Source organism: Moraxella tarda, assembly GCF_035181405.1.
Taxonomy (GTDB): Bacteria; Pseudomonadota; Gammaproteobacteria; order Pseudomonadales; family Moraxellaceae; genus Moraxella.
This window is the reverse complement of sequence record NZ_JAYGGV010000001.1, coordinates 1-461,373: the sequence shown is the minus strand read 5'-3', so window position 1 is coordinate 461,373 and position 461,373 is coordinate 1. Positions and strand designations below refer to the sequence as shown.

At 41.5% G+C, this 461,373-nt stretch carries 434 protein-coding genes, 13 tRNA genes, 7 pseudogenes and 2 riboswitches (1 of these 456 only partly in view); of the genes and pseudogenes, 246 read left to right on the top strand and 208 right to left on the bottom strand.

The window, feature by feature from the left end; all coding sequences use genetic code 11:
• Nucleotides 1–426, top strand: partial view of an ATP-binding protein gene (locus tag U9670_RS02265; RefSeq protein ID WP_323841638.1) — the 3' portion only. It extends 1,263 nt beyond the left edge of the window; the window shows 426 of its 1,689 coding nt (coding positions 1,264–1,689); its start codon lies beyond the left edge, outside the window; its stop codon occupies nucleotides 424–426.
• 87 nt (nucleotides 427–513) lie between these two features.
• Here the strand turns inward: U9670_RS02265 and U9670_RS02260 are convergent, their stop codons facing one another.
• Nucleotides 514–1,926, bottom strand: a complete 1,413-nt coding sequence (locus U9670_RS02260) for an ATP-binding protein (RefSeq protein WP_323841639.1) — start codon at nucleotides 1,924–1,926, stop codon at nucleotides 514–516.
• Nucleotides 1,927–2,239: 313 nt separating this feature from the next.
• Here U9670_RS02260 and rpsP point away from each other — a divergent pair, with 313 nt between their 5' ends.
• The 5 genes from rpsP (at nucleotide 2,240) to uvrC (ending at nucleotide 6,584) form a co-directional block, all read left to right on the top strand.
• Nucleotides 2,240–2,485: a 30S ribosomal protein S16 gene (gene rpsP, locus U9670_RS02255; RefSeq protein ID WP_323841640.1), complete on the top strand. Its 246-nt coding sequence runs from the start codon at nucleotides 2,240–2,242 to the stop codon at nucleotides 2,483–2,485.
• A gap of 129 nt (nucleotides 2,486–2,614) precedes the next feature.
• The gene (gene rimM, locus U9670_RS02250) at nucleotides 2,615–3,175 is read left to right on the top strand and encodes a ribosome maturation factor RimM (protein WP_323841641.1); all 561 of its coding nucleotides are present in this window, start codon (nucleotides 2,615–2,617) and stop codon (nucleotides 3,173–3,175) included.
• Between the two features lie 14 nt (nucleotides 3,176–3,189).
• Nucleotides 3,190–3,951, top strand: coding sequence for a tRNA (guanosine(37)-N1)-methyltransferase TrmD (gene trmD, locus U9670_RS02245; RefSeq protein ID WP_323841862.1), 762 nt, complete (start codon nucleotides 3,190–3,192; stop codon nucleotides 3,949–3,951).
• Nucleotides 3,952–4,249: 298 nt separating this feature from the next.
• On the top strand, nucleotides 4,250–4,618 hold the full coding sequence (gene rplS / locus U9670_RS02240) for a 50S ribosomal protein L19 (RefSeq protein WP_323841642.1): 369 nt from the start codon (nucleotides 4,250–4,252) through the stop codon (nucleotides 4,616–4,618).
• A 115-nt stretch (nucleotides 4,619–4,733) separates the two neighbouring features.
• The gene (uvrC, locus tag U9670_RS02235) at nucleotides 4,734–6,584 is read left to right on the top strand and encodes an excinuclease ABC subunit UvrC (RefSeq protein WP_323841643.1); all 1,851 of its coding nucleotides are present in this window, start codon (nucleotides 4,734–4,736) and stop codon (nucleotides 6,582–6,584) included.
• Between the two features lie 49 nt (nucleotides 6,585–6,633).
• Here uvrC and ubiM read toward each other — a convergent pair whose 3' ends face one another.
• From ubiM to U9670_RS02200, 7 genes are all read right to left on the bottom strand, one after another.
• Nucleotides 6,634–7,824, bottom strand: coding sequence for a 5-demethoxyubiquinol-8 5-hydroxylase UbiM (gene ubiM, locus U9670_RS02230; protein WP_323841644.1), 1,191 nt, complete (start codon nucleotides 7,822–7,824; stop codon nucleotides 6,634–6,636).
• Nucleotides 7,825–7,863: 39 nt separating this feature from the next.
• Nucleotides 7,864–8,319, bottom strand: a complete 456-nt coding sequence (locus U9670_RS02225) for a hypothetical protein (protein ID WP_323841645.1) — start codon at nucleotides 8,317–8,319, stop codon at nucleotides 7,864–7,866.
• 104 nt (nucleotides 8,320–8,423) lie between these two features.
• Entirely contained in the window at nucleotides 8,424–9,479 is a 1,056-nt protein-coding gene (locus U9670_RS02220; protein WP_323841646.1) for an FAD:protein FMN transferase, read from the bottom strand.
• Between the two features lie 115 nt (nucleotides 9,480–9,594).
• Nucleotides 9,595–10,137 (bottom strand): dihydrofolate reductase, encoded by a 543-nt coding sequence (locus U9670_RS02215; RefSeq protein WP_323841647.1) that lies wholly within the window; start codon nucleotides 10,135–10,137, stop codon nucleotides 9,595–9,597.
• Between the two features lies 1 nt (nucleotide 10,138).
• Nucleotides 10,139–10,981, bottom strand: coding sequence for a thymidylate synthase (locus U9670_RS02210; RefSeq protein ID WP_323841648.1), 843 nt, complete (start codon nucleotides 10,979–10,981; stop codon nucleotides 10,139–10,141).
• Between the two features lie 26 nt (nucleotides 10,982–11,007).
• Nucleotides 11,008–11,871: a prolipoprotein diacylglyceryl transferase gene (gene lgt, locus U9670_RS02205; RefSeq protein WP_323841649.1), complete on the bottom strand. Its 864-nt coding sequence runs from the start codon at nucleotides 11,869–11,871 to the stop codon at nucleotides 11,008–11,010.
• Nucleotides 11,872–12,019: 148 nt separating this feature from the next.
• Complete coding sequence (locus tag U9670_RS02200; protein WP_323841650.1) at nucleotides 12,020–12,520, bottom strand: RNA pyrophosphohydrolase; 501 nt, start codon at nucleotides 12,518–12,520, stop codon at nucleotides 12,020–12,022.
• Nucleotides 12,521–12,922: 402 nt separating this feature from the next.
• Here U9670_RS02200 and U9670_RS02195 point away from each other — a divergent pair, with 402 nt between their 5' ends.
• Nucleotides 12,923–13,336, top strand: a complete 414-nt coding sequence (locus U9670_RS02195) for an OsmC family protein (protein WP_416381506.1) — start codon at nucleotides 12,923–12,925, stop codon at nucleotides 13,334–13,336.
• Nucleotides 13,337–13,390: 54 nt separating this feature from the next.
• Nucleotides 13,391–13,822 (top strand): MAPEG family protein, encoded by a 432-nt coding sequence (locus tag U9670_RS02190; protein WP_323841652.1) that lies wholly within the window; start codon nucleotides 13,391–13,393, stop codon nucleotides 13,820–13,822.
• Nucleotides 13,823–13,877: 55 nt separating this feature from the next.
• Here the strand turns inward: U9670_RS02190 and U9670_RS02185 are convergent, their stop codons facing one another.
• Both U9670_RS02185 and U9670_RS02180 read right to left on the bottom strand, forming a co-directional pair.
• On the bottom strand, nucleotides 13,878–14,597 hold the full coding sequence (locus tag U9670_RS02185; RefSeq protein WP_323841653.1) for a type III pantothenate kinase: 720 nt from the start codon (nucleotides 14,595–14,597) through the stop codon (nucleotides 13,878–13,880).
• Complete coding sequence (locus U9670_RS02180) at nucleotides 14,594–15,451, bottom strand: biotin--[acetyl-CoA-carboxylase] ligase (protein WP_323841654.1); 858 nt, start codon at nucleotides 15,449–15,451, stop codon at nucleotides 14,594–14,596. Before U9670_RS02180 ends, U9670_RS02185 begins: the two co-directional genes overlap by 4 nt.
• Nucleotides 15,452–15,513: 62 nt before the next feature.
• Here U9670_RS02180 and U9670_RS02175 point away from each other — a divergent pair, with 62 nt between their 5' ends.
• Nucleotides 15,514–16,320 (top strand): sulfite exporter TauE/SafE family protein, encoded by an 807-nt coding sequence (locus U9670_RS02175; RefSeq protein ID WP_323841655.1) that lies wholly within the window; start codon nucleotides 15,514–15,516, stop codon nucleotides 16,318–16,320.
• Between the two features lie 531 nt (nucleotides 16,321–16,851).
• Nucleotides 16,852–20,415 carry a chromosome segregation protein SMC gene (gene smc / locus U9670_RS02170; RefSeq protein ID WP_323841656.1) on the top strand — a complete coding sequence of 1,188 codons (3,564 nt, stop codon included), beginning with the start codon at nucleotides 16,852–16,854 and terminating at the stop codon, nucleotides 20,413–20,415.
• Nucleotides 20,416–20,425: 10 nt separating this feature from the next.
• On the opposite strand, the gene msrA is transcribed toward smc, so the two are convergent.
• Nucleotides 20,426–20,944 carry a peptide-methionine (S)-S-oxide reductase MsrA gene (msrA, locus tag U9670_RS02165; RefSeq protein ID WP_323841657.1) on the bottom strand — a complete coding sequence of 173 codons (519 nt, stop codon included), beginning with the start codon at nucleotides 20,942–20,944 and terminating at the stop codon, nucleotides 20,426–20,428.
• Nucleotides 20,945–21,026: 82 nt separating this feature from the next.
• Here msrA and cmoA point away from each other — a divergent pair, with 82 nt between their 5' ends.
• Nucleotides 21,027–21,803, top strand: coding sequence for a carboxy-S-adenosyl-L-methionine synthase CmoA (gene cmoA, locus U9670_RS02160; protein ID WP_323841658.1), 777 nt, complete (start codon nucleotides 21,027–21,029; stop codon nucleotides 21,801–21,803).
• Nucleotides 21,804–21,824: 21 nt separating this feature from the next.
• Entirely contained in the window at nucleotides 21,825–22,835 is a 1,011-nt protein-coding gene (gene cmoB / locus U9670_RS02155; protein ID WP_416381501.1) for a tRNA 5-methoxyuridine(34)/uridine 5-oxyacetic acid(34) synthase CmoB, read from the top strand.
• Nucleotides 22,836–22,927: 92 nt separating this feature from the next.
• On the opposite strand, the gene U9670_RS02150 is transcribed toward cmoB, so the two are convergent.
• Entirely contained in the window at nucleotides 22,928–23,149 is a 222-nt protein-coding gene (locus tag U9670_RS02150) for a DUF2788 domain-containing protein (RefSeq protein WP_323841660.1), read from the bottom strand.
• A 204-nt stretch (nucleotides 23,150–23,353) separates the two neighbouring features.
• Between U9670_RS02150 and U9670_RS02145 the strand changes: the two genes are divergently transcribed.
• Nucleotides 23,354–24,037 (top strand): SPOR domain-containing protein, encoded by a 684-nt coding sequence (locus U9670_RS02145; RefSeq protein ID WP_323841661.1) that lies wholly within the window; start codon nucleotides 23,354–23,356, stop codon nucleotides 24,035–24,037.
• Nucleotides 24,038–24,133: 96 nt separating this feature from the next.
• Here the strand turns inward: U9670_RS02145 and efp are convergent, their stop codons facing one another.
• Complete coding sequence (gene efp, locus U9670_RS02140) at nucleotides 24,134–24,703, bottom strand: elongation factor P (RefSeq protein ID WP_323841662.1); 570 nt, start codon at nucleotides 24,701–24,703, stop codon at nucleotides 24,134–24,136.
• A 133-nt stretch (nucleotides 24,704–24,836) separates the two neighbouring features.
• Here efp and epmB point away from each other — a divergent pair, with 133 nt between their 5' ends.
• The 3 genes from epmB to lpxC all read left to right on the top strand — a co-directional run bounded on the left by epmB (nucleotide 24,837) and on the right by lpxC (nucleotide 27,247).
• Nucleotides 24,837–25,868, top strand: a complete 1,032-nt coding sequence (gene epmB, locus U9670_RS02135) for an EF-P beta-lysylation protein EpmB (protein WP_323841663.1) — start codon at nucleotides 24,837–24,839, stop codon at nucleotides 25,866–25,868.
• Nucleotides 25,869–25,941: 73 nt separating this feature from the next.
• Nucleotides 25,942–26,018: transfer RNA gene (locus U9670_RS02130), tRNA-Val, on the top strand.
• 311 nt (nucleotides 26,019–26,329) lie between these two features.
• On the top strand, nucleotides 26,330–27,247 hold the full coding sequence (gene lpxC / locus U9670_RS02125; protein ID WP_323841664.1) for a UDP-3-O-acyl-N-acetylglucosamine deacetylase: 918 nt from the start codon (nucleotides 26,330–26,332) through the stop codon (nucleotides 27,245–27,247).
• Between the two features lie 347 nt (nucleotides 27,248–27,594).
• On the opposite strand, the gene U9670_RS02120 is transcribed toward lpxC, so the two are convergent.
• The gene (locus U9670_RS02120) at nucleotides 27,595–28,113 is read right to left on the bottom strand and encodes a DciA family protein (RefSeq protein WP_323841665.1); all 519 of its coding nucleotides are present in this window, start codon (nucleotides 28,111–28,113) and stop codon (nucleotides 27,595–27,597) included.
• 261 nt (nucleotides 28,114–28,374) lie between these two features.
• On the opposite strand from U9670_RS02120, the gene U9670_RS02115 reads away from it, so the two are divergent.
• Complete coding sequence (locus U9670_RS02115; RefSeq protein ID WP_323841666.1) at nucleotides 28,375–29,109, top strand: CHAP domain-containing protein; 735 nt, start codon at nucleotides 28,375–28,377, stop codon at nucleotides 29,107–29,109.
• A 51-nt stretch (nucleotides 29,110–29,160) separates the two neighbouring features.
• On the opposite strand, the gene U9670_RS02110 is transcribed toward U9670_RS02115, so the two are convergent.
• Complete coding sequence (locus U9670_RS02110) at nucleotides 29,161–29,853, bottom strand: DOMON domain-containing protein (protein WP_323841667.1); 693 nt, start codon at nucleotides 29,851–29,853, stop codon at nucleotides 29,161–29,163.
• Nucleotides 29,819–30,136, bottom strand: coding sequence for a YhbY family RNA-binding protein (locus U9670_RS02105; protein WP_323841668.1), 318 nt, complete (start codon nucleotides 30,134–30,136; stop codon nucleotides 29,819–29,821). Before U9670_RS02105 ends, U9670_RS02110 begins: the two co-directional genes overlap by 35 nt.
• Nucleotides 30,137–30,276: 140 nt before the next feature.
• On the opposite strand from U9670_RS02105, the gene U9670_RS02100 reads away from it, so the two are divergent.
• The 3 genes from U9670_RS02100 (at nucleotide 30,277) to U9670_RS02090 (ending at nucleotide 33,858) form a co-directional block, all read left to right on the top strand.
• On the top strand, nucleotides 30,277–30,909 hold the full coding sequence (locus U9670_RS02100) for an RlmE family RNA methyltransferase (RefSeq protein ID WP_323841669.1): 633 nt from the start codon (nucleotides 30,277–30,279) through the stop codon (nucleotides 30,907–30,909).
• 114 nt (nucleotides 30,910–31,023) lie between these two features.
• Nucleotides 31,024–32,916, top strand: coding sequence for an ATP-dependent zinc metalloprotease FtsH (ftsH, locus tag U9670_RS02095; RefSeq protein WP_323841863.1), 1,893 nt, complete (start codon nucleotides 31,024–31,026; stop codon nucleotides 32,914–32,916).
• A gap of 168 nt (nucleotides 32,917–33,084) precedes the next feature.
• A complete protein-coding gene (locus tag U9670_RS02090; protein WP_323841670.1) occupies nucleotides 33,085–33,858 on the top strand; it encodes a lysophospholipid acyltransferase family protein in 774 nt (257 codons plus the stop codon).
• A 59-nt stretch (nucleotides 33,859–33,917) separates the two neighbouring features.
• Here the strand turns inward: U9670_RS02090 and U9670_RS02085 are convergent, their stop codons facing one another.
• The 4 genes from U9670_RS02085 to ileS all read right to left on the bottom strand — a co-directional run bounded on the left by U9670_RS02085 (nucleotide 33,918) and on the right by ileS (nucleotide 39,266).
• Complete coding sequence (locus U9670_RS02085) at nucleotides 33,918–34,403, bottom strand: FKBP-type peptidyl-prolyl cis-trans isomerase (protein ID WP_323841671.1); 486 nt, start codon at nucleotides 34,401–34,403, stop codon at nucleotides 33,918–33,920.
• A gap of 166 nt (nucleotides 34,404–34,569) precedes the next feature.
• A complete protein-coding gene (locus U9670_RS02080; protein WP_323841672.1) occupies nucleotides 34,570–35,346 on the bottom strand; it encodes a transferrin-binding protein-like solute binding protein in 777 nt (258 codons plus the stop codon).
• A gap of 109 nt (nucleotides 35,347–35,455) precedes the next feature.
• A complete protein-coding gene (lspA, locus tag U9670_RS02075) occupies nucleotides 35,456–35,968 on the bottom strand; it encodes a signal peptidase II (protein ID WP_323841673.1) in 513 nt (170 codons plus the stop codon).
• Nucleotides 35,961–39,266, bottom strand: a complete 3,306-nt coding sequence (ileS, locus tag U9670_RS02070) for an isoleucine--tRNA ligase, N-acetyltransferase domain-containing (protein ID WP_323841674.1) — start codon at nucleotides 39,264–39,266, stop codon at nucleotides 35,961–35,963. Before ileS ends, lspA begins: the two co-directional genes overlap by 8 nt.
• A gap of 551 nt (nucleotides 39,267–39,817) precedes the next feature.
• Here ileS and U9670_RS02065 point away from each other — a divergent pair.
• The gene (locus U9670_RS02065; protein ID WP_323841675.1) at nucleotides 39,818–41,137 is read left to right on the top strand and encodes a solute carrier family 23 protein; all 1,320 of its coding nucleotides are present in this window, start codon (nucleotides 39,818–39,820) and stop codon (nucleotides 41,135–41,137) included.
• A 398-nt stretch (nucleotides 41,138–41,535) separates the two neighbouring features.
• Nucleotides 41,536–43,038 (top strand): alanine/glycine:cation symporter family protein, encoded by a 1,503-nt coding sequence (locus U9670_RS02060; protein WP_323841676.1) that lies wholly within the window; start codon nucleotides 41,536–41,538, stop codon nucleotides 43,036–43,038.
• Nucleotides 43,039–43,188: 150 nt separating this feature from the next.
• Here U9670_RS02060 and fdxA read toward each other — a convergent pair whose 3' ends face one another.
• From fdxA to ampD, 4 genes are all read right to left on the bottom strand, one after another.
• The gene (fdxA, locus tag U9670_RS02055; protein ID WP_323841677.1) at nucleotides 43,189–43,512 is read right to left on the bottom strand and encodes a ferredoxin FdxA; all 324 of its coding nucleotides are present in this window, start codon (nucleotides 43,510–43,512) and stop codon (nucleotides 43,189–43,191) included.
• 327 nt (nucleotides 43,513–43,839) lie between these two features.
• Complete coding sequence (locus U9670_RS02050; RefSeq protein WP_323841678.1) at nucleotides 43,840–44,337, bottom strand: hypothetical protein; 498 nt, start codon at nucleotides 44,335–44,337, stop codon at nucleotides 43,840–43,842.
• A 146-nt stretch (nucleotides 44,338–44,483) separates the two neighbouring features.
• Nucleotides 44,484–46,034: a murein biosynthesis integral membrane protein MurJ gene (murJ, locus tag U9670_RS02045; RefSeq protein WP_323841679.1), complete on the bottom strand. Its 1,551-nt coding sequence runs from the start codon at nucleotides 46,032–46,034 to the stop codon at nucleotides 44,484–44,486.
• A gap of 106 nt (nucleotides 46,035–46,140) precedes the next feature.
• Entirely contained in the window at nucleotides 46,141–46,746 is a 606-nt protein-coding gene (gene ampD, locus U9670_RS02040) for a 1,6-anhydro-N-acetylmuramyl-L-alanine amidase AmpD (RefSeq protein ID WP_323841864.1), read from the bottom strand.
• A 272-nt stretch (nucleotides 46,747–47,018) separates the two neighbouring features.
• Here ampD and U9670_RS02035 point away from each other — a divergent pair, with 272 nt between their 5' ends.
• Nucleotides 47,019–47,846 carry an NAD-dependent epimerase/dehydratase family protein gene (locus U9670_RS02035; protein WP_323841680.1) on the top strand — a complete coding sequence of 276 codons (828 nt, stop codon included), beginning with the start codon at nucleotides 47,019–47,021 and terminating at the stop codon, nucleotides 47,844–47,846.
• Between the two features lie 23 nt (nucleotides 47,847–47,869).
• On the opposite strand, the gene U9670_RS02030 is transcribed toward U9670_RS02035, so the two are convergent.
• On the bottom strand, nucleotides 47,870–48,796 hold the full coding sequence (locus U9670_RS02030; protein ID WP_323841681.1) for a DUF808 domain-containing protein: 927 nt from the start codon (nucleotides 48,794–48,796) through the stop codon (nucleotides 47,870–47,872).
• 262 nt (nucleotides 48,797–49,058) lie between these two features.
• Between U9670_RS02030 and U9670_RS02025 the strand changes: the two genes are divergently transcribed.
• The 6 genes from U9670_RS02025 to U9670_RS02000 all read left to right on the top strand — a co-directional run bounded on the left by U9670_RS02025 (nucleotide 49,059) and on the right by U9670_RS02000 (nucleotide 54,759).
• On the top strand, nucleotides 49,059–49,304 hold the full coding sequence (locus U9670_RS02025; RefSeq protein WP_323841682.1) for a hypothetical protein: 246 nt from the start codon (nucleotides 49,059–49,061) through the stop codon (nucleotides 49,302–49,304).
• Between the two features lie 254 nt (nucleotides 49,305–49,558).
• A complete protein-coding gene (gene rpsU / locus U9670_RS02020) occupies nucleotides 49,559–49,774 on the top strand; it encodes a 30S ribosomal protein S21 (protein WP_242748412.1) in 216 nt (71 codons plus the stop codon).
• A gap of 362 nt (nucleotides 49,775–50,136) precedes the next feature.
• Complete coding sequence (gene efeO, locus U9670_RS02015; RefSeq protein WP_323841683.1) at nucleotides 50,137–50,991, top strand: iron uptake system protein EfeO; 855 nt, start codon at nucleotides 50,137–50,139, stop codon at nucleotides 50,989–50,991.
• Nucleotides 50,992–51,087: 96 nt separating this feature from the next.
• Complete coding sequence (locus U9670_RS02010; RefSeq protein WP_323841684.1) at nucleotides 51,088–52,299, top strand: Dyp-type peroxidase; 1,212 nt, start codon at nucleotides 51,088–51,090, stop codon at nucleotides 52,297–52,299.
• A gap of 118 nt (nucleotides 52,300–52,417) precedes the next feature.
• On the top strand, nucleotides 52,418–54,166 hold the full coding sequence (locus U9670_RS02005) for an FTR1 family iron permease (RefSeq protein WP_323841685.1): 1,749 nt from the start codon (nucleotides 52,418–52,420) through the stop codon (nucleotides 54,164–54,166).
• Nucleotides 54,167–54,273: 107 nt separating this feature from the next.
• Nucleotides 54,274–54,759: a c-type cytochrome gene (locus tag U9670_RS02000; RefSeq protein WP_323841686.1), complete on the top strand. Its 486-nt coding sequence runs from the start codon at nucleotides 54,274–54,276 to the stop codon at nucleotides 54,757–54,759.
• Between the two features lie 211 nt (nucleotides 54,760–54,970).
• Here the strand turns inward: U9670_RS02000 and U9670_RS01995 are convergent, their stop codons facing one another.
• On the bottom strand, nucleotides 54,971–56,641 hold the full coding sequence (locus tag U9670_RS01995; protein ID WP_323841687.1) for an electron transfer flavoprotein-ubiquinone oxidoreductase: 1,671 nt from the start codon (nucleotides 56,639–56,641) through the stop codon (nucleotides 54,971–54,973).
• A gap of 340 nt (nucleotides 56,642–56,981) precedes the next feature.
• Here U9670_RS01995 and U9670_RS01990 point away from each other — a divergent pair, with 340 nt between their 5' ends.
• The 3 genes from U9670_RS01990 to U9670_RS01980 all read left to right on the top strand — a co-directional run bounded on the left by U9670_RS01990 (nucleotide 56,982) and on the right by U9670_RS01980 (nucleotide 58,846).
• On the top strand, nucleotides 56,982–57,620 hold the full coding sequence (locus U9670_RS01990; protein ID WP_323841688.1) for a DUF1285 domain-containing protein: 639 nt from the start codon (nucleotides 56,982–56,984) through the stop codon (nucleotides 57,618–57,620).
• Nucleotides 57,613–58,473, top strand: coding sequence for a glutamate racemase (gene murI, locus U9670_RS01985; RefSeq protein ID WP_323841689.1), 861 nt, complete (start codon nucleotides 57,613–57,615; stop codon nucleotides 58,471–58,473). The genes U9670_RS01990 and murI overlap by 8 nt, the downstream gene beginning before the upstream one ends.
• Before the next feature lie 187 nt (nucleotides 58,474–58,660).
• On the top strand, nucleotides 58,661–58,846 hold the full coding sequence (locus U9670_RS01980) for a hypothetical protein (RefSeq protein ID WP_323841690.1): 186 nt from the start codon (nucleotides 58,661–58,663) through the stop codon (nucleotides 58,844–58,846).
• A gap of 176 nt (nucleotides 58,847–59,022) precedes the next feature.
• Here the strand turns inward: U9670_RS01980 and U9670_RS01975 are convergent, their stop codons facing one another.
• On the bottom strand, nucleotides 59,023–60,405 hold the full coding sequence (locus tag U9670_RS01975; protein ID WP_323841691.1) for a lytic murein transglycosylase: 1,383 nt from the start codon (nucleotides 60,403–60,405) through the stop codon (nucleotides 59,023–59,025).
• Nucleotides 60,406–60,480: 75 nt separating this feature from the next.
• The gene (locus U9670_RS01970) at nucleotides 60,481–61,887 is read right to left on the bottom strand and encodes an MATE family efflux transporter (RefSeq protein ID WP_323841692.1); all 1,407 of its coding nucleotides are present in this window, start codon (nucleotides 61,885–61,887) and stop codon (nucleotides 60,481–60,483) included.
• Between the two features lie 371 nt (nucleotides 61,888–62,258).
• On the opposite strand from U9670_RS01970, the gene U9670_RS01965 reads away from it, so the two are divergent.
• A complete protein-coding gene (locus tag U9670_RS01965; RefSeq protein ID WP_323841693.1) occupies nucleotides 62,259–63,068 on the top strand; it encodes an HpcH/HpaI aldolase/citrate lyase family protein in 810 nt (269 codons plus the stop codon).
• Between the two features lie 148 nt (nucleotides 63,069–63,216).
• Here U9670_RS01965 and epmA read toward each other — a convergent pair whose 3' ends face one another.
• The 7 genes from epmA to U9670_RS01930 all read right to left on the bottom strand — a co-directional run bounded on the left by epmA (nucleotide 63,217) and on the right by U9670_RS01930 (nucleotide 69,731).
• Nucleotides 63,217–64,173: an EF-P lysine aminoacylase EpmA gene (gene epmA, locus U9670_RS01960; RefSeq protein ID WP_323841694.1), complete on the bottom strand. Its 957-nt coding sequence runs from the start codon at nucleotides 64,171–64,173 to the stop codon at nucleotides 63,217–63,219.
• A 54-nt stretch (nucleotides 64,174–64,227) separates the two neighbouring features.
• A complete protein-coding gene (locus tag U9670_RS01955) occupies nucleotides 64,228–65,313 on the bottom strand; it encodes a 4-phosphoerythronate dehydrogenase (protein ID WP_323841695.1) in 1,086 nt (361 codons plus the stop codon).
• 3 nt (nucleotides 65,314–65,316) lie between these two features.
• The gene (locus U9670_RS01950; RefSeq protein WP_323841696.1) at nucleotides 65,317–66,489 is read right to left on the bottom strand and encodes an AI-2E family transporter; all 1,173 of its coding nucleotides are present in this window, start codon (nucleotides 66,487–66,489) and stop codon (nucleotides 65,317–65,319) included.
• Nucleotides 66,490–66,596: 107 nt separating this feature from the next.
• The gene (locus tag U9670_RS01945) at nucleotides 66,597–67,097 is read right to left on the bottom strand and encodes a YaiI/YqxD family protein (protein WP_323841697.1); all 501 of its coding nucleotides are present in this window, start codon (nucleotides 67,095–67,097) and stop codon (nucleotides 66,597–66,599) included.
• Nucleotides 67,098–67,135: 38 nt separating this feature from the next.
• Nucleotides 67,136–68,257 carry a 5-(carboxyamino)imidazole ribonucleotide synthase gene (locus U9670_RS01940; RefSeq protein ID WP_323841698.1) on the bottom strand — a complete coding sequence of 374 codons (1,122 nt, stop codon included), beginning with the start codon at nucleotides 68,255–68,257 and terminating at the stop codon, nucleotides 67,136–67,138.
• Nucleotides 68,258–68,387: 130 nt separating this feature from the next.
• On the bottom strand, nucleotides 68,388–68,927 hold the full coding sequence (gene purE, locus U9670_RS01935) for a 5-(carboxyamino)imidazole ribonucleotide mutase (RefSeq protein WP_323841699.1): 540 nt from the start codon (nucleotides 68,925–68,927) through the stop codon (nucleotides 68,388–68,390).
• A gap of 195 nt (nucleotides 68,928–69,122) precedes the next feature.
• Nucleotides 69,123–69,731: a rhomboid family intramembrane serine protease gene (locus U9670_RS01930; protein ID WP_323841700.1), complete on the bottom strand. Its 609-nt coding sequence runs from the start codon at nucleotides 69,729–69,731 to the stop codon at nucleotides 69,123–69,125.
• A 522-nt stretch (nucleotides 69,732–70,253) separates the two neighbouring features.
• Between U9670_RS01930 and U9670_RS01925 the strand changes: the two genes are divergently transcribed.
• On the top strand, nucleotides 70,254–71,828 hold the full coding sequence (locus U9670_RS01925; protein ID WP_323841701.1) for an OmpA family protein: 1,575 nt from the start codon (nucleotides 70,254–70,256) through the stop codon (nucleotides 71,826–71,828).
• 125 nt (nucleotides 71,829–71,953) lie between these two features.
• Nucleotides 71,954–72,637, top strand: a complete 684-nt coding sequence (locus U9670_RS01920) for a pseudouridine synthase (RefSeq protein WP_323841702.1) — start codon at nucleotides 71,954–71,956, stop codon at nucleotides 72,635–72,637.
• Between the two features lie 144 nt (nucleotides 72,638–72,781).
• Here the strand turns inward: U9670_RS01920 and U9670_RS01915 are convergent, their stop codons facing one another.
• Nucleotides 72,782–74,548, bottom strand: coding sequence for a M61 family metallopeptidase (locus tag U9670_RS01915; RefSeq protein WP_323841703.1), 1,767 nt, complete (start codon nucleotides 74,546–74,548; stop codon nucleotides 72,782–72,784).
• Between the two features lie 193 nt (nucleotides 74,549–74,741).
• On the opposite strand from U9670_RS01915, the gene U9670_RS01910 reads away from it, so the two are divergent.
• A complete protein-coding gene (locus U9670_RS01910) occupies nucleotides 74,742–75,227 on the top strand; it encodes an FKBP-type peptidyl-prolyl cis-trans isomerase (RefSeq protein ID WP_323841704.1) in 486 nt (161 codons plus the stop codon).
• 404 nt (nucleotides 75,228–75,631) lie between these two features.
• Here the strand turns inward: U9670_RS01910 and nqrF are convergent, their stop codons facing one another.
• Genes nqrF through U9670_RS01880 form a run of 6 tightly spaced genes read right to left on the bottom strand, consistent with a single transcriptional unit; the run spans nucleotide 75,632 to nucleotide 81,503 of the window.
• Nucleotides 75,632–76,867 carry an NADH:ubiquinone reductase (Na(+)-transporting) subunit F gene (nqrF, locus tag U9670_RS01905; protein WP_323841705.1) on the bottom strand — a complete coding sequence of 412 codons (1,236 nt, stop codon included), beginning with the start codon at nucleotides 76,865–76,867 and terminating at the stop codon, nucleotides 75,632–75,634.
• Nucleotides 76,868–76,876: 9 nt separating this feature from the next.
• Nucleotides 76,877–77,482, bottom strand: a complete 606-nt coding sequence (gene nqrE / locus U9670_RS01900; protein ID WP_323841706.1) for an NADH:ubiquinone reductase (Na(+)-transporting) subunit E — start codon at nucleotides 77,480–77,482, stop codon at nucleotides 76,877–76,879.
• Nucleotides 77,482–78,138, bottom strand: coding sequence for an NADH:ubiquinone reductase (Na(+)-transporting) subunit D (locus U9670_RS01895; RefSeq protein WP_323841707.1), 657 nt, complete (start codon nucleotides 78,136–78,138; stop codon nucleotides 77,482–77,484). Before U9670_RS01895 ends, nqrE begins: the two co-directional genes overlap by 1 nt.
• 1 nt (nucleotide 78,139) lies before the next feature.
• Nucleotides 78,140–78,937: a Na(+)-translocating NADH-quinone reductase subunit C gene (locus tag U9670_RS01890; RefSeq protein ID WP_323841708.1), complete on the bottom strand. Its 798-nt coding sequence runs from the start codon at nucleotides 78,935–78,937 to the stop codon at nucleotides 78,140–78,142.
• Complete coding sequence (locus U9670_RS01885) at nucleotides 78,921–80,150, bottom strand: NADH:ubiquinone reductase (Na(+)-transporting) subunit B (RefSeq protein ID WP_323841709.1); 1,230 nt, start codon at nucleotides 80,148–80,150, stop codon at nucleotides 78,921–78,923. The genes U9670_RS01890 and U9670_RS01885 overlap by 17 nt, the downstream gene beginning before the upstream one ends.
• 3 nt (nucleotides 80,151–80,153) lie before the next feature.
• Nucleotides 80,154–81,503 carry a Na(+)-translocating NADH-quinone reductase subunit A gene (locus U9670_RS01880; RefSeq protein WP_323841710.1) on the bottom strand — a complete coding sequence of 450 codons (1,350 nt, stop codon included), beginning with the start codon at nucleotides 81,501–81,503 and terminating at the stop codon, nucleotides 80,154–80,156.
• A gap of 451 nt (nucleotides 81,504–81,954) precedes the next feature.
• Between U9670_RS01880 and hisA the strand changes: the two genes are divergently transcribed.
• Nucleotides 81,955–82,680 carry a 1-(5-phosphoribosyl)-5-[(5-phosphoribosylamino)methylideneamino]imidazole-4-carboxamide isomerase gene (gene hisA / locus U9670_RS01875; RefSeq protein ID WP_323841865.1) on the top strand — a complete coding sequence of 242 codons (726 nt, stop codon included), beginning with the start codon at nucleotides 81,955–81,957 and terminating at the stop codon, nucleotides 82,678–82,680.
• Between the two features lie 61 nt (nucleotides 82,681–82,741).
• Here the strand turns inward: hisA and rnr are convergent, their stop codons facing one another.
• Entirely contained in the window at nucleotides 82,742–84,985 is a 2,244-nt protein-coding gene (gene rnr, locus U9670_RS01870) for a ribonuclease R (RefSeq protein ID WP_323841711.1), read from the bottom strand.
• Between the two features lie 195 nt (nucleotides 84,986–85,180).
• On the opposite strand from rnr, the gene rimI reads away from it, so the two are divergent.
• A complete protein-coding gene (gene rimI, locus U9670_RS01865; protein ID WP_323841712.1) occupies nucleotides 85,181–85,645 on the top strand; it encodes a ribosomal protein S18-alanine N-acetyltransferase in 465 nt (154 codons plus the stop codon).
• Between the two features lie 121 nt (nucleotides 85,646–85,766).
• Here rimI and infC read toward each other — a convergent pair whose 3' ends face one another.
• A complete protein-coding gene (gene infC / locus U9670_RS01860; RefSeq protein ID WP_323841713.1) occupies nucleotides 85,767–86,294 on the bottom strand; it encodes a translation initiation factor IF-3 in 528 nt (175 codons plus the stop codon).
• Nucleotides 86,295–86,641: 347 nt separating this feature from the next.
• Here infC and tkt point away from each other — a divergent pair, with 347 nt between their 5' ends.
• The 3 genes from tkt (at nucleotide 86,642) to U9670_RS01845 (ending at nucleotide 91,895) form a co-directional block, all read left to right on the top strand.
• Entirely contained in the window at nucleotides 86,642–88,642 is a 2,001-nt protein-coding gene (tkt, locus tag U9670_RS01855; protein WP_323841714.1) for a transketolase, read from the top strand.
• Between the two features lie 342 nt (nucleotides 88,643–88,984).
• Nucleotides 88,985–90,847, top strand: a complete 1,863-nt coding sequence (locus U9670_RS01850) for an AAA family ATPase (protein WP_323841715.1) — start codon at nucleotides 88,985–88,987, stop codon at nucleotides 90,845–90,847.
• The gene (locus U9670_RS01845) at nucleotides 90,834–91,895 is read left to right on the top strand and encodes a type I glyceraldehyde-3-phosphate dehydrogenase (protein WP_416381502.1); all 1,062 of its coding nucleotides are present in this window, start codon (nucleotides 90,834–90,836) and stop codon (nucleotides 91,893–91,895) included. Before U9670_RS01850 ends, U9670_RS01845 begins: the two co-directional genes overlap by 14 nt.
• Before the next feature lie 88 nt (nucleotides 91,896–91,983).
• On the opposite strand, the gene U9670_RS01840 is transcribed toward U9670_RS01845, so the two are convergent.
• Nucleotides 91,984–93,711 (bottom strand): proline--tRNA ligase, encoded by a 1,728-nt coding sequence (locus U9670_RS01840; RefSeq protein WP_323841717.1) that lies wholly within the window; start codon nucleotides 93,709–93,711, stop codon nucleotides 91,984–91,986.
• A gap of 168 nt (nucleotides 93,712–93,879) precedes the next feature.
• Here U9670_RS01840 and U9670_RS01835 point away from each other — a divergent pair, with 168 nt between their 5' ends.
• The 16 genes and pseudogenes from U9670_RS01835 to U9670_RS01760 all read left to right on the top strand — a co-directional run bounded on the left by U9670_RS01835 (nucleotide 93,880) and on the right by U9670_RS01760 (nucleotide 105,279).
• Entirely contained in the window at nucleotides 93,880–94,533 is a 654-nt protein-coding gene (locus tag U9670_RS01835; protein WP_323841718.1) for a DUF4230 domain-containing protein, read from the top strand.
• 17 nt (nucleotides 94,534–94,550) lie between these two features.
• Entirely contained in the window at nucleotides 94,551–95,201 is a 651-nt protein-coding gene (locus U9670_RS01830) for a phosphoribosylanthranilate isomerase (protein WP_323841719.1), read from the top strand.
• Nucleotides 95,198–95,812, top strand: coding sequence for a hypothetical protein (locus U9670_RS01825; RefSeq protein ID WP_323841720.1), 615 nt, complete (start codon nucleotides 95,198–95,200; stop codon nucleotides 95,810–95,812). Before U9670_RS01830 ends, U9670_RS01825 begins: the two co-directional genes overlap by 4 nt.
• A gap of 29 nt (nucleotides 95,813–95,841) precedes the next feature.
• Nucleotides 95,842–96,594 carry an SDR family NAD(P)-dependent oxidoreductase gene (locus U9670_RS01820; protein ID WP_323841721.1) on the top strand — a complete coding sequence of 251 codons (753 nt, stop codon included), beginning with the start codon at nucleotides 95,842–95,844 and terminating at the stop codon, nucleotides 96,592–96,594.
• Between the two features lie 10 nt (nucleotides 96,595–96,604).
• A complete protein-coding gene (locus U9670_RS01815) occupies nucleotides 96,605–96,814 on the top strand; it encodes a hypothetical protein (RefSeq protein ID WP_323841722.1) in 210 nt (69 codons plus the stop codon).
• An 18-nt stretch (nucleotides 96,815–96,832) separates the two neighbouring features.
• Complete coding sequence (locus tag U9670_RS01810) at nucleotides 96,833–97,213, top strand: type II toxin-antitoxin system VapC family toxin (RefSeq protein ID WP_323843764.1); 381 nt, start codon at nucleotides 96,833–96,835, stop codon at nucleotides 97,211–97,213.
• A 20-nt stretch (nucleotides 97,214–97,233) separates the two neighbouring features.
• A complete protein-coding gene (gene trpB / locus U9670_RS01805; protein ID WP_323841723.1) occupies nucleotides 97,234–98,439 on the top strand; it encodes a tryptophan synthase subunit beta in 1,206 nt (401 codons plus the stop codon).
• Between the two features lie 12 nt (nucleotides 98,440–98,451).
• A complete protein-coding gene (locus U9670_RS01800) occupies nucleotides 98,452–98,703 on the top strand; it encodes a hypothetical protein (protein ID WP_323841724.1) in 252 nt (83 codons plus the stop codon).
• Nucleotides 98,700–99,107, top strand: a complete 408-nt coding sequence (locus U9670_RS01795; protein ID WP_323841725.1) for a type II toxin-antitoxin system VapC family toxin — start codon at nucleotides 98,700–98,702, stop codon at nucleotides 99,105–99,107. Before U9670_RS01800 ends, U9670_RS01795 begins: the two co-directional genes overlap by 4 nt.
• A 124-nt stretch (nucleotides 99,108–99,231) precedes the next feature.
• Nucleotides 99,232–99,477 (top strand): annotated as a pseudogene (ybiA, locus tag U9670_RS01790) (riboflavin biosynthesis intermediates N-glycosidase); the annotation flags it as partial.
• A complete protein-coding gene (locus U9670_RS01785) occupies nucleotides 99,470–99,994 on the top strand; it encodes an O-acetyl-ADP-ribose deacetylase (protein WP_323841726.1) in 525 nt (174 codons plus the stop codon). The pseudogene ybiA and the gene U9670_RS01785, both read left to right, overlap by 8 nt.
• 4 nt (nucleotides 99,995–99,998) lie before the next feature.
• Nucleotides 99,999–100,817, top strand: coding sequence for a tryptophan synthase subunit alpha (trpA, locus tag U9670_RS01780; RefSeq protein WP_323841727.1), 819 nt, complete (start codon nucleotides 99,999–100,001; stop codon nucleotides 100,815–100,817).
• Between the two features lie 136 nt (nucleotides 100,818–100,953).
• Nucleotides 100,954–101,847 (top strand): acetyl-CoA carboxylase, carboxyltransferase subunit beta, encoded by an 894-nt coding sequence (gene accD, locus U9670_RS01775; RefSeq protein ID WP_323841728.1) that lies wholly within the window; start codon nucleotides 100,954–100,956, stop codon nucleotides 101,845–101,847.
• A 149-nt stretch (nucleotides 101,848–101,996) separates the two neighbouring features.
• Nucleotides 101,997–103,352 carry a bifunctional folylpolyglutamate synthase/dihydrofolate synthase gene (locus U9670_RS01770; RefSeq protein ID WP_323841729.1) on the top strand — a complete coding sequence of 452 codons (1,356 nt, stop codon included), beginning with the start codon at nucleotides 101,997–101,999 and terminating at the stop codon, nucleotides 103,350–103,352.
• A gap of 155 nt (nucleotides 103,353–103,507) precedes the next feature.
• A complete protein-coding gene (locus U9670_RS01765) occupies nucleotides 103,508–104,620 on the top strand; it encodes an SPOR and LysM peptidoglycan-binding domain-containing protein (RefSeq protein WP_323841730.1) in 1,113 nt (370 codons plus the stop codon).
• 140 nt (nucleotides 104,621–104,760) lie between these two features.
• On the top strand, nucleotides 104,761–105,279 hold the full coding sequence (locus U9670_RS01760) for a DUF2726 domain-containing protein (RefSeq protein WP_323842633.1): 519 nt from the start codon (nucleotides 104,761–104,763) through the stop codon (nucleotides 105,277–105,279).
• 101 nt (nucleotides 105,280–105,380) lie between these two features.
• Here U9670_RS01760 and U9670_RS01755 read toward each other — a convergent pair whose 3' ends face one another.
• The 3 genes from U9670_RS01755 to ribA form a co-directional block, all read right to left on the bottom strand.
• A complete protein-coding gene (locus tag U9670_RS01755) occupies nucleotides 105,381–105,830 on the bottom strand; it encodes a c-type cytochrome (protein WP_323841732.1) in 450 nt (149 codons plus the stop codon).
• Between the two features lie 301 nt (nucleotides 105,831–106,131).
• Nucleotides 106,132–107,112 carry an oxygen-dependent coproporphyrinogen oxidase gene (gene hemF / locus U9670_RS01750; RefSeq protein ID WP_323841733.1) on the bottom strand — a complete coding sequence of 327 codons (981 nt, stop codon included), beginning with the start codon at nucleotides 107,110–107,112 and terminating at the stop codon, nucleotides 106,132–106,134.
• A gap of 78 nt (nucleotides 107,113–107,190) precedes the next feature.
• Complete coding sequence (gene ribA, locus U9670_RS01745) at nucleotides 107,191–107,799, bottom strand: GTP cyclohydrolase II (RefSeq protein ID WP_323841734.1); 609 nt, start codon at nucleotides 107,797–107,799, stop codon at nucleotides 107,191–107,193.
• 267 nt (nucleotides 107,800–108,066) lie between these two features.
• On the opposite strand from ribA, the gene dxs reads away from it, so the two are divergent.
• Entirely contained in the window at nucleotides 108,067–110,154 is a 2,088-nt protein-coding gene (gene dxs, locus U9670_RS01740) for a 1-deoxy-D-xylulose-5-phosphate synthase (RefSeq protein ID WP_323841735.1), read from the top strand.
• A 269-nt stretch (nucleotides 110,155–110,423) separates the two neighbouring features.
• Nucleotides 110,424–111,257 carry an inositol monophosphatase family protein gene (locus U9670_RS01735; RefSeq protein ID WP_323841736.1) on the top strand — a complete coding sequence of 278 codons (834 nt, stop codon included), beginning with the start codon at nucleotides 110,424–110,426 and terminating at the stop codon, nucleotides 111,255–111,257.
• Between the two features lie 106 nt (nucleotides 111,258–111,363).
• On the opposite strand, the gene U9670_RS01730 is transcribed toward U9670_RS01735, so the two are convergent.
• From U9670_RS01730 to U9670_RS01705, 6 genes are all read right to left on the bottom strand, one after another.
• On the bottom strand, nucleotides 111,364–112,725 hold the full coding sequence (locus U9670_RS01730; protein WP_323841737.1) for a WS/DGAT/MGAT family O-acyltransferase: 1,362 nt from the start codon (nucleotides 112,723–112,725) through the stop codon (nucleotides 111,364–111,366).
• Between the two features lie 18 nt (nucleotides 112,726–112,743).
• Nucleotides 112,744–113,565 carry a thiazole synthase gene (locus U9670_RS01725; RefSeq protein ID WP_323841738.1) on the bottom strand — a complete coding sequence of 274 codons (822 nt, stop codon included), beginning with the start codon at nucleotides 113,563–113,565 and terminating at the stop codon, nucleotides 112,744–112,746.
• A gap of 286 nt (nucleotides 113,566–113,851) precedes the next feature.
• Nucleotides 113,852–113,927: transfer RNA gene (locus tag U9670_RS01720), tRNA-His, on the bottom strand.
• Nucleotides 113,928–113,963: 36 nt separating this feature from the next.
• Nucleotides 113,964–114,040 (bottom strand) — tRNA-Arg (locus tag U9670_RS01715).
• An 89-nt stretch (nucleotides 114,041–114,129) separates the two neighbouring features.
• Nucleotides 114,130–114,206: transfer RNA gene (locus U9670_RS01710), tRNA-Pro, on the bottom strand.
• Nucleotides 114,207–114,470: 264 nt separating this feature from the next.
• On the bottom strand, nucleotides 114,471–114,797 hold the full coding sequence (locus U9670_RS01705) for a rhodanese-like domain-containing protein (protein ID WP_323841739.1): 327 nt from the start codon (nucleotides 114,795–114,797) through the stop codon (nucleotides 114,471–114,473).
• A gap of 73 nt (nucleotides 114,798–114,870) precedes the next feature.
• Between U9670_RS01705 and U9670_RS01700 the strand changes: the two genes are divergently transcribed.
• The 8 genes from U9670_RS01700 to sppA all read left to right on the top strand — a co-directional run bounded on the left by U9670_RS01700 (nucleotide 114,871) and on the right by sppA (nucleotide 124,518).
• The gene (locus U9670_RS01700; protein ID WP_323841740.1) at nucleotides 114,871–115,461 is read left to right on the top strand and encodes a DNA-3-methyladenine glycosylase I; all 591 of its coding nucleotides are present in this window, start codon (nucleotides 114,871–114,873) and stop codon (nucleotides 115,459–115,461) included.
• A 132-nt stretch (nucleotides 115,462–115,593) separates the two neighbouring features.
• A complete protein-coding gene (pyrG, locus tag U9670_RS01695; RefSeq protein WP_323841741.1) occupies nucleotides 115,594–117,222 on the top strand; it encodes a CTP synthase in 1,629 nt (542 codons plus the stop codon).
• Nucleotides 117,223–117,311: 89 nt separating this feature from the next.
• Entirely contained in the window at nucleotides 117,312–118,175 is an 864-nt protein-coding gene (gene kdsA, locus U9670_RS01690) for a 3-deoxy-8-phosphooctulonate synthase (RefSeq protein WP_323841742.1), read from the top strand.
• A gap of 106 nt (nucleotides 118,176–118,281) precedes the next feature.
• On the top strand, nucleotides 118,282–119,595 hold the full coding sequence (eno, locus tag U9670_RS01685) for a phosphopyruvate hydratase (protein ID WP_323841743.1): 1,314 nt from the start codon (nucleotides 118,282–118,284) through the stop codon (nucleotides 119,593–119,595).
• Nucleotides 119,596–119,637: 42 nt separating this feature from the next.
• Nucleotides 119,638–120,042 carry an FtsB family cell division protein gene (locus U9670_RS01680; protein ID WP_323841744.1) on the top strand — a complete coding sequence of 135 codons (405 nt, stop codon included), beginning with the start codon at nucleotides 119,638–119,640 and terminating at the stop codon, nucleotides 120,040–120,042.
• A 72-nt stretch (nucleotides 120,043–120,114) separates the two neighbouring features.
• Nucleotides 120,115–120,822 carry a 2-C-methyl-D-erythritol 4-phosphate cytidylyltransferase gene (ispD, locus tag U9670_RS01675; RefSeq protein ID WP_323841745.1) on the top strand — a complete coding sequence of 236 codons (708 nt, stop codon included), beginning with the start codon at nucleotides 120,115–120,117 and terminating at the stop codon, nucleotides 120,820–120,822.
• Between the two features lie 19 nt (nucleotides 120,823–120,841).
• Complete coding sequence (locus U9670_RS01670) at nucleotides 120,842–123,367, top strand: ComEC/Rec2 family competence protein (protein ID WP_323841746.1); 2,526 nt, start codon at nucleotides 120,842–120,844, stop codon at nucleotides 123,365–123,367.
• 122 nt (nucleotides 123,368–123,489) lie between these two features.
• On the top strand, nucleotides 123,490–124,518 hold the full coding sequence (gene sppA / locus U9670_RS01665) for a signal peptide peptidase SppA (RefSeq protein ID WP_323841747.1): 1,029 nt from the start codon (nucleotides 123,490–123,492) through the stop codon (nucleotides 124,516–124,518).
• 112 nt (nucleotides 124,519–124,630) lie between these two features.
• On the opposite strand, the gene U9670_RS01660 is transcribed toward sppA, so the two are convergent.
• On the bottom strand, nucleotides 124,631–124,936 hold the full coding sequence (locus tag U9670_RS01660) for a CopG family transcriptional regulator (RefSeq protein ID WP_323841748.1): 306 nt from the start codon (nucleotides 124,934–124,936) through the stop codon (nucleotides 124,631–124,633).
• Nucleotides 124,937–125,143: 207 nt separating this feature from the next.
• Here U9670_RS01660 and prmA point away from each other — a divergent pair, with 207 nt between their 5' ends.
• Both prmA and purH read left to right on the top strand, forming a co-directional pair.
• The gene (gene prmA / locus U9670_RS01655; RefSeq protein WP_323841749.1) at nucleotides 125,144–126,067 is read left to right on the top strand and encodes a 50S ribosomal protein L11 methyltransferase; all 924 of its coding nucleotides are present in this window, start codon (nucleotides 125,144–125,146) and stop codon (nucleotides 126,065–126,067) included.
• Between the two features lie 181 nt (nucleotides 126,068–126,248).
• Entirely contained in the window at nucleotides 126,249–127,847 is a 1,599-nt protein-coding gene (gene purH, locus U9670_RS01650) for a bifunctional phosphoribosylaminoimidazolecarboxamide formyltransferase/IMP cyclohydrolase (RefSeq protein WP_323841750.1), read from the top strand.
• A 109-nt stretch (nucleotides 127,848–127,956) separates the two neighbouring features.
• Here purH and mrcB read toward each other — a convergent pair whose 3' ends face one another.
• Nucleotides 127,957–130,356, bottom strand: coding sequence for a penicillin-binding protein 1B (gene mrcB, locus U9670_RS01645; RefSeq protein ID WP_323841751.1), 2,400 nt, complete (start codon nucleotides 130,354–130,356; stop codon nucleotides 127,957–127,959).
• 239 nt (nucleotides 130,357–130,595) lie between these two features.
• Here mrcB and U9670_RS01640 point away from each other — a divergent pair, with 239 nt between their 5' ends.
• The gene (locus tag U9670_RS01640) at nucleotides 130,596–133,187 is read left to right on the top strand and encodes a heavy metal translocating P-type ATPase (protein ID WP_323841752.1); all 2,592 of its coding nucleotides are present in this window, start codon (nucleotides 130,596–130,598) and stop codon (nucleotides 133,185–133,187) included.
• A 161-nt stretch (nucleotides 133,188–133,348) separates the two neighbouring features.
• On the opposite strand, the gene U9670_RS01635 is transcribed toward U9670_RS01640, so the two are convergent.
• Nucleotides 133,349–134,071, bottom strand: a complete 723-nt coding sequence (locus tag U9670_RS01635; protein ID WP_323841753.1) for a Bax inhibitor-1/YccA family protein — start codon at nucleotides 134,069–134,071, stop codon at nucleotides 133,349–133,351.
• 175 nt (nucleotides 134,072–134,246) lie between these two features.
• On the opposite strand from U9670_RS01635, the gene U9670_RS01630 reads away from it, so the two are divergent.
• Entirely contained in the window at nucleotides 134,247–135,221 is a 975-nt protein-coding gene (locus U9670_RS01630; protein WP_323841754.1) for an NAD(+) kinase, read from the top strand.
• A 14-nt stretch (nucleotides 135,222–135,235) separates the two neighbouring features.
• Nucleotides 135,236–135,526, top strand: a complete 291-nt coding sequence (locus U9670_RS01625) for a YeaC family protein (RefSeq protein ID WP_323841755.1) — start codon at nucleotides 135,236–135,238, stop codon at nucleotides 135,524–135,526.
• Nucleotides 135,527–135,603: 77 nt separating this feature from the next.
• Here U9670_RS01625 and U9670_RS01620 read toward each other — a convergent pair whose 3' ends face one another.
• The 4 genes from U9670_RS01620 to ubiE all read right to left on the bottom strand — a co-directional run bounded on the left by U9670_RS01620 (nucleotide 135,604) and on the right by ubiE (nucleotide 140,242).
• Complete coding sequence (locus U9670_RS01620) at nucleotides 135,604–136,641, bottom strand: hypothetical protein (RefSeq protein WP_323841756.1); 1,038 nt, start codon at nucleotides 136,639–136,641, stop codon at nucleotides 135,604–135,606.
• A 456-nt stretch (nucleotides 136,642–137,097) separates the two neighbouring features.
• Complete coding sequence (locus tag U9670_RS01615; protein ID WP_323841757.1) at nucleotides 137,098–138,729, bottom strand: ABC1 kinase family protein; 1,632 nt, start codon at nucleotides 138,727–138,729, stop codon at nucleotides 137,098–137,100.
• Between the two features lie 2 nt (nucleotides 138,730–138,731).
• Nucleotides 138,732–139,364, bottom strand: coding sequence for a hypothetical protein (locus U9670_RS01610; protein ID WP_323841758.1), 633 nt, complete (start codon nucleotides 139,362–139,364; stop codon nucleotides 138,732–138,734).
• A complete protein-coding gene (ubiE, locus tag U9670_RS01605) occupies nucleotides 139,364–140,242 on the bottom strand; it encodes a bifunctional demethylmenaquinone methyltransferase/2-methoxy-6-polyprenyl-1,4-benzoquinol methylase UbiE (protein ID WP_323841759.1) in 879 nt (292 codons plus the stop codon). Before ubiE ends, U9670_RS01610 begins: the two co-directional genes overlap by 1 nt.
• A 222-nt stretch (nucleotides 140,243–140,464) precedes the next feature.
• Between ubiE and U9670_RS01600 the strand changes: the two genes are divergently transcribed.
• The 4 genes from U9670_RS01600 to U9670_RS01585 all read left to right on the top strand — a co-directional run bounded on the left by U9670_RS01600 (nucleotide 140,465) and on the right by U9670_RS01585 (nucleotide 143,820).
• Nucleotides 140,465–142,054, top strand: coding sequence for an inorganic phosphate transporter (locus U9670_RS01600; protein ID WP_323841760.1), 1,590 nt, complete (start codon nucleotides 140,465–140,467; stop codon nucleotides 142,052–142,054).
• A 203-nt stretch (nucleotides 142,055–142,257) separates the two neighbouring features.
• Nucleotides 142,258–142,533 (top strand): FAD assembly factor SdhE, encoded by a 276-nt coding sequence (locus tag U9670_RS01595; protein ID WP_323841761.1) that lies wholly within the window; start codon nucleotides 142,258–142,260, stop codon nucleotides 142,531–142,533.
• Nucleotides 142,514–142,996: a hypothetical protein gene (locus U9670_RS01590; protein WP_323841762.1), complete on the top strand. Its 483-nt coding sequence runs from the start codon at nucleotides 142,514–142,516 to the stop codon at nucleotides 142,994–142,996. Before U9670_RS01595 ends, U9670_RS01590 begins: the two co-directional genes overlap by 20 nt.
• A 149-nt stretch (nucleotides 142,997–143,145) precedes the next feature.
• On the top strand, nucleotides 143,146–143,820 hold the full coding sequence (locus U9670_RS01585) for an HAD family hydrolase (protein ID WP_323841763.1): 675 nt from the start codon (nucleotides 143,146–143,148) through the stop codon (nucleotides 143,818–143,820).
• Nucleotides 143,821–144,013: 193 nt separating this feature from the next.
• On the opposite strand, the gene U9670_RS01580 is transcribed toward U9670_RS01585, so the two are convergent.
• Together U9670_RS01580 and folP are read right to left on the bottom strand one after the other, a co-directional pair.
• Nucleotides 144,014–144,098: transfer RNA gene (locus tag U9670_RS01580), tRNA-Leu, on the bottom strand.
• Nucleotides 144,099–144,230: 132 nt separating this feature from the next.
• Complete coding sequence (gene folP, locus U9670_RS01575; protein ID WP_323841764.1) at nucleotides 144,231–145,109, bottom strand: dihydropteroate synthase; 879 nt, start codon at nucleotides 145,107–145,109, stop codon at nucleotides 144,231–144,233.
• Between the two features lie 114 nt (nucleotides 145,110–145,223).
• Between folP and hflX the strand changes: the two genes are divergently transcribed.
• The 3 genes from hflX to U9670_RS01560 all read left to right on the top strand — a co-directional run bounded on the left by hflX (nucleotide 145,224) and on the right by U9670_RS01560 (nucleotide 147,975).
• On the top strand, nucleotides 145,224–146,606 hold the full coding sequence (hflX, locus tag U9670_RS01570) for a ribosome rescue GTPase HflX (RefSeq protein WP_323841765.1): 1,383 nt from the start codon (nucleotides 145,224–145,226) through the stop codon (nucleotides 146,604–146,606).
• A gap of 246 nt (nucleotides 146,607–146,852) precedes the next feature.
• Nucleotides 146,853–147,278 (top strand): CidA/LrgA family protein, encoded by a 426-nt coding sequence (locus U9670_RS01565; RefSeq protein ID WP_323841766.1) that lies wholly within the window; start codon nucleotides 146,853–146,855, stop codon nucleotides 147,276–147,278.
• Entirely contained in the window at nucleotides 147,271–147,975 is a 705-nt protein-coding gene (locus U9670_RS01560; protein WP_323841767.1) for an LrgB family protein, read from the top strand. The genes U9670_RS01565 and U9670_RS01560 overlap by 8 nt, the downstream gene beginning before the upstream one ends.
• Nucleotides 147,976–148,046: 71 nt before the next feature.
• Here U9670_RS01560 and U9670_RS01555 read toward each other — a convergent pair whose 3' ends face one another.
• The gene (locus tag U9670_RS01555) at nucleotides 148,047–148,808 is read right to left on the bottom strand and encodes a MiaE family protein (RefSeq protein ID WP_323841768.1); all 762 of its coding nucleotides are present in this window, start codon (nucleotides 148,806–148,808) and stop codon (nucleotides 148,047–148,049) included.
• A gap of 542 nt (nucleotides 148,809–149,350) precedes the next feature.
• On the opposite strand from U9670_RS01555, the gene U9670_RS01550 reads away from it, so the two are divergent.
• Nucleotides 149,351–150,295 carry a porin gene (locus tag U9670_RS01550; protein WP_323841769.1) on the top strand — a complete coding sequence of 315 codons (945 nt, stop codon included), beginning with the start codon at nucleotides 149,351–149,353 and terminating at the stop codon, nucleotides 150,293–150,295.
• Nucleotides 150,296–150,561: 266 nt separating this feature from the next.
• Nucleotides 150,562–152,634 (top strand): cytochrome c biogenesis protein CcdA, encoded by a 2,073-nt coding sequence (locus tag U9670_RS01545; RefSeq protein ID WP_323841770.1) that lies wholly within the window; start codon nucleotides 150,562–150,564, stop codon nucleotides 152,632–152,634.
• A gap of 132 nt (nucleotides 152,635–152,766) precedes the next feature.
• Here U9670_RS01545 and U9670_RS01540 read toward each other — a convergent pair whose 3' ends face one another.
• The gene (locus U9670_RS01540) at nucleotides 152,767–154,278 is read right to left on the bottom strand and encodes an alanine/glycine:cation symporter family protein (RefSeq protein ID WP_323841771.1); all 1,512 of its coding nucleotides are present in this window, start codon (nucleotides 154,276–154,278) and stop codon (nucleotides 152,767–152,769) included.
• A gap of 607 nt (nucleotides 154,279–154,885) precedes the next feature.
• Here U9670_RS01540 and U9670_RS01535 point away from each other — a divergent pair.
• The 5 genes from U9670_RS01535 to rpmA all read left to right on the top strand — a co-directional run bounded on the left by U9670_RS01535 (nucleotide 154,886) and on the right by rpmA (nucleotide 158,388).
• Nucleotides 154,886–155,560 (top strand): LemA family protein, encoded by a 675-nt coding sequence (locus U9670_RS01535; protein ID WP_323841772.1) that lies wholly within the window; start codon nucleotides 154,886–154,888, stop codon nucleotides 155,558–155,560.
• A gap of 1 nt (nucleotide 155,561) precedes the next feature.
• The gene (locus U9670_RS01530; protein ID WP_323841773.1) at nucleotides 155,562–156,752 is read left to right on the top strand and encodes a TPM domain-containing protein; all 1,191 of its coding nucleotides are present in this window, start codon (nucleotides 155,562–155,564) and stop codon (nucleotides 156,750–156,752) included.
• A 205-nt stretch (nucleotides 156,753–156,957) separates the two neighbouring features.
• On the top strand, nucleotides 156,958–157,476 hold the full coding sequence (locus U9670_RS01525; RefSeq protein ID WP_323841774.1) for a TPM domain-containing protein: 519 nt from the start codon (nucleotides 156,958–156,960) through the stop codon (nucleotides 157,474–157,476).
• A gap of 282 nt (nucleotides 157,477–157,758) precedes the next feature.
• Nucleotides 157,759–158,070 carry a 50S ribosomal protein L21 gene (gene rplU / locus U9670_RS01520; RefSeq protein WP_323841775.1) on the top strand — a complete coding sequence of 104 codons (312 nt, stop codon included), beginning with the start codon at nucleotides 157,759–157,761 and terminating at the stop codon, nucleotides 158,068–158,070.
• A gap of 60 nt (nucleotides 158,071–158,130) precedes the next feature.
• On the top strand, nucleotides 158,131–158,388 hold the full coding sequence (rpmA, locus tag U9670_RS01515) for a 50S ribosomal protein L27 (RefSeq protein ID WP_323841776.1): 258 nt from the start codon (nucleotides 158,131–158,133) through the stop codon (nucleotides 158,386–158,388).
• A gap of 83 nt (nucleotides 158,389–158,471) precedes the next feature.
• On the opposite strand, the gene U9670_RS01510 is transcribed toward rpmA, so the two are convergent.
• The 3 genes from U9670_RS01510 to U9670_RS01500 all read right to left on the bottom strand — a co-directional run bounded on the left by U9670_RS01510 (nucleotide 158,472) and on the right by U9670_RS01500 (nucleotide 161,173).
• Complete coding sequence (locus U9670_RS01510) at nucleotides 158,472–159,119, bottom strand: DUF2057 family protein (protein ID WP_323841777.1); 648 nt, start codon at nucleotides 159,117–159,119, stop codon at nucleotides 158,472–158,474.
• A 35-nt stretch (nucleotides 159,120–159,154) separates the two neighbouring features.
• Nucleotides 159,155–159,916, bottom strand: a complete 762-nt coding sequence (locus tag U9670_RS01505) for a DnaA ATPase domain-containing protein (RefSeq protein WP_323841778.1) — start codon at nucleotides 159,914–159,916, stop codon at nucleotides 159,155–159,157.
• Between the two features lie 159 nt (nucleotides 159,917–160,075).
• The gene (locus U9670_RS01500; RefSeq protein WP_323841779.1) at nucleotides 160,076–161,173 is read right to left on the bottom strand and encodes an AI-2E family transporter; all 1,098 of its coding nucleotides are present in this window, start codon (nucleotides 161,171–161,173) and stop codon (nucleotides 160,076–160,078) included.
• A 259-nt stretch (nucleotides 161,174–161,432) separates the two neighbouring features.
• On the opposite strand from U9670_RS01500, the gene purM reads away from it, so the two are divergent.
• Together purM and purN are read left to right on the top strand one after the other, a co-directional pair.
• Complete coding sequence (gene purM, locus U9670_RS01495; protein ID WP_323841780.1) at nucleotides 161,433–162,476, top strand: phosphoribosylformylglycinamidine cyclo-ligase; 1,044 nt, start codon at nucleotides 161,433–161,435, stop codon at nucleotides 162,474–162,476.
• 47 nt (nucleotides 162,477–162,523) lie between these two features.
• A complete protein-coding gene (gene purN / locus U9670_RS01490; protein ID WP_323841781.1) occupies nucleotides 162,524–163,171 on the top strand; it encodes a phosphoribosylglycinamide formyltransferase in 648 nt (215 codons plus the stop codon).
• A gap of 68 nt (nucleotides 163,172–163,239) precedes the next feature.
• On the opposite strand, the gene fdx is transcribed toward purN, so the two are convergent.
• The 9 genes from fdx to U9670_RS01445 all read right to left on the bottom strand — a co-directional run bounded on the left by fdx (nucleotide 163,240) and on the right by U9670_RS01445 (nucleotide 170,974).
• Nucleotides 163,240–163,578: an ISC system 2Fe-2S type ferredoxin gene (gene fdx / locus U9670_RS01485; protein WP_323841867.1), complete on the bottom strand. Its 339-nt coding sequence runs from the start codon at nucleotides 163,576–163,578 to the stop codon at nucleotides 163,240–163,242.
• A 61-nt stretch (nucleotides 163,579–163,639) separates the two neighbouring features.
• Nucleotides 163,640–165,505 (bottom strand): Fe-S protein assembly chaperone HscA, encoded by a 1,866-nt coding sequence (gene hscA, locus U9670_RS01480; protein WP_323841782.1) that lies wholly within the window; start codon nucleotides 165,503–165,505, stop codon nucleotides 163,640–163,642.
• Between the two features lie 88 nt (nucleotides 165,506–165,593).
• Nucleotides 165,594–166,118 carry a Fe-S protein assembly co-chaperone HscB gene (gene hscB / locus U9670_RS01475; RefSeq protein WP_323841783.1) on the bottom strand — a complete coding sequence of 175 codons (525 nt, stop codon included), beginning with the start codon at nucleotides 166,116–166,118 and terminating at the stop codon, nucleotides 165,594–165,596.
• A 10-nt stretch (nucleotides 166,119–166,128) separates the two neighbouring features.
• Nucleotides 166,129–166,449 carry an iron-sulfur cluster assembly protein IscA gene (gene iscA, locus U9670_RS01470; protein ID WP_323841784.1) on the bottom strand — a complete coding sequence of 107 codons (321 nt, stop codon included), beginning with the start codon at nucleotides 166,447–166,449 and terminating at the stop codon, nucleotides 166,129–166,131.
• A gap of 255 nt (nucleotides 166,450–166,704) precedes the next feature.
• Nucleotides 166,705–167,085, bottom strand: coding sequence for a Fe-S cluster assembly scaffold IscU (iscU, locus tag U9670_RS01465; RefSeq protein ID WP_323841785.1), 381 nt, complete (start codon nucleotides 167,083–167,085; stop codon nucleotides 166,705–166,707).
• A 53-nt stretch (nucleotides 167,086–167,138) separates the two neighbouring features.
• Nucleotides 167,139–167,936: a hypothetical protein gene (locus U9670_RS01460; protein ID WP_323841786.1), complete on the bottom strand. Its 798-nt coding sequence runs from the start codon at nucleotides 167,934–167,936 to the stop codon at nucleotides 167,139–167,141.
• A gap of 230 nt (nucleotides 167,937–168,166) precedes the next feature.
• On the bottom strand, nucleotides 168,167–169,390 hold the full coding sequence (locus tag U9670_RS01455; protein ID WP_323841787.1) for an IscS subfamily cysteine desulfurase: 1,224 nt from the start codon (nucleotides 169,388–169,390) through the stop codon (nucleotides 168,167–168,169).
• A complete protein-coding gene (locus U9670_RS01450) occupies nucleotides 169,387–169,899 on the bottom strand; it encodes an Rrf2 family transcriptional regulator (RefSeq protein ID WP_323841788.1) in 513 nt (170 codons plus the stop codon). The genes U9670_RS01455 and U9670_RS01450 overlap by 4 nt, the downstream gene beginning before the upstream one ends.
• 379 nt (nucleotides 169,900–170,278) lie before the next feature.
• Complete coding sequence (locus U9670_RS01445) at nucleotides 170,279–170,974, bottom strand: hypothetical protein (protein WP_323841789.1); 696 nt, start codon at nucleotides 170,972–170,974, stop codon at nucleotides 170,279–170,281.
• Between the two features lie 496 nt (nucleotides 170,975–171,470).
• Here U9670_RS01445 and U9670_RS01440 point away from each other — a divergent pair, with 496 nt between their 5' ends.
• Both U9670_RS01440 and U9670_RS01435 read left to right on the top strand, forming a co-directional pair.
• Complete coding sequence (locus U9670_RS01440; protein ID WP_323841868.1) at nucleotides 171,471–171,803, top strand: HU family DNA-binding protein; 333 nt, start codon at nucleotides 171,471–171,473, stop codon at nucleotides 171,801–171,803.
• 238 nt (nucleotides 171,804–172,041) lie between these two features.
• On the top strand, nucleotides 172,042–173,880 hold the full coding sequence (locus U9670_RS01435; RefSeq protein WP_323841790.1) for a SurA N-terminal domain-containing protein: 1,839 nt from the start codon (nucleotides 172,042–172,044) through the stop codon (nucleotides 173,878–173,880).
• A 122-nt stretch (nucleotides 173,881–174,002) separates the two neighbouring features.
• Here the strand turns inward: U9670_RS01435 and U9670_RS01430 are convergent, their stop codons facing one another.
• The 3 genes from U9670_RS01430 to U9670_RS01420 all read right to left on the bottom strand — a co-directional run bounded on the left by U9670_RS01430 (nucleotide 174,003) and on the right by U9670_RS01420 (nucleotide 177,923).
• Entirely contained in the window at nucleotides 174,003–175,211 is a 1,209-nt protein-coding gene (locus tag U9670_RS01430) for an alpha-hydroxy acid oxidase (protein ID WP_323841791.1), read from the bottom strand.
• A gap of 220 nt (nucleotides 175,212–175,431) precedes the next feature.
• The gene (locus U9670_RS01425) at nucleotides 175,432–177,183 is read right to left on the bottom strand and encodes an L-lactate permease (RefSeq protein ID WP_323841792.1); all 1,752 of its coding nucleotides are present in this window, start codon (nucleotides 177,181–177,183) and stop codon (nucleotides 175,432–175,434) included.
• A 356-nt stretch (nucleotides 177,184–177,539) separates the two neighbouring features.
• The gene (locus U9670_RS01420; RefSeq protein ID WP_323841793.1) at nucleotides 177,540–177,923 is read right to left on the bottom strand and encodes a glutaredoxin family protein; all 384 of its coding nucleotides are present in this window, start codon (nucleotides 177,921–177,923) and stop codon (nucleotides 177,540–177,542) included.
• Between the two features lie 112 nt (nucleotides 177,924–178,035).
• Here U9670_RS01420 and mtgA point away from each other — a divergent pair, with 112 nt between their 5' ends.
• From mtgA to U9670_RS01390, 6 genes are all read left to right on the top strand, one after another.
• Nucleotides 178,036–178,710 carry a monofunctional biosynthetic peptidoglycan transglycosylase gene (gene mtgA / locus U9670_RS01415; RefSeq protein ID WP_323841794.1) on the top strand — a complete coding sequence of 225 codons (675 nt, stop codon included), beginning with the start codon at nucleotides 178,036–178,038 and terminating at the stop codon, nucleotides 178,708–178,710.
• 103 nt (nucleotides 178,711–178,813) lie between these two features.
• Complete coding sequence (gene ppk1, locus U9670_RS01410; protein ID WP_416381503.1) at nucleotides 178,814–181,063, top strand: polyphosphate kinase 1; 2,250 nt, start codon at nucleotides 178,814–178,816, stop codon at nucleotides 181,061–181,063.
• On the top strand, nucleotides 181,060–181,524 hold the full coding sequence (locus tag U9670_RS01405; RefSeq protein WP_323841795.1) for a YchJ family protein: 465 nt from the start codon (nucleotides 181,060–181,062) through the stop codon (nucleotides 181,522–181,524). Before ppk1 ends, U9670_RS01405 begins: the two co-directional genes overlap by 4 nt.
• Before the next feature lie 127 nt (nucleotides 181,525–181,651).
• Nucleotides 181,652–183,112: a tRNA uracil 4-sulfurtransferase ThiI gene (thiI, locus tag U9670_RS01400; protein WP_323841796.1), complete on the top strand. Its 1,461-nt coding sequence runs from the start codon at nucleotides 181,652–181,654 to the stop codon at nucleotides 183,110–183,112.
• Between the two features lie 109 nt (nucleotides 183,113–183,221).
• Nucleotides 183,222–183,755, top strand: a complete 534-nt coding sequence (gene apt, locus U9670_RS01395) for an adenine phosphoribosyltransferase (protein WP_323841797.1) — start codon at nucleotides 183,222–183,224, stop codon at nucleotides 183,753–183,755.
• 131 nt (nucleotides 183,756–183,886) lie between these two features.
• Nucleotides 183,887–184,420: a tetratricopeptide repeat protein gene (locus U9670_RS01390; RefSeq protein ID WP_323841798.1), complete on the top strand. Its 534-nt coding sequence runs from the start codon at nucleotides 183,887–183,889 to the stop codon at nucleotides 184,418–184,420.
• A gap of 84 nt (nucleotides 184,421–184,504) precedes the next feature.
• Here the strand turns inward: U9670_RS01390 and U9670_RS01385 are convergent, their stop codons facing one another.
• The 4 genes from U9670_RS01385 to ychF form a co-directional block, all read right to left on the bottom strand.
• Nucleotides 184,505–185,341: an exodeoxyribonuclease III gene (locus tag U9670_RS01385; RefSeq protein ID WP_323841799.1), complete on the bottom strand. Its 837-nt coding sequence runs from the start codon at nucleotides 185,339–185,341 to the stop codon at nucleotides 184,505–184,507.
• A 96-nt stretch (nucleotides 185,342–185,437) separates the two neighbouring features.
• Nucleotides 185,438–186,148, bottom strand: a complete 711-nt coding sequence (locus tag U9670_RS01380; RefSeq protein ID WP_323841800.1) for a TetR family transcriptional regulator — start codon at nucleotides 186,146–186,148, stop codon at nucleotides 185,438–185,440.
• A 177-nt stretch (nucleotides 186,149–186,325) separates the two neighbouring features.
• A complete protein-coding gene (locus U9670_RS01375) occupies nucleotides 186,326–186,790 on the bottom strand; it encodes a hypothetical protein (protein ID WP_323841801.1) in 465 nt (154 codons plus the stop codon).
• A gap of 331 nt (nucleotides 186,791–187,121) precedes the next feature.
• A complete protein-coding gene (gene ychF / locus U9670_RS01370; RefSeq protein ID WP_323841802.1) occupies nucleotides 187,122–188,213 on the bottom strand; it encodes a redox-regulated ATPase YchF in 1,092 nt (363 codons plus the stop codon).
• A 381-nt stretch (nucleotides 188,214–188,594) separates the two neighbouring features.
• On the opposite strand from ychF, the gene ndk reads away from it, so the two are divergent.
• The 9 genes from ndk to der all read left to right on the top strand — a co-directional run bounded on the left by ndk (nucleotide 188,595) and on the right by der (nucleotide 198,688).
• The gene (ndk, locus tag U9670_RS01365; RefSeq protein WP_323841803.1) at nucleotides 188,595–189,026 is read left to right on the top strand and encodes a nucleoside-diphosphate kinase; all 432 of its coding nucleotides are present in this window, start codon (nucleotides 188,595–188,597) and stop codon (nucleotides 189,024–189,026) included.
• Between the two features lie 197 nt (nucleotides 189,027–189,223).
• Nucleotides 189,224–190,420 carry a dual-specificity RNA methyltransferase RlmN gene (gene rlmN, locus U9670_RS01360; RefSeq protein ID WP_323841804.1) on the top strand — a complete coding sequence of 399 codons (1,197 nt, stop codon included), beginning with the start codon at nucleotides 189,224–189,226 and terminating at the stop codon, nucleotides 190,418–190,420.
• 132 nt (nucleotides 190,421–190,552) lie between these two features.
• Nucleotides 190,553–191,287, top strand: a complete 735-nt coding sequence (locus U9670_RS01355; RefSeq protein WP_416381507.1) for a tetratricopeptide repeat protein — start codon at nucleotides 190,553–190,555, stop codon at nucleotides 191,285–191,287.
• A 102-nt stretch (nucleotides 191,288–191,389) separates the two neighbouring features.
• Complete coding sequence (locus U9670_RS01350; RefSeq protein WP_323841806.1) at nucleotides 191,390–192,142, top strand: RodZ domain-containing protein; 753 nt, start codon at nucleotides 191,390–191,392, stop codon at nucleotides 192,140–192,142.
• Nucleotides 192,143–192,400: 258 nt separating this feature from the next.
• Complete coding sequence (gene ispG, locus U9670_RS01345; RefSeq protein WP_323841807.1) at nucleotides 192,401–193,525, top strand: flavodoxin-dependent (E)-4-hydroxy-3-methylbut-2-enyl-diphosphate synthase; 1,125 nt, start codon at nucleotides 192,401–192,403, stop codon at nucleotides 193,523–193,525.
• Between the two features lie 265 nt (nucleotides 193,526–193,790).
• Nucleotides 193,791–195,053, top strand: a complete 1,263-nt coding sequence (gene hisS / locus U9670_RS01340; protein ID WP_323841808.1) for a histidine--tRNA ligase — start codon at nucleotides 193,791–193,793, stop codon at nucleotides 195,051–195,053.
• A 55-nt stretch (nucleotides 195,054–195,108) separates the two neighbouring features.
• Nucleotides 195,109–195,885 carry a YfgM family protein gene (locus U9670_RS01335; protein WP_323841809.1) on the top strand — a complete coding sequence of 259 codons (777 nt, stop codon included), beginning with the start codon at nucleotides 195,109–195,111 and terminating at the stop codon, nucleotides 195,883–195,885.
• Nucleotides 195,886–195,987: 102 nt separating this feature from the next.
• Nucleotides 195,988–197,163, top strand: a complete 1,176-nt coding sequence (bamB, locus tag U9670_RS01330) for an outer membrane protein assembly factor BamB (protein WP_323841810.1) — start codon at nucleotides 195,988–195,990, stop codon at nucleotides 197,161–197,163.
• A 106-nt stretch (nucleotides 197,164–197,269) separates the two neighbouring features.
• Nucleotides 197,270–198,688 carry a ribosome biogenesis GTPase Der gene (der, locus tag U9670_RS01325; protein WP_323841811.1) on the top strand — a complete coding sequence of 473 codons (1,419 nt, stop codon included), beginning with the start codon at nucleotides 197,270–197,272 and terminating at the stop codon, nucleotides 198,686–198,688.
• Nucleotides 198,689–198,702: 14 nt separating this feature from the next.
• Here der and rnhB read toward each other — a convergent pair whose 3' ends face one another.
• From rnhB to U9670_RS01300, 5 genes are all read right to left on the bottom strand, one after another.
• On the bottom strand, nucleotides 198,703–199,464 hold the full coding sequence (gene rnhB, locus U9670_RS01320; protein WP_323841812.1) for a ribonuclease HII: 762 nt from the start codon (nucleotides 199,462–199,464) through the stop codon (nucleotides 198,703–198,705).
• Nucleotide 199,465: 1 nt separating this feature from the next.
• Nucleotides 199,466–200,653: a lipid-A-disaccharide synthase gene (gene lpxB / locus U9670_RS01315; RefSeq protein ID WP_323841813.1), complete on the bottom strand. Its 1,188-nt coding sequence runs from the start codon at nucleotides 200,651–200,653 to the stop codon at nucleotides 199,466–199,468.
• A gap of 153 nt (nucleotides 200,654–200,806) precedes the next feature.
• Nucleotides 200,807–201,529, bottom strand: coding sequence for a Smr/MutS family protein (locus U9670_RS01310; RefSeq protein ID WP_323841814.1), 723 nt, complete (start codon nucleotides 201,527–201,529; stop codon nucleotides 200,807–200,809).
• A 163-nt stretch (nucleotides 201,530–201,692) separates the two neighbouring features.
• Nucleotides 201,693–202,565: a DMT family transporter gene (locus U9670_RS01305; protein WP_323841815.1), complete on the bottom strand. Its 873-nt coding sequence runs from the start codon at nucleotides 202,563–202,565 to the stop codon at nucleotides 201,693–201,695.
• A gap of 147 nt (nucleotides 202,566–202,712) precedes the next feature.
• Nucleotides 202,713–203,792 carry a 3-deoxy-7-phosphoheptulonate synthase gene (locus U9670_RS01300; protein ID WP_323841816.1) on the bottom strand — a complete coding sequence of 360 codons (1,080 nt, stop codon included), beginning with the start codon at nucleotides 203,790–203,792 and terminating at the stop codon, nucleotides 202,713–202,715.
• 423 nt (nucleotides 203,793–204,215) lie between these two features.
• Here U9670_RS01300 and U9670_RS01295 point away from each other — a divergent pair, with 423 nt between their 5' ends.
• Both U9670_RS01295 and U9670_RS01290 read left to right on the top strand, forming a co-directional pair.
• Nucleotides 204,216–205,202 (top strand): polyprenyl synthetase family protein, encoded by a 987-nt coding sequence (locus U9670_RS01295; protein WP_323841817.1) that lies wholly within the window; start codon nucleotides 204,216–204,218, stop codon nucleotides 205,200–205,202.
• Nucleotides 205,203–205,254: 52 nt separating this feature from the next.
• Complete coding sequence (locus U9670_RS01290; protein WP_323841818.1) at nucleotides 205,255–205,986, top strand: rhomboid family intramembrane serine protease; 732 nt, start codon at nucleotides 205,255–205,257, stop codon at nucleotides 205,984–205,986.
• A 31-nt stretch (nucleotides 205,987–206,017) separates the two neighbouring features.
• Here U9670_RS01290 and U9670_RS01285 read toward each other — a convergent pair whose 3' ends face one another.
• Both U9670_RS01285 and U9670_RS01280 read right to left on the bottom strand, forming a co-directional pair.
• Complete coding sequence (locus U9670_RS01285; protein WP_323841819.1) at nucleotides 206,018–206,839, bottom strand: UDP-2,3-diacylglucosamine diphosphatase; 822 nt, start codon at nucleotides 206,837–206,839, stop codon at nucleotides 206,018–206,020.
• Between the two features lie 190 nt (nucleotides 206,840–207,029).
• Nucleotides 207,030–207,539, bottom strand: coding sequence for a peptidylprolyl isomerase (locus tag U9670_RS01280; protein WP_416381504.1), 510 nt, complete (start codon nucleotides 207,537–207,539; stop codon nucleotides 207,030–207,032).
• Between the two features lie 259 nt (nucleotides 207,540–207,798).
• Between U9670_RS01280 and U9670_RS01275 the strand changes: the two genes are divergently transcribed.
• The 3 genes from U9670_RS01275 (at nucleotide 207,799) to recJ (ending at nucleotide 212,528) form a co-directional block, all read left to right on the top strand.
• Entirely contained in the window at nucleotides 207,799–209,565 is a 1,767-nt protein-coding gene (locus U9670_RS01275) for a glutamine--tRNA ligase/YqeY domain fusion protein (RefSeq protein ID WP_323841820.1), read from the top strand.
• A gap of 187 nt (nucleotides 209,566–209,752) precedes the next feature.
• Entirely contained in the window at nucleotides 209,753–210,688 is a 936-nt protein-coding gene (ispH, locus tag U9670_RS01270) for a 4-hydroxy-3-methylbut-2-enyl diphosphate reductase (RefSeq protein ID WP_323841821.1), read from the top strand.
• Nucleotides 210,689–210,761: 73 nt separating this feature from the next.
• On the top strand, nucleotides 210,762–212,528 hold the full coding sequence (recJ, locus tag U9670_RS01265) for a single-stranded-DNA-specific exonuclease RecJ (RefSeq protein ID WP_323841822.1): 1,767 nt from the start codon (nucleotides 210,762–210,764) through the stop codon (nucleotides 212,526–212,528).
• Nucleotides 212,529–212,787: 259 nt separating this feature from the next.
• Here recJ and U9670_RS01260 read toward each other — a convergent pair.
• The 6 genes from U9670_RS01260 to leuS all read right to left on the bottom strand — a co-directional run bounded on the left by U9670_RS01260 (nucleotide 212,788) and on the right by leuS (nucleotide 217,462).
• Nucleotides 212,788–212,863: transfer RNA gene (locus U9670_RS01260), tRNA-Asn, on the bottom strand.
• A gap of 36 nt (nucleotides 212,864–212,899) precedes the next feature.
• Nucleotides 212,900–212,975, bottom strand: a tRNA-Lys gene (locus U9670_RS01255).
• A gap of 86 nt (nucleotides 212,976–213,061) precedes the next feature.
• Nucleotides 213,062–213,137 (bottom strand) — tRNA-Lys (locus tag U9670_RS01250).
• Between the two features lie 175 nt (nucleotides 213,138–213,312).
• The gene (gene holA, locus U9670_RS01245) at nucleotides 213,313–214,338 is read right to left on the bottom strand and encodes a DNA polymerase III subunit delta (RefSeq protein WP_323841823.1); all 1,026 of its coding nucleotides are present in this window, start codon (nucleotides 214,336–214,338) and stop codon (nucleotides 213,313–213,315) included.
• A gap of 27 nt (nucleotides 214,339–214,365) precedes the next feature.
• Nucleotides 214,366–214,848 carry an LPS-assembly lipoprotein LptE gene (locus tag U9670_RS01240; protein WP_323841824.1) on the bottom strand — a complete coding sequence of 161 codons (483 nt, stop codon included), beginning with the start codon at nucleotides 214,846–214,848 and terminating at the stop codon, nucleotides 214,366–214,368.
• Between the two features lie 16 nt (nucleotides 214,849–214,864).
• Nucleotides 214,865–217,462: a leucine--tRNA ligase gene (gene leuS / locus U9670_RS01235; protein WP_323841825.1), complete on the bottom strand. Its 2,598-nt coding sequence runs from the start codon at nucleotides 217,460–217,462 to the stop codon at nucleotides 214,865–214,867.
• A gap of 114 nt (nucleotides 217,463–217,576) precedes the next feature.
• On the opposite strand from leuS, the gene U9670_RS01230 reads away from it, so the two are divergent.
• Nucleotides 217,577–217,945, top strand: coding sequence for an ArsC/Spx/MgsR family protein (locus tag U9670_RS01230; RefSeq protein ID WP_323841826.1), 369 nt, complete (start codon nucleotides 217,577–217,579; stop codon nucleotides 217,943–217,945).
• 131 nt (nucleotides 217,946–218,076) lie between these two features.
• Here U9670_RS01230 and argB read toward each other — a convergent pair whose 3' ends face one another.
• A complete protein-coding gene (gene argB, locus U9670_RS01225) occupies nucleotides 218,077–218,970 on the bottom strand; it encodes an acetylglutamate kinase (RefSeq protein ID WP_323841827.1) in 894 nt (297 codons plus the stop codon).
• Between the two features lie 64 nt (nucleotides 218,971–219,034).
• Nucleotides 219,035–219,499, bottom strand: coding sequence for a dUTP diphosphatase (gene dut, locus U9670_RS01220; RefSeq protein ID WP_323841828.1), 465 nt, complete (start codon nucleotides 219,497–219,499; stop codon nucleotides 219,035–219,037).
• A gap of 264 nt (nucleotides 219,500–219,763) precedes the next feature.
• Between dut and U9670_RS01215 the strand changes: the two genes are divergently transcribed.
• From U9670_RS01215 to U9670_RS01195, 5 genes are all read left to right on the top strand, one after another.
• The gene (locus tag U9670_RS01215; RefSeq protein ID WP_323841829.1) at nucleotides 219,764–220,138 is read left to right on the top strand and encodes a CidA/LrgA family protein; all 375 of its coding nucleotides are present in this window, start codon (nucleotides 219,764–219,766) and stop codon (nucleotides 220,136–220,138) included.
• A gap of 1 nt (nucleotide 220,139) precedes the next feature.
• A complete protein-coding gene (locus U9670_RS01210) occupies nucleotides 220,140–220,859 on the top strand; it encodes an LrgB family protein (RefSeq protein WP_323841830.1) in 720 nt (239 codons plus the stop codon).
• 417 nt (nucleotides 220,860–221,276) lie between these two features.
• Nucleotides 221,277–221,753 (top strand): transcription elongation factor GreA, encoded by a 477-nt coding sequence (greA, locus tag U9670_RS01205; protein WP_323841831.1) that lies wholly within the window; start codon nucleotides 221,277–221,279, stop codon nucleotides 221,751–221,753.
• A gap of 48 nt (nucleotides 221,754–221,801) precedes the next feature.
• A complete protein-coding gene (locus U9670_RS01200; RefSeq protein ID WP_323841832.1) occupies nucleotides 221,802–222,161 on the top strand; it encodes a SirB2 family protein in 360 nt (119 codons plus the stop codon).
• Nucleotides 222,162–222,366: 205 nt separating this feature from the next.
• On the top strand, nucleotides 222,367–223,230 hold the full coding sequence (locus U9670_RS01195) for a peptidoglycan DD-metalloendopeptidase family protein (RefSeq protein WP_323841833.1): 864 nt from the start codon (nucleotides 222,367–222,369) through the stop codon (nucleotides 223,228–223,230).
• A 364-nt stretch (nucleotides 223,231–223,594) separates the two neighbouring features.
• Here the strand turns inward: U9670_RS01195 and U9670_RS01190 are convergent, their stop codons facing one another.
• Nucleotides 223,595–223,717, bottom strand: coding sequence for a hypothetical protein (locus U9670_RS01190; RefSeq protein WP_323841834.1), 123 nt, complete (start codon nucleotides 223,715–223,717; stop codon nucleotides 223,595–223,597).
• 184 nt (nucleotides 223,718–223,901) lie between these two features.
• On the opposite strand from U9670_RS01190, the pseudogene U9670_RS08700 reads away from it, so the two are divergent.
• Nucleotides 223,902–224,018, top strand: a pseudogene (locus U9670_RS08700) (tail assembly protein); the annotation flags it as partial.
• 152 nt (nucleotides 224,019–224,170) lie between these two features.
• Here U9670_RS08700 and U9670_RS01185 read toward each other — a convergent pair.
• Nucleotides 224,171–224,247 (bottom strand) — tRNA-Ile (locus U9670_RS01185).
• A 463-nt stretch (nucleotides 224,248–224,710) separates the two neighbouring features.
• On the opposite strand from U9670_RS01185, the gene U9670_RS01180 reads away from it, so the two are divergent.
• From U9670_RS01180 to U9670_RS01135, 10 genes are all read left to right on the top strand, one after another.
• Nucleotides 224,711–226,744, top strand: a complete 2,034-nt coding sequence (locus U9670_RS01180) for a UvrD-helicase domain-containing protein (protein WP_323841835.1) — start codon at nucleotides 224,711–224,713, stop codon at nucleotides 226,742–226,744.
• A gap of 60 nt (nucleotides 226,745–226,804) precedes the next feature.
• Nucleotides 226,805–229,099 carry a site-specific recombinase gene (locus U9670_RS01175; protein ID WP_323841836.1) on the top strand — a complete coding sequence of 765 codons (2,295 nt, stop codon included), beginning with the start codon at nucleotides 226,805–226,807 and terminating at the stop codon, nucleotides 229,097–229,099.
• Between the two features lie 116 nt (nucleotides 229,100–229,215).
• Nucleotides 229,216–229,292 (top strand) — tRNA-Pro (locus U9670_RS01170).
• A gap of 27 nt (nucleotides 229,293–229,319) precedes the next feature.
• Entirely contained in the window at nucleotides 229,320–229,484 is a 165-nt protein-coding gene (locus U9670_RS01165; RefSeq protein ID WP_323841837.1) for a hypothetical protein, read from the top strand.
• A 410-nt stretch (nucleotides 229,485–229,894) separates the two neighbouring features.
• Entirely contained in the window at nucleotides 229,895–231,019 is a 1,125-nt protein-coding gene (pstS, locus tag U9670_RS01160; RefSeq protein ID WP_323841838.1) for a phosphate ABC transporter substrate-binding protein PstS, read from the top strand.
• Between the two features lie 99 nt (nucleotides 231,020–231,118).
• Complete coding sequence (gene pstC, locus U9670_RS01155) at nucleotides 231,119–232,060, top strand: phosphate ABC transporter permease subunit PstC (RefSeq protein WP_323841839.1); 942 nt, start codon at nucleotides 231,119–231,121, stop codon at nucleotides 232,058–232,060.
• A gap of 201 nt (nucleotides 232,061–232,261) precedes the next feature.
• Nucleotides 232,262–233,068, top strand: coding sequence for a phosphate ABC transporter permease PstA (pstA, locus tag U9670_RS01150; protein WP_323841871.1), 807 nt, complete (start codon nucleotides 232,262–232,264; stop codon nucleotides 233,066–233,068).
• A gap of 148 nt (nucleotides 233,069–233,216) precedes the next feature.
• Nucleotides 233,217–233,996: a phosphate ABC transporter ATP-binding protein PstB gene (gene pstB, locus U9670_RS01145; protein ID WP_323841840.1), complete on the top strand. Its 780-nt coding sequence runs from the start codon at nucleotides 233,217–233,219 to the stop codon at nucleotides 233,994–233,996.
• 68 nt (nucleotides 233,997–234,064) lie between these two features.
• A complete protein-coding gene (gene phoB, locus U9670_RS01140) occupies nucleotides 234,065–234,760 on the top strand; it encodes a phosphate regulon transcriptional regulator PhoB (protein ID WP_501993681.1) in 696 nt (231 codons plus the stop codon).
• Complete coding sequence (locus tag U9670_RS01135; RefSeq protein ID WP_323841842.1) at nucleotides 234,760–236,082, top strand: ATP-binding protein; 1,323 nt, start codon at nucleotides 234,760–234,762, stop codon at nucleotides 236,080–236,082. The genes phoB and U9670_RS01135 overlap by 1 nt, the downstream gene beginning before the upstream one ends.
• A gap of 126 nt (nucleotides 236,083–236,208) precedes the next feature.
• On the opposite strand, the pseudogene U9670_RS01130 reads toward U9670_RS01135, so the two are convergent.
• The 7 genes and pseudogenes from U9670_RS01130 to U9670_RS01100 form a co-directional block, all read right to left on the bottom strand.
• Nucleotides 236,209–236,610: pseudogene (locus U9670_RS01130) on the bottom strand (threonine ammonia-lyase, biosynthetic); the annotation flags it as partial.
• Between the two features lie 44 nt (nucleotides 236,611–236,654).
• Nucleotides 236,655–236,897: a DUF2798 domain-containing protein gene (locus U9670_RS01125; RefSeq protein ID WP_323841843.1), complete on the bottom strand. Its 243-nt coding sequence runs from the start codon at nucleotides 236,895–236,897 to the stop codon at nucleotides 236,655–236,657.
• Between the two features lie 250 nt (nucleotides 236,898–237,147).
• Nucleotides 237,148–237,666 (bottom strand): hypothetical protein, encoded by a 519-nt coding sequence (locus U9670_RS01120; RefSeq protein ID WP_323841844.1) that lies wholly within the window; start codon nucleotides 237,664–237,666, stop codon nucleotides 237,148–237,150.
• Between the two features lie 11 nt (nucleotides 237,667–237,677).
• Nucleotides 237,678–238,028: a hypothetical protein gene (locus U9670_RS01115; protein ID WP_323841845.1), complete on the bottom strand. Its 351-nt coding sequence runs from the start codon at nucleotides 238,026–238,028 to the stop codon at nucleotides 237,678–237,680.
• A gap of 4 nt (nucleotides 238,029–238,032) precedes the next feature.
• On the bottom strand, nucleotides 238,033–239,568 hold the full coding sequence (gene ilvA, locus U9670_RS01110) for a threonine ammonia-lyase, biosynthetic (protein ID WP_323841846.1): 1,536 nt from the start codon (nucleotides 239,566–239,568) through the stop codon (nucleotides 238,033–238,035).
• Nucleotides 239,569–239,862: 294 nt separating this feature from the next.
• Nucleotides 239,863–240,612 (bottom strand): YebC/PmpR family DNA-binding transcriptional regulator, encoded by a 750-nt coding sequence (locus tag U9670_RS01105; protein ID WP_323841847.1) that lies wholly within the window; start codon nucleotides 240,610–240,612, stop codon nucleotides 239,863–239,865.
• A gap of 239 nt (nucleotides 240,613–240,851) precedes the next feature.
• Complete coding sequence (locus U9670_RS01100; RefSeq protein ID WP_323841848.1) at nucleotides 240,852–241,757, bottom strand: LysR family transcriptional regulator; 906 nt, start codon at nucleotides 241,755–241,757, stop codon at nucleotides 240,852–240,854.
• 253 nt (nucleotides 241,758–242,010) lie between these two features.
• Here U9670_RS01100 and U9670_RS01095 point away from each other — a divergent pair, with 253 nt between their 5' ends.
• From U9670_RS01095 to U9670_RS01085, 3 genes are all read left to right on the top strand, one after another.
• Nucleotides 242,011–242,700: a pirin family protein gene (locus U9670_RS01095; RefSeq protein WP_323841849.1), complete on the top strand. Its 690-nt coding sequence runs from the start codon at nucleotides 242,011–242,013 to the stop codon at nucleotides 242,698–242,700.
• A 192-nt stretch (nucleotides 242,701–242,892) separates the two neighbouring features.
• Nucleotides 242,893–243,438: an NADPH-dependent FMN reductase gene (locus U9670_RS01090; protein WP_323841850.1), complete on the top strand. Its 546-nt coding sequence runs from the start codon at nucleotides 242,893–242,895 to the stop codon at nucleotides 243,436–243,438.
• A 109-nt stretch (nucleotides 243,439–243,547) separates the two neighbouring features.
• On the top strand, nucleotides 243,548–244,381 hold the full coding sequence (locus U9670_RS01085) for an ion transporter (RefSeq protein ID WP_323841851.1): 834 nt from the start codon (nucleotides 243,548–243,550) through the stop codon (nucleotides 244,379–244,381).
• Between the two features lie 170 nt (nucleotides 244,382–244,551).
• Here the strand turns inward: U9670_RS01085 and htpX are convergent, their stop codons facing one another.
• From htpX to U9670_RS01065, 4 genes are all read right to left on the bottom strand, one after another.
• On the bottom strand, nucleotides 244,552–245,457 hold the full coding sequence (htpX, locus tag U9670_RS01080; protein WP_323841852.1) for a protease HtpX: 906 nt from the start codon (nucleotides 245,455–245,457) through the stop codon (nucleotides 244,552–244,554).
• A gap of 297 nt (nucleotides 245,458–245,754) precedes the next feature.
• Entirely contained in the window at nucleotides 245,755–246,510 is a 756-nt protein-coding gene (locus U9670_RS01075) for a lytic transglycosylase domain-containing protein (protein WP_323841853.1), read from the bottom strand.
• 435 nt (nucleotides 246,511–246,945) lie between these two features.
• Complete coding sequence (locus U9670_RS01070) at nucleotides 246,946–248,253, bottom strand: peptidylprolyl isomerase (protein WP_323841854.1); 1,308 nt, start codon at nucleotides 248,251–248,253, stop codon at nucleotides 246,946–246,948.
• A gap of 230 nt (nucleotides 248,254–248,483) precedes the next feature.
• Nucleotides 248,484–251,018, bottom strand: a complete 2,535-nt coding sequence (locus U9670_RS01065) for an LPS-assembly protein LptD (protein ID WP_323841855.1) — start codon at nucleotides 251,016–251,018, stop codon at nucleotides 248,484–248,486.
• Nucleotides 251,019–251,430: 412 nt separating this feature from the next.
• Here U9670_RS01065 and U9670_RS01060 point away from each other — a divergent pair, with 412 nt between their 5' ends.
• From U9670_RS01060 to U9670_RS01045, 4 genes are all read left to right on the top strand, one after another.
• Nucleotides 251,431–252,447: an aminoglycoside phosphotransferase family protein gene (locus U9670_RS01060; protein WP_323841856.1), complete on the top strand. Its 1,017-nt coding sequence runs from the start codon at nucleotides 251,431–251,433 to the stop codon at nucleotides 252,445–252,447.
• A 100-nt stretch (nucleotides 252,448–252,547) separates the two neighbouring features.
• Complete coding sequence (locus U9670_RS01055) at nucleotides 252,548–253,249, top strand: nucleotidyltransferase family protein (RefSeq protein ID WP_323841857.1); 702 nt, start codon at nucleotides 252,548–252,550, stop codon at nucleotides 253,247–253,249.
• Nucleotides 253,250–253,411: 162 nt separating this feature from the next.
• Nucleotides 253,412–253,487 (top strand) — tRNA-Val (locus U9670_RS01050).
• 5 nt (nucleotides 253,488–253,492) lie between these two features.
• Nucleotides 253,493–253,569: transfer RNA gene (locus U9670_RS01045), tRNA-Asp, on the top strand.
• A 216-nt stretch (nucleotides 253,570–253,785) separates the two neighbouring features.
• On the opposite strand, the gene metG is transcribed toward U9670_RS01045, so the two are convergent.
• From metG to U9670_RS00995, 10 genes are all read right to left on the bottom strand, one after another.
• Complete coding sequence (gene metG / locus U9670_RS01040) at nucleotides 253,786–255,846, bottom strand: methionine--tRNA ligase (protein ID WP_323842566.1); 2,061 nt, start codon at nucleotides 255,844–255,846, stop codon at nucleotides 253,786–253,788.
• A gap of 160 nt (nucleotides 255,847–256,006) precedes the next feature.
• Complete coding sequence (locus tag U9670_RS01035; protein ID WP_323842565.1) at nucleotides 256,007–256,402, bottom strand: stringent starvation protein B; 396 nt, start codon at nucleotides 256,400–256,402, stop codon at nucleotides 256,007–256,009.
• 2 nt (nucleotides 256,403–256,404) lie between these two features.
• Complete coding sequence (locus U9670_RS01030) at nucleotides 256,405–257,052, bottom strand: glutathione S-transferase N-terminal domain-containing protein (RefSeq protein ID WP_323842564.1); 648 nt, start codon at nucleotides 257,050–257,052, stop codon at nucleotides 256,405–256,407.
• Between the two features lie 159 nt (nucleotides 257,053–257,211).
• A complete protein-coding gene (locus U9670_RS01025; RefSeq protein ID WP_323842563.1) occupies nucleotides 257,212–257,934 on the bottom strand; it encodes a cytochrome c1 in 723 nt (240 codons plus the stop codon).
• Complete coding sequence (locus tag U9670_RS01020) at nucleotides 257,934–259,151, bottom strand: cytochrome b (protein WP_323842570.1); 1,218 nt, start codon at nucleotides 259,149–259,151, stop codon at nucleotides 257,934–257,936. The genes U9670_RS01025 and U9670_RS01020 overlap by 1 nt, the downstream gene beginning before the upstream one ends.
• A 23-nt stretch (nucleotides 259,152–259,174) precedes the next feature.
• The gene (petA, locus tag U9670_RS01015; RefSeq protein ID WP_323842562.1) at nucleotides 259,175–259,759 is read right to left on the bottom strand and encodes a ubiquinol-cytochrome c reductase iron-sulfur subunit; all 585 of its coding nucleotides are present in this window, start codon (nucleotides 259,757–259,759) and stop codon (nucleotides 259,175–259,177) included.
• 478 nt (nucleotides 259,760–260,237) lie between these two features.
• On the bottom strand, nucleotides 260,238–260,624 hold the full coding sequence (gene rpsI / locus U9670_RS01010) for a 30S ribosomal protein S9 (protein WP_323842561.1): 387 nt from the start codon (nucleotides 260,622–260,624) through the stop codon (nucleotides 260,238–260,240).
• Between the two features lie 10 nt (nucleotides 260,625–260,634).
• Nucleotides 260,635–261,066, bottom strand: a complete 432-nt coding sequence (rplM, locus tag U9670_RS01005) for a 50S ribosomal protein L13 (RefSeq protein ID WP_323842560.1) — start codon at nucleotides 261,064–261,066, stop codon at nucleotides 260,635–260,637.
• Nucleotides 261,067–261,634: 568 nt separating this feature from the next.
• Nucleotides 261,635–262,840, bottom strand: coding sequence for a glycosyltransferase family 4 protein (locus U9670_RS01000; RefSeq protein WP_323842559.1), 1,206 nt, complete (start codon nucleotides 262,838–262,840; stop codon nucleotides 261,635–261,637).
• Nucleotides 262,841–262,855: 15 nt separating this feature from the next.
• Nucleotides 262,856–263,335 (bottom strand): peroxiredoxin, encoded by a 480-nt coding sequence (locus tag U9670_RS00995; RefSeq protein ID WP_323842569.1) that lies wholly within the window; start codon nucleotides 263,333–263,335, stop codon nucleotides 262,856–262,858.
• Nucleotides 263,336–263,508: 173 nt separating this feature from the next.
• On the opposite strand from U9670_RS00995, the gene U9670_RS00990 reads away from it, so the two are divergent.
• Nucleotides 263,509–264,822, top strand: coding sequence for an NCS2 family permease (locus U9670_RS00990; RefSeq protein WP_323842558.1), 1,314 nt, complete (start codon nucleotides 263,509–263,511; stop codon nucleotides 264,820–264,822).
• Nucleotides 264,823–264,911: 89 nt separating this feature from the next.
• On the opposite strand, the gene U9670_RS00985 is transcribed toward U9670_RS00990, so the two are convergent.
• Complete coding sequence (locus U9670_RS00985; protein ID WP_323842557.1) at nucleotides 264,912–265,493, bottom strand: TetR/AcrR family transcriptional regulator; 582 nt, start codon at nucleotides 265,491–265,493, stop codon at nucleotides 264,912–264,914.
• A gap of 31 nt (nucleotides 265,494–265,524) precedes the next feature.
• Nucleotides 265,525–266,220 carry a 7-cyano-7-deazaguanine synthase QueC gene (gene queC, locus U9670_RS00980; protein WP_323842556.1) on the bottom strand — a complete coding sequence of 232 codons (696 nt, stop codon included), beginning with the start codon at nucleotides 266,218–266,220 and terminating at the stop codon, nucleotides 265,525–265,527.
• Nucleotides 266,221–266,343: 123 nt separating this feature from the next.
• Between queC and U9670_RS00975 the strand changes: the two genes are divergently transcribed.
• Nucleotides 266,344–266,973: a MarC family protein gene (locus tag U9670_RS00975; RefSeq protein ID WP_323842555.1), complete on the top strand. Its 630-nt coding sequence runs from the start codon at nucleotides 266,344–266,346 to the stop codon at nucleotides 266,971–266,973.
• Between the two features lie 154 nt (nucleotides 266,974–267,127).
• On the opposite strand, the gene trpC is transcribed toward U9670_RS00975, so the two are convergent.
• The 19 genes and pseudogenes from trpC to U9670_RS00880 all read right to left on the bottom strand — a co-directional run bounded on the left by trpC (nucleotide 267,128) and on the right by U9670_RS00880 (nucleotide 278,428).
• Nucleotides 267,128–267,961 carry an indole-3-glycerol phosphate synthase TrpC gene (gene trpC, locus U9670_RS00970; protein WP_323842568.1) on the bottom strand — a complete coding sequence of 278 codons (834 nt, stop codon included), beginning with the start codon at nucleotides 267,959–267,961 and terminating at the stop codon, nucleotides 267,128–267,130.
• 41 nt (nucleotides 267,962–268,002) lie between these two features.
• Nucleotides 268,003–269,091, bottom strand: coding sequence for an anthranilate phosphoribosyltransferase (trpD, locus tag U9670_RS00965; protein WP_323842554.1), 1,089 nt, complete (start codon nucleotides 269,089–269,091; stop codon nucleotides 268,003–268,005).
• A 48-nt stretch (nucleotides 269,092–269,139) separates the two neighbouring features.
• Entirely contained in the window at nucleotides 269,140–269,763 is a 624-nt protein-coding gene (locus U9670_RS00960) for an anthranilate synthase component II (RefSeq protein WP_323842553.1), read from the bottom strand.
• Between the two features lie 110 nt (nucleotides 269,764–269,873).
• Complete coding sequence (locus U9670_RS00955; RefSeq protein ID WP_323842552.1) at nucleotides 269,874–270,074, bottom strand: helix-turn-helix transcriptional regulator; 201 nt, start codon at nucleotides 270,072–270,074, stop codon at nucleotides 269,874–269,876.
• 138 nt (nucleotides 270,075–270,212) lie between these two features.
• Nucleotides 270,213–271,145: an FAD-dependent thymidylate synthase gene (locus tag U9670_RS00950; protein ID WP_323842551.1), complete on the bottom strand. Its 933-nt coding sequence runs from the start codon at nucleotides 271,143–271,145 to the stop codon at nucleotides 270,213–270,215.
• A 13-nt stretch (nucleotides 271,146–271,158) separates the two neighbouring features.
• Nucleotides 271,159–271,506 (bottom strand): hypothetical protein, encoded by a 348-nt coding sequence (locus U9670_RS00945; RefSeq protein ID WP_323842550.1) that lies wholly within the window; start codon nucleotides 271,504–271,506, stop codon nucleotides 271,159–271,161.
• Nucleotides 271,507–271,554: 48 nt separating this feature from the next.
• The gene (locus U9670_RS00940; protein ID WP_323842549.1) at nucleotides 271,555–272,031 is read right to left on the bottom strand and encodes a hypothetical protein; all 477 of its coding nucleotides are present in this window, start codon (nucleotides 272,029–272,031) and stop codon (nucleotides 271,555–271,557) included.
• A gap of 70 nt (nucleotides 272,032–272,101) precedes the next feature.
• Nucleotides 272,102–272,668, bottom strand: coding sequence for a hypothetical protein (locus tag U9670_RS00935; RefSeq protein WP_323842548.1), 567 nt, complete (start codon nucleotides 272,666–272,668; stop codon nucleotides 272,102–272,104).
• 73 nt (nucleotides 272,669–272,741) lie between these two features.
• A pseudogene (gene ssb / locus U9670_RS00930) lies at nucleotides 272,742–273,089 on the bottom strand (single-stranded DNA-binding protein); the annotation flags it as partial.
• A gap of 1 nt (nucleotide 273,090) precedes the next feature.
• The gene (locus U9670_RS00925) at nucleotides 273,091–273,693 is read right to left on the bottom strand and encodes a lambda exonuclease family protein (protein WP_323842547.1); all 603 of its coding nucleotides are present in this window, start codon (nucleotides 273,691–273,693) and stop codon (nucleotides 273,091–273,093) included.
• Entirely contained in the window at nucleotides 273,690–274,421 is a 732-nt protein-coding gene (bet, locus tag U9670_RS00920) for a phage recombination protein Bet (RefSeq protein WP_323843763.1), read from the bottom strand. Before bet ends, U9670_RS00925 begins: the two co-directional genes overlap by 4 nt.
• A complete protein-coding gene (locus tag U9670_RS00915) occupies nucleotides 274,418–274,672 on the bottom strand; it encodes a hypothetical protein (protein WP_323843762.1) in 255 nt (84 codons plus the stop codon). Before U9670_RS00915 ends, bet begins: the two co-directional genes overlap by 4 nt.
• Complete coding sequence (locus U9670_RS00910) at nucleotides 274,665–274,931, bottom strand: hypothetical protein (RefSeq protein ID WP_323843761.1); 267 nt, start codon at nucleotides 274,929–274,931, stop codon at nucleotides 274,665–274,667. Before U9670_RS00910 ends, U9670_RS00915 begins: the two co-directional genes overlap by 8 nt.
• Entirely contained in the window at nucleotides 274,928–275,071 is a 144-nt protein-coding gene (locus U9670_RS00905; RefSeq protein ID WP_323842544.1) for a hypothetical protein, read from the bottom strand. Before U9670_RS00905 ends, U9670_RS00910 begins: the two co-directional genes overlap by 4 nt.
• Before the next feature lie 21 nt (nucleotides 275,072–275,092).
• Nucleotides 275,093–275,278: a hypothetical protein gene (locus tag U9670_RS00900; RefSeq protein WP_323842543.1), complete on the bottom strand. Its 186-nt coding sequence runs from the start codon at nucleotides 275,276–275,278 to the stop codon at nucleotides 275,093–275,095.
• 313 nt (nucleotides 275,279–275,591) lie between these two features.
• On the bottom strand, nucleotides 275,592–275,786 hold the full coding sequence (locus U9670_RS00895; protein WP_323842542.1) for a hypothetical protein: 195 nt from the start codon (nucleotides 275,784–275,786) through the stop codon (nucleotides 275,592–275,594).
• Nucleotides 275,787–276,025: 239 nt separating this feature from the next.
• Nucleotides 276,026–276,634 (bottom strand): hypothetical protein, encoded by a 609-nt coding sequence (locus U9670_RS00890; RefSeq protein ID WP_323842541.1) that lies wholly within the window; start codon nucleotides 276,632–276,634, stop codon nucleotides 276,026–276,028.
• 24 nt (nucleotides 276,635–276,658) lie between these two features.
• Nucleotides 276,659–277,633 carry a hypothetical protein gene (locus U9670_RS00885; protein ID WP_323842540.1) on the bottom strand — a complete coding sequence of 325 codons (975 nt, stop codon included), beginning with the start codon at nucleotides 277,631–277,633 and terminating at the stop codon, nucleotides 276,659–276,661.
• Nucleotides 277,634–277,714: 81 nt separating this feature from the next.
• Complete coding sequence (locus U9670_RS00880) at nucleotides 277,715–278,428, bottom strand: XRE family transcriptional regulator (RefSeq protein ID WP_323842539.1); 714 nt, start codon at nucleotides 278,426–278,428, stop codon at nucleotides 277,715–277,717.
• Nucleotides 278,429–278,565: 137 nt separating this feature from the next.
• Here U9670_RS00880 and U9670_RS00875 point away from each other — a divergent pair, with 137 nt between their 5' ends.
• The 5 genes from U9670_RS00875 to U9670_RS00855 all read left to right on the top strand — a co-directional run bounded on the left by U9670_RS00875 (nucleotide 278,566) and on the right by U9670_RS00855 (nucleotide 281,162).
• Nucleotides 278,566–278,808: a hypothetical protein gene (locus U9670_RS00875; RefSeq protein ID WP_323842538.1), complete on the top strand. Its 243-nt coding sequence runs from the start codon at nucleotides 278,566–278,568 to the stop codon at nucleotides 278,806–278,808.
• A 99-nt stretch (nucleotides 278,809–278,907) separates the two neighbouring features.
• Complete coding sequence (locus tag U9670_RS00870; RefSeq protein ID WP_323842537.1) at nucleotides 278,908–279,192, top strand: hypothetical protein; 285 nt, start codon at nucleotides 278,908–278,910, stop codon at nucleotides 279,190–279,192.
• A gap of 37 nt (nucleotides 279,193–279,229) precedes the next feature.
• Nucleotides 279,230–280,114: a replication protein gene (locus tag U9670_RS00865; RefSeq protein ID WP_323842536.1), complete on the top strand. Its 885-nt coding sequence runs from the start codon at nucleotides 279,230–279,232 to the stop codon at nucleotides 280,112–280,114.
• Nucleotides 280,111–280,755 carry a hypothetical protein gene (locus U9670_RS00860; protein WP_323842535.1) on the top strand — a complete coding sequence of 215 codons (645 nt, stop codon included), beginning with the start codon at nucleotides 280,111–280,113 and terminating at the stop codon, nucleotides 280,753–280,755. Before U9670_RS00865 ends, U9670_RS00860 begins: the two co-directional genes overlap by 4 nt.
• The gene (locus tag U9670_RS00855) at nucleotides 280,752–281,162 is read left to right on the top strand and encodes a hypothetical protein (protein ID WP_323842534.1); all 411 of its coding nucleotides are present in this window, start codon (nucleotides 280,752–280,754) and stop codon (nucleotides 281,160–281,162) included. Before U9670_RS00860 ends, U9670_RS00855 begins: the two co-directional genes overlap by 4 nt.
• A gap of 46 nt (nucleotides 281,163–281,208) precedes the next feature.
• On the opposite strand, the gene U9670_RS00850 is transcribed toward U9670_RS00855, so the two are convergent.
• Nucleotides 281,209–281,409, bottom strand: a complete 201-nt coding sequence (locus U9670_RS00850) for a ribbon-helix-helix domain-containing protein (RefSeq protein ID WP_323842533.1) — start codon at nucleotides 281,407–281,409, stop codon at nucleotides 281,209–281,211.
• A 644-nt stretch (nucleotides 281,410–282,053) separates the two neighbouring features.
• On the opposite strand from U9670_RS00850, the gene U9670_RS00845 reads away from it, so the two are divergent.
• The 29 genes from U9670_RS00845 to U9670_RS00705 all read left to right on the top strand — a co-directional run bounded on the left by U9670_RS00845 (nucleotide 282,054) and on the right by U9670_RS00705 (nucleotide 305,351).
• Entirely contained in the window at nucleotides 282,054–282,836 is a 783-nt protein-coding gene (locus U9670_RS00845) for a KilA-N domain-containing protein (RefSeq protein WP_323842647.1), read from the top strand.
• A gap of 57 nt (nucleotides 282,837–282,893) precedes the next feature.
• The gene (locus U9670_RS00840; RefSeq protein ID WP_323842530.1) at nucleotides 282,894–283,172 is read left to right on the top strand and encodes a DUF968 domain-containing protein; all 279 of its coding nucleotides are present in this window, start codon (nucleotides 282,894–282,896) and stop codon (nucleotides 283,170–283,172) included.
• Nucleotides 283,138–283,629: a NinB/YbcN family protein gene (locus U9670_RS00835; protein WP_323842529.1), complete on the top strand. Its 492-nt coding sequence runs from the start codon at nucleotides 283,138–283,140 to the stop codon at nucleotides 283,627–283,629. Before U9670_RS00840 ends, U9670_RS00835 begins: the two co-directional genes overlap by 35 nt.
• Nucleotides 283,626–284,282: a DNA-methyltransferase gene (locus U9670_RS00830; protein ID WP_323842528.1), complete on the top strand. Its 657-nt coding sequence runs from the start codon at nucleotides 283,626–283,628 to the stop codon at nucleotides 284,280–284,282. Before U9670_RS00835 ends, U9670_RS00830 begins: the two co-directional genes overlap by 4 nt.
• The gene (locus tag U9670_RS00825) at nucleotides 284,279–284,491 is read left to right on the top strand and encodes a hypothetical protein (RefSeq protein WP_323842527.1); all 213 of its coding nucleotides are present in this window, start codon (nucleotides 284,279–284,281) and stop codon (nucleotides 284,489–284,491) included. The genes U9670_RS00830 and U9670_RS00825 overlap by 4 nt, the downstream gene beginning before the upstream one ends.
• A complete protein-coding gene (locus U9670_RS00820; RefSeq protein WP_323842526.1) occupies nucleotides 284,475–284,957 on the top strand; it encodes a DUF3310 domain-containing protein in 483 nt (160 codons plus the stop codon). Before U9670_RS00825 ends, U9670_RS00820 begins: the two co-directional genes overlap by 17 nt.
• A gap of 135 nt (nucleotides 284,958–285,092) precedes the next feature.
• Nucleotides 285,093–285,443, top strand: coding sequence for an antiterminator Q family protein (locus U9670_RS00815; protein ID WP_323842525.1), 351 nt, complete (start codon nucleotides 285,093–285,095; stop codon nucleotides 285,441–285,443).
• 226 nt (nucleotides 285,444–285,669) lie between these two features.
• A complete protein-coding gene (locus U9670_RS00810) occupies nucleotides 285,670–286,095 on the top strand; it encodes a terminase small subunit-like protein (protein WP_323842524.1) in 426 nt (141 codons plus the stop codon).
• Nucleotides 286,095–287,570: a terminase gene (locus U9670_RS00805; RefSeq protein ID WP_323842523.1), complete on the top strand. Its 1,476-nt coding sequence runs from the start codon at nucleotides 286,095–286,097 to the stop codon at nucleotides 287,568–287,570. The genes U9670_RS00810 and U9670_RS00805 overlap by 1 nt, the downstream gene beginning before the upstream one ends.
• The gene (locus tag U9670_RS00800) at nucleotides 287,570–288,988 is read left to right on the top strand and encodes a DUF4055 domain-containing protein (RefSeq protein ID WP_323842522.1); all 1,419 of its coding nucleotides are present in this window, start codon (nucleotides 287,570–287,572) and stop codon (nucleotides 288,986–288,988) included. Before U9670_RS00805 ends, U9670_RS00800 begins: the two co-directional genes overlap by 1 nt.
• Complete coding sequence (locus U9670_RS00795) at nucleotides 288,966–290,489, top strand: phage minor head protein (protein ID WP_323842521.1); 1,524 nt, start codon at nucleotides 288,966–288,968, stop codon at nucleotides 290,487–290,489. The genes U9670_RS00800 and U9670_RS00795 overlap by 23 nt, the downstream gene beginning before the upstream one ends.
• Nucleotides 290,473–290,757, top strand: coding sequence for a hypothetical protein (locus U9670_RS00790; protein WP_323842520.1), 285 nt, complete (start codon nucleotides 290,473–290,475; stop codon nucleotides 290,755–290,757). The genes U9670_RS00795 and U9670_RS00790 overlap by 17 nt, the downstream gene beginning before the upstream one ends.
• A gap of 96 nt (nucleotides 290,758–290,853) precedes the next feature.
• Nucleotides 290,854–291,471, top strand: a complete 618-nt coding sequence (locus U9670_RS00785) for a hypothetical protein (RefSeq protein WP_323842519.1) — start codon at nucleotides 290,854–290,856, stop codon at nucleotides 291,469–291,471.
• 2 nt (nucleotides 291,472–291,473) lie between these two features.
• Nucleotides 291,474–292,490: a hypothetical protein gene (locus U9670_RS00780; RefSeq protein ID WP_323842518.1), complete on the top strand. Its 1,017-nt coding sequence runs from the start codon at nucleotides 291,474–291,476 to the stop codon at nucleotides 292,488–292,490.
• 10 nt (nucleotides 292,491–292,500) lie between these two features.
• Nucleotides 292,501–292,704: a hypothetical protein gene (locus U9670_RS00775; RefSeq protein ID WP_264676202.1), complete on the top strand. Its 204-nt coding sequence runs from the start codon at nucleotides 292,501–292,503 to the stop codon at nucleotides 292,702–292,704.
• 54 nt (nucleotides 292,705–292,758) lie between these two features.
• Nucleotides 292,759–293,100, top strand: coding sequence for a hypothetical protein (locus tag U9670_RS00770; protein WP_323842517.1), 342 nt, complete (start codon nucleotides 292,759–292,761; stop codon nucleotides 293,098–293,100).
• A gap of 75 nt (nucleotides 293,101–293,175) precedes the next feature.
• Complete coding sequence (locus U9670_RS00765; protein WP_323842516.1) at nucleotides 293,176–293,484, top strand: glutamate 5-kinase; 309 nt, start codon at nucleotides 293,176–293,178, stop codon at nucleotides 293,482–293,484.
• Nucleotides 293,465–293,818 (top strand): HK97 gp10 family phage protein, encoded by a 354-nt coding sequence (locus U9670_RS00760; protein WP_323842515.1) that lies wholly within the window; start codon nucleotides 293,465–293,467, stop codon nucleotides 293,816–293,818. Before U9670_RS00765 ends, U9670_RS00760 begins: the two co-directional genes overlap by 20 nt.
• A 2-nt stretch (nucleotides 293,819–293,820) precedes the next feature.
• Entirely contained in the window at nucleotides 293,821–294,210 is a 390-nt protein-coding gene (locus U9670_RS00755) for a phage tail terminator-like protein (RefSeq protein WP_323842514.1), read from the top strand.
• A gap of 8 nt (nucleotides 294,211–294,218) precedes the next feature.
• The gene (locus U9670_RS00750) at nucleotides 294,219–295,136 is read left to right on the top strand and encodes a phage tail tube protein (protein ID WP_323842513.1); all 918 of its coding nucleotides are present in this window, start codon (nucleotides 294,219–294,221) and stop codon (nucleotides 295,134–295,136) included.
• A 153-nt stretch (nucleotides 295,137–295,289) separates the two neighbouring features.
• Nucleotides 295,290–295,742 (top strand): hypothetical protein, encoded by a 453-nt coding sequence (locus tag U9670_RS00745; RefSeq protein WP_323843760.1) that lies wholly within the window; start codon nucleotides 295,290–295,292, stop codon nucleotides 295,740–295,742.
• A 149-nt stretch (nucleotides 295,743–295,891) separates the two neighbouring features.
• The gene (locus U9670_RS00740; protein ID WP_323843759.1) at nucleotides 295,892–296,023 is read left to right on the top strand and encodes a hypothetical protein; all 132 of its coding nucleotides are present in this window, start codon (nucleotides 295,892–295,894) and stop codon (nucleotides 296,021–296,023) included.
• A gap of 230 nt (nucleotides 296,024–296,253) precedes the next feature.
• A complete protein-coding gene (locus tag U9670_RS00735) occupies nucleotides 296,254–297,006 on the top strand; it encodes a hypothetical protein (protein WP_323843758.1) in 753 nt (250 codons plus the stop codon).
• A 659-nt stretch (nucleotides 297,007–297,665) separates the two neighbouring features.
• Nucleotides 297,666–298,445, top strand: coding sequence for a KilA-N domain-containing protein (locus tag U9670_RS00730; protein ID WP_323843757.1), 780 nt, complete (start codon nucleotides 297,666–297,668; stop codon nucleotides 298,443–298,445).
• Nucleotides 298,446–298,804: 359 nt separating this feature from the next.
• On the top strand, nucleotides 298,805–302,857 hold the full coding sequence (locus tag U9670_RS00725; protein WP_323843756.1) for a tape measure protein: 4,053 nt from the start codon (nucleotides 298,805–298,807) through the stop codon (nucleotides 302,855–302,857).
• A 229-nt stretch (nucleotides 302,858–303,086) separates the two neighbouring features.
• Nucleotides 303,087–303,419, top strand: a complete 333-nt coding sequence (locus U9670_RS00720) for a phage tail protein (RefSeq protein WP_323842507.1) — start codon at nucleotides 303,087–303,089, stop codon at nucleotides 303,417–303,419.
• 78 nt (nucleotides 303,420–303,497) lie between these two features.
• Nucleotides 303,498–303,869, top strand: coding sequence for a hypothetical protein (locus tag U9670_RS00715; protein ID WP_323842506.1), 372 nt, complete (start codon nucleotides 303,498–303,500; stop codon nucleotides 303,867–303,869).
• Nucleotides 303,870–303,912: 43 nt separating this feature from the next.
• On the top strand, nucleotides 303,913–304,581 hold the full coding sequence (locus U9670_RS00710; protein WP_323842505.1) for a phage minor tail protein L: 669 nt from the start codon (nucleotides 303,913–303,915) through the stop codon (nucleotides 304,579–304,581).
• Nucleotides 304,578–305,351, top strand: a complete 774-nt coding sequence (locus tag U9670_RS00705) for a Mov34/MPN/PAD-1 family protein (RefSeq protein ID WP_323842504.1) — start codon at nucleotides 304,578–304,580, stop codon at nucleotides 305,349–305,351. Before U9670_RS00710 ends, U9670_RS00705 begins: the two co-directional genes overlap by 4 nt.
• Here U9670_RS00705 and U9670_RS00700 read toward each other — a convergent pair.
• Together U9670_RS00700 and U9670_RS00695 are read right to left on the bottom strand one after the other, a co-directional pair.
• Nucleotides 305,332–305,625: a HigA family addiction module antitoxin gene (locus U9670_RS00700; RefSeq protein ID WP_323842503.1), complete on the bottom strand. Its 294-nt coding sequence runs from the start codon at nucleotides 305,623–305,625 to the stop codon at nucleotides 305,332–305,334. The two genes, U9670_RS00705 and U9670_RS00700, sit on opposite strands and share 20 nt — an antisense overlap.
• A gap of 10 nt (nucleotides 305,626–305,635) precedes the next feature.
• Entirely contained in the window at nucleotides 305,636–305,917 is a 282-nt protein-coding gene (locus tag U9670_RS00695) for a type II toxin-antitoxin system RelE/ParE family toxin (RefSeq protein ID WP_323842502.1), read from the bottom strand.
• Nucleotides 305,918–305,974: 57 nt separating this feature from the next.
• Between U9670_RS00695 and U9670_RS00690 the strand changes: the two genes are divergently transcribed.
• The 5 genes from U9670_RS00690 to U9670_RS00670 are packed head-to-tail and all read left to right on the top strand — an operon-like array spanning nucleotide 305,975 to nucleotide 312,430.
• Nucleotides 305,975–306,601, top strand: a complete 627-nt coding sequence (locus U9670_RS00690) for a tail assembly protein (protein ID WP_323842501.1) — start codon at nucleotides 305,975–305,977, stop codon at nucleotides 306,599–306,601.
• Nucleotides 306,598–311,115, top strand: a complete 4,518-nt coding sequence (locus U9670_RS00685) for a TipJ family phage tail tip protein (protein ID WP_323842649.1) — start codon at nucleotides 306,598–306,600, stop codon at nucleotides 311,113–311,115. Before U9670_RS00690 ends, U9670_RS00685 begins: the two co-directional genes overlap by 4 nt.
• Nucleotides 311,116–311,143: 28 nt before the next feature.
• Nucleotides 311,144–311,314 (top strand): hypothetical protein, encoded by a 171-nt coding sequence (locus U9670_RS00680; RefSeq protein WP_323842214.1) that lies wholly within the window; start codon nucleotides 311,144–311,146, stop codon nucleotides 311,312–311,314.
• Nucleotides 311,315–311,338: 24 nt separating this feature from the next.
• A complete protein-coding gene (locus U9670_RS00675) occupies nucleotides 311,339–311,722 on the top strand; it encodes a hypothetical protein (RefSeq protein WP_323842213.1) in 384 nt (127 codons plus the stop codon).
• 51 nt (nucleotides 311,723–311,773) lie between these two features.
• Nucleotides 311,774–312,430, top strand: a complete 657-nt coding sequence (locus U9670_RS00670; protein ID WP_323842212.1) for a M15 family metallopeptidase — start codon at nucleotides 311,774–311,776, stop codon at nucleotides 312,428–312,430.
• A 336-nt stretch (nucleotides 312,431–312,766) separates the two neighbouring features.
• Here the strand turns inward: U9670_RS00670 and U9670_RS00665 are convergent, their stop codons facing one another.
• Nucleotides 312,767–314,026 (bottom strand): tyrosine-type recombinase/integrase, encoded by a 1,260-nt coding sequence (locus U9670_RS00665; RefSeq protein ID WP_323842211.1) that lies wholly within the window; start codon nucleotides 314,024–314,026, stop codon nucleotides 312,767–312,769.
• A 589-nt stretch (nucleotides 314,027–314,615) separates the two neighbouring features.
• Here U9670_RS00665 and U9670_RS00660 point away from each other — a divergent pair.
• The 10 genes and pseudogenes from U9670_RS00660 to U9670_RS00615 all read left to right on the top strand — a co-directional run bounded on the left by U9670_RS00660 (nucleotide 314,616) and on the right by U9670_RS00615 (nucleotide 326,059).
• On the top strand, nucleotides 314,616–315,926 hold the full coding sequence (locus U9670_RS00660; RefSeq protein WP_323842210.1) for a DUF445 domain-containing protein: 1,311 nt from the start codon (nucleotides 314,616–314,618) through the stop codon (nucleotides 315,924–315,926).
• 397 nt (nucleotides 315,927–316,323) lie between these two features.
• A complete protein-coding gene (locus U9670_RS00655) occupies nucleotides 316,324–318,321 on the top strand; it encodes a heme lyase CcmF/NrfE family subunit (RefSeq protein ID WP_323842209.1) in 1,998 nt (665 codons plus the stop codon).
• A gap of 2 nt (nucleotides 318,322–318,323) precedes the next feature.
• Nucleotides 318,324–318,905, top strand: coding sequence for a DsbE family thiol:disulfide interchange protein (locus U9670_RS00650; RefSeq protein ID WP_323842208.1), 582 nt, complete (start codon nucleotides 318,324–318,326; stop codon nucleotides 318,903–318,905).
• Between the two features lie 9 nt (nucleotides 318,906–318,914).
• Entirely contained in the window at nucleotides 318,915–319,394 is a 480-nt protein-coding gene (locus tag U9670_RS00645) for a cytochrome c-type biogenesis protein (RefSeq protein ID WP_323842207.1), read from the top strand.
• Nucleotides 319,394–320,653 (top strand): c-type cytochrome biogenesis protein CcmI, encoded by a 1,260-nt coding sequence (gene ccmI, locus U9670_RS00640; protein WP_323842221.1) that lies wholly within the window; start codon nucleotides 319,394–319,396, stop codon nucleotides 320,651–320,653. Before U9670_RS00645 ends, ccmI begins: the two co-directional genes overlap by 1 nt.
• 209 nt (nucleotides 320,654–320,862) lie before the next feature.
• Complete coding sequence (gene adk, locus U9670_RS00635) at nucleotides 320,863–321,519, top strand: adenylate kinase (RefSeq protein WP_323842206.1); 657 nt, start codon at nucleotides 320,863–320,865, stop codon at nucleotides 321,517–321,519.
• A 182-nt stretch (nucleotides 321,520–321,701) separates the two neighbouring features.
• Nucleotides 321,702–321,832, top strand: a pseudogene (locus U9670_RS00630) (IS1595 family transposase); the annotation flags it as partial.
• 142 nt (nucleotides 321,833–321,974) lie between these two features.
• A complete protein-coding gene (locus U9670_RS00625; RefSeq protein WP_323842205.1) occupies nucleotides 321,975–322,673 on the top strand; it encodes an IclR family transcriptional regulator in 699 nt (232 codons plus the stop codon).
• Nucleotides 322,674–322,813: 140 nt separating this feature from the next.
• Nucleotides 322,814–324,229, top strand: coding sequence for a YfcC family protein (locus tag U9670_RS00620; RefSeq protein ID WP_323842204.1), 1,416 nt, complete (start codon nucleotides 322,814–322,816; stop codon nucleotides 324,227–324,229).
• Complete coding sequence (locus tag U9670_RS00615; RefSeq protein WP_323842203.1) at nucleotides 324,230–326,059, top strand: CocE/NonD family hydrolase; 1,830 nt, start codon at nucleotides 324,230–324,232, stop codon at nucleotides 326,057–326,059.
• 471 nt (nucleotides 326,060–326,530) lie between these two features.
• Here the strand turns inward: U9670_RS00615 and U9670_RS00610 are convergent, their stop codons facing one another.
• Nucleotides 326,531–327,187, bottom strand: a complete 657-nt coding sequence (locus U9670_RS00610) for a hypothetical protein (protein ID WP_323842202.1) — start codon at nucleotides 327,185–327,187, stop codon at nucleotides 326,531–326,533.
• 157 nt (nucleotides 327,188–327,344) lie between these two features.
• Here U9670_RS00610 and U9670_RS00605 point away from each other — a divergent pair, with 157 nt between their 5' ends.
• Nucleotides 327,345–327,761: an HIT family protein gene (locus U9670_RS00605; protein WP_323842201.1), complete on the top strand. Its 417-nt coding sequence runs from the start codon at nucleotides 327,345–327,347 to the stop codon at nucleotides 327,759–327,761.
• Nucleotides 327,762–327,934: 173 nt separating this feature from the next.
• Here the strand turns inward: U9670_RS00605 and U9670_RS00600 are convergent, their stop codons facing one another.
• The gene (locus U9670_RS00600; RefSeq protein WP_323842200.1) at nucleotides 327,935–328,708 is read right to left on the bottom strand and encodes a ferredoxin--NADP reductase; all 774 of its coding nucleotides are present in this window, start codon (nucleotides 328,706–328,708) and stop codon (nucleotides 327,935–327,937) included.
• Between the two features lie 204 nt (nucleotides 328,709–328,912).
• Between U9670_RS00600 and tsaA the strand changes: the two genes are divergently transcribed.
• The 4 genes from tsaA to U9670_RS00580 all read left to right on the top strand — a co-directional run bounded on the left by tsaA (nucleotide 328,913) and on the right by U9670_RS00580 (nucleotide 334,158).
• Nucleotides 328,913–329,614 carry a tRNA (N6-threonylcarbamoyladenosine(37)-N6)-methyltransferase TrmO gene (gene tsaA / locus U9670_RS00595; protein WP_323842199.1) on the top strand — a complete coding sequence of 234 codons (702 nt, stop codon included), beginning with the start codon at nucleotides 328,913–328,915 and terminating at the stop codon, nucleotides 329,612–329,614.
• Between the two features lie 138 nt (nucleotides 329,615–329,752).
• A protein-coding gene (gene prfB, locus U9670_RS00590) for a peptide chain release factor 2 (protein ID WP_323842198.1) occupies nucleotides 329,753–330,848 on the top strand; the annotation gives its coding sequence in 2 pieces (ribosomal slippage) (nucleotides 329,753–329,824 and nucleotides 329,826–330,848; 1,095 coding nt in all).
• A gap of 309 nt (nucleotides 330,849–331,157) precedes the next feature.
• Nucleotides 331,158–332,672 (top strand): succinyl-CoA:acetate CoA-transferase ScpC, encoded by a 1,515-nt coding sequence (gene scpC / locus U9670_RS00585; protein ID WP_323842197.1) that lies wholly within the window; start codon nucleotides 331,158–331,160, stop codon nucleotides 332,670–332,672.
• A gap of 109 nt (nucleotides 332,673–332,781) precedes the next feature.
• A complete protein-coding gene (locus tag U9670_RS00580) occupies nucleotides 332,782–334,158 on the top strand; it encodes an FAD-binding oxidoreductase (protein WP_323842196.1) in 1,377 nt (458 codons plus the stop codon).
• A gap of 101 nt (nucleotides 334,159–334,259) precedes the next feature.
• On the opposite strand, the gene U9670_RS00575 is transcribed toward U9670_RS00580, so the two are convergent.
• Entirely contained in the window at nucleotides 334,260–335,858 is a 1,599-nt protein-coding gene (locus tag U9670_RS00575; protein WP_323842195.1) for a carbon starvation CstA family protein, read from the bottom strand.
• An 836-nt stretch (nucleotides 335,859–336,694) separates the two neighbouring features.
• Here U9670_RS00575 and U9670_RS00570 point away from each other — a divergent pair.
• The 5 genes from U9670_RS00570 (at nucleotide 336,695) to U9670_RS00550 (ending at nucleotide 339,923) form a co-directional block, all read left to right on the top strand.
• Nucleotides 336,695–336,820: a hypothetical protein gene (locus U9670_RS00570; RefSeq protein WP_323842194.1), complete on the top strand. Its 126-nt coding sequence runs from the start codon at nucleotides 336,695–336,697 to the stop codon at nucleotides 336,818–336,820.
• A gap of 916 nt (nucleotides 336,821–337,736) precedes the next feature.
• Nucleotides 337,737–338,009: a hypothetical protein gene (locus U9670_RS00565; RefSeq protein WP_323842193.1), complete on the top strand. Its 273-nt coding sequence runs from the start codon at nucleotides 337,737–337,739 to the stop codon at nucleotides 338,007–338,009.
• A 218-nt stretch (nucleotides 338,010–338,227) separates the two neighbouring features.
• Complete coding sequence (locus tag U9670_RS00560; RefSeq protein ID WP_323842192.1) at nucleotides 338,228–338,575, top strand: Mor transcription activator family protein; 348 nt, start codon at nucleotides 338,228–338,230, stop codon at nucleotides 338,573–338,575.
• 11 nt (nucleotides 338,576–338,586) lie between these two features.
• Complete coding sequence (locus tag U9670_RS00555; RefSeq protein ID WP_323842191.1) at nucleotides 338,587–339,297, top strand: phage protease; 711 nt, start codon at nucleotides 338,587–338,589, stop codon at nucleotides 339,295–339,297.
• Nucleotides 339,294–339,923, top strand: coding sequence for a hypothetical protein (locus U9670_RS00550; RefSeq protein WP_323842190.1), 630 nt, complete (start codon nucleotides 339,294–339,296; stop codon nucleotides 339,921–339,923). Before U9670_RS00555 ends, U9670_RS00550 begins: the two co-directional genes overlap by 4 nt.
• A 197-nt stretch (nucleotides 339,924–340,120) precedes the next feature.
• Here the strand turns inward: U9670_RS00550 and U9670_RS00545 are convergent, their stop codons facing one another.
• Nucleotides 340,121–341,404: an acetyl-CoA C-acetyltransferase gene (locus tag U9670_RS00545; protein WP_323842189.1), complete on the bottom strand. Its 1,284-nt coding sequence runs from the start codon at nucleotides 341,402–341,404 to the stop codon at nucleotides 340,121–340,123.
• A 260-nt stretch (nucleotides 341,405–341,664) separates the two neighbouring features.
• Here U9670_RS00545 and U9670_RS00540 point away from each other — a divergent pair, with 260 nt between their 5' ends.
• The 4 genes from U9670_RS00540 (at nucleotide 341,665) to hpt (ending at nucleotide 345,961) form a co-directional block, all read left to right on the top strand.
• Nucleotides 341,665–343,035, top strand: a complete 1,371-nt coding sequence (locus U9670_RS00540; protein ID WP_323842188.1) for a 3-oxoacyl-ACP reductase — start codon at nucleotides 341,665–341,667, stop codon at nucleotides 343,033–343,035.
• A 61-nt stretch (nucleotides 343,036–343,096) separates the two neighbouring features.
• Nucleotides 343,097–343,981 carry a MaoC/PaaZ C-terminal domain-containing protein gene (locus tag U9670_RS00535; protein WP_323842187.1) on the top strand — a complete coding sequence of 295 codons (885 nt, stop codon included), beginning with the start codon at nucleotides 343,097–343,099 and terminating at the stop codon, nucleotides 343,979–343,981.
• A 108-nt stretch (nucleotides 343,982–344,089) separates the two neighbouring features.
• The gene (locus U9670_RS00530) at nucleotides 344,090–345,346 is read left to right on the top strand and encodes a serine hydrolase domain-containing protein (RefSeq protein ID WP_323842186.1); all 1,257 of its coding nucleotides are present in this window, start codon (nucleotides 344,090–344,092) and stop codon (nucleotides 345,344–345,346) included.
• A 96-nt stretch (nucleotides 345,347–345,442) separates the two neighbouring features.
• Nucleotides 345,443–345,961, top strand: a complete 519-nt coding sequence (gene hpt, locus U9670_RS00525; protein ID WP_416381515.1) for a hypoxanthine phosphoribosyltransferase — start codon at nucleotides 345,443–345,445, stop codon at nucleotides 345,959–345,961.
• Nucleotides 345,962–346,286: 325 nt separating this feature from the next.
• Here the strand turns inward: hpt and U9670_RS00520 are convergent, their stop codons facing one another.
• Together U9670_RS00520 and ilvD are read right to left on the bottom strand one after the other, a co-directional pair.
• Nucleotides 346,287–347,489, bottom strand: a complete 1,203-nt coding sequence (locus U9670_RS00520) for an ornithine--oxo-acid transaminase (RefSeq protein ID WP_323842184.1) — start codon at nucleotides 347,487–347,489, stop codon at nucleotides 346,287–346,289.
• 527 nt (nucleotides 347,490–348,016) lie between these two features.
• On the bottom strand, nucleotides 348,017–349,915 hold the full coding sequence (ilvD, locus tag U9670_RS00515; protein WP_323842183.1) for a dihydroxy-acid dehydratase: 1,899 nt from the start codon (nucleotides 349,913–349,915) through the stop codon (nucleotides 348,017–348,019).
• An 811-nt stretch (nucleotides 349,916–350,726) separates the two neighbouring features.
• Here ilvD and U9670_RS00510 point away from each other — a divergent pair.
• The gene (locus tag U9670_RS00510) at nucleotides 350,727–352,361 is read left to right on the top strand and encodes a BCCT family transporter (RefSeq protein WP_323842220.1); all 1,635 of its coding nucleotides are present in this window, start codon (nucleotides 350,727–350,729) and stop codon (nucleotides 352,359–352,361) included.
• 131 nt (nucleotides 352,362–352,492) lie between these two features.
• On the opposite strand, the gene nth is transcribed toward U9670_RS00510, so the two are convergent.
• Nucleotides 352,493–353,137, bottom strand: coding sequence for an endonuclease III (gene nth / locus U9670_RS00505; protein WP_323842219.1), 645 nt, complete (start codon nucleotides 353,135–353,137; stop codon nucleotides 352,493–352,495).
• Nucleotides 353,138–353,418: 281 nt separating this feature from the next.
• Between nth and U9670_RS00500 the strand changes: the two genes are divergently transcribed.
• Nucleotides 353,419–354,018, top strand: a complete 600-nt coding sequence (locus U9670_RS00500) for a 4'-phosphopantetheinyl transferase family protein (protein ID WP_323842182.1) — start codon at nucleotides 353,419–353,421, stop codon at nucleotides 354,016–354,018.
• Between the two features lie 136 nt (nucleotides 354,019–354,154).
• On the opposite strand, the gene gcvP is transcribed toward U9670_RS00500, so the two are convergent.
• The 4 genes from gcvP to gcvT all read right to left on the bottom strand — a co-directional run bounded on the left by gcvP (nucleotide 354,155) and on the right by gcvT (nucleotide 359,048).
• Nucleotides 354,155–356,998 (bottom strand): aminomethyl-transferring glycine dehydrogenase, encoded by a 2,844-nt coding sequence (gene gcvP / locus U9670_RS00495; protein ID WP_323842181.1) that lies wholly within the window; start codon nucleotides 356,996–356,998, stop codon nucleotides 354,155–354,157.
• Between the two features lie 236 nt (nucleotides 356,999–357,234).
• On the bottom strand, nucleotides 357,235–357,615 hold the full coding sequence (gene gcvH, locus U9670_RS00490) for a glycine cleavage system protein GcvH (protein WP_323842180.1): 381 nt from the start codon (nucleotides 357,613–357,615) through the stop codon (nucleotides 357,235–357,237).
• A 134-nt stretch (nucleotides 357,616–357,749) separates the two neighbouring features.
• Entirely contained in the window at nucleotides 357,750–357,878 is a 129-nt protein-coding gene (locus tag U9670_RS00485) for a hypothetical protein (protein ID WP_323842179.1), read from the bottom strand.
• A 69-nt stretch (nucleotides 357,879–357,947) separates the two neighbouring features.
• A complete protein-coding gene (gcvT, locus tag U9670_RS00480; protein WP_323842178.1) occupies nucleotides 357,948–359,048 on the bottom strand; it encodes a glycine cleavage system aminomethyltransferase GcvT in 1,101 nt (366 codons plus the stop codon).
• 46 nt (nucleotides 359,049–359,094) lie between these two features.
• Nucleotides 359,095–359,209, bottom strand: a riboswitch (glycine riboswitch).
• Between the two features lie 76 nt (nucleotides 359,210–359,285).
• Nucleotides 359,286–359,374, bottom strand: a riboswitch (glycine riboswitch).
• A gap of 123 nt (nucleotides 359,375–359,497) precedes the next feature.
• Here gcvT and U9670_RS00475 point away from each other — a divergent pair.
• The 5 genes from U9670_RS00475 to rplI all read left to right on the top strand — a co-directional run bounded on the left by U9670_RS00475 (nucleotide 359,498) and on the right by rplI (nucleotide 361,785).
• On the top strand, nucleotides 359,498–359,818 hold the full coding sequence (locus U9670_RS00475) for a YcgL domain-containing protein (protein WP_323842177.1): 321 nt from the start codon (nucleotides 359,498–359,500) through the stop codon (nucleotides 359,816–359,818).
• A 91-nt stretch (nucleotides 359,819–359,909) separates the two neighbouring features.
• On the top strand, nucleotides 359,910–360,401 hold the full coding sequence (locus U9670_RS00470) for a hypothetical protein (RefSeq protein ID WP_323842176.1): 492 nt from the start codon (nucleotides 359,910–359,912) through the stop codon (nucleotides 360,399–360,401).
• Between the two features lie 244 nt (nucleotides 360,402–360,645).
• A complete protein-coding gene (gene rpsF / locus U9670_RS00465; protein WP_323842175.1) occupies nucleotides 360,646–361,047 on the top strand; it encodes a 30S ribosomal protein S6 in 402 nt (133 codons plus the stop codon).
• Between the two features lie 17 nt (nucleotides 361,048–361,064).
• Nucleotides 361,065–361,292, top strand: a complete 228-nt coding sequence (gene rpsR / locus U9670_RS00460) for a 30S ribosomal protein S18 (protein WP_049235696.1) — start codon at nucleotides 361,065–361,067, stop codon at nucleotides 361,290–361,292.
• 16 nt (nucleotides 361,293–361,308) lie between these two features.
• Nucleotides 361,309–361,785: a 50S ribosomal protein L9 gene (gene rplI / locus U9670_RS00455; RefSeq protein WP_323842174.1), complete on the top strand. Its 477-nt coding sequence runs from the start codon at nucleotides 361,309–361,311 to the stop codon at nucleotides 361,783–361,785.
• 178 nt (nucleotides 361,786–361,963) lie between these two features.
• Here the strand turns inward: rplI and U9670_RS00450 are convergent, their stop codons facing one another.
• Complete coding sequence (locus tag U9670_RS00450) at nucleotides 361,964–362,839, bottom strand: hypothetical protein (protein ID WP_323842173.1); 876 nt, start codon at nucleotides 362,837–362,839, stop codon at nucleotides 361,964–361,966.
• Between the two features lie 137 nt (nucleotides 362,840–362,976).
• The gene (locus U9670_RS00445) at nucleotides 362,977–364,314 is read right to left on the bottom strand and encodes an MFS transporter (RefSeq protein ID WP_323842172.1); all 1,338 of its coding nucleotides are present in this window, start codon (nucleotides 364,312–364,314) and stop codon (nucleotides 362,977–362,979) included.
• A 158-nt stretch (nucleotides 364,315–364,472) separates the two neighbouring features.
• Between U9670_RS00445 and U9670_RS00440 the strand changes: the two genes are divergently transcribed.
• Nucleotides 364,473–367,262: an autotransporter assembly complex protein TamA gene (locus U9670_RS00440; RefSeq protein ID WP_323842171.1), complete on the top strand. Its 2,790-nt coding sequence runs from the start codon at nucleotides 364,473–364,475 to the stop codon at nucleotides 367,260–367,262.
• A 97-nt stretch (nucleotides 367,263–367,359) separates the two neighbouring features.
• Entirely contained in the window at nucleotides 367,360–372,399 is a 5,040-nt protein-coding gene (locus tag U9670_RS00435) for a translocation/assembly module TamB domain-containing protein (RefSeq protein WP_323842170.1), read from the top strand.
• A 221-nt stretch (nucleotides 372,400–372,620) separates the two neighbouring features.
• On the opposite strand, the gene hemP is transcribed toward U9670_RS00435, so the two are convergent.
• The gene (hemP, locus tag U9670_RS00430) at nucleotides 372,621–372,788 is read right to left on the bottom strand and encodes a hemin uptake protein HemP (protein WP_089540655.1); all 168 of its coding nucleotides are present in this window, start codon (nucleotides 372,786–372,788) and stop codon (nucleotides 372,621–372,623) included.
• Between the two features lie 275 nt (nucleotides 372,789–373,063).
• Between hemP and U9670_RS00425 the strand changes: the two genes are divergently transcribed.
• The 6 genes from U9670_RS00425 (at nucleotide 373,064) to U9670_RS00400 (ending at nucleotide 380,228) form a co-directional block, all read left to right on the top strand.
• Nucleotides 373,064–374,113, top strand: a complete 1,050-nt coding sequence (locus tag U9670_RS00425) for an NUDIX domain-containing protein (protein WP_323842169.1) — start codon at nucleotides 373,064–373,066, stop codon at nucleotides 374,111–374,113.
• 164 nt (nucleotides 374,114–374,277) lie between these two features.
• Nucleotides 374,278–375,615, top strand: a complete 1,338-nt coding sequence (locus U9670_RS00420; RefSeq protein ID WP_416381514.1) for a glyceraldehyde-3-phosphate dehydrogenase — start codon at nucleotides 374,278–374,280, stop codon at nucleotides 375,613–375,615.
• Nucleotides 375,616–375,916: 301 nt separating this feature from the next.
• Nucleotides 375,917–377,131 carry an Obg family GTPase CgtA gene (gene cgtA, locus U9670_RS00415; protein WP_323842168.1) on the top strand — a complete coding sequence of 405 codons (1,215 nt, stop codon included), beginning with the start codon at nucleotides 375,917–375,919 and terminating at the stop codon, nucleotides 377,129–377,131.
• Between the two features lie 239 nt (nucleotides 377,132–377,370).
• Nucleotides 377,371–378,435 (top strand): uroporphyrinogen decarboxylase, encoded by a 1,065-nt coding sequence (hemE, locus tag U9670_RS00410; protein WP_323842167.1) that lies wholly within the window; start codon nucleotides 377,371–377,373, stop codon nucleotides 378,433–378,435.
• A 147-nt stretch (nucleotides 378,436–378,582) separates the two neighbouring features.
• Nucleotides 378,583–379,404, top strand: coding sequence for an enoyl-ACP reductase FabI (locus U9670_RS00405; RefSeq protein ID WP_323842166.1), 822 nt, complete (start codon nucleotides 378,583–378,585; stop codon nucleotides 379,402–379,404).
• 122 nt (nucleotides 379,405–379,526) lie between these two features.
• Nucleotides 379,527–380,228, top strand: a complete 702-nt coding sequence (locus U9670_RS00400) for a YoaK family protein (RefSeq protein ID WP_323842165.1) — start codon at nucleotides 379,527–379,529, stop codon at nucleotides 380,226–380,228.
• 122 nt (nucleotides 380,229–380,350) lie between these two features.
• On the opposite strand, the gene tgt is transcribed toward U9670_RS00400, so the two are convergent.
• Genes tgt through queA form a run of 3 tightly spaced genes read right to left on the bottom strand, consistent with a single transcriptional unit; the run spans nucleotide 380,351 to nucleotide 383,108 of the window.
• On the bottom strand, nucleotides 380,351–381,484 hold the full coding sequence (tgt, locus tag U9670_RS00395) for a tRNA guanosine(34) transglycosylase Tgt (protein WP_323842164.1): 1,134 nt from the start codon (nucleotides 381,482–381,484) through the stop codon (nucleotides 380,351–380,353).
• Nucleotides 381,485–381,543: 59 nt separating this feature from the next.
• Entirely contained in the window at nucleotides 381,544–382,005 is a 462-nt protein-coding gene (locus tag U9670_RS00390; RefSeq protein ID WP_323842163.1) for a hypothetical protein, read from the bottom strand.
• Nucleotides 382,005–383,108: a tRNA preQ1(34) S-adenosylmethionine ribosyltransferase-isomerase QueA gene (gene queA / locus U9670_RS00385; protein ID WP_323842217.1), complete on the bottom strand. Its 1,104-nt coding sequence runs from the start codon at nucleotides 383,106–383,108 to the stop codon at nucleotides 382,005–382,007. Before queA ends, U9670_RS00390 begins: the two co-directional genes overlap by 1 nt.
• A gap of 227 nt (nucleotides 383,109–383,335) precedes the next feature.
• On the opposite strand from queA, the gene U9670_RS00380 reads away from it, so the two are divergent.
• The 5 genes from U9670_RS00380 to dacB all read left to right on the top strand — a co-directional run bounded on the left by U9670_RS00380 (nucleotide 383,336) and on the right by dacB (nucleotide 388,533).
• Entirely contained in the window at nucleotides 383,336–384,583 is a 1,248-nt protein-coding gene (locus U9670_RS00380; protein ID WP_323842162.1) for an NnrS family protein, read from the top strand.
• A 65-nt stretch (nucleotides 384,584–384,648) separates the two neighbouring features.
• A complete protein-coding gene (gene apbC, locus U9670_RS00375) occupies nucleotides 384,649–385,830 on the top strand; it encodes an iron-sulfur cluster carrier protein ApbC (protein WP_323842161.1) in 1,182 nt (393 codons plus the stop codon).
• An 85-nt stretch (nucleotides 385,831–385,915) separates the two neighbouring features.
• On the top strand, nucleotides 385,916–386,491 hold the full coding sequence (gene dcd / locus U9670_RS00370; RefSeq protein WP_323842160.1) for a dCTP deaminase: 576 nt from the start codon (nucleotides 385,916–385,918) through the stop codon (nucleotides 386,489–386,491).
• Nucleotides 386,492–386,637: 146 nt separating this feature from the next.
• A complete protein-coding gene (locus tag U9670_RS00365) occupies nucleotides 386,638–386,925 on the top strand; it encodes a polyhydroxyalkanoic acid system family protein (RefSeq protein ID WP_323842159.1) in 288 nt (95 codons plus the stop codon).
• A gap of 45 nt (nucleotides 386,926–386,970) precedes the next feature.
• On the top strand, nucleotides 386,971–388,533 hold the full coding sequence (gene dacB / locus U9670_RS00360) for a D-alanyl-D-alanine carboxypeptidase/D-alanyl-D-alanine endopeptidase (protein ID WP_323842158.1): 1,563 nt from the start codon (nucleotides 386,971–386,973) through the stop codon (nucleotides 388,531–388,533).
• 76 nt (nucleotides 388,534–388,609) lie between these two features.
• Here the strand turns inward: dacB and U9670_RS00355 are convergent, their stop codons facing one another.
• Together U9670_RS00355 and truD are read right to left on the bottom strand one after the other, a co-directional pair.
• A complete protein-coding gene (locus U9670_RS00355) occupies nucleotides 388,610–389,407 on the bottom strand; it encodes a M15 family metallopeptidase (protein WP_323842157.1) in 798 nt (265 codons plus the stop codon).
• A gap of 3 nt (nucleotides 389,408–389,410) precedes the next feature.
• Nucleotides 389,411–390,496, bottom strand: a complete 1,086-nt coding sequence (gene truD, locus U9670_RS00350; protein WP_323842156.1) for a tRNA pseudouridine(13) synthase TruD — start codon at nucleotides 390,494–390,496, stop codon at nucleotides 389,411–389,413.
• 464 nt (nucleotides 390,497–390,960) lie between these two features.
• Between truD and U9670_RS00345 the strand changes: the two genes are divergently transcribed.
• A complete protein-coding gene (locus U9670_RS00345; RefSeq protein WP_323842155.1) occupies nucleotides 390,961–392,736 on the top strand; it encodes an acyl-CoA dehydrogenase C-terminal domain-containing protein in 1,776 nt (591 codons plus the stop codon).
• A 170-nt stretch (nucleotides 392,737–392,906) separates the two neighbouring features.
• Here the strand turns inward: U9670_RS00345 and U9670_RS00340 are convergent.
• The 9 genes and pseudogenes from U9670_RS00340 to dnaE form a co-directional block, all read right to left on the bottom strand.
• Nucleotides 392,907–394,738: pseudogene (locus tag U9670_RS00340) on the bottom strand (phosphoenolpyruvate carboxykinase (GTP)).
• Between the two features lie 340 nt (nucleotides 394,739–395,078).
• A complete protein-coding gene (locus U9670_RS00335; RefSeq protein ID WP_323842153.1) occupies nucleotides 395,079–395,624 on the bottom strand; it encodes an acyl-CoA thioesterase in 546 nt (181 codons plus the stop codon).
• Between the two features lie 14 nt (nucleotides 395,625–395,638).
• Nucleotides 395,639–396,577: a 23S rRNA pseudouridine(2605) synthase RluB gene (gene rluB, locus U9670_RS00330; protein WP_416381516.1), complete on the bottom strand. Its 939-nt coding sequence runs from the start codon at nucleotides 396,575–396,577 to the stop codon at nucleotides 395,639–395,641.
• 341 nt (nucleotides 396,578–396,918) lie between these two features.
• A complete protein-coding gene (scpB, locus tag U9670_RS00325; protein ID WP_323842150.1) occupies nucleotides 396,919–397,530 on the bottom strand; it encodes an SMC-Scp complex subunit ScpB in 612 nt (203 codons plus the stop codon).
• 90 nt (nucleotides 397,531–397,620) lie between these two features.
• Nucleotides 397,621–398,514: a segregation and condensation protein A gene (locus U9670_RS00320; protein ID WP_323842149.1), complete on the bottom strand. Its 894-nt coding sequence runs from the start codon at nucleotides 398,512–398,514 to the stop codon at nucleotides 397,621–397,623.
• A 1-nt stretch (nucleotide 398,515) separates the two neighbouring features.
• Nucleotides 398,516–399,580, bottom strand: a complete 1,065-nt coding sequence (gene trpS, locus U9670_RS00315) for a tryptophan--tRNA ligase (RefSeq protein WP_323842148.1) — start codon at nucleotides 399,578–399,580, stop codon at nucleotides 398,516–398,518.
• Between the two features lie 175 nt (nucleotides 399,581–399,755).
• The gene (cysE, locus tag U9670_RS00310; protein WP_323842147.1) at nucleotides 399,756–400,550 is read right to left on the bottom strand and encodes a serine O-acetyltransferase; all 795 of its coding nucleotides are present in this window, start codon (nucleotides 400,548–400,550) and stop codon (nucleotides 399,756–399,758) included.
• A 28-nt stretch (nucleotides 400,551–400,578) separates the two neighbouring features.
• Nucleotides 400,579–401,373: an RNA methyltransferase gene (locus tag U9670_RS00305; RefSeq protein WP_323842146.1), complete on the bottom strand. Its 795-nt coding sequence runs from the start codon at nucleotides 401,371–401,373 to the stop codon at nucleotides 400,579–400,581.
• Nucleotides 401,374–401,440: 67 nt separating this feature from the next.
• On the bottom strand, nucleotides 401,441–405,190 hold the full coding sequence (gene dnaE, locus U9670_RS00300; protein WP_323842145.1) for a DNA polymerase III subunit alpha: 3,750 nt from the start codon (nucleotides 405,188–405,190) through the stop codon (nucleotides 401,441–401,443).
• A gap of 295 nt (nucleotides 405,191–405,485) precedes the next feature.
• Here dnaE and U9670_RS00295 point away from each other — a divergent pair, with 295 nt between their 5' ends.
• From U9670_RS00295 to recD, 3 genes are read left to right on the top strand one after another with little or no spacing between them, the layout of a single operon-like run.
• Nucleotides 405,486–409,604, top strand: a complete 4,119-nt coding sequence (locus U9670_RS00295; RefSeq protein ID WP_323842144.1) for an exodeoxyribonuclease V subunit gamma — start codon at nucleotides 405,486–405,488, stop codon at nucleotides 409,602–409,604.
• Nucleotides 409,605–409,623: 19 nt separating this feature from the next.
• The gene (locus U9670_RS00290; protein WP_323842143.1) at nucleotides 409,624–413,505 is read left to right on the top strand and encodes a UvrD-helicase domain-containing protein; all 3,882 of its coding nucleotides are present in this window, start codon (nucleotides 409,624–409,626) and stop codon (nucleotides 413,503–413,505) included.
• Between the two features lie 16 nt (nucleotides 413,506–413,521).
• A complete protein-coding gene (recD, locus tag U9670_RS00285) occupies nucleotides 413,522–415,516 on the top strand; it encodes an exodeoxyribonuclease V subunit alpha (protein ID WP_323842142.1) in 1,995 nt (664 codons plus the stop codon).
• Nucleotides 415,517–415,527: 11 nt separating this feature from the next.
• Here the strand turns inward: recD and dusB are convergent, their stop codons facing one another.
• From dusB to purB, 8 genes and pseudogenes are all read right to left on the bottom strand, one after another.
• Nucleotides 415,528–416,520 (bottom strand): tRNA dihydrouridine synthase DusB, encoded by a 993-nt coding sequence (gene dusB, locus U9670_RS00280; protein ID WP_323842141.1) that lies wholly within the window; start codon nucleotides 416,518–416,520, stop codon nucleotides 415,528–415,530.
• Nucleotides 416,521–416,841: 321 nt separating this feature from the next.
• Nucleotides 416,842–416,997, bottom strand: coding sequence for a 50S ribosomal protein L33 (gene rpmG, locus U9670_RS00275; RefSeq protein WP_003659281.1), 156 nt, complete (start codon nucleotides 416,995–416,997; stop codon nucleotides 416,842–416,844).
• A gap of 40 nt (nucleotides 416,998–417,037) precedes the next feature.
• Nucleotides 417,038–417,274: a 50S ribosomal protein L28 gene (gene rpmB, locus U9670_RS00270; protein WP_036362158.1), complete on the bottom strand. Its 237-nt coding sequence runs from the start codon at nucleotides 417,272–417,274 to the stop codon at nucleotides 417,038–417,040.
• Nucleotides 417,275–417,525: 251 nt separating this feature from the next.
• Complete coding sequence (locus tag U9670_RS00265) at nucleotides 417,526–417,867, bottom strand: HopJ type III effector protein (protein ID WP_323842140.1); 342 nt, start codon at nucleotides 417,865–417,867, stop codon at nucleotides 417,526–417,528.
• A gap of 105 nt (nucleotides 417,868–417,972) precedes the next feature.
• Nucleotides 417,973–418,140: pseudogene (csrA, locus tag U9670_RS00260) on the bottom strand (carbon storage regulator CsrA); the annotation flags it as partial.
• Nucleotides 418,141–418,301: 161 nt separating this feature from the next.
• Nucleotides 418,302–419,588: an aspartate kinase gene (locus tag U9670_RS00255; RefSeq protein WP_323842139.1), complete on the bottom strand. Its 1,287-nt coding sequence runs from the start codon at nucleotides 419,586–419,588 to the stop codon at nucleotides 418,302–418,304.
• A gap of 260 nt (nucleotides 419,589–419,848) precedes the next feature.
• Entirely contained in the window at nucleotides 419,849–422,500 is a 2,652-nt protein-coding gene (gene alaS / locus U9670_RS00250) for an alanine--tRNA ligase (protein WP_323842138.1), read from the bottom strand.
• Between the two features lie 169 nt (nucleotides 422,501–422,669).
• Nucleotides 422,670–424,058 (bottom strand): adenylosuccinate lyase, encoded by a 1,389-nt coding sequence (gene purB, locus U9670_RS00245; protein WP_323842137.1) that lies wholly within the window; start codon nucleotides 424,056–424,058, stop codon nucleotides 422,670–422,672.
• A gap of 155 nt (nucleotides 424,059–424,213) precedes the next feature.
• On the opposite strand from purB, the gene U9670_RS00240 reads away from it, so the two are divergent.
• The 3 genes from U9670_RS00240 to U9670_RS00230 are packed head-to-tail and all read left to right on the top strand — an operon-like array spanning nucleotide 424,214 to nucleotide 426,593.
• The gene (locus U9670_RS00240) at nucleotides 424,214–424,363 is read left to right on the top strand and encodes a hypothetical protein (RefSeq protein WP_323843755.1); all 150 of its coding nucleotides are present in this window, start codon (nucleotides 424,214–424,216) and stop codon (nucleotides 424,361–424,363) included.
• Nucleotides 424,360–425,481, top strand: coding sequence for an adenine-specific methyltransferase EcoRI family protein (locus U9670_RS00235; RefSeq protein WP_323843754.1), 1,122 nt, complete (start codon nucleotides 424,360–424,362; stop codon nucleotides 425,479–425,481). Before U9670_RS00240 ends, U9670_RS00235 begins: the two co-directional genes overlap by 4 nt.
• Nucleotides 425,481–426,593 carry an HNH endonuclease family protein gene (locus U9670_RS00230; RefSeq protein ID WP_323842134.1) on the top strand — a complete coding sequence of 371 codons (1,113 nt, stop codon included), beginning with the start codon at nucleotides 425,481–425,483 and terminating at the stop codon, nucleotides 426,591–426,593. Before U9670_RS00235 ends, U9670_RS00230 begins: the two co-directional genes overlap by 1 nt.
• 111 nt (nucleotides 426,594–426,704) lie before the next feature.
• Here the strand turns inward: U9670_RS00230 and mnmA are convergent, their stop codons facing one another.
• Nucleotides 426,705–427,862, bottom strand: a complete 1,158-nt coding sequence (gene mnmA / locus U9670_RS00225; RefSeq protein WP_323842133.1) for a tRNA 2-thiouridine(34) synthase MnmA — start codon at nucleotides 427,860–427,862, stop codon at nucleotides 426,705–426,707.
• 58 nt (nucleotides 427,863–427,920) lie between these two features.
• Entirely contained in the window at nucleotides 427,921–428,559 is a 639-nt protein-coding gene (locus tag U9670_RS00220; protein ID WP_323842132.1) for a DUF2238 domain-containing protein, read from the bottom strand.
• Between the two features lie 81 nt (nucleotides 428,560–428,640).
• Between U9670_RS00220 and ispF the strand changes: the two genes are divergently transcribed.
• The 6 genes from ispF (at nucleotide 428,641) to U9670_RS00190 (ending at nucleotide 433,836) form a co-directional block, all read left to right on the top strand.
• The gene (gene ispF, locus U9670_RS00215; RefSeq protein WP_323842131.1) at nucleotides 428,641–429,126 is read left to right on the top strand and encodes a 2-C-methyl-D-erythritol 2,4-cyclodiphosphate synthase; all 486 of its coding nucleotides are present in this window, start codon (nucleotides 428,641–428,643) and stop codon (nucleotides 429,124–429,126) included.
• 39 nt (nucleotides 429,127–429,165) lie between these two features.
• Nucleotides 429,166–429,723 carry a cysteine hydrolase family protein gene (locus U9670_RS00210; RefSeq protein WP_323842130.1) on the top strand — a complete coding sequence of 186 codons (558 nt, stop codon included), beginning with the start codon at nucleotides 429,166–429,168 and terminating at the stop codon, nucleotides 429,721–429,723.
• A 67-nt stretch (nucleotides 429,724–429,790) separates the two neighbouring features.
• Nucleotides 429,791–430,120, top strand: a complete 330-nt coding sequence (gene grxD / locus U9670_RS00205; protein ID WP_323842129.1) for a Grx4 family monothiol glutaredoxin — start codon at nucleotides 429,791–429,793, stop codon at nucleotides 430,118–430,120.
• Between the two features lie 137 nt (nucleotides 430,121–430,257).
• The gene (locus U9670_RS00200; RefSeq protein WP_323842128.1) at nucleotides 430,258–430,617 is read left to right on the top strand and encodes a hypothetical protein; all 360 of its coding nucleotides are present in this window, start codon (nucleotides 430,258–430,260) and stop codon (nucleotides 430,615–430,617) included.
• Nucleotides 430,618–430,866: 249 nt separating this feature from the next.
• On the top strand, nucleotides 430,867–432,750 hold the full coding sequence (gene mnmG / locus U9670_RS00195) for a tRNA uridine-5-carboxymethylaminomethyl(34) synthesis enzyme MnmG (RefSeq protein ID WP_323842127.1): 1,884 nt from the start codon (nucleotides 430,867–430,869) through the stop codon (nucleotides 432,748–432,750).
• Between the two features lie 132 nt (nucleotides 432,751–432,882).
• The gene (locus U9670_RS00190) at nucleotides 432,883–433,836 is read left to right on the top strand and encodes an AEC family transporter (RefSeq protein ID WP_323842126.1); all 954 of its coding nucleotides are present in this window, start codon (nucleotides 432,883–432,885) and stop codon (nucleotides 433,834–433,836) included.
• 47 nt (nucleotides 433,837–433,883) lie between these two features.
• Here the strand turns inward: U9670_RS00190 and U9670_RS00185 are convergent, their stop codons facing one another.
• On the bottom strand, nucleotides 433,884–435,029 hold the full coding sequence (locus tag U9670_RS00185; protein ID WP_323842125.1) for a JmjC domain-containing protein: 1,146 nt from the start codon (nucleotides 435,027–435,029) through the stop codon (nucleotides 433,884–433,886).
• Nucleotides 435,030–435,294: 265 nt separating this feature from the next.
• On the opposite strand from U9670_RS00185, the gene prmB reads away from it, so the two are divergent.
• From prmB to U9670_RS00150, 7 genes are all read left to right on the top strand, one after another.
• Nucleotides 435,295–436,380 (top strand): 50S ribosomal protein L3 N(5)-glutamine methyltransferase, encoded by a 1,086-nt coding sequence (gene prmB / locus U9670_RS00180; protein WP_323842216.1) that lies wholly within the window; start codon nucleotides 435,295–435,297, stop codon nucleotides 436,378–436,380.
• A gap of 175 nt (nucleotides 436,381–436,555) precedes the next feature.
• Nucleotides 436,556–437,644, top strand: a complete 1,089-nt coding sequence (aroC, locus tag U9670_RS00175) for a chorismate synthase (protein WP_323842124.1) — start codon at nucleotides 436,556–436,558, stop codon at nucleotides 437,642–437,644.
• Between the two features lie 122 nt (nucleotides 437,645–437,766).
• Entirely contained in the window at nucleotides 437,767–438,234 is a 468-nt protein-coding gene (ybaK, locus tag U9670_RS00170) for a Cys-tRNA(Pro) deacylase (RefSeq protein ID WP_323842215.1), read from the top strand.
• Between the two features lie 48 nt (nucleotides 438,235–438,282).
• Nucleotides 438,283–438,663: a hypothetical protein gene (locus tag U9670_RS00165; RefSeq protein ID WP_323842123.1), complete on the top strand. Its 381-nt coding sequence runs from the start codon at nucleotides 438,283–438,285 to the stop codon at nucleotides 438,661–438,663.
• A 3-nt stretch (nucleotides 438,664–438,666) separates the two neighbouring features.
• Nucleotides 438,667–439,152, top strand: coding sequence for a hypothetical protein (locus U9670_RS00160; protein ID WP_323842122.1), 486 nt, complete (start codon nucleotides 438,667–438,669; stop codon nucleotides 439,150–439,152).
• Between the two features lie 130 nt (nucleotides 439,153–439,282).
• Nucleotides 439,283–439,369 (top strand) — tRNA-Leu (locus U9670_RS00155).
• Between the two features lie 152 nt (nucleotides 439,370–439,521).
• Nucleotides 439,522–440,880 (top strand): tyrosine-type recombinase/integrase, encoded by a 1,359-nt coding sequence (locus U9670_RS00150; RefSeq protein WP_323842121.1) that lies wholly within the window; start codon nucleotides 439,522–439,524, stop codon nucleotides 440,878–440,880.
• Between the two features lie 140 nt (nucleotides 440,881–441,020).
• On the opposite strand, the gene U9670_RS00145 is transcribed toward U9670_RS00150, so the two are convergent.
• From U9670_RS00145 to U9670_RS00125, 5 genes are all read right to left on the bottom strand, one after another.
• Nucleotides 441,021–441,692: a peptidoglycan-binding protein gene (locus tag U9670_RS00145; RefSeq protein ID WP_323842120.1), complete on the bottom strand. Its 672-nt coding sequence runs from the start codon at nucleotides 441,690–441,692 to the stop codon at nucleotides 441,021–441,023.
• Between the two features lie 64 nt (nucleotides 441,693–441,756).
• On the bottom strand, nucleotides 441,757–442,125 hold the full coding sequence (locus U9670_RS00140) for a hypothetical protein (RefSeq protein WP_323842119.1): 369 nt from the start codon (nucleotides 442,123–442,125) through the stop codon (nucleotides 441,757–441,759).
• A gap of 39 nt (nucleotides 442,126–442,164) precedes the next feature.
• On the bottom strand, nucleotides 442,165–442,335 hold the full coding sequence (locus U9670_RS00135) for a hypothetical protein (protein ID WP_323842118.1): 171 nt from the start codon (nucleotides 442,333–442,335) through the stop codon (nucleotides 442,165–442,167).
• A 28-nt stretch (nucleotides 442,336–442,363) separates the two neighbouring features.
• Nucleotides 442,364–446,857 (bottom strand): TipJ family phage tail tip protein, encoded by a 4,494-nt coding sequence (locus U9670_RS00130; RefSeq protein WP_323842639.1) that lies wholly within the window; start codon nucleotides 446,855–446,857, stop codon nucleotides 442,364–442,366.
• A gap of 16 nt (nucleotides 446,858–446,873) precedes the next feature.
• On the bottom strand, nucleotides 446,874–447,452 hold the full coding sequence (locus tag U9670_RS00125) for a tail assembly protein (protein ID WP_323842594.1): 579 nt from the start codon (nucleotides 447,450–447,452) through the stop codon (nucleotides 446,874–446,876).
• 103 nt (nucleotides 447,453–447,555) lie between these two features.
• Here U9670_RS00125 and U9670_RS00120 point away from each other — a divergent pair, with 103 nt between their 5' ends.
• Together U9670_RS00120 and U9670_RS00115 are read left to right on the top strand one after the other, a co-directional pair.
• Nucleotides 447,556–447,732 (top strand): type II toxin-antitoxin system HicA family toxin, encoded by a 177-nt coding sequence (locus tag U9670_RS00120; protein WP_323842593.1) that lies wholly within the window; start codon nucleotides 447,556–447,558, stop codon nucleotides 447,730–447,732.
• A gap of 58 nt (nucleotides 447,733–447,790) precedes the next feature.
• On the top strand, nucleotides 447,791–448,204 hold the full coding sequence (locus tag U9670_RS00115) for a type II toxin-antitoxin system HicB family antitoxin (RefSeq protein WP_323842592.1): 414 nt from the start codon (nucleotides 447,791–447,793) through the stop codon (nucleotides 448,202–448,204).
• Here U9670_RS00115 and U9670_RS00110 read toward each other — a convergent pair.
• Nucleotides 448,184–448,969 (bottom strand): C40 family peptidase, encoded by a 786-nt coding sequence (locus U9670_RS00110; protein WP_323842591.1) that lies wholly within the window; start codon nucleotides 448,967–448,969, stop codon nucleotides 448,184–448,186. The genes U9670_RS00115 and U9670_RS00110 overlap by 21 nt on opposite strands.
• A gap of 386 nt (nucleotides 448,970–449,355) precedes the next feature.
• Here U9670_RS00110 and U9670_RS00105 point away from each other — a divergent pair, with 386 nt between their 5' ends.
• Complete coding sequence (locus U9670_RS00105; protein ID WP_323842590.1) at nucleotides 449,356–449,559, top strand: hypothetical protein; 204 nt, start codon at nucleotides 449,356–449,358, stop codon at nucleotides 449,557–449,559.
• Here the strand turns inward: U9670_RS00105 and U9670_RS00100 are convergent.
• The 8 genes from U9670_RS00100 to U9670_RS00065 all read right to left on the bottom strand — a co-directional run bounded on the left by U9670_RS00100 (nucleotide 449,556) and on the right by U9670_RS00065 (nucleotide 456,901).
• Nucleotides 449,556–450,221, bottom strand: coding sequence for a phage minor tail protein L (locus U9670_RS00100; RefSeq protein ID WP_323842589.1), 666 nt, complete (start codon nucleotides 450,219–450,221; stop codon nucleotides 449,556–449,558). The two genes, U9670_RS00105 and U9670_RS00100, sit on opposite strands and share 4 nt — an antisense overlap.
• A gap of 34 nt (nucleotides 450,222–450,255) precedes the next feature.
• Nucleotides 450,256–450,639, bottom strand: coding sequence for a hypothetical protein (locus tag U9670_RS00095; protein ID WP_323842588.1), 384 nt, complete (start codon nucleotides 450,637–450,639; stop codon nucleotides 450,256–450,258).
• A 165-nt stretch (nucleotides 450,640–450,804) separates the two neighbouring features.
• Nucleotides 450,805–451,146 (bottom strand): phage tail protein, encoded by a 342-nt coding sequence (locus U9670_RS00090; protein WP_323842587.1) that lies wholly within the window; start codon nucleotides 451,144–451,146, stop codon nucleotides 450,805–450,807.
• Entirely contained in the window at nucleotides 451,136–454,423 is a 3,288-nt protein-coding gene (locus U9670_RS00085; RefSeq protein WP_323843753.1) for a tape measure protein, read from the bottom strand. The genes U9670_RS00090 and U9670_RS00085 overlap by 11 nt, the downstream gene beginning before the upstream one ends.
• A 72-nt stretch (nucleotides 454,424–454,495) precedes the next feature.
• Nucleotides 454,496–454,888 (bottom strand): hypothetical protein, encoded by a 393-nt coding sequence (locus tag U9670_RS00080; RefSeq protein WP_323842585.1) that lies wholly within the window; start codon nucleotides 454,886–454,888, stop codon nucleotides 454,496–454,498.
• A 456-nt stretch (nucleotides 454,889–455,344) separates the two neighbouring features.
• Nucleotides 455,345–455,830 (bottom strand): Ltp family lipoprotein, encoded by a 486-nt coding sequence (locus tag U9670_RS00075; protein WP_323842584.1) that lies wholly within the window; start codon nucleotides 455,828–455,830, stop codon nucleotides 455,345–455,347.
• Between the two features lie 328 nt (nucleotides 455,831–456,158).
• Complete coding sequence (locus tag U9670_RS00070; RefSeq protein WP_323842583.1) at nucleotides 456,159–456,374, bottom strand: hypothetical protein; 216 nt, start codon at nucleotides 456,372–456,374, stop codon at nucleotides 456,159–456,161.
• A gap of 53 nt (nucleotides 456,375–456,427) precedes the next feature.
• The gene (locus U9670_RS00065) at nucleotides 456,428–456,901 is read right to left on the bottom strand and encodes a hypothetical protein (protein ID WP_323842582.1); all 474 of its coding nucleotides are present in this window, start codon (nucleotides 456,899–456,901) and stop codon (nucleotides 456,428–456,430) included.
• Between the two features lie 71 nt (nucleotides 456,902–456,972).
• Between U9670_RS00065 and U9670_RS00060 the strand changes: the two genes are divergently transcribed.
• Nucleotides 456,973–457,236, top strand: a complete 264-nt coding sequence (locus U9670_RS00060) for a type II toxin-antitoxin system RelB/DinJ family antitoxin (protein ID WP_323842581.1) — start codon at nucleotides 456,973–456,975, stop codon at nucleotides 457,234–457,236.
• Complete coding sequence (locus tag U9670_RS00055; protein ID WP_323842580.1) at nucleotides 457,226–457,489, top strand: type II toxin-antitoxin system RelE/ParE family toxin; 264 nt, start codon at nucleotides 457,226–457,228, stop codon at nucleotides 457,487–457,489. Before U9670_RS00060 ends, U9670_RS00055 begins: the two co-directional genes overlap by 11 nt.
• Here U9670_RS00055 and U9670_RS00050 read toward each other — a convergent pair.
• On the bottom strand, nucleotides 457,486–458,403 hold the full coding sequence (locus tag U9670_RS00050) for a phage tail tube protein (protein WP_323842579.1): 918 nt from the start codon (nucleotides 458,401–458,403) through the stop codon (nucleotides 457,486–457,488). The two genes, U9670_RS00055 and U9670_RS00050, sit on opposite strands and share 4 nt — an antisense overlap.
• 112 nt (nucleotides 458,404–458,515) lie before the next feature.
• On the opposite strand from U9670_RS00050, the gene U9670_RS00045 reads away from it, so the two are divergent.
• Both U9670_RS00045 and U9670_RS00040 read left to right on the top strand, forming a co-directional pair.
• The gene (locus tag U9670_RS00045) at nucleotides 458,516–458,860 is read left to right on the top strand and encodes a type II toxin-antitoxin system RelE/ParE family toxin (RefSeq protein WP_323842578.1); all 345 of its coding nucleotides are present in this window, start codon (nucleotides 458,516–458,518) and stop codon (nucleotides 458,858–458,860) included.
• The gene (locus U9670_RS00040) at nucleotides 458,857–459,153 is read left to right on the top strand and encodes a helix-turn-helix domain-containing protein (protein WP_323842577.1); all 297 of its coding nucleotides are present in this window, start codon (nucleotides 458,857–458,859) and stop codon (nucleotides 459,151–459,153) included. The genes U9670_RS00045 and U9670_RS00040 overlap by 4 nt, the downstream gene beginning before the upstream one ends.
• On the opposite strand, the gene U9670_RS00035 is transcribed toward U9670_RS00040, so the two are convergent.
• From U9670_RS00035 to U9670_RS00005, 7 genes are all read right to left on the bottom strand, one after another.
• Nucleotides 459,150–459,539 carry a phage tail terminator-like protein gene (locus U9670_RS00035; protein WP_323842576.1) on the bottom strand — a complete coding sequence of 130 codons (390 nt, stop codon included), beginning with the start codon at nucleotides 459,537–459,539 and terminating at the stop codon, nucleotides 459,150–459,152. The two genes, U9670_RS00040 and U9670_RS00035, sit on opposite strands and share 4 nt — an antisense overlap.
• Before the next feature lie 3 nt (nucleotides 459,540–459,542).
• Nucleotides 459,543–459,881, bottom strand: a complete 339-nt coding sequence (locus U9670_RS00030; protein ID WP_323842575.1) for an HK97 gp10 family phage protein — start codon at nucleotides 459,879–459,881, stop codon at nucleotides 459,543–459,545.
• A gap of 1 nt (nucleotide 459,882) precedes the next feature.
• Nucleotides 459,883–460,236, bottom strand: coding sequence for a glutamate 5-kinase (locus U9670_RS00025; protein WP_323842574.1), 354 nt, complete (start codon nucleotides 460,234–460,236; stop codon nucleotides 459,883–459,885).
• Between the two features lie 2 nt (nucleotides 460,237–460,238).
• Nucleotides 460,239–460,634, bottom strand: coding sequence for a hypothetical protein (locus U9670_RS00020; RefSeq protein ID WP_323842573.1), 396 nt, complete (start codon nucleotides 460,632–460,634; stop codon nucleotides 460,239–460,241).
• Nucleotides 460,634–460,801, bottom strand: a complete 168-nt coding sequence (locus U9670_RS00015) for a hypothetical protein (protein WP_323842572.1) — start codon at nucleotides 460,799–460,801, stop codon at nucleotides 460,634–460,636. The genes U9670_RS00020 and U9670_RS00015 overlap by 1 nt, the downstream gene beginning before the upstream one ends.
• Nucleotides 460,802–460,913: 112 nt before the next feature.
• Nucleotides 460,914–461,231, bottom strand: a complete 318-nt coding sequence (locus tag U9670_RS00010; RefSeq protein WP_323842571.1) for a hypothetical protein — start codon at nucleotides 461,229–461,231, stop codon at nucleotides 460,914–460,916.
• Between the two features lie 36 nt (nucleotides 461,232–461,267).
• The coding region (locus U9670_RS00005) for a major capsid protein (RefSeq protein WP_323841599.1) at nucleotides 461,268–461,373 on the bottom strand (106 nt) is incomplete at its 5' end.

Below are 461,373 nucleotides of genomic sequence, written 5' to 3'. Positions count from 1 at the left end.
AAGGCGCAAGCGATGGCAGATAGGCGTTATCTGCATCGTGTGGTGCAAAATTTAGTTGGCAATGCCATGCGTTATGCCAAAAGCACGATTTTAATCAGTGCAGGAGTGGTTAAGGGTCGTGCTTTTGTAAGCGTAGAAGATGATGGACAGGGAATTAAACAAGAAGATCGCAAGAAAATTTTCGTGCCATTTGCACGCTTGGATGACAGCCGTACTCGTGCATCAGGCGGTTATGGTTTGGGTTTATCTATTGTCTCACGCATTGCCTTTTGGTTTAGTGCTGATCTAAAAGTTGATGAAAGCCCTTCTTTAAAAGGTGCACGATTCATCATGGACTGGCCTGCCAAGCAAGCAGGTGTTACCATCGCTGCTGATGAGCTGACTCAGGCCAAAGCGGATAAGATTGTGGCTGGTCAGTCATATTAATGAGTTTAGCAATAAAAACCAATCGACTGATTGTGTTTGACCCATCAAGAATATTTTGCTGAGAATTAATTTTTTTGGGTTGATTGTTTAAACCTGTTCGTCATCAATACTTTCGTTGATGATTTGAGTGGTGAGTGGCATTTTGACCCTAACGCACAACCCACCATCTGGGTGGTTAAAAGCCTCTACCACACCTTGATGTAAGCGTGCAATGCGATTGACGATGGCAAGTCCCAGTCCACTTCCTTGTGTGGTGCGAGCAGTTTCGCCTCGCTCAAAAGGTTGCATGATGCGTTCTAGTTGGTCATCTGCCACACCCTGACCCTCATCCTTGACATGAATGATGAGTGTGGGAAATTTGGTGTATGAATCTTGCAATTGAGCATGATCACCTGCTTCTGCGTTTGGGGAGATGATGGTAGCCCCAATATGAATCGGCTCACGACCATAGCGAATGGCATTATTAACAAGGTTAATGATCAAACGCTTAACCGACAGCGGACGCACTGGTACATCTTGGGTAACATCGCATTCAAAAACAAAGCGTGTGTCAGAAAATTGCACCATGACTTCCTTAAAAATCGTGTTTAGATTGGTCGGTTGCACAGGTTCATCAGATCCATCTTTCATAAAAGAGATGAACTGCTCTAAAATGGCGTCCATATCCTCAATATCATACACTAGCCCTTCACGGAAAAATTCATCAGGAAGCATTTCGGCCGTCAGTCGCATACGAGTCAGTGGCGTGCGTAAATCGTGGCTGATGCCAGCAAGCATGATGGTGCGTTCTTTTTGGGCTTGACTTAGCGTCATGAACAGTTGATTAAAAGCGGTATTTACTCGGCGAATCTCACGCGGCCCCTTATCGGTGGCAAGTGCGGTGGCATGACCTTCTTGAATGTAATTGATGGCAGCTTGTTCAAGCCGTTTGAGTGGTCTGTTTAGCCCACGCACCAGTATAAAGATTGTAAGTAGTGTTAAAAATGGCAAGCCCAGTAAAAATCCTGCCAATACTCCTGTGCTGTACTGCGAATAATAGGCCACAGGCTCACGCAACCATACATCAGGGTGCTTGCTGTCTTGAATCCACAGCTTTGGGGTTGGTTTGAATTTAAAATATACCTCCACATCACGCCCAAGTTTATTTTCAACTTCTTGGTCGAGTATGTTAGTTATGATACTTGCAAAAAATTTATCGGTGATGTCAGGAAAGTCATTGGGATTGTCAATAATTTGAATGTGGCTATTGCCTTCAAGCCAAGCTGGTATTTTAGAATCATTGGGCCATTTGTTGTGTGCATCATCAAGCAGGCTTAATTCGCTTGCCAAATAATTGGCGTGGTTTTTTAGTTCTGGCAAATACAAACTTCGCCAAAACAGCCAAAGCGACAGCCCAATGCTCACAAACACAATAAAGAATACCACCAAAATTGTTTGCCAGGCGTTTGAGTGTAAAAGATAATGCAGTTTGATAAAAATGTGTTTGGTGTGGTGCGTCATGGCCGTATATTGAATGATTTTGAGTGTCGCAGAGTACTGATTCTATCACAGCTTGATGGTTTTTTCGCAATTATTCATCTTTTTTGTTTGTTTTGTTTGTTTTGTTTTGGGTAAAGTAATGGTTGTTGTTTTGTATTTTTTGTAAAAAATGCGATATTTTGTGAATTTTACTTTGAAAGGCAAAATTTTTTTGGTATAATTGAAATCCTTTTAATGGTCTGGTTTGTCATCGGCTCATCCTCAAAGCGACAGACGGGCGATTTCCCAATTCTTGCAACAAATTTTTTACTTATTTTTGAAAAGAGAGTTTCTCATGGTAGTTATTCGTTTGGCCCGTGGTGGCGCAAAAAAACGTCCTTTTTATCAAGTAGTTGTTGCTGACAAGCGTGCTGCACGCGATGGTCGCCACATCGAAAAAATTGGTTTCTTCAATCCTTTGGCTCGTGGTCAAGAAGAGACTTTTCGTATTGACTTAGATGCTTATAATGCTTGGGTTGCAAAAGGTGCACAGCCTTCTGATCGTGTTGCTCAACTGGTAAAAGCCAAGCAATCTGCTTAATACGATTGACTTTTGTCAACCGTTTAAATTTAAAAAAATCGGTTTGTGTGGTTCATTGATTCATTGAACTAGGACGCAAGCCGATTTTTTATCTTTACTGACCAATCTGCAAATGATGATAAAGACATGATGAAAAAACCAAATCTTCGCCGTGATGGGTTGGGTGCGCCACCTGCTGATGAGCTCATTAAAATTGCTACCTTAAAAAAACCGTATGGCATTAAGGGTTGGCTATGGGTATTTAGTGAAATGGATAACCGTGCTGATGTTTTTGGTATGTCGCCTTGGTGGATGAAAACAGCAACTGGTTTTAAGCCTTTAACCGTTCAGGACTGGCGTGAACAAGGTTCTGGTTTGGTGGCAAGCTTTGTTGAAATTGCTGACCGCAATGTTGCTGAAACCATGAATGGCACAACGGTTTGGGTGCATAAAGACGCTCTTCCTGCACTTGATGAAGATGAATATTATTGGTCGGACTTGGTGGGGCTTACAGTCATCAATGAAGAAGGTGAGAATCTTGGTGAGATCAAGCAAATGTTTGAGACAGGGGCGCATGAGATCATTTCAGTTAAATCCAATAAAGACAGTATTGATGATGAGGATAGGCTGATTCCGTGGCACAAAGACATCGTACTTTCGGTGGATTTGATTGAAAAAACCATGTTTGTAGCATGGGGCAGTGATTATTAAATGGCGAGTTGATGATGTTTTTTGCGGTCATTAGTATCATGCCACAAATGTTCGATGCAGTTCGTAACTTTGGCATTACAGGGCGTGCTGTATCTCGTGGGCAGGTGGTGATGCATACCATCAATCCTCGTGATTTTACAACAGATAACTATAAACGCATTGATGAGCGTACCTTCGGTGGTGGACCAGGCATGGTGATGATGGCAGAACCGCTAGAAAAAGCAATCTTGTATGCTCAAACTTTAGCAGAAAAGTATTTTAAGCATCAGAATATTAACAATCCAATTTGTCCTGTTGTTTACCTGTCGCCACAAGGCCAGACGCTAGATGAATCAGGCGTACTTAAACTTACCAAGCATGATGGCATGATTTTGTTATGTGGGCGTTATGAAGGTGTAGATGAAAGACTGCTTGAAAAGTATGTTAATGCTGAAATCTCGGTGGGTGATTATGTGCTTACAGGTGGTGAGTTGCCTGCAATGATAGTGATGGACAGCGTCATTCGGCGTCTGCCTTGTGTGATGGGTGATGATAATTCTGCTGTAGAAGATAGTTTTGTTGATGGTTTGCTTGATTGTCCACACTACACCAAACCTCTTGATTTTCATGGAAAAAAAGTCCCAGAAGTGTTGTTGTCTGGACATCATGCCAATATTGCCAAATGGCGTTTTATTCAGCAAGTCAAACGCACCAAACTACGCCGACCTGATTTGTGGGCAAAATTTACACCCACCAAGGAACAGGAGAAGTGGCTAAAATCACTTGATGATGAGTGATTGTTGTAAAGGTTTTTTGTTGATTGAATCGGTATGTATTTACAAAATATTGATAATTTTTTTGAGAAAATTTGCAAATTTTTTTATGTTATGCCATCACCAGATTTTAATGTAAATGGTCATTATATTTTAAAAACCGCTTGAAAAAACAGTAAAAACTTAGTAGAATAATAGAGTTTTTTGCCCATGTGGTTTGGGTTGGCAGTTTGATGATATGACTGCATGATGATGATACGATATGCGACTTTTTAACCACTTTAAGAAAGTATGAGCCTATGTCGTTTGATTGGAGATTGCTATGAGCAATAAACATCCCCTAGTTCAATACATTGAAAATTCACAACTTAAAGACCACCCAGCATTTGCACCAGGTGATACGGTTGTGGTACAAGTAAAAGTTCGTGAAGGTGATCGTGAGCGTCTACAAGCGTTTGAAGGCGTGGTTATCGCTAAGCGTAACCGTGGTCTGAACTCATCTTTTACTGTTCGTAAAATTTCAAGCGGTATCGGTGTAGAGCGTGCATTCCAACTACACTCACCACTGATTGACAGCATCAGCGTTAAGCGTCGTGGTGATGTGCGCCGTGCAAAACTTTACTATCTACGCGACCGTTCTGGCAAATCTGCGCGTATCAAAGAAAAATTGGGTGCAAAAAAAGTTGCATAATGCACAATTTTTACTCATTAAACCCTGCTTTTTGGCGGGGTTTTTTGTCTTGTAAAAGCTGATTTTTCCCTTATATTCTTATGTCATTGTTGAAAATTTTAAGAATAAGCCACTTATGAATGATGCTTTAGATTGCCAAAGTAATGATTTTGACCGACATTCCCATTTGTCTGCCATTTTAAAATCTCTGCCAAATCTACCAGGGGTGTATAAAATGCTTGGTAAAAATGGCGAGATTTTGTATGTGGGCAAGGCAAAATCTCTCAAAAATCGTGTCAGTAGTTATTTTGCTAAGACGATAGAACACCCAAAGACACGCGCACTGGTGCAACGAATTTATGACATTCAAATCATCATTGTGCGTGGTGAGACCGAGGCTTTGTTGCTTGAGCAAAACCTGATTAAAGAGTATCGTCCGCCTTATAATGTCATTTTGCGTGATGATAAGTCTTATTTGTATGTGTTCATGTCCACGGACAAGTTTCCACGCTTGGGTTTTGGGCGTGGCAAGGGCAATCATGTACATGGGCGTTTTTTTGGTCCTTATCCATCAGCAGCGGGTGCAAAAGAGGCCTTGTTGCTCATGCAAAAGCTGTTTATGATTCGAAATTGCACCAACAGCTATTTTAATACCAGAAAACGCCCCTGTCTAGAATATCAAATCAAACGATGCAAGGCACCATGTGTTGGGTTGGTTGAGCATAAAGAGTATCTAGAAGATGTGAATGACGCATTGTTATTCTTAGGTGGTGAAAATGTTCAAGTACAACAAATGCTTGTTGCTAAGATGGAAAAAGCAGCAGAAGAATTAAACTTTGAGCAAGCGGCATTTTATCGTGATCGTATTACAATGGTTAGCGAAATGCAGGCTCGCCAAGCGGTATTTCGGCTAAGTGGTGAAGCGGATGTGTTTGCCATCAGTCATAAATCGGGCGTAACCTGCATTCATGTTTTGACCGTGCGTGGTGGGCGAGTGTTAGGTGGGAAAAATTACTTTCCTGATGAGGTGGTGATTGGCGAGGAAAATAATGCTGAGCGTCTGAGTGAGTTTATTTTGTCATTTTATTTTCAAGTCAGTGATGATTTGCCAAGTGAGCTTATCGTTAGCGAAGTACTGACTGATGCACAGACCATTGGTGAGTTGCTAAGCGAGCAATTTAATAAAAAAACACAAATCAAGCACCGTGTACAAAAACATCGTGCCGAATGGCTTGATCTTGCCAAGCTTAATGCAGATAATGCATTAAAAGCAAAAATGAGCGATTATTATGAATTAAAATCTCGATTTACCGCTCTTAAATTGATGTTGGCATCTGTGTCAAATCGCATCATTGACCGTATTGAATGTTTTGATATCAGCCATACCATGGGTGAGGCAGCAGTGGGGTCTTGTGTGGTGTTTGATTCAGGAGGTGCTCGTAAGCGAGATTATCGACAGTACGCCATTCACGACATCACAGCTGGTGATGATTATGCGGCGATGCGTCAGGTTTTAATGCGTCGGTATGTTAAGCATGAATTGCCAGATTTGTTACTTATTGACGGTGGCAAAGGTCAGCTCAATATTGCCAAGGAGGTACTGACCGAGCTTGGCAGGCTTGATGAAACTTTACTTGTCGGCGTGGCAAAAGGTGAAGGGCGTAAGGCAGGGCTTGAAGTATTGCACTTTATTGATCATGAGCCAATAGATTTGCCGATGGACAGTAAGGCGTTGCATCTGATCATGCATATTCGTGATGAGGCACATCGTTTTGCCATCACCAATCATCGCAAAAAAAGAGACAAAGCCCGTGGCTCATCTGTGCTAGAAGTCATTCCAGGTCTTGGTGAAAAAAGGCGTCGTGATTTATTAAACCACTTTGGTGGCATACAGCAACTCATTGGTGCCTCCGAGCTTGAAATCGCCAGTGTTAAGGGCATTGGCAAAGTGTTGGCAGGCACAATTTATAAAGCGTTACATGCCTAAAATCAAGTCAATGACAAATCAGTCAATCAATGAGTGCGTACCATCTTGCCTATTTGCCCGTTAATTGCCCTGTAATCCAGCGTTTGATGGGCGGTAAATTATTGCTGATTCTTAGAGCGGTATTGCGTATGATATGCATGGGGCGTGCATCGTTGGTAAATAATGAGACCATTGTATTGGTGCCGTGATATAGTGGGCGTGTATGGCTTTGGTGGCGTAGGTTGTATTTGGCAAGAAGTGTTGGTGCACCAATATCAAGATTTTGGTGATGAGCATCAATGATGAGCTTTCCTAGGATATCCACGCTGATCAAGCCTAAGTTATAACCATGTGCTGTTACAGGGTGCATACCAACCGCTGCATCGCCAATGAGAGCGGCTCGGTTGCTCTTAAAGGTGTTGGCATGAACGCCCATGAGTGGGTAGTGGTGCACTGTACCTGCAATGGTGCAAGTGCCGAGTTTATCGTTCATCATACGCTGAGCTTCTTTGGCAAGCTCATCGGGCGATAGGGCGAGCAATTCATTGGCTTGAGTGTTGTCTAGGGTGATGACGCAATTGGTTAAATTATCATGCAAGGGCAAAAGCGCAAGTGTACGCCCATAAAAGAAACATTCTTGGGCCGTTGCCTGATTTGAATGAGGGTGGCTGACACGAAAAACGATGACAGTACGCCCAAAATCATTCATCTGTGCACCAATGCCCAGTGTGCGACGCACAAATGACATACGAGAGTCTGCACCAATCAGTAAGCGTGTCTGTAAAGTTGTGCCGTCAGCAAGAGTTACACTTGCGTTGTGGTCGCTTGTTTCAATGCTTTTTATGTTGGCACAAGTCATTAATTGCACATTTGGTAAATCCTTAACCTCACTGTATAAAGCCTTGCGAATGTTGTGATTGGAAATTAAATTGCCCAATCTATCGGCAGAGCTTAATAGCTTTAAGTCTTTTGGTACTTTAAAATGTAAAGTATAATGAGAGTCGCCATTGTAGACTTTGGCTTCTTTTAGAGGGTAAATGTCGCCATCATCAAAATGTTGCCACACACCCAAGTTCTGCAGAATCTCTTTTGAGCGATGTGTCAGTGCAATCTCTCGACCATCATAGGCAGGATTTTCAATGCTGGTTAAATCGGCTTTATCAATGATGGTGATTTGTAAATCTGTGCCTTTAAAATATCTGGCAAAAGCAAGTCCAGCAGGACCTGCACCAATGATGATGATGTCATTTGGACGGCTCATGGCTTTCTCATTTTAAGTTTTTGGTAATGTTTACAAGTATTATGTCTTGGTTGTGTCTGTTTTGCGGTAATCGCTGAGTTCATTTTTAATGGCGGTATCTATCCAAGATTTTAAATCTTCTGACAGCTGTGCCAGATGCTCTGTTAAAAAATCATCTAATTGTGCTGATAACTTGGTGGTGATGCGTCTTTGTATTTCCGACAGCTCTTCTTTATCAAACCCACTTGTATCATCATCTGTATTGATGGTTAATGATGTACTATCAAAGCTGTGCACCAGTTTGGCTGGTTTGGCAGACGACTCTGAGGGGGTGTTTAATAGCTCCGCTACGGCATCGCCAAAATTTTGGTTGGTGAATTGATAGTCCTTGGCGGATATTTCGCTGCCAAGCATATGAATGATGTCGTCAAGCTCTTGATGAAAGATTTGTTTGACAGGGCTTGGTGTGGCAAGCCAGCGTTTGGGAAATTGTAGAGTTGGAGAAAAGGTTGCCATAAAAAAATCCTAACTGATCATTTGCCAGACATTGTAAGATACACGACACATAAAGTCAAAACAGTATTCTACACTTTATTGTTTTTTGTTATTGTTTTTTTGCTTTATTTTTTAACTTTTTCACTTTGGACAAATGCGTCTGACTTGACAAGCTCAAAGCCTTTTTTATCTGCTTGTGTGATGATAAATATCGCCTTGATGTTGTGTTTGTTTGCCATTTTTAGTGCATCAATGTATGGCACGGCAGTGAGTGCAGTTGCCCAGCCATCGGCCAATGCCACGCTGTCGTGCATGACGGTAACGCTTGGTGCAGAGTTTACCACAGGCTTGGCGGTACTAGGGTTGATGGTATGGCTGTATCGCACGCCATTAAATTCAACAGAATTGCGATAACCACCTGAGGTGGCAAGATGAAGTGTTTGGTTTTCTTGTTGACTGATGGTGGTAAATATTTCACGGTCTTGTACCGAGCTATTTAAGATGGGGGCGTCAATGGCGATGGTCCATGGCTTGCCTTTGTCATTTTTACCCTTGGTAGCAACTTCTCCGCCAATTTCTACCATGTAGTCATTAATTTTGTATTGCTCTGACAGTACGCTTGCAATGACATCTACGCCATAACCTTTGGCAATTGCTGAAAAATCCAATCCGACGCCATCGTGCGTTTTATGAAGTTTGTTGCCTTGCAAGACGGTTTTTTCAAATCCGATTCTGTTTTTTAGGGCGTTGACTTCATCATCGGTGGGCGGGGATTGTAGGCGTTCAACACTCATCTGGGCACCAAAGCCCCATAGCTCAACAAGTGGGTAAACCGTGGGATCAAAACTACCATTACTGGCTGTAAAGATGGTTTGGCTATCATTAAACACCTTGATAAAGTCTTTATCAATCGTCAGCGGTGTGTTACTGGGTAAACGGTTGAATTTGGAAATGGTGCTGTCTTTGATGTAGGTGGATAGGCTTTGATTGACATCGTCCAATCGTTCATCAATCACAGACTTAATGGCGGTGATGTCTTGTTCGTTTGCTTTGAAGGTGATGTGGTAGCTTGTCCCCATTGTTTTGCCTTCAATGCGTTGATATTCGCTTTTTGGCGAGCAGGCGGTGATACAGATGATAGAGGTGCTAAGAATGATGGGTAAGATGGGTAAATAGTGCATGGCTGTATAATTTTTTTAATTGGAGGTTGGCTTATTCTAGCATTTTTTTTATTAGCATTGTTAACAAACAGACAAAGTTAAAAAACAGACAATCCGAGCAAAGGAGAATCGTTTGTCAGGCAGTCTTGACATAAGTTTCAAACACAAATTTTATGCCATTTTTTTTGCTCATGCCACTTTCGCTGTTGGTAAGTACGAATTTGGGTGGAATGTTGGGATAAAAAGTATCGCCTTGCACATCTAAATCGATGCGAGTGATTTGTAATTTATCACAAATTTGCAAAGTCTGTTTAAAAATCTCACCACCGCCAATAATAAACAGTTCACTATTTTGACCGCCGAGCACATCTTGGCTTGCCAGCTCCAAAACCTGTTCAATACTGTGGGCGATTTTAATGCCGTCAGCAGTCCAATTTTTGTCTTGGGTAACGACCCAATTCACACGATTTGGTAAGGCTTGTCCTATGCTTTCATAAGTCTTACGACCCATAATGATCACGCCATTTGTCGTAATTTTTTTAAAGTGTTTTAAGTCTTCGGGAATATGCCATGCCAATTGATTGTCTTTGCCGATACAATAATGACGGTCAAAAGCAACCACTTGGGTCAGCTGGATATTTTTTTGGGTTAACCTGTGTTTGATGTCAGATAAAGTCATTTTATACCGCCACTTGTGCTGTGATTCTTTCGTGCGATTGGTAGTTTGTGATTTGTATGTCATCAAAAGTGAACGCAAACAAATCTTTGATTTTTGGATTTAATTGCAATTGGCATAGCGGTAGGGGCTCTCGGCTCAATTGCAGTTTGGCTTGTTCAATGTGGTTATTGTATAAATGAGTATCGCCACCTGTCCAGATAAATTCACCCACTTGCAAATCACACACTTGGGCAATCAAATGTGTCAAAAGAGCATAGCTGGCAATATTAAATGGCACACCTAAAAATACATCTGCTGAGCGTTGGTAAAGTTGGCACGACAATTTGCCGTCTGCCACAAAAAACTGAAATAAAGTATGGCAAGGCGGTAGGGCAACTTGATTGGCCTCAATTGGATTCCACCCTGAAATAATCAAACGGCGAGAATTGGGATTGGTTTTAATTTCATTGATCAAAGATTTTAATTGATCAAAGCCGTCCAAATTGTATGTGCCATCATCATTTTTGCTTGCTCCAAAATTACGCCATTGGTGGCCGTATACTGGTCCCAAATCGCCCGCTTGCCTATCAAAACGAGCGGTTTGTTCTGCGGTTGCCCATTCGTCCCAGATTGTTACACCATGATCTTGAAGGTATTTGACATTGGTGTCGCCTTTGATGAACCACAGCAGTTCGTAGATGATGGATTTAATGTGTACTTTTTTTGTTGTCAGTAAAGGAAAACCATCTGCCAAATTAAATCGCATTTGATGACCAAAGATGCTTTGAGTGCCTGTGCCTGTACGGTCGCCTTTTTTGGTGCCTGTATTTAAGATGTGGGTTAAAAGTTCTAAATATTGTTTCATCGTTGACCTCTTATCGGGCTTTTTTGCTAATCAAAATTCTTATTTTTATATGCCAATACCATCAAGATTACACCAAAAAAAATCATCGGTAGGCTGTATAATTGACCTTTACTCATCCAACCAAAAATCAGCTCATAGCCAATGTCTGGCTGGCGGAAAAACTCAGTGGTAAATCGGCTGATGCCATAGCCAAGCAAAAATAAAGCAGAAATGGCGTACCGTGGGCGTGGCTTGGCACTAAAAAACCACAGCGTGATGAATAAAACAACGCCTTCGGTGAATGCTTGATAAAGTTGGCTTGGGTGGCGTGGTAATAGGTAATATTCGCCAAATTGTGTGGCAATGCTTATTAAATCTGGGTTTTGGTTAATCAGCTCGTAATCGGCAGCAATCGCTTGTGGAAAATACATTAAGTGTGCATAATCGCCATGCGACACACGCCCCCACAGCTCGCCATTAATAAAGTTGCCAATTCGTCCAAATAGCAAACCTAGCGGTACACAAGGAGCAATAAAGTCTAATATGGTAAATGGGTGTTTTTGATATTTTTTGGCAAACCATAGCATGGCAATGATAACACCAACAAAGCCCCCATGAAAGCTCATGCCGCCTTCCCAAACACGAAAAATATAGGCGGGATTGGAGATGAATTCACCAAAATTATATAAAATGACATAACCAATTCTACCACCCAAAATGACACCCATGGCACCAAAAAACACCAAATCCGACACCATTTCAGTGCTCAAATCACCATACTTTTTAGCACGCCAAGTGGCCAAAATATAGGCGGATAAAAATGCTAACATGTACATAAGACCATACCAATGTAGCTCAATAAAGCCCAAATTTAGGGCAACAGGATTATATTGTGGGTGGAAAATTGCCATAGAGTGATTTGCCAGACGATGAATGTTTTATAAAAAATTTTGTTTATTATAGCAAAAAATACCTAATTTTTTTCAATTTTAACAAGATGATGCCGTAAGTGATATAAAAAAAAGATCAAGCTTTTGGCTGATCTTTTTTTTGTTTGGCTTAAGAATAAGATAAAGTCAGCTCCTTTTTTAAAGGGAGTTCTTTTATCAGTTCTTGCAGTGCTCTTTGATACACACCACGCTTAAAGGCGACCACTTGGTCTAGTGGGTACCAGTAACTGACCCACTGCCATTCATCAAATTCTGGTTTTGATGTATCAAAGCGTATGTGTTTGGTGTTATTTTCATCTAAGCGAAGCAAAAACCATTTTTGTTTTTGCCCAATGCACAAAGGCTCTTGATTGGTGCGAACATAGCGTTTTGGCAGGCGATAGCGTAGCCAATCTTTTGTTACGGCGAGCAATTCAACATGATGTGGTTGTAGTCCAACCTCCTCGTACAGTTCGCGATACATTGCATCAAGTGGGGTCTCACCATAATCGATGCCACCTTGTGGAAATTGCCAACTGTTGTGTCCAATGCGTTTTGCCCAAAGTACTTGCCCTTGTGTATTTGCCAAGATGATACCGACATTGGCTCGAAAGCCGTCTGAATCAATCATGACTAAACTCATTATTAAAAAAAAATTAAAAAATTCTGCCACAAATCATGGCAGATAACATACCTACTATTAAAACAAATTTTTTACAAAAAGTGTAATATTTTTTTGCATTAAAATGTTTCTGTGGTGTTTTTGATGCTATCAATCAAAGATTTTATTCAAGCGATGGTATAGATTGGGTCTTGAAATGATTTGAAATGATAAGCTGGCAGAGACTAGATGAGTTTTAAATTTTAATTTTAATAATAAAAAAAAATGAAAAAAATGAAAAAAAGGATTGTACTTGAAAAAATGATTAAAAGCTGTCATAGTAGAGAATATTTTTGCTTGATAAAATACTTCATAAGCTCATCATTGACTATCAATGACTAAACTAAATAGGAAAACGATAAAATGACTGATATGAATGCCAGCGTGTCATGGCTAAAAAACGATGTGATTAATTTTAAGGCGACCAGCGGTTCAGGTCATGATGTGATGATTGATTCATCGCAAGAACTTGGTGCGCGTCCGATGGAGCTGATTTTGATGGGGCTTGGTGGTTGTGCCAGCTATGATGTGGTGAGTATTTTAAAAAAATCCAGACAGGCGGTTGTTGATGTCCGCTGTGAAATATCTGCCAAGCGTGCTGATGCCGTACCTGCGGTATTTACCGACATTCATTTGCATTTTGTGGTTACTGGTTCGGACATTAAAGACAGTCAAGTTGCCAAGGCCATTGAGCTGTCTGCTGATAAGTACTGTTCTGCATCTAAGATGCTTGCCGATGGAGGCGTGAATATCACGCATGGTTATGAGATTGTAATAAAAAGTTAAAAAAGTTGATGATATTAATATCACTGATATTAAAATATGGCGAAATAATAAATTATGAATGGTTTTGTGATGTTTGTGGCGAACTTTTCGCCAAAGATTGGTTTGGCAATTCAGGCGATGCTGGTGGCTTGTCTGCTACCATTTGCATTTGCTGCACTTGCTAAGATGGTGGGTGGTTTTAAGATGTCAGATAATGCCAATCCAAGGGATTTTTTGGGCAGAACCACAGGACTGGCTGCCAGACTAAATGCCGTGCAAGCCAATAGCTTTGAGGGTTTGCCAATATTTTTAGCAGCTGTTTTGGTCGCCATGTATTGTTTTGTGCCACAAAATGTGATTAACATGATTGCATGGCTGTATGTATTTTTGAGGATTGGCTATGGCATGGCGTATGCACAGAACTTACCGTTGTTGCGTTCGGTACTATGGTTATTAAGCCTGCTGTGTTGTGTGATTCTGTTTTATTTTGCGATTTTGCTAAATTAGGTTTTAAAAAACCACCAAACTGGCAACTTTTTGTTGCGTTCGATTGTGTGGTTTGTTAATCTTGAAAATAGCGTTTTAGACCTTTTAGTAATAATTCTGGCTCGATAGGCAGTTTGTTTTTAAGCTGTTGATTTATCATGTCTGCCCCACCGCCTGTCAGTGTCATGGTAAAGTCAGGATGGTCTGTCATGATTGTACGCACTGTCCCTACTATGCCAAACAGCACACCATGATTGACAGCATCAAAGGTTGTCCGCCCAAGCTCTATGCTGTCAAATCGTCCAGCCTTGACAGCAATCTGCTGAGTACCAGCATATAGGGCATGGCGTTGCATATAAACATTGGGTAGGATATAGCCACCCAAATGCATGCCATGCTCAATCAAATCAATCGTTAAAGCCGTGCCACAGCCCACCACACATTGTTTTTGCTGGGCATCTACCACCCCCAGCATTTGCAACCACCTATCTACGCCAAGTTGGTGCGAATGGTAGCGACTCATCAAAAGCTCATGATGAGCATCGACTTTGGCAAATTGGAATGGGACATTAAAGATTTGCAAAGTCTCGTGGATTGTGCTATTGATTTTTTCGCCCAAGACGCTAGAAATGCCGATAAATTGTGGCTCAAAGCTTGCCAAAGTCCCAAGCAAACCCAATAATAATTCATTGGGGGCTTTTAGATGCTCTCTTGCATCATGAGCGATGATGGTATCGTCATCAGCCACCCAATATTTTAGGCGAGTGTTCCCCAAATCTAGCCAAAGTTTTTTCACTGATTTTCCTTAATAATTTTTGCCATGCCTGCATAAATGGGTGTGATATCATCATGATGTGCCAATAGTAGCTCGCCTTGACTGCCAATGCCAATACATCTGCCTTGTGCAAATACATCGGTCATGTTGTTTTGTATAAAAATTTGTATGTTTTGGTTGTTTAAAAGATGATGGGCATTGAATTTATCAATGAAATATTGTAAATACATTGGTTCTTTGCATCTGTTGCAAATGTGTACCGCTTGAAGTATTGCATTTGCCATTGGGGTGTATAAATCTTTGGCGTGGATATTAATGGCAGTGTCTAGCATTTTTAGGCAAGTCGCTTGATACAGCCCATCTTGAATCGTGGGCGAGGTATTGACATTTAGACCCACGCCAACCACTACGCCAACCAGTGTACTTTTGTTGGATATTTTTTTAAAAATAGGCTCTATCAAGATGCCTGCCAGTTTATGAAACACACCCAAAGATTTATCATAAAAGCCGATATCATTTGCCCATTTTATGCCAACAGGGGATAGGTTGTTTAAAAGACGGATTTGGTTAATTTTTTGAATGATGGCTAAATCACCAAGCTCAAAAGCTACCGCAAGCGACAACAGACCTGATAATTGGTGCAGTTCAAAATGATTTTGACCGATTGGTGTGAATAGGGTTAAAAACACATTGCCTGCACCGCTCACCCAGCAGCGTCCATGCTGTCCTCGTCCTGATGTTTGGTGGTCGGCGGTATAAAGATGGTGCTTATTATGGGATAACTTACCGTTGATGATGGCGTGCATCAAGGCGGTATTGGTGCTATCAATATTGGTAAAATGAGTATGTGTCATCAGCGTGAGAAAATCAGACATAATTTTTTCAAAACGAGAAAAATACGGTATAATATCATAAATTTTATTTGGAATTTGTACAAATGATGTATTTATGGTTTGTCATCGCAGGGGCGTTTGCTGGAGTGTGTGCAGGACTGTTTGGTGTGGGTGGTGGATTGATTATCGTGCCTGCACTTGTGTGGATTTTGGGTGCATACGGCTTTGCAAGTGAGATTATCCCCCATGTTTCAGTAGGAACAGCACTGGCGACCATCATCATTACCTCCATCAGCTCTTTGACCGCCCACAATAAAAAAGGGGGTGTGCGTTGGGATGTGTTTAAAAATCTAACTTTTGGTCTTGTATTTGGGGCGTTGTTGGGTGCGTGGGTGGCTACCCTTATTCATGGTCAGTATTTGCAAGGGCTGATTGGCGTATTTGCCATTGCCATGTCTGTACAAATGTTCATGAAAAAATCAGATGAGAACATCAAGCCTTTGCCTAAGCCGCTTAACCAAGGTATTGCAGGCGTGGTGATTGGCATGGCGTCAGCAATTTTTGGGATTGGTGGGGGGAGTCTGAATGTCCCTTATCTTACGCACGCAGGCCTACCAATTAAGCAAGCGGTTGGAACAAGTGCTGCCTGTGGTTTGCCAATTGCCATCGCAGGGGCATTGGGTTTTATGTGGTTTGGACAAAGTCATGTGGCAAATATGGGTGAGTCTGTGAGCGGGTTGATTGGTTTTGTACATCTGCCTGCGTTCGTGGCGATTAGTATGGCAAGCTTCATTACCGCCAAATTGGGGGCGAAAATCGCTCACAAAATGCCAGCCGCTACGCTTAAAAAAGCCTTTGCCTGTCTATTGATTGTGGTAGGCATACAGTTGGTGTATGGTAGTATGGCCTAATTCCCCAACAAAAAACCCTGCAAATGGCAGGGTTTTTTGTTGGGTGTGATATTTTAAATGATGCCCTGTTCTTTTTTGATGTATCGTAGGGTTTCTAGGGCATCTTGTGAAATGCTGTTAAGATAATGACCATGATAAGGCTGTTTGCCATGGCATTCTTTGCATAGGACTTTTAAATTACTGTAATGATTATGTTGCTTGACTCCATTTATATGATGAACATCAAGTAGTTGTCGATGGCTGGTTAGGTTTACATCGCATTCTTCGCAAGTCCAGTTTTTATCTTGGCGGTATCGCTGTGAAATCTGATCCCAGTTATTAGCATAGCCTTAATAAGCAAAGAGTCAATAAAAAACATATAAATCCCTAGACTGTTTTAATCAAATACACGATATTCTACCCCCCCCGCATATTCTGCCAATCTAAAAATACTGGGCTTATTGATCGAATTATCTAAAAGAAACTTGGATAAAATTTTTGTAAAATTTGCTATAATACTTGTCTTTTATCCTAAGATTTTTATCATTCATTATGCGTCTAAAATCCTTAAAACTTGCTGGCTTTAAATCCTTTGCCAATCCAACTACTTTTACCTTTAAGCATGACATTACTGCCATTGTAGGGCCTAATGGCTGTGGTAAGTCTAATGTCATTGATGCCATTCGCTGGGTGTTGGGTGAGACTTCTGCCAAACAGCTTCGTGGTGGAGCGATGAGTGATGTGATTTTTGCAGGCGTAGAAGGGCGAGCTGCCAAGTCCTTGGCGAGTGTGGAGCTGACCTTTGAGCATACCCAAGATGAGACGACTGGCATTCGCCATGCCTTAAATTTGTACCAAGAGTTGACCCTCCGCCGCCAAGTAACCAAAGATGGTAAATCTGATTACTTCATCAATGGTCAGCGAGTGCGTCGCCGTGATGTGATTGATGTTTTTCTTGGCACAGGGCTGGGTGCTCGTAGCTATGCTGTCATCGAGCAGGGCATGATTGGGCGTATTGTTGAGTCAAGCCCTATGGAGCTTCGTTCATTCATTGAGGAGGGGGCTGGCGTGTCTCGCTATCAGGCACGGCGTGAAGAGACGCAAAAGAAACTAGACGAGGCAAAAGACAACCTAGAGCGACTATCAGACCTGCAAGGCGAACTGAAAAAACAGCAACGCACGCTACTTCGTCAAGCAGAATCTGCCAAAAAATACCAAGAGCTGAACGCTGAAATTGAAAAAATTAACAAAGAGGATTTGCTAAAACGCATTTTTGAGGCGTGGCAATATCATGAGAATAAAAAATTAGAACAGCAAAGCAGTAACGATGATTTTACTGTGCTTACCAATATTGTCAATAAAGCTAAAGCTGAATTGGATCGCTTGTCTGCGAAAGTTGCCGAAGGGCAGTGGCTAAAAGATGATGCAAAGGATAAGTATCATAATGCACAGATGGCAGAACAAACAGCCCAACATAATTTTTATACAGTAAGTCAAGAGCTTGGCCAATCTGATGAGAAGCTTCATCGTCTAAACACCATTAAGTCAGAGGCGAATGATGACATCAAGTATTCAACAGATGAGCTTGCCAAAATTGATGATGAACTTAATCAAATCACACCAAATTTAACCATGCTTAGTGAAAATTTGGCTACCAAAAAATCTCAATTATCTGCAATTCAAGACAACTGGCAGGGTGTTCGTGATGAAGTAAATGCCTTGCAAGCACAAAAAAACACGCTGGAAAACGCCCAAAAACTTGCCGAATCACAAAAATTGCGTGTGCTAAATGCTCGTGAAAAATGGATGAAAAGACATAATGAGCTGGTAATAAGTGGGCAGTCATTGGCACAGGAAAATACAACGGATAATGATGAATTAAAACGCCTGTCTGATGAAATCAATACCCTCAAACTTCGCCAAGATTCTTTGGCAGAATTTGATGATAAAGATAAGCTAGATGAGTTAAATAAGCTGGTGCAGACTGCCCAAAGTGAGTATGGTACTCTTGAAAAACGCCATGCTGCTTTGTCTAGTGAATACGACATTTTGCATAAAATGCTCCATGCCAAGCCCGTTGTGCAAGAAGTTGGCAAAGAGATGAGTGATTTTTCGCATCTGCCACGCCTAAAAGATGTGGTGAAATTAAGTTGCCATGGAGAAAAATTTGCAGGCGTGCTTGATGGATTTTTGGGTTTTTGGCTCAACGCTCAGGTTTCAGACGATGTTGAAATTAGGTCGGTCTTGTCCATGCCAGACATTAAAGATAAAAATGCTACTTGCAGTATTTTTACCACAGGTGGTGGCTATGGCGTGAATGATGGTCAGCTGATTGCTTTTGGACAATTGTTTGACTCGCCACGCTTAAAGCTTTTTGATCACTGCTATCTTTTTGATGGCGATTTGACCGATAATGCTTTGGCACAACTTAAAAATAAGGCGTCCGATGGTCGGCTGATTTTGACAGCAACAGGCTGGCTGATTGGTATCTTTGGCGTGATGCACACCAGTGCTTTTGGGGCAGAATCATCTGTGCTGAGTCAAAAAGCCCAGCACAGTCAGCGACTTGCCGAGCTTGAAGATGAATTAAATGACGTTGAAGATGAATTGGCAAACAGTGAAAAGACATTAAAGGCTCATACCGCTCAGCTTGAAAATCTTAAAATTGCCCATGATGAGCGTACCGCCCAAATGACAGCAATTTTAGCAAGTCTACATAAAGCACAACAAGCACACTTAACATTGACCGCCGCAGTGCAAACCGATGCCATTAAGCGAGAAAATTTTGTCAAAAATAAAGCACGGCTTGATGAAGAGAAAAATGAAATCAGTGGGGAATTAAAGTCGCTAGAGATGGAGCTTGATGACATCTGTAAGCAACTTGCCGAGCATTTGCCAAAATTTGAGACTGCTCAAAATGCGATGCTTGCAATGACCAAAAATATGGACGAAATGAATGCTCAGGTCAAAACCTTAAATGATGAGTATCAAGCGTTGCAACTAAAAATTAATACGCTGGCACAGAAAAAAACGCACAGTCAGCGACTGCTTGAACTTGCCAAGAAAAATGCCGAGCAGGCGGATATTGACATAAAGCTGGTTAAAGACACGCAAGAGAAGCTGACTGCCAAACTGCCTGAGCTAGAAGCGGTGTTTAAAAATGCAAAAGCTCAGACTGCCATGTTGAAAATCACCAGCGAAGAACATGAGTCGGCCGCCAAAACTTTACAACTCATGCAAGCTAAGCTTCAAGAGAATCTGACAGAGGCTCATGCTAATTTTGCCAAAGCTCAGGCGCAATCTGCTCAAATCACCGCAGATGTGGCGGTGGGTGAGAGTCGATTAAGTGATTTGGCCCATGAGATGGTTCGCCTTGATGAGAACTTTAACCTGCCATCGACTTTGGCAGATTTTCGTGCCAAGCCACCCAAATTTAAAGACAATAGCGCCCATCTTGACGACATTAAAGCACAGCTTGCTCAGCTGGGTGCGGTCAACTTGGCAGCAGCCCAAGAGCTCAAAGAGCTTGAAGAGCGTGTCTCTCCGATGGACAGTCAAATCAATGACATCACACAAAGCATGGTGAAATTAAAAGATGCCATTTGTGCCATTGATGAAAAAACAAAATCGCTATTTTTGGGTGCACTAAACGCTGTCAATGAAGAGCTAAATACCTTATTTGGCAAGGTTTTTGGCGGTGGTCAGGCAAGTCTTGCACTCATTGATGATGACAATCTGTCTAAAGCGGATAAATGGCGAGCAGGTCTTGTGTTGATGGCACAGCCAAAGGGTAAGAAAAATTCACGCCTTGCGGTATTGTCTGGTGGTGAAAAAACGCTGACCGCTTTAAGTTTGATTTTTGCGATTTTCAAGCAACACCCAGCCCCATTTTGTGTATTGGACGAAGTTGATGCACCTCTTGATGATGCCAATGTTGCACGCTTCACCAGCTTAATTCATGAGCTTGCTGACAGCGTGCAATTCATCTTCATCAGTCATAACAAACTTGCCATGCAAATCGCTGATGAACTAAAAGGCATTACCATGCCGACAGCAGGCATCTCAAGTTTGGTTACAGTCAATCTAGAAGAGGCCCAAAAATATATTGAAAGCTAAGTTTTGCTGTTTATTTTAAATACTCTTCAAAATTTGCTCGAAGCTTGACCAGCTTTGGCGGAATGGCAAAATTGCAATACCCTTGTGTAGGATTTTTGATGAAAAAATTTTGATGATAATCTTCGGCAGGATAAAAAGTGGGTGCAGGGCGAACTTGGGTAACGACGGCCACACCATTTGCTTTTAGGTCGTTGATTTTATCATTGATGACATCAAGCTGTTTTTCATCAGTATAAAAAATGACAGATGCATACTGTGTACCAATGTCATTGCCCTGGCGGTTTAGTGTGGTTGGGTCATGCGTGGTGAAGAAAATGTCTAAAATGACAGACAAATCAATCATGCACTCATCAAAGATGACTTGAATGACCTCGACATGGTCTGTTTGACCTGTGCAGACGCTCTCGTAATTGGCTGTATCTTTATTGCCACCAGCATAGCCAGCGGTTACCGCCTGCACACCTTTGACCGCCAAAAATACGCTTTGAGTACACCAAAAACAGCCACCGCCTAGAATAATATTAGCCATAAATACTTCCAATAATAGTGAAAATGACAAAAAAATGCTAAAATAAGCATATCATAAATGACAAAATAATTCACCATCTTCTATGAGCATCAAAACCAACCCAAATACAAATGGGTATGACACCCTGTTTACCACACCCCTTGATAAATATGCCCGCTTTTCCTTTGATGAAGAGGTGGTTGCTTGCTTTCCTGACATGATACGCCGTAGTGTACCAGGTTATGGGCAAATGCTTGCGATGCTACCGATTTTTGCTCGCCGTCATTGTGCTTTTCGTCAAGTTGAACACGGGCAAAAATTCAGCCGTATTTATGATTTGGGTTGTTCGCTTGGGGCGGTGTCGTTTGCACTGGCTGATAAATTTGAGCCCAATGAATTGCAAATCAATGCGGTAGATATCTCTGCCCCAATGATTGATAAAGCCAAGGCGGTATTGAGTGAGCATTACCCAAGCCACCAGATTAATTTTATTTTAGATGATGTTTGTGATATAGAACTAAAAAATTGCGACATGATAATTTTAAATCTTACTTTGCAATTTTTAGCACCAGATAAAAGATTGGCTTTGTTGAGTAAATGTTATGACGCATTGAGCGTGGGTGGTGTTTTGATTTTAACTGAAAAAACGCACAATCTTGATGAGCAAAATGATGCTTGGCTGGTGGAACGCTATTACGATTTTAAACGAGCTAATGGATATAGTGAGCTGGAAATCAGCACAAAACGCAATGCCTTGGAGAATGTGTTAATTACTGACACTGAAAGCTTGCATCACAAGCGATTAAATCAAGCAGGATTTGATAGAAGTTTGACTTGGTTTAAGTTTTTGAATTTCTTGTCTGTTGTGGCGTTTAAATGACTTTTGAGCATGAGCATATTGATGAATAATACTATTTTTGATGCTGAGCAAGCACTGTACTTGCATTTATTGCAATTGAGCAAATATCACCCAAAGGCAGGTGAATGGCTGGCCAGACTGCCCCAGTGGTTGTCTGAGATTAAAGATAAGCGTCGTTATGCACATGCTCCATTTTATGCGTCAGCGGTTGAAAGATTGCCTGTGGTTCGGGTGGTTGATGTCAATCTGGCAGACAAGGTTGAGGCAGTGCTGGATTGGCAAGTGGCTGATTTTAAAAAGACGCACAGTTTGTTGGGCAATCTTAAACCATGGCGTAAAGGCCCATTTCATTTATCAACAAAAGGTGGTGGAGAAGGTGTTTTTATTGATACCGAATGGCGTAGTGATTTTAAATGGGAGCGAGTACGCAAGCATTTGGATTTGAATAAAAAACGCATTTTAGATGTGGGTGGCGGTTCGGGCTATCATGGTTTTCGAATGCTTGGCGATGGGGCAAAGTCGGTTGTTGTTATTGATCCTTCTTGCCTGTTTTATCATCAGTTTATGGCGATAAAGCACTTTATGGGCGTGGCTTTACCTGTGCATTATATTCCAGTACCACTTGAAAATTTGCCCGAACAAAGTGCGTTGTTTGATGTGGTGTTTAGCATGGGTGTGCTATATCATCGTGCATCGCCATTTGACCATTTGGAGCAGTTAAAAGGACAGCTTAATAAAGGCGGTACGCTTGTGCTTGAAACACTGGTTGTTGATGGTGATGAAAATACCGTACTTGTGCCAACAGACCGTTATGCACAGATGAATAATGTATATTTTCTACCAAGCGTACCTGCCTTGAAAAAATGGTTGGTTAAGGTGGGGTTTGTTGAGGTGCGTTGTGTGGATATTGATGTAACAACCACTGATGAGCAGCGTAAAACACAGTGGATGGATTATCATTCACTTTCAGATTTTTTGGATTTAAATGACCATGCCAAAACAATTGAAGGTCATCCACGACCAAAAAGAGCGGTGATGATTGCCAAAAAATAGATGATATGGAGGTCAGATTTTAAGGTTTTGGTTATAAATCTTAATGTCGTGGGTGGTTGTAAATCAAGTAAATGTTTGGCTAAGTGAATGTATCAAATAAACCAAGTGCCCAGCACCCATTCAATGATGATTTTTAATAAAAATCCCACAAAGCCTGCACCGAGTGCCACAAAAATCCAGAATGTACCTGCCCGACCTGCATTGGTGCTTTTGGCCATGTCCCACATGATAAAAAATAAGAATGCAATAAAAATTGGCAGTAAAATGTACAAACCAGCAGCGGTGATGGTCTCTTCGGAGATGGTAAAGCTCATATTGTTTGTTCTCTTGAAATTCTAACTTGAAATTTTTCACGATGTGAGTTTGGCTAAATTATAACATAGATTGACAGGTCATTTCTCTTTGAGAATACAAGAAAAAACAAAGGCGCGGTATAATTTTTTCCACAGTATGCCAAAAAATTGATACAATAGATGTTTTTTTGGTGCATCAATTTGATAAATTGAGTAAATATCAACATGACAAATAAACAAAAACCATCTGCTGTCTATAAATCCACCAAGGATAAGCAAAGCTCTGGGCTTTTGAGCTTATTGTGGATTGTTGTATTAATGCTTGTTGTATCAGCGTTGGCGGTGGTGCTGTACTTTTCGCCTATGGCAGAAAGTTATCGTAACAGTACTAGGATTATGGTTGTTGAAGAAGAGCCAGTTCGTCCAATCACTCAGACAGAGGCTGCGCCTTCACCTAATTTTGAATTTTATGATGTATTGCCCAAGCAAGATTTTCGCAGTGTGCCAGAGGGCGTGAGTGTGCAGGAAATCGCCGATACAAATGTACAAACGCTAGATGTTGATACAGTAGTGCAATCAGATAAGGGTGGGGCTGAAATACCTGAACAAAGCGAGGCCAATCAAAGTGATGATGCTCATGATACTCACAGTGTCGCTCAAATCACCACCACTTATATTTTGCAAATCAAAAGCTACCCAAATGCCAAAGATGCCGATGAGAAGCGAGCAGAGGTCATGCTGGCTGGCGTAGATGCGACTGTTGTGCGTCGTGAGGATAAAGCGACTGGTGCAAGTTTTTACCAAGTGGTCTCGGTGCCAATGACAACCAGCAGCCAAGCCAGTCAAGCCTTACTTAGATTGCGTAATAATGGCATTGATGCATTGATCGTGGAGCAACGCCATAAGTAAGATGAGCGTGTGCGATCATCTTTGATGCAATGATCTTGACAAAAAATCCCCAATGTTTGGGGATTTTTTGTTGCGTGATGTTATGTATGATTGTCATCACACACGAGATAGGTATTCACCAGTGCGAGTGTCAACTTTTACAACTTCTTCTTGTTGTACAAATAATGGAACACGAACCACCGCACCTGTTTCTAGCTTAGCAGGTTTGCCACCGCCACCAGATGTATCGCCGCGTATGCCTGGATCAGTTTCGATGATTTGTAGTTCAACAAAGTTTGGTGCAGTAACACTCAGTGGTGCACCATTAAATAGCGTGATGGTGCAAAGAGCATTTGAATTTTCTTTGAGCCATTGTGCTGCATCGCCCATGGCATTTTTGTCGGCTTGCAATTGTTCAAAAGTCTCTGGGTGCATGAAGTGCCAAAATTCGCCATCATTATATAAATAGTTCATTTCTGTGTCGATGACATCAGCACCTTCTAGTGTGTCGCCAGATTTAAAGGTCTGTTCTAAGACCTTGCCAGTTTTTAGGTTGCGAAGCTTGACACGGTTGAAGGCCTGACCTTTGCCAGGTTTTACATATTCATTTTCTAAGATTGCACAGGGATTGCCGTCAAGCATGACTTTTAAGCCAGCTTTAAAGTCGTTGGTAGAAAAACTTGCCATGATGATTACCTTTAAAAAAGAAAAATAAATTTGGGCGAAAAGTGCGTTATAATTGAGTTATAATAACGGTCATTTCGCAAATGTTGCTAAACAGCACATTATATATAGTTTTAATCAATATTGTCAAAAAATAATGCGTAATTTGTCAAAAATTTCTACTAAAAATTTATCAGATGCACCATTTTTTTATGAAAACTGGCAGGCAGAGTTGGCGGACAGCCTGTCTGATGTCGGTGAGTTATATGCATATTTGGGTCTGGATATGCCTGATGGGTATTATGCACCAAAAGACTTTGGGCTTAGGGTGCCAAAAGCCTTTGCTGATAAAATGAGCAAGGGCAATCTTAAAGACCCATTATTGCTTCAAGTACTGCCAGACATTCAAGAGACAATCTTGGCGGTGGGGTATACGCACGACCCGCTGGCAGAAAATGACCAAAATCCTACAAAGGGCTTGTTGCACAAATACAAAAATCGTGTGTTGATTACGGCTACGGGGGCGTGTGCGGTGCATTGTCGCTACTGTTTTCGTCAGCATTTTGATTATCAGGCAAATATGCCAAATCGTGAAGAACTTGTAAAGATTGGTGAATATATCAGCTCAAATCATCAGATTGATGAGGTAATTTTTAGTGGTGGCGATCCGTTAAGTTTAAGTCATCGTAGGTTGCTTGTTTGGTTTGAAATGATGAACGCTTTGCCAAATGTCAAAACCATTCGTATTCATACTCGCTTGCCTGTGGTTTTGCCAAATCGTGTTGATCAAGAACTTTTATCCCTGCTCAAAAGCTCGCCAAAAAATATCGTCATGGTATTGCACATCAATCACCCCAATGAGATTGATGAAGTGCTGGCAAACAAATGTCAGCTACTAAGACAAGCAGGTGTTACTTTGTTGAATCAAACTGTACTATTAAAAGGTGTTAATGATGAGGTAAATACACTGTGTAAGCTGAGCCACGCGTTGTTTGATATGGGTGTTTTGCCTTACTATTTGCATATTTTAGATAAGGTTCAAGGGGCATCTCATTTTGACTTACCTATTGCTCGTGCTGTTCAAATTTATTGGCAACTGCTTGAAAATATGTCAGGCTATCTTGTGCCAAAGCTTGTTCAAGAATTGCCAAACAGACCTTATAAAACTCCTGTCAACCTACATCAATAAAACTGCATCAATAAAAATTATCAAAAAATTGCTTGCAAAGTTTTAAAAATTTGTTAAAATAGCCACACTTTTTAGGCGTATAGCTCAGTTGGTTAGAGCACCACCTTGACATGGTGGGGGTCAGCAGTTCGAGTCTGCTTATGCCTACCATATTCAAAACCCCTTGAAATCAATGGTTTCAAGGGGTTTTTTGCTGATTTGGCTAAATTTTACAAATTAAACTGTCTATTTATTTTGGGTATTTTAGCCAAAAATGCGTAAAATAAACGAAAATTTACGACAGGATTAAAGTCGTTATCCTCTTTAAATCCCTCCTAAGATTTAAATAGCCGTTTGGGTTTTATTTGGTTTAAGCAGGCTTGATAAAAGGCGAGTTTGGTACAATGACATGGGGCAACAGATGACAAAATTTTGCCAAAATGATAAAATATTTGTCAAAATTTGTCATATTTGGAATTGCCATGGTTTATGAACGAACTGTCTCTCAAGAGCTAAGCATTGCAGGCATTGGACTTCATAGTGGAAAAAAAGTTACATTAACACTCGCTCCTGCTGGTGTCGGACATGGTATTGTATTTGAGCGTGTGGATATAGGGGGTGTGGGCATTCCGATGAGTGCCGATCTTGTGCAAGACACCATGATGTCATCAAATTTAGTGCAGGGCGATGCTCGTGTGGGAACGGTGGAGCATTTGTTGTCAGCGATTGCAGCGTGCGGTTTGGACAATCTGATTGTCAAAGTGGACGCACCTGAAATTCCGATCATGGACGGCTCGGCTGCACCGTTTTTAGACCTCATTTATAAAGCAGGCATTCAAGAGCAAAATGCCCCTAAAAAGTTTTTAAAAATCTTAAAACCTGTGCGTGTGACTGATGGCGATAAATGGGCAGAATTGACGCCTTACGATGACGGCTTTTTGATGGATTTTGAGATTGATTTTGATCACGATGCCATTAAGGCCACTGACCAAAAGGCCAGTCTTGATTTTAATACGGCTAATTTTGTTCATGAAATCAGCTGTGCCAGAACTTTTGGTTTTTTAAAAGACTTGGAATGCCTGCGTGAGCGTAATTTGGCATTGGGTGGCAGTCTGGATAATGCGGTGGTGCTAGATGAAACTTCAATTTTAAATGAAGGCGGTCTTCGTTACCCAAATGAATTTGTTCGCCATAAGATACTTGATGCGGTGGGTGACTTGTTTATTATCGGCTGTCCGATTTTGGCACATTTTTCGGCGTATAAGTCAGGCCATGCACTTAATAATATGCTCATTCGTGCGGTGCTTGCCGACAAAAGCACCCATAAAATTGTAACTTTTTGTAACAGAAATGAAGCACCAATTGATTATTTAAAGCCAAATATTTTGTTTGAAAATTGATTAAAAAGCGTCTTATTTATTGGCGGTGCAAGGTTTTGGCAAACGATGTGTAACCTTTGATGAATTTTTATTATTCAGTCGTATTACTTAAAAAAATAATAAAATCCATTTGCAATAACTGGCAAATGGATTTTGGTTTTTTTGACATAAACCCTTTTGATTTCAAGGGGTTTGGCAGAGTTTTGACGAATGGCATTTTGTTGGTGCGTCATTCATTCTTTGGTGGGCTACAAGCTGTATTTTTGTACAAATTGGGCATTTAAAAGGGAATTTATTTACAAAACTTTACAATCTTTACCAAATAACATCAAGCCATTTTCGTAAATCTACAATTAACAACCGTTCACCTAATCTTCTTTGGCTAGGCGTAATAGCGCCTGCCTTAGTCCATCATGAGTGATGACAGTGGTCGCAGTTTGGGTTATAATGCGTTTTGTGTTTTCGCTTAAGGTTTTTTTGGAACTTAGTTGGCGATTGTCTGATTGCGTGGTTCTTGGTGTAACAATGACACCAAATTCTTCCAAATGACAAAATTTCTTATCATAACTGCGTAGCTTTTCTAGGCAACTTGCTGACAGGTAGCGCAGATGATTGGCGGCAGTGGTTGATGACAGTGATACTGTCAGACGATATCGGTCAGCTTGGGCAACTTGACAATCTTTGAGTATTTCTGCTGGTAATAGTGGCTTTAATGCTTGTTGTAATAAGGCGGTACATGATTGCAAATGTACGAGACGCTGAGTCAAGTGAACAGGAGGTTTTGCCCCTGCTGCGGCTTGTTTTTCAAGCGTGCTTGCCAAGTAATTTGGTGTATTGCTCTTTAAATGCAAATCATCTATGAAGTTAATTTTTGTTGAATCAGACATGGTTTTACCTTTTTTGCCATAAAAGCCATGGACATGGTGTCCAATAGAGCAAGTGTATCATGCCTTATGAGCAGATTGCTAACAAAATCATATCATTTTAAGCTAATGAATGCTTTTGTAGTTCTATTGTGTTATGTATTAATAGACTGTTGGTAATCTCTGGCGTACTTGGATGTATGCCGCTGATAACAAGCTTTTAATCAAAACTCATGCAAAGCATCAAGACGAAAGGGTAAAATCTTGATGATTTGAGGAAAATTTATGAAAAGAGTGTTTTGGCTGATGTCGGCTGTTGGGCTGACTCTTGGACAATCTGGTACTGCACAAGCAAGTATTCAGGTTAGTCAGGGTAACCACATTAATGTTAATACTGTTAATAGTACAACCAATACCACCACCAATATTGATGATGCAATCAATCAATTGATTGCCCAATCGCAAAATTCAATGCCTGTTGTCTCGGTTTATCAACCGACAAACTCATTAAACGCCATGTCTAGTCTTATTGTTACCAATCAAGATATGGTCTTGATGGATGATGTCGTTAGTGATGAATCAACATCTATTGTGGCAAAACTTAGCACAAATAGTGCACCAAGTGTTGCTGCTCGAACAGCAGCTCGTGCTGCTCATGCCAGCAGTTTGGGGCGATGTGCTTTATATGTGCGTAAGGCACTACAATCAGCAGGCTATGAATTTACACCCAACCCTTCTGCATATCAATATGCACATGGCACATTAGCAGATGCTGGGTTTGCCCAGATTAGTAGCGATGATTATCAACCGCAAGTAGGTGATGTGGTGGTATTTAATCGCACGGCTAAAAATCCACATGGTCATATCCAAATTTATGATGGCAATCAATGGGTTTCTGACTTTCGTCAGCCAAAGTTTAGTCCGTACAGCCAGCATAATGGCTATACCGTTTGGCGTGATGCACGCTATGTGGATACAAGTGCAAATACAGGTACGATGCTTGCTTTAAATGAGCATTAAACCGACTGATATTAATTAAATAAACCAACTTTTAGTTGGTTTATTTTTTTGTCAAATATTTATCCAAGAACGCTTATCATGAAAATCTGGTGGGTTGGTGTGGTTTTTGGCATAAAAAATTGCTGTATCGTTTTTGTATAAAATGACAGCAGGATTGATTTTGTTGATGGGTTTTGATTTGCCTCTAAAAGCTGGTGTATCAAAAATAACGGTTAGATGGTAAACATGATGGCTACTGGTTATTTTGCTCATCTCGTCATTTTCTATGCTTTTTATGATGATCTGCCCATTGGTTTGTGCAGGCGGCATGATATTGGGTGTGCGATAATCAGTAAAATGGTATAAATTATAAAGACTACCGATCGAATGAGGTGTGAAATTAAGCTCAACATAATCTGTGCACTCATCAAATCCAAAAAAGCATTCAAGGCAATTGCCCTGCCAAAGATAGTCTTGGCGAGCACTATCTTTGGATAAATTTGGCAGATGAAGCCAATCAGTACGCTTAATAAAATAGCTGATATTAGCACCACTGATATTAGTGCCATAATCATCTTGAAGGCTGATGGCAACATCAATCTTAGGTGAGTTTGGTTCGGTCGCTGTCAGGGTGTGTGAGTGAATTTGGGGAGATGCTATATCACCCCAAAAGACAGTTTGATGAATTGCCTTTGTATTGAGTGTATCTGGCATGATGGTATCGGTGTGATCAGGAAAAGCGTACCAGATTGGACAACTTGGCATTTGGCTCTGGATTTTTGCGTAGTAGCAGAACCATGCGTCCTATATGATGAATGATTTGACTTTTGGTGGCGTCTGCAATGGCATTGGCACATTCTTTGCGTTCGTCAGCAGAACCTGCTGGGATTTTGATTTTAATGAGTTCGTGATCATGCAAGGCTCGCTCTATCTCTTCAATCAGTGTATTGGTCAAGCCATTGCCACCAACGATAACGACAGGATTTAGGTGATGGCCGATACCACGCAGTTCTTTTAAGTCTTGCATTTTTGATTTTTTGTTGCTCATAGATTTTTCCAAAGTAAAAAATTTGCTAAATTTAACATATTATAGCAGAAATTATCCCAAATTAACTGATAAAAATGGTAAACTAGACCGTTATTCATTTGAATTTTAAAAAAAATTAACAAAGGTGTAAAACGCTTCTTATGGCAACTCGCATTACCAATAAGAAATTTTCAAAATCAAGCCGTGCTTGGATGAAAGAGCATATCGATGATTTTTATGTCCAAAAAGCTCAAAAAGATGGCTATCGTGCTCGTGCTGCGTATAAATTACTTGAAATCAATGAAAAAACAGGCCTTATTAAAAAAGGTATGACGGTGGTGGATCTGGGTTCAGCACCAGGGAGCTGGTCTCAAGTTGCAGGACAACTTGTGGGTGATGCTGGAATTTTGATTGCCTCTGATATTTTGCCAATGGATACGCTTGAAAATGTAACTTTCATTCAAGGTGATTTCCGTGAGCAGGCGGTATTTGATAAGATTATGGCGGAAGTTGCTGGTCGGCGTGTCGATGTGGTCTTGTCTGATATGGCCCCTAATACATCAGGAATGTCGGCGGTGGATATGCCACGCATGATGTATCTGTGTGAGCTTGCGGTGGACTTTGCTTTAAAGGTTTTGCCAGAAGGTGGTGCACTCATTATGAAGGTGTTCCAAGGTGAAGGTTCGGCAGAACTTCGCAACGACATGCAAAAAAAATTCAGCAAAATAAAAAGTATTAAACCTGCGGCATCTCGCCCACGCTCAAAAGAGATGTTTTGGGTGGCTATTAGGTGATTTTTTATCTTGAATTTGGTAAAAATATCCACATATAAATACGCATCTCTGTTTGAGTGCTACCAAAATAGACAAATAGCAAAATGCTAAGAATAGGAAAAGTTAGTGAACAACATGGTAAAAAATACCTTATTGTGGTTGGTGATTATTGGTGTGGTGGTTGCAATTTTTAGCAATCTTGACCGTGCAAATGCTGATACTGACCAGCTGAATTATTCGTCATTTGTAACAGCAGTTTCCAAAGGTGAAATTAAGGAAGTAAAGATTGATGGCGAGGAAATTACAGGAAAGAAAGTCAATGGCTCCGCCTTTGAAACTGTGCGTCCTGCCATTAGTGATGATGGGCTAATGCCACTTCTAAGAGAGCATGATGTCGAGATTCAAGGTACGGTGCCTGAACGACAAGGTATTGGCTCTCAACTGCTCATTGCTGCTTTTCCTATTTTGCTCATCATCGGCCTATTTTGGCTGTTCATGCGTGGCATGAGCGGTGGTGCTGGTGGTGGCATGGGCGGTCGCAATCCGATGAGCTTTGGCAAGTCAAAAGCCAAAATGCTGACAGAGGACCAAATTAAAGTTACCTTTGCTGATGTGGCAGGCTGTGAGGAATCTAAACAAGAAGTCGTTGAGATTGTTGATTTTCTAAAAGATCCTGCTAAGTTTACCAAGCTGGGTGCGACCATTCCACGAGGTGTTTTAATGGTGGGTCCGCCAGGTACGGGTAAAACCCTATTGGCTAAGGCGATTGCAGGTGAAGCTAAAGTGCCGTTTTTTTCAATATCAGGCTCCGACTTTGTTGAAATGTTTGTTGGTGTTGGTGCTAGCCGTGTGCGTGATATGTTTGAGCAAGCCAAGAAAAACGCTCCTTGCATCATTTTTATTGATGAGATTGATGCGGTGGGTCGTCATCGTGGTTCTGGTATGGGGGGTGGCCATGATGAGCGTGAGCAGACTCTTAACCAACTGCTTGTTGAAATGGACGGTTTTGAAGGCAACGATGGCGTTATTGTCATTGCCGCAACCAACCGTGTTGATGTGCTGGATAAGGCTTTGCTTCGTCCAGGCCGCTTTGACCGCCAGGTATCAGTTGGCCTGCCAGATATCAAGGGTCGTGAACAAATTTTGAATGTACATCTAAAAAAATTGCCACAGACCATCGGTGTAGATGTTAATGCCTTGGCTCGTGGTACACCAGGATTTAGCGGTGCTCAGCTTGCCAATCTTGTGAATGAAGCTGCCTTGTTTGCTGCTCGCCGTAATAAGTCTCATGTGGACATGAATGACTTTGAAGATGCCAAAGATAAGTTATACATGGGGCCTGAGCGTAAGTCAATGGTGCTTCGTGAAGATGAACGCCGTGCCACGGCCTATCATGAGGCAGGTCATGCATTGGTGGCTCAGTTATTGCCAAATACCGACCCTGTTCATAAGGTTACCATCATGCCTAGGGGGTGGGCTTTGGGCGTTACTTGGCAGCTGCCTGAACAAGATGCAGTGAGCAATTATAAAGATAAAATGCTTAATGAGTTGTCTATTTTATTTGGTGGGCGTATCGCTGAGGAGATTTTTGTCAATCGGCAATCGACTGGTGCAAGCAATGACTTTGAGAGAGCCACAAAAATGGCGCGTGCGATGGTAACTAAATATGGCATGAGTGATAATCTTGGCGTCATGGTTTATGAAGCTGAAGAACATGGTGGCTATATTGGTGGTTCTACTCGTACCATCTCAGAGGCCACTCAGCAAAAGGTTGATGATGAAGTGCGTCGCATTCTAGAAGAGCAATATGATGTGGCATATCGCTTAATTGATGATAATCATGATAAGATGCACGCCATGGTAGATGCTCTCATGAAGTGGGAAACTATTGATCGTGAGCAATTTTTGCAGATCATGAATGGTGAAGAGCCAAGAGAACCAAAAGACTATCAACATGAGGTGCCAGACATTAAAACGGTACCAACTGCTCCATTTGATGAGTTGCCACCGCCTTTACCTACAGCCTGATTGCTGAATTTGATTATCTAAAAAACACCGTGTGCATCACGGTGTTTTTTTTATTTGGGAAATTAGCGTTGTTTGATGTGAATATTTGTTTACTAAAATACTTGCAATTTATCCGTTTTTTTTATAGCATGGTTATCTGTTTAACATGATAAAATGATAGAGAAAATTATGGCAGATTTTGTAAAAAAGCAGCTTGGTCGTGGTAAAAAAATCATCAGCATGGGATCTACCTTGGTTGGGGGTTTTCGTGCGGCCTATAAAATTGGTGCATTTGATAATCCGCCTAGAGATAGATTGACTAAATATATTCAAATTTTTTGCCAAAAAATGTGCCGTTCGTTTGGTGTTGATGTTGTGCCAGTTGAGCCAGTGCCACAGATACATGGATTGTGGGTAAGTAATCATGTCTCATGGCTAGATATCCCTGTGGTTGGTTCGGTTGCTCCCGTATTTTTCTTGTCCAAGGCGGAAATTGGAGAGTGGTTTATTTTTGGTAGGCTTGCCAAGGCTGGCGGTACACTGTTCATCAAGCGTGGGTCGGGTGATGCAGGAGGGGTGGTTGAGCAGATTGCTCATTTTTTGCGTGATGGCCATTCGGTGCTATTTTTTCCAGAGGCGACCACTACAAATGGCAAGCAAATCAAAAAAATTTATGGTAAATTATTGCAGGCAAGTATAGATACAGGATTGCCAATCTGTCCCATTATCACCGCTTATGTTGATAAAGATGGTAAACTTTCTGACGATGCGGCCTACTATGGTAAGCGTACGATGGCTGATAGTCTAAGGCGGGTGGCGGACAGTGATGGTATTGTGGCGTATGTATTACCATTGGTACCGATTTTTCCTAACAATAAAACCCAAAAGGAACTTACCACAGAGTTGCAACTGGCAATGGAGCATGGGTTGGCAGATTTGCATTCACGGATATTAAAGTCTTAATTTTAAAACCCAAAAAAATCGGACCATCTGTATTGTCCGATTTTTTTGATTTGATTGATTTAAATAAACTTCAAACTGCTTTCACCTTTTGGTGTTACTTTAAAAATTTGTACCTTAAACAGCACATCTTGACCTGCTAGTGGGTGATTAAAATCAACTTTTACCTCATCATCGCTGACTTCACTGACTACGCCTACGAGTGAATTTTTGCCTTGGTCATTAAATTCCATCATCATGCCGATGGTTGGGTTTGGTTCGGAAATTGAGAATTTAGCACGGGGAAAAACTTGAACATTCTCTTTATTCCATTCGCCAAAAGCGTGTTCTGGTGATAGATGAGCGGTGCGTACATCGCCTGCTTTTAAATTCATCAGTACCTGCTCAAACCCTGCCAGTAGACTTTCATCACCGATGGTTAGGCTGACAGGTTCATCACGCCCAAAGGTTGAGTCAATGACCGTACCATTAGGTAGGCTGACTTCAAAATGCAGGTTGACAGTACTACCGTCGGTGATGCGAATTTCTTCGTTTGGTAAAATATTCATAGATTGTCCAAATAAAACCTAAATACAAATCTACCGCAATAAATCTGGCTTAATGATTGGTCTGCCAAGACCCACAGTAAGTGGCCAGAATTTCTCATCAAAACAATGCTTTGTCTTGACGAGAAAACATTTGGCTTTTTGGGTATGGCAAATTAAAACTGTTCGGTCAGTTTAACTTTTTTGCACCATAAGCACCGACAGTTCTACCATCGGCATTGCGATAGGTACCACCCAGTTCTGCGGCATCATCACCATAAAATTGACCTGTTGTACTAAGGCCGTTGTGCTCGCCTGTAAATTTATTGCCAGAGATGGTGGCTTGCAACAGTCCTCTGCCATTTTTGCTGGGGCCAACGGTACCAGTCAAAATCTTTTTGTCAAAATCTACATCAAAGGCAGCCTCTAGTATGATACCGATAGAAATGTCTTGTTGGCGTTGATCAAATCTGGCAACATTGTCTTTGTTTATTTCGACAGCACGACCAACATAGGTAGCTGTGCCACTATTAGGCACATTGGTGGTTGCATTTCCTTGGGCAAAAAGATAAGCCTCACCATTGATGCCTTCGTGTGCGTAGCCATAACGAGTATGTTTAAGGAATGGGTTACCACTCACACGAGCTGTCTTATCCGTAAATTTTTGTATCTTTTCTAGATTGGTATTAAAGTTGTCAGGAATAAAGTCGATGATTGTGCCGTTGATCGTCAGTTGGTTAATGCTTGGGCTGTCAGTAATGATTGTATCAGGGCCTGCTTTGCCTTTTGTGATTGATATTTTAATCCCCTGAATGTCAGAGGTATTTGGTTTGATGGGGGTATTGGTAAGGTCTGGCTTGGTGTTGGGTAATGCAATCGGGGCGTGCGTGCCAGAGCCACTTTTTCCACAGGCGGTTAAGCCGATCATTGCTAGGGCCAATAGGGGTAAAATTGCGGTTTTTTGCATGGTAGATCTCCTAATTAAATAATATAAAAAGATATTTTGGCAAACATTGCCAAATCAATGATGTTGAGCTTGCCATGCCATAGGCAAGCGGAGAATAATTTCTTAACTTTTATCTTTTTTGGCGAGCCTTCTCCAAAAAAAGCATATCCCATATCACTAATGTCATGCCTACGCACAACCCAATGTCTGCCACATTAAAAATTGGATAATGCCATACATTGGCATAATGAACATGAATAAAATCAATGACATAACCATGTAAAAATCGGTCAATCACATTGCCCAATGCACCGCCTAGCACCATCGCCAAACCCAGCGACAGTACTTTTGCAGATTTTGGGATTTTTCTTAGATGGACGATGACAAAACCTATTACCAGTAGGCCCAAAATTGCAAAAAACCACTTCTGCCAGCCGTTTTGGTCAGCCAAAAAGCTAAATGCTGCACCGTGATTATACGCCAAAGTCCAGTTTAATACAGGCGGTAGCACATCTACGGTCTGGTATAATGTAAAAGTGGCATTAAAATAATATTTAGTCACTTGGTCAAAAAGCAATACTATGAATGCAAGAAAATAGTATTTGACCGCATTTTGACCATTTGGCATTGAGATATTAGGCATGATGACGAACCTCTCCATCGCCTTCAACATTACTTACGCAGCGTTCGCATAATTCTGGGTGTGCCGTATTTGTGCCAACATCAGAGCGAATGTGCCAACAACGCGTGCATTTTTGACCATGTGCAGGTGAGATGACCACGCTAAATTCTGCACCTTGTTGAATGGTAGCATCGCTGGTGATGAACACAAAACGCACTTCATCGCCCAGTTTATTGAGTGCATTTACAGTTGTGCCGTCTGCGACTATGCTGACCTTGGCAGTTAGGTTTGAGCTGACTTGTTTGTCTGCACGAGCATCTTCAATCGCTTTGTTCACTAGGTCTTTGGTGGCTAAAATGGCTTGCCAATCATCTATGGTAATGTTGCCCATGTCAGGGGTTGGTAAGTTGTACCATTCATCAGCAAATATGTATTTTGTACCATCATGACGAACAAATTCCCATGCTTCTTGTGCTGTGAATGATAAAATTGGGGCAATCCATCTAAGCAGGGCGTGAGCAATGTGATAAAGGGCGGTTTGTGCCGAACGGCGTGGCAGTCCGTCTGCTTTGGTGGTGTAAGTACGATCCTTGATGATATCAAGATAAAAACCCCCCAAGCTCTGTGAGCAAAACATTGATACCGCCTGTACGACTTGATGAAAATCCATATCGTCATAAGACTTGATGATCGCCTCTTGAGTTTCTTTGGCAAGATGCAAGATGAACTTATCAAGACTTACCAACTCATCTAGTGCTACAGCATCGGTTGTGGGGTTGAAGTCGCTGGTATTGGCAAGCAAAAAGCGAATGGTATTGCGGATACGGCGGTAATTGTCCATCGCCCCAGCAAATACTTTTTGACCTGCACTCATTTCATAGCGATAATCAGCAGAGGCAATCCATAGGCGTAGCATATCCGCCCCTGTTTTATCAATCTCTTTTTGTGGTTCGACAATATTACCAAGTGACTTGCTCATCTTGTGGCCTTTTTCGTCCACCACAAAGCCGTGCGTCAAAACTTGCTTATACGGCGGACGACCATAGATGGCTTCGCTGACCAGTAGCGATGACTGAAACCAGCCACGGTGCTGGTCGCTTCCCTCCAAATACAAATCGGCAGGGTTGGTCAATTCATCACGATTTGCCAAAACCGAAAAATTGGTAGAGCCTGAATCAAACCACACATCAAGCGTGTCGGTGGATTTGATGTAGTTTGGGGCATCGCTTTCATCTAAAAAGTCCGCCACATCGGCATCAAACCACGCTTCTATGCCCCCTGTCTCAATGACTTGGGCGACTTTTTGGATAAGTTCATAAGTGTTTGGGTGCAGTTCATTGGTGTCTTTGTGGATAAAAAAGGCAATCGGCACGCCCCAAGTCCGCTGACGGCTAATGCACCAATCAGGGCGACCGTGCATCATTGATTCAATGCGTTTTTGCCCCCAATCGGGCGTCCATTTTACTTGTTTGATGTCGTTCAACGCCTGTTCACGCAAGCCCCCCTCTTCCATAGAAATAAACCATTGGGGCGTGGCACGAAAAATGATGGGCGTTTTGTGTCGCCAGCAATGCGGATAGCTGTGGGTAATCGCTTGATGATTTAACAGATGTCCGCTCGCTTGCAAAGTGGCGATAATCTTGGGCTGTGCTTTATAAATATGCTCGCCCACAAAAACTTTGGCTTCGTCTAAATACACGCCATTGCCGGCGACAGGATTTTCACAAGGCAAATCATTAGCACGCCCCACATTGTAGTCGTCCACACCGTGTGCAGGGGCGGTATGCACAAGCCCTGTACCGCTGTCAGCGGTTACGTGGTCGCCTGTGATAAATGGCACTTGACGCTCGGCAATTAAAGGGTGCTGGGCTTTTAAAATGGTTAAATCCGCCCCCTTAACGCTTGCCACGGTTTGCACATTTTCTAAGCCTACATTTTTGGCAAAATCTTGGGTCAAGTTGGTGGCGATGATAAAATAAGCGGTGCGATTGATTGGAGTTTGATTTTCCAATAAATAAGCCAATCTTTCATCAGCATTAACGCTTTGATAAACCGCCCCTAATTTTTCAACCGATTTTTTGGAGCGTTCATTTTCTTTAATAATATGAAAATAAACTTTATTTCTTTGTTTAAAGGCACAATCCAACATCGCTTGTTTGATTTCATTATTGGCACAAGTCCCCCAATAATCTTTGGCAATAAACGAATAGCCAATTGCAATGCTGTCATCGCTTACCTTGTCATCATAAAACCTTGTGGTGCCAACAATTTGCCCTGTTTTTTTATCAATAATCGCAAAGGCTTTTTCTTTAATCGCCTTATCAAAATAAGGGTTAAAAATTTCAGGCTCGTTTCTTTTTTCTGGCATCAATTCCCAGATAACAGGGTCTTTGGCTTTTTCAAATAAAGCATCTTTGTCGTCTTTATTTAAAGTTCTTAACAAAAAGTTATCGCTATCAATTTCATTGGGAATAACAAAAGGGGTAACTTTATCGCCTTTGATGACCGCATAATCAAGCTCGCTATGCACGCTAATGGCTTGGTTGGCAGGCAGTGTCCAAGGGGTCGTTGTCCAAATCACCGCTTGCAATTTGCCTTGTAAATTAGTGGTGGCAGGCAAATCATTGCGACCCAAAACATCAAAACCGACATAAATGGCGTCTGATTTTTTGTTGTCGTATTCCACTTCGGCTTCCGCCAAGGCAGAGCCACAATCTAAGCACCAGTTTACAGGCTTTTGCCCACGCACAATATGCCCGTTTTTGTAAATCTCGCCCAAGGCTCGCACGATATTGGCTTCGGTGGCAAAATCCATTGTCAAATAAGGCTTATCCCAATCGGCAAGCACGCCTAAGCGTTTAAAATCCGCCATTTGTAGTGCAATTTGGCTTTTGGCATAATCTCGGCAGGCACGGCGAAAGGCGGTGGCGGTAATGGGCTCACCGTTTTTGTCGTTTTTTGGGGGTTGTCCCACTTTGCCAAACTCATTTTCTACTTTTTGTTCAATCGGCAAGCCGTGGCAATCCCAGCCGACAATATAAGGGGCGTCATAGCCGTCCAAGGTTTTGGCTTTGATGATGATGTCTTTTAATACTTTATTGACAGCATGACCTAGGTGAATTTGTCCGTTGGCGTAGGGTGGGCCGTCGTGCAAGATGTATTTTGGCAAGCCTTTTTTGGCGGCACGGATTTCTTTATAAAGCTCGTCCGTTTCCCATTCGGCCAGCCATTTTGGCTCTCGTTTGGCTAGGTCAGCTCGCATGGGAAAATTGGTATCGGCTAGATTTAGAGTGTTTTTGTAGTCTTTTTGTTCGGTCATCGTCTTGACTCAATTTTGAAAAGGAAAATGGTTAATTATACCGTAAAAGCAAGATTTTAGAAAGATGAAATTTGCCATGTCATTCATGCGTTTATTAGTAAACATATAAAAAAATAGGAATGTATAACACCATTTGATTGATCAATTTTATCAATTGTTGATTTGTCAATATTGGCAATGTCAGCATTTTTAAAAATCATCAAAGACAAACTTGGCGTGCTGGTATACTGGTATATAAGTTATGTAAGTATTGATGGTCGGCTGGGTAATTGGTGGATTAACTGTTGATTGATTCATGAAATACGACATTGTGGAGTTTGATGTTTGGTCTGATCTAAAAAAATATCGCTTTTTTTTGCTTAATTTGTTAAAATTGTAAAGTTATGTCAAAGGTTTAATAGTGTATGTTTTTATTGTTCAGCTATGCATATGAACCATTAACTGTCTGTATCATGGCAGTCATTGACCATTTTTATCATCATTGTAAAAACCAATAACTGAGAGTTATTGGTTTTTTTTAGTGTTCAAAACGAGAAAATAAGGATAAAAAAATGTCTTTTTTCCCAAAATTTCGCCCCTATCAAGGCGACATTAATGTCACTCCTGTGGCAACAGATGAGTATCTACCCCCTGCTCAAAGTGCGATGCTTGGTATTCAGCATGTGTTGGCGATGTTTGGGGCAACAGTGCTTGCCCCCATTTTGATGGGTTTTGATGCCAATCTTGCCATCATGATGAGTGGCATCTGTACGATTTTATTTTTTATGATGACAGGTGGCCGTGTACCAAGCTACCTAGGGTCGTCTTTTGCATTTATTGGTGTGGTGGCGGCCGCTACTGCTCATGCGACAGGTTCTGGGGCAAATCCCAATTTGGCTTTGGCCTTGGGCGGTATTATTGCTTGCGGTGTTTTGTACGCTGCTATTGGTTTTTTGGTGATGGCGACAGGAACAAAGTGGATTGAAAAACTCATGCCACCTGTGGTAACGGGTGCGGTGGTGATGATCATTGGTCTAAACTTAGCCCCAGTTACTGTATCTGGTGTGGCAGGCAAACCTTTTGAATTGTGGATGACCTTGGTTACCGTGCTGTGCATGGGCGTGATTGCGGTGTTTGGGCGTGGCTTTGTACAGCGTCTTTTGCTACTACTTGGCTTGGTGTTGTCTTATGTGATTTATGCGATTATTACCAATGGTTTGGGTCTGGGTACGCCGATTGATTTTAGTGTGATTGGTAATGCTGCTTGGTTTGGTGTGCCAAACTTTTCATCACCTGTATTTGATGCTAATGCCATGTTGATTATTGCACCTGTGGCATTCATTTTGGTGGCAGAGAATTTGGGGCATATTAAGGCGGTTGGAGCAATGACAGGTGAAAATCTTACCCCATATTTAGGGCGTGCCTTTGTGGCAGATGGTGTGGCAACGGCACTGTCGGCAGGTGTGGGTGGCACAGGCATGACAACTTATGGTGAAAATATTGGTGTGATGGCGGTAACTCGTGTATATTCAACCATCATCTTTGTGATTGCAGGTGTGTTTGCAATTTTTTTAGGACTGTCGCCAAAATTTGGTGCACTCATTCAGACCATTCCCGGACCTGTATTGACTGGCGCATCTATCGTGGTGTTTGGTTTGATTACTGTGGCTGGAGCAAAAATCTGGATTGATAACCGTGTGAATTTTGCCATCAATAAAAATCTCATGATTGCCGCTGTTACCATCATTTTGGGTACAGGCGATTTTGGCCTGATGATTGGTGATTTTAATTTGGGCGGTATTGGTACGGCAACCTTTGCAGCGATATTGCTCAATTGGTTTTTAAGCCTAAAAGATGATCATCAAAACCATGAAGATGGTTTGGTGCATTGATATTAAGGCTTAATTGTCACTTAATCAATATGATTTAATTAATGTAGCACAAGCAGCAAAAATGGCTTAACAAATTTTCTAAATGGTAAAATTAAGTTTGCACAGCCATTATAAAAAGATTATAATAACCCCATACCTATTGCTTATAAATCAAGTGATTTGATGGCGAAAGGCGACATTTCTACTGATTTGTCGCCTTTTTGATGTGAATCTTACCAGCTAACCAGCTGAATAATTGATACCAATCAAGATGATGTCATTCTTTGGCGATAATTTGGTATTGTCATGTGGCAATGATATTAAAGACAAACTATTTTATCAAAAGATGGCATTTCCTTTGGTTTGCTTGCCAAAGTGGTTTGAGGTTGGTGTTATTTTTTGGATATTTTGGAATTATTATGTACGACAATCCATTTTCTTGTGTGGCACAGCCAACCTTTATTGAAGGCGTGCATTGTGTCGTGAATGTGTTTAGCACGCCTTTGTGGGATGTGCTACTTTGGCTACTTATTTTGGTGGGCCTGTTTTTTACGGTGATGACTGGATTTGCCCAGTTTACTTTGTTTGGCAGAAGTGTCAAATCTATGTTGGCCAGTCGTCAAGGGCATGATGAAAACGAAGGCATCTCAGCATTTCAAGCGTTCGTTACTGGTCTGGCAAGTCGTGTCGGCGTGGGAAACATCGCAGGTGTGGCACTTGCCATTGGTATTGGTGGTGCTGGTGCGGTGTTTTGGATGTGGTTGATTGCACTTATTGGAATGTGTTCGGCATTGGCAGAGTCAAGTCTTGCACAGCTATTTAAAATCAAAGACAGTGCTACGGGGCGTTTTCGTGGCGGTCCTGCTTATTATATTGAGCAGGGCTTGGGTCAAAAATGGTTAGGCTTGGTGTTTGCAATTGCTTTGATTGTATGTTTTGGGTTTGTGTACCAATCTATTCAATCTAACACCATCACATTGTCAATCCAATCGGCGATGGGCTGTGTGAGTTCTGATGACGCTTGCCAAAATGATTGGCAGTTATATAAGCACATCGTAGGAGCGGTGTTGGTATTATTGGCAGCTCCAATTATTTTTGGGGGCATTACTCGTGTATCAAAGATTGCCGAAGTGATTGTTCCTATTATGGCGGTGGTGTATTTGGCTGTATCACTTTATATCATCATTGCCAATCTTGGTGCTGTGCCACAAGTCATCACTCTGATTTTTACTGAAGCCTTTACTTTTGAAGCAGCAGGCGGTGGCTTGTTTGGTTCGATGGTGTCTGTGGCGATGATGCAGGGCATTAAGCGTGGTTTGTATTCAAATGAAGCAGGTCAGGGTTCGGCACCCAATGCAGCAGCGGCAGCGAGTGTAAAGCACCCTGTAGAGCAGGGTATGATTCAGATGTTGGGTGTTTTTGTGGATACGCTCATTGTTTGTTCTTGCACGGCATTTGTGATTTTGCTTGCCACCATGCCAGAAAATGCTGCCGAACTGTCGGGCGTGCAACTGACTCAAGCGGCACTTGCTAGCCATGTTGGTGGTTGGGGTCAGTATTTCTTGGCGGTCATTTTATTCATGTTTGCATTTTCTACCATTATTGGCAACTATGCCTATGCTGAATCAAATATGCAGTTTTTGAAAAACAATACGGTTGCTTTGACAATTTTTCGTATCGTGGTTTTGGGTTTTGTGTACTTTGGTGCGGTGGCAAAAGTTGCGGTTGTGTGGGATATGGGTGATCTAACGATGGGCATCATGTCGTTTATTAACTTAATTGCGATCATTCTTTTGTCAAAATATGTCTTTATTTTGATAAGGGATTACAATGCGCAGGTTAAAGCAGGCGTGGCTGAGCCAGAATTTAAATTGGATAATCATCCGCAATTAAAAGCAAAAATCAAATCTGATATTTGGTAAATACTTTATCTACAAAAAAACCTGCTTTTTATGGCAGGTTTTTTTATATGATTTTTTTATCAATACCGTCATAGATATGATGATAAAAAAATAAAAAAGCCCACAAGAAAGCGGGCTTTGAATGGCTTGGCGTAGATTGATGCTTGATGATTAACGCTCCAAGTACTGAATCTTGCCTGATACACCGTCCCATTTTTCATGCTCTGGCATTGGGTCTTTTTTCTCAGTGATGTTTGCCCAAACTTGTGAAAGCTCTTCGTTGATGGCGATATATTCTTCTTGGCCAGCGGGGATCTCATCTTCTGAAAAAATGGCATTGGCAGGGCACTCTGGCTCGCACAACGCACAGTCAATACATTCGTCTGGATTGATGACAAGAAAGTTTGGACCTTCATAGAAGCAGTCCACAGGGCAGACTTCTACGCAGTCAGTATATTTGCACAAAACGCAGTTATCAGTTACAACAAAAGTCATGAGATTACCTTGGCTAAAATGGCTAATAGGTAGCGTGTATTCATAAAGCTAAACCCAAGCATAAAAATGCTTAAAAATTGGTGGTGTATATTTTAGCTTGTTTGGTGAATTTTCTCAAATAAATCCGTGTAATTTGTTATGCCAAAAACGAAAAATCATCCATAAAAATCGCAAAACGCCCTCATTGGCGATAATGGTTATTATTCATCTATGATGAGGGGCTTATTTTGAGTTTTAAGTTTGTGATGCTAATTTTGCCAATCGATTGATAAAAAAAGACCGCCAGAAGGCAGGCCTTTTTTTTAAGTAGCAGTAGCAAGCTGAGAGTTAATTTGCTTTTAGCTGTGCTTCTTTGGCCACTTTATAGCATTCTTCAATATGATCAAAAGCGATTTTTTTAAAAATCATGTAGCCGATACTTGCTGCAACCATTTGTCCGCCAAGTGGTATGTATTTGGCGATTTGTTTGCCAATTAGGCGACCACCAAAGCCTTGAATGGTCTTATTGACCACACCTCGAGTTGCTACCAATCCGCTAATGGCAACAATGCGTTCTTGAATGGTTTGTTTGCGTTTTTCTTCACTGATTTTGCTGTTTGGGTCGGTAGGTTCTTGTAGACCAAATTTTTTGGTAATTTCTGGCAATAGTTTTGCAAGCATGCCTACATCAATGGCCACATCAAGAAAAGGCACAGGAATGATGGCCACACCTGCAGATATTTTTGCACGAGATTTTGCAAGTGATTGGCATTCTAAGCGAATTTTTTCCAGATCAAGATTTGGGTTGAAATCTTTAGCGACAGGTTGGCTGATTGGCTTTAACATATCATTGTCCTTGTGGTTGTTCATATATGGCACAGCTTCGGCGGTGCGTGTGGTGTGAATTATAGCAAGTTACCCATCGGATTGTCCAGTCATGTTGTCAATTGTTGTGTGGTTTGGGCATTTTTGTAAACATTCTTGTAAAAACGCTATCCATGTTTTAGCTGGCGTGGACGAAAGCCAGTGCTGAGTAATGTCATGCCATATATAGTAGCGCCAAATATGCAGATAGCAAGCAGTGCCACAATGCGTAGCCACTGTGTCTCTTGTGTGGGATAAAGTGGTAGTATGGCATACAGGGCAAATGTCATCACAAGGCTGGAGAACCCAAACTGCATACTCATTTTTCGCCAGTGGCTACCAAAGCAAAAAATATGACGCTTATGTAAAAAATAATACAAAAGCCCAGCGTTAACAAAACTTGCTGTTGTCGTAGCAAGTGCCAGCCCTCCATGTAGGGGTAGGTTTAGCAGATGGAATACGCCGATAAACAACACACTAAAAACCATGTTAGCAAAGACAGCAACAATACCAATTTTTACAGGGGTTTTGGTGTCTTGCCCTGCAAAAAAAGCAGGTGCAAAAATTTTGATGAGCATGAATCCTAAAATGCCTCCTGCCATACTTTTTAGGGCAAAGCCACTCATCACTGCATCGTGCTGGCTAAATTCACCACGCACAAATAGTGCATTCATCAGCACATCTGAGAGTATAAACATCGCCAAAGAAGCAGGCAGGCCAATTAAAATGATGAGGCGTGCTGCCCAGTCTAGGGTTTTTTTGAAAACTGCATCATCAGATTTGGCATGGCTAGATGATAGGCTTGGTAGAATGACTGTACCGATTGCCACACCGATCAGACCCAAGGGCAGTTCGCTCAGTCGCTCCGCTGCATATAGCCATGATACCGAGCCACTCATCATTAAAGAAGCAAAAGCGGTGTTTAATAATAGGTTGATTTGCGTTACTGAGACACCAAAGATGGCTGGTAACATAAGCTTTAAAATGCGATTCACGCCTTCGTGTTTGAAATTTATTTTTGGGGTGGTGAGTAACTTTTGTTGATGAAGCTGCGGCAGTTGAATGGCCAATTGTAAAATGCCAGAAATGGCGACGGCGTAGCCCAATGCCATGATTGGTGTATTGAGTAATGGTGCGAAGAATAATGCCCCTACAATCATGCAAATATTGAGTAATACAGGTGCAAAGGCAGGTGCTGCAAAACGACCATAGCTTTGCAAAATACTGCCAAAAAATGCTGTCATTGAGATAAATAGCAGGTAGGGAAAAGTGAGACGAAGTAGGTCGGTAGCGGTGTTAAACTTTACCGCATCACCATGAAAGCCTGGGGCAAATACCTGTACAACAAAGGGTGTAAATGCAATAACAGCCACCGTCAGGATAAGTAAAATCAGGCTTAACACCCCAGAAACTTGGCTGATGAGAATCTGCACATCACTGAGTGTGCGTTGCTGTTTGTATTCAGATAAGACAGGTACGAATGCTTGGGAAAATGCTCCTTCTGCAAACAATCGTCTTAAAAAATTGGGGATTTTGAACGCTACTAAAAATGCGTCCATGAGTCCGCCTGCCCCAAATACACTCATCAGCACGACATCACGCACCAAACCCAATATGCGAGAGAGCATGGTCATGGAGCTGACGACCATCGTGGAGCGAAAAAGCTGAGATTTGGCCATAGTGTGATTCTGATTATAAAAGAGTGCTTATTATAATGGATTTTGTGCTTTTATACTTATATACTTATGAAAAATTGATGACTGTTTGTCTTGTCAGCCCAATGCATTATTGATATTTGTTTTTTTGATGAGCTTTATCCACCATGGCTCGTAATTTCACCCAATCAAAAAATTCACCAGGGTCGGTTTTGCGATTTGGGGCAATGTCGCTATGCCCCATCAAATGCCTTTTGGTGTTTGGATACGCTTGATAAATGGCACAGATGATTTGGGTAAGTGTTGCATATTGAGCATCTGTAAATGGTGAAAAATCATCGCCTTCTAGCTCAATGCCAATGGTAAAATCATTACAATTGCCTCTCCCAAGATGATATGATTGACCTGCGTGCCATGCTCTGTCATTGAAATTGACAAACTGAGTTACCGCTCCATCTCTTTCAATGAATAAATGAGCAGAAACTTCCAACTTATCAATGGTGGCAAAATACGCATGGTCGTCTGTATTTAGCCGATTTTGAAAAAATGCTTTGACAAAATGAACGCCATTTTTATCCGTTTGCCCAAACTGGCTGGGTGGTAAGCTGATATTATGAATGACAATGCCATCAATGGTGGGGCTGCCATGTTTGGTGGGGCGTGCGTTAAAATTAGGTGATGCGATGAATTCTGCACCGTGCAGTATGCCGTTTTTTATGGTGAAATGGTTCATGATGATGATATACTAAGCTGGATTTTTATTTTAGCTCAAATCATGATGAATGCCAAACATTTTTCTTGGTTGTTACCTTTGAGTTTGCTGTTGGTAAGAATGGTACTGCCACTGATATGAGTTATAGATGATATTGTGCGAATTGGGCTGTTAAATATGTCAGTTGCCTGTACGCACCTCATTTTTGGTAAAATCATCGTCAAGCAGATGGTGCTTGTACTTTGGGTGTTTTTTAACTAAGTTTTTTTAAAAAAAAGTAAAAGAGAGCAATAAAAATGACAAAATGTCTCATCATTGGGCAAGGTAGTATTGGGCAGGCTGTGACCAATGAGCTGGCAAGGCATTGCTCTGTGGTAGGGGTTTCTCGTACGCCTAAAATTTATGATGATGTGCATAAGAATATCACACATTGGCAGATGGACGCATTGGACTTAACCGACAATGATCTGCAAGGCTTTACGCACATTGCTATTATTATCACGCCATCTGATGATGTGAGCGATAAAGTGCAGGCCTATCAAGGCAGTTATCTTGCGATTTGTCAGCATTTGGCAGGCATGATGGAGAAATTGCCAAACCTTCGTCAAATACTATTTGTCTCATCGACTGCTGTTTATGGTGAGAATGATGGGCAAGTCGTCAATGAATATTCGCCCGCCAACCCCGCTTCGCCAACTGCCAGGATTTTGCTTGATGCTGAAAATATTCTTGTTCAAGCCTTTGGTGATAAAGCTGTCATCGTTCGCCCAAGCGGTATCTATGGTGAGAGTCGGCAGTATATGATTCGTCTTGCCAAATCGGCCCACACTGATGGTGTGGCAAATAAGCACTATACCAATCGCATCATGGATATGGACTTGGTGGCGGTGTTGGTACAAATTTTATTAAGTGATAAGCCAAAGTCGTTGTATTTGGCGACAGACTTTTGTCCCGCAACAAGTCTTGATGTGATAACATTTATCTGTGATGAATTACAAATCATACCGCCAAAAGTCATTAAAGAGCCGCCAACAGGCAAAATCGTCATGAGCAATCTACCGAAAAACTGGCTAAGATTTACCTGTTATCAACAAGGCTATGCATGGATTGTAAAAAGGCTATAATGATTTAAAAACTGCCAAAAAAATCAGCAGGTAGCTTTGTCCTTCAATTTTTTGACCCCTATATAAAACATTAAGCTAATCAACCCTGCAATCAAGCCAATCATGCCATTATATAGACTCTCGGTCAAACCGCCAAACACGCCAGACAACAGTGCCAAATCTTTGGCTTGGTGGTGCAGGATATCAATACCATGTACCAAAATACCACCACCAACCAAAAACATGGCAAGTGTACCTGCAATGGATAAAAAACTCATCAATTTTGGGGTAAAGTTAAGCAAAGCACTCCCTAGTTTTTGAACACCTTGGTTGAGACTGTGGGTCAGCTTTAATCCTATGTCGTCAATCTTTACGATGAGAGCGACCAAGCCATACACACCGATGGTCATTAAAATGGCAATGGCAGTTAATGATATGGCTTTGGTCTGCAAGGTGCTGGCGGTCATCACCCCAAGAGAAATCACCACAATTTCAGCAGATAAAATGAAGTCAGTACGAATCGCACCTTTAATTTTTGCTTTTTCAAAAGCAACCAAATCTACCGATTCATTAGCATTGGCCATAAGGCGTTTGTGGTGTGCTTCATCATCATCTAAATCGTGGGGTAACAGCTGTGGGGCAAATTTATGCACTATCTTTTCTGCACCTTCAAAACATAAAAACAATCCGCCAATCATGAGCAGTGGTGTGATTAACCAAGCAGCAACAGCACTAATGATGAGAGCGACAGGCACCAATATGAGCTTATTGATGAACGAACCTTTTGCTACTGCCCAGACGACTGCAAGCTCTCGGTCGGCACGCACGCCAGCAACTTGTTGAGCATTTAATGCAAGATCATCGCCCAACACGCCCGCCGTTTTTTTAGCAGCAAGTTTTGTCATCATTGCCACATCATCTAAAATCATGCTAATGTCATCAATAAGTATCAATAAATTGCCATTTGCCATAAAACTCCAAAACCGCATTGGTTATTAATTTCATGCTTATTATACGAAGTTTTTTACAAAAAATTTGTAAATTTTGGTAGTGATTTACCAAATGTTATGAAAATTGTGCCATTTTATGGCATAATAAAAGCATTATTGCAATGTGTTTATTTGGTAAAAAATAACGCTTGACTGATTAAATTGTATCTGGCGTTTTAAGTAATAAAACCAATAAACTTAACTGACCGACCGCTTAATGTTTTAAAAGCTAGGAGATATTATTATGAAAATTCAATCATTGGTAGTTGTAATTGCCACCGTATTATTGACAGCCTGTGGCAACAAACATGAGCATGTACAAGCCGTAGATAAGCTGGCAGAAGCCAAAGAAGTTGCGTTGGCTAAGGCACCAAAAGCTGAGGAGATAAAGTTTGACGACCATGGCCAACCAACCTTTGCTCAAACATCAGGTGCAAGTACGGCCACCACAGCTGATGCCGATACAGCCACTACAGAACAGAAAAAATAAGCTATTGGGCGAGTGTGTCTATTTTTTTGTGCTGAGTGTTAAAAATTTGAGTTGTAATTTAGCTTTGTATCATTTATAATACGAAGATTATCTTGGTGATTTTTGCTTAATTTTTTTAAAACCAAATACCAAGATGATGGCCGCTGTTGCGGATTTTTTGTTCCGATTTGAGCTGATGCCCACGCCCAAGACCGTGACGCTATATAATATAATACAGCCTAATCGATGCCACTTGTCTTGTATTAGGAGTAACTATGCCTTCTGTTAAGGTGAAAGAAAACGAACCAGTTGATATTGCAATTCGTCGTTTTAAGCGTGCTTGTGAAAAAGCAGGTGTTTTGGCTGATGTACGCAAAAAAGAATTTTTTGAAAAACCAACCCAAGAGCGTAAGCGTAAAAAAGCCGCTGCGGTCAAGCGTTACAAGAAAAAAGTATGGCGTGAGCAAGTTCGCACTGTACGCAAGTACTAATTTGCTGATGCCATCAATGGTTTAAAGACCATTTGTATTGCAAATTTAACCCTAAGTCATTTGATTTGGGGTTTTTGTATTTGGCTTTTGATATCATTTAGGCTGGTAAAATATTAAAAAAGTTTGTCCTATCTTTTTTAAGATAAAGGTTTTATCACATTCTTTTTGCTTTTTTGGATAAAAGACGATGGGCTGTCTATAAAGATAAATTTTTGCCAATCATGATGAAGTGGTAAACAGTGTATTAAAGTGTGTTTGTGCAAAAATGTATATTGCCAAACCATCAAATAAGGTGTATAATTTTAATAAGAATTGTTATTATTTATTTTTTATCTGATGGATTTTTTTATAAGGTATTTTTCATGAAAGCACCAAAATTGCTGGTATTATCATTGACGGCCACACTTGCTTTAACCGCTTGTGGTGACAAACAGTCGGATGAGTCTAAGTCTTTGGCTGAGCAGCCAGCCGAAGTCTCTGAAAATAGTGCTCATTTGTCTGCTGAAACGGCTGAATATAAAGCGTGGGTGCAGACTCAAATTGATCAGCTGGTTGTGGATACTGAAAGATTTGTTGCTCTGTTAAAAGAGGGTAAATTAGATGAAGCTAAGGCTTTTTATCCATTGGCACGCATGTCTTTTGAACGCTCCGAGCCGATTGCTGAAAGCTTTGGCGACCTTGATCCACGCATTGACAACCGTGAGGCCGACCTTGAAAAAGACGAGTTATGGACGGGCTATCACGCCATTGAAAAAATCCTATGGACACAAAACACCACCAAGGGAACAGAGCAATTGGGCGATCAGCTTGTTGCTGATGTCAAAGAATTAAAGGCGAAAATACCAACGGCTGAGGTTACTCCCATGCTGATGGTTCAAGGTGCTGTGGATTTGTTAAATGAAGTGACTACAACAAAAATTACAGGAGAGGAGGAGATTTTTTCAAAAACGGACCTTTATGACTTTAAGGCAAATATTGAAGGGGCGGAAAAGATTTTTGAGATTTTAGCCCCTGCTATTGAAAAGAAAAATCCTGAACTTGTGGTAGAATTGAAGACTAAATTTACCGAGGTGCACAAACTTCTTGATGCTCATAAAATTGATGATAAGCATTATAAAAATTATGATGAATTAAGCAAGGCTGAAATTGACGCATTGGCGGAGAGTGTCAATAAGTTAGGTGAGCCACTTGCCCAAATGGGCGTTGTGATGCAGTGATATGATGCGATGCGAAAAAAGCACTGATAATTGTGATTATTGGTGCTTTTTTGTGTGGTTTTATGATATGGTTTTATTGTACAGATGGAAAAAATAATGAATGGCCGTAGAAATTTTTTGAAAACCGCAAGTTTATTGACCATGACGGGTTTGGCTGGTTGTGCTAAAAATGTGGGGCAAAATCAAGCAAAAAAGCATGAAAATGCGACCGAAAAAGTACTCAATAGCCACTGTTTGGCGGATTTAAGGTATGAATTTTTTGGAAAACATCAATCAGGCATCACAACGCCTGTACAACGCCATGTGTATTTTTTGGTTGCCGATTTGCATAGTAAGAATGTTGATGAGATTCGCCAAATGTTTAAAGATTGGACGGATTATTCGGTAAAACTGATGAATGGCGAGAACATCAAACCTTATGGTAATAATCCGCACCTACCACCAGCCGATACAGGTGAGACTGATAGCCTAGGGGCGTATGGGCTAACGCTTACTTTTGGCATCAGTCCTACATTTTTAAAAAAATTAAATTTGGAGCATAAAGCACCGCCAGAATTTAGTGAGTTGCCAAAATTCCCACGAGACCAAATCAAAGATGAATTGTCAGGCGGAGATATTTGCATACAGGCGTGTTCTGAAGACCCACAAGTTGCCTTTCATGCTGTGCGACAACTTGTCCGTCAGGCTCGCTCGCTTATCACCATGAAATGGTCGCAGGCAGGGTTTAATAGCTTTGATAGCGGTCATCAAACACCACGCAATCTATTTGCGTTCAAAGACGGCACTGCTAATAAAACAACCATGCAAAACCCTGATAAATGGCTGTGGATTGATAATGGCGTGTTTCAAAATGGCTCGTATTTGGTTGTCCGCCTAATCCAAATGCACCTTGAAACATGGGACAGGACAAGCCTTGTTGGACAAGATGACACCTTTGGGCGACACCGAGCGAGTGGGGCGAGTATTGGCAAAACGGACGAGTTTGATGCACTTGATATCCATGCAAAAGACGATAAAGGCAATCTGATTGTCGGCGAAGTCAGCCATGCAGGGCTGGCTAATCGCACAGGATTGCAAATGCTAAGGCGTTCGTATTCGTATAGCAGTGGTATTGTGCGTGGGCAATTTGATGCAGGGCTTTTGTTTATCAGTTTTCAAAAAAATCCCATGCAGTTTTCTGCCATTCAATCTGCTTTTGGTAACAAAGATAAAATGACCGAATACACCACCCACATCGGCTCTGGCTTGTTTGCCTGTTTTGGTGGGGTTACCCAAGGGGAATATTTGGGGCAGTCTCTTTTTGAATGATTGGTTTTTAACATACCAATAAATATGCTTTAAAACAATTCATAAAAAAAATTTGTCAGTACCATGACAACCATACAAATAACCAACTTAAAGACATGATGCACCTATGGCTACAACAATGAAAAAATTTTTGACTTCGCTAGTATTGGGCTTAGCTGTATGTGCGACTAATCCAACATTTGCCAATCAATCCGACACATCGCCCGTTTTTACCGAAACCCAATCCGACAAAGTTAATTTTTCGCCTATTTTTGTGGGCGTTTCTGATGCCATGAGTTTGGTGAATCATGCCAAAATTGATAAAGCAAAAGCCGAGCTTGACGGACTTTACCAAAATTTTCAAAACTTAAGCATTGACGACAAACATCAAGACTTAAAAAATACGGTTGTACTTGCGTTTAAAAATGCACTAAACCACCCAAACAAAACCAATCTAAGCGAACTATCAACCGCTTTATACGCCCTTGAAAAAGCCCAAAACCCTGTAGACTACACGCAGGCGAATGTGCGATTTGCTAAAAAAATCCGTCCTGCCACTACCATATTGGCAAAGGCGATTGATGATTTTAAAACAGATAGCGATGTGGAAAAATTGCGACAAGCCTATGATACATTCAACCGAGTGTGGGTTGCTAATGAGCGAGTGGTCAGAAATACACAAAAGTCGCATTATGGGGCGATTGAGACCGCTATGGCATTGCTGAGAGTGGCGATAGAAACGCAACATATCACCGCTATGGATAGCCAATTTAGCACATTGCAGGCAACCATTGAAAGCTATATTAACAATCAACCAATAGACGAGCCCAAACTGGCTGATGGTGTCAATTTGGCATACGGCATTGGGTTATTAGAACAAGGGCTAGCAGATTTTGAAAATGGCAAACTGGCAGATGGGCAAAATAGGCTCTCTGAATTTATCGCCAGTTGGGTGGTGTTTGAAGGCGATGTTGCTACTCGCAATCCTGCTTTGTATGCCCAAATTGAAAGCCAAATCCCAATGATTATGGCAAAAGGCGATAAGCCAAGTCAAGAAAAATTATCTAATATTATCAATGATTTAAAAGCAATTAACCCAACGGCTCACTATACGGCTATTGACAGTATGTTGATTTTGCTTCGTGAGGGTTTAGAGGCATTATTGATAGTCATGGCTTTAATCACCGCCCTAAATGCCAGTGGTCAAAAGCGTGGCAAAAAATGGGTGTATGGCGGTGTTGGTTTGGGATTATTGGGCAGTATCGCAGGGGCGGTCGCACTTTACCAACTATTTCCACAGGTGGCAAGTGGGGCAAACCGTGAGACTTTGGAGGGTGTGATTGGCATTGTGGCGGTTGTGATGATGATGGGCGTGGGGGCATGGCTACATTCAAAATCAAACATCAAAGCGTGGAATCGCTATATCCAAAATGAGCTTGGGCGTGCCATGACAACAGGTAGCTTTATCTCATTGTTTTTATTGGCTTTTTTATCGGTATTCCGAGAAGGGGCAGAGACGATTTTATTTTATGTGGGGATTTTGCCAAAGATTATGATGAGTGATTTTTTGCTCGGCATTGCGATGGCATTGGTGATTTTGGCGGTGGTTGCTGTGATATTATTCAAAACGTCTGTCAAATTACCCATTCCGCTTTTGTTTAAAATTTTGACAGCAACGATTTATTTTTTAGGCTTTAAGATTTTAGGCGTGAGTATTTCGGCGTTGCAATTAACCAATCATTTACCACGCACCACGATAGACTTGCCAAGTGTGGCATGGGCAGGCTTTTATCCAAGTATGCAAGGGCTACTGGCACAGGCTTTGTATATAGCGGTGATTATTTGCCTGGGGGTTGGTTTATTAGGAGTTGGTCGGGGTAGGCATTAAAGAAATTGATACAATCAAGAAAGATGATAGGTATTATTAACTGTAAATCCTTATAAAAATTAGGTATATTACTGGTATTAGGTTTGTATTAAAAATAGCGAGGCAATATGCAATACCCAGCTAAAAGTTTTTCTATCGTGCCCATGTTGGCAATATTTTTGGCACTGACTGCGTGCAATGACAAAGCAAATGCACCAGCAGAGCCTGACAAGTCTGTTGCAGTCCAAAAGATACCAGATGAAAATAAACAATTGGCCCAAGAACCGACAATACCAGAAGTAAAAACAAAAGAAATTGGTGATGCTACCAAAAAGAGCGTTGGTGCTGACAATGAACCAGTCAAAGCACTATCCATTGAAGAGGGTAAAAAACGCTATGAGCAGACTTGTAAAGTCTGCCATGGTCAAGGATTATTAGATGCACCCAAATTGACCAATAAGGCCGAATGGGCAAAACGCCTAGAAAAAGGCATTGATACCTTGCATCAGCACTCTGCCAAGGGTTTTAATAAAATGCCAGCCCAAGCTGTTGGTGCGGTGTCAGAAGCTGAAGTTTATGCTGCGGTAGATTATATGCTTGAACAAGCCAAATAGCCGATATTAAAAAGACATACAAAATAAGTGCGATTTTTTGATGGCGCAAGACAAAGCAACTATTTGATTTTATGGTGGGTGGCGTATGCTAAACCTGCACTTTATCTGCAGTTTTGTAAGTCTAAATAATACACCAATTTTGTTTGTTAAGTTTGTGATGGTGCTTAAAAAAAAGCCAAGTGTACGACTTGGCTTTTTTTGGTGGCTTGGTTTACATATTTGGATAGTTGGGACCACCACCACCTTCTGGCGTTGTCCAAGTGATGTTTTGGCTTGGGTCTTTGATGTCGCAGGTTTTGCAGTGTACGCAGTTTTGGCTATTGATGACAAATCTTACCCCCTTTGGTGTGGTATCATCTGCCACCACTTCATAGACGCCAGCAGGACAGTAGCGTTGAGCTGGCTCGGCATATAGCGGTAGGTTTTGACTGATAGGCACGCTTGGGTCGGTCAATTTGAGATGGCATGGCTGGTCTTCGGCGTGATTGGTATTAGAAATAAATACAGAAGACAGCTTATCAAAAGTCAGCTTACCATCTGGTTTTGGATAGTCAGGTTGAAAAGCGTGATCGGATTTATCCAATGTTTTGTAATCTGGCGTATTGTCATTGATGGTTAAAGGCAGTTTGCCTTTAAATAAGTTTTGTTCAACAAAAGTAAAAGCACCGCCCATCAATGTTCCCATGCGATGAATGGCTGGGGCAAAATTACGAGCGTTGTGTGCATCTTCAAACAGCCATGAATTTTCAAAATTTGTCTGATATTCACTGACCTCATCATGCAAGCGACCTGCCTTGATGGCGGTAAAAATACTTTCGGCAGCAATCATGCCTGATTTCATTGAAGTGTGTGTGCCTTTTAGTTTTGCTGGGTTTAAAAAACCTGCATCATCACCAATCAACACACCACCTGCAAAAGTTAATTTTGGTAGGCTGTTAAGACCACCTTTAACTAAGGCTCTTGCACCATAAGATAGGCGTTTACCACCTTCTAAAATTGGACGAATGGTGGGGTGTAATTTTAGGCGTTGCAGTTCATCAAATGGTGAAAAGTATGGATTGGTGTAAGATAAGTCGCAAATCAAACCAAAACTTACCTGATTATCTTCGGCAAAATACAAGAACCAACCACCTGTTGCACCTGTTTCGGACAGTGGCCAGCCTGTACCGTGCATGATGACACCTTGTTCGTGTTTGTCGGCATCAATCTCCCACAACTCTTTTAAGCCAATCCCATAATGCTGTGGGTCTTTGCCTTTATCAAGATGGAATCGGCTGATTAAGCGTTTGCCCAAATGTCCACGACAGCCTTCAGCAAAGATGGTGTATTTAGCAAGTAAATCATAGCCAGGCTCAAATGATGATTTGGCGTTGCCTTGGGCATCTACACCCATATCACCTGTACGAATTCCTTTGACTGAGCCGTCGTCATTATAAAGAATTTCACTGGCGGTAAAACTTGGAAATAGCATGATTTCCATCTCTTCGGCACGAGCAGCAAGCCAACGCACGACATTACCAAGTGAGACGATGTAATTACCATCATTGTGTAGTGGCTTAGGTATGGCCCAACTTGGGGCTTGTATGGCTTTTTTATCATCTGGCATCAGATAAACACGATCTTCTTTTGCCTGTACTGTGATGGGTGCGTCCATGTTTTTCCAGTTGGGCAATAACTCATCAAGCGCACGAGTTTCCATGATTGCCCCAGATAAGATGTGTGCACCAAATTCTGAGCCTTTTTCTACCACGCAGACCATGAAATCGTCCATGCCAGCATCATTGGCAAGCTGTTTTAGGCGAATTGCTGCCGACAGACCAGAGGGTCCGCCACCGACAATCACGACATCAAATTCCATCGATTCTCTTTGTATATTTTGCATAAGTTGTCCTATTGGCTGTTGGCTTGATTTTGGTAACGAAAAGACTTTAAAAAAGATAAAAAATCACGCTCATCTGGCTGATAGAAATGAATGCTATCAAAAGCAATGCTTGTCAATCAAATTTTGTTATATTTTACCAATCTTAATGAATTAAACAAGTCAATAATTATCATAAATTGTGATTTGGCAGTACAACCCACCCAGTTTTGGTGTGAAAATTAGACAATCATTGCTTTTTTGGGAACAATTAAGCTACAATTATCAGCAAAATTGGGCAATGATGTTGTATGAATACTCATTATTGATGACCAAAAAAAGAGCGACGAATAGAGATGGGCTAATGATAACAAATGGCGATAATCCATACAAAAATAATCAAAAAATTACTAATAAAAACAATGATTTGAGTGAATTTATTTCTGCCATTGCTCCAAAGGGCGATCAACGAAAAATTCCGCCACTTGACAAGTGGCAACCCACAAGAATCCATGATTTTGACATTTTTATCAAGGATAATGGCGATTGGTATCACGAAGGCTCAAAAATGACCAGGCAGTCACTTGTTGATTTGTTTGCCAGCGTTTTATGGGGTCAGGTTGAAAATGGTCAGCGGGCGTATTTTTTAAAAACTCCAAGCGATTTATATCGCATACAGGTTGAGGATGTGCCATTATTCATCAATAAAGTGGATAAAATCCAGCAAGAGGGTGTGGATTGGATTGTTTTTGGTACGACCAATGGGGATCAGATTGTCCTTGATGACAAGCCTTTGTATTTTAAAGACTTTGTCAAAGAAGGGCGGGTGGAACATCGATTGTATCTTGACACCAGATTTAAACTGACTGCACGCATTGGTGCTAATGTGCTATATCATTTGATAGAGATGGGTGAGCTGTCGGAAATAGATGGTAAAGCGGTGCTTAACCTAACAAGTGGTGGCAAAATACACAGTGTGCAGGCGGAGATGAGTGATGATTAACCAACACTCAGATTTTATTGATGATCCAGACACTGCACCGATTGGTGTGTTTGATTCTGGCGTGGGTGGTTTGTCGGTGTATCGGCATTTAAAGACGATTTTGCCCAATGAGCGTTTTATTTACTATGCCGATACTGCTAATGTGCCATATGGCAACAAACTCGGTGATGAGATTTTGTCTTTGACATTGCAGGTGGTGGCAAGACTGTGCGAGCAGGGCTGTAAGATGATTATCATTGCTTGCAACAGTGCGTCCGCCCATGCGTTGCCTGCAATCAGACAACGATGCCATGTGCCGATTATAGGGCTTGTCCCTGCGGTGAAGCCTGCTTGCACCATGACAAAGACCAAAAAAATTGCCGTACTTGCCACCCAAGCTACTTTGCAAGGCTACTTGTTAAATGAGGTCATTAAGGACATTGCCATGCCTGCTGGTGTTGATGTGTATAAACACTTTGAGCCACGACTTGTCCCTTGGGTGGAAAATGGCATGCCTATTGATTCACAAGTTGCTAAGTTGCTGATTGGGCAGGTAAAAATCTGGGCAAGTGAAGGGGTGGATGTGATTGTGCTTGGCTGTACGCATTATCCATTTTTTAAGGATTTTATACAAGCGTATATTGATAAAGAGTGTTTGCCAATTGCTTTGGTGGATTCTGGCGTGGCGATTGCCAAAAGAGCCAAATCCTTACTTGTGGCACTTCAAATTGAGGTAAGCACACCCAAAAATATCCCTTTGACTTTTTATGCCAGTCGCTTTGATGATAGACTTGCAGCGACAGTGGCAGGGTTGATTGATGAGCCTGTGGATTTTGTTGGTCATGACTTTTTGCCGATGGATAAAAATCAATGAGAGTCAAGTACCGCCCAACAAATCATCAAATCATTTGCCAAGACATGGTCGGCCAACCCAATCAAGATGACCAATCAAAATGATATTGATGTCAAATACACTGTCTTTTTGGATTGAGGGTATTGTAATTTATGACAAAATTTGGTCTAATGATGAGATGTTTTATTTGCCAAATAAGGAAAAAGTCATGTCAGATGCCCAACCAAGCCAAGAAATAGCCCAAGAAATTGTTAAATTTGATAAATTAGAAGAAAGTATGCGTGATGCTGAGAAATCTCGTACGCTAGAAGAACAGGTTGCTTATTTAAAGTCGCAGGGCATTGACCCATCAAAAACCTATGCCAAATGGGATGATGATAAAGAAGATGAGTGATTGTTCTTAAATACTTAGATACTTAAATATGTAGATAAATGCAAACATGGGCTATGCGCATCTTGCAAATTTAAACATCAATTTAAACATTAAAGTTGCATAAATACAAACAAAAACCCAATCGCTTGACTGGGTTTTTGTTTTTTTTAACTGATGAGTTTTTAACTGCTGAATAATCATTGGCTTGGCACAAGTGATATTGTGCCATCAGCGTTTACCACACGGCGGTAAGTTTTTGGAACGATGCTTTTGATGGGTGTAGCAACCTGATGCGTACTTGGTATTTTGCTTACTGGTACTTGATATGGCATGGTGTCAGGCGTTGTTGGGTTGGTGGGTAAGATGTTTATTTGACTTGTGATTAAGCGGTGAAATTTTTTGCCTGCCCGACCATCTGGTAAAACGCCAACTTTGCTTTGATAGCTCATGATAGCACGGCGAGTATTATCACCGATGATGCCGTCAATGTTGCCAATGTCGTATCCTGCCATCATTAGTGCTTGTTGAATCTCTTTGGCTTCACGGCGGCTGATGCCTGGGTCATCGGTTGGCCAAGGGGTTGCAAAATTGGTATTGGTGCTGTTGGTTTCAATCAAAGTGGCCAAATGTGCAATCGCCAGTGCATAGCTTTCTGACGCATTATAGCTATAAAAAGTATCAAAATTTTTACCCACTAAAAATGCAGGACCGTTGATGCCTGCTGGTAGCAATAGGCCTGCTGATGCCATATTGTTTGGCAAAGGGCGACCATCTGGTAAAGTGATGCCTTGATTTTGCCAATAATCCATGCTTTTTTTGGCGGTGCGTCCGCTTGCACCCAGATAACCATTAAGTTTGACTTCATAACCCCAAGGTTCTCCAGCTCGATAGCCACGCTTGGACAAAAAATTGGCGGTACTGGCCAATGCGTCAGCGTTGCTATTTACCAAATCTTTGCGACCATCGCCATCAAAATCTATTGCCAATTCTAAAAAGGTGCTGGGCATGAATTGTGTCTGACCAAATGCCCCCGCCCATGAGCCTGTCATATCCTGTGGTTGAATGTCGCCATTTTGGACAATTCTAAGAGCGTTGGCGAATTCTTTACGAAAATAATTTTGACGGCGATCAAAGCATGAGAGTGTCGCAAGACTGCTAAATAAATTTTTACCACCTAATGTTGTGCCAAAATTGCTCTCTACACCCCATACGCCAAGCACATGTTCAGGTTGTACGCCATAGCGAGCGTAGATTTGGCTCAGGACTTGGGATTGTTCAGCTTTGGCTTGCAATCCAGCGATGACTCGCTCGGCATCAACCAAAGATGCGTGATAATCCCAAATATCTTTTTTAAATTCTGGCTGATGGTTTAAGGAGCGAATGACTGTTGGGTCGGGTTCACTGGGGCGATAGGCTTCAAAAGTTGCGTCAGAAATACCACGAAAAGCAGACGAGTTTTTTAGGTTGTCTAGGCACTGCTGAAAATGCGTGTTTGACAGATTGGGCAAATCGTTTGCCAAGGCGTGTGTGGATATGCCAAAAATGGTTAGAGTGATGATGAATTTGGCGGATTGTTTCATGCAAAAAACCTGCTTCATAGATGGTGAATGTGGGTAAAAAACCCATGTTAATTTAAAGGTGTCATTTCTTTGATGTTAGGCTTGTTGTTGAGGCTTTTGAATATTGATGACTTTTTTGCTGTGTTTTTCAAGATACCAAGTCAGACAAATTGCAGCAACAGATAATGAGACAACAAGTGCTGTCCAAAAGCCATAAATTCCCATGTCATAATGAAATGCCAGCAGATAGCCTGGAGCGAGTCCACAGCCCCAAAAAGACACCAAGTGAATCATCATTGGTATGTTGGTTACCTTGTAACCACGCAGAGAACTGCTTGCTACACATTGAACTGCATCTGCCAATTGAAAAGCAGCGGCAAACAATAAGACTGTCGCAGCAATGCTGATGACCGCCAAATCGTCAGTATACATCTGAGCAAGTGGATAACGCAAGCCAATAAGAAGTGTTGCTGTTGCAAATGACATGAAAATCCCACTCAAAACTGCCACTCCAGAAGCATAACGAGCACGATGTGGTCTGCCTTGCCCCAGATAAAATCCTGTACGCACTGTGCTTGCAATGCCGAGGCTTTGTGGCAACAAGAAGATGAGCGAGGTTAGGCTGATGGCGATCTGTTGGGCAGCAACATAGTCTTCGGTTGTGCCAGACGAATCACCTTTGAGCCGTGCCACAAAAAACATGATACAGGTAAACAAACTGACCTCAACTAGAAATGATAGGCCAATTGGTAGACCTAGCCGTGTAATTTCGATGAGTGTTTTTAGATTGGGTGGGCTGAATTTATCCATCAAACCAAAAGGCTTGAAATAACGGTCTTTGGCGATGTAGATGGCAAGAATGAGGGTATTTAGCCAAAAAACAATGGCGGTTGCAAGTCCACAGCCTGCACCGCCCAAGGCGGGCATACCAAATTTACCGTACACAAACACCCAATTTAGTGGAATGTTTATGACAAAACAAATCCAGCTGACAATCATAATCGCTCTTGGTCGATTAAGGCTTGACGCATAGGCGTGTAGTCCACGATGAATCATGGCGGCAGGCATGGCAAGACCAACAAACCATAGGTAGTTTTCAGTGATGCTTAAAGTCTGTGTGCTTAGATCAAAAAATGCCTTAAATGGCGTGATGGCCACCCACATGATGAGCATTCCTAAAATGCCTGTAATAAGTCCATACCACAGGCCTTGGCGACCCATTTCACCAATTTGGTTGGTTTGTTTTGCCCCGTACTGTTGGGAAATCATTGGATTGAGTGCTACCATCACGCCGAGCAAGGAGACATACACAGTGCCAAACAAACTGCTGCCCAGAGCCACTGCTGCCAAGTCGCCTTTACCAGCACCGCCTGCCATAATCGTATCAACAAAACTGGTTCCCATTTGTGCAACTTGTGCAAGAAGCATTGGTAAGGCAAGAGAAATTAAGGCATTTAGCTCTTTTTTATAAGTAGAAAAAGGGTATTTGGCGATGTCTAGCATGGAAGTTTCACAAAAAAAGATTAAAAGCCTAATCGGCTAAGCACCAAAATTAAGTGCTTAATAGAAAAATATTAAATCTGCTGCTGACCTGACGACATAAAATTTTGCACAGCTTGTCTGCCTTATTTTACCACAAAATTTGAGCCGACTTGTAACAAAGCACAATCTTAATCTTAAGGTTATACTTTGATGTTGCCAAAGGGGGTTGATGAAAACTATTTTGGCGGTACTATTTTTTTAATGATTAATCAAAAACACTGGGTCTGACGATCTTTAAAATCTCTACTGTTGATGGGTTGTGCTATAATGGCCGTTTTAGGATTGGGCGTTTGAATTTTGGGCCTTGCGATGTTTGTAGAGGGGGTATTATCATGATTTTAAATTTTACAGCCTATCTTTTTGTCCCTGCCATTCGCTTAGATAGGGTGCAAAAGGCATTTGATGGCGGTGCTGATATTGTCATCATTGACCTTGAAGATGCGGTGGCATCAGCACAAAAAGTCCTTGCACGCCAAGACTTGGCAGATTTTGATAAAATTACCAAGCGTCCTTACTGGCTACGCATCAATGCAGCACACACAACCGATTATGCTCACGACATATCACTCATTAAAAACTTATGCCATATACAAGGTGTGCTGTTACCAAAGGTTGAATCTGCATTGTCCATCACCGCTTTGCATCAAGCGATTGGTTTGCCTATCATTGCTGTTGTTGAAACTGCCAAGGGCGTACTTAATATTGGTGAAATTGCCACCGCAAAAGGGCTTTATGCCATGACCTATGGCTGTTTGGATTTAACAAAGTCGCTCGGCATGATGCTTGGTACGCCATCGGCAAAAGTGGTACTCGACAAGATTCGCATGGATTTGTTGTTGCATTCAGCAATCAATGGCTTAAATCCGCCGATTGAGACGATTTTTGCGGATTTTCATGATGGTGATGGCGTGGCAAATTTTGCTAAATACGCCCAAAATTTTGGCTTTGGTGGACAGCTACTGATACACCCAAAGCAAATCAGCCCTGTTAAAAATGCCACCAAACCCAATGAAGATACACTTAACCTAGCCAGACAAGTACTAAAAACACACCAACAAACTGGACAGGCCGTTTTTTCTGTACAAGGAAAAATGGTGGATTTGCCCATGATTGAATGGGCAAAAAAGTTACTCGGAGACTGACACTGATCAGTGTGTCAAATGCATTTTTAGGCTTTGGTATGTTACTTATTGGCAAAAATGATGGCACAACATTCAATGATTATAAATGGTCTAGTATGGGCATACAACCAAACAATTTGTGTTGAAAAACAATTTGTGTTGAAAATTTTTAAGCATGATCTGTTGTGATGGCGATGGCGTGCTTGATGTCGGTTAATTTTTGACTGACCATAAATAGTCTGTCTATGCCAAGGGCGATGCCACTGCACGCAGGCAGATTGTCGCAGGCGTGGATCAGATTAAGGTCAATTGGCATGATGGGTCTGCCAAGCTTGCTACGCTCGGCATTGTCTGCATGAAATCTGGCCAACAGCTCTTTGCCGTCAGCAAGCTCGTCATAAGCGTTGGCAATCTCAAGACCATCAATATACAGTTCAAATCGTTTGGCAACCAAATGTCCATCAGCGTCATGCACAGTCTTAGCAAGAGCAGCGGTTGCAGGCGGATAATCTGTGAGCAGTGTGGGCAAGTCTTTGCCCAAGTTTGGCTCAATCAGGTGGCTAAAAAGTAAGTCTAGCCAGCCTTGCCTGTCGTCGCCCATATCAAGCATGATGTCATGTGATGATGCACATTGTTGCAGTTCATCAATACTGCTTGTAAAGGGGTGAATGCCAAGTGATGCAAAGCTCTCTTTGTATGTCAGTCTTTTAAATTGAATTTTCTTGTCAAAAATAATGCCAATCAGCTCGCCCAATTCATCAGCAAGGGCATCAAGGTCAAAATTTGGACGATACCATTCAAGCATGGTGAATTCTATATTATGTCGAGAGCCACGCTCATTATCACGAAATACTTGGCACAGTTGATAAATTGGTACTTGCCATGTGGCAAGCAGTCGCTTCATGGCAAATTCTGGCGAAGTGTGCAAATAGCCTGTAACTGCTTTGCCCGCTTGATGAAAATTGGCAGAAACCGAATCAATAAAGGTGTCAGTATTGCCAGCATTGGATAAAATGGGTGTATTAACTTCTAAGATGCTCTTGTTGGTAAAAAATTGGCGAATTTGTGCAAGCATTTTAGCCCGTTGTTGGGCAAGTTGTAGGCTTTGTTGTGGTTGATAATTCATGATGATATCAAATGATGATTGTAAAATATTGTTGGTGTTGTTTGGTTTTTGTTTTTAGTTGTCATTACTGTTTAAATCATCAAAAACCCACTCACGGCGTAAAGTGTAGTTTTTGCGTAGATTGTCAAAATCAATGGCATGAACACCTTGAGGCCCTACTGTACGCAAATTTATGTCATCTTGGCAAATGTCATAAAACTGTTTGAGTGACTGGGTCGGACGATTGTGAATGCTGTATTTAAAATTTGCCCAAGTATGAGGATTTGGTGGTAGCAATGGTTTTAGATGTTGTAAAATTGGTAAATTAAAATGATGGCAAAAAGCTTGATAAATCATGTCTGTACCACGCAACTTGCCTTCAAGCGTATAGCCTGCGATGTGCGGAGTAGCAATGACAAGCTGATCAAGTAATACTTTATCAATGTTTGGTTCGTCTGGAAAGACATCTAGTACGACTTGCAGATTTTTTTGGGTGATGGCAGTCAGCAAGTCTTCTTGATGAATGATTTCGCCACGAGCTGAGTTGATGAGCATGGCATTATTCTGTAATTTTGATAAATAAGCTTTGCTGAATAATTGATGGGTTGGGTGATCACCACCTTTGGTGAGTGGTGTGTGAATAGAAACAATGTCGCTGTTTTGCAATAAATCATCAAGCTGGCTATTGTTTAAATCAGATTTTGCCAAAAATGGGTCGTATCCCAAAATATGCCAGCCTAAGTCTTTGGCGTATTTGGCAAGTGTGCTACCAATATTGCCAAGACCGATTATGCCTAATGATGCAGGTTTGTTTTGGTATTCTGGGCGTAAACTGAGTATGGCGGTAATGACATACTGAGCCACAGAGTGCCTACTACACCCTTTGGCATTGGCAAAGGCAATGCCGTGCTGATTGAGGTGGTCTTGGTTAACATGGTCTGTACCGATGGTGGCAGAACCGATGAAACGAATGTTGATAAAATCGCTGATGGTATCTGCTGTGATGGGGGTTACTGAGCGAATGAATAAAGCGTGTGGGCGATACCAATCGATGGCTTGTTGATTGATGTCTCGGCCTTTGAGCTTGATGATTCTTGTGTTGTGAAATGCCATGTAATCATCAAGATTGGCAATATTTTCATCAGCGATGATTGTCAGCATGGTTTATTCATCCAGATTGTTTGATATATCTTTATTCATCATAGATTTTGGCGTGGCATCGCCTGAAATTGCGTTGGCATCATTTGGAACTGGATCATCATCTTTTTTGGCAAAAATTTCATTTTTGTGCTGACTGATCCATTCACGCCATACCGCAAGGCCAATCGCTAGCACCACAGGACCAATGAACAGCCCAACAAAGCCGAATGCGGTTAAGCCACCCAATACGCCAATAAAAATAATGATGAAAGGGATTTTGGTTGCACCACTGATGACGATGGGGCGAATCAGATTGTCCACCCAGCTAATCACCAAAATTCCCCATAATGATAAACCAATGCCTTCTGTGGTATGACCCTGAGACAACAGCCATAATGCGACACCTCCCCAAGCAAAGGGTGTGCCAAAGGGAATGAGTGCGGCAACAAAAGTTAATAAGGTTAATAAAATTGGGTTGGGTGTGCCCGCCATAATATAACCAAAACCTGCAAGCAACGCTTGAGCCAAAGCTGTTAGCCCAATGCCGTAAATGACCGCTTGTGTTGTTGCACCAACTGAGTTGATATAATCATCAATACGGTCGCCGACTATGTTGCGTAAGGCTTGGCGAATTTGACGCATGAGGCTTTTGCCATCACGATAAAAAAAGAATAGGGTCATGAGTGCCATGCCAAGTTTTGCCAGATTCTTAAAAGCAACATCAAAGGCAATTTTCCCATAGTACAAATGCGACTGTACCCAAGCACGCACTGCCATCATTGATGCTTCGGGGTCTTTATTAATTTCCCAAAGTAAATTTTTTATTTGCTGACCGACGATGGGTAGATTTTTAATATTATCTGGCAAATCCACATAGCCTGCTTGTAGGCGATGAATTGCCATACCATAAAAGGCAACAACTTCTTGTTGTAGAAAAAATACACCAACCACCAGCGGTATGCCGATCATCAATGAGATACTTACTGTCATGATGAGTGCACTTAAAGTTGGGCCAAGTAGTACTTTTTGATGAAAAAACCGATATAAAGGAAAGGTGATGTACGCCAATATCGCCCCCCAGATTGCAGGGGAAATAAAAAATTTTACCACCTGAAAACATAAAATCATCAAGATGGTAAGCAAGGTTAGGGCGAGCAGTCGCTGTAAGACGACTTCTTTTGACCAAGTTTCTAGCATAGGATTGGGCTGGTGTTGGTGGTGTGATGTTGGGTATGACTGTCTGATATTTATTATGCCAAATTTTTGAGCAAATCGCTTGGTTTTTTTGCAGTTTTTTGTGTTTTTTATATCAAGGTTGTGTTGCTGGGGTGATTTGAATGGCAAATGAGGTTTTTAGATTTGACAAGTCGATTAAGCCCATTGGCAAAGGCGATTTTATCTTTGTCGCTATATGGTTTTTGTCCGCCCATGTTGGCGGGCTCTAGTACGCCTGTGCCTCGCAGAGTTTCCATAAAGTCTCGTGCATTGAGCTTGGGTTTGATATTGCTTAAAGTAAATTCCTCTCCACGACTGGTCAAAACTTTTGCTCCCTTTTGCAGTGCATCATTGGCAAGAGGAATATCACTTGTGATGACCAAATCACCCATCAAAGTATGTTCTACAATATGGTCATCTGCCACATCAAAGCCCTGTGGTACTACAACCATCTGCAAGTGGGGCGATGGCGGCAACTTGATGAACTGATTGGCGACAAATATCGCCTGCACCTTGGTACGGTTGGCAGTTTTGATGATCAGCTCTTTGGCGATGACTGGCAATGCGTCTGCATCAATAAGAATTTTCATGAATTTTGACGGCTTTAATTGATTGATTTATGAACCGTTTAACCGTCCAGTCCAACCTTATTGGGTAGTATTTTAATTACTTTATCTACCGTCTCATCTAATGCGTCATCGCCTGTCATGATGGTAATGTGTCCGATTTTGCGTCCGTTCCGCTCATCTTTGTGGTAGTGGTGAAAATGCACGCCATGCATGGTAAGCAAATCGTTAGGGTTTGGAAATTGCCCAATAATATTGAGCATCACAGATGGCTGTATGATGTCTGTACTGCCCAGCGGCAAACCTGCGACCGCACGCATATGGTTTTCAAATTGGCTACATATCGCCCCCTCAATGCTCCAATGCCCAGAATTATGCACGCGTGGGGCAATTTCGTTGGCGATGAGTCCGCTGTCGGTTACAAATAACTCTAATGTCATTACGCCGACATAGTCTAGATGTTCTAATAATTTTTTGATGCTATTTTGAGCCTGTTTGGTCAGGCTCTCACTGTTTGGTGCTGGAGCGACGGTCTTGGCTAAGATGCCTTGATGGTGGGTATTTTCTACAAGCGGATAGTAGCGAATGTCGCCATCTTTGCCACGCACAGCGATGATGGACACTTCTCGTGTAAAATCAATGAATCCTTCGGCGATGAGTGGTGCGATTTGGGTCGCATCACCAAGTTCTGCCCAAGCTGCTGTAATATCACTGGCGGTTTTAATGACGAATTGACCTTTGCCATCATAGCCGCCACGAGTGGTTTTTAGTACCAATGGTAGTCCTAATTTTTTGCAGGCATCATTTAGCTCATCTAAACTATTGACCGCAACAAATGGCACGGTAGTGATATCAAGCTGATTGAACAACTCTTTTTCTTTTAGGCGATCTTGGGCAATAAATAGTGCCTTTGATGGTGGAAAAAGTGTATGTTTTTGTTCAATCTTTTTAGCAGAACTTAATGGTGTATTTTCAAATTCTAGCGTGAATGTGTCGCACGCATTGTCAAATTCATCAAATTCTACATTGGTAAATACTTGGCCTGTTAAAGTGGCAGGGCAGTTTGGAATATCTTCTAAAAAGACGGTTGTGATGCCAAGCGGGCGAGCGGCATTGCCAAGCATTAGGCCTAATTGTCCACCGCCAAAGATTCCGATGGTACGAATGGGAGCAGGTGTAGTCATGATTGTTTCTTTTATTGCTTCTTTTAAATTAATTAAAAATAATTGGCTGATGCGGTTTAAAAATACCAAGCAAAATCATCTTATTTAATTATTCTTATTTGGGATAATTTTTTAAGATAATTTTGTCCATTTAGTTGGTATCGGCAACACCAGGAATTGGGCTGGCTAAAATCTTTTGGGTCTGGTTGGTGCGAAACTTGGTAACTTTTTGTCCCAATGCGTCATCATAGATGGCAAGCATCTGTATTGCCAAAAGCCCTGCATTATAAGCCCCTGCTGTACCAATCGCCAATGTACCAACCGCTACACCTTTGGGCATTTGAACGATAGATAATAGGCTATCCCAGCCACTTAGCATAGATGACTTAACAGGCACACCAAGGACTGGCAAATCGGTTTGAGAAGCACACATACCTGGCAAGTGAGCCGCACCACCTGCACCAGCGATGATGATGGCAAGCCCACGAGATTTTGCCGATTTGGCATAGTCAAATAAACGGTCTGGTGTGCGATGTGCTGACACGACTTCGCATTCAAACGGTACGCCAAAATCTACCAAAATTTGTGCAGCGTGTTGCATGGTTTCCCAGTCAGACTGACTGCCCATAATGATGCCAACTTTGGCTGTGCCCTGTGGCGATGAAATGGGAGGTGGCAAGGTGTTTGACATGATTTTATCCTTAAAATATAGACATTATAGCAAATTTTATTAAATAATTTTAGTGTTTTTGATGGTTTATTCTTGATGGTGTTAGCCAGCAAAGGTAAATGATCATCACTATTTTGTGCTGGCTACTGACACTAATAAACGATTGTATTCGTTTGTTTGTATGATTTAATACTGCATGATTCAATACTGTTGCTACTAAAATCTTGGACTGAGTAGTGCCTTGATAAAATACATTATTAATGAAGGCTCGATGACGATGGTTGCCACCACACCAAAGGCTGCTCCAAACAAATGTGCTAAATGATTGGTATTGCCTGCACTTCGACGCTCAGCATAGATACTGTATGCCGTATAAAGTGCTGCAAAAATGATGGCAGGAATTGGCAAGATGCCAAAGAAATATAAAGTTTGCCAAGGAGAAAATAAAATAAATGCAAATAGCACCGCCGAGACCCCACCTGATGCACCAAGGCTAAAATAGCGTGGATTGTTTTGGTGTTTCAAATAGGTTGGTATGATGGCAACAATGATGGCAAGCACATAAAACAACACAAACCCAAGCGAGCCAAATTTATTGATATAAAAATGCTCAATGACCCGCCCAAAAAAATACAATGTAAACATATTAAAAAGCAGATGCATACCATCAGCATGGATAAAGCCGTGCGTGATAAAGCGGTCGTATTGTTTGAATTTATTGACAGAAATTGGGTCAAAAATCAACCGCCCCATGAGGGTGCGATTTTGCCAAGCGAGCAGACTGATGATGACAGTAATGATGATGATGGCGGTAGTATGATTCATAAATATCTAAAAAAATGGCTGTAAAATTGACTTATCAACCTTAACTTAAAACCGTAATTTGCTTTGCTAAGTGCAATGGCTGAATGTAAATGGCAAATCCAAAAAGTACAAGAAAAGCTAAGTTGAGTGTGTTAAGTGGCGGTAAGTATAGCAGGTAAAATGGATTTGGCAAATGGCAAGTTTATGAAGTTATTGGTAATGTTTTGTTGAAGTATTGTAGCAAAGACTTTCATATTTGAATAAAATCAGTCAAAATAGCGACATAAAACAAAATTTAAAAATTTAAATGTTTTTCAATTTTATAAAATTATTTAAATGATGTTATGTTTAAATAAACTCTTTAAATAAATATTTTCTTAATTTGGCTGTTTATGTTAGTAGTGGCTAAAAGCAAATATTTATGTTTAGTTTAGGCATTCTGGCGTTTTATTGAGCGTTGGAATTAAGTGAATTTGTAAAATTTATTTAGATTTTTTTTAAGGTTTGGTTTTTATTTTTAATTGACAACAAAAGGAGTTCCTTATGAGCTTAATCAACAAACTGTCCGAACTGGTAACCCCTCATGTACTGGCTGCGACCACCACTCACGAAGGTGATCATGCTGTTAAATCAAAGTTACTTTCGGCATTTTATGCCATTTTTGCTTCTCGCCTAACTGACGCTGCTGCATTTGGTCGTGTATCAGCATTAAATACACTTGATTTAGATGATGGCTACAAAGTACTTAGTGCTGTGTTTGATGACGGTGCTACCATCAATCAAGCCGCAAAACTTAATGATCAGCTTGCCAAAGAGTTTAATTTATCTGCTGCGACTGCCAGCACACTGACCGCTGTCGCGGCTCCACTGGCACTGGCTGAGCTAAAAGAGCTTTCTGGCACCATCTCATTGCCGATATTTTTACAGCAAAACCTATCGTCATTTAGTTCGTTTGTACCTTCTTGGGCTTATGTATTATTGCCAGCAGGTTTATTTGGTACTACCGCTACTGGTACGCAATCTATCAAAGCTGAACCTGTTGCTGTAAGTACGCTTCATAAAGAAGAGAAAAAAGAAGGCGGTTTTTTAAAGAGCTTATTGCCTATCATTGGGCTGATTATTTTGGCAGGTTTGGCGTGGTTATTACTTCGTAGCTGTCAGGATAAGCCAGCACCAGTAGCTGCACCAACTGAGCCAGCAATTGAAACACCAGCTGATATGGCGGTTGCCGATGCAACGCCTGCAACTTTGAATATTGCTGTTGATGAGACTGGCGAAGCGATATATTCATGTCGTGGTCAGGCAGGTGCTGAGGGCGTACTTGGCTCTATTCGTACTGTCATTGCTGGTGTGTTTGGTACTGATAAATGCTCTTTGCAAACAGTATCTGGCTATGCTGATACCATGCCAGTGGCAGAATATTTGCCTGACTTATTAGGTTTGATGAAAGGCGTGCCAAGTTCAAGTGTGAGCATTGTTGATAAGGTGATTCGTTTTAATGCTGCCAATGAAGCTGACATTCAAAAGCTGATTGATGCTGCTAAACGCATAGTGCCTGCCGACTTCACCGTAGAGGCTGAGCCAAAACTTGATGTGGCAGCAGCCGTTGAAAGCAGTATTCACTCAGCCAAACAGGCAATTGATAATTTGGGCAATCAGGTAACGATTGATGGCTTGGTCAATGCTTTGAATATGCAAATCATTAACTTTGCGGTGGATTCAAGCGAAATTCCTAATGAAAATAAAGAAATTTTGGATTTGGCTGCTCAAAAGATGGAAGCTTTACCAAAGGCCACTCTAAAAATCATCGGTCATACGGACAACCAAGCGTCTCATGAATACAATAAGACCTTGTCTGAAGAGCGTGCTGCCGCTGTTCGTGATTATCTGGTGTCTAAAGGCATTTCTGCTGAGCGTTTGAGTGTTGAGGGTGCAAGCTATGACCATCCAGTGGCATCTAATGCCACCGAGCAAGGTCGTTTCCAAAACCGCCGCATTGAGTTCACCATCTTAAAAGAGGGCGAGCAAATTGCTGCCATCGGTAACGCACCGACCAGCAAAGCGACTAAAGCTGCAGCAGAACAAAACCAAGCAGCTACAACCACAGATAAAAAATAATTGAATAGCTGATGGTAAACTGACTTTAATCATGATTCATTAAACCGTCATTTAATGACCTTGATTTAAGCAATTAAGACCAGATGATGTTAAACTATCATCTGGTTTTTTTATTGATGATCATAATGACAAAAGTGATTTTATTTAACAAGCCTTATGGCGTGCATAGTCAATTTCGTAAAGATAATGACAATATGCTGACTTTGGCAGATTTTTTTACCGACAAGACCTTGCGTGTGGCTGGCAGGCTGGATAAAGATAGTGAGGGCTTGCTTATCTTGACTGATGATGGTGCTTTAAACCATGCCATCACGACACCGCCCAACAAAGGTAATGCTAAGAAATTTGGCAAAACTTATCTGGTGCAGGTTGAAAATATGCCAAGTGAAAGTCAAATCCGTACTATTGAGAGGGGTGTGGTGCTAAAAGATGGTAAAACTTTGCCCTGTCGTGTCAAACTGCTTGATGCGTTGCCCATCACCGTATGGGAACGCAATCCACCCATTCGTGAGCGTAAATCGATTCCAACAGCATGGCTTTCTATCACAATTTTTGAAGGCAAAAACCGTCAGATACGCCGTATGGTGGCTCATGTTGGCTTGCCATGCCTAAGGTTGATTCGCCATCAGGTGGGGGAATGGTGCTTGGGGGATATGAACGAGCAAATCGGTATGGGAGAGCATCTGGTGGTTGAGCTGGGTGAGCAAGATTTGCGAAAACTTGGTGTGATTAAAACGCATGCCCAAAAAGATGGATTGGGCAATGACACCAAAAAGCCATTACCCAAATCCAAGAAAATCCATCAATAGCAACAAGCATGCTCTATTTGGCATAAAAAAATAAAACTCGCCGCCTTCTTTTTCTCCTCCAAAAAACTGGTTGAAAGTTTGGTTTTTTTGGGGTGAGTTTTAAGACCGATAAGATGATTTATTAATCAAGACATTTTTCAATGATTAAGCTTGATCTTCTAGCCATGCATCGTTACCACCACTAAGACTGATTTGTCTATGATTATTTGAGTTGTTTTTAACTTCAAAAGTCATCAATTCATCACGGCGAAATGCGTGAACGGTGATGCTTTTTTGGTGGTGGTTTTGGTATTTGCTGGTTGTTTCTAATACTTTTTGATCGGCTTTTAGCCAGTCGATGGCGATGATGACATCATTGACCGACAGTCCTGCATGGCTGGCACCGCCATCTCGAAGTAAATGTTTGATTTTTAGACCGCTTGCTGTATCTTCGGTGGTCATGCCCCAGACTCTTAGGTTATCTTTGGCGTCAATATTAACACCAAATTCACTCAAAGCCTCTTCAATCGGTAGAGGTGTGCGTCCGATGACATAATTATTAAAAAAATGTTGCCAAACTTTTGCAGGAATGAAAGTTTGTATCACCTCGCCCAGATTATCATGCGTCATGCCAAATCGCCCATCTTTGCAGGATAATGCCTTTTGATAAAAAGCTCTAATGACATCAAACAGGCGGTACTTACCATCAGAATGTTTAAGTAGGGTCAAATCAAGAAGTAGGGCGACAAGTGCACCCTTGTTATAATAGCTTACGCCTTGGTTGGTATAATTTTCATCGGCACGATACAGTTTGATCCACGCATCAAAGCTAGATTCGGCAACACTTTGTGAATCACGCCCTGCGGTTTGATAATAACGATTGATTTGTGTGCTAAGCAATTTGAGATATGTAGATTTGTCAATCACGCCAGCATGTAGTAGCATAAAGTCATCAACATAACTGGTGAATCCTTCAAATACCCAAAGTAGTGGTGTGGGTGCTTCAACTTGTAGGGTTGAGGTCATCATCACATCAGGGCGTACACTTTTGACCCACCAAGCATGAAAATATTCATGACTACATAGCCCCAAATAGCTTTGATAGTCATCGCTTGGTATCTTGCTTTCAAAAGCGGTTGGCAGGTTGGTTCGTGGGCTGACAAGTGCGGTAGAATTGATGTGTTCAAGTCCGCCATAGTCGTTGCCTGTTACCATTGTCATGAAGGTATAATCATCAAAAGGTGTCGTACCCCATTTATCAACATGAGTTTGGCAAATTTTTTGCACATCGGTTTTTAGGCGTGTCAGATCGCCATGGTGTTTGCCAGCGATGAAAAAACGATGCGGTATGACTTTGCCATTGCCATCAACGACCTCAAAGTCAAATACATTTTGAGTTGAAATTTCAAAAGGATAATCATAACTTTCAAAACAAGCGACTGGTTCAAGCTGATATAGTATGGCAGTATTTGTTTTTTGTACTTTATGCTTTAAGCCGCAGGCGAGCAAGGCATTTGGATTTTTTTGGAAAAATTCATGAGGAACGCTGAGTGTGATGTTTGCAGTGCTTTGTTCTTGACCAGTGGTAATGAGTAGCAATGAGCTAAAATTGCCAAACAGTCGTGTATTATCCACAAAAGCGGTACGCACAGATAAATCATGGCAATACACCTCATATTGTACGACAACCTTCTCTGTGGCTTTGATGTGCGTAAGCTGATAAGTGTTTTTGGATAACTTGATTGCATCGGTAAGTTTGCCATCATGTTCGTACTGCACCAGCGTGATATTCTTGCTGAACTCACGAATCAGATAGCTGCCAGCAACCCAAGTTGGTAACCATAAGGTTGGTGCATCTTGGTCGGCGGTAAACTCAATCAGTACATTCACCAAATGTGCGTTAAAACGATGAAAATCAACCACATAATTCATGATTTTTTCCTACTTTTATAAAAATTATCATCATATCATTTTTAGGTCTTGGTTAAAAGCAAAGTATGAAGCAAGGTGATTTAAATTGCATGATTTTTGCAATTTTTACACAAGTACTTGCAAAGTCTGTTATAATGCACTTAAGTCTATCGTCACACGGTAGCAAAAATCCACTTTTTAATAGGATAAATTTATGACAATCATCGCAAAAGATACTGTGGTTAAGTTCAACTATACCTTGACCAACAATCAAGGTGAGGTTCTTGATCAATCTCATGGTGAACCTTTGGCATATCTACATGGCCATCATAACATCATTCCTGGCCTTGAAGGTCAGATGGAAGGAAAGTCAGCTGGCGATAAGTTTGTGGCAGTGATTGCACCAAGCGATGCTTATGGTGAATATCTGGCAGAAGCTGTGCAGTCTGTGCCTCGTACCAACTTCCAAGGTGTGGATAACATTGAAGTGGGTATGCAATTTCAATCACAAACCGATGATGGCCATGTGATGTTGGTTACTGTAAAAGAGGTAACTGATGAGGAAGTTGTGGTTGATGGAAATCACCCATTGGCTGGCCAAGAGCTGACCTTTGATGTGGAAATCGTTGAAGTGCGTGCAGCCACTGCTGATGAAATCGCACACGGCCATGCCCATGGTGCAGGCGGTCATCACCATTAATCTTGGTTTATCTTTGTCAAAGATAAAAAAGCTGCCTTGCCAAATCGGTCTTTATGCTTTAGACGGTATAGATGAAGATAAAGGCTTTGGTGGGCTTTGATAGGACTAAGATTGGGACTAAGCTATACTGTTTTTTTTTTTGAACTTGATATGGCTTAGTCTTTTTGTTTTATTTGATCCCATTTTGTGTTCATTGATGTGTTTGTAAACTGCTGTTTGATTTGCTTTTGTTATTTAATTTACCCTTACTTATTAATAAGTGTTTTGACTTGTGTTTTTTTGGGTGCATAAGTAAGTATTGGTATTTTTGATGGCAATTCATCATTGCATAAATAGATAAAATAAACAAATAAAAAATTCGCTCATCAAGAGCGAATTTTTTATTTGGGTGATAACCTGATTGATTAACCACCAAAATCATCAAGTAAGATATTTTCATCTTCTACACCCAAGTCTTTGAGCATTTTGATGACTGCGGCATTCATGACTGGAGGCCCACACATATAAAACTCACAATCTTCAGGAGCAGGGTGGTCTTTTAGGTAGTTTTCATACAAAACATTGTGAATAAAACCTGTATAACCTTCCCAATTATCTTCTGGCTGTGGGTCAGAAAGTGCTACATTCCAAGTGAAATTTGGAAATTCTGCTGCCAATCCATCATAATCTTCAACATAGAACATCTCACGCTTAGAGCGGGCGCCATACCAAAAACTGATTTTACGATCTGATTTTAGGCGTTTTAGCTGATCAAAGATATGTGAACGCATCGGTGCCATGCCTGCACCACCACCAATGAATACCATCTCAGCTTTGGTGTCTTTGGCAAAGAATTCACCATAAGGACCTGATACAGTGATTTTATCACCAGGTTTTAGGCTAAATACATAAGAGGACATCTTGCCTGGTGGAATGCTGTCAGGACCACGAGGTGGAGGGCTGGCAATACGAATGTTGAACTTGATGATGCCCTTTTCTTCTGGATAATTTGCCATCGAATAGGCACGAATGACTGGTTCATCAACCGTAGAAGTATAACGCCATAAGTTAAAATTGTCCCAATCTTGATGATATTCTTCTGCAATATCAAAATCTTTGTAATGCACAGTGTGAGGCGGTGCTTCTAACTGTACATAGCCACCAGCACGGAACGGCACCACTTCACCCTCTGGAATTTTAAGGGTAAGCTCTTTGATGAAAGTTGCCACATTGTCATTAGAGATGACCTCGCATTCCCATTTTTTAACCTCAAAGAATTCTGGGTCAATCTCGATGCTCATGTCTTGCTTTACCGCCACTTGACAGGCCAGACGCATACCATCACGAATCTCGCCTTGGGTAAAATGACTTTCTTCGGTTGGTAAAATATCGCCACCACCAGAGATGACTTTACAGCGACATTGACCGCATGAACCACCACCGCCACAGGCACTGGATAGAAAAATTCCTTCGCCTGCTAAGGTTTGCAGGAGTTTACCACCTGCCTCAACTGAAATGCTGTTTTCGGAGTTTTCGTTGATATTGATATTGACATTGCCTGTGTTTACCAATTTGGCACGAGCCATCAGGATAACCACTACTAGGCTCATGATGATGGCGACAAACATACCTACGCCACCGAATAATAAACCAAATTCCATAAATCCCCCTTATAATGACATACCGCCAAAGCTCATAAAGCCTAACGCCATAAGCCCTGCGGTAATAAAGGTAATGCCAATGCCACGAAGTGGTGCGGGCACATCGGAGTATTTGAGCTTTTCGCGGATACCTGCCATGGCTGTAATCGCAAGTGCCCAACCAAGCCCTGAACTAAACCCATATACGGCTGACTCAGCAAAGTTATAATCTCTTTCCACCATAAACAGCACGCCACCCATGATTGCACAGTTTACTGTGATTAGAGGTAGAAAAATGCCTAGGGCGTTATAAAGTGTTGGCATGAATTTGTCCATGAACATTTCTAAGACCTGTACTACTGCTGCAATCAGAGCAATATAAGACAAAAATCCTAAAAATGACAAATCAGTTTCAGCAAAGCCTGCCCACGCCAACGCACCATCTTTTAGCAAATATTGATACAGTAGGTTGTTTAGGGGTACGGTAATTGCCATCACGAAGGTAACGGCAATGCCAAGACCTAAGGCGGTTGAGACTTTTTTGGATACGGCAATAAAAGTACACATACCAAAAAAGTATGCCAGTGCCATGTTTTGAATGAACACTGAGGTGATGAATAAACTCACATAGTCCATTAGTGTCCTCCCTTAGAGTTTGGCTTGATGACAAATTCAGCTGGCTCTTGTAGATTCTTGTTTTTCATACGCAAAAGAGCGATGAATAAAGCAATCACAAAGAATGCAGATGGTGGCAGTAGTAATAGACCATTTGGCACATACCAACCACCATCACTCACTTTTTGGAGAATTTGAATGTCAAAGAGTGAACCGTTACCAAAAAATTCACGAATCACCGCCACCAAAAACAGCAGAACCGAATAGCCCAAACCATTGCCAAAACCGTCCAAAAAGCTTGGTACAGGTGGGTTACTCATGGCAAATGCTTCGGCACGCCCCATGACGATACAGTTGGTAATAATGAGTCCAATAAATACTGATAATGATTTACTGACATCGTAAACGACTGCTTTTAGTACTTGGTCTACAACAATAACAAGACTTGCAATCACCACCATTTGAACAATAATACGAATTGATGATGGGATTTTGTTTCTTAGTAATGAAATAAAAAAACTAGAAAAAGCCGTAACCAAAGTTAAGGCGACGCCCATCACAAGAGCATTTTTGATACTAATTGTTACTGCCAGAGCAGAGCAAATGCCCAGAACTTGTACGGCAATGGGGTTATTCTGGATAATTGGACTGATCAGAATTTTTTTGTTATCAGACATCTTAACTCTCCTTGCTTTGGCGTAGATTGTCTAAAAATGGCTTATACGCTTGCTCAGACAACCAAAACTGAATCATGTTATTGACCCCAGCACTTGTCAAGGTTGCTCCTGTGATGCCATCTACATAGTTGGGTGTGGGCTTGGGGGTGCCAGATTTAACCACACCTGTAACAATTTTATCGCCGTCATAGGCTTGTTTACCCACCCAAGTGGCACGCCATTTTGGTGTTTCAATGAGAGCACCTAAACCTGGCGTTTCTTTGTGCTGATAAAACGAAATGCCTTCGATGGTATTAATGTCGGATTTTAGGGTTAAGAAACCATAAATTTGCCCCCAAAGACCATTACCGTTAATGGGTAGGACAACATTTTTTAATTTGCCATGCTCATCATTGATGATAAAAACTTTCAAATATTTAGGCAGCGTGCCAATTTGAGCAGGGTCTTTATCAAGGACAATTTGGGTTGCTGTGTCTTTTTTGGCTTTTTCCACATCGTACGCACCCACATCACTAATGCCTGCGGATTTTAGTTCATCATCACTGACAAACTGCCCTGTTTTGGTATCAATGAGTTTGGTTTCTACATTTTCAAACAATTTGGCGACTTGACTTTCGTCATCTTTGGCAGGGTCAAATAGGTTGGCTGCCATCAGAATGTTTTTATTGCGGTCAAGTTCAATATTAGCAAGCTGTTTGGGTTTCATGCTAATTGCTGCGGCCGATACCAATACTGAGCAAACCAAGCACAGAATCAGAGCAGTCGCTAAGGTTGTTATATTGCTACTTTTGGCTGACATGAGCTAATCTCCGTGCATTTTGGCGTTTGATGTTAGCCTGTTTGACAAAGTAGTCAAACAATGGGGCGAACAAGTTGGCAAATAAGATTGCAAGCATGATGCCTTCTGGGAAAGCGGGGTTTACCACACGAATGACAACGGTCATAAAGCCAATGAGTAAACCATAGCACCAGCGACCCTTATTGGTGTGGGCGGCTGATACAGGGTCGGTCGCCATAAATACCGCACCAAACATAAATCCGCCGATAACTAAGTGCCAATGTGGTGCTAGGCTCATCATTGGGTTGTTACCACCAATCATGTTGAAAATGAAGGCGGTTGCCACAAGACCGATGATAGACCCTGCAATCACACGCCAGCTGGCGATTTTGGTATACATGAGTACTGCACCACCAATCAAGATGGCCAAAGTAGACACCTCACCAATGGATCCTTGCATATTACCTAAAAATGCATCTGCCCAACTGATGGCTTGACCGTAGGCATTGCTAAACTGCTCAGGAGTTATGCCTGCGGCGGCCTGACCTAGTGGTGTTGCACCAGAAAAACCATCAACGGCCGTCCATACCGCATCGCCAGACATGGAGATGGGATAAGCAAAGTATAAGAACGCACGACCTGCAAGAGCGGGGTTTAGGAAGTTTTTGCCTGTACCACCGAAGACTTCTTTTGCCACAACAACACCAAAACTGATGCCAAGAGCAACTTGCCAAAGTGGCGTGTCTGGTGGTAGCGATAGGGCAAATAGTACTGATGTTACAAAGAATCCCTCGTTCACTTCATGACCACGAACCACCGCAAAGATGATTTCCCATAAGATACCCACGGCGAAGGTTACGGCATAAATCGGTAAAAATTGCATTGCACCATAGACAAAACAAGCCCAGATACTGTTTGGGTCATAGCCTGCTGAATTGGTGATGATGGTACGCCAGCCCTCAGGAGTAATGCCTGATTGTGTAATAAAGGTCAATGCCTGAAAGCCAACATTATACATACCCCAAAACATTGCAGGGAAAGTGCACAGCCATACAGTAATCATGATTCTTTTTAGGTCAATGCCATCACGGACATGGGAGGCACTGTAAGTTTGAGAGCTTGGCTGACGGAAGAAGGTGTCAAACATCTCAAAAATGGCGTAATATTTTTCATATTTTCCGCCTTTGGTAAAGGACGGCTCTATACGGTCAAAGATATTGTGAATGAATTTCATCGTTTAGCCTTCCTGCTCAATACGGGTCAAGTTATCACGCAAAATGTCACCAAATTCATACTTGCCAGGCGAGATGAAGGTGCAAAGTGCCAAGTCTTCTTCATCAAGTTCAAGTGCACCCAGCTCTACCGCCTCAACAATATCCCCTACAATAAGCGAGCGTAGTAGCTGGGTTGGTAGGTAGTCTTGTGGCATGATGTTTTCAAATGAACCAATCGGTACCATTGCACGAGGCGAGCCATTGGTGGTGGTGGTAAAATCGTATTTTTTACCGAAGAATTGAGAAATATAGATTGGTAAAAATGAAAAGCGATTAGCGCCAGGGGTGAAAAAGTGTAAGGCAGGGCGTTCACGACCTTCAGCAAGTACTGATACTTGGTTGTGAAACCGACCTAAGTAAGCGATTTTACCATCTGCCTTGCGACCTGACAGTACCGAACCTGAGATGATGCGGTTGTCATCACCTTTAAGCTCGCCTGCGGTCAGTTCAGTTAGGTCTGCACCACGGACGGTACGCACTAAGCGTGGATTGCTGACTGCAGGTCCTGCCAAGCTGATGATGCGGTCGGTGTAGATACGACCTGTGGTAAATAGTTTGCCAATTGCTATCACATCTTGGTAACCAATGGCCCATACTTGTGTGCCACGGGCCAATGGGTGTAAAAAATGAATGTGTGTGCCTGCATTGCCTGCTGGGTGCTTACCTGTAAAGCCGTGATACTCAGTGCTATTACCAACTGCTAGATTGGTTGCTTTGGTAGGAGCGATTGAACCATGGCACACAAAAGTTTTTGGCGATAAGGTTGAAAGGATCGCCAAGCCATCATTGAATGCGTCAATGTGTTCGCTGATGATTTCGGTGGCATCAGCACATAATGGATTGGTGTCGGTTGCTGTTACAAAGATGGCAGAAGGTATGCTGTCAATTTCTGGTGTACGACTGAACGGACGCGTACGAAATGCTGTCCATTCGCCAGAAGCCACCAATTGCTGTTTGACAGTCTCACGGTCAATTGCCGCCAAATCTTGTGATAGATAAGCATTAAAGGTGACTTCATTGTCAGACTGATGATTGGCAGTGATGACGATGCTCTCAAATACTCGGCGTTCACCACGATTGATGGCAGCGATTTGACCACTGACAGGGGCGGTATATTTAACACCCGCACGCTTTTTGTCCTCAAACAACACTTGTCCTTTAGCAACGATGTCGCCTTCCTTGATACTCATGGTCGGACGCATACCGATATAGTCATAGCCAATGATGGCGACCTGAGTTGGCGTGTGTTCGCTAATCTGTTTGGTGGGTTCACCTGTGATGGGTAAATCCAAACCTTTTTTGATGGTAATCATAAGCGGATACTTAAATTAAGACCAAAACACACCAGCACGGGCAAACCCAAAAAATATCGTGGCTACCGCAAGCGGCTGGCTACCAAATTTCCCAAAAACATCCAAAACTTACTGGCGTGGCAAAAACCTACTGGCAAGTTGCTTTTGTCCAAAGGGATATGCGTTAAGAAGATGTGGCTTTGTTACAAAGTAACAAAAACTTTACCAAAACGACTTAACGCATACAATAAACCTTTAAATTATACGCTATTTTATCAAAAAATTACAGAGTTTTCGGTAAAAAACTGTTCAAAAAATAACTTAAATTCATGATAATAAATGATTTTTTAAATAGTAATCATGTTTTTGTGTAAATTTTGAAAAATGTTACCAAATTTTATGGTTATTTTGTTAAAATCAGTGTCATTCATGTTTGGTTGTGTTTTTATTTTTTTTAAGGTGCAAAATGTCAATGTTGATAATTCCTGCCATTGATTTAAAAGATGGCAAATGCGTACGCTTAAAACAAGGGCGTATGGAAGATGATACGGTATTTAGCGATGATCCAGTGGCCATGGCAACAAAGTGGGTTGATCAAGGTGCAAGACGACTGCACTTGGTGGATTTGAATGGTGCATTTGATGGTGTGCCTGTGCATAAAGAGGTGGTTACCTCAATCGCCAAAGCACATCCAAATTTACCAATTCAGCTTGGTGGTGGTGTGCGTCGCCTAAGCACCATTGAGCATTACTTAGATGCAGGGTTAAATTATATCATCATCGGTACTAAGGCACTTGAGAATCCTGAATTTGTTGATCAGGCTTGTCAAGAATTTGCAGGGCATATCATCGTAGGTATTGATGCCAAAAATGGTTTTGTGGCAACACATGGCTGGGCGAATGTAACAGACATTCGTGCCACCGACCTTGCCAAGCGTTTTGCTGATGCTGGCGTGTCGTCCATCGTTTATACTGACATCGCCAAAGATGGTATGATGGCTGGTGTGAATATTGATGAGACCGTAAACCTTGCCAAGGCGTGCGGTCTGCCTGTCATTGCCTCTGGTGGCGTAACCAACATGACAGACATCGAGCAATTAAAACCGTACAGTGAGTATTTGCTTGGAGCAATCACAGGTCGTGCCATCTATGAAGGAACGCTGGATTTGTCGGTAGCACAAGCTTTTTTAGATGAGTGATTTTTTGGTTTATAAAAAAAAGGGGTATGTACCCCCCCTTTTTTTTTAGGCTATTTTGAAATTATTTTTTCTTTTTTGATTTTTTTGTCTTAATCGGTTTTGTTGGGGCGTCACTGGGCTTGGTAATGAGTGCAAAATCCACTTGCAACAAATCCATATTGACCCCAGCGACCTTAATCAGCACTTGCTCGCCAAGCTTGAACACCGAACCACGCTCACCGATCAAGGACTGTTCTCGCTCATCATACTCAAAATATTCTTGACCAAGATTTGAGATGTGAATCAGACCATCGATGAATAAATCGTTGAGTGTGATGAACAGACCAAAGCTTGTTACGGTGGTGATCGTCCCCATGAACTCATTGCCCAAATGTCGTTGCATATAGTGGCATTTTAGCCATGTTTCAACATGACGGCTTGCTACTTCTGCTCTGCGTTCGGTGGTGGAGGTTTGTTCACCTGCTTCGTCTAGGTTTTTATAGATTGGTGTTTTAGCTTTGCTGTTTAATACCTTATCTTTAATCGCACGATGCAACATAAGGTCTGGGTATCTTCGTATCGGACTGGTAAAGTGGCTATATTCATCATACGCTAAGCCAAAATGACCAATATTATCAGGGCTGTAATTGGCCTGCATCATCGACCGAAGTAGCATGGAGTGAATACTTTGGGTGTCTGGTCTTCCTTCGGTTGCCTTGATGATGCGTTGATAGTCGGTGTGTGCTGGACTTTCATTTGGGAAAGACAATCCGAATGATTTGACATATTCAGACAGTCTGCCTGCTTTTTCATCAGATGGCTTATCATGATTGCGATACAGTACTGGTAATTCATGCTTAATGGCGAAGTTGGCAGCACAAGTATTGGCAAGTAGCATCATCTCTTCAATCAGCTTATGAGCATCGCCACGAGTGCGTTTTTTGATGTCTTTAATGTCGCCATCTTCTCCAAACTCAATATAGCTCTCAGAAGTTTCAAAGGCCATCGCACCACGCTCTTCTCGTTTTTTATCTAGGATTTGATAAAGCTGATACAGTGTATCCACCGATTTACACACCTCGGCATTTTTAACCAAATCATCGGGCAGGGTTTGATTTGTTGGGTCGTCAAAATAAGCATTTACCTGATTGTAAGTCAGGCGAGCTTTTGAGTGCATGACGGCAGGATAAAATTCATAGCCTGTCACTTTGCCTGCTTTAGATAGCTTGATATCTGCCACCATACACAATCTATCAAGCTTTGGATTAAGTGAGCAAAGTCCGTTAGATAGCACTTCTGGTAACATGGGTATGACACGATGCGGAAAGTACACGCTTGTACCTCGCTCATAGGCATCCACATCAAGTGGTGAATTTGGTGTTACATAATGACTAACATCAGCGATGGCAACCACCACTCGGTAATTACCACCTGCACGCTTGCTGGCAAAGACTGCATCATCAAAGTCTCTGGCGTCTTCACCATCAATGGTGATGAGTGGTAAATCACGCAAATCCACACGACCCTGAAAGTCCTGATTGTTTGGCTCGTTATAGGCACTGGCCTGTGCTATTGTGGCATGACTAAATTCATGTGGAATGCCATGATTGATGAGCGTAGTTTCAATGATCAGCTCTCGGTCATTAAGATTGGTTAAAAGTTCGGTAATCTTGCCTGTGGCATATTCTTGGTAGGTTGGCATATCAATGATGGCAACTTTAACAGAATCTCCCTCAACTGCCCCAAAGGCAGTAATGTTGTCATCACTGACTGTAATCGGCTGGTGGGCATTTGCCCCTGAGAGCTGAACAAAATAACCCTCATCATCTTGTTTGACTGTACCGATGAATTCGGTGTTTGCTCGGTCGATGATGTTTTGAATGCGAGCCTCAGATTTACCCTTAAATTCTGTCGCTAAGGCCTCTACTGTATCTCCGTCAAAGACCACACGCATTTGCTTTTCATGAATAAATAAATCTGGCATGTCATCAAGCAAAACAAAACCAAAGCCTTTGGCATTTGCCGATACCTTACCAATCACGGTAGTTGGTGATGGAGCAATGCTAAAATGAATGCCATCTGTGCGTTCTAGTTGATTGTCTCTTAGCATGGCTTTTAGGCGGTTGTTTAGAGCAAAAAATCTGTCCTCGTCGCTCAAAATCTCAAAATGCAGACCTAGGCTCTCTGCTGTTGCTGCCTCACCATGATTGTTCATCTTAGCGACAGTTTGTAAGATAAGCAGGCGAGATGGAATGGGATTGGTGTATTTATTCGCTTCATTGTGAGCGTTTGGATCGTTCCATGTGGAGATGGCTTGTTTTGTCATGAGCTTTCTCTTAGTTTTTTTTATAAGTATGCTGGGTTAAAGTATCATTTGGAGGCTGGTTTGCCTTTATCAGGTGTTTTGATGGATTTTTATGGTTGGGTGCAGACAAAAATAAATCATATCAAAACTTTTGTCAAAAATTGAGATTTTAGGTTATCATATCATATTTTTATGTGATTTTTGCGTGTAAATTTTATGACCAGTATATTTTGGATTGATGATGCACGCCGAGCCGAGCAAGAGGGCTATGTCAGCCAAATTGCAGCCATTGAAAAAGAGCTGTTTTATGATGCTTGGGACGGCATGGCGGTCTATTCTTTGTTGACCCAGTTTGGTGTTGGGCTGATTGTGGCTAAAATTGATGATAAAGTGGTGGGGTATTGCATTTATCAAATCATGTTTGAGCTGGCGGAGATTTTACGCATTGCTACCGATTCTGATTTTCAAAAGCAAGGTATTGCCACAAGCTTGATGAATGAATTTTTAAAAACCTGTCAGCTTAAAAAAGCCGAACGAGCGTTATTAGAAGTGCGGGCGGATAATTATTTGGCAATTGATTTTTATCATAAGTACGGTTTTTATCAAATTGATGCAAGAAAAGGATATTATAAAGATGATTTGGGTAAAATGGACGCACTGATTTTACAAAAAGATTTGTAAAAAAATGGTTTTTGTTTTATTGATTTGGCTTTATTTGATGCTGGTTTAGTCTATATTGATATTGATGCGAATAAAAGCAAGGTAGATCTCCTTGCTTTTTGTTTCATACAAAAACTTGGTATCACTTTTTCTTGGCAGGTCCAAGTAGCATACCCATCTGGCGACCTTCAACTTTTGGAGGCTGTTCAACACTGGCGACTTCTTCGGTGTCTTTGATGATGCGTTCAAGTTGGGCTTTGCCGATTTCTTGGTGTGCCATCTCACGACCACGAAAACGGATAGCAACTTTAACTTTATCTTTATCTTCCAAAAACTCCATGATTTTACGCAGTTTAACTTGATAATCTGCTTCTTCTGTACCAGGACGAAGTTTGATTTCTTTAACCTGAGTTTGTTTTTGGTTCTTTTTGGCTTCTTTGGCTTTTTGTTTTTGGTCGTACAAATAGCGTTTGTAATCCATAATTTTGCAAACTGGCGGTTTTGCGTCAGCGACAATCTCCACCAAGTCAAGGCCAGCATTGGTAGCGGCTTGTAAGGCGTTATTTAGGCTGACAACACCAAGCTGTTCGCCATCTTCTTTTACCAGACGAACTTCCTTTGCACGAATTTCTTCGTTAATATTTAAACGGTTTGACGGTTTAATGATCATTACTCCAAGAATACAAAATTGATTTTATTGTACTTGAAAGTATTGGGGATTTCAAGCATTTTTATGATGTTAAGCTTGTCAGTTGATGATCAATTAATAGTTAATTGGTGGCCAGATGTATTTTTATGTGCTTTGACCAGATTTCTTTTTATTTTTTTATCATCGTTCATCATTGCATTGACTGATTGCAATCATGATTTGATTGGTAACTGGTTGATGCAAAGCGATGAACACAAAGTGATGAAAATGATGAGAGATGTCATGGTGGCAAAATACTCATTTAAAAAATCATCAAAATCATGCTATAATAAGGCAATTTTTTCATTTTTGAGTTTTGAGATAGTCATATGTCAATCATGCTAAACCAACGCCATAATGCCAATGCCATTCGTATTCTTGCTATGGATGCAGTCCAAAAAGCCAACTCTGGACACCCAGGTGCACCGATGGGCATGGCGGATATTGCCGAAGTAGTATGGCGTGAGTTTTTAAATCATAACCCAGCTAATGCCAAATGGGTAAATCGTGACCGTTTTGTTTTATCAAATGGTCATGGCTCTATGTTGCTGTACGCTTTGCTACACTTAACTGGCTATGATTTATCGATTGACGATATTAAGAATTTTCGTCAATTACACGCCAAGACAGCAGGGCATCCAGAGCACGGCTATGCTGATGGCATTGAAACCACCACAGGCCCATTGGGTCAGGGTATTGCCAATGCGGTGGGTTTTGCACTTGCTGAGAAGACTTTGGCGGGTCAATTTAATAAACCTGACCATGCCATTATCGATCATCATACTTATTGTTTTTTGGGTGATGGTTGTTTGATGGAAGGTATCAGCCATGAAGCGTGTTCGCTTGCTGGTACTTTGGGTCTTGGTAAGCTGATTGCTTATTATGATGATAACGGCATTTCTATTGATGGCGAGGTTGAGGGTTGGTTTTCAGATGATACCGCCAAGCGTTTTGAAAGCTACAACTGGCAGGTGATCAAGATTGATGGTCATGACGCTGATGCCATTCGTCAGGCAACCATTGACGCAAAAAATGAAACCACTCGTCCTACCATCATCATCTGCAAAACTGTGATAGGTTTGGGTAGTCCAAATAAGCAAGGCAAAGAGGACAGTCATGGTGCACCGCTGGGTGTAGATGAGATTGCCCTAGCTCGTACGGCATTGGGGTGGGGCAGTGCCAATGCCTTTGAAATTCCTGACGACATCTATGCTGCGTGGAATGCCAAAGAAAAAGGCGAACAACTGGAAAATGCGTGGAATGCCAAGTTTGATGAGTATAAAAAAGCTTACCCAAAAGAAGCGGCAGAACTAGAACGCCGATTGTCTGGAAATTTACCAGAAGACTTTAATCAAAAAGCAAACGAGTTTATCGAGGCCTGCCACAAAAAAGGCGAAACGATTGCCACTCGTAAGGCAAGCCAAAATACCATTGCAGCATTTGCCCCACTACTGCCAGAGATTTTAGGGGGGTCGGCTGATTTGGCAGGCTCCAACTTGACGCTATGGAAAGATGCTAAAGGCGTGCAAAATCATGCAGATGGCAACTATGTACACTATGGCGTGCGTGAATTTGGTATGACTGCCATCGCCAATGGCGTGGCTTTACATGGTGGGTTTATCCCTTATACGGCCACATTCTTGATGTTTATGGAATATGCTCGTAATGCTGTGCGTATGTCGGCACTCATGAAGCAGCGTGTCATCAATGTCTATACACATGACTCCATTGGTCTTGGGGAAGATGGCCCAACCCATCAGCCTGTGGAGCAAATTGCAAGTTTACGCCAAACGCCAAATCACTTCACATGGCGTCCGTGTGATACAGTAGAAACAGCAGTGGCATGGAAGATTGCCCTACAAACCACTGATGCACCAACATCACTCATTTTATCTCGTCAAAACTTACCGCACCAAGCTCGTACAGATGGGCAGCTTGCCTTGATTGAAAAAGGAGCTTATGTTCTTGCCCAAGAGCAAGGCGAGTTACAGGCCATCATCATCGCCACAGGTTCCGAAGTAGCACTTGCAATGAGTGCATACAATGTTTTGAGTGAGCAGGGTGTGGGCGTGCGTGTGGTATCCATGCCATGTGCTGAAATTTTTGTCAAGCAAAGCAAAGATTATGTAGAAAGCGTTCTGCCAAGCAATATCCGTAGCCGAGTGGCAGTAGAAGCTGGCATTGTGGATTATTGGTATAAGTTTGTCGGTCTTGATGGTAAGGTCGTTGGCATGACAAGCTTTGGTGAGTCTGCCCCTGCTGCAGATTTGTTCAAGCATTTTGGCATTACTGCCGATAAGGTGGTTGAAGCAGTCAAAGATATGATTTGATTGTGTTTTGGCTTGCAATAACACGCTGTGAAAATGGCGTGTTATTTTTTATGTAGATTGGCAGACTTACAAAATAAAGTCTTACAAAATGATTGATTGTCAGCAAAATGCCAGCCGTCAAAATCTTTTGTGCAGGTTATTGTTATGGGTTTTTGACGATAAAAATTTATGTGAGATATTTTTATTTTTTTTAATGTTGTTTTGTTTAAAATGCCACCACGCTTAGCATAACTTGCCCAAAAAACTTGTCTAAAAAACTTTTTGAAAACTTACCAAAGCTAACAAAACTATGCTATGCTAATGCGTTTACAATGATGAATTGATGATAAAATTTTAAAGCATATGAAGCAATATACCGCATTAAATATCTTAAAAACAGGACAAAATGTTTTCTTGACAGGGCAAGCAGGTGCAGGCAAGACCTATCTTTTAAACCAATACATCAACTATCTAAGAGCCAGAGGTATTCCTGTTGCCATCACGGCAAGTACGGGCATTGCCGCCACACATATGAATGGCATGACGATACATTCGTGGGCGGGCATGGGAATTAAAGATACTTTTAGCACTGCAGACTTCAAGCGTCTAAAATCTCGCCAAGTGGTCTATGAGCGTATCAAAGACGCCAAAGTACTTATTGTTGATGAAATTTCTATGCTTCACGCCAAACAAGTGGATTTGTTGAACGAAATTTTAAAGGTGGTTCGTGAGGATAATTCGGCATTTGGTGGTATTCAGGTCATCTTTTCTGGTGATTTCTTTCAATTGCCACCTGTGGGCAACAAAGGTGAAACAAATAAGGAAAAGTTTGCTTTTATGGCAAAGTCTTGGCTTGAAGCTAATTTTCAGGTGTGTTATTTGACTGAACAACATCGCCAGTCTGCCCAAGATGAATCTGAGCGATTTGGCGTGTCATTAAATGATGTCTTAAATCAAATCCGAGCCCAAGATGTTAGTGATGCTGCCATCAGTGCTCTTAAAGCTACTGAGCGTAATGACATTGCCATGAGTCGCACTCGCCTATACACACACAATGCCAATGTTGATGAAATCAATGACAGTGAGATTGACAAGATTGATGGCAAGACTCGTGAGTTTATAGCAACTACCTTAGGGGATAAGTCGCTGGTCGATGCCCTAAAAAAAAGCATAAGAGCACCAGATAGTCTGACTTTAAAGGTGGGGGCAAAGGTGATGTTTGTTAAGAACAACTCGCATTTGTCTGTATCAAACGGCACGCTTGGTGAAGTGGTGGATTTTGCGTCATTAGGTGATGATGAAAGCTCTTTTGGGGGTGATGCACCAATTTATCCAGTGGTGCGTCTAAATGGTGGGCGACAAGTCATCGCTGAGCCTGAGGATTGGGTTATGGAGAATAATGAAGGCGATGTATTGGCAAGTTATACCCAAGTGCCTTTGTGTTTGGCGTGGGCGATTACCATTCATAAATCCCAAGGCATGACACTAGATGCTGCTGAGATTGATTTATCTCGAACTTTTGAGATGGGGCAGGGTTATGTGGCATTATCTCGTCTTAGGTCATTAGAAGGGCTAAAACTATTGGGTTTTAACCAAAAAAGCCTACTGCTCGATGAATGGGTATTTCGTGTGGATAAACGCTTGCAAGAGCTTGCTGCTGAGCAAGAAAAGAAATTTAGCACACTAAATGCTGACACACTTGCTAAAATTCATGACACTTTTATCCATGTTTGTGATGGCATCACTCGTAAAGATGTCATTCTTGCTAATGAAAAACGCATGATTGCCGAAAAGCAGGCTATTGTTCAGCGTAAACACATCAAGGATAATGATATTAAGGCTTTAAAAGCAGAGAATAAGACAAGCCAAATTGGGCAGACTTTAAAACAAACCCAGCAACTGCTTGAAAATGGATTGGATATTGGTGAGATAGCTACCGAGCGTAGCCTTGCCATCTCAACCATTATTGGTCATATTGACCAGCTTTATAAGCAGGATAAGACCTTAAAAGTGGCACACATTCGCCCTGATGATATGATCATCAAGACTGTACAGCAGGCGTATGATGCACTAGAATCACAAGGTGAATTTACAAATGGTATCAAACTTCGTCCTATTGTGGAAATGCTAGATGGCTACGATTATAATGGCGTACGCCTTGCGTTAATTTTCATTAATAAAAAAGATGAACGAGATGACGCAAAAGAGGTGAATGATGGGCGATAAACAATCAAAACTTCGTCTGGCGATTAATGGATTTGGACGAATTGGCAGAAATGTACTGCGTGCCTTTATTAAGCGGGCAGATGAATTTGATGATATTGAAATAATCGCCATCAATGATGTGGCAGACTTTGAACTGCTTTTGCATCTATTAAAATTTGATTCTACGCATGGTAGATTATCCAGTTTGGGTGTACAAGCTACAATCATTCACCAAGAAGACAAAACTTTTTTATCTTTATCAAAAGACGATAAGTATTGGCGGATTTTATTGCTCAATCAAGCAAACCCCAGCCAGTTGCCTTGGCTGGATTTGGGCATTGATGTGGCATTGGAATGTACAGGAAAATTTCGCTCGTATTTAGATGCAGCACATCACCTGACATCAGGGGCAGGACAAGTCATTGTGGGGGCCGCTCCTTTTGATAGCGTAGATGCGAGCATTGTCATGGGTGTGAATGATGATTTGCTAAGCCGTGATCTACCCATTATTTCAAGCGTTTCTTGTACCACGCAGGCACTTGCACCGCTACTTTTTGTACTCAATGAACGCTTTGGTATTGATGGTGTGATGATGACAGAGATTCATGCTGTTACTGCCGACCAAAATGTTTTGGATCAAAATCATCGGGATTTACGCAGGGCAAGGGCTGCTAGCCACAACATCATTCCTACAACATCAAGCAGTATCAGCGCTACCGAGCGTGTGTTGCCATTTTTAAAAGGGAAAGTCAATGGGCATTCTATTAGAGTACCCACCATTAATGTGGCGGCAATTGATGTGAATATTGCTTTTGGACAGTCTGTAAATGTGGAAATGGTGGCAGATTTTTTAAGACAAGTCAGTCAAGACAGTCTCGTTGGTATTATGGGTTATACCGATGAACCGCTTGTTTCTAGTGATTTTGTTGGTGATTCTCATTCGCTTGTCATTGATGGTGGGCAAATCATGCAGGCAAATGGGCAAATTAAGGTTTTTGCATGGTATGATAATGAGTGGGGCTATGCCAACCGTTTGCTTGATATGTGCTTGGCATTGACAAGGTGCTGATTTTAAAATCAAACTTGTGTTTAATAGGTAAAAAAATAGGCTTAATATATTAAGCCTATTTTTTTATAACTTTGGCGATGAAAATTGATTAAAATTTTGCCAAAATCTCATCAAGGCTTAGCATGATTTTTTCGCCATTGGTGCGTTTGACATATTCGTATTTTTCTTCAGCGAGGTTTCTTTCGGATACAACGATACGATGCGGAATACCAATGAGTTCGAGATCGGCAAATTTTACACCAGGACGCTCATCTCGATCATCTAGCAATACATTAACCCCTTTATCTTTTAGGGTTTGGTACAGTTCTTCTGCTTTTGTCTCAGCGGAGCCATCTTTTGAACGCATTGGCACAATAGCAACAGTGAATGGTGCGATGTTATCATTAGGGTTTGGTGTGTCTGCCCAAATGATGCCATTTTCATCATGATTTTGTTCTATGGCGGCAGCAATAATGCGACTTACGCCGATGCCATAACAACCCATCATTAGGGTAACAGGCTTACCTTCTTTGCCCAATACCTTGCAGCCTAATGCATCAGAGTATTTATCGCCAAGCTGGAAAATATGCCCAACCTCAATGCCTCGTTTGATGGAAATCACGCCTTGACCATCTGGGCTGATGTCGCCATTAACAACATTGCGAATGTCAACGATACTTGTAATTTTGGCATCTCTTTCCCAGTTCATACCGACAGTATGCTTGTCTGCTGTATTGGCACCACAGACAAAGTCAGACAATGCAGCAGCACTGCGGTCAACAAACACAGGAATGCCATGTTGTTCTAGGTCTACGCTGATATAGCCTTTGATGAGGCCTGCGTCTTTTATTTCTTCTTCGGTGGCCATGGTAAAAGGAGTGTGAACCTCATTGATTTTCTCAGCTTTGATTTCATTGAGTTCGTGGTCACCACGCAGAACTAGGGCAACCAATTTTGGCATTTGAGGATTGTCTTTTGAATATGAGCCTTTGACGATGAGCGTTTTTACTGTGCAAGACAATGGAATATCTAGGTGCTTGGCGACCTCTTCGCAAGTTGGCATATTTGGCGTATCAACATCATGACGCTCTTGGGCTGGGGCTTTACGCTCATCTGTGCAAATGGCTTCGGCAAGCTCAATATTGGCGGCAAAATCTGATCCGCTAGAAAAAGCGATGTCATCTTCTCCGCTGTCGGCCAACACATGAAATTCATGACTGGCAAAACCACCAATGGAGCCAGTATCTGCTTGCACTGCACGGAAATTGAGCCCCAATCTGGTAAAGATTCGGCTGTATGCGTCGTGCATATCTTGGTAGGTTTTTGCCAGACTTTCTTTATCAATATGAAAAGAATAAGCATCTTTCATGGTAAATTCTCTGGCACGCATTACCCCAAAGCGTGGGCGAATTTCGTCACGAAATTTGGTTTGAATTTGATAATAAGTGGTTGGTAGTTGTTTGTAACTCTTTAATTCATTGCGAGCAATATCAGTAATGACTTCTTCGTGTGTAGGTCCTAGTACGAAATCACGACCATGGCGGTCTTTAAAGCGTAGTAATTCTGCGCCATAATCTTCCCAACGACCAGATTCTTGCCACAGTTCGGCAGGCTGAGTTACAGGCATGAGCAGTTCTTGGGCGTTAATGCCTTCCATCTCTTCACGAACGATTTTTTCTACTCGTTTTAGCACTCTTAAGCCTGCTGGCATCCACACATACAATCCTGAGGCAAGTTTACGAATGAGGCCTGCTCGCACCATCAGCTGGCTAGATACGATGTCGGCATCGCTTGGCGTTTCTTTTAAGGTGGCAAAGGTAAATTGACTGGCTTTCATAACAACCCTTAATAAAAATAAAACGAGAAATACGCTATATTAAGGCAATATTCACCACTTGTGCAACTTAAATTTTAAAATTTTTGAAAAAATTTACTCATCATCTTGGTTTTGTGTTACATTTCTTATATCTTATAAAATCTTAAAAATAAATATTAGGGGGCGATAATGGCGACTGGTTCTCAATTTTCTTTCTTTCGGGCGGTGCTTTTGATGGTTTTGCTGATGGCGATAGGCATATTTGGCAAAGTGCTTTATGACAAGTCGAACACTTCGCAGGTGCAAGCAATCACTCGTGAGGGCGTGATTACTGATATTCAAAAGCTTGCTCGTCTACAGTCGGTGGCCTTTGGGGTGGATACCATCATTACAGCAAACAAGGTAGGTACTTGGCAAAAACTTTGGCAAGATAAACAAAAAGGGTTGTTTGTGGCACATGGGCGAGTGCTGGCAGGGGTTGATTTATCAAAACTTACCCCTGAAATGGTGCAAGTTATCCAAAAACAAGATGTTAATGATGAACCTGTTACACATATCACCATTAGCGTGCCACCATCAGAGGTGTTTGAGGTATATTTGGATGATTTAGGGGTCTATGATTGGCAAACTGGGCTGTTTGGTATGGCAGATAATGACCCAAAGATTTTAAGTGAAGCACAAGCTTCTGCCAAAATCGAAGTGTTAAAAAAAGCTTGCCAAGGTGGCATCATGACGATGGCGGCCAGTAATGCTGCCGAACAAATTAAGGGTTTATTCGTGCTAACAGGGGCAACGGTCGATGTTGTGAGTCAGGGTGCAGGGGCGTGCCAATTGGTTAGATGATGAAAAGCGAGAATAAAATGCAAATAAAATTTTGTGGATTAACCAACCAAAGCGATATTGAAGTTGCTACACAGCTTGGCGTATCTGCTGTTGGTTTGGTGTTTTACCCAAAAAGCCCACGCTATATTGATTGTGATAAAGCGGTTGTATTGTGTCAAAAAATCCCTGCCTTTACCACGATTGTTGCCCTTGTGGTGAATATGGCACAAACAAAACTTACTCAACTGGCAAATCAAGTTAAATTTGACATTATTCAATTTCACGGCGATGAAACCGCAGATGAGTGCCAAAAGCTTGCCAATATGATAAATAAACGCTGGATAAAAGCCATTCGTGTTAAGCCTTGTGATGATAGCGACAGTATTTTAAATCAAATCCAAGCATTGACAGATTGTGGGGCAAGTGGCGTGATTTTGGATACTTTTAACGACAAAACCTTTGGCGGTACAGGGCAAAGGTTTGATTGGGATAAAATCCCTGACAATTCGCCATTGCCTATTTATTTGGCAGGCGGACTAAATTCTAATAACATTGGCGATGTTGTGGGTAATCAAATTTTAATGAGCAAAATAGCAGGCGTTGATGTGAGTGGGGGTATTGAAAGGGAAAGGGGGGTGAAGTGTGCGGTTAAAATGGGTGGGTTTATGGAGAGTTTGAGAAAATTATGACAACTCATAATTTTATAGTAACAAAAGACATTGATAAAATGTTAAAATGCCTAAATTATCATTCAAATTGGTTGGATTTTGGATTTTTAACGCCCCAATTATTGACATTGCAATTTGAAAAATTTCATCAAGGCGATGATAAAAATACAGAACATTTTCGTTATGGTTGTTTTTTAAGTTTTATTCAAAAACATCAAAATTTTAGCGATTTACAAATTGAGCAATTCATTATATTGGCACAACAAGATGATGATAACCTTATGGCAGGTTCATCATTAAAAATGCTGTTTGAATGTGGAAAAATAACATCAAAACAATATGAGTTTTTAAAGAAAGAATTGCTTAATTTTGGTGATTGGGCGGTTAAATTGATTGAGCAACATCGCTTAATAAATGCTTTGTCATCAAATATTTTAACTGCTGAATTACTAAAAGAATGTTTTGATTTTTCTAAAAATTATCAAACAAATGTTTTATTTCAAATTATTATTGACAAGACAAGCGATAAAGATATTTTGAAAAAATTCACAACAGATGATTTTGGTAAAAAAATTAGAAATTTAGCTAAACAAAAATTCAAGCAATTACAGCGTATTGAGAATTCTATGTAATTTTTTAAAGATTAAATAAGGAAAAACTTATGAACATTCTAATCACAGGCGTAACATCAGGCTTTGGCTTGGCAATGGCAAAACGCCTTATCAAAGACAACCACACCGTTATCGGTACAGGCAGACGTGCCGATAAACTTAGCGATATTAAAGATGAATTGGGCGAGCAGATTATCCCTTTGTGTTTTGATATTGGTAACTTAGATGATACCAAATCCGCCTTAGATAGCCTTGATAAAGCGTTATTAAATAATATTGATGTGCTTATCAATAACGCAGGATTGGCACTTGGTTTAGAAAGTGCTGACAAAGCAGATATTAGCGATTGGCAAGCAATGATAAATACCAATATCACAGGGCTTGTTAGTATAACCAACTTGGTTTTGCCAAAAATGGTTGCCAAAAACAGCGGACTTGTGATTAATATCGGCTCAACCGCAGGCAATTATCCGTATTTTGGGGCGAATATTTATGGGGCGAGTAAGGCATTTGTTAAGCAGTTTAGTTTAAATTTGCGTGCTGATTTGATTGGTAAAAATATCCGTGTTACCAATATAGAACCAGGGCTTTGTGGTGGTACAGAATTTAGCCATATCCGCTTTAAAGGCGATGACGAAAAAGCAAAAAAACTGTACGAAAAAGTGGATTATATCCGCCCAGAAGACATTGCCGATATGGTAAGTTATGTCATTAATCTACCGCCCCATATTAATATTAACCGACTAGAAGTAATGCCTGTGGCACAGACTTTTGCAGGTCTTACGGTGGTTCGTGATTTGTAAGGAGTAAATAATGGAAACTGTAACTTTTACCGCAGACAAACATACCATTCAGGCTTTAATTGATTTTGTAAATGTGTTTAAAAATCAAAACATTCAAATTGACACAAGTCTAAAACCAAAAATCAGCAATCGCCAAAAGCAAATGGGTATATTCTCTGATTATCAAGTAGACCCTGCTTTTTATGAACCTTTGGATAAAGATGAATTGGGTAAATGGTAAATCAAATGACCAAACGATATTTATTGGATACACATACTTTACTTTGGTATTATACAGAACCAACAAGTTTATCCAAAAAAAGCAACCAAAATATTAATCAATGATGACAATGAAATATTTGTCAGTTCGGCAAGTGTTTGGGAGATGGCAACCAAGCATAGAAAAGGAAAGTTGGGCAAAGCCGAAAAGGTATTGGCAAATTTTGAAAGGTTGATTGACGATTGTGATTTTAAGCATTTGCCTGTTAATTGGCAACACGCAAAATTATCAGGCGAATACGCCTTAAAACATTCAGATCCATTTGATAGAATGTTGTCCGCTCAAGCTCAAATTGAAAATTTAACATTAATCAGTTGTGATAATGAAATAATGGCATTTCCAATTGATGTTATTTGGTGAAAAATTAAAGGAAAATCCCTATGACAGACTACACCCAATTCCCAAACACCACAGGGCATTTTGGTATACACGGTGGACGCTTTGTGTCCGAGACATTGATGAGTGCGTTAGAAGAGCTAGAACGCATTTATTTATCGGTCAAAAATAACCCAGAATTTTGGGCAGAATATAATGATGATTTGGTGAATTATGTGGGTCGTCCCACGCCTTTGTATTTTGCCAAACGCTTAACAGCAAAGACAGGCGGTGCAAAAATTTATCTTAAACGAGAAGATTTAAACCACACAGGGGCTCACAAAGTTAATAATACCATTGGACAGGCACTACTTGCCAAACTTGTCGGTAAAAGGCGTATCATCGCTGAGACAGGGGCAGGGCAACACGGCGTGGCAACCGCTACGATTGCGGCACGGCTTGGGCTAGAATGTGTGGTCTATATGGGGGCGGACGATGTAGAACGCCAAAAAATGAATGTTTATCGTATGAAACTTTTGGGGGCAACAGTCGTGCCTGTAACAAGTGGTTCTCGCACACTAAAAGATGCGATGAATGAAGCGATGCGAGACTGGGTAACCAATGTGGACGACACTTATTATGTGATTGGCACGGTGGCAGGCCCGCACCCTTATCCGCTTTTGGTGCGAGATTTTCAAGCGATTATTGGGCGTGAAGCCAAAATACAACATCTTGAAAAAGAAGATAAATTACCCGATGCGTTGGTGGCGTGTGTCGGCGGTGGCTCAAATGCAATGGGGCTATTTTATGAGTTTTTGAACGATAAAGATGTGCAGATGTATGGCGTGGAAGCAGGTGGCTGTGGTGTGGCGACTGGCAAGCATTCTGCACCTTTGAATGCAGGAAAAGTGGGCGTACTCCACGGTAATCGCACCTATCTTATGGCGGACGATGACGGACAAATCATAGAAACGCACAGCATATCAGCAGGGCTTGACTACCCAGGGGTAGGACCTGAACACAGCTTCTTAAAGGATATGGGGCGTGTGAATTATGTGGTAATTGATGATGATGAAGCGTTAGGGGCTTTTCGTGTTTTGACCAAAACCGAGGGCATTATCCCAGCACTTGAAAGCTCGCACGCAGTGGCGTATGGGTTAAAACTTGCCAAAACATTAGGGCAGGACAAATCCATTATCATCAATCTATCAGGGCGTGGCGATAAAGATTTGCATACGGTGATGAAAGTGGAAGGGATTGAGATTGATTAAATGGGAGTAATTATGCAAACACAACTTGTAGTAACCGCAGACAATTATTTAATTGAAGAGTTAAAAACGGTAATTGAAGGCTTTATTAGCAAACATCAAAATGATGAAATTATGGTTGAAACCAAAATTAAAAAAGCGGTGGCATTTGATGATGTTCGTGAGTTAAAAGGGATTTTAAATCAATATCACCCCAAGCCTTTGACTGATGAAGAGATTGAAAATGGTATTCATCAAGGTATTATACAAAGGGCAATGATAAAATGAAACAAACTTTTGTAGTAGATACCAATGTTTTATTGCGTTATTTTCATACAGATGATATAGAGCAAACCAAATTGGTTGAACCTTATTTTGAAAATAAGGATTATCAGCTTGTGATTACATCAGAAACATTATGTGAATTATATTGGGTGTTTCGTAAAACAATCAAATTGGATAATTCGGTAATTTTAACCATTATACAAACTTTAATAAATTCACCCAATATTAGTATTACCAATTTGTCTGCTGTTCAATTTGCCTTAAAATTTTTGGAGTTAAATGGCGATTTTGCAGATGGCGTGATTGCCTATCAAGCAACTCAATTTGATAATGTAAAATTTTTGACTTTTGATAAAAAAGCTCAAAAAATTGCCAATGAGTGTGGTATTTTAGTGCAAAATCCATAGAATAAACTTTAAGGCAAAAAAATGCAATACACGATTTATAATACCGACTGGCTTATTCAAGCGTTTCGGTCAAAGAAAAAATTAAAACATCTGTACTTTTGGGGGGCATACGCCCAAAGGCAATGAACAACGCTTTGATATTGTCGTGCAGGGCAATATTGCCAAATTTAGCCAGCACCCAGAATTAAAAGCCTATTTATTAGGCACAGGTAATAGAATATTGGTAGAAGCCAGTCCAGTAGATAAAATTTGGGGCGTGGGTTTGGCAAAAGATGATGATAAAATCCACAATCCGTTAAATTGGCAAGGCTTAAATTTATTGGGATTTGCGTTAATGCAAGTGAGAGATGAGTTAATTAAAAATGGTTAAATTAAGCGTCATTCAAGGCGATATTACCGAGCAAAAAGTAGATATTATTGTCAATGCTGCCAATTCGTCCTTATTGGGTGGTGGTGGCGTGGACGGTGCGATTCATCGTAAAGGGGGTCGTGCCATTTTGGAAGAATGCCAACAAATCCGAGCAAGACAAGGCAAATGCGAAACAGGGCAGGCGGTTATTACAACCGCAGGCAATCTACCTGCCCACTATGTTATTCATACGGTGGGTTCGGTGTGGAATGGGGGTAATAATAATGAAAAAGAATTGCTTGCCAGTTGTTATATTGAAAGTTTAAAATTGGCGGTTGCCAATAACGCTAAAACAATCGCCTTTCCCAATATTTCAACAGGGGTTTATCGTTTCCCCAAAGCGTTGGCGTGCGAAATTGCCGTAAATACAGTCAATCAATTTATTCATCATCAAAATATGGGTAATTTAACAGAAATTATTTTTGTTTGTTTTGATGATGAAAATTTTAAGCTTTATCAGGATAAATTAAATGGGTAAAAAAATGACTAGAATTGAAACCACTTTTACAGCTTTAAAACAGCAAAATAAAAAAGCCCTAATTCCCTACATTATGGCAGGCGACCCAAATCCGTCCGTTACGGTGGATTTAATGCACCGCTTGGTGGACGCAGGGGCGGACATTATTGAGATTGGCTTGCCGTTTTCTGACCCAATGGCGGACGGGCAGGTCATCTCATTGGCAGGCGAGCGAGCATTGGCAGGTGGCACAAGCACCACGCAAGCGGTCAAAATGGTGGGGCAGTTTCGTAAGACTAACACCACAACGCCAGTTCTATTAATGGGTTATTTAAATCCTGTTGAGATTATCGGTTATGACGCATTTTTGGATTTGTGTTTACAAAATGGCGTGGACGGCTTATTGCTTGTGGATTTACCGCCCAACGAAACAGACGAAACACTCTCCAAAAAACTTGCCGATAAGCATATCAATCAAATTTTTTTACTTGCCCCCACCACCCAAACCGACCGCCGTCAAGCAGTATTAAAGCATGGCACAGGCTTTATTTATTATGTATCGGTCAAGGGTGTAACAGGCTCAAAGGCTTTGGATACTGATGAAGTGGGCAGACAGGTGCAACAGATTAAAGCCGATACTGATTTGCCTGTTTGCGTAGGGTTTGGCATTCGTGATGGCGAAAGTGCCAAAGCGGTTGCCAAGTTTGCGGACGGCGTGATTGTGGGCAGTGAGCTTGTTAGGCATTTTGCTGATGTGGGGCAAGATACCGCCAAAATTGACAATGCTTGTGCAAACATTTTGGCAAAAATGCAAGAGCTAAGAGTAGCGATTGATGAACTTTGATGATTAACGGTACTAAAAGTGAGGCTTGGGTATAAAATTTATTTGCCAAATAAATAATACAAGTGTAAACTATATTAATCAAAGCATACTCAAAAGTATGCTAAATTGTTATTTACACAAAAAAATAGGATTTTTTATGTCAAATCAAGTTGTCGCTGATGCTACTGAGCCAACCGTTTGGCTAAAACGAGCCATACCAGGGATCAAGCAAGACCGTGTGGTTGTGCCATCTGCGGTAGATACTGAGCCATCAACCGAATGTCCAAATTGCCACTCATTAACAACCAACACAAGTCTGATTTTTAATCAATATGTATGTCCTGATTGTGATCACCATTTGTCTATGTCGGCACGCAAACGCTTAAATTGGTTTTTTGATGATATTAAAAGCGAGCTTGGTCAAGAATATCAAGCAGGCAACCCTCTAAATTTTGTGGACTCCAAGCCTTATCCTAAGCGCATGGCACAGGCACAGGCGAGCACAGGCGAGTCTGAGGCGTTGGTGGTCATGCAGGGTAAAATTAAAAATCTTGAACTGATTGCTTGTGCCTTTGATTTTAAATTTATGGGTGGCTCTATGGGGTCGGTGGTGGGCGATAGATTTGTATTGGCGGGCGAAAAAGCCCTAGCCGAACGCAAGCCGTTGGTCTGCTTTGCGTCAAGCGGTGGGGCAAGAATGCAAGAAGGCTTATTGTCGCTGATGCAAATGGCAAGAACCAGTGCGGTCATTGAGCGACTTAGACAAGCAGGCGTGCCGTATATTGTGGTTTTGACCAATCCTGTCTATGGCGGTGTTACTGCAAGTCTTGCGATGCTTGGCGATATTCATATTGCCGAACCAAAGGCGATGATTGGCTTTGCAGGCAAGCGTGTGATTGAGCAAACGGTGCGAGAAGTGCTAGATGAGCCATTTCAGCGTGCTGAGTTTTTATTACAAAAAGGTACGGTGGATATGGTCGTTCATCGCCATCAGCTTGTAGATACCGTTCATCGTATTTTAACGAAGTTAAGCAAACTGCCGAACGCTTGAGTTTGATTGGTGATACCGCCACTTTGATAAAGTCTGGCTGATCTAATGGTTTTTTGTTAATAATATGCTATAATTAAAACAACGCTTGCAATGCAGGCGTTTTCTTTGTAGTGATGGTCATCAAGTAGGTCTAGATAAGGCGATTGAGTATGCAAAATTTAACTGAGCATGACAGCCTAGAGGCGTGGCTGGAATATATCGCAGGGATTCATGTTTCCGCCATTGATATGGGGCTTGAGCGGGTTTTGCCAATCATCAAAAAATTAGGCATCTCAAACAATGATTTGAATGACCGTCCGTATATTTTTACCGTTGCAGGTACAAATGGTAAAGGTTCGACCACTGCAACCATCGCTCAAATCTGCCAGTGTGCAGGGTTTAGGACCGCTCTTTACCAATCGCCACATTTAATATCATTTACAGAACGCATCAAGATTGATGGCGTGGCCATTGATGAATCAGATTTGGTTCAGGCTTTGGTGCGTGTTGAACAAGCTCGCCTTGAATGTCAATTGTCATTGTCTTTTTTTGAGATGACGACTTTGGCGGCATTTTTAATTTTTAAAGAATCAAATGTAGATGTATGGGTGTTAGAAATTGGTTTGGGCGGTCGGCTTGATGTGGTTAATGCGATTGAACCTGATTTGGCGGTCATCACAAATATTGGTATTGACCATGTTGACTGGCTGGGCGATGATATTGAAAAAATTGGCATGGAAAAAGCGGGGATTATCCGTAAAAATATACCTGTCATTTTAGGTGCAAGGGATTTGCCAAACAGTATTTTTGAGGTGATTGAGGCTAATGATGCCAAAGCTTATCAGATTGGCAAAGACTATGAGTTCTGTGAGTTCTGTGAGTTCTGTGAGTTCTGTGAGTTCTGTGAACAAAGCAATGCTTGGCAGTACTCATCGCAAGGCATTACCCTAAATCTACCTAAGCCAAAATTATCATTATTAAATGCAGTCAATGCCGTGAGTGCGGTATTGGCGTCAGATTTACCAATTAATGAAAATGCCATTAAAGAGGGTCTTGTAAAAGTGACTCTGGCAGGGCGTTTTGACCACCGAATGATTAATGGCAAACGCTGGCTATTTGATGTGGCACACAATGCACATGGCATGAAATTTTTGCTTGAACAATTTGTGCCATACTGGCAGAGCCATAAAAATATCAATCCAAATGCTAAGTTGAATGTTGTGTTTTCCATGCTAGGAGATAAAGACATCGGTGCGGTGCTTGACTTGGTACAAGGTGAGTTAGATCGGGGCAGGCTTGTAATTAGCACTTGGCATATTGCTGCTATTGACCATGTGCGTGCCATGCCACTTGATGATATTTTAACATTGGTGCATCATCATTTAAAAAACCCAAATGCCATCACTCATGACAGTCTGGATTTGGCAGTGCGTGGTGTGATGCAAAAGGCGAGCGAGCAGGATTTGATATTGGTGTTTGGTTCGTTTCATACGGTAGGAGAGGTTTTGACGGTGCTTTTAGGTTAGGGCTGGTCATCTAATTGTGTGATAATTGTAAATAAACAAGGTGCTTGGTGCTTGATGGATTGACAACTTAATAGAAACATTGTATTTTTAATGGTTTGTATTATGATTTGCTCATCATAAAAAAAGCAACATAAAAAGCAGATTAATGGTGCTTTATGATTTCAAAACAAGTGATTTTAGGTTCGGTACTACTCATTGGCGGTGCGGTAACGATTTTTGCCATGACGCAAAACAATAAGCTTGCACAAAGTAGCGATACCACCTTAACACAAGTTGTTAAAGATGGTGGCTTGGTGGCAAAACCTGAGACAAAACCTTTGACCGTTGATGTGATGACAGAGGAAAAGCTTCTTATCCAAAAACAAAAGGAGCGAGAGCTTTACAATCAACAACTTGCTCAAGAGGCTGATGAGCTTTTAAAAGAGCAGGAGCAGGCCAGAATGCTTGCACTTGATAAGGCGAAACAAGAAGCTGGTCAGATACCAAGTACGCACATCGGTGCAGATAGTGCCTCTAAAAGTGAATTGATTGCCGCACCTGAGGTGCAAATTCGCCCAGAGGCCGTCAAGGCGATAAGCACCCAAAAGAACGCACTTGAAGACAAATTGAATCAACAAAAACCACTGACTGAAAAAAAATCTAAAGAAACGGCTGGGGAAGTTGAAGCTGGGCTGGGTGCCAAGTTACCAAGTGCTAAATTACCAAGTGCTAAATTACAAAGTGAGCCTACCTCACCAACTCAACCGAAAGTTGAAACTAAAACGACGGTGCCAGCTAAAGATAAGCACACAGTGGTTCGTGGTGATACACTCATTGGACTATCTCGTAAATACGATGTTCCTGTTTCGGTATTGGCAACGGTGAATGGTATGAATCGCAATGATGCCTTGCCACTTGGTCGTACCATCACGATTCCATCATCAGCACAGCTTGCCAAAATTGACCGAGACAATCAGCAAAAACAAACATCGGACGCTCAAGCAACCACCACCAAAACCAAGGGCGAGCAAGTATCGGTGAATTCTGGCTCTGGCTATAGCTATAGTGTGCAAGTCGCCATATCTCCTGATAAAGCCAAAGTTGATGAAATGGTTGAAAAATATCGTGCAGCAGGCTATCAGGTGAGTGTCAGTCAGACCTCTCGTGGTATGCGAGTATTGGTTGGCTCGGCGGATTCTTATGATGCGGCCAATGAACTAAAACAGAAACTGGCTAAGGATTCACGAGTTGATGCCAAAGGTGCGTGGGTAAAAAAACTGGAAAAATGAATTTGACTTAAATGTATCAGGTTGGGCCAAATTAAGTTGTTAAATCACAAAAGCACGGTGCAACGCCGTGCTTTTGTATTTTTTAGTCATTGATTTATTTGCTTTTTGTATTATTTATCTTTTTTTGAGTGATTTTTTATATGAATGAAATAGTGATGATTTTTGGTGTTGTGTTTTTTATTTTATTGATTATTTGGTTCAAAAAAAATACAAAAACCCCTATTGAGAAGCCAGTTAAAGGCGATGATTTTCCCATTTGGCCGTTTGAGCGAATGCCCATCATGACAGATAGTGAAGTGCAATTTTTTAAAAAATTACAGCTTGCCTTGCCCGATTTTTTGATTTTTAGTCAAGTGCAGCTATCTCGCATCATTGAGCCGAGTGATGAAGCGGGTAATGACCGCCAGTTTTGGTTTAATCGTGTGTGCCGTCAAAGTGTGGATTTTGTGCTGATTGACAAAGACTGCCAAACGGTACTTATTGCCATTGAGCTTGATGATTGGACGCATGAGAGCCAAACTCGGCAAAAGCAAGATGCAAAAAAAGACAAGGCATTAGCGAGTGCAGGAATTCCCATCATTCGCTTTCATGCTGAAAAGATGCCAAGTATCGAGATGATACGCACAGATGTACTGGAAGTATTAAGATGTTTTGGTTAAAACAGGGTTGGGCTGTATAAAAACTTAATAACTTAATAAAAAAATAACACATCAATTGGTGTGTTATTTTTTTGATTGATTTAGCAGAGGGATAAAAAAAATTATTTTTGCTTATAAGTCTTATGGCATGAGCCACAGCTTTCGTTCAGTCTGCCAAGTACACGACTGACATCATCGGCAGATTGTGCCTCTTTGGCAATGGCTGACAGTTCATCAGCGATAGCATTAAATTCGTCCGCCTGAGCTTTAAACCCTGCACCATCTGACCAAACAGCATCTTGTGATTTGCCTTTATTGGCAGAATCAGCAAAGCTTTCCCATGCTTTATTGGTACTTTCTTTGATAAAATCAGCCTGTTCTTTAAAAGTAGCGGCATCAAAGGTGTCTGGCTTTTCAACCATGCTTTTCATGATGTCATTGGCAGCACGCCAATCTTGCATGATGTTTTGGCGGGTTTTAATGTCGTTAGGGCTTTGAGAGGCTGAATTGCAGGCGACAAGCATCAAAGCTGATGCGATGAGTACAACAAATGTTTTATTAGATGATTTCATGGCTGTCTTTGTCTAGATGGCTTTTATGTTGTTAAAGTTTGGCAAAAAAATGCCTTGCTGAGTTTGTAATATATCATATTCATGATGAATGCTCAATGACCACGCTTTTTATGACAATAGATAAAAGACAAATAAAAACTTTGGCATACTTTTATCTTTGGGTTGTTTTGTGTATTGTGCGTATTGCCCTACCAAAGACAATGGCTTTTTTTTTAAAATACAAGAATCACAAAATTTAGACAAATTCATGGTTAATGATGATTTGCTTAAATTTTTGTTTGTGTCATCATTGGCAAAAAAGCTATTTAGTCATAGACAGCCAGTCTTTGGGTTTTAAATAAAAATCAGTCAATTCAAATTCTCGTGTGCCTGATTTGGGTTCGTAGCGGTATGACCAACTTGCCAAGGGAGGCATACTGACCAAGATAGACTCGGTGCGACCATTTGACTGCAAACCAAAAATTGTACCACGGTCGTAGATGAGGTTGTATTCAACATATCGTCCACGGCGATAAAGCTGAAATTCTCGTTCATTGGCGGTGTAGGCTTTATGTTTATTACGCTCAAAAATCGGTATAATGCCGTCAATATAACCTTGACCAACTGCCTGCATGAAGGCAAAGCATTGATCAAAATCCCAACCTGTTGTACTGGTGTTCATGTCATCATAAAACAAACCACCCACACCACGACATTCGTCTCGATGTTTTAGATAAAAATATTCATCACACCATGTTTTAAATTTGGGATAAATCTCACTGCCAAAAGGCAGGCACAGCTCATGTGCTACTGTATGCCAATGCACAACATCTGACAAATTGGGATAAAAAGGTGTTAGATCAAATCCACCACCAAACCACCAAACTGGCTCACCGCCATTGATGGGTTGTGCCATGAATAGCCGTACATTGGCATGACTGGTAGGGACATGAGGATTTTTTGGGTGGATAACAAGCGAGACACCCATCGCTTGCGCTTTTGCTCCAGCAAGTTGAGGATAGCGTTCCGTGGCAGATGGCGGTAGTTTATTGATGTGAATATGGCTGAACATCACACCGCCTTTTTCAATCACTTGCCCACCGCTCATCACGCATGAGCGACCTCCACCACCTTCGGCACGCTCCCAATCATCAGCGATGAATTTGACATTACTTGCACCATCAACACCGCCTGTATGTTCTTGATTTTCTAGAGCATGGCAAATATTTGCTTGTAGATTTAATAAAAATTTACGCACTGCCAGAAGCTTGGTCTCATAATCAACTAAAATTAAATCTTGCATGAGCTTGCCTTTTGTATTTTTTTAAATGATGATTGTTCAATTTTATTGGTCAAAGTTGTCAGTAAAAGCTGTCAATACTTAATGTTTGATATGTTTGCTTGGCTTAATCAGATGCCCCATTTTGGCATCTTTAACATCTAAATAACCTTCATTGTGCGGATTGACACCAACGATGAGCGGAATGCGTGCGACAACATCAATACCCAATGATTTTAGTTCATTGATTTTATTTGGGTTATTTGTCATGATGTTTAACTGTTTGACCCCTACATGGTCAAGCATTTCTTTGCACATTTCATAAGTGCGTGCATCGGCTGGCAGACCGAGTAATAAATTGGCTTCTAGGGTGTCATGCCCTTGGTCTTGCAAGGCATAGGCACGAATTTTATTAGTAAGTCCGATGCCACGGCCTTCTTGGCGTAAATACAAAATAGCCCCACAGCCGTGCGATTGTATCGCTTGCATGGCGGTGTTTAATTGTGGGCCACAATCACATTTAAGCGAGCCAAACGCATCGCCTGTCAGACACTCAGAATGAATGCGTATGATGGGTGTGATGGTAGGATTATCACTAGGTAGGCCGCAGCTTAGCATGATGTGCTCTTGTCCAGTTTCATTTTCAAAAACATGAATGTCAAAATCACCATGCACTGTAGGCAGTTTGGCTTTGCTGATGAAATGGTACAAAATAAACCCCAAAAATGGCAGTATGCCAGTCGTAATTCTTTATGGCTTGATGGATAATTATGAAAAATAATAAAAAAGCGTATCATCTGGTTAAAAATAATGGTGTTTTTCTAGCAAAAATAAAGCCCATCTTGTAAAATAGTCGCATGATGTTGCTAAAAATGCTATTATGCCACACTCTTTGATTGATTGAAAAGCGATTGATTGAAAAATGGTGGATTATTACGCCGCACGACCTAATACTGATTAATTGGAATACAGCCAGTCATGCCAAATTCTACTGACAGCCAAAATTTTCACCCCAAGATTTTTGAGAAGATGCCAATAGAGCGTCCAAGCACCCCTTTGCTTGATAAGATTGATTCCCCTAAGGATTTAAAAGGCTTGGCGATTGATGAGCTGTGCCAATTAGCTGATGAGTTGCGTGAATATCTTTTGTATTCAGTGGGACAGTCGGGCGGGCATTTTGGTGCAAATTTGGGTGTGGTAGAGTTGACGGTCGCTTTACATACCATTTATGATACGCCTTACGATAAACTTGTGTGGGATGTGGGTCATCAGGCCTATGCCCATAAGGTACTGACAGGTCGACGGGACAAATTGGCAGGCATTCGCTCAAAGGGTGGTTTAACGGCATTTCCTGAGCGTATGGAAAGTGAATATGATACTTTTGGTGTGGGGCATTCATCAACATCCATCTCGGCAGGGCTTGGCATGAGCTTGGCCAGCCGTCTTTTGGGCGAACATCGAAAAATCATCTCTATCATCGGCGATGGGGCAATGACAGGCGGTATGGCCTTTGAAGCGATGAATGATGCGGTACAGCAAAATGCTGATTTGACGGTCGTACTCAATGATAATGATATGTCAATCTCACAAGCAATAGGTGGATTTAGCCGTCATTTGGCACGCCTTTGGCAACGAGGTTTGGCTTTTGATATTGACAAACATGGCAATATTTTGATGACCAAGCGTGAGATTAATGCTGATGATCGTCGGGTACGCCACTATCTACACATGGCAACTGATGTCAAAGAAACGCTTGAGAAAATTCCTGCTAAAATTGGTGGTAATATCACCAAAAGCATTGGCAATCTATTTGGTAAAAATGCACCGCCAATGCCTTTATCGGATAAAATAGCCGAAAAGCTCAATGATCATATTTTTCCTGATAATTTATTTAAAGCGATTGGTTTTACTTATCTTGGCCCTTTTGATGGTCATGATTTGCCAAAACTTTTGCAGGTTTTTGAGCGAGCTAAGCGGTTAAAGGGGGCGGTACTGATCCATGTGCATACAGTGAAGGGCAGGGGGTTTTTACCTGCTGAAGCTGATCCCATCAAATATCACGCCATTGGTAAATTGCCCAAAGCTGATGTATCGGACAATGTGCCTACCAAGCCTGCCAAAAAGTATTCTGATGTTTTTGGTGAATGGCTCATGGAGACCGCAGATGATAAAAACATGGTTGCCATTACCCCCGCCATGTGCGAAGGCTCTGGCATGGTTGAGTTTTCTAAGTCGTATCCTGATAAGTTTTTTGATGTTGCCATTGCTGAACAACATGCTGTAACATTGGCTGGTGGCATGGCGACAGGTGGGCTAAAGCCTGTGGTGGCAATTTATTCTACTTTTTTGCAGCGTGGCTATGATCAGCTGATACATGATATTGCCTTACAAAATCTTGATGTAACCTTTGCAATTGACCGAGCAGGGCTGGTGGGTGAAGATGGGGCGACACACGCAGGGGTGTTTGATTTGGCGTATTTGCGTTGCGTGCCAAATGTGGTGATTGCTACGCCAAGTGATGAAAATGAATGCTATCAATTGCTCAATGCTTGCTATGAATATAAAGGTGTGTCAGCTGTTCGCTATCCTAGGGGCGTAGGAATTGGAGCAGGTATTAGCAAAACTGCTCAAAAGTGGGCCATTGGTAAAGGTAAAATTGTTTTTGAAAAACAATCTGGTGGTGATGGGCACTTGGTGTTGTTTAACTTTGGTACTCGTTTGGCAGATGCTTTGGAAGCGATAAAAAAATTGACCAATGACAATGTGTCCATGACAGTCGTTGATATGCGGTGGGTTAAACCGCTTGATACAACACTGATTGACACATTGGTAAAATCAGCAACTCATGTGGCAACCCTTGAAGAGCATCAAATCATGGGCGGTGCAGGTTCGGCTGTTAATGAATACTTGGCGGATAAGGGTGTTGCCTTACCGATTAAAAATATTGGCATTAAAGATGAGTTCATCGCACATGGCTCGTATGCTGAACAACTGGCAGAGTGCCAGCTTGATGAGAAAGGGATTGCTGAACAGCTACAAGCATTGCTACAATCTAACAAGTATTAAGTGGATTGCTTTTACATCTTAATATTTTAATCAACATGATTTAATCAACAAGGTGTTTTGTGTGAAAATGATTGCTTGGGTGTGCGTAAGCATGATTGATGATATGCAAAAAATGTAAAAACTGTCATCGCTGATTGGGCTGGCAAAAAACATGGTAAATATGCTCAAATTAAGCTATAATAGCGGTTTTGCATGATGAATGTAAAAAACACTCTTTAACTCATTTAATATTTAATAAAACTCATCAAAATTAATTTGCAAGGTGTATTATGGAGCCGATGGTAGTTATCGCATCACAGGTAGCACAAAAAGTAGGTCATGAGATTTTGCGTGCTCACGAAAATCGTCATCGTGTTGATCTGGCAGTTGAGTCAAAAGGCTTAGATGGTTTGGTTACGAAGGTTGACCGCTATGCCGAAGAACTGACCATTTCTTTATTAAAAGAAAGCTACCCAAACCATTCCTTTTTAGGCGAAGAATTTGGCTTGCAAGAGGGTAAGGGCAGTGATGCTGAGTGGTGCTGGGTGATCGACCCTCTAGACGGTACGCACAACTTTGTGCATGGTGTGCCACATTTTTGTGTGTCCATTGCTGTTCAAAAAAATGGTGTAACAGAGCATGGCGTTGTCTATGACCCTGTGCGTGATGAGATGTTTACTGCTTCTCGTGGTCGTGGTGCACGCCTCAATCAGCGTCGCTTAGCCGTCTCTGATTGCAAGACCATTGCAGGCGGATTATTTACCACAGGGCACCCTTATGAGCGTATGGTGGGTGAGGCTCGCACCAGTTTTGCGCGTCAGCACTTTGCTAGCCTACAAGCCATCTGTGAAAACGGTGGTCAGGTGCGTCGTTTTGGTTCGGCAGCATTGGACCTATGCTATGTGGCAGCAGGGCGTTTTGATGGTTACTTTGAGATGTCATTAAAGCCTTGGGATGTGGCAGCAGGCGAGCTGATTGTTACTGAGGCACGAGGCGTGGTTGTGGACCATCACGGTGCAAATCATGCAATGACCACTGGTTCGGTGTTTGCGTGCAATGTTAAATTGCTTAAACCGTTAATGCAATTGGTTATCCCAGCTTGGGAAAACTCGTTGAATAAGTGATTTTTTGTTGTTCTATATCAAGTCTTTAATGTACAATCATTAAAAAAAACCCAAGCCGTTAAAAGCTTGGGTTTTTTATTTGAAAATTTACTCATTAAAGCAAGTGTCAATCTAGAAGGCTTTCGTATTCTGTCAGATTTTTCTCAATCAACTGCGGTAAGACATCAATGTTTGGTAAGGCACTATTACAAGCGGTAATGCCAAAATCAAGTTTGTCTTCATAATTGGTGAGCGTGATATTAAGAGCTTGACCATCAAACAATACTGATGCAGGAAAAATTCCTGTCAAGCGTGCACCATTTAGGTAAAGCGGTTCATTCTTACTGGGCACATTAGAGATGATGAGATTAAAGGCTTGTTTGGCAGGATAAAGTCTGGTTGCAAGATTGATGCCAGCCCAGCCATAAATCAATGCACTGTAATTAATCACTTGTGCTTGCGTCATGCGAGAAAAGCGTCTTTTGCCACTGTTAATGCTTGCTTTAATGGTATTTAGCCTTTTAAGAGGGTCGTATTCATCGGTTGCCAGATTGGTCAATAAAAATGACAGCTGATTGCCGATTTTACTTTCATCTTGGCGTAAGCTGACTGGCACAAAGGCAACCAAGGGTTTATTGGGCAAAGCGTTTTGACTGATGAGGTAATCTCGTAACGCACCAGAGCTTACCGCCAAAATGATGTCGTTGGTTGTTACTGAAAAATACTGAGCAACTGTGGCAAACCGCCTTTTATCAAAGGATTTGAATATGAGCGAGCGAGTGTTTGAGATACGCTGATTTAGTATGGATTTGGGGGCATTAAAGGTGCTTAGAAAATTTTTGCGATGGCGATGCTTAAAACCTCGTATGACTTCACGAATGACAGGCTTGATGGTATTGATTTGCTCTTTGATGATGTTTATGGGCGGTTTATGAATGGGTAAGATGGCATCGATTTGACTGCGGTATTTGGTGGATAATGACCAAAAAGGCAGGCTGAATTTGTCATCGGGCGAACAAGATAGTGATTGTTGAAGTAAACGCATGGCAGCGATACCGTCCATCATGGCGTGATGCACTTTAAGATAAATGGCAAAACGCATGGGTGCGCCATCTTGTTCTGGCTCAATCCCTTCAATGAGATGAAGCTCCCATAAAGGCCGTTTACGATCAAGCATTTCTCCGTGTGCAGCCGAGATATGTGCCATGAGTGTGTCAGTACCACTATTGGCAGGGAGCTTGATGTGTTTGATGTGATGATTGATATCAAAATTCTTTTGGCTGTCCCAAAAGCCAAATTTGACCAAAACCTGATCAAAAGGAAAGCTGGGCGTTGCGTTATTGGCTTTGATTTGCTGAATAAACTCGCTCACATGGTTGCCATCTACCCCCAAGGGCATTTCAAAAATACAAAGCCCTGCCACATGCATGGGTTGTTTTTTTGATTCTAAAATCAAAAAAAGATGGTCAACAGCAGTTAAAGCACGCACGGTGGTCATTCCTTGTGACTATTGAAAAAAGTATCCAGTTTGTGGACTGCTTGCAACTGCCGTTTTTCGCATGGGCATTCTACCTGCCAAAAAAGCTTGACGACCTGAAATGACAGCATTTTTCATGGCGTGTGCCATCAGTACAGGGTTTTGTGCGTAGGCGATGGCAGAATTCATCAACACACCATCACAACCAAGCTCCATTGCTATTGCTGCATCAGAGGCAGTGCCAACACCTGCATCTACTAAGATTGGCACATTGGCATTTTCAATGATGATGCTTAGCGTATGGCGGTTAAGTATACCCAAGCCAGAACCAATCAAGCTACCTAAGGGCATGACTGCCACACAGCCCATGTTTTCTAATTCTTTGGCAATGATTGGGTCGTCTGATGTATAGACCATCACATCAAAGCCATCATCAATCAATACACGCGCCGCTTTTAGAGTCTCGGTAACATTGGGGTAAAGCGTTTTTTCATCGCCTAAAACTTCCAATTTGACCAAATTATGCCCATCAAGCAATTCACGAGCAAGCTGGCAGGTGCGAATGGCACTCTTGGCATCAAAGCAACCTGCAGTATTTGGTAAAATGGTATAATCTTTGGGTGAAATCACATCAAGTAGATTTGGCTCACCCTTATGTTGACCGATATTAGTACGACGAATTGCAACAGTAACAATTTCACTGCCACTGGCATTGATGGCATTGCCTGTTTGGGTTAAGTCTTTGTACTTTCCTGTACCAACCAGCAGACGAGATGAAAAAGAGCGGCTACCAATATTTAAAATATCATTGTCCAGACTGTTTGGAGATTGAGTGGAGATGGTTGTGGTCATAATACGGCTCTTGTTGTGTGAATTTTAATGATAAAATTGATAAGAGTGCTGGTTAGTATAGCAAATTTTACCAAGTATTTTTACTAAAAATTAAGCTAATTGCATGATGATTGATTTTAATCAAATATTGGGTTGATAACCAATTTTTAGATTGATTAAAATTTTTGATATAAAAAAATTGGCTAGATGTTTGGCTAAATATCAATGAATGCGGTCATATGGGGTGTTGAGAAATATTGAATTAAATAAAAAAAGCCTACTTATGAAAAGAGGCTTTTTTTGAATATGGGGTGACTAATGGGACTTGAACCCACGACAACCGGAATCACAATCCGGGGCTCTACCAACTGAGCTATAGCCACCATAATTTTAAAAATAAAAAAATAAAATCAGGCAAATGGCGCGCCTGGCAGGATTCGAACCTGCGACCACCTGCTTAGAAGGCAGATGCTCTATCCAACTGAGCTACAGGCGCTCATGTGGCTTAATGTTAGTTTAGCAATGTTATTACTTAAATAATAAGTTAATAACTACTAACAAAAAAAGCCGTTAAGGCTTTGAAATTGGTCGGAGTGGAGGGATTCGAACCCCCGACCCTCTGGTCCCAAACCAGATGCGCTACCAAGCTGCGCTACACTCCGATTTACTTTTTAACCTAGGCTTTAACTTTCGTTATCTGCCATCGTTCGTTGTGGTGCGTATGATACAGGCAAGATGCCAGTGTGTCAATTAATTTTTTTAAAAAAATAATAAAAAATTCATAAATATTTGATTTTATTGATTTTTTTAAATTTACCATCGCATTTGTCAACTGATGACATCTTCGACAAAAATTGTTTTTAATGGTGTCATCAGTTGTTGTTGGCTACCAAAAAATACTTTTTAATTTTAATTTTGATAGTGTTCTATTGTGTTTTGGTGTCATCATTTTTGCTGATGATTTTCATGCCAAGGGCTTTTGCGGCACGAGTACCGCCTGTCAGATGAATGATGTTGCGATTGGGGTTGAGGTCATTTAGGTAATTGACGGCTTTTTCGGCTTTGGTGCCACCACCACACAAAACATAGATGTCGCCTGTGGTGGCGTCTAGCAATTCTTGATTGAGCATATCTAGCGGGACATTTTTTGCGTGTTGTATGTGCCCGTCTTGGTAGTTTTGTAAGTCTCGCACATCCCAAATGATTTTGTCTGCACTTGGGGTGAAATCTTTAATATCCAGTTGGGTTATCATTCTTTACTCCAAAGTAATAAAAAAATAATCAAAAAATTGTATAATATTTTCAATTTAACACAAATGATTTAAGATGACAATGATAATAAATGCTAAAAAACGCTGTGCTTGGTGTGGCGATGACCCAATTTATCAAGCTTATCATGATGATGAATGGGGAGTGGCTTGTCATGATGATAGACGCCTGTTTGCCATGTTGTGTTTAGAAGGAATGCAAGCGGGATTAAGCTGGATTACTATTTTAAAAAAGCAAGATGCTTATTATCGTGCGTTTGATGGCTTTGATGCAATCAAAATTGCCAAATACGATGAACAAAAAATTGATGAACTGATGAATAATGCTGGCATCATTCGTCATCGCTTAAAAATACAGGCGATTATTGGCAATGCCAAAGCCTATTTAAAAGTAACGCAAAATCAATCATTTAATGATTATATTTGGGGGATTGTTGCGTGTCATCAGGCTCAGACACCGCTTGTCAATCAGCCAAAAAATTTAGCTGACATTCCCACCCAAAGCAATGCAAGTGTGATGTTATCAAAACAGCTTAAAAAAGACGGCTTTAAATTTGTCGGTGCAACCATCTGCTATGCCTATATGCAAGCCTGTGGCATGGTAAACGATCATATGAGCGATTGCGACTTTAAATACACCAAAATCTAAATTGTTTCAAAACTTGCCCAAAAAAAAGAATAAAGTATTTTTAAAAAGAAAGCGTAAAAAATTCATTCTCCCCCTATATTTTTTTGGTAAATTTTAGTAAAATTCGGTTTTACCAGTAAGCGTTGAATGATTATGACTAAATTTATCTTTGTAACAGGTGGGGTGGTGTCATCTTTGGGTAAGGGCATTACTGCTGCATCTTTGGCGGCCGTTTTAGAAGCTCGTGGCCTAAAGGTTACCATGACTAAAATGGACCCTTATATCAATGTTGATCCAGGGACGATGAGTCCATTTCAGCATGGAGAGGTTTTTGTTACCGAAGATGGTGCAGAGACCGACCTTGACTTAGGTTATTACGAGCGTTTCTTGCGTCATTCAAAAATGAGCAAGGTGAATAATTTTACCTCGGGGCGTATTTATCAGACTGTACTTGCCAAAGAGCGTCGTGGTGACTATCTGGGCGGTACGGTTCAGGTCATTCCTCATATTACTGATGAGATTAAGGCACGCGTGCGTGCATCTGGTGAAGGGTTTGACATTGCTATCATTGAAATTGGTGGTACGGTAGGTGATATTGAGAGTTTACCATTCATGGAGGCGGTGCGTCAGCTACAAGTGGAGCTTGGGCATGATAATTCAATGCTCATGCACCTAACTTTACTTCCTTATATTAAATCTGCCAGTGAACTAAAAACGAAACCAACCCAGCATTCTGTCAAAGAGCTACTCTCTATTGGTATTCAGCCAGATGTTTTGGTATGTCGCACCGAGTATGATGTTGATGCTGACACCAAGCGTAAAATTGCCCTATTTACCAATGTGTCAGAGCGTGCTGTTGTGGTGTGTAAAGATGCCCGCAGCATCTATGAAATTCCACGCACTTTTTATGAGCAAAATCTTGATGATTTGGTGTGCGAACGCTTTGGTTTTGATGTACCAGAAGCCGACCTGTCTGATTGGGACAAGGTGATTGAAGGCTTATTCACAGCACAAGGCGAGATTATTGTGGCGATGGTAGGCAAATATGTTGAATTGCCCGATGCTTATAAGTCAGTTAATGAAGCATTATTACATGCAGGCATTCACAATAAAACCAAAGTCAAAATTCATTATATTGATGCCGAAAAATTAGAAACCGAACCATGCTTGATGGACGAATTAAAATCATGCGATGCGGTTTTGGTGCCAGGTGGTTTTGGTGAGCGTGGTACTTTGGGCAAGATGATGGCGGTGCGGTATGCTCGTGAAAATAATAAGCCGTATTTGGGTATTTGTCTGGGTATGCAACTTGCTGTGATTGAATTTGCACGCAATGTACTGGGGCTACAAGCCAACTCAACCGAATTTGACCGTAAGGCTGCCGATCCAATCATTGGGCTGATTACCGAATGGTTTGATGAAAAAGGTGAATTACAAATCCGCTCAGATGATAGCGATTTGGGCGGTACGATGAGACTGGGTGCACAAGAGGCGCAGCTGGTGCCTGATTCAAAACTTGCCAAAATTTATGGTGCACAGAATATCACCGAACGCCATCGCCATCGCTACGAAATGAATAACCGCTATATTGAGGTGCTTGAAAAAGCAGGTATGAAGATTTCGGGTTACTCCGCTAAGCAACATTTGGTAGAGGCGGTGGAAATTGAGAACCACCCTTGGTTTGTGGCGGTGCAATACCACCCAGAATTTACCAGCTCGCCTCGTGGTGGACATCCGCTGTTTAATAGCTTTATCAAGGCGGCAATTGATGTGAAAGGCTAACAAATACAAAGCATGCCAAAAAGTTGGTGTGCTTTTTGTTCAAGGTGTTTTAAGTCAAGTAAAATAACTTCAATAAAAAGGAAGTAATGATGACGCAGTCATTAAATAGACCCAATTCACACATCAATGTGGCGGGGATTGAAATTGGCAATGACAAGCCTTTTGTGCTGTTTGGTGGCATGAATGTGCTAGAAAGTCGTGAACTTGCTTTTGAGATTGCTGAGTGCTATATCGATATTTGTACCCGCCTAAACATTGGCTATGTATTTAAGGCAAGTTTTGATAAGGCAAATCGCTCAAGCCTGCATTCTTTTCGTGGTCCAAGCCTTGAGACTGGTTTGACTTGGCTAAACGACATTAAAGAAAAATATGATGTGCCAATCATCACCGATGTGCATGAGCCGTATCAAGCTGCACCTGTGGCAAAAGTAGCGGACATCATTCAGTTGCCTGCCTTTTTAAGCCGTCAGACCGATCTTGTGAGTGCGATGGCAAAAACTGGGGCGGTCATCAATATCAAAAAGGCTCAATTTTTGGCACCACATGAGATGCAACACATCATCAATAAATGCCTAGAAGCTGGTAATGATAAGGTGATTTTGTGCGAGCGTGGCACCTCGTTTGGCTATAATAATCTGATCGTGGACATGCTTGGCTTTGACATCATGAAGGCGATGAATGTGCCTGTCTTTTTTGATGTAACGCATGCACTACAAGAGCCGGGAGCCAGAATTGACAGTGCTGGTGGTCGTCGCCATCAAATCACAACCTTGGCTCGTGCAGGCATGGCGACAGGATTGGCAGGTCTGTTCCTAGAGGCACACCCAAATCCTGATGAAGCAAAATGCGATGGTCCTTGTGCATTGCGACTTGATCAGCTTGAACCTTTTTTAATGCAGTTAAAGCAGATTGATGATTTGGTAAAAGGCTTTGCCATGCTAAACACGCAATGACCAATCCACCACTTAAATCATGCAAATTAATCATTGGTGTTTAGATATTTTACCACTTTGACAATGATTTTATATCCAATCAATTTTATGATAAAAGGAACACAATATGTACGCTGAAACTACTGATAATGCCTTTGAAATCAAAGACATTGTTGCTCGTGAAATCTTGGATTCTCGTGGCAACCCAACCATTGAGGCTGATGTGATTTTGGCTAATGGCGTATGCGGTCGTGCCGCCGCACCGTCTGGTGCATCAACAGGTTCTCGTGAGGCCCTTGAACTGCGTGATGGCGATAAGTCTCGTTATCTGGGTAAGGGTGTAAAAAAAGCTGTCGCCAATGTTAATAGCCAAATCCGTTCAGCACTCATGGACAAAGATGTTACTACACAAGCTGAAATTGACAAAATTTTGATTGAGCTTGATGGTACAGAAAATAAAGAAAAACTGGGAGCAAATGCCACGCTTGCAGTGTCTTTGGCTGCTGCGCGTGCTGCAGCGATTGCTAAAAATTTACCGCTACATCAGTACATCGCCAATCTGCGTGGTCAGACTTCTTTGACTATGCCTGTGCCGATGATGAATATTCTAAATGGTGGTGCACACGCAGACAACACTGTGGACATTCAAGAATTTATGATTGAGCCTGTAGGTTTTACCAGTTTCTCTGAAAGTCTGCGTGCAGGTACAGAAATTTTTCATAGTCTAAAATCTGTCCTAAAAGCTCAAGGGCTAAATACCGCAGTGGGTGATGAGGGTGGTTTTGCACCAAATCTACGCTCAAATGAAGAGGCCATCACTGTCATTATGAAAGCCATTGAGCAAGCAGGATATAAGGCAGGTCAGGACATCCATCTTGCTCTTGACTGTGCGTCTAGCGAGTTTTACAAAGACGGTCAGTATGTGTTAGAAGGCGAGGGTAAATCTTATACCAGCGAAGGTTTTGCTGACTATCTGGCAGGTTTATGTCGTCAATATCCAATCATCTCTATTGAAGATGGTCTTGATGAGAGCGACTGGGACGGCTGGGCGTATTTGACCAAGCAACTTGGCGACAAGGTGCAGTTGGTGGGTGATGATTTGTTTGTTACTAACCCAAAAATCTTAAAGCAAGGTATTGATCAGCATATTGCCAATGCCATTTTGATTAAATTTAATCAGATTGGTACGCTGTCTGAAACACTAGACGCCATTTATCTTGCTAAAGAAAATGGCTATGCAACCGTCATCAGCCACCGCTCTGGTGAAACCGAAGACAGTACGATTGCTGATTTGGCGGTGGGTACAGCGGCAGGTCAGATTAAGACAGGTTCGCTATGCCGATCTGACCGTGTTGCTAAGTACAACCAACTATTACGCATTGAGCAACAAGTAACTGCGGCTTTTCGTGGTCGTGAAGAATTTATCGGACTGCGTGGTTAATTGAGTGTATCTGTGGTAAACACAACAAAAAACTCAGCCTTCATGACTCAGCCTAAGCGTTTGGGTGGGGTGGGCTATGTGTGCCTGATAGGTTTTGCACTTGTCATATTGCTACTGTTGCAACATCAATATTGGCATGGTGAAAATGGCCATGCCAGTTTGAATGTGTTAAATGAACAAATTGCTAAACAAAACGCCATCAATACCGAGCAAGCCTATATCAATAATTTGTTGCGTGCTGATGTGCGTGATTTAAAAACTCAAACATCAGCCATTGAAGAGCATGCAAGGCTTGACTTGGGGTTGATCAAGTCTGGTGAAACCTTTTTTCAGTTGTCAAATGCACCTGTAACTTACAGTCGGCAAATGAACCAGGAATTGGACCAAGAGGCAGATGCCATTGAGCCTATTGAGAGCTTGGAAATAGATGACGGCACAGCACAATGATGATAAATAAGATTGGCACAATGCCAGTCTTATTTTTTTAATCAAACTTATTTTAATTAAATCAGGTAAAAAATGACAAATACACATCGTGCCATACACGCACTCATGGCGGCAGCAGGCAAAGGATCACGCTTTGGGGCTGATAAACCTAAGCAATATCTGACATTATCGGATAAAACTGTGCTAGAAGAGAGTATGGCAAGATTGAATATTGACGGTATTGATGACTTAACTTTGGTTGTTGCCCAAGATGATATGTATTTTGGGGATTTGACACTCATCTATGCCAAGCCAATTTATCAAGCGTGGGGCGGAGCAGAGCGATGGCAATCGGTGATGAATGGTGTTAAAAAGATTCGTGAGCGGGGTGCAGGTGATGATGATTGGGTGTTGATTCATGATGCAGCACGCCCTTGTTTGCCTGAGTCTGATTTGATGAAGCTTTTGCGTGCATTAGACAGTACGCCAAGACAAGGAGTGATACTTGCGACACCTGTCGTTGATACTTTAAAGCAAGTTGATGATGATAATATTATCAAAACAGTTGATAGAAATGGGTTGTGGCAAGCACAAACACCGCAAGCTTTTCATCTAAAAACACTTGAAAATGTCTTATCTAAGGTTTTAGAATGTGGACTAAATATCACCGATGAAGCAAGTGGTTTTGAAATGTTGGGGCATGGCGTGCAAATTGTGCATGGTTCACGGCTAAATATGAAGCTAACCCATGCAGAAGACTTGCCACTACTGCGACTTATTGCAACAAGTTTATTGGATTGATGACACATTTAGGAGGGTTATGCCAAGTATTATCAGCGTGTTCATCATTGCCTTTATGCTTGGTGTGTTGGCAGTCATGCCAAAAACATCACTTGGTGATGGTTTGTCTGCATGGTTTTTGACACCTTGGCTGTTTGGTGTATTATCAAGTGTGCTTGTGGCATCAGCTTTTGGGCTGATGATGACAAAAAAATTGCACTGTTTTGCGTTGAAGCGGACATTGCAATTACTGCTGTTGATGGTGCTGTTTGTACTATTTGGTTTGCGTGCGATGATGGCACATCATGAATTTGAGCAATTTACTATTGATAAGCCTTATACCGTAACGGCAACGGTACATATTGATGAAATCAGCGATGCTATTTATGACAAGTTTGCTGGTACAAGTTATCGGCAGAGGGCAAGGATTGATGACTTAAATTTGGTGCTGCATTTAGAAGGTGATGGCATGACAAGTTTGCATAATCCTTTTGCCAGCCCTCACGCTTCTATGCCATTTGTGCAATCAGATTTTTCTCAGCCCTCTCAAATGTCTTGGTCATCTGGCCTTGTTTCACTGCCCAGCACCATGACTGTACTGCTGATGGCAAATGCCAACACCACCAAAAATTTGCATCATCTTGATGGGCTAACCCCTAACACAACTGCTCGCATGACACTATTGCTTGAGCCAATTGACACAAAAAAGGGTGAAAATGGCTTTGATGGTAATATTTGGCTACATACCAGACACATTCATGCTAATGCACGCGTACTGTCAATTGATGATGTGGTGCATCATGCTGCTTATGATGATTTTGCTGAATATTTACAGGGGCTTCGGCAAAGATTACGAACGCATTTTTATGATGATTGGCATACGCTTGATACGCCAAATCAGCAAGCCAGAGCAGTGGCATTAAGCCTACTAACAGGCGATCGTGCGTTAATTAGCCGCACAACCAAAGAGCTGTATCAGTTGGCAGGTATTTCACATTTGCTTGCCATATCGGGCACTCATGTGGTGTTTTTGGCGGTGATGCTTGCAGGACTCATAACAGCGATATCAGACAGTATTTACCCCAAGATTTATACCTCGCTGTCGCGTTGGCAGATTCGTCTCATCGTAATGATTGTGGTGAGTGTTGTCTATGCAGTTTTTACAGGATTTGATGTGCCTGCTGTGCGTACGGTTTACATGCTTGTTATGATGTCAATAGCAAGGTATCTGGTATTGCCCATCTCAAATCTAACCATGTTGTTTATGGTGGGTTTGTTTATGGCGTGGCTTGATCCCTATGTGCTATGGCAGGCAGGTTTTTGGTTGTCCTTTGTGGCGGTACTGTTGCTCATGTGTTATGAAGCCCAAGTAATGCAGGGTGTGCCAATCGGTTTTCGGTTATGGCAAAACATAAAGCAACTGATCAGATTGCAGATTTGGCTGTTCATTGCCATGTTGCCACTATCCTTATTATTTTTTGGCAAAGTGTCATTATGGGGTGTTTTGGTTAATTTGTTTGCTGTGGGTTTATTTGGTGGTGTTATTGTGCCAATCAATCTGTTGGCAGGCGTGGCATTTGTCATTTCACCAAGTGTTGCCGATGTGCTTTGGGACTTATCATTAGCGATTTTGACCAAGATACACAATGCCTTTGAGCTATTTTTGTTAGGGGATTCTTGGTTGTATGCACCGTTTGGGGCGGCGGGCTTTTTGCTTTTTGGGCTGATGCTTTTGCCAATGTTGAGTAAAATCTTGCCTAAGTATATGGCGGTTTTACCATTGTCAATACTGACTTTGATGCTGATGAATGATGTATTTTTTGCACAAAAAAATCAGACGACTGCACTTAAAGTCATACCAACAGGCAATGAAAATTTTCAGGCGGTATTGATAAAAAATAACACACAAGCATGGTTGCTGTTGTCTGATTTTGGGGCAAAACCACTGTCTATCAGCCAAATCAATATTTTGACAGATGGGTTAAAACGCCAAGGTGTGAGTACATTAACAGGCGTGGTTGCTCAAACGCCAAACGCCAGCTTGCCCAGTGTGGTGGCAAGCATTCATGAGCGATTGCCGATTTTGCATTATTGGCAAGCAGGGCGTACGCAGGTATCTTTGAATACTTTGGCGGTACAAACTTGCCAAGCAGGGCAAATTTATCAGATGGAGGGCTTGTCGGTGCGTGCATTGACGGGTTGGCAAGAGATTGCTGATAAGACAGTTTGGGGCTGTACCATTGAGATACAAAGTCAGCAACCCATGCAGATTGATTTGGTTGCTACTGCTGATAAAAATGCCAAAAATTTTCAGGTCGCTGAGCAATCTAAGAATTATGATGCGTCTGATGATGTGGTCAATCCAGCCACGCCAGAGACGATTTATCGAGTGATTGTCAATGGAGCAACACACGATAATACTTGGCAACTTTGGCAGTGGATTTGCCAAGATGAAAAATCCAATATTGCTCCCAAAAAAGCCTCTTATGATGGGCTTTGGCTGTCTCATCCGCTTTCTAAAAGTGATGCAAATGTGCAACAAAAATTCATGACAGCACCGTGGTAGTCATTGTCCAGGCTATCATCTTGATGGCTTTTAGGGTACAATACGCACTATTTTGTCGAGGTCATCGTGCTTTGGCAAATCAACATTTAGTTATTGTGAAATTTAAAAATAAGGATAAAGACATGGCATGGCCACCAAATCCCAATTCTCATTCTAATCATCAAACATCGATTCCATCTGCATCATCAAAGTCTGCAACGCCAGAGTGGCAAATCATCGAAAAAACCATGTTGGCAAGTGTTCAAGAGCAGCGTCGTGCACGCCGTTGGAGCATATTTTTTAAGCTATTAACTTTTGCTTATGTGGTGCTTTTTGCATTAATATTTTCCCGTGGTTGTGCTCCAACTGAAATGACAAATGCACCACTTGGCATTGGCGAGCCACATTTGGCAGTTGTTGATGTTCAGGGGGTGATTTCATCAAGCAGTGAGGCAAATGCGTATCACATCAACAGTGCATTGACTGAGGCTTTTGAAAATGATAATGCCAAGGCGGTGGCGATTGCCATCAACTCACCTGGTGGTTCGCCTGTGCAATCTGATGAAGTCTGGCAAATGGCAATGCAGCTCAAAAAAGATTATCCTAATAAAAAGCTTTATGCTGTCATTGGTGATACAGGTGCGTCAGGTGCTTATTACATTGCGTCAGCAGCAGATGAAATATGGGTAAATTCATCAAGTTTGGTTGGTTCAATTGGTGTGATTATGTCGGGCTATAATATTGAGAAACTACTGGACAAAGCAGGCGTGGCTGATCGCACCATGACCGCAGGAGAATATAAAGACATCTTGTCCATCTCTCGTTCGATGTCCGATGTTGAGCGAGCCCATGTACAAAAAATGCTGAATACCACGCATCAAAACTTCATTGACGCTGTCAAACAAGGTCGTGGCGATAAACTTAAAAATCCTGATGAGAATCAATTATTTACAGGATTATTTTGGACAGGAAAAGATTCTGTGAAGCTGGGTTTGGCAGATAAGATTGGTGGTATGTCGCAACTTGAAAAACAGCTTGATTTAAAGCAGGTTAATTATAGCTATGTTGATCCTGTTAAGCAATTTTTTGACCGTTTTGGTGTGCAAGTGGGCAAGGGTTTGGGTCAGGGTGTTAAAATTGGTATTTTAGAAGAGGATATCTCTTTACGCTAATGATTGAGTTGGTTGACATCTTGATGTACTAATAAAAAAGGCGAATGAAAGTTCGTCTTTTTTATTGTGGCAATGCTGATTTTTTAGTTGAATGAGTAATCTAGCAATCCATCTAGCAATCTAAGTCGCAATTTTTATTAATGTCAGCCAAGGCCTCATCAATAATTTTTTGACTGACACCTTTTTTGCGTAATTTTTCGATGAATAAAACATCATCGGCTAGGCTGTAATTACAATTATCACGATCAAGACCTTGACGAATATATAAGCGAATTAGGCCTTGAATGCGGTTAAAGCCATGCACACTGGCAGTCTCTTCTAGATGGGCGATGATTTCTTCGGATAAACGAAGATGCACAGGACGCATGATGATTTCTGGGTGGCTTAGGTATTTGTTTTTAATTTTTGGGGAAATCATGAGATATTTTGGGTTGTCAATGAGTGATGAGTTTTATATTTTATCATAAATTTTATTAAAATAACCAATTGACCATGATAATAACTGTGACAATTTGTGATTTTGACAAGTTTCAACCCAATGAATTTTTAATGATAAATTTGGCGTAATTTGTCAGCTAAATTTGTTATAATAACACGAATTTTAACTAAGATAAAAGGTGTTATTATGTCTTGGCAGCAGCTGCATTTACAATGCTCAAAAGATCAAGTTGAGTTTGCCGAAGCGTTATTTTATGAAGAAGGGGCGGTTTCGATCATTCTAGAAGATGCTGGTGATGAACCATTGTTTGAGCCAATGCCTGGTGAAGAACCACTTTGGGCGGATGTGGTCTTGACCGCCATTTTTGATACCAATTCTGATGACCGCTTTGATGGTACAGACTTTGAAGGCATGGCAAGTACGATTGCCGCCCAAGTAGGCGCAACTCGATTTTGGACGACACGACTTGACGATAAGGACTGGTCTCGTGAGTGGATGAAACATTATAAGCCTGTCAAATGTGCGGGCAATTTATGGATTGTGCCAGAGTGGCTAAAAGCCCCTGATCCAGAGGCAATCAACCTGATTTTAGACCCTGGTCTTGCTTTTGGGACTGGCTATCATGCCACAACGCGTCTATGTCTTGATTGGTTGTCTGGTCAAGATTTAACCGATAAAGTTGTGATTGATTATGGCTGTGGCTCTGGCGTGCTTGGTGTGGCAGCCTTACTACTTGGGGCAAAGTGTGTTTATGCTGTAGATATTGACCCACAGGCAATCTTGGCGACCAAACAAAACGCTGCCTTAAATGGCGTGGCTGACCGCCTAGAAGTGTTCTTGCCAGAGGAATTTTCTGCTTTTCAAAAGGCAGAGTGCCTACAAGCTGATGTCATCACAGCAAATATCCTTGCCAAGCCACTCATTGGCTTTGCACCGTATTTTAGTATGTTGCTAAAAGATGGAGGATTAATTGTACTGGCAGGTCTGATTGAAAATCAAACCCAAGATGTGATTGATGCTTATGTGCCATTTTTTACTCTTGATGATGTATTTAATTATGCCAATGCAGATGATCATCATTGGCATAGATTATCAGGCGTTAAGAACTGATAAAGCCATGAATTTTAAAGTATCAATGTAAAAACCCATGCGCATTGGTATGCTGGCTAATATTATCGTATGCTAAAAATCAAAGTCAGGCATGCACCCCTTTATAAAAATTGCTTAAAGTGGTATATTATGGGTGCTTTGTTGGTTTCTTTTTGTATTTTATATTATATTAAGGTGTGTTATGAGTTTTGAGCGTTTTGCCTTGCTGTCTGTGTCTGATAAAGCAGGTATTGTTGAATTTGCCAAAGGCTTGAGCGAAGCTGGTTTTGGCATTTTATCTACTGGTGGTACATTTAAGTTATTGACCGAATCTGGCGTAAAAGCCATTGAAGTCTCTGCCCACACAGGTTTTAGTGAAATGATGGACGGTCGTGTTAAGACGCTGCATCCTAAAATTCATGGTGGTATTTTGGGTCGCCGTGGTATTGATGATGAGGTGATGAATGAACATGGCATTGACCGCATTGATATCGTTGCTGTCAACTTATATCCATTTGCCCAGACTGTTGCCAAACCTAATGTAAAAATGTCAGACGCCATTGAAAATATTGACATTGGCGGCCCTGCGATGGTGCGTTCTGCTGCCAAAAACCATGCTCATGTTGGCATCATCACAAATCCTGCTGACTATGAGCGTGTGCTGAGTGAGATTAATAATACTGGTGAGATTAGCTATGCCACCAGATTTGATCTGGCGGTCAAAGCTTTTGAGCACACAGCAGGTTATGATGGCATGATTGCTTCTTTCTTTGGAGCAAGACTCAATGAAAATGCTGTTTGCCCAAGCGAAGATTCAACACCAACAACTGATTTTTCGCGTACTTTTAATGCTCAGTTATATAAATCTCAAGAACTACGCTATGGTGAAAATCCGCATCAAAAAGCGGCATTTTATGTAGAAAGCGGTGCAAAAGAGGCATCTGTTTCAACAGCTTGCCAGCTCCAAGGCAAAGAATTATCTTATAATAATATTGCCGATACAGATGCTGCCTTAGAATGCGTTAAATCATTCACCAAGCCTGCTTGCGTCATCGTTAAGCATGCCAATCCTTGTGGTGTGGCGGTATCGTCAGATGGGATTTTAGATGCTTATAATTTGGCTTATGCAACCGATCCAGAGTCGGCATTTGGTGGTATCATCGCCTTTAACCGTGAGCTGGACATCAATACCGCAAAAGCCATCGTTGAGCGTCAATTTGTTGAAGTGATCATCGCCCCAAGTGTGGCTGACGGTGTGTTAGACATCACAGGTGCGAAGAAAAATATCCGCGTGCTTGTCTGCGGTGAGTTGCCAGCTCCCAATCATCGTGTTACTCAACTTGATTATAAGCGTGTTAATGGCGGTCTTTTGGTGCAGGACCAAGATTTGGGCATGATTGATAAAGATGATTTGAAAGTGGTTACTAAGCGAGCACCAACCGACGCAGAATTAGATGATTTAATTTTTGCTTGGAAGGTTGCCAAATATGTTAAGTCTAATGCCATTGTGTATGCCAAAAACCGTCAGACCATCGGTATTGGTGCAGGCCAGATGAGCCGTGTAAATTCTGCTCGCATTGCCGCCATTAAAGCTGAGCATGCAGGCCTTGTGGTTGAAGGTGCGGTCATGGCATCAGATGCCTTTTTCCCATTCCGAGATGGCATTGATAATGCCGCCGCTGCTGGTATTAAGTGCATTATCCAGCCTGGGGGTTCTATGCGTGATGATGAGACAATTGCTGCTGCTAATGAGCATGGGATTGCCATGGTATTTACAGGAATGCGTCATTTTCGCCACTAGTTTTTTTAAATACAAAAAATCCGCTCAAGTTTGAGCGGATTTTTTATTGATTTGATTAAAAATAGCTTAGGTTTTTTAATGACTCAACCAAATTTAATGACAGTCCAATCTAGTGGTTTAAAAAATCATCTGTTGCTTCATTAGGTATGGGCGATTCTTTGCTATTTGGTTTGGTGTGAGATGGGCTTTCATCAAAAATGCCGTTGGTTTGGTCTGTTTGTATGTCTATCAAGCGATCATCACCAAGTTCATTGATTTGGTCATCAAATTGACCGTCATAAAAAAAACTGCTGGTACAATCAGCATAATTATTGGGGGTGTACTGACGAATGACAGGCAGCCAAAGTGCATTTTGACAACCCTCTTGAGACAGTAACCCTGTACCATTATCCAGCCATACCCATTCAATATTGTCTGGTTTGGCAAGATTGACAGGCTTGTGTTTTAGTGATTGCATGAATGCACGCCAAATCGGCAAGGCGTGTTTACTGCCTGTCAGGCCTGCTGGTTTATTATCATCTCGCCCAACCCATACTACCGAAACATAGTTGCCACTATATCCTGCAAACCAAGCATCTCGCCCATCGTTAGTTGTGCCTGTTTTGCCTGCTAAGTTTAGGCCAGAATCAAAATTTCCTGCTTGTGCTGTGCCATGTTTAAATATTTGTTGCATGGCATGATTGGTAAGATAAGTTGCCTCTGGCGATAGACGGATTTGGGTACGCTTGTCGCTATTTTGTAGGACATTGCCTTTATCGTCAATGACCTTATTGATGGTGTGTAGAGGTGTACTCATGCCACCATTGGCAAAAATCTGATACACACCAAGCATTTCTACTGGTGATAAATCTACCGCCCCAAGTAATATCGATGGATAATTAGAAAAACTTTCATTGACGCCAAGTGAATTTAATTGGCGATGAAAAATATTAAGACCGAATTCCATGCCAACATTAACTGCTGCTTGATTATAAGACTGTGCAAGGGCGGTCATTATGGGTGTCTGGCCGTGTGATACACCGTTGTAATTTTTTGGGGTCCAAGCTTTGCCATTGATGGTGTAGCTGATAGGGCTGTCATCAACACTGCTGGCAAGGTTGTAACGACCTGACTGAAAGGCGGTAAGGTAAATGACTGGCTTTAATAGTGAGCCAACTTGGCGTTTGGTATCAATAGCACGGTTAAAACCTGTGAAGTTATCACGACTACCAACAATAGAAACTATCTCGCCTGTAGTGGGGTTGGCACTCACCAAAGCACCTTGTAGATTGTTGTTGGTGCCGTTGATGATGGCTTTGGTGGCGTGTGCTTGGGCGATGGGGTCAAGTGTTGAGATGATTTTAAGACCTCGATTTTGCAGGTCTTCTTCACGATAGTAGGCTTTGAGCTCACGAGAGATCGCATCAAAAAAATCAGGAAACCGACTTCGAGAGATGGTTGGGGTCTTAACCACATCTAGAGCTCTTTTGGTGGCGATGTCGTATTCGCTTTGGCTGATTTTGCCTGTGGTGAGCATATTGTGCAATACTGTATTTCGCCGTTCTAGTGCACGCTCTGGGTGCTTTCTAGGATTGTAATAACTAGATCCTTTGGCAATGCCAACAAGCAGGGCATACTGATCAAGGCGAAGTTCGGATAGGGGCTTATTAAAATAAAACTGCGAGGCAATACCAAAGCCATTTACCGAGCGATTGCCATTTTGCCCAAGGTTAATTTCATTTAAATAAGCAAGCAAAATTTCATCTTTGCCGTAGTGTAGCTCTAACAACAATGCCATGATTGCTTCATTGGCTTTGCGTCTGAGTGTGCGTTCAGAATTTAGATAAAAGTTTTTGATGAGCTGTTGGGTGATGGTTGAGCCGCCTTGGCGTGCACCACCTGTCAGATTTGATAAAATCGCACGAGCTGTACCACGCAAAGAGATGCCATGATGCTCAAAAAAATTGCGGTCTTCGGTGGCAACAAGTGCATTGACCAAATGTTTTGGCACATTGTCTGGTGTGAGCAAAATGCGATCTTCATTGTTTTGTGGATAGATGCCACCGACATTGACAGGCTCTAGGCGTAGCATGCTTTTGTTGGTGGGACTGCTTGTCATAAGGCGTGTGATTTTGCCATTAAGAAGGCTTATTTTGATGGTTTGTTTGCTCTCTACATCACCGTTGCCGTAATCAAAACCACGCGTATAAATTGTGTAGGTATCGCCCGATTTTTGATAGCCACCTTGCGATGATGAATTTTGACTGTAATTGAGCAATTTTAGCCAAGTATCAAGATCGTCATTATTTAAAGGTGCATTAGGATATAGTTCTAACGGTCTAGAATAAACGGTTGCAGGAATGTCCCAACGGCGATTTTCAAATTTATTGATGATTGTGCTATTTAGATAATAAGCATACAACCCAAGCAAAATCATTGCCGTCATGATAATGATGAGTAGAATAAAACCAATCACCGAGCCGTTTTGGTGCTTTATCGCACCGTTTTTTGGTAAGTTTTTTATTGACATAAGATTTTGTTTTATAAAAAATGATGAACCATACTAACGATTTGTTGGTATTTTGGCAAGTGTTAAAATGATTTTTGCCTGTGATTTGCCTGTGATTTGCTTTGTATTGATTTGACCTAGGTATTCTTAGTTTTGTTCTGATGGGCAATATGTGGGTGGAACACTTATTAAAAGCCATTAAAATATGATTATGTTATAATAAAGTCTGCAATCATGCGATTAACTGTCGGAAAAAAACAATGAATGCCGTGAGCGATGTGGATAAAAGCGTTGATGAAATTGCCCACTCTTTAATTTTACCACCTGAGGGTGCGTGTTTTCACTGTGGTGAGGTGCTACCAAAAGAGCCATTTTTTGCGGTGATTTTTGAAAAACCACGCCCTATGTGCTGTTTGGGGTGTCAGTTGGCAGCCCAAAGTATTGTAGAGTCTGGGTTGTCTCAGTATTATCTTGACCGCCGTGAGATTAGCCCAACTGCAAGTTTACCTGATGCGATGAACTTTGATGCATATAATCATGATGACATCAAAGCACAATTTGTCTATGCTGAAGATGGCGGTAATACAGCAGAGTTATCGGTACTCAATCTACGGTGTTCAGCGTGTACTTGGTTGATTGAGACACGACTGCGTGCTATTGATGGCGTGCGTATGTGCCAAGTAAACTTAACTCAGCAAAGAATGCGTGTCAATTGGGACGAGAGTCGCTGTGATATTGGGCAAATTTTACAGGCGGTGCATTCGGTAGGTTATGAGGCCAAGCCGTATCGCCAAGATACACACGAGGCCATGCTAAAACGCCAAAATAAACAAATGCTCATTCGCTTGGCCATTGCAGCACTTGGGGCGATGCAAGCAATGATGTTTTCTATTGGTATGTATTTTGGTGAGCATACAGGCATACTCATTGAACATCGAGATTTTTTGCGTTATGTGGCACTTTTTGTTACCATTCCTGTGATTTTTTATGCTGGCATACCATTTTTTTTATCTGCTTATAATACTTTAAAAGTACGCCAAGTGAATATGGATGTGCCTGTATCCATTGCTCTTATCACAACTTTTAGTGCAAGTGTTTATGCGACCTTGACAGGGACTGGCGAGGCGTATTTTGACTCGGTATCAATGTTTATTTTCTTTCTTTTGGCAGGGCGTTATATTGAGCAAAACGCTCGTCTAAAAGCGTCAAATATGGCCTCAGACCTTGTGGTAATTGAGCCGATTTTATTATCAAAAATTGCTCATGATGATGATTTGGCTGTCCAATTGATGAACAATGCAGGCTGTCAAGATGACAATAGAGACATCATCAAAAATTGGTGGCAATCTCATCTAGATATTCATACTGATTTGCCAAATGCTCATGCTGATAAAGATAAAATACTTGCCCAATCGGTGGCGGTAGGCGACATCATTCGTATTGATGCAGGTTCACACATTGTCTCTGATGGTGTGCTTTTATCTGATACTGCCACGGTGTCGCAGAGTCTTTTGACAGGTGAAAGTGATTTGATTGTCAAAACTTGTGGCGATCAAGTGGTGGGTGGCTCACAAAATGACAGTCAGCCTTTTTTTATGGTTGTTACCACCAAAGTTGATGACAGTCAGATTGCTCTGATTGACCGTCTGATGAATCGTGCAATGAGCGAGAAGCCTAAAATTGCCCAAGATGCCGACAAGATGGCGCGTTGGTTTGTTGCTCGTGTATTGATATTGGCTTACCTTGTTTTTGCGGTATGGTGGTTTATTGATAAAAACGAAGCACTGTGGGCAACGGTGGCGGTGCTTGTAGCGACCTGCCCATGTGCATTGAGTCTGGCTACACCCATTGCATTGACAGTGGCGACTAACCGCTTGGCAAAGAATGACTTTTTGGCAACCCGTGGTCATGTCATTCAGACGCTTTCTGAGGTCTGTTGTGCTTGTTTTGATAAAACTGGCACATTGACTTTAGGGCAGGCAAATCTATTAGATACGGTCAGCGTAATCAATAAGACGCAGGCTTTAAAAGTTGCTGCAGCTCTTGAGGTTGGCTCAAAACACCCTGTGGCACGGGCGATTTTGACGGCGGCACATGGTCTACATTTGCCAGAGGTTAAAGACAGTGTTCACCATGTGGCAGGTGGTGTTGAGGGAGAGATTGAAGGGGTTTTATATCGTATAGGGCATGAAAAATTTGTCCGGCCAAAAGGTGAATTGCCGATCAATTTGGCGGAAAATCTTGCCAAACATCAGGCCAATATGTCGGTGCTTTTATCGTGCCATGTGGCAGGTGAGTGGCAGGTATTGGCAAGATTTTATTTTAACGATGCCATTCGTGCTGATGCAAAGGCAATGATTGATGAATTAAAGCGGCAAGGTATCATGACCATCATGCTGACAGGTGATCCTAATCCCAATGCCCTTGAAGTGGCAAAATCGTTGGGTATTGAGCGTGCTTATTTTGGCCTAACGCCAGCAGATAAGGTTGATCATATTAAAGATTTGCAGGCCAAAGATGCTACCGTATTGATGGTGGGTGATGGCATTAATGACGCACCAGTACTTGCAGCGGCAAATGTTTCAACGGCAATGGCAGGAGCGGCAGACTTGGCACAAGTATCGTCAGATAGCGTATTGCTTGGGGGGCGACTATTGTCAATTAGCAAGGCAATTAATTTGGCGATTAGGACTCAAAAAATCATTCGCCAAAACCTTCGTTGGGCAATTATTTATAACGCCACGGTGTTAATTCCTGCGGCATTTGGCTATGTACCACCTTGGCTTGCGGCAATTGGTATGTCGCTGTCTAGTCTGCTTGTGGTGGCAAATGCCATGCGGTTGAAGCGTTGATTTTAAAGGTTGATGTCATTACTTGTGTATTTAATTGATGGCGATACAAGCTTAGCATTCTGCGATAAAACTTGTGATGCTGTGATGCAGTTTGTCTCGTTTTAGATTGATAAAAAAACCGCACTTAAAAAAATGCGGTTTTTTATGTTATTGACTTAAAATCAATCGTCTTGCAAATAGCCGATTAAACGCAAAAATTCAATATACATCCAAACCAGCGTTGATAGAATGCCAATGCTATAGGTCCATTCGTATTCTTGTGAGACGCCATATTGCACGCCTTTTTCAACATTATCAAAATCAAGCAACAGGCTAAATGATGCAATGATGGTAACAAAAACGCTAAAGCCAATTGCTACCATGCCTCCATCAAAAAGCAAGGGCAGACTTGAGCCAAACAGTCTAAAACCAAGTTGCACAAGGTATAAAATACCAATGGCAATGATGGCTGATGTTAGGATTGAGCGAAATTTTTCGGTAACTTTGACAATACCTGTGGTGTATAGCGTCAGCATGACGGCTGCTGTGATGAAAGTTGCCGATAAGGCTGACAATGGCACGCTAGGATATCTAAAATACATGATGGTACTAAATGCACCTAGCAATACACCTTCACAAAGGGCGTATGGTACAGCAAGGCTTTTGGCTAAATGTGGCTTAAACGCACTTGCCAAGCCTAAACCCATGCCAGCAAAAAGGCCGACCAATGCCAGTGGATACAGCATATTTATGGATATACCACCCATCAAAGCATAAAAGAATACGCCAAAACCAGAGATGGCAGCAAGTGCTAACAAAAATGCACTTTTGCGAACCACACCGCCGACAGACATGGTAACACCGCCGACAGCAAGTTCGGTACGGCTAATGATAGGATTTGCCATATTTTTTCCTTGTATCATTTAAGGTTGTGGATAATTATTTAATTGATTATAAAGAGATTTTTTTAAAAATCAAGTTTTTTGTAGGGCTGATAATTGATTTTGTTTTTCTAAAAACTTGTCTTGTACTAAGATTGTGTTTTTTGGTATCATATGCTTTATTTTTTTATTGGTTGTTATGTCGAATTTTATCAATAATCACCCAAAGCGTCCGCCATTTCGTCGTATTGGCGTTATGGGGCGTGCTGGAAAAAGCAGTGTTATACAAACTTTGAATGAGCTGATTGCTTTACTTGATGAACGAGATTTATCTATTATTATTGATACTGAAACGGCCGCCATTCAGGGTTTGCAACTTGATTTTGACAGAGTGGATGGGCATCAATTTAAGATTGTTCCGCGTCAAAAAATCGGTGAATATTGTGATTTTGTGATTGTGGTTGGTGGTGATGGCTCGATGTTGCACGCAGCCAGCGTTTTGGCGGGTACTGATGTGCCCGTACTTGGTATCAATCGTGGTCGTTTGGGATTTTTGGCAGATGTCAATCCTGATGAGTTAAATGAGCGTTTGTTGCGGGTATTAGATGGTGATTATTGGTTGGTTGAGCGGTTTTTATTAACTTTCAAAATTGTACAAAATGATGAAAACGGTAAGCCGACCGATGTCGTCATTCATGAAGATGTGGCACTTAATGATGTGGTGCTTCACGCTGGAAAGTCGGTACATACCATCGACTTTGAGCTACACATCAATGATTCGCCTGTCTATCGTCAGCACGCAGATGGCCTGATTGTTTCTACACCAACAGGTTCAACTGCTTACTCGTTGTCGGCTGGTGGACCAATTATCCACCCAACAATTGATGCAATTTGTCTTGTCCCTATGCACCCACACACGCTATCAAGCCGACCGCTCGTGGTGGCAGGCGGTAACCAAATCGCCATCAATATTCACAAAGATAACCGCACGCAACCAATGGTTGGGGCTGATGGCAAGGCGTCTGCACCACTTGACAATGACCAAACTTTACTGATTGCCAAACATGAAAAGACATTATTGCTACTACACCCACCAGGCTATAATTTTTATGAAGCGTGTCGCACCAAGCTTCACTGGAATTTGTATAACGAAGAATTTGCCCTAAAAACTTAAATGATGGAAAATTTATGAATAAGCAAGACATTTTAGACAGTCTTAACCCTGAAATTGTTGCCAAGCTTCGCACTGCCATTGAAATTGGCAAATGGGAAAATGGTGTACGCCTAACAGATGAGCAACGCCAAACTTGTATGCAGGCGGTGATGGTTTGGGAACATGAATACCTGCCAACCGAAGAACGCACAGGCTATATTGAAAAACCAAAAGACAAACAGGGCAATATCATTGGTGAAGAATGCGATGTCGAGCATGAACATCATTACCCAAATGCCGAGCAGCCTGTGGTGTTTAAAAATTAATATTTAACAGCTGTTGAAGATTTTAACAAATAAAAAAAGCCATAAAATATGGCTTTTTTTATTGATACTATGAATGATTAGTGAATCAAGGGACGAATCAAACGATAGTTGGCAGCGGCTTTTCTCGCACCAAGTACACAAGCTACAAAGGTTAGCAATGTGCTAATCAACCAAAACAGACCAGAATATAGTGCAGCTTTGCGAGCAGCATCTTCGGCGGCAGCCAGAGCTTGTTCTGCTTTAAGTTTAGCATCAGCAACCGCTTGTTCGGTTTTGGCTTTGTATTCTTGATAAGCAGAAACTGCTTCGTTACGAATCTGTTGGGCTTCAGCTTCACTTAGGCCTTCGTTTTGTAACTGAACGATGATTTCATCACCAGTCAAAACATGCTCAATTTCGGCAGCACGCTGTTTGGCGTAGTCATCTAGATTTTTCCAAGTATCAATGCTGGTAAAGTCCATGTTTTTGACTTCATTTTTGGTGGTGTTAACCGTTTTTTCTACCACATTGGCAGATGCACTGATTTGCTCTTTGGAGAATGTTTCGTTGTTTTTAGCAATCCACTGTTCAATGTCTTCGCGGCTGATGTTGCCAGTGGCTTGCTGATAAAGCTCTTGTGCTTTATTGGTGATACCTTCGTTTGATGATGTGTCTGAGGCGGCTGCACCTGCTACTGCTGCAGAGCTAAGAGAGCCGATAGAGCCAATAACACTGGTGGTTGCACTGGCGGTTGTGTTGATGGCAGAGCCAGCAGTGCGAACAACACTGCCCAACCCATTCATGGTTGAGAAGGTTGTGATAACAACGATGGTGGCGGCGGTCAAAATACCAATTAAGGTAGCATCTTTTGGTAAAATGTCAGTACCATCGCCAAACAAAGCCTCAGGTGCTGATGCTTTAACAGCAAAATAACCTGCCACAAAAGCACTGATTAAAGCTGTAATGATGGCATAAACTCCCGCAGCAATACCAGCACCTCGCAAATCTAATGACAAGAATGAGCCGATGACCAACGCCAAAGCGAGCATGATCATGCTAACGACCAAACCCATGATAAGTCCGGCTAAAATGCCACGCCATGAAGGTCGTCTGGCTGCTCTGAATGAATATTGCATATTTTTTCCTAATAATCAGTGATGTAAAATATTAAATATGGATTGCTGATTTCTTGCTTAAAAAGTTTTTTTTGCTCAAAAGGCAAGCCATTGATTGTTTAGGCTGACCAATAAGCCAGCGATGTTTTGATAAAATCATCAGTTAAAAAGCCATTGATTGAATCACAATTTAAATATTTTAAGTAAGATGGATTGATGAATTTTGAATTTTAAAAAAAATAATCAAAATAATTCAGACAAAATCAATCATCAATTCAATATAAGATAAATTGCCATCAACAAAAGAGGAAAAATTCCCCTTTTTGCTTCATTTGGCTTATTATAATCAAATTTATTTTTTGATGGTAGTTTTTTTAATGGCTTTGTATTATTTTTTTGTAACAATATTGTAGGTATTTAGCAATCTGTGTAATATTATATGTCATTGTAGGACATATAAATAAGATGTATCGAGCTCTATACAAGCACTCGCCAAATCACAAAACCTATTGCCAATATATGAAAAATCACACCTACCCACCAAATGGGTACGGTCAGCCCGATGGCAATCAAACCAAAAAATCCGCCCAACGCAATCCAATCGTATCGTTTTTGGTTTAAAAAATCAGCTCTTAATGCTTTAAGTTCTCTTAGCTCTTTGTCTTGTCTTGCTCCCAAAGTTGCCATTGACTGTATGCCTTGAGTCAGTAGTTTGGGCAGCTCGGTAGCTGACAGTAGCAGTTCTGGCACTTTGTTTTTGATGTCGCTGAGATTTTTGACAGGGTCAAGCTGGTCTTTGACCCATGCGGTGAGTATCGGCTTGGCAAGAGACCAAATATCAAGGTTGGGATACAGCTCACGCCCAAGCCCCTCAACATGGACAAGCGTCTTTAATAGTAGCATCAGCTGGGGCGGTATGCTCATTTGATGACGACGAGCGATGTTTAAAATTTCAAATAAAATTCCTGCAAAGTCAAGCTCGCTCATCGGCTTTGATACCACGGGGCTGACCGCACGACTCATGTCCTTAATTAAGATGTGTCTGTCGGTAGACGGAGGTATCCAGCCAGCCTGAGCAATGATGTCTACAAGTGTTGTGTAGTTGCCATTCATCACAGACAATAGCAAGCGTGCTACGACAAGCTGATCATCTTTGCTTAATTCGCCCATGATGGCACAATCTAGGCCTAGATAGCGTGGATGGGCGACTGCACCGCCATTAGGCAAGGTCTCAACAAAGATATTGCCAGGGTGCATATCGGCATGGAAAAAATTATCACGAAAAACCTGAGTAAAGAAAATTATAAGGCCATTTTTGGCAAGTTCGGCTCTGTCATAATTGAGTGCATCAAAAGTGTCGGTATGTGAAATTGGCACACCAAAAATTCGCTCAGATACCATGACAGACTTGTTTGCCAAATATACTTGTGGCACATAGATGAGCTTTGAGCCTAAGAAATTATTACGCATCTTGGTGGCGTTGGCGGCTTCTAAAGTCAAATCCAGCTCATTGAGCATGATTTGTCGATAATCTTCAACAATATCAATGATATGTACTGCACGAGCTATTTCTATACGAGCTGATAACCAAGTTGCTAGCTCTCGCAGAAGCTCAAAATCTTGTATGATGACGGATTTAATGTTGGGGCGAACAACTTTAATAACGACTTCACGCCCATCGGTCAGAGCACCAGTATGCACTTGGGCAATACTGGCAGCAGCCAGTGGCTTATCATCAAAGCGGGCAAACAACTCATTGATGGGTCTGCCCAAACCTGTTTTTGGGTCTTCAATTTGTGCTTTTAAAGTATCAACATCAAAAGGGGCGACTTTATCTTGTAGTAATGATAACTGCTTGATGATGTTAGGAGGCAAAAGGTCTGAGCGAGTAGAAAGTAGCTGCCCTAATTTTAAAAATAGTGTACCCATCTCTTCTAGGGCAAGTTTGACACCCAAAGGGTTGTGCGATTTGCCAGTGCTGGCAGGGTGCAAACGAATCAGACGCACCAATGGGGCAAGTTCTGGCACCTCATTAAGGTGGGTGTCTAGGCGATATTTGGCAGCGATGCGATAGATGGATAATAGACGGTTTTTGTGAGAGATGAGCATGACTATGATTGAGATTGATTTTTTAAAGTAGTTAAGCGTGCCTGTTCGCGTTCAATGTCAGCTTGTAGACGGAGCAGTTCTTGCTTTTTTTGACTGATTGTGGCATCAAGCTCGCCTTGGGGTGGTTGATTTGGTATGAGAGCATCAATGAATAGTGATTTGACAGATGATAGTATAGGGGTGATGATGGGTGATAGCTCTTGGGCAATCAAATAAGTATAACTGCCTGCATTTTTACCAATGATATTTTCTAGTTTGTCAAAAACATCAGGTCTAAAATCATCGGTTAGAGCTTTTATACTGGCCAAAACTTTATAATCGCCTTTTATTGGCAGGTTGCCTGACCGCCTATTACGCATAAACCTAAGTAATTCACTGGGTGTGGCAACGGTCAATAGACAATCTGGTGTGGCAGGTGGCACATCGCCTTGTGGCTCAAAAATGCTTTGGCTGACAGGCTCAAAACGCAGATGGTCATCGCAAAATAGCACATCTAATGAGATGGCGGGCTCTTGAATGATTAACCGCAAAGTTTTGCCCGTCAGCTGGTTAAGATGATAGGTGGTATTGGGATCAGCATTTAACGCCCCATTAATGATACGCTCTACCAAACCAAGTGCCAATACACTGATCATTAGCGTGCCTTAAAACCACGATGCACTGCTACGATACCACCTGTTAGGTTGTGATAATCGCAATTAACAAAGCCTGCTTGTTCCATCATGCTTTTTAAGGTGGCTTGGTCTGGGTGCATACGAATTGACTCAGCTAGATATTGGTAGCTTTCTGAGTCGTTCGCCACAATTTTACCCATGAGAGGCAAGGCGGTAAAAGAATAGAGATCATAAGCCTTTGATAGCGGTTCAAATACAGGCTTGCTAAATTCCAAGACCAACAAGCGACCACCAGGTTTTAGCACACGATGCATGGCTTCTAGGGCTTTTTGTTTGTCGGTAACATTTCTTAGGCCAAAACTGATGGTTACTAGGTCAAATGAATTTTCAGCAAATGGTTCTAGTGTTTCGGCATTGGCCAATACAAAATCAACATTATTACAGCCAGCATTAATCAGGCGAGTGCGACCAACTTCTAGCATGGCCTCATTAATATCAGATAGCACCACACGCCCTGAACGACCTACCTCACGGCTAAATACTTTTGCCAAATCGCCTGTCCCTCCTGCGATGTCAAGCACTCTTTGACCTGTGCGTACACCAGTCAAGCTGACAGCATAGCGTTTCCACAATCTATGAATGCCAAAACTCATCAGGTCATTCATGATGTCGTATTTGGTGGCAACAGAAGTGAATACTTCGGCAACTTTGCGTTGTTTTTCTTTGGCGTCTACTGTCTGATAGCCAAAATGGGTGGTTGAGCCGATATTTTTTGAGTAGCGATTTTCTGTGTCGGCTTGTCCTTGTGGTGTTTGCATGGTGGATTGACCTTGTGGTGTACCAGCAGGCAGGATATTTGGGTTGGTGAAGAGATTGTTGGTGCTGCTATCTTGACTCATGACTTTTCCAAATGAAACCAAATAATTCATGATAATGATACCACTAATCTGTCTATTTTCATACAAAAATTGGTGTATTTTAATGACAATATGTTAAAATCGTCATTAAACTGTCATATTTGATTGATAGGATATTGCAGTACTACTTTGATGGTTATTTTAGTGATTTTGTCACTTGGGTGAGCAATCAAGCATTTTTAAGTTAAGTCTTTTGGTGTATTTATGGTAAATTCAGCAAAACAGACCACGCCAGTGGCGGCAAATATTTTCTTTGCATTGTTGCTTGTGGCGGTCTGTATTTATTTTGCAATATGGGGTCTGGGATATACAGCACACCATCAGGTGCTACTGTTTGCAGTGGCAAGTTTTTTTGGCATATTCATGGCGTTCAATATTGGCGGTAATGATGTTGCTAACTCGTTCGGTACTTCGGTTGGTGCAGGCACATTATCTGTAACTCAGGCACTTGCAGTAGCGGCAATTTTTGAGGTATCGGGTGCGGTTTTGGCAGGTGCTGCGGTTACTGACACCATTCGTAGTGGTATTGTGGATATTCAGGGTCTTGGTGTATCGCCAAACCAATTCATCTATTTGATGCTATCAGCATTGGCAGCGGCTGCATTTTGGCTACTTTTTGCTACCAAAAAAGGATTGCCTGTTTCAACCACGCATGCCATTGTTGGTGGCATTGTGGGTTCTTCTGTCATGCTCGGCATTAATATTGGTGGCACAGAACTTGCATTTTCTACTGTGCAATGGTCTAAAATTGGTGAAATTGCGATTTCTTGGGTGGTATCACCGCTACTTGGTGGGGCGTTGTCATATGTTTTGTATGGTTTGATTAAGAAAAATATTTTGGCATACAATGAAAAGGTGGAAGCTCGTGTCAAGATATTAAAGGCAAGAAAAAAGACCATCAAGCGTGAACAAAAAGAATATTTTGAAAGCTTAAATGAGAGCGAAAAACTGCCCTACACCACCGCATTGCTTCGTGACCAAGAGGCTTTTGCTGAAGAAGAGTGTCATAAAGATGAACTGGAAACAGACTACTATCGTTCGTTGCATGACATTGAGCACGAACGAGATAATTTGGACACTCTAAAAGCACTGAAAAACTGGGTGCCACTCATCGCAGCGTTAGGTGCGATCATCATGACAGCAATGGTGGTATTTAAAGGCCTAAAAAATACTGGATTAAATTTATCTACTTTGCATGCTTTTTTGGTCATGGGTATGATTGGTGCGATGGTGTGGCTAACTGCTTTTATTTATACCAAGACCATCCGTGGTAAGCACAAAGAAAATTTGGGTAAAGCAACCTTTATTATGTTTAGCTGGATGCAAGTATTTACGGCGTGTGCTTTTGCATTCTCACATGGTTCAAACGACATTGCCAATGCGGTCGGTCCTTTTGTGGCAATTTTAGATGTCATCAAAGAAAATGCCATCGCTGCCAAAGCCACTGTCCCTGCACCTGTCATGTTGACCTTTGGTGTTTCACTGATTGTTGGTTTGTGGTTTATTGGCAAAGAAGTCATTCAAACTGTTGGTACAAACTTAACCGAAATGCACCCAGCGTCTGGCTTTGCAGCTGAACTTGCGGCAGCAGCGGTGGTCATGGGTGCATCAAGCTTGGGTATCCCTGTATCAAGTACGCACATTTTGGTCGGTGCGGTGCTGGGCATTGGCATGGTTAATAAAAACACCAACTGGAAGCTTATGAAGCCAATCGGCTTGGCTTGGGTTATTACGCTACCGGCAGCAGCGGGCATGAGTGCGTTGATGTTTTTGATTTTAAGTAATGTATTATAAGCCAATTAATTTTTAAGCCAATTAAAAAAACAGTTTGTGCAAGCAAGCTGTTTTTTTATTAGATGATATTGTAGATTTGGCAAGGGGTGGATTTTAAAGAAAAATCTCAAATAACCACAACGCTTTGGTGCATTTGAGATAAAATTTGATATACTAGCTATGTTTTAATTAAACATTCACTTGATGGTGATAATGAGGTATTTATGACAGAGCAAATAGAACCTACTTTGGAGCAAAGACGCATCATTTATCAGGCCAGACGAGGTCTAAAAGAGTTGGATTATTATATTGACCCTTATGTCAAGTCAAGCTATCTGATTGCACCAGACGATGAGCAGGCGGCATTTGTACGATTGCTTGAACATGAAGACCCCGATTTGTTGTTATTTTTTTTGGGGCAGCAGCGTCCAGAAGATGAGGGTGTTGCAGCACTCATTGAACGCATGAAACAACTTAAATATGCCAGCAATCAATCATAAACAATTTGCCAAGTCTAGATTTTCTAAAAACCGCCTAAGTTTAGATGTGGTGTTGCATCACCATGCCATGCCAACTGTTTGGTTGGTTTATTCATTTGTCTCATTGGTGCTGGCATGGCAAGCAAAACTGCCATGGGTGATGATTGGTGCGGTATTTGTGGTGGTGGTATTGCTGTCTTTTATGTTCATCAGTCGCCCAAAAGTTATCGCTTTTAGCTGTACTCATATTGATGAATTGTGGGATATTAAGGTGTTGACTTGGCGAGGGCGTATCTTGTATCAAGGCTACTTGGTAGACATACAGGAAATCAATGTTACAGGCAGGGCATTGTTTTTAAAATTTTATGCGATTGAGCCTAAGCGACGCACGCTTGATGTCGTTGTTCATCGCACGAAGGTGAAAGATGATGATTTTCGTAGATTGTTGGGGCTTTGTGCCATAAATACATCAAGCTTTGTTTGATTTTAAGGTAGGTTTGGTTAATAGTTGTGATTGCGTCTTTTTCACTTTAAGTATGGTTTTTATAAAAACAAGTTCAAGTTTGAGCTGTTTTTTGTTATGATGGCTACAATGGGCAAAGACGATAAATATCATAAAAAAAAAGGTGCAATATGGCAAATTTGGCATTATTTGATTTAGACATGACCATGCTTAACGTAGATAGTGATCACAGTTGGGGGCAGTTCATTGTTCATAAAGGCTTGGTTGATGCGTCCGTCTATGCCGATGCTAATGATAAATTTTATCAAGACTATATCAACGGCACACTAGATGCAGTTGCGTATAATGAATTTGTGGCGGCATTTTTAACCACCAAAACCATGACAGAGTTACACGCCTACCGTCAAGAATATTTGGATACTTGGATTGTGCCAAATATGCGTCCCAAAGCAACCGCTCGGATTAATGCTCATAAAGATGCAGGCGATACGGTTGTGGTGATTAGTGCAACCAATGATTTTGTCGTAAAGCCAATCGCTCATCTTTTTGGTGTAGATGATTTACACACGATAGCCACCGAACTTGAAATCATTGATAATCATTACACAGGAAGTGTGAGAGGCAGGCCAAATTTTAAAGATGGCAAACTGTATCATTTGAATCGTTTTATTCATGATTGTATGAATGATGGCAAAATTTTTGAACGCTTAATTGCGTATTCGGATTCAAAAAATGATTTACCACTTTTGAATTTTGCAGATGAGGCGGTATGTATAAACCCTGATGAGATTTTAAAAGAGCAGGCGGTTAAAAACGGTTGGCGTATTGAGGATTGGTCAATATAACTATTGATAATATTTTTAATGCAATATTTTGACTTTGCACCAAAGAATCAAAAATGCTACTTTTGTGATTGAATGGTTAAATTTTTTTAAATCAGTTTAAGAGAGTTTTTATTTTAATTGACACAACAAAAAGCAATGAATGATTGTCTATAACAAGAAAAAAGTCGATGATAATCATCGACTTTTTTATGTATGGTGGGGTCGGAGAGACTCGAACTCTCACACCTCGCGGCGCCAGAACCTAAATCTGGTGCGTCTACCAATTTCGCCACGACCCCAAGTTGTATACCAAGACAACTGTGCTGTCTTGATGGGCGGTATTATACGCAGTTTTCAAGATTTGGCAAGTGTTTTTTTTAAACATTGGATAAATAATTTTATAACCAATTGTTTTTTATGAATTTATTTTTTTATATATGTTTTTGATTGTTTGTATTGATGATTTGCCATATTTTGAGTGCTTGTGCCATGCTTGCCACATCGTGCACCCTTACGATATTTGCACCCTTTTGAGCGGCGAGTAGATGGGCAACCATGCCAATCATATCTCGGTCGGTGGGTTGGTGTTGGGTCATTGGTTCAAAATTATTCAAAATTTCGCCCAAAAAGCGTTTGCGAGATACACCAAACAGCATAGGAAGATTGAAATGAGTGATGATTTTATCCAAATTTGCCATCAAGGCGACATGATGAGAATAATTTTTGGCAAAACCCATGCCCACATCAATGATGATATTTTCTCGCTGTACGCCTGCATTCATCGCACGATTGATATGATGACCAAGCTCTGTGATGACATCTTCTACGACATTGCTGTAATTGGTCAAATTGTTCATATTGCTCGGCTCGCCACGAGAATGCATGATGACAACGGGCAATGCCAAACGGCTTGCCATCTCAACGGCACCATCTCGTCTTAATCCACGCACATCATTCCAGATATCTGCTCCCAAATCTACCATTTGTTCAATGACTGCAGGGCTACTGGTATCAATAGATAATAAAAGTTTGGGAAAATGATTGCGAATCTCTTTGATGATGGGTGTTAGGCGTACCAACTCCTCTTTGTCCGATACATCAGAGGCATAAGGGCGGGTGGACTCTGCTCCGACATCAATAATGTCCACACCCCATTGATTCATTTGCTCCACATGAGCTAGGGCGGTATCAATATGGACGAACCGTCCACCATCTGAAAATGAATCTGGTGTAACATTGAGTACACCCATGATGGCTGGCGTGGATAACGCTAGGGTTTTGCGATTGGTGTGTAAAATATGCTCAGTCATGGTACAATAAAAACTTGAAATCCATCATAATATCACAATTTAGGTTGTCTGTTATATCATAATATCCTAATTTTGGTTATATTGTGATTTTAAGAACTTTTACAAGGAAACTCTTTGCAATATTTTGAAAGACATGAGGGCGGAGAAAACGCCATATTGGTACATCTTGACATTCGTGAGATGATTGATCCTGATGATTTAGAAGAATTTCGCTTGCTGGTGCATTCAGCAGGGGCAAACGAACTTAAAATCATTACAGGAGGTCGCAATAAGCCCCATGCCAAATATTTTGTTGGCACAGGCAAGGCGGAGGAAATCGCTCAGGCGGTAAAGCAACATGAGGCAGATATTGTGATTTTTAATCATGATTTATCGCCCAGTCAGGAGCGTAACCTAGAAGCTTTGGTAGAATGCCGAGTACTTGATCGCACAGGCTTGATTTTAGATATTTTTGCTCAGCGTGCTAGAACCTATGAGGGTAAGTTGCAAGTGGAGCTTGCTCAGTTGTCTCATCTTGCCACTCGGTTGGTGCGTGGTTGGACACATTTGGAGCGTCAAAAAGGCGGCATCGGTTTGCGTGGACCAGGTGAAGCACAGCTTGAAACCGATCGCAGGCTTTTACAAATTCGGGTTAATCAATTAAAAAATAAGCTAGATAAAGTCAAACAAACTCGTCTGCAGGGGCGTGCCAAACGCCAAAAATCCGACATTCCTACCATATCGCTTGTTGGCTATACCAATGCTGGAAAATCCACGCTCTTTAATCTGCTTGCCGATGACAATATTTATGCCGCCGACCAGCTTTTTGCCACACTAGATCCCACGCTACGCCAAGTCAAATGGGCAGGCGTGGGCAAGGTTGTCTTGGCTGATACGGTAGGCTTTGTGCGTCATTTGCCACATGAGCTTGTGGAGAGCTTTCATGCTACTTTGGAGGAGACTTTGGAGGCGGATTTGCTCTTGCACATCATCGATGGTAGTAGTCCTGATATGCACGAACAAATTGATGCAGTCAATGCGGTGCTAGATGAAATTGGTGCAACAGCCCCTGTGCTTCTTGTGCATAATAAAATTGACAAAACTGCAGAACAGCCCACCATTCATTATAAAGAAAAAGGGGTGCCATCTCGTGTTTATGTTTCGGCTCGTGTAGGTCTTGGTATGAATGAGCTGACCCAAGCGGTGCAAGAGTTGCTGGTTGGTGATTTGTCTGAATTTAATCTTACTTTACCACATGATGCAGGTCAATTTAAAAATGCTTTACATGAGCTTGATGTCATTACTCATGGTCAATTTGATGAAACAGGGTATGAGATGCTGACAATTCGTCTTGCCCCTGCCAAGCTAAAAGAACTGCTTGGTAAATATCATCTAAACCCTTTTGATGTTTTGCCACCGCATCAGGCGAGTACTTTGATGCCAGTTTTAGAAGAGTTTGAAAGGGTGGATATTAAAAAAGATAATGACAATGATGGGCTAGACCCTTTTTGTTGGTAGATTGATAGATTCGTCTTTTTATGATAGGTTTTGTGGTAAATATACAAAAAGTAAATCATTAAGTACAAAAAACCGCCTTTTTAATATTAGGTGGTTTTTTTTGCACTTTTTTAATACCTTAAATTTTCTTGTAAGTCATCATTTTATTATAAAATAACAAATATTTTTTTAAATTGGTCTTTGTGGCTTGACCGTAATAATAGATAGTGCTTTAATAGAAAAAACTCATCACCCACAAGGAAGACCATGAAATCGCCTTATTTGACCAAGTCGCCTGTCTTTTGGTTTGGTATGTTAGCGACAGTTGCCATTGTTATCTGTGTGCGTGAGCTGGCGTTGGTCGTTTGTACTGCTTTTGGCATACCAACTGCAACCAACATTGTCGGCTTGGTGTCGTTATTTGTCGGATTGTTGGCAGTCAGATTGATGAGAGGCGGTCTGCCAAATTGGCTGTCATCATCGGCCAGTGTACTACTTGTAGATAGTGGCTTTGCTTTCTTGCCCGTATCAGCAGGGGCGGGCGTTTTGCTGTTTGGGTTGGGAGCGGATTTGCTGGCGGTATCTTTTGTGATTATTGCCAGCACTGTGGTGCCATTGTGGGCATTTGCCAAATTATCTGAAAAATGGCTAAAAAATGACCAAATCAATAATGAAGGAGAGGGTCATGCCTAACACCACACTTGATGGCACCACGATTTTTATTGCTTTTGTCATTACGCTGATTGCTCATATTGGTGCTAAATATGTTTTGCGATATCTGAACAAGTACATTCGCGGCGTACCCATGATCATCATTGCCATTGTTTTGACGCTGGTCATTTTATTTGTCATCAGATTGCCATATGAGCTTTATTATGCCAATGCTAAGGTGGTATTTGACCGCTTACTCGGTTATAGCACAGTACTGCTTGCTGTTCCGCTTGCAGGCATGAATTTTAAGGGATTGCCCATCAAAAAACTGTCCATGATTGTATTTTTGGCAAGTCTGGTTGGGGCTTTGGTGCCAATGTTGCTGGCGTATTTTGTCGGCCTAAATATGCAAAGTATTCTTGCGTTTGCTACTCGTTCGGTAACCACACCAGTTGGTCTGTCTGTCGCTCAAATCATTGATGCACCACTTGTGATGGCAAATCTGATCATCATTGTTTCGGGTATTTTGGGTGCAGGACTGTGCCGAATTTTATTTAAAAATGTTACAGATGATAGGGCAAAAGGTCTGGCACTTGGTTTGGTTGCCCATGCGATTGGCACAGTAGAGGCATGGACGATAAGCCCAACGGCAGGGCGTTATGCGGCATTTGGTCTGGCGATTAATGGATTGGTTACGGCAGTATGGTTGCCTGTGGTCGTTGTGGCACTGCTTGGTTAAAGCTTGGTTAAATAGCGATTTGGTAAATGTGATGACCGCAGGCTGTCATCACATTTAGATATTTGGCGGTATCATATCCAATTTGGTACACCGCTATGAAATCTAAGCTCCTCATCGGGGCTCTCAATCAACTCGGCTTCTACTTCACGAAAGAAATCTACTCGCTCATCGATGTTTTCATCGGTGATTGACTGAGCCAATTGGATATAATCCTCATAGTGGCGGCTTTCAGATTTTAAAAGATACTTGTAGTATCTTGCTAATTTTTCATCATCAATGACATCTGCCAATGCCGAGAACCGTTCGCATGAACGAGCTTCAATAAACGCTCCTACAATCAGTACATCAACCATTGCTGCAGGTTCCCATGTTCGTTTATGTTTGAGCAGTCCTTTGGCATAGCGACCAGCAGGTAAATGCGACCATGCAATGTCTCGTTCTTTCATGAGTGCCAACACTTGCTCATAGTGTAGCATTTCTTCACGCACCAGCTGAGCAAGTTTTTGTTGTAACTCACGGTGAAATTCATAACGAAAGATGAGATTCATCGCCGTACCTGCTGCTTTTTTCTCGCAGTTGGCATGGTCTAGCATGAGTAGTGGTAGGTTATTTTTGGCAATAGATAGCCATTTATCAGAGGTGCGTACACCCAAAAATTGATGAATGTGGCTGATGTCGGTGGTGGCTTTGGTGCGTGTTGTGATGTTGGCCAAATCGTCATCACTGCTGATATTGCTGATATTGCTGATATTGCTGATATTGCTGATATTGCTGATATTGCTGATATTGCTGATATTGCTGATATTGCTGATGGTGTTTGAATGGTGTTGCATGATGGATTGTCTGATTGGTTAAAATTGGCTGATTGAACAAATATGTAAATATTTGTTATGTCCATGTAAAAAATGGCTTAACATGACTTAATAATATTACAATACGATGATTATTTTAACATATTTAATATCTTTTTTTGAAATAATCAGTGCTGGATTTATGTAAAAATGTTAAAATCGTGATGAATCTGAGAGCTGGCTGAGTGCAGATAATGTGTGAAATAAGAATTTATCTTAATATTAACAAAAAAATATGAATGAAGAATAAATTTTAACTTATTGATTTTTATGATAAAAATTTAAAACTGATAAAAATATTAAAAATTATGATTAAAAAGGTGTTGCAAAATATGTCAAAATTGGTATTCTATTAGCCGAAGTAAGGATTTGGCAAGTATTATCTTTAAGGTTGTTACCAAAGAAAATATTTGTCATTCTTTTTATTTCATTAAAGAAAGCAATCTCGCAGAGAATGAATCGTTCATTACCTGCATTGGGCGCAGCTTTAGCGACCCAACTAAAAATGTAATGTGGAGAAACCCATGAAAAAACTACTTTTAGCATCAGCCGTCGCTGCTTTATCTATCACAGCTGCACAAGCTGCGCCTCAAGTTTACGGTAAAGCGTTCCTAACTCTTGATGTGAAAGATGACAATGGCGACAACAAAAACTTAAAAACTGAACTAAACTCTGTTGGTTCACGCATTGGCATTAAGGGTGGCGAAGCTCTAAGTGCTAATACTGACCTAGTGTATCAACTAGAATACGGTGTCGGTATTGACAACGAAAGATCAGTTCAGTTTAGCCCTCGTGACACTTATCTAGGTCTTGCAAACAAGCAATACGGTACTTTGGTAGCTGGTCGTATCTCTGGTATTGATGGTTATGTTGACTATGCCAATGTTACTGCAGGTAAGCCAGTTGGTGGTAACAATGTATTGGCCTCTTATGATGCTGACCGTGTAAACAATGCTGTTGCTTACTTCTCACCAGAGCGTAACGGTTTGCAGTTCATGGGCATGTATGCAGTGAACGAACTAAATGCAAAACGCGAATCATTTGGTATTGGTGCTAAGTATGAACCAACTGACGCTCCGTTTAAAGTTGGTGCAAGCTATGTTCAAGATGGCGAAGCTAGCAAAGCAGCTCGTGTGAGCGGTGCTTATGCCATCAGCCCAGTGTTGACTGCAGGTGCATTGTATCAAAATACTGATTTTAACACTAAAAACAACGAAAATGCGTTCACGCTGTCTGCTAACTACAAAGTGGCTCAAACACCTTTCACCACTTATGGTCAGCTAGACTTTGTTAATAATACTAAAGGTATCAAAGATACCAAAAAACAACGCATTGCAGTTGGTGGTAAATACGCATTTAACAAAGCAACCACAGGTCATATCTATGGTGCTTACCAAGCTTCTAAAAAAGCAGATGATAAAAATACTAACGCATACGGCATCGGTGCTGGCGTTGAATATAAGTTCTAATTTGGTTTAGAATCTTGTATCAAAAAACCCACTCATTTTTGAGTGGGTTTTTTTTGGCTGTATTTTGATATTTTATAAAAATGCTTGATCTGTATTGGCGTGCTAGTATTGTTAGCAACAATAAAGACTATGTAACATTTTTGTTGCTTGGTTTTTTTATTATTGTTATTAGTCATATTTATGATGTCATGCCAAGCTGGCAACCATTAAAATAATGTTATAATAAACCATTCATAACAAACCATTAACATATTCGGTTCTAACCAATGCGTAATATTCATCAACACATCAAAACCATCAAGAGATTGGCAGTCGCCACATTTTGTAGTTCTATTTTATTCATGTCTATGCCTACGATGGCAGATAATGCTCAGCTGTCAGGCTTATTTGGTCAAAAAGTACAAAAATTTTTACCCGTGCATCAGGCTTTTAATGTCAGTGTAGATGTTAATGATCATGAGGTAGAGGTTGTTTTTAAGGTAACACCAAATCACTATGTATATCGTGATAAGATTGTGCTTAATTTACCAAGTGGGGTAAAAATGTCGGCATGGCGATTCAATAAAGAACCAACAGTGATTGATGACCCAAGTTTTGGACAGGTGGCGGTCTTTGCAGAAGATGTGGTGGCTCGTGCAACACTTAGTGGCGTGGCGAACAATGCACCTGCATCTTTACGCTGGCAGGGCTGTGCCAAGGCAGGGCTGTGCTATCCGCCAGAAATAACGAAGTTTAATCTGTCGTTGTCAAATGCAGATGCCAAGACAGATTGGCAGTCAGTCAATGATCAAGCTGATCAATCTACAACCAACCAAACCAAAAGTACACAAGCTCAAACCAGTCAGGCGGTCAATTTGGCATCTAATAACGCCAATCATGTCAAGCAAGGCATTCAACAAAAATTAGTTGCAACCATGCCTAATAATACCCCTAATAACATTGTTGCACCAAGCCCAGTCGATGATCATGATATTGCTGATGATGGTGATGTAAGCGGTGCATATGATGGTAATGTCGGTGGTGCAATAAGCTTAGCTGATGATACACCTATCAATACATCTACTGTTGATGGTTTGGCAAATCATGAGCTCAGTCATGGCATTCAAAAAGATGATGTTTTTGGCATTCATGATAAACCTGTATTGGCGATTGGTTTGTTGTTTTTGGCAGGGTTGCTCCTCGCATTTACACCGTGTGTCTATCCAATGATTCCGATTGTGGCAAATATTGTTGCACGCCAAGACGGAGTTGATAGCAAAAAGGGGCTACTACTGTCCGCCTCTTATGGTGTGGGTGTATCAACGGCTTATGGATTGCTTGGTGCTTTGATCGCATGGTTTGGGCGTACGATAAATATTGTTGGTTACTTGCAAAACCCTGCTGTACTGATTGGCTTTGCAATGCTGTTTGTGGTGCTTGGCTTTTATATGTTTGATGCCATCAAGGTGGGACTTCCTGCGTTTTTGCGTGATAAATTACAGACCACATCGCAGTCTGCTGACGGTAAGTTGGGCAGTTTGGGTGGAAGTTTTTTAGCTGGAATGCTATCGGCACTTGTGGTATCCCCATGTGTGTCGGCACCGATGGCAGGGGCGTTAGCGGCGGTATCAACAAGTGGCAGTGTGGCGTTTGGCTTTTTGGCGTTGTTTGCTCTTGGGCTTGGTCTGTCTGCTCCACTCATGCTTATCGGTATGGCACAAGGCAGATTCATGCCAAAAGCAGGTACATGGATGGTGCGGGTGAAAGAGTTTTGTGGGTTGCTTTTGTTTGCGGTAGCGATTGCTTTGATTGAGCGTGTTTTTGTATCGCCTGTGGTGCTTGTTATTTGGGCATTATGGTTTGCGGTGGTAGCTGTGTGGCTGTGGCATTTGGCTAAGCTACCATTTAAGGCAGTATCAGCCTTGGCATTCATTTGGACGGCCTGTCTGTTATTGGGTGCAAGTATGGGAGCGAGCGATACTTGGCAGCCACTTGGTTTGATGAACAAAAACCAAAATCAGAGTATCGGTCATCAGGACCACCATATCACAACCTTAGCTGATTTAGATAGGATTTTGGCAAGTCATGATAAAGTGTTGGTAGATGTTACAGCCGATTGGTGTATTGAATGTCGTATTATGGAGCGTGAGTTGTTTGCACATCGCCCAGCGAGCATGGCTGATGTGCAGGTAGTGAAATTTGATATCACGGAGACAAGTGATGAAAGCCGTGCTTTGCTGATGCGTTATGACCTCATCGGACCTCCTGCGTTGCTGATGTATAAAAATGGCAAACTAGTTAAGATGATGCTTGGGCAGACAAACCGTGCGGATTTTGAAAGTGCATTGACAGCTTTTTGATGAGCTTGATGAAAGCAAGCTTAATACATAACTTTGGTATTGATTTAAAATCTTCATTTTAAATACTATAAAAACAAGTAAAATAAGCCCTCAATTGATGAGGGCTTATTTATTTTTAGGGTTTTTAAAGGATTATCTTTTTTCTTTTAGACGCTCTTCCCAGAAAGTGGCGTTTTTGATGCCCAATTTAATAGGGTCAAAAGTGTAATTGGTTACGCCAGCTTTTTTCTGCATTTCGTAGTCTTTTAGTGAGCTGATGGTTGGTTTTGCCATAAAGAACATGACTAAAATGCCCACAATATTAAGCCAAGCAGTAATACCTACACCAACATCACCCATATCCCAAATGTAGCCTGCACTATTGACACTGCCGTATGCAACAAATACCAGCACCGTAATTTTTGGAAGCCACATACTCACTTTTTGTATGCCTGTACTCATTTTGCGAGTGAGGTAGGCAATATTGACCTCGGCGATATAATAGTAAGCCAAAATGGTAGTGAAAGCAAAAAAGAAAATGGCAATGGCGATGAAATAATCACCAAATGGGCCAAAAGTTTGAGTTAATGCCATTTGTGTGAAAGCAGGCGTACCTATCTCAGCAATCGCAGGGTCTACATGCTGAACAATGAATTGACCTTGTTCTAGAGTGCCTTGTACATTATAAGTACCCATGGTCAAAATCATGAATGCTGTTGCAGAGCAAACGAGCAAGGTGTCTACATACACAGAGAATGCCTGTACTAGGCCTTGTTGAGCGGGGTGCTGTACTTCTGCTGCACCAGCATGATGAGGGCCTGTGCCTTGTCCTGCTTCGTTTGAATATACCCCACGCTTAACACCCCAGCCAATCGCCGCACCAAGACCTGCCATTGGGTTAAAAATATCGCTCATGATCAGGCTAAATATTGCAGGCACTTTATCAAGGTTCATGACCATGACCAGTAGGGCAAGCAAAATATAGCCTAATGCCATGAATGGTACAACAAACTCAGCCACGCGTGCGATACGCTTGATGCCGCCGATGGTAATGATTGCCAAAATTGCAACAACAACCGCCATGACTATCACACGATTTGCACCAACATCAGCGCCTAAAAAGTTCATCATGTTGCCATCACCTGTGATGCGAGTTACAGCACTAACCACACCGTTGGCTTGTACACCAGGCAGGAATACGCCACAAGAAATGATGGCAGCGACAGCAAATAAAATGGCATACCATTTTTGACCCAGTCCTTTTTCAAAATAATAAGCAGGGCCACCACGATACTGACCTGTCAGTGGGTCGCGTTCTTTATAAATTTGTGCCATGGTAGATTCTGCATAAGCGGTAGATGCACCCAAAAACGCCACTACCCACATCCAAAATACTGCCGATGGACCACCAAAGCCGATGGCCGCTGCCACACCTGCAATATTACCTACGCCGACACGGTTGGCAAGTGCCACTACAAAGGCTTGAAAAGATGATATGCCGTCTGCACTTTTTACACCACTAAACATCAGGCTGATCATCTCTTTGAGCATTCGTACCTGCACAAAGCGAGTGATGATAGAATAAAATAAGCCTGCACCCAAGCAAAGATAAATCAGTGCTGGACTCCAAATAATGCCATTTAGGCTACCAATAATTTGTTCCATAGTATTCCCTTGATTTTTTGGAATATTAAAATAAAATTATGATTCATTCATTGTTGGTTCATCAACATAAAAGTGCTGTAAAAGTTACATGAACACAGTACTTTAACCAAGAAAACCAAGAAGATGAATTCCCTGTTGCAATTTGCCATATTTTTGTAATAAATTCCACTAAAATTTACAATTTTTTTATATTTTTTTTACAAAAAATCTTGATTTGTTATTGTTTGTTATTAAAAAGGGTTAATTTGGTGTACTTCTTTGATGTGCTAATTTTTGTTTAAAGCTCATTTAAAAGCTTATGGCTTTTATAACTTTTGGCTTTTATAAGATGAAATCAAACTTGATTCGACTTTGTCGTTTGATGATTGTGTTGTGCTTATGTAAGGTTTTTACTTTTTAACTTGTTTTTTGCTACAATGGCATAATATCAATACGGCTTGCTTAGATTGTTAAAATTATTGTTAAAATTAAAAATTTATTAGATTACTAAAACCAGCCGAGTTGTTTTTTGTATTTTGTGTTATAGTTTGATGAAAATCCTTCACTTTAAAAAAACTTAGTTACTTAATTTAGTTACTTAATTTACCCAATTACAAGGAAAAATTTTATGAACTCTTTTAAAAAACTTGCCTCTGTTGCCTTACTTGCCAGTTCATTAGGTCTGTCTGGCTGTGGCTATAATGCTCTACAAGCTCAAGATGAGCAAGTAAATGCATCATGGTCAGAAGTGGTGAATCAATATCAGCGTCGTGCAGACTTGGTGCCAAATCTTGTTTCTGTGGTTGAGCGTTATGCTGAGCATGAGCAAGGGGTTTTTACCGAAGTGGCAGCAGCGCGCGCAGCAGCAGGTAGTGTTCAGCTGACACCAGAGATGCTTAATGATCCAAATGCCATGAAACAATATCAAGAAGCACAATCGCAGATGACCAGTGCGTTGTCTCGTTTGATGGCGATTTCGGAAAATTATCCACTGCTAAAAGCAGATGCATTATTTCAAGATTTACAATCGCAGCTTGAAGGTACAGAAAATCGCATTACGGTAGCTCGCCAGCGTTATATTCAAGATGTGCAAGGTTATAATACAACCGTTCGCCAGTTTCCAACCAATCTCACAGCGATGGTGTTTGGTATGAGCCCAAGAGCGAACTTTACGGTAGAAAATGAAAGAGCAATCTCCAGTGCACCAAGTGTTACTTTTAACAATGGCACAAATAGCAATGGCACAAATGCTAATACAACCATGAATACCGACAATGCCAAAACAGCGACCGTAGGACAATAAAATGGCAGTCTTGCCAAATTTTAATAAAATCCACAACGCTGATATTGCAAGGCTTGGATTTGTGCTGTCGGTGTTGCTATTTGTTGTGCTACTAGTACCGCAGGCACTTGCCAATTCGGCAAATATCATCACTGCTGATACTGCTGGCGATAGTTTAGAAGATGATTTGATGGCGATCGTCATTGCTGATCATGGTGCTATCAAGCAGGCGTTGGATCACAACACTACTAAAACCTTGGTGAATTCAACGCCATCGCCTTTGACCGATTCTGTAAAAGAGTTTGTTCGGCAGATTGACGGTGAACAGGCGATTGATGATGGTATTGCCACAAGTATGGCGAAAGGCCCACCTATAGCTTTTGATGCCAAAAACATCACACATGACAAACTGATATTAAATGAACCTGTTGTTGATGCAGCACACATTTTAACTGCAAGTGAAAAATCGCACTTGACAGAACAGTTGCGCGCATTGTATCAAGATAAGTTGGCACAAGCGGCTTTGGTGATTGTGCCTAGCACCGAGGGTGTGCCTATTTTTGATTATGCGATGGCGGTAGCTGATCGTTGGCAATTGGGCAATAAAGATACAGATGAGGGCTTGTTGATCGTGGTTGCGATTAATGATCGTAATTTGTACATTTTGACAGGCTATGGACTAGAAGGGGTATTAACTGATGTGGCTGTCAGTCGTATCATTCGTCATGACATTACTCCTTTATTTAAAACTGGTCAGTATGCACAAGGGCTATCAGCAGCGATAGGCAGTATCAGTGAGCGTTTGCGTGCTGACCCAGAGACTTTGCGGCGTGCTGATGACATGAGTCAAGAGCAATACTCATATGATGATGAGGGTGTTTCTTTCATAGGATTGTTGATTTTTGGGTTTGTTATTGGTTCGTTTTTGACATCAATATTAGGCAGGGTGCTTGGTGCAACGATTACCGCAGGTGGTGTGGGACTTGTTGGCATGACACTTGGTGCAGGTTTTATGTCAATTTTGGTTGCGGTCATACTCTGGGTGTTTTTATTACTTTTTAAGGGCGGCTCTGGAGGTGGCGGTTCTGGTCGTGGCGGACATGGCGGTACAGGCGGGTTGATTGTGTTGCCAAAGAGCGGTGGTTTTGGCTCAGGTGGTTTTAGCGGCGGTGGCGGCGGTTTTGGCGGTGGCGGTGCTGGTGGTTCATGGTAACATTTATGCCTATCAAGTCCAAAAAAATAAGTTAAAATGCTTTAATCTTAAAACTAATCTAAAACTGCCATAGTCATCATCAACCATTAATCATAGGTTTTGGTGTGATTTATGGCAGATTGGTAGGTGTGGCTTGTGAAGTTTTCTTAATAAAACATAAAACCGCTTTACTTTTTAATACATTCATTATTTGATTTGGCAATTTATGCAATACATTCAATCAAGAAAAAGTTTATCCAGACTGTTGCGGCAGCTTAGTTTTATCCCAATTTTGCAAAATCGCTGGCTTAATGATGATTTGCGTCATACGCTGACCCAAGCTGTTACACAGGCAGAGTCTGGCCATCGTGGCGAGATTTATTTGGTGGTTGAAAATCATTTGCCAATCAGCCGAGCCTATCATTTAGATTGTCGTGAGCGTGCACTTGAATTATTTGGCTTGCACCGTGTATGGGATACTGCTGAGAATACAGGTGTGCTGATTTATGTCAATGTTTGTGAGCGTGATTTGGAGGTTATTGCTGACAGAGGGATTGATGGCTTTGTTGATGAGGCATTTTGGCAAAATTTAATCGCAAAAGCCTTAAACGCTTGCAAACAAGGGGATTTTGCCAAGGCGATATTGGAGCTGATTGGTAACATTGGTGATTTATTGCGTATACATTATCCAGATGATGATGTTTTTGGTAATGAGTTGCCTAATGAAGTGGTGTTTTTGCAATAGCTTCTTAGCAATATTTGGGGTGCTTGATTGGACTGTCTACTATTTTAACGGTTAAATTTCAACAGGTATTTTTAGTTATTTATGTACAGCCATTGCTCATGATGATCATCATAAAATATAGCACAGCTGATGTATGAAATTTATAAAAAATAATGCGTTTTTTTTCTTGTGTTATATGGATTGTTTTGATAAAATAGTAGCTTAGTTTTATGTCCTAGTCGTGCTCGTTATCAAGTGTCATCAAGGGATGACCACGGCACACAGGTTTTTACGGAGAAGTAAATGTACGCAGTAATCAAAAGTGGTGGTAAACAGCACCGTGTTAGCGTTGGCGAGACATTAAAAGTTGAGCTACTAAAAGCTGAAAAAGGCGAAACGCTAAAAATTGAAGAAGTACTTATGATTGTTGATGGTGCTGACATTAAAATTGGTCAGCCTGTTGTTGCTGGTGCTAGCGTTGAAGCAGAGGTGGTTGAACATGGTCGTGGCAAGAAAGTGCGTATTGTTAAGCACCGTCGCCGTAAGCACTACCATAAAGAGCAAGGTCACCGTCAGTGGTTCACTGAGCTAAAGATCAAGGCAATTAACGCTTAAACCATCATTGATGACTTTATAATATTGATACTATAAAGCATCCACATAGGAGATTTTCTAATGGCACATAAAAAAGCCGCAGGTTCTACTCGTAACGGTCGTGACTCTAATCCAAAAATGCTTGGTGTAAAAGTATTTGGTGGTCAAGATGTTGTTGCAGGCAACATCATTGTTCGTCAGCGTGGCACCGAATTTCATGCTGGTCAAGGTGTTGGCATGGGTCGTGACCATACATTATTTGCCTTAACTGACGGTGTTGTTAAATTTGAGACCAAAGGTCAATTTAACCGTCGTTATGTTTCTGTTGTTGGTGAATAATTTTTTAGACATTACTTTAACGACCAAACCCAATACTTGTGTATTGGGTTTTTTACTATTAATTGTTGATCGTATATATTGGGTTATTTGCCAATCCATTGGCGTATTTTTTCTTGCTCTTCTTCGCTGGCGTTGAGCCAAAGCTGTGTGAAACCATCTAGATTGCTTTGTGTCATTGGTTGTTGGTGCTGTTCTTGTGAAGGTGTGGTAATCAAATCTTGATTTATGATGGTGTTTGCTTTTTGGTCAGATGATGCGGTATTATCACTATGATTAAAAATACTACCAATACTTTGAGTCAGTTCTTTTAATATGCTTTCTTGTCGTTCTGCTGTGCTATTTTCTTTAGAAATGACCTGACCATTTTGAATGATGGCAAGTGCTGGTGCTTTAATGTAGGCCTTGGCAGATTTGTAGTTGTTTGGTTGATTTGGCATGACTAACTGGTAGGTTTGATTGTCTTTTAAATCCGCAGTAATGGTAACATGATCAGATTTTAGATAATCGTGCTCACCACGAGATAGATCAAACATACGATCATAGCGTGCAGTGATGATGTGGCGACCAGCTTGTAATTTAAAATCTCGTTGTAGTGGTTGTAAGACACCATGGCGAATTTCTTGACTGTTAATGGCGATAACTTTAATGTTGTCATCAATCAGCAGGTGAACTTCAGCGTGTACACTGATGCCCATCAATAAAGTGGCAATACAGATGGCGATTTTTTTCATAAATTTTCTTGGTTCCCTGCTTTTTATTTCAAAAATTATGTATCGGTTTTGTGTTCAGATATTTCAAGTAGAAATGTTTCTTTGTTGATGATGTTTTTGGCCTCATCAATGGTTTTTTTTGGCACTTGTACACGAGACAAATGTGTCAATAGTGGTGAGATTTTATCCAAAACTTGAATCATGTCACCTGCGTTACGCGGTCCTTGATTTAACATATAGTCAAAAATTTGTTCAGGCAGTCGCCAATTTTTGCGTCTTAGGATTGTATCAAGTAACTTTCTTCTGTCGTCAATGTCTTCATTGGTGGGTAGGCGAAAAGTTGGTGCAAGAGATAGGCGGGTCATTAAGTCAAGCAGTCCAATTTCAAGCTCTCTGGCAGGACTTTCAGACAAAAATACCATTTGTCTGCCTTGTTCACGCACGCGGTTAATGAGATGAAATAGACCCTCTTGCCATTCACGACTACGCTCAATCAAGTGTAGATCATCAATGATGATTAAATCAAACATTTCAAGCCCAGCAAGTGCACTGACATCTTCATCGCTATTAATCATGTCATCAAAGCTTAGACTGATGGCATTTTTTTTGTGATTTTGGGTATAGTCACGGTAAATGGCTGCCGCCAAATGTGTCTTGCCAAAGCCAAAATCACCAATAATGAAAAGCTCTCGTAGATTGCCAGAGCGTAATTCATGAAGGGCTTTCAATACTGGGGTGAAACCTAAGCCAGCAAAGTCAGACAGGCTAGCGTCTTGTTTTAGGTCAAGATTGAGAGACGGTTGTGTCAAATCATTCATTAAGTATAAATCTTATCTTGTCTGTTTATTGTATTATTCAAAGTATTGCACTGTCAATATTAAACCATTATATAGCATATTTTTAGAAAAATTAGCAAGTATAATCGCTAATTTTTTAATTTTACGCTCTAATGGTTGCTTTTTGTGGGTTTTGCCAACTTACCATAGCTTGTATTGTTTTGTACCGACATACCACCTGCTTTGTAAATAAGCACTGTAAGCATGGCGAAACAGCACATTGATGACGGCAGAGACTGGCAAGGCGATTAACATACCAATAAACCCAAATAAGGCAGCTCCTGCTAACACCGAGAAAATTACCCACAGTGCGGATAATCCAATTTTGTTACCCAAAAGCAAGGGCTGTAATACATAACCTTCTAAAATCTGCCCAATGCCAAAGGCACCAATGATGAGCAGTAGGTACTTCCAATCAAAACCGAACTGGAAAAATCCCGCCACCAAAGCCAAAACGATACCCACACCAAAGCCTAGGTAAGGAACAAAACTTGCAATACCTGCACCAATACCAATAATTAATCCAAGTTTTAACCCAATCAATTCGAGTTGTACGGCATAAATTGCCCCTAGTAATATCATCACACTAAATTGACCCTTGGCAAAATTCATTAATGCTTCATCACAATCTTTGGCAATTTCAATCACTTTTGGTCTAAAATCAGGTGGAATGGCATTGGCCCATGTTTGCAGACGCTCTTGCCAATTGAGTGAAAAATAAAAGGTCAAAATCGGAATCATGATCAAAAGACCGATGTTATTAGCAGCACTCATGCCAGAAATAACCACTTGTTTGAGAACCATCTGAGCATCAGACATTTGGTAGTTGGCTTGAATAAAATGACTGACTTCATTTGAGATGACATCAAAGTCAACTTTGAGCAGTCTGTTGCTGGTAAATTGCCCTAGCCATGGACGCACAACCTCATTATACCATTTTAATAAAGTAGGTAAACCCTCCCACATCACTTGAAGCTGTGCCCATAATAGGGGGGTTAGCCAAACGATGGATAGGGCCAGTATGAGTGTGATGGATAGATACACCAGTAAGATGGCAACCACTCTGGGTAAAAAACGGTCGAAAAGATGAATGAGTGGGTTTAGAAAATAAGCCAAAATGAATGCTGCTGCAAAAGGGGCAATCACTATCCGTGCCAAGTACAAAAAATAGACAAATAAGCAAATGCCTATCAAGATGAATAAACGGCGAAAAAAAGGATCTAGGGTGCGAGGATTCATGTTATGTATTCTTAAATGTGCATTCTTAAACGGCTTTTAGCATGGGGTGGAATGTTTCGCCAAACCCAACCATGGTTTAGCCATGAGTATAATATGAATATAATAAATAAAAATCAAAAAAAATACACATTATTTTTATAAAATTTTCATAAAAAAGCATAAATTTTTATGAATGATGATTTTTGATGGGTTTTTGGAGGATTTTTTTGATATAATGAATCATTCATTCTTTATAATGGCGATATTAAAAAGGTTGTTTATGATGCAGCAAACTTCACTAAGCTATAAAGACGCAGGCGTGGATATTGACGCAGGCGAGGCACTTGTACAGCGTATCAAATCAGTTGCCAAGGCAACCTCCCGTTCTGAGGTGGTTGGTGGACTGGGTGGATTTGGTGCATTATGTCGCATACCACAAGGCTATAAGTCGCCATTACTGGTATCTGGTACAGATGGTGTTGGCACTAAGCTAAAGCTGGCATTGGATTTAAGCCGTCATGATACCATTGGTCAAGATTTGGTGGCGATGTGTGTTAATGATTTGCTGGTGTGTGGTGCTGAGCCTTTGTTTTTCTTGGATTATTATGCCACAGGAAAATTAGATGTAGATACAGCGGAGGCTGTCATTAAAGGCATTGGTGATGGTTGCAAATTATCAAACTGTGCTTTGATTGGTGGCGAGACTGCTGAAATGCCAGGAATGTACCAAGATGAGGATTATGACCTTGCAGGTTTTTGTGTGGGTGTGGTTGAAGAATCAGAGGTCATCACAGGCGAAAATGTGGCAGAAGGTGATGTATTGATTGCATTGGCATCTAGCGGTGTTCATTCAAATGGCTATTCTTTGGTGCGTAAGGTTATTGAAGTTACCAATACCGATGTGGTTAATACACAACTTGGTGATGAATCATTGGCTGATGCTTTAATGAAGCCGACTCGCATCTATGTCAAATCTGTCAATGCCCTACAAAAAGCTGTTGGTAATGCCAATATTCATGCGATGGCTCATATTACAGGTGGTGGTCTGACTGAAAACTTGCCACGAGTATTGCCAGAGAATTTGACTGCACAGATTGATACAGCAAGTTGGCAATTGCCCCCAGTCTTTCAATGGCTACAAAAAGGTGGCAGTATTGAGACGCTTGAAATGTATCGCACCTTTAACTGCGGTGTTGGTTTTGTTTTGGTTGTACCACAAAATAAAGCCGACAAAGTGCTTGATTTACTACAAGAGTATGGTGAAACTGCTTGGGTTATCGGTGATATCATAGCACGCAAGACAGATGCGGTAACTTATTGTTAATCTGATGACAACTTTTTTGGGTTGGTTTTGTTGATAGAAATAAAAACATGAAAAAGCTAAAAATTGCTGTCTTGGTATCGGGTAATGGCTCAAATTTACAAGTGATGCTTGATGCCATGCAAGCAGGTCATCTGCCGATTGAAATTGTCGGTGTCATCAGTAATGTTGCAGATGCTTATGCGGTTACTCGTGCCAAAATTGCTGGCGTAGACACAGCGGTGCTGTCTCATGTGGCAAGTGGCAAGAAAATGGGCATTCGCACCTTTGAAAAGCATGCGTTAGAATTGCTCAATGAATGGTCGCCTGATTTGGTGGTATTGGCGGGCTTTATGCGTGTTTTATCGTCAGAATTCATTCAAAATGCACCATGTGCGATGATAAATTTGCACCCATCATTATTGCCAAATTATAAGGGCTTAGACACGCACGAGCGTATCTTAAAGTCTGGTGAAGCTGAGCATGGTTGCAGTGTGCATTTGGTAACAGCAGAGCTTGATGCAGGGCAGGTGTTGACTCAGGCGATGCTGATTGTGAGGTATGATGATACGCCAGAAAGTTTACGCCTGAGAGTGCAAAAGCTGGAACATCGGTTGGTGTTATTTACGCTAGAACTCATTGTAAAAGGCGTGTTGTCGCTTAACAAAACACCAATTTCCATCAATATACCAGTACCAATTAAGTTGCGTTTTGATTGATGGCTATGTACAAAAAAATCCCCAATTTTTATCAAAGAAATTGGGGATTTTATATTGTTTGTAGTTAATCAGTGGTTTTCTTTGGCATGGTTTAAAGTATATTTTGGGATTTCTATGGTCAAATCTTTGTCAGCGATGATGCATTGACAAGATAGGCGGGAGTTTGGTTCCAACCCCCATGCACGATCAAGTAAATCGCCCTCAACATCGTCCATTTCTTCTAAGCTATCAAAGCCTTCACGCATGATGACATGGCAAGTGGTGCAGGCCTTTGACATATCGCAGGCGTGTTCAATCTTGATGCCGTGTTCATGCAGTCCTTCAAGTAGGTTTTCACCTGTTTTAAGTTCAACTGTTGCACCTTGTGGGCAAATTTCATGATGGGGTAGAATGGTTACGGTTACCATAATTTTCTCGCTTTTTTCATCTTCATTGGTTGATTCAAGTTGGTCAATTTTAATAAATGATTCAGCTTTGCCAATCAGAGGTGTTTGTCCCTGTGAGTGCTGACTTGACATTTTGATCCATGATGACAGCGGCAAAATGGTCGCTTAGGGGTTTAAGTCTACTGTTGGCAGTATCAATTACCTTTTTATCATCGCTATTTAGAGCTTGGCGTAGCTCTTGTATGGCAAATTGAAGCTTAGATTGTTCATCAATATTTAGCAAATGGGAAAATTCCACCAAAGCGGACTCTAAGGCAAGGATTTCTCTCTCAGCTTCAACTTTGGCCTCAATCAGCATGCGAAGACGCTTATCTTCATTGGCATACTCAAAACCAGCACGCAATAGCTGTTCTTGTTGCTTGGCGGAGAGCCCATAGCTTGGACTGACTTGAATTTGACTGCGTGCACCTGTGGTTGTTTCTTGGGCAGAAACGGTCAGTTGTCCGTTGGCATCAATATTAAAGCTGACCTCAATGCGTGCGTGCCCTGCTTTCATTGGTGGAATGCCATATAGTTCAAAGCGTGCCAAAGTACGACAGTCTGCCACTGTTTCTCGCTCGCCTTGCACGACATGGATTACCATGCCTGTTTGATTGTCTTGATGTGTGGTGAAAATCTGACGGCGTGCCACGGGAATTGGTGTGTTTCTAGGAATGATGACCTCAGTCAACCCGCCCATGGTTTCAAGCCCTAAAGATAATGGCGTTACATCAAGCAATAACAAATTATCATCACGCTTGTTAATCAGCTGATCGGCAACACGAGCTGCACCAAGTGCCACGACTTCATCGGGATTTAGTGTACAAAGTGGTTCTTTATCAAAGAATTCTCTTACCGCCTTTTGAATGGTTGGCATTCTGGTTGAGCCACCAACCAAAACAACTTCACATACATCGGCTTTGCTGATTTTGGCATCTTGTAGCACTTGCTGGCAGATCTGTAGAGTGCGACGAGTTACAGGCTCAATAATGTCAGCAAGGATATGGTTATTTAGTATTATCTGAGTAGGCGTATCGGCAATATCAGTTTCAATCATTGTGGCATGGCTTGTACTGAGTGCTTGCTTGTGCTGTCGTGAAAGTTTGGCAAGGTTTGATTTTTCTTGATTGCTGATATCATTAGGATTAAGTTTGGCGGTTTTTATCAGATGATTGGCAATCAATCGATCAATGTCATCACCGCCCAAGGCACTATTACCACCTGTGGCAAGCACTTCAAACACGCCATCAGACAAGCGAAGAATTGATACATCAAATGTTCCACCACCCAAATCATACACCAAATAGATGCCCTCTGAGGCATTCTTATCCAGTCCATAGGCAATGGCAGCAGCGGTTGGTTCATTTAATAAGCGAAGTACGGTCAATCCCGCTGTGGTTGCTGCGTCTTTAGTGGCTGTGCGTTGTGCTTCATCAAAATAAGCTGGCACAGTGATTACTGCTCCTGCGATGCTGTTGGGCGGTAAGATGGCTTCGGCATGGCGTTTTAAATGCGACAATATATGAGCCGATGTTTCTACGGGTGATTTTTCACCTTGTGCAGTAACAAAAGTCGGCATGGTATGCTTGCCACCTGATAAAGTGTATGGGTGAGAAAATTTAATATCCGCTTTGCTACGACCCATGAACCGCTTGGCGGATATGATGGTATTTTTGCCATCTTCGCTGTACTGCAAGGCTGGTTTGCCGACCAAAGGGCGATTGGATTTGTCCCCATAATAGACCACGCTTGGTAAAAGTGGACTGTCGCCAAAGTTTAGAACATCGGCACGCCCAGAGCGTACCACACCAACTAAAGAGTGTGTTGTGCCTAAGTCAATGCCTAAGGCAAAACGGTGTTGATGAGGGTTTTTTGATTGGTTGGGTTCGCTAATTTGCAATAAAGACATGGTATCTCTTAAAAGCTGGCTATGTGCAGTCTATCTAAGACGGCAAATGAAAAATGGCTGACTGATAAATTTTAAGAACACTAAGCTATCACACATAAAGGTCATCATCAGGTGTGTTCAAGTTTTCGGTCAGCTTGTGCTCAACATCAATCGTAAGCTTTTCTAAAAACTGAATTTTTTGCGCATGACTGATTGCTTTTTGCCAATCTTGACTGTGGTAAGATGAAGAAAATTTGGCATTAAAAGCTGATTTTTTAGCATTGATATCGGCTAGAATTTGGTTTAAATCCTCGCTATTGTTGGTATCATCTAGTGCCATACGATATTCTAACATTTCGTCCAAAAAATCCCAATCATTAATTGACGCATTCAAATCGCATGTTACACCAGCAAGACTGAGCAAATGAGAAGCGCGAGTGTCATCACGATTTAGTGTATCAAAAGCATGGTTGATGAGTGATGCCATTTGTGTCGGTATTGTATCACTACTGGCTTGGTCGGGGTGATATTGTTTTTGTAAGGCTAGTAGTGATTTTTTGAGTGTGTTTTTATCAATCTCAAATGCCACAGGCAAGCCAAATAATTCAAAAAAATTGTTTTTATTCAAAGACATAAGACACCAACTATACCGTAAACGATTCGCCACAACCGCACTCGCCTGTTTGGTTGGGGTTTTTAAATTTAAAGCCAGAATTTAGCCCTTCGGTAACATAATCCATCGTCAAGCCGTCCAAATACACCAAACTTTTGGGGTCCACAAACACGCCCACACCGTCATTGTCAAAACGCACATCGGTATCATTGGGTTCGTCCACAAATTCAAGCACATAGGCAAGCCCAGAACAGCCTGCGGTACGCACACCCACCCGAATGCCTACGCCCTTGCCACGATTTGCCAAAAAGTCTTTGATGTGTTTGACAGAATTTTGAGTTAAATGAATCATAAAGTGCCTTTTAATTTGCCAAGTAAAATTTGCCAAGCTTTAATCAACAGATTTCCTGCGATACTAGGTTTTCCGTTCGCCCTGAGCTTGTCGAAGGGTGGCGGAAAACCGTTATAGTTCGACAAGCTCACCACGAACGGTTTTCCTTATTTCAAGGTTTCGCAGGAAGTCTAATAAGCTTTAATTAATAAGCTTTAATTAATAAAAAGCCAACAAACCAATTAAAACTTGGGCTTTATATCACTTAACGACAACTTAGGCAGACATTTTGGACTGGTAGTCTTCAATCGCCGCTTTAATCGCATCTTCTGCCAATACCGAGCAATGCACCTTGACAGGGGGCAATGCCAGCTCTTCGGCGATGTCCTTGTTTTTAATCGCCACCGCTTCGTCTAGGCTTTTGCCTTTGAGCCATTCGGTAACCAATGAGCTTGATGCAATGGCGGAGCCACAGCCATAGGTTTTGAATTTGGCATCGGTAATCACGCCGTCATCAACTTGGATTTGCAAACGCATCACATCGCCACAGGCAGGCGCACCCACCATGCCCGTGCCAACATTTTTGGCGTTTTTGTCAAGATTGCCCACATTGCGGGGGTTTTCGTAATGGTCAATGACTTTGTCTGAATATGCCATAGTTTTTCCTCTTTTGTTGCTAGCAAATAATTTTGCTTGGCTTAAATAAAAATTTAATCTCTTGGGCTTAACCAATCAGCGGTTGGGGCAATTTTGCCACGCCATTGGATATAAGTAGGTTTGGTTAAATTACTTTGCTCATTTTCAAGCACATCAAAGTAAAATTCATTAGATTGACCCGAGCAATAACGGTACAATTTACCAAAATCAGCATTAACCCTTAAATCATCTTTGAATTTTTGATAATTTTCTTTATGTTTATTTTGGTTAAAAATTGTTAAATCAATACTAAAACTAGCCTTAAAATATTTGATGTTTTGTGGTTGTTTTGGGTAGGGAATATAACCCAATTTACCACTTTTAATCAAATAATTTGGCGGTTTATCTTGCAATGATTGTCCAAAATAGCTAGGAATACCGATACCATAATCATTTTTTAGTAATACCACCGAATAAGATTGTTCATTGATTTTGCTTAAATCAAAACGGGCAATCTTATATTCTTTATCATCACCCAATTCCGAGCTAACAAATAGATATTTGCTATTATTAGGAATGGTAATTCTATCATTGTGTTTATGGTACTCAAACAACACCATTTCATTGGGGATTTCTTGATTACCAAAACCAATATAAACAGGGCTATACATAAAAAAGGCATCAGTTATGTGAACAAAATTTGGAACGACAACCATTTTTTGTTGTTCATAATCATATGTTTCAGCAATACCAGTACCAATAAAAAATTGATTGTTATCAATTAAATTAATCTTAATATCAATACCTGTTTTATTAGTATTAAATTGCCATTTTCCCGTTAAAGAAACAAACCCACCAACTGCACCACCCATAAAACAATAAGCACCGTCCGAATAAAGATATAGACTTTCCGAACCACCTTCCATATAAGCATTTTCACCAATCCATAGAGACAAATTTGGATTATCTGGCGAATAGGTTGGCAAATCCGCCTTTCTAATGCCGATTGGTAAAGTATTTGCAAACACTATATTATTCAATAAAATGATAAATAGGGCAAAAAAATACTTATTGTTCATAGGTTATTTTTTTAAACAAAAAATCAATGCTCTTGCCACTCAACCTTGCTAAAATCTACGCCTTCTTTGAACATATCCCACAGAGGCGACAGTTCACGCAGTTTGTCCACCGCTTCTTTGATTTGGGCAAGCACCGCATCAATGTCTTTTTCGGTGGTATAACGCCCAAAGCTAAAACGGATAGACGAGTGGGCAAGCTCATCAGGGCGACCGATGGCACGCAGCACATAAGACGGTTCAAGCGTGGCAGAAGTACAAGCAGAACCGCTTGATACCGCCAAGTCTTTTAAGCTCATCATCAGGCTTTCGCCTTCAATAAAGTTAAAGCTGACATTTAAAATGTTGGGAATGCCAGACTCAAAACTGCCGTTTAGATAAATCTCTTCAATGTCTTGTAAGCCATTCCACAATTTATCACGCAAAGCCTTGATGTGGGCGTGGTCTTCATCAAAGCGTTTGGCAGACAAGGCAAACGCCTCGCCCATACCCACGATTTGGTGCGTGGCAAGCGTACCAGAACGCATACCACGCTCGTGTCCACCGCCGTGCTGTTCGGCTTTGAGTCGCACACGGGGTTTACGGCGGACATACAAGGCACCAATGCCTTTGGGGCCGTAGATTTTGTGGGCAGAAAAGCTCATCAAATCCACTTTGAGTGTTTCAAGGTCAATCTTGATTTTGCCAACCGCTTGGGCGGCGTCCACGTGAAAAAGCACGCCTTTTTCACGCAAAAACTCGCCAATGCTGGCAATATCGGTGGTCGTGCCAAGCTCGTTATTGACCGCCATTAGGCTCACCAAAATGGTGTCTTCACGCACGGCATTTTTGACCATATCAAGGGTAATCAAGCCTGTGCCTGCCTCAGGGTCAAGATAGGTAATATCAAAGCCTTCTTCTTCAAGCTGACGACAAGTGTCCAAAATGGCTTTATGCTCAATTTTGCTGGTGATAATGTGCTTGCCTTTGCTGTGGTAAAAATGTGCCACGCCTTTTAGGGCAAGGTTGTCCGACTCGGTCGCCCCACTGGTAAACACAATCTCACGGCTATCGGCACCCACCGTCTCGGCAATTTGCAAGCGGGCGTTTTCTACCGCTTCTTCGGCTTGCCAGCCAAAACCGTGCGAGCGACTGGCAGGGTTACCAAACACCCCGTCAAAGGTCATGTATTTGACCATCTTGTCCGCCACTTCTTGGGCGATTGGTGTGGTGGCGGCGTAGTCTAGATAAATTAAGGAATTCTGGCTCATGCTGGATTTACCCCAAGTAAGTTAATGGTGTTAATGTGTTCTTTTTTATCGCCTTTATCACCGTGAATTTTGTGCTCTTGGCGGTCAGCGATATTTTGTGTGTTTTTTGAATTAAGCAATTGATCAAGAGTAACATTACTTAAATACGCTTCAATATGGGCAGATAAATTATACCATAAGTCATGTGTTAAGCACATGGTGCCATCTTGACAATCGCCTTTACCGCCACATTGCATGGCATTTACGCTTTCATCAACAGCAGTAATAATACTCATGATGTCAATTTCATCAAGAGGTTTGGCAAGATGATAACCACCAGAAGCACCTCGTGTGCTATTGACCAAACCTTTTTTACGAAGTTTTGAGAATAATTGTTCGAGGTATGAAATAGAGATGGATTGTCGTTTGGCGATGTCAGACAGTGAGACTGCACCTTGATGACGGTTTTCTTGTACTGCCAAGTCAAGTAGGGCAGTAACTGCATATCTGCCACGAGTGGTTAAACGCATACTAAAAATACCTAAAAATATTCAGTTGCTGCTATTTATTTTGTTTTGAATAAAATAAAAAAAGTAAGAGTAATAAACTGTTGTTATTATAATAATTCCGAGTAAATAGGTCAAGATTGTTTGATTGCGTTTGTTATATTTTTTATCAAATATCTGTATTGATAAAATAAATTGATGTGATGGTATTTGATGTAAAAAAATAAAGATGGCAGCGAGTGCTGGGCAAGATATGTCATTGAATGGCTCAAACGCCTTTGGTAAATGGGTAATAAGTTAAGAATATGGTCAATTGATTAAAATAAAAGCGTATCTGGTGGTACGCTTTTATTTTTACTAAGTTTTCCAATCACTTTAAAAAAATTAAACCAGTTTGCATGAATTAAAAAAATAAATGAGAAAATAACGAGATGACCGCCAATAAACTTGCAATAATAAAACCAATAAAAGTGCTTTTTTGTTTGTTTTTGGCTTCAACAAGCTGAGTACTAAGACGAGCGTTTTGGGTGCTTAATTCATCAATTTTGTTAGATTGATTGGACAGCTTTGCTTTAAGCTCGCTGATTTTTTCAGCGTGGTCTTGTGGTGTTGCTTTATTTTCCGATGTTTTTTTGACTTTTCGCAAAAGTTGATCTATTACGCCACCGACACCAAGTTGTACCAAAAACTCTTTAAGCTGTGTTACTTGTGTTTGATTGCCACGAATTTGCAGTTTTTCAACCGCATCAATACTGTGGTTGCTAAGCACGCTCATGAGCTGAAAGCTATAAGCATTCACCATGATATCAGCGGTTTCTTTATGGGTGGGTAATTGGGTGTCAAGTAAAATGCCATGCTGGTTAAAAGTGGCAAATACTTGTACATGAGGTAGATAAGTACGAATACTGACCACAGCACCATCTTGAACGAGTGGATAGGCAAGTTGGCGTAATTTTGGGTTGAATCTGAGCATGAGAGTCATTGCTGATTCTAAAAAAACCAACATGACATTTAAAACACCTTGTGAAATCGCACCAGATGGTTTGGCAGTGTCATTGGCTAAAGAGCTGTTTTTAGATTGGATTGGGTGAGCCGCCATAAAATTATCCTAGGGTTTATTTGTAAATATTTACAATAACTGAAACTGATTTAAATTTTAAATTTATCTTAATTAAACTCATTTGATTCATTAAACAAGGTAAACCTTGTTTGAAGCTTGATTGTACGCTTGATTAAGTTGATTGTACGCTCGATTAAGATTGTATCCTAAAAAATCCAAAAATCAAAATAACTGTGCAAAAAATTGCAGATTTTTGCAAAAAATATACGATTTTTACCGCATAAATTACATATTTGTATAAATTTTTGTATAAATTTGCTTGCGTATTGTGGGTGATTTTGCTATAAGGTTTTATTATGACTAAAAAACGCATCAGTAAGTGAAGGTTTGTATTTGCGTTATCATCAATTTTTTAGCCAATTGAAAGATTTTTACAAACTTTTCACTGGTTTTTTGTAAATTTTACAAGATTTTTGCAGTTAGCTACTTGTAAATAACCAGCGATAATCATACAATGAACACAACGACAGACGCAATGTTGTTTGTTGGTATACTATTTGATTCATTTAACTCTACCGTTGTGAGGAATTTTCATATGAATAAGTCAGAACTAGTTGACGCAATTGCAAACGAAGCTGGTCTAACCAAAGATCAAGCTGCTAAGGCACTAAACGCATTCACTTCAAGCGTACAAGGTGCGTTGGTGCGTGGTGATGATGTGGTATTGGTTGGTTTTGGTACTTTTAGCGTAAAAGAGCGTGCTGCTCGTAGTGGTCGCAATCCAAAAACTGGCGAACCGCTACAAATCGCTGCCAGCAAAGTGCCAGGCTTTAAAGCAGGTAAAGGTTTAAAAGATGCGGTGAATTAATTTTCACAGCACCTTACTTATATGACAATAAACGCCCTTTGCAAAACAGGGGCGTTTTTTGTTGAGCATTTTATCTTGCCTGATGAAAAGATATTGGGTTTATTTGCTTTATTATTTAAAGCAAAACTTATCTGGCGTCAATAAAAAAATATGAAAAAATTTTGAGTATTTTTAAGATTTAGCGTATTATAGTAAGGTTTAATTTCTTTAATTGAATTTTCTAAAAAAGTGACTTCTTATGGAAAAATTGCGTGATTTTTTGCAAAGTTGGCCAGGTCGGATAATGATGGGGCTGATTTTGGTGCCAATGGCATTTTTGGGCGTACAGGGCATCGGTGGTGGCGGTGCGATGGGTTCAAATGAGCTGATTCGAGCGGGGGACAGCACAATCGGAATGAATGTATTTCAATCTGAATTAAATAGCTATCGCACACAGCTTTTACAAAGAAATGATCCTAGCATGATTAATGAAGAGGCACTGGTTGATGAAGTGATTGAGTCGCTCATCAGTCGTGCGTTATTACAAAATCAGGCACATATTTTGGGTATGACGGTTTCAGATGAGGCGATCAGTCGCCTGATTGCCCAAGATGGGAGCTTTCATGAGAATGGGCAATTTTCTAACGATATTTTTGCACTATTTTTGCAGAATAACAATCTGACCAAAGATGAACTTTTTGATAGATTTCGCACGCAGCTAAACATTCGTCAATTGACAGCAAGTATTTTGGGTACAGCGATTTATCCAGATGCACAGGTCAGTCGCTTGATTGACCTGCAATTAGAAACCCGAGAGGTTTGGGTGCATCGCTTTGACTGGCAAGATTATGTCAATGGTATTACGGTGTCGCAAGCTGAGATTGAGGCGTATTATAATGCCAATAAAGATAAGTTAATCCGTCCAGAGTCGGTAGATTTAACTTATATTGAGCTGATGCCCAATGACATAAAAGTTGGTCCGCCAAGCGATGCAGATGTTACCGCTCAGTTTGATGCTTATTTACAGCAAAAAGGCATGACTGATGGTCGTGAGCTGTCGCAAATCCTACTTTCTGGTACTGATGCCAAAACCAAAGCTGATGATATTAAGGCTAAGCTAGACAAAGGTGAATCTTTTGAATCGCTTGCTAAGGCATATTCTGATGATCCAAGTGGTAAATCAGGTGGCTATATTGGCAAGTATAATCCTGCTGTTTTTGGTCGTGATGCAGGGGCGGTCAATGCAGCGTTGGCAGGTCTGAAAGTTGGTCAGGTCAGTATGCCTGTTAAGACAAGTTTTGGGTATCAGATTTTTAAAGTAACCAAACTTGGTGATGTGACAGTTGATGGTGTGCGTGATGAATTGGTGAAAATGGCAACTGAAAAACAACGCCAAGTGGCTTATAATGATTTGATTGGTAAAATTAATACAATGGCAACCGATGGTATGGGTGTTGCTGATATTGCCTCAGAAGCAGGTCTTTCAACGAAAATCATTAAAAATTATCCAAAGCAAAATAATAGTACAGCATTGGCACAGCCTGTGGTGATTGCAGCAGCATTTGATGATTTTACCATTCAGGATCAAGCTGTTAGTGCTAATATTACATTAGGTGATAAAACCGTTTGGGTGCAACCAACCAATCATCAAGAGGCTAAGAGCTTAACATTGTCAGAGGCAAGTAACGACATCAAGGCGGTGCTTACCAAACAAAAAGCCACTCAACTGGCACTTGATGCTGCCAAAAAGGTTGTCAGTGATGCTAAGGCCACCAATGCCAAATCATTGATGTTACCAAGTGCAAATTTTGGTATGACTACACGACAAAATCCAAACTTATCCCCTCAAGAGCGTTCAAGTTTATTCTTGCATCAATCAAATGCTCATGATGTTTGGGCGGTACAAACAGAAAATGGGGCGAGTGTGATTGTGGGTGGACCTGTTAGTACACAAGCAACTGCACAAATCTCAGCGGTAGAGAGAATGCAAGCTGCCTTGATGATTCGTGATAATATCGGACAAGATCAGCTATCAGACTATATTGAGTACCTTAAAAATACCACAACTGTCAAAGTAAATAAAGACGCATTAAGATAAGCAGGGTGTATAAAAAACCACGCTAATGAGCGTGGTTTTTTATGGTCTAAAAGATATCATATGTAAATAATGTGGCCTATGTGCATATGATATTACTTAAATCTTTATATCAAACCCTCTTTTTACCAGCGAATTGGTGTGATGTGAGGGTTGGAGGATTTTAGATTTTCGTAAGTTCCTTTAATAAAGATGTCTTCATTGACGGTGTTAATGTTGGTGTGGCCACAAAATGCCATTGTAATATCACATTCTTTATAAATAATCTCCAATGCACGGCGTACACCATCTTCGCCATAAGCACCTAAGCCATACAAGAATGAACGCCCAATCATCGTACCTTTTGCACCAAGGGCAATTGCTTTTAACACATCTTGACCTGAACGAATGCCACTATCCAACCAGACCTCACAGTTTGAGTTTTCAGCTTGTACAGCTTGAACGCAGTCAGATAAGGCAGAAATAGAGCTTGGTGCACCATCAAGTTGGCGACCGCCGTGATTAGAAATCACCATGGCATCTGCGCCAGAGCGAGCGGCTAATACAGCATCTTCTGGTTCCATGATACCCTTGATAATCAGCGGACCACCCCATAAGTCTTTAATGCGAGCGACATCGTCCCAGTTTAGGCGTGGATCAAACTGTTCGGCTGTCCATGATGACAAACTTGATAAGTCGCCAACGCCTTCGGCATGACCCACAATATTGCGAAATGTATGGCGTTTGGTGCCAAGCATATTAAAACACCACTCAGGCTTGGTCATGAGATTGATGATGTTTTTTAGGGTAGGTTTTGGTGGTGCTGATAGGCCATTTTTGATGTCTTTGTGGCGTTGTCCAAGTACTTGTAAGTCTGCTGTTAAGATAAGGGCAGAGCAGTTGGCCGCTTTAGCACGATGGATAAGATTTTCCATGAATTTCTTATCACGCATGACATAAAGCTGAAACCAAAAGGGTTTGGTGGTATTTTCTGCCACATCTTCAATGGAGCAAATTGACATGGTAGACAGTGAAAAAGGAATGCCAAATTTTTCAGCGGCACGAGCAGCATGAATCTCACCATCTGCCCACATCATGCCCGTAAAGCCAGTTGGGGCGATTGCCACAGGCATATGCACTTCTTGCCCAATCATCTTGGTAGCAAGTGAGCGACCTTCCATATCTACCAGCACCCGTTGGCGTAGCTTAATGCGATCAAAGTCAGTTTCATTATTGCGGTAGGTGGTCTGAGTCCATGAGCCTGAATCTACATAGTCATAGAACATGCGTGGTACTTTGCGTTCAGCGATACGACGCAAATCTTCAATCTCGGTAATTTTGCTTAAATCTGCCATAAGACGACCTTCTTTGATGAGTTTATAAAATGTCAATATTAAAAATTTACCCAATCATTAGGGTGTAAAAAAATAAAAATATGATCAATTTTCGTTGTTTATTTTACCGCTTTTTTGTTCAAAATCCCAATGATTTTGTCATCTTTTTAAAAAAAATGATTAAAATTAAAATAAAAACAGGCTTGATTGACAAACCTGTTTTGTGATGCATGAAAAGTGTTTAGGCTTTAGCACCAGTTTTTGACATTACGCCAAAAAATACAATCGGCCAAATGATGGCACCAACCCACCAGATAGGGTTGAAAATGATTGCCATACCAACCAAACCTGCCTGAATGGCATAGTAAGTCATGGCAATCAAGGTCTTGCGAATGATCATACCTTCTCGGTTAATCATGCCCACAACTGCACAGGCTGCAACAACATTATGCACGCTAATCATGTTGCCTGCTGCACCACCAACCGCTTGTAGAGCAACAACTTTAGCAGCTTCAATGGCGTTTAGGTCAATTTGTGCGGCAGTACTCCATTGAAAATGACTAAACATCATGTTGGATACAGTATTTGAGCCTGCAATGAATGCACCCAATGCACCAATCCAAGGGGAAACCAATGGCCACATATCTGCAAAAACGCTGGCAGCACCTGCCGCTAGGACTTTTGGCATAGCAAGGATTGGCTCAGCAACATCGGCAGGTGTGCCAGAGTTGATGAATACTTGTACCATTGGAATTGAAAATAGCAGGGCGGGTGCAGCGGCAAGCATGGTTTTGCCAGAAGCTGACCAGCTTTTTTTGATTGTGTCGCCTTTCATGCCAAATAAGAAAATGCAGATGATAGAGACAAGCAATAGTACCGTACCAGGTGAATACAGCAGTTGAGTTTTATTGGTGATTGAGGTGTCTAGTATGTTGCTAAAAGTAATCACCGCATTTTCATTAAGCCATGCCTTTAATGGCTTGATGGTACGAGTAGCAACCAAGATGCCAATCACCAGCAAGTATGGCGTAAATGCACGCATGACAGAGAATTTTGATGTTTCATTAATGTCTACATTGGTGGCGGCAAGTGTGCCTTTCCAATCATCTTCCCACTCATTTCTTGGTGCAAAATCAAAGGTTTGTTTTGGTGTTAAAAAGCCATATTTTGCTGCAGGAACAACAATGGTAAGACCAACAACAGAACCGATCAGTGATGGCAACTCTGGACCGATAAATGTGGCAGTCAGGTAATAAGGAATGGTAAAGGCAAGTCCTGCAAAAATTGCAAACGGTGCAGCCTTTAAGCCTTCAGTGAATGAACGCTTTTCACCAAAGAATCGTGTCAAAAACCCGCATAAAATCAGAGGGATTAAGAAGCCAACCACTGAGTGTACAAAGCCGACATTTGCACCGATTTGCACGATATAATCGCCAAAAGCAATGCCTTGCTCGGCAATGGCAGCACTCACATCTTCTTTGTTTTCAAGACCTGAATTCACACCGATTAAAATTGGTGTGCCTACCGCACCATATGATACAGGTGTAGATTGAATGATGAGAATTGCCATCACACAAGCCATTGCAGGGAATCCTAAGGCAAGTAACAGTGGTGCACCCACTGCAGAGGGTGTGCCCCAGCCTGTAGAACCTTCAATCAGTGAACCAAATAACCATGCAACGATAATCATCTGTACACGGCGGTCAGGAGTTATATTCATAAAGCCTTGACGAATGGCAACAATCGCACTAGACTCTTTGATGGTGTTGAGCAGTAAAATTGCAGAAAATACAATGAATAAGACATTTACGGCGGTCAATACACCATGAATGGTAGCAGCAGCGACTTGGTTGCCACTGGTATGCCAAACGAAATAAGATAATGCCGCTGTTGAAAAATAAGCAATCGCCATTGCAATTTTGGCGGGCAGACGCATCACAACCAGCAAGGCAAAAACAATGAGAATTGGCAATAGTGCCAAAAAGGTAAGCATGATAGACGCTCCATGTAACCATCTTAATGTTAAATGCTAAATAAAATGATATAGCACATCAAATTATGGTTTGTTTTTTATAAAAAAGATGTTAGAGTAGAACAGTTAAGTGATCACCACTTAAAATTCAGTGGCATTTTACTCACTTTTTTATCAAAAAGGAATATGTTGATGTTATTTTTTAATATTATTTTTTGAGTGTAATGCGTTAATAAGGGTGGTAATTTACCATTTTATTTTTAATCATATTTTAAAAAATCGTTAAATATCAATGTTTTATTTGTTCAGAAAATATGATTTATTGATGATAACAATCATTATTATTTAATATTAATTATTAAATTACTAAATGCTGTTCAAAACGCACGATGATGAACCAATGAGAAAATATCCATCACACCAAATGGGTAGCACAGTATTTTTTTTGGTGTGAGCAAAACAGGAATTGTCAGACCAAGTGTATCAATGAGAAAGTCATCATTAGCGTCTGTCAAATCAAGTTGGCAAATGTTTGGTAAAGCTTTGGTGGCATTGACTTGTGATAGCAGGTGATTGACCTCATCGCACAAATGACAACCCTTGGTGCCTATCAAATGCCAGTCGTTTGAGGTGCTTTGGATATCAAACTCTGATAATAATCGATGATGAAAAGCTTTAAAATCATCATCACAAAGCTGGTTTAAAGCAAAACGACTGGTGGTTAAAGTGGTCAGATGATGGATAAATTGCTGATTATTCATAAGGACAAAAGCCAAAAATGGTGTACAATACCTAGTGAGGTATTTTTTTAATTGATGATGGCAAACTGTGCTACTAAAACTTTGTCATTATATCGTAAACTAGGGCTGTTCTGTGTTAAAAAAACTGTTTTGTTGGATTTTTCTGCCCATTTTGGTGGTTTTTTTGGGTTTTAATATGATGGTTGCAATGTTGTTGGTTGCAGGTAAGGCCATGCCAGTTACTGAGTCAGCTTTTATGTTGGCACATCGTATCAATGGTGGTTCGGTAACGCAAACTTGGGTGGGGTATGAAAATATTGCCAAATCAGCCAAGCAGGCTGCCATCGTCAGTGAAGATGCCAAATTTAGCCAGCATCATGGTTTTGATTTTCAAAGCATTGAGCTTGCCATCAAACGCAACGAGGCAGATGGTGCTGTGTCTATGGGTGGTTCAACCATCACCCAGCAGCTTGCCAAAAATCTGTTTTTAACATCGCATCGCTCATACATTCGTAAGGGTGAAGAGGCGATCATTACGATGATGATGGAGTCTGTTTGGGACAAAAAACGCATCTTGGAAGTGTATTTGAATGTTGCAGAATTTGGTGATGGTATTTATGGCATTGAGGCAGCGGCACAACATTATTATGGCAAGACTGCCAAAAATTTAAGTCGTGAACAATCAGCGCTTTTGATTGGTATGTTGCCAAACCCCAAATATTTTCAAAAAAATAAAAATGCCAAACGCCTACGCAACAAACAGCGGATTATTTTGCGTCGTATGAATGGTGCGGTTTTACCCAAATGACTTTGTGGTGCATTTGCACAAAATTAGGACAATAAATTTAATATCAAAAGACATTTAAAAAAATATTAAGACAATCGGTTGATGTTTTTTTAGGAGGGTAAATATGACTCAAGGCACCAATGGTCAAAACATCATTAACACTATCAATAACACACCAAGTGAGCAAGTCATTCAAAGCATAGAACAGCAAGCCATGCAGAGCGTGCTAGGTACTGTACCACCGCCTGCTGATTTGCATCTTATTCAAAAAATCATCAATCAGACGGGTAAGTTTGAGCCTGAATGCTATATTAACCGTGATTTATCAACTTTGCGTTTTCAATTGCGAGTATTGGCACAGGCAGTCAATCCAAGGCACCCATTGCTTGAGAGAATGCTTTTTTTGACAATTTTTTCATCAAACATGGACGAATTTTTTGAAATTCGTGTGGCAGGACTGCTTCAAAAGATGAAAAATGGTAATAAATCAAGCAGTCTTGATGGGCGTAAGCCTTCTGAGCTTTTGGCGGAAATTAGCCAAGTGGCACACCGTGCAGTCGATGAACAGTATCGTATTTTAAATGAAGAAATTTTACCAGAACTTGCCAAGTCGGACATTCGTTATCTAAAACGCCACGAGCTGACAGATGCACAAAAGGCGTGGATGCGTGAATATTTCTTTTTACAAGTGCTACCAGTTTTAACGCCAATCAGTATTGACCCTGCCCACCCATTTCCACGCCTTGTTAATAAGTCGTTAAATTTCATTGTCAGCCTTGAGGGTAAAGATGCTTTTGGGCGAGACATTAACCGTGCCATCGTTCCTGCACCACGCTCTTTGCCACGCGTCATTCGCCTGCCTGATGAGCTGACCGATGGCAAGGATCATCATGTGATGCTATCGGCGGTCATTCATGAGCATGTAGGCGAGCTTTTTTTGGGCATGAAAGTCATAGGCTGTCATCAGTTTCGCCTAACTCGCAATGCTGACTTGGCCTTGGCAGATGATGTTGAAGATTTGGCAAAAGCACTTGAAGGAGAGCTGGACAATCGTCGCTTTGGACATAAAGTACGCTTAGAGGTTACAACCAATTGCCCAAAAGAAACTTATGAATTTTTATTACAAGAGTTTGAACTCAATGAAAGCCAGCTATACCGTGTTAATGGACCTGTGAACTTGACACGAATGTTGACCAGTTTTGCCAAACCTGAATTAAAATTTATGCCATTTACTCATGCCATTCCTAGGGCGTTTCGTGGTGTAGAGGCAGGGCGTATTACCAAAGAAAGTGACGCATCTATGTTTCATGTCATCAAAAAGCAAGATGTGCTGGTGCATCACCCATTTCATTCTTTCATGCCTGTGGTCAACCTGCTTTGGCAGGCGGCAAATGATCCTAATGTGCTGGCCATCAAGCAGACAATTTATCGTTCTGGTACAAATTCTGAAATTGTACAGGCACTTGCTGCAGCCGCTCGTAATGGCAAGGAAGTTACCGCTGTCATTGAACTGCGAGCACGCTTTGATGAGGCGAGCAACATCGCAGTTGCTAATATGCTCCAAGAAGCAGGTGCGGTGGTAGTTTATGGTGTTGTTGGTTATAAGACACATGGTAAGCTGATGCTCATTGTACGCCGTGAAGAAGAGCGGATTTGTCGTTATGCACACCTTGGCACGGGTAACTATCATGCAGGCAATGCCAAAGCCTACACCGACTACGGCCTGTTCACCGCAGATCAGCACATTTGTGAAGATGTGCATGGCGTATTCATGCAATTAACAGGCATGGGTCGCCCAATGCCCTCGCATCAAATTTTACATGCACCATTTACTTTGCATGATGGTTTGGTACAAATGATTAATGATGAAATTGAACACGCCAAAAATGGCAAAAAAGGACGCATTATCATGAAATGTAATGCCATTACCGAACGCCAAATGATCAACAAGCTGTATGAGGCAAGTCGTGCAGGTGTTCAGATTGATTTGATTGTTCGTTCAATTTGTTGTCTGCGTCCTCAGGTAAAAGACTTGTCTGAAAATATTCGTGTGCGTTCAGTGGTGGGTAGATTCTTGGAGCATACACGCGTGTATTATTTTGGTAATGACAAAGATAACGGTGGTCAAGAACGCTTATTTTGTTCCAGTGCTGATTTGATGGATAGAAATTTATTACACCGTGTGGAAGTGGCTTTTCCCATATTGGATAAAAAATTATTTAAACAAATCTATCAAGATGGGCTCATGAATTATCTACAAGATAATGTTCAGGCATGGGAGCTGGACGGGCGTGGTGAATGGAATCAGGTGCACCATGATGGTAAAAAAATTCACGATGCACAACAAATCCTATTGGAGAAAATCTGCTCATGATGCGTTGTCCTTGTGGCGGTAGCTATTACCAAAAATGTTGTCAGCCACTTCATGATTTTAGCGTTGTTGCTACTGACGCTCAGCGGTTAATGCAGTCTCGCTTTTCGGCATTTTATTTGAAAAATATTGACTACATCATTAAGACGACCGTACCAGCCCAGCAAAATCTGCTTGATAAGTCTGCCTTGCAATCTTGGGCAGACCAGACGAGATGGACAAATCTTATGCTCATCAGTCATACCCCTAAGGTGGATAAACGCCATGCCCAAGTGCATTTTAAGGCTTATTTTTATGATGGCGATAAAGAATGTTGTCATGATGAACTGTCCAGCTTTGTTGAGGTTGATGACCGCTGGTATTTTCTTGATCCAACAGTCCCTACCGACCTAACCAATAAACAACCTTGTTTGTGTGGTAGTGGTGAAAAGTTTAAAGTTTGTTGCAAAAAGTTTTTGGTGTGATGCTGGCGTGATGTTTGGCAGTTTTGGCATGGCAAAAGTTGATTGTTTGGATTTTTAAATCAGTAAAACGATAAAAAGGTGTATAATATGCCTTTTTATTTTATATATTCTACTTTTTGGCTTGGTTATGAAGTTTATCGTCAAATTATTCCCAGAAATCATCATGAAAAGCGAATCGGTTCGTAAGCGATTTGTTAAGGTGTTAAGAGGTAATATTCACAATATTTTGGTGCGTCATGATGAGCGTGTGCGAGTTATTTGCCATTGGGGATTTTTGGAGGTGCGATTTGGCGATGACAATCTGTGTGATGTGCTACTTGGTGAACTGACTTGCATACCAGGCATTCATCATATTTTGGTGGTGGAACAATCGTCTTTTACAGATTTGCATGACATTTTTTTGCAAACACTTGATAGAGTGGGTAATGACTTGCATGATAAGACTTTTTGTGTGCGTGTCAAACGCCGTGGTAAGCACGATTTTGATTCACTAGAAGTGATGCGTTATGTCGGTGGTGGTCTGAATCAGCACATCCAAAGTGCCAAAGTTCAGCTCAAAAACCCTGATGTTACGGTCAAACTAGAAATTGACCATGATGAGTTGCTGTTCATCAAAGAGCGACATGAAGGCTTGGGTGGCTTTCCAATCAGCACCCAAGAAGATGTATTGTCTTTGATTTCTGGGGGTTTTGATTCTGGCGTGGCAAGCTATATGTTCATGCGTCGTGGCAGTCGTGTGCATTATGTGTTTTTTAATTTGGGCGGGAAAATACATGAGGTTGGTACGAAGCAAATGGCGTATCAGCTTTGGCAACGCTATGGCAGCTCGCACAAGGTTCGTTTTATTACGGTAGATTTTGAGCCTGTGGTAACAGAGATTTTGACCAAAATTGATGATTCGCAGATGGGTGTGGTGCTTAAACGCATGATGATGCGTGCAGCAAGTACCATCGCTAAATACCATCGTATTCAAGCACTTGTAACAGGTGAGGCGCTTGGACAGGTGGCCAGCCAAACTTTAACCAACTTACATATGATTGATAAGGCCAGTGATGTTTTGGTGCTAAGACCGCTCATCACGCATGACAAACAAAGCATTGTGGCAATGGCAGAACGCATTGGTTCGGCCGATATTGCTAAATCCATACCTGAATTTTGTGGTGTGATTTCCAAAAGCCCATTGGTTAAGACTGTTGAGCATCAGATCATTAAAACCGAAGAAAATTTTGATTTCACCATTCTTGATGACGCCATCAATCGTGCCACTTGCATTGATATTCGTGATATTGCCAATGAACAGCATAAAGAACAGGCGATTGAGGTGGTTCATGATGTCTTGTCAGGTGAAATTGTAATAGACATTCGTACACCTGATGAGATTGATGATAAGCCTTTAGATATCAGTGATACCCATGCGGTGATACAGATGCCATTTTATCGTCTTGGTGCTGGATTTGGCAATCTTGATCAGAGCAAAACCTATCTGCTATATTGTCAGCGTGGTGTGATGAGTGGTTTGCAAGCAATGCACCTAAAAGATAAAGGTTTTGATAACATCAAAGTATTAAAACCCATACAGTCTAAATGATCCATTTTTAAGAATCTTATTGATCTGCTGATCAAATGGTGGTTGTTCATGTTTATCAAGTTGATCAACCAGTATTGACCATCAGCCTATTAACCATTAAAGTGATAACATGAATAACAAACTCATCAAATCATCCATCAAATCAATTCCCAATTACCCAAAAGCAGGCGTTATTTTTCGTGATATTACTTCATTGCTAGAAAACCCTGAGGCATTCAAAGCGGTGGTTGATGCCATGGTGGCACAGTATCAAGATAAATCAATCACCAAGATTGTCAGTACCGAGTCTCGTGGCTTTATCTTTGGCGCGCCGATTGCTTTGGCGTTGGGCGTGCCATTTGTGTTGGTGCGTAAGCCAAATAAACTGCCCAGACAGACCATCGCCCAGTCTTATACCTTAGAATATGGCAAAGACACACTACAAATCCACACCGATGCCATCAGCGCTGGTGATAATATTCTCATCATTGATGATTTATTGGCGACAGGCGGTACGGTGGAGGCGACTGTTAAGCTGATTCGTCGATTGGGTGGTGTGGTGCAGCACGCTGCCTTTGTGATTTGGCTAGATGGCTTGGGTGGCGATATTAGATTGCAAGAACTTGGTATTGAGCCATTTTCTTTGGTGGATTTTCAAGAATGATACCAACAGAGTAAAAAAGCAATGATATTTACCCTGCTTTTTTGTTGATGTGAATGCTTGGTATTACTGGCTTTTTTGCATGGTTTTGGTTATAATGGTCAAAACCATTTTTTTTGTAAAGGAAAAGACTGATGAAATTAACATCTGCTTTATCTGCTGTTATTTTAGCGTGCACCCTAAGTGCAGCAATGCCTGTATTGGCGAATGATTTTAGTACAGCCATGTTTTATTATAATAATCAAAACTATACTCAAGCTTTCCCTATCTTAAAAAAACTGGCGGAGCAGGGCGATGCAAATGCCCAAAACAATTTGGGTGTGATGTATCGCAAGGGATATGGCGTGCCACAAGACTATCAGCAAGCGGCAAGTTGGTATAAAAAAGCTGCTGAACAAGGCGATGCAAATGCTCAGTATAATCTGGGCTGGATGTATGGCAGTGGATATGGTGTCAGTCAAAATTATACCGAAGCGATGGTGTGGTATAAAAAAGCTCATGCTCAAGGTCATGCAAAAGCTACTGGTATGATTGGTGTGAGCTATGATTATGGTGATGGTGTTGAGCAAAATAAAAGCACTGCCAAACAATGGTATGGCAAGGCCTGTGATTTGGGTGAGCAACAAGGCTGTGATGATTACAAACGACTTCATCAGCAGGGCTATTGATTTAAAAAAAGAAAAAGGCAGTAATTACTGCTTTTTTCTTTTTTCTTGTGTGTGTTTGATGATTGGCGTGGCTTTGAGATTAGATTAGCCAATCATATAATCAACCACTACAGGGGCATGGTCAGAAAACCAAGTATCTTTATACACCCACGCACCCACCGTACGCTCTGCCCAATCTGGTGAACAAGCTTGATAGTCAATACGCCAGCCCACATTTTTAGCACGAGCTTGTCCACGATTTGACCACCACGAATAAACATCTGATTCTTTACGCACGATACGGAAAGTATCGACATAGCCGAGCTCATCGTAGATATGGTCTAGCCATGCTCTTTCGTGTGGTAGACAACCTGAGGCTTTTTGGTTGCCAGACCAGTTTTTGATGTCGATGCGTTTGTGCACAATATTGTAGTCGCCACAGATGATGACAGATTTATCTTCATTACGCCAGCTTTGTAAGATGGCTTTGTATTTGTCTAAAAATAAATCTTTGCGGGCTTGAGCATCATCACCTGACGAACCAGATGGCAGATACAGCGATGAGATGAATACAGGTTTGTCCAGCCCCAAATCAAACTCTGCTGTGATGAATCGACCTTGTGAATCAGCCAATTCAAAACCAAGACCACGACTGACTGAACTGATGGGCAGGCGACTATAAATGGCGGTGCCTGCATAGCCTGCACGCTCAGCGGGAAATAGATGAGCATACCAGCCGTCTGGCTTGAATTTGTCTGTCCATTGTTCGTGTGTGATGCGAGTTTCTTGCATACACACAACATCAGCTTCAGATTGTGCTAGCCAGTCAAATAAACCTTTTTTCTCAGCAGCACGCAATCCATTGACATTAATAGAGACGACACGCAATAGTTTATCGCTATTGACATTGTGATGGGATTTGGTTCGGTGTAGATAGGGCATGATGGATTGTTTTATGTTAAAATTTTGTTTATTTTAACATAATGGCTTTTTGTGGGGCAAAAAAATCAGCCGTTTGAGCAACTTATTTTTTACAAATCAGTCCCCGATGACTGTTTCTTCGTTTGATTTCCAATTATACGCTCCATAAAGTAGCATTTGCATTTGGCGTGTACAGCGATGCAACATGGCTTTTTTTTGACTGTCCAAGTTGGTATGAGGCATGTCTTCTTCATTATCTTCGTCAGCAAGGTTGGGTAGGTAGGTGAGTTCAAGCCAATCAATAATCCAAGAAAAACTCAAATTTACCCCAATTTCTGCCAAAAGATATCGGTCTTCGTTGCCGATATGTTCAAACGCAGGCTGTAATGCCAAATCATCACTCATCACCTTGGCAAAAAATTTAATCTGTTCGCTAATGGCATGACGAACCGCTTCTGAGCCACCAAATCGTTCGCTGGCGATGAATTGCCAGTAACGAGGTTGTGCATCTACCGCTTTAAAAAATAGCTGTACACTTTTGGCGATCTGGCGTTCAAAACTGCGTTTTTTGCCAAGTTGCATATGTTCACGCAGCATTGCCATCGCACTGCCTAGCTCGTCTTCCACCAGTGATTTGCCGAGACTTTCCATATCATCAAAATGCCGATAAAAAGCAGTTGGCACCACACCCACTTCGCGTGTTACTTGACGCAAGCTGATTGAGCTGTATCCTTGCCCTGTCATGCACAGATCTAGTACAGCATTAAAAAATGCTTGGCGAGTTTGACGCTTTTTTTGTTCACGAGTAGCAGGTTTGTCTTGGGTCATGGCAATATTCTTTGTAATTGTTTTAAAAACTTGGTGAATGAGTGTATATTATAATAAAATTCATGATATTTTCAATGAAATTCATAAAATGTTGCATTTTAACAAGAAATTGCTGAATGTCAGCAATAAAAAAAACCAAGCAAAATAAGCCTGGTTTTTTATTGGGTTTGGCTTGGCTTATGATTTGGTGCAGTCAAGCAAGACATTGCTACTGTTGTTTAGTACTTGTGCTTTGTCGCCATTGAGGATTAGGGTCATTGGCTTGTCTTCGCCTTCAATACCATCATCTGTCATGAAGCGTTGTTTGTCTTGAGGGTCTTGATTTAAATCATAAACGATGTCATCTGCGGTTAGGTGTGCTTCGATTTCACCTTCGTGATTGTGTACAGCGATGTGGACGGTTTTATCGCCACATTGAAATTTGTCGCCAGCATCGTGATGATGGTCATGATCTGCATGGTCATGATCTGCATGGTCGTGTTTGTCATCATGGTCATGCTCGCTTGCTTGCATATCAGTATTGACAGGGCTGACTTCAGCAGACTGTGTATCAGTGGTAGGCTGTGCAGGCTCGGCTGGTTTTTTATCGCAGGCGGTCAGGCCAAGAGTTGCGATGAGTGATGCTAAGATAATTTTTTTCATGAAAATGACTCCAAAGTATATTAAAGTATATTTATGCTATATTATTACAAGCTAAATTATAACAAAACAATGATGGCGTGGCAATGATTGCAATAAAAAACATCTAAAAAATAAAGACATTGCCAAATTGCCAAACAGTCGTGATTTATTATGGCACCGCCATATTTTGATGGCTTGGCGGAATGCTGATTTTTTATTTCATTATTGAGTAATTTAATTTTAATTAAATGATAAAATAAAGGTTGATATACCATGATACCAACCTTTTGCTAAATAACACATTAAATAATCAAACGGCTTACTTTGCAATCTTGGTCAATGATTTAAACCTTTATACATTAAACCTAAAATGCATCACATCGCCGTCTTGCACCACATAGGTTTTGCCCTCAAGCCGTGATTTGCCTGCCGCCGCCGCCCCTTTTTCGCCATTATGGGCGATAAAATCATCAAAGCCAATCACTTCGGCACGAATAAAACCCCGCTCAAAGTCGGTATGAATGACCCCTGCCGCCTCTGGAGCGGTCGCCCCCACGGGCACTGTCCATGCACGCACTTCTTTGACCCCTGCGGTAAAATAAGTTTGCATTTTTAACAGCTCATAGCCTGCTCTGATGACACGGTCAAGCCCTGCTTCGCTCATGCCCATTTCTGCCAAAAATTCTGCTTTTTCATCGTCAGCCAGTAGGGCAATCTCCGCCTCTATTTGATTGCATAGTGGCACGACAATGGCGTTATCACTTTTGGCAAATTCACGCACTTGGTCAAGATAAGAGTTGTTGTCAAAGCCGTCTTCTGACACATTGGCGATATACATCACAGGTTTTAGGGTAATCAAACCGTAGCTTTTAATCAGTTTTTTCTCATCATCGTCAAGACCTGCTAGGCGAGCGGGCTTGCCGTCTGCCAAAAGTGGCTCAATTTTTTGCATCACCGCCAAGGCACTTTGGGCGTCTTTGTCGCCCCCTTTGGCTTTTTTGGATAGGTTGGTGATGGCACGGCTTACCGCCTCCAAGTCCGCCAAAGCAAGCTCGGTGTTGATGGTCTCAATGTCGGACAAAGGATTGACTTGTCCGTCTACATGAATGACATTGTCGTCATCAAAACAGCGTACCACATGGGCAATGGCGTCCGTTTCACGGATATTTGCCAAAAACTGATTGCCCATGCCCTCGCCCTTAGATGCCCCTGCCACAAGCCCTGCAATGTCCACAAACTCCATGCTGGTCGGCAGTACTCGCTCAGGCTTTACGATATCGGCAAGCTGTTTTAGGCGTGGGTCTGGCACAGGCACGATGCCTGTGTTGGGGTCTTTGGTGCAAAAGGGGAAGTTTTCGGCGGCGATGCCCGCTTGGGTGAGTGCATTAAACAGTGTGGATTTGCCGACATTTGGCAAGCCTACGATACCGCAATTAAAGCCCATAGTGCTCTCTCTTGATTTTTTTAGCTATTAATGTGATAGGTATTTTAGCAGATTTTAATCAAAAATGCTTTATTAAAATCTATCCACTTGGGTTTGCCTACCAATTCTTACCAATCTAAACTTATAAATATCATAACCATTTATCTTTATAAATTCATAAAAAAATTTTGTCCGATTTGTCCAATGAGAGGTTGATATGAATTAATGGATTGTAAACACTTAAATACCAACTTGCCCATCTGTCATCTTAACGGCTGTTCATCAACTCATCAATAAAAAAGAGTGCAAAATTACTTTTTGCTTGTTATAATAACAGATGCTTTATAAAGTATTCTTTGTAAATATTTTTTTACTCCCTTTTTAAACATTAAGGAAATCATCATGGCAATCGAACGCACTTTATCTATCATTAAGCCAGACGCAGTTGGTAAAAATCACATTGGCGATATCATTGCTCGCTTTGAAAAGGCTGGCTTAAAACCAGTTGCTGTTAAATACAAGCATCTTACTCGTGAAGAAGCTGAAGGTTTTTATGCTGAGCACAAAGAGCGTGGCTTTTTTAATGATTTGGTAGCATTCATGACATCAGGTCCTGTTGTGGTATCTGTCCTAGAAGGTGAAAATGCTGTTTTGGCTCACCGTGATATCTTGGGTGCAACCAACCCAGCTGAGGCAGCTCAGGGTACCATTCGTGCAGATTTTGCGGTAAGTATTGATGAAAACGCTGCTCATGGCTCTGACAGCACCACTTCTGCCGAGCGTGAAATCGCTTACTTCTTTGGTGCAGATGAGATTTTCCCACGCACTCGTTAATTAATTTGCCGTGCTAACCTTTTGGTGATACACAAAAACAGTCCGTCTTTGATGGGCTGTTTTTATTTGATTGGGATTTGTTAGACAACAAAATTCATGACTTTAACTAAAATTTTTAGTATAATACGCTGTTTATATTTGTATTGACATTTTATCAATAGTGATACCGACAAGATTGTACAAAATAGCAGAACGCCATGACAAAAATTCCCCTAGTACAAACATCAGCCACGCCCAAAGATGACCAAAAAGACGATGATCAAAAAGTCAATCTGCTTGGTATGTCCAAGACGGCCTTGGGTGAGTTTTTTGTGTCTCTTGGTGAAAAGCCTTTTCGTGCGACACAGGTGATGAAGTGGATTTATCAATTTGGCGTAACAGATTTTTTTGAAATGACTAATATTTCAAAAAAACTCCAACAAAACCTACATGAAGTGGCGTGTGTCGTGCCACCAAAAGTAAAATTCAAACAATTTTCTGAAGATGGAACTCGTAAATGGGTTTTTGAGGTGGCGGGCGGTTCTCTTGTTGAGACAGTACTAATCCCTGCTGAAGACAGTAAGCAGTTTGGACGCAAGACGCTGTGTATTTCTAGTCAGGTAGGCTGTGCACTTGATTGCTCATTTTGTAGCACAGGAAAGCAAGGCTTTGAGCGAGATTTAAACGCCAGTGAAATCATTGGCCAGCTATGGGTGGCAAACCAATCTTATATGGAAGATGTTACCCCTACTGAGCGTGAAAATTATGTTACCAATGTAGTGATGATGGGCATGGGTGAGCCTTTGCTTAATTATGAGCCTGTGTTGTCCAGTATGTCTTTGATGTTAGATGACCATGCATTCGGGCTTTCTAAGCGTCGTGTTACGCTTTCAACTTCTGGCATTGTACCAAAGATGTACGAACTTGCTAAGGATATTGATGTGTCGTTGGCAATCAGTTTGCACGCACCGAATGATGAATTGCGTGATGAACTTGTGCCGATTAATAAAAAATACCCATTGTCAGAGCTGATTAAAGCTGCCAAATCCTATGTGCATGATGAAAATCCACGCCATAAAAAGCATGTAACCATTGAATATGTCATGCTTGCTGGTGTGAATGACAGCGATGAACACGCTCATCAGTTGGCTGCATTATTAAAAGGCCTGCCAAGTAAAATCAACCTAATTCCTTTTAATCCATTTCCGCACGCTCCATACGAGCGTTCGAGCAATAACCGCATTCATGCCTTCTCTAATATTTTAAATCAGGCAGGATATGTTTGCACCATTCGCCAAACTCGAGGCGATGACATTGATGCAGCGTGTGGACAGCTTGTAGGGCAAGTGGCTGACCGCACTCGCCGTGCCAAAAAATGGCAAGAAAGTATCCAAAAACGCCAAGAAAGTTCATGATGGTGTTTGTCGTGATAAAATGATTGGTAAAATAACAAAAGACTTGCTAGAATGATGATGCGATATTTATGGCAATTTGCTAACCATCTTGGTTGGTTGAGGGAAATTGGCTGGGTTTGTGGATTGAGTGTTGTGCTCACTGCTTGCCAAACGACTCAGCCGAGCCTTCAATATGATAAAACAGCACTTGCCCAAATCCGCACACAGATGGCTGGACAGTATATTTTATTGGGCAATCTTGATGAGGCCAAAAGACAGCTTGATATGGCGATGGCGGCTGATGCACATTTTGCACCCAGTTATGATATGATGGCTGTACTATTGCAGACCGAAGGCAGTGCAAATAATTTGGCACAAGCAGACGAGTTTTTTCGTAAAGCGATTCACCTAGATCGTGATTTTATGCGTGCTTATAACAACTATGGCGTGTACTTATCTCAGGTTGGGCGAGCTGGCGATGCTGTTGGATATTTTGAAGTAGCAGGCAATCATTTGGGCTATGAAGGGCGAGTTCAGGCGCTTGAAAATCTTGGCTTTACTTGGCGACGATTGGGCAATGTAAAGCGTGCCAACGACGCTTTTTATCGTGCCATAGATGGTGGTAGCGTGAACTTGGCGGTCTATGAAATCATACTAAGTCAATTAATCAGCCAAAATGATGTAAATCGAGCAAATGCGATTTTTGAGCGACTAAGCTTGCATGTATTGATGGGTTCTTTGAGTGATAAACTACTTGTTATGGGCATTCATCTGGCGGGCAGGGCTGGCGATGATGCCAAGGCAAAACAACTGACTCAGATTTTGCAGGAAAAATACCCAAACAGTGACAAAATGACAATTACTGATGTGCTAAAAAAATCAACTTGATATTGACTTATATCAATGATTTTTTTATAACAAATTTATTAATGAATTTAACTGGTTTAACCAATTTAACCATAATGCAAAGACAATGATTGGAGTGTATGAGTGGGCAATCAAGCAACTAACGAGCCAAAACCAACCAGTAATTTTGGTAGCCGTCTAAAAAGTGCACGCAACGCAAAAGGTCTGACGCTTGATGCGGTGTCTGGCGAACTGAATATCTTGAAGCGGTATTTGCAAGCCTTTGAAGATGAGGACTTTGCTGCGATGCCAAAGTTTGCTTTTGCCAAAGGATTTGTTACAAATTATGCTAAATATTTGGGGTTGGATGCAACAAATATTGCCTTGACTTTTGAGAAAGCGTACCCTAATGCCCTACGCCAAACTAAGGCGAGCGACATAAAAGCACCATTAACGCCAATGGGTACTTTGCAGCGTGGTCGCCCAAAAGTGCGTATCAATCCTGCGTTGATTATTGGCGTCGTTGCTTTGTTGGTCTTGGCATTTGTGTTATTAAAAGTTGTGAGTAATGCCATCAAAAATGATGACTCGGACCTGCAACAAGATTCATTGGTCATGACACAAAATGATCAAGCAGTCGGTGCGGCGATTACGACTGCCAGCATTGCTTCTTTGGAAGTTCGCTCAAAAGGTGATGTGGATATTGTTGTTACTGATGCATTGGGCAATGTTTTGTTGCAAGGCAAGCAACCTCGTGGTAATTATATGCTTCAAGGCACAACACCGATGAGCGTTGAGATTGATCGTCCTGCACAGGTGGATCTTAATTTTAATGGCAGTGCGGTAAAATTGGGTGAGTATATCAAAGATGGTAGGGCATCGCTGACTTTGCGATAATTATTTTTTTAGTAAGTTGTTGATTTATCATCAAACCAAGGTAAGTCATGCTTTAACGATGTAAAAATTTAATCATGTAAAAGGTAGATTTTTAAAAATACCCTAGTTTTTTTAAACTTGCCAAAGCTGTTGTGATAACGACTAAAATAATTTCACTGCCAGTTAAAAAAACAATTAACCAAAATTTGTTTTACTGATTGATTGCAAAAAGCATGATTTGCAGACAAAGCACCAATCATCATTTTCTTAGGAAGCCCCATGTCAAGCCACCAAAATCCCATTATCCGCCGTCCCACTCGCCAAATTATGGTCGGCAAGGTCGCCATTGGTGGCGATGCCCCCATCAGTGTGCAAAGTATGACCAATACCGACACTTGCGATGTGGCAGCGACCGTTGCTCAAATTCAGCGGTGCGTGGACGCAGGGGCGGATTTGATGCGAGTGTCCACACCGACAATGGATAGCGTCAAAGCCTTTGGCGAGATTAAAAAACAAGTGTCCGTGCCACTGATTGCCGACATTCATTTTGATTATAAAATCGCTTTGGCGGTGGCGGAAAATGGGGCGGATTGCTTGCGGATTAACCCTGGTAATATCGGCAATGAACAAAAAATCTGCGAGGTCATCGCCTGTGCCAAACACCACAATTTGCCCATTCGCATTGGCGTGAACGCAGGTTCGCTGGAAAAAGATTTGCAAAAAAAATACGGCGAACCGACAGGGCAGGCGATGTTAGAATCGGCTTTGCGTCATATTGATATTTTGGAGCGTCATAATTTTGACCAATACAAAATCTCAGTCAAAGCAAGCAATGTGTTTTTGACGATGGACGCTTATCGGCTCATTAGCAAACAAGTGGATTGTCCGTTGCACTTGGGCGTTACCGAAGCAGGCGTGTACCGCACAGGCACGGTAAAATCAGCGATTGCGTTGGGTGGGCTACTTTTAGAAGGCATTGGCGACACGATGCGAATTTCTTTGGCAAGTCCGCCAGAAGATGAGATTAAAATCGGTTTTGATATTTTAAAATCGCTTGGCATTCGCTCTAATGGGGTTAATTTTATCGCTTGTCCGTCTTGTAGCCGTCAAGAATTTGATGTGATTAAAGTGATGAATGAGCTAGAAGCACGCCTAGAAGACATTCGTGTGCCGATGGATGTGTCGGTGATTGGCTGTAAAGTCAATGGGCCGGGCGAAGCCAAAGAAGCCGATATTGGCGTGGTGGGGGCAAACCCCAATTCTTTGGTGTATAAAAATGGCGATAAAAGCCATTTGATTGACACGGCAAAATTGGTGGACGAAATTGAACAAATGGTGCGTCAAAAAGCCAAAGATTTGGCAGATAAACGAGCCAATGAGATTTTAAGGGTGGCTCAAAATTGACAAATCGTTAACAAATGGTTAAATGGTGGCGATGGCTAATCTTGTGTTGCATGGCCTAGATTGTGCTAGTTTTATACATTAAAAGAAAAACCACTTAAAGATTAAAGAATTTACCAGTCATTGGGTGGTTGTGTATGTTTTAGTGCATTAAATTTTAACTAATTTTAGCTAAACTGAATGAAGTTTTCACAAACGATGAATAGTAATTCATTTAAATAAAAGCTTGTAAATAACTGGTAAATAATAAGATTAAGTGAGTACAAAAATGAGTAAAATCACTGCCATTCGTGGCTTTAATGATGCCCTGCCAAGCGAGGCACAAAAATGGCGTAAACTTGAACAAATACTTGCCGATGTGTTAGATGGCTATGGATTTAGTCAAATTCGCTTGCCACTGGTTGAAGAAACACAATTGTTCGCACGAGGTGTGGGCGAGGCAACGGATATTGTTGAAAAAGAAATGTTTGGTGTGGTGCATGGTGGCAAGTCTGATGGTGAGAGTGCTTCTTTTACTCTGCGACCAGAAGGTACGGCAGGCTGTGTGCGTGCGGTTATTGAGCACAATATGCTAAGAGGAGATGCACCAAAACTGTGGTACATCGGCCCAATGTTTCGCTATGAAAGACCACAAAAAGGGCGTTATCGCCAGTTTCACCAGCTTGGTGTGGAGGTTTTTGGTAATGAATTGCCTGATGGTGAGGCAGAATTGATTGCCATGACTCATCGTTTTTGGCAAAAGGTAGGTGTTTGTGAGCATGTCAAATTACAGCTAAATACTTTGGGTGAGGCAGACGAGCGTCAGGCCTATAAGGCATCGCTGGTTGAATACTTAACTTTGCATCACTCAGAGCTTGATGAAGACAGTCAACGAAGATTAACAACCAATCCTTTGCGAATCTTAGATTCCAAAGATGAGCGTACACAAAAAATCTTGCAAAACGCACCAAAATTAAGTGATTTTTTTGGTGATGAGACACGCACGCACTTTGAGCAAGTCAAAGCGTATCTGACGGCTTTGGGTATCAGTTTTGAAATCAATGAAAATTTGGTGCGTGGTTTGGATTATTATAATAAAACCGTGTTTGAGTGGGTAACTGATAAGCTGGGTTCTCAGGCGACTGTCTGTGGTGGTGGTCGTTATGATGGTTTGGTGGGCGTGCTAAAAGGTAAGCCCGAACAGTCTGAGCCTGCGGTAGGTTTTGGCATGGGTTTAGAGCGTTTACTGCTGTTGATTGAGGCAGTCAATCCTTTTGTATTGACTGGAGAAAGCGATGTATTTGTGGTTGCACACCCTGAGGTATATGCACAGGCTTTGGTTTTTGCCGAAGAACTGCGTAATGAACGCCCTGATTGGCGTGTAAAAATGTCCAGTGCATCAAGCTTAAAATCTCAATTTAAAAAAGCGGACAAATCAGGTGCAAAATACACAATTATCTTGGGTCATGATGAAATTGAAAAAGGTGTGATTGGTGTCAAAGATATGGCAACAGGCGAACAGAGCATTCAAGACAAATCATGGTTTAAGTAGTGATGCGGTGTTGATTTGGTATCTCATTTGGTAAAATTGAATAAAAGGCAAAGTAATGGCACAAGAATTAGTAAATAAAGCAGATAAGCAGGCGATGATTGCCTTAAAAAAACACGGCAACACCATTATTTGGGTGATTGTTATCGTACTTTTGGGCTATTTTGGTTGGGAATATTATCAAAAAAACCATGCGAAGGTTGATACTGTTGCTGCTGATTTGTACACCAGCATTGATGAGCGTAGCGATGCATTGAGATTGGCCGCTCAAAATCCTGATTTAGATAAAGCTGCCAAAGAGATGGCAACCAAAGAAGAGGCTGTGTTATTTGCTGATATTGACAGGCTTGCCAGCGAGCATCCAGATACAGCCTATGCGTGGCAAGCACTCATGCTAAAAGCTCGCCAACAGTCTGATAGTGGGCGGTTGTCTGATGCCATCATCACGCTAGAAAAAGCACAAAGCTTAACCGTTAAAGATGATGGCCTGATGGCACTTGCTCATTTGCGTTTAGCAAGAGTTTTGCTTGATAATAATGAGGCAGATAAGGCGTTGCAGATTGCCAATAAAGAGTTACCAACAGCATTTGAGGGTTCTCGCCAAGAGGTTTTGGGTGACATTTATGTGGCAAAAAATGAGATTGAACAAGCCAAGAAAGCCTATACCGCTGCTTGGGAAGCCTTGCGTGAACGCCAAGAAAATCGTGCAGTTTTAACTTTAAAGTTACAATCTTTGGGTGTTGAGGTTGAAGAAATTACCCCAAAAACACCGATCGTTGCTAATCCTATGCCTGTACAACAAAAAGAGCTTGGGATCGATGCGAGCGAGTCTTAAAAACACAAAATACACCAGAAGGTAATGTATCATTATCAAGTCAGTCTTATCATGATGTTTAACGAGACTGATGATTTTGACCGTCATTCATGAGGATAACAGATGAATACTCGTTTTACAAAAATAGTTTTGGGCTGTACTATCGGAGCGGCTGCTTTGATGGGTTGTCAGCAAATCATCAAAGGTGAAGACAAAAGTCCAGCCAAACTTATTAAAATAGCCACGCCTATGACGGTGCTATCGCCTATTTTTGAAGCATCGCTTGAACAAAGTCGTGGTCTGACTAAGGGCGAGCGTGTCAGCAAAAAAGATGTGATTGATTTGCAGGTGGCACAAAGTGGTGGTGTGCTGATTGCTGTCAGTCGTAGTGGTGTGGTCAGTGCATTTGATGATAAGCAGTCCATTTGGAAACTAGACCTGCAAGAACCTGTAACCAGTGGTGTGGCCATTGATGAGGCGGGTTTGGTTGCAGTGGTGGGTACTCGCTCGGGTAAAGTTATCGCACTTAATGTTGGTACAGGCGAGAAATTGTGGGAAACTGCATTACCAACATCAACTCCGACACCTGCATTAATTCATCATGATAGAGTGCTATTGTCTGCCAATAATGGCGTATTATATGGCTTAAATATTCGTACAGGGGAAAATGTGTGGCAATTTGGTACCCAAAAAACTGATTTGAGTATTCGTGGCGTTGCCAAACCGCTAAGTCTAGATGAACAAACGGTGTTATTTGGTACAGCAGATGGTCGTATTCATGCGTTAGACTCAAGTACAGGCTCACCACTTTGGACTCGCCGTGTGGGCATGGCGACAGGTGGTAGCGTGGTTGAACGCCTTAGCGATGTAGATGGCACACCATTGGTTGTTGGTCAGCATTTATATGTCACCAGTTTTAGTGGGCAGATTGTCGGTTTTGATATGGCAACAGGCCAAACAATGTTTGTCTCTGACATTTCTAGCACTAGGTCAGCGACTGTACTTGGTGATGTGCTTGTTGCAGTTGGTATTAGTGGTGATGTTAAGGCCTTTAATCGCTTGACTGGTGAGACATTATGGCTAAATGACGAGCTAAAAAATCGCAAATTGACCAATCCTGTGGCTATAGGTGATTATGTGGCTGTGGGTGATTATGAAGGTGTGATTCATCTGTTTGACCGTAATGGCAGTATTGTTAGCCGTGTTCAGACAAAGGGTCAATTAACCAGCTTGCAAGTCATTGATAATCGCTTATATACTCAAAGCACATCAGGTGTTGTAAGTATTTGGCAGTTTTAAGTTTGATGAACCATTTTGCCCTTTGTCGTCTGATGATGGCAAAGGATTTGGTATTTTTTATCTATTTTATTTTGTTAATTTAAAATTACTTTTTTTTGAGAAATTCATGAGTATTAAACCTGTGGTCGCCTTAATTGGTCGCCCAAATGTTGGAAAATCCACTTTATTTAATCAATTTACCAAGTCTCGCCAAGCACTTGTTGCAGATATGGCAGGTTTGACACGCGACCGTCAATATGGCGATGCACATTTTGAAAATAAGTCATTCATCGTCATTGATACAGGCGGTATTGGTGAGGCGGATGATGGCACAGGCAATATTGATGATTATATGGCGACCCAGTCTTATACCGCCATTCATGAAGCGGATATTGTGGTTTTTGTTGTAGACGCAAGAGTGGGTCTGATTGGTGCAGATGCAGAGATTGCTCGTTTTTTGCATACTTTGGGCAAGCCTGTTTTTCTTGTGGCAAATAAGATGGATGGTGTGCATGAGGCGGCATCAGCAGAATTTTTTGAGCTGGGTTTTGGTGAGCCATTTCCGCTGGCCGCTAGCCACGGTAAGGGTGTGACCAGTTTGCTTGAAGTATTGACCGCTGATATGCCAGAAGACAGCGAAGATGATGATGAGAATATGGGGCTAAAACTTGCCATCATCGGCCGCCCAAATGTTGGTAAATCAACATTGGTGAATCGCCTGCTTGGAGAGGAACGGGTGGTGGTGTTTGATATGCCTGGCACGACTCGTGATAGCATTTATATTCCTTTTGAAAGAGGGGGTAGGGCTTATACGCTCATTGATACCGCTGGTGTGCGTCGTCGTGGTCGAATTGATGAGAAAGTTGAAAAATTCTCAGTGGTTAAAACTTTGCAGGCCATTAAAGATGCCAATGTTGTTGTGGTTGTTATTGACGCACATGAGGGCATTGTGGATCAAGACTTGCATATGCTTGGCTATGCACTTAATGCTGGTCGAGCGATTGTGATTGCAATCAATAAATGGGACGGATTGACTGATGATCAAAAAGATTTCTTAAAAATTGAAATTGATCGACGCTTTAACTTTGTGCCTTGGGTAAAAATTCATTTAATTTCAGCACTTTATGGTAATGGGGTAGGAAATTTATACCCATCAATTCACAAGGCCTATGACGCCTCAATGTTCAAGGTCTCAACTTCTAGGCTGACCCAAATCTTACAAGATGCGGTGGAAAATCATCAACCACCGATGGTGGGCGGTCGTCGTATTAAGTTAAGATACGCTCATCTTGGTGGTCATAATCCGCCAGTCATTGTCATTCATGGCAATCAGACCAGTGCGTTGCCGAAAAGTTATCAGCGTTATCTTGAAAATATTTATCGTAATGTTTTTCAACTTGAAGGTACGCCACTTCATGTGGAATTTAAACAAAATGCCAACCCATACGAAGGCAAGAAAAACCCAAAAATTAAAAATAAAGCCAAAGTCATGCGAGAACGCAAACGCATCGCTGAGTTTAAAAAGCGTGATAAAAAACGCAAATAAAACCAGCTTTTTGATTAATTTAAATTGGGTGGTTGATCAAAGATAAAAGGTGTGCTACTTTGGTGTAATATCGTTCGTATGGGATTAAAGCTTTGTCTGTGTTCTGGCAATATCCCATGTAAAAAAATCGCCTGGGTGTGGGCTTTGCTGGGGTAGCCTTTGTTCTTACTTAAATGATAATCTGGATAAATTTTAGCATAATCATTCATGGCATTGTCACGATGAACTTTGGCAAGAATACTTGCACAGGCAATGCTGGTATGAATGCCATCGCCCTTGATGAGTGTATGAATGCTGTTTTCGTACGCTTTAAACTCATTGGATAATGTCGGCTTAGCGTTACCATCTATTAAAATGGTCAAATCGTGCATCGGTGTGATGTGATTGATTGTCATTAAATTTTCAATCACCAATCGCATACCCAAAAGTGTGGCTTGGTAAATGTCAATGGCATCAATCACATGGGCTGGAATGTCAATAATTGCATGGCTTTGGCAGATTTCTTTGATGGGGTTAAATGCTAAATTGCGTTTTTTCTCAGAAAGTTTTTTGCTGTCATTGATCATGGCAATCGGTGTGTTTGTCAAATCTACTTGTCCAAATTCACCCGTCAAATGATTATCCAAAATCACTGCCCCAACAGTCATTTGCCCAAATAACGAACCTCGTCCAACTTCATCAATGCCGATGATGATGGTGTCTGATTTGCATTCGTGATTCTTATGGCACACAATCTTGCAATCTTGAATGTATGTGTTTTGTGTGTGAGCCTTCATCTTATTTATTACTTTTATTATCCAAATAATGAGTCAAAACCGCTTGAGCAGAGTTGTAAGCACTGCTGAGTTGTTTGATTTTACTGACGGTGTCAATCAGCTTATTTTGTTGTGTGTTTGGGCTGTTGAGAATGTCTTGGGCGTATTTTGCAATGTTATCGGCTGTTGCATCCGTCTGAATCAGCTCTGGCACGATGGGGTAGCCAGTTTGCTCAAAGGCTAGGATATTAGGTAAAGAGACATAAGGGGTTTTTATCAAATGTTTGGCAATGGCATAGGTTAAAGTACTGACTTTGTAAACCACAATCATTGGTGCTTGTAGCATCAGTGCTTCTAAGGTTGCCGTGCCACTTGCTAAGATTGTCAAGTCACTTATCTGCATGGCATACTGACTTGCGGTATAATCATGGTCGTATTCAAAGGAGTGTTGATAATCAGTTGGTGTAAAAATAGTCAATCTTGATGATAACTGAGGTACCAAATCATCAATCATCTGCTTTACTATTGGTTGATGTTCATCCTTAGCAAGTGGTAAAATTGCATTAAGTGATTGATTTTTTTTATATAATTGATTAAAACTTGCCAACAAGATTGGTAAAATGGCATGAATTTCACCAATTCTAGAGCCTGCCATCAAACAAATTGTATTGGTAGATTTGTTGATTTTTTTTGGTTGCAAATGATGAATGAGTGGGTGGCCCACACAAATTGCAGGGTGGTTGTGTTTGAGATAAACAGGCACTTCAAACGGAAAGAGGCATAACGCCAAATCAGTTGCCGCCTTAATGTTGTGAATGCGGTTTTCACGCCATGCCCAAATGCTTGGGCTAACATACTGCACACAAAATATACCTTTGGGTTTTAGAGCCTTACCCAATCTTAAATTAAAATCTGGAGCGTCAATTCCGACAAATATATCAATCTTTTGCTGATTAAAAGCCGTTAAAATTTCTTGTTTGGCACGCAAAAGATCAGGTAAGTGCTTAATGACTTCAACAATTCCCATGACTGACAAACGAGCCATGTCTATGACACAAGCCAATCCTGCTTTTGTCATTTTTTCACCGCCCACACCCACCCAGCGAATATTTGGGTGCAGGGCATTCATTTTATTCATGAAATCTGCACCAAGTGCATCGCCTGATATCTCGCCTGCAACAATGCCAATGGTCATGCTTTGCGATGTCATGAAAGCTCCTTAACAATGATGATACATATCATACCAATTTCATGCCTATTTTAAAAAATAAACCAAAAAGGGTGGTTTTGTGAAAATTTTACGATACCTAAAAGTAAGGCTGGTCAATACAAACATAAGGTTTGTTTGTTATCTTGCCATCGTTCATAAAGGCCGATTGGACAATTTTTTGTTGTGTTTTAATAATACCAGTACTGCACCATTGCCACCATCATTGGTTGGGGCTGAAACAAATGCCATCACATCAGAGATTTGGCGTAACCAACCGTTTACGCAGGTCTTGATGATGGCATCTGCACCTTTGCCATGCACAATTTTAATGACGGTTTCACCATTTTTTAGGGCATTTGAGATGATGGTCTGCACTGCTGTGCGAGCCTCTTCAATGCTGGCACCATGCAAATCCACCGCATCATACCAACGAAGTTTACCTTGTTTTAACTGCTCAAAGACTTTGTTTTGTAGGGTTGGATTTTTGTAGCTCAAAAATGCTTCACCTGCCACAGGGTTGAGCAAAGCTTGCATGTCGGATAAATTCACCCCAGACAGTTCTTCACCCCCTTCGGCATTGGCACGGCGAAACAAGGTGGTGGGGTCTTTGGAATCAGTTTTTGTGCAAAAATTGACCGATTTTTCGTGTTTTAGAGGGGTAACACCGCTCATTGCCTGCATGAATAGTACTTTATCTTCGTCAATGCCTTGGTGATTAAAGCGTTTGACTTGGCCAGCCACCTCTTTTTTGCCCATCACGGCAGAGCTGGTGGGTTTGCCGTTGTGGTCGGTTTCTGGTTTGGTAGATGACTTTGTGCCAATTTCTTTGAGTTGGTCTTGAAAGTCTTTGGAAAGTAGGTCTTTAAAAGTTGTCATGATGTGCTCAAAAAAATGAAACCATTATAGCAGATTTGTACTTGTGTTTGAATATTTGCCTTATTGCAGATGTGCAGATTTGAATTTGCTAAGATAAAAAATACGAAAAATAGCCAGCGATAGTTTGGTCAGCATTATTTGTTAAGGCTCGTCTCTGTCTTTTTTACCTCTTCCCACTCAAAATTCCGCTGGCTACAATCACACCGATCCCAAGCAAACTTAGCCAGTCGAGTCGCTCGCCAAACAGCCATGCACCAAATAAAATGGCAAAAACTACCGTCATATAGGATAAGGTCGCCACGACAAACTTTTGTCCAACTTGATAAGCATAAGTCATCAAAAGCTGTCCACCCAGTGCCGTTACCCCAGTGCCGACGATGTAAAGTAAGCTTTCTGGATTGATGGGGGTAAAGCCAAAAAATACCGCCAATACGCCTGAGATGATGGTGGACAGTAGCGAAAGATAAAACACAATTCGCCACGCAGGTTCACCAAGTAAGGATAATTCTCGCACTTGTAAATAAGCATAACCGCTAATTGCTCCGCTCACCAATCCTAGTATCATGGCAAAAGTGTCACCCCCTGCGGTCGGTTTTAGCAAGATGATCACGCCAACAAAACCTAAAATCAAAGAAATCCAACTGATTGGTGTGGGTTTTTGTTTTAAAATAATGATGGATAATAAGCCTAAAAAAATGGCAGAAGTGTTTTGTAGCGTGCTGGCGGTGGCAAGGGGCAAATGTAGCACTACATAAAAATTCATGAATAGGGCGACTGAGCCAGCCAAGGATCGCCAAAAATGCTCTTTTGGGTAATGGGTGCGAAAATCTCGTCCTTTAATCCATGATAATCCGCCTAGAATCACAAGGGCGAACAGCACTCGCCAAAAGGTGATTTCATAAGTGTGCATGGCAAACTTTTGCCCAGAGAACTTGACAAAAACCAGCATGAGTGCAAAGCATAGGCAGGCCATGACCATATAAAACGAGCCAAAAAACGAGCCTTGATTGCCATTTGTAAGAGAAGGGTTCGACATGGTAAGAATCATATGATTAAAAAAACCGTTCGCTCCATGTCTGCTCAAAGTGGCCATTTTCTCCACCATGGTTTAACAGGCTTATTACGAACGGCAATGTTTGGTCAGATTACTAACTTTAATCTTTTTAATCTAAAAAATCCGACATTAACGATTGGGTAGGTGTGTCTTGATGTCTTTGGCGAATTGACGCAGGACATCAACAGTAGTGTCCCAATCTAGACAGCCATCTGTTACTGATTTGCCATATTCTAACTGTGATAGGTCGGCAGGGATATTCTGACGACCGCCTTTTAGGTGGCTTTCAATCATCAAGCCCATGATAGACTTATTGCCATTTTGAATTTGGCTGGCGATATTTTGGATCACCATTGGTTGTAGATAAGGGTCTTTGCCTGAATTGGCATGGCTTGCATCTACCATAATTTTACCATTGGTTTTGCCTTTGGCAAGTTCGTTTTCAGCAGCGATGATGGCGGTTTCATCATAATTGGGTTGGTCGTTACCACCACGCAAAACAACATGAGCATATTTATTACCCTTTGATTTGATGATAGAAACTTGACCATCTGACGACAGACCTAAAAAGCTATGCCCTGATTTGACCGCTTGCATGGCATTGACCGCAACTGTCATGGAGCCGTCCGTACCATTTTTAAAGCCAACAGGACAAGATAGACCAGACGACATTTCACGGTGAGTCTGAGATTCAGTAGTTCTTGCACCAATGGCTGACCAGCTGATTAAGTCTTGCATATATTGCGGTGTGTTGGGGTCTAGGGCTTCGGTGGCACATGGCAATCCTTTTTCATTCAGTTCAAGCAGTAGTTTACGAGCCATGCCCAAGCCTTTTTTGATATCAAAGCTGTCATTCATGTCAGGGTCGTTGATCAGTCCTTTCCAGCCTGTTGTGGTGCGTGGCTTTTCAAAATACACACGCATGACGATGAATAATTCATTTTTTAACTCTTCTGCCAAAATTTTTAGTTTATCGGCATATTCGTGGGCAGCGGTGGTGTCATGAATTGAGCAAGGACCAACCACAACCAAAATTCGCTTATCTTCACCATCTAAGATATTTTCAATGGCTTTACGACCTTGTAATACAGTGTTAAAAGCCTGACTGGATAATGGGTAAGTGCGTTTGAGTTCAGCAGGTGTGATGAGCGGAGTGATTTTTTCGATATTGACATCATCGATTTCTGTGTGGTGGGTTAAAAATGACATAAGAGCACCTGATTGAATTGACATAGAAAAATACCAGCCATTATGCACGCAAAGCAACTGTTTGACAAGTATCTAGACGCCAAAAATCATCAAAAGTTAAAGTTTTATTTGTGATATTTAAATAAATGATAACAAATAGTTATTAAAAATAATGAATTCAATAATCACTTACTTATACTTACTCATGCTTAATTAATATGTATTTAAGCTGTATAGTTAATTGGTTAATTAGTAATAATGAACAACCACTGCTAAGACATATTAATAGTTTTACAAAAGAGTTGATGTCAGGTTGTGTTGTCATGAAAATGGCGAATTTGTGGTGATTTTTTTTGAGTAAAAAGTTGCACTGTGATATGATAGGCAGGGTTATTTTTTGGTAAAAGACAGTAAAAATAAAGATAATAAAATGAGATAGATGATATGACCACACCGACTTATACCGACATTTTATCTGTGGTGGCAGACGATTTTGCCATCATGGATAAGCAAGTTTTTGGGTCACTTAATTCAAAAGTACGCCTCGTCATGCAGGTATCAAAACATGTGATTGATGCAGGTGGTAAGCGTATGCGACCACTGATTACGCTATTGACTGCCAGAATGCTTGATGACAAGTATAATCAACAAGCCTTGGAGTTGGGGGCGATTACTGAGATGCTCCACACAGCAACGCTGGTGCATGACGATGTGATAGATGAATCTGGATTAAGACGAGGCAGGCCAACTGCTAACGCCACTTGGAATAACGCTACCGCTGTTTTGGTTGGGGATTATCTGATTGCTCGTTCGTTCAATCTTTTGGTAGGCTTTGATAATATGGCATTGTTAAAAGTGTTTTCGGACGGCACTTGTGATATTGCTGAAGGTGAGGTACTACAATTACAACACCAATATAACATTGAGACCACCGAAGATGACTACTTACAGATCATTGATGGCAAAACTTCTCGCCTATTTATGATGGCAACCAAAGGTGCGGCACTATTGCAAGGCAGAGATGAATTGCTTGAAGATTTGGGTGTGTTTGGCCATCATTTTGGCAATGCTTTTCAGATGATTGATGATGTGTTGGATTTTGTGGGTGATGTTGAATTTATGGGTAAAAACCTAGGCGATGATTTGGCCGAGGGTAAGCCTACTTTGCCAATCATTAAGACCTTAGAGATTTTAAAGAATTCCAGCCCTGCTGATTATGATAAGTTAAGAGTCGCCGTACAAACAGGCAAAACCGACAATGCAGGCGAGCTGATTGATTTGGTCAGGTCGTCAGGTGCGTTGGATTATTGTAAGCAGCGTGCCTTGAATGAAGCAAAAGCTGCTCAGATTGCACTCGCACATTTGCCTGATAATAAATACCGCCATGCACTATACCAACTGACCGAACTGGCAATCAGTCGCTTATTATGATTTCTCTGCCCTTGTTTGATGATGTTGTTTTATTTTAATGTAATAAAATACCATGAATTTTCAAGTCTTATATCAAAAAGCCCCCATAACCTTACTGTTTATTTTGAGTTTTGTTGGGTTTATGCTGTATCAATTAACCCAAGGTGTGAGTCTTGATAATCCAAGTTCAAAAGACTTAATATCTTTTGGGGCGAATTTTTTACCTTTAACATTAATGGGTGAGCCGTGGCGTCTGTTGCAGAGTGTCTTTTTGCACATAGGTCTGATTCATCTTTTGTTCAATGGCTTTGCAATGTATTATTTTGGGCAGGTGGTTGAGCAAATCATTGGAAAATCATCATTTTTATTGGTGTTTTTGCTGTCGGCAGTTGGTGGTAATTTGCTGAATTTATTCATCACTTGGCAGGGTGTATTAAATGGTGGTGTAGTTGGTCTTTCAGCAGGTGCATCAGGAGGCATCATGGGACTTGGGGCATTTTTGTTGATGCTTGCTGGACTAAAAACACCAACTGTGTTTATTTTAAATACCAAGAACTTGGCGATGGTCATGACGCTAAATCTGATCATGGGTTTTGCGATTGCTGGTATTGATAATGCAGCACATATTGGTGGTATGCTTGTGGGCTTATGCCTTGGTTTGGTGATGAGTTTGGTACTAAAAAACAGATTGTCAAAGATGATGTTTTGGGTGGTGTCGACGCTTTTGGTGCTAGGATTTGTGCTGACTTGGTGGCATTTGCATACCCAACTACTGATGTATGTAGGTGGTGTAGGTTTGGTTTGATTTTGTTAACAGTATCATCTTCCTTGCGTCATCAAATATGGTGGATAAATTCATATAAACCAACTTCATTACTACTGTCGCTCATGACCCCAATGACGGCTTGAACTTTGTTGTCGTGATAACGCCAATCTCCCAAAACTAATCGTTTCTTGCCATGAATATGGTGGTGTACAGCAGGGCGATGTGTATGTCCGTGTATGATGACATCGCAATTTTTTAAGGTTTTTTCCGCTACTTTCGTGTTGACATCCATGATATCAATTGGTTTTTGAATTTTGCTTTTTTTGGATTTGTTTTTAATTTTTTGAGCAAGTTGGCGACGACTGGCTAGAGGCTGTTTTAATAACAACCAAGAGACCATAGGATTTCGGATGGCTTTGCGATAATATTGATAGTGTTTGTCATCGGTGCAGAGCCCATCTCCATGTTCCAATCGATAAAGTTTGTGGTTGTTTTGATCGGTTTGACTATTTAGATAGTATGGTTCTTTGATCAGCTGAGCGTCAATTATATGACAAAGCCCTTGACGAATGGTAAAATCACGATTGCCATGCATGATGTGGATTTTTATTTTATTTGATATTTTTTTTAAAGATTGTAAAATGGGCGTTAGCCAGTGCTTGCTCTTTTCATCATCGGATAAGGTTAAATAATCATCATCACCAATCCAAGCATCCAACCAATCACCCAAAATGTATAAGCTTTCTAATTTTGGTAAAATTGATAGCTGTTTGATGAATGCCAAAAACGCTTGATTAATGGCAGGTGTACTGTCTGAAAGGTGTAAATCAGCGATAAAAACCATACGAATGTCTTTGGGGTTTTTAGCCAGAAAATGAATGAAGTTTTGCATGGTAAGGTAAAAAGACCATCTGTGGCGAACTTATTAACCGATTGGAAGTGGCAATTTTTGCTTATTGTGATGATACCATCAGATAAAAATAAAAATGAATATTTTGGTGTATGCCAGATCATTTTTTTTGTAAAAGCGGAGGTAAAAATATTTTACCTCCGCTTTAATATGTCTTGATGGTATCTATCAATTATTTTGAGATGACTTTGGCAGAGTGAATCACAATCGGTGTGGTAGGTACATCGCTGTGATAGCCATGTTGTCCAGTTGGTACGCTTTTGATTTGGTTAACCACATCCATGCCGTCAGTTACTTTACCAAATACAGCATAGCCCCAGCCTTGTGGTGTTGGGCTGGTATGATTTAAAAAGCTGTTATCTTGTACATTAATAAAAAACTGTGCAGTTGCTGAATGTGGGTCGTTAGTACGAGCCATGGCGATGGTACCAACATCATTTGACAGACCGTTGTCCGCTTCGTTCATGATTGGTGTGCCCGTGCGTTTTTCGTTCATGTCCGCATACATACCACCGCCTTGAATCATAAAGCCATCAATCACACGGTGAAAAATCGTGCCGTCATAATGACCACTTTCAACATAGTCAAGAAAGTTTGCAACCGTAATTGGGGCTTTTTCTTGATCTAATTCAATCACAATCGCGCCATGCGTGGTGTCAAATTGTACAATTGGTGTGCTCATAAATATTCCTTATTAGTTGAATAATTGAAGGTTGAAAATAGAACAGTGGCATTATAGCATTATAATGGCATTTATGGCAATTTTTTATCAAAAATCGGTCTGTTATTGGGGGTGAAAAATAAAATATTACGAATAATTAAGCACTTAAAAATATTTGCTCAAACTTTGATTTGAAAAACACACCAATTCATCAATTTATGGCAAAATTATGCTAAAATGAGGTAATATTAATCCCTTGACTTATTAAAATGGAAGATTTATGACTGATTCTACTCCCACTTCTTTTGAAAAAAACGATTTTATCCGTCAGATTATCCGTGATGACTTAGCATTTGGCAAATATGACGGCGTCGTTACACGCTTTCCACCAGAGCCAAATGGATTTTTGCATATCGGTCATGTCAAATCTATTTGCCTAAATTTTGGTGTGGCAAAGGAATTTAATGGTTTGTGTAATTTGCGTTTTGATGACACCAATCCTACCGCTGAAAAGCAAGATTATGTTAATGGTATTAAGGCAGATGTTGAATGGCTCGGCTTTACATGGAATGGCGATGTGCGTTACGCATCACATTATTTTGACCAGCTGTATGAGTGGGCAGTACAGCTCATCAAGCAGGGCGATGCTTATGTGGACTTTCAAACGCCAGAGCAAATTCGTGAGCACCGTGGTGGCTTTGGTAAGCCATCAGTGGAGTCGCCCCAAAGAAATGCTACGATTGAGGAAAATTTGACTCGTTTTGAAGACATGAAAAACGGTAAATATCAAGAAGGCGAGGCGGTTTTGCGTGCCAAAATTGACATGAATCATGCCAATATGAATATGCGAGATCCTGTTATTTATCGTGTGATGCATGCCTATCATCATCAGACGGGCGATAAATGGTGTATTTATCCAATGTATGATTATGCACACCCCTTGTCAGACGCTATTGAGAACATCACACATTCTTTGTGCACGCTAGAATTTGAAGACCATCGCCCTTTTTATGATTGGGTAATTGATAAAATTGGTTTTGAACGTCCACCGCATCAATATGAATTTAGTCGGTTGAATATTGACCATACGCTGACTTCTAAGCGTAAGTTGAAACGCCTTGTAGATATGGGCGTGGTTTCTGGTTGGGACGATCCACGCATGCCAACAGTAGCAGGCATGAGACGCCGTGGCTATCCTGCGGCAGGATTGCGTGATTTTTGTGAACGAGTGGGCATCTCTAAGGCTGATGGTGTGGTGGATTTTCGTCAGTTGGAGTTTAGTGTACGCAATTCTTTGGAAAATACTACTGCTCGAGGCATGGCGGTATTGCGTCCTTTAAAAGTGACTATTGTCAACTTTGATGAGGCAGTGGCGGATTTTGAAACTTTGAAAAAACAAACCGTTAAAGCTCGCCTAAACGATGGCGTACTGTGGCTGACTCAGCCTAAACACCCGACCGTGGATATGGGCGAGCGTGAGATTCCGTTCACTAAAGAAATTTACATTGATAAGACTGACTTTGAAATCAATCCGCCAGCAGGCTACAAGCGTTTATCTCCAGAAAATAAAGAGATTCGCTTGCGTAATAGCTATGTTTTAAAAATTGAAGAATATATTGTTGATGAAAATGGTGAGGTGATTGAGCTGATTGCTACCATCGATCCTAAAACTTTGGGTAACAACCCAGAGGGGCGTAAAGTTAAAGGTGTGATTCATTGGGTATCGGCCAGTCATGGTGTAGATGCGGTGGTGCGTATGTATCAACACCTACTGCTTGAAGATGATGAGATTAATGATGAGGCAACTTTGCACGAAAAAGACATGGTAGATGCTGATACTGATGCTGATACCTTATGGATTAAACAACACATCAACCCAAATTCTCTGACTGTCTATCATGCGGTGGTTGAGCCATCATTGGCCAACGTATCTGCTGGCGATAAATTCCAGTTTGAGCGTGAGAGCTACTTTGTGGCAGACAGCGTAGAATTTACCAAAGATTTACCTGTGTATAATCAAGTCGTTGGCTTAAAAGATGGCTTTTGATTTAAATTGAGTTAAAAAACCGCAAGCAATCAGTTTGCGGTTTTTTAGTTTTTATTCTATTTTAAAAAGCTTAGGATGAACAAATTTAAAAACATAAAAAACAGCGTGTAGCTGATGCGTAAAAGTCGTAAATATGATAAAAATATGATAAAGTAGTCATTTAAAAAAAGCATAAAAGAGATGATTGATGAAAATTTTGTTAGCCAATCCACGGGGTTTTTGTGCTGGTGTGGATAGAGCCATTGCTATTGTGAATGAAGCACTCAACCGATTTGACCCACCGATTTATGTGCGACACGAGGTGGTGCATAATAAATTTGTGGTAGAAGATCTTGCCAGTCGTGGGGCGGTGTTTGTAGAGGAACTTCACGAAGTGCCTGATGGGTCGATTGTGATTTTCTCAGCACATGGCGTATCTAAGGCGGTAGAGAACGAGGCAGCCAGTCGTGATTTGACGGTGTTTGACGCCACTTGTCCACTTGTTACCAAAGTTCATATTGAAGTGGGGAAATTTGCCAAAGAAGGCATGAATGCCATTTTGATTGGGCACGCTGGGCACCCAGAGGTGGAAGGAACGATGGGTCGGTTTGATACAAGTTTGGGTGGTCGTATCCACTTGGTTGAGGATTCGGCTGATGTGGCAAACTTAGAATTTGATGAAGATACACAACTTGCCTTTGTAACTCAAACGACGCTGTCAATTGATGATACGGCCGTAGTGATTGATGCTTTAAAAGATAAATTTCCTAAAATCAACGCTCCGCGTAAAGATGATATTTGTTACGCCACCCAAAATCGCCAAGATGCGGTGAAATCTTTGGCAAAAAATTGTGATGTTGTGTTGGTTGTGGGCAGTCCCAACTCCTCTAATTCCAATCGCTTAAGAGAGCTTGCCCAAAGGCTTGGGGCAAGGGCATATTTGATTGATAATGCCAGCCAAATGGATAAAGCTTGGTTTGATGATGTGCATTGCGTGGGTGTAACCGCAGGTGCGTCTGCACCAGAGATTCTGATACAAGAGGTGCTAGATACTTTGCAAGCATGGGGAGCAGATGAGCCACAAGAAATCAGTGGTATTGAAGAAAATGTTACTTTTAGCCTGCCAAAATCTTTGCGTGTATAAAAACAAGATTTATCAGACATAATGATTGATAAAACCATTTAAAAAAACTTACAACAAACAGAAATAAATTAATATGATGACGAAGCTTAATTTATCGCCACGATTTACAGGCAAGATTGATGAGAGTTTGGTGCAACAATTTGGCTCACACACACTTGCCCGAGTGTTTTTGGCGCGTGGTGTGTGTGATGTCTCTATGTTGGACACTCAGGTGGGCAGTTTGTTGCCAGCGGGGGACTTGGCGGGACTAGAAGAGGCAGCAAGGCTGATTGATGAAGCGATTGATGATAAGCGTATTTTAATTATTGGCGATTTTGACTGCGATGGGGCGACATCAACTGCTTTGATGGTGCGTTGTCTAAAAGAAATGGGTGCTGATGTTAATTTTCTTGTGCCTGACCGTTTTAAGTTTGGCTATGGTCTGACCCCTGAAATTGTTGCTTTTGGTGCAAAAGAATTTAATCCAGAGGTTATTATCACGGTGGATAATGGCATTTCTAGTCATGAAGGCGTGGCGTGTGCTAAGGAGTTGGGCATTGAGGTCATCATTACCGACCACCATTTGACCACAAAACCATCACCTGAAGCGGCGGCGGTTGTCAATCCCAATCAGCAAGGTTGTAATTTTGGCAGTAAGTCCTTAGTTGGTGTGGGGGTGGCTTTTTATGTGATGGGGCGTGTGGCTCGCATTCGTAAACAGGCTGGAAAACTTAGCACAAGTGTTGCCAAATATCTTGATTTAGTTGCACTTGGTACAGTCGCTGATGTGGGTGTGCTTGATCAGAATAATCGTATTTTGGTAACGCATGGGGTTAATGCCATTCGTCATGGACGAGCTTGTCATGGCGTGCTTGCCATCCTTGAACAGTCTGGGCGTGATCATGAGAAAATCAGTAGTAATGATTTAGGATTTGCGATTGCTCCACGCATTAATGCTGCAGGACGCATGGATAATATGCGTACAGGTGTAGAATGCTTGCTTGCAGATGATTGGAGTACGGCACATACGCTTGCTCTTGAACTTAATAAACTCAACCATTCTCGTAGAGCAATTGAGACACAAATGCGAGATGAGGCGAATCAGATCATTCAAGAGCTTCATCTAAATCCCGATAATCAGAGTGGTCTGCCACGCTCAATCATTCTACATCAAGACAATTGGCATCAGGGAGTTATTGGCATCGTAGCAGGGCGTATCAAAGAGCGTCTGTATCGCCCTACCATTGTCTTTGCTCCTGCTGATGGAGATAAAACCGATGACGATGATTTTATTAAAGGTTCGGCTCGCTCTATTTCAGGTGTGCATATCCGTGATGCCATTGAGGCGGTGGCGATTGCTCATCCGCATTTGATTACTCATTTTGGTGGCCATGCGATGGCGGCGGGTTTGACCATTCATAAGCGTCATTTTGATGAGTTTAAAACAGCTTTTTTAAAAGTGATGGAAGATTTTGATGAAATGGTGTTTAATGAAGAGTATTTTACAGACGGTGAATTATCTGCAGAGGATTTTAGCCTAAGCTTTGCTTATGAGCTCAAAAACATCAGCGTCTGGGGTAATGGCTTTGCACCACCGAGCTTTGATGGGGTGTTTGAAGTGTTGAACTTTCGTGTGATGAAAGATAAGCATTTAAAACTGACTTTACGCTCGCCAAAGGTTCAGTATCCGATTGATGCGATTTGGTTTAATTATGATGAGAAAAAGTGGGATTATCGTGCCAGTTGTATACATATTCTGTATGCTTTGGAGATTAACGAGTGGCAGGGTAGTCAAAGTTTGCAACTGGTCATCAAAGATTTGGCAGTTAATCAAGTAGCACCGATGGTTTTACCTATGTAAATCATGTAGATTGATAAAAATAAGTACATCACGGCAGTCATTATCAATGGTTTGTCAATGGTTTTGCTTGATCGTGATATTTGTTCATATGACTGTTCATATGATCTAAAATGTGCTTATAATCTTGATTTTAGATTGGTCTTTTTTGTGGGCTATTGGCTTTCATTTAAGAACAAGTTTGATATTTTTTTAAGCCTAAGCTTAAATTTATTATAAAATAAAAAAAAAGCCCTTTTTTTTAAAAGGGCTTTTTAAAATATGGCTCCCCAACCTGGGCTCGAACCAGGGACACACGGATTAACAGTCCGATGCTCTACCGACTGAGCTATTGGGGAATGGTAATTCTTTAAATTATCGGTTCATTTAAAGAATGGTGGGTCGTGCAGGATTCGAACCTGCGACCAATTGATTAAAAGTCAACTGCTCTACCAACTGAGCTAACGACCCAATTTGTTTGTGTTGCGTATTATACTAGATAATTTCAACTTTGCAAGTATTTTTTAAAAAAATCATACTTTAATTATTAGGATAATTGGTGGGTCGTGCAGGATTCGAACCTGCGACCAATTGATTAAAAGTCAACTGCTCTACCAACTGAGCTAACGACCCTTATCGCTAATGTGGTGCGTATTATACAGGATATTTTTAAGTTTGCAAGCATTTTTTTGATTTTTATGACAAAAAACTTATTGGCTAAAAAAATACAATCTCGTTATTTCTATGGTCGTTGCATTGCATCATTTTATTTAAGATGAGTGGTGGGTTGTTGGTTGATGGTGATGTATTAGTACTGGTCAAGACGCAAAGCTCTGGCATTACACATAGACAAGATAAGTTGTTGTAGCAAATGCCATACATTACTGTCTTTGACGCCTTTAATGCTTTTGTCAATCTCAAATATGGCCATGCTCCACCCTTGGCTGATGATACTTGGGGTGCGGTGAACGGCATTCATGTACAGTGATGTTTTGTTACGCCAAATACCAAGCTCTTGTGGGGTTTTTCCTGCGTGGATCTGTGTAATCAGCCGTGCATCTTTATTTAAAGTCCATAAAATAATACTTGGGGCAGTGTCGGTATTTTTTAAATGAGTTAGAATTTGTAAGGCTTTTTGGGTGTTGCCCATCAAAATGCTGTCAGATAAATCAAATACACTAAATTCTGCACCATCAACCAAACAGGTGAGTAGCTGTTCATCATTGATGGGGGTGTTTGGATAAAGTAGGGATAATCGCCATAGGTTTTGATGTGCGGTCAGTAGGTTGTTTTCGGTGTGGGCAAGGAGTAATTGCCAAGCGTCTGTGCTTAATGTGATTGCTAACTGATTGGCTTGGATTTGCAACAACTCACGACGCATTGATTCGTCATAAATATTGCCATCAATAATGAGTCCGTACTTATCAAAAATACCAATCGCTTTGGTAGAAAGTGATTTTTTATCTTGTTTGGGTAGGCACCACAGTAGGTGATGTGGTGTGTCTTTGCCAATGCGTTCAAGGGCAGAGAGTATGTCGGATTTGCTGGTTTTGTCATTTTTGGGTTTGTGATTGCCAGTTACGATGATGACGCTGCTATCACCAAACAAGCTTAGACTATCAAGTTCAATGATGACCTCTGACCATGAACTGTGGCTGGTCAAATCTATGCGTTTGATGGTTTGTTCATTTGCTGTCCAAATTGGACGACAAGCATCAATCAGCCATTGTGCAATCAGTGGCTCATCAGAATGCACCAACCAAAACCCTGTGATTGGTGGCCCATTTTGTGTGTTAAGTAGCTGATTGAACAATGGCAAAAAGCGTTGTTGCATGATGTGATTTAACCCTTGGTTTGAGTTTTATGTCTTGGCCTTAGCATGGTATTGCTCAGCGATGCGTTGGGCAAGATGGTCGTATAGCCAAGTTTTAATTTTTTCACCTTGTTGATCAAGTGTTATGATGCTTGCCTCATTGTATTGGTAGCTTTGTTCAACTTGCACAGGCATATGAAAAGTCTGCCTGCCCAGTGTATGACTGACATCTGCCGATAAGACAACGCGTACTTCGGTCAGTGTGCCGACCAATTTATAACGACGAAATTGCAGATTGTCAATCTTAATACTGTTGTCGGCATTTGCTTGATGAGTGATATGCAAAGATTGCAAATGCTTGATTAATGGTTGTTTTAAGGCAAGATAATTCTGATGGTCTTGTAGAACTATTGTTGTGGTGGTATAGGCAGGGTTTGGCTGGGTTGTGGCTGTGTTACGCAGGGTAAAGCCACAACCGCCAAGGTTTGTCATTGTTACCATGATGACTGCCAGTGTTAGTGCTTTTTTCATCAAAGCATTCCTAAGATTAAGCTGTAACAACGAAATTGACCAGCTTATTTGGCACGACGATGGCTTTTTTAATCTCACCAGTTAGGAATTTGTCCACACCGTCAGCCTGTTTGGCAAGAGTAATTAAGCCATCGTTATCTAGGCCTGTTGCCACTTCCATCTGTCCACGCACCTTACCGTTTACTTGCACAACCATGATGACGGTGTCGTTGGTTAATGCTTCTTGATCAAGACTTGGGAAAATGATATTGCGGCTGTCCATACCAAGTTGTTCAAGTAAATATTCACCTGCGTGCGGTGCGTATAGGGCAAACATACAAAGTAGGGCTTTGATGGCCTCGTGTTTTACCGCCAAATCCTGAGCGTCTTTTACTTCAAAGCTGGCAATTTCATTGGTCAATTCCATCAGCGATGACACTGGCGTGTTTAGTGCCAAATGCTCCCCTAGGCTAACATCAATCTTGGCAATCGTCTCGTGTGTCTTGCGGCGTAAGTCTTTGCTGGTTTTATTAAGCTTATCTTGATTGATGGCAAGGCTTTTGGTATCCACGCCTTGAATGGCAATGAGGTGCTCGCCAACGATACGCCATACTTTTTTGACAAAATTGTGTGGGCCTTTTAGGGCAGAGTCTGACCACTCAAGTGTCTGATCGGCAGGTGCGGTGAACAGTGTGTAAAGACGCACGGTATCTGCCCCATACTCATTAATGATGGTTTGAGGGTCAACGCCATTGTTTTTGGATTTACTCATCTTCTCAATTTTACCAATCACGACAGGCTTGCCATCTGCAATTAAAGTTGCTGTGCTATTTTCTACGCTGACTTCGTGTGGGAAATAGTAGGTTTTTGAGCCGTCATTATTGGCACGGTAGAATGTGCCAGCCAAGACCATGCCCTGAGCCAACAAATTGGTGAATGGCTCATTGCCACCAACCAAGCCTTCATCACGCATGACTTTATGAAAAAATCGAGCATACAATAAGTGTAGTACGGCGTGTTCAACACCGCCAACATACTGATCAACTGCCAGCCATTTATTTGCACCAGCACGGCCGACCATTTGCGTGTCATCGTGTGGTGTGGTAAAACGCTGTGCATACCAGCTAGATTCAACAAAGGTATCAAAAGTATCGGTTTCTCGTTCGGCAGGCTGGCCACATTTTGGACAGGTGCAGTTTAGAAACTCTGGCATATTTTTTAGTGGGTTGCCACGACCATCAGGCACAACATCGGTTGGTAATACCACAGGCAAATCTGCTTCATCAACAGGCACATTGCCACAATAAGAGCAATTAACCATCGGAATTGGACAGCCCCAATAACGCTGACGGCTGACACCCCAATCACGCAAGCGATATTGGGTGGTGATTTTGCCATTATCGCCCAACAGCTCAGCAATTTTAGCTGTGGCATCAGCCTTGTTTAGACCGTCAAGTTCGCCAGAATTGATACATACACCATTTTCTTTGTCAGCATACCACTCTTGCCATACTTTGTCATCGTAGGTTTGATTTTGTATATGAATGACTGGGCGGATTGGTAGGTTGTATTTATTGGCAAATTCAAAATCACGCTCATCATGTGCAGGCACTGCCATTACAGCACCAGAGCCATAGCTCATCAGTACATAGTTGGCCACCCATACAGGCACGCTTTGTCCTGTGATTGGGTGAATGGCACTAATGCCTGTGTCCATGCCAGTTTTTTCAGCTTTGGCAAGGTCAGCTTCAGCAACCGAGCCTTGTTTGCATTCGGTGCAAAATTGGGCAATGGAGGGGTTGTTGCGTGCGGCATATTGAGCTAATGGGTGTTCGGCGGCAATCGCCAAATAAGTTACCCCCATCAAGGTATCAGGGCGGGTGGTAAAAACGGTCAGTTTGTCCGCTTTTCCATCAATTTCATAAGCAAAATCAAGCTCCATGCCATGACTTTTACCAATCCAGTTGTGTTGCATGGATAAAACCTGCTTTGGCCATTTGCCTTCTAAGGTTTTTAAATCTTCAAGCAGTTCATCTGCATAGTCTGTAATTTTAAAGTAGTACATGGGAATGTCTCGTTTTTCAACGACCGCCCCAGAACGCCAACCACGACCATCTACGACTTGTTCATTAGCCAATACGGTATTATCCACAGGGTCCCAATTCACGGTTGCAAGCTTTTTGTAAACCAGACCTTTTTTGTACAGTTGCAAAAATAGCCATTGTTCCCATTTGTAGTATTCTGGCGTGCAAGTAGCAAACTCACGAGACCAATCAATTGATAAGCCCAGCGATTTTAATTGCTCTCGCATGTTATCAATATTGGCAAGAGTCCATTGAGCAGGGGCGACATTGTTGGCGATGGCGGCATTTTCGGCAGGCAAACCAAAAGCGTCCCAACCCATAGGTTGCATGACATCATAGCCTTTTTGTCGATAATAACGGCTTAGTACATCAGTGATGGCATAGTTACGCACATGACCCATATGGAGCTTACCACTTGGATAAGGAAACATTGACAGCATATAGCGAGTGGGTTTGCCATTATCGTTATTGTCGGTATGGTAGCGTTTGTCAGCTTCCCATTTGGCTTGTTGGGCTTGTTCGATGGCACTAAAATTATAATCTTGCAACATGGTAATCTCAAAATCTAAAATAAAAATAGGAAAATTTAACAGGTTATTATAGCTGATTTTTGCTATAATTTGCCAATATTTTTAAAATCAGTTTTAAGAATTTGGAGAAATTTTATGTTAATGATTTATGGCATCAAAAACTGCAACACCATGAAAAAAGCTTTTGATTTTTTGAATGATAAAGGCGTGGCGTTTGAATTTTTTGATTACAAAAAGGCGGTATTAGACCAAGCTGATTTTGTAAAATTTATGGCAACTTTTGGTGAAAAAGTAATCAATCGTCAAGGCATGACTTATCGTAAATTGGACGATGAATCAAAGATGGTGTTAAACGGTGGTGATGTTTGTGCGATGTATGAGGTCATCAAAGATGCTCAAAGTGTGTTAAAACGCCCAATTGTTATGGGTGAGAATGTGGCACTGATCGGGTTTGATGAATGTGAGTGGGCAAAGCAATTAGGGCTTAATTTAGGGCTAAATTAAGCCCAACAGAGCTAATTTCTTTTTTTAGGTTAACTGGCTTATTATTAGCTTAGGTGAATCCGTCATTTAAAGCAAAGCAAGGTGTAGGGTATGCCCAGCACCGTACTTTGCTTTGAAAGGTGATCAGATTGTCAGCTTTGTCTTAAAATCTGCGTACCCACCCCTTCATCGGTAAAAATTTCTAGTAAGCACGCGTGTGGCACTCGACCGTCTACAATGGTGGCACTTCTAAGCCCTGCTTTGACCGCATCTAATGCCCCTGCGATTTTTGGTATCATGCCACCACTAATTGTACCATCACTGATGAGGTTATCTACATCAATAGGTGATAGGGTGGTTAGGACATTGCCTTGCTTGTCCAACACGCCTTTGATGTTGGTCAGTAGCAACAAACGCTCAGCATTCAAAAATTCTGCCACACGACTGGCCACCAAATCAGCATTGATATTATAAGTTTCGCCTGCTTTGTCCACGCCTAAAGGAGCGATCACAGGAATAAAATCGCTGTGAATGAGCATATTGATAACATCGGTATTGATGTTTGCCACCTCACCCACAAAACCCAAATCAATAGGGTTGCCATTTTTATCATTCATAACAAGCTTGGCAGCGGTGATGAGATTGGCATCTTTACCTGTCAGGCCGATTGCTTTACCGCCATGCTTATTGATGAGATTAACAATCGATTTATTCACACTACCACCAAGCACCATTTCCACCACTTCCATTGTGGCCTTGTCGGTTACTCGCATGCCATCTATGCGGTCGGATTCTTGATTGAGCTTGCCAAGTAGGTCATCTACCTGCGGACCACCACCATGCACCACCACAGGGTGAATGCCAACTGTTTTGAGTAGGACGATATCACGAGCAAATGAACTTTCAAGCACAGGGTCGGTCATGGCGTTACCACCATACTTAACAACAATGAGTTTATCTTTGTATTTTTGAATGTAGGGCAGGGCGGTTGTGATGACCTCTGAGATATGCTTGGCTTCATCTAATGTTAAAGATTTATTTTGCATGATTATTCCTTTAAATTTGAACTATTTTTTTTGTATCATTTTTTTTAAAAAATGATTTGCCCTATTATTTTACCCCAGAGCTACCAAATCCACCTGCTCCACGCTCGCTTTTGTCGCTAAATTCTGCGACGATGTCAAAGTCAGGACGCATCACGGGCACGACCACATATTGAGCCATGCGTTCAGCAGGGTTTAAAGTAAAATCAGTCTTACTGCGATTCCACACCGACACCATCAGTTCGCCTTGATAGTCTGCATCAATCAAGCCAACCAGATTGCCCAATACAATGCCATGCTTATGCCCAAGTCCAGAACGGGGTAAAACCAGCCCTGCAAAATTAGGATTGGCGATGTAGATGGCAATCCCTGTACCAATAAGCTGGGTTTCACCAGCTTTGATGGTGATTGGTTTATCTATACACGCTCTAAGATCTATGCCTGCCGAGCCGTCTGTGGCTCGTGTGGGTAGAGGAAAATTTGGGTCTGTACCAATTTTTGGATTAAGAATTTTGATTTGTACGCTGTTCATAGACTCGCCTTTTACAAATGATAGGTTTGATAAAATGTATCTTTGTGATGGATTATAACCGATTTTTATGAGTTAAAAAAAGACAAATTCTGTATTTTGATATTTTGCTGGTCATATTTTCTTGTGGTTTTTATAACTTCTAACAAAAGGTAAAAAGTTTAATAAAGTTGTTCGTGATCACAAGCATTTTGTTTGGTAAAATCCTGTCTTTGCGTTACAATAAATGCCTAAATTAATTTGATTTTTATTGCTGGGATTATTTTCATGTTATTAAGGGCGATATTGGTGGTATTTGCTTGCTTATTTTTGGGGCAGGTAATTATTATGGTGTTAGATTTGCCTTTGCCAGCAAGTGTGATTGGGCTGTTGATTTTATTTTTATCATTGCAATTTGGCATTGTTAAATTGCAAACGATGGAAAAACTTGCCAAAATTCTGCTTGACCATCTGGTGCTGTTGGTCATTCCTGCGTGTATTTCTATCATGCAATATCTTGATGTGATTGCTGGTGATTTGTGGGTATTGATTTTATCAACGGTAATGAGTACATTTTTGGTTTTGGTTGTTACTGCCAAAAGCCATGAGTGGTTTAGAAAACTACAAAAGTTACAATCATCAGCAAGCACAAAAGGCGAATAATATGAGCGATTTGTCGATACCAATGCAATTGGCTGAGATTAAAAGCAGTCCGTTTTTGCTATTATTTGTCATGATTGGCGCATTTGAATTGACAGTTTGGTTGCGTCAAAAATTAAAACAACCACTCATCAACCCTACACTTTTTACAACAGTGCTGGTGATTGGTTTTTTGAGTGTTTTTGACATTGCTTGGGGGGATTTTGAGAAAGCCAGTGCTTATTTAAGTTTTTGGTTGCAACCTGTGGTGGTGTGTATGGCGATTCCGCTATATGTACAGTGGCAAAAAATCCGTGTGCAATGGTTGCCTATTGTTGCATCACAAATCATCGGCTCTGTAGTTGGCGTGGTTTCTGGTGTGTGGCTGGTGCAGGCCATGGGCGGTAGCATGGAGGCAACAATAGCGATTGCTGCTAAGTCTGTTACCATGCCGATAGCAATCGAGGTTACAGATGTGCTAGGTGGCGTGATTGGTATTAGTGCAGCGACGGTACTGATGGCAGGCGTGGCAGGGCAAATCATGGGAGTGTATGTCATGCATAAAGCACGCATTCGTCGCGAGATTTCACAAGGGCTATCGCTGGGTACAGCATCGCACGCACTAGGTACAGCCAGAGCCATGCAAATGGGAACTCGTCATGTGGCATATGCAACAGTGGGTTTGATTTTAAATGGTATTTTGACAGCATTTTTAGCCCCGATCATTGTTCCACTGCTGCTTTAAGGCTGTTTTTTTATTTTAAGCTGTTTTTAGTCAAATTGCCATAAAATTTTAAACCTGCTTTAAAGTCTGTCTTTGAAAGACTAAAAAGCTCAAAGGTTGATTGTGGGTTAGGGTGAGGGTAAAAAAAGAGTAGTTAAACTAAGCACTACTATTACTGGCATTAAGTTACTGGATTAAGTGTTCAACGCTTACCATCAATGAGATGATGAATGCATGACAGACATTTGTACCTTGTATTTTTAGCAGAAAATTGCTACAATAACGACAATCTTATCCATATCCGTCTTGCCAAATGGTTGTTTGGCAGGATTTTTTGTACTTGTTTGTACTTATGTTATTTGATGTAACATAGGGCTTTGGATTGGAATAAAAGTTAATTTTTGAACTGTAAAAATTGTCAATAAAAAAGGAATACTTATGCAACGCTATCCGATGACACCAGAAGGTCATGCCGCTTTAGAAGCAGAGCTAAAACAGCTCAAAACCATTGATCGCCCACGCATCACCAACGCCATCGCCGAAGCACGCGAGCATGGTGATTTAAAAGAAAACGCTGAATATCATGCCGCTCGTGAACAGCAGGGGCTGTGTGAAGCACGCATTCGTGATATTGAAGCCAAATTAGCTGGTGCACAGGTCATTGATCCTGCCAAGCTAAACCAAGACGGTCGTGTGGTGTTTGGTGTTACCGCTGTACTTGAGAATATAGATGATGGTAAGCAATGTCGTTACAAGATTGTTGGTGATGATGAAGCCGACTTTAAAACAGGTAAAATTTCGGTCAATTCACCGATTGCTCGTGGCTTGATTGGTAAATCTGAGGGTGATGAAGCCAAAATTCAAACACCCAGCGGTCTTGTTGAGTTTGAAATTTTAGAAGTGCTTTATACTTAATACTTTAAAAGACTTAAAGCAAGCTCAAAATATAAAAAAGAGTTAAAAATGAAACATTTACATTTGCTGATGGCGTTTTTTACGCTGTTAATATTTGCTTATCAGGCGGTGTTTGTTGTCAGTGGCAAGCAGTTAATCTTATCTCGTACTTTTAAAGGCATTAATCATTTGGTTTATCTGTTACTTGTGAGCAGTGGCTTGATGTTATTTTGGCAGCTTACCCAAGTGGCAGGCCTACAGCATTGGGCAATTGCTAAATTAGTGCTGCTGATTGTTGCGATATCTGCCAATGTCAAAGCATTGCGTCCAGCCAGCACAATTGGTCAATCTAAGGCGGGTATGCTTATTGCAGCAATCGCTTATGTGGGTGTGATTATATTGGCATTGACCAAACCAGTGCTTGGATAAAGAAATCTAGATCTTAACAAAGTAGATGATGGTATTTAATTAAACGTTGATTTAAAAGTTATTATTATCAATGATCATCGATTGTTTTGGTTCATCTTTTTTGTGGTTGCGGTGCATCATGGTACAATGATCCAATCTGTTTTTGGCAATTGTTATATTGCTAGATTAATATTGTTAAAAAAGAAAAAGAGAATAGAGTATGTTGATGGATGTTTTGTTCAAGCCTAAAAATGTATTGCAAGTGATGACGGTTGGAGTGTTTGGCATGGCAGTATTGGCAGGCTGTGCCAGCAAGCCCACCTATCAACAAAATAAAAAAAGCACAACGCTTAATGTTGCAAATATTTCAACCGATCCAAAGATTGTGATGGACTCTCGAGGTGTGCCCAGTCATCATCTGGTCAGACAGGGTGATACGGTAAGTAAGATTGCTGAGCGTTATGGGCTTGATTGGCGTACTATTGGACGCATCAATAACTTAAATGCTCAATATACCATTTATACAGGGCAATGGTTGGTGCTATGGCAGGGCAATGAAAGTGTGTCAATCAAGACTTCCATTACGCCAGTACAACAAACTGTTGCACCACCTAATCAAACCTTGACCACCACAAAAACTGTACTGACAAAGCCAGCTGATACGCCACAAGTTGTTGCCAACAAACCGCTGTCTGTAGGTAGTGTGGGGCTGATGCAATTTCGCTACCCTGTGAGTAACAGCAATCCTGTAGTGCGTCGTTTTGGCACGACTAACATCAACGGTAAAGCTGTTACCAGTCAGGGTATGTGGTTCTCTGGTCGTGCTGGTGATGCTGTATTGGCCAGTCGTACAGGTACTGTTCTGCATGCTGATGGTAATATTGATGGAGCGATGATAGCGATTGCGCATACCGATGGTTTTGTGAGTAATTATTTTCATATATACAATGCCCAAGTCAAATCAGGTCAAACCGTACAAGCAGGGCAACAAATCGCCACCATGCGTCCGCAGGCAGATGGCATGGCATTGCTAGAGTTTCGTATCTCTCGCAATTCTAGTTATATTGATCCGTTATCGGTTTTAAAATAATTCAAATTTTTGGATATTCTGGCTAACCCATCGCTTGTAGCACGCCGATTGATATAGATGTATTTTACGATTAATCACAACTTTTCTTAACCCCTGCCTTGGCAGGGTTTTTTATTACCCAAAGGAAAATATTATGGCATTGGCAATTAACATCGTACTTGGTGCCAATACGGTTAATTTTAGCCGTAATATTCAAAACAAGAAATAAGCCATGATATTGCCACCGCTTTTGATATGGACTTAAAAGATGCGGCCAAAGATAAATATCGATCGGGGGAAAAATGCTGACCAGAGCCATTATATCAAAAATAACTTTGCAAAAGCTGGCTTTGACGCACGGCATTGGTGGTGCGTCATCACTCGTTTATACCGTCTGCTGCCACGCCTTAACAGCTTGCATGATGATGGCAGAGCGTGAAAGTCCTGTTTTTTCGGACAATATGGCAAGTTCATCAATGAACTCTACGGGAAATTTATAGCTTGCCACCTTTGACTTAGGTTGGTGGCGGTAACCTATCAAGACTTGGTGTTACAGCGCCTTGTCTTGATAAAACATTTTATAGTAAATACTATATTAAAAGTCAAGATTTATCTTGACTTTTTTTTATTATCCAAAATAAAAGATTTTCTAACCGCTTGTGATACCGTAAGCGGTTTTTTTATTAGAGTATATCCATGAAAACATTGAACTACACGGCATTTTAGCCAAAAAATTCGGCAGATTTTTTAAATTAGATGTTAAATCCGCCAAAGAAGCTGCCCACGCCCTAGCCTGTCAAATCCCTGCCTGTAAAGCCAAAAGTCAAGCCACCCCTGCTGTAGCGGTCATGTTTAATTTTGTATTTGGTTATTATATGGTTACTTTTTATTTTGTGAAATTTTTGATGAAAAAAATCAAGGGCTTGCAAATCACAAACCCTTGATTTCATTGACTTAAATTTGGTGGGCCCACACAGACTCGAACTGTGGACCAAAGGATTATGAGTCCTCTGCTCTAACCGACTGAGCTATAGGCCCTTAAGAAAAATTACAATAAAATCAATGATTTATATAATCATAAATAATTTACAATATTTTTAAATATTAAATAAAAATGCTATGTAAATCTATCTTATTGCAACAAGACGTCATTATACATCATTGCAAACAAAAATTAAAGTGTTTAAACATAAAATTTTATTAGCTTATATTGGTTAAATTGTCATTGTGTTTGCATTTGTCTTTGGGCGGGCTGTATGCGGTTTGCAATCACCTGTGTACCATCTATTTGTATCGTAAGTTTGAAAGGATAAACAAAGTATTTTTTGTTCATTATTCTAAAAATTCATGTAAGAACTTATGATGGATTGTGGTGATTTGATTAAAATGGCAAAAATTTTGCTATTGTTAGGCGAAATCGCTTATAATGATTGCCTTTTTTGTTGAGCCTTTGCCTTGATAAAAATCATTTAAATACAATGAAATAAAAGATGATAAAGATATGAGTCAGCTAAATCCCCGCCAACAAGAAGCTCTAACCCATGTATCAGGACCACTGCTCGTTTTGGCAGGGGCAGGCTCAGGCAAGACTTCAGTCATTACCCAAAAAATTTCTCATCTGATTACAAAGTGCAACATTCCAGCCGAGCGAATCACAGCAATGACTTTTACCAATAAGGCGGCTCGTGAAATGAAGGCGCGTGTATCAAAGCTTTTGCCGAGTGAAAAAACCCGAGGTCTGACGGTATCAACTTTCCATCAGTTCGGCTTGCAGTTTTTGCGTTATGAATTATCGCACACTCCTTTGAAGGCGAATTTTAGTATCATGGATTCAGATGATTCTAAACGCCTTTTAATGGAATTGATGGTGCGTGATAACATGAGTGGGGCAGAAAGTCGTGAATTGGTGGGCAAGGCGATTAAATTCATCTCTGATTGGAAAAACAATCTGGTTGCCCCAGAAGATGCCTTGGCGACTTTATCTGAGCCAGAAGATGCGATGTTTGCCCATCTGTATGGTTTGTATGAACGCAATTTGCGTGCTTATAACGCTGTGGATTTTGATGATTTGATTGTTTTGCCTGCACGGATTTTAAAAGAAAATGACATGGTGCGAGATAAATGGCAGCGTCGCATTCGCTATTTGCTTGTGGACGAGTATCAAGACACCAATACCGTTCAATATGAACTGGTTAAGCTGTTGGTAGGTGCTTCTGCTCGCTTTACGGTGGTGGGTGATGATGATCAGTCAATTTATACTTGGCGTGGGGCCAAACCTGAAAATATGGCTTTATTAAAGCAGGATTTTCCAAGTCTTCATGTGGTAAAGCTTGAACAAAATTATCGTTCAACCAACCGTATTTTGAGTGCGGCAAATACAGTCATCGCCAACAATGAACATGTCTTTGATAAGGCATTGTGGTCGGATAAGGGTGAGGGAGCGCAGATTCGTGTGATTACCTGCCCGTCTGATTTTGATGAGGCCGAACGAGTGGCCAAAGAGATTGTCGCACATCGCCTACGACATGGCAACTTGTGGGAGCAGTATGCTGTGCTGTATCGTTCTAATTTTCAAGCCAGAGTGCTAGAAACCGAACTTCGCCAGTTAAATGTGCCTTACAAACTTTCTGGCGGCACTTCATTTTTTGCTCGTACTGAGATTAAAGATGTGATGAGCTATCTTAGAATCATTCTTAATCCTGATGATGATGCAGCCTTTTTACGCATTATTAACACGCCCAAGCGTGGTATGGGGTCAGCAACCCTAGAAAAGCTGGGTTTGTTTGCCCAAGAGTATGGCATATCTTTATTGTCTGCCTGCTCACATACAGGCTTAAAATCAGCGATAGGGTCAAAGGCAAGTAGTACGCTATATGCTTTTGCTGACTTTATTGAACATTATACCAAGCAGCTGTATGATAATGCCAATCCTATGCCATTGGTTCGTCAGATGATTGTTGAAACAGGTTATATTGACTATATTAAAGAAGATAGCAAGACCCCGCAACAAGAAAAAAATCGTCTGGATAATATTGAATCGTTATATCAAAGCATCGCCACTTTGATTGATCGTGCTGAGGAAGATGACGATAAGACCATTGAGGCGGTCATTCGTAAAATGATGTTGCTTGATATGCTAGAACAACAGCAAGAAGAAGAAAATACCAATAAAGTGAATTTGATGACCCTGCACGCTGCTAAGGGTTTGGAATTTGATTATGTTTATATCATTGGTATGGAAGAGGAGATTTTGCCACATCGCAATTCTTTGCTGGAAGATAATATTGAAGAAGAGCGACGGCTGATGTATGTGGGCATTACCCGTGCAAGATTGGAACTGACCTTAACACTTGCACAAAAACGCCGAGCAGGTGGGGATTTTAGACAAACTTCACCATCTCGTTTTTTAGACGAACTGCCAGCCGACCATATTGACTATCCTGCCAAAAAAGTTGCCAATAAAGACCCAAAGCAAGTAGCACAGGATTATTTGTCTAACATTCAAGCCATGCTTGCTGCTAAGCGTAGCTCTTGATGGTACCAATATGGTAATGATTAAATCAATGCCTAGTTAGGCCTAAATATTGGGAGAGAATTGTTGTACGACTCCACACACACCAATCTTGAAGAAATTTTACAACGCATTTTGGCATTAAAAGATGCGCCAGATTTGCAAGCATTAAAACAGCTTGTTGATGAGCTTAGGGTGGCCGAGGGCGATGAAGATGCTGCCAACCATAAGATGGATGAATTGATAAAACTGATTGAGGTTAATCCTGAATACGGCTCTGGGCTTGCTGCATTTATTTTACGGCTAACCAATCAGTATAACCAAGTAACGCTTTATACTGACACAGGCATCGCTTCTGACCAAAGTTTTTTTTATAGCATGAATCGTCTTATTGGGCATCGGCTCTTACCATTATTGCCTGAAGAGGATTCGGTGGTTGAGCTTGCCAGTTTTTTGTTTAATGAACGCAGTGATTTACGCTGGGTACGCTCTATTGATGCGGGCAAATGGGATAAACTCATCGAGATGATTTGTGTTGATGAGGAGGATTTGGCGTTGGTGGCAACTGCCAAAAACAGCATTCTAAACGCCATTGTCATCTTGTCATATCGCATCAGTGGTATGGGACTGCATCTTGACTTAATGGCAGCTTACCCACAGATGTTAAACCATTCTGCTGCTTTTGTTGCTCAAAATCAAGAGGCTGTTTTGTTTGTTAATCAGTATCGTAAAGTGCATGAGCTTGATTTGATGACTGATGTTACGCCTGATGAGGATATCAGCCCTGCACCACTATTGGTGATGTTAGAGCAATGCGAAGACATTGTTACCAATGTACGAAAACGCATCTATAAAACAGGCATCTCAATCCGTCTGACCAATATGCTAGTGCGATTAGAGCAAAGCCTGCACCGAATGCAGGTGTTGATTGAGCTGGTGGCAGATAATAAAAAAAAGCGTGATGAGGCAATTGTTGAGCTGACTGCCCAAATTGTGCGTACGGCAAAGACAAGATATAGTTTTGGGTATTTGATTGAAAGCAATACCAAATTATTGTCGCGTAAGGTTACCGAAAATGCCAGCCGTGTTGGGGAGCATTACATCAGTACCGATCGTACAGGCTATCGCAAAATGTATAAAAAAGCAGCGATTGGCGGGTTTTTTATTGCTTTTATGGCAACGATTAAGATTTTATCTTATGCCTTAGTGTTAGCACCGATTGGTAGGGCGTTTGTAAATAGTATGATTTATGGTTTGGGTTTTGTGGGTATCCATATTGTGGGTGGTACGGTTGCTACCAAGCAACCAGCCATGACCGCCGCTGCTATTGCATCAACCATCTCAGAGGGTTCGGGCAATAAAAAAGCCAAACAAATGACAAAGTTGTCTGAGTTGATTGTTGATATCATGCGGACGCAGTTTGTTGCAATTTTGGGAAATATTTCTATCGCCATACCAACTGCACTTGCCATAGCCTATGCTTGGTCGTATTTTATGGGTACGCCAATGATTGATGGCTCAAAAGCGGCACACCTGCTGCATGAGCTTGATCCAATCCGCTCTTTGTCATTGCCTCATGCAGCAATTGCAGGTGTTTTTTTATTCTTATCAGGGTTGATTGCTGGTTATTATGACAATCTTTCTGCTTATAATAAAATTGGTGAACGCATCAGACGACATCATTTGCTGTCCCGTGTGTTGCCATGCTCTTGGCAAGAAAAATTAGGTGGTTTTATTGAGGCAAATCTTGGTGCGATTATGGGCAACTTTATCTTTGGTTGCTTTTTGGGCAGTACGGCAACGATTGGTTATATGCTAGGATTGCCACTTGATATTCGCCACATTGCCTTTGCATCTGCTAATTTGGTGCATGGGCTGTTTTATCTGTCTCCGCAGGATTTGACTTGGGGTCTGATGATTTGGTCTTTTATTGGGGTGCTACTCATCGGTGCGGTGAACTTATTGGTCAGCTTTTCACTGGCACTGCTTGTGGCGTTGCGTTCAAAAGAGGTGGAATTTACCGAGTGGAAAGGTTTGGGAAGTCTGGTTTGGCGGCATTTTTTAGTCAATCCATGGGACTTCTTTTTTCCAAGAAGTGAATCGGTTAAATATGCACAAATTGACAGCGAAGGGCGTGTGATTTATGAGGATTGGACTGATGAAAAAGAGTCAAATGCTCGTGTGCTACCAGATAACTATGTGGTGCGTAGACTGGGAAGTAAACCAAAAGATAGGGCAGATGCAAATAATAAAGACATTCGTGAGGCCATTGCTGAGCATCATAATGATGGCGAAATCGTACAGGAACTGGTGGTCGAGGAGGGTCATAATACCACACCATTACCAAAACCTGACAAACCACCAAAACTACCAAAGTGATTGGTGATATGTGGTGCCATGTGTGAGCTGGTATTTATTTGGTGAGTGAGTGTAGTAAAAACCTAAAATAAAATACTTGCAAAATCTGAAAATTTTAGTAGAATATGTTGTCTATTCGGGGTGTAGCGCAGCTTGGTAGCGCACTTGCATGGGGTGCAAGGGGTCGCGAGTTCGAATCCCGCCACTCCGACCATTCAATAATCTAGGGCTGTCCACAATCGTGCGACAGCCCTTGATTTTTCTAGGTTTTGAACTTTCAAAACGAGCTACCGACCATAACGAACAAGCATTCATCAGCTTTTTAAAGGCCATCAATTACAAAGACCATGAGATTATAGACGAGCTGGCGGTTCACAAAGTGGAAATGATGGAGTTGATGCAATGAGTGTTCTTTTAAAATATCAGATGCTTTAAAAAAATTGATGAAATTTTAAAAGAGCATTCATTATCTCTTTTTGTTTTGGTTGTTAGGTAGAGTCTAAAATAAAGCAAAAATTTGACTATTTAGATGTATCAATTGATCTGTATTTGGGTTAATACCTGCAATCACAGTAGATTTTTCAAGAACAAAATTGTATTCATGACCAATTAATAAAATAAGGCTATTCACCTTGCGTGATAGCCTTATTTTATTGTCCTTAAAATGAGTTTATTGCATGAAGAATGAATATTATCATATTGGTGCTGGATAATTTTTCATTTGTCATATAGCTGTCATTTTTGCTTGTTAAAATGCCTGCCAAGTAAGTTAGTGGTAACTCCCCGTCAATTTTTAACTCTCAAAAGGAGCAAGCAATGAAAAAAAATACATTACTAACTATGGTGTCAATCTTTTTAGCACTTGGCCTGACTGCTTGTCAGGATAAGTCTCAAAAACTGGGCGAGCAAGCTCAATCGCCACAAACTGCCGTTCAAGCCAATGGTAACGATAAAGTCATAATGACCGTAACAGGGGCAGGAGCATCATTTCCTCAGCCTGTATATGTACAGTGGGCGAATGGATTTTTGCAAAATACTGGTGGTCAGGTGAATTATCAGTCCATCGGCTCATCAGGTGGCATCAAGCAAATCATCGCCAAAACGGTAGACTTTGGGGCGACAGACTCTCCAATGAGTAGCGAAGAGCTGGAAAAAGAAGGATTGATTCAGTTTCCAACCGTCATTGGTGGTGTTGTACCCATTGTGAACATCGATGGTGTGGCAGCAGGACAGCTTAAACTAACAGGTAGGGTGCTGGCTGACATCTATTTGGGGAGAATTACCAAATGGAGCGACCCTGCTATCGCCACCCTAAATCCTGACATTACCCTGCCTGATGAAAATATTGTTACTGTATTTCGTTCAGATGGCTCTGGTACGACTTTTATTTTTACTAATTATCTTGCTCAAGTGTCTGATGATTGGAAAAATACGGTTGGTGTCGAAAAGACCGTTAAATGGCCAACCGCCCAAACGGGTACGGCAGGTAAAGGTAATGAAGGCGTGGCAACCTATGTGGGGCGTGTTAAAAACTCTATTGGCTATGTGGAATACGCCTATGCTAAACAAAATAAAATGAGCTACACTCAACTTCAAAACAGTGCGGGTAGTTTTGTGCAACCTGACCAAGAAACCTTTAAGGCAGCGGCTGATATCGACTGGACGGCAAATAAGGGCTTTAATGTGGTTTTGACCAACCAGTCCGCTCAAAATGCATGGCCATTGGCAGCAGCAACTTTTATCCTAATGCATAAAAATCCAACCAGTGATGATAATGCGAAGTCAGCTCTGGCATTTTTTGATTGGTCATTTAGTCATGGTGATGAAATGGCAAAAAACCTAGACTATGTACCATTGCCTGATGCTACCAAATCTTTAATCCGCAAAGAGTGGGCAAAAGTTGTTGGGCAAGATGGTAAAGCATTGTATCAAAGTCAGTAAAAGGTTGGTAATTGGCAATATTAATTATCTTAGCAGTGTAGATAGATTGGTTAGGGGTATTTTAATGCCCTTAACTCAAATCAACCAATCAGGTTTATTATGGATACAGTATTAAGTAAAAAATTAAAAAATCAGCACCGACTAGATAAGGCTTTTGTGGGAATAGCTCGCCTGTTTGTGGTATTTGTACTGCTTATATTGGCTGGTATTTTAACTGGTCTTATCTATGGAGCGATGCCAAGTATTCAGCAGTTTGGTCTTGGTTTTTTAAGCTCTAATGAATGGAATGTGATCTTTGGTGAATATGGGGCTTTGGCTCCGATTTATGGCACGATTGTAACCTCGGTAATTGCTCTTGCTATCGCTACACCTGTTAGTTTTGGTATTGCAACTTTTTTAACAGAGCTTTGCCCAAAATGGCTAAAAAAGCCACTTGGTATTTGTATTGAGCTACTTGCAGGCATTCCCTCTATCATTTATGGCATGTGGGGTTTGTTTGTTTTTGCACCGATTTTTGCCAAATACATTCAACCAAGCCTTGCCACCACTGTTGGGAAAATCCCTGTCTTGGATAATTTTTTTAAAGGTGTGCCAATGGGGATTGGTGTCTTGGCGGCAGGGCTAATTTTGGCGATAATGATTATTCCATTCATTGCCTCTGTGATGCGTGATGTGTTTGAGATTGTGCCACCCATGCTCAAAGAATCTGCCTATGGGCTTGGGGCGACCCGTTGGGAAGTCATCAAAAATATTGTTTTGCCTTACACGAAAATGGGTATGGTTGGTGGAATCATCTTAGGGCTTGGGCGTGCTTTGGGTGAGACGATGGCGGTAACTTTCATTATTGGCAACACTTTTAATCTTAGCCTTGATTTATTCAGCTCTGGCGTGTCTATTACTTCAGCCCTTGCCAATGAATTTGCTGAAGCTATTGATCCCATGCACATCTCATCGCTACTATTTTTAGGTCTGATTTTGTTTGTGATTACCTTTATTGTGCTGTGCGTTTCAAAGCTAATGCTTGGTAAGGTTAATAAATAATTTACCAAAATTTATCAGGCAAGTGCTTCACTCTGTAGTCAAAAAAATGTTATTAAAATCTTATTTTAGGAAAATATCATGCAAATACAAGTGCAAAACAAAAGTCCTCTAAGCGGCTTTGATGGTCTAAGTGATCTTAGCGAAACGCTACAAAAATCAGTCAATAAAACACGCAGTAATGCCATTTATGCACGCCGTAGAATGCTAAATCGTACCTCTTTATGGTTTTGTTATTTTGCGATGAGTTTTGGGCTGTTTTGGTTGGGCTGGATTTTTTATACTTTATTTTATGAAGGCGTTGCAGGGCTTGGTAGTCATATTTTTACTCAAAATACCCCACCACCAATGATGTTTGGTGGTCTAAAAAATGCCATTGTTGGCAGTCTTTTGATTAGCCTAAGTGGGCTGTTGATTGGTACACCGATTGGGATTTTGTGTGGTATTTATTTGGCAGAATTTGGGCGAGATAGTCGACTTGCTACTGTTACTAGATTTTTAAATGACATTCTACTGTCCGCACCGTCTATTGTGATTGGTCTGTTTATTTATGGTCTCATTGTTGTGCCAATGGGCAATTTTTCAGGTTGGGCGGGTTCTTTGGCATTGTCGCTTCTTGTCATTCCTGTGGTGGTAAGAACAACCGAGAATATGCTAAGGCTTGTCCCTGATAGCCTAAGAGAAGCAGCTTTTGCACTTGGCACACCTAAGTATAAATTGGTATTAATGGTAACGCTAAAAGCCGCTAAAACAGGTGTGGTAACAGGGGTGTTATTAAGTTTTGCCCGCATTTCTGGTGAAACCGCCCCCTTACTATTTACTGCTTTAAATAACCAATTTTTCAGCACTGATATGTCAGCCCCTATGGCAAATCTACCGAATGTCATTTACCAATTTGCAATGAGTCCATATGATGATTGGCATACACTGGCATGGACAGCAGCTCTTTTGATTGCTCTTACTGTCTTGTTTACCAACATTGTAGCAAGATTGATTCAGTCTAAAACTTAATCGATAATGGCTTTATAAATGATTTGTTGATGTAACCAAAAATTAAGTAAAGACTGTACAAGTGTTGTGATTTGCTTCTACATTTTACATTGACTGTAAAATTTATTGATGATTACTCATTTTTAACCAAACTTTTGAGATTAAAAAAATGCTAGATTCACCAAATACATTACCTACTGTTAAAATCAGTGTGCAAGATTTTAATTTTTATTATGGTAATTTTCATGCCCTAAAAAACATCAATTTAGATATTTTAAACAAAAAAGTTACTGCTTTTATTGGACCATCTGGTTGTGGTAAATCTACTTTGCTTAGAAGTTTTAACCGTATGTATGACCTTTACAATGAAAGCCGTACAGAAGGTAAAATTTTACTTGATGGTATGAATATTTTAGATGATCATACCGATGTCAATTTACTTCGTGCCAAAGTTGGTATGGTTTTTCAAAAGCCAACTCCTTTTCCAATGTCTATTTATGACAATGTTGCCTTTGGGGTAAAACTCTACGAAAAATTAAGCAAAGATGAAATGAACGAGCGAGTTGAGTGGGCACTCAAAAAATCGGCTTTGTGGAATGAAGTGAAGGATAAGTTAAAACAATCAGGTAATTCATTGTCAGGCGGTCAGCAGCAACGGTTATGTATTGCTCGTGCAGTGGCATGCCGACCAGAGGTGTTATTGCTTGATGAACCAACCTCTGCCCTTGACCCAATATCAACAGGCTATATTGAAGAGCTGATTGGGGAATTAAAGCATGATTATACAATCGCCATTGTAACACATAATATGCAACAAGCAGCAAGAGTCTCTGACCGCACCGCTTATATGTATCTAGGTGAGCTTGTGGAAATTGGTGATACTAAAATGATGTTTAGCGAGCCTAATGTCAAAGCTACGCATGACTATATCACAGGAAAATTTGGCTAAATTTTGGCTAGATTACAAGGTGGACTTCGTTTTATAATATCTTTGTATATTATCCATAGGGAATGATGATGCCAAACATACTGGTTGTTGAGGACGAATTGCCTATCCAAAGACTGATACAGTTTGCTTTGGAGCAGGCAGGATTTGAGGTGATTTTAAGTCAAAGTGCCGAGGAGGCACAGCAAATCATCAATGATAAACTGCCTGATGTGGTGCTACTTGATTGGATGCTTGGAGGGATTTCGGGTGTAGAATTTGCCCAAGTACTACGCACAGACACACGCACCAAAGACTTACCCATCATTATGCTGACCGCACGAGGTGAGGAGACGGATATGGAGTTGGGGTTGGGTATGGGGGCAGATGATTACATCACCAAGCCATTTAGTCCACGAGAGCTGATTGCTCGTATTAAAGCACTCTTACGCCGCCGTACACCACACAAGACCGATCATACGGTCAAGGTGGGCAAGCTTGTGCTAAATCCTGTTGACCGCACTGCTGTTGTGGACGGTACGACCATTCACTTTGGACCGACCGAATTTAAACTCTTGCATTTTTTTATGACGCATACAGGGCGGATTTATAGCCGTACAGAGCTGCTTGACCTTGTGTGGGGCGACCATATTTTTATTGAGGAACGCACGGTTGATGTGCATATCAGGCGGTTAAGGCGTGAGCTTGAGATAGGTGGTGTGGCTGACTATGTGCAGACAGTGCGTGGCGTAGGCTATGCTTTTGATGATAAGGGTGGTAACGCTTGATGTGGCAGTGTATTTTTGCTATCGGTTTTGCTTTGTTTGCCTTGGTATTTGGCTGTATGTTGGCAGACAAGGTGCTAGGCTTATCACTTGCGTGTGTGGTGCTGGGCTTATGGGGTGTGTATCATAGCATTAATTTATCACGCCTTAGCAAATGGTTGATGACTGACACCAAACAGCCCATTACCTTATCAGGTGGGCGTGCAGGGCGTGAGTTTGGTGGCTGGCAAGTGATCTTTGATAAAATCTTTGAAAATCAAAATCGCCAAGATAGGCATAAAGAGCGACTGACTCTTGAAGTACAAAGGCTAAACCGCATCATCGCAGGTTTCCCAAGTGCGGTGATTATCCTAAATAAAAAAGGGCGGATTGAATGGCAAAACGAGAGGGCGATACAATATTTTCGCCCAGATAACCTTAAATTGTCTTTTAAAGAGCAGGTGAATGATGAGGGTTTTTCTGACTTTTTGGACAATCACCATGCTAAGCTCACCCAGCTACAAAACCCCAAACAAGACATCAAAACCAAGCTAACCTTAGGTCAAACAACGCTACAAATTACCTTAATTCCCATAGAATCAAACGCCACCATGCTCATTGCTCATGATGTCAGTGCCAACGAAAAACTAAACATTTCCAAAAATAACTTCATTGCCAATGTTAGCCATGAACTTCGCACGCCTTTGACTGTGATTCAAGGGTTTTTGGAAATGCTGAATGATCATGAGCTTGACCGTAATTTACAGCTTGAGTTTGTGGGCTTAATGCAAAAAGAATCCACACGAATGCTTGATCTCATAGAGGGACTTTTAACACTCTCTCGCTTAGAAAATGAAGAAAAACCACCAGAGGATACTGTGCCTGTCAATCTGTCTGACATGATGATTAGTATTTATCAAGAGGCATTAATGCTTGGTAAAACACATCATATCCATGCTAACATCGCTCCTGACATCTGGGTTGATGGTGTGCAAAAAGAGCTGTATAGTGTATTTAGCAATCTCATCTTTAATGCCATTCGCCACACCGACAGTGGCACAAACATTGATATTCATCTGTCAATAGATAAAGAAATTGTCTTTTTTGTTAAGGATGATGGTGAGGGTATTGATGGCGAACATCTGGTGCATTTGACTGAGAGATTTTATCGAGTAGATAAGGGCAGAAGTCGTAAGACAGGCGGTAGTGGACTTGGGCTTGCCATCGCCAAACACGCCATTGCCCATTATGGTGGTGTGTTGCAGATTGATAGTCAAAAAAATGTCGGTAGTATTTTTAAAGTGGTGATGCCGATTAAAAATTTGCTGAACGGTCGGAGCAATTAGATTGATATTTGCCAAACTTAACTCATAAGGCTTACCAAGTGTATTTGTCTAGGTTTGACCAAAAAATGAGTAAGAAAGACAAACTGTTAAGCCTGTCTTTTTTGTTTTTTTTAGCTTGCTTGAATGTTACTTTAAAAACACCTGATACCCCAAATTGTCGGTCAGCTCTTCGCAATCATAGCCAATATCGGTCAGTGCGTCCACAATATCTTGCCCCAATTTCTCCAAAAAATGCAAAAGAGCGTTGGGGCGTTCAGGAAACACCACCCGAAACAGCTTTTCGTCCGCCAAGCGTGCGTGTCCGCCAATCAAATAGCGAATGTGCGTTTTGGCAATTTCATCGTCGGTCAAATCAAACGAAGGATAGCCTGTGTCGTTTAAGTGATTGACAATGTGCGTCCGCTCACAGGCGTCTTTTAGTGCCACGCCCACAAACACTTGGGCGACATCAGGACGGCTTTTGTCCAGTCTGTAATTAAACTCGGTAATGTTTCGCCCTTCTAATTTGCGACAAAAATCCAAAATAGAATTTGGTAGTATTTTTTTACTCTTTAAAATAAAACAAAAAAATCCTATGCGGTAGGGGGCATCTCAACAAAAAGCCCCACCACTTTGCGAGCAATGGGCATCACAACAAACACGGTCGGAAAGGCAATCGCCCAAGAAATCGCCCACGCCAAAAGCCAGCGAGAAAGTAACCCATCGTGAAAACCAACAATGCGTACAACATTGACAAGCGAAATGACCCCGCTCATCATAAGCGACAAAACAAAAGGAAAAGCAAATTTTAGGGCTTTGGCGGGTAATTTTTTCATTGTACAACCTAAAATTATTTTTATTTAATGATAATTTTGATAAATAAAAGTTTGGTTTTTATCAAAAAAGCCAGTTATTTTATCACATTTTACCAAATAGACAAGCATTACTAAATATACTAAAAACTGTCTTTGAATTTTTGTAAATCACGGCGTGCTTTTTTGGTGGGTTTGGTGGTGTTTGCATAAAAAATAAATAATTGATTTGTGATAAAAAGTGCTACTTTGTACCAAAATAAGCAGTGCATTGTCAATTTTTATTGATGATGTTTTGTAGCCTGTCAATCCACGCCAAAGTTTCACTGCTTTTTTGTCGGTTGTTAATGTCCTGCCAAGCGACAAAATAAATATGATTGCCAATTGGGCAAGGCGTGTTTAGGGTAATTTTGACATAATAACAATTAAGCCACCCCCACCCAAACAGATAATCAACGCGTTGAATATTGCCATAATCCACGCAAATTTTTGTGCTATTTTGGGTAACCACAAGATGGGTGGGTGTATCGCTGACGGTTTCGCAAAATTTTAAAATGGTTTGGTTGATGGGTAAGCCTTTTTGGATTATCAGCGTGATAAAAATCCATAAGCCCCACATTCTTAAAAATTGCCCATCTATTTGCCATAGGGTATAAAAAATAATAGGCAATGCTACCCATACAAAATAACGCAAGCGATAGGCGATTTTATAAAATTTGACACAGTCGCTGGCGATGTGTTTTGGTATCACAGTGGTTTTGGTGGCGACTTTGGCGGTCTGTGATAATTGCATTGTTATCCTTATCACTCCCTTTTATTTTTTACCAGTTTTAAAAAACCAATGATTTGTTCAATATTCATAATAGTCAATGTGGCACTCATTATGATAAAAAAATGCCAAGTTTGAAACAACATAAAAGAAAACAAAAACGGATATAAAATATAAACCAATAAAAAGTAGGCAATCTGATTGATTTTACCATTTAAAAAAGACAAAAATATGCCAATTACCATCAATGCAACCAAAATCATACGGTCTATCGTATGATAATCACGCTTAGGGATATAATTATCCATTAGCACTATCATTATGCCAACGACAAAGAGCTTAATGACAAGTTTGGCGATTGCTTTTGTTTCGTTTGTGTCATTCATTTTGTTATCTTAAAAACACCTGATAACCCAAATTATCGCTCAAATCCTCGCATTCATAGCCAATGTGGGTGAGTGCGTCCACAATCTGCTGTGATGAATTTGCTTGCAGGCCCACCAACACACGCCCCTCGGCAGCACCGTGATTGCGATAATGAAACAAGCTGATGTTAAAATCTTGTCCCAATTTTTCCAAAAAATCAAGCAGGGCGTTGGGGCGTTCTGGAAACATGACACGGAATAGCTTTTCATCAGCCAGCCTACCGTGTCCGCCAATCAAATAGCGAATGTGGGTTTTGGCGGTTTCATCGTCCGTCAAATCATAAGCCTCATAACCGCCATCGCCCAGTCGCTTGGCAATCGTGGCACGCTCGTTTTGCCCCTCTTTTAGGGCAACACCGACAAACACTTGGGCGGTGCTTGGGTTGGTGGCGTCCAAACGGTAATTGAACTCGGTGATGTTACGCCCTTGTAACACACGACAAAAATCCAAAAATGCCCCTGTTTGTTCAGGCAATTTGACCGCAAAAATCGCCTCCTTGTTCTCACCAATCTCGGTGCGTTCGGCCACATAACGCAAGCGGTCAAAGTTGATGTTCGCCCCTGAAATGATGGCAATGCAGTTTTTGCCCTGTAACTTGTGGCTTTTGATGAATTTTTTCATGCCTGCCACCGCCAATGCCCCTGCGGTTTCCACAATGGCACGGTTTTCCTCAAAAATGTCCTTGATGGCAGCACAAATCTCGTCATTGGTGCAGGTTACCACCTCGTTTTCTATCAATTTGCCCAAGCCGTTTGATTTGGTTAAATTGATGATTTCAAAAGGTTTTGTGCCAATTTGTGCCACCGCCACGCCATCGGCAAACAAGGACACTTGGGGCAATTTGACAGGTTTGCCATTGTCAAGGGCGACTTTAAGACAGCTTGCACCATCAGGCTCTACCGCCACGACTTTGATGTGGGGGGCGACCGCACCCAAATACGCTGCCACCCCTGCCAAAAGTCCGCCACCGCCTGTCGCCACAAACACATATTCCACCGCACGCCACTGCTGAACCAATTCTAGCCCCACCGTGCCTTGCCCTGCAATCACAAGGGGGTCGTCATAGGGGGCGATGTAGGTCATACCGTCTTGTTGTGCCAGCGTTTGGGCAAAACGGTTGGCATCATCAAAGCTATCGCCGTGCAAAAGCACCTGTCCGCCCAATGCCTTGACCGCTTGCACCTTGATGTCTGGGGTGGTTTTGGGCATCACAATCAAATTTTTAAGCCCCAGTTTGTGTGCCGAAAATGCCACGCCTTGGGCGTGATTGCCTGCAGACGCACAAATGACGCCTTTTGACTTTTCGTCATCGCTAAGTTGGCTGATTTTGTTGTACGCCCCACGCAACTTAAAGCTAAACACAGGTTGTAAATCCTCTCGTTTGAGACGAATATCACAGCCCAGTCGCTTGCTTAATTTGTGGGCTTTGTCTAGCGGTGTGGTGTGTGCCACTTCATAAACAGTGGCTTGCAATATGGCGTGTAGGGTAGGGGTGAGCATAATTTTCCTAAATATCAATCATCAAGGCTTGGCTTGATTGGAATGGCTAACAGTGTATTTGGTTTTTGATGGTGTTTGGTTGTGATAAATCTGCCAAGCCAAAACAGTGTTGAATGTTGTACTTTTTTGAGCAACAATGATGTAAATGGCTTTTTGGTGGGTCTAGAATTGGTATTTGATAGACCCATATTGGGCTTAAATAATGGCTTGGTGTATTTTTGTGAATTTTTACAAACAAAAATTGGCTATGACAATTTGTGTTTATCACAGCCAATCAATCATCACCGCAACAAATCACGCATCCAGTGCTTGCATCACATCATCGCTAAAATTGACATTGGTATAGACTTCTTGCACATCGTCCAAATCTTCAAGCATATCAATCATTTTTAGCACACGCTGGGCATCGTCAAGGTTATCAATATCGGCGGTCGTAGAAGGCGACATTGTAACCTCCATACTGTCGGCTTTGAGTCCTGCGTTCGCCAAGGCGTCCACCACCGCCCCAAAATCGTTGGGTTCGGTAATCACAAGTAGGCTTATCCCATCATTTTCAATATCGCTTGCCCCAGCTTCTAAGGCAATCTCCATCACTTTGTCTTCAAGGCTTGTGTCATTAAAGACAATCTCGCCACGCTTACTAAACAAATACGCCACTGAACCACTTGTGCCAAGATTGCCACCGTGCTTAGAAAATGCGTGGCGAACCTCGCCCACCGTGCGATTGACATTGTCGGTCATCGTCTCTACAATCACCGCCACACCGCCCACGCCATAGCCTTCGTAGGTGATTTCTTGGACATTGTCGCCCTCGCCGCCGCCTTGCCCACGCTCAATGGCACGCTTAATGACATCTTTGGTCATATTGGCGGCATTGGCTTTTTCTAGCACGGCACGCAGGCGGGGGTTGGCGTTGGGGTCTGGGTCGCCTGCTTTACTTGCCGAGACAATCTCACGAATGATTTTGGTAAAAATTTTGCCCTTTGCGGCGTCTTGTTTGGCTTTTCTGTGTTTGATGTTCGCCCATTTGCTATGACCTGCCATAATGCACCTATGATTTTGTTAAAATAAAATGGTTTATTATACAAGTTTTCAATGAATTTGCCAATATCTAAGGCACGCTGTATCTAAGGCACGCTGTGTTTTTGTAGTCTATTTCTTCGTAATTTGGCGGTTTTGCTGTCCAAGGCTTGTTTGGCTTTTTTTGTGTTTGATGTTCGCCCATTTGCTATGACCTGCTATAATGTTTCCTTAAAAATAAAAATTGAAACGAAATTGGTGTGTTACGCAACAGTTGTAAAATTTTTTCTATCAATATTTTGACCAAATATTTTTAGTTGTTCAATATTTTCCTTCAAAAAATCAATCATATAACGCACTTTAATTGGCAAAAGTCGTGTGGCGGTCAAAATCACAATCGGCACAGACTCACCTTGCCAGTCAGGCAGTACCTGCACAAGGTCTGTATTATTAGTGATGTTTGGTAATAATGCCAGTCCAAGCCCTTGCCTAGCAAGCCCACCAAGCAAACGAAAACTATTGGAGTGATAGAGCATTTTGGGGTGGGTGTTTAGTGTTTTGGTACCGCAGGACAATGTCCAAGACGACACACCCATAAATGCCAATCCATAGTGCTCGGTCAGCTCATCAGGCGTTTTGGGTATGCCAAATGTGTCTAGATAACTTTGGGCAGCAAATAAATTTAAGGCGGTGTGGGTCAATGGGTGGACGATGTAATGACCTTCTTTGGGTGTGCCAGCCCGTATCACCATATCCACACCCCCTGTCAAAAGGTCAGTTTTGTGAGCAGATACATCAATATGTAGCTGAATCATGGGGTATTTTTGATGAAATTTGGGTAAAATCGTCATCAGCCAATCAGCAATTTCATTATTGACTGACAGTTTTAACACACCCTTTGGTTCTATTTTCAGGCCGTTCATCGCTTGATGGGTGCGTTCGGTTTCCTCCACAATCGCCACCGCTCGTTCAAAATAAAACTGCCCTGCTTCGGTGAGTTCCAATTTTCGTGTGGTGCGGTGAATGAGTTTTAAGCCAAGATGATTTTCTAATTCATTGATTTTGCGAGATAAAGTAGATTGTGGGATATTTAGATTTTGAGCAGTTTTGCTAAAACTTTTGTTTTTAATGACTGCTACAAATAATGCCATTTGTTCCAAATATTGCATAATGATTATTCTGCATACAGATAAATATTCTTTATTATAGCCATTTATTGAATAATAAAAAAGCTTCATACCATGCCTATTCAATGATAAAATTTTTGCAAAAAAATAGTTCAAATCTTAAAATACGGCTGTATTTTGATTTATGCCTATTCATTGTGCCATATATGGATAAGTTTTATCTATAATGACTATTTAATGATTAATAAAAAAACTTTATAATTCACACAATCTACAATGAATGCGAGAAGTTAAGATGCTTTATATCAGAAAGTCTTGTGAGCGTGGGCGTGCCAATCACGGCTGGCTAGACGCTCACCACAGTTTTTGTTTTGGGCAGTATTATGACCCTGCCTTTATGGGTTTTTCTGACCTAAAAGTCATCAACGAAGACCGTGTCGCACCGACAATGGGCTTTGGCACGCACCCACATAAGGATATGGAGATTTTGACCTATGTGTTGGCAGGAGCGATTGCTCACAAAGACAGTATGGGCAATGTCAAAGACTTTGTGGCAGGTGAATTTCAGATAATGTCGGCAGGCACAGGCGTTACGCATTCAGAGTTTAACCCAAGCGATAGCACCACTTTGCACCTATTGCAAATTTGGATACAGCCCAATCAATTTGGCATTGCCCCCAGATATGACCAAAAACGCTTTGATGACAAACAAGGCGGTACGCTGATTTTGTCGCCCAATGGCGATGACGGCTCATTTAAAGTGTATCAAGATGCCAAACTGTGGCGGTATCAATACGCCAAAGACGACAAAGACAATATTTTACTCAATCAAAACCGCCACTACTGGCTACAAATGGTCAAAGGCGATTTGACCATAAACGGCAATGCTGTTTGTCAAGGCGATGGCGTGGCAATGGCACAAATATCCACGCTTGATGTGGTGGCAGACAGCGACTGTGAGTTTTTATTGTTTGATTTACGCTAAATTAGGCAGTTTAAAGTCAATTAAGCGATTTAAAGTCAAATGTGATTGGTTTTAATAAAAATTAGGTTTTTGTAAATAACCGTTTATTTGTTAAAATCAATCACACAATACCCAAAAACCAAACTTTAACCGATTTTAAAGTTAATTTTTTTAAGATTATTTGAAAGACTATTTTTTAAAGAGAGAAAAGTGATGACAAAACATATTGCCGTTTTGGTTGGTTCAAAAAGCCAAACTTCTGCCAATCAACAGCTTGCCAAGCATTTACAAAAAATTGCCCCACCGTCTTTGCAATTAACCTTGGTGGATATTGGCGATTTGCCTTTGTATGACCGTGATTTGGACACCCAAGATGTGCCTGCTTATACCCGTGTCAGAGATGCTATCAAACAAGCGGACGGTGTGATTTGGGTAACGCCAGAACACAATGGCAGTTATTCAGCGATGATAAAAAACGCCATTGATGTTGTCTCTCGTCCAGTAGGTCAAAGCCTGTGGGTCGGCAAACCTTTGGGGCTTGCCAGTGCCAACGCCAGCGGTAGCAACCGTGCGGTGGACGCCTTGCGTGTTATTGCCTGTGGTGCTTATGTCAATATGCCTGTTTGCCCATTTGCAGGGGTGATTGGCGGTATTTTTGCAGGGGCGTTTGATGACAATGGCGAGCTTGTCAGCGAACCAGCCAAAAATACTTTACAAGGCTTTATGAATGCCTTTGATGAGTTTATGGCAAAATTTTAAGCGATAAAGTACTAAGTCTACCTAAAAACCACCTGCCAAATTCATTGGCTGGTGGTTTTTTTTGTGGTTTTGGGCTAAAATATGCCAACCTTAAAAAACAAGAAAATCAATGCGTTTAATCCGCCCTTATCATAAAACCCATCTCCTAAAAGAGCGTATTCATGTCATCATCGAAGGTACGGATACCAAAGGTGGCAAACTCTTTGATATTGCATTGCTTGTTGGTATTGTGGCGAGTGTGCTTATAGTCATGCTTGACAGCGTGCTTTATTTAAGATTGCAATACGGAAAGTTATTTTTATATGCAGAATGGTTTTTTACAGTTTTATTTACCATTGAATACTTATTAAGGGTGTATTCATCGCCCAATCGCAAGCGATATGTTTTATCGTTTTTTGGGGTTGTGGATTTGCTTGCTTTATTGCCAACTTATTTGAGTTTGTTTTTTGTGGGTACGCAGTATCTTTTGGTGGTGCGGATTTTACGAATTTTACGAATTTTTAGGGTTTTTAAATTAAAGTCGTACATGCACCAAGCGGGTTTTTTGGCAGCTGCTTTTAAGACCTCTCAGCATAAGATTATTGTCTTTTTCCTATCGCTTTTGCTGTTGGTAACTATTTTTGGTTCGGTGCTGTACATTGTTGAGGGGCCTGAAAATGGCTTTACCAGCATTCCGTTGTCTATCTACTGGGCGATTGTTACGATGACGACCGTTGGCTATGGGGACATATCGCCAAAAACACCCATGGGGCAAGCGATTGCTAGTATGGTGATGATAGCAGGTTATGCGATTATTGCTGTACCAACAGGGGTGTTTACGGCAGAATTAACTCGTACCATGCGACCGCAATTACAACCGATTAGTTGTCCTAATTGTGGTAAATTTGGACACGCCACAGGAGCAAAGTTTTGCGACCGCTGTGGACATGATTTGCATGTCTGATGGTATGAATTGATGATAATGACAAAAAATCAAAAAGGTTGAGCGTTATGAAAGCAACCTTGAATTGATTAAAACTTGCTAACCAGATGTTGATTAAAAAACCTTGCTCTTGTACGAGAGCAAGGTTTTTATGATGCTAATTAAAAAGCTGATTTTGATGAGTGACTTAGTCAGCTTGGCAATTTTTGTAATGATGCGATGCGATCATCAAGTGTGGGGTGGCTACGAAAAAGACTGGCAATGCTAAAACTTTGCGATTGACCGCTTGAAATTGCAAAAGCTTTCATGCTTTCTGGCATTTGATCTGGGCGAGCCTCAGCAGAGCGTAGGGCATTTAATGCAGCAATCATATTATCACGACCTGCAAGGCGTGCACCCATTTCATCGGCACGATATTCACGCAGGCGAGAAAACCACATGACAATGGCACTTGCTAAGATGCCAAGTAAAATATCCATCACGATGCTTGTAACAAAATAGCCAATGCCAGGGCTGTCGCTTTCATTGCGAAAGATGGCTCTATCCACAAAGTTGCCAATAATGCGTGCAAAAAACATCACAAAGGCATTGACCACGCCTTGAATGAGTGCAAGCGTTACCATATCGCCATTTGCTACATGACCGATTTCGTGTGCCAGTACCGCCTCAACTTCTTCGGCAGTCATGGTGTGTAGCAGTCCTGTGGATACAGCGACTAAGGCGTTGTTTTTATTCCAGCCAGTTGCAAAGGCATTTGGTTGTGGATTGTCAAAAATACCCACTTCTGGCATACCGATACCAGCTAGCGAGGCTTGTTTGGCGACAGTATCAACCAACCATTGCTCTGTGCCATTATGTGGGGTTTTAATGATGACGGTGCCTGTGGATTTTTTTGCCATCCACTTTGATAAAAATAGTGAGATGATAGAGCCAATCATGCCGTATAGTAGGCACATGACGGCAAGGCTGGTATAATTTAAGCCATTGGCACCATGTACGCCACCTAAGCCAAACACGCTTGACAAAACGCCAAATACAATACTAAATACGACCAAAACCGCTATGTTGGTTAATAAGAACAAACCAATTCGCATCATGGGCTGATTTTCCTTTTAAAAATTCGTTCAGATGAACAAGTTGTGTGGTTGAATATGTGAATGAATCAAAAGTCAGGTTTTCATAAAAAAATCTGATTAATGTCATTATGATTGATATTATAAAGATAAATCTAAAAAATAAAAGACCTTGGTCAATCATCTGCACAAAAAAAATAACAAAATCCTGTATCAATCTTGACATCTGCCAAATGTCCTTATTGCATCATCAATTGGTGGATATAGATAAAAACCAACGCAATATATGGTGATTTGTTGATATGTTTGTCTTGATGTATCTTAATTGAATAGGTAGCTTGAGCTGATGTCAATTTTATCAGTCATTTTTGAGAGTATCGGAGTTTTTGGCGGAGTGTTGGTAATGATTTGTCTTGACAGAGCTTTAATCTGCGTATCTGCATTCATTGCCAACTGATGATTTGAGCGTTTTAGGTTATTATCATTAACATACAGCGTCTGATAGCGACTATTGACCTTGCGTACATAATTGCGTGTCTCAGCAAATGGTGGAATGCCATCATGGCGACGCACATGGACATGACCTGCATTGTAGGCGGCAATAACATGGTCTTGGTTGGAAAACCTTTGACCAAGCCATGCTAAATATTTCACACCGCCTTCAATATTTTGTGCTGGGTCAAAGGTGTCATTCACACCCATGGTCTGTGCTGTGCTGGGCATGAGTTGCATTAAACCTTGTGCACCAGCAGGCGAGACGGCACGAGGATTAAATGATGATTCGGTATGAATGATTGCTTTAACAAGTGCAGGATCTACACCATGACGAGTTGCTGACTGCACAATAAGCGCGTCATAGTGGTTGTTCGTGTCATCAATATTTTGGCTATAAATGATGGGCGTTGGTGGTGTGCTGACTTTGATGTCAAAATAAATGTCGGTATCATGATGGTTGTTGCCACTGCCTTGATTCATTGTTGTTATTGTCGTTAATAGTCTGTTATCAATGATTTGGGCGGCCATCGATGAAGTAAGTACAGTCAGAAGAACTAGTGGTAATGCAGTAACTTTTTTCATAATTATGTTTTGTTGTAATGTTGTGTCATCAATATAAAGAATGCAGAAGAAATTTTTTTGTAAGTCATGTGTATTCAATTTTTTTGTATTATAGCACAGACTTAATGTAGACAATTCTGCTTAATTTGTTGATTATTGGTAACCATTTGGGCAAAACTTATCAGTAGTTTGGCAGCGGTGTTAAGTGTTTAGTAAGAATTGGGCTGGTGAATGATTGATAAGCTTTGGTGATGAATATGGGTATGATTTAACTAAAAACAAGGCAGGTGAGTTTTTTTTGTGATGAATTTTTTGATGTATGATTGATAAAATATTTACCAAAATAAACTGTCAATTGGCTATTTTTACTTTTTAGAAACAATGGATTGGAATAATAAAAGACGCTTATGGAGCGTCTTTTATTATTTTTTTAAGGATTAGCTACTAAGGATAAGATTATTCAAAAATCTCAATGTGTGCTGCTGCACGCATCTCTTGAATCCAGTCCTCTTGAGCTTGTGGCGCAATGCGATTAAAAATCATCTCACGAGCGACATTTTTGCGATATTCTTTGGTGATATCTCGCTGACGAACATTATCTACTTTTAGAATATGCCAACCAAACTGTGAGCGAAATGGTAGTGAGTAGTTGCCTGCTTTGGTGTTTTTCATGACCGCTTCAAATTCAGGAACCATCTGACCTGTACCCACCCAGCCTAGGCTACCATACTGTTGTGCTGAACCTGTATCATCTGAATAATTGGCAGCAAGCTCGGCAAAGTTCACGCCTCTTTGAAGTTCAGCATACAGAGCATTGATTTTTTGTTCTGCCACGGCGTTATTTTGTGTTTCATTAACACCAGCTAAGATATGGCTGGTTTGCCATTCTGAAATGAGCATACGACCTTCATTTTTTTCAACCAGCTTTAATATATCAATGCCTGTTGCGGTATTGATGCCAGTTATGCCACCTACTGGCAGTGTACTGACTTGCTCTTTGATATATTCTGGCAAAGCCTCTTGATTCACAAGACCTGTCTCGGCACCTTGTAATTTTGGTTCATAATCTTTGGTATTATTAAGTATATCATCTAGTGATTCATTATTTTGCAAGGCAACAACAACTTGCTCGACCATTTTTTGTGCTTTGTTGTCATCTTTGCCATTGGTATTGGCTTGGTAGGGTATGCGAATATGAATGAGATGATATTGAGGTTGTGTGATGTTGGCGGCCTCTGGTGAATTTAAGAAGGCTGCAACTTCTTGGTCGCTGATATGCACTCGACCAGACAACTGATGTTGCCAAAGAGCACCAATAGCGGCATCTTCGATGAGCTGATTACGCAAAGCGGTATAACTACCCTTTTGGCTATTATCTAAAACTGTTTGTAATTCTGCCAGTGAGTTAAAGCCTTGTGATTGAGCAATTTGTAGCATTTGTTGGTCAATCACCGCTTCGTTGGGCGTTACACCCATTCGATTGATGATACCAAGTTGTAATTTGCGTGTGATCAAATTGTCTAAAGCGGCACGCTGAATCTGTGCTGGCGTGGCATTAATATTGTTGGCTTGGTATTCAGCGGCAAGCCTCGTGGTTGCAGCGGTTAATTCACTTTTTAAGATGATGTCGTCATTGACCGTAGCAACAATACCATCGGTGCTTTGGGTGGTATTAATACTGGCAGTGGCAACATTCATCGTACCAAGTGTACCAATGGTCAGCAGAGCTACCAATAAAGGATGAATCAAAAATTTACTTTGCATGAAAGTTCCTTAAAAAAATCAATGAATTTATCACTGATGAGTTGTTATTAAAAAATCGTATTAATCCATGAGGCTAAGTGTAGCATTTGCCATCTAAGTCGTCAAATACTCATCACAAAACCATCACAATCTTTTTTGTCTCATCGTTTGATTGATGAGGTTTGGCTGTTTGGTCATGGCTGAATTAAGTTGGTATTTAAGTAACCATTAATCAGTATGAATAAAAACATTCAATATGCTTGTTGCCACGCATCTTGTGTGGTGTCATATCCAACCACCTTGTCGCTCATCAAGCGGTTTAAACGACCGCCATTAGTGATACCATTAAGACGAATCTCTGCCATGATGGTGTTGTTGGCCTTGATATTTGGATTTAGACTGTTGCGATGACGGCGTGCATAAATAGAAAAACCATAACAACAATCTTCATAATTAATCCCAATCAGTGCATCAAGCAAACGGTTGTTGCGTTGGTCGTATTGGGCTTGACTGACGATACGCCAGTGATGATTAACTGGAAAAATTGCTGATGCGGTGTAGGCTTGTAAGGGTAATTGTCCGAGTGCACGGTTTTGTTTGCGATCAATCATGCCAATGCTGTACAAGCTTTGCTTATTTGGTTGGTAACGCAATTGGGTGATAAAATGATTTGGTTGATGATGGTGTGTGAGTGAACCGCTCGCATCTATCCATAAGCTACTCGTGGGTTGGGCACTGATTTTCCATGCCATGCCAGAGCTGTCTTTGTTGTGTTGTTGATCGTCATCAATGCGAACTTTAAATTTGCTAAGATAAAATTGTTGTGCTATCCCACCATCAAAACGCACCACACCATTTTTATCCATATAACGATAACTGATGGCGGGTGTAATGGCGTGCAAATCTTGAATGCGATCATAACCTAAAAACCAAGAATCTGATAAAAGCTGATCGTAGCTGATGGCAGCAAATGAGGTTTCAAAGTTTGGAATATTGCTTTGGTCTTTATAGGGCGTATGATTGTATTTTAGGCGTGGGGATAATACCTGATGACCACCCCATGTATCATCAAACCAACCAAAAGGCGACCCTGATTTTTCAAAAAATGTCGCCATGTCTAGACTGATTTGTGGTGCAAATACCGAATATCTACCATTTGCCTTGTTAATATTTTGCATGGTCAGACTGTCTTGGTCATATGATGCGTACAGATGGTGTAGGCTAAGCTTTGGTGTAAAATAGCCCCAATCTTTTAGCATGGGATAGCTGGCAACAATCTTATTATACATTCGTATGCCACTTTTTTCGGCTTGAGATTCATCACGAATGGATTTTTTAAAATAACCCAGATTGTGTAACGCTGTGATGTCAAAGCGATCAAGCGCACTTGGGATTTTCCAGCGTTTACCTGTTTGGGTGTCTGATTTTGGCAAAGTGAAATTCACCGCAAGTTGTGGCAGGCGAGAGTACGGTTTGTCTTTGTCCTGAATGGGTGTGCCGTCATTGTGTCTGCCTTGTAGTGTTTGAAAGGTCTCTATGCGTAAATCTGCTGATAAATACTCGTTATAGTAATCAACCCCAAGACGGCGTGGCAGATTCAGCGGATTATTTTCAAGTCCCAATTTGTCAAAATCAGTCAGATAGTTGCTGTCTGAAACATGGCGATAGGTGGCATAAGCGGTAAGGTTCTTGATGTCTTTGGCGTGCCACTCATGATTAAAAAATAGATGGTGGCGGTTTTTGTTGTTTTGCTTGCGATCGTTGGGTAAATAGACGGCATCTAAAACGCCAGAACCGTATTGTTTGGTCAAATAACGAAATTTTACACCCAACATTGGATTACGGTTACTAAATATTGTAGGACTTAGTGTTGCATCAAAATTTGGTGCAGGGTTTAGATAATAAGGCGTGGTCATTTGCAGACCGTCTGATAAATTCAGTCCAATATTTGGCAGTAAAAATCCACTAACACGGCGGTCATCAATAGGAAAATTAAAATAGGGCAAATAAAAAACTGGTACATCTTTAATTTTTAGAGTGCTATTTTTAGCAATACCACGCCCTGTTTGAGTGTCAAACTCAATGCTCTTGGCATCTAGATGCCATTTGTGTTCAGTTGGTGGGCAGGTAGTAAACATGACCTCATTCATTTTGTATTGATGATCGTTCACTTTTTGCATTTGCTTGGCATAACCATGTGCACCGATGGTTGTGCTGGCAAAAGCAACATCTTGAGCATTGGCGGTTTGGGTCTTGGCATTGTAGTTAAGCTCGTTTGCCACGCCGATGATGCCCATATCGGCATTTATCTTATTGCCTGTCATGTCATTTTGATTTGGGTTTTGATTGTTGTGTATGGAATTGGCAAGGTCATTACCAAAAATCACCTGACCCTTGGCACTTGATTCACCTGTTTTTGGGTTAAAAGTAATCTTGTCTGCAGATATTTGTTGGCCATTTTGTTCTAAGATGACATTGCCAGACAGCTCGGCATATTCATCATTATCATAATAGCCATAGTCGGATTGGGCATAATAGGTATTTTTTGCTTGACTGTCTTGATTGGCTATGCCACTTGCCCCCAATTCTTTGGTGAGATTTGATTTGATTTGACTTTGGTTTGGGTGTATCCATACGCCTTGACAGCGTGCATCTGTGCTTGGTTTGGGGTGGTAATAACTTGCTAATTTTGCAAGGCTGGTGCTTTTTTGGTCGTGGTTAGTCGTGGTTTTGATGGTTTGTGCTAAGACACTGTTTGATGGCAAACTGGCACCAAATAACACCATGCAAATGCTCATGGTCAGGCATGGTTTTTTGTGTTGTATTGTGTAAATAGGGTTGCGTGGTTTTGCATTCACAGCCAAGACCTTTGTTGATTTGTTATAATGATCGTTATTTTACACTATTTTTTTAAAAAAATTTTATAAGATTTTCATGTGCTTGGGGTTTGTCTTGATTTTATGTGATATTAGACCCACTGATGTTAAGAAACATGATAAAATTGGCATTAATCTGCCATTAAATCAGATCAGACCTCTTGTAAAAATCGGTTTTACCCCTAAGCTTATTGGACCTAAATAAAACCAACCCATAGGTAGGTTTGGTGCTAATAGTTTTGTGGATTTTTATAATGTTGCAAGAAGTTTGTTAAATGATGATGGGCTAAATGATCACAAATTGGCTGTTTTAAGGATTATTATGATGACTAGACATGATGAAATGATAGCATTTTTAAATGCCAATCTCGCTACTGGTTTTAGGGTTGAAAGCTTGGCAGGAGACGCCAGTTTTCGCCGTTATCATCGCATTTATTTGCCTAATATGAATGATAAAGGCGAATTGGTTACTTATCTGTTGATGGACGCACCGCCCGACAAAGAAAGTGTGGTAGAGTTTGTGAAAGTGGCTAATATCATGACGATGGCGGTGAATGTGCCAGACATTATTGCACAAGATACAGCACTTGGTTTTTTACTACTGCAAGACTTTGGTACGGTAGAGTTTGCTCATCTGATTGGTGATGACGCAAACAATATCGATGCTTATTACACTCAGGCACTACAAACCCTCAAAGAACTACAAACCCTACCAATTGAGGTTGATTTGCCAGCTTATGATGATGCTAAGTTGTCCGATGAAATGGACTTGTTTGATGAGTGGTTCTTGCCTTATGTTGGTGTCAAGATGACCGATGAGGCAATGCAAATTTGGCAGGATTTTAAAAGCCATCTGCTTGATAAAATTGCCACTCAACCAAAAGTTGTTGTGCATCGGGACTATCACAGTCGCAATTTAATGGCGGACAAGGGCAGTGATGCACTTGGTGTGATTGACTTTCAAGATGCACTGATTGGTGCTTATACTTATGATTTGGTTAGCCTTGTGCGAGATGCTTATATCAATTTTGATGAGCATTGGGTTGATGCAAAAATCGGTGAATTTCATTTACTAAAAGAGCTGAGTATCAGCCTTGATGACTTTACCAAAGAGGTAAACATCATGGGTGTTCAGCGTCATTTAAAAGTTTTGGGCATATTCATTCGTCTATTGCAAAGAGATGGCAAAGATCGTTATTTGGTCAATGTGCCAAAAGTCATGCGTGATTTATTAAGCGAGCTTGATTGGCTGATTGCACACGGCGAAGTGGCGGTACAACCCTTTTATGATTGGCTCAAAACCAAGGTGTTACCATCTTATTATGCCAAATTTGGTTGATTGAAGTCATCTTGGCGATGAAAGTATCGGCCAAAAGTATTATTTTCACCTTTTTTATAAACAATTTTTTGCCAAAAAATACAAAAAAGGACAGTAAAAAATGACAAAAATTACTCAGGCGATGATTTTGGCGGCTGGCAAAGGAACTCGCATGCGTCCATTGACACTGCATACACCCAAGCCACTTGTTCTTGTGGCAGATAAGCCTCTCATTGTTTGGCACATACAACGGTTGCGTGATGCAGGAGTGACGGACATTGTCATCAATGTAGGCTATCTTGGGCAACAAATCATTCAAGCACTCACAGCAATGTCACTTGGTGTTAATTTGCACATATCTGATGAAAGCGGGCTTATTGAGCCATTAGAGACGGCGGGTGGGATTAAATACGCTTTGGCTAACGGATTGCTTGATGATGAGCCGTTCATCTTGGTTAATGGTGATGTATGGACAGAGTATGATTTTGGTCAGTTGATTAACCATGATTTGCAAGATAATCTGGCCCATTTGGTACTGGTGGACAACCCTGATTATCATTCAACTGGCGATTTTTTGTTTGATGGTAGTAGGGTGGGGCTTAAAAATGATGATTGGTCAAGCTACACATTTGCAGGTTTAAGCATATTGTCGCCAAAGATTGTTTGTGATATTACAGTAGGTGAGGTTGCTCCGCTTGCACCTTTACTCAAGTCAGCGATGATGGATGATTTGGTTACTGGTGAACTAATGACTCAAAAATGGATAGATGTCGGTACGGTTGAACGCTTGGCATACATTAATGAATATGCAAAAAATATATAACAAAATCAACAACCTATAAAATATTTTAAACAGTTAGATAAAAAAGTATTTGACACCATCTTAAAAATCTATATAATACGCACCACAACTAACAAACACAGTAAAATTAATATTAGTCAAATAAATATTTAAGTTACTGCATTTGATGAGTTAAAAGAACATGGGCGGTTAGCTCAGTTGGTAGAGCGTCTGCCTTACAAGCAGAGGGTCAGCGGTTCGAATCCGTTACCGCCCACCATGTTCGCAGCGGTAGTTCAGTTGGTTAGAATACCGGCCTGTCACGCCGGGGGTCGCGGGTTCGAGTCCCGTCCGCTGCGCCATTTTTATAGTGAGCTCTTGTAGTTTCACTTTTTATCCCCAAGTCTCCCCTGTCTTGGGGTTTTTTTTATTTTAATTTTTTCATTAAAATTGCCATATGCTTAAAAGGCTTTTAAACCTCAAATAAAGACAATTGTTTTTTTAAACTGCTGATATTAAACAACTAAAATTAATAAAAAACAGGGTGTCTGACCCTGTTTTTTTTATGATATATTGGGTTATGCCAAAACCGCCCCAGCTACCATGTCGTCAGGCAATAGTACAACACAAAGCTGTCCATCTTTTTCTGCAGATAAGATCATGCCTTCGCTGACACCAAATTTCATTTTGCGTGGAGCAAGATTGGTTACGCAAATCACAGTTTTACCAAGCAGTTGTTCTGGTTGATAGAATTTAGCGATGCCGCTAAACACATTGCGAGTTTTGCACTTACCATCTGTGTCTGTATCGCCTACATCAAGCGTGAACTGAAGAAGTTTGTCTGCCCCTTCTACTTTGTTGCATTCTAAGACTTTAGCGACACTCATTTTTACTTTGGCAAAGTCATCAATACTGATGAATTCATCATCACAAATCTTGTCTTGCATATTATTTGCCTTTTGGTTGCTGTTGGTTTTGCTGGTTTGTAGATTTTCCTTAGAGTCATCAATCATCGCTTGTACTTTCTTTGGATCGATGCGCTGCATTAATGGCGTAAATTCATTAATAGAATGCGTAAGAATCTCAAAGCGGGTGTTAAAATCAAGAGTTGCTACATTTAAGAATGTTTTTGATTGTTCTGCTAAAGTTGGCAGTACAGGCGATAAGTAGACCATGATTTTGTGGAATAGATTCAACCCTACCGAACAGACATTTTGAACATCAATGCTATTGGGGTTTGTTTTAGCGATTGCCCACGGTTTTTGTTCGTCAATATACTGGTTGGCGATGTCTGCCAATGCCATGATTTCACGAATAGCGGTGCTAAATTCACGATTCTCGTAGTGGGTCATGATGCTGTCGCCAGCTTGAATAAATTTATTGACAAGTTGAGGCTCGCTACATTGAGCAGACAGTTGATTATTAAATTGAGTGTTGATGAACTTGGCACAGCGACTGGCAATGTTCACAACTTTACCAACAAGATCGGAATTTATTTTGGCGATAAAATCATCAAGATTTAAATCAGAATCTTCTACTTTATCGGATAATTTTGAGGCAAAATAATAACGCAGATATTCAGGATTAAGGTGCTTTAAGTAAGTCCCAGCTTTAATGAATGTGCCACGAGATTTGCTCATTTTTTCACCATTAACGGTCAAAAAGCCATTCACAAATAAGCGAGTTGGTGTGCGATAGTTTGCACCGCTCAGCATGGCAGGCCAAAACAGAGCATGGAAATAAACGATATCTTTGCCGATAAAATGATATACTTCGGCAGTACTGTCTTTACCCCAGTAATCATCAAATGCGATGTCGCTACGATTTTGTTTGATGTAATTTTCAAAACTTGCCATATAGCCAACAGGAGCATCTACCCAAACATAAAAATATTTATCATCTGTGTCTGGAATCTTAAAGCCAAAATATGGTGCATCTCGGCTGATGTCCCAGTCGGTAAGCCCTGCTTCAAACCATTCGTCTAATTTATTGGCGATGGAGATGGGCAGACGACCTTCATCTCGTGTCCATTTTTGTAAAAATTTAGTAAAGTTTGGTAGCTTGAAAAAGTAATGGTCAGATGATTTTTCTATGGGCGTTGCACCACTTAGGGTGGAGCGTGGATTGATGAGTTCGGTGGCATTATAGGTACTGCCACAAGATTCGCAAGAATCTCCATATTGATCGTCTTTTTGACACTTAGGGCAGGTGCCTTTGATGAAGCGGTCGGATAAAAACATCTGTTTTTCAGGATCAAAAAGTTGAGTAACAGGGCGAATGGAAATATTTCCTGCTTTTTTGTTGGCAAGATAAATTTCTTCTGAACGCTTGCGATTGGTTATTGAATGCGTGCTGTCATAATGATCAAAGGCAACATTAAAACCTAAAAAATCCTGTTCATGTTCCACTTGCACGCTCTTTATTTGCTCTTCTGGGTCAACGCCATTATCTTGGGCTTTGAGCATGATGGCGGTGCCATGTGCATCATCAGCACAGACATAAATTACATCATGACCCATAGCACGCATAGCACGCACCCAGATGTCGGCTTGAATATAGCCTAATAAGTGCCCCATGTGGATTGAACCATTGGCATAGGGCAGGGCATTAGTTACGAGAATTTGGCGTTTGGCTGTCATGGTGTACCTTTTTCGTGGATTTTAGATATGAATTTAATTTAAAGAATATTTATAATTTTATCGTAAATTGACCATAAAATCACGCAAAAAAATCAAGCCATATGTGATTTGGCTTGATTTTTTATCCCTATGATTCAAATGTATCTGTTGACTTATCATTTTAATCAACAAATTTTAGACCTGAATGTTTTGATGGCTGTTTTGGATCGGTTTTTGGCACGATGTCAATATTGGCATATTCATTTGGGTCAAAAAAATGTCCTTCGTTTGGGCTTTCTTTGGCATAAATACCAAGCACTGCTGGCATTGGAATCCATACATCTTGTGAAACACCACCAAAGCGTGCAGCGAATGAAATGGCGTCATTACTAATGTGTAAATCTTTGGTGGCTTGATAAGACGCAGCTAATACTAGGCGTCCGTCTGTGGCATATTCTAGTGGTGCAACGACATCAGCGTGTGTTGCATCAATCATAAGATAAGCGGTCAGTTCGTTATCTTCAAGCCATTCGTGCATGGCGCGGATTAGGTAGGGTCGCTTTGGGGTAAAAGACATGGCTACTCCGAGTGTTTATCAAGGTAATTGGGTAGGGATTTTAAACTATTTTTAAAACTTGAACGGTTAAATAATCGCTTTTGATATTCTATCAGGGGTTTACAAAGTTCAGATGGTAGCTTAATATTCATGCTAGGCAATCGCCATAATAGCGGTGCCAGCAAAACATCGCACCAGCCAAATTCATCGGACAAAAAATATTCTTGTTTGGTAAAAATTGGTGAAAGTGTGATGAGCGAATCTGATAGCGATTTTTTGGCACGCAAGGCGGATTGTTCATCAAAGCTGTCTGAGTGGGTGAGCAGGATTTTGCCAAGTCTTAACCAGTCAGATTGTAGTCGCCATGCTAATTGTCGCACATTAGCCCGCTCTTTTGGGGTGATGGGCAGTAGTTTTCCTGCACCGTGCCGTTCTTCTAAGTATTCAAAGATGACAGTTAATTCATACAGTGTAATATCACGACCAACCAAAATCGGTAAGGTGCCATAAGGATTTAATTCGGCAATCTCTTCTGGTCGTTCATCTTGAATCAATGCCAATTCATAAGAAAGCTGTTTTTCTTCCAATAATAAGCGTACCACATGGCTATCGTAGCCATCATCACCATACAGGATAAATTGTGTCGGTAGAAGATGTGAAAAATCTGCCATAGATTGCAAAAAGTTGAAAGATTGGTTGCTAGTTTAGCAAATTTTAGAGTTTATGTGTTAAAAATTATTTATTTTATTGGGGTTGATGGTGATGATTTTTTTTAAAACTTGAAAAGAAAAAAGAGCCAGTGGCTACTACTGGCTCTTTTTTATGACAAATTATTTGACATCTTTCCAAAATTCTTTGTTCAGCAGATATACTGGAATCAATAGAATGAGTAGGAATAAAATGACAAAAGCACCATAGATTTTACGATCATGACGCACAGGCTCGGCCATCCATGCCATGAAGTTGACTAAATCTCCAACTCGTGATTTATACTCTTCATCACCAAGTTCTTGTTGTAGATTGTGCAATACATGAGGCATGGCAGCATTTGCTAGTACTAGATTATTTGCACCCCAAGGACGGCTTGGATCTTCATAGAACGACAGTAGGTAGGTATAAACCCAGTCATCGCCACGCAAGCGAGTTTCAAGCGATAAATCGGGTGGTGCAGCACCAAACCAAGCACCTTGCAGTTCAGGGTTGATGCCTGCGGTTACATGGTCGCCAATTTGGCTTGAAGTAACCATGAGGTATTTTTCCATCAATTCTGCAGGAATATCCAAATCTTTGGCAATGCGTGAATGACGCACATACTGAGCTGAATGACAGCCCACGCAGTAGTTCATGAACATTGCAGCTCCGCGTTGTAACGAACCTTTGTTGGTAAGGTCAATTGGGGCTTTGCTACATTCTAGCGTGGTTTTTGTGCCATCAGCTTCGGTATATTCACCACAGCCATGTCCACCACCAGCCATAGCTGGTGAGGAAACTAAGATGCTGGCACCTGCCAAAAGCAAGCCCAAACCTAGGGTTTTTAGATTAGATGCTTTCATTAGTGACCCCCTGTAACTCGTTCTGGTGGTTGTTTGCACTTCTCAATTGATGTATAGAACGGCATCAGAATGAAATACAAGAAGTATAAAATGGTACATATACGACCGATCAAAGTGCCTGTTGGTGTAGATGAAACACCACCTAAGTAACCTAGGATTAAGAAACTCACTACAAAAATGGCCAAGGCAATCTTGGATAAGACACCTTTATATCGAATTGATTTTACAGGTGAGCGATCTAACCAAGGTAATACAAACAAAATTGCAATTGCACCAAACATGACGATTACGCCTGGCAACGCTGAACCAAACATAGATGGTGTGGCACGAAGCATTGCATAATAAGGCATATAGTACCAAACAGGAGCAATGTGAGCAGGTGTTTTTAAAGCGTTGGCAACTTCAAAGTTTGGTTTTTCTAAGAAATAACCACCACCTTCAGGGGCGAAAAACACCACCGCAAAGAACAAAATAAAGAATACTACAATGCCAACCATGTCATGCACGGTATAGTAAGGGTGAAATGGCACCCCATCAAGTGGTACGCCGTTTTTGTCTTTTAGTTTTTTGATATCTACGCCATCTGGGTTGTTTGATCCTACATGATGTAATGCTACCAAATGCATGAATACAAGACCAACCAAGATGAGTGGAATTGCCACAACATGTAGAGCGAAGAAGCGGTTTAAAGTGATGCCTGAAATAATATAATCACCTTTCACCCATTCACCCAGTGCATCACCGATGAATGGAATGGCAGCAGGAAGGTTAAGAATAACCTGTGCACCCCAAAAAGACATATTGCCCCAAGGTAGTAAATAGCCAAAAAAGCCTTCAGCCATTAGGCATAGATAAATCGCCATACCAATGATCCAGACCAATTCACGAGGTTTTTGGTATGAACCATACATTAATCCGCGGAACATATGCAAATATACAACCACAAAGAATGCTGATGCACCTGTTGAGTGCATATAGCGGATTAGCCAACCACCTTTAACATCACGCATGATATATTCAAGTGATGCAAACGCACCTTCTGCACTTGGATTAAACATCATGGTTAGCCAAATACCAGTGACCAATTGGTTTACTAATACAACCATTGATAACACACCAAAGAAATACCAAAAATTGAAATTCTTTGGAGCATAATACTTTGACATATGGTATTCATAAGTCTCGGTTGCTGGATAGCGTGCATCAACCCAGTTCATAAATTTCTTAGCGATGCTCATGGTTATGCCTCCCCAACAGTCAAGATTGTGCCATCAAGGCTATAATCTGGAATTGGTAGATTCAGTGGTGCAGGAACGCCACTGTATACTCGTCCAGATAGGTCATACAATGAACCGTGGCAAGGACAGAAAAAACCACCAAACCAATCTGCACCGCCTAAGTCTGCCGCACCAACTTCAGGTCTAAAAGAGGGTGCACAGCCTAGATGTGTACAAACACCTTCAACTACCAGCAAATTAGGCTGAATTGAACGAGTTTCATTTTTACAATATTCAGGCTGAATAGAGGCTTGTGATTCAGGGTCGGCAAGTTTTGGGGTAACTTTGCTTAAATTTGCCACCATTTCTTCGGTACGCTTAACGACAAAAATTGGTTTGCCACGGTATTTGATTGTGATCATTTGACCGTTTTCAATTCCACTGATGTCTTGAACGGCTGGTGCACCAGCAGCTTCTGCTTTAGCACTTGGGTACCAAGAGCGTACAAATGGGGTGGCTATCGCACCTACACCAACCGCACCGATGGCAGCGGTGGTTGCGATTAGGACTCTACGGCGTTTAATATTCACGCCTTCGGCATGGCTCATTAAAACTTCCTCCAGAATAAAGAATGGGATTGTTCCCATACTGGGTGTGTGGCTGTGATAAAACCGTTTTATCGTCGCCACATTTGCTGTGCCTATTTACTAGTTTTTAAACATGACTATTTTAAGCTATTTTTGCCATAAAATAAATTGTTCTGTTGCTATCTTGTGAAAAAAAGTCGCAAAATTTTTAATGAATTGACAAAAAAAGCTTTGTTTGTGTAAAAATAGCGTAATATCCAACCAGTCTAGTGGGAATTATCATGTTATTTATATAATATTAACTTAAAAATATATTTAATTAAACTAAAAAATAATCCAGTCATTTTAGCATAAAATTTGTCATTATTTTAAGTAACTATTACTTAATGGCCGTTTATTTATTCTTTTTTTTACACTTTGCCAATATTTTTATACAAAATGAAGCATAAAAAAACTCCCGATAACGAGAGTTTTTTGAAATTTGCAAAAGCGTAAAAGATTAACGCTTTGAAAATTGTGGGCGACGACGAGCTTTGCGTAGACCCAATTTTTTACGCTCAACTTCACGAGCATCACGAGTAACGAAACCAGCTGCTTTTAGAGCAGGTTTTAGGCTTTCATCAGATTCAATCAATGCACGAGTGATGCCATGGCGAATCGCACCTGCTTGGCCACTTGCACCACCACCAGTAACGGTGATGTATAGGTCGTAATCAGTTGCAACATCAAGCAGCTCTAATGGCTGACGAACAACCATGCGAGAAGTCTCACGACCAAAGTATTCATCTAGGCTTTTGCCATTGATGCTGATATTGCCTGTGCCTTTAGACAAGAAGACACGAGCGGTAGAAGTCTTTCTGCGACCTGTTCCGTAATTGCGTTCCATGTTTGTCTCCTTAGATGTCTAAAACTTGTGGCTGCTGTGCTGCGTGTGGGTGATCAGTACCCGCATACAGTTTTAGCTTTTTAATCATTGCATAGCCCAAAGGACCTTTTGGCAACATACCTTTAACGGCTTTAAACAACACATCCTCTGGCTTGTGTGCAAGAAGTTTTGTGAAGTTAGTTTCTTTAATACCACCTGGGTAGCCAGTATGTCGATAATATTTTTTATCTTGTGCTTTTTTGCCAGTAACAGCAATTTTGTCAGCATTGATGACAACGATATAATCGCCTGTATCAACATGGGGAGTGTACGATGGTTTGTGCTTGCCACGCAGACGAGAAGCAATTTCGGAAGCCAAGCGACCTAGTGTTTTGCCTTCAGCGTCCACAACATACCAGTCATGTACAACTTCAGCGGGTTTGGCACTGATAGTAGTAGTCATAGTTAAACCTTATTAAGTTTGAGAGAAAAGTTGGGGGAAACGAGGGCTCTCAAAAAACAGTTGCTAATTCTAACATAGTATAAAACCCTTTGCAAGCAAATTTTATCTCATTTTTTGTTTGTAAGAGGGTGTATCAAAGTAAGATGAAGTAAGATGCTCTAAGGTTGTGATGCAAAGCGTGTGTCATGATTTATCATACATTGGCTTATTAAATAAAAAGCACAAAAAATTAATTACCGTCATTTATGTGTGTTTTTTTTAAAAATAAGTAGAGATAAAAATTGTCGGCAATTTCTTACATGCTGTGTTGGTGATGGCTGATGGCGTAGTTTGGCTAATTGTCTTATCCTATTCTTATTAAGAGGTCTGCGAGAATTAGATTGGTTAGTAAGGATTAAATAGGGACTAGATGGCAGATTGCCAAAACAATGATGACCAAAGGACTGCTTGCGACGGACAGCATTTACCCATACACCCAGTTTACCCAAGCTGGGTGTTTTTTTAGGTAAGTTTTTTTATTTTGTATTACCAGCTGTGATTTTAGATGGGTTGTAGATGGTAGGGTGGTTTAATCATCAATACGAATGCAGACCAGATTATCATGACGGTCGTTTTTGACCAGTTTGCAATCAGGCATGAGCAACTGATATACCGCTAAGGTTTCGGCAGTTGTTTGTTCAATGGTATATTCATGTGTCATGGCGGGGCGCAGTCGATTTTGTAGATGAGATTTCACCGCTCTGCACAAGGCGATTGCACTTTCTTCTTTGACCAGACCTTGTGGATAAGTGGCGGTTAAAATATCAGCAAATGCCCCTTTTGCCCAGCCAACAACAGGGGTGCCAAGATGAATGGCTTGTAGAGCAGTCATGCCTATGCTTTCAGGGTGGTTGGCAAGTGCAAGAACGATGTTGGCTGATGATAGCCACTCTTTCATGTCTGGTGGTCTTCTACCAATGAAGGTAACTTTATTGTTTAAGCCTAAGGTGTGAATGCGTTGGGTAAATTCTTCATGAGCAATGTCTTGGCTGGTATGGGTAAGTTCCAAATCTTCAGCGATGATGACTTGAATGTCTGGGAATTTTTCTTGTAAATTGCCCAAAATATCTATCAGCCACTCTTGTCCATATTCTGCACCAATAGGCGTAGGGAAAAACAGCCATTTTTTATGTTCAAGCTCTGGGTATTCTGAAAAAACATTGTGTAGCCAATATATAGATGAGTTGTGCCGATATGGATAGGTGCGTATATCTACGCCACGCTTGATACAAATGATGCTAAAAGGAAGTTCTTGAATGTTCAATTCCTCCTGTTTTTGGGCAATTTTTGCTTTGAGATATTTATCAATACTCTTGGAGGCAGTAATGATGACATCAGAGTAAAACAGTGCGTGTGAGTAGGAATTCATGGGATAAAAACCATAAATACTGGCCACGATTTTTGGACGCATTTTTTTTGGGATAGGGCGTAACGCCCAGTGTAGCACCCAAGCAGGTGTGCGAGAGTGTACATGAATGATGTGTGGGCGTTGTTCTTGGATAATCTTGCGTAGCTTGAACACATTTTTTAACGCCCACCAAGATTTTTTTGGCATGGGTAATTTGTAATATACTGTGCCATCACGCAATAATCGTGTAACCAGCTCGCTGTCCTCATCTGCTGCCCCAATGACAATGGATTCATGACCTGCACGCATGAATGCGTGGGTGATGGCGTAGATGCCTCGTTTGGCTTCATCGTGTTTTAATGACGATGATAAGTGCATGACTTTCATGTGTTGTCTTTGATATTATAGGGTGTTTAGCAGGGTTTTGGCGTGTTCTTTGGCTTTGATATTGCGATAGCTGGCAGTCATTTGGCCGTTTTTATCAAATACAAAAGTTGAGCGAATGACACCAAGGTGTGTTTTGCCATACATCATTTTTTCTTTGATGACATCAAAATGCTGACAAAGCATTTCGTCAGTATCGCTCGCTAGTGCGATGTTCAATGCTTTTTTGCTAATAAAATTATGATGAGATTTGATGCCATCACGAGACACACCAATGATTTGATAACCTTTGTTTGTAAATTCATCTTTAAGCACGGTGAAATCTACTGCCTGTACGCTACAGCCTGCTGTGTTGTCTTTTGGATAAAAATATAAAATTAATCCTTGTCCGCTACTTTTGACAAAATTTGCCAAATCAACTTGTCTTGTTGTGTTGTGCTCAACAAGTGTTATCTCAAAGGCGGGAAGAGTGATATTTTCGTGAGTATTTGTCATGATAAAATCGATAAAATGAAGTTAGTTGAAAACTTTGGGTAAAATTTTATTGTTATTTTACCTAAACTTTTCTTGTTATGGAGAAAATTTTGTAACTTTGTTGATGATAAATTGTAAAATCAGCAACTATTTAGTAAAATTAGGCACCTTTATTGTTATTGACTGATGAGCGTTTTATGTCTTTATCTTCTTTTTTTAAACTTGATGAACGAAATTCTTCGGTTCGTCAAGAGGTTGTTGCAGGTTTGACGACATTTTTGGCCATGGTGTATTCGGTGATTGTTGTACCAAGTATGCTATCGCAAGCGGGCTTTCCTGCTGAATCGGTGTTTGTTGCGACTTGTTTGGTGGCGGGTCTTGGTTCGATTTTAATCGGTCTTTGGGCAAATGTTCCAATGGCAATTGGTTGTGCAATTAGCTTGACGGCATTCACGGCATTTAGCCTTGTTTTGGGGCAGGGCATCAGTGTGCCTGTGGCATTGGGTGCGATTTTCTTGATGGGTGTGCTGTTTACACTGATTTCAGCAACAGGCATTCGTGCATGGATTTTACGCAATTTACCAAGCTCAATTGCACATGGTGCTGGCATTGGTATCGGCTTGTTTTTATTGCTCATTGCTGCCAATGGTGTAGGTTTGGTAATTAAAAATGATGCAGGGTTGCCTGTAAAAATGGGGGATTTTGCCTCATTTCCCGTCATCATGTCTTTACTTGGGTTGGCTGCAACCATTGGTCTTGAACGCAAGCAAATTAAGGGAAGTATTTTGTGGGTGATTATTGCCATCACGGTCATTGGTTTGATTTTTGATCCAAATGTGAAGTTTAGTGGCTCAATATTTAAGCTACCCACCATCACAGGTGAGTCGCAATTTTTTAATCTTGATATTGCAGGTGCATTTAATGCGGCAGTGTTGCCTGCGGTATTTGCCCTTGTAATGACGGCAGTGTTTGATGCAACAGGTACAATTCGTGCAGTGGCAGGTCAGGCAGAGCTGATCGATAAAGATGGTCAAATCATCAATGGTGATCGTGCTTTGACTGCAGACTCGGTGTCAAGCATCTTTTCAGGGCTGTTTGGCACGGCACCTGCTGCTGTTTATATTGAGTCAGCGGCAGGTACAGCTGTGGGCGGTAAGACAGGTTTGACAGCCATTGTGGTTGGTTTGCTATTTTTACTCATGCTGTTTTTTGGGCCTTTGGCATTTTTGGTACCAACTTATGCAACAGCACCTGCTTTGATGTATGTGGGTCTTTTGATGTTAAGCAGTGTCTCAAAGCTGGATTTTGATGACTTGGTAGGGGCAATGAGTGGCCTTGTATGTGCAGTGTTTATTGTGCTAACAGCCAACATCGTAACGGGCATCATGCTTGGTTTTGCAAGTCTGGTTTTAGGTCGTTTGATTGCAGGTGAGTTTGATAAGCTAAATGTTGGCACCATCATCATTGCAGCGATACTTGTGGCGTTTTATGCCTTTGGTTATGCGATTTAAAATCTAGATGATAATAAAACACCACCTGATTCAGGTGGTGTTTTATTAAGTCAAAAACCAAGCTGTTAGATGTTCTTTGTTCATTAATCCTATTTTTCTTTAACTTCATCAATCAAACCAAGCAAATAGGATTGAATTTTTGGCAAATATTCAGCTTGAATGTCGTTTAGCCATGCACCATCAACTGCACAACGAATGCTAGACAATCTAAAGTCATTGTCGGTATGGGCATAGTTTTTGAGTTTATTGCTAAGCCAACTCTCCCATAGACCAATCAGTTTGCTTTCGGCATTCATTGCACGGATTAGACCTGCCCAGTCACTTGATAATCCAATATTTTCGTTGGTGAAAAATACATTCACATAGGCACGGGTAAATACACCTGTCTGTTCTCCCAGGCGTTCAATATCTTGTAAAATCGCAGTATTAACTTGTGCGATGAACAGTTCAAAAACCGATTCTATGAGTGTATCTTTATTTTTAAAATGATGAAATAACCCGCCTTTGCTTGTCTCTGCTAAGTCCGCAACTTTTTGCATGGATAAATTGGCGATGCCATCTGCCAACATCAGTTTTTTAGCGGCAATCAAAATATTGTGGCGAAGAAGCTCTGGATTGTTTTTGCGTTTTGGTTTGGTTGTGTCAAAAAGCTCAAACGATTGATGTTCCATAATTTTTTTCCTTACCAATTTTTGATAAAATTTAGCTGTTTTGGTAGTGTGTGATATCATTCAAACCAGCATCAATAAAACCTTGGCGACGCAAGGCACAGCTGTCGCACATACCGCACGCACGCCCATCACCATCTGCCTGATAGCAAGAGACGGTTTGCCCATAATCCACACCAAGCGATAATCCAAGTTTTAGGGTTTGAGCTTTGGACAGATTTTGAAGTGGTGCGATGACTGATAGGCGATTGCCAGCACGACCTCTTACAGTGGCAAGATTGGCAAGCTCTTCAAAGGCTTTGATAAAATCAGGGCGACAGTCGGGATAGCCTGAGAAATCTACCGAGCTTACACCAATGATAATATGGTTGGCACCCATGACTTCTGCTGCTGCCAGTGCATAGGATAAAAAGATGGTGTTGCGAGCTGGTACATAGGTAACGGGCACAGCATTAGAACTGGCATCATAATCAGGCACATCAATATTTTGATCTGTAAGTGCTGAACCACCAAGTTGGGCAATGTCAATGTCGATGATACGGTGCATTACCCCAAGATGCTCGGTAATTTTTTTGGCGGCGATGAGTTCGCTAGAATGACGCTGGCCGTAGCGAAAGCTGATGGCGACAATGTCTTTAAAATTTGCTTTTGCCCAATACAGACAAGTTGTGGAGTCAAGTCCGCCAGAGAATAAAACGACGGCTTTTTTATCGTAAAAATCGTGATTCATGAAGTATAAGAATGTTTGAAAATCTTGAAATTCTACCATAAAAAATAAAGATTTTGGTAAGATTTTGCTGTTGCTTGTGGTAGAATGTCAAGTTTTATCGCAAGCTGAGTAAAATAGAATCATATGGATACCGAACTGATTAAAATTATTTTGGCATTTGTGGTGTTAATCAACCCATTTAGTGCACTGGGGTTGTTTTTAAACATCACCAAAACTTACAGTGCCCAAGACCGCAAAAAAGTGGCACAAATTGCTTGTCTGACAGTGTTGATTACCATCAGTTTTTTTACACTTTTGGGCGAGGCCTTGCTTGAAGTTTTGGGTATTTCGGTCGGGTCATTTCAGGTGGCAGGGGGTATTTTGGTCTTTTTGATTGCCATTAATATGATGAATGGCGGAGGCAATCCTGTCAAGCCGAATGAAGATGAGGTAGAGGTTAATTCTTCATTGGTGGCATCAGCGGTTGTGCCACTTGCCATTCCGATGATGGTTGGACCAGGGGGGATTTCAACTGTCATTATTTATAGCAGTCAAGTGGCTGGTGCCTTTCAAAAAGCCATGATTGTGGTGGCAGGATTGTGTATCAGCATCATTTGCTATTTGTCGTTAATGGCAGCAGGGCGTATCAGTCGTTTTTTGGGTGATACTGGGTTGAATATTTTAAGTCGTGTCATGGGTATGCTTTTGGCAGCGGTGGCGGTTGAGATTTTGGTCAGTGGACTGCGGACAATTTTTCCTGATTTGCTGAATTGATGGTTTTATTGTCCTTATTATCCATCAAATAATTGCCAATCTGCTAATATCATAACAATACAATAAAAAATATCAAAAAGCGAATGTCGGCATTCGCTTTTTAGATTGTCTTATGTTGGGTTGTCTTATGCTATTTAAAGCCCTATCATTCATATTACAAGCTGGCCAATAAATCGGCCAATGCCTGACCTGCATCGTTGGTTTTCATGAATTGTTCGCCAATCAAAAAATGATGAATGTTATTTTTTTGCATCAGTTGGATATCATCTGCGTCATTAATCCCGCTTTCGCTGACTACAAGTGCGTCATTGCCAAGTGTATCAAATAATCTTTGACATAGGTGGATACTGTGATTTAAATCTACTTGAAAAGTATTTAAATCCCGATTATTAATGCCATAAATATTATGAGGGCTTTTTGGTAGCCGTAAAGCACGTTCTAGTTCGTCTTGGGTGTGAATCTCAATCAGTATGTCCATGCCCAATTCTATGGCAATAGAGTGCAGTTGTGCCACTGTTTTATCATCAAGACACGCCATGATGAGTAAAATACAATCAGCACCCAAAGCACGGCTTTCAATGATGTGATAATCACTCACCATAAAATCCTTACGCAGCACAGGTAAATGACACGCCGAACGCGCTGACTTCATATATTCATCATGCCCCAAAAAATAGGTGCGATCGGTCAATACAGAAAGACAGGTTGCTCCTGCTTTGGCATAGCCTTTGGCACTGCTGATGGGATCAAAATTTTGGCAAATCACGCCTTTTGATGGGCTGGCTTTTTTAATTTCGCTGATGACCCCGATTTTATTTTCGTTCACTCTGACAGCACGCAAAGCATTGGCAAAGCCACGAGGTTTATCGTCATTGTTCTTAATGACATTTAATAACTCATCTTGGCTGATATGGTGTTTGGCTTGTTCAATCTCTTGATGCTTGGTGGCAACGATTTTTTGTAAAATGCTCGGTGTAGCGGTCTGAATCATGAGCCTTCCTAATGATTATAATCACTGATGAATTGTGTTTAAGAGTTAAAAGATTGGGTAAATTCGGCAAAGTTTTGCATTTTAATCAGTGCTTGACCGCTGGCGATGATCTTCTGAGCTGATTTTACTCCCTCTTTTAGACTGCTTGCCTTGCCTGCAACATAAATTGCTGCTCCTGCATTAAAAGCGATGATGTCTTGGGCTTTTTGAATGCGTAAGTCAGTTGCTTTGCCTGCCAGTGCTTGTTTGATGAGAATTAGACTGTCTTTTGATGACTCAACACCAAGCCCATCAAGACTTTGGGTGGCCAGTCCAACATCACTTGGGCTGATGATGCTATTTGTAATCTGACCACCTTTAAGTTCGCTGACAAAGTTTTCTCCCGCCAGACTAAATTCGTCCAATCCATCTGCTGAATGCACCACAATAGCATGGCGACTGCCTAGGTTTTTTAAGGCTTGGGCAAAGGGTTGGCATAGTGATTCATCAAATACGCCAATGACTTGATTGATGACACCAGCAGGGTTGGTTAGTGGACCTAGTACATTAAAAATCGTGCGTACTTTTAATTGGCTACGCACACCAACGGCATACTTAATTGCCTTGTGGTGGTTGGGTGCAAACAAAAACCCCAGATTTTGTTCGTTCAGACATTGCAATACTTGAATGTTGTTTAAATCAAGGCGAATGCCTGCACTGGCAAGTAAATCTGATGAACCTGACTTGGTGGATACGCCACGATTGCCATGCTTGGCCACTACCACACCACTGCTTGCAACAACAAATGCGGCAGCGGTTGAAACATTAAATAAATTTGCACCATCACCACCTGTACCGACAATATCTACCACATTGGATAAATCTGTTATATTGATGCCATCGGCCAATTCACGCATGACAGATGCGGCGGCAGTAATTTCGCTGACACTCTCTCCTTTGATGTGTAAGGCGGTTAAGATGGCTCCCATCAGAGCGTCAGGACATCGTCCGTGCATGATGGTGAGCATGACGGCACGCATGGTCTTGCTATCAAGGTCTTTGTTTTGTAGCAAGGTTTTTAAAGCCTGACTTAAAAAGTCATTAATCTGTTTGTCGCTCAGTGTATTGATGGCATCAAAATTAATCATGATTTTTTCTTAAGATTTTTTATGTTTTTTATGTTAATGTTTGGGCGACTAAGCGATTTTTGTCAGATTGTCATTGCTGAGCTTTGCCAACCCATGCCTTGCTAAAAAGTTATTAAAAATTTTATAGCCATGCTCGCTTAGTATGGATTCTGGGTGAAACTGTACACCTTCAACATTCAGTGTTTTGTGCCGTACGCCCATGATTTCCTCCATTGTGCCATCGCTGTTTTGTGTCCAAGCGGTTATTTCTAGGCAGTCGGGCACGGTATTTTTGTCAATGACCAGCGAGTGATAGCGAGTGGCATTAAATGGGCTTGGTAGGTCTTGAAATACGCCAGTACCGTGATGATGAATCGGCGACAATCTGCCATGCATGACTTCGCTTGCTCGCACAACTTGCCCGCCAAATGCTTGACCAATCGCTTGATGGCCTAGGCATACGCCTAAAATTGGCACCACGCTTGATAGGCTGGTTAAAATGGGTAAGCTAACCCCTGCTTGAGTAGGGCTACAAGGACCTGGCCCCAAGATGATGGCTTTTGGGGCAAGCTTTTGAATTTCATCAAGGGTAGTTTCGTCATTGCGTAATACTTTGATGTCTTGTTGTAATTCACCAAAGTATTGAGCAATGTTGTAGGTGAAGCTACAATAGTTATCTATCATCAGTATCATTTTTAAGTTAAATCCTTGATTTATATAATATTGTTGTTAAGTCAGTGTAAATTATACTCTTTTTTGAACTCAAATACAAAAAGCACACCCTGTTTGAGTGTGCTTCCTGTTTAACTCTGCTCAATGAAGTGTTTGACATTGTTTTCCAGCCAATAAGGATATGGATCATTGCCGTCTGGCTTTGGTATTTTACCACTAATTCGCCATCTGTCAAATGTTGAGCGTGTTCTGCCGACTAGGTGACAAAATTCTTTAATGCGAATTCGTCTTTGCAACACTTGTTGATCACACAGTTTGCCAATTTCTTTCATTTCTTCTCTCCTAATGCTCTATTGGCGGCTCTGGTAGGGGTTGCCAGTGGGTTGGGTAACTGTTCCAAAATCACCGTCGCCCAAATAATGGTCTATGGCTATTGCAGGCTCATGATGTTCGCTGTTATGTTGCATCACTCATTCTCCTCTATATTGTTTACAATCATGGTTCGGGATAAGCTGCCTATACTGTACCCAGTTAGTGAAGTTACCTGAACAAGCAATAAAACCTGTATCATCATGAGACCAGTGAGTGATACCATTATGTTCCCTAACTTCTTCTTCCTCACTCGGGTCAATAGGCGTAGCACAATGTTCAAATGCACTAGCATGAACTGGTTCACTATTCACTAGCTTGTCATAGATAGCCAATGCTTTTTCAATACTTGTATCATTCTTGCGATAGGATACTTGTGCTGAACAAGAACAAGAGACTCTGATAGCATCTAGTTCTGTCAGATATATTTCATTACCTTTATTATTGAGAATAAAATACATGATTTCTTTGGTGGTTTCATCTCGTTCATGATATACATAAGGTGTATGCCATTCACCTGCATATAATACTTCTGGTGTGCTCTCTTGCATAGCTTGATACATTAAATCTGCCAACTGTTTAATCTCTGGTTGTGCATCTTCATGGCAACGAAGATTAAAGAAGTTGTCAAAGTTAGTTGCAGTTACAAGGGTTTTCATCATTTGAAATGGTTCAAGAACACGATTAACAATTTGCTTATGCAAGCCAAGATTCTTTAACTGGTAAGCGTGATAAATAGCTGAGTCTCTTGCATTGCACCACGCTTCTTTACAGGCATCAACATCGGCTTGTTCATCTTTAGCCTGCATACCACTTTGATTTAGCCCCCAATGAATAGGCATAGCAGAGTTTAAAGCGACTTGGTCTATCATCTTATCAATAGGGATTGCACGAGATGATGAAGCATTGCGTGAAAATTGACGATGGGTGAGCAATTCGCAATGTATAAAGCGATGATACTCTAATTCAAAAGTGGTGATACGAGTATTTGTGTGAGCAGATATACTATCTGCAACAATGGTTGCTTTAATCATTCTCTGAACTCCTTTAAGTTGGTGTGTTTTCTTGATGAAATTTCTCTCCAATCTCATCGAGAAAACCTTTTTTAGTTAAGTCCACAAAAACTGCTTGTTTTTGTAGTTCTTGCAATTCCACGCCTGTGTACTTATGCCCTATTTGGGTTAATAAATCGGATAACGATTGTGCGTCATCATCAGATAATAAGTATTTGTCATTATAATACGCACTCACTTTGCAGACTTGCCAACCCAATTTATCTGCCACATTTTTGATTGTCATGTCGCCATCAATGAAAATTTTTCTAATGTCATGGCTAAAACGAGAGCGAAAAATAAATTCTTTTTTCTCATACGATGGTAGTTGAACAATGCACATATTTACTCCTTTGGTGGTTGTGGTGAATAAAACTATCTTAATAATCTCTTAATCCCCCAAAACCACTTCGCCATCTACAAAATCAATGATTGTTTTGCCTGTTTTTGGGTCAAATGGGACTGCAAATTTATTCCCCCCCCCTGCCCAACTATCAAAATAATTATTTTTGATGCCAACAATCAGTTCTTTTTTATGATTAGACTTTAAAACTTTTTCTGTTTCACCAGTATAACAAGGCACATATTCCCAACCACTCTCCAACATCGCCCTAATAATTTCCTTTGGCTCTTTACGCTTTGGCGGTGGCTCAAATACTACATTGGGGTAGAGTTTGGATAGTAGTTCATAATTTTCTTGGGTGGCGTGTAATATGACTGGCATACCATTGACATTTAAGCCTGTATTTTTAAACCAACCCGCTTTGTTTAAAAATACATCATTATCTTCATTTACTTTTGTAATTTTGGATATTTTATGGGTTAGTGGTAAACAATAAACCAAATCCCCAACTTTAAATTTACTCACAATAAACTCCTTAAATTAACTTGACGGCTTATGTTAAGTTTATGTGTTTTCTTAAAATAAGCCTTTTGAATTATTCTTTAACTGGCATTACTACACCAACCGCCTTAAATTTAATTTCACCAAAGTCAATCAAAGCAGGTTTATTTTTGCCTGTGCTTCTAATTGATGGCGGTATTGCATTGCCTAATATTTTTCCAATTTTTTGCATTTTCGCCATATAATCCCAATTCAATGTAACCATTTCATTGGTTACTTTGTCATCTGATGGGATAACACGGTTCGGATTTGGAAATCTACCGACATTAACACTATCAAAAGTGGTGGCATTTTTATCAAATCGCATTACAACCACACTTTTTTCATCATTTTCTGTAATTTCAATGGTTACATCGCCTTTTTTATCTTTTGCCTTAACGCCAACGCAAAGCAATTTGATTTGATGCGGGTGAATAAACAAATCAAGCTCTTTATCCAAGTCATCAATATCACATTTAAATAAGCAATACCCATTTGTACTTACAACATAGCCCTTTTCTACCTTGACATAAGTCAAATAAGGGCGGACATCACTACTTGGCACAAAAATAACACTTGCAAGCAGTGCCTGCAAAGGGATTTTATGGGTTTTGGTTGTCATAATTTTTTACTCCTATTTAAAACGGCATCTCATCATCGCCCTGCGGTGGGGCGTGTTGTGGCGATTGTTGCGATTGGCTGCCATCGTTGCGACTGCTCAACATTTGCATACTCATTGCTCGGATTTCGGTGCTATACCGCTCCACACCATTGTTATCCGTCCATTTGCGTGTTCTTAGGCTACCTTCAATATACACGCTACTGCCTTTTTTAAGGTATTGGGCAACAATCTGAGCCAAGCGGTCATTAAACACCACTTTGTGCCATTCGGTATGTTCACGCTGTTCGCCTGTTTGCTTATCTGTCCAGCGTCCAGAAGTGGCAATAGACACATTGGCAATCATACCGCCATTGTCAAAACTGCGGATTTCGGGGTCTTGCCCCAATCTGCCGATGATGATTACTTTATTTACACTTGCCATTTTATGCTCCCAATTCTTTTTTAGCGTTTTCCAAAATCTGATTGGCATTGATAACCTGCTGTTCAAGTTCGCCAATCACTTCATCATCACGCATCACACGGATAATCTTGATTTGCAAATTCTCTGGCATTCTTGGGTCATAGCTGACAAAATCGCACCACGCACGCCCTGTACACGCCATTTGCCACATCATCTGCGGTAAATATTCGCTTGGCACTTGCCCTGTCAATAGGGTATTGGCATGGGTGGTGGTTTCTGGGCATTTAATCTCAATCAGTCCGTCATCACCCACAAGACCGTCTGGACTTGCTCCACTCATAGGAATTGTGGGGTGGTCAATCAGCCCACAACCCACTACAAACGCCCCTGTGATATTCTCATAACTGGCAATGGCATTTGGTTCGTTATCAATACCCCATTGCATAGCACGATTGACAAAGCACTCGGCTTTTTGATTCGTCAAACGCTCTGCCAAAAGCTCGGTAAGCGTGGCATTGAGTACTTTGCCAGTTTTGGGTTTGGCTGACAAATCTTTGATACGACTTGCCGTGATTTTGCCAATGCGTGCTGTCTGCCAGTCATCACTTCTCTGTAAAATGTTCATTCGTTTTCTCCTGCTAGGTCGGCTTGTTGTGCCATTTGTTTTAAATGGCTTGAAAATTGTGTCCAAAAGCGGTTTTTGTAATCGCCTTTTGGTAGGTGCTGATAGGCTTCTTGTAGTGCCTGTGTGCCACGGTGTGCTACTTGTTCAAGCATTGGCAAATACTCGCCTTTGAATGCTTCATAATCAGGGTCAATGACAACAGGCTCTTTGGCTTGCACAAAATCGCCGTCAATGCGTTTGGCTTCGTCTTCGTCATAGATACCACTGAAACCAAATGCCACCCTTGCACATTGGATAAGTGCCTTGTGGCGGAGCATTCGTTTGGGGTATTTTCGCCAAGGCTCGCTTGTGCCTTGGCATTCGCCCAAGTACTCAGTAACCACTGTGGGGCGGGTGCGGTCTTTACGATAAATCTTGCAAGTACAAGACACATCGTCTTGCTCAAACTGAATGCCGTCCGTCAAAGGGTTATCGTTAATAATCCTTGCCCAACCGTCCACCGAGACAATGGGCGTGATACCGCCACGGCTTGGAAAGGCGTAAATCTCTTTGGTAAAGGGATTGAGCTTGTATTGATTGGCAACAATCATTAAAGTTACAAGCTGTTCATCATTTGCCCCTTTAAACACAGTATTGACAAGGGTGTGTTTTAGGTTGTCTTCGTCCACCCCTTGCATATTTAAGTTGGTGGCAAGGGCTTGGATTTGGGTGCTGACAATGTTAGTCATTTCATTTTCTCCATTTGACGATAAAAATTGATGAACTGGTTAATGACAGCATCGTCATCACTCATCACAATTTCATGAAATTCTTTAAAAATCTGAGCGATATACCGAAGCTCGCTATTTTCTTTAACCAAAATATCTCGTTGCTTAACCAAATCAGTGATTGTATCTACATTTTGCTTTTGACAATCCAACAGCTCGTTGATTTTGTCTTCTAAGAGTTTTTGATATTGCTTAGCTTGATGCTTATTCATAATAAGCCCCTAAGTCCACTTTGGCATTCATGCCATGCTTTTTAAGCTGATTAAACAGACTGCTAAGCTTGCACAGGTTCAACAGTTTGTCGCTATACGCCCAAAAATTGTAGTCGTTTTGTTTGTCATAGCGATTAAATCTTACTTCCATTTCAGCAGTACCAAGCTTTCCCCATGATGGCAAAGATGGCACTTGCTCAAACCTGATTTTTTCAGGTGGTGTGGTGTCTGATGCCCAGAGTGAATAATAGTAAATCATCTTTTTTCCACCAAACTTGCTTTATATTCGGCGATGCGTGCTCTTTCTATCTCATATTCTTTATCCCAAGCAGACAGCATGAGCTCCATGATGAAGAACATCAACAAACTAAACATCGCGCAACAAAAAATATATTTCATGGCAAATCCTCACAAAAAAACTTAACTTTGTACAAAAATGGCATAAGCTTGATTTTCAAGCTCTTTTACAAGCTCGCTCGCCTGCTTGACCAGGTCATCTTCAACTGTTACCCAAATTACATCATACAATCCGCCATGGCTTTTTTGTGCTTTGGCTGTGATGCCGTGTTGTTTAAGATGGGCTTTGATTTGTCTTGCAAGGCTCATAATGCTCTCCTAAAGTTAATCCGACATTAGCAACTTGTAAGCAATCCTTACAGGTTGCTAATAGCTGATTAGCTTTCACTCTTATTCAAGCGGTCATCTCGTCTTGATGGGTGTATTATAGCTATAACTATAAATGAAGTCAATAAAAAAATAGTCAAATTTATCAAAAATCATAAAATAAACTATAAATTATTGATAAATAATACTATTTTCTTTTCAAAAATTTCCAAATCTCTGATATAATATCCCCCATAAAGCAAAAAAAAAACCTGCCGCCCCAAAGGGTAGCAGGTGAAAAATGATTTTTTTTTGCTTAACCAAAGAATCCAAATAGGGTGATAGTGGCAATGGCTAATTGATGAAAATCAATGGTGCAATGCACACGAAAGCCATCTTTGGATTTTTGAATTGTCAAAGTCAACATAAGCGTTATGCCTTGTTTTCTTGACGAACGTTCGCCAAATGTTAAAGTTTGGCATTTGTATAGCGGTACGCCTACCGCTTGCATCGGCTAGTTGTACACCTAGCCAACACGGTTCGGCTTGACAGGCGGGTTCTACCCTAGGCTTATCCAAGCCATTCAAGTCGCACCTTAAGCAGTCTGACAAACTGCCCCTTGGGGTTGTCAGCCCCAAACCTTGAACGCCCTTGATGCGTAACCCAAGGGCGTTTATCTTAAGAATTTGACCTCCTCCCCTTGCTTTAGCAAGGGGAGGAGGTCAAAATATCATATATCCTGCCTATTTATTAATTGTTTGCCATCGAACGGTAACCTAAATAACTGATTCCAACTAGGCTAAGCGTAAAGATTTGGGCAATAAAAAAGAATACAGCAAACATAATTACGCTATAGATACCAATGGCAAGAGATGTTTTGAGCTGAGCAAAAGCCGCCAGTATTTCAATGGAATATATTGAGCGAATGACTATCAAAGATAATGCCAGAAATAGGCTGACCGATGCCAAATAGGCAAATAATAAGCTAAGAAACAATCTGCGTGTTAATGGCTGATGGTATATCTCGCCCTCTGGTCTGTCCAACTCTTGTTTTACCAAATAGGGTGTTTTGCCTTGAATGAACTCATCAATTGAAGGTCTGTTGATGGCAGCAATGGCTGACAATGCTGCGATATAAAACCCTGGTAAAACCAGCAATAAGGTAAAAGAATCTTCAAATTTTCTACTGAGTAAAAAATTGATGTTATTCTCACCTGTGTGTATGGATGCCAAGTAAGCTAATGCACTCGTGCCAAATAGGCTAAGTAGTGCTGGCAGGATATATACAGCGGTGCGATGTGTATTATCAGGGTATTTGATTTTAAGAAAGTCAAATACAGTCATAGCTTGGCGTAGCATTCGACCTCCCTTTATTAAAAATAATTAAAAGTTTTCTGTCATTGTATCATAAAATTGAGCAATCGGGGTGGGGATTTTGTTGGCAATGCCTTTATGGGTGTCCTCACTTCTGTCATTCCAATTTAAAAAACATTTATGAGAAAATCCATCTATAACACCATTTAAAATTTCGTGTTTGACCTCAGACTGTGTCTGTGGGTCTTTGATAAGCAATGAGATGTTTGGATTAGTGAGATTGCTCTTTTCCTTGGTAATCTTTTTTGCCCAACCAATGAGCGTATCTTTGGTCTGTTTTACACGGCTTTTAGGATCGGCTCTGATGGTAATTTCTGTGTTTTGCTGGGTAAGACCATTGTCTTTGTCAAACTTGCTATTGGCAGGTTTTCGTTCTGAGATTACCAGTCCACGCAATCCACCGTTGTTGATAATGGATAGGACGGCATCAGTGGTTGAAAAATTTATCTCAACACAAGGCTTGCATTGTACATCTTTCCCAGTAACGGAGTCGGTAGCTGTCCAAATATTGTTGGGAGAAACCAACTCTACTAATTTAATAATAAGTTTTTGTAATTTCTCTTTGCCAAATCCTGTGATATTCTGGACGCATATTTTACCGTTTTTTGGGCTAATCACAATGTGTAGCAATGTGCGTTGTCCGTAGTTTTCATTGGGTATGGGTTGAGCCAATACATTGTCTTGATTGTCCGTGAGTAATCTTGGATCTACTTGCTTATCGTTAAAGCTAAATAAGAGCCTTAATTTGTCCTTGTTCTTATCAAAATCAGCATTCACCCATTTGATCCATTTTTTACGATGGCTGTAGCTAACAACCTCAATGCCATGTTCGCCAAATGTATTTTGTGCGTGATAGTCATACAGCCACACACAGAAATCAGTTAGGTCAATATCTCCAAAAAACTGCTGCCCTTGATCTGACCTACGCTGACGCTCTTTTGATATTTTGAGATTAAAATAATCAAACCTAATATTTGTTGCCATAATCTTATTCCTATACTAGCCGCCACTTCTATTGTGCTGAGACTTCAATCACATCAATAAAAGCCTATATCATTGCCATCATCACCACACCATCAAACTAGACCAGTTCCACACCCAGCCGATGATTTGAATGTTTTCGTTTTCTATTTCTTCGCCTGTGATGACTTCATCTGTGTATCGCTCGTTATGACTTCTGATGATAAGACCGCCATCAGGTCTGGGAATTAAATACTTAACTCTTAGCATATTGCCATGACGAAATGCGTAGATTTTGCCTTCTCGTATGTCCTTTTTGCTGGTATCAATGGCAATCATTGAGCCGTCTAGTATCAACTCCTCCATGCTATCGCCGACCAGCGTTGTACATATCACTTTGCTAGGATTTGCCCCTGCACGGCGTGCAGCTGTATAGGCATAGCGTATCTTACGCCGACCATCATCATAGACATCCACCTCAAAGCCACTGCCACCCAAAAACTCAGCATCTTTATAAAAATTCGCCTCAAATTCATCATCATATAGCGGTGTCTCACTATCCCAAAAGTCCATGATTTGGGTGTTATTTTCATTGATTTGGTTTTCTCGTGCAGGCATCTCACCTTGTCCTGTGGCGAGCCAATTTGGACTAACTTGTAGGGCGTTGGCAATCTCCATCATGTAAGAAGTTTTTTGAACTTTCCCGCTTTCCAAGGCTTGATAGGTTGGTTGTGATATGCCGACAGCCTCAGCGACTTTACTTTGGCTTAGTCCAGCTTTACTTCTAGCAAGTTTTAGGCGTTCTGCAAGGGTTGTCATACGCACCTCTCATGAATGGATTGATGATTATATTATATAGTCCAAACTATACTTTATCAAATAAAAATAACTATTGATATTTTATAAATTTAACTATAAAATATACAGATTATTTTAATTTTTTTATATTTTTAACTATGGATAAAAAACTAATCAAGCGTTATGGTGATTTGGTTGAGTTTTTTAAAACTCAAACTGAGACTGCAAAACAGCTTAATGTAAAACAACCAAGTGTAAATGCTTGGCTAACAGGAAAAGCCAAGATGGGAGCGATTTCTGCTAAGAGGGCTGAAATTGCCACCGATGGCAAATTTCGTGCTGTAGATTTATGTCCACAACTTGCAGAAATTGAAAAACAAAAACCCCCTAGCAGCAACTAGGGGGCAAATGTCCATTTTCGGATTAACTTTACAAAGGAGCAAGTTAATGAACGAATCCATTATAGCAACAACACCCAAAGAATACAAGGCAGGTGTTGCATGAAACTTGGCAGTATTTCCACCAATGGCATTGCGGTAGTAGATACCATCTGTTTTGATGGCTTTAGCACTCACTACCAAGCCAACAAATCCAAACCCCAACACAGCACGCCCGACCCACGCACATATCTGCATGAGCTGTTTTCGGTAGGCACACGTACAATCAGACAAAGAGACATCAAAGTACGCTCAGCACGTCTGATTGATGAGATAGCCGCCAGGTACGGCTATAAAAAGCAGTTCACCAAAGGGACTTGTGTGAATTATATCAACTGGGAGGAGTGATGTACTTTATGTTTTTTATGTATAACGGGGATAGTAAATGAATAAATTTATCGCAAACAGTTTTCAAGTGCCAAATGCCTTGATTGATGAAGTCTTAGACAAGATGAGCGGTAATGCTTGCAAAATTTACTTGCTTATCGTCCGAAAAACCCGCGGCTGGCACAAAGAAGCCGACCGCATCAGTTATTCACAAATTCAAAAAAGTACAGGATTAAACAGCCGTACGACAATCAGCAAGGCATTAGATGAATTAATTGATTTAGGGTTAATCATCAAAGAACAAGGTAGTCAAAAAGCATCAAATGAATATAAATTAAATGATGATTTTTGTACCGCAAAAGATGAACAACCTAGTCCAGAAAATGGACTAGATAAAAATTGGACTAGTCCAGAAAATGAACTAGCTAGTCCAGAAAATGGACCACAACCTAGTCCAAAAAATGGACATACAGAAATACATATATTTAAAAACACTAAACAGAAATACAGAGAGTATGAACACACGCACGAAAATCTTGAACATTCGCAAACAGCAAAACCGAACAAATCGACTGGTAAAACTTCATCAGCCAAAAAATTCATCACGGCAGATGAGCTAGTCAGCCTAGGGATTGATGAGCAAGTGGCAAACGATTACCTAGCCACCAGAAAAACCAAGCTCACCCAAACAGCCCTTAGCGGTATCGCCAAGCAAGCAACCCTTGCAGGGATATCACTAGCCAAAGCGATTGAGTTCGCTTGTGAAATGGGTTGGCAGTCATTCAAAGCTGAATGGTATCAGAATTCACAAACCAAGTTTGGCAATCCACAGCCAACAAGCCGAATGGACGAATTACGCCAAATGGCAAGCACCAACCCAACAAATGTTTTTGTAGATGATTTACCTAGCGACTTTCAAAATTACATCGGAGTGAACTCATGAGCAACATCGTAAAAATCCAAAACGTTGAACACCTAACCGCCATGATTAACGCGATGGTGCCACGCTCCTTTGAAAAAACCTTTCGCGGTCTAAGCACAAACGAAGCGGTTGCGGGTTTTAGTTTGTGCGTGGCAGGATTTAGCCAAACCGAACTTAACACAGGCTTGGAAAAAATCAAAGAAATGGGTTATTGCCCAGACCCTGCAATGTTCGCCAAGTGGTGTAAGGGGATTGATGGTTTTGACAACAAAGACTACATCGCCGACAGCTACATCGACAAATCAGGCGCATTGGCTAACATCATTGCATGGATTGATAACCCAAAATCGCCAATCAGCCAAGCGGAAAAGCAAGCATACGATAAGACTTATCACATGTTCCGCGACATCAACAGCGATTTTGACAAAAACCAAGCTTACAGCGCATTCAAAGCACACTACGAACACACTGTAAACGCGCTGATTGAACAAAAACAAGCAAGTCAGCCCTATGTACCACCGACAGCCTTACAAGCACCACAGGACGCACCACAGGCTCATCTAGCGGTATCTAACGAGCAAGCCAAAGAGTTTCTTGCTGGCATCTTTGGCAAGCTGCACAAAAATCCAAAAAATGCACAGACGATGGGGCTAACAGCATGATTCTAATCGGCATTGACCCAGGCACCAACACAGGCTTTGCCAAGTCTTATGATGGCAACCTTGTTGAAGTTAAGACTTACTCAATCATTGAGGCGATGAAGTCGGTGGAGTTTACCATCAATCACGCACGGCAGCACGGTCATGACCTAATCATCTACATTGAAGACGCAAGAAAACGCAAATGGGTAACAGGCGGTCGTGAGAAGTTGCAAGGCGTGGGTTCGGTTAAGCGTGATTGTGGGATATGGGAGGAGTTTTGCGTGCATCACGAGGTAGATTTTCAATTGATTTCGCCAAAAAACAACCGAACCAAACTAACCCAAGAGCAATTCAAACGGCTCACAGGTTGGGAACATAGAACCAGCGAACACGCACGAGATGCCGCGATGCTGATTTGGGGGCGTTAAGCCACATAAAAACCCCTAGACGATAGGGGCAAGATTATTTAACAACTTAGAGATTTTTGGGGTCAAGGGCTTTTAGGGCAAGTCCGATAAGCTTGGCTTGGCTAATGCCTGTCTGTTCAGACAATTGCTTTAAAAGCTCTACATCCTCTTTGTGCATACTAAAAGTTTTTTTGATGATGCCGTTTCGCTCATCAGAGGCTTTTTGGATTTCAGCACGAGTTTTGGGCTTGGCAACGATTTTTGGCATTTGACTTATTCCTATGTTGTGGTATGATAATGGGTAAGGAATGTGTTAGGCGGTACGCTAATACCACCTAACACCCCACTTGATAACGGCTAATTATCTTGTGGGCTTATTGCTTACCAAGCATTATTGCTAATGAGTAGTAAGACAACAAGGACGATGAGTTTGATTGATGTCTTCATCGTTCTGCTTCCTTATTTTTTGCGGTAGCGATGGTTACCGCTATCCCAACTTAGCAACCCTTGCTAAGTTTTTGTATTATATCCTTACATACCCTAAAAGTCAAGTATTTATTAGTATTTTACTAAAAATATTTGGCTTTTTTATTTTTGCTTGACAAAGGGTATGGCTTGGGGTATGATGTGTGCAAGGTGTCGTAACCGAATTAAAGAAAGCGTTTACCCCACAGCGTTATCGTGGTTTTTTAATGCAAAAAATTTAAGCTCCTAGAATTCTAGGAACATAAATTAAACAGCAAAACCCTTTCAAAATCCACTCCGCAAATTTGCGGACTGCCAATTATGTTAGGGGGGCGATGAAATAAGGTAGCTTGCTACACGAATAAATCCAGCCGTTCTTTCTTTCGGCTTACGAACCCCCTAACACCCTAACAAGGGTAATTTCGTAAAATCAAAGAAAGGTGTCCTATGACAAATCTCGTTATCTCAAATCAAGCCATTTCTACCCATAACGGCTTATTTTCACTTAATGATTTGCACAAAGTGTCTGGCAATGATAAAAATCATCAGCCAAGCAATTTTATGGCAAACAAGCAAACCCAAGCCCTTATCGCAGAGCTAGAAAACGAAAACCAAATCGCCTATGATACTGTTATCGGTAAAGGCAAAAAACAAGGCACTTACGCCTGTCGTGAACTCGTCTACGCCTATGCAATGTGGATAAGTGCAAAATTTAGCCTAATGGTCATTCGTGCTTTTGATGCGATGAATACAGGGGCGATACCTTGTCTAGCCCAGCCAACCATCAGCCCAGCCCAGCGTTACCAAATCCAAAAAGCCATTAAACAAAAATGCCTAAACAACAAAGTGCATTATCAGACCATCTATAACGCCTTATATGATGCCTTTGGTGTGGCAAGTTATAAAGACCTATTGGCATCTGAGTTTGAAAATGCGATGGCATTCATTGAGAGTTTTTCGTTTACGCTTGCCGAAAGCCAAGCCTTGTATGAAGTTCTGGCTGATAACGCCATGCACTTACGAGACTATCTAAAAATGCTAAAAGTCTTAAAGGGCTTGCCCATTACTTGCGAGACAATGGGTCGTAACACCTTTGAGCAAGTTGCCGATAGCTACAACGCCATCATCGCCCTTGCCAATCAATTGGGGCTAACCAACCGCTATAATCAGCCGATGTTTGCCCAAGGCAGAATTAACTTTTACAATGGCGGTGCGTTAATCACCCGATAATCCCTAAAAATCTCTAAACCTCCTTTTTTAAGGGGGTTTTTTGTTTTGGAAAATTTTATGAAAAGACTTGAAAAACTAAGAGCCCTGCCCTGCTGTCAATGTAACGCCCCACCGCCATCACACGCCTGCCATGCCAACTGGCAGGAATTTGGCAAGGGCAAAGGCATTAAGGCAAGTGATGCCTACACAATCCCACTTTGCCACAGATGCCATAGAGAGCTTGACACTTATCAAGGCAGAAATCGTGAGCAAGCCAAGGCGTGGTTTTTGAGAAAACTTGATTTTGTGAATAAGGTGCTAGATGAGCAAGAAAACCCAACAGACGCAATCTTTTAGACTTATCAATTCTGACATTGCCGAAAACTGCTTTAAAGCCATACACGATGCAGTAGCAAACACGCTAGACACAAAGCATAATGTGGTGGTAACGATTGGCATTGATGACGACAAGGCACGAAGTCTTGCCCAAAACCGCCTTTACTGGCTGTGGATTGGACAGCTTGAAAAACAGACAGGACAAGATTTGCACCTATACTTTAAACGGCTATTTTTGAGTAAGATTTATGCAAAAGATGACGGCGATTTTGCCCAAATGGCTGACAGTATTGCAAGTTGTAAAGGATTACTTGATAACTGGCAATATGAACAGCTAGCCACAGGTGTGATTAAACAAATTTCTACAACCAAAGCGAGTGTAAAGCAGATGAATGAATATTTAAACAAAATTGAAATATGGGCATTTGGGCAAGGCTTGACCTTAACCGTGCCTAGCGAATTGGCGTGGGTGAGATGAAAGAATTGTATTATGGCGATTGCTTAGAAATTTTAAAAACATTGCCAGATAACAGCGTGGATATGGTCTTGACTGACCCGCCTTATGGTATAGATTTTCAATCAAATCGTAGGTGGGGGCGTTTTGCAAAAATTTTAAATGACAAAACACCTTTTGTGGAATTTATCCAACACCTGCCAAGAATTTTAAAGCCAGAAGGCTGTGCAATGATTTTTACAAAATGGGACAAACAACAAGTTTTTATTGATGAGCTGATAAAGCACGGCTTAAAACCAAAAAATATTTTAATTTGGGATAAGGTGGTACACGGTATGGGGGATTTAAAGCGTGCTTTTGGTTCACGATATGAAAGTATCATTTTTGTAGCAAATAATGAGTTTAGATTTAATGGCAAACGCCCAACCGATATTGTGCAATGTATGAAAATAAACGCACAGCATTTAATACACCCCAATCAAAAACCTGTTGCATTATTAGAAAATTTGATAGAAAAATGCACAAAAGAAAATCAAACGGTTTTGGATTGTTTTATGGGTAGTGGTAGCACAGGCATTGCTTGTCTTAATACCAATCGCAAATTTATTGGAATTGAGCTTGATAAAAAATATTTTGATATGGCCCAAAGTAGAATTAAGGGGTGTAAATTATTATGACTTATTACATCAACAGCAAAGGCGATATTGCCAAAGTGCTTGGCGTAGATGACAGAACAGGAATGGCAAGCGTGGTTATCAATGACAAGCACACAATAAAGCCTTGGGACAAGTTTATCGAAGAGTTTAGTATTGGAGTAAAAAATGAACGACCCAATCAACCACCCATACAACTTTTAGGAAGATTACCAGATGACAAGACAAATTAAAATAGGCGATGTGTATTTGGACAGTAATGGCGATGGCGAGTTTGTCATTATGCAAGTAGATAGTAAGGGCTTTTATTATCTTTGGCAAGACGAAAAAGGCAAAACCCATTTGGACGGCTGTGCTAAGAACGACTTAACAGATGATAGATTTTCATACAACATCTATGATGAGATTGACTATACATGTAACACAATTGACTATACATGTAACACAATTGATGATACATGTAACACAATTGATGATACACCAAGCGACCCTGTAAACCACCCAACACACTACACAAGCCACCCAAGCGGTGTTGAGTGTATCACTATTACACGCCATCATAATTTTGCCATTGGCAATGCACTTAAATACCTATGGCGTGCAGGGCTAAAAGACGGTAACAGCGATATTCAAGACTTACAAAAGGCGATTTGGTATATTCAAGACGAGATTAAGAGATTGGAGAAAGGTAATGATTGAACAGTATGGTTTAGCGATTTTCACAGTATTGGTATTTTTGGCGCTGCCTTTTTTGATTGCCCTGTTTTTCACTTTTAAAATCTTTTTGCTAATTTTGAAAGAGCATAAGAAATTTAATAAGCGATAGGGGGATAAATGAGCGAATTTCACGAGTGGGGAAAGTGGTCAAGGCACAATCCCGACAGGCTGGATTATCCTAGACCTTGGCTTGAAATGATTATGCGTGATAACGTGCCTAGCCCGTCTGGTGGGTATAACATCACAGACGATAGGGCGATGGCGATTGATAAAGCAGTGTGTGCTTTGGCAAGGTATAGCGTGTTGCAGTATCAAGTTTTTTGTATGCGTTATCTGCTTAATATTCCAGAGTACAAAATCGCAGAGATGGCAGATGATAGGGTATTGCCTAAAAAACGAAATAGGGTAAAACAAGAACTAGATAAGGCAGGCGGATTTATTTACGGTTATTTAGAGCAAAATACTTGATATTGCTGCAAAGATTAGGTAAAATATTACCATAATGGAAAAGTGTGTAAAACTTTTCTATTTAATGATACACCCCTTGCCACTGATTACACGCAAGGGGTTTTGTTTTAGCCCTTGCTTTTGCAGGGGCTTTTTTGTTGGGCAAGGCGGTAAGTCCTTATGACTAGTATTGCAATATCAGCGAGCCGTTACGCCCAACGCTTTTTATTTGCCCAAAGGAGGGCTTATGACAGCAAGCAAGCCCACAAGGGGCAGACCGACATTATTCACCGATGAACTAGCACTAGAGATTTGTGAACGTATCGCAAACGGTCGTAGTCTTAGGAGTGTATGCCTTGATAAAGACATGCCAGCCATTTCAACCGTCATGGATTGGTTGAGTAATAATGATGATTTTTCGGAACAGTATCGTAGAGCGTGTGAAGACAGAGAGACCACGCACTTTGAAGAGATGCTTACCATTGCCGATGAAGTATTGCCAGAGACGGCAGAAGTGGCACGGGCGAAATTACGCATTGATACCAGAAAATGGGTATTAGCAAGAATGAACCCTAAAAAATACAGCGACAAAGGGCAAGACGACAACACCGACAACGCCATTTCACTTATGGCAAAATTCATGAAAGAGTTGGGGGAAGATAAGGGGGATTAATGTTCGACAAGCTAGCAGACTCCTTATATCGCCTAAATAACCTGTACTACATCACAGATAAGACAGGCAAAAAAGTTAAATTCAAGATGACAGCCGAGCAGTTGGCATATTTTCAAGGCGAGCACTACAAAAACATTATCTTGAAAGCACGACAATTAGGTTTCACCACGCAAGTGTGTATCATGCAGTTGGACTGTGCGTTGTTTGAGTCAAAAAAATGTGCCTTGATTGCTCATACCCTACACGATGCCAAACGGCTTTTTCGTGAAAAGGTCAAATTCGCTTATGATAATCTGCCCGAACTTGTCAGACTTGCCAACCCTGTTAAGATTGAGACCAAAGAAGAGCTGGTGTTTGAAAATGGTGGCAGTGTTACGGTCAGTACATCCTTTCGTGGCGGTACATTACAGCGATTGCATGTATCAGAATTTGGTAAAATCTGTGCTAAATATCCCGACAAGGCAAGAGAGATTGTAACGGGTGCATTTGAAGCCGTACCGATTGATGGTATCGCCACGCTTGAGTCCACAGCAGAAGGCAGACAAGGTTATTTTTTTGAGTATTGCCAACAAGCCGAAAAAGACCAATTAGCTGATAAAGATTTAACCGCCCAAGATTGGCGGTTTTTCTTTTTCTCGTGGTGGCAAAACCCTGATTATCAGATGCCATCGGTGGAGCTACCAGAACGCCTTGTAAGCTATTTTAATGAGCTTAAAGTTAAGCATGGCATTAGCACCACAGCCGAACAGCAGGCGTGGTATTACGCCAAAGAGAAAACGCTTGGCGATGACATGAAACGGGAATACCCGTCAATCCCTGCCGAGGCATTCGCCCAATCCATTGAAGGGGCGTATTATGCCAAGCAATTTAGCTTTTTGTACGCCAATGAGCGTATTGTGGATGGGTTGCCTGATAACAGTCATTTGCCAGTATCTACCTTTTGGGATTTGGGCGTGTCGGACAGCACGACGATTTGGTTTGTGCGAAAAGTGGGCGATGAATACCATATCATTGACTACTATGAAAACAGTGGCGAGGGCTTAAATCACTACCTAAAAGTGCTAAAAGATAAAGGCTATAACTATGATAGGCACATTGCCCCACACGACATTGATAATCGGCAACTGGGGGCAAACCGCGCCAAATCATTACGAGAGTTAGCCAGTGATGGTTATGAGATTGATGGGCAGATTTACCGCGTATCGTTCGATGTGGTGCCACGCACGAGCAATGTTAATGAAGACATTGAAAAGGTACGCCAAATCCTGCCTAAATGTGCCTTTGATGCGATTAAGTGCGAACAAGGCATTAAAGCCTTAGAAAGCTACCGCAAAGAGTGGAATGATAAATTGGGCGTATGGCGTGATAGACCGCTACATGATTGGTCAAGTCATGGGGCGGACGCATTCCGATATTTTGCGGTGTATCAAAACCGTCCAACCTTCGCCACCAATCTATTAGTGAGTATGTATTAATGACACCTAATTATATTTTGCCAGAATTATTGCCTTATTTTGAAAAGTGGCAATTGGTGGCTGATTGCTATGCAGGCGAGAAAGCTGTCAAGGATAAGGGCGAGCTGTATTTACCCAATCCAAGCCCTGCTAATGAGCCAATTGAAGTCAAAACCAAGCGATATGATGACTACAAAAAACGGGCGGTATTCTACAACACGACCCGAAAAACCGCAAAGGCTTTGGCGGGTATGGCATTTGCCAAATACCCAAGGTTTGATTTGCCTAGTGCCTTAGATGGCATTCAAAACGATGTGGACGGTGCAGGCACTGACTTGACACAACACGCACGCCGCGCCTTGACAATGTTACTACTTAAGGGGCGTGGCGGTCTTTTGGCGGATTTCCCCATATCACAAGGTGGCACAAAAGCAACAACTAAGCATTTAAAGCCTGCCATCAAGTTATACGAGCCTGAGCAAATCATCAATTGGCGAACACAAGTCACCAATGGACAAAAAAAGCTGTCATTGGTTGTGATAAAAGAAAGTTATGTGAAGTCCGATGATGGCTTTCGTGCGGAATATGGCGAGCAATTATTGGTGCTAAGATTAACCGATGGCATGGCAACGAGCCAGCTATACCGGAGTAGTGGTACTGGCTTTGTGCCACATACAGAAGAAAGCCCAATCTTAGACCACGCCCAAAAGCCATTTGATACTATCCCTTTTAGCTTCATTGGTGCTGATGATAACGATGAGACCATTGATGATGCACCCTTGTATGATTTGGCAATGCTTAATCTTGCCCATTATCGGGATAGTGCCGATTATCAAGAAAGTAACTTTATTGCAGGTCAGCCCACCTTGTTTATTACAGGCGTTACCAATGAATGGTATCGGGATGTGTTAGCTCCTAATGGTGGCGTGCATTTGGGGTCAAGGGTGGGGCAGATTCTAGGCGTAGGGGCAACCGCTCAACTGCTACAAGCCGATGCTAACAACGCCAACTTTGAAGCGATGAAGCATAAAGAAGAACAAATGGTGGCGATTGGGGCTAAACTGATTGAGATGGGTGGAAATAAGACCGCAACGCAGGCAAACGCAGAAATCACCGAGCAAACAAGCATACTTGCAACCATTTGCAATAACTTATCGGACGCCTATAGCCGTTGTTTTGGCTATCTGAGGCGTTTTGTGGGGGCTGATGGGGTGCCAACTGTCAGTTTTAATACCAACTTTGCCACCAATAAGATGACCGCCCAAGAACGGGCCCAGCTTATCGCAGAATGGCAAGGGGGTGCGATAAGCTTTGGTGAAATGCGTGCAAAACTGGTAGAGGATGAAATCGCTACCATTGAAGATGCTGATGAAGCAAAAGCATTGATTGAAGGTGAATTACAAGGGTACGGCATAAATGAAGAGACTCATCAACCTTGAACGCCTAAAACAATCCTTGGTCAATGATTTTGGCAAAACCTTAAAGTCGGTAGATGAATATCTGCAAAAAGCGGTATTCAACCGTGAGGTAAAAAGCCTAAACGCTCGTGAAATCAAGCAATTAACCACCAATGCCGATAAAGAATTACAAGGCTTGTTTAAAGCGTACATGGACGGATTAAAATCAAATTGGCGTACGCTTTTTTCTCATCGCTACAAGGTGCATGGTGATGAGGTTTACAAGGCAACCAGACAACGATTAAACAGCCCAAAAAGCCTAATGGCGTATGCCGATAAAGTTTTTGATAAGCCATTGAATCTAACTACCAATGTGGGCGTAACCTTGAACGAACTTACCAAATCATTTAGTGAAAATGAAAGCGAACGCATTATCCGCGCCATTCGCTTGGCGCACAGCGAGGGTTTAACCAATGATAAACTTGTACAGCTGATTCGTGGTAGCCGTGCTAATCGTTATCAAGATGGCATTTTGCGTACAACAACAAGAAATGCCCAAACAATCGCTCGCACAGGCACAGCGATTATGGCAAGTGAAGCTAAGCAAGAATTTATCAACCAAAACCGTGATATTATCAAAGGCATTCGGATAAATGCCACATTGGATAGCCGAACCAGTTCTATTTGTCGCCATTTAGACCACACTTTTATGCCGATTGACAAGGCGAAATATCCGCCTTACCATTTTAACTGCCGGTCAAGTTTTGAGATTGTATTTGACGGTTACCAAAGCCCAAAACATAGGGCAAGTGAGTTTGGCGTAACCGAAAATGTCAGCTATTATGAGTGGCTTAAAAAACAAGATAAAGCCTACATTCAATCGGTTTTGGGTAAGAAAAAAGCCCAAACTTTTTTGTCAGACGGTATGACGGCGGATAAATTTAAACAGCTTGGGCTTGATAGAAGTTTTGAGCCTTTAACGCTTGATGAAATGGTAATTGCAGAACGCACGACACAAAAGCCAAGTTATCAGACGGTGAGTTTTGGTAATTTGCAACCACGGCAAAGCGAAGTTATCAGACTGCAAAATGAGCCTGTTAAGCGTGGTGAAAAACCAAAAACACCACGACCTGCCGAAGCCGAGCTTGCTGATTTATTGCAACAGTATTTTGGCATTTATTTGGTGCGATATGATGACCGTTATCACAAAGCCAATCCGACAGGCAATCCACCAGACTTTGCCAAAAAGGATAATGACTTGCCTGTTAAAGAATGGCAAACGCTTGATATGATGTATGCAATTGGTAGCGATGTGGATATAAAAGCCTATTTACATAGTATCACAAAGTCTGAAAAGGCGTGGGAGCGTCAAAAAGCAAACATTATTGGACATATTGAAAAATCTGATATTGTGCCACTTGATGTACGCAAGTTTGACAAAGAGCGACTGGAAAAAGTCATGGGTTTTGTGCTATCATTATCACAAGAACAACAAAAGAAAATCCTAATTATTAGGGAGTTTAGCGATGATTATGATAAGTGATGGCAATAATTTTGGTAGTAAAAGTTTTGCAAATCAAGTGTTAAATGAAATCCGCCCAAGTCTGATTAAAAAATTTGGGCAAGATAGTGAAATGATGCAAGATTTTGATAATGAAGAGAAGTTTTTTGGGTTTATCGCCTTGCAAGATTTATCCAAAGATGACTTTAATTTTATTGCCAATGAAATTATTAAAGCTGACCTTGACGAAATTCCTAAGACTGGCTTGATTAAAAAAATCAAGCAAGATGACCGTTTTAATGGTGCATAAAATCATACTTTAACTCATAAACTTTTAAGCCCCCTGCAACTGCAAGGGGTTTTTTATTGTCCGCCGTTTGTAACGGCACAACCAAAGGTAGTAACCATGACCGAACAAAACAACGAAAACACCAACACCAACAACAACGAGCTTGAAACATTAAAAGCTGAAATTGAGCGTTTGCGAAAGCACAACGAAACGCTACTTGGCGAAAAAAAGGCAGAAACCGAAAAACGCAAAGCCGAACAAGCCGAAAAAGACAAACAGGCAGAAGAGTTAGCACGCAAAAAAGGCGATTTTGAAACCTTAGAAAAAAGCTATCAAGATAAAATTGCAAATCTTGAAAAACAGATGAGTGATATGACAGCCGAACGCAACCATGATTTAATCAAATCACAATCATTGAAAATTGCCAGCCAGTTATCCACCAATGCCCATAATCAAGAAATCTTGCAAATGCTGATTGAAAAACGCTTAACTTGCGACAATGGCGAAGTTAAAGTAACAGATGGCAATGGTAATTTAACCATTTCAACCCTAGACGAGTTAGTAAACGAGTTTAAAAACGGTGGTAAGTTTGACGCTTTGATTGACGGCACAAAAGCCAGTGGCACAGGGGCAACAGGTCAAAGTCAAAAACAAGCCCAAGATTATACGGAAGCCGAGCGGGTCGCTTTGGTACAATCCAACCCAACTTTATTTAATCAATTATTCATGGAGTAATCATGCCCAAATTAAGAGAAATTTTTAACAAAAATGTGGTGTTGTCTTATCAAGTTAAAGACAACCTGCAGCGTTCAAAGTTTTATCAGTCAGGAGCTTTTGTGTCAGATAGTCGCCTAAGACCACTACTGACAAGCGGTTCAAAAACCTTTGAAGTGCCATTTATCCACCCCATTGATGGCAATCTTGAAGCCAACTATGGCAACACCATCATGACTGATATCGCCATGCCTAGAAGTATTGAAGCAAGTAAGTCAAAAGGTCGTGTGGCGTTTTTAAACGAGGGCTTTATTGAGAGCCGACTGGAGAACTATTTAACGGGCAAATCGCCTTTGAGCGAGATTGCTAAAATGTTAGACGGATTTTGGCTGACCCAAATGGAAAACCGAGCCATTGCTACCGTGTTTGGTTTGATGAACTATGACCATGCCAACGGCAAGAAGCTTACCCATGACATTTCAAAAACCACCGCTGATGACACCAGTGGCTTTGATGTGAATGCGTTTATCGATGCCGAAGGCACGCTTGATGAGGCGTATCAAGGACGTGGCATCATGATTGTTCATCCACTCATTGCCACCAAAATGCGTAAGCAAAGACTGGTAGAGAAAGTTACCACCGCTGATGATTTAAAGCCTGTGGAGACTTATAACGGTCGTATGGTCATTCAATCCACCAAAGGCACAATCATAGGCACAGGCAAAAACGCCAAATATGTGTCGTACTTGCTAGGTCGTGGTGCGTTCGCTGCCGACATGGTGGTAGGTCAAGATGATTTGGAGCTTGAACGCACGGCGAACACAGGTAATGGTGCAGGTCATACCACGCTTTGGACACGCCGAAATGCCTTAATCCACCCACAGGGGTTTAGCTTTATTGCTGAAGATTCTGCATTGACAGGCGGTACAAAGAATGAAGCCTTATCAGCAAGCTGGACAGACCTACAAACAGGCACAAACTGGCGACTGGATGCAACACCAGAACAAACGCCAATCCGCTTTTTAATTACCAACCTATAAGGAGTAAATGATGGGACTACCCAAAGACAAAGTAAAACCCGCTTTTAACTACACTTATCCATCAGAAAGAGACTACTTTGACGACTCAAAAAGTACGGTAGGAGCGATGAAAGCGACTGATACCGCTAAAAGTGGGGGCGATTACGGCATTAAAAATCCAGAAAAAACAGAAGCTTTGACAGGCACGACATCTGAGACTGGCAAGGTGGAATAATCGCAAAACCCCCATAAGAACTTTACCTTATGGGGGTTTTATAATGGGGCATTTATGACGCAAGACGAACTAAATTTGCCTGATGCCAATGAAGACACGCTACTTGCGGTCAATGCTTGGCTATCACGCCATCAAATACAAAAGCCCTACCATGACAATGTCAAACAAGCAGGGCGATTAATCGCCAAAGCATATCTGGCAGGCGAGCTATACCAAGCACGCACCGAAGGCGTGGTTGTGTCTAAATCATCAAAAGCGGGCGATGTATCGGTATCAAAAACCTATGCAACAGGCGTTGATGGTCAGCCGATGAGTGAGTATGAGATGATGGCACTTGATTTAATCAAACCTTTTGTTGTCAAAGGCGGACTTAACTTGATGGTATCTCGCTACTAAAGGATGGGCATGAGCTTAAAAAATGAAATAAACGAAGAAATCCGTCAGGCGTTTGATACCGATTTAGCTGATGCCGTGACAGAGTTTACCGCGATTAGACGTGTTCACAGCGCGAATGATTGGGTGATTAACGATAACACAGGCAAAGACAAAGCGTATCAAGGGCGTGGGGTATTTGGCTCATATAACGCTTATGAGATTGACGGGCAGACGGTCGCCGTGCATGACGTGAAATTAACATGCTTACAATCTGAAGTGGACGAAGCGCCATTGATTGATGACGTGATTAATGACATGCGTGTGCTAAATGTCAGTAAAGACCCTGCTAATGTGACGTGGGTAATGCAACTAAGGGGGCTTAACTATGGGCATGAAGTGGGATAAACCGCCTAGCGATTTTATCAAGAAAATCACAGACGAGCTAGATAAGCAGTATCGCACCTTTGCCATTGATTGCTATAACAATGTGGTTGCGCTCTCTCCTGTCGATACCGGCGCATACAGGCGGTCACATCACGTTAGCATTGGCGCACCAAGCATGGCGCAAACAGGTGCAGGCATTGAGGCGATTATGGGGATTGCCAAGGGTAGCTATCCAATAATCTACATTCAAACCAATTCGCCTTACTCAATTCGCCTTGAAAACGGCTGGTCAAAGCAAGCCCCGACAGGTGTATATCAAAACGCCTTTAACAGCGCAATGGCAAGAATGGGGTAAGCATGAACAGTACAACAATCGAACAGCTTATATTGAGCCACATTGCGCGGTGGGAGCATTTTGACCCTGCCCTGATGGGTAGGGACAATGCAAACCTTAAACCGCCTAAAAAGGGCGTTTGGGGGCGTGTAACGGTGCTTGGCGGTATCAATCACATTAACAGTGTGAGCGATGAACCGTGTGTGCTTGAAGTTGGCACGCTGATTGTGCAGTTATTCACAGCCGAGAATAGCGGTACAGTGGCTATCAAAACACAAGCCGACAGCCTTGCCAAGCACTTAAAAGCCAAACAGCTAGAGCGGTTGGAATTGCTAGCCCCTAGCATTATCAATGTGCCGTCAACCGATGGCATTTACCAAATCAATGTGAGTGTGCCGTATCGGCACTATTAGGAGTAATTATGTCAAGTGGCGCGCGCGTAAAATCAGCATACGCAAAACAAACAGACAAAACCATCCCGCAAACAGGGTGGAAAACCTTGCCAAATATCACAAACGGCTTAACGGTATCTACCGAGCTGACAAATAGTGAAATGCTATCAGGCGGACGTATCGGCAAGGCAGGCATGGTAACATCTGCAACCGTGCAAGGCGATATTGAAACAGAGCTAATGTTTGAGGCTTATGATGAACTAATCGCAGGTGCTTTTTGGAATGATTGGTCGGGCGGTCGTGCATCGCCAAAAACACTAAGCATTGGCACAACCAAACACCAGTTTGCTATTAGCAAAGACTTTACCGACATTAACGTCAATCACGCCTTTTTGGGGTGTGTTGTGTCAAGTTTTGGGCTAACGGTTGACACGTCAAGCCTTATCAAAGTTAAATTTGGCATGACGGGTATCGGCTATCAAGAAAGTAAAACAGAGTCGTTCGCCAAGACCCCCACACCAACACCCGATACCGCCAAAGCCAGCGGTCTATCAATCGGTGAAATCAAAGTGGACGGCACTAAGCTTGATGTGTGCGTGGAATCGTTTAGTCTTGATATTGACAACCAGACCGAAGTACAAAAATGCTTGGGCGAGAATATCTATGGCGGTAATGTGCTTGCCATGATTGCCAACATTAGCGGTAGTATGACAATCGCATATAGCCAAAAGGCGCACGACATCATCACTAATCAGCTAACAGGCAAGACGCTAAGCCTTGAAATCCCCATCAAATTCGCGGACGACAAGCGTTATGTGATTAAAATCCCGAAATTCCAAGTATCGGGCGAAATCCCAAGCCCAAGCGGAAAGGATTTGGTAACAGTTGACGTTAATTACACCGTGGTTGACGAAAGCCCAATCATTGAGCGACACACTACAGCGTAACAATAACAGCCCTTGCAATGCAGGGGCTTTTCTAATGGTGGCAAAAATGGAAATGAAACGCTTCTTAATCTTGGTGGGATTAGCGGCATTCGGTTTGTTGCTTTTTGCTTTACCTGCCATTATCACGGCTATTAAATTGTAAGGATCAACAAAATGACTTTTAAACTAGATATTTTAAAAAAACCCAACCTTGAAAAGATTACAAAAGAGGTAAGCATTGGCGGCATTGAATTAACAATCAAACTTGAAAGAGATGAGGCGTTAGAAAGTGCCATCGATAAGATGCAAACTCCGAACATTGAGCGCCTCGCACTAGATGATTTAAGACGGAACAATCAAGGGTTATCAAAAGACACAACATGGCTATTCATTGTTGGCGAATACGCTATCGACAAATGGAATGTGGTAGATGCTGATGATATGCCACTAGCCATTAATGGTGATAACTTCATCTTGCTAATCAATAGCCTGCCACCTAAAGAACGTGGCGAATTAGTTGATGCTGCTCTAGGTGCTTTCTTCGTTGGTCGCCTTGAATACAAAACGATGACGGCTGAAGTCGTAAAAAAGCCATCGACCGCTACAAGTGGCAAACCCAAGAAGTAAAGCTAAACGCCAAGCGAAAAGAGATTTACAAGCGACTTGGTATAGCATTGCCAAATGAAGTGGCGGGCGATTTAATCAGTGATAACTGCATACAGATATTTGTGTTAGCTAACAGGCAAAGGCGCTATATTGACGGCATAGCATTACCCTTGAGTGTACGGGATATTAGCGATGTATGCGAACATTATCGCTACTATGTGCCCAGATGGTTGCTTGATGATGTGGTGTTCTCCCTTGATGATGTATGGCTGGATAGCTTTAACAAGAAAGCCAAGCGGTAAATAGGCAAAAACCCAAGTGTTAGCGCACTTGGGTTTTGGTTGTATCAAACAACAGATGGTAGAGTTATTATAGCAGAACAAGATATAACCCTGCAATAAAATTATAATGTAATCGTCTATTGCCAAAATGTAACGACTTGTGTAAATTGTCAATCAAGGCATAAAAAATAGCTTAACAAATTAGCAAAAATGTTGTAAAGTAATACTACTGTGTAACATGGAGTTGATTTATGAAGAAGTTTTTCCCCAGTATCTTTGCGTTGGCTGTGTTGTCAGGGTGTGCCAGTACCACCAGTTATCAAACTGCTTATGCCAACAGAAATCCAAGCCTAGAATTGTTTGAGAATGAGCGAGCTGGTTTTGGTTGTGATAGCTTAACATTTTATTTGAGTGATCATATTTTAGGAAGTTACAAAGAAGAAGTGCAATTTCCAAATCCACCAAAAACCGTTTACTTGGGCGGTGGCAAACTTAATGAGATGCAGACATTTAAGATAGAGTGCCCTGCTTTGTCAGCAAGTTATGACGGCAATGTAATCACACTAAAATCCAACGACTACATGAGTATTTGGAAAAGAGTTGGCGTGGTTAGTGGAATACCATTTTATTCAGCATTTGGCTACAAGTACCCATCAATCAAGGTTGATCCATGGCGTGCAAGTCTAAATTTTGATCCAATAACATTTCAGGTCTTTACCGACTCTGAAAGAACGTATTTTATAGAAGAACAAAAAACATCAGCTTTCAGTAGTTACAAAGATGTGGTTATTGGATATAAGGTAGATGGTGGAACTCTACAACCTTTGCTGTACGATGGAAAATTGCAAGACAATTATCAAGATGTACTCAGAAAAGCAAATGTTATACAGCTATTCTATAAAAGCAGTGCATCGTATAGAAAGCCAAACTACGAATCTATCTACATAAACAAACCTAATGGTTTGATAAAGATTTATAGAGAACATCCATTCCCTAGTGAGTGAAAATAAAAAACCCAGTCTTTACAGATTGGGTTTTTTGTTGTATATTATCCATAGAGCCTCGAAAACTCTATGTAAGCGTTACCCACAAGCGACATCTGTGGTATTTTTATGTCTAAATCTAGGCAATCTCTTTGCATAGCTCCAAAAAGTTAATCCGAAACATTTTTTTGAGATTATGCCGAGAGGGTGGCGGTCATACAATACCGAAAGGAAAAGCCGTCCGCCGTGCTTACAGCGGTTTCGAGCCTCTTGGCACCCTATTTTAGGGTAACTTTAATCGAAAAAAAGATATTTAACCACTCTTTACAAGATGGGTTTTTTGTTGTAATATATGCCCTAAGGTTTCAAAGCCTAATACATAGCGTTACCCACAAGCGACATCTGTGGTTTTATTTTGCCTAAAAGTTAATCCGAACGATTTTTAGCAAAATCCTAACATAATTTAAGGTGTGCAAATCCTCACATCAAATTAAGCACCGCAAATCTGCGGAGCATAAAAAATTAAGGCTCCCAGATTTGAGAAGTATATAAAATTATGTTAGGGGGGCGGTGAAATAAGCTGACTTGTCAGACGAATAAGCCCAGCCGACTATGTACGGTCTTTGAACCCCCTAGCACCCTATTTGGGTAAATTTCAAAGTTAATACATAGGAGTTCTTATGAACTTAATCATCTCAAACCAAGCCATTAGCCAACACAACGGCTTATTTTCCCTCAATGATTTACATAAAGTCTCTGGCGGTGCTAAAAAGCATGAGCCATATCAATTTATGCGTAATCAAGAAACTAAAGAGCTGATTGCCGAGATTGAAAGCGAAAAACAGATTGCCTATGAGACTGTTATTGGTAAAGGTAAAAATCAAGGTACATTTGTCTGCCGTGAACTTGTTTACCGTTATGCCATGTGGATAAGTGCCAAATTTAGCCTTATGGTTATTCGTGCGTTTGATACGATGACAGGCGGTGCGAACATTACCGCCTTTGCAACCAAAGACGAAAGAAAGCCACTGGTGCAAGCGGTAAAGATGCTCGTTGCCGAGACAGGGGCGATTTATAGCAATGTGTGGAAAATGATACACCAACGCTTTGATGTGGGCTGTGTTGATGAGCTGACAGGTGAGCAGGTACATCAAGCGATGGAGTATGTGCATGGCTTGGTATTGCAACATGGCAGAAAGCCTGTGGATAATGCCATGCTTTATGATGTGCTTGCCAACAGTGCCGTACACCTAAGGGACTACGTACGACTCATTAAGCAGATGAAAGGCATCATGTTCTTTGATGATGACATGGGTAGAAATGTGCATGACTTTGTGGTGAACAATGTTAGAGATATTGCACAACTCGCCCATGACATGAAACTGACAAACAAATACGGCAAACCGATGTTTGAGCCGAATCGCATTAATTATTATGGCGGTAATGCTATGATTATTTGATTTTAACTGTTTAAAAACACCCTACAGAAATTGTGGGGTGTTTTTTTATGACCGTCCGAAAGGGCGGTTTTTTAATAAGCAAAAACCCAGTAACGGCAAATTACTGGGTTTTTTATTTTCAATTTTCGACATTGAACAGGATTTATTATATATGTTTAATAACCATAAGTCAAATTCACAATTACAGATAGGTGGCAAAATGACTTCAAAAGGTGCAGACAAAGTAGGCTTGATACAAGCGGTGGCGTTATGCGGATTTGCGTTAGCTAGTATCATACTGGCGGTGAGTGCTTTGATTTTGGCGTTAAAATAGATTGGGATAAACCGCTCTAAGGGGCGGTTTTTTAATGGGGAAAATTATGCCAACACAAACATACAGGTTAGAGATTCAGGTTGATGCGCAAAAAGCCCAAGACGCGCTTTTGACCGTTAAAAAAAGAATGGATATTATCGAGCAGGCGACTGGTGATGCAGGGCAGGGCATCAATCGCTTTAACGGCAATGTCAATGATGCCGCTAGGTCGCTTGACAAATTTGTATCTGGCTCAAAGCCAGTACAACAAAATCTAGCCAAACTCAAAAACAACATAGATGAGACTACAAGCGCAAGCAAGCGACTTGACAACTCACTTAAAGGCTTATCGCCAACACTAGGCGGCGTTGCAGCGCAAATGGCGGGTATCTTTACCGTTAGCACAGCCATTTCAAAAATGGATGCATTTACAGGTTTGCAAAACCGCCTAAAACTGGTTACCAAAAGCACCGATGAGCTTAACCAAGCCATGCAAGCTACCTTTAAAATCGCACAAAACACAGGCTCTGACTGGGATAGTGCTGTTTTGGTTTTCCAAAAGTTTTCGGAAAATGCTGAAAAATTAAATCTTAATCTTTCGCAAACTGCCAAGCTAACAGACACAGTTTCAAAAGCCGTTGCGATTAGTGGTAGTAGTGCAGAAGGTGCAGCAGCAGCCTTAACACAGTTCGGTCAAGGCTTAGGCTCTGGCGTGTTGCGTGGTGATGAATTTAACTCGGTAAACGAGAACGCAAGCGGCATCATCAAAGCCTTGGCGTATGGTCTTGGTGTAACATCTGACGAATTGCGCACTATGGCGAATGAGGGCAAGCTAACAGGCGAAGTATTGGCGGAAGCACTAGGCAAGGCACAACCCTACATTGATGAAATGTTTTCTAAGACTGATTTCACTATCGGCAAATCAATGCAAATGCTGTCTAACTCAATGACGCAGTTTGTTGGTGAAGCAGGTAAGGCGAGCGGTGCAGCTAGTGCGTTATCTGGTACCATCCAAATTCTAGCCAATAACTTCAATGCCGTAGCTGATACAACAATGGTAGCAGGGATAACATACGCAACCTATGCCATTACAAGGAAAACACAGGAAGTTTACAAATCGACAGCTGCGCTACTTGCGGAACGAACAGCGAACGCACAAAAGGCACAATCCGAATATGCAGCAGCGCAAAGTGAGGTGGCGACTACACAAGCCAAGCTTGCAAAGGTGCAAGCAAGTTATCAGTCGGTAGCTGCATTGCGCGGTGAAGCGATGGCGCAGGCGCAATTAACCGCTGCTACTAACGCAGCGGAAAAAGCAGATTTACAACTGGTTGCAGCTAAAAAGGCGGTAATAGTTACTTCTATTGGCGTAAGAGGTGCGTTATCTGGGTTAATGGGGTTAATGGGCGGCCCACTAGGTTTAGCTATGTTGGTTGGCGGTGTAGCTTCATCTTACATGATGTTCAAGAGCAATGTTCAAGATTCCGAACCCGTACTTGACGTTCACCATAAAACCATTGAGGAACTTGTTGAGGAGTATAGAAAGCTTAGCAAAAACCAAAAACAAGTTGCACGAGATGAAATAGCCGAAGAAATCAAAAAAAGAACCGAAGAGTACAAAAAAGAGACCAACGAATTAACCATTCTTACCGCTAGGATTGCAAACAATTCAAAGGCAACAGCAGAACAAAAAGCTGAAATCTTTGCGTCTATACAAGCCCTTAGAGATAAGACAATATCAGCGGAAGAATTGGCGGTTAAAGTTCGCGGCATGGGCGTGGCAAGTGAAGATTTTGCCGTAAAGCTATCAAAGCAGGCGTCATTAACACAAGCCGCTAAAGAAAAGCTTGAGCATGCCGAAAATATTGGCAGAGCCTATGAGAACACAGCTTACAATGCTTCTAATGCTTCAAGTGGTTTAGCTGGTCAAATGGATAATGTGGCAGGTTCTGCATCTAATGCCGCTGACAAAGTGGCAGGATTAACTAAAAAGGCGCAGGAATATCTAAGCGCTATTTCACAAACAGCATTCGCAGACGAAATGACCCTTGCAATGATGAAAATGGGCTTTTCTGAGAGTGCTTCTAGGGATTTTGCAAGAGTCCATCTTGCTAATGGGGTTATTACTAGTGACATAGCAAAAAAAATAATGGACGCAGATAAAGCACGGGAGGACTTAAGGAAATATAGAGAGTCTCAAAAACCTAAATCAAGCGGAGGTTCTGGCGGTAGTCGCTCAAGCGGCAAAGGTAGCAAGACTGGTAGTAAAGCTAAAACCGAAGCGGTTTTAATCACAGCCCAAGAGCGTGCCGCATGGGACAAAGTTAAACAGAACGCTATCAAATATGATTTTGCGAGCATTGAAAAGCAGTTTAACCTACCTTCTGGCATTTTGGCTTCAGTCCACATGCAAGAAAGTAAGGGCAATGCAAATGCAGTAGGTCCTGAAACCAAGTACGGCAGAGCAAAAGGGGGCTTCCAGTTCCTTGACGGCACATGGCAACAGTATGGTAAAGGCAGTGTTTACGACCTAGCCAATGCTACGCCAGCTGCTGCTAAGTATTTGCGCCATTTGATTGATGAATTTGGTGATGTAGAAAAAGCAATTGCCGCCTACAACACTGGACCTGGCAACGTTAAAAAGCATGCATGGTCAACGATTATGTCTGACCGATATGCACGCATGAAAAACGGCAAAGGTCAAACACTCCATTATGTCAAAGGCGTAAGTCGCTATATGCAGGCTTACAACGGCGGGAAAGAGCAAAAATATACTGCTGATGATATAGCAGAGCAGGCGGCAAACTATGCTAAGCAGCAAGCAGAAGCACGAGAACGTATTGAATATGAACTTCTAAATGCTCAAGCCAAAGCAAAAGTGGACCATGAGAAAAGAATTAAGGAGCTCATGGAGGCAGGCTTTGAACCAGAAGTTGCCGCAGCTTATGAAGAAATCCTTGTTAATCGGTTTAACCTAAATGCTGCCTATCAGGATAAGCAATTAGCTTATGACTTATACAGCTTTAGACTTAGTGCAAGAGAACGTTTAGATGCTGAACGCGACTTAGCCCTTGAAAAAATCAAGCTTGATGCAGATTTGACTGATGAACAAAAAGAGTATTACAAGAAAGCAGTGCTTGATAAATACGACTTTGATGTAAAAAAGTTTGGTGATGCGCAAGCTAAGAAAATAAAGGATTTAGAAAAAATGGTTAGCGGCATCGGGCAGGTTGGGCATGCCGATGCCATGACGGACATTCTAAATCAGCGCAACATGAGCAGTCTTGACTATGGTAAGTGGCAGATTAACCGCCAAATGGTTGCGCGTAAAAAAGAACAGCTTGAGAACTATCAAAATGTGGTTGATTCTATCAAAGCACTTGATGAAGTTGGGCAATACGTTATCACTAACGCCCTTGAGCGCCAACGCTTACTAGAAGAAGCGGAAACAGCCCATCAATCTGAGATGAAAGCCATCAGAGAGCGAGCGGCTGAAGAGATGCGACAGCATGAAGAAGATAACCTTAATACGACTTTGAAAAGATATAGCGCAACGTTTGGGGCATTGGCAGGACTTGTTAAGGGTTATCAAGGCGAGCAGTCAAGCACTTATCGAGCCTTGTTTGCCGCGTCTAAGGCTTTTGCCATCGCTGAAGCTGGTCAAAATGTTTGGCTTGCAGCATCAGAAGCTTTTGCCAAAGAGCCTGGAACGGTATGGCAGAAATTGGCTGCTGCTGCGACTGCCACGGCAAAAAGCAGTAGCTTTATCCCACTTATCCAAGCTGTTACACCGCAAGGCTTTAAAACGGGTGGTTATACAGGTAACATTGGCGTAAATAGCATCGCAGGCGTGGTTCACGGTCAAGAATATGTTATGAATGCCAACGCCACTAAGCGCATTGGTGTTAATAACCTTGAGCGATTGAGCAACGGGGAAGGTATTGGGGGCGTTAAAGTCATCATCAATAACTACTCAAATGAAACTGCTACTGCTGAACAAATGCCAAATGGCGATATCATGGTCACGATCGGCAAGGTGGCTAAATATATTGCCCGAGATGAGATACAGAAATATCACCATAGTCAGCTAAGGCAGGGCGGTATATATTACGGCAGATAAACAAAAACCCAACTGGTGCAAACAGTTGGGTTTTTTATTATCCCTTTAAACGACACTTAAAAGGATAACTTGTGGTAAATTTTAACATAGAATTGGCAGAAATTGGAGAATTACCTTTGGAAAATATCATTTTATTGGGTGTTTTCGCTATTTTGTTGGTGCTGATTTGGCAGTTTAGCAACATCTTAAATGCTGTGGTTAATTTCCTTAAATTCAGAGACCGCAAAAAATGAAAACCTTTACATGGGACATCTCAAACGACAGTAGCGAAAGCACATCAAACAATGCGACACATATAAGTTTTGGTGATGGCTATGAGCAATCTGTTAGCTTTGGGATTAATAATAGCCTTAAATCATGGCAATGCAGTAAGACAGACACAAAAGCGGTCATTGATGAGATGTATCGCTTTTTAATTGCTACCAAGGGCGTTGAGCCTTTTAATTTCAAGCCCTTAGCCGATGAGCCAAGTATCAAAGTCCGCCTAGATGGCGAAGTTAGCCGTAACCCTGTGGGCGGCAATGTTTGGGCAATCAGTTTTACCCTAAAACAAGTATTTTAGTTTAACCGGGCGACATCTATGTCGTTCACATCAACCAAGCCCCTGATAATCAAGGGCTTTTTTATTTGGAGAAAAGCCATGAGCGAACAAAACCGAACCACCCTAACTCGCCTCGAAGCGCGTACATTGCAATCATTTATCAGCCAGATTGACTTTTGGAAAGCCCAACACGGCGATAAGGCCGACATTGTAGAGATTGTTTATTATCCCGAGGACGAAGGCTTTGAAGTAGCGAGCAATGAAGCCAACAGCGGCATCTTAAAGCGCAACCGTGCCAGCGTGTTTCGCACCGAGCTACTATCTTGGGCGGCTAACCAGTTGCGTGAATTGCAAGGCTGGGACAATTCAAACACAGTAACCGCTTTTTCGGTCTCATACAAAGATAACACCTTTGGCGTTGAATGTAAGATTGCAGATGCTAAGGCTAAAGAAGTAACAGAAGAAGCATAACAAGATAAGGGCGTAACAATGCGCCCTTTTTTTAGGGGTGGATATGAGTTTTAGTAGCGATGTACAACAGCCCACCGTGCAAGGGCTTATTACCCTGTACGAATTAGACGCACGCAGATTGGGCGCAGATATTTACCGCTTTCACGGGCATAACGATGGCGTTATCCGTTTTCGTGGACAAGATTACACACCGATTGCAATCAGTGCAGATGGGCTTGAGATGCGTTCTGACGGCAAGGCATCAACGCCTAGCCTATCAGTCGCTGACAATCTTAACGGCGTACAGGGAGCGATTAGCGCACTATGTAGGCTATATGATGACTTTGCTGGGGCTAAGCTCACCATCACGCAGACATTAGCCGAATATCTGACCAGTGCAGACGATGCAAACTACCGACAGCAAGAATGGTATATCGAACAGAAAACCACCGAAAACCCGATGGCAGGCGTGGTCGAGTTTGAATTATCCAACCCTGTAGATTTTGCAGGGCAAAAAATCCCTGTGCGCAACATTACCACCTATTGCCATTGGGCGATGTGCGGTAAGTATCGTGGCGAAGAGTGCGGATATATCGGCACAGCACGCTTTACAATTGATAATAAGCCAACAGATGACCCAAGCCAAGATAAATGCCAAGGCACCATCCCAGCGTGCAGATTTCGCAACAATGAAGGGTCGTTTGGTGGCTATCCAGCGGCAGGTATGACATGAGATTAACAAAATCACTAAAAGCAGACATCGAACAGCACGCAAGGGCTTGTTATCCCGAAGAGTGTTGCGGCGTTATCGCGCAGAACATCGCAGACGGTGCAATATCTTATATCAGACTTGATAACGTTGCCCATGACAAACAAAGTCATTTTGAAATCGACCCGATTGCATACATCGAGCTTGAACAGTCGTTTAGTATTAAAGCGATCGTACATAGTCATCCAGATGGCGAGCCTTTACCGTCGGAAGTGGATAAAGCACAAATGGGCTTGCACGGCGTGGATTGGGTCATCTGTGGCTTTGGTGATGATTATTGCGACATCAGACGACACAAGCCAAAAAGCTACATCAGCCCACTATTAGGGCGTGATTATGTGCATGGCTTGCAAGACTGCTACAGCTTAGTGCGTGATTATTATGACCGTGAGCTTGATATTACACTGCCTGATTTTGCACGCATTGATGACTGGTGGGAAGATGAACACCACGAGCCACTTTATGAGAATAACTTTGCCAAAGCTGGCTTTGAAGTCGTGGACGGCACGCCCCAAAAGCATGATGTCATCTTGTGCCGTGTTGGGCGTACGCACCATGTTAATCATGCGCTGGTGTATTTGGGCGATGGTAAATTGACCAGCGAGACTACGCCTGACTGCGTGGGGGATTGTCTTGTTTTGCACCACCCACACGGGCGGCTATCCGTGCGTGAAATCTATGGTGAAAACTGGCAAAAGCGCACGGCGATGGTGCTTAGGCATAAACAGGCTTAACCAAGGGCACAATGGTGGTGTAGTCTATTTTGGGGTTGTTTTGGGCTTGCCATAGGTCGTACTGGTTTTGCATACGAAACCACAAATCATCACTCGTCCCCAAGGCCCGAGCAATGCGAAGCGACATATCAGCGGTAATGCTTTGCTTGCCGTTTAAAATACGGCTTAAAGTAACACGGCTGACGCCCAAATGCTTAGCAAACTCAGTAACGCTAATGTCGCCCAAACCGTCTTTTAGTACCAAGCCAGGGTGAGCAGGATTGTGCATTTTCATGATTTACTCCTTAATGGTAATCTTGATAATCGACAATTTCGGCATTGCCATCGTCGTTAAATTTAAAGGTGAGTCGCCAGTTGCCATTAACCGATATTGCCCAATGACCATCTAAGTCGCCCTTTAAGGCGTGCAGTTGCCAGCCGGGCATATTCATGTCTTGGGGTGATACCGCCATGTTCAACTGGGTTAATTGGGTATTTAGTCGGTTTTTGTGCTTATGCTGAATGCCAGCTGTTGAACCCGTGGTAAAAAACTTTTCCAGCCCTTTATGATTAAAAGAAACAATCATCAAACCGTCCTGTAAACTGTATCGTTATACTTTACATCAATAAGGAAATTTTGTCAAATGAAAACCATTGAACTACACGGCATTCTTGCTAAAAAATTTGGACGCTATTTTAAACTTGATGTCAAAACGGCAAAAGAAGCTGCCCACGCCCTAGCCTGTCAAATCCCTGCTTTTAAAGCGTTTATGCTTGATAGCGAGCGGTTGGGGTATCGATTTGCCGTATTTTTAGGTAAAAAACGCACGCAAAAAACCAACATCGGCGAAGATGAGATTGATAATATCACAGACGCAAACCTAATCCACATCGTGCCAAAGGTGGTAGGCTCTGGCGGTAAAGAATTGGGTTGGCTACAAATGGTGGTAGGAGTGGCGTTAATCGCAACAGGTGTTGGCGCAGGCTTTGGTGCTGGGGTCTTTACTGCAGCAGCGATGAATATGGGTATGATTGCGGCAGGTGCTGGATTATTACTTGGCGGTGTTGCCACGCTGATGATGCCCACGCCCAAACTAGACCCTGCCAATGAAGACGGCAACCGCCCCAACAAAGGCTTTGGCGGTGCTGTTACTACCGTAGCGCAGGGCAATCCTGTGCCGATTTTATACGGTGAGCGTGAAGTAGGTGGATTTGTGGCAAGTGCGGCAATCTATGCCGAGGACAAGATGATTGCGGGGGTCAAAGTATGATTTATGGCGCAAAAAAAGGCTCAAAAGGGCAACAAAAGCCAAATATTGCCAAAGATACCACGGCAAGCACAAACTATTTTCAAGGGCTTTATGGCTTATCTGAAGGTGAAGTATTCGGCTTGGTTGATGGCGGTAAGTCTATCAAGCTAGACGGTACGCCATTGATCAATGACAACGGACAGCCAAACTTTGAAAATGTATCATGGGAATTTCGCAATGGCACAATCGACCAAGAACACATCAAGGGCTTTTCGTCTGTCGAGAATGAGCAAAGCGTAGGCGTTGAATTGCGCCATGACCGCCCATTTACCCGTGCTATCTCAAATACCCAATTATCAGCGGTGGTTATCCGTCTTAATTGGGGAGCATTACGTGAGCAGAAAGATAATGGCGATATTGTCGGTTACAAGATTGATTATGCGATTGACGTACAGACTGACGGTGGCGCATGGGCGACCGTGCTTAATACCACCATCAATGACAAGGCAAGCCAAGGTTATCAGCGTAGCCACCGCATTGATTTGCCAAATGCACGCCGTGGCTGGACGGTGCGTGTAAGACGTATCACGCCAAACCGTGATAATGATTTGATTGCTGATACCATGAGCGTACAAGCCATCACAGAAGTGATTGATGCTAAACTGCGCTACCCTTGCACGTCTTTACTTGCCCTAAAATACGATGCCCAAACCTTTGGCAATGTCGCAAAGGTTGCTGTGCGTATGCGCGGTATGATTGTGCAAGTGCCTAGTAATTACAATGCACAAACAAGAACCTATACGGGCGTGTGGGATGGCACATTTAAGCCAGCTTATACCAATAACCCTGCATGGGTGTTTTACGACCTTTGCACGGCTACACGATACGGCTTAGGCGATAGATTAGCAGGCAAGGTGGATAAGTGGTCATTGTATGCACTAGGTCAATACTGCGATGAGTTGGTGGATGACGGCATGGGCGGTAAAGAGCCAAGATTCACAGTCAATGTGTACATTCAAAAAGCCCAAGATGCGTATCAAGTATTACAAAGCCTAGCATCGGTTTTCCGTGCTATGAGCTATTGGGATGGCATGCAAATCATTGTTGATGCTGATACACCCAAAGAGCCTGTTTATACGTTCACTAACGCCAACGTGGTCAATGGTGCATTTAGTTATACGGGCACACGCAAACGTGACCGCCACACCATCGCTAAAGTCGCCTATGATGACCCTGATAACGAGTTTAAAACCGATTATGTGCATGTGCGTGATGAATTTGCCATTGCAAAGTATGGCATCTCAATCATTGATATTAACGCCTTTGGCTGTACATCACGAGCGCAGGCATACCGAGCGGGTGCGTGGGCGCTGCAATCTGAACAGCTAGAAACCGAAACCGTCACGTTTAGCGCAGGACTTGATGGCTTTATCCCTAAAGTGGGCGAAGTTATCAATGTATCAGACAATGCGCGCGCAGGCCGTGCCAACGGTGGGCGTGTTGTGTCTGCAAGCGGTCGCACCGTTACGCTTGACCGCACAGCCGGTAAAGTAGGCGATACGTTTGTGATTAACGGCACGGACGGACAAGCCAAAACCGCCAAAATTACCGCCATTCGTGGTGTCGTCATCACGCTTGATAAGGTTGTTGGTGCGGTATCTGGTGCGGTATGGGCGATGACAAGTAGCGATTTAGCGCCACGGCAGTTTAGAGTCATGTCAATCAGGCAAAACGATGACAACACATTTGGCATTACGGGCTTACAGTATGAGCCGTCTAAGTTTAGCGCATCAGATAACGGAGCGCACACCATTGCTCGCCCTGTATCAGTTATTAAGCCACAAGTATTAGCCACACCAAGCAATATCGTTATCACGGGTCACAACCGCGTTGTGCAAGGGCAAGCCGTAGCCACGCTGACAATTAACTGGGCACAGGTGGTAGGTGCAGTGGGCTATATCGTGGAATGGCGCAAAGGTGATAACGCTTGGCAAACACTGCCAACCATCGCAAGCCAAAGCATAGACATTGATGGCGTGTATGCAGGCAACTATCAAGCGCGTGTGCGTGCTGTTGATGCCTTTGATAATGAAAGCCTTGCCACCACAAGCCAATTAACCACGATCAAAGGCAAAACAGGCAAACCGCCAAAGCTGTATTTACTTAAAGTGCAAGGCGGTCTGTTCAGCATGCAGCTGGACTGGATATTTAACCACGGCTCAGAAGACACCAATTATACAGAGATTCAAGTCAGCCCTGATGGACAAGCAAACATTGCTACGCTGGCGGTATTTAGTTATCCGACCAACAGCCACACCATCACAGGCTTACAAGGCAATTTGACCCAGTTTTACAGAGCAAGAATTGTGGATAAATTGGGTAATGCAAGTGATTGGACAGCGTGGGTGCGTGGTACGACATCATCAGACGCCGCCAAAGTGCTGGAATTAATCAGCGGTCAGATCAGTGAGAGCCACCTTGATCAAGCACTAAGAGAGCCGATTGCTAAGATTGATGCGTTTGATGATAAGTTTGCAGACTTTGATGGAAAATTTAACGGCATTGACGGCAAGATCAATCTGTTCAACGCCAAAATCCCCAGCATTGAGCAAGCGGTGCAACAAACCAACGCACGATTGCCCCAGTTAAACCGCAGCATTGATGAGCTCATGCGTGATAAAACCGCCAAAAGTCAAGAAATCGCTAACATCAGACAAAAGGTGGGCGACACCACCACCCAAATCCGAGATGTTTTTGCCAGCACGGACAACCTGACAAGACGATTCGGCGAAATGACGGTCAGTCAGCAACGCAATCAAGATACCTTGAACGCAAGAATGCAGACTGTGCAAGACAGCATTGTTGGCGCAGAGCAAGCCATCAATCAGATGCGTGAGACGATGAATGCCAAGTTCTCAAGCCTTAGCGACAATCTGCTTGTTGGTGGCGATGAGACGAAAGTATCAACCGATTGGGACATCACCTACCCCATCAAAGAGCAATTGTCCGCAGGGCAAAAGGTACAAATCACATTAAAAAATGCTCAAAACCTCACTTCTGTTGCGGTGTACAACTCGTCAGCATCAGGGTCAGCCAAAATCGGAGACTTACGTCAAGTAGGCGATGAGTGGGTGGGCGAATTCGCTTGGGTGGCTTATGGGGCTAACAATGAGCTTCGGCTGTATCGTCAGCCAAGATATTCAAGACAGTCTGTTCAAGCCGTACTCGCCAAGCATACCGACACCACGGCATTGATTGATGAGGTCAAACAATCCATCGCCACCAAAGAGCAAGCATTGTCTGAACGCATCGGTCAGATTGACACAGCTTACAAACAAGCTGATAGAACAGCGAACGCATCGATACAACAGCTTGAACGCTCTTTGACTGATAAAGAACGCTCATTATCTGAACGCATCGGTCAGCTAAGCACACAAATCAGACAGCCCAACGGTCAATACGCCACCGCCACCGCTCTTGATGAAGTCAAAAGCAGCGTGCGGCAAATTGACGGCAAGCTGACATCGGAAGTAGGTAAAATCAGTACCCTACAAAGCACCGTAAACGGTCAGACAACCAGCATCAGAAATGTAGAGCAGTCGTTCAATGGCGTGCGTACGATTAAAGCGGTAACAGTTGATAATAACGGCTTTATTAGCGGTTATGGCTTGATGAGCGAGTTACAAAATGGGCAAGTTACAAGCCGTTTTGGCATCAATGCCGACCAGATTTATTTTGGAGCGACAACCAGTGCCAAAAAGCCGTTTGTCTTTACAACACGCCCAACAACCATTGATGGCGTAAGCTATCCTGCTGGGGCGTGGTTTAATAGTGCTCATATTGCTAATGCGAGTATCACCAACGCACACATCGCAAATGGTAGCATTGATAACGCCAAGATTGCTAACGCCTCCATCGATAGCGTTAAAATCAGAAATGGCTCGGTGGGTTCTTTGCAACTGCAAGATGGGTCGGTAACATCTGCAAAAATTGGACACTTAGCAGTAGACACGCTTAATATTGCCAACGAAGCGATCATTGTGCCACGAGCCTTAAATTCTGGATTTAAGCAGTGGAATGGGGAGATTGAAGACGAAGTGATTTTTGCTGCAACAATGAACTCAGAACAAGCTCCTGTTGTGATTAATTTGTACGCACGAGTATCAGGAGCTAAAATTTCCGATAGATACAATGCATATAGCTCACCACCACGAATTAACTTAGTTGCTACGCACATTTCCAGTGGCGAAAAAGAGTGGATTTTGGGTTATGGTGAAAAAAATCCACCGTCATTCAATAGGTTTGTTATGAGTGGGTATATGAGTGAAACTGGGGGTAATAATAATGGCCATTATTTTAACGGCAGTGGCACAGCAGGGTATTTTGGTATTACAAGAGAAATTAACCGCAACACTTTATTGTTTTTACCAAAATACTCTGGAGAGTACCGATTTGAATTAACCTTAACATTAAAGGGCAATGTGCGTGCAAGACTATACGAAGCGTCTATGCTTTTAATGGCAGTTAAACGTTAATTTAACTTTAATTAAATAAGGAGCTTTTATGCTTGTTAAACTTTATATCTACAACAAACAAACAGGTGAATATCTTTACACAGACATCGGCAACCCAAACGCTGTCATCAATGATTTGGGCGATGATAAAGACTTCACACTCACCGCACCCCCTGATAACACCAAAGCTTGGCGGTGGATTGATGGGGCGTGGGTTTAATATCTATTTTTAGGAGCAAAGAAAATGCCTGAAACCTTAACAAAAGCCATACCTTTTTTAACCAAACTATTTGCGTTAATTGTGGGCAGTTTAATCAGTCTTGTATTAAGTGGTGATATTAATCTCGATAAAGACGATAACGCCAATTTAACCCTAAACCTAAAAATCATCATCAAAATCACTTGTGCGATTGGTTTGGGGCTTTTCATGGGGGAATTCGTCATTGACTATTTCGCCTTTGAACATCTCAATTATTATGCACAAGCGTTGTTTTATTTGATTTTTTCAGCATTTGGTATGCTTGTTTTTGGAACGGTTTATTGCTCGTGGCAATTAACCACTTCTGATAAAACATTGTCCCAGATTGTAACCGAGATTAAAAACATTGTTAAAGCATTGATTAAATAATCTTGTTGTTTTTTTAACCGCCCCCAATGGGGCTTTTTTATTGGAGCAATTATGAGTAGCTATATTAAACAAATCCAAACAACCCTTAAGAATGCAGGGTATTACAAAGGCGCGATTGATGGCATCGCTGGTAAGATGACGGTCGATGCGGTCAATCAAGCCACGCAAGTCAAAGCCGTTACATCTGATGAGATTCGAGCGGTAGGCGAACAATACAAATCACACCCTGAAAACAATCCACCAGCCACAACGGACAAACCGCTTGTAAATAAAAGCGGTTTTGTTTTGGGCGCGCGTAGCTTAAAAAACTTAGAGGGCGTACACCCTGACCTTGTGGCGGTGGTTAAGCGTGCCATTCAAATTAGCCGTACGGACTTTACGGTCATTGAGGGTGTGCGAACCAAAGAACGCCAAAGAGAACTTGTGCGTAAAGGTGCGTCTAAGACGATGAACTCACGCCATATCACAGGACACGCTGTGGATATTGTTCCAGTCAAAGACGGTGTTATCAGTTGGCGTATTGACGATTACTACCCACTTGCCGAAGCTATGGCAACTGCCGCCGATGAACTCGGTGTGCGTGTGCGTTGGGGCGGAGCGTGGTCTATTATCAACAACAGTAAAAACCACCCAAGCGATTGGATTAAAGCCTATCGTGCTGGCGGTGGCAAGTTTATCGATGGACCGCACTTCGAGTTGCCTGCATAAATAAAAACCCCACCTTTTCGGGTGGGGCTTGGTTATTTCTGCAAGTGCATTCATAGTAATGGGCGTGTGAGCACCAACGAAGCATAAATGTTTTATTCTTTATTGCGAACAAGTCAAGCATTATTCTCAACTTTTTTCAAAAAAATCTGTAAGTGCTTGAACAATTGTTGTCTTTAATTTTCTTTGGGCTTTGAGTTTCTCAATTCTCTAAAGTACTTTGAAAGTGATAGTACTTTTTAAGAAAACTGCGTATTGCCACTCAACGCTTATCATAGCCTTGTTGTCCGTATCGGTCATTTGTCAAATGTTTTTTAAAATATTTTAAAAAAATTAGCTTTATTTTTTTGTTTTCAATTCGTCAAGATAATCCGCCCAGTCTTGTAGCATTTTGGTGCGTTCAGGCAGATATAAGGCGTGGTTGTATATACCACTTACACTATTGTCAACATGAGCCATTTGTAGGTTGATGTGGTCGGTATGATACCCCATGCTGTGCAAGTAAGTTGAACCTGTCGCACGCAAATCGTGTCCTGTTATATTAAGCCCCATATAACCTAAGGCACTATTAACCGTTACCGTACCAATGGGATTTTTGGGGTTTTTGTTGGACGGAAAGACAAACTCGCCAAGTCCGCTAATGGTGTGCATAGATTGCAATAGGGCAATCATTTGATTAGATAATGGCACAATATGCGGACGGTCTTTTTTCATGTTGCGTTCGCCTTTTTTACGCCTTGAAATCTCGGCAAGGGGGATATTCCACAGTTTACGGTCAAAATCAATGTGTTCCCACCGCATAAACCGTGCTTCTTTGGTGCGACACATGGTGTAAATCATCGTCCAAATCACGCCCTTAGTGGACGGCATACCACCATAACTGGTTAATTTATCTAAAAATTCTTTTAATTCATTCAAAGTCAAATCACGAGCGTGGTCAATGGGTGGTCGCTCAATTTCGCCTTGTGCTCCAACAGTGGGGTCGGACAGATAACGCACCGTACGCATGGCATGACGGAATATAAGACTGGTCTGCTGTCTGCATAGGTTGGCAACAACTTCGCCTGTGCCACGCTTTTTTGTATTTGCTCTTACCTTTGCGATGACATCGTGCATCATATTGATGACATCAATGGTATCAATATGCGTAATGGGCTTATCGCCAAAAGCAGGATTTAGGTATGTATTAATGGTGTAGTTAAGTTGTCTGATATAGCCCGATGAGCGAGCATCTGCAATCTTTTTATCAATAAAAGACTGTGCGTGATGTTTAAAAAGGTCGTGGCGTTCTTGCTTGGCAAGTTGCTTTTGCTTTCTTTGTTGGCTGATAGGATTTGTGCCAGATTTAAGTAATTGGCGAGCATTAAGGTGCTTTTGGCGTGCCTCCGATAGACTAACCAGCGGATATTCGCCGATAAGCATCATCGTAGCTTTGCCGTCAAAAATAAAACGGTAATACCAGTATTTTTTGCCGTTCGGTCGGATTTCCAAAGTTAAGCCGTGCTGGTCAGTCACTCGGTAAACTTTATCTTTGGGTTTAAGTTTTTTGATTTGGGTGTCGTTTAGCATAATATTGAGTGTAGTAAAAAAGCACTCCATATTATACTCAAATTTTTATGCGTTACAATGGCTAAAGATGAATTAAAACGATGAATGTTTTTTTATTTAACCCTTTGTAGTGCTTGGGCTTGGCTTTTATTGCCTTTACCCATTTTTATTTATCTGTAATCATGTAGTTATTATCTATCATTAAAATCATATTTTTAGTCAAATTCCTGATTTTATTAGCTTTATTGGCTTTTTATCAGCTTAAATTTATTTTTTTATACTTAAATTTAAACTTAAAAAAATCACGCCTATTGTTTTAGCATATTGAGTATGTGTCTGTGTGAATTTTTGGACATGAATGTGGGTTGATGTCATGATATCATACTTATATCACATATCACACATTATCTTATATCATATAATGACTATTATCAATAATAATCATTGGCAAAAATCTGATGATGAAAATCTGACAGGGTGTGGAATTTATGATAAAATATTAAAACATATCAGAATGTCAATTGCACTAATGTCAAGATATTAATACCAAAAGTATTTGATTGCTTGGTGAAAGTTTAATTTCTCTTTTTTATCGTGGTTCATACTTGCCTTATTCATCAACTTTATGTATCAGTAAATTATGCTCAGCTCTATTTGGCAAGCCCTAGCTGCCCACCCTGAATTCATCGCCATGCTGACCATTCCGCCTGTAACAGCACTTGTTACTTGGGCACATGTGTGGATGGCACTTGAAATGCTGTTTCACCCGATTCATTTTTGGGGCATACGCATCAATGGACTGCCTTTTGGTTTAAAGGGTTTGGGTTGGCAAGGCATCGTTCCTGCCAAAGCTGGTAAAATCTCTGGGATCATTGTTGATCAGACGCTTTCAAAATTAGGCAACCTAGATGAGTTTTTTAGGGCGATGGAACCTGAAGAGATGGCTGATTTTATCGCAAATACTGTTGATGAAAACCTAGAGCAACTGATTGATGAAATCATGCATGAACGCCATCAGGGGCTGTGGAATGCCATGCCATATGCCGTTCGCCGCCGTATCTACGCCCATGCACGCAAAGAGCTGTCAAGTGTGATGAAGTCGCTGGTCATGGATCTGACTTATAATGTTGAGAGTTTGGTGGACATGCGTCAGATGATTGTGCGTAAGATGGAGGGCGACCGAAAGCTTATGGTGCAGATGTTCTTACGAGTGGGTAGAAAAGAGATTAAATTCATTTGGAAAATCAGTGCCTTAATTGGTTTTGGTTTTGGTATCATTCAAATGGCGATTTTTTATTTTGCGCCCCAACATTGGACGGTGCCATTTTTTGCAGCGATTTGGGGAGCTTTGACAAACTGGATTGCCATCTGGATGGTATTTAATCCCATTGAACCATGTTATATTCCATTCATTCGCATATTTTGTCGCAGTACCAATGGGATTCGTTTGATCTTTCCGCATATTCATCGCTATGCGTGGCAAGGTGGTTTTATGAAACGCCAAGATGAAGTATCAAGTGTATTTGCCGAAATTGTTGTTAATGAATTGGTAACACTTGAAAATATCATGAATGAGATGATGTATGGCGTAAGATCGGATAAAACACGCACACTGGTCAAAAAACATCTATACGATTTGTTGGAATCACCTGTGGTTGCAACCAGCTTAAAAGTGGGTATGACCCATAGAGAGCTTGATGAATTTAAAGACATAATTATTGACAAATCCATCGATGCGACAATGATACCAATTCGAGACCCTAGACTAAACACTTCACGCGCTGGCAAGATTTTTGGGTTGTTTGAAAGTCGCATTCGTGCATTATCACCACAAGAATTTCAAAATTTACTCAGACCTGCTTTTAAAGAAGATGAGATGACACTCATCATTCTTGGGGCGATTACAGGACTTGCAGCTGGCTGGTTGCATTTGGTGGTGGTGTTTTTTTGATGCTTAAAGATGGTTTGGGCGATTGGAGTGAATCAAACCAAAAAATTGTGTTAAAAACCATGTTTTAAAAACTATATTGCAAAAACTGGGTTTAATAAATTATTTTAGTAAAATGATTTTAATCAATGATGACAAGGCTGTCTGTTAAACATTTTTGCTTATCCTACGATGTGCAAAAGTATTTGATGTGATGGTTTTTTTATGTACTTATTTTTTATCATTCATTTGATGACAAGATAAAAGGATAAAACAGCTGATTGTTCTGATTGGCTGATTCATTGATGATAAGAGTAAAACCAAACGACATTCATGCCAGCTCAATGCCAGCCATGATGATTGTATTTTAAAAAATCTTTTAATATCAAATGATTAAAAAATACCAATAGAAGGTATATTTATGCTAATTACAGAATTGGGTTATTTTGCACTGCTCTTAGCACTTGTGATTGCACTGTTGCAGGCAATTTTACCTGCCGTTGGCGTCATCAAACACCAAGTTCAATGGCAACGCCTTGCACCAAGTCTTTCGGTGGCACAGTTTGTGGCAATGTCGGTGTCGTTTGGTGCATTGATGGTAGGCTTTATTTATAATGATTTTAGCTTGGTGTATGTAGCAAGCCATTCCAACAGCCTTTTGCCTTGGTATTATAAGCTATCAGCGACTTGGGGCGGTCATGAAGGTTCGCTTTTGCTGTGGATAACAATTTTGTCAGCGTGGTGTATGCTTGTATCAGTCTTTAGTCGGGCATTGCCACTTGATATGCGTGCACGCGTCATGTCGGTGCTTGGTATGATACAGACAATGATGTTGCTCATGCTGATTTTTACATCAAGTCCATTTGAGCGTACTTTGCCAAATATTCCGATTGATGGTGTTGATCTAAATCCATTGCTCCAAGATCCTGGGTTGATTTTTCATCCGCCAATGCTTTATATGGGCTATGTGGGTTTGGCGGTGCCTTTTGCGTTTTGTATGGCAGCATTGTGGGCAGGGCGACTAGATGCGGTATGGATGCGTTGGTCTCGGCCATGGACGGTAGTGGCGTGGGGATTTTTGACACTTGGGATTGCACTTGGCTCATGGTGGGCTTATTATGAACTCGGCTGGGGTGGTTGGTGGTTTTGGGATCCTGTAGAAAATGCTTCCTTGATGCCATGGCTTGCTGTAACGGCACTCATGCACTCACTGGCAGTAACAGAAAAGCGTGGTGTATTCAAGGCTTGGACAATGATGTTGGCAATTTTTGCGTTTGCGTTATCATTGCTAGGTACATTTTTGGTGCGTTCTGGAGCGATTACTTCGGTACACTCTTTTGCTGCTGACCCAACTCGTGGCCTTGCCATTTTGATGATTTTGGGATTGGTGATTGGTGGTGGTCTTGTGATGTTTGCCCTGCGTGGTTGGCGACTGACTGTTGAGAGTCGTTATGAGCTAAAATCTCGTGAGACTATCCTTATCATTAATAACATCATTTTGCTTGTGGCAATGCTTGTGGTTCTGCTTGGTACGCTGTATCCCATGCTTGCTGATGCCTTTAAATGGGGACAGGTGTCCGTTGGTCCGCCGTATTTTAATGCGTTATTTGTGCCTGCATCTTGGTTGTTGCTTGCTTTTATGGGCATAGGGGCAAATCTTCGTTACAAATATGATGGCCGTCCATTCTTAGCCACAGCTTTTGTTTGTGCAATAAGTGCGTTTGTTTTGGGTGCGGTGCTTACTTATCTGATGGGTACGCTTGCAGAATATGCTCATTTTGATAAGGCGGTATATATGACAGCAGTGCTGTCAATGTGGGTACTGTCATTCATGGTGTTAGATATCAAAGACAAAACACGCCATGCCCCAAATTTGGTAGAAGGGCTAAAAAAACTTACGCCAAGCTACTACGGAATGCAACTTGCCCATATTGGTGTTTTGATAACGGCACTTGGTGTGGCAGGCGTGTCAGCGATGGGTCTTGAAAAAGATGTGGCGATGACGGTCGGCGACAGTGTTCATGTGCAAGGTTATGATTTTTATTTGCAGGAGTTTGATGAGATTGAAGGTGCCAACTATGATGCCACGCGTGCCACTGTACAAGTCAAAAAAGATGACGAACTCATCACAACACTTTATCCACAAAAACGCAATTATGTTGTTTCAATGATGCCAATGACCGAAGTTGGTATTCGTCCAAGCCTATTCAATGAGCTGTATATTGCTTTGGGTGAGCCAATCATTAATGATGAAGGAAAAGTAACTGCCGATACTTGGGCGGTGCGTATCTATGTCAAACCGATGGTACGCTGGCTGTGGCTTGGGGCAATTGTGATGGCACTTGGCGGATTGCTTGCCATGTTTGATAAACGCTATCGCATGAAAAAATTGAAAAACTTTGACGGTTGGGAGAAATAGACATGGCAAAAACAAATAAACATATGTGGATTTTTATTTTGCCTTTGCTCGTTTTTTTGCTTGCAATGACAATGTTTTATTTTCGTTTGGGCAAAGATACCGACATTAAGGTAAGTACGGCGATAAATAAACCTTTGCCAGCTTTTAGGTTGCCACTGCTTTCTGATACGACACGCATGATGACAAACGGTGATTTGCCACAAAAGCCATTTTTGCTTAATGTTTGGGGTTCTTGGTGCCCGACCTGTAAAATTGAACACCCATTTTTGATGAAATTGCATGCAGATGGTGTGTCGATGGTGGGCGTTAATTATAAGGATGAATTGCCTGATGCACTTGGCTATTTGAATCAATATCAAGACCCGTTCATCTACTCGTTGCAGGATTTAGATGGTCAATATGCCATTGATTTGGGTCTGACGGGTGCACCTGAGACTTTTGTTGTAGATGGTAAAGGCGTGGTCTATAAGCACATCTTGGGTGAGGTTGGTGAGAATAACTGGAAAAATGAAATCCAGCCGTGCTTGCTGGCCATTGGTGATGAAACACTTGGCGATGATGCCAAAATTCGTGCGTGCAGTTAGGGCTAAAATATGAAAAAAATATTCATGATGGTGTTGTTCTTGGGTATGATGACATCTGCTTGGGCAGGCATTGAAGTTTATGAATTTAAAACACCAGAAGATGAGACTCGTTATCGTGCACTCATTGAAGAGTTGCGTTGTCCAAAATGTCAAAACCAAAACTTAGCAGGGTCTGATGCACCAATTGCGTTGGATTTGAAACAAAAAACCTATGAGATGATTATTGACGGCAGAAGTGATACCGAGATTCGTGATTATATGTTTGAGCGTTATGGTGATTTTATCAGTTACAAACCACCTGTGCGACCATCAACTTGGATTTTGTGGTTTTTCCCACCTTTTTTATTGGTGTTGCTTATTGGTGGCTGGTTGTTAAAAACCAGACATTCTCGCCATAATATTCAAAAAGATGATGTTGATGCGTTAAGTGTCAGTGAAGAAGCACGACTTGCACAAATTTTAAACGCACATGATAAGAGAGAAAAGTGATGACATTGAGTTTGTGGCTATTTTTTACTTTGTGTGCAGCTTTGGTATCGCTTGTATCGCTTGTAGTGATTTACCCTTGGTTGAAAGGGCGTGTGGCCAAAGACAACCGCCTGATGGCAATTAACATTGAGGTATTTAATCATCGCATTAATGAGTTGCAAGCTGATAAAGATGCTGGCGTCATTGATGATGTTTATTATAACGCACAGTCTACCGAACTAAAACGCCAACTTATCGCTGCTCAGACTCATGCCGAAAGCCATGCGGTTGTGAGTGTTAAGTCTCGTCTGATTGTGATGATTTGGATTCCACTTTTGGCGATGCTTGCATATTTAACAACATCTGACCGTACGCCTGTATTTACATTATGGCAGTCCCAAGATACGGTAGGTCAAGTGGCAGATGATCTATTAACAGCAAAGATTGATACTCCGCCACAATGGGCAAGTAAAAACAGTACAGCTCTCATCTCTGCCATGCAAACCAATGTTCATATGCACGCTGATGATGCCAATCGCTGGATGAGATTATCAGAGCTATTTGGTGCACTTGATGCCAAGCCGCAGGCATTAGAAGCATTGTCAAGGGCGTATAGGCTAGAACCTGATAATGTTGAGATTGCCATGACTTATGCTCAAACAAGTTTTTTTGTCAATAATGGTGTGCTTGATGCATCGGCTCGTGATGCAGTGCTTGGAATTTTGCGTGTGATGCCCGACCACGAAGGGGCTCAGATGATGATGGCGATGGCTGAGACTCGTGCAGGGAATTTTACCAATGCTAAAGCATGGGTGCATAAGTTGCGTTCCAGTGTTGCTGGCAAATCTGGTAACAGAAGCGAAGCATTGGCAAGTTTAGATTTGCTACTGAGCAATATTGAAGCCCAAGAGATAAAAGCTGCTCAGGGTGTGAATGTTGCTATCATGTTAGATGCAAAACTGATGCCACAAATCAAAGAAGATGATGTGTTATTTGTTTCTATCGTATCGGTTAAAGGCGGTGCACCATATGCAGTGAAGCGTCTGCCTGTTAGCCAGATTAAAAATGGTCAGATGATGGTTTCTTTAAGCGATATGGATGCAATGATGCCAACTCGTACGCTGTCGCTTGGGCGTCAGAGCGATGAGTTGGTGGTCAATGCACGCATCAGCCATTTGGGTGAAGCGATGCCTAAGTCGGGTGATTTGTCGGCCAACCCTGTACCGCTTACCAAGACGAGCAATACAGCAACACTGACAATTTCACAAATCGTACCATGACCATAAAAACAACCTAAATTTTAGGTTGTTTTTATTTATGGCATAAGCTGTGTGCTTAACTAAGCAAGGTTTAAGCTAATTAATTGATGGCAATTTGAGTATTGCTTTGTCAATCCATTACCATAGATTTGCCAGTTTTTAAAAACCACTTGAACAATCCGACCAAGTGGTTTATAGTGTTAAATTGTTTTATTTTATTGGAGAGTGTTATGTTACGCATTATTTTGTTGGGACCGCCAGGTGCTGGTAAGGGCACACAAGCTCAGCTTATTTCAAAAGAATTTAATATTCCACAAATCTCTACAGGCGATATGTTGCGTGCTGCCATCAAAGACGGCACAGAGCTGGGTAAGATTGCTAAAAGCGTGATGGATGCAGGTCAGTTGGTATCTGATGAGCTGATCATCAATTTGGTGAAAGAGCGTATCGCTCAGCCTGACTGTGCTAATGGCTGTATTTTTGATGGTTTCCCACGCACTATTGCCCAAGCCCAAGCATTATCTGATGCTGGTGTGAATATTGACCATGTCATTGAAATTAGTGTGCCAGATGATGAAATCGTCAGCCGTATGTCAGGCAGGCGTGCACACTTGCCATCGGGCCGTACTTATCACATCACTCATAATCCACCAAAGATTGAGGGGAAAGATGATGTGACGGGTGAGGACTTGGTACAGCGTGATGATGATAAAGAAGAAGTGGTGCGTGATCGTTTATCGGTATATCATGCACAGACAGCAACGCTGATTGGGCATTATCAATCGGTGGCACAATCAGGTGAAAATGCTCCAGCATACCATGGTTTTGATGGTACAAAAGATATCAATACTGTGCGTGATGAGATTTTTTTGGTGCTAAAAGGCTGATTTGCCATTGACTAAAAAAAGACCTTGATTTAAGGTCTTTTTTTTATTTGACCATTTTCAAAAAAATAGGTAAAGACAACCATTAAGGAAGATGGGTTTTTTAATCTTGTTAAAAAAGTAGTCAGTAGTTAAAGCCCATAGAAAAAAACTGCCTTTTCTGCGCTTGTGTTCTCGATATAAACAAGTGCTTGAGAAAATACAATGGTATTGACAAGAAAAATTTTATCTTTTCATCAAAGAATGTGAATTTAGAGTTAACTATGGCACACCATCCAATCAGCTTAGAATACCCAGAAAATGGTATGGGATTTAGGGCTTATCTACTGTAGCCCTTAAAAATTGAACAAATTTTTGACAAGATAAAAAATCACTTGATTTTACCCACAGTTTAAAGTTAATATAAGTTTTAAAAATAAAACATCGGTTTGCTTGATAAACCAAGCCAGTGAGCGATTATGATTGCCAGCGTCTCCACCGCCTTAAAGTTACTTAAACAGCTTGCCAGCACACCCAATATTGGATTAAGTGAGCTGGCACGCATCACTCAAACCAACAAATCTCGCACTTTTAGAATGCTGTGTTCGCTTGTAGAAGAGGGCTTGGTGCAACAGGATACACAGGGGCGTTATCATTTGGGCTACCAAGCACTGATGATTGGGCAAGCGGCCTGTAAGCAAATCAGCTTGGTGCAAGTGTCTGAGCCAATCATCAGGCAAATTGCCAGTCAGTTTGATGAGAATTTTCAGATTCGTATTCGTGATGGCGAGCAAACGATGCAGATTTATGCGCATCGCTCAACACAGCCTTTGCAAGTAGTAAGCCAGATGGGTAATCGCCGCCTATTGGGAATGGGGGCGGCAGGCAAGGTGCTACTGGCGTGGATGAGTGCTGACGAGGCTGAACATCTAAACCCGACGCTCAAGGCAGATTATCATCAATTAACCGATGTCCGTCAAAATGGATTTGCAGAGTCTTTTGGGGAGATTACCAAGGGTGTGGGCGCGATTGCAGTGCCTTTATTTGAGCATAAGACATGTGTGGCTTGTTTGAGTGCAAGCGTGCCATTGGTAAGACTTGATGAGGTTTATCATCAAGCACTACGCAAAGCATTGCTAAATGCCAAAGATGATATTAGTAGCTTGTTGAGTCGGTAAAACTCATTGGATTGGCAATGTGTTTGTAATTTTGTATATTTATATCAGTATTTGTAATTAGCTCTTTGTGCTTAACATTTAAATGACTTGGTATTTAAATGATTTTGGTATTTAGGCAGATTTTTATTTAGGAGAGTGTCATGATGACCGTCGTTCAAGGAAAACGCACAATGAGTCCAACCATTGTGATGGTGATTATTGTTTTAATTGCTGCATTGCTCACCTATCTTGTGCCATCTGGTGAATTCAAGCGTGAAAAGGTGGAACAACAAGATGGTAAAAAAGTGACTTTGGTTGTGCCCGACAGCTATAAAACAACGCAAAAAGAGTATTCGTTTAGTGATGTTTTGGTGGGTACACCCAGCAAAGAGGTGGTTAAACCTGTTAGTGTTATTCAGACTTTGCACGCTGTCCCCAAAGGAATTATTGAGCAAGCAGATCTGATTTTTATGGTGATGTTTATTGGTGGTATGTTTGGTGTGCTTAGCAAAAGCGGTGCTATTGAAGCGGGTCTTGAGCGGTCTTTGAGCATCACCAAGGGCAATGTTTATCTGCTGGTACCTTCTTTGATGATTATTTTTTCTTTGGGCTCTACTTTTATGGGTATGGCAAAAGAATACCTGTTGGTGATTCCTATGGTCATCGCAATGACTGACCGCTTGGGGCTCTCCAAGGTAACAGGGCTTGCCATAGTTACGCTTGCGGTCAAAGTGGGTTACTTGGCGTCACTTACCAACCCTTATGCTTTGGCGGTGGCACAGCCGTTGGTGGGTGTTCCTGTTTTTAGTGGCATGAGTATGCGTTTGGTGACTTATGTTGCAATGATGGGTATGTGTATCGCCTATGTGCTTTGGCATATTCGCCGTGAAAATGCAGGTGGTCAAAAACTCAGTCATAGTTTTGATAGCACGCCTTTATCAGCACAGCATCTTTGGTTGTTGATAGCTTTAGGGGTGGGTGTGGCCTTTATGGTGTATGGGTCACAAACTTGGAAATGGAAAGCTGCTGAATTATCCGCTTATTATCTGTTTTTGAGCGTGGTGTTTGCAGCGATTGCCAAAATGAACCCAAGCGATGCTGCCGATGCGTTTGTTGCAGGTATGAAAAAAGTATTGATTGCGGCTGTGCTGATTGGGCTTGCAACAGCGGTTGCAATTATTCTAAAAGAAGGTCAAATCATGGACACCATCATTCATTATTTGGTAGGATTTATTGGCGGAAACGGTGCTTATATTTCTGCTTATAGTATGTTTGTCTGTCAGTTGCTATTGGATATTGCTATTCCAAGTACTTCAGGTCAAGCTGCTGTTACGATGCCTATCTTGGGTCCTGTGGGTGAAATTGTAGGTGTTACGCCGCAAACGACTGTTTTTGCTTTTTTGATGGGCAATGGCCTAACCAATGTGATTACGCCGACATCAAGTGGCCTATTGATTTTTTTGGCGACAGCTGAAGTAAGTTGGACGCGCTGGGCGAAATATGTCTGGCCACTGGTTGTTATTTTGTTCATAACTGCTTTAATTTTATTAACCATTGCTGTTGCAACAGGGTACTAAATGTTGATAAGTAATCAAATGATTGCCATGCGTGATGGTATACGCTTGGCAACAGATATATACCTACCAGACGATATGACAGAAGATAACTCTTGGCCTGTTGTATTGGAGCGTACGCCTTATGACAAAACCGCCCATTCACGGTCTGAAATCAATGCAGATGGAACAAAAATCAGTCGTGAGCAAATGGCACAAGCTTTTAATAAGGCAGGATTTGTGATGGTATTTCAAGATTGCCGTGGACGCTATCGCTCCGAAGGTAATTTTGTTAAATATCTCAATGAGGCTGAGGATGGTATTGATACATTAAACTGGTTGGCAGAACAATCCTGGTGCAATGGCAATATCGGTACAATGGGATTATCATATGCAGCACATACCCAGCTTGCCTTAGCCTGTCTAAATCCACCACAACTAAAAACCATGATTTTGGATTCAGGAGGCTTTGCCAACGCTTATCAATGTGGTATTCGTCAAGGTGGAGCATTTGAACTCAAACAGGCGACATGGGCGTTTAAGCAAGCCAAAAATAGCCCAAAAGCCAAAACCGTACCACACATTTTAGCCGCACTTAATGACCAAGATATTCATACTTGGTTTACCAAAATGCCATGGCTTAAAGGGCACAACCCATTAAGCAGTTTGCCAGAGTACGAAGCGTATTTGCTAAAGCAATGGCAACATGGTGTATTTGATGAGTTTTGGCAAAAAATTGGAATTTATGCCGAAGGATATTATGATAATATTCCAGATATTCCTATTTTGCATATGTCCAGTTGGTACGATGCCTATGTCTCTTCAACTTTGCAAAATTTTAGCGAATTGACACAGCGTAAAACCGCCCCGCAACATCTAATCATGGGTCCTTGGTTGCATGGCGACCGCAATGTTGCCCACAGCGGTGAGGTGCAATTTGGCCAGTCTGCACAGTTTGATGGAAATTTAGGCTTAGACTGGCTAAGCTATCGCTTAGCGTGGTTTGCAAAGCATTTGCAAAATAAAAATACATCTTGTGATACACCAAAAGTGAGCATTTTTGTCATGGGCGGTGGTCAGGGTAATAAAACTGAACAAAATCAGCTTAACCACGGAGGGTATTGGTGTCATGACACGCAATTTCCTTTTACCAATTCGCAAAAACTGACCTTTTATTGTACCAAAGAGTATCAATTGTCTTTACAAAAACCATCCGAAGATGATTGCATATTTTTCGAATCTGACCCCAATCACCCCATACCCACAATAGGTGGTGCGATTACCTCTGGCAAACCTGTTTATGTGGGTGGTGCGTTTGACCAAAGGGAGCGTCCTGACTTTTTTGGCACAGATGGTAGCAACCAACCATTGACCGCGCGCCATGATATCGTAAGCTTTCAAACACCACCTTTGACAGAAGATTTGGTTGTGGCGGGCGATATTGAGGTGCATGTATGGCTGACCTGCGACGCTCCTGACTGCGACATTACAGTCAAGCTGGTTGATGTGTACCCAGCCTGCGATGACTATCCGCACGGATTTTCCATGAATTTAACTGATGGTATTATGCGTGCCCGTTATCGTCATAGTTGGTCAAAACCCACCATGATGACAGGTGAGAAGGTCAAATTAACGGTTAAACCTTTTGCAACGGCAAATGTCTTTAAAAAAGGGCATTGTATCCGTCTTGACATTGCAGGCAGTAATTTTCCGCATTTTGATTGCAATCCCAATAGCGGTGAGCCAGAAGGACAGGCTCGCCACAAACAGATTGCCAAAAATACTCTGCATCTAGGGGGAAACTCTCCAACACAGCTTTGCTTAACGGTATCTGCAATGTTACCACCGCAATAGTTTGGGTTCAAAACCACTTAATTACAATGGGTCTGGGTTTTAAAAACTTAAAACCCATTGGTAATTAAAAATCGCATTGTGAAATAAAACTACTGTAAAACTTGGGGTGGGTAGGATTAAATTCCACATCATTTTTTCAGTACTTTGAGCTGATTAGACGGCGTGCCATAGTTGAATCGAAATTGGTATTTTTACCATTGCCATGCTGATACGCTTTTGTATATAAAACTGACCATATTGCCCAAAAATTACTACAAGCTACATGCTTTGTATAACGCACCGTTTTTATCTTAGGTTTTTAATGGCGTTTTGGTGCCATACTCAGGCCTATTTTTTCGCAGTAGTGTTGTAGTTTTTTTATCATAAGGTGAGCACCATGTCTAATAAACCGCACTTTCTGATTTAAAAAAATCACACCAAGCTTACTTGGATTAAAAATGTATCCAAGGTTGAAACTGATTGGTGTAAATCTTAGGTATACTGTGTTTGATAATGTGTTGTGACTTTGTGGCGTATGGACTCTTGCAGGTAGGTTAGTGCCTGTGGCGTGCGGTCCTTTAAAAGATTCAGTGTGTGCGTGGTGGCAAGAGCGTGTGTATTGGGCAGGCGTATGTAAGCATCATGGGTGGCAATGGCAAACTCTTCATCATCAAAGTCCACGCTAATCAGCTGTTTGTTGGGATTTTTATGTAGAATGTGTACATTGCCCGTCAGTACAAAACCATCGGCTTCGTTGGCTAGTGTTTGGGGTATGTCGTTGGTATAAACAGCTTGTGTATCTTTGGCGGTGTTGGTGAATGACAAATGCAGAGCAAGCGGAAATTCATCACAAACAATGACAGTTGTACCGCTGATTTTAATGTGAGTGGCAGGTTTGATGGTATTATCAGGCAGATTAAGCCATTGGCAAGCGGTCTGTGCGGTAACTTTTTCGTTCATGAGTTTTAGCATGGATAAATCAAGTGGTTTTTCGGCTTTGATGTCCTCAGGCAGGCTGTCATAATGTGCCAAAAAAATCATAGGCAAGTCTTTTTTGATGATGAATTTGTCAATTTTCACATTGTGCGTGCGAAAGATAAAATCTGGCTCAGTTAAAAGCTCTTGTAAAATAAAGGTATGTTTGGTCATAAAATTGGACTATAAATTTGTTAAATTTTGCTTTACTATACCACAAAACTATATCATAAATCTGCGTGTATTTTGACAGAATTTAGCAAAACAATTTGCAAAAATCTGTGCTAAAATGCGGGCAAAGTTAATTTTTTTGACAAGCTTGGAGTGTAGCATGATTTACGATAATACCAATATTTTTGCCAAGATTTTGCGTGGTGAGATTGCGTGCCACAAGGTCTATGAAGACGACAAAACGCTTGCCTTTATGGATGTCATGCCACAGGCGACAGGTCATGTGCTTGTGATTGGTAAGTGCGAAGCGGTGGAAATGACCGATTTACCCCTTGAATATGCTACCGCCATCATTGCTACGGCTCAAAAAGTCATCAAGGCACAGCGAGTAGCATTAAATGTAGAGGGTGTGGTGCAAATGCAATTAAATCATGCCAAGGCAGGGCAAAGTGTATTTCATTATCATATGCACTTAATCCCAACACATGTGCATGAACTTGGTAAACATGAAAGTGAATTTGCCAAGCAAGATGAGCTGGCAGAGCTGGCAGCTAAGATTCGTCAATGCATCAAATAAGACATTAAAAAGAGAAGAAATCTGACCGCTTATCTTTTTAAAAGTTTTTGTTTGTTTTTACTAAATGATGAATGCTAAATGCTCTAAAAATGATGATTTGTGATGATTTATTAATAAAAAAGTAAAAAAATCGCACTTGGAGTGCGATTTTTTTTGTAATACAGATTAAAAAATTAACCCACAAAAGCTCTTTCTACCACATAATCGGCAGGTACACCCATGCGTGGCGAGACGCTCAAACCAAACTCATCTAAAATGGCACAAGTGTCGGCATTCATCGCCATGCTGCCACAAATCATCACACGATCATCGTCTTTGTTTATTGGTGGCAAACCAATGTCTTCAAAGAGTTTGCCTGATTTTAATAGGTCGGTTACACGCCCTGTGTTTTTAAATTCATCACGAGTAACGGTTGGGTAGTAGATGAGTTTTTCACGCACCCACTCACCAAAAATTTCATCGTTTGGTAATTCATTTTCAAAAAAATCACGATATGCCAAATCTTTGGTATGACGCACCCCATGCACGAGAATCACTTTTTCAAATCGTTCATAAACCTCGGGCTCACGAGTCAATGATAAAAATGGGGCAAGACCTGTGCCTGTAGCAAGTAAGTATAGATGTTTGGCTGGTAATAAATCATCTAACACCAGCGTGCCTGTGGGTTTTTTGCTGATTAATAATTCATCGCCAACTTTGATGTGTTGCAGGCGGGAGGTCAATGGGCCATCTTGTACTTTAATGGAATAAAATTCTAGCTCTTCTGCCCAAGCAGGGCTTGCGATAGAATATGCACGCACCAAAGGCTTGCCATCAACCATCAGTCCAATCATGGCAAATTCACCACTACGAAAGCGTAAAGAATCACTGCGTGTGGTTTTGATGGTGAAAAGGCTGTCTGTCCAATGATGGACATGGGTAACAATTTCGGTAATGAATTTTGACATGGTAAAAATTCCAAAATGAAAATAAAGTGATGAAAATAAAGTTTTGTATGTTGGTCAGTGAGCTGTCATTGGGTTAAATTTTATCATAGAATGAATGCGTTACAAAAACAAAATTTGTGCTATGATAGCGTTTTTTAACACAAACTGTTATTGATTTTTTGACATAAGCTTTGTTGATTTTAACACAAACCATCTCAAAACGCCATGAATACGCACACACTCCCCATCATTGGGCAACACCATTCGCCACTGTCTCAAAAATTTGGTATTCCACGCCAGCCAAATTTGGTTGCCATCAAAAGCCATATTACTTTTTATCCACCTTTTGATAATCCTGATGCTTTTGTGGGGATTGACAATTATAGTCATTTATGGGTGCTGTGGCATTTTCATCATAATAAAGTTCAGGACGATTTTCGCCCACAAGTGCGTCCGCCTCGATTGGGTGGTAATAAAAAACTAGGCGTATTTGCCACTCGCAGTATGTATCGTCCGTCCAATATGGGTCTATCGGTGGTGGCATTTGACAAAGTAGAGATTGTTGATAATAAATTGATGCTACACATCATAGGGGCGGATATGGCAGATGGTACGCCAATATTGGATATTAAGCCCTATCTGGCATTTGCTGATGGTGTGGGTAACGCATTAAGTTTTGATAAACCGACCGTTCGGATTGCAAAGTTTAGTGAACAGGCTGAACATGATTTTTATCATCTTAAAAACCTTCATCTGAATCAAAATGACAAACAGCTCATCAGCGATTTAATTGCCCAAGATCCAAGAGTTGCTTACCGTCAAGATGAGGTAAATACCATCAGCACCATGCGTTATAAGTCGGTAGATGTGGATTTTGTCATGAATGAGCAAGGGGTGATGGTGATACAAGCTTTGCGAGAAATTTAAGCCATTTAGTGAAAGATTATTCTCAAATCCCATAAATTTTGCTATAATTTTGTGCTAATTTATTGTACTTAGTGGCTAGTGGCTTAGTGTCATGACATTTACATTTATTTTGAATTAAAAATTAAAAAGGTTGTTATCATGGAAATTGCCCCATACCAAGAAAAAATTAAAGACCTGACCGAACGAGGTCAAGACTTACGGAGGTATCTTTGACTTTGATGGTAAAAAAGAACGCTTAGAAGAAGTTAATCTAGAGCTTGAAAATCCAGAAATCTGGAATGATCCAGAACTGGCGACTAAAATCAGCAAAGAAAAATCTGTGCTAGACGGCATTATTGGTGTCATTGAAAGCCTTGATGCAACATTAGAAGACGCTGCTGCCATGCTAGAACTTGCGGTTGAAGAAGACGATGAGAGCTTGATTTTTGATGTTGAAAACGAGCTTAATGATGCCACCGAAAAAGTTGAAGATTTAGAATTTAAGCGAATGTTTAGTGGGGAAATGGACGCCAACAACTGCTATTTGGACATTCAGGCAGGTTCTGGTGGTACAGAAGCACAAGATTGGTCGGAAATGCTTCTTAGAATGTACCTGCGATGGTGTGAGTCTCACGGCTTTAAAGCGGAGGTTTTGGAGGTTTCAGAAGGCGGTGTGGCTGGCATCAAATCAGCAACCATCTGCGTTAAGGGTGATTATGCTTTTGGCTGGTTGCGTACTGAAATTGGCGTGCATCGTCTTGTGCGTAAGTCGCCATTTGATAGCAATAATGGGCGTCATACATCATTTTCTGCTGTATTTGTCTCGCCTGAGATTGATGATAATGTGCAAATTGACATCAATCCTGCCGATTTAAGGATTGATACCTATCGTTCAAGTGGTGCAGGGGGTCAGCATGTCAATACGACCGATTCAGCCGTGCGTATCACGCACCAGCCCACAGGTGTGGTTGTCGCTTGCCAAAATGAACGCTCTCAACACGCCAACAAAGATACTGCCATGAAAATGCTCCGTGCTAAATTGTACGAGTTAGAAATGCAAAAACGCATGGAAAAACAGCAGGCTTTAGAAGAAAGTAAATCTGACATTGGTTGGGGTTCGCAGATTCGCTCTTATGTGTTAGATGATTCACGCATCAAGGACTTGCGTACTGGTGTTGAAACTTCAAATACGCAGGCTGTATTAAATGGCGATTTGGATAAATTTATCATAGCGAGCTTGAAGGCTGGATTGTAGTTTTTGATTCAATTTGGTGCTGTTGATCGGTTTTATGTCGTTGGTGATTTAAGGTTAATAAATGATATTAACCTTAATATGTAAGATTGCCGTGCAATGCCACCAAATTCATGCTTGTGCTTGTGTGATTTTAAAAAGATTTTGGTTGAGTTTTTTAAGCAAAAATTATCGCAAATAATATTTAAATATTATTCAAATATTACCACTGGCTATTTATTTTCTTATCATCTAGTGCTACAATCATCCAAATTTACACGCATTGTAAATTTGGATTTTTATCAAAACTAATCATCAAAGAGGATGAATAATATGTCAATTGACCGTATTCGTAATGCGTCTTTACGCAATAAAGTCATGAGTGCTGAGCAAGCAGCGGAATTTGTTAAAAATGGCATGAATCTGGCCATCACTGGTTTTACTGGTGCAGGCTATCCAAAGGCCTTGCCAGCTGCCATCGCCAATAAGGCAAAAGCTGCTCATGCCAAAGGTGAGGCATTTAGCATTGGTATGGTAACGGGTGCATCTACCGCGCCTGAATGTGATGGTGTGCTTGCTGAAGCGAATGCGGTGCATTTTCGTTCGCCATTTCAATCCGACCCAACATTGCGTAACAACATTAATGCAGGCTTGACAGCTTATCAGGATATGCACTTATCCCATGTTGAACAGCAGATGCGACAAGGTTTTTATGGCAAATTTGACATTGCCATCATTGAGGCAGCTGGTATTACCGAAGATGGTAAAATCATTTGTGCGATGGGCATTGGTCATGGCACAGAAGCGGTTAAAAATGCTGAAAAAATCATCATTGAGGTGAATGCAGCACTCAGTGAAGGCTTAGAAGGTATGCACGATGTCTATGCTGAAGTTGGTTTGCCACCACACAGAAAACCAATTCCTATCATAGGTCCTTTTGACCGTATTGGTTCACCTTATATGGAGTGCGATGCTGACAAGGTGTTGGCAATTGTCATGACTGATGCAGGGGACCGTAATTCAAAATTTGCCGAACCTGATGATGTCTCTAAACGCATCGCTGCCCAAGTGATTGATTTTCTTGATCATGAAGTTAAGGCAGGTCGTCTACCTAAGAGTTTGCTACCGCTACAATCAGGTGTTGGTAATGTCGCAAATGCGGTCATGGCAGGTCTATTAGATGCACCATTTGATGACTTGACAGGCTATACAGAGGTATTGCAAGACGGTATGCTTGACTTGATTCTTGCCAAAAAGATGAAGACAGCATCGGCTACTGCATTATCATTTAGTCCAGATGCTTTGGCTCGTTTCAATGAAAATATTGAATTTTTAAAAGATAAAATCATTCTACGCCCCATGGAAATCAGCAATAACCCAGAAGTGATTCGTCGTCTGGGGGTTATTGGCATGAATTCAATGATTGAGGCAGACATTTATGGTAATGTCAACTCAACTCATGTCATGGGGACTAAGATGATGAACGGCATTGGTGGTTCTGGCGACTTTACTCGCAATGGTTTCTTCTCATTTTATGTCAGCCCATCAACTGCAAAAGGTGGTGCAATCTCTGCCATCGTACCGATGGTAAGCCATCATGACCATACTGAACATGATGTGATGTTCATTGTTACTGAACAAGGTATGGCGGATTTGCGTGGTAAATCACCAAGACAGCGTGCCAAACTGATCATTGAGAACTGCTCTCACCCTGATTATAAAGACATGTTAAAAGATTATTATGACCGTGCTGAAAAAGCAGGTGGACTACAAACACCGCACATTTTGCTAGAAGCTTTGTCATGGCATCAAAGATTTGTAGAAACTGGCGATATGCGTATTAAGTAATATGGCTTGTGTGCTTATACAATCTGTTGATACAAAAAATACAGTGGCAAGTAGCTACTGTATTTTTTGTATGTATTGTAAATAATCTTGATTAAATAAGGTAAGAAAAATGACCGACCGTTTTATCATTGCCATTGATGAGCTCAAATCAGCTTTTGGGGATAGATTAACCACCAATTTAACTGTTCGTCAGCAACACGCCCATACAATGAGCTGGTTAGATAATGAACCTGCTGATGCTGTATTAACCGTTACCGATAAATATCAAATCGCTAAAGCGATCAAGATTTGCCATGCCCATAAAATGCCCGTAGTTGCGTTTGGGGCAGGTTCATCATTAGAGGGACAACTCAACGCCCCTTGTGGTGGGTTGTGCATTGATATGTCTCAGATGACTAATATCATTAGTATCAATGCAGACGATCTGACCGCCACTGTTGAGGCAGGTGTAACTCGTGAACAGCTTAATGAGGCCTTGCGATATACAGGGCTGTTTTTCCCTATTGACCCTGGTGCAAACGCCAGCATTGGTGGCATGACAGCAACTCGTGCGTCAGGTACTAATGCGGTAAGGTATGGCACGATGAAAGATGTTGTGCTGTGTTTGGAGGTGGTTTTGCCAAATGGTGAAATCATAAAAACAGCTTCTCGTGCCAAAAAATCATCTGCAGGTTATGATTTGACTCGCCTGATGATTGGTTCAGAGGGTACGCTTGGCATCATTACTGAAATTACTGTGAAATTATTTGGACAACCTGAATGTGTAGGCAGTGGCGTATGTCATTTTGAGACGATTGAAAATGCCTGCCAAACTGTGATGACTACAATCCAATATGGATTGCCTGTGGCTCGTTTAGAGTTACTTGATGCCATACAAATAAAAGCCTGCAATGCTTATTCTAAATTAAGCCTGCAAGAAAAACCTACATTATTCGTAGAATTTCATGGTACACAAAGTGGCGTCATTGAACAAGCTCAGATTTTTGCTGATATTATGGCAGAGTTTGGTGGCACAGACTTTAAATGGAGCAGTGATGAATCTGAGCGAAAAAAACTGTGGACAGCTCGGCATAATGCTTATTATGCAACTAGGGCATTAAAGCCTGAGTTTGAAATTTTATCAACAGATGCTTGTGTGCCAATTTCTCGTCTTGCTGAATGTGTTACTGATACAGTGGCTGACATTCAAGAACAGGGTATGATCGGTCCTGTGGTTGGTCATGTTGGTGATGGTAATTTTCATGTGCTATTGTTGCTTGATAAAAATAATCCCGATGATGTTGCCAAGACCAAAGGTATCTTATCTCGACTTGCTAAACGAGCCATTGATATGGGAGGTACTTGTACAGGCGAGCATGGTATCGGTCAAGGAAAGCGTACTTATATGGCATCTGAATATGACGAGCAAGCCCTTTGTGTGATGAAGCTGATTAAGCAGGCCATTGATCCAAACAACATCATGAACCCTGATAAAATTTGGTTTTAAACCTTTTAAATTTGTCAGTGAATGGGTTTAAAAAATGCGAATCTGTATAGACTCGCATTTTTTTATGACCGATTTTAAACCAATGATTTGAAAATTACTGGCTAAATCTTCGCACTCGTCGCTTCTTGACCGATCAATGACTCTGGGTCGCCTGCGATGCTCTCACGCTTAACAAATAGGAAAAAGGCGATGGTGATGATGGCGGTTAAACCAGCACCGATATACAACGACAGCGTATAATCTAGGCTAAAACCGATTTTATTGTATGCCAAGAAGGTACAACAAGCAGCCGTCATAAAGATGGCAGGAATGGTACAAATCCAATGGAATTTGTGATAACGATACAAATAACCTGCGGCAGTCCATAGCATGACAACAGCAACGGTTTGGTTGGCCCAGCTAAAATAACGCCATAGAATTTGGAAATCAACTTTTGAGACGATAAAGCCGATGACAAATAGTGGAATGGCAATCCATAGGCGTTTCATTAGTGTGCGTTGTTCCATATTTAAGAACTCTGCGATGATGAGTCGTGCTGCACGAAATGCGGTATCGCCTGATGTGATGGGTAGAATGACCACGCCAAGTACAGCAAATATACCGCCGATAGATCCCAGATAGCCAATCGAGCTGTCATAGACTACTTTTGATGGAGAGCCTGCGGTGATGGCATCTTGTAGCGATACCAAATCTGGGTAGAAAGATAAGCCGACAGTACACCAAATTAAGGCAATGATGCCTTCGGCGATCATTGCACCGTAAAAAATAAAACGACCCTCAGATTCATTCATTGCACAGCGTGCCATCAGTGGTGTTTGTGTGGCATGAAAACCAGATAATGCACCACAAGTGATGGTTAGAAAAAGCAGTGGCCAGATTGGCAAGTCACCTTTTGGTTGTAGATTTTGAAAAAAGGATTCTACTGATAAACCGCCCATGCTATGATAAAAATAGCTCTGTGCATCGCCAAGTTCATTCATCACCAAGCCATAAGTCATGCCAAGCGACATAAAGAGCAATAATCCACCAAAAAATGGATAAATACGACCAATAATTTTATCAATTGGTAGTAGGGTTGCAATGATGTAATAAACAAAAATGACGCTTGTCCATGCGATGATGATGCCTTCTTTGGAGACGCCAAAAACAGTATTGGTGGTGGTGCCTGCGTTGGCAGTCATACTTTCGGCATTATCCACCGAAATCGCACCAGTTGCTGTTGTGCCAAAGACATCCATGGTGATTGAACTCATCAGCTGTGCAGGGCTTGCCACAAACACCACGCCAACAAGTACAAGCAATACTACAGCAAGTATGTTGATGAAATGTTTTGGAATCGTGCCAAGATATTTGCCCGTCAGATATGGCATGCTTGCACCTCTGTTACGCACCGACAGCATACCGCACATATAGTCATGCACCGCACCTGCAAAGATACAACCAAGAACAATCCATAGCATTGCCACAGGTCCGTACAGTGCACCTAAAATTGGGCCAAAAATTGGGCCTGTGCCTGCGATGTTTAGCAGCTGAATTAGCCAAATTTTCCCTTTTGACATTGGTACATAATCCACACCATCACCCATTGTGTAGGCAGGCGTGTCTCGATTTGGATTGATGACAAAAATTTTTTCAATAATTTTGCCGTATATAAAGTACCCAAGAATCAGTACGGCAATACAAAAAAAGAACCATAACATGAGTTGTTATTCCTAAAAATTAATGACAAAGTGTCATTTTGCTTGGATGATTGTGTAGAAAATGATGCGAAATTGCAAGGTGATTAAATGCCAAAGACGGTTTTTAAATATGGTTTTTTAAATATGGTTTTTAATTTTTACCATTGTGTCATAAAATAGCTAAAAATTATACAAATGTAAAGCAAAAAATTACGAAAAATTAACATTTTTGTAAAAAAGCAGTATTTTATTTTTCATGCCATAAATTTTTAAGTAAAAGTAAACAAACAAGGGTAATTGGTATTTCGATATTAAAAAAGCACACAAAAAATCGTGTGCTTTTTTAATTTGTAGATTTGTAACGTAAATTGAGCATCAATAAACCAACCATAGACTCTGCAATAAATGGGATAATTCAAAATGATAAGGTATGATGTGGGACAGGGTATTTGAAAGGGTGTTACACTAGGTGCAACAAATTGACAGGTCAAAAACTTTTTTGATAAAGATGAGAATCATCGCTCATCTTATGCATTGTTTATATTTTAGCACATAAGCCAGTATAAACACTATGGGATTTTGTTTAAAGTGGTTATCGCTTCTACATAAATTACCCACTGTCGGGCAATTTAAAAATGAAACAGCCTTTCAAATGTATCGCTGGCGAGACATTTGAAATTAAATTTCAAAAACAAAAAAATCAGATAAGGATAGCAATCACACAAAACGGACGCTGGCGTCCGTTTTAAATGTAAAAAAACAACAAGTCCAAAAAGTGAAAACGTTTTCACTTTTTAAAATTAAATAGATTAGTAAACTGCATCGTCCGTTTTAAACACTTAAAATAGCGGTCAAAAATGGTCATAACCGTCTTAATTGGCATTGATAGGGCTAAATCAACACTTAACAAAGAGGGCGTAAGAGAGCTTGTTTTTATGTGTGCAGATGTCTGCGAAACAGTCATCAAAATTATCAACCAATAGCAAAAATCCCGACATCGGGATTTTTGGGTAAATGGGACGCCAGCGTCACATTTGAAATATGAGAAAAGTCCCGCTAGTGGGATTTTTATAAATCGGACGCTGGCGTCCGAATTTGGTGGAATACTAAGCGAAAGCGACGATGTCGTCGTTTTGGTAAGTGGTTTGATTTTTGAAACTCTGTTTCAGATGTAACGCCAGCGTTACATCTGAAAGGCTGTTTCATTTTGATTTTTGAAATTTAATTTCAAATGTTCCGCTGGCGGAACATTTGAAACACTGTTTCATTTTGATAAAAATCTCTTAAAATGCACGCTGTCGTGCATTTTGAATAAATTTGAAAATGACCGCTGGCGGTCATTTTGGTAATCTTTTAAAACGGAAAACACTTTATGATTTACCAATAAAAACCGCCCCAAAGCCTTAAACATCAAGGATTTGGGGCGGTAGCGAGAACGCTTAAATGAAACCAACCGTTGCACTTGTTGGCGGATGTATTATAGCCCAAAATGGGTAAAAGCGAAAACGGTTTTCGCTTTTGGGCGGTGATTTTTTAAACCTGTTTGAGAAAATTTGCATAAAAAAGCAAAAAATGCTTGACAATATCCCATGAAATTAGCATAATGAGTGTGCTGCTGCAAAATCAGTAGCCAGCCGTAGGAAGCTGAGTATTAACAACAGGCTAGCAAGCCGTATTTATCATTATCGCAGTCTACAATGACTGCCCTGTGTAATGATGAGCGGTTTTTTGTTTGCACCCCTTTTATACCTTTTCTTTTTATGGTGGATAAGGGGCAAGGCGAGCTTATGCTCGGCTGGTCTCTGTTGTGCCAGTATTCCTACCCTTGTCCTTTATCCATCGCCCTATATGTAGGAATATAGAGCGGTATTTTATGATACAACAGAAAAGGTAATCCCTATGGCCACTTCCAATCATTCCCATTCTAGCAATCCTAATTGCAATAGCACCAATCAACACTCCATTAGACCAAAGCCAAGCTGTGTTTGGCAAAATGGGCAATGGGTGCTGAATGATGAAGCCTACAATCACCTTTTGAATGTGCGTGATACACTACTTGCATTTAGTAGCTATGCTCGTATCAATAACGATAAATGCAGTGATGCTCTATTAAACACTTTGGGTATGCTGTCGGATATGATGACTAACACCCTAGAAAATCAAGCATTCTAATCATCATGCCATTATGGCTAATATGTAACAACTTTTGTGTGATTCAACCGCTAAATGCTGTCATTTAGCGGTTTTTTGTTTTTAAAGTGTTTTCTTAAAACGTTTTCATGGAGAGTTTGTCGCCTGTTTTTGTAAAATGTTTTTAAAAATTTGGCAAGCCTTTGGGTGTGCTTGATTTTTTTTGGCGTTATTTTATTTATCACTTTTAAAGGTGTTTTATGAACAAAATCAATGCACAAGATGAACAGCAATATGAAATGGTGATGGCAATCTCAGAGTTTTTAAAAAATGAGAATCTTGTCGCCAATGATTGTGATGGTGTGGCAATGCGATTGTATGAATGCTTGCAAAAGGTTTTTGGCGGTTGCAACATCTATTTTAAAAAAGGTGTTGTTGGGCAAGCGGATGAAGAAGGTCGGCAAATGCTGATAGACCAAGATAAAGGACTTAGTATTCATCAAATTGCCCAAAAATATCAAAAAACCTGTCAATCTGTCTACAAGAAGCTATCCAAAGCAAGAGCAGAAAGACGCAAGCAAAATAATGAAAACTTTGGAGTTTTATAAGGTGGCAAACAATGAATGACTTAGAAGTAAAACGCTTTCAAATTTCAAGAACGGGCGTGCATACTGATAGCAATGGGTTAGAACACATTTTTTCTGACAAGTTATTTGATACGCTTGTAAAACGGTTTAACCAGCTGGCAAATCGTGATAATCAAAAAACACCCTTATATCTGGAACACCCACAGAGCAAAAGCCATAATGACCCAACACGCCATCAAAACTATGGCTATGTGTCTAGCCTTGAACTGGATAATGGGCGATTGTATGCGGTAGCGTGGGTTAATCGTGAACTTGTCAATTTGGTAAAAAGCGGACAATATCAAGCAGTATCGGCTGGCTTTATGAAAGTGGGTGATGATTTGTGGTTAGACCATGTCGCTTTTGTCAAAAGACCTGCGGTAAAAGGTATGGAAGTACTTAGTTTTTCAGAGCATTCTTTTGTGCAAAATTGTGTAACAGCCTTAGTAAATACCCATGATTTCAATGCTGGCAATACCATTCATGAAAAGGCTTTGTCATGGATGAAAGCCTTTAATACCGATTATGAAACAGCGGTTATTTCGGTAATGCGTGAGCAAGCAAACACTGCTAATTTTTCAAAAAGAAACAGCAATAACCAATCCTATCAGTTGCACCAAAAAGCATTAGCTTATCAAGTTCAATACGGCGTAAGCTATGAAGTGGCGGTGCGTGAATGCTTAAAACAAGGAGCAACTCTATGAGTAAATCAACCATCAAAAATGACATCGCCAAAATCAAAAGCGAGATTCAAAAATGGCACAATGAATTAAATCAGTTAAATCAAGAAAAATCAAGCTATGAAGTGCAAATCAAAGAGCTTAAAATGATGCCTGTAAATCGTGCGGATTTTGGTGTATTGTTAAAAGAATCTATTGTACAAGAAGCAAATAACTACACCAAAAACATTGCTCAAAGCCTATTGCAACCTGAATTTTCCGACAAAGAAATGCAAGAAAAGCACAACGGATTTAAGGCAATGAATGAAAGAAGTCTTAAAGACTTTGAGTGGTGTAAGAATAATCAAAGGTTTGAATGGTTATTCAATGCTTTTCGTAGTCACAAAAACATCATCACACCAAATAATAGTACAGAAACAAGGCAAATGTTATGTTGGTTAATGCCTGATGTGGTGTATGAAAAAACGATGCATATTATCAATGCTGAAATAGGCGACAAGTGGGGAAATGATGACCTACCAAGCATTAGTGAGAGATATGAACTGATTTTATCATTAAAGGAGAAAATTAGTTCATGCCAAAATCGGATTGATGAATTACAAGGGGTTATTGATGAGATGAGTTCAATAACAATTAAGCCTGAAATTTAAGTGAAAAAACACCTTTAATGTAAAAAATTAAAGGTGTTTTTTTGTTTTGTGTCATAAATAAATTGAAATGCTCTTACACCAAGTGAAAGAAAATTTTGTTTGTTTTATTGTAAAAATTTGGGAGTTTTATCGTGTTGCGTAACAGTAACGGCTGGTTTGATGGTATTTTTTTGTGTTAAGTTGCTGAACAACTTAAATTAGCGTTCCAAAATACAAGTTACGCCCTGACCACCAGCGGCACAGATTGAAATGAGTGCACGACCAGACCCTTTTTGTGCAAGTAGCTTGGCAGCAGTGGCTAAAATCCGCCCACCTGTGGCTGCAAATGGATGGCCTGCGGCAAGACTAGAACCATTGACATTTAATTTATTGCGGTCAATAGAGCCAAGTGCTTTGTCCAATCCTAGGCGATTTTTACAAAATTTTTCATCTTCCCAAGCGGCCAAAGTGGACAAAACTTGTGATGCAAAAGCTTCATGAATTTCATAAAAATCAAAGTCTTGCAATGTCAGTCCTGCTTTTTGTAGCATTTTTGGTACAGCATAAGCAGGTGCCATGAGCAAGCCTTCGGTAATGCCTTCTTTGCCTATAAAATCTACTGCGGCTGTTTGTTGGTGTGTGATGTAAGCAAGTGGTTCATAGCCATGTTGTTTTGCCCAGTCGTCGCTTGACAATAATACACATGAAGCACCATCAGTTAAGGGTGTTGAGTTGGCGGCAGTCATGGTTGGGTTGGCATTTTTCTTACCAAAGACAGGTTTTAGTGTGGCAAGTTTTTCAAGTGTGGTGTCTGCACGCAAGTTGTTATCACGAGAGATACCCTTATAAGGTGTGATAAGGTCATCAAAAAAGCCTTCTTCATAAGCACGAGCAAGATTTTGATGGCTGGCATAAGCAAGTGCATCTTGGTCAGTACGCGTGATATCCCATTCTAGTGCAGTGATGGCTTGATGCTCTCCCATGGACAGCCGTGTGCGTGGCTCACCATTTTCAGGAAAGGCAAGCATTTTTTTGGGGTTGATTGTGCTAAGAGCGGTTAATTTTGATTTAGCATCTTTGGCGTTATTAAGACGAAGTAGGGGTTTTCTAATACCATCGCCCAAGGCAATGGGTGCATCTGATGTCGTATCTGTACCACCTGCAATGCCACTATCAATGATGCCAAGAGCGATTTTGTTTGCAACAGCAAAGGCGGCTTGTAGTCCTGTTCCGCACGCTTGTGATATGTCATAAGCAGGTGTGGTTGCACTAAGCTGAGTATTTAGCACAGATTCACGAGTTAGGTTCAAATCACGGCTGTGCTTTAAGACCGCACCTGCGACCACCTCGCCAATCTGTTTGTCAGCAAGATTGTAGCGGGTAACTAAGCCGTCTAAGGCAGCACTTAGCATATCAATATTACTGGCGTCTGCATAAGCACCGTTTGAGCGGGCGAATGGAATGCGATTTGCCCCCAAAATGGCGACTTTTTTGATACTCATAAAAAACTCCTTGTTTAAAATTGACTCAGTTGATGTGTTTGATGTGATATAGCTTAGCACTATTTTGACAAAAAACCAAAAAATAACGCACTTTGTAACAAATATTTATCAAATGATATTCAATTTTACCCCATTGTTGGTGAAAAAGTTGATGAAAAACTGTATAAACCATGACAAATGGGTGGTTTTGCTGGGTTTTTATGTTAAAATGTAAATGCTATTTTTAGATTTTGAAATGACTAAAATTAAGGATTAAAATCATGAGTGATCGCTATGGTGAGTTGGTACAATCCCCTTTGGGTAAAAAAGTTGCCAAAAATCTAGGGCTACCAATGCCGATTAAACTTGACCGTTATGAAATTGGTCAGCCTGTCATTCGTGGCGAAGTGGCGTTTGGTACAGCTTTTGGCGGTGATGAGCTGGTGGCAAGCATCATACAAAATGTGCTTTTTGACTTAGATGCTAAAATCACCACTGCTGAACATTTGAATGAAAAATTAACTGACGAAAATGCCAAATTTAAAGTAGCGATTTTTGACGCCACTAACATTAAAGATGTAGGTGGTCTGAAAAAGGTGTATGAATTTTTTCATGTACTTGCTCGTCGTATTAAGTCGTCTGGTCGTGTCATTATCATTGCACGCCCTGAATGCTGTACAGGTGGTGATGTTGGCTTTGCAATCGCTCAGCGTGCTTTGCTTGGCTTTGTCAAATCAGTTGGCAAAGAGTTTAAAAAAGGCATTACCGCCAATGTGCTTTATACACAAATTGGCGCAGAAGCTCATCTTGAACACGCATTGAAATTTTTCTTATCTGCTAAGTCTGCTTATGTGTCAGGTCAGCCAATCTATATCAAAAAAAGCGATGGACTTGATGAATTTACAGTGGTGGATTTTGATGAAAATAAGCCGTTAAAAGGGCGTAAAATTTTGGTAACTGGTGCCTCTCGTGGTATTGGTGCTGCGGTAGCACAAGTATTGGCACGAGATGGTGCTAAGCTGTATTGTTTGGATGTGCCACAAAATTTAGCGGATTTGCAAAAAATTGCTGGCAATTTAGGTGGATATGCCTTGCCGTTAGATATTACAGAGGCGAATGCGGCAGAACAGATTGTTAAAGCGTGTGGTGTCCTAGATGGTGTTGTGCATAATGCTGGGGTTACCCGTGATAAGATGTTGGCGAACATGAGTGAGGACAAATGGGACTTGGTGATGGATATTAATCTAAAAGCGATTCATACCATCAATGATTATCTTATTAAAAATCAAGGGATTAGTGATTCTGCACGCATCGTTTGTGTGTCATCAATTTCAGGTATTGCTGGCAACTTAGGTCAGACCAATTATGCCATGAGTAAGGCGGGTGTGATTGGCTTGGTGGAAGCGACAGCCAAACAATTTAAAGGCACAAATCAAACCATCAATGCTGTTGCACCAGGTTTTATTGAGACAAAAATGACAGGCATGATTCCGTTTGCCATCAGAGAAGCAGGGCGACGCATGAACTCAATGAGTCAAGGTGGTGAACCTGTTGATGTTGCAGAAACCATTTCTTGGTTGTTATCACCAAAGGCGGACGGTCTTAATGGCAATGTGGTGCGTGTTTGTGGCCAAAGCTTGCTTGGTGCGTGATTGACTTATTCAATTCAATAAATGATTGAAATTTAAACAAAAATTAAAAAATGGGTATCGTATGGCAGAACAATATTTTAAAGAATTGCCAAAAATGCACACCACTTATGCCAATGTCATCAAAAGCTTGATTCCTATTGGTGATAATAGGGCGACAACATTGCCAGAGTTGGTGTATCATGTAGATGGCCTTGTTATTGATGAGCATAACTTAAAGGAATATCGCAAAATTTGCGGTTTTATCAATGATGGGCGTGTGCCGCCGACTTATTTTGCGGTGTTATCGCAGACTTTGCAGATGAATATGATGGCAAGGCCTGATTTTCCTTTTGCCATGCTTGGGCTTGTGCATTTGGAAAACAGTGTAACCCAGCATCGCATCATTTATGACACTGAGACGGTAACACTGACCGTGAGTATTGGCAATCTTCAATCACATGACAAAGGTCAGCAGTTTGACTTTAATATGACAGCAACGATTGATGGTGAGCTGGTATGGGAAGGCGTCTCAACCTATCTTTCTCGTCAGAAAAAAACCAACCAAGAGCGTGCCGAAGCTAAGAAAGCTAAGAGTGTTGAGCCTGTATTACGACTTGAGCCCGATGATAACCAATGGGCGGAGTTGATTAATATTCCAGAGGATATTGGTCGCCGTTATGCGTTCGTCTCAGGAGACTTTAATTTGATTCATTTGCACCCCTTGTCTGCGCGTGCATTTGGCTTTCCTAAGGCAATTGCACATGGTATGTGGTCAAAGGCGGCAAGCATTGCACAATTTCATGATTTGCCAAGAGCTTACCGTGTTGATGTGTCTTTTAAAACACCAATATTTTTGCCGTCTAAGATTGATTTTGTGGCACGCCAAGAGACCGATGGCCGTAGCTTTGCATTGTATGCTGCTGGTACAGACAGACCACATTTACAAGGTCGCATCACTTTTTTATAAATATCTTTATAGTTTTTATAAATGGCAGTCCGTAATCAATCAAAAACTGGATTAAGTTCCAGTTTTTTGTATTTTAATTAACCAACAATTGCAAAAAAGAGCAAAATAATGACAACTTGGGAAGATTTTTCTGGGGTATTAACACAGCTACAATTTGATGAACCGCTTGCAGGTGGTTCGCTTGTCATTTATCAAGAGGGTGTAGAGGTGGTGAACACAGCTGTTGGCAATGCTTTGCCTGACATGGCTTGGAAAGATGATGTATTATCAGTCAATTTTTCTATTGGCAAGGGTGTGATGGCAACGCTTGTGGCTGTCTTGGTATCAAAAGGATTGCTAAATTATGATGTGCCAATTGGTCATTATTGGGCAAATTTTGCCAGCAATGGCAAACAAAACATCACATTGCGAGACATTCTTACGCATACATCTGGACTTTTTAATATCACAACATTGACGCAGTCGGTTGATGATTTGACAAACTGGCAGACAATGGGTGAGTTGGTTGAGTCGATGACAAGTGATACGCCAAAAGCTCAGGAGATACATGGCTATGCCAGTGCATATAGTGCACTTGTTTCTGGTTGGGTACTTGGACATACCATTGAGCGTGCAACAGGGCAAACACTACAAGAGGTGCTTGATGAGCATCTGGCAAGACCGCTTGGTATTGAGGGGCAAATTTTTTATCAGTTGCCATCTAAAAAGGTGGGGCAGGTTGCCAAACCTGTGCGTTATTTTGAGGGCATGCCTACGGTCAAACGCAAGCCAACCTTAAAACCAGATACACCCAAAATCACTGAAATATTATCAAACCTACCCGCAGCCACCATTTGGAAAAAAGCTTTAAATGGTGTGGGTGTTGGTACAGCAATCATTAATAGATTATATTTTGATACTTCTAAAATGAACCTTGCTAATTATAAGAATGCACTCATGCCTAATGGCCGTGATGGCATGGAATACTATCACCCGCAGGTGATGACTGCCATGATTCCTGCGGCCAATGGCGTGTCAACAGCACAGGCACTTGCTCGCATTTATGCTGTCCATGCAAATAATGGCGTTTGGCAAGGGCGGGTATTGATAAGCCCTGAGGTTTTGGTGGATTTGCGTCGTGTGCAGGTCAATGGCTTTGATGCGGTCATGCCTGCCAATATGTGCTGGCGTACAGGTTTTCATCGTTTATTTAGTTTGCAAAATACGCCAAATGCTTATGGGCATATGGGTTATAATGGCTCGGTGGCGTTTTGCGATCCTGACCGAAAACTGGCATTTGCGTTCATTCATAATTTTGATACAACCATGCTTAACGATGTACGCCAGTTTGCATTATCAGAGATGGCAATTCATGCAACAAGCTAATCATGCAACAAGCTAAAACTTGATAATTTTGCCATGATGGACTAAAATATGAGTTTTATTTTCAAAAAAAGACATACCATGAATACAGAACCTACCATGAATGTAATGATTTCAGCCGATGAAATCGCCAATAAGGTCAAGGAATTAGGTGCAGCCATCAATGCACATTATGCCAATAGCAATAAAAATCTTGTTTTGGTTGGACTGCTGCGTGGTTCGGTGATTTTTATGGCTGACTTGTGCCGTGCCATCAATAAACCACATGAGTTAGATTTCATCACAGCATCTAGCTATGCCAATCAATCTACCGTATCAAGTGGCGATGTAAAAATTTTAAAAGATTTAGATGGCGACATTCAGGGTAAAGATGTGCTGATTGTTGAAGATATCATTGATTCTGGGCGTACGCTTTCAAAAGTTGTAGAAATTTTGCAAACCAGAAATCCAAATTCTATTGAATTATGTACATTGGTAAGTAAGCCATCTCGTCGTGAAATTGAGATGAATGTAAGATTTCTAGGCTTTGAAGTGGAGGATAAATTCATTGTAGGTTATGGCTTAGATTATAATCAAAAATACCGTCATCTACCATTTATTGGTGAGATTGGGTTGTAATTGATATTAACAACGAATGGGTAGTGGCACCAGCTTTCTGCGGTGCCATTTTTTGCTTGAGCGATTTTGGGCAAAATACTAAAAAAATAATTGAAAAATAATTAAAAAAATAAAATCATGAGATGACTGTGGTCATGGCATGAATTGATCAAGCTGTGCTATTAAAAAATACTACCGCCCCAAATACTTTAAGGCGGTAAAAATTGCTAAAATATCAATGAGGTACTTGGCGGTATTGTCCAAGTACCAGTATTAATCATCAAACCAAAAGAGCAAAACCCATACCGCAAATAAAACAATGACGGTTGGCTTTAGGGTTTAAGATCTAGGCTTTTTCACTCAATACTTCACGGATTTTAACCAAGGCGTCATCAAGGTCTGCTTTGGTGATAATGAGCGGTGGTGCAAAACGAATGACGGTATCATGAGTTTCTTTGCATAACAAGCCAAGCTCTTTGAGTTTTTCGCAGTAAGGGCGAGCGGACTCGGTAAGTTCTACACCAATGAATAGACCACGCCCACGCACTTCTTTGATTTTTGGGTTTTGTATTTTTTTGAGTTCGGCCAAGAAATACGCCCCCAATTCTGCTGAATTTTCAGCAAGTTTTTCATCAATCAGTACATTCAAAGAAGCGATAGAAACGGCACACGCCAAAGGATTACCCCCAAATGTTGAGCCGTGCGAACCAGGTGTGAATACATCTAATACATCATCGTTGGCCACAACACATGAGATTGATATGACACCACCACCTAAGGCTTTGCCTAAAATATACATATCAGGCTCAACACCTTCGTGTTCGCAAGCAAAAAGTTTGCCTGTGCGTCCAAGACCTACTTGGACTTCATCGGCAATAAATAACACATTGTTTTGCTTGCATACCTCAAAGGCTTGTTTGATGAATCCTTCTGGTGGTATGTTGATGCCAGCTTCACCTTGTATTGGTTCTATTAAAAATGCAGCAGTATTTGGTGTGATGGCGGCTTTGAGAGCTTCAATATCACCATAAGGAACCAGCTTGATGCCATCTAGCAAAGGACCAAAACCTCGTTTGTAGTCAGCTTCTGACGATAATGATACTGCACCCATAGTACGCCCATGAAAGTTGCCCACACAGGCAATAATTTCTGCTTGGTTGTCAGAAATTCCTTTGACATCATAGCCCCAGCGTCTGGCGGTTTTAAGGGCGGTTTCTACCGCTTCTGCCCCTGTATTCATAGGTAAAACCCGAGACTTACCTGCCAATTGGCAAATTTTTTCACTCCAAGGGGCGAGTTGGTCATTGTGAAAAGCACGACTGGTTAATGTAGCTCGTTCGGCTTGTTGTTTTAGAGCGTCAATGATTTTTGGGTGGCAATGTCCTTGGTTTACCGCAGAATAAGCACTCAACATATCCATATAGCGATTACCCTCTGGGTCTTCCACCCAAATACCCTTAGCTTTACTGATGACAATGGGCAAAGGCAGATAGTTTTTGGTGCCGTATTTGTTATTTTGCTCAATCAGCTGTTGGGTCTTGGTGGTCATAATTACCTCTTTGGTTGGTTAATGCAGATATTATTCTGCTTAGGGTTAATTTATTGTTTGTACTTTTTTTTATTTGGGTATTGGATGGTATTTTACTCCAAATCTTGTAATCATTGCAGTTGCTTTAAAAGTATGATCTAAAACTAGCCTATGATACGCAATCAAAGACATTAACACATTAATATATCAATACTAATAAGCCTTGAAGTAAATACATCGCAAGCATTCTATGACTTAACTCATTTTGCAACTTAAACAAAAATCAACAAGTGGCTGTATTCCATTACCACCTGTGTTTGTTCATCTTAACCAAAAAGCGATAAATAAGCAACCTTTAAACAAGATTTGTGTAATGGCAAATAAATAGCTTAATGATTTTATGTGGTTTTTTTGTTTTGATGTTGTCAAAAATGAACTGATGCGTCTAAGTGCTACCCTTTTTTTATTCAGTTGATATCCCACCTAACTTAACAAAAAGCCAATCTTAAGAGTTAAGATTGGCTTTTTGTTAAAAACGCAAAATCACACTACTCCACCTGCCCCACATCTCGCACCGCCCCTGTATCGGCACTGGTGGTCAGTGCTGCATAAGCACGCAAGGCTTGCGATACATAGCGTTCACGGCTGATAGGTTTAAATGCCATTTTGCCCCTTGTGAGCTGTTTTTCACGGCGTTTGGTTAATTCATCATCACTAATATCCAAATGAATACAACGACTCGGAATATCAATCACAATGGTGTCAAACTCTTCTATCAGGGCAATATTACCGCCCTCTGCCGCCTCTGGGCTTGCGTGTCCGATAGACAGCCCTGATGTGCCACCGCTAAACCGTCCGTCTGTGAGCAAAGCACACGCCTTGCCTAGCCCCTTTGATTTTAGATAGCTTGTGGGATAGAGCATCTCTTGCATACCTGGCCCGCCTTTTGGACCTTCATAGCGGATAACCACCACATCGCCTGCGACAATTTGGTCGCCCAAAATCGCCTCTACTGCACCCTCTTGACTTTCAAAGACCCTTGCTCGCCCTGTAAATCGCCAAATACTCTCGTCCACGCCTGCGGTCTTGACCACGCACCCTCGCTCGGCAATGTTGCCAAAGAGTACCGCCAATCCACCGTCTTGGGAATAGGCGTGTTCTTGACTGCGAATACAGCCAGACTCACGATTGACATCAAGATTGCTCCACACTTTGTTTTGACTAAATGCCTGTGTCGTCCGCACGCCAGCAGGGGCAGCGATGTAAAGACTTCTTGCGTCCACATTATCGGCGTTCATAATGTCCCATTTGTTCAAAGCGTCCTTTAAGGTGGGCGAATGCACGGTAGGGGTGCTTGTATCAATCAGCCCTGCTCGGTCAAGCTCCGCCAAAATCCCCATCACCCCCCCTGCACGGTGCACATCTTCCATATGGTATTTTTGGGTGGCAGGGGCAACTTTGCACAAACAAGGCACTTGGCGTGATAAGCGGTCAATGTCCGCCATTTTAAAATCCACGCCTGCTTCAAATGCTGCCGCCAAAAGGTGCAAAATCGTATTGGTACTGCCCCCCATAGCAATGTCAAGGCTCATTGCGTTACAAAAGGCGGATTTGGTGGCGATACTTCTTGGCAACACGCTGTCATCGCCTTTTTCATAATAGCGTTTGGCAAGCTCAACAATCGTGCGTCCTGCGGTCAAAAACAGCTCTTTACGCAAGGCGTGTGTCGCCAAAAGCGAGCCGTTGCCTGCCAAAGACAAGCCCAATGCTTCGGTCAAACAGTTCATAGAATTGGCGGTAAACATGCCAGAACACGACCCACAAGTGGGGCAAGCCGACCGCTCAATATTCGCCACCATCTCATCATCAATCAACGCATTGCCAGCGTCAATCATCGCATCCACAAGGTCAAGTTTACGCACCCTTTTGCCGTCATCGCCTATGACCGTTTCGTGTGTAGCGTTTTCGTTACCGTCTAGCACCGCCAGCACCTTGCCTGCCTCCATAGGACCACCTGAAACAAAAATCGTGGGGATATTCAGTCTAAGGCTTGCCATTAACATACCAGGGGTGATTTTGTCGCAGTTAGAGATACACACCAAAGCATCGGCACAATGGGCATTGACCATATATTCCACACTGTCAGCAATCAAATCACGGCTAGGCAAGCTATACAGCATACCGCTATGCCCCATTGCAATACCGTCATCCACAGCAATGGTGTTAAATTCTTTGGCAACACCGCCTGCTTTTTCAATCTCTCGTGCGACCAGTTGCCCCAAATCTTTGAGATGTACATGACCTGGTACAAACTGGGTAAACGAGTTAGCGATGGCGATAATGGGCTTGTCAAAATCACTATCGGTCATGCCTGTGGCACGCCACAAGGCTCTTGCCCCTGCCATATTGCGACCAGATGTAGAAGTTTTTGAACGGTATTTTGGCATAAGCATTCCTATTTTTATTAATAAAATTTTGATACAAAATCTTGGTACGATGATACAAAATAAGAAAGAGCGACGGCTGTCTTTTTTTGATCAAATGATTTGGGTGAAATCAATATTTGGTTTATTTTGGCATATTTTGATATTGATTATTGTATCATCATTAATGCACAAAGTTACATGAAATTTTTCTTTGTATGTTGAAAACTTTATGATGTATTGATGTATTTATTGTATTGGTGGTTGCCTCTAAGAGCTTCCTAAACAGCGTGTTTATGAGTTAAGAGAAAATCAAAACCAGATGGCATGATGGTCAATAACAGCTTGATAGGCGGAACTTTTATTTATTGTAATAATTAATGAATTAAAAAAATTTGTTTAAAATTCTAGCATCATTTTTTGGTATATATTAACTTATGTATATTTTGATATATTTAAGTTTTACAAAATCACAACTAATTAAAAAAAATAATAAATACAAATACTTAAATAACAAATACGCCAAAATATTTTTTGTTCTTATTGCTTTGAGTTTGCAAAAAACCACTGATTTTGTTAAGATTGCTTTCGCTAATTTTATAATTTTTTCATGATTATTTATTGAAAATTTATTTTAATTTCAAATTAATGGCGTCTCTTTAAATATTTAAATTGGTAAGTTTATTCTTTGTTTTAAATCGTTTTAAATCTTAGTGTTTTAATTTAAGTACTTTAAATGGATGTCTAAAACCAAACAATAGGAGTATGTATGAAAAATAAAAATAAGCCAAAGTCTTCTGCTGAAGATAGGCAGTTGCAACGAGATGAGGCTTTGATGAATGAAGGTCTTGCGATTGAAAGATTTTTGGTATTTCCGAAGGTCAGCCGTCCTGTTTTTATCACCTCAATGATGCTGATTGTCATTTTTATGATATTTGGTTCGTTATTTAGCGAATTTGCAGGGCAACTATTTGGCGATTTGCAAGCTTTGATCACCAGACATTTTGGATTTATGTTCATTGTTTTGATGAATGTCGCTCTTGTGTTTTGCTTGTATGTGGCACTAAGTCGTTATGGTGACATTCGTCTGGGTGCACAGACCGAGACGCCAGAGTACAGTTTTGGTTCTTGGATTGGTATGTTATTTTCAGCAGGTATTGGTATTGGCTTGCTTTATTGGGGAACGGCCGAGCCATTATATCACTTTATCAAACCACCGCTTGGTGAGTCAGGTACGATTGAAAGTGCTAAGCAAGCCATGCAATTATCATTTTTGCACTGGGGGCTACATGCGTGGGCAGTATACGCAGTGGTGGCACTGGCTTTGGCGTATTTTCATTATCGCCGTGGTCTGCCATTGTCCATTCGTTCGGTGTTGTTTCCCATCATCGGTAAAAATATTTATGGTAAGTGGGGTCATGCGGTAGATATTTTGGCGGTATTTGGCACAATGTTTGGTGTGGTAACGAGTCTGGGTCTGGGTGTGATGCAGCTTGAAACAGGGCTTGGGCAGATGTTTGGCATTCAGCCAAGTTTGGTGTTTAAGGTTGCGTTGATTGCAGCAATTACAGCGTGCGCAGGATTTTCGGTCATGGCAGGGCTGGATAAAGGGGTAAAACGCCTGAGCGACATTACCATTATTGGCACGCTCATCATGCTGGCTTTTATGATAATTGCTGGTCCAACGCAGTTTATTTTAGACAGTTTTGTTGAAAATATTGGTCATTATGCAGGTGATTTGATTACGCTAGGTCTTTGGAATGAAGCGTATATGGATACTGATTGGCAGGCATCGTGGACAATTTTTTATTGGGCTTGGTGGGTAAGTTGGTCGCCATTTGTGGGTATTTTTATTGCTCGCATTTCTCGTGGTCGCACAATTCGTGAGTTTATTTTTGGTGTATTATTCGTACCGATGTTGTTGCTATTTTTATGGTTTACAACTTTTGGTGGTGTGGCAATTCACATGGAGCTTGCAGGTGATTATGGCTTATCTACAGCGGTATTAAATGACTCAGGCAGTGCCATTTTTAAGTTTATTGAATATTATCCAATGACACAAGGTTTGGTAGTGGTGATTTTGGTGATGATTGTGCTATGGTTTGTCACATCAGCAGATTCGGCCAGCTTAGTGGTGGATATGCTTACTGCTGGTGGCAACACCAATCCACCTAAAATTCAACGCTTATTTTGGGTAAGTTCAGAAGGTGTGATTGCGGCCATCTTAATGGCAGCAGGAGGGCTTGCTGCTCTACAGGCAGCGGCAATTGTCGCAGGCTTGCCATTTGCTTTTGTCATCTTTGTGATGATGTATTGTTTGATTCGTGGATTGGGTAGAGACCGTTTGACCTTGTATCGTAATGGTCAATGGTATATCACCGAAGAATCTGCTGAGCATAACAGTGCCAACGAAATGGTTGATGAGCATCTACTGCCAGGTCCACCTGCACTTAAAAAGACAGATGATTAAGTAATTAATTGTATGTCTTAAAAAAATCGGACAGCAACAAAGCGTCCGATTTTTTTAATCATAATCATCAGTATGGTAAAATTTATCAGAACTGATCAGATGTTTTTGAATGTTGGTGAAAATGATTGGTTTTATGATTCTGCCCACTTGTGTTTATCTTTAAACATACATTCATGAAATACAACACATGAACCACATTTTGGGCTTCTGGCCATACAGGTATAGCGACCATGCAAGATTAAATAATGATGAGCATCTACAAGATATTGTGTTGGAATGCGTTTCATTAGGGCATTTTCTACCGCCAGTACAGTTTTGCCAGTCGCCAGTCCTGTGCGATTACCAACCCGAAAAATATGCGTATCAACTGCCATGACAGGTTCACCAAACGCTGTATTGAGTACAACATTGGCGGTTTTTCGTCCAACACCTGCCAGTGCTTCAAGTTCTGCTCGTGTACACGGTACTTGCCCATGATGCTTTTCAATTAAATCTTGACAGGTCTTAATGACATTGCTTGCTTTTGAATTGTACAGTCCAATAGAGTTGATGTAAGATTTTAAACCGTCCAAACCCAAATTTAATATTGCCTGTGGGGTGTTTGCTATTGGAAAAAGTTTAGCAGTTGCAATATTTACGCTTTTGTCGGTGGCTTGGGCAGACAGCATGACAGCAATTAATAATTCAAACTCATTAGAATAGTTTAATTCAGTAACAGGCTCTTTGATGTGCTGGCTTAATTTTTCAAAAAATTTTAAACGATTGTCTCGGTTCATCGAACGAGATGGCGGTGTATCGGCCGTTTTTGTGATTTTAAGTTTTGATTTTTTACCAGATGTTGGTGTGGGTTTTGTGATGGGCATGGCAGACTAAATTGAATAACAAATGTGATGACACGGTTATTATAACATGGCTGATGGGTGAAAATATGTTTTGAAAATTGGTAAAATCAAAAATTAAAATAAATTTCTTGAAATTTATTGGGCTTTGCAGTAATTTTTACAGCGACTTTTGTGGTAAATTGTGTGCGTTGAGAATGGTTTTGGAAAAATAGAGTATGATGTACGTCCACTTTGAGAAGTTGGTCAATATTGCAAATAATGCCAAAAATCTGAATGATAAAATCCAATTAAAATCAGATATTTATCAATATCGGCATCAGATATTAAGTCAATTTGCTATTAATAATGACTTGCTTATGCCTGTTTATGATCAACAAATGAATGGCAAGCCTGTTGTTGTCAATAGCCATTTGGTATTCAACCAATCTCATGATGATGATAATTATGCTCTTGTTTTATCTCTTGATGTGCATGAAATCGGTGTGGACATTGAATGTGTAAATAGAGTGGTAAATGCCAAGCGACTCGCTGAGCGATTTTTTCATGCAGATGAGTACGCACTTTGGCAAGAAAGAGGGTGTGGCCGTGAGCTTTGGTTTAAGATTTGGACGATAAAAGAAGCGGTGTTAAAAGCTAACGGACTGGGGATTCGGCTAAATTTGAATGAACTTAATGCTAAATTTACCAATAATAATCAGGGTGTGGTTCATCACAAAAAAATTGGTTGTTATCGCTTTGAGTGCATTGCTCTTGATCATCATGTCATGACAATTGCTTATGCAAGTGATGATTGGCAAGCGTGGCAATTTTATTGATTGTTGATGCTAAGTTAAGGCCATCAATGGTGGGGCGGTTTGTCGGATAGACCAAAAAAGCATCAGTACCATTTAGCCATTTAAAGGTGTGGTGGTATTGATGCTTTTGTTGTTTGGTTTGGATTATTATGACAAATCAATCTTCGTAGTTGTCAATGCTAGGGCAGGAGCAAATCAAATTTTTATCTCCATACACATCATCAACACGCCCCACGCTTGGCCAGAATTTATGAGCCTTGATGTATGGTAATGGAAATGCTGCCACTTCACGACCATACGGTCTGTCCCAGTCGCCTACAATCACATTTTGGGTGTGCGGAGCATTCACCAGTGGGTTATTAGTAGCCGTCCAACCATCAGTTCCTGCCTTAACTTTTAGTGCCTCTTGCTTGATTTGCTTTAATGCGTCAATGAAGCGATCAAGCTCATCAATGCTTTCAGACTCGGTTGGTTCAATCATAAGCGTGCCAGCAACAGGGAAACTCATTGTTGGAGCATGAAAACCATAATCCATTAGGCGTTTGGCAATGTCGGTCTCGGTAATGCCCGTCTCTTCTTTTAGTGGGCGAATGTCAATGATGCACTCGTGAGCCACCCGACCATTTTTACCTGTATATAGTACAGGGTAGTCGTCTTTGAGACTTGTTGCGATATAATTGGCATTTAAGAGTGCTTGCTTGGTTGCAGATAGTAGCCCATCATGCCCCATCATAGTAATGTACATCCATGAGATTGGCAAAATGCTTGCAGAGCCATATGGGGCCGCTGATACCGCAGAATGAGCGTTTTGGGCATTAAAGACAGGATTGACCGAATGGCTTGCGATGAATGGTGCCAAGTGTGATTTCATGCCAATAGGACCCATACCAGGGCCACCGCCACCATGTGGAATACAGAAAGTTTTATGTAGGTTCATGTGCAGTACATCTGCACCAACATCAGCAGGTTGCATGATACCAACCTGTGCATTCATGTTGGCACCGTCCATATATACTTGCCCACCGTGCTGATGAATCAAATCACAAATATCACGAATGCCTTCTTCAAATACACCATGTGTAGAGGGGTAGGTAATCATCAATGCGCCCAATTTGTCTGAATGTTGTTCGCATTTGGCGGTTAAATCTGCAAAGTCCACATTGCCTTTGTCGTCGGTTGCCACAACAACAACTTGCATACCCATCATTTGGGCAGTGGCAGGGTTTGTGCCATGTGCTGAGCGAGGAATCAGACAAACGGTTCTATCATTTTGCCCTAGACTTTCATGGTAGCGACGAATGGCCAATAGCCCTGCATATTCACCAGATGCCCCAGAGTTGGGCTGCATGGAAATTTCATCAAATCCTGTGATTGCCTTTAATTGTTCTTGTAAACTGGCAATCATTTCAACATAACCTACCGTGTCTTCAGCAGGGGCAAATGGGTGTACATTGGCAAATTCATTCCAAGTAATCGGCAGCATTTCACTGGTTGCGTTTAGCTTCATTGTACAAGAACCCAATGAAATCATAGAGCGATTCATTGCCAAATCCTTGTCTTCTAATGATTTTAGATAGCGAAGCATTTGGTGTTCGGTATGATAAGAATTAAAAGTAGGATGTGTTAAAATGGCATCATGACGCAGATGATCTTGTAGAACGCTTGCTACTGTCAATTGGCCGCTGACACCAAAAATTTCGCAAAGCTCATTAAAATCACGCTCATCCGATAATTCATGGAATGATACGCCTACCAATTCGTCTTTGTGAAAAAGGTTGTAACCTTTGTCCTTAGCCGCTTTTACCAGTTCTTGGGCTTTGTCTGTTTTGATGGTAATAGTATCAAAAAAGACATTGCTGATGGTTTGATGGTCATTTTTAACGGCATGATAAAACGCCACTGCCAAGGCATGAATGCGAGTTGCAATGCGTTTTAAGCCAACAGGGCCGTGATAAACTGCATACATACCAGCTAGGTTTGCCAGCAATACTTGGCTTGTACAAATGTTTGAGTTGGCTTTTTCACGGCGAATGTGCTGTTCACGAGTTTGTAGTGCCATGCGTAAAGCAATGTTGCCTTGTGCATCTTTTGATACACCAATGATACGGCCAGGAGCAGAGCGTTTGTCTTTATCTTTAAAAGCAAAGTAGGCAGCGTGTGGACCGCCAAAGCCCATAGGGATACCAAATCTTTGGGTGCTACCCAAAGCAATGTCTGCCCCCATACTGGCAGGGCTTTTAAGTAATACAAGACTCATGATGTCGGCAGCCACAATCCCATAAGCTCCCTTATCCTTGACAGCTGTGATGGCATCGGTCAGATCAATAACATCACCATCTTTACCGATGTATTGAAAATATGCACCAAAGAATTCACCATTTTTGGCGGTTTCAAAGTTGCCCACCACCACCTCAAAGCCAAAATATTTGGCACGGGTTTTGATGACATCGAGAGTTTGAGGATAGGTGCGTTCGTCCACGAAAAACAGATTGGATTTTGATTTACTGCATCGTTTTGCCATTGCCATTGCCTCAGCTGCTGCTGTGGCTTCATCTAGCAAACTTGCTCCTGCTAGGTCCATGCCTGTCAAATCGACACATACTTGTTGGAAATTTAACAAGGCTTCTAGGCGACCTTGGGCAATCTCGGCTTGATAGGGCGTGTAGGCAGTATACCAGCCAGGGTTTTCTAGTACATTTCTTTGAATCACCGCAGGCAATCTGGCAGGCGAGTAACCTTGTCCGATATAACTTTTGGCAACGGTGATTTTGTCCGCCATGGCACGCAGTTTGGCAAGGGCATTATGCTCGCTCATTGCAGGGGGTAAATCAAGCTCTTTATTTAAGCGTACCGATTGGGGGACGACACTGTCTACAAAGCTATCTAGGTCTTTTGCACCAACGGTTGCAAGCAATTTATCTTGTGCGGTTTTGTCATTGCCCAGATGACGATGAACAAAAGCGTTTTCGTAAAATAGGTCGGAAAAATTATTAAATGACATAAATAATCCTTGATTTAAGGTTGGGTTAAATTTAATTGAAAATACTATTTTTGCAATAAGATTTTAAATTAAATCTAAGTTAGTAATGTATGGACCACACACCATATTCAACTAAAACAATCTTGAATCATTGGTGTGCGGTATGCTATGTGCTTTGGGCTAAAATTAGTTTTTATTTAGCCTAAGATAACCAAAAACAAGCGTAAATTATTAAAACTTACGCTTGTTTTATTGAATTATAGACTTTCTTCGTATTCGTCGGCACTCATTAGACTGTCATAGTCGCTTGGGTTGGCAGGTTTGATTTTAAAGAACCATGCTTTGCCGTATGGGTCTTCGTTAGCAAGCTCTGGAGCATCTACCAACTCTTCGTTAATCTCAATGATTGTGCCTGCGATGGGGGCGTAGACATCACTTGCCGCTTTGACTGACTCAACAACAGCGATTTCTTGGTCGGCTTCAACTTCTGCATCTACTTCTGGCAACTCTACAAACACCACATCGCCAAGTAAATCTTGGGCGTGATCAGTGATGCCAACGGTGATTGTGCCATCAGCTTCTAGTTTTAGCCATTCATGGCTGGCGACATATTTTAGGTCGGCGGGGATATTACTCATAAAAACTCCTAGCTTTTTGGGTTGGGGTTAAAAATTATTTGTTTTATTTTTGGCTATTGATTGCATAAAATCAATAGCCGTAAATAAAAATAAATGTGTGTAAATATTTAAATGTGTAGACAAGTATTGGTGTTTTACTTTTCACATTCTTTGGTGGCTTCATTATACGAGCCACCATAATCTAAACAAGTGTCTTTGGCATCGCAGGCGGTCAAACCAAAGATAAACATTGCTAACAAAGCGGAGCGAAACATATGATGCATATAAACTTCTTAAAAATTCATGGAACTGCGTACTTTGCATTTAAAGGCATTGTAAACATGTATCAATCATCAATCAAACTGCTTTTTACCATGTCGTACAAAAGGTAATTTCAATACTCGTACATCAACTTCTTTGCCACGCATGATGACCTTTGCTGTGTTGCCTGTAAAATCAGTGGGTACACGAGCAATGGCGATAGACTGATTGAGACTTGGAGAAAAAACACCGCTCGTGGTAATGCCGTTGCCTTTATCTGTAACTACTTCCATGCCTGCACGCATGACGCCTTTGGTTTCCAGCAATAGACCAACTTGTTTGTTTTTAACACCACTGTTTTTTAGATTAATGAGGGCGGTTTTTCCAACGAATTCACGATTCTCATCCTTTAAATCCACTGTCCAGCCCATGCCTGCTTCTAGTGGGCTGACATCATCGGTCATGTCATTACCATAAAGATTCATGCCCGCTTCCATACGCAATGTGTCTCTTGCCCCAAGTCCGCAGGGTTTTATGCCAGCATCGACAAGCTTGTCAAAAAATTGATCGGCTTTATCTTTTGGTAGTATGACCTCTACACCGTCCTCGCCAGTATAGCCTGTGCGTGCGACAAACCAATCATTGCCTAAGTCCACACCAACAAAAGGTTTTAAGGCGGTAATTTTGTCTTTGTCGTCAGTTAAGATGGTGCAGAGTTTTTCTATGGCTTTTGGGCCTTGTACAGCAAGTATGGCAAATTCGTAGCGTGGGTTAATGCTTACACCAAATTCTGCAGCAATTTTGTTAAATTGAGCAAGGTCTTTTTCACGAGTTGCACCATTTGAGACAATGCGATAAGCGGTCTCATGTTCATTCATGCGATAGACAATCAGGTCATCGATCACGCCACCGTTGTCGTTTAGCATACCAGAATACAATGCTTTACCGACAAAACCTAGTTTGGCAACATCGTTGGCGATGAGTTTTTGAAAAAAAGCTTTTGCGTTGTCGCCAGCCACATCAGTAACAAGCATATGCGACACATCAAATAAACCTGCGTCGTTACGAACAGCTTCGTGTTCGGCTATTTGCGAACCATAATTAACAGGTAATTCCCAACCGCCAAAATCAACGAGTTTGCCATTGTGGCGGACATGAGCATCAAATAAGGGGGTGCGTTGAAGGGTGGACATAAGATTTCCTTAGGCAAAAAAAAGTTGTGACGGAAAAACCCATCATTTGCCCCTTTCTGTCCATTTACCTGAGATTTTCAGTGTTTGAGTAGGTTTACTAAAAACAAAAACACCTTTTTCCCTTCGGTGGGTAGAATGTACCGCTCTCCAGAATTGCCTTGTTTGTCATACTAATTACTCATTTACCTAAGTGTAGTTAAGTGTAGTTAAGTGTAGTATTGTAATATGTAATGTAAACTTGTTTTTTCAGTCCGTTTACCTGAGCGATTATAGGGTGTTTACGCCTTCGGTGGTGATTAAAAATCACGCTCTCCTAAAAAAAATCAGGCAACTCTATTATGAAAAATATTTTGCAAATTTACAAGTAAAATTTTTATTTTTTTTAAAAATGCTTTAAAATGTTCTTAAAATAAAAAACCAATACAAAATCTGACAAAAAGAGCCTTACTATGCATTGTGATGTTTATAAATTTGCAAAAAACGATGGTTGGTATGTATATATTGCCCGCCCAAATTATCCTAATGACATTGATGAGCTGCGTGATTGGCTTGGTATTTTACCATCTGAGATTCGCCAAAAACTAGGACTTGGGTCGTTTGTCATGCACTTAGACTTAAATGCTCGTGAGAAATTGGCCAGAGTGGATATTCATGAAGTTAAAGCCAAATTGGCGACACAGGGTTATTATGTACAAGCACCGCCTGCTGATATTTTGGCAGCACAGGCAATGGCAAAAGCCAAAGCATTGCAGGACAAAAAATACGATTGATGTTGCTGCCAATGGCTAATAAATTTTAATAATTTTAATAATATTGCCAATGTGTGCTAGAATATATTCATTTTGCTAAAACCGATACATTATGGAATGGATTAAAAACCTGCCTTTAGATGCCATCAGTGAAAATTTGGCAAGCTTGATTGTTTGGTGGTCAAAGCTTGTTTCTGGTGTGCCTGATGAGTACTTACCACTTGTGGTGTATGTGATTGCGTCTGTGCTTGTTTTGTTGTTATGGTTTTTGGTCATACGAATTTTACCGCGTTCAATCTGCGGTATCAGCTGGATATTTTTGGCGTCTTTATTATTTGCCCCAGCAAATACTTTTGATGATTCTGGCTCTATCGCACCTGCGATGATCAGTGTTTTTCATTCACTGTTGATGAAAAATTTTACGGATATGGCATTAAATGCTTTACCGATTTTGGCGACTTTTGTGGTGTTTTTGGTGATTGGTGCGATTTGGCAAATGCTTCAAAGTGTCATTGAAGGCACAACAGCCAAAACCGAAGAGATGCTCCATATTCAAGAGGAAAAACACCGATTGGCAAAAGATCAAACCCAAGTGATGAGCTGATAAAATTAATTTTAAAATTACTTTTGACTTTCGGTTGGCTTATTTTGGTCTGATTGACCATTGCTGGGCTTTGTGTTTTTTTTGAGTTGTCATTTTATTTTAGTGATTCTGATTCTAGGCTTGATTTTTTTAAATTGATCCTGTATAATTTTCGCCTTGTAATTTTTAAAAATCTTAAAAATTACATCTCCTTGCTGTCATTAACATTACTGATGGCGGCTGTTTTAATCCGTAGGGAGTCCTTATGAGACATTATGAAGTGGTGCTACTGGTACATCCAGATCAAAGCAACCAAGTTGCCGACATGGTAACAAAATACCGTTCTATCGTTGAAGAGAACGGCGGTGCAAACCATCGTTTAGAAGATTGGGGTCGTCGTCAATTGGCGTATCCAATCAATAAAATCCACAAAGCACACTATGTACTTTTGAACATTGAATGTAATGAAACAACACTGGCTCAGCTAGAAGAGTTGTTTAAGTACAACGATGCCATCATTCGTAGCTTAGTTATCCGCCGTGAGAACGCCATCACAGAACAATCGCCACTGGCGAAAGAAGCTGAAGATAAGCGTGCTCGTAAAGCTAACCGTCGTAACGATGTTCGCACTGCTGACAGTGAGAATGTTGTTGCTGACAGCGAATAATTATAAGGAGAAGCTAAATGGCTCGTTTCTATCGTCGTCGTAAGTTCTGTCGTTTTACCGCTGAAGGCATCACACATATCGATTATAAAGATGTAGAATTGCTAAAACAATATATCAGTGAAAATGGCAAGATTGTTCCTAGCCGCATCACTGGTACTTCTAATAAATATCAGCGTCAATTGGCAGTTGCCATCAAACAAGCTCGTTATTTGGCACTATTGCCATATACCGACAACCACAAGTAATTAACGGAGATAAATCATGCAAGTTATTCTATTACAGCGTGTCGTTAATCTTGGTAAACTTGGTGAGACAGTTGATGTAAAGGCAGGTTATGGTCGTAACTACCTAATCCCACAAGGCAAAGCACTACCAGCAAATGAAGCGAATATTGCTAAGTTTGAAGCTCGTCGTGCTGAGCTAGAAGCTGTTGAAGCTCAAGAATTGGCAGAAGCTCAAAAGCGTGCCGATGCCTTGGCTGATGTCAATGTCATCATGCGTGCCAAATCTGGTGATGAAGGCAAGCTATTTGGTTCTATCGGTACTCGTGATATTGCTGATGCACTGACGAAGTCTGGCCTTGAAGTTGACCGTGTTGAAGTTAAATTACCAGATGGTCCTTTCCGTCAAGTAGGTGAGTACAAGGTTACCATTCAACTTCACCATGATATTTCAGCAGAAATTTTGGTAACCATTTTGTCAGAAGATGCACCAGTCGCTGATGAAGATGATGAATAATCTTAGACAAAGATAGTCAGTAAATAAGAAAAGCCCAATTTTAGGGCTTTTCTTATTTTTATGGGATAAAGATTGGTTTAAAACTTTAATAACTTTAAAATAAAAATTAAGTTAAGTAAATCCGTCTTAGCCATGGTGTGCCAAGACGGATTTATTCATCAATATTGCCGATTTAATATCATGGATTGATTGCTGGTTGTACAGGTTTGATGTTTAAGGGTTTGTTGTCGGTACGCCAGATGTAATAGCCACCTTCTTCAATAATGCGAATTTGTTCTGATATTTGGGCATTAGATGGATGTTGTGTTTGTAGTTTTTTTAGACGACTAAGAGCAAGACTTTTTTTGTCATTTAATAAGTCAGCCTGAGCAAGACTCTGCTCGGCCTCGGTATACCCTAAAGATGCTGCTTTTTCTAAGTATTTCTTGCCTTCAGCAAAACCGCCTGCCTCGCTTAGCATCATACCAAGCAAAAAATTGGCCTCATCGTGGCTTGGTTGTAAGCGTAGTGCTTTTTGCATGTGTTTAGAGGCACGCACGGAATAATCATTGCCAACATTCAGATTGCGGGCAATACCATTTAGCTTGGCAGCACGCAAGACAACTTCAAATGACGCATCGGTAGCATTGGCATATGGCTCAATCCAATCTGATAGATGTTTGATGTTTTGTTTGGCCAGATATTCAGCGGTGGCATTTGGGAAACTTGGTGGATAATGGCGTGCATTTGGCGATACCATGGTGATGAACTCATCCATAAGTGTCGTGTCAAGCACAAGGCTGCCTGACTTGTTGGCTAAAGTTAGAACCGTTGGGACTTGCTTGATGCTATTAACCTGTGTTTTTGGCGTTGGTAGGCCTTTGATGGGTGTGCTAAGCAAGTCGGCAGCACCCTCATTGACAATGGCGGTGGTAATTTCGCCACGCATGATTGGGCTGGATGCTTGAGATTTGCCCAATACAGCGGTGGTGCCAGTGTTGGCTTTGGAGGTGGCGTGTGCAATGCCAACATTTAAAAGGGTTAGGCTTAAAGCTAAGGCGGTAAGCTTGTTCATGAATTTTTCCTCATAAGTTTTAATGATAAAGCTGGACAAAATTTTTCCAATGATAACAGATTTACTTTAATAAGTTGATAAATTTTACAAGAGTTTGATCGCTAAATATTACCTAACTGTAACTTAGCTTACTTGACTTACTTGGTATAGGCAGATGAGGTGTTGTCATTACTTGGCATCATGCTGTCTTTGTGGTGCTTAAGTTTTTGATATAAAAAAATCCCAAACAGTGCATTCATCACACCACAAATCAAAAATAGCATAGGCAGGCCAAGATTTAACACGCTTAAAACAATAATAGAAAAAATCGCTGACCCAACCATAAAAATTGCATTAAAAATATTGTTCGCACCAATAATGCGTGAGCGGTGGCTCGTGGGTGCATAAGATTGTACAAAGGCATACATTGGTACGATATATACGCCACCAAATACACCAAGTAAAAATAAATCAGCAAATATACGCCAAGTGCCAGAAACTGTTAAAAGCTCGTTAATACCGTAGATGGTATTAGTGGGAATGTTAGAGATATCTGATAACGAAAAATACAAATCAATAGCAAAAACACTCAATCCAATGATGCCAATCGGCAATAAGCGTAGACCGACTTGATTTTTGGTCAAGGTTTTACAAACCAGCGAGCCTAATGCCGTGCCAACAGAAAAAAGTGTGAGTAATAAAATTACCACCGATTCGTTGCCGTGCAATATGACTTTGCTAAATTCTGGCGTTTGGGTGAGAAAAGTTGCACCGTAAAACCAAAACCAACTGCTACCGATGATGACAAAAAACAATAAGGGTAAGCTGTATAAATATTTGATGATTTCAATGCTACTGCTGACAATATTATAGTTTATTGTCAGGTTCTTGGTGGTTGTTGGTGTTTTTGGCATGAATTTTGATGCAATATAGCCTGCAATTGCCATCAACAAAGTCGTCATGATAAGCCAAAGCGTGGAATCATTGAGCTGGGTTAGTATGCCTGCTGTTATCATGCCTGTTAATATGGCAAGACTTGTGCCTGTTTGGAACAGTCCGTTTGCACCAACCAGCTCATCTTTTTGTAGCATTGCTGGCAAATACGCATATTTAATCGGTCCAAAAAAAGCAGACTGCGTTCCCATTAAAAACAAAGAAACGAATAACAACCAATAAATTTCAAACCAAAATCCCACACCAGCAAGCAACATAATCATGACTTCTAAGAGCTTGACACTCTGAGTAAGGGCAGTCTTTTCATATTTATCAGCGATTTGTCCTGCCAATGCTGAAAATAAAAAATATGGTAATATGAATAATAATGCTGCTAGATTGTTCAGCAGGCTGACTTTCATACCCATCTTGCTGGCGGCAACATAAGTTAAAATGAGAATGAGTGCTTGCTTGAACACATTATCATTAAAAGCACCAAAAAACTGTGTAAAAAACATGGCGTTAAAGCGGCGATGTTTGAATAAGGAAAATTGTGATGCCATGGCTAAAATCAATAATAAGTGATTGTTAATCCTAATTGATTTGTTATAATAGCAGGTATTTTTAATTTGTGTTTATTTTTTAAGTTCTTTTAAAAAATATTTTGTTGTTTTATTATTTTTTTTTAATCTTTTAAAGGTTTGTTAAAATGGCGGTGGGTGTGGCGAAAACAAACAAGAGCAAATGTAAACAAGGGCAAAAAAAATCCTTTTTGTACACGGCATTATCAACGGCAATCATTTGCTCGGCTCAGCAAGCATGGGCAAATACAGCTGATGATCACCAAGCCAAACTCATCGGTAAGCCAAAAGCTTTATTGGATGAGGAAACTGCCCAATCAGCACAAGTGATTGCTGATGTCTTACTTTATACACCAGCACAAATTGAAGCACGCCTACACAATGCTACTCAAGAAAACCCACTCATCTTAGACTCCGCTGATGCGTCTTTAGTGTCTCGCCTTGATGATAAACGGCCACCTGTGGGGCTGGACATTGATGCTGTTGCACAATTACCAACGCCAGATGATATTCAAGGAAAGAATATCACCAAAAATGCCCAAGAAAGTCCTGACCTGACCAATCGTATTCCAAAATACAAAAAATCATCGCATCGTGATTTGATAGAGCCTGTCATTCAAGAAGAGCAAATCAAAAAACCAAATGCCATTAAACGCCTATACAACAAGCTATTTAATGATGGTGTGGATGCGGTGGTGCGTTTAGAGACCGAATTTTATCATGCTGATGGTACGACGCCAATCAGTAAAAGCCAAGGTGTAGATTTGGATATCGAAGCTGATGGAAAAATTGTCAAGATGAGCCGTAGCGAACTCACAAAAGAACCCATCGCTAATATCAAAGCCATGCTTGAAGATATGGCTGCTGAGAGCGTGTCGGATTTTAATAGTGCTTTGCCACGCTTACGCCAGGCGGTTGATACAGCGGCACGAGCGGTTGGTTATTATGAAGTGGATTTTCAGATTGTCAAAGTAGATGCTGGCAAAGTTGGTATTATTATTAACGACATTGGCGAGCCTGTGCGTATCTCAAATCAGGCTTTGGAAGTGCGTGGCGATGGAAAACATAATACGGCCTATCAAAAGGCGGTTAAAGAAGCAAAACTCACCCAAGATGATGTTTTTCATCATGGTAATTATGAAGCTGTCAAGTCTGCTATTGTTGACGCAAGTGCTGAGCAAGGATACTTTGATGGCAGATGGCTGAATAATTCGGCGGATGTCATTTTGCCCGATAATGTGGCTGATGTCAGTTTGGTCTATGATAGTGGTGAACAGTATTCCTTTGATGATGTGGTGTTTTTTACTGTTGATGAAAAAACAGGTCAGCTAACCACTGATCCTAATAAACTTCCTGTCAAATCCGAATTGCTTAAAAAACTGGTTACTTTTGAGATGGGTGATGCTTATAATCGTGTTGCGGTGCGCGATTTGAGCAGTAATTTATTGGCCACAGGTTATTTTAATGCTGTCAATACCGAGACTGTTTTGCCAGATAATAAAGCGGGCACTCAGGATATTGCTTTTGAAAATGATGATGGTATGGCTGATGATACCAAACAGGTGGTGGATTTGGGTGATGGGGTGGTTGCTGAGGTTGCACCGATTGAGTTTAGTGCATCACAAGTCATACAAGATAAATTGGCACTTGTTACCCAAAAGGCCGAGCGACTTTATAACATGCCAGAAGACCGCCTACTCATCACTGACAGTCGTAAAAAATCACGAAGCGTGTTGGGGCGTATCTCAGATGCGGTGAGTAGCGTAGCGAAGATGATTTTGCCTGATGAATCAAAAGATGAATTTGATGCAGCCAAAGACATACAAATACCGACTTTGGTAGGGCGTAAAACCCCACAGGAGGTATATGCCGATAAAAAAGTACCGCTGTATGTTTTTGTCATGACTGATAAACCAAGAGATGCACAAATTGGTCTGGGCTGGGGTTCGGACAGTGGCGCACGCTTGATTACCAAGTTTGAGCATCACCTGATTAATAAAAGTGGCTATCAGGCAAATGCCGACATTCGCCTGTCTAAAGATAAAAAAGGGGTTGGGCTGTCAATCACCAAACCTATGAGCCACCCTATCAATGATAAACTGCGTGCATCTTTAAGCTATGATGATGAGGTGATTGGCGGTGCAAAGGGTACATTTAACCTGAGCAGTCGCACGCTACAACAGAGCCTAAGTCGCAATATCATTAATCAGTCTGGTTGGAATAAAAGTTTTTCTTTGCGTTATCGTTTAGATAGACTAAAAACAGGCGAACCTACAAAATCATGGAAAGATTTACCAGTGCATTTTCTTGATGGTAAACCAATCCAAAAGGCATTGTTGGCAGGTTTTGCCATCAGTAAGACCGTTACCGATAATCCTGTCAATCCTATGCGTGGTTATCGCCAAAGTTATTCACTAGAAGCAGGTGCAAAAAGTTTGCTTACAGACACCAACATGGCGATTGCTCGTATGGGTTTGGGTGGTGTGTACAGTTTTGGTGATAATGCCTATGGCAAAAATCGTGCACATCAGGTCATCGGCAGTCTGAATCTGGGTTATTTGTGGGCGGATAATTTTAATGCTGTGCCTTATAAATTGCGGTTTTTTGCAGGTGGCGACCAAAGCATTCGTGGTTATAATTATGAAACTCTTTCGCCCATTTCTAATAAAGGCTATTTGACAGGTGGTCAAGCACTTGCGGTAGTCAGTGGTGAGTACAACTATGAGGTGATGAATGGTTTGCGTGTGGCTGCATTTGCTGATGTGGGTAATGCCTACAACAAGGATTTTAGCAATGAAACCAAGATTGGGGCAGGGCTTGGTATTCGTTATGCGTCGCCCGTTGGTCAAGTCCGAGTTGATGTGGCTACAGGTGTGAAAGAAGATAAGCACTCTGTCAAGCTACACTTTTTTATTGGTACGCCATTTTAATGTTTGATGTATTAATGACGCTACCTATTCTTTGTTGCTCAACTTTGTTACCCAACTTTTGGTTCTTTTTAACCTTTAATAAATAATAAATTTTATCATGACTGACCAATACTCCAATCAATCCGATGATTTGGGCTCCCCACAGGAAGTGGGTAATGCCAATTTTTCTCAAGACTCTTTTGATGTCAAATCACCTAACAATAACAAGCCATCTAATAATAAGTCACAATCTAAATGGCTGATATACCTCATTCGTATGGTGCTGTCATTGCTTGTGGCGATTATTTTGATCTTAGTGTTGCTTTTTTATGCAATGGGAACGCAAAGTGGCACAAAGTTTTTGGTTGAAAAAATCGCCTTAGAAACTGGTACAAATTTAAAGTATACCGAAGGTAATCTGCGAGATGGCGTATGGGTGTCTGATGTGAAAGTTGCCCAAGGTGAAGATGTTGAGCTTTATATTAATAAAGCTTATGTCCAGTTTGGATTTCGAGCGATTTTGTCTCGTCAGTTGCATTTGGTTGATACTCACATTGAGACGGTTGAGGTTGTTAACAAAAAACCACCGACAGATGAACCGTTTGATTATGCAACCATCAATTTACCTATCACGATTAAACTTGAAAATACAAGTGCCAATCAGGTTATTTATCGTCAAGCCAGCAAAGAACCGATTTATCTGTACGACATTGATATTAAAGATGGGTTGTGGTCAGGCACAAAGGTTAGCTTAAATGATGCAAGCATTCGCTATGATGATGCGGTAGCGGTGAATCATATTGATGGCAAGATTGACTTGACGGGCGACTACCCACTTGATGTGCGTGCCGATGTGGAAGTTTCTGCCATCAAAAAGGCTCATGTTGGCACATTGCATATACAGGCCGCAGGCACATTAAAACGCACCACAGGCACATTGACCTCCAAATACAATGGGTATGACATTAAAGGAGAGTTTATCGCACAGGGGGTAGATGATAATTCGCCTTTTAGTGCTAAATTGACTTTTGATAAAGTGGTTCTGCCTTATGCTACCGAACAAAACATCACGCTAAGCGATGGCATGATTACCGCTGATGGCGTGGTGAGTGATATTGAGCTACGCATTAACAGCACATTGACCGCTAAGGACATACCGTCTGGTCGGTATCTTGGTCGTGGGGTTGTGCGTGATGGTGGTATGGACATTCCTTTTTTGCAGGCGGATACAGCAAATGGCATCTTGACCGCTACGGGACATATGCAATGGTCAGATGAGTTTGAGTTGCACGCCACCTTGCAGGGTGATGGGTATGAAATACGAGAAGCCTTGCCGATAGAATATCGTGATTACAAGGCTTATTTGCCCAAAACGCTGACGGGTGATTTGAGTGTGGATTATTTTGATTTGGACGAAAATAATGATACACGCCTAGCATTCAATCTGAATCAAAAAGATGGCGAAAAGGTTCATGCCACACTGACGCAATCACAAAACAATCCAAATGCACCATGGCACATTCATGCCGATTGGCGTAATCTGATTCGTACCAATGTACCAAATTTGGACGGTATTAATTCTACATACGGTAGGGCAAGCATACGCCTAGAAGAAGGATACACCCATATTGATGCAAGTGGATATATCAAAAAGCTCTCCACTGCACCTGAGGGTAACTATGTGATTAAAGCAAATATTGAAAAGGGTGAACGCATTCACCTAACCGATTTTAATTATGCTGGCGTGATGGGTGATTTGGCAGGTGTGGGGCGTATTGATTTGGCGACAGCACAAAAGCCCTTATCATGGGAATTTGATTTGACCACAAAAAAACTCATGCCAAATGCCTATTTTAATGAACCCAATAAGACGCCACTTCAAGCCGTCTCCGGGCGTATTTTGGCGACAGGCAGAATGCGTAGTGATGCACGCAACAAAGCTGATTTGCACGAGATTGTGATCAAAGATACCGATTTGACAGCCATTTTGATGGATAAAAATACCATCGCCATCAAAGGTGCTGGTAAGGCCAATGTGCGTCTAAATGGCGGTGATGTACAGTATTTTGATGCCAAATTTGATGGTGATTTACGCCAATCTGTCATGCCACAAATTGCAAAGGCGACTGTTAGGCTTGATGCGTCGGGTAATTTAAGTGCCATTAATATTTCACAGCTGAATCTTGACACCGATTCTGGCAAAGTGGCAGCGACAGGCATACTGACTTTGGCAGATGGCATTGGTTGGGATATTAAAGCAAGGCTTGATGATGTTGATACCAAAAAATTTGCTGGTGATAATGCCAATTTGGTTGCTGTTGTTACGGGTGATTTGCAGACAAGTGGGAACTATCGCAATGAGACGCTCACAGATGTCAAGGCGGTGTTTGATGGTGAGGTTGGTCATGACAAGTTGCCAGAGGGTCAATTAAGTTTTGATGTTGAAGGTCGGGACAAAAAATATCACATCAATCATCTAAATTATCACGGTGCAGCAGGACAATTGCGTACACAGGGATTTTTGGATATTTCTAGTGGCTATGTATGGGAAATGACAGCTGACATGAATCGCTTTAACATTGGTGCATTTATCGACGATGTACCTAGCGATTTAACAGGAAATTTTAATATCAATGGCTACTGGCAAAAAAATGAGCAATTGGTGAGGATTGACCGTCTAAACCTACACGGTATGCTACGCAATCAACCGTTTAATGCGTCAGGGTTGCTGATGGTTAATTTGGCACTGCCTGATGATTTGACGGCATATTTTGATCAGCTTAAAACTCATGCACCAAAAAATGTTGATGAGTTACTTGCCTTGCGTACCCAAATTGATGAACGAGCCAGACGCACCCAAAGCATCATTAAGCAGATCAGTGCGGATAATTTGACTGTACAATTGGGGGATAATCATGTTCGCTTAGATGGTGATAAATCAGCATTGACCAGCAGTGTTTCAATCACAGATTTGGGTCAGATTTTACCAAATGCAGCAGGTGCAATAAAAGGTGGCGTGATTTTAATAGATGATGGCAATTCATTACCGACCTTATATATTGATATGGTAGCAGGTGGTGTGCGTACGGCCAATGTGGTGGTACAAGAGGCTCGTGTTTTAGGTAGGATTATCAATCTGGGCAACTCTGAGAGTCAAATACTCATTGATATTAAAGACATCATTGCCATGGGGCGGGTGATTAAGTCGGCACGCCTTGATTTTCAGGGTACAGAGCAAAGACACACACTGGCACTAAATACCAAATCTACCGAGAATCAAATCATCGCCAAGATTGAGGGTAGTCTAGATAGAGTGGCTGGTCGTTACCGTGGTGTGTTCAGTGATGGTGCGTTGCATTCACGGTTTGGACTATTAACCCAAAGTCAGCCAGCTGAGTTTAGTTATGGCTTAGATGGTGGTGATGTTGCCCTTGCAGCACATTGCTGGCAAAGTGTGAGTAATGAACAGGCCAAATCTGGCTCAATTTGCCTGCAAGATACACTGCATTATGCCAAGACGGCAGGTGATGTCAATCTTGTGGTGCAAGACCTAGATACAGCAGTGTTTTTGGCAGTTGTACCAAAAGACATTCATTGGCAATCCACTCTCAATGGTAAAGTACAAGCATCTTGGCAACAAAACAAAAACCCAACCATCAGTGCAGTTTTGTATTCAGACGATGGTCGCATTGGCCTTGAACAAGATGGGGCGTATGTTGAAATGCCTTATGAACGAGTCTCTGTCATTGCACAAAGTGCCATCAATGGGCTTAAACTGCGTGCTGATGTCGCAGGTTCGGTGGCTCATGGTTATGCTGATGTACTGCTTAATCCTTATGCTGAAAATAAGCCGATTGCTGGTGAATTGCAGATTGATGACATCAACCTTGCTGTATTGCGTCCGTTTTTATCTAATTTCCAAACATTGGCAGGCAGTGCAAATGTCTCAGGCACAATTGGCGGTACTTTAAAAAATCCATTGTTTTATGGTAATGCCAATTTAATGGATGGTGCGGTAGCCTTGATTGGAGTGCCATTGAACTTAAATGGCATTAACGCCACTGTTAAGGTTGATGGCACCAATGCCGATCTAAACGGTGATTTTATGGCAGGAGCTGGTGCTGGAAAGTTGGTGGGCGAGCTTGATTGGTCTCAGTCACTTTGGGCAAAATTGCGAATCATGGGCGAGGATTTGGACGTCAATCACCCGCCGATGCTAACAGCAAAGATGACGCCTGATATTGAAGTTTTGGTCAAGCCATTTGAGCAATATGTGGACATTCAGGGTGTGATTTCTGTGCCAAGTGCGATCATTCGCCCACCAGAATCAACCGCTGATATTGTTACAGAGTCTGCCGATGTGACGGTGCTTGATCGTCGTGCTACTGGAAATATTGACCAAGTGCTTGCGGTGGCAGCACCTTGGAGCATTAATGCCAATATTGGCCTTGATTTGGGCGATGATGTCATATTTCGTGGATTGGGTGCAAGATTGCCCCTAGCAGGTGCGCTTCATCTTACTCAGCAAGGTCAGGGCGTGATGCAAGCAAGAGGTGTGGTTCAGGTTTCTGAGCGTACTAAGGTTGATGGCATTGGGCGAAATCTTGAGCTGAACTACGCCCAAATTCGGTTTGATGGTGATTTATTAAACCCACGCTTATCTATTGAAGGTGAAAAACAAATTGAAGGTCGTACGGTTGGTGTGCGTGTCAAAGGTACGGTAAGCAGTCCGAGCATTACAGTATTTAACGATGCAGGTCTGACTGAGCAACAAGCAATGAATGCACTTGTTACTGGACGCATTAGCGAGGCTGCTGATGGGCAGATTTCAGAGCAAGGTTTTCGTTCACGAGTTACCAACAATCTTGCAGCAGCAGGTTTAAATCTTGGTTTTGCAGGCACACGCAATCTCACCAATCAAATCGGGCAGGCTTTCGGTCTTGAAAGCTTAACCATTGATGCGACAGGCAGTTCAGATGATACAAATGTGAGTGTGACAGGCTATATCAGTCCAGACTTATACATTCGCTATGGTGTGGGCTTGTTTAATGCTGAATCAACGCTCTCAATGCGTTATCAGCTGACCCGTCGTATTTATATTGAGGCGGCAAAGGCAACCGAAAATACGGTAGACATGATTTATCGTTGGAAGTTTTAGCTTTAACCATTAAAGAAGCGTTAAATCTGGTTTATTTAAGTATTAAAATTTTTTTATTCTTAATTAAAAAACCAAGAATGCCACAATACGATGTGGTATTCTTGGCTTGGAGAAATGAACAGTTGATTGCTTGACCATTTGTGGGTGGTATGTGTCTGTATGGTCTGATTGTGCCACCTAATGAATGAATTCAAACCAATCAAATAGTGCTAATGTTGAAATTATTTCGTTAAAATCAAGCGATTATTACGAGTTAGACGCAGGCGATATTCCTCGCCTTGATGTTCGATGCGTACTTCCTTGGTCAATGCGAACAGGTTTTGTGAATGTAGGGTTGGAAGGCGAGTGGCCTCACGGTTGCTAAAATAGCGAGCGATTGTCATAGTCATGGCGATTTTCCTTTTATTGGTGGGTTGCGGGTGTTTTCCCGAGCCACTTTTGGCTTAACTTTGAACATAAAACGCTGATTGACACCATGTCAATTTTTTTAAGCGTTAATAAAATGATAACTTATCTAAATTGTTTTAGATTTTCAGGTGTTACTTATTATTAAATAACAATAATTATCATTTGATGTTATGATAGCAAAAATTTCCAAGATTGCAAATACTAATTGTAAAATTTAAGAATTTTTATCAATTTTCTGACAAACGGTATAAAAATCATGATAAATGGTAGTTTGGCACACAAGAAAGCCATTCAGGTGGCGGTGGCGGTATTAAAATATACCAATAATGAACAAGAAAAATTCCTTCTTGCAGTGCGTCAGGCATGGCAACATCAGGGCGGAAAAATAGAATTTGTTGGTGGTAAGATTGAGTTGGATGAAACACCGCAATCTGCTTTGATTCGAGAGGTGAATGAAGAATTAGGTCTGGATATTAGTCGTAATAACATCACTAAAATGGGTCGTATCCACCATGATTATGGCGATAAATCGGTCTGCTTGCATGTGTATCAAGTGCTATTAGACGATAGTCAATATTTAAATTTTAAAGATAAAAAATTTGGTCTTGATGGACAGATGATCGGTTTTTTTGATAAAGAATATGTATCATCGCAAAAAAGCAGTTTTCCTGTGGCGAATGTACCGATTTTTAGTTGGCTGGGTTTGCCAGATATGTTTTTTGTCAGCCATCGGTTAGATTTTTTTAATAATAAAACCGACTGGTTGGATTTTTATGAAAATTTACCAAAAAACTGTACTCTGCTCATGCGTACGCACGCCGATGATGCTAATATTGAACTGATGAGAAAGCTTGCCATGCGAAGAGATGATTTACGGTTTATTGTGTCGCTAAAAGATTTAACTCATGGCATGATCAATGATTTAAACGGCATGATGAAAAAAGTAATGGCGGTGCGATTGACCCAAAATGAGCTGATGGCACTTGATTTGACGCAATTTTTGGGGAAAATGCACTCGATGGGCTTGTCCAATTTACCCATCATTGCCAGCTGTCATGATGAATTAAGTATCAAAAAGGCGAATGATTTGGCAAGCATTCATACTGTGATGGCAATTTTGCTTTCTCCTGTTTTGCCAACGCAAACTCACTTGCAAGCACCTGTTTTAGGCTGGAATGGGTTTTGTGAATTGTCAAACTTGGCAAATATGCCAGTCGTTGCACTTGGCGGGCTAACACCAAATGACTTAAATGTTGCTCAAAGGCATGGTGGGCTAGCGGTGGCGGGCATTCGTGGTTTTGTATAAATAGATTGTACAAGTGTGAATAAGCAAAATAAAAATCAAAAGTATGTATTGTAAAAAATACCACCATTTTGGTTGTGAATAGTCCTAGACAAGACAGTTATTTTATTTTACAATTTAGGCATTTTTAGGGTTTATTTTATTTGTTTTATTATTAGGAAATTATCATGAGTATTTATCAAGACCATTTAGTGAAGCGTCAAGCTGATGAACGCCAAGCGGTTGAATTGTTGGCAGTATTGGCAAATTTGGGTGTGCAAAATGTAAATGTACTGTTTTTTGGTGAGCGTGTGTCATTGTCTGTTTCAGATATTTTGGCAAAGCACGCCGCATCAGGCATCAGCGTGGCAGATACACTGGCCTTTGTTAAAGGACTGGATATTGCCAATACCGCCATTGATGTTGGTCAGGCGGTAAAAAGTGGTAAAAAAGCAAGTGATTTTATGGGTGGTGCACCAATCCCTGCGACTGATGTGGTGCTTTATGGTTTTGGCCGTATTGGTCGTATTTTGGCTCGTTTATTGATGAGTCGTCCTGCATCTGATAAGGGTTTGCAGCTCAAGGCTATTGTTGTGCGTCCAGCTGGTGAAGGTGATCTTGCCAAGCGTGGTAGTCTTTTGGAGCGTGATAGTGTGCATGGTTGGTTTGACGGTGCAGTGCAAATCAGCGAAGAAAACAGCGGTATCATCGTTAATGGCCGATTTATCAAATTCATCTATGCATCGGATCCATCTGAGGTGGATTATACTGCATATGGCATTAAAGATGCGATTGTGATTGACAATACGGGCAAATGGAAAGATGAGGCTGGTCTTGGTAAGCATTTGCAATCAAAAGGCGTAAAAAAAGTACTATTGACTGCCCCTGCCAAAGGTGAAGTAAAAAATATCGTCTATGGTGTTAATCACGACACTATTGGTGGTGATGCTATTGTATCAGCAGCAAGCTGTACCACCAACGCCATCACACCAACTTTAAAGGTGTTGCATGATGAATATGGCATCATCAATGGGCATATGGAAACCGTACATGCCTTTACCAATGACCAAAATCTGGTTGATAATCACCATAAAGCTGATCGTCGTGGTCGTGCTGCACCGCTAAATATGGTGATGACTTCAACAGGAGCGGCGTCTGCGGTTGCCAAAGCAATCCCTGAATTAAAGGGTAAATTGTCTGGTAATGCAATTCGTGTACCAACGCCAAATGTTTCTTTGGCAATACTAAATTTAAATTTTGAAAAGGCGGTGGGTACAGCTGATGAGCTAAATGCCTTTATCAAAACAAAATCTCAAAGTATTCAATGGCAAGAGCAAATTGACTATTCAGACAGCCCAGAGGCGGTATCAACCGACTTTGTGGGTTCTGAAAAAGTGGCCATCTTTGATGCCAAATCCACCATTGCCAGCGACAACCGTGCTACTTTATATGTATGGTACGATAATGAAATGGGCTATAGCACCCAAGTCATTCGTGTCGCTGAAGAAATGGCGGTCAATGGTTGATTTGATAAAGCGAGATGGAAATGGAATTTATCTCGCTTTATTTTGTATGTTTAATAATGCGGAGTAATTTAAGTAAAATCTTTGGTTTTTTAACTTAAATTGCTCCGAATTAAGAGATTGGTATGACAATGGAAATTGGCCAGTTTCTGGTCATTCTTGTGTTTGGATTTGATGTACAACCTCTTGAAAATAACCCAAAATTACTTTGGGTTATTTTTTGGCCACTGATTTGGCAGATATATAAAATTCACTTGAAAACTATGCTATAATATCCAGTTAATTTTAAATTATTAGAGATTTTATGCGTTTTATTGATGAAGCTGTAATCAGCGTAAAGGCAGGCGATGGCGGTAATGGCATCGTCAGTTTTCGCCGTGAAAAGTTCGTCCCCAAAGGAGGCCCTGACGGTGGTGATGGCGGTAAGGGTGGTAGTGTTTATGTCATGGCAGATGACAACACTAACACACTGGTAGATTTTCGTTATACTCGTAAATTTGAAGCCAAGCGAGGGGAGAATGGTCGTTCCAAAAACTGCTCAGGCAAAGGGGCAGATGATATTTATCTAAAAGTTCCAGTGGGTACGACCATCATTGATACTGATCTTGATGTGGTGATTGGTGATTTGACGGAGGTTGGGCAAACTGTACTGGTGGCAAAGGGCGGTGATGGTGGTTTTGGCAATACTCGCTTTAAAACCTCTACCAATCAGGCTCCTCGTAAGGCGATTCCTGGCTTTGCAGGCGAATTTAAGAACATCAAGCTAGAACTTAAGGTTGTTGCTGATGTTGGCCTGATTGGCTTACCTAATGCAGGTAAGTCCACTTTTATTCGTCAAGTATCCTCTGCTCGTCCAAAGGTGGCGGACTACCCATTCACCACGCTTGTACCAAATTTGGGCGTGGTAGATGTTGGCACACATCAGTCATTTGTGATGGCGGACATTCCAGGTCTCATTAAAGGAGCGTCAGATGGGGCAGGGCTTGGCATTCGCTTTTTGAAGCATGTGGCACGCACTCGCAGATTGTTGCATATTGTTGATGTTAAGCCAATTGATGAATCTGATCCTGTGGATAATGCCAGGATTATCTTGCAAGAGCTGGAGAAGTTTTCGCTAGAATTGTCCAAACTGCCACAAATTTTGGTGCTTAATAAAATTGATCAACTAGATGATGATGAAATTGATGAAGTGTGTGAAAGTATCGTCAAAGGGTTGAATTGGCAGGGCGAGGTTTTTCGCACTTCTACCATCAGTGGACAAGGTCTTGATGAGATTAAATATCATCTGATGAGTGGGATTGAAGCTGAGCAGGAGCGTGAAGCAGAAGATGAGGAGTTTGCCAAAGAGCAAGCTCGCCGTTTTGCTCGTCTTGAAGAAGAGGTTCGTCATAATACTGAAATTCAAAAAGAGGCTTATCGTGCTAAGCGTAAAGCTGAGCGAGAGGGTCTGTCTGATGACGATGAGGACGACTGGAACGATGATGATTATGATGTGGCAGTTGAATATGCTCCTTATTAGATATTAAGTGGTGCTTGTTTAATGGTGTGCAGGGTAAGCAAATTGGTTGTGATAGCATTCATGCCAGGCACAAAACATCAAAGCACGCCGATGAATGATTGTAAATATCAAACCAAAAAATAATGCCAATAAGACTGCCATGATTTAAAGACCGCCATGATTTACCGTGATGAAATGGTCGTCTTAATGGTGTTGCTGATTCAATCTGTCAAAATCTAATTGTAAAAATAGGAAATCTCATGACCCAACAATTTTCTCCCTTAAAAAATGACCGTCTGTTGCGTGCTTTGCGTTTTGAGCCTGTGGATGCAACGCCAGTATGGATGATGAGGCAGGCTGGACGATATCTGCCAGAGTATAAGGCGACTCGTGCAGAGGCGGGCGATTTTTTGAGCTTGTGTAAGGATACGGATAAAGCAACCGAAGTAACTTTACAACCTTTGCGTCGTTTTGAGTTGGATGCAGCGATTTTATTCAGTGATATTTTGACCGTGCCTGATGCACTTGGCTTAGGGCTGTATTTTGAGACTGGTGAAGGTCCTAAATTCAAAAAAACTGTTCGCACCGAAGCTGATATTGCTAATTTACCAAAGCTTAGCATGGTGGATTTATCCTATGTTACCGATGCGGTAACAAGTATTCGCCACGCCTTGGGTGGTCAGGTGCCATTGTTTGGTTTTAGTGGTTCTCCTTGGACTTTGGCAACTTACATGATTGAAGGTGGTGGCAGTCGTGAGTATCGTCATGCCAAAGAGATGATGTACGCACGCCCAGAATTACTCCATGCTTTGCTTGCCAAGATTACAGATGCTGTAACTGAGTATTTAGACGCTCAAATCATTGCAGGGGCAGATCTTGTGCAGATTTTTGACAGTTGGGGCGGGGCTCTTGGTCATCGCCAGTTTGCTGAATTTAGTCATCATTACAACCGTGAAATCATTGCCAAATTAAAAGCCAAGCACTCAAGCACACCAGTTGTGATGTTTACCAAAGGTGGTGGTCTATGGGTGGATACTCAGGCTGACAGTCAGGCAGATGCGCTTGGTTTTGATTGGAGTATGCCACTAAACAAAGCAAGAGCTTTGCTTGGTAAGAATAAGGCCATTCAGGGTAATTTAGATCCCGCCACGCTGTATGGTACAACTGACAATATTCGCCGTGCAGTGAGTGATATGCTTCATGATGTCTATGATGGTGGCATTCATACAGGCTATGTGGCAAACTTTGGACACGGTATTACCCAGTGGGCAAATCCAGACCACGCCAAAGCATTCGTTGATGCAGTACATGAATTTAAATGGTGATTTTATTGGTGGATGATTTATTTTACGACTTGGCATTAAAATTTGGCATGATGTTAAATAAAAAAGTTTACATCTGTACTAAATTTTAGCTATTTTTAAAAAATCATGCTATAATTTGCTAAAATTTCAACAAATTTTGAGGCGGTTATGTTATTAAAAGGTCAGCGTTTTATTGTTACTGGTATTGCAAGTAAGCTATCAATTGCTTGGGCGATTGCCCAAAGTTTGCACCGTGAGGGTGCAGAACTGATTTTGACTTATCCAAATGATAAAATTAAAAAGCGTGTTGACATGGCGGCAGAGGCTTTTGGTGCAACCGCTGTCATCGAATGTGATGTCAGTTCTGATGATTCTATCAATACTTGCTTTGCTCGGGTTAATGAAATTTGGGGTCAGGGTGAAGATAGGGGTGTCAATGGTATTGTCCATGCAATTGGCTTTGCTCCTGCCGACCAATTAGATGGGGACTTTACTGATGCAACCACTCGTGAGGGTTCAAGTATTGCTCATGACATTTCAAGTTATAGCTTTGTGGCATTAGCCAAAGCGGGTCGTGAGTTGCTTGCTGCTCGTCAAGGTTCATTGCTTACGCTCACTTATGAGGGCAGTATTTCTGTGCTGCCTAATTATAATGTGATGGGCATGGCAAAAGCAAGTCTTGAGGCATCTGTGCGTTATTTGGCAAGCTCTTTGGGTGGTCAGGGCATTCGTGTGAATGCCATTTCTGCAGGTCCGATTCGCACATTGGCAGCCAGTGGCATCAAATCATTTCGCCGTATGCTTGATGTTAGTGAAAAAATAGCCCCATTACAACGCAATGTGAATCAAGAGGAAGTGGGTAATGCAGCGTTATTTCTCTTATCCCCTTGGGCTAGTGGTATTACTGGTGAGATTTTGTTTGTAGATGCAGGTTTTAATACTGTCGCAATCAGTGAGCAAATCATGGCGATGACAAGTGATGACGAATAATTCTTTTTATTAACATTGGTATGATTTTTTTTATTCATCAAAGCACAAAATGATTGATATTTTGTGCTTTGATTTTTTATGAAAAAATGATTACAATGTAAATTTTACTGCTGTTGTTTTACATGGATAAGATTCCTAATTGGGTGTTATGTGGTGCGATTGTGTTGGCATTTTGTGCAGGCGTGCTCAATACGACTGCCCTCATGGGTTTTACGCATATTTCAGCATCACATGTTACAGGCAATGTCAGCTCGTTGGCAGTATCGACTCTGCTTGGCGATTGGGTTAATGCAAAGTTGTTTTTGATGTCCATTGCGTCATTTTGGCTAGGCTCGGTGCTTAGTGGTATGCTGATAGGTGGTAGCGAGTTGCATGTCCATCGCAATTATGGTTATGCAATGTATCTTGAATTTGTATTACTGTTTACCAGTTTTGTCCTATATATGAATGAAAATGATTTTGGGCAAATGATGATTGCGATGGCGTGTGGACTGCAAAATTCAATGGTAGCAACTTATCATGGTACGGTAATACGCACCACGCATTTGACAGGGACAACATCAGATTTGGGTGCGATGGTGGGTAGCTGGTTGGTTGGTCGTCAATTAAATATGAACAAGGTGCTATTGCAAAGTGCCCTATGGTGGGGTTTTTTTATTGGTGGTTTTGTGGCGGTCATACTATATCATCAAGTAGGATATTTTTCCATGTTATTACCCATGGCGGTCATTCTTATCGCAGCCATCAGCTATCAGCACATGGAGCGATGGTTTTATAACTCTTGGCGATTGATTTTTAAAAAATTCATTTGTAAAAAACACTAATCTGATTCAGATGCCTTAAATTTCCAAGCCAGAGCTTTAATAAAAATAACCCAAACAAAGATTGGTTTGGGTTATTTTTATTGAGTCTGATTAAATTAATGAAGCGATAAAACAAAATTGCTTCATGATAAATTGAGCATCGGCACGCTTAAACCTTGCTTTTGATAAAACGCATTCACAAATTCATCAAAACACTCGTTTTCAAGACTAGTACGAATGCCTTGCATTAAGTTTTGATAATAACGCAGATTGTGAATGGTGTTTAATTGAGCTGAAAGCATTTCGCCACATCTGTGCAAATGGTGTAAATAGGCACGGCTAAACTGTTGGCAAGTATAGCAGTCGCACTCATCATCTAGTGGACGCTCATCAAAGCGGTGGACAGCGTTTTTGATTTTAATCGCCCCTGTGCTGGTAAACAAATGTCCATTTCTTGCATTACGAGTGGGCATCACACAATCAAACATATCCACGCCACGGCGTACCGCTTCCACAATATCAGCAGGCGTGCCCACCCCCATAAGATAGCGTGGCTTGTCGGACGGCATAAGATTTGGCAGATAATCAAGCACGCCTATCATTTCATCTTTGGGTTCGCCCACCGACAATCCGCCAATGGCATAGCCGTCAAAGGGCATATCAAGTAATCCGTTTAACGATTTTTCACGCAACTCACGGTACATTGACCCTTGTATAATGCCAAAAAGGGCGTTTTTGTTGCCAAGTTTTGTGTGTTCGTTGATACACCGCTCGCCCCAACGAAGCGACAGTTCAAGCGATTTATCCGCTTCGGTGTGTGTCGCAGGGTAGGGCGTGCATTCGTCAAACTGCATCACAATGTCAGAATTTAACGACTTTTGGATTTGCATAGAAATCTCAGGCGACAAAAACACCTTCGCACCGTCAATCGGCGAGCGAAAATACACGCCTTCTTCTTTGATTTTTCGCATAGCCCCAAGGCTAAACACTTGAAAACCGCCAGAATCGGTCAAAATCGGCTTATGCCAACCGATAAAATCGTGCAATCCGCCAAATTTATCAATCACTGCCGTGGTGGGGCGTAGCCACAAATGAAAAGTGTTGCCCAAAATAATGTCCGCACCGATGGCGTGAATGTCTTTTGGGAGCATACCTTTGACTGTGCCATAAGTGCCAACGGGCATAAAGGCAGGCGTGGCGACATCGCCGTGTGCCAAATGAACCGTGCCACGGCGCGCACGGCTTTTGGTGTCAGTTTTGTGTAGGGTGAATTTCATCTTTTTTCCTGTTTTAAGTGATTGGCTATTGCTTTATTGATTGCTTAATGGCTACTTATCTAAGTATTTTTTGCTTTTTTCTTTTTAATTCTCTTTAAAATCATACGCAAAAACGCTGTTAAAAATAAACCACAAATAACCGCACTAAATTTTGTTGCCATACCGCCATATTGGTGCGATATTGGGATTGCTTGGTTTTGGATAATCTTGTAGCGATAAATATGTGGGTCGGACAAACTGTCGGTGTACTCGGTAATTTGCCATTCATCGCCCATTTTATCAAGTTTAAATCTAAACATCGGATTGTTTATTGGTTTATAGTCAAAAGGCGTATCGCAAAAAGGCTCGTTTTGGTAGTCTTTAATGGCAATCGCTTTGGGTGTTTGTTTATCAAGCACGCAAATATGAAAATATTCACCTACTTTCATTGCCTTAGGTTGTGTAAAAATAGCCAAAAGCCAAGCAATAAAAGCCCATACCAATAAAAATATCATAAAGTTTTGAAGTTTGGTTTTAAACATCATCTATCCAAAATCATCGCATCGCCATAACTAAAAAAGCGGTATTCGCTTTTGATAGCGTGGGCGTAGGCCTCCTTGATGACATCTGTCCCCACAAAGGCTGACACAAGCATTAGCAAAGTGGATTTTGGCAAATGAAAATTGGTAACGAGCCTATCTACCACGCCAAATTCAAAAGGCGGATAAATAAAAATATCGGTATCGCCTGCCCAAGCACTCAAAGTCGGCTGTTTGCCTGACTTAACCGACAAATAAGCGGTTTCTAACACTCGTGTAACGGTTGTGCCAACCGCAATCACCTGCTTGCCATTTTGTTTGGTTTGATTGATTAAATCAGCGGTGGCTTGGGGCAATTCGGCATATTCTTTGTGCATTTTGTGTGCCAGAATATTGTCGGTTTTGACAGGGGCAAAAGTGCCAGCACCGACATTTAAGGTAACAAAAGCGGTATTTATCCCTTTGTTTTTTAAAGCATTTAATATATTGTCATCAAAATGCAGACTGGCGGTGGGCGATGCCACGCTGGCAAGTTTTTTAGGATTATGAAATACAGTTTGGTAGCGAGTGTCGTCTTTATCATCGGCAAGCCGTTCAAAATAAGGCGGAATGGGAAGCTCGCCAAATTTTTCTAACACTTGTAAAATGGGCGAGTTAAAACCAACAATAAACAAATTGTCCAATCGCCCAAGCACACAAAGACTTGTGGGCGAGTTGTTGATGTGTAATATATTGCCTGTTTTGGGGGCTTTGCTTGCTTTGATATGACACAATGCTAAAAAAGGATAATCGTTATTTAAAATGGCGTGATAATCGCTATTATCGGCGATAATGCGTTCTACCAAAATTTCAATTTTACCGCCTGTTTGTTTTTGTCCAAAAAGGCGTGCTTTCATTACTTTGGTGTCATTAAAGACAATCAAATCGCCTGTATTTAAAAGGTCTGGCAATTCACAAAAATGACGGTCAAAGATTTGCCCACCCTTAATATGTAATAGGCGAGAGTCCGAACGCACATCAAGCGGATAGCGTGCGATTAAATGGTCAGGTAGGTGGTAGTCAAAGTCGTTGATATGTATAGATTTTTTGCTGGTAAGATTGGTCATGAGTTGCAAGATTTGGTTGATTGATGCTGTATTGATGGCAATGGTATTGGCGGAGCATTGTAGCAAAATTTACTAACATTCGCCATGAGTTTTATCGGTTTTTAGACTTAAGATGAATTAAAAGCTAAAATATTTAAAAAATAAAGGCTTTGAAAAAACATAAAAATGGGCGTATCATAATCATCAATCTGATAAAATTCACCAAAATCATTTAAGATAAGACAATCATGCTGATTGACATTGATCATGTTACCAAGCGACCCAGCTCTCCGCACCCCATTTTAAATCTAGGCTTTCGTATCTTTTTTATGGGGTCGGCGATGTTTGCTGTGGTAAGTATGTTGCTTTGGCTTCTGATTTTACAAGGCTTTGTTTCTTTTAAAGGTGAATTAGATCCATTTTATTGGCATGGTCATGAGATGGTGTTTGGCTATTCACTTGCTGTGATTGCAGGATTTTTATTGACAGCGGTAAAAACTTGGACAAATCAGCCCATGCCTTATGGTTGGCGATTATTTTGGATTTTTTCTCCTTGGGTGATGGCTCGTCTTTTGTGGCTTGGTTTACACGCAACACCAAGTATGGCAATCATCTTTGGGGCGTTTGTATTTGATGTTTTATTTTGGGCTTTGACCAGCTTTTGGGTCATCAAGGCGGTATGGCTGGCAAGACAAAAAAACCAGCTTGGTATTGTATTAAAACTTGTTCTGCTGATGTTTGCAAACATCGCTTTTTATTGGGGCGTACTGACCAATCATTTGACCACTCAGCAACTTTCACTCCATGCAGGGTTATATGTCATCATTGGTGTGGTGTTCACCATTGCACGCCGTGTATTGCCATTTTTTATCGCTAAGGGTGTCAGTGTGGATACATATGGCAAGCCGAATGGATTGAAGGTTGAGCAAAGAAATTCTGTTTTGCTTGACCGTGCCAATCTGCTTGGCTTGGTGCTTTTTATGGTGGTGGATTTATTTTTAGACTGGCCAAAAATTGCCAGTATTTTTGCCTTGATTTGCTTTGTTGCTAACACCCTAAGACTAAAAAACTGGTATCATCATGGTATTTGGCATAAGCCACTTTTATGGTCGCTTGTCATTGCTTTTGGTGGCATGACGGCAGGATTATTGATTTTTGTCATATCGCCTTTTGTTGATGACAATTTGAATCTACATTCACTTGGTTTGCATGGTCTGGCATTGTTTGGTGTGGGGTTGATGACAATTGCGATGATGGCGAGGGTGTCTTTGGGGCATACAGCAAGAAACATTCACACACCACCTAAGGCGGTTGGTTTGATGTTTGTTCTGATGATTGTCTCGGGGGCGTGTCGGGTGTTTATGCCGATGTTTGGTGGTGATTATATGCTATGGATTTTGGTTTCTCAGGTGGTATGGATCATCGCTTTTGGATTGTTTTGTGTGTCTTATGCAAAGATTTTGTCAAAACCACGCACAGACAAACTATTTGGTTAATAAAATAAAAGTTGGTCAAACAGTTGATCAACAAGTGAACAAATTGGTAGCTTTGGGCGATAACAATGTTTAAATTATTTAAAAAAAAGAAACTCACGCAGGCACAAATCGCTGATGCGTTGAGTGAGTTTCGCTTGTGTGATAAGCCGTTGGTTGAGTACTTAACAAGCATTGAGTTGGTAGATGATGTGGTGAATTTGTCCTTGAAAATCACCAAAGACACCGACCGCAAACAGCTTGAGAGCATTTACCATGCCTTGCGTACCAAACTGCACATACTGGGTATTAAAGAGGTAAATCTGAATGTTGTCATGACACAAAGCGTTGCACCTACAACAAAAACTTTATCAAAGCCATCAGCCCAGACTTTTATCCCAGTAAACAATGCAAACAATACAAACAATGCAGATAATAAAGAAGAACTGCCCAAGTCTCATTCTAAACAATCGGATATTGCACCGCACCCACGCATTCGTCATATCATTGCTGTGGCATCGGGTAAGGGTGGTGTGGGCAAATCTACCACTACTGTAAATGTCGCTCTTGCCCTGCAAAAAATGGGCAATAAGGTAGGTATTTTAGATGCTGATATCTATGGCCCATCTATACCAGATATGCTAGGAAAAGTGGGTGTGCGACCTGAGATTGAGAATGATCAATTTATCCCAATTGATGCAAATGGCATTGCAATGCTATCAATTGGTAGTCTGATTGACAGTGATAGTACACCGATTGCGTGGCGTGGCGTGAAAGCGACTGGGGCACTTATGCAAATGTATCATCAGACCAATTGGCCAAATCTTGACTATCTCATTATTGATATGCCACCAGGGACGGGTGATATTACGCTGACACTTGCCCAGCGTATACCTGTAACAGGAGCGGTGATTGTTACCACACCACAGCACATTGCTTTGCTTGATGCCAAAAAAGGTGTGGAGATGTTTCAAAAAGTGCACATTCCATTGCTTGGTATTGTGGAGAATATGGCACTGCATATATGCACTCAATGTGGACATATTGATCATATTTTTGGTGCAGATGGTGGTAAAAATATGGCAAAGATGTATGGTGTGCCACTATTGGGACAACTTCCCATTGATATTCAAATTCGTGAGCAGATGGATAACGGCACGCCAACTGATATTGATACAAAAATTGCACACATTTATGATGACATTGCTAAAAATATTGAAACTCATATTAAGCAATATGCCAGAGTGCGTCATGATGGGCGGATTTTTTGAGCTCAAAATCTCGTGAATTGCTTAAATCGGTGTTATCATTTATAATGATAAATCATTAAACTTGAACAAAATTTTAGGAAAAATTATGTCCATCAAATCAGACCGTTGGATTCGTAAAATGGCCAGCGAATGTGAAATGATTGCACCATTTGAGCCAAATCAAATCCGCCATAATGACAAAGGCGACAAAATTGTTAGTTTTGGTACATCAAGCTATGGTTATGATGTACGCTGTGCCAATGAATTTAAGGTATTTACCAATGTGCATTCTGCCATTGTGGACCCAAAGAATTTTGATGAACGCAGTTTTATTGATGTGGTAGGCGATGAGTGCATTATTCCGCCAAACTCATTTGCGTTGGCTCGCACGGTAGAATACTTTAAGATTCCTCGTGATGTCCTAACCATCTGTCTTGGAAAATCCACTTATGCACGCTGTGGGATCATCGTCAATGTTACGCCACTTGAACCTGAGTGGGAGGGTCATGTAACTTTGGAATTTAGCAATACCACCAACTTGCCAGCACGCATTTATGCAGGTGAGGGTGTGGCACAGATGCTGTTTTTTCAAAGTGATGCAGATGATGTCTGTGAAATATCCTATAAAGACCGTGGTGGAAAATATCAGGGTCAAACAGGGGTTACCCTACCAAAAACTTAATCAAACTTTCATCTGTGTTTATTGATTTATATAAAAAGCTTGGTATTTTAAAAAGCTTGTTTGATAAAATAAACATGATCTTTTTTTGCCTAAGCTGCTTATTTTATTTAGCCAAGCATTTATTTTGAAATTTTTTAGGAATTATCATGCCAGACATTCGTATTGAAAAACGCCATAATCTTGACCTACAAACAGCTCGGAGTCAGGCGAAAAAATGGTTAGAAGAAGCTAAAATGCAATTTGGTGTGAATGCTGTCTATCATGAGGGTGTGGATACCGACACTGCCACCATTAATACATCAGGTGTAGATGGGCGTGCATTTTTAGATGCAGATAAAGTTATTTTTGAAGCGGATTTGGCATTTTTGGCAAAGCCTTTAAAAGGTGTGATCAGTTCAGGCATTCAAGAGGGTTTGGATCGCTATTTTGCTTGATATTTTTTTGCTTGATGCACGAGTTTGGCTTGGGTTGGTGTTTGTGTGAAAAATGCTAAAACAATGAGACTGTCAGCTTGGTTTTGTCTATTGCTTGGCAGCCTAATGATGTCTGAGTCTGTCTGTATTCAGATGGCAAGTGCGACAGATACTCCTGTTTTGATGGCAGGTAATGCAGGCGATGCCCTGCCTCAGGCCATTCGTGATAAAATGGTGATTGCAGGATTGGATGATGACAAGATCAGTCTTTGGGTTGAGCCTTTAACCGCCGTACCATCAGCACAAAACAGCCAAATCAATCAAACACCAAGTCGTGTTAATCCATCTAATGCCAATTTACGCCACAATCCCATCATTCGCCACCGAGCTGACCAGCCACGCATACCTGCATCTACCCAAAAACTTATCACAACTTTTATCGCTTTGCACACTTGGGGTGAAAACCACCGCTGGGTAACGCGTGTCTATCCAAAAGGGGTGATTGTCAATGGCATACTGTATGGCGATTTGGTCATTCAAGGCACTGGTGACCCTGCAATGACGCATGAGCGTCTGCGTGCTATGTTGCAACAGGTGCAGGCACAAGGCATTCGCCATATTCGTGGCAATATCATGATTGATAATTTGGCATTTAATCATGTTAAATTTGACATCAATGCTTTTGATGGGCAGGGGGTGCGTGCCTACAATGCTGCACCAAATGCTTTTTTGGTGAATTTTGGTACATTGGAAGTGGATGTTTTGCCAGTGGACAATCAAAGTGCTATGGTGCAGGTCATGCCGACATTAGCGGATTTTGATTCACCGAACCAAATTTTGACGAATAAAAAAAGCTGTCTGTCTGATGCTGATTTTCATTTGACAGATGCCAGACTGGTTGTGCTTAATGGCACAAATGCTGTCTGTGGTCGTCGCTCTTATTGGCTGACCTTTAATGATGCTGATACACTTGCAGTAAAGGCGGTGCAGGGCGAATGGCAAAAGCTGGACAATAATTTTTCGGGCATGGTTGGGCTAGCAAACAAACAACAAGCCGTAGGCATGACGCTGCCTTGGCTGATCTACCCATCTAAGCCATTGGCTGAGCAGATTTACCTGATTAACCAATATTCTAATAATGTCATGACCGAACAAATGGCGTTATCATTGCCATTATCCCTACCTAATGTATCAGCAAGCGATTACCCTAAGGCATTTGATTTTATCAACCAATGGTGGCAAGACCATTTGACAAGTGCATCACCGATGATGAGTCGTGCGTCTGGACTATGCCGAGATTGTCAGATTACTCCAATGGCAATGGCAGAATTGCTTGCTTTTGCGTACAAACAGCCAAATTTTGAAGTATTTAAGACTTCCTTGCCAATAGCAGGAAAATCTGGCACGATGGCAAGCTTGATTAAAAGAAATTTTAATCATCCTGCGATTGGGCGGGCTTATATTAAGACAGGTACACTAAATGATGTTAAAAGCATGGCAGGCTATATCATGGACAGTCGTGGCAGGTGGTATGTTTTGGTGGTTATGGTCAATGCACCAAATGCAGGGCATGACCAAAGGGTATTGTCTGTACTTGATGAAGTGCTTGCTTATGTGGCGACACTCTGATTTTTCTTTATCTTTAATTTTTCTCTATTTTTTCATTTAGGTGTACGATAAGCCGATGGCTTGGTATCTTGTTTTATTATTCATTTTTTTTATCGGTGCCATCATCTGTGTTTAGCGGTTGGCAGGTGCGTGGTGCGAATAATGATTGCCCACGCTCATCACCCACATAACGCCAGTGCCAAGATTCTTCGGACACGCCAGTCTTGGCAGAAAATTCTGGCGTGAAGGTCTTTTGCCATCCGTATTTTTGAGCATTTTGCATGAGCCATTGATGACCTTTGGTTTTGGCAAACTTAGTATCAATTGGGGCAAAATCTACCGCATAGCCAGTATGATGTTCAGAAAAGCCTGCAGGCGACGAGGTAAAATAAATACTGCTGGGAGGTTGTTTCTGGCGGATTTTGCGTTTGATGATGGCATCTTGGGCCCTTACTGAGCGAAAGATAGAGCTTGGATATAACGCCACTTTGTCTTTGGCTGCTGCTTTTACTAAGTCTTGTAAGGGTTTTTTGACATCTTTGTGAATGAGTTTGTTTTCATGTGATTTATCACCGTAGCCACTCCACACCAAGTCTTCGGCAAAAACTTCATCATAGGCAAAATGCTCAATACCTACCAACAAAGCATCTGGCGAGCAGATGGGCGATGTTTTTATTTCTAAATCCATAACTGGCGATTGGGGATTTTTTGCTTGGGCTTTTAGGGTGTTGGCATCTTCGTTGTTTTTTGCGTTGATGAGTGTGCTACTTTGTATGTGGGCGGTGGGTGCTTGTGTGTCATCTTGTATGTTTTGTATGTTGGTGGCGTATGTATTTTGGCTAATGGCAAGCATGACCATAACAAAAGTAGTGTGTGTCTTATTTTTATGTGCCATCATTTATGCCTTAATATTTGTGTGATTATGGTTGTTTAGTGTTTGGGATAAAGTGTGCAAGACAACGGTGGCAAAAGTACCTTTTGGCAGGGTAAATGACATTACCAAGGTGTCGTTTTGCCATTGCCAAGAAAGCTTCTGCACAATCAAACGCATGGATCTTCGCATGATTTTGACATTTGTTTTTTGCAAGCCTTTGGTGAATATCATATTTTTTTCATCTTGAAAAACTTGATTTTCTAAATCCAGTGCTCGTTTACTTGCTTTATTTTCTCCCACGCCGTATAAAGCGATGGTGGGGTGAATGTCATGATTGTCAATGCGTTCACGAATTTCATCATCAATATCGGCAGTAAATACTGAGCCTGTGCCATCAAGATTAAATACATCGCCAGATATTGCTTTATCCCAAGTATTATCCACCACCCTAAGAGTCAAGACTTGATTAAACAGGTGACTGCGTACTGCTGAAATGAGCAGGCTGTTTCGTTCTAGGTCTTTTTTGCTGGGTTTGTAGGGTTTTGAGCTGGCTAATAGTTTTTCAAAAAACATTTGGGCTTTGGTGAGGTTATTGCCATCATGCCCAAATCTTTGTTCGCCAAAATAGTTTGGTACACCATGCTTGGCAATGTGTTCTAACTGTGCATTAATCGCAGACTTTTCACCCACGATGTCTTTTAAGGTGATGATGAAGTGGTTTGATTCATGTGTGCCATGATGCAATTTTTTGCCGTGCCAAAATTGTTGCAAAATGTCAATTTCCTCACCATCTTGTAATTTGACTTGGATAAAATCTGCAAAACTTTGCTCAGGTTGATTCTTTTTTGGTAAGCGTATGCTGAACCATTGATGGGTAATGGCATGGCGGTCTTTTAATCCAGAGTATCCTACATCACGACTGGGTACTTCTGCCCATTGTGCCAAAAGCTTTGCAACAAAAGTGGTATTCATGCCAGTTTTTTTGACATATAACCAAAGATGCTCGCCTTGCTCATCAAATTTAAGGTTCAGTTTTTCGGTAACGATAAAATCGGCAGGCGTGTCTTTAAAAGTGGCAGAAATGATGGTGGGTTTGGTTGTGATTGGCATAATTTGACCGATTAAAATGTGTGATGATTCATTTTGGCTATTAAAGCATGATTTTGAATATTTCTCAAATAAAATGCTAAATTATTGGGCGGGTGCTTTATTTTTAACATTTAATAATAATACCAAAAATACCAAATTCAGCCAATCTTGTGCCATGCTAAAATTGATGGCAAGTAATTAAAATGACTGCTTGGTCTTTTGAAGGGCTTGCAAGGATGGTCGATTTTATTTTACAGTGAGACGGCTGATTGTCATGTTATCGTCCTTATTGTTGCATTGGTTTTTTAATCTTTTTTTTTATTTTTAACTGTTTTTAACTATTTTTAATAGTTTTTAAGTGTTGGTTTTTGATGATAATGTGTTTTAAGGTACGATGATTGATCATAAGATTTTGATAAAACTGGTCTTAAAATGTAAAATATAGCAAGATATTTGTTTGGTTTTTACTCAAAAAAGGAGTTATTATGAGTTTGAAGTATCAAGCGCCCTTAGACGAAATGCGTTTTACGCTGAATGAAGTCTTTGATGCACCGAATTTTTGGCAAAATACACCCAATCTTTCGCATATGGACACTGAGACAGTGGACATGATTTTAGAAGAAATGGCAAAATTTAGCCGTGAGGTGTTGTTGCCATTAAATCAGTCTGGTGATGATGAGGGTGCTAAGTATTTGGGCGAAGGCAAAGTAGCAACACCAGCAGGCTTTAAAGAAGCGTTTCATGCGTATGGAGACATGGGTTGGGTTGGCTTGGGTGGTTCGCCTGAATTTGGTGGGCAGGGTATGCCAAAAATGGTAACCATGCTGACAGAGGAGATGCTGTTTTCGGTAAATCAGTCTTTTGCCCTATACCCTAACCTGACTGTTGGGGCAAGCCTTTGCTTGCTTGCTGGTGGCAGTGATGAGCAAAAAACGACCTATTTGCCTAAATTTTATACAGGCGAATGGGCAGGTACAATGTGTTTGACCGAACCGCACGCAGGCACAGACCTTGGAATCATCAAGACTCGTGCCACACCCAATGATGATGGCTCTTATAATATCACAGGCACTAAGATTTTTATCACAGGTGGTGAGCATGATTTGGCGGAGAACATCATTCATTTGGTGCTTGCCAAGACGCCAAATGCACCTGCTGGCTCAAAAGGAATTTCGCTGTTCATTGTGCCAAAATTTTTGGTTAATGATGATGGTTCGTTAGGGGAGAGAAATGCTGTTTTGGCAGGGTCTATTGAGCATAAGATGGGTATTAAGGCCTCTGCCACTTGTGTGATGAATTTTGATGATGCCAAAGGTTATATGGTGGGGGCGGAAAATACAGGGCTTGCTACGATGTTCATTATGATGAATTATGAGCGTGTTACGATGGGTCTGCAAGGTCTGGGGGCAAGTGTATTGGCGTATCAAAACGCTTGTAATTATGCCAAAGACCGCTTGCAAGGTCGTCATGATGATGGCATTAAAAATGCCGATAAGATGGCCGACCCCATCATCGGTTTTGGTGATGTGCGTCGTATGCTATTGAATGCTAAGATTAATAGTGTTGCTTCTCGTACTTTTGCTATGTATGTGGCAAAGGAGCTGGATATCGCCAAATTTGGTAATGATGAGATTTGTCAGTCTCATGCCAATGCCAAAGTTACCTTATTAACGCCTGTAGTTAAAGCATTCTTGACTGATATGGCGTTTGATGCAAGCATTGATTGTCAGCAGGTATTTGGTGGGCATGGCTATGTCAAAGAATGGGGTATGGAACAAATTGTCCGTGATACTCGCATCAGCCAAATTTATGAAGGTACAAATGGCATTCAGTCGCTTGACTTATTGGGTCGTAAGGTGATAAAAAATGATGCCAAGACGATGCTTGCCTTTCTTGATGAGATTGATTTGGCGTGTGAGTCTAGCGCCACCAATCACGCCATCAAGACAGCACTAAAACAAGCGACTGTTCGTATTCGCTCTTTGACTAACGAGCTGATGGCTATTGCCAAAACAGATGTAAATACCATCAATGCATCGGCGGTGGATTATTTGCACGCTGTCGGCTATTTGTGTTATGCTTATATGTATCTACTGATAGTCAATGCTAGCGATGGTAAATCTGGTAAATTTTATGATGAGCGTTGTAAATTGGCGGATTATTTCGTGGTACGTAGTTTGCCAAAACTCTATGCTCATGCTGATATGGCACAAGCAGGTGCAACCAGCATCATGTCTTTTGATGAGGAATTTTTCGCTTGATATGCCAAGCCGATTAAGTCAGATTAACATTATAAAAAGACAGTCTATAAGCTGTCTTTTTGTTTTTTTTTTAGCTACCCTTGATGGTGGTGGTCTGTTGTCATAAAGGCTTATTTTTAAATAAAAAAGCATTCTAATAATAATTAGAATGCTTTAAATATTATTGATGATTAAGCACTTTGTACCGCATCAAGCAGTTTGGCTTGATGGTCAATCAAGGCTTGCGGCATACGCTCACCAAGTTTTTCAAACAGTGCCTGATGGTCGTTTAATTCTTTTACCCAAGCATCTTTGTCTTGGCTGGTTACTAAGCTAAATTGTTGCTCGCTAAAATCAGACTCTGCCCAATTGATGTCGCCATAAGTAGGCACAAGACCAATTGGTGTATGGACGGCATTTGCTTTACCATCACAGCGGTCAATAATCCATTCAAGCACACGCATATTTTGACCAAAGCCAGGCCATACAAAATCACCATTTTCATCACGGCGGAACCAGTTTACCTTAAACATCTTAGGCATTTTGGTACCGTGTTCGTTGGTCAGTTTTTCTAGCTGCTTGCCCATTTCTAGCCAGTTGGTAAAATAGTCAGCCATGTTGTAGCCTGCAAATGGCAGCATCGCAAATGGGTCGCGGCGTACGACACCTTGTGCCCCTGTGGCGGCGGCGGTGGTTTCAGAACCCATGGTGGCAGCTTTATACACGCCATCCACCCAGTCAAAAGCCTCCGATACTAATGGCACAGTATCAGCGCGGCGACCGCCAAAGATAAAGGCAGAAATTGGCACACCTTCTGGATTTTCCCATTGTGGGTCGATAGATGGACATTGAGCCGCTGATACAGTAAAGCGGGCATTGGCGTGCGATGCTTTTTCGCTACCATCATGCTTTTGGCGTTTCCAATTGATGAGTTTTTCTGGGGTTTCTTTGGTTTTTCCTTCCCACCACGCCTCGCCGTCTTCTGTCATTGCCACATTGGTATAGATGACATCAGAGCCTAATGTGCTCATGCAGTTGGAGTTGGTCTTGGTGTTTGTGCCAGGAGCAACACCAAAAAAGCCTGCTTCTGGGTTGATGGCGTATAGTTTGCCGTCTGCTGATGGCTTAATCCATGCGATGTCATCGCCCACAGTTTCTACCTTCCAGCCCTCATATCCTGCTGGTGGAATCAACATAGCAAAGTTGGTCTTACCGCACGCTGAAGGGAATGCTGCGGCGATGTAGTGTTTTTTGCCTTGTGGATTGGTTACGCCCAAAATAAGCATATGCTCAGCCAGCCAACCTTGTTCACGGCCCATGACAGAGGCGATACGCAGAGCCAAACACTTTTTGCCAAGTAGGGCGTTGCCACCATAGCCTGAACCGTATGACCAGATTTCACGAGTCTCTGGGAAATGGACGATGTATTTGTCATCGTTACAAGGCCAAGCGACATCTTTTTGACCGTCGGCTAATGGTGCACCAACAGAGTGTATACATGGTACAAATTCACCGTCTGTACCAAGTACATCATATACCGCCTTGCCCATACGAGCCATCTTACGCATGCTCACGACCACATAAGGGCTGTCGGTCAGCTCGACGCCGATATGAGCAATGTGGCTACCCAAAGGGCCCATACTAAAAGGCACAACATACATGGTGCGTCCTGCCATGCAACCATCAAATAAACCTGCCAACTTGGCACGCATCTCGTCTGGGTGTTGCAGTTGTTGGTTGCACCAGCGTCAATCTCTTGTTCTGAGCAGATGAAAGTACGGTCTTCGACACGAGCCACATCTGATGGGTCTGAAAATGCCAGATATGAATTTGGGTGTTTTTCTTGATTCAGTTTCACCATCGTGCCGTTGTCAATCATGAGATTGATCAGACGGTCATATTCTTCTTGTGAACCATCGCACCATTCGATGCGAGCTGGCTTGGTAAGATTTGCGATTTGAGCAACCCAATTTACTAGGGCTTGATGACGGACAAAATCTGGTGCAGTAGTTGTTGCGGTCATGATAACTTCTCGAGTTTCAAGTTAAATGAGTAAAATGCTTTTGATGGTGGAATAAATACCACCTTGACAAAAAAATTGCCATATTAAAACATAAAAGCGATGAGATGGTAAGTATTATTTTTAAAATAAACGAATATATTTTTTAAATGAATAATAAAAAATGCGTGCTATCTAATATGGGGTTATTTGTCCTTTTTTATCCTTTGTGGTAGGAGTTTTAATTAGGAGTAAAATAAGACTGCTATTTTCTTATTTTAAAAGCTAAATTAATGCTTTGGAATAAAAATACCAACCCGATATTTATTTAGATAGCCTTTTTTTATTAAAAAAAATAGTTTCATCACTCACTTGGATAAGGACGCAGTTTATCTGTCTCAATCCATGCTTGCACCCACTCATCAGGGGGTAGGTGGATGTTTACATAGCCCAAACTGTCTAAAACTTTTTTGGTGGGTAGGGCTTTGCCAGATTTAAAATCAGTTACCGCCGTACGCAGTAGAGCGTGGCAGGTGCATTTGTCCTTAACCCACATGGTTTGTTCAACATAAAACCAGCGTTCATCCACCGCGCAAATGCGAGTTTTCATCACGACTTGATCAAAGGCACGAATCCGCTTGCGATACTGAATGGTGCTACCTGCCACGACCAGCCCCCAGTGGTTTTTGATGAGTTTTGCCCCAAGACCTGAACGAATGGCAAAATCCGTACGACCCAAATCAAATAGCGTAAAAATTCGCCCATTATTCATTTCAAGAAAGTTGTCAATGTCGTTCACATTGGCGGTAAAACAATATTCGCTTGTGTCATAAAAGTCTAGTTTATCGCCTTTTTTGAAATCAAGCGAGCTTTTGACAATGGTTTTGGCAAGACGAAAAAACGGATACATGATTAGACCTTATTTCATATCTGATAAAATTTGGCAGTTTTTAGGTTGGGTGAGTTTGGTGTTGAAGCACGCTCTTGTGATTGTCGCTTGCCTTTATTGGCAGGTTTACCATCCATGCGGCTGCTTCGCTCCTCTTGTTTTTCGTGTCTTTCGTGTTTTTGACGGCGAATTTCACGAGATTTGAGCGGTTTTTTGTGAATGCGTGCTTGCTTTTCTTTGGCGGCGGTATTAAGACCTGTGCCGATGCGAGGGCGTAAGCCTACTGTTTCGATGAGTTTGCCAATTTCTTTAGCATCAAGCTCAATGAATCGCCCTGTGCGTAGCTCTTTTGGTAGAATGACCGTACCATAGCGAGTGCGGATTAGGCGAGAAACTTTGAGTTCTTGGGATTCAAACATACGACGCACTTCACGCTTGCGACCTTCTTTGATTTTGACATGATACCATTTATTGACACCCATGCCACCACCTTCTTTGATGTCATCAAACTTTGCTATGCCATCTTCAAGCTCAACGCCACGAGTTAGGTTTTGGGCAATTTGTGGGGTAACTTCGCCAAGCACACGCACCGCATACTCACGGACAACTTCATTTGAAGGGTGCATCAAACGGTGTGCCAGCTCACCATCGTTGGTAAATAGTAGTAACCCTGATGAGTTGATGTCTAGACGACCGACCATGACCCATCTATCGCCTGTAAGTTTAGGCAGGCGGTCAAAAACGGTAGGGCGACCTTCTGGGTCTGAGGCTGATGAAATTTCACCTTCTGGCTTATAGTAGGCAATGATACGGCGGCGTTTTTCTCGTTCTGCCTTGATACGCACAAGCCGACCATCGACACGAATCTCATCAGTAGTGGTGGCACGGTCGCCCAAAGTGGCAATGCGACCATTGATAGAGATACGCCCTGCCTTAATAATATCTTCCAATCCACGCCGTGAGCCCAATCCCATGCGAGCGAGTAATTTTTGAAGTTTTTCGCCATCGGCGTGGCTGGTTGGTGCTGATTGAGACGAATCAATATCGGTAAAGCTGGTGGTGTCATTCATGATGATGGTCCTGTGGTTGGATAGCAACATTTCACAATGTTAAAAAGGTTAATGATACGGCTTTTGATGGTATTTGGCAAGAAAAATTTGTCATAAAGTGGTAAAAACACCAATTCTACCGACAGACATTTTTTAGGTGGTTTTTAGGTAAAAGGTTTTTCAAATGTACTTTAAATTAACAATGCCAAAAAATAAAAAAACATATTAGGATTGCCGATGGTTAAATAATACAATCAACAATCAGACTATCTGATATTTAAACTTTGTAGGTCGGGTAATTCTGGTAAATCCTCCAAACTCAATAAGCCAAACGCATCTAAAAATGCAGGCGTGGTGTGTAATAAGGCAGGCTTACCCAGCGTGTCTTTATGACCCTTTTCCATAATCCAGCCCTTGTCAAAAAGCTGTCTTAAAATATTGCTTGATACGGTAACGCCACGCACCTGCTCGATGTCGCCACGAGTTACAGGCTGTCTATAAGCGATGACACTTAGGGTTTCAAGCAATGCCTGACTTAGGCTTTCCAATCTTTCTGGAAAAATTTGTTGAATGAGTCGTGAGTAGTTGTCTTTGATTTGTAGTCGGTAGCCACTGGCAGTTTTGCCAAGCGTTAACACGCTTCCTGCTAGGCGTTCTTTTAAAATGATAAGAGCCATTTGCAGTTCATCACTGCTCATGGACAGATGTTTTTTTAGGTCGGTATCAGTTAGGGGAGTTTCGCTGGCGTGTAATAGCACCTCAATATAGCGACTGAGTGCTTCGGCGGTAGCGTGTGCCTCCAAGATGGCTTTTTGTTCGTCTGTTTTTGTGTTGGCAGCGGCCACATCAAGTACTAGGGGGGTGATTAAATTTTCCATGATTTTTATAAAAATAATTTAAGATGAAATAAATAGTGGTGTCAATAGGCTGAACATCAATAATGTAAGTACAAAATGCCAATCAGCCAATCAGCGTAACCAATAAAGCGTCTGCTCACCAATGGCGTATCCAATGTTATCTACGCTGGGCAGTGTATTTTTGGCTTGCTTTTCGGTGGTGAGAGCGTAATTGTCTGCACTTTCATCATCAAAGTCATCTGTTGGGTACTCGTCAAATCCCACCAAACCACGCTTGATGAGTTCAAGAATCGCCACAAAACTGACCACCACGCCAAGTTTACCTTGTGTAGGTTCAAGCAATTCTTTGAAGGTGGCCATGCCTTTTTTGCTCAAAGTCCGAGTAATGGCGGCGATTCTCTCAGGTAATGGCACAGGGTCGATGGCGACCGTGTGCATTTGATAATCTGGCTTGATTTGCATATTGATGAGACTGTCAACCAAAATTTGTGGCGAGTATTTGGGCAATTCGGCACGCATTGCTTGTGTGCTGGGTAGGCTTGTAAATGCCAAAAACACATCTCTTTCAAGACGAATGAGATTGTCAAGGCGTTTGGCGGCTTCTTTGATTTGAGCATACTCTTCTAGCTTTTGAATCAGGCGTGCTTTTGGGCTTAATTCTTCATCATTGATGCTTGCTTGAGGCAACAACAGCTCACTTTTAATGGCGATTAATGTGCTTGCCATGAGCAAATAGTCGCCCGCCAGCTCAAAATATTCTTCATCTAAGTCTTTGATGTAACTGAGATATTGCTCTGTGATGGGCAAGATGGCAGTCTCGGTTAAATCAAAATTATTCTTTTTAACCAAGTACAACAAAAAGTCAAGCGGGCCTGCAAATTGTTCTAGCCAAATGGCAAATGCTTGCGGTGGGATATATAAATCCTCAGGCAAGCTTTCAACAGGGGTGTCAAAGATACGAATCTGCGTATCGTTGGTCGCAAGATTTGTGATGGTGTCTGTCATGTCATTTGAGCTTCGCTAAAGGCTTGATACCAATTGCACGGCGAGTTTTGTCAAGTTGCTTTTGGGCAACTCGTCGAGCCTTGATTGCCCCCATTTGTAGGATTTCTTCTAACTCTTTAGGATCATTCATCAGTTCAAAATAACGAGCCCGCATGGGAGCAATTTCGTCATTGATTTTATGAAACAAAATTTCTTTTGCTTCGCCCCAGCCGATGCCTTGGCGATAATGTGCTGCCAGTGCTTTGATTTCTTCTTTGTTGGCAAAGGCACGATAAATTTCAAAAATGTTGCAGTTGTCAGGGTCTTTTGGCTCTTCTGGGGCTTGTGAATTGGTAACGATTTGTGCAATCGCTTTTTTTAGAGCTTTTTCTGGATCAATTTGTGGATTGCCATCGCCAAACAGCGGAATGGTATTGCCATAAGATTTGCTCATTTTACGGCCATCAAGCCCTGTCAGTAGTGGCGTGTCTTCATCAACCACAGCAGTAGGCTGAGTAAACAGGGCTTTGTATTTAAAATTAAAAGTACCAGCGATGTCTCGTGCCATTTCAATGTGCTGAACTTGGTCTTTGCCAACAGGGACATGGGTGGCGTTGAACATTAAAATATCTGCCGCCATCAGTACAGGGTAGCTAAATAGCCCCATGGTAATGCCAAAATCAGGGTCGGTATCTTCTTTGGCGGTATTAATATCAACAGCTGCTTTGTAGGCATGAGCACGGTTCATCAAACCCTTGGCACATGAACAGTTTAAAATCCACGCAAGCTCTGGAATCTCTGGAATGTCTGATTGACGATAAAAGGTTAAAGTTTTAGGGTCAAGGCCGCACGCCAACCAAGTGGCTGCGATGGCACGAGTGGAGCGATGGATTTCGTCAGGGTCGAAGCATTTGATGAGTGCATGAAAATCCGCCAAAAAAAAGAACGCATCACCCTCACCTTTGACGACCGCTTCGTTGGCGGCAGCGATGGCAGGGCGAATTGAGCCGACATAGTTGCCCAAATGTGGAATGCCTGTGGTGGTAATCCCTGTAAGAACTCGTCTTTTTTCGGTGGTGTCAGTCATGGAAAGTTTCCTATTTATAAAAAGCGTCAAATCATCAAAGTATGAAGTATAAAATATAAAAGTATCAATGCAAAAGCAGGATTTTGCTGTTTGTTAAGCTATGGCCAATCAAAGGGGTTTTAACTTGCCATTATAGCAAATAAAAATAGCAAATCATAAAAATTTAGCCAAATGTCTAGCAATTAAGTACATCTAAATCATCTTTGCAGATGGGCGTGATGATGTCGGCACAAAAGTTTGGATCCAGTTTGCAGATGGCGGCTTGCAGTTCGCATATTTTTTTATCTTGGTTTTGAATGTGAGCCAGCAGGGCGGCAATACTGGTGGCGATTGGATCTTGGCTGTCTGGTTTTAGACCGTAGGCATTGAACAGCTCATTGGCAGCATCTGATTGCTCTTGACTGACTTTTGGTGCATCTTTTTTGTTGGTTTTGTCAATCATGCGAGCGGCAGAGCCGATCATTGTGGTGTTGCTAGGGACAGGCTTAACGACAACAGCATTTGAGCCGATTTTGGCGTTGTTGCCTACAGTAAAGCCACCTAGAATTTTTGCACCTGCACCCACCACGACATGATCGCCAAGAGTGGGGTGGCGTTTTGTACCTTTCTCCCATGACACACCACCTAAGGTAACGCCATGATATAAGGTAACATCATCACCAATTTCTGCTGTCTCACCAATGACCACGCCCATACCATGGTCAATAAACAAGCGTCTACCAATTTTGGCAGCAGGGTGGATTTCTATGCCTGTTGTCATACGGCCAATATGCGATAGTGTGCGTGCAGCAAGTTTTTGGTCGGCATTCCATAAGGCGTGGGCCGCTCGGTGTAGGGTGCGTGCGTGAATGCCAGGATAGGTAATGGCAACCTCAGCTTTGCTACGAGCAGCTGGGTCTTTGTCAAGCACCGCTTCGATGTCTTCATTGACAGCAAAGATGAGTGATTTTAAACGATTGATGATGGACATGGCAATCCTTAAAATAAAGCGTGGTTGGTTAGATTTTTTGGCTGATTTTGGCAATCAAAGATCGTAATAAAGCATATTCTTTTTGATCAAGCTGTACTCGGCTACTTAGTCGAGACAAGCGACTTGGTAGGCTTTTTAAGTCTTGGCTGTCTGCCAAATCAAGCCTTGTCATCAGATTGATGATGGCGTCATTGAGTGCATCTTTTTGGCTGTGAGTGATCATGGCCTCGTCCCAGTCTTGACGAATGGTGAGTGTCATTTGATTGGCGTTATTTGATTTATCCTCATTTGATTGAATAAATCTATCATAAATGAACGAACCAATCACCTGTACCGCAGCGGCAACATTGAGTACAGGATAATCAGGATTGGCAGGAATTTGAATGTGGTAGTCGGCAGCGGCAAGCTCATCGTTGGTCAGGCCTCTGTCTTCTCGACCAAATAAAATGGCAATCTTAGGTGGTTTTTTATTATCTGGTTGTTTGATTTGCTGAGTAAAAAAGTTTGCCAAGATATTTGCACTTTGACTGGGGGTAACGACAGGGCGTGGTAGATGACGAGTGCGAGCAGAAGCGGCAAAGACGAGCGAACAATCAGCGAGTGCTTCGTCCAGCGTATTAACAATGCAAGCTTTTTTAAGAACGCTTACCGCCCCTGCGGCACTGGCAATGCTTGTCTCATCAATAGGTAGGCGGGGCTTGATGATCATTAAGTCATCAAGCCCCATCGTGTGCATGGCACGAGCAGCAGAGCCGATATTGGCAGGTAGGGTTGTGCCAATCATGACAATACGAATGTTTTTTAAGTGGTTAAGATGATTCATTTGTGTGTTTTTTATTTATGATATAAAGTGGGGGATATCACATTTTTAAATGTTAAGCCGTATCAAGCTACCTTAATATGATATTCTCTGGTGGCAAAATCGCCTGCAAACCGCTGATGACAGTATCGCTAGGGCATAAGCGAAAGCGGTCATTTACCATAAGTTTTGAGATGCTGCAATCATCGTATAAGAACAGCGATACAGGCAAACAGCCGTCTTTGATGATGGTAGGTTTTGGCATGATGATTTCATTGCCTTCTTCATCATAGGCAACCGCATCTTCAATGCTGTCTTCGTCTTCAAAAATAGGCATGTCTTCTGGTGGGTGATTTTCTTTTAATAAAGACAAAATGCCAGCTAAGGCAGTTGTATCGTGGGTGTGTAATTTGATATTAACAGCTGACAAATGTTTTAATCGAGCTTGTGTTAAAGACATCGCATCTTGCATTCTGGCAAAAACTCGTCCATCAGACTCACGCACACTTAACTTTGCGATGATGATTGCCCCATTTAAATCCTCAATGGTTTCCCAGTTTTCTTTGGGAATTTTTCGTAATTCAGTGGCGTTGGGCGTTTTGGCCTCTAGCACCGATTTTAGATGGGTAAACTTATCGGTAAAACAGCTCACCTCTACACGACAACTGCCATCATCAAGTGTGATGGCGACTCGGTTGCCAAAGTTGGCGACATCAATGACCAGCCCTGCAACTCGAGCATATTTATTATGACCTGTATCGCCAAGTTCAGAAAGTTGGGTGATGTTGGTGTACTTTTTGAGCTCGGTTCGGTATTTGTCAAGTGGATGTCCTGTCAAATACAGCCCCAGTGTGTCTTTTTCGCCTTTTAAACGAGTCTGATCGCCCCAGATGACATTGGGCAATTCTGGAGCGACTGACAATCCATCATCAACCTCACCAAATAAATCAAAAGTACCAGCCAGCTCGTTTTGGCGATTTTGTTCGGCAACCTGAGCAGCGGCTGGCAGTTGTTCCCAAAGTCCGCCACGGATATGATGGCGTAGTTCTTGGGCGGCAAATTCTGGTTTGATCTTTACTGCCAAATCATCAAAGCAACCTGCACAGATGAGTGCTTCTAGGGCTCGTTTGCCAACTTTTTTAATGTCCACACGATTGCAAAAATCATAGAGGTCTTTAAATTCGCCATCTTTTCTTGCCCTGACAATGCTGGCGACCGCCTCTTCACCCACGCCCTTGACCGCACCGAGTCCATAGATGATGGTCTTATCATCTTGGACGACAAATCGCCAATCGCTGTGATTGACGCTTGGTGGAATGACAGACAAATCAAAGTTGTCTTTGCAATCAGAAATTAAAAAGACAATTGTGTCGGTGTCGTCCATTTCTGATGTCAAAACGGCCGCCATGAATTCAGCAGGGTAATAATATTTTAAATAAGCCGTTTGATAAGCAAGCACACCATAAGCGGCTGAGTGTGATTTATTAAATCCATAGCCTGCAAACTTCTCTACCAAATCAAATATCTGCCCTGCCAGCTCACCTGATACGCCTTGCCCAATCGCCCCTTCAACAAAAATACTGCGTTGTTTTGCCATCTCTTCGGGTTTTTTCTTACCCATGGCACGGCGAAGCATATCAGCACCGCCTAGTGTATAGCCTGATAGAACTTGGGCAATTTGCATGACTTGTTCTTGATAAACAATGACCCCATAGGTGGCTTTGAGTGGTGCTTCTAGCCATTCATGTTGAAAATCTGGGTGGGGGTAGGCAGGCTCTTGAATGCCATGTTTGCGGTCGATGAAGTCTGTTACCATGCCAGATTCTAATGGACCTGGGCGGTATAAGGCACACATCGCAATAACATCTTCAATATTGGTTGGTTTTAGCTGTTTTAGGTATTTTTTCATGCCCGAGCTTTCAAGCTGGAATACAGCGGTGGTATTGCCTGATTGCAAGACGGATTCATAGACAGCACTGTCGTTAAGGGGTAGCTTTTCTAGATCAATGGGTTCTTGACCAAGTTTGGCACGAGTGGTATTGATGTTATCAACTGCTGCTTGAATGACGGTAAGGTTACGAAGACCTAGGAAGTCAAATTTCACCAGACCTACCGCCTCAACATCATCTTTATCAAACTGGCTGACTGGGTGTCCTTCATCATCACAATACACGGCAGAAAAGTCAGAAATGCGATTGGGAGCGATGAGTACACCACCTGCGTGCTTACCAACATTTCTAGTGATGCCTTCAAGTTTTTCTGCCATGTCCCAAATTTCCAAAGCAGCTTCGTGGTCTGGGTGAGTGGAATCTTGACTCAGCAATTCTCTAAGTTGCTGTTCTTCTTGTACGGCCTCAGCAAGCGAAATGCCGGGAGTTTTTGGAATGAGTTTTGACATTTTGTCAGCAAGACCCAGTGGTTTGCCTTGTACACGAGCAACATCTCGCACTACCGCACGAGCTGCCATTGTACCAAAAGTGATGATTTGCGATACCGCTTTACGCCCATAAGTGCGACCTACATAGTCGATAACTCTGTCTCGCCCTTCAATACAAAAGTCAATATCAAAGTCGGGCATGGATACACGCTCAGGGTTTAAAAAACGCTCAAAAAGCAAATCGTATTCAAGTGGGTCAAGGTCGGTGATATTTAGGCTGTATGCCACCAGTGAGCCTGCTCCTGAGCCACGACCTGGACCAACTGGCACACCATTGGCTTTTGCCCAGCGGATAAAATCCATGACGATGAGAAAATAACCAGGAAAACCCATTTTTAAGATAATGTCTAGCTCATAATTTAGACGGTCTTGATAGCTTTTAAGTGTCTTATCCCAATTCTCATCACGGGTGTGGGTAGGGTAAAGCTTGGCAAGGCGTTGGTCAAGGCCTTCATTGCTCACTTTTCTAAAAAAGCTCTCAATCGTCTCACCCTCAGGAATGGGGAAGTCGGGCAATACATTAATCCCAAGCGTGAGTGTTACATTGCAGCGGCTGGCAAGCAGTGTGGTGTTTTTGATGACTTGGGGAATGTCGGCAAATAACTTTGCCATCTCGTCTTGTGTACGAAAATACTGCTGTTCGGTGTAGTTTCTTGGGCGATGTGGGCTGTCTAGCGTCCAGCCTGTGGCAATGCACACACGAGCCTCATGAGCATCAAAGTCGCTACTGACTTCGTCATCTTTACCCAGATTTTGATGCTCTGGCACAGGGTTCATAAAGCGGACATCATTATGGGCGATGATGGCAATGCCAGCTTGCGAACCTTGAATGATGGCTTGGCGATTATAGCCATCGTCGCCTGTGTGTGTGCGTTTAATGCCAAGATATAAGCGATCACCAAAGACCTCTTGCCATGGTCTGACACAATTGGCAAAAGATTCTGGGTGATTGCCCTTTAAGACATTTGCTGTCTCAGAGCGGTCGGTCAAGATGGCGATGATGCCATCATTGTGAGCAAACAAGGCATCTTTGGTGATGATGGGTGTATGGACAGATACTGTGCCATTGTCGTTCTTGGGGCGGTCGGTGTAGGCATCGGATAATAGGCGAAGGAGATTTTTGTAGCCGTCATTATTCATTGCATAAAGCATGACAGTGTGAGCATTTTCTTCGGCTGTGCGGTCGATGGCATCGCCAATAGTTGCCTCCAAGCCGATGATGGGCTTAATGCCTGCTGCTGTGCAAGCCTTATAAAACTTGACCACAGCAAACATATTGTTCAAATCCGCCAAAGCCAACGCCGTCTGCCCATCTGCCTTAGCAGCCTTAACTAAGTCTTTGATACGCACAATAGAATCGACGATGGCGAACTCGCTGTGTACGCCCAAATGCACAAATGCCATGAGTGTCCTTGATGTTGCTAGATGTGAAGCATGAATGGCAAATTATAGCATTGATTGGGGTATTTTTTAAGTGCTGATGAGAAAATATAGTAAATTTAGCTTGCAATAAACTTGTAATAAAATAAAAGAATTTTTGGCCTAAGATTGGCTGATGTTTTTTTGGCTAAAATTTTTAAATCTAATGGCTAAATTCATCAAATCAAGGTACAATTTGGGGTGTTGTTTTATTCATAAAATTTTCCCAAAGTTTTTTTATTATTCATCATCATTCATCAAATCTTTTAGCCAAAAAATTATGTTTCAAATCATTCAATCTAATGACACGGACGAACTGGTCAATCAACTCATTCATTTTTATGAGCAAAACCAGCAATACGGTTTGCTCCAAGACTCAATTTTTCGTCCGTTTACCGTCATTGTGCCATCTGTGGTGCTTGGCGATTGGCTATCTAAGCAAGTGGCTGTAAAAGCAGGCATCAGTACACTATTAACAGCTCAGTTTTGGGGGCAATACCAATGGCAGATGATTGATAAAGTGCTAAAAATTGATGCTCGTATTAATGACGATGGGCTGGCGGTGCCTGAGGTGGCTGTGCTGTCTGGGTCGGTCATGCGTTGGCGGATTTTTGGATTTTTAAGTCAAATCGTCAAAGTGGATTTACAGCGAATTTTAGATGATGAAACGAATGTTTTGCACTTTTTATTCAAGCCACTTGCTGATACGATAACGGTCGCTTCACCCGATGAGCACTCACATTTTGGGCAATCACGCATTTTAGAGCAACGACTGTGGCAAGCGTGCGATGAACTTGCTAAAGTTTATGTACGATATCTGACGCATCGCCCAGAGTGGTTACACGCTTGGGGGGTGGGTAAGCCATTACCTGTGGCGGTTGATGACATGATTCGTCAAAAGGATAAATTTGCCGACAGTTTTGGGCAAGAAAATGAGACGCCAGAGTGGTTATTTGCCCATTATAATGCTCTTGAAAAACTGCTTCGTTATTTGTGGCAAGCATTGTTTAGTGAGGTTTATGAATATCGTGAACGACTAGAAGAGCGGTTTTGGCAGGTGCTAGACGGCAAGCGTGGCAAGGTGGCTTGTGCGACAGCCATTGATGAGATGCCAAAGGAGCTGTATTTGTTTACGGTTCAAACAATCCCTCAGGTTGAGCTTATGTTTTTGAAGCGGTTGTCATCAAAAATTAATGTCCGACTGTTTCATTTAAACCCATCAAAAATGTTTTGGGCAGATATTGTTGATAAAAACTGGCTTTTAACTCAGCAAATCATCAAGCCTCACATGGTCTATTTAAAAGACTTTGGGCATGGGCTGTTGTCAAGGCTTGGCAAAGAGTCTCGTGAAACTTTTGCCATGCTTGCTGATATGTCAGGCGGTGAATTTTATTATGAACAGTTGAATGATGATTGGGTCAAAAACAACCAAAATAGCGACAATGGCACAGATGATACAAAAGATTTGAATCATGCTGGCATTAAAATTGATTGGCAGGACAAATTCATCGCTAAGACAGGAAATGGTATTTTACAAAAGCTAAAACAAGACATTTTAATGCTCGGTGTGGATGATGGTGGTGTGGCAATGGGTGAAATGCTGTCTATTTTGACACAAAAAACCCATCAAAAGCCCACCTTGACATTGCATGGTCAGCCAAATCATGCTTTGCAAGAGCTTAGCATTCATGCTTGCCACAGCCTAAAACGCCAGCTAGAAATCGCTCGCACGATGATTGCCAAATACCTTAATACCGATTATGGTGATGGTGTGATTAGACAGTTGTCCGATGTGGTGATACTGTTGCCTGATGTTGAAAATGCCCAAAATGTGATTCGTTCGGTATTTGTTGATGGCGTGGGTGTAGATGGGCTAAGACTGCCCATTAAAATCACAGGGGTAAGCGACCGCACCATTGATGAACTGATGCAGGCGATCATTGGTTTTTATCGCTTGTTGGGGGAAAAAGAGGCTCGCTTTTATGCACAAGATTTTTTTGAATGGTTGATGAATCCTAGTATCTATGAAAATTTTAATTTAACCTTTGACGATGCTTATCGTGCCAGAGAGCTACTCATGCAGGCGGGTTTTAAGCGTGGCTTTGATGCACGCCATATCAGCACAACCTTGCATGATGCAGATACTGATTATCGCTACACTTTTAGTTATGCACTTGACCGTATTGTCATGGGATTTATTGCCCCAGATAGCCTAGATGCCAGTGAAGTGTTACATCCTTTTGATTGGATAGATTCTCACAATAAGGAGGCGACATTACCTATTGATGGCATTGGGCTAAACGATACACAAATTGTTGTGGCATTGTGCGCCATGCGTGAAGCCTTATTAAAATTTTCTGATGATTATCAGCGAATTGATACCGTACAAGCATGGCTTCAAAAAATTGAGCATGAGGTGATTGATGGCTATTTTTATGGCATGAAACAAACCGTGCAAATGCGTGCGATTTTTGAAGCAAAAAATGCCATGATGTCAAGCCTTAGGGCTAATGTTAATTATCATAAACAAATACATGATGACACAGCTTATGTTGCCCAAGATGACATTTGTCTTAGCCTTGAATTTGTGCTAGAAAGCTTGGCAGAGGCAGTGGGTATGCAGGCGATAGCCGCCGAGCCATCTGGCGTGATTACGGTGGCAAGATTTGGTGCATTGCGAAGCATTCCATTTGGCTTAACATTGATGCTTGGCATGAATTTATCTGCTTTTCCACGCCAAGATAACAATTTTCGCCTAGACCTTATGCGAGCTGGGCTAAAACGGCGTGGCGATCGCACCAATGAAGATGATGATAACGGAGCTTTTTTGGACGCCGTGTTATGCACAAAAGATGCTTGTGCAATTTTTTATGATGGCATCAGTGCAGATGGCAATACGGTGCTGCTACCAGCTTCTCCTGTGGGTGAGTTGATTGAGTTTTTTAAGGCAGATGTTGATTGGCAATTGGCTGACATCAAAGACGAGAATGTACAGTCGTTAGCATTATTGCTACCAAACTTAATTGAGCGATATTTAGTAACCTACCATCACGCAATGAGCTTTGAAGAGGGGGTATTTTATGAGAATCGCTCTTTTGAGATTAAAGATGATGATTTTTTCAAAAACACCCTAAGTCAATTGATTGACAATAAAAAGCGAGAACAAAAACTGTCTTTACCACCTGCACCCATCTGGCAAAAAGTCAGGCAAATCATTGATGACCAAAAGTCATCTGATGATAAACCTTTCGTTATTTTGCCAAGTGATGATGAAGTGGGGCATATTGCAAATATTTTGGTTAAAAACAATCAAGGCGAAAATATTGATGAAGATATGGACGAGCTTTTTATTACATATCGCCTGAAATTGCCAAATTATCTGACCGCACAAACGATTGCCAATGTCATCAAATCACCCATACGACATTATTTGCGTGGTAAATTTGCCATTGATGATGGGGCTGATGATGATCAGATGAATGAGCCATTGTCGCTTGACGGGCTGGGAAATTGGCAATTATGCCAAATGATTGCACAAGTGTTTGGTACAGGTGTGTTTGATGGTAGGGCGGTAGAAGAGATAGACCTTAAACAACTGTCTAATAATAAGCTGTCTGGGCAAGATTTCTCCCAAGAAGCGTTAATGCGACTTAGCACCTTGTACCATGACTCATTGCTTCCTGCTGGTGTGGTGCGTTGGCGTGTTTTGCAAGATGGTATTGGTTTTGTGGGTAAGAGATTTTTGGCATTTTTTGATGTCATCAAACAGCACGCTTTGGCAAGTGGCGTGGCACAACCAACTGATTTTTCAGCCATGATGACCACAACGCATGAACAGGTGATGACGCTCAATATGGGGCAATATCCTATAAAAGTTGTTGCCAGCGTGCCGATGTGCGATGAGACGCTTTGGCTAAATCTATTGGTGAGTCGGGCGTCTGCTGATAAGTTGATCGGCTTTTGGGTGCATCATCTGATTTGGCAGATTCATCGAAAAACAACCCAAGATGATGTGGTGCATGGGCGTGGGGCAAGTATTTGGCAATATCAAGGCTCATCATCACAGCTAAATGCCTTAAAACTAAAATCGGCTGACACTTATCAATTTGCACCCATGCTTGCAGAGGTTGCCAAGCGGTATTTGGTGAATCTGGTGTTATTTGTGTTGATCGGTGCTAAGTTGCCAATTGCCCTAATGCCATTAAATGCTCTTATCATTGCCAAAGCAGGTGGCGACATGAGTCAAGTGGATATTAATGGTGAGTGGGTTGATGAATTGGTTGCTTTGGTAATTGGTGATATCAGCCCAGATGAGGTGCTAAGTACGATAGGGCGATTAAGCGTGCCTTTGTATGAAACGATGTTACAACAAATCAAAACGCTTGATAGTGATTCATAATCAACATAAAAAGACTGACATGACAACAAACACAACCACCACCGACCTGCCACCTGCCATTGCTTGTACTCTAAAAGGGGTGTATTTGATCGAAGCATCTGCTGGTACGGGCAAAACTTGGACGCTTACAGGCATTATTTTACGCCTGCTTGTTGAGCAAAGATATGCTCCAGAGCGTATCATTGCCACGACTTTTACTCGTGCCGCTGCCGCTGAAATGCAAGAGCGTATTCAAGAACGCTTATCGGTATTTTATCGGTATCTGACTTGGGTAAAGTCAAGGCAACTTGCATATTCTCATTGGTTTGTTGATGATTTGAGCATTCATGAACGAGTTAATGAACTGATGTCTGTGGCGACTTGTGCTCATATCGAGGGTGCAGACGACCCCATCAATGTGCATTTGATGAACCATTTATTAAGTCAAGATGCAAAAGTTTTTGATGATGCGATACGCCGAGTAGGGCTATTGCTTGCCACGCTAGATAAATTGTTTGTAGGGACGCTTGATAGCCTTGCTCAAAAATGGCTCAAAGAATTTTCTGCTGAAATAGGACATCGTCCCAAAGCTGATATTCTTTATGACAGTGCCGACATCACAACTGCCATCATTCATGATGCTTTGCGTCAAGAGCACGCTCGTATCATGATGCACGAGCCACGCCTATATGAAGTCATTCGTCATAGTGATATTTTTAGTGATTTGGATAAAGCTTATCATTCGGTCAATTTGACCATGCAATTTTTTGGTTCACCGATTGATGAGTCTATTAATATTGATGATGCGTATCTTATTGATTTACAAAAACAAATAGATGAATTTTTGCAGGCAGACTTTTTGCAATTTGACGCATTTAAAGATAAAGATTATCGCACAAAAAACAAAATAAATGGTAGAAATGCCTTACTAAATCATTGGCATTATTTGTTTGAAATTTGTGATTTGATGAAAAATTTTGGTGTCAATTTCATACATCATCTTGCAAAACACCATATCAAATGGCTAGATGGTATCGCCAGTGTTATAGATAAAGACAATGTTTTTAATAAGGGGTATGACGAGAGTGTTAAGAAAAATTTAATGGCTTTTATTGAGCATGATTTGACAAAATTGTCAGAGATTTATCATCAAATCAATGACATACAAAATCATTATCGTGCCTATTTATATCGCCAAATTGCCCTAGAGGTGCAGGCCAAAACGCCTGTTTGGCTAGAAAATCAGCACAAGACCACTTTTACCATTCAAATGAATAGGCTTAATCAGGCGTTAAAAGCAAGTCCAAATCTGGCGCGCCACATTCGCCATCGCTACCCTGTGGCACTGATTGATGAGTCGCAAGATGTCAATGGGGCACAAGTTGAGCTGATAAGACAGATTTATCTGTCCGACATAAAAAAACAGTCAGAGAAAACGGACGGACAAAATGATGGCAAGTCATCTTATGGTTTTGTACTATTTGTTGGCGACCCTAAACAAGCGATTTATCGTTTTCGTGGGGGTGATGTTGCCAATTATAATCGCATGAAAAATATTGGCAAAGACAGCCAAAACCAAAAACCTATGATTAAGCAACACTTAACACTGACTGTCAATCGCCGTTCCAATAAAACCCTGATTGATGCCCTTAATGCTTGGTTTTCTGGTGGACAAGATAATCGGCATGCTAACTTGGGCGATGGGATTTTTTATCAGCAAATCACCGCTCATCATCAAACGCAAAATTTGTCTTGGCAATCGTCCGATCAAACGCTGCCTAGCTATTTGGGTGATTTGCCTTTTGCCATGCTACATTTGGCAAAAGACAGCGAGCATAACCTACTCCAATTGACCGCTTGGCACATTAACAGTGTGTTACAAGGCGGCCATACCATACAGACACCAGATGGCAGGCGTGCCATACGACCTAGCGACATTGCAATATTAACCGCTCGGCACGATAGCCTGACTGGCATCAAATCTTATTTAGATATGCTCAACATTCCATCTATCGCTGCTCGTGAAATCAATGTGTTTGAAACACAGGCAGGGCAGGATATTCATGCTTTGTTAATGGCGTGTATGGATATGGGTAATGTTGAAAAATTAGGCAGGCTTTTGACATCATCACTTTTTGGACAAAGTCTTGATGAGGCGATGATGATTTTGGGTGTGCATGACAATGACAAAACAGATGTGCAGTTAAAATCTAATTTATTGATTTATCTTAATAAGGTTTTTGAAAAATGGCGACATTTTGGTGTCGTTAATGCTTTAAATTTTGCCTTATCTACCCATCCTTTTTATCCGCATGATCATTCGTTGTGGCTGGATATTGCCAAGTTTGGTGAGCGGTATTTGGCAGATATTTGCCAGATTTTAGAGATTGTTGGTGGGCAGGAGCATCTGCAAATGCTGGCATTTATTGACTGGTACAAAATGCAAGCAAGATTGGGTGGAGATGTCGCTGATGAATATAAAAGGATGACCCTGCCGAGTGAATCTGGCATCAGCTTAATGACCATGCACACATCAAAGGGGCTTGAATTTCCTATTGTTTATGTGCTTGAATTGGACAAGGCGGTGCGAGCAAATAATACGATGTTCTATCCGTATAGCAATGAGCGATTTGAAAGACGCATTTCGCCCACACCACATAAGATAGGCCAGCCAAATTATTATCAAGATCAAGACCAAAAAGAAAGCCTTGATGAAAAAAAACGCTTGGGCTATGTGGCTTTGACTCGTGCATCTGAGCAACTATTTATTGTGGCTGAGGACTTGTTATCAAAAAGACAGCTTGATTTGCGACCACTATTTTTATGGTGTGAGGCAAATGATGAAAAGCTGTCTTTGCCCATCAGAATGCAAGCAAAGATGGACTGGCTGAATCTAGATGCTGATGATTTCATCAAAACACCGTATTGCTCAGGCGATGTGGATTTGCATAAGATTCCTTATCACCATTGGCAACAGACCATGCCTACCACGCAGTTTTTTGGGGTGTATCAGACCAGCTTTACGGCCCTTGTCAGTCAGCTTGATAAAAAAACCAAGTCTTTGATTGGTCAACCTGACCATGATGAGGTGGCGGTTGTGGTAACAGATGATGAGATGATAACAGCAGATGGTGATATTCGTAGCGTTTTCATGCGTGGTGTGATTGCAGGCGACTTTTTGCATCAAGTGCTACAAAAAGTAAACACACAAGGCGAACCAATTGAGCGTCTAAAAGCGATAAGCAAAACGATAGATGAAGTGGCACGCTATTTGGGCTTAACTGACTATATGAGTCAAAATGCTCAAAAACTGCGTAACCATGATGTATTGATTGATGATGAGGCCACCTTGCATCATCGGCTTGTTTTGTGGCTAAATGATGTTATTCATGCACCGTTTTATGCGTCTAAAACAAATTTGGTGAGTCTTAATGCCAACAATAGTGTTCGTGAAATGAGTTTTGTACTGGGTCTAAAACAGCATTTTGGCATCAATGAACTTAATGTTGTATTTAAAAGATACAGCGACCGACCAATACAGCTCACCAAAGATGGCAATCACAGACCATTGTATCGTTACCTAAAAGGTGAAATTGATTTGATGTATGAAAAAGATGGTAAGTTTTATGTGATTGATTATAAATCAAATTTTTTAGGAAATTCGCCAAAAGACTATCATTTAGCAGCCATGAACGAGGCGATGGATAAGGCGGGTTATTGGCTACAAGCTGCAATCTATCAAGTGGCATTGCACCGCCTACTAAAAATTCGTATCAGCAACTATATAGGCAATGAGGATAAGTATTTGGGTTCGGTGGAATATTTGTTTTTGCGTGGTGTCTGTGATGATGAGGCACTTGGGCGACTGGTGTGGAATGTGCCTGTTGAGCTGGTGTTAAATTTGGATAAATTGTTTAACTAAACTTTAAAATATTATGATGAATACAACCGTAATTGACCGCTATTTGACCACACGCATTCTTGAAAATGCCAGCTGGTATGGTAATAAAAAAATGCTCAGTACTAACTTTGCTTTGGGCAAGTATGAACAAAGTCTATTTTATGTGGTGAGTTTGGCAAGTATGCTGTCCTTATCAGAGGGGCATACAGTGATGATTTTGCCAAAAAATCAAGCCGATGGCTGGCAAAATTTACTTTTGCCCATTCAAGAATATCTGTCATCATACAGTAAAAATGAGCAATTTTTGCTGGATTTTGATGTCATATTCAGGCATATTGATGAAAATGCCAGTGATCAGACAGCCCTTAAAAATCTGATCAATCAGTATCTTAGCGATTTTCATCTTGCCATACAAGATGTTGCTGGCACAAGCAGGCAGTCTATCGGCAAAAATGAGCTTGGTGATATTTTACTACACTTACTTAGAGTATATTATTTTATTAAGTTTGTCTTAAATAATGACATGGGTGAGCTGGTAAAGTTTTTGCAGTCTAGCCATCTTTTTGCCCATCATCAGACCGTCCAAGTTGGCACGCCGATTGTCTTTAAAAATAGCAATGAAGCACTTTATATATGGTCAAACCGTGCCTATCATGCTGAGCAAATAGCAATGAGACATATTGAGAGGATTTGTGGGGCGGATATTGCACCATTTGGTCTGACTGATTTGTCTGATGAGTTGAACATTGAACAAAAACAAGCGGTTGAGATGGTCAGTCAAAAACCATTTGCCATCATCACAGGCGGACCTGGAACAGGTAAGACTTTTACAGTGGCACAAATCGTACTGGCATTGATTGGGCAAAATCCTAACATTGATTTGGCGTTATCAGCCCCTACAGGAAAAGCAGCACAGCGTATGAGTGAATCGCTACAAAATACACTGCAAAAAAATACTGTCAAAATCAGTCTGCCAGAGCCTAAGACCATCCATAGACTGCTTGGCATTGGTCAACATGGTGTGCCAAGATATCATGAAAAAAATCCACTACCACATGATGTGATTATTATTGATGAAGCCTCCATGTTGGGGGCAGAGCTGTCTTGCCATTTATTATCAGCGGTTAAAACTGGGGCAAGGTTAATTTTATTAGGAGATGCACATCAGCTTGCAGCGGTGGAAGCTGGGGCGGTGTTGGCAGATTTGTGCCTTATACCTGCTTTGTATGCTCATCGTGTTCATCTTGTGGAGTCAAGGCGTTTTGATGCTGATTCGGCTGTAGGAAAATTGGCAAAGCTGATTAACAAGACTGATGATGTTTTAGATGAGTTGCAAAGCGTACAAGCGTTAGTTAGTTATTATGATGATTTGAATTTCATCAATATTTTAAAAAATACTAATTATTACAATGAGTTATCAAAAGGTTATGAAAGCTACTTTCAACACACCAAGAGTCTGTTATCTTATTTTGATGACCATTCTGATGAAAAAAAGCAGGTTTTGATCAAAGAATTGATTGAAAGCCTAAGTAAATACCGCATTTTGACCGCCTCTCATTCGGGTATGGCTGGTGATATAAAAATTAATGATTTTCTTGCAAAATACCATAGACAATACCTTAAAATGGGATTGACTGCATCGCAGTGGTATCATGGAAGGGTGGTGATGGTACAAACCAATCGCTATGACTTGGGATTGTTTAACGGTGATGTGGGTGTGTGCCTGCGTGACGATGGAGAGTTGGTGGTTTATTTTGATGGTGATGTTTTAAGAAAAGTTTCGGTTGCCATGCTTGGTGGTGATACGGTGGCGACTGCTTATGCCATGACGGTGCATAAATCGCAAGGCTCGGAATTTGAAAGGGTGGCGGTGGTGTTTGATGATACCAATACTCGCTTGCTGTCCAAGGAGCTGATCTATACAGCGGTTACTCGTGCTAAGAAAAAAGTGGATATTTTTGCCACATCAAATGGTTTACAGCTTGCCGTAACTACACCAATAGTGCGAACCACTGGGCTTGGGTTGTTGTGATTTTTGCCATACTAAGATGATGATCGTAAAAATCGTTCAACCACCCTAAATTGACCAGCGGTACTTTCTTCTTGATACATCGCCTCACGAAAGGCATTAGAATTGGGCAGACCTCCTGTATACCATGCGATGTGCTTGCGTGCGATACGACAGCCTGAATATTCACCATAAAATTGATACAGCTCTTCAAGATGAGTCAGTACAATCTGACGAAGTTCGTCAATATTTGGAGCGTCTGGCAGTTTGCCAGTATTTAAATAGTGATGAATGTCTCGAAATATCCAGGGTTTGCCTTGGGCGCCACGACCAATCATCACCGCATCAACACCTGTTGCCTCAAAAATGGCTTTGGCTTTTTGAGGGCTATCAATGTCGCCATTGACAATAATGGGGATTTTTACCATTTGTTTGACCTGTTGTATCAAGTCGTAGCGAGCTTGCCCTGTATAAAAATCCTCTCGAGTGCGACCGTGAATGGCAATGGCAGCAATGCCTGCACTTTCAGCAATTTCAGCAATTTTCAAGATGTTTTCTTGGCCGTTTGCAAAGCCAAGCCTTGTTTTTAGAGTAACTGGTACATCAACAGCATCAATGGTGGCTTCTAAAAGTTTTTTGACCAGCTGTTCATCTTGTAATAATGCTGAGCCTGCTAATTTTTTGCAGACTTTTTTTGCAGGGCAACCCATGTTGATATCAACAATCTGAGCACCATTAGCCACCTGAAAACGAGCTGCCTCGGCTAATTTATCAGGTTCTGCCCCTGCAATTTGTGCGCAAATGGGAGCGATTTCACCATCAAAGTTGGCACGATATAATGATTTTTTACGAGCGTATAATGCAGTATCAGCGATGATCATCTCGCTCACTGCATGACCTGCACCAAAGGACTTGCACAGCCTACGAAAAGGATTGTCGGTGACGCCAGCCATAGGGGCAACGATGAGGCGATTTTGTATGGTTTGGTTGCCGATGGTAAGGGGAGTGAGTAGGGGGTGATTGTTCATAAGTAGATGATTTTATTGAGTTTGTTTGTTTTTTTGTGGGGTGCTTTTAAACTGATGTTCTAATAAATAAACATCTAATAAAAAAGTCAGATGATTAATATTTTCAAATATTTTTTTATAAAAATTTTTATAAAAAAATTGTATGAATTAATCAACATTTGGGTCATTTGAACTGTAAAAGAATTCATCAAAGTTATTGGCATACCAAACTTTGTTGGTTGTCCACCACTAAGTTTATGAAGTGGCGGTATTTTGCAAATGATACAATATGTATAAAAAAGACCGCTAAAAGTGCGGTCTTTTTTATTTTTAAAGAGCAACTTATTTGATTTTTGCTTCTTTAAATAAAACATGTTGGCGAATTTTTGGGTCAAATTTTTTGATTTCCATTTTGCCTGGCATGGTGCGTTTGTTTTTGGTGGTGGTGTAGAAATAACCAGTACCAGCAGTAGAAACTAATTTAATTTTATCTCTCATTGTCGTATCCTTAAAAATAGTCTAAGTGGAAAATCTAAAATTAGATTTTTTGACCTTGTGCGCGTAGGTCAGCAAGCACTTTTTCAATGCCGTGCTTATCAATGATGCGCATACCCTTAGATGACACACGAAGGCGTACGAAACGGTTTTCTGATTCTACCCAAAAACGATGGTTGTGTAGATTTGGCAAGAAACGACGACGAGTTTTGTTGTTGGCGTGTGATACATTATTGCCCACTAATGGGCGCTTTCCAGTCACTTGACATACACGAGACATGGTGAACTCCTAATAAAACATGGCACGGATATTGAGCGGTATCGGATGTGCCGTCTGGGCAAGGTGTCATAAATATGGTATGGACAAGACACAAATTTGACCAAACTATCAAGTTGCACCATTCTTTTTTGTTGTTAAAGGCGACAACAATCAAGAAATGGCAGAAAAATTAAAGCCCAAATTATAAATGAAATCTACCAATATTTCAAGTAAATTCTACTGATTTTGAGCGTTTTGTGATAAAAAACCAATCATTTTGGCGTAAGGGCATTTTTTGGTAAGCCAAAACCCTGCCAGCCGTAGTGAATAAAATTACGAATATTGGCATGATCTGTACCATCAGGATTGTTAAGCACAGATTGGTAATGTTCAGCAAATAATTTTAGTGTATCCAACTGATTGAGGCCATGCAATTTAGCAAAGCTAAACACTTTAGCAGAACCTTCATTGGTGCCAGCTGCATTGGTGATCTCTCCATTTTGAAATTCAACTGGTGTATAAGTATAATGACTGTCAATAAAGACAATGATGTCGGCAAAGTTTAATACGCCAGTTTCAATACCATGAAGTAGGGCGGAAATGCTTTTTGTCATAAATTTCCCCTAAAAATCAATGAATTAACGATTGAAGTAATCATCATCATCAAATGATGGCGGTGCAAAATTACCTTGTTCTAGATGGCTCATGTGTGCTTGCATTGAGCGTTCATGCTGAATGCGTTGATAAATTTCTTCACGATGCACAGCAATGTCTTTTGGTGCATTAACACCAAGGCGTACTTGGTTGCCCTTGACGCCAAGTACAGTAACGCTGACTTCATCACCAATCATTAAAGTTTCGCCAACACGGCGAGTTAGGATTAACATAATCGCTCCTTGCACTGATGCATGAAATAATAAAAATACCCAAAAAAATAAAATACCCAAGACATCATTATAAAACGGCTTGGATATTTTGTCAGTAATTTTTAGCGTAAATTATGTAAATTTTTCTTATTAAAAATTTACAATCATTTTAAGTCTATCAATTATAGGCCTGCAACTTTGCTTTCACCATCTTCACGATCAAGACCGAAAGCGGTGTGTAATGACTTGACGGCTTTTTCTAAATGTTGTTCCTGTACAAGCACAGAAACTTTGATTTCTGATGTTGAAATCATTTGTAGGTTAATGTTTTCTGAAGCTAATGTTTCAAACATTTTGCTTGCCACACCTGCGTGTGAACGCATACCTACACCAACAATGGATACTTTAACAACTTTGTCATCGCCAATGATTTGAGTGGCACCAATGTCATCTTTAACCTTCTCATTGAGAATTTTTAGGGCTTTGTTAAAATCGCCACGAGGTACAGTAAAACTAAAATCGGTTACACCATTTTCTGAAATATTTTGAATGATCATGTCCACTTCGATGTTTGCTGCACCAATTGGGCTTAAAATGGCTGAAGCAATACCAGGGCGGTCTGGTACGCCCAGTAGGACAATTTTGGCTTCGTCACGGTTAAAGGCAATGCCTGAAATTACAGCACGCTCCATATCATCTCCTTCATCAGCAGTAATTAGTGTACCAGTATTTTGTTTAAATTCGTCATCAAAAGCACCATCTGCACCCTCATCAAAGCTTGATAGTACACGCAGTGGCACTTTGTACTTACCTGCAAACTCCACTGAGCGGATTTGTAGTACCTTTGAACCCAGTGATGCCATTTCTAGCATTTCTTCAAAAGTAATTTTTGATAGTTTTTTGGCTTTTGAGGTTACTCGTGGGTCGGTAGTGTATACACCGTCCACATCAGTATAAATTTGACATTCGTCTGCACCGATGGCGGCCGCAATTGCCACCCCTGTGGTGTCTGAGCCACCACGACCCAGTGTGGTCAAATCATTGTATTTATTCACACCTTGAAAGCCTGCTACGATAAGAACTTTTCCGTCAGCCAGTTCTTGTTTTAGGTTGTCGGCATCAATGTGTTCAATGCGAGCTTTGGTATGAGTCTCATCTGTTTTTATGGCGACCTGACGACCTGTCATAGACTTGGCATTAATGCCCAAGTCTTTTAGTGCCATCGCAAGCAAAGCGATGGATACTTGTTCACCTGTGGCAACCATTTGGTCGTATTCACGAGGGTCTGGGTCATTGGATATTTCACGAGCTAAGCCAATCAAGCGGTTGGTTTCGCCACTCATTGCTGATACCACAACTACGATTTGATGACCATGATCGTGCCAACGCTTCACGCGTGCGGCGACATTTTTGATACGGCTGGTATTACCCATTGAGGTGCCACCGTATTTTTGTACAATTAACGCCATTATGTTTGCCTTTTGTTCAAAAAAAATGCTAGAAAAACCAAAGGTTGTGAATAAAATTTTACAGATTATACCCCAATTTATTGTTAAAATAAACTGATAAATTCATGACAAAAATTTATAAACAGCTTAATGATTTAAGACATTTGTATGACAGATGTATTACAATGATTAATGTTTATATCAACCATTGTTCAGTCTTTATCAAGCTTTTTACGCATGACTGCCTTGTGAACAGTCATGTAATTGTCATGGTGTGGGTATTATAGTTTACCTGCCAAATCATCTTTTAAATCAGCCAACGCTTTATCCAAACTTGCCACATCGCTCGCCCCACCTTGGGCAAAGTCGCTCTTGCCACCGCCTTTGCCGTCAAGAGTTTCACAAAGCGATTTGATGATGTCGCCTGCTTTGATTTTGTCGGTCAAATCTTTGCCCACGCTTGCGGTTAGGGCGATTTTGCCGTCATTGACACTTGCCAAGACCGCCACGCCAGTGTGCAGCTTGGATTTGATGTCGTCTGCCAAACTGCGTAAGCCTTTGGCGTCTGTATTGTCCACCTTGCTAATGAGTACTGGTACGCCTTTTATGTCAAGGACTTTGTCCATCAACGATTTGGCTTCAAAACTTGCAAGTTTTTGGGTCAATTTTTCAATCTGTTTGTCGGACTCTTTGACTTTGTCGGTCAAGACCAGCACACGCCCCAAGACTTCTTCACGCTTTGCTTTAAATTCTTGGGCAAGGGTGCTTAGCACTTTTTCGCCTGCTTGGATATAACGCAATGCCCCAAGCCCTGTCAAGGCCTCAATACGGCGAACGCCTGATGAGATACCGCTTTCAGAGACGATTTTAAACAGTCCAATGTCGCCTGTTTGTTTGATGTGAATACCGCCACACAGCTCAATAGAAAAGGCACTTTGGTCGGCATTTTTGCCCATGGTGAGTACTCGCACCGTCTCGCCGTATTTTTCGCCAAACAATGCCATTGCCCCTTTGTTTTTGGCATCGTTGATGTTCATATATTCAATCAAAACCGTGTCGTTTTGGGCGATTTTTTCATTGACAATGGTTTCAATGTGGGCAAGCTCATCATCGCTGATTGGTTTGTCATAAGAAAAGTCAAAGCGAAGCAGTTGCGATGACACAAGCGAGCCTTTTTGTGCCACGCCATCGCCCAGTACTTGTTGCAAACTGGCGTGCAGTAGGTGGGTGGCGGAGTGGTTTTTGGCACTGTCAAGACGCACATCGCCTTGCACTTCGGACAGCACACTTTGATTTAAGTCAAGTTGCCCCATTGCCACACGCCCATAATGGACAATGCCTGTGCCTGATTTTTGTGTGTCTTCCACGACAAACACGCCTGTGGCGGTGGTCATTTGCCCTATTTCGCCCACTTGACCGCCACTTTCGGCATAAAAAGGCGTTTGGTCAAGCACCACCACACCTGTGTCGCCTTCAACCAGCGTGTCCACCGCCCTGCCGTCTGTAAACAGTTGCAGGATTTGCCCATCGGCGTGCAACTTTTCATAGCCTACAAAGGTGCTTGGCTGTTCTACTTTAATCAAACTGGTGTAGTCAAGCCCAAATTTGCCTGCTTCACGGGCACGGGTGCGTTGGGCGTCCATTTCACGCAAAAAAGCGGTCTCGTCAATGTGAATGTCTTTTTCACGCACAATGTCGGCGGTCAAATCATAAGGAAAGCCATAGGTGTCGTACAGTTTAAAGGCAGTTTCGCCAGACAAAGTGTCGCCTTGTTGCAAGTGTTCAAGCTCGCTTGATAGCAGTCGTAAGCCCTGCGATAGGGTTTTGGCAAATTGCTCTTCTTCTTTTAAAATAATGCTTTCAATGTCGGCTTGTTTGGCGATAAGCTGTGGGTAAGCTTGTCCCATCTCGCCTGCCAGTGCAGACACCAGTTTGTAAAAAAATGCCCCATTTGCCCCCAATTTGTTGCCGTGTCGCACCGCTCGGCGGATAATACGGCGTAAGACATAGCCACGCCCTTCGTTGCTTGGCACGACACCGTCAGCGATTAAAAACGCCACCGCACGGATATGGTCGGCAAGTACCTTTAAGGACGGCTCGTTTTGATTGGGTATGCCAATAATATCGCTTGCCGAGTTCATCAAATTGACAAAAGTGTCAATCTCATAATTGCTATGCACACCTTGCATAATGGCACTCATTCGTTCAAGCCCCATACCTGTGTCCACGCTTGGGGCAGGCAGTCGCTCCATCGTACCGTCTTTTTGGCGGTTAAACTGCATAAACACACAGTTCCAAATCTCAATAAAGCGGTCGCCGTCTTCGTCCGCACTGCCAGGCAGTCCACCCCAAATATGCTCGCCGTGGTCATAAAAAATCTCGGTACAAGGTCCACACGGCCCTGTGTCGCCCATCATCCAAAAATTGTCGGATTGATAGGCACCGCCTTTGTTGTCGCCGATACGGATAATGCGGTCAGGCGATAAACCCACCACGTTGTGCCAAATGTCAAAGGCTTCGTCATCGGTGTGATAAATGGTAATGTACAAGCGTTCTTTGGGTAAGCCAAGCCAGTCAGGGGAGGTCAAAAATTCCCACGCCAAAGGAATGGCAGTTTCTTTAAAATAATCGCCAAAACTAAAATTGCCCATCATCTCAAAAAAAGTGTGGTGGCGGGCGGTGTAGCCGACATTGTCAAGGTCGTTGTGCTTGCCCCCTGCACGCACGCATTTTTGGGCGGTAACGGCACGGCGGTAATCACGCTGTTCTAGCCCCAAAAAAGTGTCTTTAAACTGGTTCATACCCGCATTGGTAAATAGCAAAGTTGGGTCATTGTGTGGCACAAGGCTAGATGACGGCACAGGCGTGTGCTGTTTGCTGGCAAAAAAATCAATAAAGGCTTGGCGTAGCTCGTTGGTGGTCATGGTTTTCATAAAAATCCTTACATTCAAGTTATAAATAAATAGCAATCAAAATAAATAACTATACCATCAAATAATTTGCGTGATAAATAAGAAGCCATTAAAAATCAATATGCTTTTTATTTATGCTTTTAATTAGTTGGTTTGTCCAGTTATTTATTTTGACAATTTAAAATATTAGTTACTTTAACCACTCCCCAAGCCCTTTCGCCTGCTCACTGGCATTGCCAATATAGCGTGCAGGGGTCAAATCGCCCAACCGCTTTTTGTCATCGGCTGGCACTTGCTTTAATTCATCGCCACCCACAAAATCTGTCATCATCTGGCGGGTCATCGCTTGCCCACGGGTCAGTGCCTTTAATTTTTCATAGGGTTTTTCAATATTATAGCGACGCATCACGGTCTGAATGGGTTCGGCAAGCACTTCTTGGGCGTTGTCCAAATCTTGTGCCAGTTTATCGGCATTTAATTGTAATTTACCCATACCTTTTAGGCACGCTTCAAAAGCAATCAAACTTTGTGCCAAACCCACGCCCATATTACGCAAAACGGTGCTATCGGTCAAATCTCGTTGCCAGCGACTGATTGGCAGTTTTTCGCCCAAATGTGCCAGCACACTATTTGCCAGACCCAAATTGCCTTCTGAGTTTTCAAAATCAATGGGATTGACCTTGTGGGGCATTGTGGAGCTACCCACTTCGCCGTCTTTCATTTTTTGGGTAAAATAGCCCAAAGAAATATAGCCCCAAATATCACGATTAAAATCAATCAAAATGGTATTAAATCGGCGTAGGGCATCAAACAATTCTGCCATATAATCGTGCGGTTCAATTTGTGTGGTATAAGGGTTAAAAGTAAGCCCCAAACTTTGCACAAAATCTTGGGCGTTTTTTGCCCAGTCAATATCAGGATATGCTACCAAATGGGCATTATAATTGCCTACCGCCCCATTGATTTTACCCAGTAATTCTACATTGTTAAATTGCTTTAATTGACGGTGCAAGCGATAAGCCACATTTGCCAGCTCTTTGCCCATTGTGGTGGGGCTTGCTGTTTGTCCGTGCGTGCGTGATAACATTGGCACATCGCTATATTCGTTTGCCAAGTGTGCAATACGGTCAATAATCGCTTGCATGGATTTTGCCAATATCTCACGGCTGTTTTTGAGCATTAAAGCGTGTGATAAATTGTTAATATCTTCTGATGTACAAGCAAAATGAATAAATTCGCCTGACATTTTTAATTCATCAATATCACTAATTTGTTCTTTTAAAAAATATTCCACCGCTTTGACATCGTGATTGGTGGTGGCTTCAATTTGTTTAATGCGTTCGGCATTGTCTTGTGAAAAATTATCAATAATCGCATTTAATTTGGCATTGGTGTCATCAGAAAACGGCTTGATTTCTGTGATTTGACTATGGTTTGCCAATGCCTGCAACCAGCGGATTTCTACCAATACTCGGGCGTGCATTAAGCCAAATTCAGACAAAAATGGGCGTAGGCTGTCGCATTTGGACGCATAGCGACCGTCAAGGGGGGATAGGGCGGTAAGGGCAGATACAGTCATTATAATCCTTAAAAAATAATAAAAAAGGGCTTTGGATTAAATGCGATGATACGCATAAATTGCCACCAATTATAGCAAATTTATCCGCCATTGCCTAGCATTGCACCAATTTTGCCAATCTTGTATAATACAAATAACTTGACAAGGAGCAAATTATGCGTATAATCCGCACACCGCACACCGCACACCGCACACCGCACACCGCACACCGCACACCGCACACCGCACACCGCACACCGCACACCGCACACCGCACACCGCATAGCCTAAATTTTGCCTGCACGCCTTTTGGGGGTGTGCAATGAGCAAGTACATCTCCCCTGCCTTTTTAGAAGCCAAAACAGGCGTCAAACAAGACCCTACGCCCAAACGAGCCACACCAAGCAAAACTACGCAAAGCAAGCCTACCAAAGCTAAAAAAGCGACCGCCACAGACAGCGGTAACAGCACGCTTCACAAAGCCAAAAAAGCCAAAAACGATGAATTTTATACCTGCCTTGCTGATATAGAAAACGAATTACGCCATTATAAGGCACATTTTAAAGACAAAATCGTCTATTGTAATTGCGATGACCCCTACGAGAGCAATTTTTTACAGTATTTTTTGTTAAATTTTAGACGCTTGGGGCTTAAAAAACTCATCAGCACAGGCTATGCCACAAGCCCTATTGCAGGCACGCAGTTGTCGTTATTTGATGACGATTTCAAAGCCCACAAAATTGAAATCACAAGCGTTGATGGCTTAAAAATGCACGATGGTAAATTTGATAATCTTACTGAATGGCTCAAAGAAAGAACCACACCATTAAAAGGCAATACCGCCAAAGACGGCACGGTCTATTTGGGTGGGGATTTTAGAAGTAAGGAATGTATTAAACTGTTGTGTGAAGCGGATATTGTCGTTACCAATCCGCCATTTAGTTTGTTTCGTGAATATATCGCCCAGCTTGTGGCATATAATAAAAAATTTTTGGTAATCGGTAATATCAATGCGATTACTTATAAAGAGATTTTCCCATTGATAAAAAACAATGAATTATGGATAGGCTATAATTGCACCAGACATTTTTGCAAACCTGATGGCACATTATTTGAAACAGCAAGAACTTATTGGTATACCAATTTGGATATTGCAAAACGCCACGAAAAATTTATTTTACATAAAAAATATAATCCCAATGACTATCCAAAATATGATAATTATAATGCTATTGAAGTTAGCCAAGCGGTAAATATCCCAATGGATTATGACGGTGCAATGGGCGTACCGATTACTTTTTTGGATAAATACAATCCAGAGCAGTTTGAGTTAATAGGACAAATGGTTACCACTAAAATTGATGAGTACAACTTTGGATATCCTTATTTAGATAGAAAGAAAATTTATGCAAGAATTCTTATCAAACAAAAAGGAGCAAACTAATGCACATTGAGCATAAAAATATCACGATTGATGAATTAACCCAAGGCTATGCCGATAATAACGAACAAGGCGTGGTGGCATATGGCGGATTGTTAAATGTGCGACCGCCGTTTCAGCGTGAGTTTGTATATAACGAAAAGCAAAGAAATGAAGTGATTTATACCGTCTTAAAGGGCTTTCCTTTAAATGTGATGTATTGGGCAACCACCGATGACGGACAATTTGAGCTAATGGACGGACAGCAACGCACCATTAGCATTTGTCAATTTGTGGCGGGCGATTTTTCTATTAAAATAGACGGTAATGCTTTATATTTTCATAATTTAAATGCAAATGACCAAAAGCAAATTTTGGATTATAAATTGCATATTTATATTTGTACAGGCGAGCCTAGCGAAAAATTGGCGTGGTTTGAGATTATCAATATCGCAGGCGAAAAATTGACCGACCAAGAACTCAAAAACGCAATGTACACAGGCAAATGGCTCACCGATGCCAAACGCCATTTTAGCAAAACTGGGTGCGTGGCGTATCAAATCGGCAGTGATTATTTGACAGGCACGCCCATTCGCCAAGACTATTTAGAAAAAACTTTAAAATGGATAAGCCAAACCGACCCCAAATACAACAAAGACATTACCCAATATATGGCACAGCACCAACACGACAGCGATGCCCTGCAATTATGGCAATATTTTCAAAATGTGATAAGTTGGACAAAAGCCAAATTCCCCCATTACCGCAAAATGATGAAAGGGCTAGAATGGGGCGAATTTTATAACGCCCACAAAGACGATGTATTGGACGCAGAGTTATTAGAACAGCGTATTTGTGAATTGATAAATGACGATGAAGTGGAGAATAACAAAGGCATTTATGCCTATTTATTAAAAAATGACCCAAAATATCTAAATTTACGAACATTTGGCGACAAAGACCGCCAAAAAGCCTATCAAGCCCAAAAAGGGGTTTGCAAAATTTGCAATGAGTATTTTACGATTGATAAAATGGAAGCCGACCATATTATCCCTTGGGCAAAAGGGGGTAAAACCACTTTTGAGAATTGTCAAATGCTGTGTCAAAAATGCAATCGCACTAAGTCAGGCAAGTAGTTGTTATTAACATACCATTAAAAAGATGCTAAAAATAGCCATTATATTTTTGTAATGGCTATGGGTATAGGCTGTTATTTTAGTTTTGTTTAGAACAAATACAAACTAAATCTAAATCAAACACGGCGCATCACACCAATCAATCACCCCACCGCCCAAACACATCTGACCGTCATACAACACCACCGATTGCCCCAAAGTTACCGCCCGTTGCGGTTCATCAAACACCACTCGCACTTTGTCATTTTCAAGATACACGGTGCAGGCTTGGTCGGCTTGGCGATAGCGGGTTTTGGCGGTGAGTTTGTCGCCATTTTGGGGCGGATTTACCACCCAATCCAGTTTATAAGCGGTCAATTCTTTGGAAAATAAATAAGGGTGGTTATGCCCTTGACCGACAATTAAGCGGTTGTTTTTTAAGTCTTTTTGTAATACAAACCACGGTTCGTCAGCTCGGTTTTTGACCCCACCAATGCCAATGCCACCCCGTTGTCCGATGGTATAGTACATCAAGCCAGAATGCGTGCCGATTTTGTGTCCGTCATCGGTGTATATATCGCCCATTTGGGCAGGCAAATAGGTTTGCAAAAAGTCTTTGAATTTGCGTTCGCCAATAAAACAAATGCCTGTGGAGTCTTTTTTGTGGGCGGTGGCTAAATCGTATTGTGTGGCAATTTGTCGCACTTCGCTTTTTTGTAAATGACCAATGGGAAATAAAGTTTTTGCCAATTTATCACCGCCCACCGCATATAAAAAATAGCTTTGGTCTTTATTGTCGTCTAGCCCTTTTAATAAAGGGGCTTTTGCTAGATTTTGCGAATGATGATTGACAATATCGCCACGGCGTACATAATGCCCTGTGGCAATAAAATCCGCCCCCAAATGGTGCGTGGCATACTCCAAAAAGGCTTTAAATTTGATTTCTTTGTTGCACAAAATATCAGGGTTTGGCGTGCGACCTGCTTTGTATTCTGCCAAAAAATGCTCAAACACATTGTCCCAATATTCCACACTAAAATTGGCGGTATGCAAATAAATGCCCAATTTGTCCGCCACCGCTTGGGCGTCCGCCAGGTCTGTCATCGCCGTGCAATACTCGGTGCCGTCATCTTCTTCCCAATTTTTCATAAACAGACCCTCCACCTGATAGCCTGCTTGTTTTAATAATAGGGCGGATACCGAGCTGTCCACACCGCCTGACATACCGACAATGACACGGGTGTTGCTTGGATTTTTGGAGAAAGGGGGTGAAGGGAAAGTTGTCATCATAATATATCCACAAATTTGCTGTATAATAAGGTTTAAAAGTCAAATTTCAAGTTTGTGCTTAAGGTGTATATTGGGTAGATTTACATTGGCAAGCTTTGTAATTGGGATAAACAAAACTTGATAGCACCGCCCCAATGAGTGCCAACGCCATATCTTTATGGGCGTCCCACATATCGCCTTGTTGTCCATTGTATTGTTCTGCTTGCTTGGGCGATAAGCCAATCGCCAAAAACCATTCAAAAAGTTCATAAAGCATACTGGTTGCCATATTGACCGTCAGCACAATAAACACAAGCTGTTTTTGGCTACTGGTTTTAAACCAATGTTTGATTAAATCATATATCAAAGGATACAAACATACACCATAAGCAAAATGCACCAGTCTGTCATAATGATTTCTTTTAAAACCAAAAATATCGTTAATGCCAATACCAAAAAGCACTATGCTCCATTGGTCATAAGGCACATAAGAATACAAGTACTTTGCCCCTAAAATATGCAACAGCAAAAAAGCAGTCATTGCATAAAGACTTTTGGTGCTGATTTTGTGCTTGATAAATAAATACGCCATCGGTAGCATTAAAAAAACCGTGCCAATTTGATGCAATAAATAGCTGTGCCAATCCAAAGGGTCAATACTTGCTAACACAATGCAAAAAATAATAACAATCAGGCTGTTTTTTAAAGGATTGTGCATTGCGTGTATAATTGGTATAAGCTTAATCAAAGCCATTATACCATTTTGACTACGAATGTGCTACAATCATCATTTTGAGAGATGATTATGCTCAAAATCGGTCAAGGGCTTGATGTCCACGCTTTTACGGACGGTGATTTTATTACGCTTGGCGGTGTTGTGATACCGCACACACACGGCATTTTGGCACATTCTGACGGCGATGTGTTGCTCCACGCCTTGATGGATGCACTTTTGGGGGCGTTGGCACTCGGCGATATTGGTCAGCATTTTAGTGATAGCGACCCTGCCTACAAAGGGGCGGACAGCAAACGGTTATTGAGCCAAGTCTATCAAATGGTGCAAGATAAAGGGTATCGGCTTATCAATGCCGATATGACCGTGATTTGTGAATTGCCCAAAATCGCCCCCCACAATACCAAAATGCGTGAATGTATCGCCAATATTCTAAAAGTGGATACCGATTGTATTAGTATCAAAGCCACCACCAATGAAAAAATGGGCTATTTGGGGCGGGGCGAGGGGATATTTGCCAGTTGTGTGGTATTATTGCAAAAAATGGATTAAATGGTATTATGTTTATTTGATTTGGTTTTGGAAAATAGAATGCTTGCTACAAATACCGCTCTTTTATTGATAGATTTACAAATTGGCTTTGACAATCACAGCCATTGGGGTGGCAATAGAAACAATCCACATTGCGAAACGGTTTGTCATCGGCTTTTACAAAAATGGCGTGCAAAAAATATGCCTGTTTTTCATATTCAGCACAATTCCACCGACCCCAACTCGCCACTTCGCCCCAATCAAATCGGCAATGAGTTTAAACCCTTGACCGCACCGATTGACGATGAAATCGTGATTGGCAAAACCGTCAATTCGGCATTTATCGGCACAAATTTATACAATGAATTGACCAGCCGTGCCATTGATAGTCTTGTGATTGTTGGGCTTACCACCAACCACTGCGTGAGTACCACCACCAGAATGGCGGGCAATTTTGGCTTTGATGTGCTTGTGGTGGCGGACGGTACGGCGACTTTTGACCGTGTGGGCGTGGACGGCAAGCGTTATGACAGCGAGCTTGTGCATCAAATTAGCCTTGCCAATTTGCACGGTGAATTTGCCACGGTGGTAAATAGCGATGAATTTTTGCGTGGATAATTTGCAAAAACCGCTTGCAAAAATTACAAAAACCCCCATAAACACACAAATTTTTTTGGAGAAAGTTATGAGCGACACCGACATCAAAGCCTTGATTGAAAGCCAAATCAAAGACAATAGCGTGCTTTTGTATATGAAAGGCACGCCCCAGTTCCCCCAGTGCGGATTTTCGTCTCGTGCGGTGGAGATTTTGAGCCAAATTGGGCGACCTTTTGCCTTTGTTAATATCCTTGAAAATCCTGACATTCGTGCCACGCTACCACAAATCGCTAACTGGCCAACCTTTCCTCAACTATGGGTGGGTGGCGAGCTGATTGGTGGCAGTGATATTATGCTTGAAATGTATCAATCAGGCGAATTAAAACCCTTGATTGAAGAACATAGCCCTGAGATTTAAAACGGTTTTTTTTTAAAATCTGTCTTAGATTTGACTATTAAAAACAGTAAGCATAAAAGCGATAAGCAAAAAAACGGCTAAGTATTAGATTTTATTTGATACAGCCGTTTTGTGTTTGTAATGCGTGGATACAATCTATGAATAATAAATCTATGAATAATGAACAATTAATCAAAATAAAATACCACTCTGACAGCATTGTCAAATTGTGTGAAAATCCCAATACCGCCTTGCAAGCCATTCATCAAATCATCACTGTGGGCGGGGCAGGGGAATTGGCGTGGCGTATGGTCAATCATCGCACACTGGCAGATAAGGACATCACCGCAGGTCTGTATTTATTAAAATTTTTAAAACAACTGGATAACTTGCCTTTTGAGGGTTTGACATTGATTGAAATGATTTTAAAATTTGGCGATGACAAGGACAAACAAGTAATGTATAAAAATTTGCCTCAAAGTACCATAGATAATTTAAAGGCGTTGGGGTTGATTTAAATGCCATAATAAGCACCTAAATAATAGGATTGTGATAATAAATGACTTTAAACTATTGTTATCAAGCGTATTATTTTTTATCAGGTGTACTGTAAATGTTTTATATTTTAAACGCAGTTTGATGTTATTGATTTTAAACCTATCCGTCAAAAACCGTCCAAATGGCGGTTTTGATTTTTTTATCCACCAAAAACTGCTATAATAACCAGTTAAATTGAAGCTAAGTTAAATTGAAAAATAGGGCAAACAATGAACTACCCAAAACACTACGGCGTTATCGTCATCGGTGGCGGACACGCAGGCACGGAGGCGGCATTGGCATCGGCACGAATGGGCGTTGCCACGCTGTTATTGACCCACAACATTGAGACGCTGGGGGCGATGAGCTGTAACCCTGCCATTGGTGGGATTGGCAAATCGCATTTGGTGCGTGAAGTGGACGCATTGGGTGGGGCGATGGCACTGGCGACCGACCACGCAGGCATTCAATTTCGGGTATTAAACAGCCGAAAAGGGGCGGCGGTGCGAGCCACTCGTGCCCAAGCCGACCGTTTGTTGTACAAAGCCTATATCCGCCAAACCCTTGAAAATCAAGACAATTTGGATATTTTTGCCCAGTCTGCTGACGACATTGTCGTAGAAAATGGGCGTGCGGTGGCGGTGGTTACCCAGTCTGGCATTCGCTTTAATTGCACGGCGGTGGTGCTGACATCTGGCACTTTTTTGGGTGGGGTGATTCACATTGGGCTTGATAATTATCAAGGGGGGCGTGCAGGCGACCCGCCCAGCATTCGCTTGGCCCACCGTTTGCGGGAGCTTAATTTGCCTGTGGGACGACTCAAAACAGGCACACCGCCACGCCTTGATGCACGCACGGTGGATTTTAGCAAAATGACCGTGCAAGCAGGCGATACGCCCTTGCCTGTGATGAGCTATATGGGCGATGCGTCCATGCACCCACGCCAAATCAACTGCTACATTACCCACACCAACGCACGCACGCATGATATTATCCGAGCAAGCCTTGACCGCTCGCCGATGTATTCTGGGGTGATTGAGGGCGTAGGCCCTAGATACTGCCCAAGCATTGAGGATAAAATTCATCGTTTTGCCGACAAAGACAGCCATCAGATTTTTATTGAGCCTGAGGGTCTGACCACGCACGAGCTGTATCCCAATGGCATTTCCACCAGTTTGCCCTTTGATGTACAACTGGATTTGGTGCATTCTATGAAAGGGCTTGAAAACGCCCACATTATCCGTGCAGGCTATGCCATTGAGTACGATTATTTTGACCCCCAAGCCTTAAAGCCCACGCTTGAAACCAAAGCCATTGACCATCTGTATTTTGCAGGGCAAATCAACGGCACCACAGGCTATGAAGAGGCGGCGGCACAGGGGCTACTGGCAGGGGCGAACGCCGCACTGTTGGTGCAAAATAAAGAGGCGTGGACGCCCAAACGCCACGAGGCGTATTTGGGGGTGCTGGTGGACGATTTGATTACCCACGGCACCAAAGAGCCGTATCGGATGTTCACCAGTCGTGCCGAGCATCGCCTGCTTTTGCGTGAAGACAATGCCGACCAGCGTTTGACTGCCATTGGACGAGAGCTTGGCTTGGTAGATGATGTGCGTTGGGCGAAGTTTAATCAAAAACAAGAGGCAATTGAGACAGAAACCGCACGACTCAAAGCGATTTGGGCAACGCCTACCAACGAGCTTGGCAAAGCCTTTATGGCAAACAATCCTGATGAAGTGTTAAGCAAAGAAAACAATCTACTGGATTTATTAAAACGCCCCAATATCACTTTTTTTGACATTGCCAAAATTAGCGATTCATTGGTGAGCGATGAGGTGGGCGAGCAAATTGAAATTGGCGTTAAATATGCAGGCTACATTGACCGCCAAAACGATGAAATTGAGCAAATGAAACGCCTTGAAAATACCGCCTTGCCTGTTGATTTTGATTATACAGCGGTGTCTGGACTGTCCAATGAAATTGTACAAAAACTCTCCCACATTCGCCCTGCGACACTTGGACAAGCAGGCAGGATAAGTGGGGTGACGCCTGCGGCGATAAGTTTACTTGCAATGACGGTTAAGAAGATGAGAAAGCAGTCATTAGATTTGTAAAAAATATAACTGATACAACTTTTTAATTATTTAATGGCTTGATAGTTAAAATATAGGTTGATAAGGTTTAAAATTATCAAAAATAGCCTAAGAAAAAAGTAAACACTTGTTAAATATAAAAACGAGTCCAAAATGCTATCCGCCATTATTTTTGCGTTTAATATTACCGCCCCCAACTTAATCTTGATGGCAAGTGGTTTTTTATTAAAACAAAAGGGCGTGATTGATGCAGGTTTTGTAGCGACAGCATCTGATATTGTTTTTAAAGTTGCCTTGCCGTGTTTGTTGTTTTTGAGTGTATTAAACAGCGATATTCATTTTTATGCCCAGCTTGATTTATTGCTTGCAGGGATTTGTACAACTTTTTTGCTGTATTTTTTGGCAGAGATTTATGCCAAATTTTTTGTGCAGGATATTTGTGATAAAGGCGTATTCGTGCAAGGGGTGTTTCGCTCCAATATGGCGATTATCAGCCTTGCTACCGTAACCAATGCCTATGGCGAGACAGGCTTGTCGGTGGGGGCGGTGTATATGGGGCTGATTACCATTTTATATAATATTTTGGCGGTGATTACCCTAAGTCGCACCAATACAGGGCAGGGCTTTTGGCAAAAGTCTTTGAATATACTACCTAAAATCATCAAAAATCCTTTGATTATTGCCTTGGTATCAGCTTTTTTATATAAGGCGGTTAATTTGCCAATGCCAGCTGATTTTGTACTTAAAACAGGCAGACTGTTTGCCAATATCGCCTTGCCCTTGGCGCTGATTTGTGCAGGGGCGAGTATTAACGCCAAATCAATGTTTGCCTTGACTGGCGTGTCTATGCAGGCGAGTATTGGGCGAATTGTGGTTGCACCAATAGCGGCTGTGCTGATTGGGTTTTTGTTTGCACTTGAACCTGTGCATTTTGGCGTTTTGTTTATAATGGTATCAAGCCCTGCGGCAGCAGCAAGTTATGTGATGGCAAAAGCGATGGGTGGTAATGCGATTTTGGCTGCCAATATTTTGGCATTTACTACCGTTTTTAGTATGATTGGTATGGCAGTCGGTATGGCGATTTTGCGGATTTTGGGGTGGGTGTAAAAAAATGAGCTTTATGTAGCTCATTTTTTTGTTTTATCTTGGTGTGCTTAAAGTAAAATCAGCCAATTGTCATTTAGCCAATTGGTCACACTTGTCAGTAGATTACCATTCAAATCATCAAAGACGATTGCTTCATGATTGGTCAGTCTGTTGATGAGTGACAATTCATTATCATTTAAGCAGACATTCTCTCCGTTGATGTACCATTCATTATCTTGTAACACAAAACGGCAAGCAGGGTTTATGATGAGATATTCGCCATTTTGTAGGTGTTGAGCAAGTTCGTCTGGTGTTAATTCGTCATCAAAGGCAATGAGGTCGTATTGGCGTTTGCTGACAAGTTCGCTAAGAGCTTGGGTTAAGATGGCTGTGCCTTTGTCTGAATTTAATACATTGATGAGTTCGCTTTTGATTGCATCAATACTATTGGCTGATAGCTCATAAGGATTGTTTTGTAGGGCTTGTGGCAACACAAGAGGTGAAAATAGGGAGTGTTCGCCTGTGGCCACATCTGCCACTTCGTCTAGGATTTGTACCATATTGGGGCGACGAAAACCAAATGAAAAAGTCAGGCAGTCATCAATTGCTACCCCATGATGAGATAGGCGTGGCGGTACATACAATACATCGCCAGCCTCCAATACCTCATCAAAAATAATCTCGCCCATGTCATCTAGCAGACGAATGGGTTGGTCTTTGACAAATGGCGTGTCAGGTGTACACATTTTGCCAAGTATCCAGCGGCGTTTGCCATAGCCTTGTGCTAAAAAGACATCGTATTCATCATAATGCTCGCCTACTGAACCGCCAGCTTGGGCGACTGAGACCATGATATCATCTTGTTGCCACTTGGGGATAAAATCAAAAGCTTGCCACAGTTCGCCCAGCTCAGGCGACCACTGTTCTAAATTTTGTACCAGCACCGTCCACAGGCGTGGTGTTTTTTGTAAATCGCTTTGGGTCAAAGGTGAGTTTTTGAGTGTCCATTGTTGTGGATTATCGTCTTTTTGGGTGATTAAGCGAGCACAAACGCCATCTTCAATTGCCAAATCTAACACATCTGTTGGTTCAAACATACCTACCAAGGCAGGTAGGCCATTTTTGATCAGTAGTGGTTTTTTTTGCCAATATTCAGCCAAAAAAACTTCTGGGGTGATGTTGGTGGGTAAGCAAAAGGGCAATTTGTCGCTCATGATTTTTCTCTTTGACTTTGATGAATGTGTGAAACTGTGAAATGATAAAGATATATTGGATAAATATTTGGCTTATTGTAACAATTTTTTATCAAAAAAAACTATTTTTTCAACAAAATTTCATGTTAAGAGATAAAAACACCCCAAACTACATAAAATAAGTTTAAAAAAAATACAATTTTATTTATAATGAGAACTTTATTTTAATTTTTATTGTATAGAGCCAATCATGTCTGATGCACCCAATCTTAATTATGATGTTAATATGAACTTAAATGATGATCAAATTTTTAACGAGCAAGATTTTGTTGATTTTGGCGCGTGCGATGATGGGAGATTGAGTCCCGCCCAAATTAATGAGCTGTATGCACAGCTTGATGAAGCTAAGGCAAATTTGCGTACGATTCGTGATTTTATCCGTTTTTGTGTGAGTAAATTGCGTGAATACGATGTGGTGGTGGCACAAGGCACGACTGATGAGTTTGCTGAAAGTTCTGCAATTGTTCTACATACGCTAAATTTGGATTGGTCGGCCGATCCTGAAATTTTAGATTGTCGTTTGACTGATGCAGAAAAGATGGCTGTGCTTGATTTGCTTGGCAATCGCATTGTACAGCGTAAGCCGTTAAGTTATCTGATTAATTTGGCTTATTTTTGCCACCTGCCTTTTTATGTGGATGAGCGTGTACTTATTCCCCGTTCGCCAATTGCTGAGCTGATTAACAAGCGGTTTTTCCCATATTTTGATGTTGATGATGCCAATAAAGCAAGTTTTTTTGAGCATGGGCTTGAAGGCAGGGAGCTTGCCCAGCCTGAGCGAGTGCTGGATCTTTGTACTGGTTCTGGTTGTATTGCTATTGCATTGGCTAAAGCTTTGCCTGATGCCAATGTAGATGCAACCGATATTTCAAAAGATGCCTTGGAAGTGGCTTGGACAAATGTGGAATACCATGAGCTTGAACATCAAGTCAATTTGCTAGAAAGTGATTTATTTGAAAGATTGCCTATGGAAAATCAGTATGAACTGATTGTTACCAACCCACCTTATGTAGACAGCGAAGATATGGCAGATTTGCCACCAGAGTTTTTGCATGAGCCCGAGCTTGCACTTGCTGCTGGACAAGATGGGTTGATGTTGGTGCATAAAATTTTGTACCATGCACCTGATTATTTGACTCGTGATGGCCTGCTTGTGTGTGAAGTGGGTAATAGTGAATGGCATTTAAGACAGGCTTATCCAAGCATTCAATTTAATTGGCTGAAATTTGAAAAGGGTGGTCATGGTATTTTTGCCATCACAAGAGAAGAGCTGGTGGAATACAGAGAGCTGTTTGAGCAGTATGCAAGATAACCCTCATTGAAAAATATATTGCAAAAATACGATATGTTTACTTGCTTTATTGAGGTAGATTTGCGTTTGTGGGTTGGTTTTTATCAAACGCAAAGTCAAGAACGATTGAGAATAATAATGAAGAAAAGCGACTGACCATCTTTTCTTCTGGTTTTTGTTAAATAAGGAATAAAAAATGTCAGGCAATACTATTGGCAAGTTATTTAGTGTAACCACTTGTGGTGAGTCGCACGGTGTGGGTTTGATGGCAATTGTGGACGGCATTCCACCTAATTTGCCACTCACAGAAGAGGATTTGCAAATTGAGCTTGACCGCAGAAAACCTGGTACTTCCAAATTTGCCACTCAGCGAAAAGAAGATGATCAAGTAGAAATCATTTCAGGTGTTTTTGAAGGGCGGACGACAGGCACGCCAATTGGGTTGCTCATTCGCAATACAGACCAAAAGTCCAAAGATTATGGTAATATCGCCAAGACTTTTCGCCCCAACCATGCCGATTATACCTATACGATGAAATACGGTTTTAGAGATTATCGTGGTGGCGGTCGTTCTTCTGCACGAGAGACGGCCATGCGTGTGGCGGCAGGGGCAATTGCCAAAAAATACTTAAAAGAACGGCTTGGTATTGTCATTAGAGGCTGTGTTACCCAAATTGGCAACGAAAAAGCAAGCAAGCTAGATTGGAATCTTGTAGAGACCAATCCGTTTTTTTGTGGTGATGAAACAGTGGTACCACGCTTTGAAAAATTGGTAACATCATTGCGTGAAAATGGCACAAGCTGTGGGGCAAGGCTGGAAATTTATGCCCAAAATGTTCCTGTGGGCTTGGGTGAGCCTATTTTTGACCGTCTGGATGCAGACATTGCCCATGCGATGATGAGCATCAATGCGGTTAAGGGCGTGGAAATTGGTGATGGCTTTGCTGTTGCTGAGCAATTCGGACACGAAGCCCGAGATGAGCTGACTCCTGATGGTTTTAATGCCAATCATGCAGGCGGAATTTTAGGTGGGATTAGTAGCGGGCAGACGATTAAAGTTGCCATTGCCCTAAAACCAACAGCAAGCATCACCACAGCTGGTAAAACCATTGACATTCAGGGTAACCCAACCGATGTCAGAACCCTTGGGCGACACGATCCGTGTGTGGGTGTGCGAGCTGTGCCAATTGCTGAGAGTATGCTGGCAATTGTCTTACTGGATCATTATCTGCGTCATCGTGGTCAAAATGGCGATGTGGTCATGCCCATTATGCCAATTGAGTAGCTTTTTGCGTGGTTTTTTGACTCATTGGTTGTGGATTTTTTGTTACAAGATAAGCATGGGTGCGGTGGATTTTTATGATGCTATGCAAAAAAATGTATGAATTAAAAAAGTGAGTGATGATAATGACTCCTGCGATTACTTTATTAAAAAAGCAAAAAATACCATTTAGTATCCACGAATATGACCATGACCCAAGTTGTAGCAATTTTGGCGATGAAGCGGTAGAAAAATTGGGTCTAACCAACCAAGAAGTGTTTAAAACTTTGCTTGCCACCGATGGTAAAAGCTACTTTGTGGCGGTGTTACCTGTGGCGTATCAGCTTAATTTGGGCAAATTTGCCAAAGCGGTGGGTGCCAAAAAATTAAGAATGGCAGATGTGTCAAGTGCTGAACGCATCACAGGCTATGTGGTGGGCGGTATTAGTCCAATCGGACAGAAGAAAAAACTACCAACCGTGATAGATGGCACAGCCAAAAGTTTGGTTAAAATGTATGTCAGCGGTGCTAGGCGAGGATTAGATGTTGGCATCAACCCAATTGACTTGGCGAATATTTTGAATGCCGCATTTGATGATATCATTGATGTTTGATTTAAGCATGGTTTTAATGCAATTTAGGATTATTATGTTAGGATTATTATGAAAGAAAAATGCTGGGTAATTGCATGGTTATTTACAATTGCCTTATTGGGCTGTACCACCACTGGTCCGCAAACAGTACACAGTCCATCAAATACTATTAGCATGAATATCGTTAAAGCGGTGGTGGATAAGCGGTGTCATAACGAATTGAATGCTAACCATATTTATCAAACTGCATCAATGCTGATGAGCAAAGGCCAAAAAGCGAGCTTGGAAAATAAAATCTGCGATTGTGTTTCTAAACAAGCCTCAAAGAGCGTTACACTAACTGAGCTTGGACACGCAGCGATTGATTCGCAGGCACGCATGCAAGTTATTGATACGGTGGCATCGAGGTCTTTAAATGTGTGTGTGAGCGACTTTTTAAAAGGTATTTGACATATGATGGCGTGTCGCTCAAAATGGGTGGGATTCTTTGAGCTTTTTACAGTGATTACTGGTTGCGACGACACTGTATCATCAGGGCAGGGGGTAGAAAGGGCGGGTAAGTCTATGATGATTGTAGATGAGCCAGTTAGGCGTGAAAGTTTGACGCAAGGCCCTATTAATGTGCAAGATGAATGTCCAAAGTTGGTACAAAAACGCATTGATAGGACAATCGTATCTCGCCAAGAGCAGATTTTGGGTAATACTTGCGATTACTTCATCTACCCAAATGTGGGCGAAGTGGTTGGTGTGTCGGTATCAGATACTCGCATGAAACCCTTTTTGGACATTCCTTATTATCATGATTTCGCCAATGGTGATTATTTGGTGGTAGCAAATGGTCGTCATGTCATTCGGTTAGAATATGACAGTTTTGAGCGTAAGCCTAGTATCATGAATTATGTATTGGAAGTAAAAATTATTCCAGCACAAAAGCAATAGCTGACTGTTTGATTTTCCCAGCAGTTTTACAGAATTTTAAAAATTCATAAATTTTTAATAAAAAAATGCTTGACACAATATTAAAAATCTATATAATACGCATTCATAAGTTAGAAACTTAACCACTCATGCCAGTGTGATGAAATTGGTAGACATGACGGATTCAAAATCCGTTGCCTTTAAAAGCGTGTCGGTTCGAGTCCGACCACTGGTACCATTTTGCTTTTTCAAAGCATTTCAAAAAATCCAAAATAACCCCAAAAGCCCAATAAAATAAAGGTTTTTGGGGTTTTTTGTGTCTTGTCGTTGTTGCAAGGCTTTTCATTTTGTTGCATAATACTTGTACCCTATTTTGCACCCTGTATTTTTATGTCAGAAATCAAGACCGACAAACAAATCATTGCCCTAAAAGCCAGACCCAAAGAATACCACGCCAAAGTTTATGGCAAGCCACGCCTATTTATCCGAGTGAGAGAAAGTAAGGGCGGATCGGTCAAATCTTGGGTGTATCGCCATACCAAAAACGGCAAAACCGCCAAGTATTTTTTGGGCGATTACCCTACTATCACAATGAGCCGTGCCTTTGACAAATGGCAAGAACTAAACGAACTTATCGCAAACGGCATTGACCCCAAAGCCCACTTTGAAAAGCAAGAAAGAGAACTCAAACGACTAGCCAGTAACACTTTTGATGTGATTTGCACAGCGTGGGCGGACAAACAAAACTGGAAAGGCAACACGGCAAAAAGGCGACAATATCGCCTAAATTTGTTTATTAAGCGTTTTGGGCAAACACCGCTAGACAACATCACTACCGCAGACTTAATAGAGTTGTTACAAGACATAGAACGCACCCACCGCAAAAGAGACGACCCCACACGCCCAAGCGATATGGCGGACAGGTGTAGGGGGCATTTGATTGATATTTTTGCATGGGCAACCTTGCATGGCTATTGTACGCATAATCCGATGAGCGACATCGCCAACGCCAAAACAAGCCACCTATTAACCACCGTTAAATACGGCAACCGCAAGGCATTGGTTAAACCGTCCGATTTTGCACGCCTGCTTAAAGATATTTTTGATGACAAGTCAATGGACGACCACACACGCCACAATATGCTACTGCTTGCTTATACAGCAGTTAGAAACGGCGATATTAGGGCGATGAAGTGGGCGGATTTGGACTTAGAACAGGGTAAATGGGAATTAATCCCAATCAAGGGGCAATCCAACAGCGGTATCAAAATGGTGGAAAAAATGACCGTCCCCCTATCTCGCCAAGTCATTACCATTTTAAAAAAACAGCACAAACTCACAGGGCATTTACCCTATGTGTTTGGTAAAGAGACAAAAACTGGCCATATATCAGACGGAGCGACCAATACCGCCCTAAAACGGCTTGGCTATGACGGATTGCACCAATCGCACGGATTTCGCTCAAGTGCCAAAAGTTTGCTGATGGGTGAGTTGGATTACAGCGACCTAATCACAGAAATGATGTTGGGACATCAAATCAAGGGCGATAATCCTTATATGCGAGCGGATTTGTACGCCAAGCGGTGTGAGCTTATGCAAACTTGGGCGGATTATATAGATGATTTGGCGAATGGCAGGGACACAACACATTACAAAGGGGTGTATCGTGAAAAACCGAGCGATATTTTAAAAGCGTTAATCAATATGATTGGCAAAGATGAATTGCTGAAAATATTGCAGGGTAGATAATCACTTATTGCAAAAAACCACCGCTTGTCTTGTTGTGAAAATATTTCACATTTTTTGAAAAAAAATGAAAATAAAAAAGCAAAAACCCCTTTTTTGCATTTAAAAACCGCACAAGTTGATACTTATGCGGTTTTGTTTTTTTAAGCAGGCAATTCAAAATGCGGACCATCTAAGAACCGCCCCCCACCTGCACGATACGCCTTAACCCAATCTTGGGGTGTACCGTTTTTGTTTGTGATAACCGTCCACGCACCACCCCAACGCACATTAACGCCAAGCTCGCCCCCAGCCTGTGCAAAAGCTTTGGCGATGGCGTAGTAATGATTAAAATCCCATGACACTTCGCCATCCACAATCGCCACCGCATCAACCGCATCGCCCGTTAAATGGCGTGAGTTCATCGTTTTACTTTTTCCTTGTTTGACGAGCAGGGCTTGGCGTTCTTTGGTGCGTACACCTTCGGTAATACGAAAATCCACACCTGTGATTTCAATCGCTCGTTTGACGACTTTGACCAGATTGGGATTGACACCGACCAGTTTTTTTAGGCTATTTTCACTGAGTTCAAAGCCACTATTTTCCACCGTTGCGATGGGCGTTGGCTTATCCAATAAATGCTCATTACCGTCTACGGTGGGGTCGGTTGCATTGATGACCGCCACATCTTTTTGTTCATCTTTGGTGCAAATACCCCGTGCGATGGCAAGCTCCACCGCACGGACGGTCATTTTGCCAGCGATACCGTCAATCGCACCTGTGTATAACCCCGCTTCTTTAAGCCGAGTTTGAAGTTGTCTTACATAGCTACTCATTTGTTTACTCCATAAAAAAAGCCCCAATTGTGGGGCAAATTAACAATCATTAGTTAAAAAATCACTACTTAAAAATCGCTTTGAAAGTCTCTTTGACTTCTTTGACAATCTGAGAGGGCGTTTTGTCAGTCGTGGCAAGTTTGATTGATTGATACAATACGCCCACTGCCGTCATGCCAAATACAGAACACAGCATCATAACAAAGCCATGACTTGCGTAGCTATAAGACGACAAATCAAAATATTCAATCACCCACCCGCCCATCAAAAAGCCAAATAAAGCACTAAATGTCAGCTTAATTAAAACGCCAACGGACAGCTTGAGCCGTCCGTTGTTGTCAATATCACCCGTGAGCGTAAGAGCAAATACTGCTCCAACAATCACGGCAAGGATTTTGATGATTAAATGGATGTTAGTGAAGTTTTGTGGCATGGTGCCTCCTTAAAAAACCGCATGGGCAAAAAAATAAAATCACACCCACGCCCCATCAATCCACCGCCAGGCTTTGGTGTTATCAGGGGGTGCGGTCAGCGTAAAATCTTTATCATCGCTGATGTCGCTGATGACTTGGTTGGGATTGCCAATATCGGTATAAAGATAAATACCTGTTGATTTTTGATAGATATAAAGTTTAACAAGCATAAAAGCTCCTTATTTAATTAAAGTTAAATTAACGTTTAACTGCCATTAAAAGCATAGACGCTTCGTATAGTCTTGCACGCACATTGCCCTTTAATGTTAAGGTTAATTCAAATCGGTACTCTCCAGAGTATTTTGGTAAAAACAATAAAGTGTTGCGGTTAATTTCTCTTGTAATACCAAAATACCCTGATGTGCCACTGCCGTTAAAATAATGGCCATTATTATTACCCCCAGTTTCACTCATATACCCACTCATAACAAACCTATTGAATGACGGTGGATTTTTTTCACCATAACCCAAAATCCACTCTTTTTCGCCACTGGAAATATGTGTAGCAACTAAGTTAATTCGTGGTGGTGAGCTATATGCATTGTATTTATCGGAAATTTTAGCTCCTGATACTCGTGCGTACAAATTAATTACAACAGGAGCTTGTTCTGAGTTCATTGTTGCAGCAAAAATCACTTCGTCTTCAATCTCCCCATTCCACTCCTTAAATCCAGAATTTAGGGCTCGTGGCACAATAATAGCTTCGTTAGCAATATTTAAAGTGTCTACTGCTAAGTGTCCAATTTTTGCAGATGTTACCGACCCATCTTGCAGTTGCAAAGAACCCACCGAGCCATTTCTGATTTTAACGCTATCAATAGATGCGTTAGCAATCTTGGCGTTATCAATACTAGCATCAGCAATATGAGCATTTGTGATACTCGCACGAGCAATGTGAGCCGTGTTAAACCAAGCTCCCGCAGGATAGCTTACGCCGTCAATGGTTGTTGGGCGTGTGTTAAAAATAAAAGGCTTTTTAGCACTTGTAGTCCCCCCAAAGTAGATTTGGTCAGCGTTGATGCCAAAGCGAGAAGTAACACGACCGTTTTGCAAATCGCTCATCAGACCATAACCACTGATAAAGCCGTTATTATCAACCGTTACCGCTTTAATCGTACGCACGCCATTGAACGACTGCTCTACATTTCTGATGCTGGTTGTCTGACCGTTTACGGTGCTTTGTAGGGTACTGATTTTACCTACTTCCGATGTCAGCTTGCCGTCAATTTGCCGCACGCTGCTTTTGACTTCATCAAGAGCGGTGGCGGTGGCGTATTGACCGTTGGGCTGTCTGATTTGTGTGCTTAGCTGACCAATGCGTTCAGATAACGCTCGTTCTTTATCAGTCAAAGAGCGTTCAAGCTGTTGTATCGATGCGTTAGCACTTCTATCAGCTTGCTTATAAGCTGTGTCAATCTGACCAATGCGTTCAGATAATGAGCGTTCTTGTGTCGCTTGCGACTGCTTATATTCGCTCAAAAGCGAAACCACACTTGCTAGGGCATTATCAGGCAATATAAGGCTCACATCACTTAGCGTAATCGTTGTGCTATCTCGTGGGCTAGTACGATAAATGTGTAGATTATCATTACCGCCATCGCCCACCACCCAATCAAGCTCGTGGGGCGTTCCGTTTGCCATTATCTCACCAATCCGATTAACACCTCGTGGCGAGGAGTTGTAAATTAGTACTCGTTGAGTTGGAGCTGTTGTCGCCTTGATGATAACTTTTTGCCCCTCCGTCAATGTGCGACCAATCGGATAAACACCGATTAAAAACTCGGTGGTCGTTCTCTCTTGGGTATTGCTTAGCAAGTTGGGCGAGTTCATCAGATTATCAAAGCGTGAAGTCAGTCTATCAATACTGCTTGCCGTCCCATTTTGGGTTTGTCTGATTGCGATAATTTCGCTGTTGATGTTGTCTGTGGTAGTTTTTAATTGGCTGTATTTTTGGCTTAAATCGCCAGTAGTTACCGCAAGCTCTCGCACTTTTGATGTATGACCGCCTACCGTTTGTGTAAGGTTTGCCAATTCTTGCGTTTTGGCGTTATTGGCGGTCTGCAAAGTGCCAATGTCACGGATTGCCGATGTGATACGGTTTCGCTCCGTGTTAATATCACGAGCTGCATTGGCAAGCTGTTGATTTAGGCTTGGCAGTTGGCTATTTACGGCATTTACCGCATTTTCAAGCGTACCAATCTTAGCAATCGGTGTGCGTAAGGTTTGGTCAAGATGGCTTTGGCCAATCTGACCTGACAAGATGTCTAATACCTTGCTTGCGTCCGCCGATGTTGTGCCAGATACCCACGCTGTCCAGTCGGACGCATTACCCAATTTATCCACGATTCTGGCACGATAAAACTGGGTTAATCCGCCTTGTAAGCCTGTGATGGTGTGGCTGTTGGTCGGATAACTAAATACCGCCAGCGTAGCAATGTTCGCTTGTCCGTCTGGGCTGACTTGAATTTGTGTAAAATTGGTGTCATCACTACCTTTGGCAAATGTCCAATCCATTTGCATACCAAACAAAATACCCTTGACAACCAATTTAGCAAGGCGTGGCGGTTTGCCTGTTTTGCCTTTGATGGTGGTTAATTGACTGGTGGTGGCTAGGCTTTCATTATCAAAACTATCAACTGCTTGTACTTGTGCTACATATTTACCTGCATACACGCCGTCAATATCCACGCTTTGCCCTGATATTTTGGGTAAGGTTTGCCAGTTGCCGTCATCTTTTCGCCATTTGACGATATAAGCGGTTGCCCCTGTTACTTGCTCCCAGTTGATTGTTAGCGTGGTTAGTGCTTGCCCTTGTACGGTGCGGTTTGAGCTTGTTAAGCTGACCGAATTAGGGGCGGTAATGGGTGTGGCTTTTAACACGCTGTAAGGCTCTTGCGTGATGTGTACGCCATTGTCCACCGCTTCAAATTTTTGCGGTTCATATTGCAAGGCGGTGATGTCAAAGGTGGCATCATCATTTTGAGCGATTGACAAGATACGAAATTGCATTAAGTTTAAATCATCTGACACAATCGCCCAAATGCTGTCGTTTGCGACATTTAACGCTTGATTAACGGTTACAATTTTGTCATTTATGGCGGTAATGGTTGATGAGACAACACCGTCTGCCGTGGCGATTGTCAAAGTATCGCCCACTTTACCTGCGGTGCGGTCAAGGGTAATTTGATTGTCATTAACAGCGACAATCCGCCCGCTTATCGCTCGTCCTGCAAAGATGTCATCGGCAATATTAATCACTTGTCCGACTTGTGGGATAAAGCCTTGTAAGCCTGTTTTAAAGGTGACGGAGCGTGTTTCTAATTGTTCGGATTTTAACGCCCACAGTCCTGCTCGCACGGCTTGCCCCTTTGATGTACAGCCAAAAGCGTTAATATCAAGCTGACGAATGCCTTGTGTGGCAATAGCGGTCTCATCTTTGACAAATTCATATTCGGTCTTAAAATCGTTATCTGGGTTATCCCATGCTACTTTGACGGCGGTGTGTCTATCCCTTGCTCGTGTGCCTGTGTAACTAAACTCACCGCCCACCACATTGGCACGGCTAAAAGTATAAACTGCTTCTTTTGGCGTGTCTGCGTCCACCACAATATTTTGTCCGTCCCAAAAGCTCATGCCACGAAATACAGAAGCCAAGTTTTGTAAAACACGATAAGCGTCATCGGCTTGCTGAATATACACATTGACGGTAAATCTTGGTTCTTTACCGCCCATGCCATCATCAATCAATTCATCACAATATTGCCCAATCTGATACAACCGCCATTTGTCCACAAGCCCTGCCAATCTTTCACCCAAACCATAGCGTTTATGCGTGCATAAATCATAAAACACCCAAGCAGGGTTATTGGAATACGCCAGCTTAAATTGTCCGTCCCAAAGTCCGTGATACTGCCTTGTGATTGGGTCGTAATTGGTGGGTACTTGGATTAGTTTACCTTTTAGGCGTACTGACAATTTGGCAATGTTATTAAAAGTTTTTGAATTATAAGTTAAACCCAAAAGAGCGGTGCAAGGGTAGGCTAACTTGGCATCAATAATATCGGTAATTGCATCAATCGTCATCGTATCAGCCACCAAATCGCTATCACGATTGGGGGTAATACGGCGAATGCGAATTGTCCAACCTTTTTTAGCAGGGGGTAAATCAATGCGATGCGATTTTTTAAAGCCAGAACTTGCCTTGCCACGAATAGTTTGGCGTAACACTTCAACAAACGCCCCTGTGTCAGTTTGCACATCAATGGCGTAGTCAATGGACAAGCCTGTAATATCGCCGTTGTCTTTTTGTTCTCGTAGGGCATTAAAGTTTAGGCGTACTCGCACCGCTGACAGCTCTTGATTATTAATCGCTTTGGTAAAAGGGCGGTCGTGGCGAAGTTCTACGCCAATGTTTTGCTCATTTTCAATGGCAGGGAAGCCTGCAATATGGCTTTGGTCTAATGTGCCTGCTCTAAAATCCCAAGTTACGCCCTTAAAATTGGGCTGTCCGCTCGCATTAATTAAAGGTGTGCCGTCAAGCTTAATGGACTTACCACCGTCTGCCAAGCCAAAGATTTCGCCTTCGCACAGTCCATACAAGCCTTTGTAAAAACTGGTTGAACTTAAATCATCTTTGGCAATGTGGGGTTTTTGGGGTTGTGATTGACCTTTTTTTGAGCCGTGAATTTGCATAATTAACCTTTAAAATTTACGCTTTATCTTCAGTATAAATCCCTGCCGAAGCGATAAAACCGCCCACATCTCGCTCACCGTACAAAATCGGTACAGGGTTGCCTTGTGCTACGGTGGTGACAGCACCACCAAAGCCGTTATTGGGGCGGTTGCCGTCTTCATTGGCAGGGTCAAGTCTGGGCGTTGGCATCAGTAGCGTTGCCACACCGCCCATCATCATGCCAATGCCTGCACCAATTAAAGGCTGCATACCTGGTACAAACACCCCCACACCGACCATGACCGCCCCAGCCACCACTTGTAACCAACCAAATTCTTTACCGCCTGAGCCGATAATCTTTGGCACAATGTGAATGTGGCTTGCGGTGGTGGTATCGTTTAGCTCGTTTTGGCTAATGTTAGTGCGTTCGTTTCTTTTTTTGCCATTAAACACCGCAAAGCGATAGCCCAAGCGTTCGCTATCATTCATAAAAGCTTTAAAGGCAGGGATTTGGACTGCTATCGCATGAACCGCTTCTTTGGCGGATTTGACATCAAGTTTAAAAAATCTGCCGAATTTTTTGGCTAAAATGCCGTGTAGTTCAATGGTTTTCATGGATATACTCTAATAAAAAAATAAACTTTTTTGTTGATAAAATGCTTGACATTATAAACATTTTTGTTTATAATAATCCCATCAACCGCAATCAAGGGTAGTTATGAAATACAGCGATTTAATCAAACTCTTGCGTGAGCAGGGGGCGACCTTTAAAGAGGGTTCTAAACACACTAAGGTGTATCTAAACGGTAAGCAATCCACGATACCACGCCATAGAGAAGTAAAAGAGACCACCGCCAAAGGCATTATTAAACAGCTACAAGCAAACCAAGACTAGGGGGCAACCCCTAGCTTTACCCAAGATTGCAAACCCTAACCACAAATGGAGTGATTTTATGTACTACCCTGTTACCCTAACGCCTGATACAGACGGCTTTTGCGTTACTTTTCGTGATATTCCAGAAGCCATCAGCCAAGGCGATACCATTGATGAAGCCCTGGAAATGGCAAAAGATGCCCTAGCTGTGGCGATGGAGTTTTATTTTGAGGACAACCGAGCCGTACCGATGCCAAGTACAGCCCAAGATGGCGAGCATCTGGTTGGCTTACCACCATCAGTTTGGGCAAAGGTGCTACTCTTAAATGAAATGCTTGCCCAAAATGTCAGCCAAGCCGAGCTTGCCAAAAGAATGGGCATTGTTCCCCAAAAGGTAACTCGCCTTGTGGATTTGTCGCATACCACCAAGATTGATACTTTGGCACAAGCCTTTGATAAATTGGGTAAGCATTTACAGGTTGGTTTGGCTTAATGTTTGATGCCTAACCACCAACGCCGTCCGTCTTTGCCAACTTTCGCCATACATTTCACGCACACTTAATCTGCCGTGTGGGTGATGTAATACCAAACAATCGCCCACACAATCAGGCGTATTTTCGCTTGTTAATTTGCCATTACCCAAAAAAATCAAGGCATGATTAATATGGTGCGTTCGCCCCACACGGCATAAAATCACATCATGCGGTTTTATATCGTCCACCACTACAAACCCTGCCTTTGCAAAGTTATTTTGATAAAGTGGCTCGTGGTTTTCATCTTCCCACCAATCATCAATTCGCTTAAAATTTGGCAAGTCAATATTTAATTCACGCTTAAAATAATCTTGCACCAAAGTATAACAATCTTGCACGCCATGCACATATTCACGCCCCAAAAGGGGGGTATGGTGGGCTTTTGCCTTGTGAATTTGCAAATCAATATAAAAATCATGGGTGAGTAAATCTTTGCCAACCCCACAAATTACCCAGTCCACACCATGTAGCCCCATTTGGATTTTATCCATTTCGGATAGCTCGCCTGCACCATCTGGGTGGCTGTGGACAATCGCTTTAATCTCGCCAATCTTGGATAATTTGATAAATTCACTTGGGTCAATCTCAAAATGATTGTATGGGTCAATAGCGATATTGTCGCAAGGGTAATACTCATCGCCAATAATTAAGCCACAACACTCGGCAGGGTAGCAGGTTTTGGCGTGGCTTGTAATGGCGGTTGTAAGTTGTTTGGTGAGTTGCATTTTTTACCCATAAAAAAAACCGCCTAAGCGGTTAAAATCTGTTTTAATTCAAATATTTTGCAAATAAAAAAGCCAAGCAATTTATACACAAAAAGGTGTAAACTGCTTGACTTTACTTGTATTATATAATACAATATATGCCATCAACACAAGGGGTGTTGATTGGTAAGGCGTAAACCAACGCTTACGCCAAAAACAAGGAGTAAAACGATGAAAACTCTTGCTAAGGTGTTTATCATCATCGTTCTGTTACTGCTAAGCTACCCAGCTTACTAACAGATAAAGCCTAAAAGCGGTGCAACGCTCATGGCAGGTTAGGTGGAAACGCCTAGCCACTCCTTACCCATTATCATAGCACCATTTTTGTAAAATTCAAGGATTTTTTTATGGCAGACAAAGCAAGCACGCAAGCACGCAAAAAAGCAACTGACAACTATTTTGAAAAATCATTGGCACGCATTAGCCTTGTCATAAGCCATACCGAGCCTCAAGTTTTGTCAGCCTTAGAAAAAATCATCGCACACAAGGACTGCTCAAAAGCAATGGCAATTAAAACCGCTTTGATTGAATACGCCAAATCGCTTGATTAACCGACCAAAGAGCTTGCAGGAAATCCGCCAAAGCGTGCTCCATTATCCCTTAGCTTACAATCGCTAAGCCTACCACCACACCTGTCCAGTTCTGGATTATCCGTTGGCTTGCCATCATTGGTAAATCTTGCCGTACCAAGATAACCGCATTCTTCGCCCCGATACCGCCCACACACCGCCCAATGGCAATAGCTGGTGATTTGCCGTACTGGGATTTTTAAGCCTTCAAAGTCCACAGGGTTTGATAGCTCAAATGTGGTCGTGGCGTTGGTTTCGCTAGTCTTTTGTTCGATGTACCAGATAGCGGTGCGGTAATTCTGCTCGTCCGTGCTGTCTAGGTATTCGGCAAGGGTATGGATGGCTTTGAGTTTTGCCCCTGCAAAATCGCCGTAGCGTAGGCAGAGTAACCGCAACGCCTGCGGTACGCCATTGATGTCATTGTGAATTGTCAAAGTGGGAGCGGAGGCTTTACCGTCCGAGCGCATCTCAAGCCCGTCAGCTTTGATGGCAATGGGGCTAAACTCTTGCCCTTGCCAGCGAATCACACCGTCATTGTGTCCGTGGAAACGGTAAATCTCACCGCCCAATTTGCGAGCGTCCAATTCGTACAGGGTAATAAAACCCTGTACGCTACTCTTTTGGATTTGATTATTAAAACTCATCTAATTATCCGTAGGGTGGACTATGCCCACCATTTTAATCACCCAGTGAACCTGAGCCTGTTTCGCTTTCAGAGGCTTGGCTGGTCTTGTCTTGCACCGATACCGCCACGCCAAATTCATCGTTTTTATAGACGCAGGTAAAGGCGGTAACAGTTTTGTCGTGATTCCAGCCTTGTAGCTGTTTTAATTGGCCGTTCGCCCAAGCCAAGATTTCAGCGGTTAGGGCGTTAATCCGTCCTTTTTTGGTGGGCTTGTCATTGGTGATGATTTCAAAATCATCATCATCTGCGTGATAAACAATCTCAATGTTATCGGCTTTCTCGCCATACTGGGCTTGCCAGTGGTCTACTTGATAAATAAAATCTTGTAGGGTTTTGGCATCAAGGCGTGATAGGGTGGTTAGGGTTTGTTCGCTCATAGCGTTCTCCATTAAAAAGCCCAACCGTTTGACGGTTGGGGTGTGAAATGTCCGATTGTCGGACGGTTAAATTTGAGTTAGCCACAACTCGGCCAAAGAAAATAATTATTTAAAATCAATGAGTTAAATTTTCGGCCAACATTGGCCACAATTTAAATTCTTACTCTAAAAAACTTGCTCAAACTTCAAACTAATCTGCCAAAAGTTACCTTTTCGCTGACTTTCTTTGTAATCCTGACAAACATATTTTCTAGTTTCGCCGTGAGGGTCAGTCCAAAGAAAAGGGGTAACACCCCCATGCTCATCTAAAAAATCCATGATTGGTTTGATGACGGTGTCATAATCGCCTGTTTTTTCACCACTCCAATCTTTTGTTTTGTTGTTAATGCCGAAGCTCACACGCTGGGCGTAGCCATCGCCGAACTGCACTTTTTTTACATTGTGCTGGGTGCTGGCAGATGCCCCCATGTTCATTTTCCAAGCAAAAGTCTTGAGATTATCTGCCATAGAGCAGTCCTCCTTGTCGTCTTTCTTTTTGTAGTTCGGACTGGACGGCAAGTTTAATCGCATTGCCTAGGCTTTTGCCCATGTCATGTGAACTTTGCACATCGCCACCATCGTTATTGACCGTTACGCTGATGTTGATGACTTGACCACCACCATTGCCCTGCAATCGGTTCAAGGTATTATCCAAATTTTGGGCGGTGTGTTTGGGTAATACTCGCTCGCCTTTTTCCAAGTTCCAAGTACCTGATTTTGGCACAGACATAATGCCATCGTGGGCTTGGCCGACTGGGCGAATGGCATTAACTGCCGCTGCTAATGCCCCTGTACTTGCCAGCGTGCTTGCCACCGCCCCCAAATTGGCAGGAAATGGGGCTGATGCCCATGCTTTGGCAATCGCTTCTTTTTGCTTCATGATGATGGTTGCCACTGAATAGGCTTTTTCCATCGCAAAGGCGATTTTATAATGCTTAGACTGCTCACCATAGACTTTTTTCATGGTATTTGTGATGCCACCTAAAATGCTTTGATTGGCAGTAAACATGAGTTTTTCTTTGGCTTGTACATGTGCTTTTGTCAATTCTTCAGATTGCTTTAAATAAGTCTGTTCATCAATTAAGCCCTGTTCTCGTGCTTGATTGAGTCTGTCCTTTTCTTCTTTAAATTTCTTTGTGATGTCAAACGACTGACCAAGCATTTGACTGGCAAAATCAAGACCGCCGAACGCTTGATCAATACGAGCTGTGATACCAACACCACCAAACACTTGATTTTGTTTTATTTGTTCAAACAGCGTATTTAGCTTTTCAATCTGTTTCTTGGCTTGTTCATGTCCAACGATTTTGCCAATTTCTTCATCATCATAGCCTTGCTCTTTTAAATCCCATCTTGTGCCAGCCATCTCATCGCCAAAATGTTTAAGCTCGTATTTTGCTTTGTTTAGGCTTTTTTTGCTTTCTTCAATTTTTTTGATTCGCTCATGGGCTTTTTGTGCTTCTAGCAGGGCTTTTGTCCGCTCAAGATACGACTGCTTAATCTCTTTAGAGACACCATTGTACTCTTTGGCGTGGTCTAATTGATATTTTAAAACATCTAATTCAGACTTGCCTAGTGAGTAGATTTTTTCGTCAATGGCAAGCATTTTGTCTTTGACAGATTCGTTTTTTTGCAAAGTATAAAACTGCTCGGTCAGCGTTTTTAATTGTTGCAATTTTTTTGGGCTAACGCCTGTATATTTGCCCTTGTCAATGTCATATTGCAAGGCACTCAATGGGTCGTCTTTGCCAAATAACGCAATGTCTTTTTTTAATTTGCCAATCGCTTCATCCACTTCATTGGTCGCAGCCGCTGCATTTTTTTGTGTACCGCTGAGCTTGTTGGTATCTTTTATCCCTTTGCCTACGGCTTTGTTTAAGTCATCTTGAGACTTGGTGAGTTTTTTATTGGCTTTTTGTTTGGCGACCAGCCCATTGACATAATTTTCAACAACATTTTTTGGTTGATAATCTTTTGGCATTTCAACCGTTGCATTGATTACGCCATCAAGTCCGACTGCTTTAAACGCTCTTTGAGCTCCTTTTGCAATGCCATTCCAAAGATTGGCAAATGCCACACGCACTGAGTGGATTGCTCGCCCAAAGAAGTTTATCATGCGATCAAGTAGGCGAGCGATGACTTGAATCAAGCCAACAAAACCACCTTCTGTACCAGCGAACAATTCACTAAAATAGCCACTGACCACGCCTGTTGATTGGCCACCGCCAGAGGCAAACGAGCTAAAAAATTTGTCTATCTTACCGCCAAGCCATTTAAAGCCATTAATGCCGATATCCACCAAATCACCAAGCATACTACCAACAAGATTGACAGCATCAGACAGGCTATCCATCGCTTTTTGTAGTCCCATCGTGCGGACAATCACAGCCGAAATCACGGCGGCAATCGTCGTAATGGGGTGGGCTAGGATAATACGACCCAGGGCGGCAAAGGCGGTGCCAATACCCATCACGCCACGAGCGGCGGTAACGCTGGTTGCGATTAACGCACGCTGGGCGGCAGCAAGGCTTAGTGTCGCACGAGTTTTGGCGACGGCGGCGGCAGTCGCTGTGCCTAGTGCTGCTGTTTTGGCGGGCATTGCACGCACAAAGCCCATCACTGACGCGGTCGCTTGATTGATCGCTAGGCTGTAACGGTGCATTGCCATTTGTGCACTGGTTGTACCACTCGCCCAAGCCATTAGAACATTACCCAGTTGCTGGGTGCTGGTTGCGTTGGCAATGCTGGTGCGAATGTTTGCAAGCATTGAGCCTGTCAAGCTGTCCACACTCAATTTTGCCGATAAAAATCGTGCAGCCATCATTGTCAAAGCAGGAGCGAATACCACGCCTAGCACATTGGCAATGTGTTGCAGATTGTTTGCCACCCAATCAATCGCTGTCGTTGCGGCTTTTGCCCCTGATTTTAGGACATCAAGCAGACTGATGTTGCCGACTTTTGTATTCATAATGGCAAGTTGTAGTGAACCCCAACTGCCAGCAAGCATAGAAATCGCTCCGTCAAGCGTATTCATTCGCTCCGCCATCGCTGTTGCAAATTGGACATTACCAATATCGGTCAGGTATTTTTGAATGTCTTGTGAGTTGTTTTTGACTTTGGTGGTTACGCCTTGAAAGGTAAATTCAACATCAGAGCCTTGTTTTTTTGCCTTAATACCAAACTCTTTTAAGCGTTCAAATTCGCCCGTGCTAGCATCCGCCACCGCTTCAATCATCTGGTTTAGGTCTTTGCCCATTGCTGCGGCAGTGTTACCAAAACTATTTAAACTGGCGACTGACGGATCAAGCCCAAGATTTTTAAGTTTATTAAAGCCATCGACAGCTTGATTTAGGTCATAGGGTGTTTTGCTCGCAAAATCGTTAAGCTCTTTCATCTTTTCTGCCGCAGCGTGAGCTGAGCCTGTGGCAGTGATTAGGCTGGCATTTAGGACATCGAACTGGCGTTGGGTTTCGATGATGCCCGTTAGATTAGAAAAAGCATAACCCGCTACTGTAACCGCACCCGTTACTAAGGATAAGCCTGTAACAACATTGGTAAGGCTGATTTTGGATTTTTTCTCCATGCCTTGAAATTTGCTGACCAGCCCCTCAGTGGCAATGCTTGCTCGATTGACATTGTTTTGAATGTCAGTCATTGCTTTTTGGGTCTGAATATTGACTTGCTTAATACTGCGAGTAAAATTCACCGTATCGGCACCAAGTACGATATTAATGTTCAAAGACATTTCGGTACTCCAACAAAAAAGCACCCTAATGGGTGCTTTTGATTAAAATATTGACTGTATCATTTATACCGCTTAGTTTTGCGGTGCTTTTTGGATCATTTTGTCTGCAAATTTTAAGGTTGACTCAATGATAACCGATCTGCCATCATCAAAAATGAGTATCAGTGGTACTCGGCGTTTGCTTCTGGCAAATAACGCAAGACCACCAAGTAATAAAGTGGCTATACCATTGCCTGAGGCAAGGGCGATAGGCGTGGATAAACCTGAAACAAGATGAACCTTGTCTAATTCGTCATTCATTTCATCGTATGAGGCACCCTTGATAATGCTGGCTGTAACTAATTTATGATCAGGAATGACTTCTAGTTTCCTGCTTCCTAACGGTCTTAATACAAAATTACCAAAGCTATAATGAAAGTCTTTGCGGTCATCAAAATATTCTGAATATAGAATTTTTGCTTGCATGATAATTCCTAATAAGTAAGACAAATGAATCATAATCCAATCTGCTACAATCAAGCAATACATTTCCTTGCACGCTGATTTTGCAAAAATTCAACTGCCAACTCTTGTGCGATATAGAATTTGACGGCTTGGACTTGATTAGACATAAAATGTCTCCTTTGGATTTTAGTTAGTATTACCCAAAATAGGGTAACGGGTCTCAACTACTGTACTCAAAGACACAGCGGGCATATTTCCCTTAGGGGTGTTGTATTACGCCTCTCAACCCGTCATAAGACGAATGTGGCTATGCGTTTTTGTTCAACTGTGGTGATATGACCACAGTTCACAAATTACAGGCACAAAAATAACGCTCTTTCGGGGCGAGATTTGATACCGCTTTGAGTTTTAGTAGTGGACATAATATACAACAAAAACCCCACCTTGTAAAGCGGGGTTTTTATTGTGTTTTTTATATCAATTACAAGCACCAGCACCTTTTGCACCGTATTCTGCCTGTTCTTTAGTAAACTTATCGCCATGTTTTGATGATAACTGACCAACCAAACCTTTACAAGAAAAGCCTTTAAGTTCCAAGTAGCTTTTGGCGGCTGCAACGGCTTGTTCATTCCAATCAACATTAAGGCTATCCACAGCAATAGTAGCATCTTCCTTGCTATATCCATCGCCATACTCTGATGATAGTTGTGCAATCAAACCATCACGAGAAAAACCCTTTAAATCTAAATAATTTTCAGCTGAACGCACCGCATTTTTTTGTGATGCAGTTAGTGCAGGCTCTTCAGGCTTTGTCGCTTCAACATCACCAGCCTTAGCTTCAGCTACAGTCTCTGACTTAGCAACATCGGTCTTAGGCTTATCATCGCCAAGCATAGCCATAACAAAGCCAAATACAATCAACGCTATGATTGCATAAACAATAAACTTAAAAAACTTCTTCATTTGTACACTCCGATTAAATCCGAGCCTACATAATACACAATCTGTTACATTAACGCAATAGGTGGTTACAATTTGCTATCTTCATCGCTTTTAAACTTTCGCACTTCACTTAGAATATCAGGCAATCGCCAAGCAAGTACTATCAATAACACAAAAATGCCCAAGATTATTAAGTTTGTCATAGGCAATTCTCCCAATTTAGTCAAATCTATGGTAAAATTCATCTTAAGTTTAATTCCTTTCTTATTCAAAGGGGTTAAATTAAAAAACCCTTAAACCGCCACAGTTTAAGGGTTTTTGTTTATTCAGATTTTGTCTGCTTTGCCATTTATTTTTTCTTATTCATTTCTGCCAATTCCAATCCATCCATCTCAAAAATAAGCTCATCAATCAGCCAGCGTGGCAATGGGCAAGCATAATGTGCCAATACGCTTGATACATCAGCCACCGTTAAAGGCAAGCCCACGCCATCAACATAACGCCTAGCACGGCTTGCCAGCACAAACACCTGTATCACACTTAGGCTAATGCCATCATTGGGCACAGCTTTTGGTGGTGCTATGCCTAGCCGTTTGTAGCTTTCTAGGCGTTTTGGGGTTAATTCTGATTTTTGTTTTTGCCATTTGTATTGGTCGATGACTTTTTTTGAACGGCTTGCACCTTTTCGCCAAACTCTTTCATTAAGTCAGTAAAAGTGTTTAATAACAGCGTTAGAAATTCTGCTAAATCATCGCTATCGGTAAAGGCATTTTCAGCAACGGTAAGCAGATTTTCGCCATTAATCGGATATGCTGTATCATCAACAGTTACATTCCATTCTTTCACACAGTATTCACCAATCAAAAATAGCACCGCTTCATTGGCATTAATGCCTTGATTGCCCTTTTTTAGGCGGTCTTTGGTCAGTGCCTTATTGTTGTTTAAAAATGGGGCAACCTCCCCAAAAGCAGCGTTAAACGCATCATCTTTTTTAATGCAAATCGTCAGCTCAATGCCGTTATCGTGCTTGATTTGACGGGTAACTTCATCGGTAAATTCAGGTTTTTTAATGATATTTAGGTTAAAAGTCATTTTTAAAATTCCTTATATTGCTTTACATTGTAAAACATTTGCATTACAATAAAAAAAATTGGAGGTAAATTATGGCTAATTTAAACATTCGCTTAGATGACACTTTAAAAGAACAATCTTTTGCCGTCATTGAACGCTTGGGAATGACACCCAGCCAAGCGATTAAAATGTTTTTGACACAGATTGCCCAAACAGGGGCTGTACCATTATCGCTTGATTATATCGCTTATGAACAAAACCCCACCACAATGCAAGCCATTGATGATTTTCGCAAGGGCAAAGTGCATAGCGTAAGTGATGGCAAGGCTTTAATGGACGCTTTAAATGCAGATTGATTACACCAGCCAGTTTAAAAGAGATGCCAAAAAGCATTTTTTAGCCTTAGCTAGTGAGGCGTGGGCAGAAGTTTTGTATTGTCTGTTAAATGATTTGCCATTGCCAGCCAAATACGCTGACCACGCCCTAACAGGCAATCTTCAAGATTTGCGAGATTGCCATATCAAGCCTGATTTGGTTTTGCTCTATGCCAAAGACAACGATACGCTCACTTTGGTGCGACTAGGCAGTCATAGCGAGCTTGGCATCTAAGGCAAATGTTTTTCTAAAACAGGGCTTTCGTCCACCACCGTAAAATTCACATCAGCCGTTGCCAAATCTTTACCGCTAGGGCTAGGGATTTCGCCAGATACTTGAATTTTTGGCAATTTTAAAATGTATTTTTCGCCTTCGTTGAATTTAATCTCAAATTCCAACGCCAGCGTTTGACCTGTGATTTGTTTTTTAAGCACTTCATGGGCTTCTGGACTATATGCAATCGTCATTGAACCTGACGCATTAGCAAGCATAGCAAGCACATTGCCGCCATAAATATTATCGCCTAGGCATTTTTGCACTTCGGTTTGGTTATCCAGTTCAAAGCTAATGCTTTCCACGCATACGCCAATCGGTGCTCCGTTTAGCTTGATATTGCCGACCGATAAGCCACTTGCTTTGGTGCTGTCAGGCGTAACCGTTGGGCTGACGGCAAATGATTTGGTGGTGCTTTCGTCATATCCTAAGCCTGTAAAGCCAAAAGTAACTTTGGCAAGGTTTGAGGTATCCACCGATAGGCTTAGTTTTGAGACGACACAGCCCTTAAAAATATGGTTTACATTGATGTCGGTAAAATCTTTGGTAATAGCAAATGATGATTTGGCACTACCAATAGATAGCGTATGCAGTTTTGGATTGGTGGTATTCCACTCACCCCAAAAGGCGGCGGCTAATAACTCATCAAACGCCCCAAACATGAGTTCTGTTTCAATATCGCCCGACACTTCGGCAGAAGTTACCATGCCTTGCTTGGCAATGCGACCGCCGCCCACCAGTTCACTTTCGGTAAGCTCGGCTGATACGGTTAAGCCGTTTGAAATGTTTGGCAAGGTTTTCCAACCTGTTTTTGGGACGGCTTTAATATCCGTCTGTTTTGCGTATGCTGTGACGACTTTTGCACCACTTGACATTGATTTACTCCCATAAAAAAGCACCCAAAAGGGCGGTTAAAAAATTATAAGAAAAGATTTACAAAATATAAGCTATAACTTATACTAACAATAACTAATCAAGGAAATGTTTATGTGGACCGTAATATTTAGCCCTGTCTTTCATAGTTGGTTTGATGAACTTGACAGCGATGAGCAAGACAGCGTTTTTTATGCTTTAAAGCTACTAGAACAACTCGGACCACAGTTAGGCAGACCTTATGCAGATACGCTTTATGAAAGCCAGTTATCCAATCTTAAAGAATTACGCATACAACATAATGGTAAGCCTTATCGTGCATTTTATGCTTTTGACCCCATTCGCCAAGCAGTAATGCTTTGTGCTGGCGATAAAACAGGCGATAAAAGATTTTATAAAAAAATGATACCACTTGCTGAACAAATCTATGCAGACTATCTCAAGGAAAAATCACTATGACAACATACATCACTTTACAAGAAAAAATGGCAATGCTTGATGATAAGCGTCGTGAACAAATTGAAGCTCGTGCTAATCATACCCTGCTTGCCATTCGTCTTGCCGAGCTTAGAAAAAATGCCAAACTTAGCCAAAAAGAATTGGCTGAAAAAATCGGCATTTCTCAATCAGCCATTTCACAACTTGAAAGTAGTGGCAATGTGCAACTTGACACATTAAATAAATATGTTACTGCATTAGGTGGTAAACTGCGTTTATCGGTTGAAATGCCCAATGGTCAAGTTCATCTCTAATTAAAACGATACGGCACACTGACATTGATTTGATAAAAGCCGTCAGATACGCCTGCATTGATGATACTGGGGGCTAATAGCTCCAATTTGTCTGTTTGGTAGCAGGATAAATGACGAGCTAGGCTATCAGCGTGGCGTTTAAGCTCTGCCGCGCCTGTATTTTCACGGTCAAATAATTGGATAATTAGCGTTCCCACTTCACGCACGCACGGCTTATCATTCATACAGGCGATATGGTTAATACCCCCTACAACGCTTACCCTAATCCATACGCCAGTTTTAGGCGGTGTAAAATTACGGTTTAGCCGTGCCGTGCGTTCTTTATTGAATAAATCCCACTCAACTAAATGGGTCATAATTTGTTTTTCAATTTCTAGGCTGTTCATAAACTACCCTAAACTCGCCACCATACTGTTAAACGCATTGCCATACACACCTGTTGGGGCTTGTTTAGACCAGCCGTTTTCTAGGCGTATGCAATACGGTACATTGGTTTGGATAAATACAGGTTCATATTGCCCGATTGCAAGCGTTGTCGTTGTTGCTCCACTCATCGCATAGCTTGGAGAGCCTACGCTGATATGGTGCGAGTTACGATAACGCCCTGTATCAACAGGGCTTAAAGCACGCACATTGTTGATTGTGTTATTCACGGCTTTATTGACTACTTCATTTACATTTTTTTCCAATTCATCAATAAATTCTGTTGGCGGTCTATCCCAGCCCATATTACACCTGCCTTAATTGCACTGTCATACTTACCCTTGCAGGGTCTTGTGCGATATGGACGACTTGATAACCGTTAATTCTATCGTCTAGCTGTATCTCATCGCATTCAGCTTGTAGCACGATGAGTTTTACATCGGTGGCAATGATTGTACTGCCGTCAATCTCACTTGAACGATAAGCACTAAACACGCCACGCCCAACATACTCATAAGGCTTATTTGTGGCATTGCCATTTTCCAGCCAGTCATCATCGGATAGTGTTTGGCGTATGCCTGTAAATTCTGATACGGCGTCTTTTAGGTCATCATCAAAGGCTTGCTTGATGTCGTTTGTAATGTCGCTATACAATCCCATGCTTACACCCTGCCAACAGGTACATTTAGCCCTGTAAATTTCACGACATACGGCTCAAGCAATGCGTCAGCTATCATCTGCCCTTGACTGATTGCTTGACCGTCTAATCCGTCTTTGTAGGTCTTAGATACCGATACATCGCCTGCTTTTGATGATTTACTGGCAATCACGCCTTCGGTGCGTCCTGCCATAAATGTGCCGTCAAGAAAGGCTGTGGCAAGCTCAACACCTGCCAGCACAATATCGCTAGGCACTTGTAGCACATCATCAATATAAGTGGGGTTAGTAAGCCGTACGCCTTTGTTTTTGATATAAGCATTTACAACGGCTAAAGTTCGCTTCTGCTCTGTTTCATCTAAGCCGTCTAAGGCTGATTGGATATGTTCAATGGTTAGCATTATTTATCCTGCAACTCTTTGCTTGTCTTTCGCCAATTGTTAATTGCGTTGATGATATTAGGGGATTGCCAAAGGACAATCAGCACACAGGCAACAATACCAATCGTCATAATTTGCACCATAGTTAATTCTTTTAATATCTCTAAAAGTGTGATAAAATCACTCATATCAAATTATTCCTTTTCTACATCAAAAGGGATATAAAAAATACCCAGTAATTCGCAGTTACTGGGTATTTTATTACGCCTAAAAAAGCTCAAAAATTAACTTTCCACTTTTTTAAGGCTCTTTGGTTTTGCGTTTTGGTTTTTCGGCTTCAGTCTTTGGTTCTGCCTTTGGTTCAACTTCAGCCTTTGGTTCTGCCTTTGGCTCGGCTTTTGGTTTTTCCACTTCAGCCTTTGGTTCATCTGTCGCCAGTTTGTGCAATGGATAAATATCTAAATACGCCTGTGGCACTTTGCCATACACAGCGTCGCACTTTTCCAAAAAATCATTGTCTTTATAAGCACTCGCATTACGAATGATAAGACCGTGTTTTTTGGCAAATGCTTGGTTGTCCAAACCAAAATCATCAGTAAAATAAAGAATTTTTTTCATCATTTACCCCAAAAAAGCCCCATAAAGGGGCTTTGGTTATTGAGTTTGTAATAGTACGCCTGCTGTGTCTTTGATGTCGGTAGCGATTTGTTCCCAGTTGGTAGGCGTTGCCAATGCACCTGCATTTGGATTGTTGCCACCT

Excerpts from the sequence above, each read along its gene's own strand:
- U9670_RS00730 (WP_323843757.1), top strand. The coding sequence starts at position 297,666 with ATGAACTTAATCATCTCAAACCAAGCCATTAGCCAACACAACGGCTTA.
- U9670_RS00085 (WP_323843753.1), bottom strand. The coding sequence starts at position 454,423 with ATGTCTTTGAACATTAATATCGTACTTGGTGCCGATACGGTGAATTTT.
- U9670_RS00020 (WP_323842573.1), bottom strand. The coding sequence starts at position 460,634 with ATGCTAACCATTGAACATATCCAATCAGCCTTAGACGGCTTAGATGAA.
- U9670_RS00780 (WP_323842518.1), top strand. The coding sequence starts at position 291,474 with ATGCCCAAATTAAGAGAAATTTTTAACAAAAATGTGGTGTTGTCTTAT.
- U9670_RS00140 (WP_323842119.1), bottom strand. The coding sequence starts at position 442,125 with ATGCCACAAAACTTCACTAACATCCATTTAATCATCAAAATCCTTGCC.
- U9670_RS01135 (WP_323841842.1), top strand. The coding sequence starts at position 234,760 with ATGTGGCAGTGTATTTTTGCTATCGGTTTTGCTTTGTTTGCCTTGGTA.
- U9670_RS00770 (WP_323842517.1), top strand. The coding sequence starts at position 292,759 with ATGACGCAAGACGAACTAAATTTGCCTGATGCCAATGAAGACACGCTA.
- U9670_RS02180 (WP_323841654.1), bottom strand. The coding sequence starts at position 15,451 with ATGTCTGATTTTCTCACGCTGATGACACATACTCATTTTACCAATATT.
- leuS (WP_323841825.1), bottom strand. The coding sequence starts at position 217,462 with ATGTTGCAAGATTATAATTTTAGTGCCATCGAACAAGCCCAACAAGCC.
- hemP (WP_089540655.1), bottom strand. The coding sequence starts at position 372,788 with ATGACTATGACAATCGCTCGCTATTTTAGCAACCGTGAGGCCACTCGC.
- infC (WP_323841713.1), bottom strand. The coding sequence starts at position 86,294 with ATGATCATTAAACCGTCAAACCGTTTAAATATTAACGAAGAAATTCGT.
- U9670_RS00540 (WP_323842188.1), top strand. The coding sequence starts at position 341,665 with ATGAGTGATCGCTATGGTGAGTTGGTACAATCCCCTTTGGGTAAAAAA.
- ubiM (WP_323841644.1), bottom strand. The coding sequence starts at position 7,824 with ATGAGCCGTCCAAATGACATCATCATCATTGGTGCAGGTCCTGCTGGA.
- U9670_RS02090 (WP_323841670.1), top strand. The coding sequence starts at position 33,085 with ATGGCAGATTTTGTAAAAAAGCAGCTTGGTCGTGGTAAAAAAATCATC.
- U9670_RS00105 (WP_323842590.1), top strand. The coding sequence starts at position 449,356 with ATGGCAGACAAAGCAAGCACGCAAGCACGCAAAAAAGCAACTGACAAC.
- U9670_RS01735 (WP_323841736.1), top strand. The coding sequence starts at position 110,424 with ATGGAGCCGATGGTAGTTATCGCATCACAGGTAGCACAAAAAGTAGGT.
- U9670_RS00855 (WP_323842534.1), top strand. The coding sequence starts at position 280,752 with ATGATTCTAATCGGCATTGACCCAGGCACCAACACAGGCTTTGCCAAG.
- U9670_RS00615 (WP_323842203.1), top strand. The coding sequence starts at position 324,230 with ATGTTGATAAGTAATCAAATGATTGCCATGCGTGATGGTATACGCTTG.
- U9670_RS00290 (WP_323842143.1), top strand. The coding sequence starts at position 409,624 with ATGACAACAAACACAACCACCACCGACCTGCCACCTGCCATTGCTTGT.
- U9670_RS01455 (WP_323841787.1), bottom strand. The coding sequence starts at position 169,390 with ATGAGCCAGAATTCCTTAATTTATCTAGACTACGCCGCCACCACACCA.
- U9670_RS00045 (WP_323842578.1), top strand. The coding sequence starts at position 458,516 with ATGTGGACCGTAATATTTAGCCCTGTCTTTCATAGTTGGTTTGATGAA.
- ispF (WP_323842131.1), top strand. The coding sequence starts at position 428,641 with ATGATTATGCTCAAAATCGGTCAAGGGCTTGATGTCCACGCTTTTACG.
- U9670_RS00985 (WP_323842557.1), bottom strand. The coding sequence starts at position 265,493 with ATGGAACATCAATCGTTTGAGCTTTTTGACACAACCAAACCAAAACGC.
- U9670_RS00320 (WP_323842149.1), bottom strand. The coding sequence starts at position 398,514 with ATGACAGACACCATCACAAATCTTGCGACCAACGATACGCAGATTCGT.
- U9670_RS01065 (WP_323841855.1), bottom strand. The coding sequence starts at position 251,018 with ATGGTGTTATTTGGTGCCAGTTTGCCATCAAACAGTGTCTTAGCACAA.
- nth (WP_323842219.1), bottom strand. The coding sequence starts at position 353,137 with ATGAACCGAGACAATCGTTTAAAATTTTTTGAAAAATTAAGCCAGCAC.
- U9670_RS01635 (WP_323841753.1), bottom strand. The coding sequence starts at position 134,071 with ATGGCAAATCCTATCATTAGCCGTACCGAACTTGCTGTCGGCGGTGTT.
- U9670_RS02260 (WP_323841639.1), bottom strand. The coding sequence starts at position 1,926 with ATGACGCACCACACCAAACACATTTTTATCAAACTGCATTATCTTTTA.
- U9670_RS00600 (WP_323842200.1), bottom strand. The coding sequence starts at position 328,708 with ATGTCAAAATTCATTACCGAAATTGTTACCCATGTCCATCATTGGACA.
- der (WP_323841811.1), top strand. The coding sequence starts at position 197,270 with ATGAGTATTAAACCTGTGGTCGCCTTAATTGGTCGCCCAAATGTTGGA.
- U9670_RS02200 (WP_323841650.1), bottom strand. The coding sequence starts at position 12,520 with ATGATTGATTCAGACGGCTTTCGAGCCAATGTCGGTATCATCTTGGCA.
- U9670_RS00535 (WP_323842187.1), top strand. The coding sequence starts at position 343,097 with ATGGCAGAACAATATTTTAAAGAATTGCCAAAAATGCACACCACTTAT.
- U9670_RS00675 (WP_323842213.1), top strand. The coding sequence starts at position 311,339 with ATGCCTGAAACCTTAACAAAAGCCATACCTTTTTTAACCAAACTATTT.
- metG (WP_323842566.1), bottom strand. The coding sequence starts at position 255,846 with ATGACAGCCAAACGCCAAATTCTCGTAACTAATGCCCTGCCCTATGCC.
- U9670_RS01995 (WP_323841687.1), bottom strand. The coding sequence starts at position 56,641 with ATGCAAAATATACAAAGAGAATCGATGGAATTTGATGTCGTGATTGTC.
- U9670_RS00040 (WP_323842577.1), top strand. The coding sequence starts at position 458,857 with ATGACAACATACATCACTTTACAAGAAAAAATGGCAATGCTTGATGAT.
- U9670_RS00870 (WP_323842537.1), top strand. The coding sequence starts at position 278,908 with ATGAAACTTGGCAGTATTTCCACCAATGGCATTGCGGTAGTAGATACC.
- U9670_RS00890 (WP_323842541.1), bottom strand. The coding sequence starts at position 276,634 with ATGCTACGCCAAGCTATGACTGTATTTGACTTTCTTAAAATCAAATAC.
- mnmA (WP_323842133.1), bottom strand. The coding sequence starts at position 427,862 with ATGATGACAACTTTCCCTTCACCCCCTTTCTCCAAAAATCCAAGCAAC.
- cmoB (WP_416381501.1), top strand. The coding sequence starts at position 21,825 with ATGAATAATACTATTTTTGATGCTGAGCAAGCACTGTACTTGCATTTA.
- ychF (WP_323841802.1), bottom strand. The coding sequence starts at position 188,213 with ATGGGCTTTAATTGCGGTATCGTAGGCTTGCCAAATGTCGGCAAATCC.
- U9670_RS01930 (WP_323841700.1), bottom strand. The coding sequence starts at position 69,731 with ATGAATCATACTACCGCCATCATCATCATTACTGTCATCATCAGTCTG.
- U9670_RS00700 (WP_323842503.1), bottom strand. The coding sequence starts at position 305,625 with ATGAAAATGCACAATCCTGCTCACCCTGGCTTGGTACTAAAAGACGGT.
- U9670_RS00875 (WP_323842538.1), top strand. The coding sequence starts at position 278,566 with ATGGATAAAAAACTAATCAAGCGTTATGGTGATTTGGTTGAGTTTTTT.
- U9670_RS01765 (WP_323841730.1), top strand. The coding sequence starts at position 103,508 with ATGATTTCAAAACAAGTGATTTTAGGTTCGGTACTACTCATTGGCGGT.
- U9670_RS00305 (WP_323842146.1), bottom strand. The coding sequence starts at position 401,373 with ATGAATCATCTTAACCACTTAAAAAACATTCGTATTGTCATGATTGGC.
- U9670_RS00355 (WP_323842157.1), bottom strand. The coding sequence starts at position 389,407 with ATGGCACATAAAAATAAGACACACACTACTTTTGTTATGGTCATGCTT.
- U9670_RS00825 (WP_323842527.1), top strand. The coding sequence starts at position 284,279 with ATGACTTATTACATCAACAGCAAAGGCGATATTGCCAAAGTGCTTGGC.
- truD (WP_323842156.1), bottom strand. The coding sequence starts at position 390,496 with ATGCCAATCACAACCAAACCCACCATCATTTCTGCCACTTTTAAAGAC.
- U9670_RS00200 (WP_323842128.1), top strand. The coding sequence starts at position 430,258 with ATGAATAATAAATCTATGAATAATGAACAATTAATCAAAATAAAATAC.
- U9670_RS01075 (WP_323841853.1), bottom strand. The coding sequence starts at position 246,510 with ATGAAAAAAGTTACTGCATTACCACTAGTTCTTCTGACTGTACTTACT.
- U9670_RS00695 (WP_323842502.1), bottom strand. The coding sequence starts at position 305,917 with ATGATTGTTTCTTTTAATCATAAAGGGCTGGAAAAGTTTTTTACCACG.
- purE (WP_323841699.1), bottom strand. The coding sequence starts at position 68,927 with ATGTCAAACACCTTGCCACCTCCCATTTCATCGCCACAGGGCACAGCC.
- ubiE (WP_323841759.1), bottom strand. The coding sequence starts at position 140,242 with ATGAGTCAAGATAGCAGCACCAACAATCTCTTCACCAACCCAAATATC.
- holA (WP_323841823.1), bottom strand. The coding sequence starts at position 214,338 with ATGCAACAACGCTTTTTGCCATTGTTCAATCAGCTACTTAACACACAA.
- lpxC (WP_323841664.1), top strand. The coding sequence starts at position 26,330 with ATGGTTTATGAACGAACTGTCTCTCAAGAGCTAAGCATTGCAGGCATT.
- U9670_RS01825 (WP_323841720.1), top strand. The coding sequence starts at position 95,198 with ATGACAACTCATAATTTTATAGTAACAAAAGACATTGATAAAATGTTA.
- U9670_RS00435 (WP_323842170.1), top strand. The coding sequence starts at position 367,360 with ATGACTGACCAATACTCCAATCAATCCGATGATTTGGGCTCCCCACAG.
- U9670_RS02220 (WP_323841646.1), bottom strand. The coding sequence starts at position 9,479 with ATGCACTATTTACCCATCTTACCCATCATTCTTAGCACCTCTATCATC.
- U9670_RS00035 (WP_323842576.1), bottom strand. The coding sequence starts at position 459,539 with ATGAACAGCCTAGAAATTGAAAAACAAATTATGACCCATTTAGTTGAG.
- U9670_RS01535 (WP_323841772.1), top strand. The coding sequence starts at position 154,886 with ATGAACTCTTTTAAAAAACTTGCCTCTGTTGCCTTACTTGCCAGTTCA.
- U9670_RS01430 (WP_323841791.1), bottom strand. The coding sequence starts at position 175,211 with ATGGCAGATTTAAGCAAAATTACCGAGATTGAAGATTTGCGTCGTATC.
- U9670_RS00705 (WP_323842504.1), top strand. The coding sequence starts at position 304,578 with ATGAGATTAACAAAATCACTAAAAGCAGACATCGAACAGCACGCAAGG.
- U9670_RS01295 (WP_323841817.1), top strand. The coding sequence starts at position 204,216 with ATGACCACACCGACTTATACCGACATTTTATCTGTGGTGGCAGACGAT.
- pstB (WP_323841840.1), top strand. The coding sequence starts at position 233,217 with ATGCTAGATTCACCAAATACATTACCTACTGTTAAAATCAGTGTGCAA.
- U9670_RS01850 (WP_323841715.1), top strand. The coding sequence starts at position 88,985 with ATGAAGCAATATACCGCATTAAATATCTTAAAAACAGGACAAAATGTT.
- rpsF (WP_323842175.1), top strand. The coding sequence starts at position 360,646 with ATGAGACATTATGAAGTGGTGCTACTGGTACATCCAGATCAAAGCAAC.
- U9670_RS01545 (WP_323841770.1), top strand. The coding sequence starts at position 150,562 with ATGCGTAATATTCATCAACACATCAAAACCATCAAGAGATTGGCAGTC.
- U9670_RS00050 (WP_323842579.1), bottom strand. The coding sequence starts at position 458,403 with ATGTCAAGTGGTGCAAAAGTCGTCACAGCATACGCAAAACAGACGGAT.
- U9670_RS01095 (WP_323841849.1), top strand. The coding sequence starts at position 242,011 with ATGCTTTATATCAGAAAGTCTTGTGAGCGTGGGCGTGCCAATCACGGC.
- lspA (WP_323841673.1), bottom strand. The coding sequence starts at position 35,968 with ATGCCTAATATCTCAATGCCAAATGGTCAAAATGCGGTCAAATACTAT.
- U9670_RS01115 (WP_323841845.1), bottom strand. The coding sequence starts at position 238,028 with ATGAATGACACAAACGAAACAAAAGCAATCGCCAAACTTGTCATTAAG.
- U9670_RS01085 (WP_323841851.1), top strand. The coding sequence starts at position 243,548 with ATGCGTTTAATCCGCCCTTATCATAAAACCCATCTCCTAAAAGAGCGT.
- U9670_RS00065 (WP_323842582.1), bottom strand. The coding sequence starts at position 456,901 with ATGACTTTTAACCTAAATATCATTAAAAAACCTGAATTTACCGATGAA.
- U9670_RS00680 (WP_323842214.1), top strand. The coding sequence starts at position 311,144 with ATGCTTGTTAAACTTTATATCTACAACAAACAAACAGGTGAATATCTT.
- U9670_RS00400 (WP_323842165.1), top strand. The coding sequence starts at position 379,527 with ATGGATAAGATTCCTAATTGGGTGTTATGTGGTGCGATTGTGTTGGCA.
- U9670_RS00090 (WP_323842587.1), bottom strand. The coding sequence starts at position 451,146 with ATGGCAGATAATCTCAAGACTTTTGCTTGGAAAATGAACATGGGGGCA.
- U9670_RS00380 (WP_323842162.1), top strand. The coding sequence starts at position 383,336 with ATGCTGATTGACATTGATCATGTTACCAAGCGACCCAGCTCTCCGCAC.
- pstC (WP_323841839.1), top strand. The coding sequence starts at position 231,119 with ATGGATACAGTATTAAGTAAAAAATTAAAAAATCAGCACCGACTAGAT.
- U9670_RS02215 (WP_323841647.1), bottom strand. The coding sequence starts at position 10,137 with ATGACTTTATCTGACATCAAACACAGGTTAACCCAAAAAAATATCCAG.
- U9670_RS00100 (WP_323842589.1), bottom strand. The coding sequence starts at position 450,221 with ATGAGTTTTAATAATCAAATCCAAAAGAGTAGCGTACAGGGTTTTATT.
- mrcB (WP_323841751.1), bottom strand. The coding sequence starts at position 130,356 with ATGTCAATAAAAAACTTACCAAAAAACGGTGCGATAAAGCACCAAAAC.
- U9670_RS01025 (WP_323842563.1), bottom strand. The coding sequence starts at position 257,934 with ATGAAAGCATCTAATCTAAAAACCCTAGGTTTGGGCTTGCTTTTGGCA.
- dxs (WP_323841735.1), top strand. The coding sequence starts at position 108,067 with ATGCCAAATTCTACTGACAGCCAAAATTTTCACCCCAAGATTTTTGAG.
- U9670_RS01600 (WP_323841760.1), top strand. The coding sequence starts at position 140,465 with ATGGTAAATTCAGCAAAACAGACCACGCCAGTGGCGGCAAATATTTTC.
- U9670_RS00990 (WP_323842558.1), top strand. The coding sequence starts at position 263,509 with ATGTCTTTATCTTCTTTTTTTAAACTTGATGAACGAAATTCTTCGGTT.
- rplU (WP_323841775.1), top strand. The coding sequence starts at position 157,759 with ATGTACGCAGTAATCAAAAGTGGTGGTAAACAGCACCGTGTTAGCGTT.
- U9670_RS01530 (WP_323841773.1), top strand. The coding sequence starts at position 155,562 with ATGGCAGTCTTGCCAAATTTTAATAAAATCCACAACGCTGATATTGCA.
- U9670_RS01195 (WP_323841833.1), top strand. The coding sequence starts at position 222,367 with ATGGATGTTTTGTTCAAGCCTAAAAATGTATTGCAAGTGATGACGGTT.
- cmoA (WP_323841658.1), top strand. The coding sequence starts at position 21,027 with ATGAGCATCAAAACCAACCCAAATACAAATGGGTATGACACCCTGTTT.
- U9670_RS01180 (WP_323841835.1), top strand. The coding sequence starts at position 224,711 with ATGAGTCAGCTAAATCCCCGCCAACAAGAAGCTCTAACCCATGTATCA.
- U9670_RS01090 (WP_323841850.1), top strand. The coding sequence starts at position 242,893 with ATGACAAAACATATTGCCGTTTTGGTTGGTTCAAAAAGCCAAACTTCT.
- U9670_RS01210 (WP_323841830.1), top strand. The coding sequence starts at position 220,140 with ATGAGCGATTTGTCGATACCAATGCAATTGGCTGAGATTAAAAGCAGT.
- U9670_RS01965 (WP_323841693.1), top strand. The coding sequence starts at position 62,259 with ATGATTTTAAATTTTACAGCCTATCTTTTTGTCCCTGCCATTCGCTTA.
- U9670_RS00080 (WP_323842585.1), bottom strand. The coding sequence starts at position 454,888 with ATGCAAGCAAAAATTCTATATTCAGAATATTTTGATGACCGCAAAGAC.
- U9670_RS00235 (WP_323843754.1), top strand. The coding sequence starts at position 424,360 with ATGAGCAAGTACATCTCCCCTGCCTTTTTAGAAGCCAAAACAGGCGTC.
- dut (WP_323841828.1), bottom strand. The coding sequence starts at position 219,499 with ATGAACAGCGTACAAATCAAAATTCTTAATCCAAAAATTGGTACAGAC.
- U9670_RS01240 (WP_323841824.1), bottom strand. The coding sequence starts at position 214,848 with ATGAAAAAAGCACTAACACTGGCAGTCATCATGGTAACAATGACAAAC.
- U9670_RS01755 (WP_323841732.1), bottom strand. The coding sequence starts at position 105,830 with ATGAAATCATCTAATAAAACATTTGTTGTACTCATCGCATCAGCTTTG.
- U9670_RS00655 (WP_323842209.1), top strand. The coding sequence starts at position 316,324 with ATGCTAATTACAGAATTGGGTTATTTTGCACTGCTCTTAGCACTTGTG.
- U9670_RS01725 (WP_323841738.1), bottom strand. The coding sequence starts at position 113,565 with ATGACCACAACCATCTCCACTCAATCTCCAAACAGTCTGGACAATGAT.
- trmD (WP_323841862.1), top strand. The coding sequence starts at position 3,190 with ATGTTTTTTGCGGTCATTAGTATCATGCCACAAATGTTCGATGCAGTT.
- scpB (WP_323842150.1), bottom strand. The coding sequence starts at position 397,530 with ATGGAAAATTTAATCACCCCCCTAGTACTTGATGTGGCCGCTGCCAAC.
- U9670_RS00810 (WP_323842524.1), top strand. The coding sequence starts at position 285,670 with ATGACAGCAAGCAAGCCCACAAGGGGCAGACCGACATTATTCACCGAT.
- U9670_RS00265 (WP_323842140.1), bottom strand. The coding sequence starts at position 417,867 with ATGACAAAAAGCATTTCCGCCCTACTTCATGGTATTGAAACTGGCGTA.
- U9670_RS00850 (WP_323842533.1), bottom strand. The coding sequence starts at position 281,409 with ATGCCAAAAATCGTTGCCAAGCCCAAAACTCGTGCTGAAATCCAAAAA.
- U9670_RS00760 (WP_323842515.1), top strand. The coding sequence starts at position 293,465 with ATGGGCATGAAGTGGGATAAACCGCCTAGCGATTTTATCAAGAAAATC.
- U9670_RS00365 (WP_323842159.1), top strand. The coding sequence starts at position 386,638 with ATGCCAGACATTCGTATTGAAAAACGCCATAATCTTGACCTACAAACA.
- thiI (WP_323841796.1), top strand. The coding sequence starts at position 181,652 with ATGAAGTTTATCGTCAAATTATTCCCAGAAATCATCATGAAAAGCGAA.
- U9670_RS00865 (WP_323842536.1), top strand. The coding sequence starts at position 279,230 with ATGAATAAATTTATCGCAAACAGTTTTCAAGTGCCAAATGCCTTGATT.
- tgt (WP_323842164.1), bottom strand. The coding sequence starts at position 381,484 with ATGAAATTCACCCTACACAAAACTGACACCAAAAGCCGTGCGCGCCGT.
- U9670_RS01795 (WP_323841725.1), top strand. The coding sequence starts at position 98,700 with ATGAAACAAACTTTTGTAGTAGATACCAATGTTTTATTGCGTTATTTT.
- U9670_RS00255 (WP_323842139.1), bottom strand. The coding sequence starts at position 419,588 with ATGGCGTTAATTGTACAAAAATACGGTGGCACCTCAATGGGTAATACC.
- U9670_RS01585 (WP_323841763.1), top strand. The coding sequence starts at position 143,146 with ATGGCAAATTTGGCATTATTTGATTTAGACATGACCATGCTTAACGTA.
- rpsI (WP_323842561.1), bottom strand. The coding sequence starts at position 260,624 with ATGGAACGCAATTACGGAACAGGTCGCAGAAAGACTTCTACCGCTCGT.
- U9670_RS00130 (WP_323842639.1), bottom strand. The coding sequence starts at position 446,857 with ATGCAAATTCACGGCTCAAAAAAAGGTCAATCACAACCCCAAAAACCC.
- U9670_RS00405 (WP_323842166.1), top strand. The coding sequence starts at position 378,583 with ATGTTATTAAAAGGTCAGCGTTTTATTGTTACTGGTATTGCAAGTAAG.
- U9670_RS01660 (WP_323841748.1), bottom strand. The coding sequence starts at position 124,936 with ATGATTTCCCCAAAAATTAAAAACAAATACCTAAGCCACCCAGAAATC.
- epmA (WP_323841694.1), bottom strand. The coding sequence starts at position 64,173 with ATGAATTATCAACCACAACAAAGCCTACAACTTGCCCAACAACGGGCT.
- apbC (WP_323842161.1), top strand. The coding sequence starts at position 384,649 with ATGTTTAAATTATTTAAAAAAAAGAAACTCACGCAGGCACAAATCGCT.
- U9670_RS00335 (WP_323842153.1), bottom strand. The coding sequence starts at position 395,624 with ATGTATCCGTTTTTTCGTCTTGCCAAAACCATTGTCAAAAGCTCGCTT.
- nqrF (WP_323841705.1), bottom strand. The coding sequence starts at position 76,867 with ATGGAATTTGGTTTATTATTCGGTGGCGTAGGTATGTTTGTCGCCATC.
- U9670_RS01620 (WP_323841756.1), bottom strand. The coding sequence starts at position 136,641 with ATGCAATATTCATTCAGAGCAGCCAGACGACCTTCATGGCGTGGCATT.
- U9670_RS01445 (WP_323841789.1), bottom strand. The coding sequence starts at position 170,974 with ATGGCGGCTCACCCAATCCAATCTAAAAACAGCTCTTTAGCCAATGAC.
- U9670_RS01285 (WP_323841819.1), bottom strand. The coding sequence starts at position 206,839 with ATGCAAAACTTCATTCATTTTCTGGCTAAAAACCCCAAAGACATTCGT.
- U9670_RS00570 (WP_323842194.1), top strand. The coding sequence starts at position 336,695 with ATGGTCATAACCGTCTTAATTGGCATTGATAGGGCTAAATCAACACTT.
- ispD (WP_323841745.1), top strand. The coding sequence starts at position 120,115 with ATGACAAATACACATCGTGCCATACACGCACTCATGGCGGCAGCAGGC.
- hemF (WP_323841733.1), bottom strand. The coding sequence starts at position 107,112 with ATGCAAGATTTAATTTTAGTTGATTATGAGACCAAGCTTCTGGCAGTG.
- U9670_RS00150 (WP_323842121.1), top strand. The coding sequence starts at position 439,522 with ATGTCAGAAATCAAGACCGACAAACAAATCATTGCCCTAAAAGCCAGA.
- U9670_RS01300 (WP_323841816.1), bottom strand. The coding sequence starts at position 203,792 with ATGTCATTTTTAACCCACCACACAGAAATCGATGATGTCAATATCGAA.
- queA (WP_323842217.1), bottom strand. The coding sequence starts at position 383,108 with ATGACCAATCTTACCAGCAAAAAATCTATACATATCAACGACTTTGAC.
- U9670_RS01590 (WP_323841762.1), top strand. The coding sequence starts at position 142,514 with ATGCCAGCAATCAATCATAAACAATTTGCCAAGTCTAGATTTTCTAAA.
- U9670_RS02105 (WP_323841668.1), bottom strand. The coding sequence starts at position 30,136 with ATGAGCAACAAAAAATCAAAAATGCAAGACTTAAAAGAACTGCGTGGT.
- U9670_RS00915 (WP_323843762.1), bottom strand. The coding sequence starts at position 274,672 with ATGAATAAGCATCAAGCTAAGCAATATCAAAAACTCTTAGAAGACAAA.
- hisS (WP_323841808.1), top strand. The coding sequence starts at position 193,791 with ATGAGTAAAATCACTGCCATTCGTGGCTTTAATGATGCCCTGCCAAGC.
- U9670_RS01800 (WP_323841724.1), top strand. The coding sequence starts at position 98,452 with ATGCAAACACAACTTGTAGTAACCGCAGACAATTATTTAATTGAAGAG.
- U9670_RS01100 (WP_323841848.1), bottom strand. The coding sequence starts at position 241,757 with ATGCAATATTTGGAACAAATGGCATTATTTGTAGCAGTCATTAAAAAC.
- ispG (WP_323841807.1), top strand. The coding sequence starts at position 192,401 with ATGTCAAGCCACCAAAATCCCATTATCCGCCGTCCCACTCGCCAAATT.
- U9670_RS00840 (WP_323842530.1), top strand. The coding sequence starts at position 282,894 with ATGAAAAGACTTGAAAAACTAAGAGCCCTGCCCTGCTGTCAATGTAAC.
- U9670_RS00555 (WP_323842191.1), top strand. The coding sequence starts at position 338,587 with ATGAATGACTTAGAAGTAAAACGCTTTCAAATTTCAAGAACGGGCGTG.
- U9670_RS00755 (WP_323842514.1), top strand. The coding sequence starts at position 293,821 with ATGAACAGTACAACAATCGAACAGCTTATATTGAGCCACATTGCGCGG.
- U9670_RS00750 (WP_323842513.1), top strand. The coding sequence starts at position 294,219 with ATGTCAAGTGGCGCGCGCGTAAAATCAGCATACGCAAAACAAACAGAC.
- U9670_RS02050 (WP_323841678.1), bottom strand. The coding sequence starts at position 44,337 with ATGTTAAAGCCAATCAGCCAACCTGTCGCTAAAGATTTCAACCCAAAT.
- U9670_RS00445 (WP_323842172.1), bottom strand. The coding sequence starts at position 364,314 with ATGGCATCACAATTTTCCTTATTCAAACATCGCCGCTTTAACGCCATG.
- U9670_RS00685 (WP_323842649.1), top strand. The coding sequence starts at position 306,598 with ATGATTTATGGCGCAAAAAAAGGCTCAAAAGGGCAACAAAAGCCAAAT.
- U9670_RS00935 (WP_323842548.1), bottom strand. The coding sequence starts at position 272,668 with ATGACAACCAAAACCCATAAAATCCCTTTGCAGGCACTGCTTGCAAGT.
- sppA (WP_323841747.1), top strand. The coding sequence starts at position 123,490 with ATGGCATGGCCACCAAATCCCAATTCTCATTCTAATCATCAAACATCG.
- U9670_RS00845 (WP_323842647.1), top strand. The coding sequence starts at position 282,054 with ATGACAAATCTCGTTATCTCAAATCAAGCCATTTCTACCCATAACGGC.
- rimM (WP_323841641.1), top strand. The coding sequence starts at position 2,615 with ATGAAAAAACCAAATCTTCGCCGTGATGGGTTGGGTGCGCCACCTGCT.
- U9670_RS02145 (WP_323841661.1), top strand. The coding sequence starts at position 23,354 with ATGACAAATAAACAAAAACCATCTGCTGTCTATAAATCCACCAAGGAT.
- rpmB (WP_036362158.1), bottom strand. The coding sequence starts at position 417,274 with ATGTCTCGTGTATGTCAAGTGACTGGAAAGCGCCCATTAGTGGGCAAT.
- ileS (WP_323841674.1), bottom strand. The coding sequence starts at position 39,266 with ATGACCGAACAAAAAGACTACAAAAACACTCTAAATCTAGCCGATACC.
- U9670_RS01280 (WP_416381504.1), bottom strand. The coding sequence starts at position 207,539 with ATGAGCACACCAATTGTACAATTTGACACCACGCATGGCGCGATTGTG.
- U9670_RS01540 (WP_323841771.1), bottom strand. The coding sequence starts at position 154,278 with ATGGAACAAATTATTGGTAGCCTAAATGGCATTATTTGGAGTCCAGCA.
- ispH (WP_323841821.1), top strand. The coding sequence starts at position 209,753 with ATGAAAATTTTGTTAGCCAATCCACGGGGTTTTTGTGCTGGTGTGGAT.
- U9670_RS01510 (WP_323841777.1), bottom strand. The coding sequence starts at position 159,119 with ATGAAAAAAATCGCCATCTGTATTGCCACTTTATTGATGGGCATCAGT.
- U9670_RS02085 (WP_323841671.1), bottom strand. The coding sequence starts at position 34,403 with ATGAATATTTTACCAAACGAAGAAATTCGCATCACCGACGGTAGTACT.
- U9670_RS00620 (WP_323842204.1), top strand. The coding sequence starts at position 322,814 with ATGATGACCGTCGTTCAAGGAAAACGCACAATGAGTCCAACCATTGTG.
- U9670_RS00485 (WP_323842179.1), bottom strand. The coding sequence starts at position 357,878 with ATGCATCATATGTTTCGCTCCGCTTTGTTAGCAATGTTTATCTTTGGT.
- U9670_RS02190 (WP_323841652.1), top strand. The coding sequence starts at position 13,391 with ATGAATGGTTTTGTGATGTTTGTGGCGAACTTTTCGCCAAAGATTGGT.
- rplM (WP_323842560.1), bottom strand. The coding sequence starts at position 261,066 with ATGACTACTACTATCAGTGCCAAACCCGCTGAAGTTGTACATGACTGG.
- U9670_RS00420 (WP_416381514.1), top strand. The coding sequence starts at position 374,278 with ATGAGTATTTATCAAGACCATTTAGTGAAGCGTCAAGCTGATGAACGC.
- apt (WP_323841797.1), top strand. The coding sequence starts at position 183,222 with ATGAATAACAAACTCATCAAATCATCCATCAAATCAATTCCCAATTAC.
- rimI (WP_323841712.1), top strand. The coding sequence starts at position 85,181 with ATGACCAGTATATTTTGGATTGATGATGCACGCCGAGCCGAGCAAGAG.
- U9670_RS00735 (WP_323843758.1), top strand. The coding sequence starts at position 296,254 with ATGAAGAAGTTTTTCCCCAGTATCTTTGCGTTGGCTGTGTTGTCAGGG.
- U9670_RS00230 (WP_323842134.1), top strand. The coding sequence starts at position 425,481 with ATGCACATTGAGCATAAAAATATCACGATTGATGAATTAACCCAAGGC.
- U9670_RS01290 (WP_323841818.1), top strand. The coding sequence starts at position 205,255 with ATGAATTTTCAAGTCTTATATCAAAAAGCCCCCATAACCTTACTGTTT.
- rnr (WP_323841711.1), bottom strand. The coding sequence starts at position 84,985 with ATGACAAAACAAGCCATCTCCACATGGAACGATCCAAACGCTCACAAT.
- U9670_RS00660 (WP_323842210.1), top strand. The coding sequence starts at position 314,616 with ATGCTCAGCTCTATTTGGCAAGCCCTAGCTGCCCACCCTGAATTCATC.
- U9670_RS01310 (WP_323841814.1), bottom strand. The coding sequence starts at position 201,529 with ATGACAACTTTTAAAGACCTACTTTCCAAAGACTTTCAAGACCAACTC.
- U9670_RS00785 (WP_323842519.1), top strand. The coding sequence starts at position 290,854 with ATGACCGAACAAAACAACGAAAACACCAACACCAACAACAACGAGCTT.
- purB (WP_323842137.1), bottom strand. The coding sequence starts at position 424,058 with ATGACTGTATCTGCCCTTACCGCCCTATCCCCCCTTGACGGTCGCTAT.
- U9670_RS00030 (WP_323842575.1), bottom strand. The coding sequence starts at position 459,881 with ATGGGCTGGGATAGACCGCCAACAGAATTTATTGATGAATTGGAAAAA.
- U9670_RS02000 (WP_323841686.1), top strand. The coding sequence starts at position 54,274 with ATGCAATACCCAGCTAAAAGTTTTTCTATCGTGCCCATGTTGGCAATA.
- U9670_RS01230 (WP_323841826.1), top strand. The coding sequence starts at position 217,577 with ATGTTAATGATTTATGGCATCAAAAACTGCAACACCATGAAAAAAGCT.
- U9670_RS01375 (WP_323841801.1), bottom strand. The coding sequence starts at position 186,790 with ATGAAAAAAATTATCTTAGCATCACTCATCGCAACTCTTGGCCTGACC.
- U9670_RS00530 (WP_323842186.1), top strand. The coding sequence starts at position 344,090 with ATGACAACTTGGGAAGATTTTTCTGGGGTATTAACACAGCTACAATTT.
- U9670_RS01125 (WP_323841843.1), bottom strand. The coding sequence starts at position 236,897 with ATGAAAAAATTACCCGCCAAAGCCCTAAAATTTGCTTTTCCTTTTGTT.
- greA (WP_323841831.1), top strand. The coding sequence starts at position 221,277 with ATGCAACGCTATCCGATGACACCAGAAGGTCATGCCGCTTTAGAAGCA.
- U9670_RS00120 (WP_323842593.1), top strand. The coding sequence starts at position 447,556 with ATGAAATACAGCGATTTAATCAAACTCTTGCGTGAGCAGGGGGCGACC.
- ccmI (WP_323842221.1), top strand. The coding sequence starts at position 319,394 with ATGACATTGAGTTTGTGGCTATTTTTTACTTTGTGTGCAGCTTTGGTA.
- U9670_RS01955 (WP_323841695.1), bottom strand. The coding sequence starts at position 65,313 with ATGCTGACAATCATCGCTGATGAAAATATTGCCAATCTTGATGATTAC.
- U9670_RS00185 (WP_323842125.1), bottom strand. The coding sequence starts at position 435,029 with ATGAGCGACAAATTGCCCTTTTGCTTACCCACCAACATCACCCCAGAA.
- U9670_RS00645 (WP_323842207.1), top strand. The coding sequence starts at position 318,915 with ATGAAAAAAATATTCATGATGGTGTTGTTCTTGGGTATGATGACATCT.
- rplS (WP_323841642.1), top strand. The coding sequence starts at position 4,250 with ATGAGCAATAAACATCCCCTAGTTCAATACATTGAAAATTCACAACTT.
- U9670_RS00095 (WP_323842588.1), bottom strand. The coding sequence starts at position 450,639 with ATGAGCGAACAAACCCTAACCACCCTATCACGCCTTGATGCCAAAACC.
- U9670_RS00650 (WP_323842208.1), top strand. The coding sequence starts at position 318,324 with ATGGCAAAAACAAATAAACATATGTGGATTTTTATTTTGCCTTTGCTC.
- U9670_RS01840 (WP_323841717.1), bottom strand. The coding sequence starts at position 93,711 with ATGAAAGCCAGTCAATTTACCTTTGCCACCTTAAAAGAAACGCCAAGC.
- U9670_RS01070 (WP_323841854.1), bottom strand. The coding sequence starts at position 248,253 with ATGCAAAGTAAATTTTTGATTCATCCTTTATTGGTAGCTCTGCTGACC.
- U9670_RS01435 (WP_323841790.1), top strand. The coding sequence starts at position 172,042 with ATGGAAAAATTGCGTGATTTTTTGCAAAGTTGGCCAGGTCGGATAATG.
- U9670_RS00885 (WP_323842540.1), bottom strand. The coding sequence starts at position 277,633 with ATGGCAACAAATATTAGGTTTGATTATTTTAATCTCAAAATATCAAAA.
- U9670_RS00220 (WP_323842132.1), bottom strand. The coding sequence starts at position 428,559 with ATGCACAATCCTTTAAAAAACAGCCTGATTGTTATTATTTTTTGCATT.
- efeO (WP_323841683.1), top strand. The coding sequence starts at position 50,137 with ATGAAAGCACCAAAATTGCTGGTATTATCATTGACGGCCACACTTGCT.
- alaS (WP_323842138.1), bottom strand. The coding sequence starts at position 422,500 with ATGAAAACCATGACCACCAACGAGCTACGCCAAGCCTTTATTGATTTT.
- U9670_RS00425 (WP_323842169.1), top strand. The coding sequence starts at position 373,064 with ATGATAAATGGTAGTTTGGCACACAAGAAAGCCATTCAGGTGGCGGTG.
- U9670_RS02080 (WP_323841672.1), bottom strand. The coding sequence starts at position 35,346 with ATGCAAAAAACCGCAATTTTACCCCTATTGGCCCTAGCAATGATCGGC.
- U9670_RS00605 (WP_323842201.1), top strand. The coding sequence starts at position 327,345 with ATGATTTACGATAATACCAATATTTTTGCCAAGATTTTGCGTGGTGAG.
- rpsP (WP_323841640.1), top strand. The coding sequence starts at position 2,240 with ATGGTAGTTATTCGTTTGGCCCGTGGTGGCGCAAAAAAACGTCCTTTT.
- bamB (WP_323841810.1), top strand. The coding sequence starts at position 195,988 with ATGAATACTCGTTTTACAAAAATAGTTTTGGGCTGTACTATCGGAGCG.
- U9670_RS02115 (WP_323841666.1), top strand. The coding sequence starts at position 28,375 with ATGAAAAGAGTGTTTTGGCTGATGTCGGCTGTTGGGCTGACTCTTGGA.
- U9670_RS01405 (WP_323841795.1), top strand. The coding sequence starts at position 181,060 with ATGATGCGTTGTCCTTGTGGCGGTAGCTATTACCAAAAATGTTGTCAG.
- U9670_RS01200 (WP_323841832.1), top strand. The coding sequence starts at position 221,802 with ATGAAACATTTACATTTGCTGATGGCGTTTTTTACGCTGTTAATATTT.
- purH (WP_323841750.1), top strand. The coding sequence starts at position 126,249 with ATGAGTTTTGAGCGTTTTGCCTTGCTGTCTGTGTCTGATAAAGCAGGT.
- U9670_RS02110 (WP_323841667.1), bottom strand. The coding sequence starts at position 29,853 with ATGCCAAGTTGTCCAATCTGGTACGCTTTTCCTGATCACACCGATACC.
- U9670_RS01845 (WP_416381502.1), top strand. The coding sequence starts at position 90,834 with ATGATGGGCGATAAACAATCAAAACTTCGTCTGGCGATTAATGGATTT.
- U9670_RS00055 (WP_323842580.1), top strand. The coding sequence starts at position 457,226 with ATGCAGATTGATTACACCAGCCAGTTTAAAAGAGATGCCAAAAAGCAT.
- U9670_RS00545 (WP_323842189.1), bottom strand. The coding sequence starts at position 341,404 with ATGAGTATCAAAAAAGTCGCCATTTTGGGGGCAAATCGCATTCCATTC.
- epmB (WP_323841663.1), top strand. The coding sequence starts at position 24,837 with ATGCGTAATTTGTCAAAAATTTCTACTAAAAATTTATCAGATGCACCA.
- U9670_RS01450 (WP_323841788.1), bottom strand. The coding sequence starts at position 169,899 with ATGCGTTTAACCACTCGTGGCAGATATGCAGTTACTGCCCTACTTGAC.
- U9670_RS01625 (WP_323841755.1), top strand. The coding sequence starts at position 135,236 with ATGAATAAGCAAGACATTTTAGACAGTCTTAACCCTGAAATTGTTGCC.
- U9670_RS00520 (WP_323842184.1), bottom strand. The coding sequence starts at position 347,489 with ATGACCACCAAGACCCAACAGCTGATTGAGCAAAATAACAAATACGGC.
- trpA (WP_323841727.1), top strand. The coding sequence starts at position 99,999 with ATGACTAGAATTGAAACCACTTTTACAGCTTTAAAACAGCAAAATAAA.
- U9670_RS00580 (WP_323842196.1), top strand. The coding sequence starts at position 332,782 with ATGACCGACCGTTTTATCATTGCCATTGATGAGCTCAAATCAGCTTTT.
- U9670_RS01380 (WP_323841800.1), bottom strand. The coding sequence starts at position 186,148 with ATGACCCAAGACAAACCTGCTACTCGTGAACAAAAAAAGCGTCAAACT.
- trpD (WP_323842554.1), bottom strand. The coding sequence starts at position 269,091 with ATGATTAATTTTGATGCCATCAATACACTGAGCGACAAACAGATTAAT.
- U9670_RS00510 (WP_323842220.1), top strand. The coding sequence starts at position 350,727 with ATGAATGAAGGTCTTGCGATTGAAAGATTTTTGGTATTTCCGAAGGTC.
- U9670_RS00820 (WP_323842526.1), top strand. The coding sequence starts at position 284,475 with ATGACAAGACAAATTAAAATAGGCGATGTGTATTTGGACAGTAATGGC.
- U9670_RS01055 (WP_323841857.1), top strand. The coding sequence starts at position 252,548 with ATGACAAAAATTACTCAGGCGATGATTTTGGCGGCTGGCAAAGGAACT.
- U9670_RS00775 (WP_264676202.1), top strand. The coding sequence starts at position 292,501 with ATGGGACTACCCAAAGACAAAGTAAAACCCGCTTTTAACTACACTTAT.
- U9670_RS00950 (WP_323842551.1), bottom strand. The coding sequence starts at position 271,145 with ATGATTAAAGCAACCATTGTTGCAGATAGTATATCTGCTCACACAAAT.
- U9670_RS02010 (WP_323841684.1), top strand. The coding sequence starts at position 51,088 with ATGAATGGCCGTAGAAATTTTTTGAAAACCGCAAGTTTATTGACCATG.
- U9670_RS00475 (WP_323842177.1), top strand. The coding sequence starts at position 359,498 with ATGCATTGTGATGTTTATAAATTTGCAAAAAACGATGGTTGGTATGTA.
- pyrG (WP_323841741.1), top strand. The coding sequence starts at position 115,594 with ATGACTAAATTTATCTTTGTAACAGGTGGGGTGGTGTCATCTTTGGGT.
- U9670_RS00060 (WP_323842581.1), top strand. The coding sequence starts at position 456,973 with ATGGCTAATTTAAACATTCGCTTAGATGACACTTTAAAAGAACAATCT.
- purN (WP_323841781.1), top strand. The coding sequence starts at position 162,524 with ATGAAAAAGCTAAAAATTGCTGTCTTGGTATCGGGTAATGGCTCAAAT.
- efp (WP_323841662.1), bottom strand. The coding sequence starts at position 24,703 with ATGGCAAGTTTTTCTACCAACGACTTTAAAGCTGGCTTAAAAGTCATG.
- uvrC (WP_323841643.1), top strand. The coding sequence starts at position 4,734 with ATGAATGATGCTTTAGATTGCCAAAGTAATGATTTTGACCGACATTCC.
- U9670_RS00125 (WP_323842594.1), bottom strand. The coding sequence starts at position 447,452 with ATGAAAACCATTGAACTACACGGCATTTTAGCCAAAAAATTCGGCAGA.
- msrA (WP_323841657.1), bottom strand. The coding sequence starts at position 20,944 with ATGGCTAATATTATTCTAGGCGGTGGCTGTTTTTGGTGTACTCAAAGC.
- U9670_RS01595 (WP_323841761.1), top strand. The coding sequence starts at position 142,258 with ATGACAGAGCAAATAGAACCTACTTTGGAGCAAAGACGCATCATTTAT.
- iscA (WP_323841784.1), bottom strand. The coding sequence starts at position 166,449 with ATGATTCATTTAACTCAAAATTCTGTCAAACACATCAAAGACTTTTTG.
- hisA (WP_323841865.1), top strand. The coding sequence starts at position 81,955 with ATGTTGATAATTCCTGCCATTGATTTAAAAGATGGCAAATGCGTACGC.
- fdx (WP_323841867.1), bottom strand. The coding sequence starts at position 163,578 with ATGGTAACCGTAACCATTCTACCCCATCATGAAATTTGCCCACAAGGT.
- murJ (WP_323841679.1), bottom strand. The coding sequence starts at position 46,034 with ATGGCCAAATCTCAGCTTTTTCGCTCCACGATGGTCGTCAGCTCCATG.
- U9670_RS02120 (WP_323841665.1), bottom strand. The coding sequence starts at position 28,113 with ATGTCTGATTCAACAAAAATTAACTTCATAGATGATTTGCATTTAAAG.
- U9670_RS01895 (WP_323841707.1), bottom strand. The coding sequence starts at position 78,138 with ATGTCTGATAACAAAAAAATTCTGATCAGTCCAATTATCCAGAATAAC.
- U9670_RS01680 (WP_323841744.1), top strand. The coding sequence starts at position 119,638 with ATGACTCAGCCTAAGCGTTTGGGTGGGGTGGGCTATGTGTGCCTGATA.
- U9670_RS01000 (WP_323842559.1), bottom strand. The coding sequence starts at position 262,840 with ATGAAAGTCATGCACTTATCATCGTCATTAAAACACGATGAAGCCAAA.
- ppk1 (WP_416381503.1), top strand. The coding sequence starts at position 178,814 with ATGACTCAAGGCACCAATGGTCAAAACATCATTAACACTATCAATAAC.
- U9670_RS00010 (WP_323842571.1), bottom strand. The coding sequence starts at position 461,231 with ATGAAAAAAATTCTTTATTTTACTGATGATTTTGGTTTGGACAACCAA.
- U9670_RS00895 (WP_323842542.1), bottom strand. The coding sequence starts at position 275,786 with ATGCAAGCGGTAGGCGTACCGCTATACAAATGCCAAACTTTAACATTT.
- U9670_RS00625 (WP_323842205.1), top strand. The coding sequence starts at position 321,975 with ATGATTGCCAGCGTCTCCACCGCCTTAAAGTTACTTAAACAGCTTGCC.
- U9670_RS00790 (WP_323842520.1), top strand. The coding sequence starts at position 290,473 with ATGATTATGATAAGTGATGGCAATAATTTTGGTAGTAAAAGTTTTGCA.
- mnmG (WP_323842127.1), top strand. The coding sequence starts at position 430,867 with ATGAACTACCCAAAACACTACGGCGTTATCGTCATCGGTGGCGGACAC.
- U9670_RS01815 (WP_323841722.1), top strand. The coding sequence starts at position 96,605 with ATGGAAACTGTAACTTTTACCGCAGACAAACATACCATTCAGGCTTTA.
- U9670_RS00575 (WP_323842195.1), bottom strand. The coding sequence starts at position 335,858 with ATGTTATGGTTCTTTTTTTGTATTGCCGTACTGATTCTTGGGTACTTT.
- iscU (WP_323841785.1), bottom strand. The coding sequence starts at position 167,085 with ATGGCATATTCAGACAAAGTCATTGACCATTACGAAAACCCCCGCAAT.
- smc (WP_323841656.1), top strand. The coding sequence starts at position 16,852 with ATGCGTCTAAAATCCTTAAAACTTGCTGGCTTTAAATCCTTTGCCAAT.
- ilvD (WP_323842183.1), bottom strand. The coding sequence starts at position 349,915 with ATGCCAAAATACCGTTCAAAAACTTCTACATCTGGTCGCAATATGGCA.
- U9670_RS00075 (WP_323842584.1), bottom strand. The coding sequence starts at position 455,830 with ATGAAGAAGTTTTTTAAGTTTATTGTTTATGCAATCATAGCGTTGATT.
- prmA (WP_323841749.1), top strand. The coding sequence starts at position 125,144 with ATGTCTTGGCAGCAGCTGCATTTACAATGCTCAAAAGATCAAGTTGAG.
- U9670_RS01980 (WP_323841690.1), top strand. The coding sequence starts at position 58,661 with ATGTCAGATGCCCAACCAAGCCAAGAAATAGCCCAAGAAATTGTTAAA.
- U9670_RS01835 (WP_323841718.1), top strand. The coding sequence starts at position 93,880 with ATGGCGACTGGTTCTCAATTTTCTTTCTTTCGGGCGGTGCTTTTGATG.
- ybaK (WP_323842215.1), top strand. The coding sequence starts at position 437,767 with ATGACTCCTGCGATTACTTTATTAAAAAAGCAAAAAATACCATTTAGT.
- U9670_RS01335 (WP_323841809.1), top strand. The coding sequence starts at position 195,109 with ATGGCACAAGAATTAGTAAATAAAGCAGATAAGCAGGCGATGATTGCC.
- U9670_RS01785 (WP_323841726.1), top strand. The coding sequence starts at position 99,470 with ATGGTTAAATTAAGCGTCATTCAAGGCGATATTACCGAGCAAAAAGTA.
- U9670_RS02150 (WP_323841660.1), bottom strand. The coding sequence starts at position 23,149 with ATGAGCTTTACCATCTCCGAAGAGACCATCACCGCTGCTGGTTTGTAC.
- U9670_RS00805 (WP_323842523.1), top strand. The coding sequence starts at position 286,095 with ATGTTCGACAAGCTAGCAGACTCCTTATATCGCCTAAATAACCTGTAC.
- U9670_RS01565 (WP_323841766.1), top strand. The coding sequence starts at position 146,853 with ATGAAATCGCCTTATTTGACCAAGTCGCCTGTCTTTTGGTTTGGTATG.
- dcd (WP_323842160.1), top strand. The coding sequence starts at position 385,916 with ATGTCCATCAAATCAGACCGTTGGATTCGTAAAATGGCCAGCGAATGT.
- U9670_RS00550 (WP_323842190.1), top strand. The coding sequence starts at position 339,294 with ATGAGTAAATCAACCATCAAAAATGACATCGCCAAAATCAAAAGCGAG.
- U9670_RS00835 (WP_323842529.1), top strand. The coding sequence starts at position 283,138 with ATGAGCAAGAAAACCCAACAGACGCAATCTTTTAGACTTATCAATTCT.
- U9670_RS01705 (WP_323841739.1), bottom strand. The coding sequence starts at position 114,797 with ATGATAACCCAACTGGATATTAAAGATTTCACCCCAAGTGCAGACAAA.
- U9670_RS02025 (WP_323841682.1), top strand. The coding sequence starts at position 49,059 with ATGAAAATTCAATCATTGGTAGTTGTAATTGCCACCGTATTATTGACA.
- U9670_RS00670 (WP_323842212.1), top strand. The coding sequence starts at position 311,774 with ATGAGTAGCTATATTAAACAAATCCAAACAACCCTTAAGAATGCAGGG.
- U9670_RS01385 (WP_323841799.1), bottom strand. The coding sequence starts at position 185,341 with ATGCCCTATCTACACCGAACCAAATCCCATCACAATGTCAATAGCGAT.
- U9670_RS01760 (WP_323842633.1), top strand. The coding sequence starts at position 104,761 with ATGAATGAAATAGTGATGATTTTTGGTGTTGTGTTTTTTATTTTATTG.
- rnhB (WP_323841812.1), bottom strand. The coding sequence starts at position 199,464 with ATGAAGGCTCACACACAAAACACATACATTCAAGATTGCAAGATTGTG.
- trpS (WP_323842148.1), bottom strand. The coding sequence starts at position 399,580 with ATGACTGACACCACCGAAAAAAGACGAGTTCTTACAGGGATTACCACC.
- U9670_RS01550 (WP_323841769.1), top strand. The coding sequence starts at position 149,351 with ATGAAAAAACTACTTTTAGCATCAGCCGTCGCTGCTTTATCTATCACA.
- ilvA (WP_323841846.1), bottom strand. The coding sequence starts at position 239,568 with ATGCTCACCCCTACCCTACACGCCATATTGCAAGCCACTGTTTATGAA.
- rpmG (WP_003659281.1), bottom strand. The coding sequence starts at position 416,997 with ATGAGAGATAAAATTAAATTAGTTTCTACTGCTGGTACTGGTTATTTC.
- phoB (WP_501993681.1), top strand. The coding sequence starts at position 234,065 with ATGCCAAACATACTGGTTGTTGAGGACGAATTGCCTATCCAAAGACTG.
- U9670_RS01030 (WP_323842564.1), bottom strand. The coding sequence starts at position 257,052 with ATGGCAGATTTTTCACATCTTCTACCGACACAATTTATCCTGTATGGT.
- rluB (WP_416381516.1), bottom strand. The coding sequence starts at position 396,577 with ATGGGATTGGGCTCACGGCGTGGATTGGAAGATATTATTAAGGCAGGG.
- U9670_RS00560 (WP_323842192.1), top strand. The coding sequence starts at position 338,228 with ATGAACAAAATCAATGCACAAGATGAACAGCAATATGAAATGGTGATG.
- U9670_RS00135 (WP_323842118.1), bottom strand. The coding sequence starts at position 442,335 with ATGCTTGTTAAACTTTATATCTATCAAAAATCAACAGGTATTTATCTT.
- U9670_RS01060 (WP_323841856.1), top strand. The coding sequence starts at position 251,431 with ATGATGACTAGACATGATGAAATGATAGCATTTTTAAATGCCAATCTC.
- U9670_RS01925 (WP_323841701.1), top strand. The coding sequence starts at position 70,254 with ATGAGCTTAATCAACAAACTGTCCGAACTGGTAACCCCTCATGTACTG.
- nqrE (WP_323841706.1), bottom strand. The coding sequence starts at position 77,482 with ATGGACTATGTGAGTTTATTCATCACCTCAGTGTTCATTCAAAACATG.
- U9670_RS00745 (WP_323843760.1), top strand. The coding sequence starts at position 295,290 with ATGACTTTTAAACTAGATATTTTAAAAAAACCCAACCTTGAAAAGATT.
- U9670_RS00565 (WP_323842193.1), top strand. The coding sequence starts at position 337,737 with ATGGCCACTTCCAATCATTCCCATTCTAGCAATCCTAATTGCAATAGC.
- U9670_RS01890 (WP_323841708.1), bottom strand. The coding sequence starts at position 78,937 with ATGTCAGCCAAAAGTAGCAATATAACAACCTTAGCGACTGCTCTGATT.
- U9670_RS00975 (WP_323842555.1), top strand. The coding sequence starts at position 266,344 with ATGGATACCGAACTGATTAAAATTATTTTGGCATTTGTGGTGTTAATC.
- tsaA (WP_323842199.1), top strand. The coding sequence starts at position 328,913 with ATGAATACGCACACACTCCCCATCATTGGGCAACACCATTCGCCACTG.
- U9670_RS02225 (WP_323841645.1), bottom strand. The coding sequence starts at position 8,319 with ATGGCAACCTTTTCTCCAACTCTACAATTTCCCAAACGCTGGCTTGCC.
- U9670_RS00160 (WP_323842122.1), top strand. The coding sequence starts at position 438,667 with ATGATGGCGTGTCGCTCAAAATGGGTGGGATTCTTTGAGCTTTTTACA.
- U9670_RS01820 (WP_323841721.1), top strand. The coding sequence starts at position 95,842 with ATGAACATTCTAATCACAGGCGTAACATCAGGCTTTGGCTTGGCAATG.
- U9670_RS00610 (WP_323842202.1), bottom strand. The coding sequence starts at position 327,187 with ATGACCAAACATACCTTTATTTTACAAGAGCTTTTAACTGAGCCAGAT.
- accD (WP_323841728.1), top strand. The coding sequence starts at position 100,954 with ATGTCAAATCAAGTTGTCGCTGATGCTACTGAGCCAACCGTTTGGCTA.
- U9670_RS01560 (WP_323841767.1), top strand. The coding sequence starts at position 147,271 with ATGCCTAACACCACACTTGATGGCACCACGATTTTTATTGCTTTTGTC.
- dnaE (WP_323842145.1), bottom strand. The coding sequence starts at position 405,190 with ATGGCATTTGTGCATTTGGGCGTACACAGCGAGTTCGCCATCGTCGAT.
- U9670_RS02100 (WP_323841669.1), top strand. The coding sequence starts at position 30,277 with ATGGCAACTCGCATTACCAATAAGAAATTTTCAAAATCAAGCCGTGCT.
- U9670_RS01640 (WP_323841752.1), top strand. The coding sequence starts at position 130,596 with ATGAATGCCGTGAGCGATGTGGATAAAAGCGTTGATGAAATTGCCCAC.
- trpB (WP_323841723.1), top strand. The coding sequence starts at position 97,234 with ATGACAGACTACACCCAATTCCCAAACACCACAGGGCATTTTGGTATA.
- U9670_RS02005 (WP_323841685.1), top strand. The coding sequence starts at position 52,418 with ATGAAAAAATTTTTGACTTCGCTAGTATTGGGCTTAGCTGTATGTGCG.
- U9670_RS01700 (WP_323841740.1), top strand. The coding sequence starts at position 114,871 with ATGACAATGATAATAAATGCTAAAAAACGCTGTGCTTGGTGTGGCGAT.
- U9670_RS01885 (WP_323841709.1), bottom strand. The coding sequence starts at position 80,150 with ATGAAATTCATTCACAATATCTTTGACCGTATAGAGCCGTCCTTTACC.
- U9670_RS01390 (WP_323841798.1), top strand. The coding sequence starts at position 183,887 with ATGAAATTAACATCTGCTTTATCTGCTGTTATTTTAGCGTGCACCCTA.
- U9670_RS01555 (WP_323841768.1), bottom strand. The coding sequence starts at position 148,808 with ATGCAACACCATTCAAACACCATCAGCAATATCAGCAATATCAGCAAT.
- U9670_RS00390 (WP_323842163.1), bottom strand. The coding sequence starts at position 382,005 with ATGTTTAAAACCAAACTTCAAAACTTTATGATATTTTTATTGGTATGG.
- U9670_RS00945 (WP_323842550.1), bottom strand. The coding sequence starts at position 271,506 with ATGTGCATTGTTCAACTACCATCGTATGAGAAAAAAGAATTTATTTTT.
- U9670_RS01880 (WP_323841710.1), bottom strand. The coding sequence starts at position 81,503 with ATGATTACCATCAAAAAAGGTTTGGATTTACCCATCACAGGTGAACCC.
- U9670_RS01910 (WP_323841704.1), top strand. The coding sequence starts at position 74,742 with ATGACAATCATCGCAAAAGATACTGTGGTTAAGTTCAACTATACCTTG.
- recJ (WP_323841822.1), top strand. The coding sequence starts at position 210,762 with ATGATGACGAAGCTTAATTTATCGCCACGATTTACAGGCAAGATTGAT.
- folP (WP_323841764.1), bottom strand. The coding sequence starts at position 145,109 with ATGACTGAGCATATTTTACACACCAATCGCAAAACCCTAGCGTTATCC.
- U9670_RS00860 (WP_323842535.1), top strand. The coding sequence starts at position 280,111 with ATGAGCAACATCGTAAAAATCCAAAACGTTGAACACCTAACCGCCATG.
- U9670_RS00470 (WP_323842176.1), top strand. The coding sequence starts at position 359,910 with ATGGAATGGATTAAAAACCTGCCTTTAGATGCCATCAGTGAAAATTTG.
- U9670_RS02030 (WP_323841681.1), bottom strand. The coding sequence starts at position 48,796 with ATGGCAAATGGCAATTTATTGATACTTATTGATGACATTAGCATGATT.
- U9670_RS01020 (WP_323842570.1), bottom strand. The coding sequence starts at position 259,151 with ATGAACTGGGTTGATGCACGCTATCCAGCAACCGAGACTTATGAATAC.
- U9670_RS00025 (WP_323842574.1), bottom strand. The coding sequence starts at position 460,236 with ATGGGATTGTATAGCGACATTACAAACGACATCAAGCAAGCCTTTGAT.
- petA (WP_323842562.1), bottom strand. The coding sequence starts at position 259,759 with ATGAGCCATGCCGAAGGCGTGAATATTAAACGCCGTAGAGTCCTAATC.
- U9670_RS01500 (WP_323841779.1), bottom strand. The coding sequence starts at position 161,173 with ATGAATCCTCGCACCCTAGATCCTTTTTTTCGCCGTTTATTCATCTTG.
- U9670_RS02195 (WP_416381506.1), top strand. The coding sequence starts at position 12,923 with ATGAATGCCAGCGTGTCATGGCTAAAAAACGATGTGATTAATTTTAAG.
- U9670_RS00910 (WP_323843761.1), bottom strand. The coding sequence starts at position 274,931 with ATGATTTACTATTATTCACTCTGGGCATCAGACACCACACCACCTGAA.
- grxD (WP_323842129.1), top strand. The coding sequence starts at position 429,791 with ATGAGCGACACCGACATCAAAGCCTTGATTGAAAGCCAAATCAAAGAC.
- U9670_RS01610 (WP_323841758.1), bottom strand. The coding sequence starts at position 139,364 with ATGATCAGTGTATTGGCACTTGGTTTGGTAGAGCGTATCATTAATGGG.
- U9670_RS01630 (WP_323841754.1), top strand. The coding sequence starts at position 134,247 with ATGTCGAATTTTATCAATAATCACCCAAAGCGTCCGCCATTTCGTCGT.
- U9670_RS01215 (WP_323841829.1), top strand. The coding sequence starts at position 219,764 with ATGTTATTAAGGGCGATATTGGTGGTATTTGCTTGCTTATTTTTGGGG.
- hemE (WP_323842167.1), top strand. The coding sequence starts at position 377,371 with ATGACCCAACAATTTTCTCCCTTAAAAAATGACCGTCTGTTGCGTGCT.
- U9670_RS02210 (WP_323841648.1), bottom strand. The coding sequence starts at position 10,981 with ATGAAACAATATTTAGAACTTTTAACCCACATCTTAAATACAGGCACC.
- gcvT (WP_323842178.1), bottom strand. The coding sequence starts at position 359,048 with ATGTCCACCCTTCAACGCACCCCCTTATTTGATGCTCATGTCCGCCAC.
- U9670_RS01035 (WP_323842565.1), bottom strand. The coding sequence starts at position 256,402 with ATGTCTTTTACCCCAAAGCGACCCTACCTAATCCGCGCCATGCACGAA.
- U9670_RS00900 (WP_323842543.1), bottom strand. The coding sequence starts at position 275,278 with ATGAGCCTTGCAAGACAAATCAAAGCCCATCTTAAACAACACGGCATC.
- rlmN (WP_323841804.1), top strand. The coding sequence starts at position 189,224 with ATGACAAAAATTCCCCTAGTACAAACATCAGCCACGCCCAAAGATGAC.
- queC (WP_323842556.1), bottom strand. The coding sequence starts at position 266,220 with ATGAATCACGATTTTTACGATAAAAAAGCCGTCGTTTTATTCTCTGGC.
- U9670_RS00720 (WP_323842507.1), top strand. The coding sequence starts at position 303,087 with ATGAAAACCTTTACATGGGACATCTCAAACGACAGTAGCGAAAGCACA.
- U9670_RS00145 (WP_323842120.1), bottom strand. The coding sequence starts at position 441,692 with ATGAGTAGCTATGTAAGACAACTTCAAACTCGGCTTAAAGAAGCGGGG.
- fdxA (WP_323841677.1), bottom strand. The coding sequence starts at position 43,512 with ATGACTTTTGTTGTAACTGATAACTGCGTTTTGTGCAAATATACTGAC.
- U9670_RS01505 (WP_323841778.1), bottom strand. The coding sequence starts at position 159,916 with ATGAATGATTTGACACAACCGTCTCTCAATCTTGACCTAAAACAAGAC.
- U9670_RS00240 (WP_323843755.1), top strand. The coding sequence starts at position 424,214 with ATGCGTATAATCCGCACACCGCACACCGCACACCGCACACCGCACACC.
- argB (WP_323841827.1), bottom strand. The coding sequence starts at position 218,970 with ATGCAAAATAAATCTTTAACATTAGATGAAGCCAAGCATATCTCAGAG.
- U9670_RS01615 (WP_323841757.1), bottom strand. The coding sequence starts at position 138,729 with ATGCTCATCTCTCACAAAAACCGTCTATTATCCATCTATCGCATCGCT.
- bet (WP_323843763.1), bottom strand. The coding sequence starts at position 274,421 with ATGACTAACATTGTCAGCACCCAAATCCAAGCCCTTGCCACCAACTTA.
- ndk (WP_323841803.1), top strand. The coding sequence starts at position 188,595 with ATGGCAATCGAACGCACTTTATCTATCATTAAGCCAGACGCAGTTGGT.
- U9670_RS01990 (WP_323841688.1), top strand. The coding sequence starts at position 56,982 with ATGATAACAAATGGCGATAATCCATACAAAAATAATCAAAAAATTACT.
- cysE (WP_323842147.1), bottom strand. The coding sequence starts at position 400,550 with ATGTCCATCATCAATCGTTTAAAATCACTCATCTTTGCTGTCAATGAA.
- cgtA (WP_323842168.1), top strand. The coding sequence starts at position 375,917 with ATGCGTTTTATTGATGAAGCTGTAATCAGCGTAAAGGCAGGCGATGGC.
- pstS (WP_323841838.1), top strand. The coding sequence starts at position 229,895 with ATGAAAAAAAATACATTACTAACTATGGTGTCAATCTTTTTAGCACTT.
- prmB (WP_323842216.1), top strand. The coding sequence starts at position 435,295 with ATGAACTTAAATGATGATCAAATTTTTAACGAGCAAGATTTTGTTGAT.
- U9670_RS01970 (WP_323841692.1), bottom strand. The coding sequence starts at position 61,887 with ATGCTAGACATCGCCAAATACCCTTTTTCTACTTATAAAAAAGAGCTA.
- htpX (WP_323841852.1), bottom strand. The coding sequence starts at position 245,457 with ATGATGCGAATTGGTTTGTTCTTATTAACCAACATAGCGGTTTTGGTC.
- U9670_RS00795 (WP_323842521.1), top strand. The coding sequence starts at position 288,966 with ATGAAGAGACTCATCAACCTTGAACGCCTAAAACAATCCTTGGTCAAT.
- recD (WP_323842142.1), top strand. The coding sequence starts at position 413,522 with ATGAATACAACCGTAATTGACCGCTATTTGACCACACGCATTCTTGAA.
- U9670_RS00710 (WP_323842505.1), top strand. The coding sequence starts at position 303,913 with ATGAGTTTTAGTAGCGATGTACAACAGCCCACCGTGCAAGGGCTTATT.
- U9670_RS00665 (WP_323842211.1), bottom strand. The coding sequence starts at position 314,026 with ATGGAGTGCTTTTTTACTACACTCAATATTATGCTAAACGACACCCAA.
- eno (WP_323841743.1), top strand. The coding sequence starts at position 118,282 with ATGTACGCTGAAACTACTGATAATGCCTTTGAAATCAAAGACATTGTT.
- U9670_RS00015 (WP_323842572.1), bottom strand. The coding sequence starts at position 460,801 with ATGAGTGATTTTATCACACTTTTAGAGATATTAAAAGAATTAACTATG.
- rplI (WP_323842174.1), top strand. The coding sequence starts at position 361,309 with ATGCAAGTTATTCTATTACAGCGTGTCGTTAATCTTGGTAAACTTGGT.
- hpt (WP_416381515.1), top strand. The coding sequence starts at position 345,443 with ATGAATGTAATGATTTCAGCCGATGAAATCGCCAATAAGGTCAAGGAA.
- U9670_RS00725 (WP_323843756.1), top strand. The coding sequence starts at position 298,805 with ATGCCAACACAAACATACAGGTTAGAGATTCAGGTTGATGCGCAAAAA.
- U9670_RS01920 (WP_323841702.1), top strand. The coding sequence starts at position 71,954 with ATGACAAAAGTGATTTTATTTAACAAGCCTTATGGCGTGCATAGTCAA.
- rpsU (WP_242748412.1), top strand. The coding sequence starts at position 49,559 with ATGCCTTCTGTTAAGGTGAAAGAAAACGAACCAGTTGATATTGCAATT.
- lgt (WP_323841649.1), bottom strand. The coding sequence starts at position 11,871 with ATGGCAATTTTCCACCCACAATATAATCCTGTTGCCCTAAATTTGGGC.
- U9670_RS00830 (WP_323842528.1), top strand. The coding sequence starts at position 283,626 with ATGAAAGAATTGTATTATGGCGATTGCTTAGAAATTTTAAAAACATTG.
- murI (WP_323841689.1), top strand. The coding sequence starts at position 57,613 with ATGATTAACCAACACTCAGATTTTATTGATGATCCAGACACTGCACCG.
- U9670_RS01525 (WP_323841774.1), top strand. The coding sequence starts at position 156,958 with ATGCAATACATTCAATCAAGAAAAAGTTTATCCAGACTGTTGCGGCAG.
- U9670_RS01830 (WP_323841719.1), top strand. The coding sequence starts at position 94,551 with ATGCAAATAAAATTTTGTGGATTAACCAACCAAAGCGATATTGAAGTT.
- U9670_RS01950 (WP_323841696.1), bottom strand. The coding sequence starts at position 66,489 with ATGCTAGAAACTTGGTCAAAAGAAGTCGTCTTACAGCGACTGCTCGCC.
- U9670_RS00295 (WP_323842144.1), top strand. The coding sequence starts at position 405,486 with ATGTTTCAAATCATTCAATCTAATGACACGGACGAACTGGTCAATCAA.
- U9670_RS00815 (WP_323842525.1), top strand. The coding sequence starts at position 285,093 with ATGAGCGAATTTCACGAGTGGGGAAAGTGGTCAAGGCACAATCCCGAC.
- rpmA (WP_323841776.1), top strand. The coding sequence starts at position 158,131 with ATGGCACATAAAAAAGCCGCAGGTTCTACTCGTAACGGTCGTGACTCT.
- U9670_RS00345 (WP_323842155.1), top strand. The coding sequence starts at position 390,961 with ATGAGTTTGAAGTATCAAGCGCCCTTAGACGAAATGCGTTTTACGCTG.
- U9670_RS00690 (WP_323842501.1), top strand. The coding sequence starts at position 305,975 with ATGAAAACCATTGAACTACACGGCATTCTTGCTAAAAAATTTGGACGC.
- U9670_RS02060 (WP_323841676.1), top strand. The coding sequence starts at position 41,536 with ATGTACGACAATCCATTTTCTTGTGTGGCACAGCCAACCTTTATTGAA.
- dusB (WP_323842141.1), bottom strand. The coding sequence starts at position 416,520 with ATGAACAATCACCCCCTACTCACTCCCCTTACCATCGGCAACCAAACC.
- U9670_RS00115 (WP_323842592.1), top strand. The coding sequence starts at position 447,791 with ATGTACTACCCTGTTACCCTAACGCCTGATACAGACGGCTTTTGCGTT.
- U9670_RS00905 (WP_323842544.1), bottom strand. The coding sequence starts at position 275,071 with ATGAAATATATTTTTTGTTGCGCGATGTTTAGTTTGTTGATGTTCTTC.
- purM (WP_323841780.1), top strand. The coding sequence starts at position 161,433 with ATGATGCAGCAAACTTCACTAAGCTATAAAGACGCAGGCGTGGATATT.
- scpC (WP_323842197.1), top strand. The coding sequence starts at position 331,158 with ATGTCAATTGACCGTATTCGTAATGCGTCTTTACGCAATAAAGTCATG.
- U9670_RS01460 (WP_323841786.1), bottom strand. The coding sequence starts at position 167,936 with ATGGGTGGTGCAGTTGGTGGGTTTGTTTCTTTAACGGGAAAATGGCAA.
- U9670_RS00925 (WP_323842547.1), bottom strand. The coding sequence starts at position 273,693 with ATGAACATTTTACAGAGAAGTGATGACTGGCAGACAGCACGCATTGGC.
- U9670_RS02175 (WP_323841655.1), top strand. The coding sequence starts at position 15,514 with ATGATGTATTTATGGTTTGTCATCGCAGGGGCGTTTGCTGGAGTGTGT.
- U9670_RS01120 (WP_323841844.1), bottom strand. The coding sequence starts at position 237,666 with ATGCAATTATCACAGACCGCCAAAGTCGCCACCAAAACCACTGTGATA.
- adk (WP_323842206.1), top strand. The coding sequence starts at position 320,863 with ATGTTACGCATTATTTTGTTGGGACCGCCAGGTGCTGGTAAGGGCACA.
- U9670_RS01770 (WP_323841729.1), top strand. The coding sequence starts at position 101,997 with ATGCAAAATTTAACTGAGCATGACAGCCTAGAGGCGTGGCTGGAATAT.
- U9670_RS01670 (WP_323841746.1), top strand. The coding sequence starts at position 120,842 with ATGCCAAGTATTATCAGCGTGTTCATCATTGCCTTTATGCTTGGTGTG.
- gcvP (WP_323842181.1), bottom strand. The coding sequence starts at position 356,998 with ATGTCATTTAATAATTTTTCCGACCTATTTTACGAAAACGCTTTTGTT.
- U9670_RS00960 (WP_323842553.1), bottom strand. The coding sequence starts at position 269,763 with ATGATACTGATGATAGATAACTATTGTAGCTTCACCTACAACATTGCT.
- hscA (WP_323841782.1), bottom strand. The coding sequence starts at position 165,505 with ATGTCTTTATTGCAAATTAGCGAACCCAACCAATCAAAAAACCCTCAT.
- U9670_RS01105 (WP_323841847.1), bottom strand. The coding sequence starts at position 240,612 with ATGGCAGGTCATAGCAAATGGGCGAACATCAAACACAGAAAAGCCAAA.
- U9670_RS00880 (WP_323842539.1), bottom strand. The coding sequence starts at position 278,428 with ATGACAACCCTTGCAGAACGCCTAAAACTTGCTAGAAGTAAAGCTGGA.
- U9670_RS01975 (WP_323841691.1), bottom strand. The coding sequence starts at position 60,405 with ATGAAACAATCCGCCAAATTCATCATCACTCTAACCATTTTTGGCATA.
- gcvH (WP_323842180.1), bottom strand. The coding sequence starts at position 357,615 with ATGAGTAATATCCCCGCCGACCTAAAATATGTCGCCAGCCATGAATGG.
- U9670_RS00165 (WP_323842123.1), top strand. The coding sequence starts at position 438,283 with ATGAAAGAAAAATGCTGGGTAATTGCATGGTTATTTACAATTGCCTTA.
- hscB (WP_323841783.1), bottom strand. The coding sequence starts at position 166,118 with ATGTCTTTGAATAAAAACAATTTTTTTGAATTATTTGGCTTGCCTGTG.
- U9670_RS01940 (WP_323841698.1), bottom strand. The coding sequence starts at position 68,257 with ATGACTACACCTGCTCCCATTCGTACCATCGGAATCTTTGGCGGTGGA.
- U9670_RS00715 (WP_323842506.1), top strand. The coding sequence starts at position 303,498 with ATGAGCGAACAAAACCGAACCACCCTAACTCGCCTCGAAGCGCGTACA.
- U9670_RS00450 (WP_323842173.1), bottom strand. The coding sequence starts at position 362,839 with ATGAACAAGCTTACCGCCTTAGCTTTAAGCCTAACCCTTTTAAATGTT.
- U9670_RS00800 (WP_323842522.1), top strand. The coding sequence starts at position 287,570 with ATGACACCTAATTATATTTTGCCAGAATTATTGCCTTATTTTGAAAAG.
- aroC (WP_323842124.1), top strand. The coding sequence starts at position 436,556 with ATGTCAGGCAATACTATTGGCAAGTTATTTAGTGTAACCACTTGTGGT.
- U9670_RS01425 (WP_323841792.1), bottom strand. The coding sequence starts at position 177,183 with ATGCTTACCTTTTTGGCACTATTGCCAATTCTCATTGTTTTTGCCTTG.
- U9670_RS00210 (WP_323842130.1), top strand. The coding sequence starts at position 429,166 with ATGCTTGCTACAAATACCGCTCTTTTATTGATAGATTTACAAATTGGC.
- tkt (WP_323841714.1), top strand. The coding sequence starts at position 86,642 with ATGTCAATCATGCTAAACCAACGCCATAATGCCAATGCCATTCGTATT.
- lpxB (WP_323841813.1), bottom strand. The coding sequence starts at position 200,653 with ATGACATCGCAAAGCATGACCATTGGCATTGTTGCAGGCGAGATATCA.
- ftsH (WP_323841863.1), top strand. The coding sequence starts at position 31,024 with ATGGTAAAAAATACCTTATTGTGGTTGGTGATTATTGGTGTGGTGGTT.
- U9670_RS01945 (WP_323841697.1), bottom strand. The coding sequence starts at position 67,097 with ATGAAAATTCTTATTGATGCAGACGCATTGCCAGTCATCGCCAAAGAG.
- rpsR (WP_049235696.1), top strand. The coding sequence starts at position 361,065 with ATGGCTCGTTTCTATCGTCGTCGTAAGTTCTGTCGTTTTACCGCTGAA.
- U9670_RS01305 (WP_323841815.1), bottom strand. The coding sequence starts at position 202,565 with ATGTCGAACCCTTCTCTTACAAATGGCAATCAAGGCTCGTTTTTTGGC.
- U9670_RS01420 (WP_323841793.1), bottom strand. The coding sequence starts at position 177,923 with ATGAATAATCAGCAATTTATCCATCATCTGACCACTTTAACCACCAGT.
- U9670_RS01440 (WP_323841868.1), top strand. The coding sequence starts at position 171,471 with ATGTTGTTTGTTGGTATACTATTTGATTCATTTAACTCTACCGTTGTG.
- kdsA (WP_323841742.1), top strand. The coding sequence starts at position 117,312 with ATGACGCAGTCATTAAATAGACCCAATTCACACATCAATGTGGCGGGG.
- U9670_RS00110 (WP_323842591.1), bottom strand. The coding sequence starts at position 448,969 with ATGCAACTCACCAAACAACTTACAACCGCCATTACAAGCCACGCCAAA.
- U9670_RS00190 (WP_323842126.1), top strand. The coding sequence starts at position 432,883 with ATGCTATCCGCCATTATTTTTGCGTTTAATATTACCGCCCCCAACTTA.
- U9670_RS02065 (WP_323841675.1), top strand. The coding sequence starts at position 39,818 with ATGTCTTTTTTCCCAAAATTTCGCCCCTATCAAGGCGACATTAATGTC.
- U9670_RS02035 (WP_323841680.1), top strand. The coding sequence starts at position 47,019 with ATGACAAAATGTCTCATCATTGGGCAAGGTAGTATTGGGCAGGCTGTG.
- U9670_RS00955 (WP_323842552.1), bottom strand. The coding sequence starts at position 270,074 with ATGAAAGAAATTGGCAAACTGTGTGATCAACAAGTGTTGCAAAGACGA.
- pstA (WP_323841871.1), top strand. The coding sequence starts at position 232,262 with ATGCTAAATCGTACCTCTTTATGGTTTTGTTATTTTGCGATGAGTTTT.
- U9670_RS01275 (WP_323841820.1), top strand. The coding sequence starts at position 207,799 with ATGACTGATTCTACTCCCACTTCTTTTGAAAAAAACGATTTTATCCGT.
- U9670_RS00500 (WP_323842182.1), top strand. The coding sequence starts at position 353,419 with ATGATGTACGTCCACTTTGAGAAGTTGGTCAATATTGCAAATAATGCC.
- U9670_RS01915 (WP_323841703.1), bottom strand. The coding sequence starts at position 74,548 with ATGAATTATGTGGTTGATTTTCATCGTTTTAACGCACATTTGGTGAAT.